Origin of the sequence: Bauldia sp. (assembly GCA_037200845.1) — a bacterium.
In the GTDB taxonomy this organism is placed as follows: Bacteria; Pseudomonadota; Alphaproteobacteria; order Rhizobiales; family Kaistiaceae; genus DASZQY01.
In genome coordinates this window covers 1,647,152-2,101,692 of sequence record JBBCGQ010000001.1, presented here as the reverse complement: position 1 = coordinate 2,101,692, position 454,541 = coordinate 1,647,152, and the positions used below count along the sequence as shown (strand labels likewise).

General features: G+C 67.1%; 446 protein-coding genes, 7 tRNA genes, 13 pseudogenes and 1 riboswitch (2 of these 467 running past the window's edge). Of the genes and pseudogenes, 259 read left to right on the top strand and 207 right to left on the bottom strand.

All coding sequences use genetic code 11. The annotated features are described in order from the left end of the window. Positions 1-798, top strand: the 3' portion of a protein-coding gene (locus WDM94_10295; GenBank protein MEJ0012994.1) for a phosphatase PAP2 family protein. It extends 72 nt beyond the left edge of the window; only the last 798 of its 870 coding nucleotides appear in the window; its start codon lies beyond the left edge, outside the window; its stop codon occupies positions 796-798. Here WDM94_10295 and metC read toward each other — a convergent pair. Next, complete coding sequence (gene metC / locus WDM94_10290) at positions 749-1,930, bottom strand: cystathionine beta-lyase (GenBank protein MEJ0012993.1); 1,182 nt, start codon at positions 1,928-1,930, stop codon at positions 749-751. The two genes, WDM94_10295 and metC, sit on opposite strands and share 50 nt — an antisense overlap. Positions 1,931-2,026: 96 nt before the next feature. Between metC and WDM94_10285 the strand changes: the two genes are divergently transcribed. Both WDM94_10285 and WDM94_10280 read left to right on the top strand, forming a co-directional pair. Beyond that, positions 2,027-3,049: an amino acid ABC transporter substrate-binding protein gene (locus WDM94_10285; GenBank protein ID MEJ0012992.1), complete on the top strand. Its 1,023-nt coding sequence runs from the start codon at positions 2,027-2,029 to the stop codon at positions 3,047-3,049. 54 nt (positions 3,050-3,103) lie between these two features. Then, positions 3,104-3,859, top strand: a complete 756-nt coding sequence (locus WDM94_10280; protein ID MEJ0012991.1) for an amino acid ABC transporter ATP-binding protein — start codon at positions 3,104-3,106, stop codon at positions 3,857-3,859. Between the two features lie 109 nt (positions 3,860-3,968). Here the strand turns inward: WDM94_10280 and WDM94_10275 are convergent, their stop codons facing one another. From WDM94_10275 to WDM94_10245, 7 genes are all read right to left on the bottom strand, one after another. Then, positions 3,969-5,780: an OmpA family protein gene (locus WDM94_10275; protein ID MEJ0012990.1), complete on the bottom strand. Its 1,812-nt coding sequence runs from the start codon at positions 5,778-5,780 to the stop codon at positions 3,969-3,971. Positions 5,781-6,135: 355 nt separating this feature from the next. Next, complete coding sequence (sseA, locus tag WDM94_10270; GenBank protein MEJ0012989.1) at positions 6,136-6,981, bottom strand: 3-mercaptopyruvate sulfurtransferase; 846 nt, start codon at positions 6,979-6,981, stop codon at positions 6,136-6,138. A 275-nt stretch (positions 6,982-7,256) separates the two neighbouring features. Further along, complete coding sequence (locus WDM94_10265; GenBank protein ID MEJ0012988.1) at positions 7,257-7,970, bottom strand: alanyl-tRNA editing protein; 714 nt, start codon at positions 7,968-7,970, stop codon at positions 7,257-7,259. Between the two features lie 57 nt (positions 7,971-8,027). Beyond that, positions 8,028-9,071 carry a cysteine synthase A gene (locus WDM94_10260; protein ID MEJ0012987.1) on the bottom strand — a complete coding sequence of 348 codons (1,044 nt, stop codon included), beginning with the start codon at positions 9,069-9,071 and terminating at the stop codon, positions 8,028-8,030. A gap of 214 nt (positions 9,072-9,285) precedes the next feature. Next, entirely contained in the window at positions 9,286-10,326 is a 1,041-nt protein-coding gene (locus WDM94_10255) for an acyltransferase family protein (GenBank protein ID MEJ0012986.1), read from the bottom strand. A gap of 170 nt (positions 10,327-10,496) precedes the next feature. Beyond that, complete coding sequence (locus WDM94_10250; GenBank protein ID MEJ0012985.1) at positions 10,497-10,850, bottom strand: hypothetical protein; 354 nt, start codon at positions 10,848-10,850, stop codon at positions 10,497-10,499. Positions 10,851-10,948: 98 nt separating this feature from the next. After that, positions 10,949-11,024: transfer RNA gene (locus WDM94_10245), tRNA-Asn, on the bottom strand. Between the two features lie 183 nt (positions 11,025-11,207). Here WDM94_10245 and WDM94_10240 point away from each other — a divergent pair. After that, on the top strand, positions 11,208-11,426 hold the full coding sequence (locus tag WDM94_10240) for a hypothetical protein (GenBank protein ID MEJ0012984.1): 219 nt from the start codon (positions 11,208-11,210) through the stop codon (positions 11,424-11,426). Here WDM94_10240 and WDM94_10235 read toward each other — a convergent pair. Next, on the bottom strand, positions 11,413-11,973 hold the full coding sequence (locus WDM94_10235; GenBank protein ID MEJ0012983.1) for a histidine phosphatase family protein: 561 nt from the start codon (positions 11,971-11,973) through the stop codon (positions 11,413-11,415). The two genes, WDM94_10240 and WDM94_10235, sit on opposite strands and share 14 nt — an antisense overlap. A gap of 9 nt (positions 11,974-11,982) precedes the next feature. Further along, a riboswitch (cobalamin riboswitch) is annotated at positions 11,983-12,133 on the top strand. Between the two features lie 35 nt (positions 12,134-12,168). Here WDM94_10235 and WDM94_10230 point away from each other — a divergent pair. From WDM94_10230 to WDM94_10200, 7 genes are all read left to right on the top strand, one after another. Then, the gene (locus WDM94_10230; GenBank protein ID MEJ0012982.1) at positions 12,169-12,378 is read left to right on the top strand and encodes a CbtB-domain containing protein; all 210 of its coding nucleotides are present in this window, start codon (positions 12,169-12,171) and stop codon (positions 12,376-12,378) included. A gap of 13 nt (positions 12,379-12,391) precedes the next feature. After that, positions 12,392-13,162, top strand: coding sequence for a CbtA family protein (locus WDM94_10225; GenBank protein MEJ0012981.1), 771 nt, complete (start codon positions 12,392-12,394; stop codon positions 13,160-13,162). Positions 13,163-13,164: 2 nt separating this feature from the next. Continuing rightward, the gene (gene cobU, locus WDM94_10220) at positions 13,165-13,713 is read left to right on the top strand and encodes a bifunctional adenosylcobinamide kinase/adenosylcobinamide-phosphate guanylyltransferase (protein ID MEJ0012980.1); all 549 of its coding nucleotides are present in this window, start codon (positions 13,165-13,167) and stop codon (positions 13,711-13,713) included. Next, a complete protein-coding gene (gene cobW, locus WDM94_10215) occupies positions 13,710-14,693 on the top strand; it encodes a cobalamin biosynthesis protein CobW (GenBank protein MEJ0012979.1) in 984 nt (327 codons plus the stop codon). Before cobU ends, cobW begins: the two co-directional genes overlap by 4 nt. Before the next feature lie 127 nt (positions 14,694-14,820). Next, entirely contained in the window at positions 14,821-18,681 is a 3,861-nt protein-coding gene (gene cobN / locus WDM94_10210) for a cobaltochelatase subunit CobN (protein MEJ0012978.1), read from the top strand. After that, positions 18,678-19,295 carry a cob(I)yrinic acid a,c-diamide adenosyltransferase gene (gene cobO, locus WDM94_10205; protein MEJ0012977.1) on the top strand — a complete coding sequence of 206 codons (618 nt, stop codon included), beginning with the start codon at positions 18,678-18,680 and terminating at the stop codon, positions 19,293-19,295. Before cobN ends, cobO begins: the two co-directional genes overlap by 4 nt. Positions 19,296-19,306: 11 nt before the next feature. After that, complete coding sequence (locus WDM94_10200; protein MEJ0012976.1) at positions 19,307-20,866, top strand: cobyric acid synthase; 1,560 nt, start codon at positions 19,307-19,309, stop codon at positions 20,864-20,866. Here the strand turns inward: WDM94_10200 and cbiB are convergent. Both cbiB and WDM94_10190 read right to left on the bottom strand, forming a co-directional pair. After that, a complete protein-coding gene (cbiB, locus tag WDM94_10195) occupies positions 20,797-21,762 on the bottom strand; it encodes an adenosylcobinamide-phosphate synthase CbiB (GenBank protein MEJ0012975.1) in 966 nt (321 codons plus the stop codon). The genes WDM94_10200 and cbiB overlap by 70 nt on opposite strands. Further along, positions 21,759-22,634, bottom strand: coding sequence for an ABC transporter substrate-binding protein (locus WDM94_10190; GenBank protein ID MEJ0012974.1), 876 nt, complete (start codon positions 22,632-22,634; stop codon positions 21,759-21,761). Before WDM94_10190 ends, cbiB begins: the two co-directional genes overlap by 4 nt. 106 nt (positions 22,635-22,740) lie before the next feature. Here WDM94_10190 and WDM94_10185 point away from each other — a divergent pair, with 106 nt between their 5' ends. The 3 genes from WDM94_10185 to WDM94_10175 are packed head-to-tail and all read left to right on the top strand — an operon-like array spanning position 22,741 to position 26,437. Next, the gene (locus tag WDM94_10185; protein ID MEJ0012973.1) at positions 22,741-24,651 is read left to right on the top strand and encodes a TonB-dependent receptor; all 1,911 of its coding nucleotides are present in this window, start codon (positions 22,741-22,743) and stop codon (positions 24,649-24,651) included. Beyond that, on the top strand, positions 24,639-25,658 hold the full coding sequence (locus WDM94_10180; protein MEJ0012972.1) for an iron ABC transporter permease: 1,020 nt from the start codon (positions 24,639-24,641) through the stop codon (positions 25,656-25,658). The genes WDM94_10185 and WDM94_10180 overlap by 13 nt, the downstream gene beginning before the upstream one ends. After that, on the top strand, positions 25,655-26,437 hold the full coding sequence (locus WDM94_10175) for an ABC transporter ATP-binding protein (GenBank protein ID MEJ0012971.1): 783 nt from the start codon (positions 25,655-25,657) through the stop codon (positions 26,435-26,437). The genes WDM94_10180 and WDM94_10175 overlap by 4 nt, the downstream gene beginning before the upstream one ends. Here the strand turns inward: WDM94_10175 and cobD are convergent. Beyond that, a complete protein-coding gene (cobD, locus tag WDM94_10170; GenBank protein MEJ0012970.1) occupies positions 26,421-27,383 on the bottom strand; it encodes a threonine-phosphate decarboxylase CobD in 963 nt (320 codons plus the stop codon). The two genes, WDM94_10175 and cobD, sit on opposite strands and share 17 nt — an antisense overlap. A gap of 20 nt (positions 27,384-27,403) precedes the next feature. Next, positions 27,404-27,477 (bottom strand) — tRNA-Cys (locus WDM94_10165). Between the two features lie 125 nt (positions 27,478-27,602). On the opposite strand from WDM94_10165, the gene WDM94_10160 reads away from it, so the two are divergent. The 5 genes from WDM94_10160 to WDM94_10140 all read left to right on the top strand — a co-directional run bounded on the left by WDM94_10160 (position 27,603) and on the right by WDM94_10140 (position 33,993). Beyond that, complete coding sequence (locus WDM94_10160; protein MEJ0012969.1) at positions 27,603-28,271, top strand: protein-L-isoaspartate O-methyltransferase; 669 nt, start codon at positions 27,603-27,605, stop codon at positions 28,269-28,271. A 303-nt stretch (positions 28,272-28,574) separates the two neighbouring features. Further along, positions 28,575-29,846 carry a TolC family outer membrane protein gene (locus WDM94_10155; protein MEJ0012968.1) on the top strand — a complete coding sequence of 424 codons (1,272 nt, stop codon included), beginning with the start codon at positions 28,575-28,577 and terminating at the stop codon, positions 29,844-29,846. A gap of 150 nt (positions 29,847-29,996) precedes the next feature. After that, a complete protein-coding gene (locus tag WDM94_10150) occupies positions 29,997-30,677 on the top strand; it encodes a DUF2497 domain-containing protein (protein MEJ0012967.1) in 681 nt (226 codons plus the stop codon). An 87-nt stretch (positions 30,678-30,764) separates the two neighbouring features. Then, on the top strand, positions 30,765-33,563 hold the full coding sequence (locus tag WDM94_10145; GenBank protein MEJ0012966.1) for a valine--tRNA ligase: 2,799 nt from the start codon (positions 30,765-30,767) through the stop codon (positions 33,561-33,563). 187 nt (positions 33,564-33,750) lie between these two features. After that, entirely contained in the window at positions 33,751-33,993 is a 243-nt protein-coding gene (locus WDM94_10140; protein ID MEJ0012965.1) for a hypothetical protein, read from the top strand. A 63-nt stretch (positions 33,994-34,056) separates the two neighbouring features. Here WDM94_10140 and WDM94_10135 read toward each other — a convergent pair whose 3' ends face one another. From WDM94_10135 to WDM94_10120, 4 genes are all read right to left on the bottom strand, one after another. Next, positions 34,057-34,653, bottom strand: a complete 597-nt coding sequence (locus tag WDM94_10135; GenBank protein ID MEJ0012964.1) for a DNA-3-methyladenine glycosylase — start codon at positions 34,651-34,653, stop codon at positions 34,057-34,059. Then, positions 34,650-36,101 (bottom strand): DHA2 family efflux MFS transporter permease subunit, encoded by a 1,452-nt coding sequence (locus WDM94_10130; protein MEJ0012963.1) that lies wholly within the window; start codon positions 36,099-36,101, stop codon positions 34,650-34,652. Before WDM94_10130 ends, WDM94_10135 begins: the two co-directional genes overlap by 4 nt. A gap of 151 nt (positions 36,102-36,252) precedes the next feature. Then, complete coding sequence (gene glnA / locus WDM94_10125) at positions 36,253-37,662, bottom strand: type I glutamate--ammonia ligase (protein MEJ0012962.1); 1,410 nt, start codon at positions 37,660-37,662, stop codon at positions 36,253-36,255. Between the two features lie 212 nt (positions 37,663-37,874). Then, positions 37,875-38,213, bottom strand: coding sequence for a P-II family nitrogen regulator (locus WDM94_10120; GenBank protein MEJ0012961.1), 339 nt, complete (start codon positions 38,211-38,213; stop codon positions 37,875-37,877). A gap of 295 nt (positions 38,214-38,508) precedes the next feature. Here WDM94_10120 and WDM94_10115 point away from each other — a divergent pair, with 295 nt between their 5' ends. From WDM94_10115 to WDM94_10065, 11 genes are all read left to right on the top strand, one after another. Further along, positions 38,509-40,005, top strand: coding sequence for an NAD(P)H-hydrate dehydratase (locus tag WDM94_10115; GenBank protein ID MEJ0012960.1), 1,497 nt, complete (start codon positions 38,509-38,511; stop codon positions 40,003-40,005). Between the two features lie 92 nt (positions 40,006-40,097). Further along, positions 40,098-40,268, top strand: a complete 171-nt coding sequence (locus WDM94_10110; GenBank protein ID MEJ0012959.1) for a hypothetical protein — start codon at positions 40,098-40,100, stop codon at positions 40,266-40,268. Positions 40,269-40,364: 96 nt separating this feature from the next. After that, positions 40,365-40,449: transfer RNA gene (locus tag WDM94_10105), tRNA-Leu, on the top strand. An 85-nt stretch (positions 40,450-40,534) separates the two neighbouring features. Then, positions 40,535-41,887: a trigger factor gene (gene tig, locus WDM94_10100; GenBank protein MEJ0012958.1), complete on the top strand. Its 1,353-nt coding sequence runs from the start codon at positions 40,535-40,537 to the stop codon at positions 41,885-41,887. Between the two features lie 132 nt (positions 41,888-42,019). Further along, positions 42,020-42,676: an ATP-dependent Clp endopeptidase proteolytic subunit ClpP gene (clpP, locus tag WDM94_10095; protein ID MEJ0012957.1), complete on the top strand. Its 657-nt coding sequence runs from the start codon at positions 42,020-42,022 to the stop codon at positions 42,674-42,676. Positions 42,677-42,870: 194 nt separating this feature from the next. Further along, the gene (gene clpX, locus WDM94_10090; protein MEJ0012956.1) at positions 42,871-44,139 is read left to right on the top strand and encodes an ATP-dependent Clp protease ATP-binding subunit ClpX; all 1,269 of its coding nucleotides are present in this window, start codon (positions 42,871-42,873) and stop codon (positions 44,137-44,139) included. 182 nt (positions 44,140-44,321) lie between these two features. After that, a complete protein-coding gene (gene lon / locus WDM94_10085; GenBank protein ID MEJ0012955.1) occupies positions 44,322-46,757 on the top strand; it encodes an endopeptidase La in 2,436 nt (811 codons plus the stop codon). Between the two features lie 194 nt (positions 46,758-46,951). Continuing rightward, complete coding sequence (locus tag WDM94_10080) at positions 46,952-47,227, top strand: HU family DNA-binding protein (GenBank protein ID MEJ0012954.1); 276 nt, start codon at positions 46,952-46,954, stop codon at positions 47,225-47,227. Between the two features lie 289 nt (positions 47,228-47,516). Beyond that, positions 47,517-47,592 (top strand) — tRNA-Val (locus tag WDM94_10075). A 160-nt stretch (positions 47,593-47,752) separates the two neighbouring features. Next, positions 47,753-47,829 (top strand) — tRNA-Asp (locus WDM94_10070). A 220-nt stretch (positions 47,830-48,049) separates the two neighbouring features. Then, a complete protein-coding gene (locus WDM94_10065) occupies positions 48,050-48,310 on the top strand; it encodes a hypothetical protein (GenBank protein MEJ0012953.1) in 261 nt (86 codons plus the stop codon). A gap of 66 nt (positions 48,311-48,376) precedes the next feature. Here the strand turns inward: WDM94_10065 and WDM94_10060 are convergent, their stop codons facing one another. Continuing rightward, entirely contained in the window at positions 48,377-49,102 is a 726-nt protein-coding gene (locus WDM94_10060) for an outer membrane protein (GenBank protein MEJ0012952.1), read from the bottom strand. Positions 49,103-49,497: 395 nt separating this feature from the next. On the opposite strand from WDM94_10060, the gene WDM94_10055 reads away from it, so the two are divergent. The 24 genes and pseudogenes from WDM94_10055 (at position 49,498) to WDM94_09940 (ending at position 72,431) form a co-directional block, all read left to right on the top strand. Next, positions 49,498-49,863, top strand: a complete 366-nt coding sequence (locus WDM94_10055) for an NADH-quinone oxidoreductase subunit A (GenBank protein ID MEJ0012951.1) — start codon at positions 49,498-49,500, stop codon at positions 49,861-49,863. Beyond that, positions 49,854-50,414 carry an NADH-quinone oxidoreductase subunit B family protein gene (locus WDM94_10050; GenBank protein MEJ0012950.1) on the top strand — a complete coding sequence of 187 codons (561 nt, stop codon included), beginning with the start codon at positions 49,854-49,856 and terminating at the stop codon, positions 50,412-50,414. The genes WDM94_10055 and WDM94_10050 overlap by 10 nt, the downstream gene beginning before the upstream one ends. Positions 50,415-50,434: 20 nt before the next feature. Then, positions 50,435-51,025 carry an NADH-quinone oxidoreductase subunit C gene (locus WDM94_10045; GenBank protein MEJ0012949.1) on the top strand — a complete coding sequence of 197 codons (591 nt, stop codon included), beginning with the start codon at positions 50,435-50,437 and terminating at the stop codon, positions 51,023-51,025. A 44-nt stretch (positions 51,026-51,069) separates the two neighbouring features. Then, positions 51,070-51,444 carry a four helix bundle protein gene (locus WDM94_10040; GenBank protein ID MEJ0012948.1) on the top strand — a complete coding sequence of 125 codons (375 nt, stop codon included), beginning with the start codon at positions 51,070-51,072 and terminating at the stop codon, positions 51,442-51,444. Positions 51,445-51,486: 42 nt separating this feature from the next. Continuing rightward, the gene (locus WDM94_10035; protein ID MEJ0012947.1) at positions 51,487-52,677 is read left to right on the top strand and encodes an NADH-quinone oxidoreductase subunit D; all 1,191 of its coding nucleotides are present in this window, start codon (positions 51,487-51,489) and stop codon (positions 52,675-52,677) included. Beyond that, entirely contained in the window at positions 52,674-53,033 is a 360-nt protein-coding gene (locus WDM94_10030) for a hypothetical protein (GenBank protein MEJ0012946.1), read from the top strand. Before WDM94_10035 ends, WDM94_10030 begins: the two co-directional genes overlap by 4 nt. 16 nt (positions 53,034-53,049) lie before the next feature. Beyond that, on the top strand, positions 53,050-53,814 hold the full coding sequence (gene nuoE / locus WDM94_10025; protein MEJ0012945.1) for an NADH-quinone oxidoreductase subunit NuoE: 765 nt from the start codon (positions 53,050-53,052) through the stop codon (positions 53,812-53,814). Position 53,815: 1 nt separating this feature from the next. Next, positions 53,816-55,120, top strand: coding sequence for an NADH-quinone oxidoreductase subunit NuoF (gene nuoF / locus WDM94_10020; GenBank protein ID MEJ0012944.1), 1,305 nt, complete (start codon positions 53,816-53,818; stop codon positions 55,118-55,120). Between the two features lie 3 nt (positions 55,121-55,123). Beyond that, a complete protein-coding gene (locus WDM94_10015; GenBank protein MEJ0012943.1) occupies positions 55,124-55,525 on the top strand; it encodes a hypothetical protein in 402 nt (133 codons plus the stop codon). Beyond that, positions 55,522-57,670: pseudogene (nuoG, locus tag WDM94_10010) on the top strand (NADH-quinone oxidoreductase subunit NuoG). Before WDM94_10015 ends, nuoG begins: the two are co-directional and overlap by 4 nt. Positions 57,671-57,733: 63 nt before the next feature. Then, positions 57,734-58,683, top strand: a pseudogene (locus WDM94_10005) (NADH-quinone oxidoreductase subunit H). Continuing rightward, positions 58,684-59,172: an NADH-quinone oxidoreductase subunit NuoI gene (nuoI, locus tag WDM94_10000; GenBank protein MEJ0012942.1), complete on the top strand. Its 489-nt coding sequence runs from the start codon at positions 58,684-58,686 to the stop codon at positions 59,170-59,172. A gap of 151 nt (positions 59,173-59,323) precedes the next feature. Continuing rightward, positions 59,324-59,935 carry an NADH-quinone oxidoreductase subunit J gene (locus WDM94_09995; protein MEJ0012941.1) on the top strand — a complete coding sequence of 204 codons (612 nt, stop codon included), beginning with the start codon at positions 59,324-59,326 and terminating at the stop codon, positions 59,933-59,935. A gap of 193 nt (positions 59,936-60,128) precedes the next feature. Continuing rightward, positions 60,129-60,437 carry an NADH-quinone oxidoreductase subunit NuoK gene (gene nuoK, locus WDM94_09990; protein ID MEJ0012940.1) on the top strand — a complete coding sequence of 103 codons (309 nt, stop codon included), beginning with the start codon at positions 60,129-60,131 and terminating at the stop codon, positions 60,435-60,437. A 7-nt stretch (positions 60,438-60,444) separates the two neighbouring features. After that, positions 60,445-62,502: an NADH-quinone oxidoreductase subunit L gene (gene nuoL, locus WDM94_09985; GenBank protein MEJ0012939.1), complete on the top strand. Its 2,058-nt coding sequence runs from the start codon at positions 60,445-60,447 to the stop codon at positions 62,500-62,502. A 2-nt stretch (positions 62,503-62,504) separates the two neighbouring features. Then, on the top strand, positions 62,505-64,013 hold the full coding sequence (locus WDM94_09980) for an NADH-quinone oxidoreductase subunit M (GenBank protein MEJ0012938.1): 1,509 nt from the start codon (positions 62,505-62,507) through the stop codon (positions 64,011-64,013). 9 nt (positions 64,014-64,022) lie between these two features. Further along, positions 64,023-65,453 (top strand): NADH-quinone oxidoreductase subunit NuoN, encoded by a 1,431-nt coding sequence (gene nuoN / locus WDM94_09975; GenBank protein MEJ0012937.1) that lies wholly within the window; start codon positions 64,023-64,025, stop codon positions 65,451-65,453. A gap of 8 nt (positions 65,454-65,461) precedes the next feature. Further along, positions 65,462-66,223 (top strand): biotin--[acetyl-CoA-carboxylase] ligase, encoded by a 762-nt coding sequence (locus WDM94_09970; protein ID MEJ0012936.1) that lies wholly within the window; start codon positions 65,462-65,464, stop codon positions 66,221-66,223. Further along, positions 66,223-67,896 (top strand): ribonuclease J, encoded by a 1,674-nt coding sequence (locus tag WDM94_09965; GenBank protein ID MEJ0012935.1) that lies wholly within the window; start codon positions 66,223-66,225, stop codon positions 67,894-67,896. The genes WDM94_09970 and WDM94_09965 overlap by 1 nt, the downstream gene beginning before the upstream one ends. A gap of 8 nt (positions 67,897-67,904) precedes the next feature. Continuing rightward, a complete protein-coding gene (gene mce, locus WDM94_09960; GenBank protein ID MEJ0012934.1) occupies positions 67,905-68,309 on the top strand; it encodes a methylmalonyl-CoA epimerase in 405 nt (134 codons plus the stop codon). Then, positions 68,306-68,575 carry a DUF1467 family protein gene (locus WDM94_09955; protein ID MEJ0012933.1) on the top strand — a complete coding sequence of 90 codons (270 nt, stop codon included), beginning with the start codon at positions 68,306-68,308 and terminating at the stop codon, positions 68,573-68,575. The genes mce and WDM94_09955 overlap by 4 nt, the downstream gene beginning before the upstream one ends. A 460-nt stretch (positions 68,576-69,035) precedes the next feature. Further along, positions 69,036-70,357, top strand: a pseudogene (locus tag WDM94_09950) (proline--tRNA ligase). Positions 70,358-70,427: 70 nt separating this feature from the next. Continuing rightward, positions 70,428-71,649 (top strand): annotated as a pseudogene (locus tag WDM94_09945) (lipoprotein-releasing ABC transporter permease subunit). After that, entirely contained in the window at positions 71,646-72,431 is a 786-nt protein-coding gene (locus WDM94_09940) for an ABC transporter ATP-binding protein (GenBank protein MEJ0012932.1), read from the top strand. Before WDM94_09945 ends, WDM94_09940 begins: the two are co-directional and overlap by 4 nt. A gap of 57 nt (positions 72,432-72,488) precedes the next feature. On the opposite strand, the gene WDM94_09935 is transcribed toward WDM94_09940, so the two are convergent. Beyond that, positions 72,489-73,124, bottom strand: coding sequence for a hypothetical protein (locus tag WDM94_09935; protein ID MEJ0012931.1), 636 nt, complete (start codon positions 73,122-73,124; stop codon positions 72,489-72,491). 371 nt (positions 73,125-73,495) lie between these two features. Between WDM94_09935 and WDM94_09930 the strand changes: the two genes are divergently transcribed. From WDM94_09930 to WDM94_09910, 5 genes are all read left to right on the top strand, one after another. After that, entirely contained in the window at positions 73,496-73,723 is a 228-nt protein-coding gene (locus WDM94_09930) for an RNA-binding protein (GenBank protein ID MEJ0012930.1), read from the top strand. A gap of 90 nt (positions 73,724-73,813) precedes the next feature. After that, positions 73,814-74,344: a DUF4760 domain-containing protein gene (locus WDM94_09925; GenBank protein MEJ0012929.1), complete on the top strand. Its 531-nt coding sequence runs from the start codon at positions 73,814-73,816 to the stop codon at positions 74,342-74,344. Positions 74,345-74,521: 177 nt separating this feature from the next. Then, positions 74,522-75,028, top strand: coding sequence for a hypothetical protein (locus tag WDM94_09920; GenBank protein ID MEJ0012928.1), 507 nt, complete (start codon positions 74,522-74,524; stop codon positions 75,026-75,028). After that, a complete protein-coding gene (locus tag WDM94_09915; GenBank protein ID MEJ0012927.1) occupies positions 75,021-76,091 on the top strand; it encodes an XRE family transcriptional regulator in 1,071 nt (356 codons plus the stop codon). Before WDM94_09920 ends, WDM94_09915 begins: the two co-directional genes overlap by 8 nt. Before the next feature lie 49 nt (positions 76,092-76,140). Then, positions 76,141-77,028 (top strand): IS1 family transposase, encoded by an 888-nt coding sequence (locus WDM94_09910; GenBank protein MEJ0012926.1) that lies wholly within the window; start codon positions 76,141-76,143, stop codon positions 77,026-77,028. Here WDM94_09910 and WDM94_09905 read toward each other — a convergent pair. Next, positions 77,021-77,629, bottom strand: coding sequence for a hypothetical protein (locus WDM94_09905; GenBank protein MEJ0012925.1), 609 nt, complete (start codon positions 77,627-77,629; stop codon positions 77,021-77,023). The genes WDM94_09910 and WDM94_09905 overlap by 8 nt on opposite strands. Before the next feature lie 355 nt (positions 77,630-77,984). On the opposite strand from WDM94_09905, the gene dnaE reads away from it, so the two are divergent. The 3 genes from dnaE to WDM94_09890 all read left to right on the top strand — a co-directional run bounded on the left by dnaE (position 77,985) and on the right by WDM94_09890 (position 82,852). Further along, the gene (dnaE, locus tag WDM94_09900; protein ID MEJ0012924.1) at positions 77,985-81,452 is read left to right on the top strand and encodes a DNA polymerase III subunit alpha; all 3,468 of its coding nucleotides are present in this window, start codon (positions 77,985-77,987) and stop codon (positions 81,450-81,452) included. A 108-nt stretch (positions 81,453-81,560) separates the two neighbouring features. Then, complete coding sequence (locus tag WDM94_09895; protein ID MEJ0012923.1) at positions 81,561-81,974, top strand: VOC family protein; 414 nt, start codon at positions 81,561-81,563, stop codon at positions 81,972-81,974. Next, positions 81,896-82,852: an alpha/beta hydrolase gene (locus tag WDM94_09890; GenBank protein ID MEJ0012922.1), complete on the top strand. Its 957-nt coding sequence runs from the start codon at positions 81,896-81,898 to the stop codon at positions 82,850-82,852. The genes WDM94_09895 and WDM94_09890 overlap by 79 nt, the downstream gene beginning before the upstream one ends. On the opposite strand, the gene WDM94_09885 is transcribed toward WDM94_09890, so the two are convergent. Genes WDM94_09885 through WDM94_09875 form a run of 3 tightly spaced genes read right to left on the bottom strand, consistent with a single transcriptional unit; the run spans position 82,853 to position 84,813 of the window. Beyond that, positions 82,853-83,287, bottom strand: coding sequence for a hypothetical protein (locus tag WDM94_09885; GenBank protein ID MEJ0012921.1), 435 nt, complete (start codon positions 83,285-83,287; stop codon positions 82,853-82,855). It lies immediately after the preceding gene. Between the two features lie 29 nt (positions 83,288-83,316). After that, positions 83,317-83,721 (bottom strand): peptide ligase PGM1-related protein, encoded by a 405-nt coding sequence (locus WDM94_09880; GenBank protein MEJ0012920.1) that lies wholly within the window; start codon positions 83,719-83,721, stop codon positions 83,317-83,319. An 18-nt stretch (positions 83,722-83,739) separates the two neighbouring features. After that, positions 83,740-84,813 carry a hypothetical protein gene (locus tag WDM94_09875; GenBank protein ID MEJ0012919.1) on the bottom strand — a complete coding sequence of 358 codons (1,074 nt, stop codon included), beginning with the start codon at positions 84,811-84,813 and terminating at the stop codon, positions 83,740-83,742. 215 nt (positions 84,814-85,028) lie between these two features. On the opposite strand from WDM94_09875, the gene WDM94_09870 reads away from it, so the two are divergent. The 14 genes from WDM94_09870 to lpxB all read left to right on the top strand — a co-directional run bounded on the left by WDM94_09870 (position 85,029) and on the right by lpxB (position 100,226). Beyond that, positions 85,029-86,099, top strand: a complete 1,071-nt coding sequence (locus tag WDM94_09870; protein ID MEJ0012918.1) for a 30S ribosomal protein S2 — start codon at positions 85,029-85,031, stop codon at positions 86,097-86,099. A 36-nt stretch (positions 86,100-86,135) separates the two neighbouring features. Further along, on the top strand, positions 86,136-87,065 hold the full coding sequence (tsf, locus tag WDM94_09865) for a translation elongation factor Ts (GenBank protein ID MEJ0012917.1): 930 nt from the start codon (positions 86,136-86,138) through the stop codon (positions 87,063-87,065). A 61-nt stretch (positions 87,066-87,126) separates the two neighbouring features. Continuing rightward, on the top strand, positions 87,127-88,869 hold the full coding sequence (locus WDM94_09860; protein ID MEJ0012916.1) for an adenylate/guanylate cyclase domain-containing protein: 1,743 nt from the start codon (positions 87,127-87,129) through the stop codon (positions 88,867-88,869). Positions 88,870-88,936: 67 nt separating this feature from the next. Further along, positions 88,937-89,656 (top strand): UMP kinase, encoded by a 720-nt coding sequence (gene pyrH / locus WDM94_09855; GenBank protein ID MEJ0012915.1) that lies wholly within the window; start codon positions 88,937-88,939, stop codon positions 89,654-89,656. Positions 89,657-89,725: 69 nt separating this feature from the next. Continuing rightward, positions 89,726-90,268 (top strand): ribosome recycling factor, encoded by a 543-nt coding sequence (gene frr / locus WDM94_09850; protein ID MEJ0012914.1) that lies wholly within the window; start codon positions 89,726-89,728, stop codon positions 90,266-90,268. Between the two features lie 19 nt (positions 90,269-90,287). After that, positions 90,288-91,043 carry an isoprenyl transferase gene (locus WDM94_09845; GenBank protein ID MEJ0012913.1) on the top strand — a complete coding sequence of 252 codons (756 nt, stop codon included), beginning with the start codon at positions 90,288-90,290 and terminating at the stop codon, positions 91,041-91,043. After that, positions 91,040-91,873 carry a phosphatidate cytidylyltransferase gene (locus WDM94_09840; protein ID MEJ0012912.1) on the top strand — a complete coding sequence of 278 codons (834 nt, stop codon included), beginning with the start codon at positions 91,040-91,042 and terminating at the stop codon, positions 91,871-91,873. The genes WDM94_09845 and WDM94_09840 overlap by 4 nt, the downstream gene beginning before the upstream one ends. Then, entirely contained in the window at positions 91,867-93,078 is a 1,212-nt protein-coding gene (gene dxr, locus WDM94_09835; protein MEJ0012911.1) for a 1-deoxy-D-xylulose-5-phosphate reductoisomerase, read from the top strand. Before WDM94_09840 ends, dxr begins: the two co-directional genes overlap by 7 nt. Positions 93,079-93,090: 12 nt before the next feature. Beyond that, a complete protein-coding gene (rseP, locus tag WDM94_09830; GenBank protein ID MEJ0012910.1) occupies positions 93,091-94,233 on the top strand; it encodes an RIP metalloprotease RseP in 1,143 nt (380 codons plus the stop codon). A gap of 209 nt (positions 94,234-94,442) precedes the next feature. After that, a complete protein-coding gene (gene bamA / locus WDM94_09825; protein MEJ0012909.1) occupies positions 94,443-96,755 on the top strand; it encodes an outer membrane protein assembly factor BamA in 2,313 nt (770 codons plus the stop codon). 87 nt (positions 96,756-96,842) lie between these two features. Further along, positions 96,843-97,307: a 3-hydroxyacyl-ACP dehydratase FabZ gene (fabZ, locus tag WDM94_09820; GenBank protein ID MEJ0012908.1), complete on the top strand. Its 465-nt coding sequence runs from the start codon at positions 96,843-96,845 to the stop codon at positions 97,305-97,307. A 9-nt stretch (positions 97,308-97,316) separates the two neighbouring features. Next, positions 97,317-98,147 carry an acyl-ACP--UDP-N-acetylglucosamine O-acyltransferase gene (gene lpxA / locus WDM94_09815; protein MEJ0012907.1) on the top strand — a complete coding sequence of 277 codons (831 nt, stop codon included), beginning with the start codon at positions 97,317-97,319 and terminating at the stop codon, positions 98,145-98,147. After that, positions 98,140-99,027 (top strand): UDP-2,3-diacylglucosamine diphosphatase LpxI, encoded by an 888-nt coding sequence (gene lpxI, locus WDM94_09810; protein ID MEJ0012906.1) that lies wholly within the window; start codon positions 98,140-98,142, stop codon positions 99,025-99,027. Before lpxA ends, lpxI begins: the two co-directional genes overlap by 8 nt. Continuing rightward, positions 99,024-100,226, top strand: a complete 1,203-nt coding sequence (gene lpxB, locus WDM94_09805; GenBank protein MEJ0012905.1) for a lipid-A-disaccharide synthase — start codon at positions 99,024-99,026, stop codon at positions 100,224-100,226. The genes lpxI and lpxB overlap by 4 nt, the downstream gene beginning before the upstream one ends. On the opposite strand, the gene gltA is transcribed toward lpxB, so the two are convergent. Both gltA and gltX read right to left on the bottom strand, forming a co-directional pair. Continuing rightward, the gene (gltA, locus tag WDM94_09800) at positions 100,199-101,491 is read right to left on the bottom strand and encodes a citrate synthase (protein ID MEJ0012904.1); all 1,293 of its coding nucleotides are present in this window, start codon (positions 101,489-101,491) and stop codon (positions 100,199-100,201) included. The genes lpxB and gltA overlap by 28 nt on opposite strands. Positions 101,492-101,657: 166 nt before the next feature. Next, positions 101,658-103,076, bottom strand: coding sequence for a glutamate--tRNA ligase (gltX, locus tag WDM94_09795; GenBank protein MEJ0012903.1), 1,419 nt, complete (start codon positions 103,074-103,076; stop codon positions 101,658-101,660). Between the two features lie 124 nt (positions 103,077-103,200). Here gltX and WDM94_09790 point away from each other — a divergent pair, with 124 nt between their 5' ends. Together WDM94_09790 and WDM94_09785 are read left to right on the top strand one after the other, a co-directional pair. Further along, entirely contained in the window at positions 103,201-104,895 is a 1,695-nt protein-coding gene (locus WDM94_09790; protein ID MEJ0012902.1) for a glutamine--tRNA ligase/YqeY domain fusion protein, read from the top strand. A gap of 17 nt (positions 104,896-104,912) precedes the next feature. Continuing rightward, positions 104,913-107,096 (top strand): ComEC/Rec2 family competence protein, encoded by a 2,184-nt coding sequence (locus WDM94_09785; GenBank protein ID MEJ0012901.1) that lies wholly within the window; start codon positions 104,913-104,915, stop codon positions 107,094-107,096. A 9-nt stretch (positions 107,097-107,105) separates the two neighbouring features. Here the strand turns inward: WDM94_09785 and lexA are convergent, their stop codons facing one another. Then, a complete protein-coding gene (lexA, locus tag WDM94_09780; protein ID MEJ0012900.1) occupies positions 107,106-107,819 on the bottom strand; it encodes a transcriptional repressor LexA in 714 nt (237 codons plus the stop codon). 350 nt (positions 107,820-108,169) lie between these two features. Beyond that, positions 108,170-108,694 (bottom strand): helix-turn-helix domain-containing protein, encoded by a 525-nt coding sequence (locus WDM94_09775; protein ID MEJ0012899.1) that lies wholly within the window; start codon positions 108,692-108,694, stop codon positions 108,170-108,172. Between the two features lie 41 nt (positions 108,695-108,735). Here WDM94_09775 and WDM94_09770 point away from each other — a divergent pair, with 41 nt between their 5' ends. The 12 genes from WDM94_09770 to WDM94_09715 all read left to right on the top strand — a co-directional run bounded on the left by WDM94_09770 (position 108,736) and on the right by WDM94_09715 (position 118,233). Next, positions 108,736-108,942, top strand: coding sequence for a DNA-binding protein (locus tag WDM94_09770; protein ID MEJ0012898.1), 207 nt, complete (start codon positions 108,736-108,738; stop codon positions 108,940-108,942). A 4-nt stretch (positions 108,943-108,946) separates the two neighbouring features. Then, on the top strand, positions 108,947-110,989 hold the full coding sequence (locus WDM94_09765) for a hypothetical protein (GenBank protein MEJ0012897.1): 2,043 nt from the start codon (positions 108,947-108,949) through the stop codon (positions 110,987-110,989). Between the two features lie 57 nt (positions 110,990-111,046). Beyond that, positions 111,047-111,778, top strand: a complete 732-nt coding sequence (locus WDM94_09760) for an AAA family ATPase (protein MEJ0012896.1) — start codon at positions 111,047-111,049, stop codon at positions 111,776-111,778. 4 nt (positions 111,779-111,782) lie between these two features. After that, positions 111,783-112,001 (top strand): hypothetical protein, encoded by a 219-nt coding sequence (locus WDM94_09755; protein MEJ0012895.1) that lies wholly within the window; start codon positions 111,783-111,785, stop codon positions 111,999-112,001. A 26-nt stretch (positions 112,002-112,027) separates the two neighbouring features. Then, on the top strand, positions 112,028-112,363 hold the full coding sequence (locus WDM94_09750; protein MEJ0012894.1) for a hypothetical protein: 336 nt from the start codon (positions 112,028-112,030) through the stop codon (positions 112,361-112,363). After that, positions 112,360-112,851: a regulatory protein GemA gene (locus WDM94_09745; GenBank protein ID MEJ0012893.1), complete on the top strand. Its 492-nt coding sequence runs from the start codon at positions 112,360-112,362 to the stop codon at positions 112,849-112,851. The genes WDM94_09750 and WDM94_09745 overlap by 4 nt, the downstream gene beginning before the upstream one ends. Before the next feature lie 224 nt (positions 112,852-113,075). Next, positions 113,076-113,483 (top strand): helix-turn-helix domain-containing protein, encoded by a 408-nt coding sequence (locus tag WDM94_09740; GenBank protein MEJ0012892.1) that lies wholly within the window; start codon positions 113,076-113,078, stop codon positions 113,481-113,483. Next, positions 113,480-114,403 (top strand): Mu-like prophage major head subunit gpT family protein, encoded by a 924-nt coding sequence (locus WDM94_09735; GenBank protein ID MEJ0012891.1) that lies wholly within the window; start codon positions 113,480-113,482, stop codon positions 114,401-114,403. The genes WDM94_09740 and WDM94_09735 overlap by 4 nt, the downstream gene beginning before the upstream one ends. Positions 114,404-114,582: 179 nt before the next feature. Continuing rightward, entirely contained in the window at positions 114,583-114,924 is a 342-nt protein-coding gene (locus tag WDM94_09730) for a hypothetical protein (protein MEJ0012890.1), read from the top strand. Beyond that, on the top strand, positions 114,921-116,708 hold the full coding sequence (locus WDM94_09725; GenBank protein MEJ0012889.1) for a phage tail length tape measure family protein: 1,788 nt from the start codon (positions 114,921-114,923) through the stop codon (positions 116,706-116,708). The genes WDM94_09730 and WDM94_09725 overlap by 4 nt, the downstream gene beginning before the upstream one ends. 55 nt (positions 116,709-116,763) lie before the next feature. Next, positions 116,764-117,345 carry a phage protease gene (locus tag WDM94_09720; GenBank protein ID MEJ0012888.1) on the top strand — a complete coding sequence of 194 codons (582 nt, stop codon included), beginning with the start codon at positions 116,764-116,766 and terminating at the stop codon, positions 117,343-117,345. A 165-nt stretch (positions 117,346-117,510) separates the two neighbouring features. Beyond that, positions 117,511-118,233: a DUF4386 family protein gene (locus tag WDM94_09715; GenBank protein ID MEJ0012887.1), complete on the top strand. Its 723-nt coding sequence runs from the start codon at positions 117,511-117,513 to the stop codon at positions 118,231-118,233. Here the strand turns inward: WDM94_09715 and WDM94_09710 are convergent. From WDM94_09710 to WDM94_09685, 6 genes are all read right to left on the bottom strand, one after another. Continuing rightward, complete coding sequence (locus tag WDM94_09710) at positions 118,230-119,216, bottom strand: CFI-box-CTERM domain-containing protein (protein MEJ0012886.1); 987 nt, start codon at positions 119,214-119,216, stop codon at positions 118,230-118,232. The two genes, WDM94_09715 and WDM94_09710, sit on opposite strands and share 4 nt — an antisense overlap. Positions 119,217-119,275: 59 nt before the next feature. Continuing rightward, entirely contained in the window at positions 119,276-120,484 is a 1,209-nt protein-coding gene (glp, locus tag WDM94_09705) for a gephyrin-like molybdotransferase Glp (GenBank protein ID MEJ0012885.1), read from the bottom strand. 135 nt (positions 120,485-120,619) lie between these two features. Beyond that, positions 120,620-121,111, bottom strand: coding sequence for a cyclic pyranopterin monophosphate synthase MoaC (moaC, locus tag WDM94_09700; protein MEJ0012884.1), 492 nt, complete (start codon positions 121,109-121,111; stop codon positions 120,620-120,622). 3 nt (positions 121,112-121,114) lie between these two features. Next, positions 121,115-121,924: an indole-3-glycerol phosphate synthase TrpC gene (trpC, locus tag WDM94_09695; protein MEJ0012883.1), complete on the bottom strand. Its 810-nt coding sequence runs from the start codon at positions 121,922-121,924 to the stop codon at positions 121,115-121,117. Between the two features lie 4 nt (positions 121,925-121,928). Beyond that, positions 121,929-122,942, bottom strand: a complete 1,014-nt coding sequence (trpD, locus tag WDM94_09690) for an anthranilate phosphoribosyltransferase (GenBank protein MEJ0012882.1) — start codon at positions 122,940-122,942, stop codon at positions 121,929-121,931. A gap of 1 nt (position 122,943) precedes the next feature. Next, a complete protein-coding gene (locus WDM94_09685; GenBank protein ID MEJ0012881.1) occupies positions 122,944-123,573 on the bottom strand; it encodes an aminodeoxychorismate/anthranilate synthase component II in 630 nt (209 codons plus the stop codon). 82 nt (positions 123,574-123,655) lie between these two features. On the opposite strand from WDM94_09685, the gene WDM94_09680 reads away from it, so the two are divergent. Continuing rightward, positions 123,656-123,850, top strand: coding sequence for a type II toxin-antitoxin system HicA family toxin (locus WDM94_09680; GenBank protein ID MEJ0012880.1), 195 nt, complete (start codon positions 123,656-123,658; stop codon positions 123,848-123,850). Then, entirely contained in the window at positions 123,850-124,056 is a 207-nt protein-coding gene (locus tag WDM94_09675; protein ID MEJ0012879.1) for a type II toxin-antitoxin system HicB family antitoxin, read from the top strand. Before WDM94_09680 ends, WDM94_09675 begins: the two co-directional genes overlap by 1 nt. A 7-nt stretch (positions 124,057-124,063) precedes the next feature. On the opposite strand, the gene trpE is transcribed toward WDM94_09675, so the two are convergent. The 7 genes from trpE to WDM94_09640 form a co-directional block, all read right to left on the bottom strand. Beyond that, entirely contained in the window at positions 124,064-125,578 is a 1,515-nt protein-coding gene (gene trpE, locus WDM94_09670; protein ID MEJ0012878.1) for an anthranilate synthase component I, read from the bottom strand. A gap of 23 nt (positions 125,579-125,601) precedes the next feature. Beyond that, positions 125,602-127,503, bottom strand: a complete 1,902-nt coding sequence (locus tag WDM94_09665; protein MEJ0012877.1) for a SurA N-terminal domain-containing protein — start codon at positions 127,501-127,503, stop codon at positions 125,602-125,604. Between the two features lie 121 nt (positions 127,504-127,624). Continuing rightward, complete coding sequence (locus WDM94_09660) at positions 127,625-128,743, bottom strand: NADH:flavin oxidoreductase/NADH oxidase (GenBank protein ID MEJ0012876.1); 1,119 nt, start codon at positions 128,741-128,743, stop codon at positions 127,625-127,627. Positions 128,744-128,801: 58 nt separating this feature from the next. Further along, on the bottom strand, positions 128,802-129,263 hold the full coding sequence (gene folK / locus WDM94_09655) for a 2-amino-4-hydroxy-6-hydroxymethyldihydropteridine diphosphokinase (protein MEJ0012875.1): 462 nt from the start codon (positions 129,261-129,263) through the stop codon (positions 128,802-128,804). Then, positions 129,260-129,625, bottom strand: a complete 366-nt coding sequence (folB, locus tag WDM94_09650; protein ID MEJ0012874.1) for a dihydroneopterin aldolase — start codon at positions 129,623-129,625, stop codon at positions 129,260-129,262. Before folB ends, folK begins: the two co-directional genes overlap by 4 nt. Positions 129,626-129,719: 94 nt before the next feature. Continuing rightward, positions 129,720-130,019 (bottom strand): HigA family addiction module antitoxin, encoded by a 300-nt coding sequence (locus tag WDM94_09645; protein MEJ0012873.1) that lies wholly within the window; start codon positions 130,017-130,019, stop codon positions 129,720-129,722. A 23-nt stretch (positions 130,020-130,042) separates the two neighbouring features. Further along, positions 130,043-130,324, bottom strand: a complete 282-nt coding sequence (locus tag WDM94_09640; protein ID MEJ0012872.1) for a type II toxin-antitoxin system RelE/ParE family toxin — start codon at positions 130,322-130,324, stop codon at positions 130,043-130,045. Positions 130,325-130,540: 216 nt separating this feature from the next. Here WDM94_09640 and tpiA point away from each other — a divergent pair, with 216 nt between their 5' ends. From tpiA to WDM94_09625, 3 genes are all read left to right on the top strand, one after another. Next, positions 130,541-131,287 (top strand): triose-phosphate isomerase, encoded by a 747-nt coding sequence (gene tpiA, locus WDM94_09635; GenBank protein MEJ0012871.1) that lies wholly within the window; start codon positions 130,541-130,543, stop codon positions 131,285-131,287. An 86-nt stretch (positions 131,288-131,373) separates the two neighbouring features. Continuing rightward, positions 131,374-131,871 carry a preprotein translocase subunit SecG gene (gene secG, locus WDM94_09630; GenBank protein ID MEJ0012870.1) on the top strand — a complete coding sequence of 166 codons (498 nt, stop codon included), beginning with the start codon at positions 131,374-131,376 and terminating at the stop codon, positions 131,869-131,871. 127 nt (positions 131,872-131,998) lie between these two features. Next, positions 131,999-133,630 (top strand): CTP synthase, encoded by a 1,632-nt coding sequence (locus tag WDM94_09625; protein MEJ0012869.1) that lies wholly within the window; start codon positions 131,999-132,001, stop codon positions 133,628-133,630. 1 nt (position 133,631) lies between these two features. Here WDM94_09625 and WDM94_09620 read toward each other — a convergent pair whose 3' ends face one another. Continuing rightward, positions 133,632-134,420: a class I SAM-dependent methyltransferase gene (locus WDM94_09620; protein ID MEJ0012868.1), complete on the bottom strand. Its 789-nt coding sequence runs from the start codon at positions 134,418-134,420 to the stop codon at positions 133,632-133,634. Positions 134,421-134,508: 88 nt separating this feature from the next. Between WDM94_09620 and WDM94_09615 the strand changes: the two genes are divergently transcribed. Then, positions 134,509-135,372 (top strand): VOC family protein, encoded by an 864-nt coding sequence (locus WDM94_09615; GenBank protein MEJ0012867.1) that lies wholly within the window; start codon positions 134,509-134,511, stop codon positions 135,370-135,372. 1 nt (position 135,373) lies between these two features. On the opposite strand, the gene WDM94_09610 is transcribed toward WDM94_09615, so the two are convergent. Then, positions 135,374-135,517, bottom strand: a complete 144-nt coding sequence (locus WDM94_09610; GenBank protein ID MEJ0012866.1) for a hypothetical protein — start codon at positions 135,515-135,517, stop codon at positions 135,374-135,376. A 146-nt stretch (positions 135,518-135,663) separates the two neighbouring features. Beyond that, positions 135,664-135,894, bottom strand: coding sequence for a hypothetical protein (locus WDM94_09605; protein MEJ0012865.1), 231 nt, complete (start codon positions 135,892-135,894; stop codon positions 135,664-135,666). A 99-nt stretch (positions 135,895-135,993) separates the two neighbouring features. Here WDM94_09605 and kdsA point away from each other — a divergent pair, with 99 nt between their 5' ends. Further along, the gene (gene kdsA / locus WDM94_09600) at positions 135,994-136,827 is read left to right on the top strand and encodes a 3-deoxy-8-phosphooctulonate synthase (GenBank protein ID MEJ0012864.1); all 834 of its coding nucleotides are present in this window, start codon (positions 135,994-135,996) and stop codon (positions 136,825-136,827) included. Here the strand turns inward: kdsA and WDM94_09595 are convergent. From WDM94_09595 to WDM94_09570, 6 genes are all read right to left on the bottom strand, one after another. Continuing rightward, positions 136,824-137,291 carry a GNAT family N-acetyltransferase gene (locus tag WDM94_09595; GenBank protein MEJ0012863.1) on the bottom strand — a complete coding sequence of 156 codons (468 nt, stop codon included), beginning with the start codon at positions 137,289-137,291 and terminating at the stop codon, positions 136,824-136,826. The genes kdsA and WDM94_09595 overlap by 4 nt on opposite strands. Next, entirely contained in the window at positions 137,288-137,869 is a 582-nt protein-coding gene (locus tag WDM94_09590; GenBank protein ID MEJ0012862.1) for a TMEM175 family protein, read from the bottom strand. The genes WDM94_09595 and WDM94_09590 overlap by 4 nt, the downstream gene beginning before the upstream one ends. A 233-nt stretch (positions 137,870-138,102) precedes the next feature. Next, entirely contained in the window at positions 138,103-138,966 is an 864-nt protein-coding gene (locus WDM94_09585) for a DUF6159 family protein (protein MEJ0012861.1), read from the bottom strand. A 77-nt stretch (positions 138,967-139,043) separates the two neighbouring features. Next, on the bottom strand, positions 139,044-139,547 hold the full coding sequence (locus WDM94_09580) for a hypothetical protein (protein ID MEJ0012860.1): 504 nt from the start codon (positions 139,545-139,547) through the stop codon (positions 139,044-139,046). 68 nt (positions 139,548-139,615) lie between these two features. After that, complete coding sequence (gene queF, locus WDM94_09575; protein MEJ0012859.1) at positions 139,616-140,080, bottom strand: preQ(1) synthase; 465 nt, start codon at positions 140,078-140,080, stop codon at positions 139,616-139,618. Positions 140,081-140,098: 18 nt separating this feature from the next. After that, positions 140,099-141,070: a hypothetical protein gene (locus tag WDM94_09570; GenBank protein MEJ0012858.1), complete on the bottom strand. Its 972-nt coding sequence runs from the start codon at positions 141,068-141,070 to the stop codon at positions 140,099-140,101. A 96-nt stretch (positions 141,071-141,166) separates the two neighbouring features. Here WDM94_09570 and eno point away from each other — a divergent pair, with 96 nt between their 5' ends. After that, entirely contained in the window at positions 141,167-142,441 is a 1,275-nt protein-coding gene (eno, locus tag WDM94_09565) for a phosphopyruvate hydratase (GenBank protein MEJ0012857.1), read from the top strand. Positions 142,442-142,443: 2 nt separating this feature from the next. On the opposite strand, the gene WDM94_09560 is transcribed toward eno, so the two are convergent. Beyond that, positions 142,444-143,985: an EAL domain-containing protein gene (locus WDM94_09560; GenBank protein ID MEJ0012856.1), complete on the bottom strand. Its 1,542-nt coding sequence runs from the start codon at positions 143,983-143,985 to the stop codon at positions 142,444-142,446. A gap of 181 nt (positions 143,986-144,166) precedes the next feature. On the opposite strand from WDM94_09560, the gene WDM94_09555 reads away from it, so the two are divergent. The 12 genes from WDM94_09555 to WDM94_09500 all read left to right on the top strand — a co-directional run bounded on the left by WDM94_09555 (position 144,167) and on the right by WDM94_09500 (position 154,033). Then, on the top strand, positions 144,167-144,499 hold the full coding sequence (locus tag WDM94_09555; protein ID MEJ0012855.1) for a septum formation initiator family protein: 333 nt from the start codon (positions 144,167-144,169) through the stop codon (positions 144,497-144,499). 133 nt (positions 144,500-144,632) lie between these two features. Beyond that, the gene (gene pdhA, locus WDM94_09550; protein ID MEJ0012854.1) at positions 144,633-145,697 is read left to right on the top strand and encodes a pyruvate dehydrogenase (acetyl-transferring) E1 component subunit alpha; all 1,065 of its coding nucleotides are present in this window, start codon (positions 144,633-144,635) and stop codon (positions 145,695-145,697) included. Positions 145,698-145,744: 47 nt separating this feature from the next. After that, the gene (locus tag WDM94_09545; GenBank protein MEJ0012853.1) at positions 145,745-147,181 is read left to right on the top strand and encodes a pyruvate dehydrogenase complex E1 component subunit beta; all 1,437 of its coding nucleotides are present in this window, start codon (positions 145,745-145,747) and stop codon (positions 147,179-147,181) included. Positions 147,182-147,184: 3 nt separating this feature from the next. Continuing rightward, complete coding sequence (locus tag WDM94_09540) at positions 147,185-147,484, top strand: DUF5076 domain-containing protein (protein ID MEJ0012852.1); 300 nt, start codon at positions 147,185-147,187, stop codon at positions 147,482-147,484. 3 nt (positions 147,485-147,487) lie between these two features. Beyond that, positions 147,488-148,816, top strand: coding sequence for a pyruvate dehydrogenase complex dihydrolipoamide acetyltransferase (locus WDM94_09535; GenBank protein MEJ0012851.1), 1,329 nt, complete (start codon positions 147,488-147,490; stop codon positions 148,814-148,816). An 11-nt stretch (positions 148,817-148,827) separates the two neighbouring features. Next, positions 148,828-150,258 carry a dihydrolipoyl dehydrogenase gene (gene lpdA / locus WDM94_09530; protein MEJ0012850.1) on the top strand — a complete coding sequence of 477 codons (1,431 nt, stop codon included), beginning with the start codon at positions 148,828-148,830 and terminating at the stop codon, positions 150,256-150,258. Between the two features lie 42 nt (positions 150,259-150,300). Beyond that, positions 150,301-151,494 (top strand): hypothetical protein, encoded by a 1,194-nt coding sequence (locus tag WDM94_09525; protein ID MEJ0012849.1) that lies wholly within the window; start codon positions 150,301-150,303, stop codon positions 151,492-151,494. Between the two features lie 112 nt (positions 151,495-151,606). Next, complete coding sequence (locus WDM94_09520) at positions 151,607-151,870, top strand: GlsB/YeaQ/YmgE family stress response membrane protein (protein ID MEJ0012848.1); 264 nt, start codon at positions 151,607-151,609, stop codon at positions 151,868-151,870. A 19-nt stretch (positions 151,871-151,889) separates the two neighbouring features. Then, positions 151,890-152,147 (top strand): GlsB/YeaQ/YmgE family stress response membrane protein, encoded by a 258-nt coding sequence (locus WDM94_09515; GenBank protein MEJ0012847.1) that lies wholly within the window; start codon positions 151,890-151,892, stop codon positions 152,145-152,147. A gap of 97 nt (positions 152,148-152,244) precedes the next feature. Continuing rightward, positions 152,245-153,198, top strand: coding sequence for a lipoyl synthase (gene lipA, locus WDM94_09510; GenBank protein ID MEJ0012846.1), 954 nt, complete (start codon positions 152,245-152,247; stop codon positions 153,196-153,198). Then, complete coding sequence (locus tag WDM94_09505; GenBank protein MEJ0012845.1) at positions 153,198-153,656, top strand: type II toxin-antitoxin system RatA family toxin; 459 nt, start codon at positions 153,198-153,200, stop codon at positions 153,654-153,656. The genes lipA and WDM94_09505 overlap by 1 nt, the downstream gene beginning before the upstream one ends. Then, positions 153,653-154,033, top strand: coding sequence for a VOC family protein (locus WDM94_09500; GenBank protein ID MEJ0012844.1), 381 nt, complete (start codon positions 153,653-153,655; stop codon positions 154,031-154,033). The genes WDM94_09505 and WDM94_09500 overlap by 4 nt, the downstream gene beginning before the upstream one ends. A gap of 171 nt (positions 154,034-154,204) precedes the next feature. Here WDM94_09500 and WDM94_09495 read toward each other — a convergent pair whose 3' ends face one another. Both WDM94_09495 and WDM94_09490 read right to left on the bottom strand, forming a co-directional pair. Next, positions 154,205-154,708, bottom strand: coding sequence for a CinA family protein (locus tag WDM94_09495; protein ID MEJ0012843.1), 504 nt, complete (start codon positions 154,706-154,708; stop codon positions 154,205-154,207). Next, positions 154,705-155,892 (bottom strand): bifunctional 2-C-methyl-D-erythritol 4-phosphate cytidylyltransferase/2-C-methyl-D-erythritol 2,4-cyclodiphosphate synthase, encoded by a 1,188-nt coding sequence (locus WDM94_09490; protein ID MEJ0012842.1) that lies wholly within the window; start codon positions 155,890-155,892, stop codon positions 154,705-154,707. The genes WDM94_09495 and WDM94_09490 overlap by 4 nt, the downstream gene beginning before the upstream one ends. Positions 155,893-156,046: 154 nt before the next feature. Here WDM94_09490 and dusB point away from each other — a divergent pair, with 154 nt between their 5' ends. The 8 genes from dusB to hflX all read left to right on the top strand — a co-directional run bounded on the left by dusB (position 156,047) and on the right by hflX (position 166,227). Continuing rightward, a complete protein-coding gene (gene dusB, locus WDM94_09485) occupies positions 156,047-157,015 on the top strand; it encodes a tRNA dihydrouridine synthase DusB (GenBank protein MEJ0012841.1) in 969 nt (322 codons plus the stop codon). Beyond that, a complete protein-coding gene (locus tag WDM94_09480) occupies positions 157,012-158,136 on the top strand; it encodes a nitrogen regulation protein NR(II) (protein ID MEJ0012840.1) in 1,125 nt (374 codons plus the stop codon). The genes dusB and WDM94_09480 overlap by 4 nt, the downstream gene beginning before the upstream one ends. Position 158,137: 1 nt before the next feature. Then, the gene (gene ntrC / locus WDM94_09475) at positions 158,138-159,577 is read left to right on the top strand and encodes a nitrogen regulation protein NR(I) (GenBank protein ID MEJ0012839.1); all 1,440 of its coding nucleotides are present in this window, start codon (positions 158,138-158,140) and stop codon (positions 159,575-159,577) included. A 360-nt stretch (positions 159,578-159,937) separates the two neighbouring features. Further along, on the top strand, positions 159,938-162,184 hold the full coding sequence (locus tag WDM94_09470) for a PAS domain-containing sensor histidine kinase (GenBank protein MEJ0012838.1): 2,247 nt from the start codon (positions 159,938-159,940) through the stop codon (positions 162,182-162,184). 18 nt (positions 162,185-162,202) lie between these two features. Next, positions 162,203-163,573 carry a sigma-54 dependent transcriptional regulator gene (locus tag WDM94_09465; GenBank protein MEJ0012837.1) on the top strand — a complete coding sequence of 457 codons (1,371 nt, stop codon included), beginning with the start codon at positions 162,203-162,205 and terminating at the stop codon, positions 163,571-163,573. Between the two features lie 6 nt (positions 163,574-163,579). Continuing rightward, positions 163,580-164,431, top strand: a complete 852-nt coding sequence (locus WDM94_09460) for a D-amino-acid transaminase (GenBank protein MEJ0012836.1) — start codon at positions 163,580-163,582, stop codon at positions 164,429-164,431. 162 nt (positions 164,432-164,593) lie between these two features. After that, a complete protein-coding gene (hfq, locus tag WDM94_09455; GenBank protein ID MEJ0012835.1) occupies positions 164,594-164,854 on the top strand; it encodes an RNA chaperone Hfq in 261 nt (86 codons plus the stop codon). 74 nt (positions 164,855-164,928) lie between these two features. Next, on the top strand, positions 164,929-166,227 hold the full coding sequence (gene hflX / locus WDM94_09450; protein MEJ0012834.1) for a GTPase HflX: 1,299 nt from the start codon (positions 164,929-164,931) through the stop codon (positions 166,225-166,227). 420 nt (positions 166,228-166,647) lie between these two features. Here hflX and WDM94_09445 read toward each other — a convergent pair whose 3' ends face one another. The 3 genes from WDM94_09445 to WDM94_09435 all read right to left on the bottom strand — a co-directional run bounded on the left by WDM94_09445 (position 166,648) and on the right by WDM94_09435 (position 168,117). After that, a complete protein-coding gene (locus WDM94_09445; protein ID MEJ0012833.1) occupies positions 166,648-166,884 on the bottom strand; it encodes a hypothetical protein in 237 nt (78 codons plus the stop codon). Between the two features lie 91 nt (positions 166,885-166,975). Then, positions 166,976-167,428, bottom strand: coding sequence for a hypothetical protein (locus WDM94_09440; GenBank protein ID MEJ0012832.1), 453 nt, complete (start codon positions 167,426-167,428; stop codon positions 166,976-166,978). Between the two features lie 5 nt (positions 167,429-167,433). Beyond that, entirely contained in the window at positions 167,434-168,117 is a 684-nt protein-coding gene (locus WDM94_09435) for a helix-turn-helix domain-containing protein (protein ID MEJ0012831.1), read from the bottom strand. Positions 168,118-168,169: 52 nt separating this feature from the next. On the opposite strand from WDM94_09435, the gene WDM94_09430 reads away from it, so the two are divergent. From WDM94_09430 to WDM94_09145, 58 genes are all read left to right on the top strand, one after another. Next, positions 168,170-168,442, top strand: a complete 273-nt coding sequence (locus tag WDM94_09430; protein MEJ0012830.1) for a helix-turn-helix transcriptional regulator — start codon at positions 168,170-168,172, stop codon at positions 168,440-168,442. A gap of 32 nt (positions 168,443-168,474) precedes the next feature. After that, the gene (locus WDM94_09425) at positions 168,475-168,627 is read left to right on the top strand and encodes a hypothetical protein (protein ID MEJ0012829.1); all 153 of its coding nucleotides are present in this window, start codon (positions 168,475-168,477) and stop codon (positions 168,625-168,627) included. Then, on the top strand, positions 168,624-169,055 hold the full coding sequence (locus WDM94_09420) for a hypothetical protein (GenBank protein ID MEJ0012828.1): 432 nt from the start codon (positions 168,624-168,626) through the stop codon (positions 169,053-169,055). Before WDM94_09425 ends, WDM94_09420 begins: the two co-directional genes overlap by 4 nt. Continuing rightward, on the top strand, positions 169,052-169,330 hold the full coding sequence (locus tag WDM94_09415; GenBank protein MEJ0012827.1) for a hypothetical protein: 279 nt from the start codon (positions 169,052-169,054) through the stop codon (positions 169,328-169,330). The genes WDM94_09420 and WDM94_09415 overlap by 4 nt, the downstream gene beginning before the upstream one ends. Beyond that, positions 169,327-170,160: a ParB N-terminal domain-containing protein gene (locus WDM94_09410; protein ID MEJ0012826.1), complete on the top strand. Its 834-nt coding sequence runs from the start codon at positions 169,327-169,329 to the stop codon at positions 170,158-170,160. Before WDM94_09415 ends, WDM94_09410 begins: the two co-directional genes overlap by 4 nt. Next, the gene (locus WDM94_09405) at positions 170,160-170,606 is read left to right on the top strand and encodes a hypothetical protein (protein ID MEJ0012825.1); all 447 of its coding nucleotides are present in this window, start codon (positions 170,160-170,162) and stop codon (positions 170,604-170,606) included. Before WDM94_09410 ends, WDM94_09405 begins: the two co-directional genes overlap by 1 nt. Next, positions 170,603-172,759, top strand: coding sequence for a DDE-type integrase/transposase/recombinase (locus tag WDM94_09400; GenBank protein ID MEJ0012824.1), 2,157 nt, complete (start codon positions 170,603-170,605; stop codon positions 172,757-172,759). Before WDM94_09405 ends, WDM94_09400 begins: the two co-directional genes overlap by 4 nt. Positions 172,760-172,812: 53 nt before the next feature. Beyond that, the gene (locus WDM94_09395; protein MEJ0012823.1) at positions 172,813-173,556 is read left to right on the top strand and encodes an AAA family ATPase; all 744 of its coding nucleotides are present in this window, start codon (positions 172,813-172,815) and stop codon (positions 173,554-173,556) included. Next, entirely contained in the window at positions 173,556-174,203 is a 648-nt protein-coding gene (locus WDM94_09390) for a hypothetical protein (protein ID MEJ0012822.1), read from the top strand. Before WDM94_09395 ends, WDM94_09390 begins: the two co-directional genes overlap by 1 nt. Further along, positions 174,200-174,616 (top strand): transcriptional regulator, encoded by a 417-nt coding sequence (locus tag WDM94_09385; GenBank protein ID MEJ0012821.1) that lies wholly within the window; start codon positions 174,200-174,202, stop codon positions 174,614-174,616. Before WDM94_09390 ends, WDM94_09385 begins: the two co-directional genes overlap by 4 nt. 5 nt (positions 174,617-174,621) lie before the next feature. Further along, complete coding sequence (locus tag WDM94_09380) at positions 174,622-174,870, top strand: hypothetical protein (protein MEJ0012820.1); 249 nt, start codon at positions 174,622-174,624, stop codon at positions 174,868-174,870. After that, positions 174,867-175,568, top strand: a complete 702-nt coding sequence (locus WDM94_09375) for a helix-turn-helix domain-containing protein (GenBank protein MEJ0012819.1) — start codon at positions 174,867-174,869, stop codon at positions 175,566-175,568. Before WDM94_09380 ends, WDM94_09375 begins: the two co-directional genes overlap by 4 nt. Continuing rightward, positions 175,543-176,232 carry a DUF3164 family protein gene (locus WDM94_09370; protein MEJ0012818.1) on the top strand — a complete coding sequence of 230 codons (690 nt, stop codon included), beginning with the start codon at positions 175,543-175,545 and terminating at the stop codon, positions 176,230-176,232. Before WDM94_09375 ends, WDM94_09370 begins: the two co-directional genes overlap by 26 nt. 2 nt (positions 176,233-176,234) lie before the next feature. Beyond that, positions 176,235-176,567, top strand: coding sequence for a hypothetical protein (locus tag WDM94_09365; protein ID MEJ0012817.1), 333 nt, complete (start codon positions 176,235-176,237; stop codon positions 176,565-176,567). Beyond that, positions 176,564-176,848 (top strand): hypothetical protein, encoded by a 285-nt coding sequence (locus WDM94_09360; GenBank protein MEJ0012816.1) that lies wholly within the window; start codon positions 176,564-176,566, stop codon positions 176,846-176,848. Before WDM94_09365 ends, WDM94_09360 begins: the two co-directional genes overlap by 4 nt. Continuing rightward, the gene (locus WDM94_09355) at positions 176,845-177,072 is read left to right on the top strand and encodes a hypothetical protein (protein MEJ0012815.1); all 228 of its coding nucleotides are present in this window, start codon (positions 176,845-176,847) and stop codon (positions 177,070-177,072) included. The genes WDM94_09360 and WDM94_09355 overlap by 4 nt, the downstream gene beginning before the upstream one ends. After that, entirely contained in the window at positions 177,069-177,743 is a 675-nt protein-coding gene (locus WDM94_09350) for a regulatory protein GemA (GenBank protein ID MEJ0012814.1), read from the top strand. The genes WDM94_09355 and WDM94_09350 overlap by 4 nt, the downstream gene beginning before the upstream one ends. A gap of 82 nt (positions 177,744-177,825) precedes the next feature. Further along, positions 177,826-178,209 carry a helix-turn-helix domain-containing protein gene (locus WDM94_09345; protein MEJ0012813.1) on the top strand — a complete coding sequence of 128 codons (384 nt, stop codon included), beginning with the start codon at positions 177,826-177,828 and terminating at the stop codon, positions 178,207-178,209. Next, positions 178,206-178,466 (top strand): hypothetical protein, encoded by a 261-nt coding sequence (locus WDM94_09340; GenBank protein MEJ0012812.1) that lies wholly within the window; start codon positions 178,206-178,208, stop codon positions 178,464-178,466. Before WDM94_09345 ends, WDM94_09340 begins: the two co-directional genes overlap by 4 nt. Next, the gene (locus WDM94_09335) at positions 178,463-178,885 is read left to right on the top strand and encodes a helix-turn-helix domain-containing protein (GenBank protein MEJ0012811.1); all 423 of its coding nucleotides are present in this window, start codon (positions 178,463-178,465) and stop codon (positions 178,883-178,885) included. Before WDM94_09340 ends, WDM94_09335 begins: the two co-directional genes overlap by 4 nt. 92 nt (positions 178,886-178,977) lie before the next feature. Continuing rightward, on the top strand, positions 178,978-179,802 hold the full coding sequence (locus tag WDM94_09330; protein ID MEJ0012810.1) for a glycosyl hydrolase 108 family protein: 825 nt from the start codon (positions 178,978-178,980) through the stop codon (positions 179,800-179,802). Between the two features lie 4 nt (positions 179,803-179,806). Then, the gene (locus WDM94_09325; GenBank protein MEJ0012809.1) at positions 179,807-180,337 is read left to right on the top strand and encodes a hypothetical protein; all 531 of its coding nucleotides are present in this window, start codon (positions 179,807-179,809) and stop codon (positions 180,335-180,337) included. Then, a complete protein-coding gene (locus tag WDM94_09320; GenBank protein MEJ0012808.1) occupies positions 180,334-180,726 on the top strand; it encodes a DUF2730 family protein in 393 nt (130 codons plus the stop codon). The genes WDM94_09325 and WDM94_09320 overlap by 4 nt, the downstream gene beginning before the upstream one ends. Then, entirely contained in the window at positions 180,723-181,022 is a 300-nt protein-coding gene (locus WDM94_09315; GenBank protein ID MEJ0012807.1) for a hypothetical protein, read from the top strand. The genes WDM94_09320 and WDM94_09315 overlap by 4 nt, the downstream gene beginning before the upstream one ends. A 2-nt stretch (positions 181,023-181,024) precedes the next feature. Continuing rightward, on the top strand, positions 181,025-181,630 hold the full coding sequence (locus tag WDM94_09310) for a DUF3486 family protein (GenBank protein ID MEJ0012806.1): 606 nt from the start codon (positions 181,025-181,027) through the stop codon (positions 181,628-181,630). After that, positions 181,627-181,950 carry a hypothetical protein gene (locus tag WDM94_09305; protein ID MEJ0012805.1) on the top strand — a complete coding sequence of 108 codons (324 nt, stop codon included), beginning with the start codon at positions 181,627-181,629 and terminating at the stop codon, positions 181,948-181,950. Before WDM94_09310 ends, WDM94_09305 begins: the two co-directional genes overlap by 4 nt. Positions 181,951-181,991: 41 nt before the next feature. Next, complete coding sequence (locus WDM94_09300) at positions 181,992-183,602, top strand: hypothetical protein (protein MEJ0012804.1); 1,611 nt, start codon at positions 181,992-181,994, stop codon at positions 183,600-183,602. Continuing rightward, positions 183,602-185,173, top strand: coding sequence for a DUF935 domain-containing protein (locus WDM94_09295; protein ID MEJ0012803.1), 1,572 nt, complete (start codon positions 183,602-183,604; stop codon positions 185,171-185,173). Before WDM94_09300 ends, WDM94_09295 begins: the two co-directional genes overlap by 1 nt. A 339-nt stretch (positions 185,174-185,512) precedes the next feature. After that, the gene (locus WDM94_09290; GenBank protein ID MEJ0012802.1) at positions 185,513-185,779 is read left to right on the top strand and encodes a hypothetical protein; all 267 of its coding nucleotides are present in this window, start codon (positions 185,513-185,515) and stop codon (positions 185,777-185,779) included. Further along, on the top strand, positions 185,772-186,986 hold the full coding sequence (locus WDM94_09285; protein MEJ0012801.1) for a phage minor head protein: 1,215 nt from the start codon (positions 185,772-185,774) through the stop codon (positions 186,984-186,986). The genes WDM94_09290 and WDM94_09285 overlap by 8 nt, the downstream gene beginning before the upstream one ends. Before the next feature lie 375 nt (positions 186,987-187,361). After that, positions 187,362-188,507: a phage protease gene (locus WDM94_09280; GenBank protein ID MEJ0012800.1), complete on the top strand. Its 1,146-nt coding sequence runs from the start codon at positions 187,362-187,364 to the stop codon at positions 188,505-188,507. A 42-nt stretch (positions 188,508-188,549) separates the two neighbouring features. Beyond that, positions 188,550-189,005, top strand: coding sequence for a hypothetical protein (locus tag WDM94_09275; protein ID MEJ0012799.1), 456 nt, complete (start codon positions 188,550-188,552; stop codon positions 189,003-189,005). Positions 189,006-189,057: 52 nt separating this feature from the next. Beyond that, on the top strand, positions 189,058-189,951 hold the full coding sequence (locus WDM94_09270) for a Mu-like prophage major head subunit gpT family protein (protein ID MEJ0012798.1): 894 nt from the start codon (positions 189,058-189,060) through the stop codon (positions 189,949-189,951). Between the two features lie 66 nt (positions 189,952-190,017). After that, entirely contained in the window at positions 190,018-190,614 is a 597-nt protein-coding gene (locus WDM94_09265; GenBank protein ID MEJ0012797.1) for a hypothetical protein, read from the top strand. Between the two features lie 119 nt (positions 190,615-190,733). Next, a complete protein-coding gene (locus WDM94_09260) occupies positions 190,734-191,162 on the top strand; it encodes a DUF1320 domain-containing protein (GenBank protein MEJ0012796.1) in 429 nt (142 codons plus the stop codon). Next, a complete protein-coding gene (locus tag WDM94_09255) occupies positions 191,162-191,371 on the top strand; it encodes a hypothetical protein (protein ID MEJ0012795.1) in 210 nt (69 codons plus the stop codon). The genes WDM94_09260 and WDM94_09255 overlap by 1 nt, the downstream gene beginning before the upstream one ends. Next, positions 191,371-191,871, top strand: coding sequence for a phage virion morphogenesis protein (locus WDM94_09250; protein MEJ0012794.1), 501 nt, complete (start codon positions 191,371-191,373; stop codon positions 191,869-191,871). Before WDM94_09255 ends, WDM94_09250 begins: the two co-directional genes overlap by 1 nt. After that, positions 191,868-192,311: a hypothetical protein gene (locus WDM94_09245; protein MEJ0012793.1), complete on the top strand. Its 444-nt coding sequence runs from the start codon at positions 191,868-191,870 to the stop codon at positions 192,309-192,311. The genes WDM94_09250 and WDM94_09245 overlap by 4 nt, the downstream gene beginning before the upstream one ends. Next, on the top strand, positions 192,308-192,508 hold the full coding sequence (locus WDM94_09240) for a hypothetical protein (GenBank protein MEJ0012792.1): 201 nt from the start codon (positions 192,308-192,310) through the stop codon (positions 192,506-192,508). Before WDM94_09245 ends, WDM94_09240 begins: the two co-directional genes overlap by 4 nt. Beyond that, on the top strand, positions 192,505-192,717 hold the full coding sequence (locus WDM94_09235; GenBank protein ID MEJ0012791.1) for a hypothetical protein: 213 nt from the start codon (positions 192,505-192,507) through the stop codon (positions 192,715-192,717). The genes WDM94_09240 and WDM94_09235 overlap by 4 nt, the downstream gene beginning before the upstream one ends. Next, complete coding sequence (locus tag WDM94_09230) at positions 192,710-193,684, top strand: phage tail tube protein (protein MEJ0012790.1); 975 nt, start codon at positions 192,710-192,712, stop codon at positions 193,682-193,684. Before WDM94_09235 ends, WDM94_09230 begins: the two co-directional genes overlap by 8 nt. A 34-nt stretch (positions 193,685-193,718) precedes the next feature. After that, entirely contained in the window at positions 193,719-194,048 is a 330-nt protein-coding gene (locus WDM94_09225; protein MEJ0012789.1) for a hypothetical protein, read from the top strand. Positions 194,049-194,098: 50 nt separating this feature from the next. Continuing rightward, positions 194,099-194,416 carry a DUF1799 domain-containing protein gene (locus tag WDM94_09220; GenBank protein MEJ0012788.1) on the top strand — a complete coding sequence of 106 codons (318 nt, stop codon included), beginning with the start codon at positions 194,099-194,101 and terminating at the stop codon, positions 194,414-194,416. Then, entirely contained in the window at positions 194,413-196,887 is a 2,475-nt protein-coding gene (locus WDM94_09215) for a phage tail length tape measure family protein (protein ID MEJ0012787.1), read from the top strand. The genes WDM94_09220 and WDM94_09215 overlap by 4 nt, the downstream gene beginning before the upstream one ends. After that, positions 196,884-197,288 carry a hypothetical protein gene (locus WDM94_09210; protein MEJ0012786.1) on the top strand — a complete coding sequence of 135 codons (405 nt, stop codon included), beginning with the start codon at positions 196,884-196,886 and terminating at the stop codon, positions 197,286-197,288. The genes WDM94_09215 and WDM94_09210 overlap by 4 nt, the downstream gene beginning before the upstream one ends. Then, a complete protein-coding gene (locus tag WDM94_09205) occupies positions 197,285-197,866 on the top strand; it encodes a DUF1833 family protein (protein ID MEJ0012785.1) in 582 nt (193 codons plus the stop codon). Before WDM94_09210 ends, WDM94_09205 begins: the two co-directional genes overlap by 4 nt. Beyond that, positions 197,856-198,305, top strand: a complete 450-nt coding sequence (locus tag WDM94_09200) for a peptidoglycan endopeptidase (GenBank protein ID MEJ0012784.1) — start codon at positions 197,856-197,858, stop codon at positions 198,303-198,305. The genes WDM94_09205 and WDM94_09200 overlap by 11 nt, the downstream gene beginning before the upstream one ends. Next, positions 198,302-200,233: a host specificity factor TipJ family phage tail protein gene (locus tag WDM94_09195; GenBank protein ID MEJ0012783.1), complete on the top strand. Its 1,932-nt coding sequence runs from the start codon at positions 198,302-198,304 to the stop codon at positions 200,231-200,233. Before WDM94_09200 ends, WDM94_09195 begins: the two co-directional genes overlap by 4 nt. 1,833 nt (positions 200,234-202,066) lie before the next feature. Then, positions 202,067-202,312 carry a hypothetical protein gene (locus tag WDM94_09190; GenBank protein MEJ0012782.1) on the top strand — a complete coding sequence of 82 codons (246 nt, stop codon included), beginning with the start codon at positions 202,067-202,069 and terminating at the stop codon, positions 202,310-202,312. Beyond that, entirely contained in the window at positions 202,309-202,998 is a 690-nt protein-coding gene (locus tag WDM94_09185) for a hypothetical protein (GenBank protein ID MEJ0012781.1), read from the top strand. The genes WDM94_09190 and WDM94_09185 overlap by 4 nt, the downstream gene beginning before the upstream one ends. Before the next feature lie 14 nt (positions 202,999-203,012). Continuing rightward, a complete protein-coding gene (locus WDM94_09180) occupies positions 203,013-203,576 on the top strand; it encodes a hypothetical protein (GenBank protein MEJ0012780.1) in 564 nt (187 codons plus the stop codon). A 40-nt stretch (positions 203,577-203,616) separates the two neighbouring features. Then, positions 203,617-204,000 carry a hypothetical protein gene (locus WDM94_09175; protein ID MEJ0012779.1) on the top strand — a complete coding sequence of 128 codons (384 nt, stop codon included), beginning with the start codon at positions 203,617-203,619 and terminating at the stop codon, positions 203,998-204,000. A gap of 14 nt (positions 204,001-204,014) precedes the next feature. Beyond that, positions 204,015-205,652 carry a hypothetical protein gene (locus WDM94_09170; GenBank protein MEJ0012778.1) on the top strand — a complete coding sequence of 546 codons (1,638 nt, stop codon included), beginning with the start codon at positions 204,015-204,017 and terminating at the stop codon, positions 205,650-205,652. Positions 205,653-205,682: 30 nt separating this feature from the next. Further along, positions 205,683-206,843 (top strand): hypothetical protein, encoded by a 1,161-nt coding sequence (locus WDM94_09165; GenBank protein ID MEJ0012777.1) that lies wholly within the window; start codon positions 205,683-205,685, stop codon positions 206,841-206,843. After that, positions 206,843-207,310 carry a hypothetical protein gene (locus WDM94_09160; GenBank protein MEJ0012776.1) on the top strand — a complete coding sequence of 156 codons (468 nt, stop codon included), beginning with the start codon at positions 206,843-206,845 and terminating at the stop codon, positions 207,308-207,310. Before WDM94_09165 ends, WDM94_09160 begins: the two co-directional genes overlap by 1 nt. Continuing rightward, complete coding sequence (locus tag WDM94_09155; GenBank protein ID MEJ0012775.1) at positions 207,307-207,507, top strand: hypothetical protein; 201 nt, start codon at positions 207,307-207,309, stop codon at positions 207,505-207,507. Before WDM94_09160 ends, WDM94_09155 begins: the two co-directional genes overlap by 4 nt. Continuing rightward, positions 207,504-208,205, top strand: coding sequence for a LamG domain-containing protein (locus WDM94_09150; protein MEJ0012774.1), 702 nt, complete (start codon positions 207,504-207,506; stop codon positions 208,203-208,205). Before WDM94_09155 ends, WDM94_09150 begins: the two co-directional genes overlap by 4 nt. Before the next feature lie 151 nt (positions 208,206-208,356). Beyond that, on the top strand, positions 208,357-209,166 hold the full coding sequence (locus WDM94_09145) for a DNA adenine methylase (GenBank protein ID MEJ0012773.1): 810 nt from the start codon (positions 208,357-208,359) through the stop codon (positions 209,164-209,166). Between the two features lie 231 nt (positions 209,167-209,397). On the opposite strand, the gene mazG is transcribed toward WDM94_09145, so the two are convergent. Next, a complete protein-coding gene (mazG, locus tag WDM94_09140) occupies positions 209,398-210,186 on the bottom strand; it encodes a nucleoside triphosphate pyrophosphohydrolase (GenBank protein ID MEJ0012772.1) in 789 nt (262 codons plus the stop codon). 238 nt (positions 210,187-210,424) lie between these two features. On the opposite strand from mazG, the gene WDM94_09135 reads away from it, so the two are divergent. After that, positions 210,425-212,032 carry a diguanylate cyclase gene (locus tag WDM94_09135; GenBank protein ID MEJ0012771.1) on the top strand — a complete coding sequence of 536 codons (1,608 nt, stop codon included), beginning with the start codon at positions 210,425-210,427 and terminating at the stop codon, positions 212,030-212,032. Here WDM94_09135 and WDM94_09130 read toward each other — a convergent pair. The 8 genes from WDM94_09130 to WDM94_09095 all read right to left on the bottom strand — a co-directional run bounded on the left by WDM94_09130 (position 212,029) and on the right by WDM94_09095 (position 219,918). Further along, the gene (locus tag WDM94_09130) at positions 212,029-212,835 is read right to left on the bottom strand and encodes an MBL fold metallo-hydrolase (protein ID MEJ0012770.1); all 807 of its coding nucleotides are present in this window, start codon (positions 212,833-212,835) and stop codon (positions 212,029-212,031) included. The two genes, WDM94_09135 and WDM94_09130, sit on opposite strands and share 4 nt — an antisense overlap. Next, positions 212,832-213,611, bottom strand: coding sequence for a TatD family hydrolase (locus WDM94_09125; protein MEJ0012769.1), 780 nt, complete (start codon positions 213,609-213,611; stop codon positions 212,832-212,834). Before WDM94_09125 ends, WDM94_09130 begins: the two co-directional genes overlap by 4 nt. Positions 213,612-213,615: 4 nt before the next feature. Continuing rightward, positions 213,616-215,169: a methionine--tRNA ligase gene (gene metG, locus WDM94_09120; protein ID MEJ0012768.1), complete on the bottom strand. Its 1,554-nt coding sequence runs from the start codon at positions 215,167-215,169 to the stop codon at positions 213,616-213,618. A 78-nt stretch (positions 215,170-215,247) separates the two neighbouring features. Next, entirely contained in the window at positions 215,248-216,333 is a 1,086-nt protein-coding gene (locus WDM94_09115; GenBank protein ID MEJ0012767.1) for a DNA polymerase III subunit delta', read from the bottom strand. Continuing rightward, positions 216,333-216,971: a dTMP kinase gene (gene tmk, locus WDM94_09110; GenBank protein MEJ0012766.1), complete on the bottom strand. Its 639-nt coding sequence runs from the start codon at positions 216,969-216,971 to the stop codon at positions 216,333-216,335. The genes WDM94_09115 and tmk overlap by 1 nt, the downstream gene beginning before the upstream one ends. A gap of 312 nt (positions 216,972-217,283) precedes the next feature. Continuing rightward, complete coding sequence (locus WDM94_09105) at positions 217,284-218,432, bottom strand: D-alanyl-D-alanine carboxypeptidase family protein (GenBank protein MEJ0012765.1); 1,149 nt, start codon at positions 218,430-218,432, stop codon at positions 217,284-217,286. A 10-nt stretch (positions 218,433-218,442) separates the two neighbouring features. Beyond that, on the bottom strand, positions 218,443-219,732 hold the full coding sequence (locus WDM94_09100; GenBank protein ID MEJ0012764.1) for a TMEM175 family protein: 1,290 nt from the start codon (positions 219,730-219,732) through the stop codon (positions 218,443-218,445). 51 nt (positions 219,733-219,783) lie between these two features. Then, entirely contained in the window at positions 219,784-219,918 is a 135-nt protein-coding gene (locus WDM94_09095) for a hypothetical protein (protein MEJ0012763.1), read from the bottom strand. 152 nt (positions 219,919-220,070) lie between these two features. Between WDM94_09095 and WDM94_09090 the strand changes: the two genes are divergently transcribed. Beyond that, positions 220,071-220,238, top strand: a complete 168-nt coding sequence (locus WDM94_09090; GenBank protein MEJ0012762.1) for a hypothetical protein — start codon at positions 220,071-220,073, stop codon at positions 220,236-220,238. A 138-nt stretch (positions 220,239-220,376) separates the two neighbouring features. Here the strand turns inward: WDM94_09090 and WDM94_09085 are convergent. Beyond that, positions 220,377-220,947: pseudogene (locus WDM94_09085) on the bottom strand (septal ring lytic transglycosylase RlpA family protein). Positions 220,948-221,230: 283 nt separating this feature from the next. Between WDM94_09085 and WDM94_09080 the strand changes: the two are divergent. Both WDM94_09080 and WDM94_09075 read left to right on the top strand, forming a co-directional pair. Beyond that, positions 221,231-221,320, top strand: a tRNA-Ser gene (locus WDM94_09080). A 48-nt stretch (positions 221,321-221,368) separates the two neighbouring features. Beyond that, the gene (locus WDM94_09075) at positions 221,369-221,956 is read left to right on the top strand and encodes a FecR domain-containing protein (protein MEJ0012761.1); all 588 of its coding nucleotides are present in this window, start codon (positions 221,369-221,371) and stop codon (positions 221,954-221,956) included. Between the two features lie 7 nt (positions 221,957-221,963). Here the strand turns inward: WDM94_09075 and WDM94_09070 are convergent, their stop codons facing one another. From WDM94_09070 to WDM94_09055, 4 genes and pseudogenes are all read right to left on the bottom strand, one after another. Continuing rightward, a complete protein-coding gene (locus tag WDM94_09070) occupies positions 221,964-222,500 on the bottom strand; it encodes a UdgX family uracil-DNA binding protein (protein MEJ0012760.1) in 537 nt (178 codons plus the stop codon). A gap of 79 nt (positions 222,501-222,579) precedes the next feature. Continuing rightward, positions 222,580-223,564 (bottom strand): annotated as a pseudogene (locus WDM94_09065) (SDR family oxidoreductase). 48 nt (positions 223,565-223,612) lie between these two features. Beyond that, positions 223,613-224,166: pseudogene (locus WDM94_09060) on the bottom strand (sigma-70 family RNA polymerase sigma factor). A gap of 7 nt (positions 224,167-224,173) precedes the next feature. Beyond that, on the bottom strand, positions 224,174-224,389 hold the full coding sequence (locus WDM94_09055; protein ID MEJ0012759.1) for a NepR family anti-sigma factor: 216 nt from the start codon (positions 224,387-224,389) through the stop codon (positions 224,174-224,176). Positions 224,390-224,540: 151 nt separating this feature from the next. Between WDM94_09055 and WDM94_09050 the strand changes: the two are divergent. The 3 genes and pseudogenes from WDM94_09050 (at position 224,541) to WDM94_09040 (ending at position 227,525) form a co-directional block, all read left to right on the top strand. Next, positions 224,541-225,334, top strand: a pseudogene (locus WDM94_09050) (response regulator). Between the two features lie 192 nt (positions 225,335-225,526). Beyond that, positions 225,527-225,994 (top strand): annotated as a pseudogene (locus tag WDM94_09045) (PAS domain-containing protein). Positions 225,995-226,148: 154 nt separating this feature from the next. Beyond that, the gene (locus WDM94_09040; GenBank protein ID MEJ0012758.1) at positions 226,149-227,525 is read left to right on the top strand and encodes an HWE histidine kinase domain-containing protein; all 1,377 of its coding nucleotides are present in this window, start codon (positions 226,149-226,151) and stop codon (positions 227,523-227,525) included. On the opposite strand, the gene WDM94_09035 is transcribed toward WDM94_09040, so the two are convergent. Continuing rightward, positions 227,425-228,093, bottom strand: a complete 669-nt coding sequence (locus WDM94_09035) for a low affinity iron permease family protein (GenBank protein ID MEJ0012757.1) — start codon at positions 228,091-228,093, stop codon at positions 227,425-227,427. The two genes, WDM94_09040 and WDM94_09035, sit on opposite strands and share 101 nt — an antisense overlap. Before the next feature lie 172 nt (positions 228,094-228,265). On the opposite strand from WDM94_09035, the pseudogene WDM94_09030 reads away from it, so the two are divergent. Beyond that, positions 228,266-228,428, top strand: a pseudogene (locus WDM94_09030) (DUF3309 family protein). A 304-nt stretch (positions 228,429-228,732) separates the two neighbouring features. Here the strand turns inward: WDM94_09030 and WDM94_09025 are convergent. Beyond that, positions 228,733-229,632 carry a hypothetical protein gene (locus tag WDM94_09025; GenBank protein MEJ0012756.1) on the bottom strand — a complete coding sequence of 300 codons (900 nt, stop codon included), beginning with the start codon at positions 229,630-229,632 and terminating at the stop codon, positions 228,733-228,735. 235 nt (positions 229,633-229,867) lie between these two features. On the opposite strand from WDM94_09025, the gene WDM94_09020 reads away from it, so the two are divergent. From WDM94_09020 to WDM94_09005, 4 genes are all read left to right on the top strand, one after another. Continuing rightward, positions 229,868-231,262, top strand: a complete 1,395-nt coding sequence (locus WDM94_09020) for an aminopeptidase P family N-terminal domain-containing protein (GenBank protein MEJ0012755.1) — start codon at positions 229,868-229,870, stop codon at positions 231,260-231,262. Between the two features lie 243 nt (positions 231,263-231,505). Further along, a complete protein-coding gene (locus WDM94_09015) occupies positions 231,506-232,609 on the top strand; it encodes a substrate-binding domain-containing protein (GenBank protein MEJ0012754.1) in 1,104 nt (367 codons plus the stop codon). A gap of 100 nt (positions 232,610-232,709) precedes the next feature. Continuing rightward, positions 232,710-233,486: an ATP-binding cassette domain-containing protein gene (locus WDM94_09010; GenBank protein MEJ0012753.1), complete on the top strand. Its 777-nt coding sequence runs from the start codon at positions 232,710-232,712 to the stop codon at positions 233,484-233,486. A gap of 14 nt (positions 233,487-233,500) precedes the next feature. Then, on the top strand, positions 233,501-234,775 hold the full coding sequence (locus tag WDM94_09005) for a sugar ABC transporter permease (protein MEJ0012752.1): 1,275 nt from the start codon (positions 233,501-233,503) through the stop codon (positions 234,773-234,775). Between the two features lie 109 nt (positions 234,776-234,884). Here the strand turns inward: WDM94_09005 and WDM94_09000 are convergent, their stop codons facing one another. Continuing rightward, on the bottom strand, positions 234,885-235,772 hold the full coding sequence (locus WDM94_09000; protein ID MEJ0012751.1) for an SMP-30/gluconolactonase/LRE family protein: 888 nt from the start codon (positions 235,770-235,772) through the stop codon (positions 234,885-234,887). 140 nt (positions 235,773-235,912) lie between these two features. Here WDM94_09000 and rimO point away from each other — a divergent pair, with 140 nt between their 5' ends. Next, entirely contained in the window at positions 235,913-237,229 is a 1,317-nt protein-coding gene (gene rimO, locus WDM94_08995; GenBank protein MEJ0012750.1) for a 30S ribosomal protein S12 methylthiotransferase RimO, read from the top strand. A gap of 208 nt (positions 237,230-237,437) precedes the next feature. Here the strand turns inward: rimO and WDM94_08990 are convergent, their stop codons facing one another. The 16 genes and pseudogenes from WDM94_08990 to WDM94_08915 form a co-directional block, all read right to left on the bottom strand. Then, positions 237,438-239,666, bottom strand: a complete 2,229-nt coding sequence (locus WDM94_08990; protein ID MEJ0012749.1) for a hypothetical protein — start codon at positions 239,664-239,666, stop codon at positions 237,438-237,440. 201 nt (positions 239,667-239,867) lie between these two features. Further along, positions 239,868-241,091, bottom strand: a complete 1,224-nt coding sequence (locus WDM94_08985; protein ID MEJ0012748.1) for an ArgE/DapE family deacylase — start codon at positions 241,089-241,091, stop codon at positions 239,868-239,870. A 6-nt stretch (positions 241,092-241,097) separates the two neighbouring features. Continuing rightward, positions 241,098-241,496, bottom strand: coding sequence for a type II toxin-antitoxin system VapC family toxin (locus WDM94_08980; protein ID MEJ0012747.1), 399 nt, complete (start codon positions 241,494-241,496; stop codon positions 241,098-241,100). A 1-nt stretch (position 241,497) separates the two neighbouring features. Beyond that, positions 241,498-241,740, bottom strand: coding sequence for a type II toxin-antitoxin system Phd/YefM family antitoxin (locus tag WDM94_08975; protein ID MEJ0012746.1), 243 nt, complete (start codon positions 241,738-241,740; stop codon positions 241,498-241,500). 44 nt (positions 241,741-241,784) lie between these two features. Further along, entirely contained in the window at positions 241,785-243,044 is a 1,260-nt protein-coding gene (locus WDM94_08970; protein MEJ0012745.1) for a M20 family metallo-hydrolase, read from the bottom strand. After that, positions 243,041-243,562: a 2-oxo-4-hydroxy-4-carboxy-5-ureidoimidazoline decarboxylase gene (uraD, locus tag WDM94_08965; GenBank protein MEJ0012744.1), complete on the bottom strand. Its 522-nt coding sequence runs from the start codon at positions 243,560-243,562 to the stop codon at positions 243,041-243,043. The genes WDM94_08970 and uraD overlap by 4 nt, the downstream gene beginning before the upstream one ends. Before the next feature lie 31 nt (positions 243,563-243,593). Next, positions 243,594-244,775, bottom strand: coding sequence for a urate hydroxylase PuuD (locus WDM94_08960; protein MEJ0012743.1), 1,182 nt, complete (start codon positions 244,773-244,775; stop codon positions 243,594-243,596). Positions 244,776-244,854: 79 nt separating this feature from the next. Next, positions 244,855-245,925, bottom strand: coding sequence for a BMP family ABC transporter substrate-binding protein (locus WDM94_08955; GenBank protein MEJ0012742.1), 1,071 nt, complete (start codon positions 245,923-245,925; stop codon positions 244,855-244,857). 72 nt (positions 245,926-245,997) lie between these two features. Continuing rightward, positions 245,998-246,924, bottom strand: a complete 927-nt coding sequence (locus tag WDM94_08950) for an ABC transporter permease (protein MEJ0012741.1) — start codon at positions 246,922-246,924, stop codon at positions 245,998-246,000. After that, positions 246,911-248,008, bottom strand: coding sequence for an ABC transporter permease (locus tag WDM94_08945; protein ID MEJ0012740.1), 1,098 nt, complete (start codon positions 248,006-248,008; stop codon positions 246,911-246,913). The genes WDM94_08950 and WDM94_08945 overlap by 14 nt, the downstream gene beginning before the upstream one ends. Continuing rightward, positions 247,998-249,575 carry an ABC transporter ATP-binding protein gene (locus tag WDM94_08940; protein MEJ0012739.1) on the bottom strand — a complete coding sequence of 526 codons (1,578 nt, stop codon included), beginning with the start codon at positions 249,573-249,575 and terminating at the stop codon, positions 247,998-248,000. Before WDM94_08940 ends, WDM94_08945 begins: the two co-directional genes overlap by 11 nt. Continuing rightward, entirely contained in the window at positions 249,576-250,556 is a 981-nt protein-coding gene (gene xdhC / locus WDM94_08935) for a xanthine dehydrogenase accessory protein XdhC (protein ID MEJ0012738.1), read from the bottom strand. It abuts the gene before it with no gap. Continuing rightward, positions 250,553-252,907 (bottom strand): annotated as a pseudogene (xdhB, locus tag WDM94_08930) (xanthine dehydrogenase molybdopterin binding subunit). Before xdhB ends, xdhC begins: the two are co-directional and overlap by 4 nt. Continuing rightward, complete coding sequence (gene xdhA / locus WDM94_08925) at positions 252,897-254,384, bottom strand: xanthine dehydrogenase small subunit (GenBank protein ID MEJ0012737.1); 1,488 nt, start codon at positions 254,382-254,384, stop codon at positions 252,897-252,899. The pseudogene xdhB and the gene xdhA overlap by 11 nt, the downstream one beginning before the upstream one ends. Positions 254,385-254,388: 4 nt before the next feature. After that, positions 254,389-254,739 (bottom strand): hydroxyisourate hydrolase, encoded by a 351-nt coding sequence (gene uraH, locus WDM94_08920; protein ID MEJ0012736.1) that lies wholly within the window; start codon positions 254,737-254,739, stop codon positions 254,389-254,391. Positions 254,740-255,177: 438 nt separating this feature from the next. After that, positions 255,178-256,150: pseudogene (locus WDM94_08915) on the bottom strand (quinone oxidoreductase). A gap of 96 nt (positions 256,151-256,246) precedes the next feature. On the opposite strand from WDM94_08915, the gene WDM94_08910 reads away from it, so the two are divergent. Next, positions 256,247-257,902, top strand: coding sequence for a SulP family inorganic anion transporter (locus tag WDM94_08910; GenBank protein ID MEJ0012735.1), 1,656 nt, complete (start codon positions 256,247-256,249; stop codon positions 257,900-257,902). A gap of 268 nt (positions 257,903-258,170) precedes the next feature. Next, positions 258,171-259,367, top strand: coding sequence for a Tet(A)/Tet(B)/Tet(C) family tetracycline efflux MFS transporter (gene tet / locus WDM94_08905; protein MEJ0012734.1), 1,197 nt, complete (start codon positions 258,171-258,173; stop codon positions 259,365-259,367). Here tet and WDM94_08900 read toward each other — a convergent pair. Genes WDM94_08900 through WDM94_08890 form a run of 3 tightly spaced genes read right to left on the bottom strand, consistent with a single transcriptional unit; the run spans position 259,321 to position 261,914 of the window. Beyond that, positions 259,321-260,466 carry an MFS transporter gene (locus WDM94_08900; GenBank protein ID MEJ0012733.1) on the bottom strand — a complete coding sequence of 382 codons (1,146 nt, stop codon included), beginning with the start codon at positions 260,464-260,466 and terminating at the stop codon, positions 259,321-259,323. The genes tet and WDM94_08900 overlap by 47 nt on opposite strands. Positions 260,467-260,468: 2 nt before the next feature. Next, the gene (locus WDM94_08895; GenBank protein ID MEJ0012732.1) at positions 260,469-261,203 is read right to left on the bottom strand and encodes a TerC family protein; all 735 of its coding nucleotides are present in this window, start codon (positions 261,201-261,203) and stop codon (positions 260,469-260,471) included. A 21-nt stretch (positions 261,204-261,224) separates the two neighbouring features. Further along, positions 261,225-261,914: a CDP-alcohol phosphatidyltransferase family protein gene (locus WDM94_08890; protein ID MEJ0012731.1), complete on the bottom strand. Its 690-nt coding sequence runs from the start codon at positions 261,912-261,914 to the stop codon at positions 261,225-261,227. 168 nt (positions 261,915-262,082) lie between these two features. Between WDM94_08890 and WDM94_08885 the strand changes: the two genes are divergently transcribed. The 3 genes from WDM94_08885 to WDM94_08875 all read left to right on the top strand — a co-directional run bounded on the left by WDM94_08885 (position 262,083) and on the right by WDM94_08875 (position 264,283). Then, a complete protein-coding gene (locus WDM94_08885; GenBank protein MEJ0012730.1) occupies positions 262,083-262,520 on the top strand; it encodes a YeeE/YedE thiosulfate transporter family protein in 438 nt (145 codons plus the stop codon). Then, the gene (locus tag WDM94_08880) at positions 262,520-262,999 is read left to right on the top strand and encodes a DUF6691 family protein (protein ID MEJ0012729.1); all 480 of its coding nucleotides are present in this window, start codon (positions 262,520-262,522) and stop codon (positions 262,997-262,999) included. Before WDM94_08885 ends, WDM94_08880 begins: the two co-directional genes overlap by 1 nt. A 132-nt stretch (positions 263,000-263,131) precedes the next feature. Continuing rightward, a complete protein-coding gene (locus tag WDM94_08875; GenBank protein MEJ0012728.1) occupies positions 263,132-264,283 on the top strand; it encodes a UbiH/UbiF family hydroxylase in 1,152 nt (383 codons plus the stop codon). On the opposite strand, the gene WDM94_08870 is transcribed toward WDM94_08875, so the two are convergent. Next, complete coding sequence (locus WDM94_08870; GenBank protein ID MEJ0012727.1) at positions 264,280-265,242, bottom strand: AEC family transporter; 963 nt, start codon at positions 265,240-265,242, stop codon at positions 264,280-264,282. The two genes, WDM94_08875 and WDM94_08870, sit on opposite strands and share 4 nt — an antisense overlap. A gap of 199 nt (positions 265,243-265,441) precedes the next feature. On the opposite strand from WDM94_08870, the gene hspQ reads away from it, so the two are divergent. Then, positions 265,442-265,774: a heat shock protein HspQ gene (gene hspQ, locus WDM94_08865; GenBank protein ID MEJ0012726.1), complete on the top strand. Its 333-nt coding sequence runs from the start codon at positions 265,442-265,444 to the stop codon at positions 265,772-265,774. A gap of 134 nt (positions 265,775-265,908) precedes the next feature. Here the strand turns inward: hspQ and WDM94_08860 are convergent, their stop codons facing one another. Continuing rightward, complete coding sequence (locus WDM94_08860) at positions 265,909-266,607, bottom strand: invasion associated locus B family protein (GenBank protein ID MEJ0012725.1); 699 nt, start codon at positions 266,605-266,607, stop codon at positions 265,909-265,911. Positions 266,608-266,900: 293 nt separating this feature from the next. Between WDM94_08860 and WDM94_08855 the strand changes: the two genes are divergently transcribed. Together WDM94_08855 and WDM94_08850 are read left to right on the top strand one after the other, a co-directional pair. Further along, the gene (locus WDM94_08855; GenBank protein ID MEJ0012724.1) at positions 266,901-268,739 is read left to right on the top strand and encodes an extracellular solute-binding protein; all 1,839 of its coding nucleotides are present in this window, start codon (positions 266,901-266,903) and stop codon (positions 268,737-268,739) included. After that, positions 268,739-269,383: a DsbA family oxidoreductase gene (locus WDM94_08850; protein ID MEJ0012723.1), complete on the top strand. Its 645-nt coding sequence runs from the start codon at positions 268,739-268,741 to the stop codon at positions 269,381-269,383. The genes WDM94_08855 and WDM94_08850 overlap by 1 nt, the downstream gene beginning before the upstream one ends. Before the next feature lie 187 nt (positions 269,384-269,570). On the opposite strand, the gene WDM94_08845 is transcribed toward WDM94_08850, so the two are convergent. The 4 genes from WDM94_08845 to WDM94_08830 form a co-directional block, all read right to left on the bottom strand. After that, positions 269,571-271,328 carry a PAS domain S-box protein gene (locus WDM94_08845; GenBank protein MEJ0012722.1) on the bottom strand — a complete coding sequence of 586 codons (1,758 nt, stop codon included), beginning with the start codon at positions 271,326-271,328 and terminating at the stop codon, positions 269,571-269,573. Between the two features lie 76 nt (positions 271,329-271,404). Beyond that, positions 271,405-274,902, bottom strand: coding sequence for a transcription-repair coupling factor (mfd, locus tag WDM94_08840; GenBank protein ID MEJ0012721.1), 3,498 nt, complete (start codon positions 274,900-274,902; stop codon positions 271,405-271,407). Next, positions 274,899-275,162, bottom strand: coding sequence for a succinate dehydrogenase assembly factor 2 (locus WDM94_08835; GenBank protein ID MEJ0012720.1), 264 nt, complete (start codon positions 275,160-275,162; stop codon positions 274,899-274,901). The genes mfd and WDM94_08835 overlap by 4 nt, the downstream gene beginning before the upstream one ends. A 91-nt stretch (positions 275,163-275,253) precedes the next feature. Next, positions 275,254-275,601 (bottom strand): endonuclease domain-containing protein, encoded by a 348-nt coding sequence (locus WDM94_08830; GenBank protein ID MEJ0012719.1) that lies wholly within the window; start codon positions 275,599-275,601, stop codon positions 275,254-275,256. Between the two features lie 241 nt (positions 275,602-275,842). Here WDM94_08830 and recG point away from each other — a divergent pair, with 241 nt between their 5' ends. After that, the gene (gene recG, locus WDM94_08825) at positions 275,843-277,948 is read left to right on the top strand and encodes an ATP-dependent DNA helicase RecG (GenBank protein ID MEJ0012718.1); all 2,106 of its coding nucleotides are present in this window, start codon (positions 275,843-275,845) and stop codon (positions 277,946-277,948) included. On the opposite strand, the gene WDM94_08820 is transcribed toward recG, so the two are convergent. From WDM94_08820 to WDM94_08805, 4 genes are all read right to left on the bottom strand, one after another. Next, positions 277,926-278,663 carry a DUF502 domain-containing protein gene (locus WDM94_08820; GenBank protein MEJ0012717.1) on the bottom strand — a complete coding sequence of 246 codons (738 nt, stop codon included), beginning with the start codon at positions 278,661-278,663 and terminating at the stop codon, positions 277,926-277,928. The two genes, recG and WDM94_08820, sit on opposite strands and share 23 nt — an antisense overlap. A 71-nt stretch (positions 278,664-278,734) precedes the next feature. Continuing rightward, the gene (glmS, locus tag WDM94_08815; GenBank protein ID MEJ0012716.1) at positions 278,735-280,561 is read right to left on the bottom strand and encodes a glutamine--fructose-6-phosphate transaminase (isomerizing); all 1,827 of its coding nucleotides are present in this window, start codon (positions 280,559-280,561) and stop codon (positions 278,735-278,737) included. Between the two features lie 277 nt (positions 280,562-280,838). Further along, entirely contained in the window at positions 280,839-282,230 is a 1,392-nt protein-coding gene (gene glmU, locus WDM94_08810) for a bifunctional UDP-N-acetylglucosamine diphosphorylase/glucosamine-1-phosphate N-acetyltransferase GlmU (GenBank protein MEJ0012715.1), read from the bottom strand. Positions 282,231-282,279: 49 nt separating this feature from the next. After that, complete coding sequence (locus WDM94_08805; GenBank protein ID MEJ0012714.1) at positions 282,280-283,014, bottom strand: cytochrome c biogenesis protein CcdA; 735 nt, start codon at positions 283,012-283,014, stop codon at positions 282,280-282,282. Between the two features lie 314 nt (positions 283,015-283,328). Between WDM94_08805 and WDM94_08800 the strand changes: the two genes are divergently transcribed. Next, entirely contained in the window at positions 283,329-285,452 is a 2,124-nt protein-coding gene (locus tag WDM94_08800; GenBank protein MEJ0012713.1) for an MASE4 domain-containing protein, read from the top strand. Between the two features lie 61 nt (positions 285,453-285,513). Continuing rightward, positions 285,514-285,924 (top strand): translational machinery protein, encoded by a 411-nt coding sequence (locus WDM94_08795; protein ID MEJ0012712.1) that lies wholly within the window; start codon positions 285,514-285,516, stop codon positions 285,922-285,924. Between the two features lie 316 nt (positions 285,925-286,240). Here WDM94_08795 and moaA read toward each other — a convergent pair whose 3' ends face one another. The 3 genes from moaA to WDM94_08780 all read right to left on the bottom strand — a co-directional run bounded on the left by moaA (position 286,241) and on the right by WDM94_08780 (position 288,386). Beyond that, positions 286,241-287,260, bottom strand: a complete 1,020-nt coding sequence (gene moaA, locus WDM94_08790) for a GTP 3',8-cyclase MoaA (GenBank protein MEJ0012711.1) — start codon at positions 287,258-287,260, stop codon at positions 286,241-286,243. A 188-nt stretch (positions 287,261-287,448) separates the two neighbouring features. Next, complete coding sequence (locus WDM94_08785) at positions 287,449-288,294, bottom strand: TIGR00730 family Rossman fold protein (GenBank protein MEJ0012710.1); 846 nt, start codon at positions 288,292-288,294, stop codon at positions 287,449-287,451. Positions 288,295-288,310: 16 nt separating this feature from the next. Beyond that, positions 288,311-288,386, bottom strand: a tRNA-Lys gene (locus tag WDM94_08780). A 140-nt stretch (positions 288,387-288,526) separates the two neighbouring features. Between WDM94_08780 and WDM94_08775 the strand changes: the two genes are divergently transcribed. Beyond that, positions 288,527-288,961, top strand: coding sequence for a DUF4864 domain-containing protein (locus WDM94_08775; GenBank protein ID MEJ0012709.1), 435 nt, complete (start codon positions 288,527-288,529; stop codon positions 288,959-288,961). A 109-nt stretch (positions 288,962-289,070) separates the two neighbouring features. After that, a complete protein-coding gene (locus WDM94_08770) occupies positions 289,071-290,225 on the top strand; it encodes a tetratricopeptide repeat protein (protein ID MEJ0012708.1) in 1,155 nt (384 codons plus the stop codon). Here WDM94_08770 and tgt read toward each other — a convergent pair. The 6 genes from tgt to coaD all read right to left on the bottom strand — a co-directional run bounded on the left by tgt (position 290,222) and on the right by coaD (position 294,795). Continuing rightward, positions 290,222-291,352: a tRNA guanosine(34) transglycosylase Tgt gene (gene tgt / locus WDM94_08765; protein MEJ0012707.1), complete on the bottom strand. Its 1,131-nt coding sequence runs from the start codon at positions 291,350-291,352 to the stop codon at positions 290,222-290,224. The genes WDM94_08770 and tgt overlap by 4 nt on opposite strands. A gap of 187 nt (positions 291,353-291,539) precedes the next feature. Further along, positions 291,540-292,619 carry a tRNA preQ1(34) S-adenosylmethionine ribosyltransferase-isomerase QueA gene (gene queA, locus WDM94_08760; GenBank protein ID MEJ0012706.1) on the bottom strand — a complete coding sequence of 360 codons (1,080 nt, stop codon included), beginning with the start codon at positions 292,617-292,619 and terminating at the stop codon, positions 291,540-291,542. A 22-nt stretch (positions 292,620-292,641) separates the two neighbouring features. Then, positions 292,642-293,064, bottom strand: coding sequence for a hypothetical protein (locus WDM94_08755; GenBank protein ID MEJ0012705.1), 423 nt, complete (start codon positions 293,062-293,064; stop codon positions 292,642-292,644). A gap of 141 nt (positions 293,065-293,205) precedes the next feature. Further along, positions 293,206-293,679: a peptidylprolyl isomerase gene (locus WDM94_08750; GenBank protein ID MEJ0012704.1), complete on the bottom strand. Its 474-nt coding sequence runs from the start codon at positions 293,677-293,679 to the stop codon at positions 293,206-293,208. Between the two features lie 31 nt (positions 293,680-293,710). Beyond that, a complete protein-coding gene (locus tag WDM94_08745) occupies positions 293,711-294,250 on the bottom strand; it encodes a peptidylprolyl isomerase (GenBank protein MEJ0012703.1) in 540 nt (179 codons plus the stop codon). 47 nt (positions 294,251-294,297) lie between these two features. After that, positions 294,298-294,795, bottom strand: coding sequence for a pantetheine-phosphate adenylyltransferase (coaD, locus tag WDM94_08740; GenBank protein ID MEJ0012702.1), 498 nt, complete (start codon positions 294,793-294,795; stop codon positions 294,298-294,300). A gap of 245 nt (positions 294,796-295,040) precedes the next feature. Between coaD and WDM94_08735 the strand changes: the two genes are divergently transcribed. Next, positions 295,041-295,250, top strand: a complete 210-nt coding sequence (locus WDM94_08735; protein MEJ0012701.1) for a hypothetical protein — start codon at positions 295,041-295,043, stop codon at positions 295,248-295,250. Positions 295,251-295,340: 90 nt separating this feature from the next. Here the strand turns inward: WDM94_08735 and WDM94_08730 are convergent, their stop codons facing one another. The 9 genes from WDM94_08730 to WDM94_08690 form a co-directional block, all read right to left on the bottom strand. Further along, positions 295,341-296,120 carry a WYL domain-containing protein gene (locus tag WDM94_08730; protein ID MEJ0012700.1) on the bottom strand — a complete coding sequence of 260 codons (780 nt, stop codon included), beginning with the start codon at positions 296,118-296,120 and terminating at the stop codon, positions 295,341-295,343. A 56-nt stretch (positions 296,121-296,176) separates the two neighbouring features. Continuing rightward, complete coding sequence (locus WDM94_08725) at positions 296,177-296,650, bottom strand: SRPBCC family protein (protein ID MEJ0012699.1); 474 nt, start codon at positions 296,648-296,650, stop codon at positions 296,177-296,179. After that, entirely contained in the window at positions 296,647-297,420 is a 774-nt protein-coding gene (locus WDM94_08720; protein MEJ0012698.1) for a DNA alkylation repair protein, read from the bottom strand. The genes WDM94_08725 and WDM94_08720 overlap by 4 nt, the downstream gene beginning before the upstream one ends. Beyond that, positions 297,420-297,890, bottom strand: a complete 471-nt coding sequence (locus WDM94_08715; GenBank protein MEJ0012697.1) for a VOC family protein — start codon at positions 297,888-297,890, stop codon at positions 297,420-297,422. Before WDM94_08715 ends, WDM94_08720 begins: the two co-directional genes overlap by 1 nt. A gap of 11 nt (positions 297,891-297,901) precedes the next feature. Next, the gene (locus WDM94_08710) at positions 297,902-298,258 is read right to left on the bottom strand and encodes a metalloregulator ArsR/SmtB family transcription factor (protein MEJ0012696.1); all 357 of its coding nucleotides are present in this window, start codon (positions 298,256-298,258) and stop codon (positions 297,902-297,904) included. 252 nt (positions 298,259-298,510) lie between these two features. Continuing rightward, positions 298,511-299,320: a GGDEF domain-containing protein gene (locus WDM94_08705; protein ID MEJ0012695.1), complete on the bottom strand. Its 810-nt coding sequence runs from the start codon at positions 299,318-299,320 to the stop codon at positions 298,511-298,513. A 173-nt stretch (positions 299,321-299,493) separates the two neighbouring features. Further along, positions 299,494-302,178, bottom strand: coding sequence for a DNA gyrase subunit A (gyrA, locus tag WDM94_08700; GenBank protein MEJ0012694.1), 2,685 nt, complete (start codon positions 302,176-302,178; stop codon positions 299,494-299,496). Positions 302,179-302,327: 149 nt separating this feature from the next. Then, a complete protein-coding gene (locus WDM94_08695) occupies positions 302,328-304,385 on the bottom strand; it encodes a hypothetical protein (protein MEJ0012693.1) in 2,058 nt (685 codons plus the stop codon). Positions 304,386-304,411: 26 nt separating this feature from the next. Then, a complete protein-coding gene (locus tag WDM94_08690) occupies positions 304,412-304,759 on the bottom strand; it encodes a DUF1810 domain-containing protein (GenBank protein ID MEJ0012692.1) in 348 nt (115 codons plus the stop codon). A 1,016-nt stretch (positions 304,760-305,775) separates the two neighbouring features. Between WDM94_08690 and WDM94_08685 the strand changes: the two genes are divergently transcribed. Beyond that, positions 305,776-306,510: a hypothetical protein gene (locus tag WDM94_08685; GenBank protein MEJ0012691.1), complete on the top strand. Its 735-nt coding sequence runs from the start codon at positions 305,776-305,778 to the stop codon at positions 306,508-306,510. A gap of 51 nt (positions 306,511-306,561) precedes the next feature. On the opposite strand, the gene WDM94_08680 is transcribed toward WDM94_08685, so the two are convergent. Beyond that, positions 306,562-307,080, bottom strand: coding sequence for a DUF1003 domain-containing protein (locus tag WDM94_08680; GenBank protein ID MEJ0012690.1), 519 nt, complete (start codon positions 307,078-307,080; stop codon positions 306,562-306,564). Between the two features lie 161 nt (positions 307,081-307,241). Between WDM94_08680 and WDM94_08675 the strand changes: the two genes are divergently transcribed. From WDM94_08675 to WDM94_08665, 3 genes are all read left to right on the top strand, one after another. Next, a complete protein-coding gene (locus WDM94_08675; GenBank protein MEJ0012689.1) occupies positions 307,242-308,129 on the top strand; it encodes an SDR family oxidoreductase in 888 nt (295 codons plus the stop codon). A 250-nt stretch (positions 308,130-308,379) separates the two neighbouring features. Further along, entirely contained in the window at positions 308,380-308,646 is a 267-nt protein-coding gene (locus tag WDM94_08670; GenBank protein ID MEJ0012688.1) for a DUF1488 family protein, read from the top strand. A gap of 14 nt (positions 308,647-308,660) precedes the next feature. Then, on the top strand, positions 308,661-308,924 hold the full coding sequence (locus WDM94_08665) for a hypothetical protein (GenBank protein ID MEJ0012687.1): 264 nt from the start codon (positions 308,661-308,663) through the stop codon (positions 308,922-308,924). Here WDM94_08665 and WDM94_08660 read toward each other — a convergent pair. The 3 genes from WDM94_08660 to WDM94_08650 all read right to left on the bottom strand — a co-directional run bounded on the left by WDM94_08660 (position 308,921) and on the right by WDM94_08650 (position 311,816). After that, positions 308,921-309,481, bottom strand: coding sequence for a GDYXXLXY domain-containing protein (locus WDM94_08660; GenBank protein MEJ0012686.1), 561 nt, complete (start codon positions 309,479-309,481; stop codon positions 308,921-308,923). The genes WDM94_08665 and WDM94_08660 overlap by 4 nt on opposite strands. After that, complete coding sequence (locus WDM94_08655) at positions 309,478-310,926, bottom strand: DUF2157 domain-containing protein (GenBank protein ID MEJ0012685.1); 1,449 nt, start codon at positions 310,924-310,926, stop codon at positions 309,478-309,480. The genes WDM94_08660 and WDM94_08655 overlap by 4 nt, the downstream gene beginning before the upstream one ends. 116 nt (positions 310,927-311,042) lie before the next feature. Next, positions 311,043-311,816 carry an MBL fold metallo-hydrolase gene (locus WDM94_08650; GenBank protein ID MEJ0012684.1) on the bottom strand — a complete coding sequence of 258 codons (774 nt, stop codon included), beginning with the start codon at positions 311,814-311,816 and terminating at the stop codon, positions 311,043-311,045. Positions 311,817-311,937: 121 nt separating this feature from the next. Between WDM94_08650 and WDM94_08645 the strand changes: the two genes are divergently transcribed. Next, entirely contained in the window at positions 311,938-312,624 is a 687-nt protein-coding gene (locus tag WDM94_08645; protein ID MEJ0012683.1) for a MarC family protein, read from the top strand. 350 nt (positions 312,625-312,974) lie between these two features. Here the strand turns inward: WDM94_08645 and ssb are convergent, their stop codons facing one another. From ssb to ligD, 3 genes are all read right to left on the bottom strand, one after another. Beyond that, the gene (ssb, locus tag WDM94_08640) at positions 312,975-313,469 is read right to left on the bottom strand and encodes a single-stranded DNA-binding protein (GenBank protein MEJ0012682.1); all 495 of its coding nucleotides are present in this window, start codon (positions 313,467-313,469) and stop codon (positions 312,975-312,977) included. 220 nt (positions 313,470-313,689) lie between these two features. Next, the gene (locus WDM94_08635; protein MEJ0012681.1) at positions 313,690-313,890 is read right to left on the bottom strand and encodes a hypothetical protein; all 201 of its coding nucleotides are present in this window, start codon (positions 313,888-313,890) and stop codon (positions 313,690-313,692) included. A 108-nt stretch (positions 313,891-313,998) separates the two neighbouring features. Beyond that, positions 313,999-316,569, bottom strand: coding sequence for a DNA ligase D (gene ligD, locus WDM94_08630; GenBank protein ID MEJ0012680.1), 2,571 nt, complete (start codon positions 316,567-316,569; stop codon positions 313,999-314,001). 106 nt (positions 316,570-316,675) lie between these two features. Here ligD and WDM94_08625 point away from each other — a divergent pair, with 106 nt between their 5' ends. Then, on the top strand, positions 316,676-316,849 hold the full coding sequence (locus WDM94_08625) for a CsbD family protein (GenBank protein ID MEJ0012679.1): 174 nt from the start codon (positions 316,676-316,678) through the stop codon (positions 316,847-316,849). A gap of 267 nt (positions 316,850-317,116) precedes the next feature. Here WDM94_08625 and WDM94_08620 read toward each other — a convergent pair whose 3' ends face one another. Continuing rightward, positions 317,117-318,013, bottom strand: a complete 897-nt coding sequence (locus WDM94_08620) for a Ku protein (protein MEJ0012678.1) — start codon at positions 318,011-318,013, stop codon at positions 317,117-317,119. A 248-nt stretch (positions 318,014-318,261) separates the two neighbouring features. Between WDM94_08620 and WDM94_08615 the strand changes: the two genes are divergently transcribed. The 5 genes from WDM94_08615 (at position 318,262) to WDM94_08595 (ending at position 321,193) form a co-directional block, all read left to right on the top strand. Then, complete coding sequence (locus WDM94_08615; protein MEJ0012677.1) at positions 318,262-319,266, top strand: glycosyltransferase; 1,005 nt, start codon at positions 318,262-318,264, stop codon at positions 319,264-319,266. 91 nt (positions 319,267-319,357) lie between these two features. After that, positions 319,358-319,738 carry a metalloregulator ArsR/SmtB family transcription factor gene (locus tag WDM94_08610; protein ID MEJ0012676.1) on the top strand — a complete coding sequence of 127 codons (381 nt, stop codon included), beginning with the start codon at positions 319,358-319,360 and terminating at the stop codon, positions 319,736-319,738. Then, positions 319,719-320,156: an SRPBCC domain-containing protein gene (locus tag WDM94_08605; GenBank protein ID MEJ0012675.1), complete on the top strand. Its 438-nt coding sequence runs from the start codon at positions 319,719-319,721 to the stop codon at positions 320,154-320,156. The genes WDM94_08610 and WDM94_08605 overlap by 20 nt, the downstream gene beginning before the upstream one ends. A 9-nt stretch (positions 320,157-320,165) precedes the next feature. Then, positions 320,166-320,663, top strand: coding sequence for an SRPBCC family protein (locus WDM94_08600; protein MEJ0012674.1), 498 nt, complete (start codon positions 320,166-320,168; stop codon positions 320,661-320,663). Continuing rightward, positions 320,663-321,193, top strand: coding sequence for an SRPBCC domain-containing protein (locus WDM94_08595; protein MEJ0012673.1), 531 nt, complete (start codon positions 320,663-320,665; stop codon positions 321,191-321,193). Before WDM94_08600 ends, WDM94_08595 begins: the two co-directional genes overlap by 1 nt. 154 nt (positions 321,194-321,347) lie before the next feature. Here the strand turns inward: WDM94_08595 and WDM94_08590 are convergent, their stop codons facing one another. Beyond that, positions 321,348-322,157, bottom strand: coding sequence for an MBL fold metallo-hydrolase (locus tag WDM94_08590; protein ID MEJ0012672.1), 810 nt, complete (start codon positions 322,155-322,157; stop codon positions 321,348-321,350). 93 nt (positions 322,158-322,250) lie between these two features. On the opposite strand from WDM94_08590, the gene WDM94_08585 reads away from it, so the two are divergent. Beyond that, positions 322,251-323,792: an acetolactate synthase large subunit gene (locus WDM94_08585; protein MEJ0012671.1), complete on the top strand. Its 1,542-nt coding sequence runs from the start codon at positions 322,251-322,253 to the stop codon at positions 323,790-323,792. Positions 323,793-323,968: 176 nt separating this feature from the next. Here WDM94_08585 and WDM94_08580 read toward each other — a convergent pair whose 3' ends face one another. Both WDM94_08580 and WDM94_08575 read right to left on the bottom strand, forming a co-directional pair. Then, entirely contained in the window at positions 323,969-324,208 is a 240-nt protein-coding gene (locus WDM94_08580) for a hypothetical protein (protein ID MEJ0012670.1), read from the bottom strand. 53 nt (positions 324,209-324,261) lie between these two features. Further along, the gene (locus WDM94_08575) at positions 324,262-325,353 is read right to left on the bottom strand and encodes a winged helix DNA-binding domain-containing protein (protein MEJ0012669.1); all 1,092 of its coding nucleotides are present in this window, start codon (positions 325,351-325,353) and stop codon (positions 324,262-324,264) included. 129 nt (positions 325,354-325,482) lie between these two features. On the opposite strand from WDM94_08575, the gene WDM94_08570 reads away from it, so the two are divergent. Both WDM94_08570 and WDM94_08565 read left to right on the top strand, forming a co-directional pair. Then, on the top strand, positions 325,483-326,151 hold the full coding sequence (locus tag WDM94_08570; GenBank protein MEJ0012668.1) for an SH3 domain-containing protein: 669 nt from the start codon (positions 325,483-325,485) through the stop codon (positions 326,149-326,151). Between the two features lie 234 nt (positions 326,152-326,385). Further along, positions 326,386-326,748 (top strand): DUF1304 domain-containing protein, encoded by a 363-nt coding sequence (locus WDM94_08565; protein MEJ0012667.1) that lies wholly within the window; start codon positions 326,386-326,388, stop codon positions 326,746-326,748. Here the strand turns inward: WDM94_08565 and WDM94_08560 are convergent. The 6 genes from WDM94_08560 to WDM94_08535 form a co-directional block, all read right to left on the bottom strand. Then, positions 326,745-327,818: a 3-deoxy-7-phosphoheptulonate synthase gene (locus WDM94_08560; GenBank protein ID MEJ0012666.1), complete on the bottom strand. Its 1,074-nt coding sequence runs from the start codon at positions 327,816-327,818 to the stop codon at positions 326,745-326,747. The two genes, WDM94_08565 and WDM94_08560, sit on opposite strands and share 4 nt — an antisense overlap. A 238-nt stretch (positions 327,819-328,056) precedes the next feature. Further along, the gene (locus WDM94_08555) at positions 328,057-328,908 is read right to left on the bottom strand and encodes a hypothetical protein (protein ID MEJ0012665.1); all 852 of its coding nucleotides are present in this window, start codon (positions 328,906-328,908) and stop codon (positions 328,057-328,059) included. Between the two features lie 215 nt (positions 328,909-329,123). After that, on the bottom strand, positions 329,124-329,414 hold the full coding sequence (locus tag WDM94_08550; protein MEJ0012664.1) for a hypothetical protein: 291 nt from the start codon (positions 329,412-329,414) through the stop codon (positions 329,124-329,126). 18 nt (positions 329,415-329,432) lie between these two features. Then, positions 329,433-329,756 (bottom strand): hypothetical protein, encoded by a 324-nt coding sequence (locus WDM94_08545; GenBank protein MEJ0012663.1) that lies wholly within the window; start codon positions 329,754-329,756, stop codon positions 329,433-329,435. A 3-nt stretch (positions 329,757-329,759) separates the two neighbouring features. Further along, entirely contained in the window at positions 329,760-330,449 is a 690-nt protein-coding gene (locus WDM94_08540; GenBank protein MEJ0012662.1) for a YafY family protein, read from the bottom strand. 56 nt (positions 330,450-330,505) lie between these two features. Further along, on the bottom strand, positions 330,506-331,669 hold the full coding sequence (locus WDM94_08535; protein ID MEJ0012661.1) for an MFS transporter: 1,164 nt from the start codon (positions 331,667-331,669) through the stop codon (positions 330,506-330,508). A gap of 362 nt (positions 331,670-332,031) precedes the next feature. Here WDM94_08535 and WDM94_08530 point away from each other — a divergent pair, with 362 nt between their 5' ends. After that, positions 332,032-332,721, top strand: a complete 690-nt coding sequence (locus WDM94_08530; protein MEJ0012660.1) for a 50S ribosomal protein L11 methyltransferase — start codon at positions 332,032-332,034, stop codon at positions 332,719-332,721. Here the strand turns inward: WDM94_08530 and WDM94_08525 are convergent. Continuing rightward, positions 332,718-332,903 carry a hypothetical protein gene (locus tag WDM94_08525; protein MEJ0012659.1) on the bottom strand — a complete coding sequence of 62 codons (186 nt, stop codon included), beginning with the start codon at positions 332,901-332,903 and terminating at the stop codon, positions 332,718-332,720. The two genes, WDM94_08530 and WDM94_08525, sit on opposite strands and share 4 nt — an antisense overlap. A 261-nt stretch (positions 332,904-333,164) precedes the next feature. Here WDM94_08525 and WDM94_08520 point away from each other — a divergent pair, with 261 nt between their 5' ends. Both WDM94_08520 and WDM94_08515 read left to right on the top strand, forming a co-directional pair. Then, positions 333,165-334,931, top strand: coding sequence for a PAS domain-containing protein (locus tag WDM94_08520; protein ID MEJ0012658.1), 1,767 nt, complete (start codon positions 333,165-333,167; stop codon positions 334,929-334,931). A 68-nt stretch (positions 334,932-334,999) separates the two neighbouring features. After that, positions 335,000-335,245 (top strand): hypothetical protein, encoded by a 246-nt coding sequence (locus WDM94_08515; GenBank protein MEJ0012657.1) that lies wholly within the window; start codon positions 335,000-335,002, stop codon positions 335,243-335,245. A 19-nt stretch (positions 335,246-335,264) separates the two neighbouring features. Here WDM94_08515 and WDM94_08510 read toward each other — a convergent pair whose 3' ends face one another. Next, the gene (locus WDM94_08510) at positions 335,265-336,440 is read right to left on the bottom strand and encodes a DUF1501 domain-containing protein (GenBank protein ID MEJ0012656.1); all 1,176 of its coding nucleotides are present in this window, start codon (positions 336,438-336,440) and stop codon (positions 335,265-335,267) included. Between the two features lie 3 nt (positions 336,441-336,443). Further along, entirely contained in the window at positions 336,444-337,838 is a 1,395-nt protein-coding gene (locus WDM94_08505) for a DUF1800 family protein (protein ID MEJ0012655.1), read from the bottom strand. A gap of 419 nt (positions 337,839-338,257) precedes the next feature. Between WDM94_08505 and uvrA the strand changes: the two genes are divergently transcribed. After that, positions 338,258-341,260 (top strand): excinuclease ABC subunit UvrA, encoded by a 3,003-nt coding sequence (gene uvrA / locus WDM94_08500; GenBank protein ID MEJ0012654.1) that lies wholly within the window; start codon positions 338,258-338,260, stop codon positions 341,258-341,260. A 794-nt stretch (positions 341,261-342,054) separates the two neighbouring features. Here the strand turns inward: uvrA and WDM94_08495 are convergent. Both WDM94_08495 and WDM94_08490 read right to left on the bottom strand, forming a co-directional pair. Further along, on the bottom strand, positions 342,055-343,026 hold the full coding sequence (locus WDM94_08495; protein MEJ0012653.1) for a DUF5677 domain-containing protein: 972 nt from the start codon (positions 343,024-343,026) through the stop codon (positions 342,055-342,057). Between the two features lie 25 nt (positions 343,027-343,051). Continuing rightward, a complete protein-coding gene (locus WDM94_08490) occupies positions 343,052-343,516 on the bottom strand; it encodes a hypothetical protein (GenBank protein MEJ0012652.1) in 465 nt (154 codons plus the stop codon). 171 nt (positions 343,517-343,687) lie between these two features. Here WDM94_08490 and WDM94_08485 point away from each other — a divergent pair, with 171 nt between their 5' ends. Continuing rightward, the gene (locus WDM94_08485) at positions 343,688-344,053 is read left to right on the top strand and encodes a nuclear transport factor 2 family protein (protein ID MEJ0012651.1); all 366 of its coding nucleotides are present in this window, start codon (positions 343,688-343,690) and stop codon (positions 344,051-344,053) included. Between the two features lie 59 nt (positions 344,054-344,112). Here WDM94_08485 and WDM94_08480 read toward each other — a convergent pair whose 3' ends face one another. After that, positions 344,113-345,009: a hypothetical protein gene (locus tag WDM94_08480; GenBank protein MEJ0012650.1), complete on the bottom strand. Its 897-nt coding sequence runs from the start codon at positions 345,007-345,009 to the stop codon at positions 344,113-344,115. 396 nt (positions 345,010-345,405) lie between these two features. Between WDM94_08480 and WDM94_08475 the strand changes: the two genes are divergently transcribed. The 5 genes from WDM94_08475 to WDM94_08455 all read left to right on the top strand — a co-directional run bounded on the left by WDM94_08475 (position 345,406) and on the right by WDM94_08455 (position 347,900). Continuing rightward, positions 345,406-345,762: a DMT family protein gene (locus tag WDM94_08475; protein MEJ0012649.1), complete on the top strand. Its 357-nt coding sequence runs from the start codon at positions 345,406-345,408 to the stop codon at positions 345,760-345,762. A 686-nt stretch (positions 345,763-346,448) separates the two neighbouring features. Then, positions 346,449-347,015: a type 1 glutamine amidotransferase domain-containing protein gene (locus WDM94_08470; GenBank protein MEJ0012648.1), complete on the top strand. Its 567-nt coding sequence runs from the start codon at positions 346,449-346,451 to the stop codon at positions 347,013-347,015. Between the two features lie 191 nt (positions 347,016-347,206). Further along, on the top strand, positions 347,207-347,410 hold the full coding sequence (locus WDM94_08465) for a cold-shock protein (GenBank protein MEJ0012647.1): 204 nt from the start codon (positions 347,207-347,209) through the stop codon (positions 347,408-347,410). Positions 347,411-347,490: 80 nt separating this feature from the next. Next, positions 347,491-347,676, top strand: coding sequence for a hypothetical protein (locus WDM94_08460; GenBank protein MEJ0012646.1), 186 nt, complete (start codon positions 347,491-347,493; stop codon positions 347,674-347,676). Then, the gene (locus WDM94_08455; protein ID MEJ0012645.1) at positions 347,676-347,900 is read left to right on the top strand and encodes a hypothetical protein; all 225 of its coding nucleotides are present in this window, start codon (positions 347,676-347,678) and stop codon (positions 347,898-347,900) included. The genes WDM94_08460 and WDM94_08455 overlap by 1 nt, the downstream gene beginning before the upstream one ends. A 10-nt stretch (positions 347,901-347,910) precedes the next feature. Here the strand turns inward: WDM94_08455 and WDM94_08450 are convergent, their stop codons facing one another. Both WDM94_08450 and WDM94_08445 read right to left on the bottom strand, forming a co-directional pair. Further along, positions 347,911-348,189: a hypothetical protein gene (locus WDM94_08450; protein ID MEJ0012644.1), complete on the bottom strand. Its 279-nt coding sequence runs from the start codon at positions 348,187-348,189 to the stop codon at positions 347,911-347,913. An 88-nt stretch (positions 348,190-348,277) separates the two neighbouring features. Further along, positions 348,278-349,108, bottom strand: coding sequence for a hypothetical protein (locus WDM94_08445; GenBank protein MEJ0012643.1), 831 nt, complete (start codon positions 349,106-349,108; stop codon positions 348,278-348,280). Positions 349,109-349,232: 124 nt separating this feature from the next. Between WDM94_08445 and WDM94_08440 the strand changes: the two genes are divergently transcribed. Then, the gene (locus WDM94_08440; protein ID MEJ0012642.1) at positions 349,233-349,436 is read left to right on the top strand and encodes a cold-shock protein; all 204 of its coding nucleotides are present in this window, start codon (positions 349,233-349,235) and stop codon (positions 349,434-349,436) included. 72 nt (positions 349,437-349,508) lie between these two features. Then, a complete protein-coding gene (locus WDM94_08435) occupies positions 349,509-349,814 on the top strand; it encodes a GNAT family N-acetyltransferase (protein ID MEJ0012641.1) in 306 nt (101 codons plus the stop codon). Here WDM94_08435 and WDM94_08430 read toward each other — a convergent pair. Then, positions 349,801-350,220 carry a secondary thiamine-phosphate synthase enzyme YjbQ gene (locus tag WDM94_08430; GenBank protein MEJ0012640.1) on the bottom strand — a complete coding sequence of 140 codons (420 nt, stop codon included), beginning with the start codon at positions 350,218-350,220 and terminating at the stop codon, positions 349,801-349,803. The genes WDM94_08435 and WDM94_08430 overlap by 14 nt on opposite strands. Before the next feature lie 279 nt (positions 350,221-350,499). Here WDM94_08430 and WDM94_08425 point away from each other — a divergent pair, with 279 nt between their 5' ends. Both WDM94_08425 and trmFO read left to right on the top strand, forming a co-directional pair. Next, positions 350,500-350,655, top strand: a complete 156-nt coding sequence (locus WDM94_08425) for a DUF1127 domain-containing protein (GenBank protein MEJ0012639.1) — start codon at positions 350,500-350,502, stop codon at positions 350,653-350,655. A gap of 171 nt (positions 350,656-350,826) precedes the next feature. Next, the gene (gene trmFO / locus WDM94_08420) at positions 350,827-352,209 is read left to right on the top strand and encodes a methylenetetrahydrofolate--tRNA-(uracil(54)-C(5))-methyltransferase (FADH(2)-oxidizing) TrmFO (protein MEJ0012638.1); all 1,383 of its coding nucleotides are present in this window, start codon (positions 350,827-350,829) and stop codon (positions 352,207-352,209) included. Here the strand turns inward: trmFO and WDM94_08415 are convergent, their stop codons facing one another. From WDM94_08415 to yajC, 5 genes are read right to left on the bottom strand one after another with little or no spacing between them, the layout of a single operon-like run. Beyond that, on the bottom strand, positions 352,210-353,067 hold the full coding sequence (locus WDM94_08415; GenBank protein ID MEJ0012637.1) for a phytoene/squalene synthase family protein: 858 nt from the start codon (positions 353,065-353,067) through the stop codon (positions 352,210-352,212). After that, complete coding sequence (locus tag WDM94_08410; GenBank protein ID MEJ0012636.1) at positions 353,067-353,444, bottom strand: MTH938/NDUFAF3 family protein; 378 nt, start codon at positions 353,442-353,444, stop codon at positions 353,067-353,069. Before WDM94_08410 ends, WDM94_08415 begins: the two co-directional genes overlap by 1 nt. Positions 353,445-353,455: 11 nt before the next feature. Beyond that, complete coding sequence (gene secF / locus WDM94_08405) at positions 353,456-354,439, bottom strand: protein translocase subunit SecF (GenBank protein ID MEJ0012635.1); 984 nt, start codon at positions 354,437-354,439, stop codon at positions 353,456-353,458. Beyond that, a complete protein-coding gene (gene secD / locus WDM94_08400; GenBank protein ID MEJ0012634.1) occupies positions 354,436-356,016 on the bottom strand; it encodes a protein translocase subunit SecD in 1,581 nt (526 codons plus the stop codon). The genes secF and secD overlap by 4 nt, the downstream gene beginning before the upstream one ends. A gap of 60 nt (positions 356,017-356,076) precedes the next feature. Further along, positions 356,077-356,412, bottom strand: a complete 336-nt coding sequence (gene yajC / locus WDM94_08395) for a preprotein translocase subunit YajC (protein MEJ0012633.1) — start codon at positions 356,410-356,412, stop codon at positions 356,077-356,079. Between the two features lie 264 nt (positions 356,413-356,676). Between yajC and WDM94_08390 the strand changes: the two genes are divergently transcribed. Then, the gene (locus WDM94_08390; protein MEJ0012632.1) at positions 356,677-357,537 is read left to right on the top strand and encodes an ATP-binding protein; all 861 of its coding nucleotides are present in this window, start codon (positions 356,677-356,679) and stop codon (positions 357,535-357,537) included. 84 nt (positions 357,538-357,621) lie between these two features. On the opposite strand, the gene WDM94_08385 is transcribed toward WDM94_08390, so the two are convergent. The 12 genes from WDM94_08385 to argS form a co-directional block, all read right to left on the bottom strand. Next, entirely contained in the window at positions 357,622-359,028 is a 1,407-nt protein-coding gene (locus WDM94_08385) for a peptidoglycan DD-metalloendopeptidase family protein (GenBank protein MEJ0012631.1), read from the bottom strand. 349 nt (positions 359,029-359,377) lie between these two features. Beyond that, the gene (locus WDM94_08380) at positions 359,378-360,043 is read right to left on the bottom strand and encodes a protein-L-isoaspartate(D-aspartate) O-methyltransferase (GenBank protein ID MEJ0012630.1); all 666 of its coding nucleotides are present in this window, start codon (positions 360,041-360,043) and stop codon (positions 359,378-359,380) included. A 10-nt stretch (positions 360,044-360,053) separates the two neighbouring features. Then, on the bottom strand, positions 360,054-360,842 hold the full coding sequence (gene surE / locus WDM94_08375) for a 5'/3'-nucleotidase SurE (GenBank protein MEJ0012629.1): 789 nt from the start codon (positions 360,840-360,842) through the stop codon (positions 360,054-360,056). Positions 360,843-361,041: 199 nt separating this feature from the next. Continuing rightward, positions 361,042-362,514 carry a serine--tRNA ligase gene (serS, locus tag WDM94_08370; protein ID MEJ0012628.1) on the bottom strand — a complete coding sequence of 491 codons (1,473 nt, stop codon included), beginning with the start codon at positions 362,512-362,514 and terminating at the stop codon, positions 361,042-361,044. 192 nt (positions 362,515-362,706) lie between these two features. Next, the gene (gene tatC, locus WDM94_08365) at positions 362,707-363,525 is read right to left on the bottom strand and encodes a twin-arginine translocase subunit TatC (protein MEJ0012627.1); all 819 of its coding nucleotides are present in this window, start codon (positions 363,523-363,525) and stop codon (positions 362,707-362,709) included. Beyond that, positions 363,522-363,986 carry a Sec-independent protein translocase protein TatB gene (gene tatB / locus WDM94_08360; GenBank protein ID MEJ0012626.1) on the bottom strand — a complete coding sequence of 155 codons (465 nt, stop codon included), beginning with the start codon at positions 363,984-363,986 and terminating at the stop codon, positions 363,522-363,524. Before tatB ends, tatC begins: the two co-directional genes overlap by 4 nt. 57 nt (positions 363,987-364,043) lie before the next feature. Beyond that, positions 364,044-364,235 (bottom strand): twin-arginine translocase TatA/TatE family subunit, encoded by a 192-nt coding sequence (locus WDM94_08355; GenBank protein ID MEJ0012625.1) that lies wholly within the window; start codon positions 364,233-364,235, stop codon positions 364,044-364,046. Between the two features lie 96 nt (positions 364,236-364,331). Further along, positions 364,332-364,937: an SMC-Scp complex subunit ScpB gene (scpB, locus tag WDM94_08350; protein ID MEJ0012624.1), complete on the bottom strand. Its 606-nt coding sequence runs from the start codon at positions 364,935-364,937 to the stop codon at positions 364,332-364,334. An 82-nt stretch (positions 364,938-365,019) separates the two neighbouring features. Beyond that, positions 365,020-365,865, bottom strand: coding sequence for a ScpA family protein (locus WDM94_08345; protein ID MEJ0012623.1), 846 nt, complete (start codon positions 365,863-365,865; stop codon positions 365,020-365,022). A gap of 3 nt (positions 365,866-365,868) precedes the next feature. Next, a complete protein-coding gene (gene nagZ / locus WDM94_08340; GenBank protein MEJ0012622.1) occupies positions 365,869-366,894 on the bottom strand; it encodes a beta-N-acetylhexosaminidase in 1,026 nt (341 codons plus the stop codon). Between the two features lie 13 nt (positions 366,895-366,907). Then, positions 366,908-369,145, bottom strand: a complete 2,238-nt coding sequence (locus tag WDM94_08335) for an SPOR domain-containing protein (GenBank protein ID MEJ0012621.1) — start codon at positions 369,143-369,145, stop codon at positions 366,908-366,910. 36 nt (positions 369,146-369,181) lie between these two features. Beyond that, positions 369,182-370,924, bottom strand: a complete 1,743-nt coding sequence (gene argS / locus WDM94_08330; GenBank protein ID MEJ0012620.1) for an arginine--tRNA ligase — start codon at positions 370,922-370,924, stop codon at positions 369,182-369,184. A 206-nt stretch (positions 370,925-371,130) separates the two neighbouring features. Here argS and WDM94_08325 point away from each other — a divergent pair, with 206 nt between their 5' ends. Both WDM94_08325 and WDM94_08320 read left to right on the top strand, forming a co-directional pair. Then, positions 371,131-372,279, top strand: coding sequence for an FIST N-terminal domain-containing protein (locus WDM94_08325; protein MEJ0012619.1), 1,149 nt, complete (start codon positions 371,131-371,133; stop codon positions 372,277-372,279). Positions 372,280-372,283: 4 nt separating this feature from the next. Continuing rightward, positions 372,284-374,197 carry an EAL domain-containing protein gene (locus WDM94_08320; GenBank protein ID MEJ0012618.1) on the top strand — a complete coding sequence of 638 codons (1,914 nt, stop codon included), beginning with the start codon at positions 372,284-372,286 and terminating at the stop codon, positions 374,195-374,197. Between the two features lie 203 nt (positions 374,198-374,400). Here WDM94_08320 and WDM94_08315 read toward each other — a convergent pair whose 3' ends face one another. After that, positions 374,401-375,555 (bottom strand): deoxyguanosinetriphosphate triphosphohydrolase, encoded by a 1,155-nt coding sequence (locus WDM94_08315; protein ID MEJ0012617.1) that lies wholly within the window; start codon positions 375,553-375,555, stop codon positions 374,401-374,403. A gap of 213 nt (positions 375,556-375,768) precedes the next feature. Between WDM94_08315 and erpA the strand changes: the two genes are divergently transcribed. After that, a complete protein-coding gene (gene erpA, locus WDM94_08310) occupies positions 375,769-376,104 on the top strand; it encodes an iron-sulfur cluster insertion protein ErpA (protein MEJ0012616.1) in 336 nt (111 codons plus the stop codon). Positions 376,105-376,115: 11 nt separating this feature from the next. Then, positions 376,116-376,748, top strand: a complete 633-nt coding sequence (locus WDM94_08305) for a VOC family protein (GenBank protein ID MEJ0012615.1) — start codon at positions 376,116-376,118, stop codon at positions 376,746-376,748. Positions 376,749-377,038: 290 nt separating this feature from the next. Here the strand turns inward: WDM94_08305 and WDM94_08300 are convergent, their stop codons facing one another. Together WDM94_08300 and WDM94_08295 are read right to left on the bottom strand one after the other, a co-directional pair. Next, entirely contained in the window at positions 377,039-378,520 is a 1,482-nt protein-coding gene (locus tag WDM94_08300) for an AMP nucleosidase (GenBank protein MEJ0012614.1), read from the bottom strand. Positions 378,521-378,615: 95 nt separating this feature from the next. Then, positions 378,616-379,044, bottom strand: a complete 429-nt coding sequence (locus WDM94_08295) for an OsmC family protein (protein ID MEJ0012613.1) — start codon at positions 379,042-379,044, stop codon at positions 378,616-378,618. A 75-nt stretch (positions 379,045-379,119) separates the two neighbouring features. On the opposite strand from WDM94_08295, the gene xth reads away from it, so the two are divergent. Together xth and WDM94_08285 are read left to right on the top strand one after the other, a co-directional pair. Continuing rightward, entirely contained in the window at positions 379,120-379,902 is a 783-nt protein-coding gene (gene xth / locus WDM94_08290) for an exodeoxyribonuclease III (GenBank protein MEJ0012612.1), read from the top strand. 55 nt (positions 379,903-379,957) lie between these two features. Continuing rightward, positions 379,958-380,353 carry a hypothetical protein gene (locus WDM94_08285; protein MEJ0012611.1) on the top strand — a complete coding sequence of 132 codons (396 nt, stop codon included), beginning with the start codon at positions 379,958-379,960 and terminating at the stop codon, positions 380,351-380,353. A gap of 303 nt (positions 380,354-380,656) precedes the next feature. On the opposite strand, the gene WDM94_08280 is transcribed toward WDM94_08285, so the two are convergent. Further along, positions 380,657-381,616 (bottom strand): tetratricopeptide repeat protein, encoded by a 960-nt coding sequence (locus tag WDM94_08280; GenBank protein ID MEJ0012610.1) that lies wholly within the window; start codon positions 381,614-381,616, stop codon positions 380,657-380,659. After that, on the bottom strand, positions 381,603-383,327 hold the full coding sequence (gene ilvD, locus WDM94_08275; GenBank protein ID MEJ0012609.1) for a dihydroxy-acid dehydratase: 1,725 nt from the start codon (positions 383,325-383,327) through the stop codon (positions 381,603-381,605). The genes WDM94_08280 and ilvD overlap by 14 nt, the downstream gene beginning before the upstream one ends. A 335-nt stretch (positions 383,328-383,662) precedes the next feature. On the opposite strand from ilvD, the gene WDM94_08270 reads away from it, so the two are divergent. After that, on the top strand, positions 383,663-384,040 hold the full coding sequence (locus tag WDM94_08270; GenBank protein ID MEJ0012608.1) for a hypothetical protein: 378 nt from the start codon (positions 383,663-383,665) through the stop codon (positions 384,038-384,040). Between the two features lie 154 nt (positions 384,041-384,194). Here the strand turns inward: WDM94_08270 and WDM94_08265 are convergent, their stop codons facing one another. Together WDM94_08265 and WDM94_08260 are read right to left on the bottom strand one after the other, a co-directional pair. Next, positions 384,195-384,899, bottom strand: a complete 705-nt coding sequence (locus tag WDM94_08265; protein MEJ0012607.1) for a glutathione S-transferase N-terminal domain-containing protein — start codon at positions 384,897-384,899, stop codon at positions 384,195-384,197. A gap of 67 nt (positions 384,900-384,966) precedes the next feature. Continuing rightward, complete coding sequence (locus tag WDM94_08260; GenBank protein ID MEJ0012606.1) at positions 384,967-386,088, bottom strand: helix-turn-helix transcriptional regulator; 1,122 nt, start codon at positions 386,086-386,088, stop codon at positions 384,967-384,969. A gap of 117 nt (positions 386,089-386,205) precedes the next feature. Between WDM94_08260 and WDM94_08255 the strand changes: the two genes are divergently transcribed. Together WDM94_08255 and WDM94_08250 are read left to right on the top strand one after the other, a co-directional pair. Beyond that, positions 386,206-386,655, top strand: a complete 450-nt coding sequence (locus WDM94_08255) for a hypothetical protein (GenBank protein ID MEJ0012605.1) — start codon at positions 386,206-386,208, stop codon at positions 386,653-386,655. Between the two features lie 123 nt (positions 386,656-386,778). Beyond that, entirely contained in the window at positions 386,779-387,207 is a 429-nt protein-coding gene (locus WDM94_08250; protein ID MEJ0012604.1) for a cupin domain-containing protein, read from the top strand. Positions 387,208-387,214: 7 nt separating this feature from the next. Here the strand turns inward: WDM94_08250 and WDM94_08245 are convergent, their stop codons facing one another. Further along, complete coding sequence (locus tag WDM94_08245; protein MEJ0012603.1) at positions 387,215-388,183, bottom strand: NAD-dependent epimerase/dehydratase family protein; 969 nt, start codon at positions 388,181-388,183, stop codon at positions 387,215-387,217. Further along, positions 388,180-388,617, bottom strand: coding sequence for a GNAT family N-acetyltransferase (locus WDM94_08240; protein MEJ0012602.1), 438 nt, complete (start codon positions 388,615-388,617; stop codon positions 388,180-388,182). Before WDM94_08240 ends, WDM94_08245 begins: the two co-directional genes overlap by 4 nt. Before the next feature lie 96 nt (positions 388,618-388,713). On the opposite strand from WDM94_08240, the gene parE reads away from it, so the two are divergent. From parE to WDM94_08225, 3 genes are all read left to right on the top strand, one after another. Beyond that, positions 388,714-390,804, top strand: a complete 2,091-nt coding sequence (gene parE / locus WDM94_08235; GenBank protein ID MEJ0012601.1) for a DNA topoisomerase IV subunit B — start codon at positions 388,714-388,716, stop codon at positions 390,802-390,804. A 279-nt stretch (positions 390,805-391,083) separates the two neighbouring features. Next, positions 391,084-391,536: a hypothetical protein gene (locus tag WDM94_08230; protein MEJ0012600.1), complete on the top strand. Its 453-nt coding sequence runs from the start codon at positions 391,084-391,086 to the stop codon at positions 391,534-391,536. A gap of 170 nt (positions 391,537-391,706) precedes the next feature. Continuing rightward, a complete protein-coding gene (locus WDM94_08225) occupies positions 391,707-393,293 on the top strand; it encodes a DEAD/DEAH box helicase (protein ID MEJ0012599.1) in 1,587 nt (528 codons plus the stop codon). Positions 393,294-393,313: 20 nt separating this feature from the next. On the opposite strand, the gene WDM94_08220 is transcribed toward WDM94_08225, so the two are convergent. From WDM94_08220 to WDM94_08170, 11 genes are all read right to left on the bottom strand, one after another. After that, entirely contained in the window at positions 393,314-393,727 is a 414-nt protein-coding gene (locus tag WDM94_08220; protein MEJ0012598.1) for a TfoX/Sxy family protein, read from the bottom strand. A gap of 12 nt (positions 393,728-393,739) precedes the next feature. After that, positions 393,740-394,306 carry an isoprenylcysteine carboxylmethyltransferase family protein gene (locus tag WDM94_08215; GenBank protein MEJ0012597.1) on the bottom strand — a complete coding sequence of 189 codons (567 nt, stop codon included), beginning with the start codon at positions 394,304-394,306 and terminating at the stop codon, positions 393,740-393,742. Positions 394,307-394,322: 16 nt separating this feature from the next. Beyond that, positions 394,323-394,703: an iron-sulfur cluster assembly accessory protein gene (locus WDM94_08210; protein MEJ0012596.1), complete on the bottom strand. Its 381-nt coding sequence runs from the start codon at positions 394,701-394,703 to the stop codon at positions 394,323-394,325. Between the two features lie 78 nt (positions 394,704-394,781). Continuing rightward, positions 394,782-395,189, bottom strand: a complete 408-nt coding sequence (locus WDM94_08205; protein ID MEJ0012595.1) for an SUF system Fe-S cluster assembly protein — start codon at positions 395,187-395,189, stop codon at positions 394,782-394,784. 12 nt (positions 395,190-395,201) lie between these two features. Beyond that, entirely contained in the window at positions 395,202-396,440 is a 1,239-nt protein-coding gene (locus WDM94_08200; GenBank protein ID MEJ0012594.1) for a cysteine desulfurase, read from the bottom strand. Then, entirely contained in the window at positions 396,437-397,789 is a 1,353-nt protein-coding gene (sufD, locus tag WDM94_08195) for a Fe-S cluster assembly protein SufD (GenBank protein ID MEJ0012593.1), read from the bottom strand. Before sufD ends, WDM94_08200 begins: the two co-directional genes overlap by 4 nt. Before the next feature lie 4 nt (positions 397,790-397,793). Beyond that, positions 397,794-398,552 carry a Fe-S cluster assembly ATPase SufC gene (gene sufC, locus WDM94_08190; GenBank protein MEJ0012592.1) on the bottom strand — a complete coding sequence of 253 codons (759 nt, stop codon included), beginning with the start codon at positions 398,550-398,552 and terminating at the stop codon, positions 397,794-397,796. A 14-nt stretch (positions 398,553-398,566) separates the two neighbouring features. Beyond that, positions 398,567-398,878: a hypothetical protein gene (locus tag WDM94_08185; protein ID MEJ0012591.1), complete on the bottom strand. Its 312-nt coding sequence runs from the start codon at positions 398,876-398,878 to the stop codon at positions 398,567-398,569. Further along, on the bottom strand, positions 398,875-400,344 hold the full coding sequence (sufB, locus tag WDM94_08180) for a Fe-S cluster assembly protein SufB (protein ID MEJ0012590.1): 1,470 nt from the start codon (positions 400,342-400,344) through the stop codon (positions 398,875-398,877). The genes WDM94_08185 and sufB overlap by 4 nt, the downstream gene beginning before the upstream one ends. 60 nt (positions 400,345-400,404) lie before the next feature. Next, on the bottom strand, positions 400,405-401,550 hold the full coding sequence (locus tag WDM94_08175) for a cysteine desulfurase family protein (GenBank protein MEJ0012589.1): 1,146 nt from the start codon (positions 401,548-401,550) through the stop codon (positions 400,405-400,407). After that, positions 401,547-402,182 carry an FMN-binding negative transcriptional regulator gene (locus WDM94_08170; GenBank protein ID MEJ0012588.1) on the bottom strand — a complete coding sequence of 212 codons (636 nt, stop codon included), beginning with the start codon at positions 402,180-402,182 and terminating at the stop codon, positions 401,547-401,549. The genes WDM94_08175 and WDM94_08170 overlap by 4 nt, the downstream gene beginning before the upstream one ends. 162 nt (positions 402,183-402,344) lie before the next feature. Here WDM94_08170 and WDM94_08165 point away from each other — a divergent pair, with 162 nt between their 5' ends. Together WDM94_08165 and WDM94_08160 are read left to right on the top strand one after the other, a co-directional pair. Continuing rightward, complete coding sequence (locus WDM94_08165) at positions 402,345-402,998, top strand: alpha/beta hydrolase (protein ID MEJ0012587.1); 654 nt, start codon at positions 402,345-402,347, stop codon at positions 402,996-402,998. A 130-nt stretch (positions 402,999-403,128) separates the two neighbouring features. Continuing rightward, positions 403,129-403,788: a hypothetical protein gene (locus WDM94_08160; GenBank protein MEJ0012586.1), complete on the top strand. Its 660-nt coding sequence runs from the start codon at positions 403,129-403,131 to the stop codon at positions 403,786-403,788. Here the strand turns inward: WDM94_08160 and WDM94_08155 are convergent. The 5 genes from WDM94_08155 to WDM94_08135 form a co-directional block, all read right to left on the bottom strand. Further along, positions 403,785-405,590, bottom strand: coding sequence for a potassium/proton antiporter (locus WDM94_08155; GenBank protein MEJ0012585.1), 1,806 nt, complete (start codon positions 405,588-405,590; stop codon positions 403,785-403,787). The two genes, WDM94_08160 and WDM94_08155, sit on opposite strands and share 4 nt — an antisense overlap. Before the next feature lie 107 nt (positions 405,591-405,697). Further along, positions 405,698-406,918, bottom strand: a complete 1,221-nt coding sequence (locus WDM94_08150; protein MEJ0012584.1) for a beta-ketoacyl-[acyl-carrier-protein] synthase family protein — start codon at positions 406,916-406,918, stop codon at positions 405,698-405,700. Next, positions 406,915-407,187 (bottom strand): acyl carrier protein, encoded by a 273-nt coding sequence (locus WDM94_08145; GenBank protein MEJ0012583.1) that lies wholly within the window; start codon positions 407,185-407,187, stop codon positions 406,915-406,917. Before WDM94_08145 ends, WDM94_08150 begins: the two co-directional genes overlap by 4 nt. 33 nt (positions 407,188-407,220) lie before the next feature. After that, complete coding sequence (gene lpxD / locus WDM94_08140) at positions 407,221-408,285, bottom strand: UDP-3-O-(3-hydroxymyristoyl)glucosamine N-acyltransferase (protein ID MEJ0012582.1); 1,065 nt, start codon at positions 408,283-408,285, stop codon at positions 407,221-407,223. 31 nt (positions 408,286-408,316) lie between these two features. Next, positions 408,317-409,402, bottom strand: a complete 1,086-nt coding sequence (locus tag WDM94_08135) for an anhydro-N-acetylmuramic acid kinase (GenBank protein MEJ0012581.1) — start codon at positions 409,400-409,402, stop codon at positions 408,317-408,319. Positions 409,403-409,480: 78 nt separating this feature from the next. Between WDM94_08135 and tyrS the strand changes: the two genes are divergently transcribed. Further along, positions 409,481-410,740, top strand: coding sequence for a tyrosine--tRNA ligase (gene tyrS / locus WDM94_08130; GenBank protein MEJ0012580.1), 1,260 nt, complete (start codon positions 409,481-409,483; stop codon positions 410,738-410,740). A gap of 32 nt (positions 410,741-410,772) precedes the next feature. On the opposite strand, the gene WDM94_08125 is transcribed toward tyrS, so the two are convergent. Next, entirely contained in the window at positions 410,773-414,087 is a 3,315-nt protein-coding gene (locus WDM94_08125) for an AsmA-like C-terminal region-containing protein (protein MEJ0012579.1), read from the bottom strand. Positions 414,088-414,329: 242 nt separating this feature from the next. Here WDM94_08125 and WDM94_08120 point away from each other — a divergent pair, with 242 nt between their 5' ends. Together WDM94_08120 and WDM94_08115 are read left to right on the top strand one after the other, a co-directional pair. Further along, entirely contained in the window at positions 414,330-414,797 is a 468-nt protein-coding gene (locus tag WDM94_08120; GenBank protein MEJ0012578.1) for a peroxiredoxin, read from the top strand. Between the two features lie 100 nt (positions 414,798-414,897). After that, the gene (locus tag WDM94_08115) at positions 414,898-416,241 is read left to right on the top strand and encodes a M23 family metallopeptidase (protein MEJ0012577.1); all 1,344 of its coding nucleotides are present in this window, start codon (positions 414,898-414,900) and stop codon (positions 416,239-416,241) included. A gap of 3 nt (positions 416,242-416,244) precedes the next feature. Here WDM94_08115 and WDM94_08110 read toward each other — a convergent pair whose 3' ends face one another. Then, positions 416,245-416,835 (bottom strand): NAD(P)H-dependent oxidoreductase, encoded by a 591-nt coding sequence (locus tag WDM94_08110; GenBank protein MEJ0012576.1) that lies wholly within the window; start codon positions 416,833-416,835, stop codon positions 416,245-416,247. Between the two features lie 91 nt (positions 416,836-416,926). Here WDM94_08110 and WDM94_08105 point away from each other — a divergent pair, with 91 nt between their 5' ends. Next, positions 416,927-417,361, top strand: coding sequence for a helix-turn-helix domain-containing protein (locus WDM94_08105; protein MEJ0012575.1), 435 nt, complete (start codon positions 416,927-416,929; stop codon positions 417,359-417,361). Positions 417,362-417,464: 103 nt separating this feature from the next. Here the strand turns inward: WDM94_08105 and prfB are convergent. Continuing rightward, positions 417,465-418,590, bottom strand: a protein-coding gene (prfB, locus tag WDM94_08100) for a peptide chain release factor 2 (GenBank protein MEJ0012574.1) whose coding sequence is annotated in 2 segments (ribosomal slippage) — positions 417,465-418,520 and positions 418,522-418,590 — 1,125 coding nt in all. Because the reading frame shifts where the segments join, the coding sequence is not laid out codon by codon here. A 63-nt stretch (positions 418,591-418,653) separates the two neighbouring features. Beyond that, positions 418,654-419,649 carry an aldo/keto reductase gene (locus tag WDM94_08095; protein ID MEJ0012573.1) on the bottom strand — a complete coding sequence of 332 codons (996 nt, stop codon included), beginning with the start codon at positions 419,647-419,649 and terminating at the stop codon, positions 418,654-418,656. A gap of 77 nt (positions 419,650-419,726) precedes the next feature. On the opposite strand from WDM94_08095, the gene WDM94_08090 reads away from it, so the two are divergent. Next, positions 419,727-420,038 carry a rhodanese-like domain-containing protein gene (locus tag WDM94_08090; GenBank protein ID MEJ0012572.1) on the top strand — a complete coding sequence of 104 codons (312 nt, stop codon included), beginning with the start codon at positions 419,727-419,729 and terminating at the stop codon, positions 420,036-420,038. 38 nt (positions 420,039-420,076) lie between these two features. On the opposite strand, the gene WDM94_08085 is transcribed toward WDM94_08090, so the two are convergent. The 5 genes from WDM94_08085 to WDM94_08065 form a co-directional block, all read right to left on the bottom strand. Then, positions 420,077-420,553 carry a lysozyme inhibitor LprI family protein gene (locus WDM94_08085; GenBank protein MEJ0012571.1) on the bottom strand — a complete coding sequence of 159 codons (477 nt, stop codon included), beginning with the start codon at positions 420,551-420,553 and terminating at the stop codon, positions 420,077-420,079. A 40-nt stretch (positions 420,554-420,593) separates the two neighbouring features. Continuing rightward, positions 420,594-423,065 (bottom strand): penicillin-binding protein 1A, encoded by a 2,472-nt coding sequence (locus WDM94_08080; GenBank protein MEJ0012570.1) that lies wholly within the window; start codon positions 423,063-423,065, stop codon positions 420,594-420,596. A 192-nt stretch (positions 423,066-423,257) separates the two neighbouring features. After that, positions 423,258-424,559, bottom strand: a complete 1,302-nt coding sequence (locus tag WDM94_08075) for a porin family protein (GenBank protein MEJ0012569.1) — start codon at positions 424,557-424,559, stop codon at positions 423,258-423,260. Positions 424,560-424,572: 13 nt separating this feature from the next. Continuing rightward, the gene (locus tag WDM94_08070; GenBank protein ID MEJ0012568.1) at positions 424,573-425,430 is read right to left on the bottom strand and encodes a transferrin-binding protein-like solute binding protein; all 858 of its coding nucleotides are present in this window, start codon (positions 425,428-425,430) and stop codon (positions 424,573-424,575) included. A gap of 450 nt (positions 425,431-425,880) precedes the next feature. Continuing rightward, positions 425,881-427,080 (bottom strand): N-acetylmuramoyl-L-alanine amidase, encoded by a 1,200-nt coding sequence (locus WDM94_08065; protein MEJ0012567.1) that lies wholly within the window; start codon positions 427,078-427,080, stop codon positions 425,881-425,883. A 636-nt stretch (positions 427,081-427,716) separates the two neighbouring features. Between WDM94_08065 and WDM94_08060 the strand changes: the two genes are divergently transcribed. Next, positions 427,717-430,542, top strand: a complete 2,826-nt coding sequence (locus WDM94_08060; protein ID MEJ0012566.1) for a ribonuclease E/G — start codon at positions 427,717-427,719, stop codon at positions 430,540-430,542. Positions 430,543-430,661: 119 nt separating this feature from the next. Beyond that, positions 430,662-431,030 carry an NADH:ubiquinone oxidoreductase subunit NDUFA12 gene (locus WDM94_08055; protein MEJ0012565.1) on the top strand — a complete coding sequence of 123 codons (369 nt, stop codon included), beginning with the start codon at positions 430,662-430,664 and terminating at the stop codon, positions 431,028-431,030. Positions 431,031-432,480: 1,450 nt separating this feature from the next. Here WDM94_08055 and WDM94_08050 read toward each other — a convergent pair. Together WDM94_08050 and WDM94_08045 are read right to left on the bottom strand one after the other, a co-directional pair. Beyond that, complete coding sequence (locus WDM94_08050; protein ID MEJ0012564.1) at positions 432,481-435,324, bottom strand: FecR domain-containing protein; 2,844 nt, start codon at positions 435,322-435,324, stop codon at positions 432,481-432,483. A gap of 525 nt (positions 435,325-435,849) precedes the next feature. After that, complete coding sequence (locus WDM94_08045) at positions 435,850-436,260, bottom strand: FecR domain-containing protein (GenBank protein ID MEJ0012563.1); 411 nt, start codon at positions 436,258-436,260, stop codon at positions 435,850-435,852. A 613-nt stretch (positions 436,261-436,873) separates the two neighbouring features. Between WDM94_08045 and WDM94_08040 the strand changes: the two genes are divergently transcribed. Then, positions 436,874-440,659 carry a vitamin B12-dependent ribonucleotide reductase gene (locus WDM94_08040; GenBank protein ID MEJ0012562.1) on the top strand — a complete coding sequence of 1,262 codons (3,786 nt, stop codon included), beginning with the start codon at positions 436,874-436,876 and terminating at the stop codon, positions 440,657-440,659. A gap of 197 nt (positions 440,660-440,856) precedes the next feature. Here WDM94_08040 and WDM94_08035 read toward each other — a convergent pair whose 3' ends face one another. After that, complete coding sequence (locus WDM94_08035; protein MEJ0012561.1) at positions 440,857-441,210, bottom strand: hypothetical protein; 354 nt, start codon at positions 441,208-441,210, stop codon at positions 440,857-440,859. Positions 441,211-441,605: 395 nt separating this feature from the next. On the opposite strand from WDM94_08035, the gene WDM94_08030 reads away from it, so the two are divergent. Then, positions 441,606-441,740: a hypothetical protein gene (locus WDM94_08030; GenBank protein MEJ0012560.1), complete on the top strand. Its 135-nt coding sequence runs from the start codon at positions 441,606-441,608 to the stop codon at positions 441,738-441,740. A gap of 10 nt (positions 441,741-441,750) precedes the next feature. On the opposite strand, the pseudogene WDM94_08025 reads toward WDM94_08030, so the two are convergent. Next, positions 441,751-442,005: pseudogene (locus WDM94_08025) on the bottom strand (hypothetical protein). Between the two features lie 124 nt (positions 442,006-442,129). Between WDM94_08025 and WDM94_08020 the strand changes: the two are divergent. From WDM94_08020 to WDM94_08010, 3 genes are all read left to right on the top strand, one after another. Next, complete coding sequence (locus WDM94_08020; protein ID MEJ0012559.1) at positions 442,130-442,633, top strand: DUF1993 domain-containing protein; 504 nt, start codon at positions 442,130-442,132, stop codon at positions 442,631-442,633. 96 nt (positions 442,634-442,729) lie between these two features. Further along, complete coding sequence (locus WDM94_08015; protein ID MEJ0012558.1) at positions 442,730-443,851, top strand: hypothetical protein; 1,122 nt, start codon at positions 442,730-442,732, stop codon at positions 443,849-443,851. A gap of 19 nt (positions 443,852-443,870) precedes the next feature. Continuing rightward, positions 443,871-445,925: a hypothetical protein gene (locus WDM94_08010; protein ID MEJ0012557.1), complete on the top strand. Its 2,055-nt coding sequence runs from the start codon at positions 443,871-443,873 to the stop codon at positions 445,923-445,925. A gap of 35 nt (positions 445,926-445,960) precedes the next feature. On the opposite strand, the gene aspS is transcribed toward WDM94_08010, so the two are convergent. After that, the gene (gene aspS / locus WDM94_08005) at positions 445,961-447,754 is read right to left on the bottom strand and encodes an aspartate--tRNA ligase (GenBank protein ID MEJ0012556.1); all 1,794 of its coding nucleotides are present in this window, start codon (positions 447,752-447,754) and stop codon (positions 445,961-445,963) included. Between the two features lie 240 nt (positions 447,755-447,994). Here aspS and rnd point away from each other — a divergent pair, with 240 nt between their 5' ends. Beyond that, positions 447,995-449,137, top strand: coding sequence for a ribonuclease D (rnd, locus tag WDM94_08000; GenBank protein ID MEJ0012555.1), 1,143 nt, complete (start codon positions 447,995-447,997; stop codon positions 449,135-449,137). 5 nt (positions 449,138-449,142) lie between these two features. Here the strand turns inward: rnd and WDM94_07995 are convergent, their stop codons facing one another. The 6 genes from WDM94_07995 to WDM94_07970 form a co-directional block, all read right to left on the bottom strand. Then, positions 449,143-449,433: a HigA family addiction module antitoxin gene (locus WDM94_07995; GenBank protein ID MEJ0012554.1), complete on the bottom strand. Its 291-nt coding sequence runs from the start codon at positions 449,431-449,433 to the stop codon at positions 449,143-449,145. A 17-nt stretch (positions 449,434-449,450) separates the two neighbouring features. Beyond that, on the bottom strand, positions 449,451-449,702 hold the full coding sequence (locus WDM94_07990; protein ID MEJ0012553.1) for a type II toxin-antitoxin system RelE/ParE family toxin: 252 nt from the start codon (positions 449,700-449,702) through the stop codon (positions 449,451-449,453). Positions 449,703-449,778: 76 nt separating this feature from the next. Beyond that, entirely contained in the window at positions 449,779-451,308 is a 1,530-nt protein-coding gene (gene ppx / locus WDM94_07985; GenBank protein ID MEJ0012552.1) for an exopolyphosphatase, read from the bottom strand. 4 nt (positions 451,309-451,312) lie between these two features. After that, complete coding sequence (locus WDM94_07980; protein MEJ0012551.1) at positions 451,313-453,511, bottom strand: RNA degradosome polyphosphate kinase; 2,199 nt, start codon at positions 453,509-453,511, stop codon at positions 451,313-451,315. A 93-nt stretch (positions 453,512-453,604) separates the two neighbouring features. Next, a complete protein-coding gene (locus tag WDM94_07975; GenBank protein MEJ0012550.1) occupies positions 453,605-454,258 on the bottom strand; it encodes a hypothetical protein in 654 nt (217 codons plus the stop codon). Positions 454,259-454,320: 62 nt separating this feature from the next. Next, a protein-coding gene (locus WDM94_07970; GenBank protein MEJ0012549.1) for an AI-2E family transporter crosses the window boundary here: on the bottom strand, positions 454,321-454,541 show its end. 859 nt of this gene lie beyond the right edge of the window; 221 of the gene's 1,080 nt are visible here — the last part of the coding sequence; the start codon falls outside the window, past its right edge; the stop codon is at positions 454,321-454,323.

Below are 454,541 nucleotides of genomic sequence, written 5' to 3'. Positions count from 1 at the left end.
CGCCACCGGCCGATCGACGGCCGGCGCGCGGCGTTCCTGATCGCGGCCGGCATCGTGCTCGTCGTCGCGGTCAGCGTCCTGTTCGACGCGCGCGCCATCACGTGGGCGCGCACGCTGCCGCCGTCCGTCCACGGCGTCTTCAACTGGATCACGCAGTGGGGGCAATCCGGCTGGCTGCTCATCCCCAGCGCCATCATCGTTATCGTCGTCATGCTGGGCGACTGGCGCCGCGTCAGCCGCGCCAGCGCGGCGGCGTGGTTCGAGATCGCGACCTTCGCCGCGGTGCTGTTCGTCGTCGTGGCGGCGACCGGGCTCGCCACTGACGTCGTCAAGCCGATTGTCGGCCGCTTTCGTCCCGACTATGTGGCGCAAGGCGCCTACGCCTTTGCACCGTTCTCGTTCGGCGGCTACTCGAACTACAGCTTCCCCTCAGGCCATGCGACGACGGCGGCGGCGGTCGCGGTGATGGCGGTGTTCGTGCCGGGCGTCGTGTCGGTGCCCATCGTGGTCGCGGCCGCTCTGGTGGCGGTCAGCCGCGTCATCGTCGGCGTGCATTTTCCGGGCGACGTCGTCGGCGGGGCGCTCATCGGCCTCGGCGTAGGCTACCTGATCCTCAGGGCGATGACCGAGGCCGGCATCGTCTACGCGGTGCGGCGCGGGCGGCTGCGCCACCGGTTCGGTGCGCTGCGGCGACTACGCGATCGGGGAGGGCGGCTCGCCGAACTATTCCCGGCGCTGTGGGTCGCGCTCAGCCCGCCGCTGCCGCGTGCACCAATCCCGCCTCAAGATCCGCGATAAGATCGGCCGGGTCTTCCAGTCCGATATGCAGCCGCACCAGCGGCCCCTCCGCCTGCCATGACGTGGCGGTGCGGATCGGCTTCACGTGCGGCACGGTCACCAGGCTTTCGAAGCCGCCCCACGAGGCGCCGATGCCGAACAGAGTCAGGTGATCGGCGAAGCTACGGGCCTGCGCGTCAGTCCAGCCCTTCATGACGACGCCGAACAGGCCGCTGGCGCCGGTCATGTCGCGCTTCCACAGCGCGTGGCCGGGGTCGGTTTCCAGCGCGGGGTAGAGCACGCGCGCCACCTCGGGCCGACCCTGCAGCCACCTGGCGATTGTCATTGCCGACTTCTGGTGCTGCTCCAGCCGGATCGCCAGCGTGCGGATGCCGCGGAGCGCGAGATACATGTCGTCGGGCGCGAGATGGATGCCGAGCGCCCGGCGCGTGTCCTTCAGCTTCTGCCACGTCTCGCCGCGCGCCGCGGCGGTGCCGACCATCGTGTCGGAATGGCCGCCGATGTATTTCGTCCCGGCCATGATCGAGATGTCGGCGCCGTGGTCCAGCGCCCGGAAGAAGAACGGCGTCGCCCAGGTGTTGTCGAACATCACCGTGGCGCCATGGCGGTGCGCGACCTCGGCGATCGCCGGCAGGTCCTGCATCTCGAAGGTGAGGGAGCCGGGCGACTCGCAGTAGACGACGGTGGTGTTGGGCGTGAACAGCGCCTCGATGCCCGCGCCCAGCGCATGATCGTAGTAAACCGTCTCGACGCCCAGCCGCTTCAGCATTCCGTCGGCGAAGCGGCGGACGGGGCCGTAAATATTGTCGGTGAGCAGCACGCGATCGCCGGTCGAGACGCAGGCAAGCAGCGCCACCGTCGCGGCCGAAAGACCGGAGGGGCAGAGGGCGGTGCCGTCGGCCCCCTCGAGGTCGTTCAGCGCGGCCTCCAGCGCGTCGCTGGTCGGCGTGCCCCAGCGCCCGTATTCGTAGGGCTGCTTCTGCTGCAGCATGCTGTCGACGGAGTCGAACAGCACCGTCGAAGCGTGGATCACCGGCGGATTGATGAACGGGCCGACGATTTTCTTGTCGCGGCCGCTGCGCACCAGCCTTGTACGCGGGCGGGCCGGCGTCTTGTTGTTGTCGTCCTTCACGATAAACCTTCGCTCATACTTGACCGGTGGGGAATAATAGCCTGACAGTGGCTGGTCAAATTCCGTGATGACGCGGCGGCGGTTGAGCTGAATTGCATGGGTTCCAGCCTGCGAAGCCTTACGCTGATCGCGCTTGCGGCGCTCGCTTCTCTCTACACCGTTTCCGCCCCCGCCGCGGTGCTCGATAGCGTCACGCAGCGCAAGATGCTGGTCTGCGGCGTCGATCCGGGCCTGCCGGGCTTCGCCACCGTCGACAGCCAGAAGCAGTGGAGCGGGTTCGACGTCGATTATTGCCGGGCCATTGCCGCGGCGGTGCTCGGCGACCCGAAGCTTGTGACGTTTGCTCCGCTCACCGCCCGCGAGCGCTTCCGCGCCCTGCAGCAGGGCACGGTGGACGTCCTCATCCGCAATACGGCGTGGACGATGGCCCGCGACACGACCTTCGGCGTCTCCTTCGTCGGCGTGAATTTCTATAACGGGCAGGGATTCATGGTGCCGAACTCCCTCGGCGTCGATTCCGCTCTGCAGCTTTCCGGCGCCAAGGTGTGCATCGAGCCGGGCAGCGCGACCGAGGTCGCCGTCGCCGCCTATTTCAAGACCCACGCGATGAGCTTCACCAGCGTGCCGGTGACGGCCGAAAGCCAGCCGGCGGCCTACCAGTCCGGCCAGTGCAACGTCGCCACCGGCGATGTCGCCGCCCTCCACGCCATGCGGCTCGGCCTGACGCGGCCCGAGGACAGCGTCGTGCTGCCCGAGGTGCTGTCGAAGGAGCCCTACGGCCCGGCGGTGCTGCAGGCCGACTACCGCTGGGCGGCGATCGTGCGCTGGGTGCATTTCGCGCTGGTCGATGCGGAGGAACTCGGCGTCACGCAGGCCAATGTCGACGGCATGAAGGCCAGCGACAACGGCGACATCCGCCAGTTGCTCGGCGCCGAGGGCGCGCTTGGCAAGGGCATCGGCCTCAACGCGGCCTGGGCGGCGAACGCGATCAAGGCCGTCGGCAACTATGGCGAAATCTACGAGCGCAATCTCGGCCTCGGCTCGCCGCTGCAGATGCCGCGCGGGCTGAACGCGCTCTGGACGAACGGCGGGCTGCAATTCGCGCCGCCGGTCCGCTAGTGTAGGGCAAACGACAACAGGGGACCGTCGATGTCTGAAACCGCCGCCGCCCGGATGCCGGGCGAGGAGCCCGCGCCGCAAGTCGCCATCGAGATGATCGGCGTCAACAAATGGTTCGGCGAGTTTCAGGCGCTGCGCGACATCAACCTCAAGGTCATGCGCGGCGAGCGCATCGTGGTGTGCGGGCCGTCCGGCTCGGGCAAGTCGACCATGATCCGCTGCATCAACCGGCTGGAGACGCACGAGCAGGGCCGCATCGTCGTCGACGGCATCGAACTCACCGACGATCTGCGCCGCATCGACGAGGTGCGCCGCGACGTCGGCATGGTGTTCCAGAGCTTCAACCTATTCCCGCATCTGACGATCCTGGAAAACTGCACGCTGGCGCCGATCTGGGTGCGCAAGATGAGCAAGGCTGACGCCGAGGCGACGGCGATGCGCTATCTCAAGCGCGTCCGCATCCCCGAGCAGGCGTCGAAGTATCCCTCGCAGCTTTCCGGCGGCCAGCAGCAGCGCGTCGCGATCGCGCGGGCGCTGTGCATGAACCCGCGCATCATGCTGTTCGACGAGCCGACCTCGGCGCTCGATCCGGAGATGATCAAGGAGGTGCTCGACGTGATGGTCGATCTCGCCAACGACGGCATGACCATGATGGTCGTCTCGCACGAGATGGGTTTCGCCCGGCAGGTGGCGAGCCGCGTCATCTTCATGGACGCCGGCCAGATCGTCGAGCAGAACACGCCGCAGGAATTCTTCAGCCATCCGCAGCACGAGCGGACGAAGCTGTTCCTCAGCCAGATTTTGCATTAGGGCGGGGAGGGGGGACCATGCCAAAGGCATGGTGGGTGGGGCACGCCTCAGCACAAAAGAAAAAGGGCGCGTCCCTCGCGGAACGCGCCCTTCGAATATCGAGCTGCGCCTAGTTGCTGGCGTGCAGCAAGTCCGTGATGTTCCGGAAGGCGACCCGGCGGTTCTGCCGCTCGGCGGCGATCGTCGGGATTTTCAGGAACTGCTCGCCGTAGCCCTGCGTCACCAGATTCTCCGGCGGGATGCCGTAGTAGTACGAGAGAATCTCGGCGACGGTTTCGGCGCGGCGATCCGACAGCGCGAGGTTCGACAAGTCCGAACCCACGGCGTCGGTGTGCCCTTCGATCAGGAACACCTGCGTCGGATCGCGGTCGATGATGTTCTTCAAGGCGTCGCCGATCGTCTGCATCTTCACGATCTGATCGTCCGGCACGGTCGCCTGGCCGGTGTCGAAGGTGATCGTGTCGAAGTCGATGCGGCGGACCTTGTCGCGCAGGCGGCCGTTCTGCCGGATTTCCTCCAGCGTGTACGTCCGCTCGACGCGCTCGACCGGCGGGGCCATCAGCGTGTCTTGCAGTTGCTGCTCGTTGGCGCGACTCGATTCCACGATGTACTGCTGGCGCGGAATGTTGAGCTGCACCGGACCGAGGTTCAGCGTCAGCACCGGCGGCTGCCCGCGCGGACGCGGACGCGGCTGGGCGGGCGCCGGCTTCTGGCCGAAGATGCGGCCGAAGACGCCGGGCTGCTCGACGTCGCCGATCAGCACATCGACGCTGCCGTTCGGATTCTTGCGGTAGCGCTGGACGATGTTGCCGCTCTGGTCGCGGACGGTGACGATCTGCGAGCCGTCGGGACGGGACACGGTGGCCGTCTCGGTGCCGTTGTCGCTGGGCGCGGTCTGGAACTTGTCGCCCTGGCGGACGAAGCGGCCCGAGTCGTCGTGCTTGACGGTGACCTGGCCGCCTTCCTTGACGATGACGCGGCCGTCCTGCGCCGGGATGACGGCGCCTTCCTTCACGGCGTCCTCGGACTTCGGCAGCACGGCCGGCGGCGGCTGGTTGGCGGCAGCGGCCGGCGGCACCTGACCGAACTTCGGGCGGTTCTTGAATTTCTGCAAGTCGAACTGACCACCGGTCGCGGCAGCCGGAGGCGGCGGGGGCGGCGGCGCCTCGATCACGGGCGGCGGCAGGTTGATCACCGGCTCCACCACAGGCGCGGTCGGCGCCACGGGCGGCGGTGCCTGCTCGGCCGACGGCGGCGCCTGTTCGGCCGGCGGGACGACGACGGGCGGCGGCGGCACAGTTGCGTCGGCCGGCGGGACTACCGTGTCGGCCGGCGGCGGTGCGGTCTGATCGGCCGGCGGCGGAGTGCCTGGCTTGGGCCTGCCGTTCTGGCCGTTCTGGCGCGGCTTGCCGTTCTGCTGGTTGGCCGGCGGCGCGACCTCCACCGGCGGCACGACAACCGGCGGCACCACGACGGGCGGTACGACCACCGGCGGCGTCTCGACTGCGGGCGGCGTCACTTCAGCCGGAGGCGGCGGTGTTTCGGCGGCCGGCGGCGCAACTTCGGCCGGCGGCGGCGCGACCTCAGCCGGGGGAGCGGCGGGCGCGGATTCCTCAGGCAGCACCGGCTCGAGCGCGCTCGGATCGGCCGGGGGCAGGCCGGCAGCGACGCGCGCGGTTTCTAGTTGCTGGAGCGCATCGCGCAACGCGGCGCGGGCTTCGTCAACGCCGGTGCCAGAGGCGAGCGCGGCGCGGAGCGCGGTGCGGGCGGCTTCTACCGCAGCCTGGGCCGTGGCGACCGCGTCTGTCGCGGTATCGGCCTGCGCCAACACCATCGGCGCATGGAAGGTTGCGGCCCCCGCCGGCGGAATGAGAAGCGACACGAGCGCTCCGGAGACGAGAAGGGCTTTGGCCTTGGTCATCATGTACCTCGCAGCAATGTGCACGCGGACTTGCGTGCCGGACTTGGGAGTTTGCCTATGTCAGGCGGCGGAACGTAGGCCGGATATCGGCGAAACGATGTGAACGGTATCTGAACGGGATGGTGGGCGGATTGTTCCCGTAGCGTGTGCAGCGACGGCAGGACGCTGGCGGGTGGCTGTTCGGAAAACGCTAGGAGGAGAGACGCCCCTCCCCAAAACGCCTTGGCGTTTTGACCCTCCCACAAGGGGAGGGTTCACCCCGCTGCAAGATCCGACTCGGCCTGAGCCCTCCCCTTGTGGGAGGGTCAAAACCGCGTAGCGGTTTTGGGGAGGGGTGCCGCAGCGAAGCAGGAAGCTAGACGGGCCCGGTGGCAATCGCGGTGTCGCCGCGGGCGCCCCACTCGGTCCACGATCCGTCGTAGAGCCGCGTATCCTTCACGCCGATAACGTCGAGCGCCAGCGACAGCGTTGCCGCGTTCACGCCGGAGCCGCAGCTTGTAACGATGGGCTTGGCGAGATCGACGCCGGCCTCGACGAAAGCGCGCCGCAGTGTCTCGGCGTCCTTCAGCCTGCCGTCGGCGATGAGGTCGGTCGAGGGCACGTTGCGGCTGCCCGGGATGCGGCCGGTCTTGACCCACGGCCGCGGTTCCGGCGCCTCGCCGCGGAAGCGTGCCGCGGGACGGGCATCGACGACCTGGAATTCGCCGGCGAGCAATCCGTCGCGCACGTCGATGAGGCCGATGACGACGTGCGGATCGAAATGCGTGACGAACGTCCGCGGCGGATGCGTCACCGGCGCGGCGTCCACCGGACGGCCCTCGGCGCGCCATTTCGGCAGGCCGCCCTCGAGGATGGTAACGTCCCGCGCGCCCATGATCTTGAAGGTCCACCACAGGCGTGGCGCCGACGACAGCCCGGCGCTGTCGTAGACGACGATGGTGTGCTGCTCGTCGATGCCGAGCGCACCGACGGCCTTCGCGAACACCTCAGGCGAGGGCAGCATGTGGGGCAGGGGGTTCGACGTATCGGCGATGGCGTCGATGTCGAAGAAGACCGCGCCCGGAACATGGGCGGCGTCATACTCGGCGCGTCCGCTGCGGCCGGTTGTCGGCAGGTGCCATGATCCATCGACGATGGCGACTTCGCTTTGATGTGCGGCGAGCCAGTCGGTGGAGACGAACCAGGGGGAACGATCGGTCATCGGTGGTGCCTTGTCCCGTGATCAATAGTGCTCGAGGGAAGACGCCCACCCTAGCTCCTACGCTCGTCGCCACGAAAGCGCCGGTGTCGCTTCCCCTCCGCTTTCCCCGCGAAGGCGGGGACCTAGGTGCCACCAGCGGAGCGCGGCCCCGCTCGTCCGTGAATTCCTGTCCACCCGGATCCCCGCCTTCGCGGGGAAAGCGGAGGTTGGTTGGCGGCCGCGCCTTCGCCGGGAAGGCGGAGACCATTCGGCGTGCCTTCGCCGAGGAAAGCGGGCTACTCCGCAAACCTGATGCGGACGCGGCGGTTCTGTTTGCCTTTGCTTTCGATCTTGCTGATCACGAGCTTGCCGATCTCAGCCGTCGAATGCACGTGCGTGCCGCCGCAGGGCTGCAGGTCGATGTCGCCGATGCGCACGAGGCGCACCTTGCCCGACCCCATCGGCGGCTTCACCTTCATCGTTTTTACCAGTCCGGGGTTGGCGAGCAGCTCGTCGTCGGTGATCCACTCGGTGGTCACCTTGTGGTCAGCCATCACCAGCGCGTTCAGCCGCTCCTCGATCTCCTCCTTGGTCGGCACTTCGCCGTCGATGTCGAAATCGAGCCGGCCCTCGTCGGCGCCGATCGAGCCGCCGGTGACGGGGAAGGGGAGCACGACCGACAGCAGGTGCAGCCCGGTGTGGATGCGCATGTGGCGGTAGCGGCGCGGCCAGTCGAGGACTGCCTTCAGCGTCTCGCCGACCTGCGGCAGCGACTGGTCGTCGCCGGGCACGTGGACGATGTCGCTCTTGGTGTCGCCGTAGACGGTGGTGGCAATGGAGATGTTGCCGTCCGGCCTCTCCAGCAGCCCGGTGTCGCCGGGCTGGCCGCCGCCGGTTGCGTAGAAGACGGTGCGGTCGAGAACGATGCCGCGGCGGTCGGTGACGGCGATCACGGTCGCCTCGGCGGCGGGGAGGTAGGCGTCTTCGCGGAAGAGGAGTTCGGTGCTCATGCCCGATCCTAGCCGGTTTCGATGGTGCCTCAACAGCCTCCGCTTGGGGGCGGAGTGTCAGACCGTCGCGGCGAAGGGTACGCGGACGTCGTCCTGCCGCGTCAGCCAGGCGGGTGCCGGCAGCTTGTGGGCGCGCAGGAATTCCGGGTTGTAGAGCTTCGACTGGTAGCGCATGCCGCCGTCGGCGAGGATCGTCACGATGGTCTTGCCCGGGCCGAGATCGCGGGCGAGGCGGATGGCGCCGGCGATGTTGACGCCGGACGAGCCGCCGAGCAGCAGGCCCTCGTGCTCGGCGAGATCAAAGACGGCGGGCACCGCTTCGCTGTCCGGGATGACGTAGGCCTTGTCGACCTTGACCGGGCCGACGATCGGCGTCGAGCGGTTGAGGCCGATGCCCTCGGTGATCGAAGTGCCCGGCGTTGCCTTCGCCTCGCCGGTGGTGAACAGGTTGAACATGCCGGCGCCGTCGGGGTCGGCGCAGCCGATGACGATGTTCGGCTTCTGCTTGCGCAGATAAGCGGCGTTGCCGGCGAGCGTGCCGCCGGTGCCGACCGAGCAGATGAAGGCGTCGACCTTGCCGTCGGTCTGGGCCCAGATTTCCGGGCCGGTGGTCAGTTCGTGCGCGCGGGCATTCTCGAGGTTGTTCCACTGGTCGGCGAAGAGCACGCCGTTCGGCTCGCTCTTGCGGAACTGGTCGGCGAGGCGGCGGGCGACGTGCTGGTAGTTGTCGGGGTCGGTGTAGGGCTTCGCCGGCACCTCGACCAGCGTCGCGCCGGCGAGGCGCAGCGTGTCCTTCTTTTCCTGGCTCTGCGTGTCGGGAATGACGATCAGCGTGCGATAGCCGCGCGCCGCGGCGACCAGGGCCAGGCCGATGCCAGTGTTGCCGGCGGTGCCTTCCACGATCAGGCCGCCGGGCTTCAGCGTGCCGGCGGCTTCCGCTGCCAGCACCATCTGGCGCGCCGGGCGGTCCTTCACGGACTGGCCGGGATTGAGAAACTCGGCCTTGCCGAGGATCTCGCAGCCGGTCGCCTCCGAAGCGCGGCGAAGCCGGATCAGCGGCGTGTTGCCGATGGCATCGACGACGGATGGGTTGATCTGCATGGGGGGAAGCTATTCGGCGCGGGTGGGGGCATCAAGGCATTGGGCATTGCGAAGTTGGGGAGATGGGGAATGAGGCGAGGCCGTGCCCCACCCACCACCGCTTGCCGTGGTCCCCCCTCCCCGCAAGGGGGAGGGATAAGCGGAGGGGACGCAGCAAACTCCCATTCCTCCCCGTTCCGGGCAGGTGGATGGGGTTCCGCGTCCCCGAGTCGCACTATTCCGCCGGCACCATCACGCTACGCCGCGGCACATCGATGTGCGCCCATGCCGGCCGCTCGAACAGGAAGCGGGCGCCGGTCCCGCGCACGACCCAGAACAGCAGCAGCGGGAAGACGACGCCGCAGGCCGTGACGATCAGCGACACCGTGCCGAGGTCGGGGATGATCCCGGTCCTGAGCAGCAGCGTGCGCGAGGCCGCCATCGGCAGGAAGAATGCGAGGTAGATGACGATGGAGTGCTTGCCGCAATAGCGCACCGCCGCCATCCAGTCGGTCTTGGCCAGCACCGTCGACAGCGTCACCACCGCGATGGCGCCGACGAAGCCCAGGATCAGCCCGATGCCGGGGAGCTCGGAGTAGCCGCCGAACACGGCGAAGGCTTCGATCGCCGCCCAGACGACGAGATATGTCACCGCCGCCCAGCCGTGCTTCGACACGGTGGCGGCGAAACGGAAGATATGCGGGGCGAAGATGTAGCCGGAATAGAAATAGACGAAGCGCGCCGCGAACTCGTCGGGGATGACCCAGCCGGTCTGGACGTTGGCGACCTGGAGCGCGGCGCCGGCCAGCCAGATGACCGGCCACGGCACGCGCTTCGTGAGTTTCACCAGCACGAAGAAGATCGGCAGGAGATAGATGAACCAGATGGTGCCGAACGGATCGATGAAGGCCAGCGCGTATTGCTGCGCGACCGTGGCGACGCCGCCGTCTGCGGCAATGCCCGGCGCCTTGAAGATGAACTGGATGGTCAGCCAGAGGACGTAGAAGTAGCCGAAGTGGACGACCTTCTTGTCGAGGTAGGTGCGCCAGTCGCGGTCGATGACGCGCGCCAGGAACAGGCCCGAGATCATGAAGAAGTCCGGCATGCGGAAGGGCTTGGCGAAGGCGACGACGTAGGTCATCCAGCCGGTCGCGTCGGCGGCCTTCTCGACGCCCAGCGTCGAGTGCATCATGACGACCATGATGATGCAGAAGCCCTTGGCGTAATCGACCCAGGCTACGCGCTGCTCGTCCGACGTCATTTTCGCGACCCGCATTTCCTTGCCGCCCGGCCAATATCCTAGGGCGGCGCGCCGCGGGACGCGTCAATTCGATTCGGAAATCAAAGGTTAGGGTTAAGCCGCCCGCGCGATGCGACGGCCTGAAAAAGAAAACGCCCCGCCCGTCGTGAAACGGGCGAGGCGCGAAGCGTGAAATTCCGACTGCGCTACGGCGTCGTGGTCGCCGGCGGCGTGGTCGCGTCCGGGGCGGGCGCGGGGGCCGTTGCATCCGGCGCGGGCGCCGGGGCAGGAGCCGGGGCGGTCGCATCCGGAGCCGGAGCCGGCGCGGTTGCGTCCGGAGCCGGGGCGGGGGCCATCGCCGGCGGCGCGGTCGCGTCCGGAGCGGGGGCCGGAGCCATGGCCGGCGGCGTGGTCGTGTCGACTGCGGCAGGCGGCGTCGGAGCCGAGCCCATGAAGTTCTTCGCGCCGAAGTAAATCACCACCAGCACGATAATGGCGACGATGATGTAGATGATCGTACGGCTACCGCCGCCCTGACTATTTCCGTTGGTTTGTGACACCTAAGATCTCCTGTGGTCACCTAATTCAACCGCCGCCAGCCGGTCTTGGGTAAACGTCAGTCTACCACCGATTGAGGCCTGGTCGGTACTCGTGAAACTGGCTCCCCGGGCTGGACTCGAACCAGCGACCATTCGATTAACAGTCGAATGCTCTACCAACTGAGCTACCGGGGATCGCGGCGCACCTCTTAGCAAAGCCCTTCCGTGCTTGCAAAGGACAACGGCGCCTTTCCGAACCGATGATTATTGCGGATGTCACATCGCAGCCCCATCTTCTCCTCGCAACCATCGCGAGGGATTCCCGTGCCCAAGGTTCGCCTCGGCCGTATTTCGCTTGATCTGCCACGCAATAGATTCGTGCGCATCGGGCTCGGTGTCGCCCTGGTGCTGGCCGGCGGCCTATTCGGCTGGCTGCCGATTCTCGGATACTGGATGGTGCCGCTGGGGCTTCTGGTGCTCGCCTCCGACAGTGCGCCGATACGCCGCTTCAACCGGCGCGTCGGGGTGGCGGTGGTCGGCTGGTGGAAGGGCCGCAAGGCGCGGGCGAAGCCGGCCGCCTCGGTCAGTCCGAAATAGATCTGAGCCGCCAGCGTCCGGCCTCGCCGTGCAGCGCTGCGCGGGCGAGCGGCGCGATGTCGATTTTCCAGAATGACGAAAGCGGCGCATCGAGCACGATCGCGACGGCCGCGCGGATCACCGGGACATGAGTCACGGCGACGGTCGTGCCGTCGCCGAGGCCGCCGAGAAATCCGCGCACGCGATCGAACAGCGCGGCGATCGACTCGCCGCCGTGCGGCGCGGCGCTGGGATCGCTCAGCCACGCGGCGACGGCGTCCTGCTCGGCCGCGCCGATCTCGGCCATCGTCTTTCCCGACCAGCGTCCGTAGTCGAGATCGCGTAGCGCCGCGTCCGGCGTCGCATCGACGCGCAACAACTCCGCCGTCTGCCGCGCGCGGAGCGCCGGGCTCGTCAGCGCGTGCTGCGGCGGCGTGCGAAACGCGGGGATCAGCGACAACGCGCGCGCTTCCGCGGCGCCGAATTTGTCGAGCGGCTCGTCCAGCGGAAAGGCCGCGCGCCGCGTCGCGGCGGTCGATGCGGTGCAGACAAATGTCAGTCGGATCATCGCGCGCGCAATTGACAACGCCCCGCCGGTGCCCGCATGGTCTAGATGCAAATTCGCGGGTGCGGAAGCCGGTGTGAGTCCGGCACGGTCGCGCCACTGTAATCGCCAAGGCAGGTTGCCGAAGCGAAAGTCAGACCCTCCCCGCGGACTGATTGCGCTCGACTGGGACGCGTCATCCCAAGGAGGAAAACCACGATGACACACGTCGCTTTTGCGCCGGCAGTTCAGCCGGTTGCCATTCCCGTTCGCCAGATCATCCCCTGGGCCATCTTCGCCGGCCTTCTCGCCCTCATCGCCATCTATTTCGTCGGCGTCGAAGAAGGCGCGATGGCGATTTTCTCGGGCATGTATGTGCACGAATTCGTGCATGACGGGCGCCATCTCCTCGGCTTCCCCTGCCACTAGCGGAGCGCGGGAGATGATCGGAAATCTGCTTCTCCGCGGCATGCTCGTCGGCGTCTTCGCCGGCATTCTTGCCTTCGGTTTCGCCAAGGTATTCGGCGAGCCGCGCGTCGATTCGGCGATCGGCTTCGAGGAATCGATGCATTCGGCCGAACCGGCCAATGCTTCCACGCCGGTCGATATGTCGATGGCGGCCGAGGCGGCCATGCCGGCCGATCACGCCGAGGAGGTCGGTCTGGTCAGTCGCCCGACCCAGGCCGGCATCGGCCTGTTCACCGGCGTCGTGCTCTATAGCGCGGCGTTCGGCGGGATCTTCGCGCTGGTCTTCGCCTTCGCCTACGGCCGCTTCGGCCCGGCCGACCCGCGGGCGCTCGCCGCGCTGCTGGCGCTCCTTGGCTTCGTCGTGCTGATCGTCGTACCCGACATCAAGTATCCGGCGAACCCGCCGTCGGTCGGCAACGGCGAGACGATCGGCTACCGCACGTGGCTGTTCTTCGGGATGCTGGCGGCTTCGATTGTTGCCGTCGCGCTCGCCGTTTACGTCCGCAGCCAGCTCATCCGTTCGCTGGGGACGTGGAATGCGACGCTCGTCGGCGGCGCCACGTTCGTCGTCGTGGCGGCGATCTCGATGCTCGTACTGCCCGCGATCAACGAGGTGCCGGAAGGTTTCCCAGCTTCGCTGCTCTGGCAGTTCCGCATCGCGTCGCTCGGCACGCAGGCGGTGCTGTGGACGACGCTCGGCCTCGCCTTCGGCGCGCTGACGCAGCGAAGCCTGACGCGCGCCTGACGATGGCGACCGCCGGCCGCACTCTCGTGCTCGGCGGCCAGCGGTCGGGCAAAAGCCGGTACGCGGAGGAGCTCGTCATCGCGAGCGGTCGCGCACCGGTCTATCTCGCCACCGCCGCGGCGGGCGATGCGGAGATGGCGGAGCGCATCGGCATGCACCGCGCGCGGCGCGGCGAACAATGGCGCACGGTCGAGGCGCCGCTCGACCTCGCGGGTGCGCTGAAACGCGAGACCGGCGCGGGCTACCACGTTCTCGTCGACTGCCTGACGCTGTGGGTGAGCAACCTGATGATGGCGGAACACAACATCGAAGACGAAACCGCGGGGCTGCTCGATGCGCTCACCGAGGTCGCCGGGCCGGTCGTGCTGGTCAGCGGCGAGGTCGGCCTCGGCGTCATTCCGGGCGACCGCCTGTCGCGGCGGTTCGCCGATGCGCTGGGCACGGTCAACCAGCGGGTGGCGGCGGTCGTCGATCGAGTCGTGCTCGTCGCGGCCGGCCTGCCGCTCGTGCTCAAGGCTGAACAGACAAACACGGAAGCCGCAGAGATATGAACGCTCCCGCCCGCATTCCCGCGACCATCGTCACCGGCTTCCTCGGCGCCGGGAAGACGACCCTGATCCGCGATCTCATCGCGCGCGCCAAGGGCCGGCGCATCGCCATCATCGTCAACGAATTCGGCGACATGGGCTTCGACGGGGCGCTCATCGCCGACTGCGACGACGATCATCGTCCGGACGAGATCATCGAACTCACCAACGGATGCATCTGCTGCACCGTTGCCGACGAATTCTTGCCGACCATCGAGAAGCTGCTGGCGCGCGATCCGGCGCCCGAGCACATCGTCATCGAGACCTCCGGCCTCGCGCTGCCGCAGCCGCTGGTCCGCGCCTTCGCGTGGCCGGGTGTGAAGCATCGCGTCACGGTCGACGGCGTCGTCACGGTCGTCGATGCGGCCGCGGTTGCCGCCGGACGGTTCGTGCCGGAGACGGCCGTCGCTAACCACGACGACCCGATCGAGGAATTGTTCGAGGACCAGCTCCGCTGCGCCGACCTGATCGTCATCAGTAAGTCCGATCTCGTCTCGGCCGAATCTTTTGCCGAGACGACGGCGCTCGTGAAGCGCGAAGCGCGGGCGGGCACCAGCGTCGTCAACGGCCGTGGCGCGCCGGCCGACATGCTGTTCGGCATCGCCGCTTCGGCGGAAGACGACATGGGCGGCCGCGAGAGCCACCACGACCTCGAGGGCGAGGAGCACGACCATGACGACTTCGACTCCATCGTCGTGCCGGTCCCGGTTGCCCCGTCGCTCGATACGCTGAAGGCGCGCGTGCTCGACGCGCTGACGCTGCCCGGCGTGTTGCGCGTCAAGGGTCGCGTCGCCATCGCCGGCAAGGCGGCGCCCGCGGTCGTGCAGGCCGTCGGCCCGCGCGTCGAGGTCGCCTTCGCGCCGGGCGCCACGGCATCGGGCCTCGTGGTCATCGGGCTGCGCACGATGGACCGCGCCGCAATCGCCCGCGCGCTGGCGGGATGAGCGCGCCCACCCTCCGCTTCCCCCGCGAAGGCGGGGGCCCAGGTGGCGAGGCGAGCGCCGCGATGGCCGCAATATCCCGCGATACCTGGATCCCCGCCTTCGCGGGGAAAGCGGGAGCGGCGTAGCCATGCATCTCTTAGCCGGCGAGGCTGCGCGCATCGACGACGGCGACGCGGCCGTCGATCTGGCGCAGCCGCCGGGCGACATAGTCTTTCTCTCCGCCGCTGATAGCGAGCTCGCCGCGCTGGCGGCACAGGCGCGGCCCGAGGTGCGCTTCGCCAATCTTGGCCGCCTGTCGCACCCGATGTCGGTCGATCTGTACCTGGAGAAGACGGTGGCCTCGGCACGCCTCGTCGTCGTCCGCATGATGGGCGGCGCCGGCTACTGGCGGTACGGCCTGGAGCGGCTGCGCGCGCTCGCCCGCGCCGGCGGGCCGATGCTGCTGGTGATGCCCGGCGAGGACCGCTGGGACGCCGCGCTCGAGCCTTATGCGACGGCGCCGGTCGAGCAGTGCCGTTTGCTCTGGCGCTATCTGGTCGAGGGTGGCGCCGAGAATACGCGCCGCGCGCTGGCCTTCTGCGACCATCTGCTCGGCCTTGCGCCGCTGCCCGAGCCGCCGGAGGCGCTGCCGCACGCCGGTATCTACCGGCCGGGGCAGGGGGCGACGACGCTGGACGCATGGCGTGCGCATCATCGCGGCCGCCCGGTCGCGCCGATCGTCTTCTACCGAGCGCTGATCCACGGCGGCTCGACCGAGCCGATCGACGCACTGGTCGTCGCGCTTCGCGAACGCGGGATCGCCGGGCTGCCGATCTTCGTCGCCAGCCTCAAAGACCGCGAGTCGGAGACGCTGCTCGACGAAATCTTCGCCGCGGTGTCGCCGGCGATCGTCCTCAACACGACCTCCTTCGCCGTCTCGCGCATCGGTGACACCCACGCGGGCACCGTGCTCGACCGGCCCGGCCGGCCTGTGCTGCAGGTCGCGCTCGCCGGCTCAACCGAGGAAGGATGGCGCGAGAGCAAACGCGGCCTCCTGCCGCGCGACCTGACGATGAACGTCGTGTTGCCCGAGGTCGACGGCCGCATCCTGACCCGCGCCGTTTCGTTCAAGTCTGATGCCTCGGCCGGCGCCGTCTATCGCGCCGTGCCCGACCGCATCGCCTTCGTCGCCGACCAGGCGGCGGCGTGGATCAAGCTCGCGACGACGCCGGCGGGAAACCGGAAGGTGGCGCTGATCCTCTCCAACTATCCCGACCGCGACGGCCGCATCGCCAACGGCGTCGGCCTGGACACGCCGGAGAGCGCGGTGCGGGTTGCAGCCGCGATGGCGGAGGCGGGGTATTCGGTGCCGGGATTTCCGCAGTCGAGCCGTGAATTGATGGAAGTCATCCTCGCAGGCCCGACAAATGCGCTCGGTGCGGTCATCCACCGGACGGCGGGGGAGATGGCGCCGCGTGGCGGCGACGGAGGGGGCGCCCCCTCCACCGCCTTCGGCGGTCCGCCTCCCCCGGCGTGCGGGGGAGGATCGGCAGAGTCGCTTTCGCTTCGCGACTACCGCACCTACTTCGCGGCACTCCCTGACTCCGTCCGCACCGCCATAACCACCCGCTGGGGCGAACCTGAGTCCGATCCGTTCGTCGCCGGCGGCGTCTTTCGCCTTGCCGCGCATCGCTACGGCAACGTCGTCGTCGGCATCCAGCCGGCGCGCGGCTATTCGATCGACCCGAAGGCGACCTACCACGACCCGGACCTCGTGCCGCCGCACAACTACCTCGCCTTCTATGCGTGGCTGCGCCGCGAGTTTCAGGCCGATGCCATCGTCCATCTCGGCAAGCACGGCAACCTCGAATGGCTGCCCGGCAAGGCGCTTGGCCTCTCGGCCGAGTGCTGGCCGGAGATCGCGCTCGGTGCGACGCCGCTGATCTATCCGTTCCTGGTCAACGATCCGGGCGAGGGCAGCCAGGCGAAGCGGCGCGCCTCGGCCGTGGTCGTCGATCACCTGACGCCGGCGATGACGCGCGCCGAGATTCACGGCCCGCTCGCCGAGCTTGAGACGCTGATCGACGAGTATTATCTCGCCGCCGGCGTCGACAGACGGCGCCGCGACTATCTCGCCGCTGAGATCGTCGCGCTCGCCGAGCGGCACGGGCTCGACCGCGACCTCGGCTTCACGCGCGACACCGGCGAGCAGGCGCTGCGCGCGCTCGACGCACATCTCTGCGCGTTGAAGGAGATGCAGATACGCGACGGATTGCACACGCTCGGTGCCTCGCCGGAAGGGCGCCAGAGGATCGACACGCTGGTCGCCATCGCGCGCGTGCCGCGCTCGGGCGGGCGGCCGGAGGATGCCTCGCTGCATCGGGCCATCGCGGACGATCTCGGTCTCGGTTTCGATCCGCTGGATTGCGATCTCGGTGTGGAGTGGACGGGACCTCGGCCGCACGACCTCGCAGCGATTAGCGATGGTCCGTGGCGGACGATAGGCGACACCGTCGAGCGTATCGAGGCGCTGGCGGCAACGTTTGTCGCCAACCTCCCCCTTGAGCGGAGGTCGAAAGCGGCAAGGCCGCTTTCGGGAGGGGGGCGGGCTGCCGGCGGTGAAAGCGCCCCCCTCCCGAAGTTCGCTGTCGCTGCGCTCGGCGAACTTGGACCTCCCCTCAGGGAGGAGGTTGAAGCGGGAGCGCGCGCCTCTGCCGTCCTCGACTGGATCGCATCCGGTCTTGCGCCATCGCTCGACACCTCCGGCGAATCCGAAATCGACGCCATCCTGACCGCCCTCGATGGCCGCTTCGTCGCGCCCGGTCCCTCCGGTGCGCCGACGCGCGGCCGGCCCGACGTGCTGCCCACCGGCCGCAACTTTTATTCCGTCGATGTCCGCGCGGTGCCGACGGCCGCCGCGTGGGCGCTCGGCCGGCGCGCGGCCGATGAGGTTGCGCTCCGCTACTTCCAGGACGAGGGCGAGTGGCCGCGCTCGATCGCGATCTCGGCGTGGGGGACGTCGAACATGCGCACCGGCGGCGACGACGTTGCGCAGGTGCTCGCCTTCATCGGCGCGGCGCCGGTGTGGGAGGCGGGCACCGGCCGCGTCACCGGCTTCCGCGTGCTGTCGCTGGCCGAACTGGGCCGGCCGCGCATCGACGTGACGCTGAAAATTTCCGGCATGTTCCGCGATGCGTTTCCGGGGCAGATCGACCTCATCGATTCGGCGATGCGTGCCATCGCCGCGCTGTCCGAGGACGCCGCCGCAAACCCGATTGCGGCGCGCGGCGCGACGGCGCGAATCTTCGGCGCGATGCCCGGCGCGTATGGCGCAGGTGTGCAGGCGCTGATCGACACCGGGGCGTGGGAGACGCGCGGCGACATCGCCGATGCCGTGCTGGCATGGGGTGCGTTCGCCTATGGCGGCGGGGCGCAAGGCGATGCGGCGCGCGCAGATTTCGTGGCGCGGCTGAAGGCGACCGACGCGGTGCTGCACAACCAGGACAACCGCGAGCACGATATTCTCGATTCCGACGACTACTACCAATTCCAGGGTGGCCTCGCGGCGGCGGTCGAGACGTTGAAGGGCAAGGCGGTGCCTCTCTATCACGGCGACCATTCGCGGCCGGAGAAGCCGGTGATCCGCGCGCTCGGCGAGGAGATCGCGCGCGTCGTCCGCGGTCGCGCCGCCAATCCGAAATGGATCGCCGGCGTCATGCGCCACGGCTACAAGGGCGCTTTTGAGATGGCCGCCACAGTCGACTATCTCTTCGCCTTTGCCGCGACCACGAACGCGGTGAAGGACCACCATTTCGACCAGTTGTTCGACGCCTATATCGGCGACGCTGACGTGCGCGGCTTCATCGCCGACAATAACGCGCCGGCGCTCCGCGAGATGGCGGCGCGCTTCCGCGAGGCGATTGACCGCGGCCTGTGGGCGCCGCGCCAGAACAGCGCCTATGATCGGCTCTCCGCGCTCATCACCGAGCGGAAAGAGGCAGCAGAATGAACGACTTGACCGAGACCGAGCTCGACGCCCGCCACGCCGAGAAGATGAAAAAGAAGAAGGCGGCGCGCGACAAGATCCTCGCCACCAAGACGATCGAGAAGGGCCTGCTCATCGTCCACACCGGCAAGGGCAAAGGAAAATCGACTGCCGCGTTCGGCATGGTTTTCCGCGCGCTGGGCCATGGCATGCCGGTCGCCATCATCCAGTTCGTGAAGGGCAAATGGCAGACCGGCGAGCGCGTCGCGCTCGAAAAATTCGGCGACCTCGTGTCGATCAACACGATGGGCGAAGGCTTCACCTGGGACACGCAGGACCGCCAGCGCGACATCGCCGCGGCGCGCGCGGCGTGGGAGCGCGCGAAGGAGATCATCGCGGCCGGCAAGCACAAGATCGTGCTGCTCGACGAGCTCAACATCGTGCTGCGCTACGACTACCTGCCGCTGGCCGAGGTGGTCGCGTTCCTCCGCGACAAGCCCGCCGACATCCACGTGATCGTGACCGGGCGCAACGCCGCCGACGAGCTGATCGAGGCGGCCGATCTGGTGACCGAGATGGAGGTCATCAAGCATCCTTTCCGCTCCGGCGTGAAGGCGCAGGTCGGGATCGAGTTTTGACCGCGGCGCTGATGATCCAGGGCACGGGCAGCCACGTCGGCAAGTCGACGCTGGTCGCCGGCCTCTGCCGCGCGCTGGTCCGGCGCGGCATCAGAGTCGCGCCGTTCAAGCCGCAGAACATGTCGAACAACGCGGCGGTCGCCGCGGATGGAGGCGAGATCGGCCGGGCGCAGGCGCTGCAGGCGCGCGCGGCGAAGCTCACGCCGTCCGTGCACATGAACCCGGTGCTGCTCAAGCCGGAGAGCGACACCGGCGCACAGGTGATCGTGCAGGGCAAGCGCGCCGGTGCGATGCGCGCTGCGGAATACGGACGGCGGAAATCGGAGCTGATGCCGCGCGTGCTGGAAAGTTTCGCGCGCGTCGGCGAGGGGATGGACCTCGTGCTGATCGAGGGCGCGGGCAGCCCGGCGGAAGTGAATCTTCGTGCCGGCGACATAGCCAACATGGGCTTCGCCGAGGCGGCGGATGTGCCGGTCGTGCTGGTCGGGGACATTGACCGTGGCGGGGTGATCGCCGGTCTGGTTGGCACGCAGGCCGTGCTGGCGCCGCGGGACCGTGCTCGGGTCAAAGGCTTCGTCGTCAACAAGATGCGTGGCGATGCGGCTCTGTTTACGGATGGGGCGCGGTTCGTTGCCGAGCGTACCGGCTGGCCTTGCCTTGGGGTGGTGCCGTGGTTCGATGCGGCGGATGCGTTACCAGCAGAGGACACGCTTTCCCTCCGCTCTTCCCCGCGAAAGCGGGGACCCATTTCGGGCGCGGAGCCCGGCGTGGGTATGGGTCCTCGCTTTCGCGAGAACCAGCGGGGAGGGGGGAAGGCGATAGTTGTCGTCCCCCATCTGCCGCGTATCGCGAATTTCGATGACCTCGATCCCCTGCGTGCCGAGCCGGACGTGTCGGTCGTGCTGGTCGAGCCGGGCGAGGTGTTCCCCGAAGCCGACGTCATTCTCGTTCCCGGCTCCAAGTCGACGATCGCCGACCTCGCGTTCCTGCGTGCCCAGGGCTGGGACATCGACATCATCGCGCACCATCGCCGCGGCGGGCGCGTCGTCGGCCTGTGCGGCGGATACCAGATGCTTGGCCGCAGTATCGCCGATCCCGACGGCGTCGAGGGTTCTGCCACGACGGCCGCCGGGTTGGGCCTGCTAGATGTCGCGACTGTGCTCGGCTCCGACAAGGCGACGCGGGCGGTGTCGGGCCGCGATATCGCTACGGGCGAGCCGATCGCCGGGTATGAGATTCATCTCGGGGTGACGTTTGGGCCAGATTGTGCGCGACCGGTGGTCGATCTGGGCGGTCGCGTCGATGGTGCGCGTTCGCTCGATGGGCGTGTCGTCGGCACCTATGTCCACGGCCTGTTCGCAGCGGATGGATTTCGCCGCGCGTTCCTCGACCTGCCGCCCTCTGATGTCGCGTACGAGGCGATGGTCGAGGCGACGCTGGACGCGTTGGCCGATCATCTCGAGCGGCACATCGACATCGCCGCGCTGCTTGCGATCGCCGGCTACAGGGCGAAGACGAACAGCGAGCCCAGTGCGACGACGGCGAACAGCGCGGCGCTGGCGACGACGTAGACGCGGAGCGCGCGGCTGATGTCGTGCGGCCGCGCGTCGCGGCGGCCGCGTTCGTTGAGGAAGGGATCGTTGACGATGATGCCGGCGTAGCGGCGCGGGCCGGCGAGCGCGAGGCCCAGCGCCGCGGCCATCGCGGCTTCCGGCCAGCCGGCGTTGGGCGAGCGGTGCCTGCCGGCGTCGGCCCACATCGTGCCGAACGCGGCTTTGATAGTGCCGCCGGCGGCTGGGGCCGCAAGGGCGACAAGTGCGCCGGCGATGCGGCTCGCCGGCAGGTTGACCAGATCGTCAAGGCGCGCGCTGGCCCAGCCAAAGGCGCGGTGGTGGTCGGTGAGGTGGCCGATCATCGAGTCGGCGGTGTTGATCGCCTTATAGGCGAGGAGGCCGGGCAGGCCGAGCAGCAGGAACCACAGGGCCGGCGCCACGATGCCGTCGGAGAAATTTTCCGCGGTCGACTCGATCGCGGCGCGGCAGATGCGCGCCTCGTCGAGGCTCGCCGGGTCGCGGCCGACGATGCGCGATACGGCGATGCGCGCGGCCTCGATGCCGCCGGCGAAGAAGGCGTCGCGGACGGCAGCGACGTGGTCGTAGAGCGAGCGGCCGGCGAGCAGGATCGATGCGACAACGACGGTGCCGATCCAGCCGAAGGCGAAGGCATCGAACGCGCGTTCCAGTCCCAGTCCCACCAGCCAGGCTATTGCGACGACGAGCAGGATCGCGACGATGCCCGCGAGATATTGGAGCGGTCCGCGGTTCAAACCGCGGTCCAGCGCGCCGATCAGCCAGCCGGCGATTGCGACCGGGTGGGGCACACGCCGCCAGACGGCATCGGGGTCGCCGACGGCGGCATCGAGAAGCAGCGCCAGCGCCAGCATCCAGACGTGAGCGACGGCGATCACGGCGCCTGTTGTATCCGCTTGGCCTCGCCGGCCAGCCAGTCGAGCGCGGCGGGGAGCGAGGGGCCGCCGCACACGGTCAGCTTCTCCGGCAGCACGATGCGCTTGGCCGGCGGGTAGAGCGCGGCAAGCGCCGGGTGGGCGAGGAGCGCGCTGCCCTGATCCTCGGCGGGGCGCGTCGATGCGGCGACGACGATATAGTCCGGCGGCTCGGCGACGATCCGCTCAAGCGGCACGAAGCCGCCGCGCTTGCCGGCGAGCGGCGCGCCGTCGTTGGTGAAGCCGGCGATGGCGAGCAGCTCGCCGCTCAGGCTGTCGCCGCCGGTGACATAGCCGCGGCGCTGGTAGATCGCGGCGGTTGGGTGGCCGGGCGGTGCGGCGGCCTCGGCACGGGCGCGGGCAGCGGCGATATCGGCGATCATCGCCTCGCCGCGCTCCGGGTGGCCGACCAGGGCCGCGACCTTGCGGATGATGGCTTCCGAATCGTCGACGCTTTTGGCCGCGTCGAGCAGTTCGACGCGGTAGCCGAGGCGATCCAGCATGTCGCGCGTCGCGCGCTTGGTGTAGCGGCCGGCGAGCACGAGGTCGGGGTTTAGGCCGACGACGGTCTCCGCGCTCGATGCATCGTGGCGGAAGGCCGCGGCGGCATCGGCGGTGAACGACAGCGTCGGGTCGGTGGCATAGACCGACAGGCCGGCGATCTGAGCGGGATCGGCGAGCGTCACCAGCAGCTCGTCGGCGCACAGGTTGATCGAGACGATGCGCTTGGGCGCCTCCGCCGCTGCCGGCAAGGTGAGTGACAATAGCGCAACGCCGGCGAGCAAAGTTCCGGTGAGGCGCGCGCGCCGCCGCCTGCGTTCGTTGCCTTCGTCCATGCGCTCGTTTACCCCTTGGGCGTCCGGCGGGGAAGCCGGATGGGCCCGGGCCACATCCCGTGACGGGCGCCTCATCCAGATCGATCCATACCGGAGATCTGCCATCATGGTCCCTGCCGCCCGGCGCGCCTGCGCCGCGTCTCTCCTCATTCTCGCGACGTCGCCGGCGATGGCGGCGTCTCCGATTCCGGAAATCGTGGTCACCCCGTACTACACGCCGACGCCGCTCGACCGGGTCGGCAGTACCGTGACCGTCATCGGCCGCGATGCCATCGCGCGCACGTCAGCGACGACGGTCGCGGAGGTGCTGCGCACGGTGCCCGGTGTCGCGGTCATCGAGTCGGGAGGGCCGGGCGGCTCGACCGAGGTGCGGCTGCGCGGCGGCGAAACCGGGCACACGGTCGTGCTGATCGACGGCGTGCGGGTCAACGACGCGTCCTCGGCGCGCGGCGATTTCGACTTCACCCTGCTGTCGGTCAACGACGTCGAGCGGATCGAGGTGCTGCGCGGGCCGCAGAGCGCGATCTACGGCTCGGACGCCATGGGCGGCGTGGTCAACATCGTGACGCGGCGGCAGACGGCGAAGTCGTCGCTGACGGCGACCGTCGAGGGCGGGCGCTACGGCACGCTCAACGAAAGTGCGGCCGGCGGCATGACGGCCGGCGACTTTGCGCTGCGCTTCAGCGGCGCACATGCCAAGGCCACCGGCTTCTCGCGTCGGGGAAGTCGCGACGGCAACGAGCCGGACGGGCTCGACCGGTACACGGGCTCGGCCCGTCTCGTCTATGCGCCGGCGAGCGGCCTCAAGGTCGAGCTCGGCGGGACCGCGACGCATGAACTGACCGACTACGATGCGGCGTCGGGTCCCAATCCCAACGATGCGCCGAACACCGCCGAGCGCACCGAGCTCAGCGGCTCGGGCAAGGTGACGCTGCCGGAATGGGACGGTTGGCTCACGCAATCGATTTCGGCGTTCGGTGCGTCGTCGCAGCGCACCAACCGCGAGCCGGGCGGTGCGCCGGAGGTCGCGTCGTTCGCCTCAACCGATGCCGGCGCCGAGTATCAGGCGATCGTCGACCTGAAGGCCGCCGGAACGCTCACGCTCGGCCTCCGGGCGGAGCAGGAGCATGCCGAGAACGTCGCTCCGAGCGTGACCGCATTTCCCGGCTTCGAGCGGACGCGCACGAACTTCGCCGGCTATGTCCAGCACCAGCTCACCGTGTTCGACGCGCTGCACCTGACGTTTGCCGGGCGCTATGACGGCACCGCCGTCGGCGATGGGTTCCTGACCGGCAGGGCAACGGCGGCGTACGAAATCGGCAACTGGGGCACGACGCTGCGCGCCAGCGCCGGCACCGGCGCCAAGCGGCCCACGGCGTACCAGGTCGGCAACAACGCCTACGCGGCGGCGATCGCGCCGCTGGGGGTTGTCGTCAACACGGATCTGAAACCTGAAACCAGCGTGGGATTCGACGCCGGGGTGGAGCAGACGCTGTTCGGCGGCCTGGTCCACGCCTCGGCGACGGCGTTCTACAATCGCTTCCGCAACCTGCTCGGCTTCACGTTTTTTCCGGGCAGCAAGGTCAACGGCTACTACGACAATACCGACCGCGCCGAGTCGTACGGTCTGGAACTCGCGGTCGACACCCAGATCCTTCCGGACGTGCTGACGGCGAGCGCCACCTACACGTGGATGCCGACGCGCAATCTCGTCACGGGGCGGCCGCTGGCGCGGCGGCCGGAGCACAGCGGCTCGTTCACCGTCACCTTCACGCCGGAGCCCGAATGGCAACTGGCGCTCACCGGCACCATCGTCGGCAAGCGCACCAACCTCGGTTCGTCGTCGTCGTTCCTGCCGGCGTACTGGCGGCTCGACGCGTCGGCGTCCTATGCGCTGTCCGACAAGGTGAAGCTGTTCGCCCGCGTCGAAAACGTGACGGACAACGTCTACACCGATCCGATGGGCTACAATGCCGCCGGTCAATCGGCGTATGTTGGCCTGACATGGAACAAGTGACAGCGCGGCGCGACCTTCTGCTCATTGCGGCACTGGTGGTCCTGGTCGCGGCACTGTTCGCGGGCTCGCTCGCCGTGGGTCCCGTCGTCCTGTCGCCCGGCGATGTCGTCGGCGGCCTGTTCGGTCGCGCCGGCGAAGCCGCCAACATCATCGTGCGCGAAATACGCCTGCCGCGCGCCATCCTGTCGGTGATGATCGGCGGCACGCTGGGGCTTTCGGGCGCGGCGCTGCAGGGGCTGCTGCGCAATCCGCTTGCCGCGCCTTCGTTGTTCGGGGCGCCGTCGGCGGCGGCGTTCGGCGCGGTCACGGTCATATCGCTGGGCGTGGTCGATGCGCTGTCCTTTGCGCTGCCGGTGGCGGCCATCGTCGGGGCGCTGGTCTCGGTCGGGTTGCTGATCCTCGTCGCCGGTCCGCGCGCCAGCCTGCTGGTGCTGATCCTCGCCGGCCTTGCGATATCGAGTCTCGCCGGGGCGGGCACGGCGCTGGCGCTCAACCTCGCGCCCAATCCCTTCGCGGCGCTGGAGATCGCGTTCTGGCTGCTCGGGTCGCTGGAGGATCGCAGCATGCGGCACGTATGGATCGCGCTGCCGTTCATGGTCGTCGGCGTCATTCTGCTCTTATGGGACCGCCGCGCCTTCCGCGCGCTGACGCTCGGCGAGGAGGCGGCGGCGAGCCTCGGCTTCGACCTCACGTGGATACGGCTGCGGGTCGTCGCCGGCGTCGCGGCGGCGGTCGGCGCCGGCGTCGCGGTTGCGGGCAGCATCGGGTTCGTCGGGCTGGTGGCGCCGCACCTGATGCGGCCGTTCGTCGGCTACGATCCGGGACGGCTGCTGATCCCGGCGGCGCTGTCGGGCGCGGCGCTGCTGACGGCGTCGGACATCGTCGTGCGTCTCATCCCGTCGCAGGAGGAGATCAAGGTAGGCGTGCTGACCGCGCTCATCGGCGCGCCGTTCTTCATCTTCCTCATCATGCGCCGGCGCTACGACCTCTCGGGGGCGGCGACATGAACGAGGCGGCGCTGGAGGTGAAGGGCCTGTCGGTATCGCTCGGGCGGCGGCCGGTGCTGGCGGACGTCAGCCTCGACATCGCGGCGGGCACGTTCGTCGCGATCGTCGGACCGAACGGCGCCGGCAAGACGACGCTGCTCCGTGCCGTTGCCGGCCTCATTCCGGCAGTCGGCGACATCGCGGTCATGGGCGCGCCGCTCCGGTCGCTGTCGCTGCAGGTTCGCGCCCAGCGCATCGCCTATCTGCCGCAGGGCCATGTCTTCCACTGGCCGCTGGCGGTGGCAGAGGTTGTGGCGCTCGGCCGCCTGCCGCGCGGCGCCGGCGCCGATCTGTCGGCGGCCGACCGCGCCGCGGTCGCCACGGCCATGGCCGAGACCGGCACGACGGAATACGCCGCGCGGCCCGTCACGACATTGTCCGGCGGCGAGCGGGCGCGGGTGGCGATGGCGCGGGTGCTGGCGACCGAGGCGCCGATCATCCTTGCCGACGAGCCGACGGCGTCGCTTGATGCGCGGTACCAGATCGCGGTGATCGAGATGCTGCGGCGGCATGCGCGGAGCTTTGGTGTCGTGGTTGCCGTGCTGCACGATCTTGGGCTTGCCGCGCGCTATGCCGATCGCATCGTCATGCTCGAGGGCGGGCGCATCGTCGCCGACGGGACGCCGCGCGATGTGCTGACGGCGGAGCGGCTGGCGGCGACCTTCGGTGTCCGCGCCGAGGTCGTGGAGATGCACGGCGCGCCGGTGGTGGTGCCGTGGTCGCTTAGCGAACCGCGCTGAGGGCTGCGGCGAGGCGTTCCATCTGCGCCGCGCCGGGAAGGCCGAGGCGCAGCCAGCGCGGATTGTCGGCGAACGCGCGCGTCCACACGCCCTGCGTTGCCAGCGCGCGATGCAGGGCAGGGGCATCGTCCGTCTCGATCAGCACGAACAGATCGGTGCCGCCGACCACGTTGAGGTCGTGCGCGGCGAGCAGCGTCCGGAGCGCCGCGGCTTCCTGTTTCAATTGCGCGCGCATCGCCGTGCGCCAAGCGTCGTCGGCGAGCGCCGCGGTGCCGACGACGATGGCGGGGCCGGACACCGGCCAGTCGCCGAAGCCCGCCGAGATGCGCTCGGCCACGACCTGTGGGGCGGCGACGAAACCCAGCCGGAGGCCGGCGAGGCCGTAAAACTTGCCGAGCGAACGGAGGACGATCGCCTTCATCCCACGCATCGTGGGGATGACGCTCGCCTCGGGCGCGGCATCGGCGAAGGCTTCATCGACGATAAGAAACGGAGCACGCGGCAAATCCTGCGGCGGTGTGATCCGGCCGTCCGGATTGTTCGGGTTGACGATCACCGCCACCGCGGCATCGGTCGGCAGAACCCTGACGTGAGCCGCCTCCGGCCAGACCGCAGCGTAGGTGCCGTAGGTCGGCGACAGGACGGCGACTTTGCCGGGCAGTCCGATTGTCGGCAGCAGTCGGATCGCGGCTTCCGTGCCGGGCACTGCGATCAGGTCGACACCGTCGGGCACGCGGTAGGCGCGGCGTGCGACCGCGAGCAGCGTCAAAAGCGCTTCGCGATCAGGCAGACGTTGCAGTGCTTCCTGCGGGATCGAGGGCGCCGGATACGCGTTCGGGTTGATGCCGGTCGAGAGATCGAGCCAGCCGTTCATCGGCGCGCCGTATATGCGCGTTGCGAAACTGAGGTCGCCGCCGTGGCGCGGTAGAGGCGGGAGCGGTGTCATGTCGCACATTGTGGAGGGACTGGAGGCCTCGCCCGGAGTCGAACCGGGGTAGCAGGATTTGCAGTCCTGTGCATGGCCGCTCTGCCACGAGGCCGTCGAGCGCTGTATAGATGCTAAGCCGCCGGGCGCAAAGGGAATCCGGCAAATTGCTTGTCAGCATACGCCGCCGTCGTTAATTACGGGCGGGCTTGGTCGCCTGTACGGGGAGTAGCGGCAGACATGGACGATTTTTCCGTCGCGCGCATGAAGATGATCGACTCGCAGCTCCGCACCGAAGCTGTGACCGACTACGACATCCTCGCCGTCATGGGGCGCCTTCCGCGCGAGCAGTTCGTGCCGGCGCAACAGCGGGCACTCGCCTATGTCGACACCGACATTCCGATCAAGCCGGCCGGCGACGGCGTGCCGCGCTACCTGATGGAGGCGGCGCCGTTCGCGCGGCTGCTGCAGCTTGCCGAGATCGACAAGGCCGATCTGGTTCTCGATATCGGTTGCGGGTCGGGCTACTCGGCGGCGGTGCTGGGGTCGCTGGCTAATTTCGTCGTGGCGCTCGAATCGGACGCGGAGCTTGCGGCGCTGGCGCGGACGAATCTCGCGGCGGTCGGCATCGACAACGCCAAGGTCGTTTCCGGCGCGCTCGATGCGGGCCATCCGTCGGAGGGTCCCTACGACGTGATCTTCATCGATGGGGCGGTAGAGACTCTGCCGGCGGCGCTGTTCGGCCAGTTGCGCGAAGGCGGACGGCTGGTCGCGGTCATCGGCTACGGCCGCGCCGCGATGGCGACGCTCTACACGAAGTCGGAGAATCAGATCGGCCTGCGCATGGCGTTCAATGCCGACGTGCGGCCGCTGCCCGGTTTCCGCAAGCCGGAAGCCTTCGTCTTCTGAAAATTCGCGTGCCACGATTAAGTCACAGGCCAGCGATTTCCTTGCATCGCGGGCGGCGCGAATCACATCGCGATAAAATTCGGGGAATTAAAAATCGCAAGCGCGTTGTTTGTTTGACCGCGCGGCTTCGCTCTCTACACTCAACAGCATTCGAGTAGAGGCCAGCGGCGCTTTTTGCGGGGCGCCGCACTTCGGGGTTCCAAAGTCTTGGGTCAAACACGCTTTGCGCGTGCGATGGCGCTCGCCATTAGCTGCGCTGCCGTCATAGCCGTATACCCGGCTTCGGCTCAAACCACGGTCGGCGTGGAAACGCTGACGCAGGCGCTCGAATCGGCCTACGTCAACAATCCCACGCTCAACGCGCAACGTGCATCGCTGCGCTCGACCGACGAAGGCGTGCCACAGGCATTGTCCGGCTTCCGCCCGACAGTGACCGGCAGCGGCGACGTCGGCGTGAGCCAGACTGCCGGCGTGGTGCCGCGCGGCCTGTCGCTGACGATCGAGCAGCCGCTCTACGCCGGCAACCGCGTCGTCAACGGCGTCAACATCGCCGAGACGGCGGTGCTGGCCGCGCGCGAGGCGCTGCGCAACTCGGAGCAGACGACGCTGCTCTCCGCCGCGCAGGCGTTCATGAATCTCGTCCAGGCGCAGGCGCTGGTGAATCTGCGCCGCGAGAACACGGACTTTCTCGGCCAGCAGGTGAAAGCGGCGCAGGACAGACTGAACGTCGGCGAAGGCATTCGTACCGACGTGGCGCAGACCGATGCCCGACTCGCGGCCGGCCAGGCCGATCTCAACTCCGCAGTGGCGGCGCTCAACACGGCGATCGCGGTCTACGAGCAGGTGGTTGGCCACCGGCCGAAGAGCCTCGGCGCCGCGAAGCCGATCGACGCGCTGCTGTCCAAGACGCTGAACGCCGCGCTCGCCGACGCGATGACCTCGCATCCGGCGATCCTCACGGCCGGCTACAACATCGATATCGCCGAGTACAACGTGAAGGTTGCGGAAGGCGCGCTGCTGCCGACGCTGTCGGTGTCGGGCACGCTGTCGCACCGGAACGATGCGACCAGCGCCGGCTCGTCGTCCGACTCGGCCTCGGCGGTCGCGCGGCTGAGCGTGCCGCTCTACCAGGGCGGCGAGGCGGCCTCGAAGGTGCGCCAGTCGAAGGAAGCGCTCGGACAGCGGCGCATCGAGCTCGATGCCGCCCGCGATCAGGTGCGGCAGACGGTGATCTCCGCCTGGGGCAGCCTCGATGCGGCGCGGGCGCAGATCCGTGCGGCCGAGTCGCAGGTGTCGGCGGAGAATCTTCTCCTCTCCGGCATCATCGAGCAGCAGAAGGTCGGCCAGCAGACCACGCTCGACGTGCTCAACGCGCAGCAGGAACTGCTCAACGCGCGTGTCGCGCAGGTGAGCGCGCAGCATGACCGCGTCATCGCGTCGTACGCGCTGCTCGCGGCGATCGGCATGCTCAATGCCGAGAAGCTCGGGCTCGACGTGCCGGTCTACGACCCGGTGCAGCACTACACGCAGGTGCGCGACAAGTGGGGCGGGCTGCGCACGCCGGACGGCCGCTAGGCGCGGTGCGCTAGGCGTGGCATGGGCGCCACGTCTTCCATGGGGCCGCTTTCCCGCGCAAAAGTCACAACAACTTTCGCGGAACATGCGCTAGCCTCAAGCAGCTCGAATCAGGCAAGATTCGCTGCAGGATTCGTGGCTGGAACGATGATGGCTTCGGCACCCGGACAGAACGCGACAGTCGAAGAAATCCTGGCGTCCATTCGCCAGGCAATTTCCGACGACGACGCCAAGCGGACCAACGAGCACCTGCGCATCGCGTCCAAGCCGCCGGGCGACAAGAAACCCGTGGCGAGCGTGACCAGCGTGTTCGGCGATAAGAAGGCGGAGCCGGAAGCGGTGGCCGGGCCGATGGTGGCGGAAACCGCGGCGGCGGAGATGGCGTCGGCCGAGGCGCTGGCCGACCAGGAATTCATCGAGCAGGCGATCGAGCAGGCGCTGGACGGCGTGCGGGCGGAGCTCGAAAGCGTGCGGCCCGTCGCCAAGCCCTCGCGCCAGGTCGAGACGCGCGCCGTCGAGGCGCGGGCGGTGGAAGCGGTCGGCGGCGGCCAGCGCGCGGTGCCGCGTGCCGCTCGCGGCGGCCAGCGGCGAGGCGACGCGGCGGCGCCGCCGCGCAAGGCGCTGATGTCGCCGAAGTCGGATGCCACGGTTGCCGCCTCCTTCGAGGATCTCTCCAAGGCGATGCTCAACGGCAATGCGCGCAAGCTCGACGAGGTGGTCGAGGACCTGCTCAGGCCGATGCTGAAGAGCTGGCTGGAGGGCAACCTGCCGCAGATGGTCGAGCGGCTGGTGCGCGAGGAGATCGAGCGGGTTTCGCGCGGGCGGCCCTAGCCGCGGCCGATTGTCCGCCGATTTGTTGACAGTTCACAATCCATCCGATTTACACCTTCCCGGTCAATGACATCCGGGAAGTCTGGCGTGCTCGACAAGACGTACGATGCGGCCGCGGTGGAACCGCGTATCTACAAGACGTGGGAGGAGGCGGGGGTTTTCGCCGCCGGCGCCGGCGCGGAGCCGGGCGCCAAGCCGTACACCATCGTCATTCCGCCGCCGAACGTGACCGGGTCGCTGCATCTCGGCCACGCGCTCGACAACACGATCCAGGACATCCTCATCCGCTTCCAGCGCATGCGCGGGCGCGACGTGCTCTGGCAGGTCGGCACCGACCACGCCGGCATCGCGACGCAGATGGTGGTCGAGCGCCAGATGATGGAGCGGCAGGAGCCGGACCGCCGCACGATCGGGCGCGAGAAGTTCCTGGAGAAGGTGTGGGCGTGGAAGGCGGAGAGCGGCGGCCAGATCATCAACCAGTTGAAGCGGCTGGGCGCCTCGGCCGACTGGAGCCGCGAGCGCTTCACCATGGACGAGGGCCTGTCGAAGGCCGTCGTCAAGGTCTTCATCGATCTCTACCGCGCCGGCCTGATCTACAAGGACAAGCGGCTGGTCAACTGGGACCCGAAGCTGCTCACTGCGATCTCCGACCTCGAGGTGCAGCAGGTCGAGACGCGCGGCAAGCTTTGGCATTTCAAGTACCCGATCGAAGGTGAACAAGGGGCGGCTAGCGCCGAAGGCGCGACAGGGAACGAAAAGACTCCGCGTTTCATCATCGTCGCGACGACGCGGCCGGAGACGATGCTGGGCGACACCGGCGTCGCGGTTAACCCGAACGACGAGCGCTACAAGGAACTCGTCGGCAAGAACGCGGTTCTGCCGCTGGTCGGGCGCAAGCTGAAAATCGTCGCCGACAGCTATGCCGATCCGGAGACGGGATCGGGCGCGGTGAAGATGACGCCGGCGCACGACTTCAACGACTTCGAAGTCGGCAAGCGCCACGGCCTGGCGATGATCAGCGTGCTGGATCCCGAGGGCAAGGTCGCGATCGGCGACAACAAGGATTTCCTCGCCGGCCTTGCCAAGGCGAAGGGCAAGGACGGCGACCCGAAGCTCAAGGCGCTGATCGCCGCGGTCGACGGCAAGGACCGCTTCGAGGCGCGCAAGATCATCGTCGAGCTGATGGAGGCCGAGGGCCTCGTCGACAAGATCGAGGAGCACACGCATTCCGTCCCGCACGGCGACCGCTCCAACGTGCCGATCGAGCCGTACCTGACCGACCAGTGGTACGTCGATGCCAAGACGATGGCCGAGCCGGCGATCGCGGCGGTGCGCGAAGGCAAGACCCGCTTCGTCCCGACGATGTGGGAGAAGACCTACTTCGACTGGATGGAGAACATCCAGCCGTGGTGCATCTCGCGCCAGCTCTGGTGGGGGCACCAGATTCCGGCCTGGTACGGGCCCGACGGCAAGGTGTTCGTCGCGGCGACGGAAGACGAGGCGCAGGCCGAGGCCGACGCCCACTACGGCGCGGCGCCGGCGAAGGGCAAGACCAAGCCGAAGAAGGCGAAGCTGACGCGCGACGAGGACGTGCTCGACACGTGGTTCTCGTCGGCGCTATGGCCGTTCTCGACGCTCGGCTGGCCCGACGAGACGCGCGAGCTCGGGCATTACTATCCGACGTCGACGCTGGTCACCGGCTTCGACATCATCTTCTTCTGGGTCGCCCGCATGATGATGATGGGCATCCATTTCATGAAGGAGGTGCCGTTCCGCGACGTCTACATCCACGCCCTCATCCGCGACGAGAAGGGCGCCAAGATGTCGAAGTCGAAGGGCAACGTCGTGGATCCGCTGGCGCTGATCGACGAATACGGCGCCGACGCGCTGCGCTTCACGCTGACGGCGATGGCGGCGCAGGGCCGCGACATGCGCATCGCGACGTCGCGGGTGGAAAGCTCGCGCAACTTCACGACCAAGCTGTGGAACGCGGCGAAATTTGCCGAGCACTACGAGTGCAAACTCGAGCCGGGTTTCGATCCGGCGACCGCGGCGCTGACGCTGAACCGCTGGATCGCGACCGAGACGACGCGCGCGGTGCGCGCGATCACCGAGGCAATCGAGGCGTACAAGTTCAACGAGGCGGCGAATGCCGCCTATCGCTTCGTCTGGAACCTCACCTGCGACTGGTACCTCGAACTGACCAAGCCGGTGCTGTCCGGCGACGATCCCGGGGCGAAGTCCGAGACACAGGCGACCGTCGCCTGGCTGCTCGACCAGATCGCGGCGATGCTGCATCCAATCATGCCGTTCATCACCGAGGAGCTGTGGGAGAAGGCGGCGCGCGTGGACGCCAGTCCCCGGCCGGCGCTGGCGCTCAGCCCGTGGCCGACGCTCACCTTCGAGGACGCCGCGGCGGCGGACGAGATCAACTGGCTGGTCGAGTTCATCTCGTCGGTGCGCTCGGTGCGCTCGGAGATGAACGTGCCCGCCGGCGCCATGGTCACGCTGTTCGTCGCCGGCGCGACGTTCGGCACCGCGACGCGGCTGCAGACGCATGACGCGCTGATCCGGCGGCTGGCGCGGGTCGAGACGATCAGCCTGGCGCCGACGCCGCAGAAGGGCGCGGTGCAGATCGTCGTCGGCGAGGCGACGGTGTCGATGCCGCTCGCGGGCGTCATCGATCTGGAAGCAGAGCGGGCGCGGCTGTCGAAGGAAGTCGATCGCGTGGCGAAGGAGATCGCCAAGATCGAGGCGAAGCTCGGCAACGAGCAGTTCGTCGCCAAGGCGCGCGAGGACGTCATCGAGGAGCAGCGCGAGCGGCTCACCGAGGCGATGGCGCTGCGCAACAAGACGGCGGCCGCGCTGTCGCGCCTGTCGACCTGACCTTCTTCTTTCCTGTGCACAACGTCGCGGTACCGATTGGTGCCGCGCGGTGACTCATCTATTCTATGGAAGCAATAGTTATGGCTGGTGATGCGGCCGGTAACACTGCTCGGGGGCATGTAGTTCGCTCCCGGCGTTTGTAAGTGTTGTTGGGCTCTGTAAGAGCCGGAGTTTCGAGGGGGCGTTCATGTTGCGTAGAGTCACGACTCTCGCCGCGCTGGATGGCGGGCGGAGTCAGGCGCTGGCAGAGGCCGGCTCGATCCGCCGGCTGCTCGGCATGCCGTTCACCGAAGTCAATCGACACCGTCATTCGCGCAGCAGTGCGTGCACCGCTCTCGCCGGTCTCTCCTGGGATTTCGACCCGCCCGCCACGGTCCGGTACGACGATAAGCCGGCGCCGTTAGATTTGAGCTCAACCCATTACGCCTGAACTGTCCTGACCCGACCCAAAGGGAACGCCGCGGAGGAGCCCATCTCCGCGGCGTTTTCTTTTTCATGTTTTGGCCGACGCCCGGCGTGATGGCGTTTTGGGAAACGGCTTGCTGAGGAATGGCGAGCCGGCGAGGCCGTAGCGCCACGGCAGATCGGCGGCCCTGGTGATGCCGATGCGCACGCCGGTCACGATATCTACCGATGCGGGCCGGGCGTGGAGCGCGAACGGCGGACGATCGAGCGGCAGGCCGCTGTGGCTGATCGTGATGCCGAGTGCCTGGCACAGTTTGCCCGGGCCGGAGCAAAGTTGGCGCAGCTCCGCGACGCCGCGGCGGCGGCGCATCTTTTCGATCCCCTCCACCGGCTCCAGCGCGCGGATAAGCACCGCGCTGGCGCTGCCCTTCGCCTCGCAGACGAAATTCACGCACCAGTGGATGCCGTAAGAGCGATAGACGTAGGCGAAGCCGGGCGGGCCGAACATCACGGCGTTGCGCTCGGTCATGCCGCCGTAGCTGTGCGCCGCGGGGTCGGTGTGGTGGTAGGCCTCGACCTCGACGATCGTCCCGCCGACGCCATCGACCAGCAGCGTCGCGCCGATGAGATCGGGGGCGACGTCGTGGACGCTGCGGGCGAAGAAGGCGCGCGTCAGCCGCTTCATGCCGGCGGCGCCGGCGGCGGATTGCGGCCGGTGACCTCGTCGCCGTCCTGCGGGCGCAACAGGAAGAAGCCCGGAACGGCGAGCAGCGGGATGATCGCCGACATCAGGAAGACGGCGTGGAAATTTTCCGGTGTCAGGCGGGCGCCCTCCGGCGCGACGCTCGCCAGCAGGATCGCGGCGATCGAGACGCCGAAGGAGACGGTGAGCTGCTGCAGCATGGCGCCGAGGCTGGTGGCGCGGCTCAAGCGGGCCGCGGGGATCTCGGCGTAGGCCAGCGTGTTGCTCGACATGAACTGGGTGGCGCGTGTCAGGCCGAAGGCGAAGGTGAGGACGACGATGATCCATTTCGGCGTCGTCGGCTCGAGCAGGGCGAACGACGCCAGCATGACGGAGCCGGCGACCGCGCTCGCCGTCATCGATATGCGAAAGCCCCAGCGGCGGAGCGCGGCGACCGAGATGGCGCGAACCGGGGCGGCGGCCAATGCCGAGACGCAGGTGAGTGCGCCCGACACGATCGGCGTCAGGCCGAAGCCCAGTTGCAGCAACAGCGGCAGCAGGAACGGCAGGCCGTTGAAGCCGATGCGGCAGATGCCGCCGAACAGCGTTGCGATGCGGAAAGCGCGGTCGCGGAACAACGTCAGGTCGACGGCCGGTGCCTTGGCGTTGCGCGCGTAGACGGCGAACGTCACCAGCAGTAACGCGGCGGCGATCAGCACCGCGGCGACCACCGCCGGCGGCACGGTGCCGCGCCCGATGTTCTCCAGCCCGAGCTGCAGCAGCGTGAAGCCGATGCCGACCAGGAGGAAGCCGCGGAAGTCGAAGACGGCCGACGGATCGCCCTCGACGTCATCGACGTAGCGGAGCGCCGCCACCATGCCGGCCAGCGCGAACGGCACGTTGATGAAGAAGATCCAGCGCCACGAGATGTACGTCGTGAAGAAGCCGCCGACGAGCGGCCCGATCAGCGGGCCGACGATCGCCGGATAGGTGACGTAGGCCATCGCCGTGGCGAGGCGCCGGCGCGGGAAGCTGCGGATGAGGATCAGGCGGCCGACCGGCGTCATCATGGCACCGCCGAGGCCCTGGAGCGCGCGCGTCGCGATCAGCATCTCGAAGCTGGAGGCGAGGCCGCAGAGCGTCGAGCCCAGCGCGAAGACGAATAGCGACAGGGCGAAGATGCGGCGCGAGCCGAACCGATCGGCGAGCCAGCCGGAGAGCGGGATGAACATGGCGAGCGCCAGAATGTAGGCGGTGATCGCAAGGTTGAGGTGGATCGGCGTCGTGCCGAGGCTGACAGCCATCGCCGGCAGCGCCGTGACGATCACCGTCGCGTCGAGCTGCTCGATCAGGAAGGCAACCGCGACGATCGCCGGGATGATGAGGCGCAGATGCGGGTGGCGTTCGGTGGCGAACGTCGGCGGTTCCGGCGGTAGGTCCGGATTGGACATGGCGGGCGAAACGGGCTTCGAGCCGTCGCGCGGGCGACTCTGTCTGGAGGAGCGCCGCCATTCCAGCACCGCGGGCGGGGCGGCGCAACGGCGCAAAAACGAAGCGGGGCGCCCGAAGGCGCCCCGCTGGCAATCCAGGGTCAGGGCCCGATCAGACCGAATAGTACATGTCGTACTCGACCGGATGCGGCGTCATCTCGAAGCGCGCGACGTCTTCCATCTTGAGTTCGATGTAGGCGTCGATCATGTCGTCCGAGAAGACGTCGCCCTGCTTGAGGAAGGTGCGGTCCTTGTCGAGGTTTTCCAGCGCCTCGCGCAGCGATCCGCACACCGTCGGGATCTTGCGCAGCTCCTTCGGCGGCAGGTCGTAGAGGTTCTTGTCCATCGCCTCGCCGGGATGGATCTTGTTCTTGATGCCGTCGAGGCCGGCCATCAGCATCGCGGCGAAGGCGAGGTAGGGGTTGGCGCCGGGATCGGGGAAGCGGACCTCGACGCGCTTGGCCTTCGGGTTGTTCGTCACCGGGATGCGGCAGGAGGCCGAGCGGTTGCGCGAGGAGTAGGCGAGCAGCACCGGCGCCTCGTAGCCCGGCACCAGCCGCTTGTAGGAGTTGGTGAGCGGGTTGGTGAAGCCGTTCAGCGCCTTGGCGTGCTTGATGATGCCGCCGATGTAGAACAGGCACTCCTCCGACAGATCGGCGTAGAGCTTGCCGGCGAAGAGCGGCTTGCCGTTCTTCCAGATCGACTGATGGACGTGCATGCCCGAGCCGTTGTCGCCGTAGATCGGCTTCGGCATGAAGGTCGCCGTCTTGCCGTAGGCGTTGGCGACGTTGTGGATGCAGTACTTATAGATCTGCATGTGGTCGGCCATCGTCACCAGCGGGCCGAACTTGACGCCCAGTTCGTGCTGGGCCGAGGCCACCTCGTGGTGGTGCTTCTCGACCTTGACGCCCATCGAGGCCATCGAGCCCAGCATTTCGGAGCGCATGTCCTGGAGGGAATCCAGCGGCGGCACCGGGAAGTAGCCGCCCTTGGTGCGGATGCGGTGGCCGAGGTTGCCCATCTCGTAGTCGGTGTCGGAATTCGACGGCAGTTCGACGTCGTCGAGCTTGAAGCCGGTGTTGTAGGGGGTGACGGAATACTTCACGTCGTCGAAGACGAAGAATTCGGCTTCCGGGCCGACGAAGATCGAGTCGCCGATCTTGGTCTGCTGCAGGTACTTCTCGGCCTTCTTGGCGATCGAGCGCGGGTCGCGGTCGTAGGGCTCGTCGGTCATCGGCTCGAGAATGTCGCAGACGATCGACATCGTGGTCTGCGCGAAGAACGGATCGATCGCCATCGTGTTCGGGTCGGGCATGAGCTTCATGTCGGACTCGTTGATCGCCTTCCAGCCGGCGATCGAGGAGCCGTCGAACATCAGGCCCTCGGTGAAGGCCTCGTCGTCGACCAAGCTAATGTCGAAGGTGACGTGCTGCCACTTGCCGCGCGGGTCGGTAAAGCGGAAGTCGACGTACTTCACGTCCTTGTCCTTGATGGCCTTCAGTACGTCTTTGGCGGTCGTCATTCCTCTTTCCCCTCTGTCAGTCCCCGGTGTGGGTTTGGTTGACCTGTCGGACGGCGTCTGCCGCTCAGGCGGTTCGGATACGCTCGCAGGCCGGTTGGTCGCCGCTGCCGCTGGTACTCGCGGCGGGGCATCGATCGGGGCCTGGGGCGGGGCGCTTTCCACTTCGGGCGGGCGCCGCCGCCGGAAACGAGACCACATGGCTGTGGATAACCTCAAATAGCATCCATGCCGCTTTCGCCCGTGCGAATGCGGACAGCTTCCTCAACGTTTGACACGAAAATCTTGCCGTCGCCGATGCGGCCGGTTTGCGCGGCCTTGCGAATTGCGTCGACGGCGCGCTCGACCATGTCGTCGCCGAGCACGATTTCCACTTTTACTTTCGGCAGAAAGTCGACGACGTACTCGGCACCGCGATACAGTTCGGTATGACCTTTCTGACGGCCGAAGCCCTTCGCCTCAGTGACCGTGATTCCCTGCAGGCCGACTTCCTGAAGCGCCTCTTTCACCTCATCGAGCTTGAACGGCTTGATGATCGCTTCGATCTTTTTCATGCGAACCGCTTCTCCGAAGGGCGGCGGCCGGCTGAGGTACCGGTCAAGGCCGCGGATTGCCCGGCGAATTGCAGACTCCATGCCAGCCGGACAGGGCACAAAGGCGCACGGAACGGACGCCGGAAAAATAGGCTGTCCCGTGCGCCGCACCATGATCGGCGGGGTCTGACGCGTCAATCGCCGATCAAGGATTGGGCAATTGAGTAAAACCGCGCCAATCGACAAGCAATGGGCGACCCGATTTGCCGATCTTCTGGGGGGTGAGGATCGCCACCACCCGGGCTATCGTGGCTCGGTGGGTATCATTGCTGACGCCGCAGAAGTGCTGACGCCGGCCGAGATGGCGCGCGCCGACGAATTGACCATCGCGGCGGGCACCAGCGGTCTGGCGCTGATGGAGCGCGCCGGGCTGGCGGTGGCCGAAGCCGTGCGCCGCGCCGCGCCGACGGGAGCGCGCATTTCGGTGATGACCGGACCCGGCAACAACGGCGGCGACGGCTTCATCGCCGCGCGCATTCTGGCCGAGGCCGGATATGAAGTCAGCGTCGGGCTGCTGGTCGGGCGCGACAAGCTCGCCGGGGATGCGGCCTTCGCGGCGGCGTCGTGGACCGGCTTCACCAAGGGACTGTCGCCGGGCATCGTCGAGGAGGCCGACTTCATCGTCGATGCGCTGTTCGGCGCCGGGCTCGACCGGCCGATCGAAGGCATGGCGGCGCAGACGATCCACGCCATCAACCGCTCGCGGCTGCCGGTGATCTCGGTCGATCTGCCGAGCGGCATCAACGGGCTCACCGGCAAGGCAATGGGCGCCGCAATCGAGGCGAACGAGACGGTGACGTTCTTCCGCATGAAGCCGGGGCACCTGCTGCAGCCGGGGCGGCATCACTCCGGCCGCATCAGCGTCGCCGACATCGGCATCAAGCCGGACGTGCTCGACGTCATCCGCCCGAAGACGTGGCGCAACACGCCGGCGCGCTGGTCGCTGCCGGAGTTCAGCTTCGACCAGAACAAATATACGCGCGGGCACGCTGTCGTCGTCTCGGGTGCGGCGATGCGGACCGGCGCGGCGCGGCTTGCGGCGCGGGCGGCGCTCCGTAGTGGCGCCGGCCTCGTGACGGTGGCGTCGCCGCCGGAGTCGCTTGCCGCCAACGCGGCGCAGCTCACCGCGATTATGCTGCTGCCGATGGACGGGGCCGGGGGTCTGAGCGCGATCCTCGCCGACCAGCGGCGGAACGCGGTCGTCATCGGGCCGGCGCTAGGCCTTGACCAGGACTCTATCGACCTCGTCGAGGTGGCGCTCGGTTCGCGCGCGGCGGTCGTGCTCGATGCCGATGCGCTGACGTCGTTCACCGGCAAGGGCGACCGGTTGTTCGGGCGCATCAAGGCGCGGTCGGCGCCGGTGGTGATGACGCCGCACGAGGGCGAGTTTTCGAAACTGTTCCCGGAGATCGCGCCGGCGGAGTCCAAATTGACCCGCGCCCGCCTCGCGGCGGCACAGTCGGGTGCCGTCGTTATCCTTAAGGGACCGGACACGGTCGTCGCGGCGCCGAACGGCGATGCGCTGATCGCCGACAACGCGCCGCCGCAGCTTGCCACCGCCGGCAGCGGCGACGTGCTCGCCGGCATCGTCGGCGGGCTGCTGGCGCAGGGAATGCCGGTGCTGCAGGCGGCTTCTGCGGCGGTGTGGCTGCACGGCGAGGCCGGCCTTGCCAAGGGCAGGGGGCTGATCGCCGAGGACCTGCCTGAGGTGCTGCCGGCGGTGTTTACCGAACTCGACAATCGCCGCCGCTGACGCCCGCCGCTGGCAGCGGTCTTGCCACCTCCATCCACAAGTCATCCGCGCCGTCCCGATGCGGGATCGGCGTCGCCTTGTGGAGTTCCGGCATGGACCGTCGCTATCCTCTCGTTTCCCTTGCTGTAGTCGCCGGGGCAGCGCTGTTTATCGGGCATACGGCGATGTACGTGCTGCCGCCGACCCTTGCCGGGCTGCCGACGCCGGTCCTGTTGATCCTCGGCATGGCGGGCTCGGTCGCGGCTGCCGTTCGCTTCCTCTGACGGGCCGGAATTAGGCGGCGAATTCCCTTTGAACCCCCGAAAGTCGGGTGTTATAGAGGCGCCGCCTTGCTGGAGCCTCGGCGCCTCTGCCACCGGGCGGGCGTGGCGGAATTGGTAGACGCGCGGGATTTAGGTTCCCGTGACGAAAGTCGTGGGGGTTCGAGCCCCTCCGCCCGCACCACGACGGTCGAGATTCTAGAATTTACGGGCGAGCAAACGCCGGCGGCTCCGGCGAACGTGGATATGTTTGTAAGGGACAGGCGGACATGCAGGTAACCGAGACCCAGGTCGATGGATTGCGGCGCGAGTTCGCCGTGGTCATTCCGGCAACCGAACTGGACAGCCGCCTCGTCGAGCGCCTGACGGCGATGAAGAACGAGGTGCAGATCAAGGGCTTCCGCCCGGGCAAGGTGCCGGTCAGCTACCTCCGCCGTCTGGTCGGCCGTTCCGAGATGGCCGGTATCGTCCAGTCGATGCTGTCGGAAGTCGCGCGCGACACGCTCGCCTCGCGCGGCGAGAAGGCGGTGACGCAGCCGGACTACAAGCTGCCCGAAGACGAGGCGCTGTCCGAGAAGGTGCTCACCGGCGGTGCCGATCTCAGCTACACGATGACCTACGAGGTGATGCCGCACGTCGAGCTCGCCGATTTTAAGAAGATCGAAGTCGAGCGCCCGGTCGTCGCCGTTACCGACGAGGACATCGAGGAGCAACTGAAGCAGCTCGCCGACGGCGCGCGCTCGTTTGCGACCAAGCAGGGTGTCGCCGCGACCGGCGACCGCCTCACCATTTCCTACGTCGGCAAGATCAACGGCGAGACGTTCTCCGGCGGCAGCGACGACAACGCCGTGCTGACGATCGGCGACGGCCGCTTCATCCCGGGCTTCGACGAGCAGCTCATCGGGCTCGCCTCGGGCGACAGCAAGACCATCACCGTCACCTTCCCGGCCGACTACGCCGCCAAGGATCTCGCCGGCAAGGAGGCGACCTTCGACGTGCAGGTCAAGGCGCTCGCCGCGGCCGATGCGGTGGCGATCGACGACGGCCTTGCCGAGCGTCTCGGCCTGCCGGACATCGCCGCGCTCCGCGATACGGTGCGCGACCAGGTCAAGCAGCAGTACACTTTCGCCACCTCGCAGAAGGTCAAGCGCAACCTGCTCGACATTCTCGACAAGCAGCACGATTTCGCGCTGCCGCCGGCGCTGGTCGATCAGGAGTTCGACACGATCTGGCGGCAGATCACCGACGACCTCGCGCGCTCCGGCAAGTCTTTCGCCGACGAGGGCACGACCGAGGAAGCGGCGCGCGCGGACTATCGCAAGATCGCCGAGCGCCGCGTTCGGCTTGGTCTGGTGATGTCGGAAATCGGCGACCGCAACAACATCCAGGTGACCGAGGAAGAGACGCAGCGGGCGCTCGCCGCGCACATGCGGCAGTTCCCGGGGCAGGAGCAGGCGCTGGTCGATTACTACCGCCGCAGCCCGGAGGCGCTGGCGTCACTCCGCGCGCCGATCTTCGAGCAGAAGGTCGTCGACTTCATTCTCGAGCTCGCCAAGGTGACCGACAAGCCGGTGACCAAGGAAGAACTGCTGCGCGACGACGACGAAGAGAAGGTCGCCTAGGCGGCCCAAATCGTTAACGCGCCGGCCCCTTTCGGAGCACGGACTCCTGACTTATCTATACCGCGACCCTGGCGGGGGATTCGCGCTTCCGCCGATTTTCAGCTTCTTCCCGGCCGCGGCCAAAGGACGATCATGACAGACCCCGTCGAACGTTACATGCAGCTTGTGCCGATGGTCGTCGAGCAGACCAATCGCGGCGAGCGCGCCTACGACATCTTCTCGCGCCTGCTTAAGGAGCGCGTGATCTTCGTGACCGGGCCGGTCGAGGATCACATGGCGACCCTGATCACGGCGCAGCTTCTCTTCCTGGAGTCGGAGAACCCCAAGAAGGAGATCGCGATGTACATCAACTCGCCGGGCGGCGTGGTTACCGCCGGCCTCGCGATTTACGACACCATGCAATTCATCCGCCCGGCGGTTTCGACGCTGTGCATCGGGCTCGCCGCCTCGATGGGCTCGCTGCTGCTCACGGCCGGCGCCAAGGGCATGCGCTTTGCCCTGCCCAACGCCCGTATCCTTGTCCACCAGCCGTCCGGCGGGTTCCAGGGCCAGGCGTCGGACATCGAGCGCCATGCCGAGGACATCATCAAGATGAAGCGGCGGCTCAACGAAATCTACGTCAAGCACACCGGCCAGGGCATGGAGACGATCGAGCGGACGCTCGACCGCGACTACTTCATGACCGCCAGCGAGGCCAAGGACTTCGGCCTCATCGACAAGGTGCTGACCGACCGCGCGGCGCTCGATCTGGAGATCGGGGTCAAGGAACCGGTCAAGGTGCTGACATAGTCGAAGTGCCGGGTACCCTTGGCGAAGCTGCTTCGGCTGTTAAGTATCTCTTGAACAAATCGCCGCTACCATGATTGAGTCGCCCTCGGACGATTTGCGTCCGACCCAGCGGGCGGTAAGGTCAGGGTTTGCGGGGCGTATAGAATGCACGGCCGCCGGCGGTTCTCCCGCCAGGGCCCCTTGGGGTAAAAAGAATGAGCAAGGTCAGCGGTAGCGACAGCAAGAACACGCTCTATTGCTCGTTCTGCGGCAAAAGCCAGCACGAAGTCCGCAAGCTGATCGCCGGCCCGACCGTTTTCATTTGCGACGAATGCGTCGAACTTTGCATGGACATCATCCGTGAGGAGAACAAGTCCTCGCTGGTAAAGTCGCGCGACGGCGTTCCGACGCCAACCGAGATCTGCAACGTCCTCGACGACTACGTCATCGGCCAGCGCCACGCCAAGCGCGTCCTCTCGGTCGCCGTCCACAACCACTATAAGCGCCTGAACCACGCCGCCAAGAACAACGACGTGGAGCTCGCCAAGTCGAACATCCTGCTGATCGGCCCGACCGGTTGCGGCAAGACGCTGCTCGCGCAGACGCTCGCCCGCATCCTCGACGTGCCCTTCACGATGGCCGACGCCACGACGCTGACCGAAGCCGGCTACGTCGGCGAGGACGTCGAGAACATCATCCTCAAGCTGCTGCAGTCCGCCGACTACAACGTCGAGCGGGCGCAGCGCGGCATCGTCTACATCGACGAGGTCGACAAGATCAGCCGCAAGTCCGACAACCCGTCGATCACGCGCGACGTGTCGGGCGAAGGCGTCCAGCAGGCGCTGCTCAAGATCATGGAAGGCACGATCGCTTCGGTTCCGCCGCAGGGCGGCCGCAAGCATCCGCAGCAGGAGTTCCTGCAGGTCGACACGACCAACATCCTGTTCATCTGCGGCGGCGCCTTCTCGGGCCTGGAAAAGATCATCTCGGATCGCGGCCGCAAGACCTCGATCGGCTTCTCGGCCAACGTCTCGTCGCCGGAAGACCGCCGCACCGGCGACCTGTTCCGCGAGGTCGAGCCGGAGGACCTGCTGAAGTTCGGGCTGATCCCGGAGTTCGTCGGCCGTCTGCCCATCCTGGCGACGCTGGAAGACCTCGACGAGCCGGCGCTGATCAAGATCCTGACCGAGCCGAAGAACGCGCTGGTGAAGCAGTACGCGCGCCTCTTCGACATGGAGAACACCGAGCTGACCATCCACCCGGATGCCCTGAACTCGATCGCCAAGCGCGCGATCGAGCGCAAGACCGGCGCGCGTGGCCTGCGCTCGATCCTGGAAGCCATCCTGCTCGAGACGATGTTCGACCTGCCGGGCCTCGACGGGGTCCAGGAAGTCGTCATCTCGGCCGACGTGGTCGATGGCAAGGCACGGCCGCTGTACATCTATTCCGACCGCCGCGAAGAAGTCGGTTCAACCGCCAGTTAAGGCCACTCGAGGGGGCCCTAAGGGCCTGCCTTGACACCCCGGGCTCCCGACGCCACCTAATTGAGCCAGCGTCGGGTCAGCGCCCGTTTGATTCATCCTGTAACGTGCGTCCCTACGACCCGCAGCTTGACCGGTAACCCGTCCTCCCTCGGGTGAGGCCGGCAAGAAAGGACGAAAATTAAATGACAACTGAGCATTCCGGTTCGAGTTTGCCTGCCGGCGCGGCTTCGGAAGAGACGTTCCCCGTCCTGCCGCTGCGCGACATCGTTGTTTTCCCGCATATGATCGTGCCGCTGTTCGTCGGCCGCGAGAAGTCGATCCGCGCGCTCGAGGAAGTCATGCGCGCCGACAAGCAGATCCTGCTCGCGACGCAGCAGAACCCGAGCGAGGACGAGCCGACTCCGGAGACTATCTTCAACGTCGGTACGCTCGCCTCCGTTCTCCAGCTCTTGAAGCTTCCCGACGGCACCGTGAAGGTGCTGGTCGAGGGCGTCGGCCGCGCCGAGATCGTGCGCTACACCGGCAAGGAGGCCTACTACGAGGCCCATGCCCATCGCATTGCCGACGTCATCGGCGACGCCGTAGAGGCGGAGGCGCTGACGCGCTCGGTGATGGCCGAGTTCGAAAACTACGTGAAGCTGAACAAGAAGATTTCGCCGGAGGTCGTCGGCGCGGTCGGGCAGATCGAGAATTACTCGAAGGCTGCCGACACCGTCGCCTCGCATCTCGCGATCAAGATTCCCGAGAAGCAGGCGATCCTGGCGCTGCCGACCGTGGTCGAGCGGCTGGAGCGCGTGCTCGGCCTCATGGAAAGCGAAATCTCCGTCCTCCAGGTCGAGAAGCGCATCCGTTCGCGCGTCAAGCGGCAGATGGAGAAGACGCAGCGCGAGTACTATCTCAACGAGCAGATGAAGGCGATCCAGAAGGAGCTGGGCGACTCCGAGGACGGCCGCGACGAGCTCGCCGAGCTGGAAGAGAAGATCGCCAAGACCAAGCTGTCGAAGGAAGCCCGCGAGAAGGCGACCAACGAGTTGAAGAAGCTGCGCCAGATGAGTCCGATGTCGGCCGAGGCGACGGTAGTGCGCAACTACCTCGACTGGCTGCTCGGCATCCCGTGGGGCAAGAAGTCAAAGGTCAAGTATGACCTGAACTTCGCCCAGGAGGTTCTGGACGCCGACCACTTCGGCCTCGACAAGGTCAAGGACCGCATCGTCGAGTACCTCGCTGTGCAGTCGCGCTCGAACAAGCTGAAGGGGCCGATCCTGTGCCTCGTCGGCCCGCCGGGCGTCGGCAAGACGTCGCTCGGCAAGTCGATCGCGAAGGCGACCGGCCGTGAGTTCGTGCGCATGTCGCTCGGCGGCGTGCGTGACGAGGCGGAAATCCGCGGTCACCGGCGCACCTACATCGGATCGATGCCCGGCAAGGTGATCCAGTCGATGCGGAAGGCGAAGAAGTCCAACCCGCTGTTCCTGCTCGACGAGGTCGACAAGATCGGCATGGACTTCCGCGGCGACCCGTCGTCGGCCCTCCTGGAAGTGCTGGACCCGGAGCAGAACTCCTCGTTCAACGACCACTACCTCGAGGTCGACTACGACCTGTCGAACGTGCTGTTCATCACCACGGCGAACACGCTGAACATCCCGCCGGCGTTGATGGACCGCATGGAGATCATTCGCATCGCCGGCTACACCGAGGATGAGAAGGTCGAGATCTCGCGGCGCCACCTGATCCCGAAGATCCTGAAGGAGCACGGGCTGGAGTCGAAGGAATTCTCGATCGACTCGGACGCGCTGCAGATGGTCATCCGCCGCTACACGCGGGAAGCCGGCGTTCGTAACCTCGAACGCGAGCTTGCCACGCTGGCGCGCAAGGGCGTCAAGGAACTGATCCTGGCGAAGAAGAAGACCATCAAGGTCACGCCGAAGGTCGTCGAGGAGTTCCTCGGCGTGCCCCGCTACCGCTACGGCGAGGCGGAGCTCGAGGATGCCGTCGGAATGGTCACGGGCCTTGCCTGGACCGAGGTCGGCGGCGAGCTGCTGACGATCGAAGGCGTCATGATGCCCGGCAAGGGCCGCATGACGGTGACCGGCAACCTGCGCGACGTGATGAAGGAGTCGATCTCGGCGGCGGCATCGTATGTCCGCAGCCGCGCCATCGACTTCGGCATCGAGCCGCCGCTGTTCGAGAAGCGCGACATCCACGTGCACGTGCCCGAGGGTGCCACGCCGAAGGACGGCCCGTCCGCCGGCGTCGCGATGGCGACCGCCATCGTGTCGGTGATGACGGGCATTCCGGTCCGCAAGGATGTCGCCATGACCGGCGAGATCACCTTGCGGGGCAGGGTGCTCCCGATCGGCGGCCTCAAGGAGAAGCTGCTGGCCGCGCTCCGCGGCGGGATGAAGCGCGTGCTCATCCCCGAGGATAACGTCAAGGACCTGGCGGATATCCCGGACAACGTGAAGAGCGGCATGGAGATCATCCCGGTCGCGCGGATGGACGATGTGCTGAAGAACGCGCTGATCCGGACGCCGGAACCGATCGAGTGGGAAGAGCCAAAAGCGCCCGCGACCCCGGCAGTCGCCGAGGAAGAGGCCGCGACCGGGCTCACTGCCCACTAAGTCTCTGATCCATAACGATTATCAGCGCCCGCCCTTCGGCGGGCGCTGTCTTTTTGATCTGTTCGCCAATCCCATCAAAATCGCGGTATTCCGCCGTTTTCACTTGCACGGGGTGCCTTTCCGCAGGATTGTCCCGCCTGAAGCCGGGGGCGGCGATTCGTCGGCCGGCTCTTGATCAGGAAAGGGATTGCTTCATGAACAAGAACGATCTGATTGCGGCCGTCGCGGACAAGACCGGCACCTCGAAGGCCAGCGCCGGCCAGGCGGTCGATGCGACGTTCGACGCGATCACGGACGCCCTCAAGTCGGGCGACGATGTGAAGATCATCGGTTTCGGCAATTTCAACGTCGCCAAGCGCGCCGCCAGCATGGGCCGCAATCCGCGCACCGGCGAGGCGATCAAGATCGCTGCCTCCAAGAGCCCGAAATTCAAGGCCGGCAAGGGCCTCAAGGACGCCGTCAACCGCTAGAGGCGGGTTCCCGCGACCTGATCGGCCCCGCGCAGTGCGCGGGGCCTTATTATTTGTCGAAGGGGGCGCGGCCTCTTCCTGTGCCGACCATCAGCAGCGCAGCCCTGCCTCCTACCCGCTCTTCCCCGCCCAAGCCGGGACTAGGAGGCAGGGCTCGAAACGCGGGGGCCAGTCGCCGCTCCACCGCAGCTCCGCTTCCGCGGGTATGAGCGGAGGGGGGCAATGCTCGGCCAGAGCAACTCGGCTTGCGCCGCCGCTTTGACCCGCCTAAATCGGGCGCCTGTCCGGCGGGCGGTTAGCTCAGTTGGTAGAGCGCCACGTTTACACCGTGGATGTCGGGGGTTCGAGCCCCTCACCGCCCACCATCCGCCTTCGCTCGCGCTAGGCGTGACGATGGCCGCCGGCGGATGCCACGCCGAGGTCTGTCCGGGGAAGGGCCGGCGGGGGTTCCGGTCAACCCTCGCCTTGACTTGACCACGACCCTCCCTTACTCACGCCGCCTGCGGTAAAATTACCGCCGCCCGCGGGGGCGTAGCTCAGTTGGTTAGAGTGCCGGCCTGTCACGCCGGAGGTCGCGGGTTCGAGCCCCGTCGCTCCCGCCATTTCTTCCGACATAATCGATGCACGATCGGCGGGGTCCGGACGACTTCACGATCCTGCGACTGCAGGCGTCGTACGAAGTGTACGGGATCCTGATCGATTTCCTGGCCGGCATGGACCCATTCACGCGCTACGAGTTCGGCAGCTTCGCACGGGCGGTGCAGCAGCAGCTGCACGACGGCGAGCACATTGCCGCTCTCACGCACGATCGCGTGGTCGACTATGTCGGCTGGTTCCGGACAGCGCACCGTCGTGGGGGAAAACACGACGCCGGTGACCTCCGCCGCGGCGACCGTGCTCAACGCGGAAGCTACCCTCGGCGTCGACTATCACACGTCGCCGGCCGGGCTTCTGACGCTCGGCGTGCGTGCCGAGCAGTGGTGGAACGCGCGGCCCGCCTACGAGTCGAGCGCCCTCGCGGTGAAATCCGATCTTACCGACTGGGGACCGTTCGTCCGTTGGACCTTCAACGCGCCTCCCTAGGAGGCTGCCGCATGAAAAAAGCCCGCCAAACCGGCGGGCTTCTTTTGGCGCGGCGCCGAAGCGCGCTTACCAGTGGTAGTTGATCTTCGCCAGGAAGACGTTGTCGGTCAGGTGCACGGCCGCGCTACCGCCGGGGAGGTTGACCGGATCCGTGTAGGTCTTCGTGCCAAGGTCGAGGTAGCGATACTCAGCGCCGATCGACCAGTGCTGGCTCAGCGAATATTCGCCTCCGACCCCGAGCGTCCAGCCGGTATGGGTTTGGGTGCTCGACGCGTTGCCGGGGCTGGTGCCGGTCGCCACGACCGTCACGGTGTTGTTGGCGACGGCAAGACCGCCGGTCACGTAAAGCAGCCATTGGTCGAAGGCGTAGCCAAGACGCCCGCGGAACGTGCCAAGCCAGTTAAGTCTGGAACTGGCATCGACGTTGGTGCTGCCCGAGAACTGGCGGCCGCTGCCTGTGATGCCGGAAGCGTCGATATCGCCTTCGATGCCGAACACCCATGGGCCGCTCTGTATGTCGTAGCCGAGTTGCACGCCGCCTATGACACCGCTGGTTCCAAAGGGGACGACCGGTTGGCCATCGACGCTGCCACCGAACAGCGTGCCGCTGTAGCTGCCACTGACGTTGCCGCTACCGGCACCGATATTGATGCCGATATGCGGGCCCGTCCAATTCACCGCCGAAACCGGCGAATACAACTGCGCGTTCGGCGTGCCGTAACTGAGATCGGCCGCGTGCGCGCCTGACACTGAAAGGACGGTAATCGCCGTCGCTGCGATCGCAAATTTCATGGGGCCTCCAAGCCAGAAGAATTTCTGAAATGCCGGCTTAGCCAAACACATCCGCGCGCCCGGCTCTCCTATCCACTTGGAGTGATGCCCGTAATCCACAGGCGGTCTGCTGGAAGAAGCCTTGCCCGACTGCCGTTCCCTGACTCGCGGGCAACGCGTGGCGGCGGCACCGGCCCGTCCGGTGTGGCCAAACGGTCGCAGAGCGCCCGCTTGGAACTGTTTCAGGCTTGCGCCCCTTGCGGGCCTCGGCTAAGCCACGAACGCGGCTCGCCGCCGCCAGATTCCTTGGGTTTTCCGCCGTCCGGCTGATCATCCAAATGCTCGCCATGCCGGGGCTTTGCCGCTAGTATTGCGGTGCAACAAGCTGCGGCCGCGGGCCAGTTGTTGAGGTTGAAATGGAAGCCCTGCTCAGCGCCTACCTGCCAGTGGTCATCTTCATGGGTGTGGCGGCGCTGATCGGTCTGGCGCTGCTCGTGGCGCCGTTCATCGTCGCCTACAAGAACCCGACGCCCGCGAAACTCTCCGCTTACGAATGCGGCTTCGATGCCTTCGACGACGCTCGCATGCAGTTCGACATCCGCTTCTACCTCGTCGCCATCCTGTTCATCATCTTCGACCTCGAGGTCGCGTTCCTGTTCCCGTGGGCGGTGGCCTTCGGCGGCATCGGCATGTTCGGCTTCTGGTCGATGATCGTGTTCCTCGGCGTCCTCACCGTCGGCTTCATCTACGAGTGGCGGAAGGGAGCGCTGGAATGGGATTAGCGCCCGCCACCAAGCCGCTCGTCACGCCCGCCGGCAAGCCGACGGCGCGGAACGACGATCCGTTCTTCCTCGAGGTCAACAACGAGCTCGCCGACAAGGGCTTCCTCGTCACCGCGACCGACGACCTGATCACGTGGGCGCGCACCGGCTCGCTGATGTGGATGACCTTCGGGCTCGCGTGCTGCGCGGTCGAGGGGCTGATGCAGGTTTCCGGGCCGCGCTATGACCTCGAGCGCTTCGGCGTGGCGCCGCGCGCCTCGCCCCGCCAGGCCGACGTGATGATCGTCGCCGGCACCTTGACCAACAAGATGGCCCCGGCGCTCCGCAAGGTCTACGACCAGATGCCGGAGCCGCGCTACGTCATCTCGATGGGCTCATGCGCCAACGGCGGCGGCTACTACCACTACTCCTACGCGGTGGTGCGCGGCTGCGACCGCGTCGTGCCGGTCGATGTCTACGTGCCCGGCTGTCCGCCGACGGCCGAGGCGCTGCTCTATGGCGTGCTGCTTCTGCAGAAGAAGATCCGGCGCACCGGAACGATCGAACGCTGAGGCGATAGGTGGACGAGACGCTGAAAACCCTCGGCGAACTGATCGCGGCTGACCGCGGCGGCGCCGTTTTGGGCTGGAGCGTCGCCTTCCACGAGCTGACGGTGACGGTTGCCGGCGATGAGATCGTGCCGTTCGTCAAATATCTCAACGACGATCCGCGCCTCGGCTTCATCAATCTCATCGACGTTTGCGGCGTCGACTATCCGTCGCGCGAGAAGCGGTTCGACGTCGTCTATCACCTTCTCAGCCCGCGCCAGAACGTGCGTATCCGCGTCAAGGTGATGACCGACGAGGATACGCCGGTGCCGTCGATCACCAGCGTCTATCCCGGCGCCGACTGGTTCGAGCGCGAGGCGTACGACCTTTACGGCATCACCTTCACCGGCCATCCCGACCTCCGCCGCCTGCTCACCGACTACGGCTTCGAGGGGCATCCGATGCGCAAGGACTTCCCGCTGACCGGCTTTGTCGAGGTGCGCTACGACGACGAGCAGAAGCGCGTCGTCTACGAGCCCGTGCGGCTGGCGCAGGAATTCCGCGATTTCGATTTCCTCTCGCCGTGGGAGGGCACGGAATACGTGCTGCCCGGGGATGAGAAGGCGAAGAACTGAGCGAATAGTGAGTGGCGAATAGCGAATAGAAACAGAGATGAGTCTTGAGCAATACCTTCCAGTCCTATCGCGACCTAGTCGTGTGGCAGACGGCCATGGCGCTGGCGGAAGATTGCTATCGGCTAACCGCCAATTTCCCTCGGGAAGAGATGTTCGGTCTCACCTCGCAAATCAGGCGCGCCGCAGCTTCGATCGCGGCCAATATCGCGGAGGGGCACGGTCGCGAGACTACTGGATCGTTCGTCCAGTCGCTTCGGATTGCGCAGGGCTCGACGAAAGAACTGGAGACGCATTTGCTGCTTGCGCAGCGGGTTGGATTTGCAACATCAGACGCAGTCGAGCCCGTGCTCGGACGATGCACCGAGGTAGGCAAGATGCTTCGTGCGCTGATCCGATCTCTTCAGGACAAGAGCGAATAGCCATGCATTTTTCTATTCGCCATTCGCCATTCGCTATTCGCTATGTCTGAGACCGACGTCCGCACCTTCACGCTGAACTTCGGCCCGCAGCACCCTGCTGCGCACGGCGTGCTTCGGCTGGTTCTCGAACTGGATGGCGAGGTCATTGAGCGCGTCGATCCGCACATCGGGCTGCTCCATCGCGGCACGGAAAAACTGATCGAGCACAAGACCTACCTGCAGGCGGTGCCGTACTTTGACCGGCTCGACTACGTCGCGCCGATGAATCAGGAGCATGCGTTCGCGCTGGCCGTCGAGAAGCTGCTGGGCATCACGGTGCCGCGCCGCGGGCAGCTCATCCGCGTGCTCTATTCCGAGATCGGGCGGCTGCTCAACCATATGCTGGGCGTGCCGGCGATGGCGCTCGACGTCGGCGCGCTGACGCCGCCGCTCTGGGGCTTCGAGGAACGCGAGAAGATGATGATCTTCTACGAGCGTGCCTCGGGCTCGCGTATGCATGCGGCGTATTTCCGGCCGGGCGGGGTGCACCAGGATTTGCCGCAGCAGCTCGTCGATGACATCGAGGCGTTCTGCGATCCGTTCCTCAAGGTCGTCGACGACGTCGACCGGCTGCTCACCAACAACCGCATCTTCAAGCAGCGCAACGTCGATATCGGCGTGATCACGCTGGAAGACGCGTGGAAGTGGGGCTTCTCCGGCGTCATGGTGCGCGGCTCGGGCGCGGCGTGGGACCTGCGCAAGTCGCAGCCCTACGAATGCTACGCCGAGCTCGACTTCGATATTCCGGTTGGCAAGAACGGCGACTGCTACGACCGCTATCTCATCCGCATGGAAGAGATGCGCCAGTCGATCCGGATCATGAAGCAGGTCATCAAGCTGATGAACCGGCCGGACGGCAAGGGGCCGGTCGCCTCCACCGACGGCAAGGTGGTGCCGCCGAAGCGGGGCGAGATGAAGCGCTCGATGGAAGCGATCATCCATCACTTCAAGCTCTACACCGAGGGCTACCACGTGCCGGCCGGCGAGGTTTACGCCGCGGTCGAAGCGCCCAAGGGCGAGTTCGGCGTGTACCTCGTCGCCGACGGCTCCAACAAGCCCTACCGCTGCAAGATCCGCGCGCCGGGCTTCGCCCATCTTTCCGGGATGGACCACATGACGCGCGGGCATATGCTTGCCGACGTCACCGCCATTCTGGGTTCGCTCGATATCGTCTTCGGGGAGGTTGATCGATGAACGCGACATTGCGCTTGCTTGTACTGGGAGCGCTTGCCGGCGCGCTGGCATCGCCGGCGCTGGCGGAGGACCGGCAGACGACGGGGCCCGGCGCCGAGCATAAAACCGAGGCCAAGACCACGGACACGCCGGCGGCGCCGAACCCGGTGATGCGCGATCTGCTCAACGACGGCTACGTCATCCTGCAGGCGACGTACATTCCGCATGACGCCGTGAAGCGCGCCGGGTCGACCGTCGATGTCGATGCGATGATGTTCCTGCTCACCAAGGGTACACAGGTCGCGACCTGCTACACCGACCTGCAATCGTACACCAACGGCTCGTTCGTCACGCTCGCCTGCAACGAGTACAAGTAGGACCGCCGCTCAAGCCATGTCTGTCCGCCGCCTAGCCGAACATCAACCCGCGAGCTTCGCCTTCAGCGAAGAGAATCTCGCGTGGGCGAAGCGTGAGGTGCAGAAGTATCCGGAGGGGCGCCAGGCCTCGGCGGTGATCTCGCTTCTTTGGCGGGCGCAGGAACAGGAAGGCTGGGTCAGCGAACCCGCGATCCGCGCCGTCGCCGAGTTCCTCGACATGGCGCGCATCCGCGTGCTCGAGATCGCGACGTTCTACACGATGTTCCTGCTCGAGCCGGTCGGCGCCAAGGCGCACATTCAGGTGTGTGGCACGACGCCGTGCTGGCTGCGCGGTGCCGGGGACATCAAGAAGGTCTGCCACGACCGCATTCATCCGGAGCAGTTCCACATCTCGGCCGACGGTGCCTTCTCGTGGGAGGAGGTCGAGTGCGTTGGGGCGTGCGTGAACGCACCGCTAGTGCAGGTGAAGGCCGATACCTACGAGGACCTGACCGTCGAAAGCTTCAACAAGCTGCTCGACGATTTCGCCGCCGGCCGGAAGCCGAAGCCCGGCCCGCAGGTCGATCGCAAATTTTCGGCGCCGGTGGGCGGCCCCAAGACTTTGGGCAGCGACATCTATCGGCCCGGCCCGCAGCCGTGGACGCCGCCGCAGCCGGCGCTGACCGATGCGGACGCCAAGAAGCCGACGGAAGGCGCCAGCCAGCGCGAGTCGCCCGCGCCGACGGCGCCGCTGAAAGCCAATCCGGAAGACAAGAAGCCCGACCCGGTGTCGAAGGTCTGACATGCTCGCCGACAAGGACCGCATCTTCACCAATCTTTACGGCCAGGGCGACTGGGGCCTCAAAGGCGCGCAGGAGCGCGGCCAGTGGGACGGCACCAAGAACATCCTCGACAAGGGCCGCGACTGGATCATCAACGAGATGAAGGCGTCGGGCCTGCGCGGCCGCGGCGGCGCCGGCTTCGCGACCGGCCTCAAGTGGTCGTTCATGCCGAAGACGTCGGACGGGCGGCCGCACTATCTCGTCGTCAACGCCGACGAGTCCGAGCCCGGCACCTGCAAGGACCGCGAGATTCTGCGCCACGATCCGCACACGCTGGTCGAGGGCTGCCTGGTTGCCGGCTTCGCGATGGGCGCGCACACCGCGTTCATCTACGTGCGCGGCGAATTCATCCGCGAGCGCGAGCGGCTGCAGGCGGCGGTCGATCAGGCCTACGAGGCCGGCTTCCTCGGCAAGAACAACAAGCACGGCTGGGACATGGACGTGGTCGTCCACCATGGCGCCGGCGCCTACATTTGCGGGGAGGAAACCGCGCTGCTCGAGTCGCTCGAGGGCAAGAAGGGCATGCCGCGCATGAAGCCGCCGTTCCCGGCGGCGATGGGCGTTTACGGCTGCCCGACGACGGTGAACAACGTCGAGTCGATCGCGGTGGCGCCAACGATCCTGCGGCGCGGCGCGGCGTGGTTCGCTGGCTTCGGCCGGCCGAACAACGTCGGGACCAAGCTGTTCTGCATCTCTGGTCACGTCGAGCGGCCGTGCACCGTCGAAGAAGAGATGGGCATCACGCTCCGCGAGCTGATCGAGAAGCATGCTGGCGGCGTGCGCGGCGGCTGGGACAATCTGCTCGCCGTCATCCCCGGCGGCGCCTCGGTGCGCTGCCTGCCGGCGTCGCAGTGCAACGATCTGGTCATGGACTTCGACTCGCTGCAGAAGCTGCGTTCGGGCCTCGGCACCGCGGCGGTCATCGTCATGGACAAGTCGACCGACATCGTCCGCGCCATCTCGCGGCTGTCGTATTTCTACAAGCACGAGAGCTGCGGCCAGTGCACGCCGTGCCGCGAGGGCACCGGCTGGATGTGGCGCGTGCTGGAGCGCATGGCCGACGGCAACGCCGAGAAGCGCGAGATCGACATGCTGCTCGAGGTGACCACAAAGATCGAGGGCCATACGATCTGCGCGCTGGGCGACGCGGCGGCATGGCCGGTGCAGGGCCTGATCGCGCATTTCCGCCCTGAGATCGAGCGGCGCATCGAGACGTATCAGGCGCGCGGCAAATGGAAGGCTCCGGTCATGGAGGCGGCGGAGTAGGCCATGGACCTGAAGCGTGTCGAGATGATCGTAAATGCTTATGGTGCGGTTCTGATGGAGAATGCAGGGACGGGCGTGCTGCGCGACATTGCCTCACTGCCCGCTTCGAAAGGCGAGATCAAGTCCGCGGTAATAGCTGCACTAGGGTTTACCAAAGATCCTGAGATGCGACGCCAGCTTGCGGCGGGATATGTATCGCTTGCGGACTTCCAGCCGCTTTCGGACGCGGAAATCCTTGGTGCTCAGCGGCTTGCTCATATGTCTCCAACGCAGAGCGACGCCGAGCTTCTAAAATCGGCAGCTGCTATTTCGTCCTCGGTGGATGTCGTCATGCCGGCGGCGCGGCGCATGGCTGATGAAGCGAAGGTACTGCTTGGCGAATTGCGTGCGGCGGGGTTCGCATGAGCAAGATCAAGGTCGACAACCAGGAAATCGACGTACCGCCGGAGTTCACGCTGCTGCAGGCGTGCGAGGCGGCGGGCGCGGAGATTCCGCGTTTCTGTTTCCACGAGCGGCTGTCGATCGCCGGCAATTGCCGCATGTGCCTGATCGAGGTGAAGGGTGGGCCGCCGAAGCCGGTGGCGTCGTGCGCGATGAGCGTGCGCGACCTGCGCCCGGGCCCGAACGGCGAGCCGCCGGAGATGTTCACCAAGTCGCCGATGGTGAAGAAGGCGCGCGAAGGCGTGATGGAGTTCCTGCTCATCAACCATCCGCTCGACTGCCCGATCTGCGACCAGGGCGGCGAGTGCGATCTGCAGGACCAGGCGATGGCCTACGGCGTCGATGGTTCGCGCTACAAGGAAACAAGCGGGCCGTCGCCGACAAGTACATCGGGCCGCTGGTCAAGACGTCGATGAACCGCTGCATCCAGTGCACGCGCTGCGTCCGCTTCTCGGCGGGAAGTCGCCGGCGTCGAGGATCTCGGCGCGACCGGCCGCGGCGAGGACATGGAAATCACGACCTACCTCGAGCGGGCGATGTCGTCCGAACTGCAGGGCAACGTCATCGACTTTGCCCGGTCGGCGCGCTGACCTCGAAGCCGTACGAGTTCCACGCGCGGCCGTGGGAGCTGGTGAAGACGGAATCGATCGACGTCATGGACGCGGTCGGCTCGGCGATCCGTGTCGATGTCCGCGACCGGGAGGTGATGCGCATCCTGCCGCGCCTCAACGAGGCGGTGAACGAGGAGTGGATCTCCGACAAGTCGCGCTTCATCTGGGACGGTTTTGCGGGACGCAGCGTCTCGACCGGCCGTACGTGCGGCGCAACGGGGCGGCTCGAAGCCGCGTCGTGGGCGGACGCGTTTGCCGCGATTGCCGGCAAGGTCAAAGGCACCAAGCCGGAGCGCATCGGCGCGATCGCCGGCGATCTCGCGACGGTCGAGGAAATGTTCGCGCTCCGCGAGCTGATGGCTGCGCTGGGCGTCAAGAACGTCGATGGGCGCGGCGCCGGCGAGCGGCACGATCCGGCGCTCGGGCCGCGCCAGCTACATCTTCAATCCCAGCATCGCCGGCATCGATCGCGCCGACGCGATCCTGATCGTCGGCTCCGATCCGCGCCACGAGGCGGCGGTGCTGAACGCGCGCATCCGTAAGCGGGTGGCGGCAGGGCGATGCCAAGATCGCGCTGATCGGCGAGCGCGTCGATCTCACGTATCCGTACGAATATCTCGGCGCCGGCCCGCAGACGTTGGCGGACGTCGCCTCGGGCGCCATCGGCTTCGGCAAGACGCTGGCCGCCGCGAAGCGTCCGCTGGTCATTGTCGGGCAAGGCGCGTGACCCGCGCCGACGGCCCGGAGATTCTGTCGCTCGCGGCGAAGATCGCCGGCGGCGAGGGACGCGACGAGGGCTGGAACGGCCTTGCGGTTCTCCACACCGCCGCCGCGCGCGTCGGTGCGCTCGATCTCGGCCTGGTGCCGCGCGACGGCGCGCTCGACACCATCGGCATGGTCGCGGCTTCGGCGACCAAGGCACTGGACGTGCTGTTCCTGCTCGGCGCCGACGAGATCGCCATGGAATGCGCTGGGCGATGCTTTCGTCGTCTACGTCGGCAGCCACGGCGACAACGGTGCCCACCGCGCCGACGTCATCCTGCCGGGCGCCGCCCTACACCGGAGAAGTCGGGCACCTACGTCAACACCGAGGGCCGCGTGCAGATGGCGCGCCGTGCCGGCTTCCCGCGGCGATGCGCGCGAAGACTGGGCGATCCTCCGCGCCCTGTCGGATGTGCTCGGCCAGAAGCTGCCGTTCGACTCCCTGTCGGAGCTGCGTGCGCGGCTTTACGCCAAGCACCCGCACTTCGCTCATGTCGATGAGATCGCGCCGGTGTGGGCCGGACGAGCTTCGTGCGCTGGCCGCGCGTGGCGGCAAGGACGACGGCGGAGGCCTTTCGCAACAAACATCGTCGAAGATTTCTACCTGACTAACCCGATCGCGCGCGCTTCCGTCGTCATGGCGGAATGCTCGGCGCTGGCGGCCGGTCGCCTGGCGACGGGCGGCGGAGTAGGCAATGGGCGGCTTCATGCAGGGATACGTGGTGCCGGGGGGTGATCATCGTCGCCCAGAGCCTGCTGGTTCTGGTGACGCTGCTCATCTTCGTCGCCTACATCCTCTATGCCGACCGCAAGATCTGGGCGGCCGGTGCAGATGCGCCGCGGGCCGAACGTCGTCGGCCCGTGGGGGCTGCTGCAGTCGTTCGCCGACCTGCTCAAGTTCGTGTTCAAGGAGCCGATCATCCCGTCGGGCGCCAACAAGGGCGTCTTCATCCTGGCGCCGCTGGTGACCGCGACGCTGGCGCTGTCGGCGTGGGCGGGTGATCCCGTTCCGGCCGGCTGGGTGGTCGCCAACATCAACGTCGGCGTCCTCTATCTCTTCGCCATCTCCTCGCTCAGCGGTCTACGGCATGATCATGTCGGGCTGGGCGTCGAACTCGAAGTATCCGTTCCTCGCCTCGCTGCGCTCCGCGGCGCAGATGGTGTCTACGAAGTCTCGATCGGCTTCGTCATCATCACGGTGCTGCTCTGCGTCGGCTCGCTCAACCTGTCCGACATCGTCGTGGCGCAGGAGGACGGCCTCGGCACGCGCCTCGGCCTGCCCAACAGCCTGCTCGACTGGCACTGGCTGGCGCTGTTCCCGATGTTCATCATCTTCTTCATCTCGGCGATGGCGGAGACCAACCGGCCGCCGTTCGACCTGGTCGAGGCCGAGTCCGAACTCGTCGCCGGTTATGCGGGTCGATATTCGTCGACGCGTTCCTGCTGTTCTTCCTCGGCGAATACGTCGCCGTTGTCCTGATGTGTGCGCTGACCACGATCCTGTTCCTCGGCGGCTGGCTGCCGCCGCTGGCGATCGCGCCGTTCACGTGGATCCCGGGCGTCGTTTGGTTCGTGCTCAAGGTCTGCTTCGTGTTCTTCATGTTCGCGATGGTGAAGGCGTTCGTGCCGCGCTATCGGTACGACCAGCTCATGCGACTCGGCTGGAAGGTGTTCCTGCCGATCTCGCTGTTCATGGTGGTTCTCGTCGCCGGCTTCCTGCAGGCGACCGGCTGGGCGGTGGTGAAATAGATGCGCCTCGACCGCTCCGCCCGCTCGCTCTTCCTGCTCGAATTCGTCTCGGCATTCTTCCTGTCGATGCGCTACTTCTTCGCCAGGAAGGTGACGATCAACTATCCGTTCGAGAAGGGGCACGTCAGCCCGCGCTTCCGCGGCGAGCATGCGCTCCGCCGCTATCCGAACGGCGAAGAGCGCTGCATTGCGTGCAAGCTGTGCGAGGCGATCTGCCCGGCGCAGGCCATCACCATCGAAGCCGGCCCGCGCCGCAACGACGGCACGCGGCGCACGACGCGCTACGACATCGACATGGTGAAGTGCATTTACTGCGGCTTCTGCCAGGAAGCCTGCCCGGTCGACGCCATCGTCGAAGGACCGAACTTCGAGTTCGCCACCGAGACGCGCGAGGAGCTCTACTTCAACAAGGAGAAGCTGCTCGCCAACGGCGACCGCTGGGAGCGCGCCATCGCCGAGAATCTCGAAGCGGACGCGCCGTACAGATGATCATGTCCCACGACAAGGCCCCCTCAGTCGGCTTCGCCGCCAGCTCCCCGGTAAACAGGGGAGCGTCCTCAGCGCTTGCTGCCGCGTGGGTCCTCCCCCGCGTAGCGGGGGACGGGGACCATGCGAAGCATGGTGGATGGGGTGCACAGGCATGATCCTTCCCGCGCTCTTCTTCTACATCTTCTCCGCCGTCGCCATCGGTTCGGCCGTCATGGTCGTCGGGGCGCGCAACCCCGTGCACTCGGTGCTGTTCCTGATCCTCGCGTTCTTCAACGCGGCCGGGCTGTTCGTCATCCTCGGCGCCGAGTTCCTGGCGATGATCCTAGTCGTGGTCTACGTCGGCGCGGTCGCGGTGCTGTTCCTGTTCGTGGTGATGATGCTCGACGTCGATTTCGTCGAGCTCCGGCAGGGCGTGCTCAACTATCTTCCGGTCGGCGCGCTGGTCGGCATCGTGCTCCTGGCCGAGCTGCTGGTCGTGCTCGGCGGCTGGGTGTTCGCACCCGATGTCGCCACCACCGTGGTAGTGCCGATCCCGGGTCTCGGCGGCATCTCCAACACGGCGGCGCTCGGCGAGATCCTCTACACGCGCTACGTCTTTTTCTTCCAGACGGCGGGCATCGTCCTGCTGGTCGCGATGATCGGCGCCATCGTGCTGACGCTCCGCCATAAGCCGAACGTCAAGCGCCAGGATATCGCCGAGCAGAACGCGCGCTCGCCGGTGATCGAAGTGCGCAAGGTCGAGACGGGGAGGGGCCTCACGTGATGCGACTGGCTTCCCCCCGTTTCGTCCCCTCGCCCCGGAGGGGAGAGGGCTTTGCGCCTTATGAGCGCAGCGAATTAGGCGCAAAGGGTGAGGGCACTCTTGACTATCCCGAGTGTGCGCTGCCCCTCACCCTAGCCCTCTCCCCTGCGGGGAGAGGGGACGCTGGAGCGGCCTCCGTCGCGGGGGAGGAAGCATGACCATCGGCCTGTCGCACTACCTGACCGTCGCCGCGATCCTGTTCACGATCGGCATCTTCGGCATCTTCATCAACCGCAAGAACGTCATCGTCATCCTGATGTCGGTCGAGCTGATCCTGCTCGCGGTCAACATCAACCTCGTCGCGTTCTCCGCCTTCCTCGGCGACCTCGTCGGTCAGGTGTTCGCGCTGTTCGTGCTGACGGTCGCGGCGGCGGAAGCCTCGATCGGCCTCGCCATCCTCGTCGTCTTCTATCGCAACCGCGGCTCGATCGCGGTCGAAGACATCAACGTCATGCGGGGCTGACCGGCGCATGTATCAGCTCATCGTCTTCCTGCCCCTGCTCGGCGCGATCATCGCCGGGGCGATCACCATATTCGGCGCGGCGCGGCGTTTCCCGGGCGGCGAGCCCAGCGACGATCATCACGCGCACGGCCATTCGCACGATGCGCACGCGCATGCGGCGCATGACGACCACGGCCATAGCCACGAGCATCACGAGCCGGCGGCGGAGGGCTCGCGCCCGGCCGAGCTGGTGACCGCCGGCTTCCTGGTCGTCGCGGCGCTGCTGTCGTGGGTCGCGTTCGTCACGTTCTGGCTTGGCGGCGCCGAGGCGACGCGCATCCCGGTGTTCAACTGGTTCACCTCGGGCACGCTCGCGGTCGACTGGGCGCTGCGCATCGACACGCTCACCGTCGTCATGCTCGTGGTGGTCAACACTGTCTCGGCGCTCGTGCACATCTACTCGATCGGCTACATGGCGCACGACCCCTACCGGCCGCGCTTCATGGCGTACCTGTCGTTGTTCACTTTCGCCATGCTGATGCTGGTGACGTCCGACAACCTCGTCCAGATGTTCTTCGGCTGGGAGGGCGTCGGCCTCGCCTCCTACCTGCTCATCGGCTTCTGGTACACGCGGCCGGCCGCCAATGCCGCCGCGATCAAGGCGTTCGTGGTCAACCGCGTCGGCGACTTCGGCTTCTCGCTCGGCATCTTCGGCGTCTTCTTCCTGTTCAAATCGGTCGATTACGAGACCATCTTCGCCAACGCGCCGTCGCTGGTCGGCTCGACCATCCATTTCCTGTCGTGGGACCTCGACGCGCTCACCGTCGTCTGCCTGCTGCTGTTCATGGGCGCGATGGGCAAGTCGGCGCAGTTCCTGCTGCACACGTGGCTGCCCGATGCGATGGAGGGCCCGACGCCGGTGTCGGCGTTGATCCATGCCGCGACGATGGTGACCGCCGGCGTCTTCATGGTGGCGCGCCTGTCGCCGCTGTTCGAGCTGTCGCCCGGCGCGCTGACCTTCGTCACCTTCATCGGCGCCACGACGGCGTTCTTCGCCGCGACGGTCGGCCTGGTGCAGAACGACATCAAGCGCGTCATCGCCTATTCGACCTGCTCGCAGCTCGGCTACATGTTCGTGGCGCTCGGCGTCGGCGCCTATCCGGTCGCGATCTTCCATCTGTTCACGCACGCGTTCTTCAAGGCGCTGCTGTTCCTGGGCTCCGGCTCGGTGATCCACGCCGTCGGCGGCGAGCAGGACATGCGCAAGATGGGCGGCCTGCGCACCTTCATCCCGCGCACCTACTGGATGATGGTCATCGGCACGCTGGCGCTGACCGGCTTCCCGCTCACCGCCGGCTACTTCTCCAAGGACGCGATCATCGAGGCCGCGCACGCCGGCGCCAATGCCTTCGCCGGCTATGGCTTCACGCTGACGGTGGTGGCGGCGCTGCTGACCTCGTTCTACTCGTGGCGCCTGATCTTCCTCACTTTCTACGGTAACGCCCGCGCCTCGCGCGAGGTCATGGACCACGTCCATGAATCGCCGCCGGTGATGATGGTGCCGCTCTACATCCTCGCGGTCGGTGCGCTCTTCGCCGGCCTCATCTTCTCCGGCACTTTCATCGGTCCGAGCAGCACGTTCTGGCGCGAGGCAATCGTTGCCGGCGAGCACGCGCCGATCCTGGAAGAGATGCACCAGTCGCCGTGGTGGGTGACCTACCTGCCGACGCTGATGATGGCGATCGGCGCGCTGGTCGCGGTCTGGTTCTATCTGGTGAACACGGCGATCCCGCGCGAGCTCGCCGAGAGCAACCCGTGGCTCTACCGCTTTCTGCTCAACAAGTGGTATTTCGACGAGCTCTACGACCTGATCTTCGTGCGGCCGGCGAAGTGGCTGGGCACGTTCCTGTGGAAGCAGGGCGACGGCTGGCTGATCGACGGTTTCGGGCCGGACGGCATCTCGGCGCGCGTCGTCGATGTCACCAACCGCGTGGTGAAGCTCCAGTCCGGCTACCTCTACCACTATGCCTTTGCCATGCTGATCGGCGTCGCGGCGCTGGTCACCTGGCTGATGTTTGCGGGCTGACGATGACCTGGCCGATCCTCTCCATCGTCACCTTCCTGCCGAGCGTCGGCGCGCTGCTCGTGCTGATCATCCGCGGCGACGACGCGGCGGCGCGGCGCAATATCTACTGGATCTCGCTGTGGACGACGATCGTCACCTTCGTCATCTCGCTGGCGATCTGGATCTGGTTCGACAACTCCGATCCCGGCTTCCAGTTCGTCGAGCAGGCGCCGTGGCTCGGCGGCGCCATCACTTACAAGATGGGCGTCGATGGCATCTCGATGCTGTTCGTCATCCTGACGACATTCCTCATGCCGATCTGCATCGTCGCGTCGAAGCTGTCGGTGACCAAGAATTTCAAAGCGTACATGGTCGCCTTCCTGCTGCTCGAGACGCTGATGATAGGCGTGTTCTGCGCGCTCGACATCGTGCTGTTCTACGTTTTTTTCGAGGGCGGCCTCATCCCTATGTTCCTGATCATCGGCATCTGGGGCGGGCCGCGGCGCGTCTACGCCAGCTTCAAGTTCTTCCTCTACACGCTCGCCGGCTCGGTACTGATGCTGATCGCGATCCTCGCGATGTACTACCAGTCCGGCACCACCGACATCCCGACGCTGCTGACGCATCCGTTCCCGCCCGAGATGCAGATCTGGCTATGGCTGGCGTTCTTCGCCTCGCTGGCGGTGAAGATGCCGATGTGGCCGGTGCACACCTGGCTGCCCGACGCGCACGTCGAGGCGCCGACCGCCGGATCGGTCGTGCTGGCGGCGATCCTGCTCAAGATGGGCGGCTACGGCTTCCTGCGCTTCTCGCTGCCGATGTTCCCGCTCGCCTCGGCCGAGATGGCGCCGTTCGTCTTCACCCTGTCGGTCGTGGCGATCGTCTACACCTCGCTGGTTGCGCTGATGCAGGAGGACATGAAGAAGCTGATCGCCTATTCGTCGGTCGCCCACATGGGCTTCGTGACCATGGGCCTGTTCGCGATGAACGCGCAGGGCGTGCAGGGCGGCATCTTCCAGATGCTGTCGCACGGCATCGTCTCCGGCGCGCTCTTCCTCTGCGTCGGGGTGGTCTACGACCGCCTGCACACGCGCGAGATCAAGGCGTACGGCGGGCTGGTCAACCGCATGCCGATCTATGCCGCGATCTTCCTCGTATTCACGCTCGCCAACACCGGCCTGCCGGGGACGAGCGGCTTTGTCGGCGAGTTCCTGTCGCTCATCGGCACGTTCCGGGTGAACACGTGGGTGACGTTCTTCGCCACCACCGGTGTCATTCTCTCGGCCGCCTACGCGCTGTGGCTTTATCGCCGGATCATCTACGGCGCACTTGAGAAGCCGAGCCTGCAGGCGATCCTCGATGTATCGCCGCGCGAGATTGCGATCCTGGCGCCGCTCGTCGTGCTGGCGATCTTCTTCGGCTTCTATCCGGCGCCGATCATGAATGTGACCGCCGCCGCCGTCGACCAACTGGTCAGCAACTACCAGGCTGCGCTTGCCGGCGCCGGCAAGCTCGCTGCGGCAGTGCCATAGGAAGCAGGGATGACCGAAGTCGACTTCTCCTTCATCCCCGTCCTGCCCGAGCTGGTGCTCGGCGTCGGCGCGCTTGTCCTGCTGATGATCGGCGTGTTCGGCGGCGAGCGGGCGTCGGCGGTGGTGAACTATCTCGCGGTGGCGCTGATCGTGCTGGCGGCCGCCGTCGTCCTGATCCTCCAGAACGGTGGCATCTACTTCAACGGCGCCTTCGTCATCGATCCGTTCTCGCGCCTGATCAAGCTGCTGGTGCTGATCGGCTCCGGCGTCGCCATCGTCATGTCGATCAACTTCATGCGGCGCGAGAAGCTGGACCGCTTCGAGTATCCGGTGCTCATCGTCATCGCGACGCTCGGCATGCTGATGATGGTGTCGGCCAACGACCTGATCGGGCTCTATCTCGGCCTGGAGCTGCAGTCGCTGGCGCTCTACGTCGTCGCCGCGATCAACCGCGACTCGCTCAAGTCGACCGAGGCGGGCCTCAAATATTTCGTCCTCGGCGCGTTGTCGTCGGGCATGTTGCTCTACGGCGCGTCGCTGATCTACGGCTTCACCGGCCAGACGACCTTCGCCGGCATCGCCGCGGCGGTCGGCGATCATGCCTCCCTCGGTCTCGTCTTCGGGCTGGTGTTCCTGATCGCCGGCCTCGCCTTCAAGGTCTCCGCCGTGCCGTTCCACATGTGGACGCCCGACGTCTACGAGGGCGCGCCGACGCCGGTCACGGCGTTCCTCGCGGCGGCGCCGAAAGTCGCCGCGATGGCGCTGTTCGTGCGCGCACTGGTCACGCCGTTCGCCGGCATCACGCACGACTGGTCGCAGATCATTTCGTTCATCGCCATCGCCTCGATGGTGCTCGGATCGTTCGCCGCGATCGGCCAGCGCAACATCAAGCGACTGATGGCTTACTCGTCCATCGGCCACATGGGCTACGCGCTGGTCGGGCTGGCCGCCGGCAACCAGGCGGGCGTGCAGGGCGTCGTGATCTACCTCGTCGTCTATCTCGCGATGACGCTCGGCGCCTTCGCGGTGATCCTGGCAATGCGGCGGCCGACAGGCATGGTCGAGGACATCGGCGAGTTGGCCGGCCTGTCGCGCACCAATCCGGTGCTGGCGTTCATGCTGGGACTCCTGCTTTTTTCCCTCGCCGGCATCCCGCCGCTCGGCGGCTTCTTCGCCAAGTTTTACGTCTTCCTCGCGGCGGTGCAGGCCGGCCTCTATCCGCTCGCCGTCATCGGCGTGCTCGCCAGCGTCGTCGGCGCCTACTACTATCTGCGCATCGTGAAGATCATGTATTTCGACGAGCCGGTAGAGAAGTTCGTGCCGATGGCGGTGGAGCTCCGCGTCGTGCTGGCGATCAGCGGGGCGTTCACCCTGTTCTTTGTCTTCATCGCCGGCCCGGTCGGCGGCATCGCCGAAGTCGCCGCGAAGACATTCTTCTGAGCGCCGCGATGGCGCTGGCCCTCCCAGCCGGCTTCCGCCACGAGGCGCACGACACGCTGCCCTCGACCAGCGCCGAAGCCTTCGCGAAGGCGCGGGCAGGGGACGCGGGCAATCTCTGGATCACGGCTGGCGAACAGAGCGCGGGACGCGGCCGCCGCGGCCGCTCCTGGTCTACCGATCGTGGAAATCTTGCCGCGTCGCTGCTGCTGATCGATCCGGCGCCGGCGGCAGTTGCCGCCACGGTGTCCTTCGTCGCGGGCGTTGCGCTGCATCAGGCGGTGATCGACGTTGCCGGCCCCGCGCTTGCCGATCGCCTGGCGCTGAAATGGCCGAACGATCTGCTGCTCGATCGCGAGAAGGTGTCCGGGATTCTGATCGAGGGCGAGAAGCTGGCGACCGGCTTTGCGGTTGTAGTCGGCATCGGCGTCAATTGCGTCGCTCATCCCGAGATCACCGGCGCCTATCCCGCGACAGACTTCGCCGCGCGCGGTATCGCGGTCGAGGCGGACGCGCTGTTCGCGGCGCTTGCTGTTCGTATGGCGTCCGAACTCGCCCGCTGGGATCGCGGCGCCGGCTTCGCGCAGACCCGCTCCGCCTGGCTGGCGCGATCCGGCGGCCTCGGCGAGGCGATCCGCGTCAATCTTGCGGACCGCACCGTTGACGGGCGCTTCGCCGACCTCGACGATGCCGGACGCCTGATCCTGCTCCGCGCCGACGGCAGGCGCGAGACGATCAGCGCCGGCGACGTCTTCTTCGCGGCGGCGATGTGATGGCCAAGGGCGACAAGAACGAACTGGTCATGCTGCCGCTCGGCGGCGTCGGCGAGATCGGCATGAACCTGATGCTGTATGGCGTCGGCCGCAAGCATGATCGCCAGTGGCTGGCGATCGACTTCGGCGTCGCCTTCGCGCATGCCGACCTGCCCGGCGTCGATCTCGTCTTCCCGGACATCGCGTATCTGGAAGAGGAGCGCACCAATCTCGCCGGCATCGTCATCACGCATGCGCACGAGGATCATTTCGGCGCGCTGATCGACCTGTGGCCGCGGCTCCGCGTGCCGGTCTATGCCACGGCGTTCACCGCCAACCTGCTGGCCGCCAAGGTTCTGTCGGAGCCCGGGGCGCAGGCCGTGCCGGTCACCATCGTCAAGCCCGGCGAGCGCATCAAGGTCGGCCTGTTCGACGTCGAGTACATCAACGTCGCCCATTCGATCCCGGAGTCGCACGCGCTGGCGATCCGCACGCCGCTCGGCACCATCCTCCACACCGGCGACTGGAAGCTCGACGACACGCCGACCGTCGGCCTGCCGACCGACGCGGCGCGGCTGAAGGCGATCGGCGAGGAGGGCGTGCTGGCGCTGGTCTGCGACTCGACCAACGCCATGCGCGAGGGGCGCAGCCCGAGCGAGACCGAGGTGGCGCGCGAACTTGCCGATATCGTCAAGCACGCAAAGGGCAGGGTGGCGTTCACCACCTTTGCCTCCAACGTCGGCCGCATCCGCTCGATCGCGCTGGCGGCGCAGGCGGCGCGGCGCAACGTCGTGATCAGCGGCCGGGCGCTTCGCCGCGTCATCGAGGTCGCCGACGAGTTGCACATGCTCGACGGCCTGCCGCCCTTCCTCGACGAGGACAGCTTCGCGCACCTGCCGCGCGACAAGGTCGTCCTCATCCTCACCGGCAGCCAGGGCGAAACGCGCGCCTCGATGGCGCGGGTCGCCATCGACGATCATCCGCGCATCGAGCTGGTGCCGGGCGATCTCGTCGTTTTCTCGGCGCGCGCCATTCCCGGCAACGAACTCGAGATCAATCGCATCATCAATGCCCTGACGGCGCGCGGCGTGCGCGTCATGACCGACCGTGACCGCCTGGTGCATGTCTCCGGCCATCCGCGGCGCGGCGAGCTGACCGAGATGTACGCGTGGACCAAGCCGCAGATCGCGGTGCCGGTGCACGGCGAGCCGATGCACATGGCGGCGCATGCGGAGCTGGCGCGCGACCTCGGCGTGCCGACCGTGATCACGATCAAGGACGGCGTGGTGACGCGGCTGTCGCCCGAGCCGGTCAAGGAAGTCGACACCATCGAGGTCGGCCGCCTTTACAAGGACGGCAACCTGATCGGCAGTCTCGAGGGCGTTGGCGTCGCCGAGCGGCGCAAGCTGTCGTTCGCCGGCCACGTCGCGGTGTCGCTGGTGGTCAACCGCAAGGGTGAGCAGGCGGCCGATCCGGACATCGCGCTCACCGGACTCCCGCTGAAAGATGCCGAGGGCCAGCCCCTTGAGGATACCGTGATGAACGCGATCCTCGGCACGCTGGAGTCGATCCCGCGCCCGCAGAAGCGCGACCAGGACGTGCTCGCCGAGGCGGTACGCCGCGCCGTGCGGTCGGCGGTGGCCGAGGCCTGGGGCAAGAAGCCCATTTGCACGGTGTTCGTCGCGGTCGTATGAGCGGTGGCATGATCGGCCGCCTCAACCACGTCGCCATCGCGGTGCCCGACATCGTTGCCGGGTCGGCGCTCTACCGCGACATGCTGGGCGCGCAGGTGTCCGAGCCGGTGGCGCAGCCGGAGCATGGCGTCACCACTGTGTTCATCGAGCTACCCAACACCAAGGTCGAGCTGATCACGCCGCTCGGCGATGCTTCGCCGATCCGCGGCTTCCTCGAGCGCAACCCGTTCGGCGGCATTCATCACATCTGCTACGAGGTGAGCGACGTGCGTGCCGCCGCCCGCGATCTGGCCGCGCGCGGCGCCCGCATCCTTGGCGACGCGGAGCCGAAGATCGGGGCGCACGGCAAGCCGGTGATCTTCGTCCACCCGAAAGACTTCCTCGGCACCCTCATCGAGCTGGAGCAGGCATGACCGTCTTCAGCACGATCGCCGTCTATTTCGTCGTCTGGTGGGTGGTGTTGTTTGCCGTCTTACCGTTCGGCATCCGCACGCAGCAGGAAGCCGGCGAAGTGACGCTCGGCACGACCGCGAGCGCGCCGGCGCGGCCGCGCCTCGTGCGCGTCGCGATCGCGACGACGATCCTCGCCGGCATCATCGTCGGCGGCATGTGGGTGGCGGTGAACGTCTACGGCGTGTCGCTGGAGAGTTTCGCGAACCTGCTCGACGCAAAGAAGTGAGAGCGAGCGGCGCGCGGACATAAAAAAAGCAAGGCCTTCCGGCCTTGCTCATCGAGTTCCGCGTCCTATTCCCTCGTTCCAGAGCCCGACAGACCAACAGGCTGGTTGGACTTTTATTTTTCGGGCTCAGCGGCAGCAGCCGTTAAGCGCGCCCGAAGGAACCTTCCTCCCAAGACTTAGACCGCGATGCCTTTTTATCGGGGTGGGTCTCAGCGACCTCTGTCATCCCCTTGTTATGTAGGCAACACTATCCAACTAGCTGGGCGTTGTCACCAATTTGTGCAGCCTTCGCCCGAAAATTTTGCACATTTTTCGGCTTTCGCGCCAAATGGTTTCCCGTCTGGCTGTGCGCGATTCGTGACCGCTCGCAATGCCGCGAACGAGCCGAAATAGCTTGTGTTTTCGGCGGTCCGCCGTTTCAAATGCGCGCGCTTTCGCGCCGCCGGAGAAATTTCTGACAATGCGACTTTCCCGCTATTTCCTGCCGATTTTGCGTGAGACGCCTAAGGAAGCGGAGATCGTTTCGCATCGCCTGATGCTGCGCGCGGGGCTCGTCCGGCAGCAGGCCGCCGGAAATCTACTCCTGGTTGCCTTTGGGCGAGCGCGTGCTGGCGAAAATCGCCGAGATCGTGCGCGAGGAGCAGGATCGCTCGGGCGCGATCGAGATCCTGATGCCCACTTTGCAGCCTGCCGATCTCTGGAAGGAAAGCGGGCGCTACGAGGCCTACGGCAAGGAGATGCTGCGCATCGAGGATCGCCACGAGCGCGACATGCTCTACGGCCCGACGAACGAGGAGATGGTGACCGACATCTTCCGCTCGTACGTGTCGTCGTACCGCGCGATGCCGCTCAATCTCTATCACATCCAGTGGAAGTTCCGCGACGAGGTGCGCCCGCGATTCGGCGTCATGCGCGGCCGCGAATTCCTGATGAAGGATGCATACTCCTTCGACATCAGCCGCGAGGCGGCACAGGCGGCGTACAACCGCATGTTTGTCGCGTATCTGCGTACCTTCGACCGGCTCGGCCTCAAGGCGATTCCGATGCGCGCCGACACCGGCCCGATCGGCGGCGACATGAGCCACGAGTTCATCATTCTGGCTTCGACGGGGGGAGAGCGAAGTCTTCTGCTCGCGCGACCTGATGGACCTGCCGATTCCCTCCGCCGACACCGACTTCCGCGGCGACCTGTCGTCCATCGTCAGCGCGTGGACGACGCCCTATGCCGCGACCGACGAGAAGCACGATCCCGCCGCCTTCGCCGAGCTCCCCGAGGACCGGCGGATCACGGCGCGCGGCATCGAGGTCGGCCACATCTTCTATTTCGGCACGAAGTATTCCCAGCCGATGGGGGCGAAGGTCACCGGCCCCGATGGCACCGAGGTTTTCGTGCACATGGGATCGTACGGCATCGGCGTGTCGCGCTTGGTCGGCGGCATCATCGAGGCCAGCCACGACGAGGCCGGCATCATCTGGCCGGATGCCGTGGCGCCCTTCGCGGTCGGCCTGATCAACCTCAAGGCCGGCGACGCCAGGGTCGACGCGGCGGCCGACTCGATCTACGAGCGTCTTACGAATGCCGGAATCACCGTGCTCTACGACGATCTCGACCAGCGTGCCGGCGCCAAGTTTGCCACGATGGACCTGATCGGCCTGCCCTGGCAGGTGGTCGTCGGGCCGAAGGGGCTGGAACGCGGCGAGGTCGAGATCAAGCGGCGCGCCACGGGCGTCCGCGAGACGCTGCCGCTGGACGGCGTCGTGAAGCGTATCCAGGCCGGCTGAGGCCGGCGGAAAGGCTGAGGGCAATATGGCGCTGCCGGTCGGCACACGGCCGTTCTCGCGCTTCGAGTGGATGCTGGCGCTGCGCTACATGCGCCCGCGCCGCCATGCCTCCGGGCTGGTCATCGCGATGTTCTCGCTGATCGGCATCATGCTCGGCGTCGCCACGCTGATCATCGTCATGGCGGTCATGAACGGCTTCCGCGCCCAACTCATCGACAAGATCCTCGGCCTCAACGGCCACGTCATCATCCAGGCGATGGATTCGAAACTCACCGACTATGCCGACGTCGCGGCGCGCATCGCCAAGGTGCAGGGCGTGGTGGCGGCCATCCCGCTGGTCGAGGGACAGGCGCTGGCGAGCGGGCCGTCGACCTCCAGCGGCGCGCTGGTGCGCGGCATCCGCCAGCAGGACCTGCCCAAGGTGCCCGGCATCTACAACAACGTCCGCCTCGGCGCGCTCGATAATTTCGATACGTCCGGCGGGGGTCGCGATCGGCACCCGGCTGGCGTCGGCGCTCGGCCTTACCATCGGCGAGAATCTCACCATCGTCATCCCGCGCGGCAGCGTGACGCCGTTCGGCGTGACGCCGCGCATCAAGGCGTATCCGGTCAAGGCGATCTTCGAGATCGGCATGGCGGAGTACGACTCGACCTTCGTCATCCTGCCGTTCGCGGACGCGCAGGCTTTCTTCGGTCTCGACGACGAGGCGAGCGCGATCGAGGTCTATCTCAAGAGCGCCGACCAGGTGGCGGCGCTCCGCCCGGCCATCGACGCCGCCGTCGGCCGCCAGGCGCTGATCACCGACTGGCAGGAGCGCAACGTCACCTTCTTCTCGGCGCTGGAGGTCGAGCGGAACGTGATGTTCCTGATCCTGACGCTGATCGTCATCGTCGCGGCGCTCAACATCATCTCCGGCCTCACTATGCTGGTGAAGGACAAGGGCCACGACATCGCCATCCTGCGCACCATGGGGGCGACACGCGGCGCGGTCATGCGCGTGTTCTTCATCGCCGGCGCCTCGATCGGAACGATCGGCACGCTCGCCGGCTTCCTGCTCGGCATCGCCATCGCCAGCAATGTCGAGCCGATCCGGCAGTTCATCTCCCGCCTGACGCAGACCGAGCTGTTCTCGCCGGAGCTCTACTTCCTCAGCCAGCTACCGTCGGTGATCGATCCGCGCGAGACGATCACGGTGCTGGTCATGGCGCTGGCCCTGTCGTTCCTGGCGACGCTTTACCCGGCGTGGCGGGCGGCGCGGCTCGATCCGGTCGAGGCGCTGCGCTACGAATGAGCACTGCGCCGCAGCAGCAACCGGCAAGACGCCCGATCCTCAGGCTGGCGGGCATCGAGCGGCATTACCCCGACGCTTCCGGCGGCGCGCTGACAGTGCTCTCCGGCGCCAATCTCGACATCTTCCCCGGCGAGATGGTCGCGCTGGTCGCGCCGTCGGGCGCCGGCAAATCGACGCTCTTGCAGATCGCGGGCCTGCTCGAGCATCCCAACAAGGGCGAGGTGTTCGTCTCGGGCTATGCGTCGAGCAAGCTTTCCGATTCCGAGCGCACGATGCTGCGCCGGCTGCACATCGGCTTCGTCTACCAGTTCCATCACCTGCTGCCGGAATTCACGGCGCTGGAAAACGTGATGATGCCGCAACTGATCCGCGGCATGAAGCGCGCCGAGGCGATGGCGCGCTCGCTGCAGCTTCTCGCCTACATGCGCGTGAAGGAGAGGGCGGAGCACCGGCCGACCGCCATGTCGGGCGGCGAGCAGCAGCGCGTGGCGATCGCCCGCGCCGTCGCCAACGGGCCCCGCCTGCTGCTCGCCGACGAGCCGACGGGCAACCTCGACCCGACGACGGCGGGGATGGTCTTCGACGGGCTGATGCGGCTGGTGCGCGCCTCGAAGCTTTCCTGCCTGATCGCGACGCACAATCACGACCTCGCCGCGCGCATGGACCGCGCGATCACGCTCGAGCGCGGCAAGGTGGTCGAGCTCCGCCGCCAGCCCTCGCTGGTCGCCGCGGCGCCGCCGGCAGAGTTCCTGCCGCCCGCGGCCTCCGCCGACCAGGCATAGAAAAGGCCGCCCGGCGTGGCACCGGGCGGCCCCTGACGTCGCGATTGCCTGGGAGGGCTAGAGCTTCGCGACCATGCGGCAGAAGTTGACGACGTCGGGCTTATAGATCGACGGGTCGGCGATGATCGCACGGCAGCGGGCGCGCAGCGTGCCCTGGTCGCCGGCGCTGAGGCTGGCGAAGATGGCAGCCGAGCCACCGCCGCCATTGGCGCCGCCACCGGCGACGCCGGTGCCACCACCGTTACCGCCGTTGCCGCCATTGCCACCGCCGTTGCCACCCGTACCGGGCAGGCCGCCGCCGATGCCGCCGAGACCGCCGAGGTCGATGCCGTTCAGCAGGCTGCCGAGATCGACGGTGCCCGTGGTCGATGAGTCGTCGCCGGTCAGGTTGCCGTTGTTGTCGACCGAGGCGAGAGCGCTGCCGGCGCTGCCGCCGTTGCCGTTGAGGTTGCCCAGGTTGATGTTGGCATCGGTGCTGGAGCCGTTGCCGGTGGCGCTGCCGCTATTGGTGACCGTGGCCAGCGGACCCGACGTGTTGGACGTACCGACGTTGACGCTGTTGTTGCCGATCGTGCCGGACACGATCGACCCGTTGCCGCCGCCGACCGTGATACCGGCCGCGTTCGCGGCGATGCTCGCAGTGCCGATGAGCAGGGCGGCCGAGAGGGCCGCGAGTGTGAGCTGCGTCTTCATGGTGGAGACTCCCTTTTTTCTTGGACGTTTTGACGAACCGCCCGATGGGAGCCCAACGTCCCGAACGCGGCTGGGTTGCCTGCCGTCGCTCGGCGCGGTGAAGGGAACGTTGCCGCATTCCCGCGCATTTGAGGTCGTGTCTCAGTTTGAATTTAGACAATCTTGACGCGCTCTAGCGGCTTGCGCGCGTCGGGCTATATGCTTAGCGGCAAGCATGCGCGATTGCCAACGCTGCGACGGCGCCGGAGAGCTAGCCTGCGAGGCTTGCGACGGAACCGGCAAGCAGGAATCGGGTATGACTTGCGTGACGTGCCTAGGACGTGGGGCGAGGGATTGCCCCTACTGTCTAGGCGAAGGAGAGGTACCGATACATGCCGCGCGGACCGAAAGGCGAGAAGAGGCCAGCCGACGTTATCGGCGCGGCGATCCTGATTGGGCGGCTCGCCACCGGGGAGGCGGAGGAAAGCGGCGTCACTAAATCAGCAGCGGCCGAGTTGGGGTCCAAAGGCGGGAAGGCGCGGGCAACCAGCCTGAGCAAGAAGCGCCGATCGGAGATCGCCAAAAAGGCAGCCAAATCCAGATGGAACAAGGGTTTTTGATTGCGGTTTAATAGGCGAAGGGCTATATAGACGCTAACGAGTTTGTAGGAGGGAGTGCAGATGATGTTTCGTGAGGGAACCCGAGACTAAGTGCCCGATCCATCCGTTTTACCAGGGGCCGCGACGCAAATAGCGTCTGCGGCCCCTGCTTTTTGGTGGGTTTCGCCCGCCGTGACCGCTGTTGCGGCCCTTATCGCGGCGATAATCGCGATGGTTTCCATCTATCAAAACCGCAAGATTGCTCGACTTCGTGCCACCTTGGATTTAATAGAGCGTACCGAATCCCAAGAATACTATAGAGACCTAGTAGATCATTTTAAAAACGTACGTGATACGAATAGATTTCAAGAACTTGCTAATACAAATGATGCTGAGAAAATAAAAGAAAAGACCAAAATACTATTCTTTCTAAATCATTACGAACTTCTAGCGATAGCCTTCAAAAGGAAGATACTCGATCGGAAGTTTTATTCTAGGTGGATGCGCGGAACCTTTGTTAACGACTGGCTCGCCGCGCGAGAGTTCATAGAGATCGTGCGAAATCCTCCAGACAAGCCTTCGCGCCCGACCGTGTTCTGCGAAATGGAGGCGCTGGCCAAAAAATGGCAAAGGCGCACCTGAGCTAAAGCCACGGTTAAGTTCCGAATAATTTCCTTGAAATCGGACAGCGTAGGTCTAGGATGCTAGGCACACCAACGATTCGAGGTCCATCTGAACATGTCGATACGTGGTCGGGAAGAGGCAGTAACCGCGTTATCCGGTCGAATTGAGAAGCTTGGGAAGGCTTTTCAGGACGCGATGGACGAGTTTTACGAACGGTTCGGCCCAATCATGCATTCCTTGGAGGGCTGGACGCGGGCTGGCGTCATTCGCGATCTCGCCAAGACGAGATTCCTCGCCCTAACTATCGAGGATGATGGCATCCGCCACCATCGCCACGGCAACGCAACGTCATTCAGCGTCGGCCGCTTCAACCTCCGGATCAAGAAGCTAAGCGCCAAGCTTCGTGCGAGGACTAACCGGACGACGGCCTCGAAGAACTTCGACCGGAACCAAGGCACGATGCTCTTGGACGACCAGCCTTCGACCAACCTTTATTTCGGGTACGCGCCGACTGAGAACGATCCTCAGCATCCGCCCATGTATCTCGTCTGCAACGACGAGAAGGGAAAACAGGCGTGGGAACCGATTCCAGTCGTCCTCGCGGGCGCTGCGGTTACAGAGATCACCCCGAAGGAAGAGACGAAGCCCAGCGGCCGCGTTCGCGCGAAGCGGGACAAGAAGCGGGAAGCCGGTAATGGCTGATCGCTTCAATGGCGAGATGCTTACGTTGGCGCGACAACTACGAAAGGTTAGCCAAGCCGAATTGGTTGCGGTGCTTAAGGACCGAATTACCCAAGGCCAGCTATCGAAGATCGAGCGCGGCCGCATCCAGCCGGATGCTGACTTGGCCGCGGCAATTGCTGGCGCTTTAGGAGTTCGCCCGTCATTTTTCGGCGACGGTTCATACGTTCGGATGCCGCCGGTAAGTTTCCACCGCAAGCGGCAGAAGCTAGGCGCGCGTGATCTCGATGCCATACATGCACAAGCCGAGGTTTACAGGCTCACGCTCAAACGTCTCTTAGAGGGAGTCGAACTAGAGCCGACACTTGCCGCCGTGCCAGCGATGGACCCGGACGCTTTTGACGGTCGGGTTTCGGAAATTGCTGCTGCGATCCGCCAGCACTGGATGGTTCCGCGCGGACCGATCAAGAGCGTGTCCAAGCTGATCGAGGATTCGGGCGTTATCATCGTCCCCTTCGATTTTGGCACTCCGCTCATTGATGGGTTTGGGCAGCACGCGTCGGACGGTCTACCGCCAATCATCTTCATCAATGCCACGCAGCCGGTTGACCGCTTGCGTTTCAGCTTGGCCCATGAATTGGGCCATCTCGTTATGCATCAGACGCCGAATCCTGATCAGGAAGTTCAGGCGAACCGTTTCGCATCTGAGTTCCTAATGCCGACCCGCGAAATTAAGCCTCAGCTTTATGGACTTGGCATCCAAAGGCTGATGGATCTCAAACTGTATTGGGGCGTGTCGATGCAGTCTCTGATCTACAAGGCGTGGGAGGCCGGGTCGATTTCTGATCGAAGCAAGAAGTATCATTTCGTGCAGATGTCTAAGCGTGGTTTCCGGGAACGTGAGCCTGTCCAGGTCACGGCGCCGGAATCGCCTTCGACCCTTCGCGATGTGATTTCCGCTCACCTAAATGAACTCGGCTATACACCCGCCGATCTAGGCGAAATGTTCGGTCTCAGCGAAGAGGACACGCAGCGGCTTTACCCAGTTCCGAGGCAAAAACCGCAGCTACGGATTATTGTTTGATATGAACTTTATGCTTGACGCTAAGCATAAAGTTTCACATATTAGGGGCATGAACAAGCTGCCCCTCGCGAAGCGCGTCCAAATCCTCTCCATGCTGGTGGAAGGGTCGTCCATGCGGTCGGTGAGCCGCGTGGCCGATGTGTCGATCAACACTGTCGCGAAGCTGCTGGCGCAGGCGGGCGATGCCTGCGGCGCCTTTCACTACAACACGGTGCGCGACGTGAAGGCGCGCCGCGTCCAGTGTGATGAAATCTGGTCGTTCTGCTACGCGAAGGCGAAGAACGTCGAGAACGCCAAGGCGGCCCCGGTCGGTGCTGGCAATGTGTGGACGTGGACCGCGCTTGATAGCGACTCCAAGATGATCCTTTCGTGGATGGTCGGAGATCGCAGCGCCGAGACGGCAAATTTCTTCATGGACGATTTGGCGGCGCGGTTGGCGGATCGCGTGCAGCTGACGACCGACGGTCACAAGGTGTACCTGGATGCCGTCGCCGGTGCCTTCGGCAACAACGTCGATTACGCCATGCTGGTGAAGCTGTACGGCGACGATGCGAACGCGGTCGGACCGGAGAAGAAATATTCGCCGAGCGAGTGCGTAGGGACGCGCAAGGAACCGAAGATCGGCTCGCCGGATATCGAGCACGTCAGCACGTCGCACGTCGAGCGCATGAACCTCTCAATGCGGATGGGGATGCGCCGCTTCACGCGTCTGACGAATGCGTTCTCCAAGAAGATCGATCAGCACGTTGCGGCGCTGTCGCTCTACTTCGTGTTCTACAACTTCGTGAAGACCCACAAGGCGCACAAGCTGTCGCCGGCAATGGCGGCTGGCGTCACGGATCGCCTGTGGTCGGTGGAGGATATCGTGGCGCTGATTGATGCTCGCGCACCGAAGGCTGGCAAGCGTGGGCCGTATCGGAAGCGCGTTTCTATTTGAAATGGTCAACCGGAAACTTTTTTGCCTCGGCCCAAGCCACCGCGTCCTCTCGCTTTATGTGGGTACTGCCCTCTGGGGGCGCGTCGTAAGCGCGCGTGTCGTATAGGCCCACCCGCTTCTCTACTATGTACGGCAATGCTTTCTTGCGCATCTCTTCAAGGATCAGTGCGCGATAGGAAACCTGCTCGGTTGGTTGTGCGATAGCGACCGGATCGCTCTGTGCGAGGATCGAAGCAAACTCATCGACCGTGAATTCTGCCCTCTGTTTCCAGATCGTCCAATTGACTGTTTTGATCCGAGGCGAGCGGGCAACGTCGCGGCTCAGCCCTTCGTAGAGCAATTCAGACGGTGCCAATGCTAGGTGCCACAGCGAGAGGATAAGCGCCACCAAGCCAAATGGCGCGAGCACGTAAGCGATGAAAGTTGCAAGTTGCTCCTTCACGGCATCCCAGCCGTATTGCTGTTGAAAGAGAGCCGAACCGACTGCAAGCGAGAAGACCGTGAGAACCGCGTCAATCCGCCTGTCGCGGAATGCGAGTACGATATTTCGAGCAGCCCGCTGGAAAACCAGTTGGGAAAACGTCGTTTCGGTGTCGGCCAAGTCTCTCGCCCCTCGATTGTCGGGGACGATACCCGCATCACGGGTAACTGCCGAGTCATCAGCCAAATTTCAAACTGAGACACGACCGCATTTGAGGCTCCCTTGACGGGGAGAACAAAACATGAACATACTCCGGACAGTTCAGAGGGAGTTGCGTTGATGACCGCGTATTTTCGGGATGCCGCCGCGCTGATCGCCGTCGTGTCGTTCGTCGCTTCTATCGGGGTCTGGTCCGAGGCGTTGCGTACCCTCATCTGAGGGCGGAATTGCCGCTGGGGAGGGCGGGGATAGGCAGACCCCAATGATGGACACCCCGGACCCCATCGCCGACACTTGGCGCGATGAGGATCGCTTCATGAGTCGGCTCGCGGGCGGGGTGGGTTTTGTCCACCTCCGCGTCCATTCCGCCTATTCGCTGCTGGAGGGTGCGCTGCCGATCAAACGGCTGGCGGAGCTCGCGGCGCACGACAAGATGCCGGCGCTCGGCATCGCCGATACGGGCAACCTGTTCGGAGCGCTCGAGTTTGCCGAGAAGATGTCCGAGAAGGGCATCCAGCCGATCATCGGGTGCCAGGTGGCGCTCGACTTCGGCGATACGGGCGAGGAGGGGCGGCCGGGCGCGCCGCGCGCCCCGCAGCTTGCCGACGTGGTGCTGATCGCCGCCAGCGAGGCGGGGTACTGGAATCTCGTGCGGCTGGTTTCGGATTCCTACATGCGTACCGATCCGGCGGTGCGGGCGCACATCAGCATCGGCGAACTCGCGGACCGCGCTGCCGGCCTGATCTGCCTGACTGGCGGGCCGGGCGGGCCGATCGACCGGGCGCTGGTCGCCGGGCAATCCCTGCAGGCCGCGGCGCGGCTGGATCGGCTGACCGAGGTTTTTGCCGACCGGCTCTATGTCGAGCTCCAGCGGCACGGCATGGCGGCCGAGGAGGCGGCGCTGCCGCATCTGGTCGCGATGGCCTACGAGCGCGGCCTGCCGCTGGTCGCGACCAACGAGCCGTTCTTCCCGGCGCGCGAGGACTACGAGGCGCACGACGCGCTGATCGCGATCGCCGAGGGCACCGTGATCAGCGACGGCAACCGCCGCCGGCTGAGCGAGGAGCATTACTTCAAGTCGCGCGCGGCGATGACGGCGCTGTTCGCCGACCTGCCCGAGGCGATCGAGAATACGGTCGAGATCGCGATGCGCTCGGCGTGGTGGCCGCGCGCGCGGAAGCCGATCCTGCCGCGCTTCGCGGAGAGCGCCGCCGATGCCGAAACGGCGGCGAAGGACGAGGCACTGATGCTGCGCGAGGCAGCGAGTGCCGGCCTGTCACGCCGGCTGTCGGCGCATGGCTTCGCGCCCGGGCTCGTCGAGGAGGATTACCGCAAGCGCTTGGAGTACGAGCTCGGCGTCATCGAGAAGATGCAATATCAGGGCTACTTCCTGATCGTCGCCGACTTCATTCAGTGGGCGAAGGGGCAGGGTATACCGGTCGGCCCGGGCCGCGGCTCCGGCGCCGGCTCGGTGGTCGCGTGGTCGCTGACCATCACCGACCTCGATCCGCTCCGCTTCAACCTGATCTTCGAGCGCTTCCTCAATCCGGATCGCGTGTCGATGCCGGACTTCGACGTCGACTTCTGCCAGAACCGGCGCGACGAGGTCATCCGCTACGTTCAGGACAAGTACGGCGCCGATCAGGTGGCGCAGATCATCACCTTCGGCACGCTGCAGGCGCGCGCCGTGCTGCGCGACGTCGGGCGTGTGCTGCAGATGCCGTACGGGCAGGTCGACCGCCTCGCCAAGATGGTGCCGCAGAATCCGGCGAACCCGGTGACGCTGTCAAAGGCGATTGCCGACGAGCCGCAGCTGCAGGCGGCGCGCGAGGAGGATGAGCGCGTCCGGCGTCTGCTCGACATCGCGCAGAAGCTCGAGGGGCTCTACCGCCACGCCTCGACGCACGCGGCCGGCATCGTCATCGGCGACCGGCCGCTCGACCAGCTCGTGCCGCTCTATCGCGACCCGCGTTCCGGCATGCAGGTCAGCCAGTTCAACATGAAGTGGGTCGAGCAGGCGGGCCTTGTGAAGTTCGACTTCCTCGGCCTCAAGACGCTGACCGTGCTCGATCTCGCGGTGCGTCTGGTGAAGAAGCGCGGCATCGACATCGACCTGTCGCGCATCCCGCTCGATGACGCGAAAAGCTACGCGCCACTGACCAAAGGCGACACGGTCGGCATCTTCCAGCTGGAAAGCGCGGGCATGCGGCGCGCGGTCATCGATATGAAGCTGGACCACTTCGACGACCTGATCGCGCTGGTCGCGCTCTACCGCCCCGGCCCGATGGCGAACATCCCGACCTACTGCGCGCGCAAGCTCGGCAAGGAGGTGCCCGACTACATCCACCCGAAACTGGAAGGCGTGCTGAAGGAGACCTTCGGCGTCATCGTCTACCAGGAGCAGGTGATGCAGATCGCGCAGATCCTCGCCGGCTATTCGATGGCGGAGGCCGACAACCTGCGCCGCGCGATGGGCAAGAAAATCCGGGCCGAGATGGCGGCGCAGCGCGACCGGTTCATCTCGGGTGCCGTCGCCAACAACGTTGACCGCTACCAGGCAGAGTCGATCTTCGAGCTGCTGGCGAAGTTTGCCGAGTACGGTTTCCCGAAGGGGCACGCCGCGGCCTATGCGCTGGTCGCCTACCAGACCGCGTACATGAAGGCGAACTTCCCGGTCGAGTTCATGGCGGCGTCGCTGACGCTGGAAAACGGCAACACCGACAAGCTCGCCGAATTCCGTCGCGAGGCGATCCGGCTGGGGATTCCGGTCGAGGCGCCGTCGGTCAACCGCTCGGGCGTCGAGTTCGATGTCGACTTCAGCAAGGGCGGGGGGCGCATCTTCTACGCGCTCGCCGCGATCAAGGGCGTCGGCGCGCAGGCGATCGAGCATCTGGTCGAAGTGCGGAGCGGCAAGCCGTTCACTGACATTGCGGATTTCGGCCGGCGCATCAACCCGAAGATCATCAACAAGCGCGCGCTGGAAAGCCTGATCGCCGCCGGCGCACTGGACGAACTGGAGCCCGACCGGGCGCGGCTTACGGCCGGCGTCGAGCGTATCCTCGGCATGGCGAACCGCCTGCAGGACGACGCGGCGACCGGGCAGGGCGACATGTTCGGGGCGGTCGCCGAACGCCAGCCGCTGCTCTTGCCGGTGGTCGATCCGTGGCTGGCGGCGGAGAAATTGAAGCGTGAGCACGATGCCGTCGGCTTCTATCTGTCGGCGCACCCGCTCGACGAATATCGCGCGGTGCTCGCCAAGATGCGCGTGCAGACCTGGGCGGAATTCTCGCAGGCGGTGCGCGCCGGCGCCTCGGCCGGGCGGCTTGCGGCGACGGTCACCTCGAAGCAGGAGCGGCGGACGCGCACCGGCAACAAGATGGCGATCGTGCAGCTTTCCGATTCCACCGGTTCGTTCGAGGCGGTGGCGTTCTCGGAGGAGCTGGTGAAGTACCGCGATCTGCTCGAGCCGGGCAATTCGATCGTCCTGCTGGTCGGCGCCGAGGAGCGGCCGGAGGGCATCAACGTGCGCATCCAGTCGGCCGAGTCGCTCGACCGGGTGATGGCGAGCCTCAAGCAGATCCGCGTGTTCCTGCGCGACGAGGCGCCGCTGCCGAGCGTTGCCAAGCATCTCGGCAGCCGCGGCGAGGGCGAGGTCAGCCTGATCCTGCTCCGCGACGGCGGCCGCGAGGTCGAGATGCGGCTGCCCGGCCGCTTCGCCATCAGCCCGCAGATCGCGAGCGCGCTCCGTGCCGTGCGCGGCGTCGTTCAGGTCGATCTGGTCTAGGCGACATCCTCCTGCCGCATGGCGGCAGTAGACGGGAGCATCGTCGCGATTGACGAGACTCTTGCCTCGTCTAATGTTTTGCCCACGAACCGGAGGAGTGCGCACGCCATGCCGTCCATCCTGAATCCCTACCTCAGCTTCAAGGACAACGCCCGCCAGGCGATGGAGTTCTACAAGTCCGTCTTCGGCGGCACGCTCAACATTTCGAAGTTCAGCGACGGCGGCATGCCGCACGATCCGGCCGAGGCGGACAAGACCATGCACGCCCAGCTCAATTCGCCGGGCGGCTTCGTGCTGATGGGTTCGGACACGCCGGCCAGCATGGGCGCGCCGCGCGGCAACGGCGCGATCTCGCTCTCCGGCGACAACGAGGGCGAGCTCAGCGGCTACTGGCAGAAGCTCAGCGACGGCGGCAGCGTGATGATGCCGCTGGCGAAGGCGCCGTGGGGCGACAGCTTCGGCATGCTCACCGACAAATTCGGCGTGAGCTGGATGGTCAACATCGCCGGGAAGAAAGCCTGATCCGCGCCGCGGTCCTCGCGGCGCTCCTGCTGGCTTCGGCGGCGGTTGCCGCCGAGCCCTATCGGCTTGCGCCCTACAAGGACGATCTTTTCGCCTACCCGACCGTGCTGGCGACGAAGGACGACGGCGCCTATGTCGTCGTCGGCTACGACAAGCAGCGCGATCTCTACGGCCGCGACGAGGTGCCCGAGCGGCAGGCGAAGTGGCCGTATATCTCCAACGTCTGGCAGAAGACGATCACCTACGACGCGGCCGGCAAGCCGCTGAAGGCGATCGCGGTCGGCAAGGCCGAGGGCGGCGCCAGGGCGGTCGTCATCTACATCCACGGGCAGGGCGGCACGCGCGCGCAGGGCGCCGACAACGGCATGTTCGGCGGCAACTTCAACCGCATCATGAATCTGATGGCGAAGAACGACGGCGCGTATCTCTCGCCGGACTTCACCGACATCGGCGATACCGGCGCGGCCGAGATCAGGGCGCTGGTGCTCGACCAGGCGGCGCGCTCGCCGGATGCCGCGATCTTCGTTGCCTGCGGCTCGCAGGGCGGCGCGATCTGCTGGCGGCTGGTCGCGGACGCGGATGCGTCGGCGCATATCGCCGGACTCCTGCTGCTCGGCTCAACGCACGACGATGCATTCCTCAAGTCGCCGTTCGTGAAGTCGAAGGCGCGTCGCATCCCGATCTATCTCGGCGACGGCACCGCCGATCCGATCTTCGCCGCGGCCGATGAGGTCGCGTTCTACGGCAAGGTGCGGAAGGCGGCGCCGGGGTATCCGATCCGGATCGCGCTGTTCGACACCGGCGTGCATGGCACGCCGATCCGGATGACGGACTGGCGGATGGTGCTGAACTGGATGCTGGAGGTTGGCGGGCGGTAGCTACCGTGCTTTCGAATATGTCAGACTAAAAGTTAAGCCGACGCCGCCGTTGTCCAAATCGCGGACAAAGTCCCCTTGAGCCGTACGATATGTCGTGGTCGTGCTCAAGAAGTCGCGCACGATCTGCCCGCGAGGGTTCAGCAATCCGTTTTCCGCGCAGAAATCGAAATATCCCCGAAGGTACTCTCCCCAGGTGCGCTCCAATTCGGGCGTCGGTTGCGAAATCGGACAATAAAAATCTCGATCCGCAATTCCCACCGAAATCAAGACGTTACAATACAGAGTCCCTGGCAGCTCGACTGTTGAGCTATCCGCCACGCAGCTGTCGTCCCCAGGTTGGTCGCAGCGAAATTTATGGCTCATTAGATCGTTCAGGACGCTTGAGAACTGATCGCACCACGTTGCGGCATCGGCAACACTGGATAGACCGAGCATCAGTACTCCGCAGATGCCTAGCTGTCGTATCACAGCGTAGCCTCCTTCTGCGCCTCGGGCTTGTATCCGGTCACATCCACGGCCTGATCGACGACCACGCGCACCTGATCGTACAGCGCCTGCGCATGTTCCGCCGACGTGCCGATGGCGGTGAGGCCAAACCGCCCGTCGACCGCGAGGCACGACAGCATGTGGAGTACCACACCCCAGCTGCGCTCGTGGTGGAAGTTGAGATCGGTATCGTTGACCGCCTTGATCACGACGCTCGCCGGCAGTTTGTACCAGCGCGGGTCCATCAGGTTGTCGGTCGAGCAGTAGAAGCGCGGCTCGTGGGCGTGGTTGAACCAGGTGCCGCCCTTTGGGTCGTAGTGTCCGGGCACGAGATTGCGCAGCGCCGCGTAGGGATGCGTCGTGCCGCCCTTCCGCAGATTCATTTCCAGCGCGTAGACCTGCTAGGCGCCGCTCTCGTCCTTGGCGCAGGCGAAATCGACGGCGAAACGGCCGAGCACGCCCAGCGGGGCGATCGCCTCGGCGATCATCGTCGCGTATTCGGCGAGGCGCGGGGCGTAGGCATTGTCCGCCGGGAAGCGGCAACCCTGGTAGACCTGCCCGTCGGCCCCGCCCAGCACCTGTTCGTGCGTGGCGATGGCGTGGATGTGGCCGAAGGGCGTGATGTCGACCTGTGCGCTGGGACTCGTGAAGTCGGTGCCGGCGATCAGCTCCTCGACGATGCCGCCGCCTTGGAGGTCCTTCAGGTACCACTCCGGCAGCGCCTCGGCGTGGCGGCGGATGCCGGCCGGGCTCGCATCGGCGAGTTTCGCGAAGCGGACGACGACGTTGCCGTCGCCGGAGGCGCTGTTGTCGTGCTTGATGACGACGCCCGGCGCATTCGGGCGCGCGCGGCGGATATCGGCGATCGCGTCGACGACGTCGTCGACCGTCTTCACGTCCTCGCGGCCGAAGGGCACCGGCACGCCGGCCGAACGGAATATGCGCCGGCCTTCGCTCTTGAAGCCGAGCGGCCAGAGGTCGGGCGACGTGCCGTTGATCGGCGCCTGCAGGCGGCGGGCGACCTCGACCTCGTGCTCGGTCACGTTCCACGGCTCGATGAAGGCGGGCACGCCGCCGACCGCCGCGCGAATCTGCTCCATCGTGTCCGGCCGCTCCAGCAGCTTGTCGGCGACGGCGCGGGCGGCGTGGTCGGGAAGTGTGATCGCGACGAAGCGCTGGCGGACGCCTTCGCGCTTATCCGGCGCGAACAGCGAGAAGTAGTAGTCGAGCACCTCGGGCGCCGGCTCCTCGGTCGAGAGGAAAACGAAACGGCAGTTGGGCATCCGGTTCATCATCAGCATCGCCACCAGGTAGCGGTGCTCGAGCGCCGACAGGCGGGAGGCGTAGTGGTTCAGCGTGCTTTCGCCGAGCGCGAACGAGGGGATGGCAATGACGGCGTGCTCGCCGGTCTGCCCGGGGGTGTTCAGTTGCCAGATCGGCCCGAATTCGGCCTGTAATTCAGCGAAAGTCTTCATTGCCGCTTGCCCCCCGGTAGCAGGTCCGCAGGGATAGCCCGGAACGCTTGCTTTCCCAAGACTCCACCCGTATATAGCCGCCATCTCACACGCGGGATTTGGCTCAATCGCCAAGGCTCAGGCCCAGAAGGCCAGCCACGGCGAGCGATCCTTCCGGTGCCCCACAAGGGCTTCATTCCCGCGGCGGTCATAACCGGTCAAGGAGCACGGTAGTCATGGCACTGCCCGATTTTTCTATGCGCCAGCTTTTGGAAGCCGGCGTGCACTTCGGTCACCAGAAGCATCGCTGGAACCCCAAGATGGCGTCGTATCTCTACGGCGTCCGCAACAACATCCACATCATCGATCTCGCCCAGACTGTGCCGATGCTGCATCGCGCGCTGACGGCGGTCTCCGATACGGTCGCCGGCGGCGGTCGTGTGCTGTTCGTCGGCACCAAGCGGCAGGCGGCGGAGCCGCTGACCGCGGCGGCCAAGCGCAGCGCCCAGTATTACGTCAACGCGCGCTGGCTCGGCGGCATGCTGACCAACTGGAAGACCATCTCGAAGTCGATCGCGCGCCTGCGTGAGCTCGAGACGCTGCTCACCGGCGAGGCCCAGGGCCTCACCAAGAAGGAGCGCCTGACGCTGACCCGCGAGAAGGACAAGCTCGAGAAGGCGCTCGGCGGCATCAAGGACATGGGCGGCGTGCCCAATCTCCTGTTCGTGATCGACACCAACAAGGAGAAGATCGCGATCGAGGAGGCGACCCGCCTCGGCATTCCGGTCGCCGCGATCATCGATTCGAACTGCGATCCGGACGGCATCACCTTCCCGATCCCCGGCAACGACGACGCCGGCCGCGCGATCACGCTCTACTGCGATCTCATCGCCAAGGCTGCCATTGACGGCATTGGCCGCGCCCAGGGCGAGGCCGGCATCGACATCGGCGCGGCGGAAGAGGTGCACGAGCCGGCGATTCTTGAATCGGCGGCGCCGGATGCCGATATGAGCCAGGCCCAGGCGGTTGAGCCGGTGCCGGCGCTCGACCGTGCGAAGAAGCGGGCGGCCCCGCCGACGGTGCCGCTGTTCACGGCCCCGGCAGGCAAGGCGGACGACCTCAAGAAGATCGAGGGTGTCGGCCCGGCGCTTGAGCGCAAGCTCAATGCATTGGGTGTCACACGCTACGACCAGATTGCCAGCCTTACCGACGAGGAAGTCGGCCGTATCGACGACGCGCTCAACTACAAGGGCCGGGTGACCCGTGACGATTGGGTCGGCCAGGCCAAGGCGCTCGCCGCCGGCTAGGCGACCGCCCATATCCGCATACGAAGGACGACTGCGATGACCGTATCCGCGACGATGGTGAAGGAGCTCCGGGAGAAGACCGGAGCCGGCATGATGGACTGCAAGGCGGCGCTCACCGAGACGGCGGGCGACGTCGAGGCGGCCATCGACTGGCTGCGCGCCAAGGGCCTGTCGCGGGCGGCGAAGAAGGCCGGCCGTGTCGCGGCCGAAGGTCTCGTCGCGGTCGCCTCGCAGGGCAAGCGCGCCGTCGTCATCGAGCTCAACTCGGAGACCGATTTCGTCGCGCGCAATCCCGAGTTCCAGCAGCTTGCCTCGAGCATCGCCCAGGCGGCGCTTTCGACCGACGGCACGCTGCAGGCGATTCTCGGTGCCACCATTGCCGGCGGCGTGAAGGTCGAGGACGCCATCAAGGCGGCGATCGCGACGATCGGCGAGAACATGTCGCTCCGCCGCGCGGCCTCGATCACGGTCAAGGAAGGCGCGGTCGCAAGCTACGTCCACAGCGCCATCGCGCCGGGCCTCGGCAAGATCGGCGTCATCGTCGGGCTGGAGTCTTCCGGCAACGCCGAGAAGCTCACCCAGATCGGCAGGCAGGTGGCGATGCACGTTGCCGCCGCGAGCCCGCTCGCCGTTCGGGCCGAGGAAATCGATGCCGGCGTCGTGGCGCGCGAGCGCGCCGTGTTCGCCGAGCAGGCGCGCGAGAGCGGCAAGCCCGAGGCGATCATCGAGAAGATGGTCGATGGGCGGCTGCGCAAGTTCTACGAGGAGGTCGTGCTGCTGACGCAGGCCTTCGTCGTCGATACCGAGAAGACCGTCGAGCAGGCGCTGAAGGCGGCCGAGCCCACCATCGGCGCGCCGATCAAGGTGACCGAGTTCGTCGCCTTCCGGCTGGGCGAGGGCGTCGAGAAGGCGGAGAGCGACTTCGCCGCCGAGGTCGCCGCTGCCGCGGGTGCCAAGAAGCCGTAGCCCCATGACGCCATCCGTTCGCGGGTGGCGTTCTCCGGCGTGAGGCAATAGGTATTGCCGCATGGCTGAGGGTGATGCATCGCGCAGGCTTGCGGCCGTACTGGCCGCCGACGTCGTCGGCTATTCGCGCCTGATGGCGGCCGACGAGTCGGGCACGCTCACCGCCCTGAAACATCACCGCGAAGCCGTCTTCGATCCGAACGTCGTGCGCCACCACGGCCGCATCGTGAAGCTGATGGGCGACGGCACGCTGGTCGAGTTCGGCAGCGTCGTCGACGCGGTCAACTGCGCGCTCGCTATCCAGCGCGCCGGCGACGGCAGGATCACGCTGCGCATCGGCATCAACCTCGGCGACGTCATCATCGACGGCGACGACATCTACGGCGACGGCGTCAACATCGCGGCGCGGCTGGAGCCGCTCGCCGATCCGGGCGGCATCTGCATCTCGTCGATCGTGCACGAAAGCATCGGCGGCCGCGTCGAGGTTGCCTTCGCCGACGGCGGCGAGGTGCAGGCCAAGAACATCGCGCGCCCGATCCGTATCTGGAAATGGCGCCCGACGGCGGACGCGCGGCGGCCGCCTGCCGCCGCCATGTCGCCGCAGCCGGCGTTGCCCGACGCGCCCTCGATCGCGGTACTGCCGTTCGCCAACATGTCCGGCGATCCGGAGCAGGAGTATTTCTCCGACGGCATGACCGAGGACATCATCACGGACCTATCCAAGGTGCCCGGGCTGATGGTCATCGCGCGCAACTCGACCTTCGCCTACAAGGGCCGGCACGTCGACATCCCGACGATCGCCGGGGCGCTGCATGTGCGCTCGGTGCTGGAGGGTTCCATCCGGCGCGTCGGAAACCGCGTGAGGGTCACCGCGCAGTTGATCGACGGCGCCAGCGGCGGCCATCTCTGGGCGGACCGCTACGACCGCGACCTCACCGATATCTTCGCCGTACAGGACGAGCTGACCCGCGAGATCGTCGGCGCACTCAAGATCAAGCTCAGCCCCGGCGCGCTGCCTTCGGCCTCGGACAGTGGCACGAATAATCCCGAGGCGCAGGACGCCTATTTCCGCGGCCGCGCCATGCTGAGCGGCGCCATCGTCAACCGCGAGGTGTTCCTCAGCGGCAGCGTGCTGCTCCGCCGCGCGCTGGAACTCGATCCGGATTTCGCCCGGCCGTACGGGTGGCTGGCCGTGGCTTACGTCAACGACTTCCTCAACGAATGGAGCGACCGCCACAGGGACTCGCTCGCCGAGGCGCACCGACTGGCGCTCGCCGCCGTCGAGAAGGCGCCGCAGGACGTCCTCGGTCACGCCGCGTTGTCGCTCGTCCTGCAGGTCGAGCGGAAATTCGACGAGGCGCGGGTGGAACTCGACCTCGCCGCGGCGCTCAATCCGAACGACGCGCTCACCATGTCGATGCAGGCCGTGCTGCTGCTCAGCCGCAACCGGGCCGATGAGGCCATCGCCGGCATGGAGGCCGCCATGCGGCTCGATCCCGCCTGGGCGCACGGCTACCTGCATTATCTCGGCACCGCCTATCTGCTCGCCGGCAAGTACGAGACCGCGGCGGCATTGTTCCGCGAGCGCATCCTGATCGTGCCGAACACCGACGTGTCGCGGGCCTATCTGGCAGTTGCCCTGTCTTTTCAGGGACATATCGAGGAGGCGCGGGCGGCTTGGGCGGATATGCTGCGGGTCAATCCGGGGTTCGATTTCGAGGTCCACGTCGCCCGGCTGCCGCTGTCGGCCGAATACATGGACAAGCTGCGGGAAGGGCTGGCGAAAGCCGGCATTTCGCCCTAGCCCCTGTCGGTGACAGGCAAGCCGGCTTCGTGTATCGGAAAGCCGGCCTCCAGCAACGAGTCGAGCCATGCCCGCACCGCTTCGCTTCAAGAGGGTCCTCCTCAAGGTTTCGGGCGAAGCGCTACTCGGCAACCAGACCTTCGGCATTGACGACGCGGTGCTCACCCGCATCGCCGGCGAGATCGCCGAGGCCGCGAAGCTGGGCGTCAAGATCGGCGTCGTGGCCGGCGGCGGCAACATCTACCGCGGCATGAGCATCCAGAAGGCCGGCGGCAATCGCGTCGCCGGCGACCAGATGGGCATGCTGGCGACGGTGCTGAACTCCATCGCCCTGCAGCAGAAGCTCGGCGCGCTCGGCACGCCGACGCGCATCTTCTCGGCGCTCGCCATGCCGGCGATCTGCGAAACCTTCAACCAGCGCAGTGCCGAAGCCGCGTTCGAAGCGGGCGACGTCGTGCTGTTCGCGGCCGGCACCGGCAACCCGTTCGTCACCACCGATTCCGGCGCGGCGCTGCGTGCGGCCGAGATGGGCTGCGACGCGCTGTTCAAGGGCACGCAGGTCGACGGCGTCTATACCGCCGACCCGAAGAAGGACAAGACGGCCACCCGCTACGACACGCTGACCTACGACGCCGTCGTCAAGCAGGGGCTGCAGGTCATGGACGTCGGGGCGGTGGCGCTGGCGCGGGACAACAACATTCCGCTGGTCGTATTTTCGATCCTGCAGCCGGGCGCCTTCGTTGATATTCTGAAGGGCACCGGGCGGGCGACCATCGTCTCCGGCTAGTCCTGCTTGCCGGTCCTCGCAAAAGCCCGTAACGAACCATAAGTATTTGATTTGTAAGCAGAGGAAGCAATGGATACCGGCGAAATCAAGCGGCGCATGGCAGGTGCGGTGGCCTCGCTCAAGGGCGAGCTTTCGGGGCTGAGGACCGGTCGCGCCTCGTCGAGCCTGCTCGAGCCGATCTACGTCGATGCCTACGGCGCCTCGATGCCGCTCAACCAGGTCGCCTCGATCAGCGTACCGGAGTCGCGCATGCTGTCGGTGCAGGTGTGGGACAAGGCGCTGGTCAGCGCCGTCGACCGCGCCATCCGCGAGGCGAACCTCGGCCTCAACCCGATCATGGACGGGACGCTTTTGCGCATCCCGATCCCCGATCTCACCGCCGACCGCCGGCAGGAGCTGGTCAAGATCGCGCACAAATATGCCGAGCAGGCGCGCGTCGCCGTGCGCCACGTGCGCCGCGACGGTCACGATCTGGTCAAGAAGGAAGCCAAGACGCTGAGCGAGGACGACCAGCGCCGGCAGACCGATCAGATCCAGAAATTCACCGACGATACGATCGCCGAGATCGACTCGATCCTGGCGACCAAGGAAGCCGAGATAACCCAGGTCTGACGACCGGAAACAAAAGCTGATGCCAGTCCTTGCCGATCAGCAGACAGTGCCGGAGGCGCGCTCGGGAGCGGGCCTGCCGCGGCATGTCGCGATCATCATGGACGGCAACGGCCGCTGGGCGAAGGCGAGGGGCCTGCCGCGCAGCGAAGGTCATCGCCGCGGGGTCGAGGCCGTGCGGCGCACCGTCAAGGGCGCTATCGATCTCGGTGTCCATCACCTGACGCTGTTCTCCTTCTCGTCGGAAAACTGGTCGCGGCCCGCCGAGGAAGTCGATTTCCTGTTCGGCCTGTTTCGCCACTACATCCGCCGTGACGTGGCCGAGTTGCATGCCGCCGGCGTGCGCATCACGGTCATCGGCAAGCGCGCCGGGCTGCCGGGCGACATTCTCCGCATGATCGAGGAAGCCGAGGCGCTGACCGCCAATAACCGCGCGCTGGAGCTGATCTTCGCCTTCAACTATGGCGCCCGCGACGAGATCGTGCGCGCCGTGCAGGCGCTCGCCGAGGACGTCAAGTCGGGCAAGGTCGAGCCGGCGGCGATCACCGAGGCGACGATCAGCGGCCGCCTCGACACCGCCTCGTTCCCCGATCCCGATCTCATCATTCGCACCAGCGGCGAGCTCCGCCTGTCGAATTTCCTGTTGTGGCAGTCGGCCTATTCCGAGCTGGTTTTCGTGCCGGTGCTGTGGCCCGACTTCGGCATCGACGCGCTGCGGGCCGCGATCGAAGAATTCGGCGGCCGCACGCGCCGCTACGGCGGCCGGGGTTCGGCTTGACCGACCAGAGCGCCGGCGGCGCGCGCCTGACGCCGGCCGGCAGCGGCAACGAACTCCTCGTCCGCCTTCTCTCCGCGCTGGCACTGGCCGCGATCGCCCTCATCGGCGCGATTTTCGGCGGATGGGCGGCGGCGATCGTTCTGGCGGTGGTGACCGCCATCTTCCATCTCGAATGGGTGAGCCTCACCGACCGCGCGGCATTTCCCGGCGCGGTGTTCACCGTCGCCCTGGTGCTCGCCATCGCGATGACGGCGATGGGCCTCGTCATCGGCGGCCTCACGCTGGTGGCGCTCGCCATCGCGTTCTCGGCGCTGACGCTCAGCGTCTGGCGGCCGCTGGGCGTTGCCTACGCGGCGATGCTTGGCGTCGGGCTGCTGGTGCTGCGCCTGACGCCCGGCGGGCTGCAGGCGGTACTGGTGGTGCTCGCCATCGTCTGGGCGACCGACACCGGCGCCTATTTCGCCGGCCGCGCGATCGGCGGCGCCAAGCTCGCGCCGCAGATCTCGCCCAACAAGACGCAGGCCGGCGCGATCGGCGGCCTTCTGCTCGGCGTCGTCGCCGGCATCGTCGTCGCCATCCTCGCCGGCATTCCGGTCACCGCGCCGCTGGTCGTCATCGCGGCCGTTCTGTCGGTCGTCTCGCAGGCCGGCGACCTGTTCGAGTCTTGGGTCAAGCGCATGTTCGGCGCCAAGGATTCCGGCACGATCATCCCAGGTCACGGCGGATTGATGGACCGCGTCGATGGGCTGGCGACCGCCGCCGGCGCCGCCGCCATCATCGGCTGGCTGCATGCCGGCGCCAATGTCTCGGTCGGGCTGCTGCAATGGTGAGCGCCCGCGCCGCTGCGCTCGGACATTCCCCCGCCGTCGCGCCGCGGCGGGTCACCATCCTCGGCGCCACCGGCTCCATCGGCACCAGCACCCTGTCGGTGCTTGCCGAGCGTCCTGAAGCCTTCGCGGTTGAGGCCGTCACCGCCAATGCCAACGCCGTGCAGCTTGCCGCGCTGGCGCGGAAGGCCGGGGCGCGGATCGCGGTGCTTGCCGACCCTGCCGGATACGCCGACCTCAAGGCCGCACTCGCCGGCACGGGCATCGCCGCGGCGGCCGGTCCGGCCGCCGTTGTCGAGGCGGCGCTCCGCCCGGTCGATGTCGTGGTTGCGGCCATCGTCGGCGCGGCCGGTCTGGCGCCGACCTACGCGGCGGTCAGCGCGGGCACCTGCGTCGCGCTCGCCAACAAGGAGTGCCTGGTCTCGGCCGGCGCGCTGTTCATGGGCGCGGTCAAGCGCACCGGCTCGGCGCTGCTGCCGGTCGATTCCGAGCACAACGCCATCTTCCAGATTCTGGAGGGCCGCGATCACGCGAGCGTCGAGCGGATCCTCGTCACCGCGTCGGGTGGCCCCTTCCGCACCTGGTCGCTGGAGCAGATGGCGAAGGCGACCGCGGCGGAGGCGCTCCGCCATCCGAAATGGTCGATGGGACCGAAGATCACGATCGATTCCGCGACGCTGATGAACAAGGGCCTCGAGCTGATCGAGGCCCACTATCTTTTCGACCAGCCGGCCGATCGCCTTGGCGTGCTGATCCATCCGCAGTCCATCGTCCACGGTCTTGTGTCGTTCACCAACGGCTACCTCATGGCGGCGCTTTCGGCGCCTGACATGCGCACGCCCATCGCCCACTGCCTGGCATGGCCGCAGCCGAGTCGCGGCGCCGGGCGGCGGCTGGACCTCGCCGAGATCGCCCATCTCGAATTCAGCGCCCCCGATCCCGATCGCTTCCCGGCGCTGCGGATTGCCGGCGAGGCGCTGGAGGCGGGCGGGGCGGCGACCAATATCCTCAGCGCGGCCAACGAGATAGCGGTCATGGCTTTTCTGGCCGGCAAGATCGGCTTCCTTGAAATCGCCCGAATGGTCGCCGACACGCTGTACAAGGCGGCGGAATTGATTAACCGGGCTCCGGCCACAATCGAGGAAGCCGTCGCGCTCGACGCGGAAGCGCGGCGCATTGCCGGCCAGTTGGTTGCCAGGTCAGGCTGAGAAGGAACGGTGATGCTTGCCAATTGGTTCGGTAGTGTCGGCTCCAGTGCCGCGGGCTACATCCTGCCCTTCCTGTTTGTGCTCACCATCGTCGTCTTCTTCCACGAGCTCGGCCACTTCGTCGTCGCCCGCTGGTGCGGTGTGTTCGTGCGCACCTTCTCCGTCGGCTTCGGCCCCGAGCTGATCGGCTTCACCGACCGCAAGGGCACGCGGTGGCGCCTGTCGCTCATCCCGCTCGGCGGCTACGTCAAGTTTCTCGGCGACGACAGCGAGGCCTCGACCCCCAGCCGTGCGGCATTGGAGGCGATGCCGGCTGAGGAGCGGTCGCGCACGTTCGCCGGCAAGAGCGTCGGTGCTCGCGCCGCCATCGTGGCGGCCGGGCCGATCGCCAATTTCGTGCTGGCCATCGCCATTTTCACCGCGATCTTCTCGATCGTCGGCCGCGAGACGATCTCGGCGCGGGTCGATCGCGTGACCGCGGGCAGCGCGGCCGAGGTCGCCGGGTTCAAGGTCGGCGACGTCATCGTCTCGATCGACGGCGACGCGGTCACGAGCTTCACCGACCTGCAGCGGGCCGTCGGCTTCCGGCCCGGCGAGACGCTGCATTTCGTCGTCGACCGCGGCGGCGCGGATATCGCGCTCGACGCCACCCCGGTGCTCAAGGATGTCACCGACACGTTCGGCAACAAGCAGCGGATCGGCGTGCTGGGCATCGCCCGCGACCCGACCGCGACCGACGTCGTGACCGAGAAATTTTCCGTGCCGCAGGCGGCATGGCTGGGCGTCAAGGAAACCTGGTTCATCGTCGACCACACGCTGTCCTACCTGGTCGGCGTGGTGCGCGGCCGTGAATCGCCGGACCAGCTTGGCGGTCCGATCCGGGTGGCCGAGGTTTCAGCACAGGTCGCAACCCTCGGTTTTGTCGCGCTGGTCAACCTGGCGGCAATCCTCTCGGTCAGCATCGGGCTGATCAACCTGTTCCCGATACCGATGCTCGACGGCGGCCACCTGCTTTATTTCCTGGCCGAGGCAATACGGGGAAAACCACTCAGCGACCGGGTTCAGGACATCGGCTTCCGCATCGGGCTGGCGGCGGTTTTGGCGTTGATGATTTTCGCGACCTGGAACGACATAATTCATTTGAGTTCGCTGTGAATAATGGCTTCCATGCGTGGCGGCGTAGCCACGACGGGGCAGATTCGCCGGGTGCGGTAAAAGGGGCGTCTTGCGGGGATGTCAAAAGCCTGTAAACCTTCGCTTCGGAGGCCCCGGGGGGCGAATCCGCAGGGTGGCTTTTGCCCTGAGGACAAAAAGACGATAGGCATCCGATCCCTATGCATTCATTCGTGAATTTCGCCCGGAGAGTGGCCTTCGCATTGCTCCTGGCGGTCGCCGCGCCGGCCTTTTTCGGCAGCGCCTCCATACTGACCGCCGATTCCGCGTCCGCTGCGGTCGCGTCGAGTATCCAGGTCAAGGGCAACCAGCGCATCGAAGCGGACACGATCCGCGCGTACGTCCAGGTCAAGCCGGGCAAGAGCTACTCCGCCGGCGACGTCGACGCCTCGGTCAAGGCACTGTTCGACACCGGCCTGTTCTCCGACGTGTCGATTGTCCAGCGCGGCGCCGTGCTGGTCGTCACGGTCGCCGAGAATCCGATCATCAATTCGGTGTCGTTCTCCGGCAACAAGAAGGTCAAGTCGCCGGTGCTGGAGCAGGTAACGCTGCTCAAGTCGCGCAGCGGCCTGTCCGACGCGCGCCTGCAGAGCGACGTCAACCGCATCAAGGAATACTACACGCGCAGCGGCCGTAACGAGGCGAGCGTCGAGGCCAAGGTCACGACGCTGCCGAACAACCGCGTCGATGTCGTTTTCGTGATCAACGAGGGTGCCCGCACCGGCGTCGGCTCGATCATGTTCGTCGGCAACAAGGCGTTCACCGCCTCGCGCCTGACCGGCATCATCCAGACGCGGAAGACCAACTGGCTTTCGTGGCTCAACAAGGCCGACGTCTACAGCGAAGAGAAGCTGCAGGCCGACCAGGAGCTGCTCCGCCGCTTCTACCTGCAGCACGGCTACGCCGACTTCCAGGTGCTCGGCGCCGATGCGCAGTTCGATGCGGCGCGCGGCAAGTACGCCGTGACGTTCACCGTCGATGAGGGCCCGCGCTACAAGTTCGGCGCCTCGGTCGTGGATTCCTCGATCAACGGGGTTTCGGGCGACTCGCTGACTGGCTTCGTGCGGACGAAGTCGGGGCACGTCTTCAACGCCAACGAAATTCAGAAGTCGACCGAAGCTCTGACCATCGAATTGTCGCGGCAGGGCTATGTCTTCGCGCAGGTGCGCCCGCGCGGCGATCGCGACTACACCAACAACGTCATCACGATGACCTACGTCATCGACGAAGGCCCGCGCGCTTACGTTGAGCGCATCGACGTGCGTGGCAACACCAAGACGCGCGACTATGTCGTGCGCCGCGAGTTCGATATCTCCGAAGGCGACGCGTATAACCGCGTCCTCGTCGATCGCGCCGAGCGGCGCCTGCGCGACCTCGGCTTCTTCAAGACGGTGCAGATCACGACCGAGCCCGGCTCGGCGCCCGACAAGATCATCCTCGTGGTCAACGTCGAGGATCAATCGACCGGATCGTTCTCGGTCTCGGCCGGCGTATCGACGACGGACGGCCTGATCGCCGAAGTGGCGCTGGAAGAGACCAACTTCCTCGGCCGCGGCCAGGCGGTGAAGGTGTCGGTCGGCGGCAGCGGCGGCACACGCACCTACAGCCTGTCGTTCACCGATCCGTACTTCCTGGGCACGCGCGTCGCGGCCGGCTTCGACGTCTATCACAACGAGCAGAAGCCTGACGGAACGCGGGCCTACACCAGCAACTCCACCGGCGGCGGCTTCCGGCTCGGCCTGCCGCTCACCGACGACCTGACGCTGCAGCTCAACTACAAGATCGACAACAGCTCGATCACCTACGCCGACGGTACGGCGGACTGCGCGGCGGCGCCGGGGTCCTCGATCTGCTACTTCCCGGGCGGCGACAGGTTGACGTCGTCGGCGGGATACGCGCTGGCCTACTCGACGATCGACAACAGGAACGATCCGAAGGAAGGCGTGTACCTCAAGGTCGCGCAGGATTTCGCCGGCATCGGCGGCAGCGCCAAATACATCCGCTCGACGGCCGACGCGCGCGTCTACAGCCCGGTTCTGCCCGACAGCGACATCATCGGCATGCTCAAGGTTACGGCCGGCAACATCACGGGGCTGGGCGGCCCGGTGGCGCCGTCGGACAACTTCTTCAAGGGCGGCGAGACGATCCGCGGCTTTGCCAACCTCGGCTACGGCCCGCGCGATGCCACCGGCGTGGCGATCGGCGGCAAGAATTTCGTGGCCGGCACCGCCGAGGTCAACTTCCCGCTGCCGCTCACGCCGCCGGACTTCGGTCTCCGCGGCGCGGTCTTCGCCGATGCCGGCATGCTGTTCGGCACCGACATGCCCGCCAACTGCACCGGGTGCGTCATCCAGGACGATACGGCAATCCGCTCGTCGGTCGGCGGCTCGGTCATCTGGGCTTCGCCGTTCGGTCAGATTCGCGCGGACTACGCCCAGGCGCTCACCAAGCAGGGCTACGACAAGACCCAGGTATTCCGTATCGGGGCCGGGTCGAGCTTCTAGCCGCCGCCGGACGTGAACGAGGGCCGACCAGTCATCGCGCGCCACAAGCTGTCGCCCGACAACGTGGTCGGGCAAGGGAGCGAGCCGATGGACGGCGCGCCGTCAACGCTCGAGACCGTCGATCTCCAGCAGATACTGAAGCTGCTGCCGCACCGCTATCCGTTCCTGATGGTCGACCGTATCGTCGATATCGACGGCGCCAGGAGCGCCACCGGCATCAAGAACGTCACCGCGAACGAGCCGCATTTCGCCGGGCACTTTCCCGAGCGCCCGGTGATGCCGGGGGTCCTCATCCTCGAGGGGATGGCGCAGACCGCGGGGGCGGTCAGCATCCGCTCGTTCAACGCCGACGGGCCGAAGCTGGTCTATCTGCTGACCATCGACGCCGCGCGCTTCCGCAAGCCGGTGCTGCCGGGCGACGTGCTCGAGTATCACATCCGCAAGGTGCAGGCGCGCGGCTACGTCTGGAAATTCGCATGTGAGGCGATCGTCGATGGCGCCAAGGTCGCCGAGGCGATGATCACCGCCATGATGTCCGACCCCGAAAAGTAGCCCGCCGCCATGAGCCTGATTCATCCCTCCGCCATCGTCGAGGACGGCGCGCGCCTCGGCGCGGACGTCACCGTCGGCGCCTTCTCCGTCGTCGGCCACGAGGTGACGCTGGAGGACGGCGTGACGCTCGACGCGCACGTCATGATCCGCGGGCGCACGACCGTCGGGGCGCGGACGCGGGTGGCGACGCTCGCCGTGCTCGGCGGCGAGGCGCAGGATCTCAGCTACAAGGGCGAAGACACCGGCCTGGTGATCGGGCCCGATTGCGTCATCCGCGAATACGCCACGATCAACCGCGGCACGGCGCGCGGGCGCGGCACGACCGTGATCGGCGCGCATTCCTTCATCATGACCAGCGCCCATGTCGCGCACGATTGCGTGCTGGGCGAGCACGTCATCCTCACCAACCTCGCGACGCTCGGCGGCCACACCGAGATCGGCGACTACGCCATCCTCGGCGGCCTGGTCGCGGTGCAGCAGCACAGCCGTATCGGCGCGCACTCCTTCATCGGCGGCATGAGCGGCATCAGCCGCGACGTCATCCCGTTCGTGATGGCGACCGGGCGCTTCGCGCGTCTTGCCGGCCTCAACGTCGTCGGCCTCAAGCGGCGGGGCTACGACAAGGACACGCTGCACGCGCTGCATCAGGCCTACCGCCTGTTCTTCACGCTGCAGGGCCCGCGCACCGAGCGGCTTGCCGCCGTCGCCGAGCAGTACGGCAGCTTTCCGGCCGTCAACGTGTTGATCGAGTTCATCCAGAAGTCCGGCAACCGGCCGCTGGCGCTGCCGCGCGACCCGACGATCAGCACGGACGACGACTACGACGGCGAAGATGCCTGAGGCCGGGCGCCCGGCCGCGGCAGGCGCCGGCGAGCCGCTGGTGATCCTGGCCGCCGGCGGCGCGGTGCCTTTCGAGGTGGCGAGCGCGGCGACGGCGGCCGGCCGCAAGCTGCTGGTGCTGGCGCTGGAAGGCGAGTTCGATCGGCGCCTCAATGCCTTCCCGCTGGTCGTGGTGAAGTGGGGCCAGATCGGCCGGGTGCAGGCGCTGATCGCCGAGCACGGCGCGCGCGAGATCGTGATGATCGGGGCGGTGCACAAGCGGCCTGATTTTTCGGCGATGGGAGTCGATTTTGGAACGCTGCGCCTGATGCCGCGCATCCTGAAGAGCATGGTCGGCGGCGACGACACCGTGCTCGGCAATGTCGTGAAATTTCTGGAAGAGGACGGCCGCCGCGTCGTCGGCGCGCATGAGATAGCGCCGGAGCTGGTCGCCCGGCCGGGTCATGTCGCCGGCCGCCGCATCACGGAAAACGAACTCGCCGATGCCCGCGTCGCACTCGACGCCGCCAAGGCGATCGGCGCGCTCGACATCGGCCAGGCGGCGGTCGCGGTGAACCAGCGCGTCATCGCGCTGGAGGCGGCGGAGGGCACCGACGCGATGCTCGACCGTGTCGCGCAGGTGCGGGCGGCGGGGCGGGCGAAATGGTCGGGCAGGGCGGGCGTGCTCGCCAAGCGCTCGAAGCCGCAGCAGGATCTGCGCGTCGACATGCCGGCGATCGGCCCGCGCACGGTCGAGGCGGTGGCGCGCGTCGGCCTCGCCGGCATCGCGCTCGAGGCCGGCCGCGTCATGATCGCGGAGCGGGCGGAGACCATCGCCATTGCCGAGCGCACCGGCACGTTCATCTTCGCCGACGACCGCCTGACGGCGGGCGGATCGTGAGCGCCGCCGCGCCGCTCGTATTCATTCTCGCCGGCGAGGAGTCGGGCGACCTTCTCGGCGCCAACCTGATGCGCGAGCTGAACGACCGCCTTGGCGGGCGCGTCCGCTTTCAGGGTGTCGGTGGCTCGCGCATGGCCGCGCTCGGCCTCAATTCGATGTTTCCGATGGAAGAGGTCGTGCTGCACGGCTTCACCGAGGCGGCGATCCACGCCCCGCGGCTGCTTCGCCGCATCCGCGAGACAGCGACCGCGGTTGTGGCGGCGAAGCCCGACGTCCTGGTGCTGGTCGATTGCCCGGGTTTCAATCTGCGCGTCGGGCGTATCGTCGGCGCGCGCGATCCGGCCATCCCGATCGTCGACTACGTCTCGCCGTCGGTGTGGGCCTATTTTCCCGGGCGGGCACGCAAGATGGCGCGCTATGTCGACCAGCTTCTGGCGATCCTGCCGTTCGAGCCGGAGGTGCACCGGCGCCTGGGCGGGCCGCCGACGACCTACGTCGGGCATCCGCTGGTTGAGCGGCTGGCGCGCCTGCGGCCGCTGGAAGGCGAGCGCGCGCCGCTGGGCGCCGGGCGGAAGCCGGTGCTGGTCGTGCTGCCGGGCAGTCGCAAAAGCGAGATCGGCCGGCTGATGGAGCGTTTCGGCGCCGCGATCAATCTCGTCGTCCAGCGTCAGGGTCCGGTCGAATTGATTCTGCCGGCGGTTCCGCGCCACGCCGCCGAGATCCGCGAGCGCGCGGCCTCGTGGCCGGTGCCGCCGACGATCGTCGAGGGCGAGGTCGCGACCTACGCCGCCTTCCGCCGCGCCCATGCGGCCTTGGCCGCGTCGGGCACGGTGACGCTGGAGCTGGCGCTGTCGGGAGTGCCGATGGTCGTCGGCTACCGCGTCGATATTTTCCTGCGGACGTTCAAGTCGTTCCTGCAGGCCGACTCGATCGTGCTGCCGAACCTGATCCTCGGCGACAACGCGATCCCCGAATTCCTCGATGGCGACACCGACCCGGCGATCCTCGCCGCGGCGCTGGAGCCGCTGCTCAGCGACACGCCGCAACGCCGTGCGCAGGTGGTGGCGTTCGATCGTCTCGAGGCCCTGATGACGCTCGACAGCGGCACGCCGTCGTCGCGCGCCGCCGACATCGTGCTCGCCGCCATGAAGGCGGCGGAGCCGGTGCCCGCTCAGCGGCGCTTGGAGACCGGCTCGTAGTCGCGGCGCGTCGCGCCGGTGTAGAGCTGGCGCGGACGGCCGATCTTCTGCGACGGGTCCTCGACCATCTCCTTCCACTGCGCGATCCAGCCGACAGTGCGCGCGACCGCGAAAAGCACGGTGAACATCGTGGTCGGGAAGCCCAGCGCCTTCAGCGTGATGCCCGAATAGAAATCGATGTTCGGGTAGAGCTTCTTCTCGATGAAATACGAGTCGGTCAGCGCGATGCGCTCCAGCTCCAGCGCGACCTCGAGCAGCGGGTCGTCCTGAATGCCGAGCTCCTGCAGCACCTCGTGGCAGGTGCGCTGCATGATCTTGGCGCGCGGATCGTAGTTCTTGTAGACGCGGTGGCCGAAGCCCATCAGGCGGAACGGATCGTTCTTGTCCTTGGCGCGCGCGATGTATTCCGGGATGCGATCGACGGTGCCGATCTGCTGCAGCATGTTGAGCGCCGCCTCGTTGGCGCCGCCGTGCGCGGGGCCCCACAGGCAGGCGATGCCGGCGGCGATGCAGGCGAAGGGATTGGCGCCCGACGAACCGGCGAGGCGGACCGTCGAGGTCGAGGCGTTCTGCTCGTGGTCTGCGTGCAGGATGAAGATGCGGTCCATGGCGCGCGACAGCACCGGGTTGACCTTGTACTCCTCGGCCGGCACGGCGAAGCACATGCGCAGGAAGTTCGAGGCGTAGTCGAGCGCGTTCAGCGGATAAACGAACGGCTGGCCGACGTGATACTTGAAGGCCATCGCGGCGATCGTCGGCATCTTCGCGATCAGGCGCAGGCTCGCGATCATGCGCTGCTGCGGATCGGCGATGTCGGTCGAGTCGTGATAGAAGGCGCTCATGGCGCCGACGACGCCGCACATGATCGCCATCGGATGGGCGTCGCGGCGGAAGCCGGTGTAGAACCGGCTCATCTGCTCGTGGACCATCGTGTGATACGTGACGCGGCCGTCGAAATCGGCCTTCTGCGCCGGCGTCGGCAGTTCGCCGTAGAGCAGCAGGTAACACGTCTCGAGGAAGTCGCCGTGCTCGGCGAGCTGCTCGATCGGATAGCCGCGATAAAGCAGGATGCCTTCGTCGCCGTCGATGTAGGTAATCGCGGATTCGCAGGCGGCGGTGGAGGTGAAGCCGGGGTCGTAGGTGAAGTGCTTGGTCTCGCTGTAGAGCGCGCCGATGTCGACGACGTCGGGACCGACCGAGCCTTTGCGGATCTTCAGGTCCCAACTCTGCTTGCCTATCGTCAGCTTGGCCGTCTCATCCGGCACTTTGTGGTCTTCCATTCTGCTGACGTTGGCCATGACGACCGCCTCTTCTCTCGTACTCGCGGGGACCTTCGCAGCTGAGTGTATTTGCTGCGACGCAACAAGTCCATGTGCGCGAGGTGAAAGTGATGTGTTGCTGAGGGGATAGATAGGGCGGTTGCGGCGGCGCTCAAACCGCCTGATCGGCAATCCGGGCAAGGCTTTCTTCGCGTCCCAGAATTGCAAGGACATCGAAGATTCCAGGCGATGCCGACCGCCCGGTCAGTGCCGCGCGCAGCGGTTGCGCAACCGCTCCGAGCTTGAGGTTTTCGCGTGCGGCGAAATCCTTCACCGCCGCTTCGGTCGCGGCCGCGCTCCACTCGCCCGCGCCCGACAGAACCGGCACGACTCGTTTCAGCAAGGGGCGCGCGTCGGGCGTCAGCAATGCGGCAGCGGCCGCATCGATCGGGAGCGGCCGCTCGGCCACGATGAAGTTTGCCGCGGCAATCAGATCGAGCAGCGTCTTGGCGCGCTCCTTCAGCAGCGGCATCGCGGTGCGGAGCTGCGCCTTCCGCGGCTCTGTCAGTTTCGCGGCGAAGGCATCGCCTTCCGGCAGATGCGGTAACGTCGCGATCAGGTACGTCGTCAGGTCGTCGTCGCTCATCGCGCGCATGTAGTGCGCGTTGATCGAGCCGAGCTTCGCAAAATCGAAGCGCGACGGTGCGCGGTTGATTGCCGGCAGGTCGAACCAGGAGATCATGTCCTTCTCGGACATGATCTCGTCGTCGCCGTGCGCCCAGCCGAGGCGGACGAGATAGTTGCGCATCGCCTCGGGCAGGTAGCCCATGGCGCGATAGGCGTCGATGCCGAGCGCCCCATGCCGCTTGGAAAGCTTGGCGCCGTCCGGCCCATGGATGAGTGGGATGTGCGACATCACCGGCACCGGCCAGCCGAGCGCGTCATAGAGAATCTTCTGCCGGCCGGCATTGGTCAGGTGATCGTCGCCGCGAATGATGTGGGTGACGCCCATGTCGTGATCGTCGACGACCACCGCATGCATGTACGTCGGCGTGCCGTCCGAGCGCAGGATGATGAAATCGTCGAGGTCGGTGTTGGGGAAGGCGACGCGGCCCTGCACCTGATCGTCGATCACGGTCTCGCCATCGCGCGGTGCCCGGATGCGGACGACGGACGGCAGCCCGGCCGGCGCATCCTTCGGGTCGGCATCGCGCCACTTGCCCTCGTAGCGCAGCGAGCCCCCGACCGCCTTCGCCTTGGCGCGCATGTCGTTCAGCTCCTCCGGCGTCTCATAGGCGCGATAGGCGCGCCCGCTGGCGACCAGTTGCTCGGCCACCTCGCGATGGCGCGCGGCGCGGGCGAACTGGTAGACGACCTCGCCGTCCCAGTTGAGCTCAAGCCAGCGCAGGCCGTCGAGGATCGCCGCGATCGCCGGCTCGGTCGAGCGTTCGCGGTCGGTGTCCTCGATGCGCAGCAGCATCCGGCCGCCCGTGTGGCGCGCGTAGAGCCAGTTGAACAGCGCGGTCCGCGCCCCGCCGATGTGCAGGTAGCCGGTGGGCGAGGGGGCGAAGCGGGTGACGACGTCGGGCAAGGCTACTCCGGGGTTGGCGATCCGGCCGGTTCGGCGCCCTGTAGCACAGCGCCGCGCGGGCGCGAAACGGCTTGGCGCGGCGGCTCAGATTTGTGATAAGCCCGCGACCCTGAGAGGACCGGAAATGGCGGAAAACGAGACTGCAGAGCGCACGGCGGGCGAGGATTTCGTCCGCGACATCGTGCGCGCCGATCTCGCGGCCGGCCGCCACGCCGGCGTCGTCACCCGCTTTCCGCCGGAGCCGAACGGCTACCTGCACATCGGCCACGCCAAATCGATCTGCCTCAACTTCGGCCTCGCCGAGGAGTTCGGCGGCCGCTGCGCGCTCCGCTTCGACGACACCAATCCGGCGAAGGAGGAGCAGGAGTACATCGACGCGATCAAGCGCGACGTGCGCTGGCTGGGCTTCGACTGGGGCGACAATCTCCACCACGCCTCGGATTATTTCGAGCAGCTCTATGACTGGGCGCTGCATCTCATCCGGGCGGGCAAGGCTTACGTCGACGACCAGTCGCAGGAGGAAATGCGGGCGGCGCGCGGCACGCTGACCGAACCCGGCCGCAACAGTCCTTTCCGCGAGCGGGGCGTCGCGGAGAACCTCGACCTGTTCCAGCGCATGCGGGCGGGGGAGTTCCCCGACGGCGCCCGCGTGCTGCGCGCCAAGATCGACATGGCGTCTGGCAACATCAATCTCCGCGATCCGGTGATGTACCGCATTCTCAACGCGCCGCATCCGCGCACCGGCACGGCGTGGAAGATTTATCCGAGCTACGACTTCGCGCACGGCCAATCGGATGCCATCGAGCAGGTGACGCATTCGCTGTGCACGCTGGAATTTGCCGACCACCGGCCGCTCTACGACTGGTTTGTCGCCAATCTGCCGGTGCCGGCGGTGCCGCATCAGTACGAATTCGCGCGGCTCAACCTCAACTACACGGTGCTGTCGAAGCGCGTGCTGACCGAGCTGGTGCGCGGCAAGTACGTCACCGGTTGGGACGATCCGCGCATGCCGACACTGGCTGGGCTGCGTCGCCGCGGCGTGCCGCCCGAGGCGATCCGCGATTTCGTAAAGCGCATCGGCCTGGCGCGCGCCGACAGCCTGGTCGATGTCGGCGTCTTCGATTTTGCCGTCCGCGAATTCCTCAACAAGACGGCCGCGCGTCGCATGGCCGTGTTGCGGCCGCTCAAGGTGATCATCGAGAACTACCCGGAAGGGCAGAGCGAGGACCTCGAGGCGGTCAACAACCCCGAGGATCCAGCGGCCGGTTCGCGCATGGTCCGCTTCGGCCGCGAGCTCTACGTCGAGCGGGAAGATTTTATGGAAGACCCGCCGAAGAAATTCTTCCGCCTGTCGCCCGGGCAGGAAGTGCGGCTCCGCTACGCCTACTTCGTCAAATGCGTCGGGGTCCAGAAGGACGCCGCCGGCAACGTGACAGCGATCCGCTGCACGTACGATCCGGCGACACGCGGCGGCAACGCGCCGCCCGACGGGCGCAAAGTGAAGGCAACGCTGCACTGGGTGTCGGCCGCCGACGCCGTTACCGCCGAGGTGCGGCTGATCAATTCGCTGTTCCGGAGCGCGGTGCCCGACACGTCGAATTTCGCCGCCGACCTCAACCCGGACTCGTGGGAGGTGCTGACCGGCGCGAAGCTCGAGCCGGCCGCGGTCAGCGACAACAGCGAGGCGCCGGTGCAGTTCGAGCGGCTCGGCTATTTCTGCCGCGACCGTGACTCGACGCCCGGCCATCCGGTGTTCAACCGCACGGTCGGGTTGCGTGATACCTTCGCCAAGACGCTTGCCGAGGGGGGCAAGCCCTAGCCGGGGCGTACCGGGGCGTGAGCGAGACAGAGGGCAGGGCGCCGAAGGTTCGGCAGCGCCGCTTTGCGGCTGGGGCCGGCGGCGCATTGGCGGTTGCGGGTGCACGCGTCGGCGGCTTCGGGACGCGCCTTTACCTCATCTTCGAAGCGGAAATGGAAGCGGGGCGCGGCTTCCTCTGGCTGCCGGTCGCCTTCGGGATCGGCATCCTCATCTACTTTAACCTGCCGCGCGAGCCGAACCTCATCGCGCTTGCCTCGCTGGCGGTGTTTCTGTTCGCGGCGACCTGGAACCGGCGCCACACCGCGACGGCGCTCCGCCTGGTGGTGGTGGCGACCGCCATCGCATCCGGCCTGCTCGCCGCCAAGGTGCGGACCGACTGGGTCGATGCGCCGGCGCTCGCCCGCGAAGGCACCACGACCGTCACCGGCTGGATCGCGGCGACCGAGGAATCGGCGAGCGGTGGCAAGCGCGTCCTCATCCGCGTCGCCTCGGTCGACAAAGTGGCACCGGCGGCGCAGCCGCAGATTGCGCGTGTCACGATCCGCGCCAAGGCCACCGACTTGCACGTCGGCGACGCCGTCTCTGTGCTCGCCAGCATCGGCCCGCCGAGCGGCCCGCTCATGCCCGGCGGCTACGACTTCGCCTTCGCGCCGTTCTTCCAGCGCATCGGTGCCAGCGGCTTTGCGTTCGGCACGGCGAAGCCGGCCAACTTGGGGCCGCCGCCGTGGTCGATCCGAATCAGCGAGCCGCTGGCGGCGCTCCGCGATACGCTGCGCGTTCGCATCGAACAGGCGCTGCCCGGCAACTACGGGCACATCGCCGCCGCGCTGATCATGGGCGACCAGCACGGCATCGCCGAGGCGACGCAGGACGACATGCGCGCCTCCGGCCTCGGCCACATCCTGTCGATCTCGGGGCTGCATCTGGCGCTGGTCGCCGGCTCGGTCTTCTGGTTGATACGCGCGCTGCTAGCGTTGTCGCCGGCGCTGGCGCTCAACTTCCCGATCAAGAAGTGGGCCGCCGGCGCGGCGCTGGCCGTGGCCACGTTCTACACCGGCATCTCGGGCGCCGAAGTGGCGACGGTGCGCTCGTGGGTGATGCTGGCGATCATGCTGACCGCGATCCTGGTCGATCGCCGCGCGCTGACGCTGCGTAACGTCGCGGTCGCGGCGCTCGTCATTCTCGTGTTCAGCCCGGAAAGCCTGCTGTCGATCAGCTTCCAGATGTCGTTTGCCGCTACCGTCGCGCTGATCTCGGCCTACGAGGCGATCGCGCTGTGGCGCTCGCGCAGCCTGCGCGAGGCGGACGCGCGCGAACGCACATGGTTCACGCGGTTCCGCGATGGCTTTGTCACTCTGCTGCTCACGTCGCTGGTCGCCGGCCTCGCGACCGCGCCGTTCGGCGCCTACTACTTCCAGCGCGTCGCGCCGCTGACGCTGGTCGCCAACATCGCGGCAGCGCCGGCGGTCAGCGTCGTGGTCATGCCGATGGCGCTGCTCGCCGTTGTCGCGATGCCGTTCGGCCTTGAGGCGTTGCCGCTGAAGGCGATGCAGTGGGGCCTGGAATGGATGCTCGCCGTCGCGCACCAAACCGCGGCGTGGTCGCAGGGCCTCGGCGGCGTGCCGGCATTCCCGGCACCGGCCTTGCTGCTAATGGTCGCCGGATTTTTGTGGCTGACGCTGTGGCGCGAGCGCTGGCGACTGGTGGGGATCGCGCCGATCCTGCTGGCGCTGCCGATCGCGGCAAGCGCCCCGCGGCCGGACGTTGTTGTCGATGAAGACGCCAGCGCGGTTGCGGTGCGCGGCGACGACGGACGCTTCTCCGTCCTCGGCGGCAAGGGCGCGAAATTCGAGGTGCAAAACTGGCTGCGGGCGGACGCCGACACGCGCGCAGTGAACGCCCCCGATCTGACGCGCGGCGTCAGTTGCGACACCCTCGGCTGCACCGGCCATCTCGCGGATGGGCGGATAGTCGCCTTTGCCCAGCGACGCGATGCCTTTGCCGAGGATTGCCTGAACGCGGCGATCGTCATCTCGCGCTACGACGCGCCGCCGGGATGCGATGCGCACGCCCTCGTCATCGACGGCAACGTGCTAGGCAAATTCGGCGCGCACGCCGTCTATGTTCAGGCTGGAAGTTTCCGGGTGACGACCGCCTATCCGGCGATCCGGCGGCCGTTCATGCCGCCGGCCCGTGATTAGTACGCAGGACTAGTACTTGCGCAGCAGGCCGACGAGGCGGCCCTGGATGCGGACGCGGTCCGGTCCGAAAATGCGCGTCTCGTAGGCCGGGTTGGCGGCCTCCAGCGCGATCGAGGCGCCCTTCTTGCGCAGGCGCTTCAAGGTCGCTTCTTCCTCATCGACGAGCGCGACCACGATGTCGCCGGTCTCGGCGGTGTCGCTCTTTCGGATCAGGACGGTGTCGCCGTCGAAGATGCCGGCCTCGATCATCGAGTCGCCGCGCACTTCGAGCGCGAAATGCTCGCCTGGCGACAGCATGTCGGGCGGGACACCGATGACGTGGCTCTGCACCTGGATCGCCTCGATCGGCGAGCCGGCGGCGATGCGGCCCATGACGGGAACCAGCACCGGCTCGTTGGAATTGGCGCTGTCCGGGGTGCGGACGCGGCCGAGGTTGCCTTCGATGACGCTGGGCGAGAAGCCGCGAGCGCGCCCGGCAGGGGCTGCGGCGACGGCCGCCTGCTGCATCGACTCGGGGAGACGGATGACTTCCAGCGCACGGGCACGGTTGGGCAGCCGCTTGATGAAGCCGCGCTCCTCCAACGCTTTGATCAGGCGATGGATTCCGGACTTGGAGCGCAAATCCAGCGCGTCCTTCATCTCGTCGAAGGAGGGCGGAATGCCGGTCTCTTTCAGCCGCCCGTGAACAAAAACGAGCAGTTCGTATTGCTTGCGCGTCAGCATCGGCGTCCCCGTTTGAAGCCGCCCGGCGGGCAGGCCCAACTCGCGGTACAAAGCAAGAACAACGTACCTGTTCTATATGTGTTCTGCAACCCCTGAAAATTCAGTAAAGCGGCGCTAGTAGTAGGCGCGCTAGGCGCGCTGGCTTTAGATGATCGTTTGAAGGCGCGTTTTGCAGGCTTTATTTGATCGCGAATGGAGCGGAAATAACGGAATCGCGCGGCGCGCGAGGTTGGCCTTTCCAAATAAAGCTGACCGAGCGAGTAAGTGCTGGGGATTGGCGGGGGAAGTGAAGGATCAGAGTTGGCCAATCAGGGGCTTTGGCCAACCCATTGGCCAACCCAAAAATAGTCTCAGGCTCGCGGGGGGTAGATCGAACGAGCCACTAGCTCGACAGCTTCCTTGGCCGTCATCCCGTGCTTGTCGGTCATCTCTCCGAACATCGCCAACGCATTACTGAAATAGACTAGAAAATCGGTCGCTCGGTCTGCTGCCAAATCTCCGTGCTCTCGCCGCACCGTAGGCTTCAGTTCTATCCATCCGCTCCTTTCAAATTGAAGGAAGATCGCCGCTACGATCTTCTCATTGGCGGCGGTCGCTAGCGGCGTTCCTGCGTGTTGTGGCGCAATCCCGCTGAGAAGATAAGAAATGGAGGATGCTGTCTCGGCGGCCACTTTGGTGGCCTGCTCATAAGGCACCGATCCCCGCTTTCGCCACATAGCGACCGTCGAAGGATTCACGCCGAGCGTGCGCGCCAGTTCGCTATCGTTCTTCAAAGCGAGCGCCGACTTCATTCTGTCCACAACCTCAGAAGCCAGCGGCGAAGCCGCCGCGGTCACGTCCGGTGATGGCAGTTTTGACTTTTTGTGACTTTTCATTCACACATTGTCATTCGAGGGTGGTTACCGGGATGGGAACTATGACGGACAAAGTTGCGGTCGTGAAGGCTCGCTTCGAGGCTGAGGGCGTTGCCATCACTACATGGGCGCGAGCCAACGGCTTCGATGCGCGCAAGGTGTATCGTGTTCTCTCTGGTGAACTGAAGTGCAAGCGCGGCGAGGTGCACCGTATCGCCGTTGCCCTTGGATTGAAGACCGAGCCCGAGACGCTACAGTTCCGGCGATAGTCCGATGCCGGTTGCGGAATGGATCGCATCGGCTCGTTTGGCGGCCCTGGCGGGGACTTCTCGCCAGGCCATTGAAAAGGCCCTTCAAACAATCGTCTTGGGCGGGCGGCCGACATGGCGCGGTGCTGCGCTGCGCATTCGAACTGTGTCCGGTCGAGGCGGCCGTGCCGGACTCCGTTATGAGGTTCTTGCCTCGTCGATGCCGGCCGACCTGCAGCAGCGGCACCGTGAGTTGCTGGCGGCCGAGATGGGCGCGATCTCGCTGCGCAGTGACCCAGACGCCAACGCATCGCGCAACTTCATTTGGCAGTTGATCGAACCTGCCGCGAGGCATCGTTCCGGCACGCGCGGGCGGGCGGGGGCCGTCGCGGAGATCACGAGCCGCACCTACCTTTTCCCTGGTGACACGACACCCCGCACGGTGAGCACCGCGACTTTGCGGCGTTGGCTGAGCCGGTACGATCGTGGGGGCCACGCCGGACTGCAGAAGCGCGCCAGGCGCGACCGAGGCGAGCGGCACGGGCTTGTTTCGCTGCGCTGGAATCGGGCAACAGCCGAGCTACCCGAGCTGGTGCGCCAGGACATCGCCGAGCAGCTGCGCATGTACGTTCGCGGGCTGTTCAAGGCGGGCGAAAGCGGTGTCAGCCTTCAACGGCTGGCGACCTTCAAACTCTGCGAGCTGACGTCACAGGCGGGCTATCGCAGCGGTGACCTAGGCGGCGTCTGTTGCGTGCCGCGAGCCTTCATCGATCCCGAGCGGGTGTACGCCAAGGTCCACGAATTCAGGACCGATCGGAAAAGCTACATGGATCACGCGGCGCCGCGCATCATGCGGACGCGCGTCGGCTTGTCGCCGATGGATTGCGTCGTCGGCGACATTCACCCGGTCGATATTCTCGTGCGCCGCAACGACGGGTCGATCGCCACTTTCCGGGCGATCGCGTGGCTGGACCTTGCCACCAATCGCGTCTGGATGGATCTCGTGCTGCTGGCAAAGGGCGAGGGCATCCGCAACGCCCATGTGATCGTCAGCTTCCGACGCATGGTCGCCGCCTGGGGTGCGCCGCGCGCGCTCTATCTGGACAACGGCAGCGAATACAATTGGGCGCCGTTCATCGACGACGCATTAAGGCTCATCGACAGGTCGAGCGGGCGCAGCTTCATCGGCGAGATTGGCGGCGGCGATCGCCTCTCCCAGATCGTGCGGGCGCTTCCCTACAACGCCTCTGCAAAGCCGATCGAAGGCATCTTTGCCGTCCTCGAACGTAACCACTTTTCGCGCGTGCCTGGCTGGATCGGCGGCGACCGTATGCGCAAGAAAAGCGCGAACGTCGGACAGGAGCCGGAGCCGTTCGACGGCTCGCCCGACGAATGCCGGGCGCTGATCCTCAGCGCCCTCGACTACTATCACAACATGCCGCAGCGCGGATCGCTGAACGGCCGCTCTCCGAACGGCGCACTCGCCGATGCGATCGCGGCGGGTTGGGGCACCGTTGCTGTCGATCCCGATGCCTTCGCGATCGCTTTCTCCACCGAGGCGCGGCGCACGGTTCAGCAAGGACGCATCCGCCACGCCGGCAAGCTCTGGACATGCCCCGAGATTGTGACGTTCCAAGGCGACACGTTGATCGTCCGCATTCCCAAATTTGAAGAATGGTCCCGCCTGCCGCTCTTCAACGAGGCGGGCGAGCTGATCGGCTTCGCGGAGCCGGACATCGCTTATGGTTTTCTGGATGACGCCGGAGCTATCGACGCGCACGCCAGAAGGAAGGCGCACCGCGGTGCGGTGATCGCGTTGGGCCGATCGGCGCCGGAAATCGATCCGCTCGCCGAGCGCGCCAAGCTGTTGAGCAACCAGCCTCCCGCGGCGGCGCCGCCGATCGTCGCGACGGTCGGGGCGAGTAGCGAGGCCGCGCGTATCGCAGCGGGCCTTCGCGAGACGCCCGCCGATCGCAAGGACCGTCGCGCGCGCGAGATCGACACCAACCAGGCTGAGGCGCTTCGGCTCGCTGAGAAGCGGCAGCGCATGGTCAATCGGGGGAAGTGAACGATGCCCTTCAATCTTCAACTGAGAGCCCTTGCTCCACCTCCAGCGGAGCGCTTCGTGAAAACGACAACCGTGCGTCTCATCGAGGCGGCATTTGAGACGGCGGTTTCCTCTCGCCTGGTTGAGCCCGTCGCGATCATCGGCGATGCCGGCGTGGGGAAGACAACAGCGCTGACGCACATCGCCGGCAAGCGCACAAAGGTCGCATTCGTCACGGTCACTCCGACGAACCGGCGTCTCAAGGCGATGCTGGCGATGGCGGTTGCCGCGTTTCGGATACCAACCGACGCGTTCTACGCGGCCGATCTCGCAAGCGCCCTCGAATATAATCTTGAGTACCTGGTAGCGGATGGCTGGTGCCTCGTCGTGGATGAGGTGCAGCTCCTTGACGCCGAGGCGGTGTTTCAGCTCTGCAAATACACTGAGCTGTTCCGCCTCCCGCTGATCCTCGCCGGCAACAGCCATTCGCTGAAGCGCACACGCGCCACCGCGTCCGCGATCGAGCAAGTCCGTAGCCGCATTGGCAGATGGGTCATCATCGACGGCGTGAGCGCTGACGACATTCGCGAGTTCGCGATCGATGCCAACGTCGAGGGTCGCGAAGCGCACGAGCTGCTGGTCCGCTACGGGCGGCAAGCATCGTTACGCGAACTGGCCCGTCTCCTGGATGAGGCCCGCACGTTCGCCGGCGAAGGCGGCTCGATCCGACTTGCGGCTCTGCACGAGGCCTTGGCGTCAATTCATGGGCCTAAGCGCACGAACGAAATTCTCAACCCGAAGGGAGATTGAACGATTGGAAGAGAAAACGGAGCTGCCCGATATCGACCATTTGACGATTGATGAACTGCGCGCGGTTGTCCATGCCCAGCACGAGACCATCAGGGCGATCGTCGCCGACAACAACGCCTTCTCCACGTACCAGGAGAAGGGCAACCAGATCTGGGCGCGACAGGTGAACAGCCGGCTTTCGGCACTGTTCGAGGCGTTCAATCACCCCGACAAAATTCAATAGCACCGGCTTAGGAGGCCACGCGACCGATGACGACGCAAGACGACTATGACGCTGACGCTCTGCTGTCCGAGCTGTTGGATGCAGTTGATGTGCTTCCGCCCCGGTGGGCGGGAACGCAATACGCCTTCGGCGCCCTAATAAATCAGCACACGCTCGGCAGCCCGAAGAGGGAGGGCGACCTGATCGCTTTTATAGCGGCCGCGTTCGAAAACACCGAAGAGCAAATGCGGCGGCTGCGTCGAGTCATCAATAAGATCGAGACTGCGCGTGGAGCACATCTGCGGGCAATGGCGATGATTTTTGAGGGCGTCGAGAAGCGCAAGGCGAAGCGAGCACCTCGGCCGAGGCAGGCGGTAGCATGACCGTGGCGCGCGCGATATCAGGTAAACAGCTGGCTCTCTTGCACGTTGCGAAGAGCCGGCTGGCTCTCGATGACGGCGACTATCGCGCGATCCTCGCAAGTCATGGTGGCGGGGTCGAGAGCGCCAGCGACCTTGATGCCGCCGGTTTCACGATGGTTATGCACCGCTTCGCCGAGCTGGGCTTTCAGTCCACTTCGGCGAAGCGGGGCTTTGGCTCCCGAGCAGGCATGGCGTCACCGCGACAGATCGGGTTGATCCGAAAGCTTTGGGCGGAGTGGTCAGAAAGCGCTCCGCAGGATGAGGCGGCAATCAATCGGTGGCTTGAACGGCACTATGCCGTCTCCGCACTCCGGTTCCTGACCGCAGGGGCGGCGAGCAAGGCAATTACCGGCCTCAAGGCGATGGCCGGCCGAAAGCAATGTAAAATCGGGCTTCGACGCGCCAGCGTCGGCCGGGCAGACAAAAGCATCGCCGTAAAACGGGTTTAAAACAGGCTGGGCCGGCTCGGGTGGTCGCGCTAGTACGATGTGCCCGCGTGGGCTGGGCCGCATCCTAAGGGCCCGCGCGGAGCGGCGGAGCGATGCGGCGCTCTAGACCTTGGGTTCTCCTACTCGACAGTAGCCTGACAGTTGTCGGGCTGACACGCGCGCATTTGGCGCGATAAGTCTGGGCCATGTCGGTAGGACACCTTTCTGGCTCAACTCGGACGAACGTGGCGCGGCAACGCCAGCCGGCCATCAGCTCTAGATGCGTAAGGATCACCCTCGCCGAGATTGCGCGCGTCGTCGGTCCTTCCGCGGCCGACGCGCTTCTGACGGCTCGCGGTGGCACTCGCATTTACATCCCAACGGTGCGCCGCCTGGAGAGCAGTCATTGGCTGGTTGGCCTGCTCGGACAGGACGAAGCGACAAAGCTCTGCCGGAATTTCTCGCCCTACCTCGGGGGCTACGTGAATCTGCAGTCTCGCTATTCCTTCCATCAATTTGAACGTTGGCTGGCCGTGCGCGACATGACCCGACGTGGAGAGAGTGCGCGCGTGATCGCTCGCCACTTCGGCGTCACCGAACGGACCATTACGCGGATCAGAACGCGGCTACGCGAGGAAAAGGAATTGCCATGATCATCAATAAAGAGACTCTCAGCGCACTCTTCACGGGGTTTAAGACCGCCTTTAGCATTGGGGTGACTTCGGCGCCCTCGGTGTATCGCGAGATCGCGATGGTCGTGCCGTCTAATACTCGCGAAGAGATTTACGGCTGGCTCGGTCAGTTCCCTGGAGTGCGCGAGTGGATCGGGCCGCGCCAAATCAAGAATCTTTCGGCCCACAGTTTTTCCATCGTGAACCGTCTGTTCGAATCCACGATCGAAGTTCCGCGAACGGACATCGAAGACGACCGGCTTGGCGTCTTCGCGCCTATCGCTCAGGAACTCGGCAGGGCAGCCGCCGACCATCCCGACCAGTTGGTGTTCTCGCTGCTTGCGAGCGGCTTCACCACGAAGTGCTACGACGGCCAGAGCTTCTTCGATACCGACCATCCCGTTGGATTGAACGGCCAGTCGCCCGTTGTTTCCGTAAGCAACTTTCAGGATGGCGCCGGGCCGGCGTGGTTCCTTCTGGACACCACCCGCGCGATGAAGCCGATCATCTACCAGGAGCGCATCCCTTATAAACTCACCCAGCTCGACGACGACAGCGACAAGGAAGTGTTTCTCAACGATCGGTTCGTTTACGGCACTCGCGGACGCTCCAACGTTGGTTTCGGCCTGTGGCAGCTGGCCTATGCTTCGAAGGCCGCTCTGACGCCGGCAAACTATGAAGCGGCCCGTGCGGCGATGGCGACCATTACGGGCGATGAAGGGCGGCCGTTGAACGTGAAGCCAAACATTCTTGTCGTGCCGTCATCGCTGGAAGGTGCGGCGATGCGGCTGCTCAACAATGGCACCCGTATCGAGCTTGTCGGCGATGACGACACGCCGGTCGCAATTCAGAACGAGTGGGCGGGCACGGCCAAGCCGATCGTCACCGCCTGGTTGGGCTAGTCGGAAAACTCTGTTTCGGCGTGCCGGGTTCCTTGACGAGGGGAAGCTGACGCCGAAAACGACGAGCCGGAACAGAGAGGAGAGCGGAGCGATGGTTGAGGGTTCCGAATGACGACCGTCGCTCCATTCTCCACGTCTTGTGCGCGCCAGCTGTCGCAACAAACGCGAGGAACAACGCTGTGTTCACTTTGACGACTAATTTGGCGTTCACCCATGCGGTGTCTGTCAACGTTCCCTCGAATGGCGGATTCCGCGTCGAGACATTCAAGGCGACGTTTCGAGTGCTCTCCGTCGATGAAGTTGCGCAATTCGCCCCCTCATCGTCAGCGGACACGAGGAAATTTCTGCAGGCCGCGATTATCACCCTCGACGATCTGGTTGACGACGCCGGCGTTGCTATCCCTTACAGCGACTCTTTGCGTGATCAGGTGATCGACCTGCCGTTCGCACGACTGGCGCTTATTCACACCTACATAGAAGCGGTGACGAAAACGCGCGTAGCTAGAAATTCCTCACGATGACCATGCGCCTCTCGCTTATCATCAATGGCGACGCCACCGGCGCAGCCAAGGCAGCTAACACGGCCGCCGCGGCGATTGAAAATGTTGGCAAGGCGTCGGTCGCTGGAACTCGCGCGATCGAGGCGCAATCGTCTGCGATGTCGTCACGCTGGCAACAGGCGGCGGGCGCCGCCGGTGTCGCAAGCCAGGCGTTCAAACTCAACTCCTTCCAGATGCAGAACATGGCGTTCCAGATGAACGACATGGCAACGATGCTTGCCAGCGGGCAAAGCCCGTTCGTCATGCTAATGCAGCAAGGGATGCAGATCAGCCAGATATTTGGACCAGGCGTCGGCGTTGCTGCGGCTCTAAAGGGAGTTGGTGCCGCGCTCCTCTCATTTGTCACCAATCCGCTGAACTTGGCGGTTCTGGCATTTGCCGCGGCCGGCGGCGCGGCCTCATTGCTGTTCCGAACGATCGCGGGAGGCAGCGAGAGTGCAAGCGATGCCCTTCAACGGCACGAGGATTTGGTCAAGGCGGTGCGTGAGCAGTACCAGCTCGCCGGTGGCGCAGCGGAAGACTGGGGTAAGAAGATCGCGGGCGTCACCCTGCTGCAGGCCCAGCAGGATTTGGACACCCAACAGCGTAACTTCGCGGCGGCGCGCGGCGCCCTCGCACAATCGTCACTCGACTTCCGGGGTCAGGTTGTCGGGCGACCTTACGCTGAGGAATTGCAGGCTCTATTTAATCTCAATCAACAAGCCGCCCGTGGTGCGATCACGATCGAAGCGTATCGCGCGAAACTCGACGCTATCGGTACGGCGTCGTCGTATGAGCCGGTGAGGCGCTACGCCGTTCAATTGCAGAACGCCAGCGACAATGCGCTGGCCTTTTCAGGTCGAGTGCAGGACGCGCAAAAGGCGATCGACGCTCTGAACGGCACGATGCAAAAAGCGTCCGGCATGGACAGTTTGCGCGCGCAGCTCGCAGGCGTCAGCGGCCAGATGTCAAAGGGTCTGCAGAGTCGTTTCGAAGATGCGTTTACGCCCCGTAAGTCACAGGATGTTCCTGCCCCCGCTAAGATTGGTCCGCCGATCTCACTCGTGGATTTCGGGGCTGCAACAAGCGCGGTATCGGCCTTGAACGAAAAGCTGAGCGTTGGCCGTGATCTCGTATCCGGCTTTGTTGGAGGGCTCCGTGCTGACGCAAAAGCCGGGGTGTCTGCGATCGACGCTCTCGGGAATGCTTTCGGTCGCCTTGGCGATCGTCTTTTGGACATGGCTCTCGATCAGGCGATCGACGGCCTCTTTGCCAAGCTGGCTGGGTCGTCTTCCTACATGGGCGGCTCGATACTCGGCGGCGTCGGATCGGCAGCAACAGGCTACGCGTGGGGCGGTTTAAACGCAGCTGGCGGGATGTTGAGAGGACCAGGGACGGGCACCTCGGATAGCATCGTTGCGCGCGTTTCGAACGGGGAGTTCATCGTCAATGCGGCGGCGACGGCGCGCCACCGGCCGATGCTCGAAGCAATCAACAATTATCCGCCCCTGCAGCGGTTCGCCGATGGCGGCTACGTTGGCGCGGACGCCGCGTTTGGCAGCGGTTCGGCACGTGGTGGGCCGCCTTGGAAACTTGAGATCGTCAACGAGAGCGGCTCGCCAGTGAAGGACGGGGGAGTGCGCAACGAAGGCGGCGTCAACATTCAACGTATCGTCATCGCTGCTGTCACGGAGGACATCCAGAGCGGTGGGAGTCTAGCCCGCACGATAGAGGGCACTTACAACATGCGGCGCCGCACTCGATGAGCCCGAACCGCTCATTGCGCCTTCGGGCTTCCAGCGTCGGACTATGGGCTAAGGCGTGACGACAGGAACGGCGATAGCAATTTGTTCTGGGCAGCAGTTGCCGGCCGGGCCGCCGGATTGGATACAGCTCACGCCTGTCGGGCAGATTACAACGGTTGATGGGCGTGGCCCATACAACCTCGTTTCGCCGGCGAGGGTCGCGAGTGAGAGTCTCGCCGCGACTGATCGCCTTCTTATTGACGAAAACCACGCCACCGACCTTGCAGCATCTAAGGGAGCGTCGGCGCCGGCTCGTGGTTGGATCGTCGCGCTTGAACCGCGCGCTGACGGAATATGGGGTCGGGTAGAATGGACAATCAGCGGCGCCAAGTTGCTAGCCGACCGTGCCTACCGCTTTATCTCGCCTGTCATAGCCGTCACGGCAGATGGCACGATCGAGCGAGTGTTGCGAGCCTCGCTAACTAACGTTCCAAACATTAGGGGGATGGCAGCTCTGAATCACCTGCTGGCCGGCGCTGATGAGACGCCGCCGCTTTCCGACTTTGAGCGACAGCTAGCGCGGCGCCTCGGCATACCTGAGGCCGCCTTTGCGGTGGCGCTTGCGGCCGGTCGGGCGAACGGCAGCACGAACCCCTGACCTCGCCAAATGCGATCTGATGGCGACGGCTTCCATTCGTTCCCGCATAAAACCGGCTGTTCCCGCTCCAAACGATCAATCAAACCCAGCAACGGTCAGTTAAAGAAAGCACATCCACCGTTTCCCGTGCGATATCTCGCCGGGGACAACAGGGGCGACTCAACCATGGCTGATACTTCGGCGAGCCCGGGCACCGTGCGGTGGCTCGGGGTGGCGTTCATTGTGTTCGCGATCGCGTTCAATCTGCCGTTCTCCTACCTCGGCGCGAACTTCAACTATCCGGCGATCCTCCGGGAGCCGGTCGGGACGATCCTGACGGCGTTTACGGCGGGCGGGACGGGGCTGGTCCTCGCGTGGTTCGGGTTCATGGTGGCGGCGCTGGTGCTGGCGCCGGTCGCAGTCGGAATTGCCAAGGTTACGCAACGGGTTGGCAATGCGGCCTATGCCGTGGCGGGGCTCGGGATCGCGGCGGGATTGGCGCAGGCGATCGGGCTGTCGCGTTGGATTTATGCGGCGCCGGGACTGGCGGCCGAGTGGAATGCGGCGGCCGATCCCGCGGCAAAAGCTGCGGTGGAACAACTGTTCACGACGCTGCACCAGTTTGCCGGCGTGGGCGTCGGCGAGGCGATCGGGCAGTCGCTGACGGCGTTCTGGGTTATCGGCGTGGCGCTCGCACAATCGAGCCATCCGCGGTTCGGGGCGGCGGTCGCAAGCCTCGGAATTATCACGGGAATCATCCTGATCCTCGGTCTGGCCGAGGGGCTGGCGACGGCGATCCCGTTCAGCGTCGGGATACTCGGATTGGCCGCGCTGGTCGGGTTCGTGCTGCTGTCGCTGTGGCTGGTCTGGACGGGGATACTCTGCATCCTGCGGCCAGCGACTGCCTAGCCGGGCAGGGCTCCGAGGTAGCGTGCGGTCATCGCCTGCATCATCCGGCGATAGGTCCACCAGGCCAGCGCATTGAGGCCGAGGCGCGCCGCAAGCGCGCTCGGCACGATGTAGCGGAAGTAGAGGCGAAGCAGGTCGCGCTCCGCGCCGCGGCGCGCGATCTCGGCAAGGATAGCCGGCGCCGTCGCGTAATAGCGGGCAATGTCGCGCCGGCCTTCCGGCGACTTGGCCATGACCGTATCGCGGAAATGGCGGAGCGTGGTGAGTTCGGCGCAGTCGTCGGGCAGGCCGATCATCGTGCAGCATGCCGTGGTGATGAAGCAGCTGCCCTGGCCGGAGCCTGAACTCGAGGGCGCCGAGAAGCCGGAGGGAGCGCCGGCCGACGGGTTGCCCAAGCCGCGGACGTTGTAGTTGTAGTCGGGGATCGCCTTCATCGCCGCCATCGCGTCGGCCGCGCCGGTGAGGTCGATATCGTAGACGACGAGGTCGTTCGCGGTGAACACGACCTTGAGATTCGACGCCGTCGTGAGCCCCGCAAGATTTTCGCCGAAATACGTCGCGAGGTCGCGATCTTCCGAGCCGGCGGTGGTGAAGGCATCGACCTCGCGACCGTCGATGACGACACGGGTCTCGGAGCCGCCGAGAAGCGATCCGTTCTGGCCGATCGAAAGCTTGCCGGCGTAGCTGCTATTGCCGGAGAAATATTCCAGCTTCAGGTCTGCCGAGCCGCGGATGCCATCCCTGCTGCCACTGGCGACTCGGGTGGCAGCAGGCAGCAACGTCGCGTTGGAGACGTTGGCGATCGATACGACATGCCAGTTGCCATAGTCGCGGACGACCGGTGCGCTCGGGTCGCCCGTGATGCCTTCGGGTGGCGGCATCTCGGTGGTGTGGGTCGCGAACTGGGCACGCGCGGCAAGCGGCACACCGGCGACGGTGAGGCTCAGCATCGCGAGAAACCGGCGCCGCGTCGTATGCAGCATAGTCGTGCCCCCCTTATCAACGCAGAATAGCAATCCGCATCGGCGCGGCAAAGTCACGCTTAGCGGAGGCGGATGATCCGGCAGGCGTCGCCGGCCTTCGCGGCCGGGGCGTTCACGGCGCGGACAAGCAGGCAGTCGGCGGCAGCCAGGACCGATAGTTGCGACGAATCCTGCCGCGGCAGCGGCGTGACCAGCGGCAGGTCGTCGGCCTGCGTCAGGGTCGCCCGGACATAATCCTGGCGGTGGTCGTTGGCAGCGATGTTCACCGCGAGCACCGCCGGCTCGCTGCGGTCGCGGAGCGGGCGACCGAGCAGGGTGTCGACCAGCGGCGCGAGGAAGAGAAGTGCGCAGACGAGGCTCGACACCGGGTTGCCAGGCAGGCCGAGGACGCGCATCGCGCCGATGCGGCCGAACATCAGCGGCTTGCCCGGGCGCATCGCGATCTTCCAGAAGTCGAGCGCCATGCCGCGAGCGGCGAGCGCCTTGCCAACCAGATCGTGGTCGCCGACGGAGGCGCCGCCGAGCGTCATCAGGATATCGGCGGGGAGCGACACCGCCTGATCGATGGCGCGTTCCGTGTCGGCAAGGTTGTCGCCGACGATGCCGAGATCATAGGGCTCGCCGCCGATGGAGCGGATGTACGCGGCAAGGCCCGGGGCGCTGGCGGCGATGATCTGGTCGCCGGTCGGCATCGTGCCGGGCGGCACCAGTTCGTCGCCGGTGGAGACGATCGCGATTTTGGGACGGCGGCGGACGGGCAGCGTGGCGTGGCCCATGGCGGCGGCGAGCGCCAGCTCGCGGGAGGCGAGGTCGCGGCCGGCGTAGAGCAGCACGGCGCCGGTCTTGAAATCGAGCCCGGCGGGGCGGACGTAGCGGCCGGCGGCGACGCCGGCGCGGGCGACGACGGCGCTCGTTTCCAGTGCCTCGGCATCTTCCTGGATCAGGATGGCGTCGGCGCCTTCCGGCACCGGCGCGCCAGTGAAGATGCGGACGGCGTCGCCCGGGCCGACCTTACCGGCGAAGCCGGCACCGGCGGCGGACATGCCGAGGAGACGCAGCCGCACCGGCGGCGCGGCGATATCGGCGACGCGGACGGCGTAACCGTCCATGGCCGAGGCGGGGAAGGGGGGCTGGGTGCGGAGCGCGGCGAGCGGCGCGGCGAGCGTGCGGCCGTCGGCGGCGTCGAGCGGCACGGTCTCGGCATCGATCGGCACCGCGCCCGCAACGATGCGGGCGATGGCGTCATCGACGGAGAGGAGATCAGCCATTGGGCTTTGGAGCGCGGTCGATCCCCTCCCGCCCTCCCCCTTGCAGGGGGAGGAGTCCGCCGACCGCGTTTGGGACGAAGAACTCCTCCCCATGAAAGGGGGAGGCAGGGAGGGGATCACTTTCTCCTGGCGCACTCACGTCCGTTTCCACACGCCGGACTTGCCGCCGCGCTTCTCTGTCAGACGAATGCCCGTGATCTCGAGGTCGCGGTCGCCGGTCGACTTCGCCATGTCGTAGATCGTCAGGCAGGCGACGCTGACGGCGGTGAGCGCCTCCATCTCGAAGCCGGTCTGGCCGCTGCCCTTGACGGTGGCGCGAAGGCGCAGGCCGGGGATACGGGTATCGCTTTCGATCTCGATATCGATCGAGCTGGTCAGCAGCGGATGGGTGAGGGGGATCAGCTCGTGCGTCCGCTTAGCCGCCATGATGCCGGCGAGGCGGGCGGTGGCGATGACGTTGCCCTTGCGCTCGCGGGCGAAATCGTCGGAGACGACGAGCGCCAGTGTCGCCGGATGCATCGCGACCTGGCCCTCGGCGACGGCGACGCGTTTGGTCACGCGCTTGCCGCCGACATCGACCATGCGGACGTTGCCGGTCTTGTCGACGTGGCTGAGCGCCTTCGCCACCGGCTACTCCGCGGCGACAGTGGCGGGCGTGAGCAGGCGGCGGGTCGCATCGGCGACATCGGCTTCGCGCATCAGGCTTTCGCCGACGAGATAGGCGCCCATGCCGGCGCGCTTCAACCGCGCGATGTCGGTCGGCGTGGAGATGCCGCTTTCGCCGACCAGCACGCGATCCTTCGGCACCAGCGGCGCCAGCGTCTCGCTGACTGTCAGCGACGTGACGAAGGTGTGGAGGTCGCGGTTGTTGATGCCGATCAGGCGCGATTTCAGCTTCAGGCCGCGCGCCAGCTCGGCTTCGTTGTGGACCTCGATCAGGACGTCCATGCCATGCGCCAGCGCGGCGTCCTCCAGCGCGTGCGCCTCGGCGTCGGTGACGCCGGCCATGATGATGAGGATGCAGTCCGCGCCCCAGGCACGGGCCTCGTCGACCTGATACGGCTCGTAGAGGAAGTCCTTGCGCAGCGCCGGCAGATCGACAGCGGCAAGGGCGGCGACGAGATACTCCGGCGCGCCCTGGAAGAATGGTGCGTCGGTCAGCACCGACAGGCAAGCGGCGCCGCCATCCTTGTAGGCGCGGGCCAAAGCGGGCGGATCGAAGTCGGCGCGGATCAGGCCTCGCGACGGGCTGGCCTTCTTGATCTCGGCAATCAATGCAGGCTTGCCGGCGCCAATCTTCTTTTCCAACGCGCGCAGGAAGCCGCGCGGCGGCGGCGCGGCCTTGGCGCGCTTGGCGATCTCGGCCGGCGACACCTTCGCCTTGGCGGCGGCGATCTCGGCGCGCTTGCTGATCTCGATTTTCTTGAGGATGTCGGCCATGGCGTCAACCGTTCGAGGTCGCGACGAGGCGGTCGAGCCGCTCGGTCGCCTTGCCGGCGTCGATGGTGGCGGCGGCCAGTTCGGCGCCTTCGGCGAGATTGCGCGCGAGGCCGGCGACGACGAGCGCGGCGCCGGCGTTGAGCAGCACCGTGTCGCGGTAGGCATTGCGCTCGCCGTCGAGCACGGCGCGGAGCGCCTCGGCGTTGCGGGCAGAGTCGCCGCCCTTGATCTCGGCCAGCTCGCGCGGGCGCAGGCCCGCGTCATCGGGGCGGATCGTAAAGACGCGCACGGCGCCGTTCTCGATCGCGGCGACCTTGGTGTCGCCGGCGGGCGAAATCTCGTCGAGGCCGCCGTGGCCGTGGACGACCCAGGCGCGCTCGGCGCCGAGGCCCATCAGCACGTTGGCCAGCGGCTCGACCCAATCGGGCGAATAGACGCCGAGCAGATATTTCTTCACGCCGGCCGGGTTGGACAGCGGGCCGATCAAGTTGAACACCGTGCGGATGCCGAGCTCGGCGCGCGCCGGGCCGACGTGCTTCATTGCCGAATGATGCGCCGGTGCGAACATGAAGCCGATGCCGGCTTCGCGGATGCACTTCGAGATCAGCTCGGGGCCGATGTCGATCTTGACGCCCAGCGCGGTCAGCGTATCGGCGGCGCCAGACTTGGACGACAGGTTGCGGTTGCCGTGCTTGGCGACCGGCACGCCGGCGCCGGCCACGACGAAGGCCGAGGCGGTCGAGATATTGTAGCTGCCCGAGCCATCACCGCCGGTGCCGACGACGTCCATCGCGTTCGGCGGCGCTTCGACCTTCGTCATCTTGTCGCGCATGGTGGCGACGGCGCCGGAGATTTCGTCGATGGTCTCGCCGCGCAGGCGCAGCCCCATGAGGAACGCGCCGATCTGCGCCGGGGTCGCCTCGCCCGACATGATGACGCCGAAGGCTTCGCGGGATTCATCCTGTGTCAGCTTCGCGCCGGAGGCGACCTTGCCGATGGCGGCTTTGAGGTCAGCCATGTCAGGCGACCGACCGCAGGGCGCGGTGCTTCCTGTTCCAGTCGGCGGCGATGTCGAGGAAATTTTTCAGGACCAGGTGGCCGTGCTCAGAGGCGATCGACTCCGGATGGAATTGCACGCCGTGGACCGGGTACGTGCGGTGCATGGCGCCCATGACGACGCCGTCGTTGGCGGTCGCGGTGACTTCCAGCACCGGCGGCATCGTCTCCGGGGCGACCTGCAGGGAGTGATAGCGCGTCGCGTTGAAGTTGCCGTTGATGCCGCGGAAGACGCCACGGCCGTTGTGCGTGATCTCGGAAAGCTTGCCGTGCATCTGGGTCGGCGCGCGCGTGACCGTGCCGCCGTAGACCTGGCCCATCGCCTGGTAGCCGAGGCAGACGCCGAAGGTCGGGATGTCGGCGCCGACCGTTTCGATCAGCGACAGGCAGATGCCGGCCTCGTTCGGGGTGCAGGGGCCCGGCGAGATGACGATCGCGTCCGGGTCCATCGCTTTGACCTCGGCGACGCTGATCCTGTCGTTGCGGCGCACGGTGACCTTCGCCCCAAGCTCGCCGAGGTAGTGGACGAGGTTGTAGGTGAAGCTGTCGTAGTTATCGATGACGAGGACGTTCATGGCGTTGTCGTGTCTCATTTTGTTGCCGGCGATGCAACAGCGGACGGCTTGACAAACCGGCTTCAGGTTCTTCGTATGTTCTTGGGCTGGGGGACGTCAATTGAAGGTTCGCGAGGCGATCCGGCTGATCGAGGATGACGGCTGGTTTCTCATTGTCACCCGCGGAAGCCATCGGCAGTACAAGCACCTTCGCAAGCCGGGGCGTGTTACGATTGCCGGAAAGTCATCGGACGATCTTTCACCGGGAACGCGGAATAGCATCTTGAAGCAGGCTGGCCTTACGGAGACGAAGTAGTGCGCTACGCAGTGGTGATCGAGAAGGCGGGCGACAACTATTCGGCCTACGTGCCCGACCTGCCGGGGTGCGTCGCCACCGGCGATACGGTTGCCGAGGTTGAGAAGACAATCGGCGAGGCGATCCGGCTGCATATCGACGGCTTGAAGGAGGATCGGCTCCCGATTCCGCCGCCGAGTGCGCGAGCGGAGTACGTCGAGGCGTAGGCTTCCGCTACTGCCCCCGTCCAACCCCTGACGCAAACCGCACTGCTTCCTCGGCCGCCCTGAAAAGCGCGCGGGCCTTGGCGACGCACTCGTCGTGTTCTTTTTCCGGCACCGAGTCCGCCACCACGCCGGCGCCGGATTGCACGTACATCTTGCCGTCCTTCACGATCGAGGTCCTGAGCACGATGCAGGTGTCCATGTCGCCGTCGGCGGTGAAGTAGCCGACGCAGCCGGCGTAGATGCCGCGCTTGTCGACCTCGAGTTCGTCGATGATCTGCATGGCGCGGACTTTTGGCGCGCCCGATACGGTGCCGGCGGGGAAGCCAGCGACCAGCGCGTCCAGCGCATCGTGCGGGGCGGCAAGCTTGCCGATCACGTTCGAGACGATGTGCATGACGTGGCTGTAGCGCTCGATGAAGAACTGGTCGGTGACCTTCACCGTGCCGATCTCGGCGACGCGGCCGACATCGTTGCGGCCGAGGTCGAGCAGCATCAGGTGCTCGGCGCGCTCCTTGGGGTCGGCGAGGAGCTCGACCGACAGCGCCTTGTCGATCTCGGGCGTCTCGCCGCGCGGGCGGGTGCCGGCGATCGGGCGAATGGTGATCTCGCCGTCGCGGGCGCGCACGAGAATCTCGGGGCTCGAGCCGGCCAGCGCGAACTCGCCGAAGTCGAGGTAGTAGAGGAACGGCGACGGGTTGGTGCGGCGGAGCGCCCGGTAGAGCGCGAACGGCGGCAGGTCGAACGGCGCCTCGAAACGCTGCGACAGCACGACCTGGAAGATGTCGCCGGCGGCGATGTATTCCTTCGCGCGGCGCACCATGCCGAGATATTTTTCGCGTGGCGTGTTGGACTGCACCGCGATGTCCATGTCGACGGGGCCGGCGTCGGCGGATTTGTCGAGCGGCGTGTCGAGGCGGTCGACGACGGCCATCAGGCGGTCGATGGCGCGGGCGTGGGCCTGATCGGCGCGGATGCCCTTGGCGGGGCGCGCGGCGGAGACGATGGTGACCTCGTCCTTGACCGCGTCGAAGATGACGATGGTGGTCGGGCGAAACAGGATCGCGTCGGGCAGGCCGAGCGGGTCGGGATTGGGGGCGCCGAGGTCCTCCATCTGGCGAACCATGTCGTAGCCGAGGTAGCCGAAGACGCCGGCGGCCATCGGCGGCAAGCTGGCCGGCAGGCGGATGCGGGATTCGCCGATGACGCGGCGGATGGCGGCGAGCGCCGGCTCGGCCATCGGCTCGTACGTTTCGCGCGATGTCTTCGGGTCGTTGTTGATCTCGGCGCGGTCGCCGAAGGCGCGAAAGATCATGTCGGGCTCGATGCCGATGATCGAGTAGCGGCCGCGCACGGCGCCGCCCTCCACCGACTCGAGCAGGAAGCAGTCCTTGCGGCCGGCGGAGAGCTTCAGCATGGCGCTGACCGGCGTCTCGAGATCGGCGACCAGACGCGTCCACACGACCTGCGCCTCGCCGGCGTCGTAGCGGGCGGCAAACTCGGGGAGGGCCGGCTCGATCAGCATGTCGGTCGCCGCCCCATGCCCGGCTACTGTGTCGCGGTGTCGGTCCCGCCGATCACCGACTGGAGGGCGACCTGGTTGAAGGTCACCTTGGTCTGGGACTGGAGCTGGCCGACGTAGAGCGTCAGGAAGGCGTTGATGAACTGGCTGTCGAGCAACTGCTTGCTGTCGGCGAGGTCGGCGGCGGCCGGATCGAACGGCGGGATGACGATGTTGTCGACGCGCAGCACCAGCCGGGTGAGCGGCTGGGTGCCCTCGGCCATCGCGGCGCTGCCCTGCGGGCCACCGAAGGCAGCGGCGATGGCGGCCTCGGAAAGATCCGGAGTCGCCTTCGTCGCGCGGGTCAGCTTGGCCGCGGTCTTGACCGTGGCGCCAAGGTCGGTGGCGATCTTCTGGATGTCTTCCTTGTTCTCCAGCCGCTGCTTGGCGCTGACCGCCGCGTCGTCGAGCTTCCGCTGGCGCTCGGCGTCCTTCCAGGCCGCGACGACCTTGTCGTGGACCTCCGAGAGGGCGCGGTCGCGCGGCGCCGTGGTGCCGGTCACGGCGTACCAGACATAGGCGCCCTCCGGCGTCTGGATCGGGTCGTTCTGGTCGCCGACCGGGGCCTGGAGGGCCGCGACCAGCAGGCCGCTCGGCAGGTTGGCGACCGGGTTGTCGCTGCCGTCCTTGCCCGATTCATCGACCGCCGGCACGGTCACGACCTTGAGGCTGTATTTGGCGGCAACGTCGGCGAGCGCGTCGCCGCCGGAGCGGGCGTCTTCGATGGCGTCGTGGGTGGCGGTCACCTCGGTGGTGGCGCGCTGGGCCGCGATCTCCTTCTTGATGTCGGCCTTGGCCTCGTCGAAGGTCGTGGTCTTGGCGGCGTCGATCTCGCTGACGCGCAGGATCGCAGGGCCGAACTGGCCCTCGACCACCGGGGTCGGCACGTTGAGCGTGGCGGCGAAGGCGGCGTCGGCGATCTTCGGATCGACGATCTTGTCCTTGGTGACGAGGCCGAGGCTGATGTCCTCGGGCTTGAGGTTGCGCTCGGCCATGACGGCGTCGAACAGCTTGCCGCCGGCGAGCGCGGCGGCGGCCGCATCGGCCTCGGCGCGGTCCTTGAACACGATCTGATCGACCTTGCGCTTCTCGGGCGTGGCGAAGCGGGCGGCCTGCGCGTCGTAGGCCTTCTTGGCATCCTCGTCGGTGACGGCGGCGAGGTCGGTCACGTCGGCGGCGGTCAGGGCGAAGTAGGTGATGGCGCGAAGCTCGGGCGCCTTCCACTCATCCTTGTGAGCGGCGAAGTACGTGTTGAGGTCGGTCTCGCTCGGCTCCGGTATCTCGGCGGCGAGCGGGGCGGAGAGCGGGATGTAGCTGATGTCGCGCTCTTCGCTCTGGTAGTCGTGGACGGCGCGCAGATACGCGGCCGGCGCGCTGACGCCGCCGCCGAAAGCCTGCGCAAGCTGGGAGCGGATGAGCTGCTTGCGCTGGTTCATGATGTAGTCGTCCTCGGTGTAGCCGATGGACTGGACCAACTGCTGCAGCACGCGGCGGTCGAAGACGCCGCCAGCGCCGGCGAATTGCGGATTGGAGGCGATAACGCGCGTCAGCTCGGTGTTGGAGACGCCGAGGTTCATCTTCTCCGAGGCATTATCCAGCGTCGCCTGGCTGACCAACTGGCTGATCACCTGGTTCTGCACGCCGACCTGGCGGGCCTCGTCCGGCGTCAGGGCGCGGCCGACCTGCTGGCTCAGCGCCTGCGTCGACTGGGTGAAGGCGCGCTGGAAATCGACGGTGGTGATCGGGACGTTGCCGACGAGCGCGACGTCGTTGGAATGGAAGCCGTTGAACACGTCGTTCACGCCCCAGGCCGCGAAGCTCAGGACCAGGAGGCCCATCAGCAACTGGGCGGCCCAGCCGGTGGCGTATTTGCGCAGACCATCAAGCATCGGAAAGTCCTCGGGACCGCGCCAGGTTAGCCGGCGGCCGGTTTTCGGGCGCGGATAATAGGGAGGGGGCTATCCCGCCGCAAGGCGCGATAACATTGATTTTTCGAAGGGTTTTGGCGCGCTACGCGGCGGTGGAACGGGCCGGCGGCTTGGCCCATTTGTCGATCAGCGGGACCGAGCGGACGTACTGCGGAACATGATGCAGCGTGGCGCCCAGTGCCGCCGCCGCCCGCCACGGCCAGCGCGGGTCGGCAAGGATGGCGCGAGCGAGCGCGATCATGTCGGCCTTGCCGTCGCGCAGGATTTGCTCGGCCTGGTGGGGATCGTCGATCATGCCGACGGCGCGGGTCGGGATGCCGGCATCGCGGCGGATGCGCTCGGCGAGGTGGACCTGATAGCCCGGACCGAGCGGCACCTTCTGGGCCGGATCGACGCCGCCGGAGGAGGAGCAGATGTAGACGACGCCGGCCTGCTTGAGGGCGCGGGCGACGACCACGGCCTCGTCGGGGTTGAAGCCACCCTCGACCCAGTCGGTGACGGACAGGCGCGCGCCGACGGGGAAGCCCAGCGGCACAGCGGTCTTCACCGCCGCGACGATGGCGAGCGCCAGGCGCATGCGGTTTTCCAGCGAGCCGCCCCAATGGTCGGTGCGGTGGTTGGCGCGCGGCGAGAGGAATTCGTGGACCAGATAGCCGTGGGCGAAGTGGAGCTCGATGAAGTCGAAGCCGGCGCGCACGGCACGCTTCGCCGCCGCCGCGAACGCGGCGATGGTGTGCTCGATGCCGGCCTCGTCCAGCGCATGGGGCACGTGCCAATCGGCGTAGGGGAGCGCCGACGGCGCCACCGTCTGCCACGGGTCGTCGTGATGGCCGAGCGAACCGCCGCCCTGCCACGGGCGATGCGTCGAGGCCTTGCGGCCGGCGTGGGCCAACTGGATGCCGAAGCGGGTGTCGGGCTGGGCGACGCGGCGGGCGGCGGCGAGCGTGCGGTGCGCGGCGGCCTCGTTGTCGTCGGAATAGAGGCCGAGGCAGCCGTGGGTGATGCGGCCGTGGCGGGTGACGCCGGTCGCCTCGATGGTGACCATGCCGGCGCCGGACATCGCCAGCATCATCCAATGCTGCATGTGCCAGTCGGTCGCCGAGCCGTCGTCGGCGGAGTACTGGCACATCGGCGCGACGGCGATGCGGTTGGCGAATTCGAGGTGGCCGAGGGTGATCGGCGAAAACAGCGTGGCGGTCATGGCGGAGCACCGGGAGGAGAAACGGGCACCCACGAACCTAGGCGGCCCGGCGCGCCCGTCAAATGGCCGGCACCGGCCAGGCCAGTTTCTGCACGCCGCGGATCTCGGTCGCGGCGAGGTGTTCCTTGACCTTCTTGCCGCCGAAGGAGGCATCCGGCGCGATTTCTGCCAAGGGCACCAGGACGAAGGCGCGGGTATCCAGCGGCGCGGACAGGACGTCGATGTCGATCGGCCGCGGTCCGGACGGGATCTCCTTGCTACGGTCGCGGCCGAGCGCCGTCTCGATGGCGTGGCAGGCAGCGGCCAGCTCGGCGGTGCCGAGGCTCGTCTCGACGCCGATGGCGATGTTGAGGAACCAGCCCTGATCCTTCACCGGCCCGACCGGCTGGGTGCGGTAGTAGGCGGAGCGGATGCGCAGCGTCGTCTCGGGCAGGACCGAGATACGGGCCACCGCCTCGTCGAGCAGGCGCTTGCGGTCGCCGACGTTGCTGCCGAGACTCAGGAACACCGCAGCGATCAACGGCGGCGCTCCACGGTGACGGCGAGGTCGTCGATGATCGCGGCGATCGGCGCGTTCGGCTTATGGACCGTGACGCGGACCGAGACGATCTTGGGAAACTCGGCGAGGAGGGCATCGCCGACGGCGCCGGCGGCCGCCTCGATCAGGTTCATCGGCCTGGCGTTGAAGGCGCGGACGGCGGATTTGATGACCAGGCCGTAGTGCAGCGTCTCGTCGAGCTGGTCGCTAGTCGCGGCATTGCCGATGTCGGCGACGATGTCCAGATCGACGAAGAATTTCTGGCCGAGCGAGCGCTCCGCCTCCAGCGCGCCGTGGCGGCCGTGGAGTGCGATGCCCGTGATGGTGAATTCTGCCGTTGCCATTTCGTGGTCCCCTCAGCCGGAAGGGAAGATAGACCCCGGTGTGGCCGGCGTCATGGTGCGGTAGTGGCGGAGGTCACACCTGCCTGCCGGTGTGTTACGCCGCTGCCATCACGCCGATCTTGTCGATTTCCTGCTTCTTCGCCGCAGCCTCGATCTTCAGGTCGTGGCCTGCCTGCATGTTCATCCAGAACAGAGGCGAAGTGCGGAAGTACTTCGCCAGACGCAGCGCGGTATCCGGAGTCACCGGACTCGTCTCGGCGACGAGCCGCTCGATGCGAGTCCGCGGCACATTCAATGCCTTGGCGAGGGCGAGCGCGCTCATGCCGAGCGGGACGAGGTATTCCTCGCGAAGATATTCGCCCGGGTGAACTGCAGGAAGAATGCTGGTGGTCATTAGAAGCGACCTGGTTTGAGGGCTCAGTGGTAGTCGGTTATCTCTACCTGCTCAGGGCCAGCCTCGGTCCACACAAAGCAGATACGGTACCGGTCGTTGATACGGATCGAGTGCTGGCCTTTGCGGTTGCCTTTTGGAGGCTCCAGACGATTGCCGGGTGGTGACTTGAGATCGTCCAGCGAGGTTGCGTACTCGAGGGCGGTCAGCTTTAGGACGGCCCGCTTGACGAGGCTGGACGGGAGTCCCTTCGCGGCCCTGCCGCTCGCTACTTTCTCCGTGATCTTGTCACGGTAAGATCGGATCACTTGCGCGCTCCAGTCTATGTATCATGACATGATACATGCGGCGCGTCAAACGTCGTGTATCACGCTATGATACGGACCGATCCGGCAAGGGTAGGCTGCGACGAACTCTGACGACCTGCGCCGGTTGCTCCAACGTGGCCCTCGCCAGATATTGTGGTCGCTTCCCTCCCGCGCGGGTTTCCGCTACCGCTCCCGCTTCAATCGGGAGACGAACCCATGGCTGGGCTGAAGGCGCTTGCGGCGGGCAACTGGAAGATGAATGGCGACAAGGCGAGCCTTGGCGAGTTGAAGGCGATTGTTGCCGGGTCCGCCAACGCTGTGTCCGATGTCGCGATTTGTCCGCCGGCGACGCTGATCGGCGCGGCGATGGCGGCGGTGGTGGGGTCCAGGGTCAAGATTGGCGGGCAGGATTGCCACAAGGATAAGTCCGGGGCGCATACCGGCGATATCGCGGCGGAGATGCTGGCCGACGCCGGGGCGACGCTGGTGATCGTCGGGCATTCGGAGCGGCGGACGGACCACAAGGAGACCGACGCGGACGTGCGGGCGAAGGCGGAGGCCGCGTGGCGCGCCGGGCTGTTGCCGATCCTGTGCATCGGGGAGACCGAGGCCGAGCGGCGGGGTGGGCAGACCAACGCCGTGCTGGAGCGGCAGTTGGCCGGGTCGGTGCCGGATGGTGCGACGGCGGCCAATCTGGTCGTCGCCTATGAGCCGGTGTGGGCGATCGGGACGGGGCTGACGCCGTCGCTGGATGACATCCGCGATGCCCACACCCATATACGCGAGCGGCTGAAGGCGCGGTTCGGCGCCGAGGCCGACGGAATGCGGATTCTCTACGGCGGCTCGGTCAAGCCGTCGAACGCCGCCGAGATCATGGCGTTGCCGGGAGTTAACGGCGCGCTGGTCGGTGGAGCGAGTCTCAAAGCCGTTGATTTTCTTGCGATTATTGCCGCTTGCGGCTAATCGCCGGGCCAATTCCGCGGGTCTGGCAGGACCCTGATCGATCGTGTACAAGGCGCGCGGCCTGAAGACCCGGGTACCAGGATTCCATGGAAGCTATCGGAAACGTCATCATCGTCATTCACCTGATGGTGGTGCTTGCCCTCATTGCCGTCGTGCTGCTGCAGCGCTCGGAAGGCGGCGCGCTCGGCATCGGCGGCTCGAACGCGTTCCTGTCGTCGCGCGGTCAGGGCAACGTGCTTACCCGGGCGACGGGCATCCTTGCCGGCGTCTTCTTCGCCACCTCGATCGCGATGACCGTGATCTCGCGCCTGACGGCGCCGCCCTCGGCCATCCTCGACCAGGTGCCGCCGATAACGGCGCCCGCGCCGGCCACCAACGGCGCCGCGACGCCGCCGACCACCGGCACGGGCGGCGTGCAGCAGGAACTGAACCGCTACCTGAACCAGAACGGCGCCCCCACGACGACCACGACGCCGCCGGCGGCAGGCACCACCACGACGCCACCCGCGGCGGACGGCACGACGACCACCACGCCTCCGGCGGCCGGTGGCACGCCGGCGCCGCAGGCCCCGACGTCGCAGTAGAAGCGAGTTACGAAATGACCAGACGCCCGGCGCACCCAAAACCCCGCCGGGCGGCGCCGCTCTTTGATCTGGAGTCGCGCATTTTGGTCACAGCGAATCAATCGGTGAGGGGATAGGGTCAAGGTCCATGGCGCGGTACGTATTCATCACCGGCGGCGTGGTTTCCTCCCTTGGCAAAGGCATCGCCTCCGCGGCGCTCGGCGCGCTGCTGCAGTCGCGCGGCTACAAGGTGCGGCTCCGCAAGCTCGACCCGTATCTCAACGTCGACCCGGGCACGATGTCGCCCTACCAGCACGGCGAGGTGTTCGTCACCGACGACGGCGCCGAGACCGACCTCGATCTCGGGCACTACGAGCGTTTCACCGGGCGGCCGGCGAACCGCATGGACAACATCACCACCGGCCGCATCTATCAGGACATCATCGCCAAGGAACGGCGCGGCGATTATCTCGGCGCCACGGTGCAGGTGATCCCGCACGTCACCGACGCGATCAAGAATTTCGTGCGCGACGGCAACGAAGGTTTCGACTTCGTGCTGGTCGAGATCGGCGGCACGGTCGGCGACATCGAGGGCCTGCCGTTCTTCGAGGCGATCCGGCAGTTGAAGAACGACCTGCCGCGCGGCGATGCGGTGTTCATCCACCTGACGCTGATGCCCTACATCGCCTCGGCCGGCGAACTGAAGACGAAGCCGACGCAGCACTCGGTCTCGGCGCTCCGCCAGATCGGCATCCAGCCGGACATTCTCTTGGTGCGGGCCGACCGGCCGATACCGGCGGACGAGCGGCGCAAGCTTTCGCTGTTCTGCAACGTGCGCCCGTCTGCCGTCATCCAGGCGCTCGACGTCGCCAACATCTATCAGGTGCCGGCCGCGTATCACGCAGAGGGGCTGGATGACGAGGTGCTCGCCGCCTTCGGCATGAAGGATGCGCCGGCGCCGGATCTCGCGCGCTGGAACACCATCACGCGCACCATCGCCGGCTACGACGGCGAGGTGACCATCGCGGTGGTCGGCAAGTACACCGGCCTCAAGGATGCGTACAAATCTCTCGTCGAGTCGCTGCACCACGGCGGCATCGCCAACACCGTGAAGGTGAACCTCGAATGGATCGAGGCCGACACGCTGGAGGAGGGCGGCGCGCCGGCGCAGAAGCTGGAATTCGTCGACGGCATCCTGGTGCCGGGCGGCTTCGGCCAGCGCGGCTCGGAAGGCATGATCAACGCCGCCGGCTTTGCGCGCGAGCACAAGGTGCCGTTCTTCGGCATCTGTTTCGGCATGCAGCTCGCCGTGGTCGAGGCGACGCGGCACCTGGTCGGGCTCGACAAGGCCAACTCATCGGAGTTCGGCCCGACGCCGGACCCGGTGGTCGGCCTGATGACGGAATGGCTGCGCGGCAACCAGCTGGAGAAGCGAGCCCACGACGGCGACCTTGGCGGCACCATGCGGCTCGGCGCCTATCCGGCGATGCTCCAGCGCGGCAGCCTAATCTCCGACATCTACGGCGCGACCGAGATCGAGGAGCGCCACCGGCACCGCTACGAGATCAACATCAACTATCGCGACCGGCTGGAGCAGCATGGGCTGCGCTTCGCCGGCCTGTCGCCGGACGGGCTGCTGCCGGAGACGGTCGAGCTGCAGGACCACCCGTGGTTCATCGGCGTGCAGTATCACCCGGAGCTGAAGTCGCGGCCGTTCGCGCCGCATCCGCTGTTCGCATCGTTCATCGCGGCGGCGGTGGAGCAGTCGCGGCTGGTGTAGTTCAGGGGCGGCGGGCGATCAGCGCCTTGCTCTCCACCGCTTCCATGAGCACGCCATCCGGAGCGACGCGCGCGAGTAGCGCGCGGAGGTCGGCGGTCAGCGCGGCGGATTTCTCCGGGCCGAGGACGTTGGGCGCGGTGCGCGACAGCGAAAAGGCGCGGTCGATCAGGGCATCGGCCGGCAGCTCGCCCTGCTCGATGACGCCGATGCGGTCGAGCTGGCTGAACGCCGACCGGAGCAGCACGTCCTCGTTCTCGACCCAGTCGGGTCCGCGCCAGCCGGGGCCGCCGCCATCGGCCGAGTACTTGGCGATGATGTCGCGGTAGTCCTTCTGCCAACCGCGGCGCTCATCGAGCGGGCCGCTGCTGATCAGGACCACCGAGCCGCGCGGACCGATGATGGTGTCGAGGCGGCGCAGCGTTTCGACGCGGTCCATCCAGTGGAACGAGCGGCCCATCGCTACCATGGCGAACGTGCCGGGCACGGCGCCGAGGTCGTTCGAGCTGCCCTGCACCAGCGTGATCTTGTCCGCGAAGGCCGCGGTCGCCTTGGCGGCTGTCGCCAGCATCTCGGGCTCGGGATCGACGCCGACGATGGCGCCGGCGTAGGGCGCCAGGGCGACCGCCACCACGCCGGGGCCGCAGCCGAGATCCATGACGCGGTCGTCGGGGCGGAGCCCCGTCTCCGCGGCAAGCCGCTGGAACAAGCGCGGCGCGTAGGCCTGGCGGGCGTGGTAGTGGCGGGCGGCCGTCTGGAAACGGTGGGGATCGAAGGGGATGGGGGTGATCATCGGAGAATCCGGAGACGAGAGGCGCGAGGCATGGCATGTATCGGCGCCGATCGTGTCAGGATTTCTCTTTCTCGGCCAACGAGACAATATGCCCCGCCCCATCGACCATCTCGTGCTCGCCGTCCGCGACCTAGACGCGGCGCGGGTGATTTATGCGCGGCTGGGTTTTACCGTGGCGCCGATCGCGCAGCATCCTTTCGGCACGTCGAACAGCGTCGTGCAGATGGAGGGCAGCTACCTCGAGCTGCTCGCGGTTACCGACGCCGCGAAGATTCCGCCGGCGACGGAGACGCGGTTTTCCTTCGCCGCCTTCAACCGAGATTACCTCGATCATCGCGAGGGATTTTCCGCGCTGGTTCTGCAGAGCAAGATCGCCGCTGCCGATATCGCGGATTTCGCCGCGCACGGCCTGCCGACGTACGAGCTGACGAAATTCGAGCGTACGGCGCGGGGACCGGACGGCGTCGAGCGGCCGCTGACGTTTTCGCTCGCCTATACCAGCGATGCGCGCGTGCATGGGCAGGCGGCGTTCTTCACCTGCCAGCACCACTACCCGGAAAATTTCTGGCGCCCGGAATATCAGCGCCACGCCAACGGCGCGGTGCGTATAGATTCGGCCGTGTTCGTCACCCGCGATCCGGCCGACTTCCACATCTTCTTCACGTGGTTCACCGGCCAGCACGACATGCTGTCGACCAGCCTGCATGTGCGCTTCGATCTCGGGCCGAACAGCATCGACCTGATGTCGCCGGTCGGCTTCCGGGCGTTCTTCGGCGAGGACGCCGGGCCTGATCCGCGGCGGCTCACGGCGTATCGCGTGGCGGTGGCGGATCTTGGTGCGGCGCGCGCGCAGCTCACGGCGAACGCGGTACCGTTTGCGGAATTGCACGAGGCGCTGGTGGTGCCGTCAAGCTTTGCGCATGGATGCGCGATTGCGTTTGTCGCGGGCTAGATCAGCGGCCTTCGCGCCAGTCGTCGTCGCGCGCCATATGGCGGACGCGGAGCACGGTGATGCCGTCGCGGGCGCCGGCATCATCGAAGAGCAAATAGGGATAGGGCTTGGCCGGCATCACCCGCACCTCGTCGAGGTTGGTCATGCGTCCGATCGTCGGGTGGCGGCGAGCAGGCGCGCCAGCGTCTCAATGGGACGGGCGCAAGCGGACGCCACGGTGGCGTCGGCGGCGGACAGCGTTTCGATTATTTCGGCGATCTGGCGAAGGGGCGCGGCGATGATAGCGGACGATCATGCGCGATGGGGCGCAAAGACCGCTTCAACCTCGGCATCGTCTGCCACAGCACCGGCCCGGCTTTCGACGAGCAGCGTTTCAAGCTCGGCACGCTCGGCGTCCGATAGCGTCAGCGCCCTCGCCCCGTCGACTTCCATCGCCAGCAGCACACGGGCCGGGTCTTCCTGGCGGGACTGATGCCATGAATGAACGCGCTCAAGGATCGCGTCGATCTGGTCTTTGCTCATCCCACGGTTCGAGCGCCTGCCGGATGCCGTTCAACAGATTTTACCAGACCGCGCTATACCGTGCGCCCGTCGTGCCTCGCTGAGATATAGTCCCGCGCCATGAAGCCCAACGCTCGCGTCAAGATCGGTGCCGCCACCTTCGCCAACGACCGGCCGCTGTCGCTGATTGCGGGGCCGTGCCAGCTCGAGTCGCGGCAGCACGCGTTCGACATGGCCGGGCGGCTGAAGGAGATGACGGCGGGGCTCGGCATCGGGTTCGTCTACAAGACATCGTTCGACAAGGCGAACCGGACGAGCCTCAAGGGCAAGCGCGGGATGGGGCTCGACAAGGCTCTGACGATTTTCGCCGACCTGCGGGCGAAGCTCGGCGTGACGATCCTGACCGACGTGCATGAGCGCGCGCAGTGCGCGGCGGTCGCGCCGGTAGTCGATGTGCTGCAGATCCCCGCGTTCCTGTCGCGGCAGACGGACCTGCTGATCGCCGCGGCGGAGACCGGCAAGGTCGTCAACGTGAAGAAGGGGCAGTTCCTGGCGCCGTGGGACATGAAGAATGTCGTCGCCAAGATCGTCGATAGCGGCAACCGCAATGTGCTGGTGACCGAGCGTGGGGCGAGCTTCGGCTACAACACGCTGGTATCGGACATGCGGTCGCTGCCGATCATGGCCGACATCGGCGCGCCGGTGATCTTTGACGCGACGCATTCGGTGCAGCAGCCGGGCGGGCAGGGGACTTCGACCGGCGGCGACCGCCGCTTCGTGCCGGTGCTGGCGCGGGCGGCGGTGGCGGTCGGCGTCGCCGGCGTATTCATCGAGACGCATCAGGACCCGGACAACGCACCGTCGGATGGGCCGAACATGGTGCCGATCGATCAGCTTCCGGCGCTGCTGGAAGATCTGATGGCTCTGGACGCGATCGCCAAGCGGCAGCGCTAACCGACGACGAACGTCTGCTGGCGGCGAACGGCGTCGGTGCTCGTCGTAGTTTCGTCATAGGTCACGAACCCGTCCAGCACACGGTGCCAGAAGGCGATCGCCGGTGCGTTCGTTTCGCGTTGGGTGATCCGCCACGCACCGGGGAATCTCAGGATCAGCCTGCGGGCCGCAGCAAGGCCGATGCCGCGGCGCCTGAACGGGGCGGCAACGAAGAACTCCTCCATTTCGGTGCGGCCGACATGGGTGCGCCGGCTGACGAGTGCAAAGCCCGCGTCGGCCTGGTCTGCCTTCAGCCAGAAGGCCCAGCGGTTCCTGGTATCCCCGAAATAGAGATCGAATTCGGGATAGGGAGCATCGGTGCGGATGCCGGGGATCACCTCGGCCATTGCCGAGATGTAGTCGCGCATCATCGCGGCGAGCGCGGCCTTGTCGTCGAGAGCAACTGGCGTCTCGTGCGCCGTCATCCGCGACTCAGCGCGCGCTCGATGCGGCGGTCGGGGATCAGCCACATCAGCGCGACGAAGCCGTAGCAGGCGAGGCCGGCCCACGGCGTCCAGATCAGCGTCAGGATGATGCCGGCTGCGTACAGGCCGATGGAACTCCAACCCTTGACCTCGGCGCCGATCGCCATCTGCAGGCGGGTGTCGGGGCCCTGCGCCGCGATCAACGTGCGCTCGAGGAAGTAGTAGGCGAAGCCGGCCATCAGCAGGTCGAAGCCGTAGAGCGCGACCGGAAGTGTGGCGAACTCGTTCTCGCCCATCCAACCCGTCGTGAACGGCACCACCGAAAGCCAGAACAGGATGTAGAGGTTGGCCCACAGCACCTTGCCGTTCACCTGGCTGGCAGCCTGAAACAGATGGTGGTGGTTGCTCCAGTAGATGCCGAGGTAAATGAAGCTCAGCACAAAGCTGAGGAAGGCGGGCACGAGCGGCTGCAACGCCTCCCAATCGCTACCGTGCGGCGGGTGCAGTTCAAGCACGAGGATCGTGATGAGGACGGCGATGACGCCATCGCTGAACAGTTCGACCCGCCCCTTATGCATCCGCCCGCTCCGCTGATCTCCGTCGGCACCCTAGCGGATGCGCGCCGCGTGCGGGAGGTGGACTCGCCTCCGAACGGTTGTCACGCCGGCGAAGGCCGGGGTCCGGCGTGCGACATCCAAGGTCACTCCGCGGCTCGGATGTGCCCGGCTGGCTGATTGCTGAGAGTTCCGCGGCGGATTCCGGCTTTCGCCGGAATGACAAGAGAGGGGCACTCAGGCCGAGAGAGGGCGCGTCACGCGGCTGCCTTGCGGGCGAAGGAATCGCGGATGAGGCCGGCGTCGAAATTCGGCGGCGGGTTGCCGGTGAGGGCGAAATAGTAGACCGCGGCCTGGTAGATGCCGGAGAGCGTCGCGCTCACCAGGAAGATCGCGATCAGGATCACCGCCGAGAATCCGATCAGCGCGTAGCCCCACTCGTTGCCGCTCTGGATGCCGTAGAAGCCGGCGGCGCCGGTGAAGATGAAGACCGTGGAGATGAGCGAGGTGACGACCGCGATGCCGGCGTTGCCGACGATGTTCTCGCCCCATGTCTCGCTGAGCAGTTTGCCGCTGCGCTCGATCGCCTTCACCGGGCCGACGCCTTCGGCGGCGAGCACCGGGACGACGAGGAAGGTCGCCACCGTCCACGCCAGGCCGAGGGAGCCTTCGATGAGGCGGCCGATGAAGCCGAACTTTTCGCCGATCCAGCGCAGCGCCACGCCGATGGTGGCGGAGATCGCGGCGTAGCCGAGGATCGGGATGATGCGCACGAAGGCGAGGCCGAGCGCGGAGCGCACGGTCGGGTCGCCGCCGGAGAGGCGCGCGATGGCGGCGCCGACCAAGGCGGTGTTGAAGAAGATGATGACGAAGTACTGGACGAAGTAGAAGGCGAACAGCCAGGCGTAGAACCACGCCGGCAGTTGTGGGCTTTCCTCGCGGGCGAGCGACATGAACATCGGGTTGCCCATCAGGGTCGAGACGAAGCTGGCGATGACGACGAGGCTGACGATGCCGGAGATGAGCGGCAGGACCAGCAGCTCCTTATCGGCGGCGAGCACGCCGACGCTGGCGCGGATCAGCGACAGACTGCGCGTGAAGCTCGAGATTGCATTGGCCATGGTTCCGCCCTCCGGCCGCGAGAAGCGGCCGACGATGGTCGGGCGAGTCGCCTCAACAATCGGTAAAGGTCAGCCGCTCACCAATTGATAGCGATGCCGCTCGGGCCGCCGAACCGCTCGCCCTTGACATGCTTGATGACGAACACGGGCAGCGCGGCCGTGTTTCCCGCCTGGCCGCCGATCAGAAGACCGGAGGTATCCGTTTGACCCGAGAGGTTGATCGAAGCCGTGGCAGTAACGGGTGCCGCTCCGGTTTGGGTGTATTTGAAATTGTAGGAGATCAACGCCAGCTTGTTGACCGGATGCCATCCGCCGCCGATCAGATCTTTGTCTTCGGCACGAATGCGGTACCGAACCGACCACTGGTAGTGGGTCGGAGAATCATGGAAGAACTCGTACCAGACGTCCATCACGAGCTTCTTCTTGTCCTTGGGCTTGGAGCCGATCTGAGCCTGGAGTTCACCGCTCATCCATCCGACATGGGGAGAGGAGTCAAACGGCGGACTCGGATTGGGGCGCAACTTCGCGGCCGCTGCCGATGATGAGATACGCGTGCTGGAAACAACGCCGGGAGATTTCATCGCTGGCCCCGCTAAAGCTTTGATGGCGGCGCAGCTTAGATGCAACTATGACGGGAGTCCAGCCTAGGTCAGCCGCGGCCGCGGTAGGAGGCAACGCCCTGGTCGGGCAGCCAGACATCCGCCGGCGGGGCGCCGGTCTGCCAGAACACGTCGATCGGCATGCCGCCGCGCGGGTTGAAGTAGCCGCCGATGCGGAGCCAATGCGGCTTCAGCAGATCGTTGACGCGGCGGGCGATGGTCACCGTGACGTCCTCGTGGAAGGCGCCGTGGTTGCGGAACGACTGGAGGTAAAGCTTCAGCGACTTGGACTCGACCAGCCATTTGCCGGGCACATAGTCGAGGACGAGGTGGCCGAAATCGGGCTGGCCGGTCACCGGGCAGATCGAGGTGAATTCCGGAAACGTGAAGCGGGCCAGGTACTTGACATCGCTTTGCGGGTTCGGGACGCGGTCCAGTGTGGCCTTGTCGGGGCTTTCCGGCATAGCGACCGGTCGGCCGAGCTGCAGGGCGGGGGAGGCGGGTTTCTTGGTCATGGGGGCGAGCTTCTAGCGCTACGCCGCGACCGGCGCCACCAGCTTCCCGCTCGTGCGGTCGTAGCGCCAGACGGTGCGGCCTGCGAGATGGGTGCCGCACCACCAGCGGTCGAGGCCGGACAGCGCGACGTGATCTTCCTCGGCGTTGGCGACGTCCTCGCCGGCCATGGTTAGCTCCAGCACCGCCTCACGGAAGCGTTCGCTGTTGTCCTCGCCTTCGAAGGCCGGGGCGAGGCCGGCGATCAGCGGCACGTCGCACGAGGCGAGGTCGTCGAGCAGATGGAAGAAGCTCCAGTCGCCCATGAAGGCGGCCTCCTCCTGGCGGATGGTTTCCTGGAACAGGCGGAGGGGCGCGGTCGTGCCGTGGGCGATACCTTCGACAATCTCGGTCTCGGTGCGGCCGAGCCCGGTGACCGGCGCGGGCAGCTCTTCGAGGAAACGGCGGAGCGATGGTTTCAGAAACGGGAGGCGCGTATCGAGATTTTCGGCGAGATGTGCGACGGCTTCCGGAGTGTGCGAGGCGAGTGCGGCCCATGTCGTGCGGCCGAGATCGAGGTCGTGCCGCGTGATGGCGCGCGCCTTGGACTCGAAGCTGAGGATCGTCTCGGCGGTCTGCGCGCCGAGGAAGTCGTCGGCCTGCACCAGCGCCACGTTTTCGGTGCGCCCGACCTCGGCGAGGAACGACAATATCTGCACCAACTGGAGCTGGTCGTAGAGGTCGTGCTCGAACCACAGCTCGATGCGCTCGTAGTTGGCATGGGCGCGCATGATGGCGTCGCGCTCGCGGAACTCGATGGCGATGTCCTCGGGCGGGATGCGGAAGCGGCGGGCGAGATACGCGACGCGCTCGGTCGATGACGCCTCGATCGGGCCGGCGACGACCGGACCTTCGTGCAGCACATCGCGCCACGGCAGGATCGTGCCGGTGCGTCCGGCCGCGGCCAGCAGGTCCGCGGCGGTGTCGCCGTTGGTGAGGATCAGATCCGCCATTGGCTACACCTATGTCAGCATGACAGCAGTGTGAAGCTGACAGGCGCACATCACTCCTGTAGAACGCCGCCGGATCACATCTCTCGGGGAACACCAATGACCGCGATCATCGACATCATCGGACGGGAAATCCTGGACAGCCGGGGCAACCCGACCGTGGAAGTCGACGTTACCCTCGACGACGGGTCGATGGGCCGCGCCGCGGTGCCCTCGGGCGCTTCGACCGGCGCGCACGAGGCGGTGGAGCTTCGCGATGGAGCGAAGAAGCGCTACCTCGGCAAGGGCGTGTCGAAGGCCGTCGCTCACGTCAACGGCGAGATCTTCGAGACGCTGTCGGGCATGGAAGCCGAGAACCAGATCCACATCGACCGGACGCTGATCGCACTCGACGGCACGGCCAACAAGGGCCGGCTCGGCGCCAACGCCATCCTCGGCGTGTCGCTTGCCGTCGCCAAGGCGGCGGCGGAAGCGAACACGCTGCCGCTCTACCGCTACGTCGGCGGGACCAACGCGCATGTGTTGCCGGTGCCGCTGATGAACATCGTCAACGGCGGAGCGCATGCCGACAACCCGATCGACTTCCAGGAATTCATGATCGCGCCGATCGGTGCGCCGACGTTTGCCGAGGCGCTCCGCTGGGGCTCGGAAGTGTTCCATACGCTGCGCGGCGAGTTGAAGAAGGCCGGGCACAACACCAACGTCGGCGACGAAGGCGGCTTCGCGCCGAACCTCGCCTCGGCGCCGGCGGCGCTGGAGTTCGTGATGAGCGCGATCGAGAAGGCGGGATACAAGCCAGGCAAGGACATCGCGCTGGCGCTCGATTGCGCGGCGACCGAATTCTACAAGAAGGGCAAGTACGAATACGAAGGCGAGAAGAAGACGCGCGATGCGGCGGCGCAGGTCGCCTACCTCGCCGACCTCGCCAAGAAGTTCCCGATCGTGTCGATCGAGGATGGCATGGCCGAGGACGACTGGGCCGGCTGGAAGGCGCTGACCGAGAAGGTCGGCGACAAGATCCAACTGGTCGGCGACGACCTGTTCGTCACCAACACGACGCGCCTCAAGGAAGGCATCGACAAGGGCATCGCCAACTCGATCCTGGTCAAGGTCAACCAGATCGGCACGCTGACCGAGACGCTCGACGCCGTCGCCATGGCGCACGCCGCCGCCTACACGGCGGTGATGTCGCACCGCTCCGGCGAGACGGAAGATTCCACGATCGCCGACCTCGCGGTCGCCACCAACTGCGGGCAGATCAAGACCGGCTCCCTGTCCCGGTCGGATCGGGTCGCGAAGTACAATCAATTGCTGCGGATCGAGGAGGAACTCGGCACGCAGGCAGAGTATGCGGGGCGGCGGGCGTTAGGGTAGTTTCAGGCCGCCAGGCGTTTGGCGAGCAGCGCCGGGACCTCGCCCGCGGGCACGGGCACCGAATAGAGGAATCCCTGCCCGGTGTTGCAGCCCTGCTCGCGCAGCCAGGCTGCGTCGACCGCTTCTTCGATTCCCTCCGCCACGGTTGCGATGCCGAGCGCCTCGCTCAGACCGATGACGGCCGAAACTATCTTCGCGTTTTCGACGTTCGCGCGCCGCGTCGTGACGAAGCTCCGGTCGATCTTGACGACATCAAACGGCAGTTCGCGGAGGTAGTAGAGGCTCGAATAGCCCTTGCCGAAATCGTCGATGGCGACGCGTACGCCAGCACGTTTCAGGTCTTCGATGATACGGCGCGCGCCCGCGAGGTCGTCGAGCAGGGCCGTCTCGGTCAACTCTATTTCGAGGCGATTTGCCGGAAAAGCCGCGACCTCGAGGACACCCAAAATCTTGGCGGCCAGCATCGGGTCCTTGAACTGATCGGGTGCGATGTTGATGGAAAGAGCCAGGTTTCCATCCCATCGTTTGGCATCGTCGACTGCCCGGCGCAGGAGCGCCAGCGAAAGATCGCCGATCAGCCGGGCGTCTTCGGCGATGGGAATAAAGACCTCCGGCAGCAGCAGGCCGCGGGTCGGATGCTGCCAGCGGGCGAGCATCTCGAAGCCGGTGATGCGGCCGTCGTCGAGATTCACTTGCGGCTGATAGAACGGCGTGATCGCGTCGGTGCCGACGGCGCTGCGCAGTTCAACCTCGAGCGCTGCGCGATCACGCAAGGCTTCGTCAATCGCGGCATCGAAAAACGAGTACCCGCTGACGCCGATCGCCTTCGTCCGATACATCGCCATGTCGGCCTTGCGGATCAGTGCCTCGCCGTCGCCGCCATCTTCCGGAAAGAGCGAGATCCCGATGCTCACGCCAGTATCGGTCCGGATCTGGCCTATGTCGAACGGTTCATCGAGGGCAGCAATGATGCGGTTTGCGAGCCTGACCAGGTGCTCCCTGTCGACGCCGAAGACGGCGAGCGCAAATTCGTCGCCGCCAAGGCGCGCGAACGAGTCATCGGAACGTACCAGCGGCCGCAGCCGTTCGGTGATCGCGATCAGCAGATTGTCGCCAACCATGTGACCATGCGTATCGTTGACCGCCTTGAAGCGATTGAGGTCAAGCGACAGCACCGCGGCGCGGGCGCCGGAACGCCGCGCCGCCGCGATCGACGCTGTCAGGCGTTCGTTGAACAGGCGGCGGTTGGCGATACCGGTCAGCGGATCGTGGCGGGCAAGCGCGCTGGCTTCGGCTTCGGCGGCGACCCGGCGGCGGACCTCCGCGGTAAGGCGGCGGGAGCGCAAGAACAGAATTATCGCAAGCGCGACCGTGCCAACAACGAAGGCGTTGGCGAGTTCATCAAGCTGCCAGTTTTCGTAGATGCGGGTTTCTTCGTAATACCATTCGAAAGTGTCGAGGCGCGAAAGCAGGAGGAACGCCGCCACCGCGCCCGCAACGATGGCGATTTCTGCCTCGGTTACATTGCTTTTGAGCCATGCCACGAGTGCGCGCCTTCTGGCGTTGGAAGATGCCGTCATGCGGCGAGTCTACCCCGCGACGGTTAGCAGATTTGCCAAGCAAGTCCCTCATTTGGGATTTCGGTAAAGAGAACGTGCGGGAACGGCCCGCAACGCTCCATTAAGCCTCGTGCGCCATGGTGGTTGCGGAGTCCGCCGAGCCACCATGATCACCCGCCAGCGTAAGAAGTCCGTTCTCCGCCGCCTGCTGATGCCGCTCGCGGCCGTCGGGTTCCTGTCGTATTTCGGGTATCACGCCTTCAACGGGGCGTTCGGCATATGGGCGATGGACCGGCTGGTGGCCGACGCCGCTCAACTCACCGTTACCCGCGACCAGCTTGTAGCCGAGCGTACGACGCTGGAGCGGCAGGTGGCGAGCGTGCGGCCGTCGAGCCTGGACGCCGACGTGATCGACCTTGAGGCGCGGCACGCGCTCAACGTCATGCGGCCGGATGAGGTCGTGGTCGATTTGGGTGCGGCGCAGCAAAACGCGCGTTAGGCACTTTGGACATTTCCCCTATGTCTTTTCGGAATACTGGCTCTGCACAGGCGCGCTTGGATTGACTCGACGTGTGCGTTAGCGTCGCAGCCAAGAATACGAAGAAAAAACTCCGTTTCATGGGGAGACGTGCATGCCCAAGGCCGAACGTAAGGCCGCAGAGCCTGCGGTAGCCGTAGCCGCGCGAAAAACCGAGCGGGCCGGCGACGAGACAAGTTCCGTCACCACCAAGCCCGCAAATTTCACGCGCGAGGAAGAACTCGACGCCTTCTCGCACATGCTCCTCATCCGCCGCTTCGAGGAGCGGGCCAGCCAGATGTACGGCATGGGCCTCATCGGCGGCTTCTGCCACCTCTACATCGGCCAGGAAGCGGTGGTCACCGGCGTCAAAATGGCGTCGAAGCCCGGCGACCAGTACATCACCGGCTACCGCGACCACGGCCACATGCTCGCTGCCGGCATGGACCCCAAAGGCGTCATGGCCGAGCTTACCGGGCGCGCCGCCGGCTATTCGCACGGCAAGGGCGGGTCGATGCACATGTTCTCGCGCGAGCAGAATTTCTACGGCGGCCACGGCATCGTCGGCGCCATGGTGCCGCTCGGCACCGGCCTCGCGTTCGCCAACAAGTATCGCAAGAACGACTCGGTCGCGCTGACCTTCTTCGGCGACGGCGCCGCCAACCAGGGCCAGGTGTACGAGTCGTTCAACATGGCCGAGCTGTGGAAGCTGCCGGTCGTCTACATCATCGAGAACAACCGCTACGCCATGGGCACGTCGGTCGAGCGCTCGTCGTCGCAGACGGATTTCTCGCGCCGCGGCATCTCGTTCAACATCCAGGGCGAGCAGGTCGACGGCATGGACGTGCGCGCCGTGAAGGCGGCGGCGGAGAAAGCGCTGGCGTGGTGCCGCGCCGGCAAGGGTCCGTACATCCTCGAGATGCAGACCTATCGCTATCGCGGCCACTCGATGTCGGACCCGGCGAAGTACCGGACGCGCGAGGAAGTGCAGGACATGCGCGAGCACCACGACCCGATCGAGCGGGTGCGTGCGCGCATCGTCGAAAAGAAGTATGCGAGCGAAGACGAGCTGAAGAAGATCGAGAACGAGGTGCGCGACATCGTGATCGCGGCGGCCGAGTTCGCGACCAGCAGCCCCGAGCCGGACGCCGCTGAGCTCTGGACCGACATCACCCACTAGCCGCGCGCCGGCCTCGCCGGGTTCCAGCGCAACAGGAAATTTTGCTGATGCCGATCGACGTTCTCATGCCGGCGCTGTCGCCCACCATGGAGGAGGGGAAACTCTCCAAGTGGCTCAAGAAGGAGGGCGACAAGGTCAAGTCCGGCGACATTCTCGCCGAGATCGAGACCGACAAGGCGACGATGGAAGTCGAGGCCGTCGATCAAGGCACGATGGCACGCATTCTCGTGCCCGAGGGTACCGAGAACGTGAAGGTGAATACGCCGATCGCGCAGCTTGCCGGCGAGGGCGAGGCGGTCGGTGCTGCACCGGTGGCGAAGGCGGCGGCTCCCGCTGCCGCGCCTGAGATGCCGGCGGATCATCAGGCCGCGCCGGCGACGCAGCAGTCGGTGCGACCGCCGGAGATGAAGGCGGAGGGCATGCCGAAGCAGCCGGCGTCGGTTCCAGCAGCGCCGCACACGCCGGCGCTCGCCGATCCCGACGTGCCGGCCGGCACCGAGATGGTGATGACGACCGTGCGCGATGCGCTCCGCGACGCGATGGCCGAGGAGATGCGCCGCGACAAGGATGTCTTCGTCATGGGCGAGGAGGTCGCGGAGTACCAGGGTGCCTACAAGGTGACGCAGGGGCTGCTGCAGGAATTCGGCGCCGAGCGCGTGATCGACACGCCGATCACCGAGCAGGGCTTTGCCGGCCTCGGCGTTGGCGCGGCGCTCGCGGGCTTGCGGCCGATCGTCGAATTCATGACGTGGAATTTTGCCATGCAGGCGATCGACCAGATCGTCAACTCGGCCGGCAAGACTCTGTATATGTCGGGCGGCCAGATGGGCGCGCCGATCGTCTTCCGTGGCCCGAACGGCGCGGCGGCGCGCGTTGCCGCGCAGCACAGCCAGGACTACGCCGCGTGGTACGCGCAGGTGCCCGGCCTCAAGGTCGTGATGCCCTACACGGCGGCGGACGCCAAGGGCCTGCTCAAGGCGGCGATCCGCGACAACAATCCGGTCGTGTTCCTGGAAAACGAGATTCTCTACGGCCACCAGTTCGAGGTGCCGAAGCTTGCCGACCACGTGCTGCCGATCGGCAAGGCGCGCATCGCGCGCGCCGGCACGGACGTAACCATCGTCTCGTTCGGCATCGGCATGAACTACGCGCTGAAGGCGGCGGACGAACTGGCCGGCATGGGCATCGAGGCCGAGGTGATCGACCTCAGGACGATCCGCCCGCTCGACATGGAAACCGTGATCAACTCGGTGAAGAAGACCAACCGCGCGGTGACGGTGGAGGAGGGGTGGCCGGTCGCTTCGATCGGCTCGTACATCGCCTCGGAGATCACGATGCAGGCGTTCGACTATCTCGATGCGCCGGCAATCAAGGTGTCGGGCAAGGACGTGCCGATGCCCTACGCCGCCAACCTCGAAAAGCTCGCGTTGCCCAACGTCGCGGAAGTCATCGCGGCGGTGAAGGCCGTGACGTACCGGACGTAGGCGATGGCGACGGAGCAGCCCATCCCGCCCGATGCCGCCGCGAGCGACGATGCGGTCGAGGTGCTGCGTGCGTTCGTGGTCGACGGCGGGCTGTCGATCGCCTTCACGCGCGCCTTCGACGATCCGGGCATGTGGGGCATGATGCTGGTCGATATCGCCCGGCACGCGGCGCGCGCCTTCGCCAAGGAAGGCGTGATGAGCGAGGAGCAGGCGCTGGGCGCGATCGTCGATATGTTCGATTCCGAGCTCGCCAACGTGACCGATCCCGGCCTGACGACGCCGCGCGACAAGCAAGGCCACTGAAACATGCCGATCAACATCCTGATGCCGGCACTTTCGCCCACGATGGAGAAGGGCAATCTCTCCAAGTGGCTGAAGAAGGAAGGCGACAAGGTCAAGTCGGGCGACATTCTCGCCGAGATCGAGACCGACAAGGCGACGATGGAATTCGAGGCGACCGACGAAGGCACGATGGGCAAGATTCTCGTGCCCGAAGGAACGCAGGATGTCGCCATCAATGCGCCGATCGCGGTGCTGCTGACCGAGGGTGAGAAGGCGGACGCGATCAGCGCCGCGCCAGCTCCCGCTGCGCCGAAGGCCGCGGCTCCGGCCGCTCCCGCGCCTGCGGCCGCTCCTGCTGCGGCTCCGGCGCCGAAGCCGGCTGCCGGTCCTGCCGCTGCGGTTAGCACCAACGGCACCGGCGGCCGCACCTTTGCCTCGCCGCTGGCGCGCCGCCTTGCCAAGGAAGCCGGCGTCGACATTGGCCGGGTGACGGGCTCCGGTCCGCATGGCCGCGTGGTGAAATCCGACATCGATGCGGTGAAGTCGGGCAAGGCGCCGCTCGCGGCTCCCTCTGCCGGCGCTCCCGCCGCCAAGGCGCCGCTGCCGGCGCCGTCGATGTCCGACGCGCAGGTGATGAAGCTGTTCGACGACGGCGAGTATGACGTCGTCCCGCACGACAACGTGCGCAAGATCATCGCCAGGCGGCTGGTCGAGGCGAAGACCACGATCCCGCATTTCTACCTGACTATCGACACCGAGATCGACGCGCTGCTGGCGCTCCGCGCCGACATCAACTCGGCCGCACCCACCGTCGACGGCAAGCCGAAGTGGAAGGTGTCGGTCAACGATCTCGTCATCAAGGCGCTGGCGATGGCGCTGATGCGCGTGCCCGACGCCAACGTGACGTGGACCGAGGCCGGGATGCTGCACCACAAGCGCTCCGACGTCGGCGTCGCGGTCTCGATCCCGGGCGGGCTGATCACGCCGGTGGTGCGCCACGCCGACACCAAGACGATCTCGCAGATCTCGATCGAGATGAAGGATCTCGCGGCGCGCGCCCGCGTGCGCAAGCTGGCGCCGCAGGAGTATCAGGGCGGCACCAGCGCGGTCTCCAACCTCGGCATGTTCGGCATCAAGGATTTCGCCGCGGTGATCAACCCGCCGCATGCGACGATCCTGGCGGTCGGTGCCGGCATCGAGACGCCGGTGGTGCGCGACGGCAAGATCGAGATCCGCAACATCATGACGTGCACGCTGTCGACCGACCATCGCGCCGTCGACGGGGCGCTCGGCGCGCAGCTCTTCCAGGCGTTCAAGCAACTGATCGAGCAGCCTGCCGGGATGCTGGCGTAGGAGACGGACCCATGGCCGACGCCTACGACGTCATCATCATCGGCTCCGGCCCCGGCGGCTATGTCGCCGCGATCCGGGCGGCGCAGCTTGGGCTCAAGACCGCGGTCGTGGAGCGCGCGTATCTCGGCGGCATCTGCCTCAACTGGGGCTGCATCCCGACCAAGGCGCTGCTGCGCTCGGCCGAGGTCTACCACTACATGGAGAACGCCAAAGACTACGGCCTCTCCGCCAAGGACGTGTCGTTCGATCCGGCGGCGGTGGTGACGCGCTCGCGCGGCGTGGCGGCGCAGCTTTCCAACGGCGTCGCGTTCCTGCTCAAGAAAAACAAGATCGACGTCATCTGGGGCGAGGCGACGGTCGAGGCGGGCGGCAAGGTCACCGTCAAGGCGTCGACCGCGGCGCTCAAGACGGAGGCGCCGAAGGGAGCGCTCGGGCCCGGCGCCTACCAGGCGAAGAACGTGATCGTGGCGACGGGCGCGCGGCCGCGGGCGCTGCCCGGGCTGGAGCCCGACAAGAAACTGGTGTGGACGTATTTCGAGGCGATGGCGCCGGACAAGATGCCGAAGTCGCTGCTGATCGTCGGCTCCGGTGCGATCGGCATCGAGTTCGCCTCGTTCTACCGCACGATGGGCACCGAGGTGACGGTGGTCGAGATCCTGCCGCAGATCCTGCCGGTCGAGGACGAGGAGATCGCGGCGCATGCGCGCAAGCGCTTCGAGAAGGCCGGCATCAAGATCCTGACCGAGGCCAAGGTCACGCAGCTCGTCAAGGCCGCGGACAGCGTCACCGCCACGATCGAAACCAAGGACGGCAAGAAGCAGGAGCTGAAGGTCGATCGCGTCATCTCCGCTGTCGGCGTCGTCGGCAACATCGAGAATCTCGGGCTGGAGAAGCTCGGCGTGAAGATCGAGCGCGGCACCATCGTCATCGACAAGCACGGCCGCACCAACGTGCCGGGCGTGTGGGCGATCGGCGACGTCGCCGGGCCGCCGATGCTGGCGCACAAGGCCGAGCACGAGGGTGTCATCGCGGTGGAAGCGATCGCTGGCCAGGACCCGCACGCGATGGACAAGCTGAAGATTCCAGGCTGTACCTACTGCAATCCGCAGGTCGCTTCTGTCGGACTTACGGAAGCGAAGGCGAAGGCCGCCGGCTACGACATCCGCGTCGGCAAGTTTCCGTTCATCGGCAACGGCAAGGCGATCGCGCTCGGCGAACCGGAAGGTTTGGTAAAGACGATCTTCGACAAGAAAACCGGCCAGTTGCTCGGCGCTCATCTGGTCGGCGCGGAAGTCACCGAGTTGATCCAGGGCTTCGTCATCGCTATGAACCTGGAGACTACGGAGGAAGACCTGATCAATTCAGTCTTCCCGCACCCGACGCTCTCCGAGACCATGCATGAGAGCGTGCTCGCCGCCTACGGCCGGGTGATTCACGTCTAGGCACCGGCGCGGCCGGCGCCGCTTCGCCGGGGGACGCGTCTCATGCGTATCGCTTTTTCATCTCGCCATCTGATCGTCGCCGCTGCCCTCATGCTCGGCGCCGGCGCGGCGCACGCGACCGACTTCAAGCAGGCCGGGCCGATGGTTTCCATCGCGGCTGACGGCGGCAAGGTTGAAGTTGCCGGCGCCAGCGTCGAGGTTTCCGGCATGGCGTCGAGCGTGCGCGCGGCCGGTGCGCTGGTCACGGTTACCACCGCCTCGACCGGCGACACGCAGGTTGCCGGCGCGCAGGTCGCGGTTTCCGGTTCGACCGGCGGCGTGCTCAACGTCGCCGGCGCGGTCGTCGACGTCACCGGCACCGTCACCGGTGACGCGGTGGTCGGCGGCGCCGTCACCAAGGTCAACCTGCAGGCCGGCGCCAACCTGCACGTCGGCGGCGCCAGCATCGTCATCGCGCCGACCAACGACGTGCGCGGCAAGCTCGAGGTTTACGGCGCGGTCGTGACTGTCTCCGGCCACATCGCCGGGCCGGTCGAATCGGGCGGCGCGTCGGTCACCTTCGACGGCCAGGCCGACGGGCCGGTCACGATCGCGGCGACCCGGGTCGTCATCGGGCCGAACGCGCGGATCGGCGGCGATCTCACCGTGCGCTCGGTCAATGCGCCGGAACTCGCGCCGGGCTCGGTGGTCAGCGGCACCGTGCATCAGGAGCAGCCGCAGACGTGGTGGGCCGTGGCGCCGTGGCAGTGGGTAGCCGGTGTTGCGCTCGCCATCGCCGCGGGCACCATCCTCACCGGCCTGGTCGCCATGCTGTTCGGCGGCCATGTCTTCACGACCGCGACCGAGCATGTCCGTCACCGGCCGCTGTCGAGTTTCCTGTTCGGCATCCTGACGATCGTGCTGATCGGCTTCATCGGCGCGGCGCTTCTGATAACCGCTATCGGCTGGAGCGTCGGCGGCGCCGTGCTCCTGCTGCTGCCGTTCCTGCTGGTCTTCGGCCACGCGGTGGCGGCGGCGGGCATCGCTTCGGCGGTGCTCCTGCGGCGTTCCGGGCCGATCGGCGTGCCGACGGCGATCCTGATGCTGGTGATCGGGGCGATCGCACTGGTGGCGCTTGGCCTTATCCCGTGGGTCGGTCCGTTCATCGTGCTGATTGCGCTGGTCCTCGGCACCGGCGCCTTCACTCGCACCGTCGGCGGGCGCCTGCGCCGCGCCGAGCCGCAACCGGTGGTCTGATCCGGCCTCACCGGATTCCGGCCTTCGCCGGAGTGGCGCGCGGCGCTAGAATGCGGGAGGCCGGATCGAATCGGCCCCCGCGTTCGTGAAGCGCGTGTGACGGGAGGGTGCATTGAGCGCACGGTCGCAGTCGATTGTCTCGTGGGTGATCATCGGCCTGATCGCCGGTTTCCTCGCGAGCGTTATCGTGCCCAGCAGCGGCAACCTGTTCGGCTGGCTGATCGCCGGCCTCCTCGGCTCGGTCGTCGGCGGTTTCCTGGCGCAGCAGCTCAAGATCAGCCTCAATTTCGGCAACCCGTTTCTCGAGCAGGTCGTCATCTCGTTCGGCGGCGCGATCATCGTGCTGATCGTCGCGCGGCTGATCATCCTCGGCTAGATCGGCAGGGAGGTTCGTCATGCAGGGCGTTGGCTGGATCGGAGCGATCATTCTGGGCGGCATCGCGGGGTGGATCGCCGAAAGGGTGACCGGTTCCCAGATGGGGATCATCGCCAATATCGTTCTGGGCATCGTCGGCGCGCTGGTGCTGAACGGCATCCTCGGGCTGCTCAACATCGTCCCGTCGGATGCCTGGTACGCGCAGCTCATCATCGGCGTCGTCGGCGCGGTGCTGCTCATCTGGGTCTGGCGGATGGTGCGCGGGCGGCAGATGTAGCCGAGGGGCGGGTTGGCCCTCGCGCTCGGGGATGCATGCCCGCCATGCATCTGGCGAACCAGCGATTTCTCCACCCGACGTGCTATATAACCGCAGCATGACCACGCTCATCGACACGATCTCGGCGCCGCGGCCGCGCCATCCGGAAAAGGCGCATCGGCCGGAGACGCCGTTGCTGCGCAAGCCGGACTGGATCCGTGTCAAGGCGCCGGGCTCGGCGGTCTATCGCGAGACGACCGCGATCGTGCGCGAGCACGGGCTGGTCACGGTGTGCGAGGAGGCCGGCTGCCCGAACATCGGCGAGTGCTGGTCGAAGAAGCACGCCACCTTCATGATCATGGGCGACACGTGCACGCGGGCGTGCGCCTTCTGCAACGTCAAGACCGGGATCCCGGGCCTGCTCGATCGCGACGAGCCGGCGAAGGTCGCCGACGCGGTCGCCAAGCTCGGCCTGCATCACGTCGTCATCACCTCGGTCGACCGTGACGATCTCGCCGACGGCGGCGCCGAGCATTTCGCCCGCACGATCGCCGCGATCCGGGCGGCGAGCGATGCGACCATCGAGATTCTCACGCCGGACTTTTTGCGCAAGGACGGCGCCATCGAAACCGTCGTTGCGGCGAAGCCGGACGTCTTCAACCACAACCTCGAGACCGTGCCGTCGAAGTATCTGACGGTGCGGCCTGGGGCACGTTACTTCGCCTCGCTCCGCCTGCTGCAGCAGGTCAAGGAACTCGATCCTTCGATGTTCACGAAGTCGGGCATCATGGTCGGGCTCGGCGAGGAGCGGAACGAGGTGCTGCAACTGATGGACGACCTGCGCGCGGCCGACGTCGATTTCCTCACTATCGGGCAGTACCTGCAGCCCAGCCGCAAGCATCATCCGGTGATGCGCTTCGTGCCGCCGGACGAGTTCAAGGCATACGAGACGATCGCCTATGCCAAGGGCTTCCTGATGGTGTCGGCGAGCCCGCTGACGCGCTCGTCGCACCACGCCGGCGAAGACTTCGCGCAATTGCGCGCGGCGCGCGCCGCCAAGCTCGGCGCCTGATGCCGCAGTTTTCGACCGAGCGGCGGGTGCGCCACCCGGCCGACCAGATGTTCGCGCTGATCGCCGACATCGAGAAGTATCCCGAGTTCCTGCCGATGTGCGAGAAGCTCACCGTACGCGGTCGCACGAACGAAGACGGGCGCGAGGTGCTGGTCGCCGACATGACCATCGCATACGCCGTTGTGCGCGAGACGTTCACGACGCGCGTGACGCTCGACCGCCCGGCGCTCACCATCGATGCCGATTACCTCGACGGGCCATTCCATCATCTCGACAGCCAGTGGTCGTTCGTGCCGGAAGGCGAGGGGGCGTGCCTGGTGCGCTTCACCATCGACTACGAGTTCAAGTCGCGGATGCTGACGATGGTGATGGGCAGCGCGTTCGAGGGCGTGTTCCGTAAATTCGGCGAGGCGTTCGAGAAGCGCGCCGACGCCGTCTACGGGACGCACGCGCCATGATGACGCTCGGCGCGGCGCCGCTGATCGCGTTTCTCGCTACGGCGGACGCGGCGCGCAGCCGGGCGTTCTATGCCGATACGCTGGGGCTCAGGCTGGTCGACGACTCGCCGTTCGCGCTGGAGTTTGACGTCGGCGGCGTGATGCTGCGCATCCAGAAGGTCGAGACGCTGACGCCGCATCCGTTCACGGCGCTCGGCTGGCAGGTCGGCGATATCGGCGCGCAGATTACCGAGCTGGCGCGGGAGGGCGTGGTGTTCGAGCGGTTCGCCGGGCTCGAGCAGGATGGCGCGGGGGTGTGGACGTCGCCGAGCGGGGCGCGGATCGCGTGGTTTCGGGATCCGGACGGGAATTTGCTGTCGCTGACGGAGTTTCCGTAGTCTTTCCGCGTTACCGCGGCGCCTCTCCTTCGCTATCATCCTTCGGCGAGGCCGGAGGCCTCGACCGGAGCACCAGTCGCAACGATCGCTTTGCTGAAGCCGGTCCTCCGGTCAGCGCTTCGCGCCGCCGAAGGATGACAGCGGAGGGAGGCGCCTATCGCGCCGCCTCGGCTATCCCCGCGCCAGCGCGTCCAGCATCCCCAACGCCTCGCGCACCGTGGCCAGCCGCACCTCGCTCCGCCCGATGTCGCCGAAGCGCTGCTCGCGGTGGATGATGTCGCGGCCGCGGCGCACCGCGGCGAAGTGGACGAGGCCGACCGGCTTGTGCAGCGAGCCGCCGCCCGGGCCGGCGATGCCGGTTACAGCCACCACGAGATGAGCCTCGGAATATTGCAGCGCGCCCTGCGCCATCGCGTGTGCGGTTTCCTGCGAGACGGCGCCGATTGCCGGGTCGTTGAGGATCGGCTCGGGCACGTCGAGGAGATCGATCTTCGCCTGGTTCGAGTAGGTGACGAAGCCGCGGTCGATGACCTCGGAGGATCCGGGGATCTCGGTCAGCGTCGCGGCGATCAGGCCGCCGGTGCAGGACTCGGCGGTCGCGATCTTGAGGCCGTGCGAGCGGCAGAGGTCGATCAGCATCTTCGCCGACGGGATGAGGTGGGCGAGGTCGGTCATGGCTTGAACGGCAGGCGGATGGTGGCGACGGCGTGGGCGGCGGCGCCTTCGCCGCGGCCGATGTAGCCGAGGCCCTCGTTGGTCGTGGCCTTGACGCCGACGCGGTCGATGCTGACGCCGGCGATCGCGGCGATGCGGGCGCGGATCGCCTCGCGGTGCGGGCCGACCTTCGGGCCCTCGCCGAGGTAGGTCGCATCGAGATGGGCGACGATACCGCCGCGGGCTTTCACCCGCGCCACGGCGTCGGCGAGGAAGCGGTCCGAGGAGGCGCCTTTCCATTGCGGATCGGACGGCGGGAAGTGCTGGCCGATGTCGCCGTCGCCGAGGGCGCCGAGCACCGCGTCGGTCAGCGCATGCAGGATCACGTCGGCGTCGGAGTGGCCGACGAAGCCGCGCGTGTGCGGGATGGCGACGCCACCGAGCATGACGTGGTCGCCGGGGCCGAAGGCGTGGACGTCGTAGCCGACGCCGACGCGGACGTCGCCCAGCGCCAGCGCCGCCTCGGCCGTCAGGCGGCGGTCGGCGGCGGCGATGTCTTCCGCCGTGGTCAGCTTGATATTGGCGGCGTCGCCAGGGATCGCCTGCACGATGGCGCCGGCCCACTCGGCAACCGCGGCGTCGTCGGTGAAGGCGAGGCCGGCGGCGGCGGCGCGCTCGTGCGCGTCGCGGATGAGATCGAAGCGGAAGCCTTGCGGCGTCTCGGCGGCGAATAGATTTTCGCGAGGCACCGTCTCGACGACGCTAGCGCCGTCCACCCGCTTCAGCGTGCTCGATACCGGCAGCAGCGGTACGACCGCGTCGGCCGTCGCGGCGGCGACGCGGTCGATCAGCGCCGCGGAGGCGAAGGGGCGGGCGGCATCGTGGATGAGGATGCGGTTGGGCGCGTCGGCAGCGAGCGCGGCGAGGCCGAGGCGGACGGACGCCTGGCGGGTTGCGCCGCCCGTGGCGGGGGCGCGGAGCTTGGGGTGGCGCGGGGCGACGGAATCGTAAAGATCGCGCTGGCCTTCGCCGATCACGACCTGTACGGCATCGACGGAAGTGTTCGGCAGGAACAGGCCGAGCGTGCGCGCCAGCACCGTTTCGCCGCCAAGTTGCTGATATTGCTTTGGAATGCCGTTGCCACCGGCGCGGCTTCCGGCACCGGCGGCGACGATCAGGACGGCGGTTTTTTGGGCTGTCGCCACGGACGGGCCTCTGTCATGCGGAGGCGCTATGTGTATCACGGCCATGCCATTTCGCACTTGCTCAGAGCAGTGATTTGACTAATCTATGAGCAAATCTGACGTTGCCTAATCGGTATGCATTTTGTCACCTGATGTAGCAAAGCTCGCGGAGCCGCTGGCCATTGGGCCGGTGTCCGTTCCCAACCGCGTTTTTCTGGCGCCCATGTCCGGCGTGTCGGATGTTCCGTTCCGCAACATCGCCTCGGGGTACAGCGCCGGGCTGGTCGTGTCGGAGATGGTCGCCAGCGAGATGCTCGCGCGCGGTGACGCGCAGTCGACCATGCGGGCGGAGCGGGCGGGACGCGGGCCGCACGTCATCCAGTTGGCCGGGCGCGAAGCCAAATGGATGGCGGAAGGCGCCAAGGCCGCGACCGACGCCGGCGCCGACATCATCGACATCAACATGGGCTGCCCGGCGAAGAAAGTGACCGGCGGGTATTCCGGCTCGGCGCTGATGCGCGACCTCGATCATGCGCTGACGCTGATCGAGGCGACGGTCGGCGCCACGCCGCTGCCGGTGACGCTGAAGATGCGGCTCGGCTGGGACCACGACACGATCAACGCGCCGGAGCTGGCGCGGCGCGCGGAAGCCGCCGGCGTGCGCATGGTGACCGTCCATGGGCGCACGCGCTGCCAGTTTTATGCCGGCGCGGCGGACTGGGCGGCGATCCGCGCGGTCAAGGACGCGGTGTCCATTCCTCTCGTGGCCAACGGCGACCTGACGTCGCCGGACGATCTGGCGCGGATGCTGGCGCTTACCGGCGCGGACGGCGTGATGATCGGGCGCGGCGCGTATGGGCGGCCGTGGATGCCGGGGCATCTTGCGGCGTTTGCCACCACCGGCGTCATGCCGGCGGCACCCGACGGCGTGGCGCTGCATGACGTGATCCGCGCGCACTACGAGGCGATCCTAGCGCATTACGGCGTGTGGACCGGGGTGAAGGTCGCGCGCAAGCACCTCGGCTGGTATCTGCCGGATCTTCCTGCCGCTCTGCGCCAGCCGATGATGACGGCGAGCGACCCTCACGTGGTGCTGGCTCTGCTGGCCGAGGCGTTCGCCGAACCGATCGCGGAGGCGGCATGAGCATCGACGCCTCGACTATCGAGCGCGGACGGTCGGCGAGTGCGGTGCTCGATGCCCTGCCGCACCCGGTACTGCTGGTTGACGGCACGGGCAGCATCGCCGATGCCAACACCGCCGCGCAGCATTTCTTCCAGGCCTCGATCACGGTGCTGCGGCGACATCCGCTGGCGTATTTCGTGCCCTTCGGCAGTCCGCTGCTCGAGCTGATCGATCAGGTTCGGCAGCGCGGCGCTTCGGTCAACGAATACCGCGTCGATGTCGGCACGCCGCGGAACGGCGGCGAGCATGTCGTCGATATCTACGCCACGCCGAGCCTCGATCATGCGGAGAGCGTCGTCGTCGTGCTGCAGGAGCGCTCGATGGCCGACAAGATCGACCGGCAGCTCATCCATCGCGGCGCGGCACGCAGCGTCAGCGGCCTGGCCGCAATGCTGGCGCACGAGATCAAGAATCCGCTGTCGGGCATCAGCGGCGCGGCGCAGCTTCTGGAAGGGTCGGTCGGCGACGAGGATCGCGTGCTGACGCGGCTGATCCGCGACGAGGCCGACCGCATCGTCAAGCTGGTCGATCGCATGGAGGTGTTCTCCGACGAGCGGCCGATCGAGCGCGAGCCGGTCAACATCCACATCGTGCTCGATCACGTGCGGCGCCTGGCGCGCTCGGGCTTCGCGCGTGCGCTTACCATCCGCGACGAGTACGATCCGTCGCTGCCGCTGGTGCTCGCCAACCGCGACCAGCTCGTGCAGGTGTTCCTCAATCTCGTGAAGAATGCGGCGGAGGCCGTCGGCGATGCGCCGGGCGGCGAGATCGTGCTGACCACCGCGTTCAAGCCGGGCTTCCGGCTTTCGGTGCCGGGCAATCCGTCGAAGGTGACGCTGCCGCTCGAATTCTGCGTGCGCGACAACGGCGGCGGCGTGCCGGAAGAATTGATCCCGCATCTCTTCGAGCCGTTCGTGACCACCAAGGCGAACGGCACCGGCCTCGGCCTGGCGCTGGTCGCCAAAATCATCCGCGACCACGGCGGCGTCATCGAGTGCGAGTCGCAGCCCGGCCGCACGACGCTGCGTGTGTTGATGCCCGCTTACCCCGGGCCCGCTACCTCCGACGCGAAGGATTCCTGACATGCCGCTCGGCAACATTCTTGTCGCTGACGACGATGCCGCCATCCGGACCGTGCTCAACCAGGCGCTGTCGCGTGCGGGCTACTCCGTGCGGCTGACGTCGTCGGCCGGGACGCTGTGGCGCTGGGCGAGTGAAGGGGAGGGCGACCTCGTCATCACCGACGTCGTCATGCCCGACGAGAACGCGTTCGATCTCCTGCCGCGCATCAAGCGCGTGCGGCCCGACCTGCCGATCATCGTGATGAGCGCGCAGAACACGTTCATGACCGCGATCCGCGCCTCCGAGCGCGGCGCGTACGAGTACCTGCCGAAGCCGTTCGACCTCAAGGAGCTGATCGCCATCGTCGGACGCGCGTTGTCCGAGCCTAAGGCGAAGCGGCCGGAGGCGGCGCCGCAGGATCCGGCCGATGCCATCCCGCTGGTCGGGCGCTCGGCGGCGATGCAGGACATCTACCGCGTGCTGGCGCGGCTGATGCAGACCGACCTCACCGTGATGATCGCCGGCGAATCCGGCACCGGCAAGGAACTGGTGGCGCGGGCGCTGCACGACTACGGCAAGCGGCGGAACGGGCCGTTCGTGGCGATCAACATGGCGGCGATACCGCGCGACCTGATCGAGGCCGAGCTGTTCGGCCACGAGAAGGGCGCCTTCACCGGCGCGGCGGCGCGCAGCGCCGGCCGCTTCGAGCAGGCGGACGGCGGCACGCTGTTCCTCGACGAGATCGGCGACATGCCGATGGAGGCGCAGACGCGGCTACTGCGCGTGCTGCAGCAGGGCGAATACACGACGGTCGGCGGGCGGACCGCGATCAAGACGGACGTGCGCATCATCGCGGCGACCAACAAGGACCTCCGCATCCTCATCAATCAGGGCCAGTTCCGCGAGGACCTGTTCTTCCGGCTGAACGTCGTGCCGATCCGGTTGCCGCCGCTGCGCGAGCGCAGCGAAGACGTGCCCGATCTGATCCGCCATTTTTTCACGCTGGTGGAGCGCGAAGGCCTGCCGGCCAAGCACATCGAGACGGCGGCGATGGAGCGGCTAAAGCGCTACCGCTGGCCGGGCAACGTGCGCGAGCTCGAAAATCTCGTGCGGCGCCTGGCGGCGCTCTATCCGCAGGAGGTGATCGGCGAGGGGATCATCGAGGCGGAGCTGGAGCAGCCGAGCGTCGCGGCGCCGGCGGCCGAGGGACAGGACGAGACCCTGTCCGGATCGGTCGAGCGGCACCTCAACACGTACTTCCGCGGCTTCGGCGAGAACCTGCCGCCGCCGGGCCTCTACCACCGCATCCTGCGCGACGTGGAGTCGCCGCTGATCGGGGTGGCGCTCGCCGCCACCCACGGCAACCAGATCAAGGCGGCGGAGCTGCTCGGCGTGAACCGGAATACGCTCCGGAAGAAGATCCGCGAGCTGGATATCCAGGTTATTCGCGGTGGGCGGTAGTTGTCATTCCCCCTCTCCCTGGAGGGAGAGGGCCATGAGCCTTAGTGAGCGCCAGCGAACTTAGGCGAATGGGGTCGGGGGTTAGAGACAGGAGTTATGGGCCGAGGGGTCCCTAACCCCTCACCCTTCCTCGCTGGGTTCGCTCCGCTCACCAAGCTCGGAAGCCCTCTCCCTCCAGGGAGAGGTGCCTCGGCGACGGCTGCGCGCGGAACGGGGCTAAATCTCGTCAACCACGCCTACTTTCCCCTGTTGTTTTTTGATCACAATGTTGTTGCAATTGCATCGGACGGTGGCCTAGTCCGTGGTTGCGGCTTGGTGTGGCGGGGAAGCGACAGTGTCATGACTGCGGAAGCGGCACCGATGGCCGAGCCAATCGCTGAAGACGCACCGGGAAGCCGTGCCTTCACCTTGAGCCGGCTGATCCGCGCGTCCGGCTATGTCGCCGTCGTGCTGGCGCTGGCGACGACAGCCGGCAGCTTCTTCGTCCTCATGGGCCTGACGCCCATCGCGCCGTCGCCGAACGTCGTTTTCGCGGCGCTGCTGGCGAACGGCATTCTGGTCGCCTTCCTGATCTTCGTCATCGCGTGGGAGGTGGTCAGCCTCGTCATCGCCAACCGGCGCGGGCGGGCGGCGGCGCGGCTGCACATCCGCATCGTGGCGCTGTTCAGCCTGATCGCGGCGGCGCCGGCGGTGCTGCTCGCCATCGCGGCCAGCGTCTCGCTCGACCGCGGGCTGGACAACTGGTTCTCGGTGCGCACGCGCGCGATCGTCGAGAATTCGCTGTCGATCGCGCAGGCCTATGCCGAGCAGCAGTCGATCCAGTTGCGGTTCGATGCGCTGGCGGTGCGGGCGGAGCTCGAGAAGGCGCCGACGCTGCTCACCGACGACCCGACGCGCTTCGAGACGTTCTTCGCCTCGCTCGCCCAGGAGCGCAACCTGCCGGGCATCTTCCTGGTCAAGGGCGACGGCGGGCTGGTCGCGCAGGCGACGTCGGTGGAGCGGCGCGAATTCCCGCCGCCGTCGACGGCCGTGCTGCAGCAGGCCAAGCAGGATCTGTCGCAGGTCGTGATCGTGCCGCCCGGCAACGGCAACGCCATCGGTGCGATCACCGGGCTCGACGGCTTCGACGATACCTTCCTGTACGCCGTCAGGCCGATCGATCCGAAAGTCGCCGGCTACCTGGCGATGACCAACGATACCGTGGCGCAGTACCGTGTGCTGGAGGCGAGCCGCTTCGGCGTGCAGCTTGCCTTCGGCATTCTCTTCCTCGGCATCACGGTCGTGGTGCTGCTCTCGGCTGTGTGGCTGGGCATCGGCTTTGCCAACCGGCTGGTGGCGCCGATCCGCCGGCTGATCGACGCGGCGAAGCAGGTGTCGGCGGGCAACCTCCGGGTCGAGGTGCAGGCGCGCAATTCCGACGGCGACGTCGGCGCTCTCGGCGTCACCTTCAACCAGATGACGGCGCAGCTTCGCGGGCAGCGCCAGCAGCTCGTCGCGGCGAGCGAGTTGAACGACAGCCGCCGGCGCTTCACCGAGGCGGTGCTTTCCGGCGTCACCGCGGGCGTGATCGGCATCGATGCCGACGGGCGCATCACCATCGCCAACCGCACGGGCCTGCATCTTCTGGAGGCGCCGGACCGGACCATCGGCTTGCCGCTGGTGGAGGTCGCGCCGGAGCTCGAAAAGGTCGTCAACGGCGCGCTCCGCGACGGGCGGCCGGAGCATCGCGACCAGGTGACGATCATGCGCGGCGGGCGCGAGCGCACGGTCAACATCCGCGTCACCACCGAGCGGGCGACCGGCCAGGCGCACGGCTACGTCGTGACGCTCGACGACATCACCGACCTGGTGACGGCGCAGCGCTCCTCGGCGTGGGCCGACATCGCCCGGCGCATCGCGCACGAGATCAAGAATCCGCTCACCCCCATCCAGCTTTCGGCCGAGCGGCTGAAGCGGAAATTCGGGCGCGTCATCGTCGACGACCGCGACGTGTTCGACCAATGCACCGACACCATCATCCGCCAGGTCGGCGACATCGGCCGCATGGTCGACGAATTCTCATCGTTCGCGCGCATGCCGAAGCCGGCGATCGTGTCCGGCAACCTGTCGGACGTGGTGCGCGAGGCGGTGTTCCTGGTCAGTGTCGCCCAGCCCGACATCGCCTTCGAGACCAAGCTGCCGCAGGAGCCGCTCACCGGCCGCTTCGATGCGCGGCTGATGGGGCAGGCGATCGGCAACCTCGTCAAGAACGCAACCGAGGCGATTGCCGCGGTGCCGCCGTCGCCCGACTTCAAGGGCGCGATCGAGGTCGATGGCCGCTTCGAGGGGGCGGCGATCGTCGTCGATGTCATCGACAACGGCGTCGGCCTGCCGCGCGAAAATCGCCAGCGGTTGCTGGAGCCCTACGTGACCACGCGCGAAAAAGGCACGGGATTGGGCCTCGCGATTGTGACGAAGATCATTGAAGAACACGGCGGGCGGGTTGAACTGCTCGATGCGCCCGCGGTCGCCCACGGCGGACGCGGCGCGATGATCCGCATCACCCTGCCGGGCGCAGAGTCGGTGCGGCTCGAAGAACCGGAAGTGAAATTGGCGGCGGGCGGGTAACGGAAGAGTCGGTTGAGCATGGCGTCGGATATTCTGATCGTTGACGATGAGGCGGACATCCGCGACCTGGTCGCGGGCATCCTGACGGACGAGGGCCACGGCACGCGTACCGCGGCCGATGCGGATACCGCGCTCACCGAGATCGCGGGGCGGCGGCCGTCGCTCGTCTTCCTCGACATCTGGTTGCAGGGAAGCCGGCTCGACGGGCTGGCGCTGCTCGACGAGGTGAAGAAGGAGCACAGCGACCTCCCGGTCATCATGATTTCCGGGCACGGCAACATCGAAACGGCGGTTTCCGCAATAAAAAGAGGGGCTTACGACTATATCGAGAAGCCGTTCAAGGCCGACCGGCTGGTGCTGGTGGCGGAACGGGCGCTTGAGGCGTCAAAACTCCGGCGCGAGGTGAAGGCGCTACGCGAGCGCGCCGGCGACGCCAACCAGTTGCTCGGCAACTCGGCCGCGATGAACCACCTCCGCGGCATGATCGAGAAGGTTGCGCCGACCAACAGCCGCATCATGATCTCCGGCGCCTCCGGCGCCGGCAAGGAGATGGTGGCGCGCGCCGTGCACGAGCTGTCGTCGCGCAAGACGGGGCCGTTCGTGGTGCTGAACGCCGCCACGATCATCGCCGACCGCATGGAGAACGAGCTGTTCGGCACCGAGGCCGTCAACGGCGACGCGCGCAAGGTCGGCGCGCTGGAGGAGGCGCACGGCGGCACGCTCTACCTCGACGAGGTCGGCGACATGCCGCGCGAGACGCAGAACAAGATTTTGCGCGTGCTGGTCGACCAGACGTTCCAGCGCGTCGGCGGCACTAACCGCGTGACGGTCGATGTGCGCATCATCTCGTCCACCGGGCGCGATCTCGAGCGCGAGATCGGGGAGGGGACGTTCCGCGAGGATCTGTTCCACCGCCTTGCGGTCGTGCCACTGCGCGTGCCAGCGCTGGCCGAGCGGCGTGAGGACATTCCGCTGCTGGTGCGCCATTTCGTCGAGCAGATTTCGCGGGCGACGGGTTTGCCGCCGCGCACGATCGGCGACGACGCCATGGCGGTGCTGCAGGCGCACGACTGGCCGGGCAACATCCGCCAGCTCCGCAACAACGTCGAGCGGCTGATGATCCTGGCGCGCGGCGATGCCTCCGACACCATCACGGCTGAGATGCTGCCGGCGGAGATCGGCGAGATGCTGCCGACGACGCCGGGCCGGGCAGGGGGCGAGCACCTGATGTCGATGCCGCTGCGCGACGCGCGCGAGATTTTCGAGCGCGAGTACCTGACGGCGCAGGTCAACCGCTTCGGCGGCAACATCTCGCGCACGGCCGAGTTCGTCGGCATGGAGCGCTCGGCGCTGCACCGCAAGCTGAAGTCGCTGGGCGTCAACGGCTAGGCGCTCATGTCGCGCGTTGCCTACGTCAACGGCCGCTACGTGCCGCACGGCATGGCGGCCGTGCACATCGAGGACCGCGGCTATCAGCTCGCCGACGGCGTCTACGAAGTCTGCGAGGTGCGCGGCGGCCGGCTTATCGACGAGGCGCGGCACATGGCGCGGCTGGCGCGCTCGCTCGGCGAATTGCGGATCACGGCGCCGGTCGGGCCGGCAGCGCTCGGCGTCATCCTGCGCGAGGTGGTGCGGCGGAACCGTGTTGCCGAAGGCTTGGCCTATGTGCAGTTGACGCGCGGGGTGGCGCCGCGCGACCATGGTTTCCCGGCGAAGCCGGTGCGGGCGGCGCTCGTGGTGACCGCGAGGACGATAAGCCTCGCTGCGCGCGATGCACGGGCGGCGAAGGGCGTCGCGGTGATCACGACGCCGGAGACGCGCTGGGCGCGGGTCGACATCAAGACGATCGGGCTTACCGCCAACGTGCTCGCCAAGCAGGCGGCGCACGAGGCGGGCGCGTTCGAGGCATGGTTCGTCGATCGCGACGGCTTCGTCACCGAAGGTTCGAGCAGCAACGCGTGGATCGTGACGAAGCAGGGCGCGGTGGTGACGCGGCCGGCGGACACGGCGATCCTGCGCGGTGTCACGCGCTCGCTGCTCATCGACATCCTGAAGCGCGAGAAGCTGACGTTCGAGGAGCGGCCGTTCAGCGTGAAGGAGGCGCTCATCGCGCGCGAGGCGTTTCTGACGTCGGCGACGACGGCGGCGACGCCGATTGTCGCGATCGACGGCAAGGCTGTCGGCGACGGCAAGCCCGGTCCGGTCGCGACTGCGCTGCGGGCGCATGTACTTCGCCACGAAAGCTAAAGTCTGACCAATTGGTCAGGAAAATCGTGCCTCGACCGAGGGTATGGCCTCAGATTTGCTAGTGACGGCATGGGCAACACCCGTCAAACTGATCGTCTACCCGGTCGTTGACCCAAGAACGCGACTGAAGCCTCCCGAGGCATCGAACCTCAAGAGACAAAAATGGCGGACCGCGCACAAAACCTTCAGGACACCTTCCTCAACTACGTTCGCAAGCAGAAGACTCCGCTGACGATCTTTCTGGTCAACGGCGTCAAGCTGCAGGGCATCGTCACCTGGTTCGACAATTTCTGCGTCCTGCTTCGGCGTGACGGACACTCGCAGCTTGTCTACAAGCACGCGATCTCCACCATCATGCCGGGTGCGCCGCTGCAATTGTTCGAGGGTGGCGAAGAGGGGCCTGGCGATCGGGACGCGGATTGAGCGAAGAACCGGACGAGCTACTCGAGACACCGAAGCTACCTGACCCGCCGCCCGGCTCGCCCGAGCGGGCGCTGGTGCTTGTGCCGGTGCCGCGCAGCCGCGGCAAAGGCGGCAAGCCGCCGCTACGCGATGCGGAGGCGCGCATCGAGGAGGCGGCCGGTTTGGCGCACGCCATCGATCTCGACGTGGTCGCGGCCTTCGCCGTGCCGCTTGCCGCGCCGACGCCGGCGACGCTGCTCGGCTCCGGCAAGGTGGCCGAGCTTGGACTCCGCGTGGCAGCCGAGCGCATCGGCCTGGTGATCATCGACGGCACGCTGTCGCCCGGCCAGCAGCGCAATCTCGAGAAGGCGTGGAAGGCGAAGGTCATCGACCGCACCGGCCTGATCCTCGAAATCTTCGGCGAGCGCGCGCGTACGCGCGAGGGCACGCTGCAGGTCGAGCTCGCGCATCTCACCTATCAGAAGAGCCGGCTGGTGCGGTCGTGGACGCACCTTGAACGGCAGCGCGGCGGCTTCGGTTTCCTCGGCGGCCCCGGCGAAACGCAGATCGAGGCGGACCGGCGGGCGCTGGAAGACCGCATCGCGCGCATCGAGAAGGATCTCGAGACCGTCGCGACGCGGCGGCGGCTGCAGCGGCAGAACCGCAAGAAGGGCGGGGAGGGGCTCGTCGCGCTGGTCGGCTACACCAACGCCGGCAAATCGACGCTGTTCAACGCGCTGACACAGGCCGGCGTCTTCGCCGACAACCGGCTGTTCGCGACGCTCGATCCGACGCTGCGCAAGATCGACCTGCCGCACGGCTCGTCGGCGGTGCTCTCCGACACGGTGGGATTCGTTTCCGACCTGCCGACGACGCTGGTCGCCGCCTTCCGCGCGACGCTGGAGGAGGTGGTCGAGGCCGATCTCATCCTGCACGTCCGCGACATCTCGCATCCCGACACCGATGCGCAGGCGGTCGACGTGGCCGCCGTGCTGACCGAGCTCGACGTCGATGTCACCGCGCCGGCGAAGGTGATCGAGGTATGGAACAAGATCGACCGGCTGCCGCCCGAGCAGCGACCGCCGCGCATGACGCCGGCGCGCGCCAACGGCGAGGCGAACACGCCGGCGATCGTCGCGGTCTCGGCGCTGACCGGGGAGGGGCTGCCCGAGCTGCTGGCGCTGATCGAGCAGCGGCTGTCCGGCTCGCGCCGCACGTACACGGTTGAACTCACCGGCGCGGCGCTCGGCGACCTGCACCGGCTCTACGAAATCGGCGAGGTGGTGGAGCGGCACGACACGGCCGAGGGCGCCACGGTCGCCTCGGTGCGGGTGACGGCCGAACGCGATGCGCAGTTCCGGAAGGCGTTTCCGGGGGCGAAGGCGGCGGGATAAAGCGGCGTCTGTTGAGGCACACCCCTCCCCAAAACCGCGATGCGTGTAACGCGCAAGATTGAGGTGGCAGTGAGCGTGGCGTGGCGCCGGAGGCGGGAATAGCCGGGAACAGGCGGTTTCCCGCGGAAAAGCGGGACCGAGAGCGCGGGCGGCCGAAATCGGACGCGCAAGTTCGAATGGCATCGACTGGCGCCGCGAGGCGGCAAGCCGAAACGGCGCGATGGCGGGAAACCGCCAAAGGTGACGGCGCCGGCGGCGAGAGGTTGGAACTGCAGGCGGTGGCAGGCCGCCACGGTGCCAACCTTAGCGAACGCAAGGCGGCTCTAGGGCCGCAGAGCCGCAGAGCCGCAGAGCCGCGCGCTGAGAGGTTGGAACGCGAGAACGTCTTTCGACGGCGGTTCAAACGGGTGTAGAGCCCGCTCAATCGCCGGCGAGCCACTCGAACGTCATGCCCTCCAGAACGATGCGGTGCGTCGGCTTGCCGGCGCAGTCGATCGTCTCGACCCGCACCCCATCGCGGCGCAATGACCTCTGCAGCTCGGTCGCCGCCCGCCGGGTGACGCCCACGTTGACCCTGATTGGTCCGGGCAACGGGCACTCGCGCGCGAGCTGGCGGAGCCGGAACAGCCACGCGCGGTTTGGATCGCTATCAGGCATCGACGATCTCGATATTTCGAGTCCCGCCGGCAGTCCCCGATCAAAGCTGCACTAGGAGAACAATCAGGGCAAGCGCGCTGTGGAAGGGAGCCTACGGTCGAGGACAGCCAAGTGCCTCGACCAGCGCGAGAAACGCCTGCGCCGCCTCGTCGGAATCGCGGAGCTCACTCGGCAGCATCACAACTGAATGCTCGGCCACTTCATAGAAGAATGGTTGGTAGCCGATGTAGCCTCCGAGGCGGTTCTTGCCGTTGACGTGACCACAGATGCGGGCGCGATCGGGCTGCCCGTTCTTGACGGTGTAGTTCAGCCCGGCGAAACGAGCAGAGTCAGGGTCAAAAAAATCCCGCCTCACGTCGATCAGCAGCACCCTGGCATCGTCGACCGACAGATTCTTGTCGCTGCCGTCGATCACCAGGCCATCGCCCGTGGCCACACGATTGGAACCACGGTAGCCCTCATACTCCACCCAGAAATAGAAAGCGGCAGCGATGATCACGACGATCGCCGCGGCACCGACGAGAATCTGCAGCAGGCGGCTCATCGTCGTTATTTCTTTGGCGGCGCGCGACGCTGAATGGCGCCCAGTCTACGCAAGCCGATGTTCGAAATCTGTATACGGACCGGGCTCGCCCATTTCAGCCGCACCCCTTCCATCGTCGGAGCGTTGATACTTACCAAGTCAAACGTCCCGGCCTTCCGGCCCGCCATGATCTTTTTAAGGTACCTCTTCCCCGTCTCTGTCACCACGACGGCGAAGTCTCCGATCATCGAATCGATGCTGGTGGGCTGCTCGCGTTCGACGATAACCACCTCGCCGGCGCTGTACTTTGGCTGGTTCGATTCGCCGCGCACCTCAAAGCCGATGGGGTCTCCGACGATGCCGACGATGTAGGGTATCTCGACCTGATCGAGTCCATCTGGCGGCACCTGTTCAAAGTCGGGATCGACGTCGCCGCCGGCGCCGACGTAACCCATGATCGGAATAATCTGCCTCCGCGACGGCGCCTCGGCCAGCAGACCCAACTCCGACGCCAGATCCCTGATGGCTTCGATCTGGGAAGCGCGCGGCTCCCTGCCTTTCAACCACCGCGAAACATTCGCCTGAGTGGTGTGCAGCCGCGCCGCCAGCTCCTCCTGGCTCCAGCTTTTGGCCTCAAGGAGTTCCTGCAGCAGCCGGCCGATATCCATCGGGCCGATATACGCGTCGGTATACGCGACCGTCCAATCCATTAGGTATATTTCTCTTGAGTTACCATACCTATAGGTATATACCTCTGGGCTCATGAGCCCAATTCGAGACATTCGGCAGCACGTCCTTCAGCTCACTCAAAAGGAGCTGGCCGACCTTACGGGCGTAAAGCAGCCAACCGTTTCCCGTTGGGAAAGCGGCCTCCTGCAACCGTCGCACAACGCACTCCGCCGCATCCGCGCTGAGGCCATACGTCGCCGCCAAAGCTGGGACGATGCTTGGCTCTTCGACGGCGCTCCACATCACGCGACCAAGGCTACCTCGCGTCGCAGCGGTTCGTCCTGTTCAAAGCGAAAGGCCCTCTAGACATGTGGACAGATCCTCGTCGCAGACCCACCGTGCCGGTCGTTCTCGATCCGTTATCTGACGCCGGCGTCGTCAAGAACGTCGCGGCGCTGATCGCCATCGTCGCCTTTGTAGTTGCAATGGCCCTCGTCGCCGGCGGCGTCAGCGATCTCGTCGCCGCGTGGCGCGCGGGAGCGGGCCAGTGAGGGCGGCGGCGATTGACGTCTTCCGCATCCGCTTTGGCGGATTGAGCGACGCGATCGTCGGCACGCTCGACGATCAGATCGAGTGGTACCAGGCCCGCATCGGCGATCTGCGCGTCTACATGATCGACCGCGGTCGCCTGCTGGCGCCGCTGCGCGAGCCCGCCGCGGTCGCTGCCGACACTGCGGACGCCGAAGCGGAGATCGTCGCGTTCACCGACGAGATCGCGGCCCTTGACGAAGCCGCGGCGCGGCAGTGCGAGCGCCTCATCGAGCGGTTCGAGGAGCGCATCCTCGATCTCCGCGTCTGCCGCAGCAACATTCTCCGCGCGAGCAAGCCGATGACCTCGACGCCGGCGGCCTCGACCGCCGAGGAAGACGCTGACATCGCGCGCATCGCCAAGCAGTTTGCGCCCGCGGTCGCTGCATGACTATCCCGCGCACCGTCATGGTCTCCGACCACGCCCTGCTTCGCTACCTGGAGCGCGTGAAGGGCGTCGATATCGAGAGCGCGCGCGCCGAAGTCATCGCGATCACCGGCGTAGCCGCGGCGCTCGGGGCACCGACTGCGGTTCGTGACGGCCATGCCTACGTCATCAAGAACTACACCGTCACAACGGTGCTGCCGAAAGGCGGTCGCCCGTCGCGACAGAGCCGTCCGTCGCCGGAGCCATACGCGGTTGCGAAGGGTGGGCGCCACCCATGACTCGCCGCCTCGCCTCGATCCCCGTCGACAAGGTACGCGTCCCGAAGGACACGCTGCGGCAGCTCGACGTCGCATGGGCCGACACGATCGGCGCCATGATGGAGGCCGAGGGCCAGGTGCAGCCGATCGAGGTCGGCGCCGAGGGCGACGGCTTCGTGCTCGTCTTTGGTCTGCACCGGCTGGAGGGCTCCCGCCGGCGCGGCCGGAAGACGATCGACGCCCTGATCGACGAGAAGGGCGGCGACCTCAAGGCTCGCCGGCGCCGGGCCATCCACGAGAACCTCGGGCGCAGCCTGTCGCAGCTCGACCGCGCCGTCCATATCGCCGAGTTGCACGCCGACCTGCAGGCGGAAACCCCAGCTCGCCGGCGCGGTGGCGATCGGACCTCCGACCAGGCGAAGAGCAAACTGCAGAAAGTGCAGTTTGGTCTGGCCGCGGAGATTGCCGAGCGCGTCGGGCTGTCCGAGCGCACGATCGCCATCGCGGTTTCCATCGCCCATGGCATCGGCCCAGCCGTCCGTGCCCGGCTGGTGACGCCTAGCCTCATCAAGCTCGCGGACAGTCGCGCCGATCTGATGCTTCTCGCGGCCGAACCCGATGCGCGCCAGTCGCGCATCCTGGACGTCATCGCCAGCGACAAGAGCAACGCGCATTCGGTCGCCGACGCCATCGCCGAGCTCGACGGCGGGAAGAAGCCGACCGAGACCGAGCGCTACTGGTCGCTGGCGGAGAACGCCTTCGCCCGCCTGCAGGGCAAGACGCGCGACCGGTTCTTTGCCGCGCATGAGCGCGATTTCCTCGACTGGCAACGCCGGAAGGCGAAGCGCTGATGTCGGCGAGCGACCGCAACCCCACGGACCTGACCTGGACGGCGCCCACAGTCGCTGCCGGCTTCAAAGGCGAAGTCCGGGGCGGCTCTCTCGCGTCGCAGATTGCGCGCGCCGTGGCGATCGCACTGAAGCGCAGCAAGAAGGACCGCGCGGACATCGCGAACGAAATGTCGGCATACCTCGGCGAGCGCGTCTCGCTGGCGATGCTCAACGCCTACGCGTCTGAGGCGCGCACCACGCATCGCATCACCGTCGAGCGTTTCATGGCGCTGGTCGAGGTCACCGGATGCCTCGATCTTCTCGGCTTGGTCGCCGAGCCCTTCGGCCAGGCCGTTGTCGCGAGCCGCTATGCCGCGATCATTGAGCTTCACCTGATCGAGGAGCACCAGCGCGAGTTGGACGCCCGCAAAGCTGAGCTGCTGGCAGTGGCGAGGAGCCGGCCATGAAGCTCTGGCTGACTGCTCGCGAGATCGCCGACGAGAAATTGCCGGAACTGCCCGCGTCGACCCGCGGCATTGCCAAGTTGGCCGACCGCAACGGCTGGCGCGACCGGCCGGCGCAGGCGCGTCGCCGCGTCGGCGCGGAGGGCGGCGGTGGCTGGGAGTACCACATCGACCTCCTGCCGGCGTGGGCGCGCCTCGCGTACTTCCGCCGCCACGTTGCAATCGATCAGCCGCCGCTGCAGCAGGAGGCCGCGAGCGAGCCCGAGGCGGAGCAGCTCAGCAGCGCCGCGCAGTCGGCGCGCGATGCCCGGCTGACAATCGCCAAGATGGCCGATCGGCACCACAAGGGCTCCGGCCTTTCCGTGATGGCCGCCGACCGGCTCTTCTGCGACCTCTTCAACGGCGGTTCGATGCCCGTTGCACCGTGGGTCAAAGCCGCGGTCGGCTCCATCAGTCCGCGCACCATCGCGCGCTGGCGTGCGGCGACGCGGCGCGGTGCGCTCTCGTCGCTGGCTGTCGACCGCAGCGCCGCGCGCAAGGGCACCGGCATCCTTGAACGCGCCGAGGGCGGCGCCGTGCGCTCGGTGGCGCTCGCCATGCTCGCCAAGAACCCGCTGCTGACGGCGAAGCACATCCGCGCCCTGGTGAGCGACCGCTTCGGCAACCAGCTGGCACGAGACGCCGGCGCCGAAACGCGCGTCCCGCTGCCGCCGCTGCGCACCTTCCAGCACGCCCTGCAGGGCTGGAAGCACGAGTACCGCCATGAGCTCACCTACCTGACCGATCCGGACGGCTTCAAGAACAAGGTCCGCTTCGTCGCGACGGGCGCGACTCGCGCCGATCGCCTCAATGAGGAATGGCAGGTGGACGCCTCGCCGGCGGACGTGATGACGAGCGACGGGCGCCAGTCGATCTACCTGTGCATCGACGTCTATTCGCGGCGGGTCTCGGTGCTGGTGACGGCAACGCCGCGCGCCGAGGCGGTAGGCCTGCTGATCCGCAACTGCATCCTCGCATGGGGCGTGCCGGAGCGGATCAAAAGCGACAACGGCTCCGACTTCGTCGCCCACTGGACGGCGCGCCTGATCGCCTCGCTCGGCATCGAGCACGAGAAGGCAGCGCCGTTCTCGCCCGAGCAGAAGGGCGTCGTCGAGCGCGCGATCGGCACCTTCCAGCGCGACTGTGCGCGCACGCTGCCCGGCTTCATCGGTCACTCGGTTGCCGATCGCCAGCGGATCAGGGCGAAGACCGCCTTCGCCAAGCGCCTTGGAACGGGAGACGAAGCCCTGTTCGGCGTGGACCTGACCGTCGCCGAGCTGCAGGCACACGTGACCGCGTGGGCCGAGACAATCTACGCGCACGCGCCGCACGACGGCCTGAAGGGCGCGACGCCCTTCCAGCGCGCGGCCGAGTACGTCGGCACGGTGCGCCGGATCGAGGATGCCGCGGCGCTCGCGGTGCTGCTCGCGCGCGTCCCCGGCAAGGACGGCATCCGCCGCGTTACCCGCTCCGGCATCCGCATCGACGGCACGCACTACCTCATCGGCTCGGTCATGCCGGGCGAGGACGTACTCTGCCGCATGGACCCGGCCGACCTCGGCCGCCTCCACGTGTTCGCGGCCGACGGCGAGACGTTCCTCGGTCACGCCATTGCGCCGGAACTTGCCGGCCTCGATCCGGCCGAGACCATCAGCCGCGTGCGCGCTGCGCAGAAGGCGCTGATGAGCGGCCGGCTCGCGGATATCCGGCGCGAGGCGAAAAAGATCGGGCCACGCGATGTGGCCGCCGCGCAGCGGCGTCAGGCGGCGGGGCACAGCGCCTCGCTGGTGGCTTTCCCGCGGCCGAGCGAGGCGCACGAGACGCCGGCGATCGCCGCCGCGGCCCAAGCGGCGGCACCGATCGCCGCCGTTGCACTCGCCGGCCGCGCCGCGGAGCTCCACGCCGAGCTGCAGGCGGAGCCGACCACCAACATCATCGCCATGCCGGAGACACGGGAGCGGCGCTTCGCGCGGGCGCTCGATCTGCTCGCGCGCATGAAGCGTGGCGAGCCACTGACAAACGACGAGGCGCTGTGGCTGGGCGGCTACCAGGCCGGTCCCGAGTACCGGGCGATGGCGACGATCTACGAGGACTTCGGGGAGGCGGCACTCCGCTGAGCTGGCAAAGGCGGTCGCCGATCCCGGCGCCGCGTATCTGGAGAACGACGACGATGACGACATCACAGACAGGGGCCGCGCCGACGCTGGCGATGCTCAAGAACGTCGCCGCGTGCATGGCGCTGGTCGAGGAATTGCGTTCACGGGCACCGCATCTGCCGGGCATCGGCGTGTTCCATGGGCCGAGCGGCTACGGCAAAACGTACGGGACGATCTACGCCCAGAACAAGACGCGCGCCCTGCGGGTCGAGGTCGGCGATAGCTGGACGAAGCGGACGCTGGTCCAGCGCATCCTTGACGAGGCCGGCGTGACGCCGGCCGGCACGATCTCCGACATGACGAAGCAGGTCATCATGTTCCTCGGCGACGATCCAACGCGTCCGCTGATCGTCGATGAAGCGGACCAGCTCGTCGATCGCGGCATGATCGAGATCATCCGCGAGATCCACGAGCACAGCCAGGCGCCCATCCTGCTGGTCGGCGAGGAACTGCTGCCGCAGAAGCTCCAGCGGTCGGAGCGCACCCACGGCCGCGTCCTCAACTGGGTCGCGGCCCAGCCGGCCGACGTCGAGGATACGCGCTCGCTCGCCACGCTGTTCTGCCGCGACATCAAGGTCGCCGATGACCTGCTCGATGCCATTCGGACCCGCTCAGAGGGGCGCCCGCGCCGCATCGTCGTGAATCTCAACCGTGCTGCCGAGCAGGCCCGCAATAGCGGGCTGCGGGCAATCGACCTCAAGGCTCATGACGGAGTGTTCTTCACCGGGGCTCCGCCATCGCGTGCGAGGGCCGCCTGATGCCGATCTTCCTGCCGCTCAAGGTCGAGGCCGGGGCGCCAATCCTGCGCGGCGTCGATTTTCTGTGGTGCCAAATTCGCGCGGCCGGGAAGAACGGCCGCGAGTTCACGGCCGCCGAGATCGACCTCGCCGGCAACGATCCGCATCGGCGGTCGGTGACGGCGTTCCTCGGCCGGCTGGTCAAGGCCGGCATCGTCGCGGCGACGGGCTGGAAAGAGCCGTCCTCGCCGCGGCTGCGCCGCGGCATGTCCGTGCCGCGCACCTACAAGCTCGTCAAAAGGCCGATCGAGACGCCGCGGCTGAACCGCGACGGGACGGCCTCGCCAAACGGCCGCGATCGGCTTCAGGCGATGTGGAATGCGATGCGGGCGCTGTCGACCTTCGACGCGCGCGAGCTCGCCGTGGCGGCGACCACCGAGGAGGTGCGCGTAACCGCCGGCTACGCGTCGCAGTACGCCAGCGCTCTGCTCGCGGCGGGGTACCTCCTGCCCGTCGACCCTGCCGCGAAATGGCGCCGCACCTACCGCCTGAAGCCGTCGGGGAACACCGGTCCGCGCGCGCCCAGGATGCTGGTGGCGCGCGTCATCTACGACCCGAACCGGAAGAAGGTGGCCGGGCCGGTGGTCGCCGACGAGGTGGGCCTATGACGCGCGCCGTCAGCGCGGCCCGCGGCCCGCTGGTGCGCCGCGGCCCGGCGGCCGCGATGGCCGACAAGGCCCGCGCCGCCTGGGACGGAACGCCGCCCGACTGGATCGAGGAGCTGGCCGCGCTCGCCGATGCCCGCGGGCTCAAGGGCGCCGGCAAGGCGATCCGCTACTCGCCCTCGACGGTGTCGACCGTGATCTCGCGCACCTACGCCGGCGACATGGCGCGCGTCGAGCAAATGGTCCGCGGCGCGCTCATGGGCGTCGAGGTGGCGTGCCCGGTGCTCGGCGCGATCGGCCGCGACCAGTGCCTTTTCCATCAGAAGCGCGAATTCGCGCCGACCAACGCAATCCGCACGCGGCTCTACCACGCCTGCCGCGGCGGCTGTCCCAACGCGCGCATCCGACAGGAGTAACCACGATGCTTTCAGACTCGATCAGGGAATTACGGAAGGCGGCGCTCGACGGCGCCCACGGCGGGCGCGTGATGTCCGGCGACGACATGATCGGCCTCGCCGCCAAGCTGGCGGCGTTCGAGGCGCAGGCGCGCAACCTGGAAACGACGGTCGCGCAGATGCAGGCAGATCGGCGCATGGAGCGGCTGCTGGTCGATCCGGTCCAGCTCCACCGTCGCGCGGCCTTCGGCCGCCACGAGGCCCGCGGACAATGAGCGAGCCGTCCGTCCGCCTGATCGCCGAGCTGGTCGCCGCGCACTTTCGCCTCGAGTACCGCGAGGTGCTTTCGAACCGGCGCGACGCGCCGATCGTCCACGCGCGGCACGTCGCGATGTACCTTGCGAAGCTGCTGACCAGCCAGTCGCTCGCCGACATCGGGCGGCGCCTGTCGCGCGACCACACGACGGTCATGCACGGCTCTCGGCAGATCGAGCGCGCCGTCAAGGAAGACGCGGACCTTGCGGAGGAACTGACCGGGATCGAGGTCGCCATTCGAGCGGTCACGGCCGCGTCCCTGCGCGTGCCGGTCGCGCCGACGACCGACCACGATCCGCTGCGGGTCGCCGAACGCATTCTCAACGCCCCGAACGGGCCGACCTCGATCTCCATCGACGAGCTCATGGCGCTCGCGACCGCGGTCACGGCCGCGCACGATGAAGGCGTGCCGGAGCTAGCGCACGTCCCGGTGCCGCCGCCACCCGCGCCGCTCACAACCTCCATCGTGCAGGCCGCCAACGAGCTCCTGCTCGCGCTCGTCGCCAGCGAGGAGGCGAGCGTGGCCAACCGCGGCAGCATCATCGCCGCCCGCCACCGGCTCACTCGCGCCCGCGGCCGCATGGCCGCCGCGCTCCACGCCATCAACTCACCCACTCGTCAGGAGAAGAAGCATGCAGTCCACACCGCTCACGGCTGAGGCCGTCAACGATCTCGCCGCCAAGGTCGATGCGGCGATCGCCGCCGGCGTCAAGACGATCGACGGCAAGCCCTACATGGCGAACGCGAAGGGCGCCCTGGTGCCGGTCGCGCTGGTCAAGCCGGTCGATAAGCTCATGGACGACACCGTCCGCCGGATGATCGCCTTCGCCCGGGACCTGTCGGAGCAGATCGCCCGGTTCCATGGCCACTGCTTCGACGACCTCGGCGCCTTCCAGGCGCTGATCGCCGACCAGTACGGCGCGAAGGTCGGCGGCGAGAAGGGCAACATCACCCTGTCCACGCTCGATGGATGCATGAAGGTGCAGTGGCAGGTCGCCGACCGGCTGTCGTTCGGCCCCGAGCTGCAGGCGGCCAAAAAGCTCGTCGACGAGTGCCTGGCCGAGTGGAGCGCGGACTCCAACGACAACATCCGCGCGATCGTGAACCGCGCCTTCAACGTCGACCAGGAAGGCACGATCAACCGGTCGGACATCTTCATGCTGCTGCGCGTCGCGATCGACGACGCGCGCTGGCAGCGCGCGATGGACGCGATCCACGACTCCATCCGCGTGATCGGGTCAAAGACCTACACCCGCTTCTACGTCCGTTCCGCACCGGGCGAGAAGTGGACGGCCGTCACCATCGACCTCGCGAGCGCCTAGCGATGGCCGACCAGCTCACCTTCATGACCATCGGCGGCCAGGCGTTCGCCGCGCCCAAGCGGGGCCGGCACTACGTCAAGCCACGAGGCTACATCGCCCCTCCGGGAAGCGGGCCGGCCGGAGAGACGTGCGGGAGCTGCCAGCACATTGTCCGGGCGAACTCCGGGCGATACCGCAAGTGTGCGCTCGCCGAGCGCGCCTGGTCGCATGGCCGCTCGACTGACGTTCTCGCGCGTTCTCCGGCCTGCAGCCGCTGGGAAAGGATCGCGCCCGCCCTCGACGTGCGCGGCGGCAAGGCGAGCGAGATTGTTGAAACGCGAGAGATCCCGCTATGAGAGCGCGCTCAGCTCGCGGCGCCGGCGACGTCGAGACGATGGGCGACCTGGGTGCGCGCCTCGCTGTCGAAACACAGAGCCGGCAGCAGGGCAAGCAGTGGCGCCGCATCGCTGATCTCGTCCCGCGCATCTGCCCGATCGACGGTTGCGCGATCCGCCACGTTCACGCGGTCGGCATTCCGGCGCTGGCGCCGCACGTCGTGGTGACCTTCCAGTGCGGGCATTCGAAGGTCATCGACATGCCGGCCGGCGCGACGCTCGGCGTCGGGAGGTCGGCATGAAAAAGAAGCCCTCACTCGACGCTCTGGTGGCGGCCGTCGCCGGCGAAGGCGAGGAATACGCCTTTGAGCTGCTGATGAAGGCCGGAGCAAGGCTCCGCTTCGCCAACGGCACTAACGAACTGCGCATCGCGGGCGTCGCAGGCACGGCGACCAGCGGTGTCGAACGTGAGCTCGCGCGAAGCTGGACGCGGGCAGCACGGCGCCGGCGGGGGCTGATCACATGAACCCGCTCGCGGCAATCCACGTCGGGCGGAAGCAGCTCGACCTGGAAGAAGACGACTACCGCGCCCTCCTGGAGCGCGTGACCGGCAAGCGCTCGTCGAAGGGCATGACGACGGCGGAGCTGTTCGCCGTGCTCGACGAAATGCGCCGCCTCGGCTTCAAGCCCGGTTCGAAGGCATCTGCAGGCGGCCTTGACGGGCCTTACGCGCCGAAGCTCCGCGCGCTCTGGATATCGGGCTGGCACCTCGGCATCGTCCAGGCGCGAGACGACAAGGCGCTCACCGCCTTCGTCGAGCGGCAAACCGGCCTCTCGCATACGCGGTTCCTTCGCGACGCTGAGGACGCGAGCGCGGCGATCGAGGCGCTGAAGGCGTGGCTCGCGCGCGAAGGCGGCGTGGACTGGTCGATCGACAAGAACCGCCGGCCGGCGGCGCTCAACTCGCCGAAGTGTCAGGTGGTGATCGCGCAGTGGCGCCGGCTGATCGCACTCGGCGCCGTGCACGTCGGCGCTGGCGGCGAGGACGCCACGTTCGCGGCGACCGTCAGTCTCGAGACTGGCCGCGCAGGGCTGGACGATCTGACCGACGACGACTGGTCGATCCTGATGGGCGCGCTCGGCCGCCGCGTCCGCACGGCGCAGCGCCGGCGCCCGAAGGTGGAGCGGGCTGCATGAAGCTCACTCCCATTCTCACGTTGGCGTACGCACTGTTGGCTGAGGGCATGGTCGACTCCGCGGCCGCGGAACCGGTGCTGCTGTGAACGACCGCGCCACCATCGCCGCGCTGGAGGCCGAGATCGAGCGGCTGCGCTATCGCGTGGAGGAGCTGGAGGCGCTGTTCGGCGACGACCGCGTTGACCCGCTGCGCGCGCTCTTCCGGCTTACCCGCATTGAGGCGCGCGTGCTGAGCATGCTGATGGCGCGGGAGCTGTGCAGCCACGAAGGCATCGGCCAGCAGCTCTATGGCCTCGACGGTTCCGACCGCACCCGCAACGCGCACACCGTCCAGATCGTCCACCTTCGGAAGAAGCTGCAGCCGTTCGGCATCAGCATCGAGACAATTTGGGGCGACGGGTACCGCCTCGCGCCGGAGGCGAAAGCAAAGGTCCGCGCACTGCTCGAACGCCGCGAGGTCGCATGACTCGCGCCTGGTGGCAGGACGAAGAGCACCGGCAGGACGCGGAGGAGGCGGCCGCTGCCGCGCCGGTGCCGGCGGCACCGGCGTCGCCGGCAGGTCCTACGCCGGGCGTCGCGCAGCTCGTCGAGCACCGCGCCTCGTTGCAGCGGAAGCTGATGATCATGCGGTCGCGCAGTCCCGATCGGCGCGCCGTGGAACGCGCGCTGGTCAAGGCGACGGCGGAGCTGTTGCGCGCGGGGCTGCGGGAGGGGGCAGGTTGAGCGAGCCTCGCGCCCCTGCCGCCCTGGCGGCCACGCGCCGGAGTGGTTCGCTGCTTGACGAGATCGCGGCCGCGGTCGGCCTCAAGGCGGCGCTCATCCTGTGCGCGGAGAAGGGCGGAACGCGCATCTATGTCCCGTCGCGCGCTGACGAGGGGCATTGGCTCGTCGCCCTGCTTGGACGCGACGCCGCCGACCGTCTCTGCCAGCATTTCGCAACCGCCGTCGGCGGCATGCACGTCAAGGTGCCGAACGGGCCGCGCGGCACGCTGGCGGAAGCGCGGGCCACGATCCTCAAGATGATCGCCGAGAACCGCACCATCCGCGAAATCGCCCGGGCCTCGGGATACACCGAGCGCTCGGTGGAGAGGCTGAAGCGCAGATTGCGCGCCGAAGACGCCGATCAGGGGCGCCTCCTGTAGGTAGCCCGACACTTGTCGGGCTCAATTCCGGGAATTCCGTCGGGCAGGGTCCGCGAGCGTAGCCGGACAACTGTCCCCCTGGAATAGCCCCCATGCTCAACTTCGACGTTTCGCTGCCGAAGGTGCTCGCTTACGAGGGCGGCTTCACGAAGGACAGCCACGATCCGGGCAACTGGACGGGCGGCAAGGTCGGCGTCGGCAAGCTGAAGGGCACGAACCGCGGGATCTCCGCCGCGGCCTATCCGAACCTCGATATCGCGAACCTCACCGCCGCCGACGTCGCGCCGCTCTATCGCCACGACTATTGGGACGCGGTCGCGGCGAACCTTTTGCCCGCCGGCGTCGATCACGCCACCTTCGACGGCGCGGTCAACAGCGGCGTATCGCGCTCTTCGAAGTGGCTTCAAAAGGCGGTCAAGGTTTCGACTGACGGTAAGGTCGGCGGGAAGACCATCGCCGCGGCGGTGAGCTTCCAGGCAGGCGCGGCCGCTCTGGTCCGCGCGGTCTGCTCGCAACGCACGTCGTTCCTCCACGGCCTCTCGAATTGGGTCCGCTACGGCAAGGGCTGGGCGGCGCGCGTCGCCGATGTCGAGGCGTTCGGCGTCAAGCTCGCGCTCGCCGCCGCCGGCGCGTCGCCGGCGGCGATCAAGGTCGATGCCGAGCAGCAGAGCGCCGTCGCCAAGACCTCCGCAACACGGCACACCGCCGGCGCCGGCGTGACCGCCACGGCGGGCGTGGCCGATGGCAGCCAGGTCGACGTGTCGAACGTCGATGCCGGCCAGGCCGACCAGCTCGTGAACCTCATTCTCGGCGGCGTCTTGATCGGCGCCGTTGTCCTCGTCGCGTGGTTCGTCTGGCGCGCTCACGTCCAGCGGCAGCGCGCCGCCGCATATGCAGCTTCAGCGAAGGGAACCTAGCTCCATGACCACGCCAACCGATCTGCTCGCGGGCCTCGGCGGTGCCCTCGGCGGCCCGCTCGTGTCGATCTTCATCAAGGCCGGCGCGCCGATCCTCGCCGACCTGGTCAAGGGGCAGTCGCCCGTCGCGGGCAAGATCGTAGAGACGATCGCCGAGCAGCTCGGCGTCCCCGCCACGCCTGAGGCGATCGTCGCGGCCCACATGGGGGGTCCGGAGACGACCGAGGCCGTGATCCGCAAGGTCGAGGCCGACAGCCCGGAGTATTGGGCCTATCTCGCCAACGCCGACAAGATTCGCGCCGGCATCTTCGCCCAGGAGGCGGCCGAGCCGTGGTTCGCCTGGGCGTGGCGTCCGTTCTGGATGTGGATGCTCGCCGGACTCTGGGTGCTGACCGCGCTCTGCATCATGCTCCGCCTGCCGACCATCGATCTCGCGACGCTGCTCGGCCTCACCGGCATCTTCGCCGGCCTCTACATGGGCGGCCACGCGGCGCAGGACATCTTCGGCAAGGTGTGGGGCAAGTCGGGCGAATGACGCTGGAGGATTTCCGTCTCTGGCTCCCGATCGCGATCGCGGTCAGTGTCTTCGCGTGGAACATCTACCTGCAGCGCTCGGGCGTGCGGCAAAGCGCACTCGACAAGGTCAATGCACGCGTCGACCAAGTCGAGGCAGAGCGGGCCGCCGATGCAAACAACGGCCGCGAGTCGCGCGAAAAGGTCGTCGAGCGGCTGACCGCGCTCGAACAGCAACTGCAGCACATGCCCGACAAGGACACCGTCCACCGCCTCGAACTATCCGTCACGAGAATGGAGGGCGACGTCAAGGCGCAGAGCGCAACGATGGTCGCGCTCTCCGAAAACGTAAAAGCCGCGGTGCAGTCGTCGCTGCGGGTCGAGACCTACATGCTTGAGTCGCGAAAATGAGCTTCAGCGAATTCCTCGTCCACGACGCACGTCTGATCATCCTGCGCACGCTCGCCGGCGAGACGTCGCACACGATGAACGAGGTGCTGCTCCAGAAGGCGCTCGAATCGTTCGGCCACAACCGGACGCGCGACTTCGTGCGGACGCAGATTCGCGCGCTCGCTGAAGTCGGCGCCGTCAGCTTCAACGAGCCGACGCCCACCGTGATGGTCGCGAAGCTGCTGCTGCCCGGCCTCGACCACATCGAGCGGCGCGCGATCCTCGAAGGCGTCGCCCGTCCTTCGCCGGGGACCTGACCGTGTCCCGCCGGACCGGCCGCGGGCGACTGTCGTCGATCGAGCTGCTGCCGCACGAGGCGGAGCCGATCGTGGTGTGGGCGATGGGCGAGCTGCGCGCTCGCCAGCACACGCAGGTCGATATCCTGGAGGAATTCAACAAGCGGCTGCGGAAGCTCGCCGCGGACATGGGCAGCGAGATCGCGCCGATCTCGCTCTCCGCGTTCAACCGGCACGCCCTGCGCCTCGCGACCATGGCGCGGCGCCTGGAAGAGACGCGCACGATCGCGAACGCGCTGACGGAGCGCCTTGAGCCCGGCGACCAGGACGATCTGACGGTGGCGGTCGCCGAGACGATCAAGACACTCGTGTTCGAGCTGCTGGAGGCCGGCGTCGACAAGAAGGGCATGCCGACGATCGGCACCACGGGCGTGATGGAGCTGTCGCGCGCGCTGCACGCGGCCGCGTCGGCGCAGTCGGTCTCCAGCGCGCGGCGCACGAAGGTCGAGAAGGAGTGGGCGGCCAAGGCGGCAGCGGCGATCGACACGGTCGCGAAGGCGAAGGGCCTGACGGCTGACACGGTCGAGGCGATCAAGGCGCAGGTGCTCGGAGTGAGGAAGGCAGCATGACGCGCACGGAGGGCCGGTTCCGCGTGACGGCGACGAAGGCGCAGCTCGAAGCGCAGCTTGCCGAGGCAGAAGTACGACGCGCGGCGATGACGCAATGCGAGCGGTTCTTCGCGGCGGTCGATGCCAACGGCGTCATCGACGTGCGCACGATCAGCCGCGAGGCGCGGCATGCCCGGCGGTTGTTGGCGCGGACCTACTTGTTCTCGGAAACTGACACGGAAGAGGACGGGCGCAAGCGCGCCTTCGACAACGGCTTCCGGGTGAAACCCTTCTACATCGTGCCGTCGTCCCTGTGGCTGCCGATCGCGAGAGGCGCATGAGCGAGCCCGTCCTCTCGCGAGATCCGGCGTCGCTACCGGGCATGCTGCCCCAGGGCGGCGAGCTGCCGGCCGACTTCGATCCGTTCGCGGAGGGCATCCTCATGCGGCACCAGGCGGAGTGGCTCGCCGACGAGTCCGACCTGAAGCTGGGAGAGAAGGGCCGTCGCACCGGCATCACCTTTGCCGAGGCGCTCGGCGACACGCTGATCGCGGCCTCGGCGCGCGACGCCGGCGGCGACAACATCTTCTACATCGGCGATACGAAGGAGAAGGGTCGCGAGTTCGTCGGCTACGTCGCGCACTTCGGCCGCGTCGTCGCCAAGCAGCTCACCGAGATCGAGGAGTTCCTTTTCGAGGACCAGCTCGCCGACGGCTCGTCACGGTTCATTTCCGCGTACCGGGTGCGCTTCGCCTCCGGCTTTCGCGTCGAAGCGCTGTCGTCGCGGCCGGAAAACATCCGCGGGCTGCAGGGCATTGTGGTGATCGACGAGGCAGCGTTTCACAAGGACGTGCGCCTCGTCCTGGATGCGGTGAACGCGCTGCTCATCTGGGGCGGCAAGATCAGGGTGATCTCGACCCACAACGGCGTCCTCAATCCGTTCAACGATCTCATCCGGGAAGCCAAGGCCGGCAAAACCCCCTTCAACCTGCATCACATCCCGTTCGAGAAGGCGGTGGCCAACGGCCTCTTCCGCCGCGTCTGCAAGATCAAGGGCAAGCCCTGGTCGGCGGAGGCCGAGGCCGAGTGGGAGGCGAAGATCCGCAGCTCCTACGGGCCGCGCACCGCGGCCATGAAGCAGGAGCTCGATTGCGTCCCCGCGGAAGCCCAGGGCGCCGCGCTGACGCGTGTGCAGATCGAAGCCTGTATGCGGCCGGAGATCCCGATCATCCGGTGGAGCCGCCCTGACTCGTTCAAGAACGCGCCGGCCGACGTGCGCAAGGGCGACGCCCTCGACTTCTGCAAGGCGCAGCTGAAGCCCATCCTAGATGTGCTCGACAAGGGTCGGCAGCACGTCTTCGGCGAGGACTTCGCCCGCTCCGGGGACCTCACCGCAATCAAGGTGCTGGAGATCGGCCGCGACCTGGTGCGCCGCACGGTGCTCTTGGTCGAGCTGCGCAACGTGCCCTTCGACCAGCAGCGCGACATCCTCTTCTACATCGTCGATCGCTTGCCGCGCATGGCGGGCGGCATGCTCGACGCGACCGGCAACGGCGCCTATCTCGCGGAGGTCGCCGCGCAGAAATACGGTGCCCGCGTCGTGGAGGTGAAGCTGTCGGTCGAATGGTACCGGCTGAACATGCCGCCCTACATCGAGGCGTTCTCGGACGGCACGATCGTGCTGCCGCGCGACGAGGACGTGCTCCGCGATCATCAGGCGCTGCAGTACGTCGACTCGGGCGTGATCAAGGTGCCCGACGATCACTCGACGAAAGGCGCGGATGGCGAGGCCCGCCACGGCGACACCGCCGTCGCCGGCGCGCTCGCCTACGCGGCGTCGCGCAGCGCCCATTGGGAAGCCGGCTACCGCGGCGCCGGCGCCGGCGACGCTGACGGCGATCGCCGCCGCGGCGACCTGCCGCCCGATGAGCGCGATCCGTCTCGAGACTGGTGGAAGGAGCCGCTCGGCCGCGGCATGAGAGGAAGTCTCTGATGGCGACAACCCCGCAGCTCGTCGATCGCTACGGCATGCCGCTCCAGCGCGCCGTGCTCACCCAGGACGTGGCCGGCCCGTCGATCACCGGCGTGCGCTCGCCGATCAGCGGCCATCCCGGCGACGGGCTGAACCCGCGTCGTCTCGCGTCGATCCTGCGCGAGGCCGACGAGGGCGAGCCCATGCGCTACTTCGAGCTGGCCGAGACGATCGAGGAGCGCGACCACCACTACACCGGCGTGCTCGGCACGCGGAAGCGCTCGGTCGCCCAGCTCGAAATCACCGTCGAGGCGGCGAGCGACGACGTGGAGCACGTCAAGCACGCCGACATGGTGCGCGCCTGGCTGAAGCGCGGCGAGCTGGAGGACGAACTCTTCAACATCCTCGACTCGGTCGGCAAGGGGCTCAGCTACGTCGAGATCATCTGGGACACCAGCGAAGGCCAGTGGCGGCCGGCGCGCCTCGAATGGCGCGACCCGCGCTGGTTCCGTCCCGATCGGCGCGACCTCGCCACGCCGCTGCTCCGCGGCGACAACGGCGACGAGCCGCTGCCGGCGTTCAAGTTCATCCGCTCGGTAACGCGCGCCAAGTCGGGCCTGCCGGTGAAGTCGGGCATCGCCCGCGTCGCCGCCTGGTCGTGGCTGTTCAAGGCGTACACGCAGCGCGACTGGGCGATCTTCACCCAGACGTACGGCCAGCCGATCCGCGTCGGCAAGTATCCCGCCGGCGCCAGCGAGGCGGACAAGGAGACGCTCTTCCGGGCCGTCGCCAACATCGCCGGCGACTGCGCGGCGATCATCCCGGAAGCGATGCTGATCGACTTCGTCGAGAGCGAGTCGGTCGGCTCGTCGAGCGAGCTCTACGAGAAGCGCTCCGACTGGCTCGACAAGCAGGTGTCGAAGCTCGTGCTCGGCCAGACCGCGACGACGGACTCGGTCACCGGCGGCCTCGGCTCCGGCAAGGAGCACCGCCAGGTGCAGGAGGACATCGAGCGCGCCGACGCCAAGGGACTCGCCGCCACGTTGACGCGCGATCTCATCGTGCCGTGGATCTCGCTCGAGTACGGTCCGCAGCAGCTCTACCCGTCGATGAGGATCGGCCGCGCCGAGCAACTCGACCAGAAGCTCACCCTGCAGGCGCTCACCACCCTGGTGCCGATGGGGCTTCGCGTCGAGAAAAGCGTCATGGCCGACATGTTCGGATTGCCAGATGCTCCCGCCGGCGCCGACATCCTGAGAGCGCCGCGGCGCGAGCCGAAGCCGGGTGCCCCGGACGACCCGATCGACGATGAGGATGACGACGAGGAAACAGCGGCGCAGGCGGTGAGCGCCGGCGGCGATGACACCGTCGACCATCTGGCGGAGGCGGCGGAGGCGATCGTCGGTCCGGGCACCGACGCGCTCATCGACACGATCCGCGCGATGATCAACGAGGCGACCACGCTGGAGGAAGTGCGCGATCGGCTGCTCGCGCTTCGCCCGCAGATGCCGGCGGCGGGACTCGCGTCGCTGCTGCGCCTGGCGCTGGTGATGGCGGAGCTGAGCGGCCGCGACGAGATCGCCGATGGCTGAGCTGGCGCGCGGCCGCGTTCGATGTTGCGTGCCCTTCTGTCGTCGAACGACAGCGCAGGACGACAAGGAATGGATTTGCGACGTGCATTGGTCGGCAACGCCGCGCGCCGTGCGGGCGGCCTACAACCTCGCGAAACGCCGAGCGAGGCGCGTTCTCCGGCACCGTCCTGAGAACGCGTCGTATTGGCTACTGCCGCCCGGCTCGCCGCGGCGCATCCGCGCGGTGAGCATGTGGCGGCGTGTCGAGCAGGCGTGGGATCGGTGTAAGACGGCGTCCATCGAACGAGCGGCCGGCATATGAGAGCTGTCGATAGGACAACCCGGGCGTTCGTCGCATCGGTGCGCGCCGCGTTGCCCGGCATTAGCGTTTGGGTCGACAAATCGGTCACCCGGGCTGGCCGGTCGAATTATGTGTTCATCGACATGCCGCGCCGCACGGAGAAGGTGCGTATCTCCGATCATCCTGTCGGCATGACGCGCGCGCTGTGGGGAGGCGAGAGCCTATTCGTGTCGGCCGGAGCCACCATCGATAGTTGGTCGGTCTGGCTTTCGCGTCTCGCCAAGGAAATGCCCCTTTCCAACCGCGCGCTGGTGCTCAATGCCTGAACCCGCCGCCTTCGCGGTCAACCCTGTCGAGGCGATCGACTTCCTGCGCCGCAAGGTGCGCGTGCCGACGCAGCGGTGGACCGACGTCTGGCAGGGCATGCACTCGGCCGCCTTCGTCGTCGCCGGCGCCGAGAGCGACGCGCTGCTCGCCGACTTCCACGAGGCGGTCAACCGCAACATCGCCGAGGGCCGCACGCTCGAACAGTTCCGCGCCGACTTCGACCGCATTGTCGCCGCGCACGGCTGGAGCTACCGTGGCTCGCGCAACTGGCGATCGCGCATGATCTTCCAGACGAACCTTCGCACCGCGTACTCCGCCGGCCGCTGGGCGCAGATCCAGCGCCTCAAGGCGACCAGGCCGTATCTGCGCTACGTCGCGGTGATGGACGAACGGACGCGGCCGCTGCATCGCCACTGGCACGACACCGTCCTCTCCGTCGACGATCCCTGGTGGGCGACGCACTTTCCGCCGAACGGGTGGAACTGCCGCTGCTCGGTGCAGCAGCTCTCCGAGCGCGATCTCACGCGCTACGGCCTGAAAGTCTCGGAGCGCGCGCCGGACTCGCCGCTGGTCGCCCGCGAGATCAACACCCGGTCGGGCAAGGTGACGGTGCAGGTGCCCGAGGGCATCGACCCCGGCTTCGCCTACAACCCCGGTATCGCCGGCTTCGGCAACGGCGCCCAGGGACTGGCGATGGAGCGGCATGGCGCGTGGGCGCCGCTCGATGCGCCCGGCGCCGGCGAGGAGCGCCTGCCACCGCTCCCGATCGACAGATCCACCGCGCCGCCGATCCGCGGCGCCGGCGATAGCGAGGACGCGCTCCGCGCCATGCTCCGCCAGGCGATCGGCGGCGACGAGGCGGTGCTCACCGATCCGGCCGCCGGCCGCGTGCGCGTCAGCCAGGCGATCGTCGACCACCTGCTCGCCGATGCGGGTAGGCGGGACGGCCGCGAACGCTACTTCGGCCTCATTCCCGGCATCGTCGAAGACCCCGCTGAGATCTGGATTGGATGGGCGATCGACGTCATCACCGGCCGGGTTGGCCTGCGCCGGCGCTACGTCAAGCTGGTCGACATCGGCGGCGGCCGCATAGTCGGCCTGGTGGCGGACGCCGATGGCGGAGAGTGGTCGGGGCTGACTTTCTTCCGTGGCCGCGCTGACGGCGCCCTGCGGCTCAGGTCGGGGCGCCTGATCTACCGCCGCTGAGGTCTGGAGCGCCGCGTCGCTCCGCCGCTCCGCGCGGGCCAGCGGGATCGCGGCCCCGCCCACGCGGGCAAACCGCGGAATACAGCCATCTGGCGTTTGCCGCAACCTAGACGGCCCGCCGGCGCGCCTTCGGGCGTTGCCGCGACGGGCGTAGCGGCCCGGGTGCCTTCGGGGCGCCCTGCCTGTTTTAAACCCGTTTTATGGCGAGGATTTTGGGGAGTGGTCGGAGCGTGGCCGGCGGTTGCTTGCCGGCCTCGGACAGCCCGACACTTGTCGGGCTCAATTCCGGGATGTCGATCGGCCACGGTGCGCCTCATGGCCAACGGCGCACATCTGTCGTTCTTGGGGACCCCCTCGCGGGCGGCACGTGGCCGTGTGTCCGTTGGCCAACCATCCCCTTCGCCCGATCATGAGGCCATCGCCCTGCAGGCCGCAAGTGGCGAGAGCGAGATCGCGCTTTGCGCCGGCCAGGCGTTGCCGGAAGGTGACGCGCCCGAATGGCTGCAGCTGCTCCCGGCGGGCAGCCTCATCGCGACCATGGACGATCGCGGCCCCTACAAAGTGAGCGACGCGAAGGCGCTCGCCGCGGCGAGCCTCACCGCCGGCGACCGACTGCCGATCGACGAGAACCACGCCACCGACCTGGCGGCGCCGAACGGCGGCGCCTCGCCGGCGCGCGGCTGGATCGTCGCGCTGCAGGCCCGGCCGGAAGGCATCTTCGGCAAGGTCGAGTGGAACGCCGGAGGCAAGGCCCTCATGGCGGAGCGTGCCTACCGCTTCATTTCGCCGGTCATCGCCCACAAGGCCGACAACACCATCACGCGCATCCTGCGCGCTTCCCTCGTCAACCGACCCAATCTGCGCGGCATGCCCGCGCTCCACCAGGAGCAGACCATGAACCCTGTCCTCGCCGCCCTCCTGAAGGCGCTCGAACTCAAGGACGACGCCGACGAAGCCACGGCCCTGCAGGCCGTCGCGAACCTGAAAACGGGCGCATCGACGATCGTGATCGCCCTTCAAGCGGCCCTCAAACCGATCGCGAAGGCGGTCGGGCTCAAGGACGATGCAGACGACAAAGCGATCCTCGCCGCCGTCACGACGCTCGCCGGCACCGACGCGGCGGAGAGCAAGAAGCAGGTCGTCGCGCTCCAGGCGGAGCTCACCACCGTTGCCGGCGAGTTGAAGACGCTGAAGGACACGACCACCAAGGACAAGGCGACCGCCTACGTCGATGGCGAGATCACCAAGGGCCGCGTCGGCGTCAAGCCGCTGCGCGACCACTACATCGCCCAGCACATGATCGACGCCACGCGCGTCGAGAAGGAAATCGGCGCGATGGCGATCCTCGGCCCGTCGCGCGCACACGATGTGCCGCCGGCGAACCGCGACAAGGACGGCAAGATTGTCGTCTCGCTGAACGCCGAGCACCGCAGCGTCGCCAAGGCGCTGGGCATCAAGCCGGAGGAAATGGCCAAGACGCTCGCCGCCGAGGCCGAGGCCCAGGAGCAGGTCGCGCTTTAGCGGCCAGCCGAACCCCACCGAACAACCGAGGACACCCGACCGATGGCACTGACCGCTGACCGCAACACGCCCCGCGCCGAGGGCGACCTCCGCCAGGGCGGCCTCGCCGCCGCTGTCGTCGTCTTCGCCGGCGCGCTCGTCATGCGCAATTCGTCCGGCTACCTGACCAAGGGCGCCGCGGCCACCGGCGCGGTCGGCGTCGGCCGCGCCGGGGAGCGCAAGACCGGCGGCGCCAACGCCGGCGATGAGGCACTGTACTACCAGGCCGGCATCTTCCGCTTCGACAACTCCACCTCGGGCGACCTGATCGCGACCACCGACGTGGGCAAGCCCTGCTACGTGGTGGACGACGCCAAGGTCGCGAAGACCGATGGCAGCGGCACCCGCTCGATCGCCGGCTTCATCGACGGCGTCGACAGCCAGGGCGTCTGGGTCCGCTTCGACGAGGTGCTGGCCCGCGCCTACGTCGCCGGCGTCACGCTGCCCGAAGCCGACTAGGGCCCCGGCCAGTCCCTCCTCCCATCCAGTCCCCTCGCCGAAGGAACCGTCCATGCTGATCAATTCCGCCAACCTCGACGCGATCCGCGTCGGCTTCTCGACCGCCTTCCAGGGCGGGCAAGGCCTTGCCACCTCCCAATATGCGCGCGTCTCCATGCAGGTGCCGGCAACGCTCAAGGAGCAGAAATACGGCTGGCTGAAGGACATGCCGGGGCCGCGCGAGTGGGTCGGACCGCGCGCCGTCCACAATCTCGCAGCGAGCGACTACACGATCCGCGAGAAGCCGTGGGAGTTGACCGTCGCCGTCGATCGCGACGATATCGAGACCGACAATCTCGGCATTTACACGCCGATGTTTACAGCGATGGGCCAGTCGACCGGCTCGCAATGGGAGCAGCTGGTCTGGGCGCTGCTCAAGGCCGGCTTCGCCACTACCTGCTACGACGGCCAGAACTTCTTCGACACCGATCACCCGGTGCTCGACGCGGCTGGCGCCACGCAGCAGGTCGCCAATACCGACAGCGGCTCTGGCACGCCCTGGTTCCTCCTCGACGTGTCGAAGGTCTACCGCCCGATCATCCTGCAGAAGCGGCGCGATTTTCAGTTCGTCGCCAAGGACCGGCTGGAGGACGACAACGTCTTCGACAACAAGGAATTCCGGTACGGCGCCGACGCGCGCGGCAACGTCGGCTTCGGCTTCTGGCAGCTCGCCTGGGGATCCAAGCAGACGCTCGATGCCACCCACTACGCTGCCGGCCGGTCGGCGATTTCGTCGATGAAGTCCGACTACGGTCGGCCACTCGGTCTGACTCCCAACCTCCTGGTGGTGCCGCCGTCGCTGGAGAGCGCCGGTCGCAAGCTGCTCAATTCCGAATATGCCTCGGGCGGCGAGACCAACGAGTGGAAGGGCACCGCCGAGCTGCTCGTCGTGCCCTGGCTCGCCTAGCCGGCTGACACTCACCGGCCGGGCGTCCGCGCCCGGCCCTCGCATCCAACGCACGGAGAACGACGAATGGCCAAGAGCAGCAAGAATTCCAAGGCGGGGGCGGCAGGGAACGCTGCGGCTCCGCCGGTGACCGAAGCGGGTCCCTCCGCGACGCAAGCCACTCCGGCGGCAGCAGAAGCCGCCGGGACCTCTCACGCGAGCGACAAGACGCTCGGCATCCACGACATGCTCAAGGGCTCCGGCGTGCAGCCGGACCCTGTCGACCTCGGCAGCGGCAAGTCGATGCGTCTGGCCGACCTAGTCGAAGCAGCGTGGCGCGGCAGCGATATTTCCGTGAGCGATTGGAACGCGCTCGCGGACGCTGACCGCGAGGCGCTGATCCTGAAGGGGCTCGGCATTCTCAAGGACGCCGCTAGCATGCCCGCCGCTGCGAAGCAGATGGCGTCAACACCGTCCCCTGGTGGCACGCGCATGCGCGCCGTCCTGGTCGTGAAGGCGAAGCAGGACTCGCGCTGGCGCGCCGGCCGCAACTTCGGGCGCATGCCCGTCGAGCTGAACGCCGCCGATCTCACCGACGCCGAGATCGCCGCGATCGAGGGCGACCCGGTGCTCATCACCAGCCGCGAGGAGCGGCCGGAAGCCCCGCCGCCGGCGGAGCAATAGTTTCGGCGCGGGGGCGGGTTCTTCGTCGTTCTCCTTCCCGCGTTCCGTGAGCGAGCCGCCGGCGGTCAGGCCGAACCTCTCGCCGGCGGCGAGCCCCACCATGAAGGCACGATAGTCGCATGAGCTACTGCACCCTCGATCAGCTTACGGAGCGCTTCGGCGAGCGCGCGCTCACCGACCTCACCGATCGTGGCGACGAGGCGACCGGCGAGGTCGACAGCGACGTGATCGATCGCGCGATCGCCGACACCGGCGCGCTCATCGACGGCTACCTCAAGGGCCGCTACGCGCTGCCGATCGTCGCCACGCCGCCGCTGCTCACCGACCTCGCGCTCACCGTCGCCTTCTACAAGCTCCATCCGCACGTCGCGCCGGAGAAGGTTCGCAAGGACTACGAGGACGCCATGCGGACGCTCCGCGAGATCTCCACCGGCGCCGTCCGCCTGGACGTCGCCGGCGTCGAGCCGGCCGCGTCGGGCAGCTCTGGCGTGAAGACCAATGATCGCCCGCGCGACATGACGCCTGACAACATGAAGGGGTACGTCTGATGTGGTTCGTGATCGACGGTGAAGGCAACACCAGCTTCTCGGAGAAGACCGACAAGGCAGAGTCCTGGACGAGCGAGAGCGCCGCGATCAAACGCGCATCGGCGATCGCGGCTGCGGAGCCTGGCCGCGTCGTTCGCGTGTGTCGCGCGGTAGCCGAGGTAACCGCGCCGATCGGCAAGCCGACGACGACGAGGCTGGCGAAGTTCTGATGGCCGGCGCCGGCATCACCATCGACGTCGGAGGCTACGAGCGCACGCTCGCGAGCCTCGGTGCGCTCGTCGGCCGCGTCGAGCATCCGCGGCCGATGTGGGACGCGATCGGCGGCTCCCTCGTCGTCTCGACGCAGCGCCGGTTCGAAGCCGGCCGCGCGCCCGATGGTTCGGTGTGGCCGCCGTCGATCCGCGCGCTCGCCGAGAACGGCAAGACGCTGATCGACACCGCCCGGCTGATGCAGTCGATCACCCACAACGCCACCGACGATGGCGTCGAGGTCGGCACCAACGTGCTCTATGCGGCCATCCATCAGTTCGGCGGCGTCGTCCGCGCCAAGAACGCGCCCAAGCTCCGCTTCCGCCTGCTCGGCGTCTGGCACTCGGCCGACCAGGTCACGATCCCGGCGCGTCCGTTTCTCGGCCTCGACCAGGACGACGAGGGCGAGATCGTCGCGATCGCCGAGGACTTCGTTGCCGGACCGGAGCAGCGGCAATGACGCTGGTCGCCGACGTCGTCACACGCCTCGGCACCGAGGTCGACGCGCTGACCAAGCGCATCGAGGGCGCGGCCGAGCTGACCGAGCTGGTCCGCAAGAACGAGCTGCCGAATGTCACGCCCTGGGCGTTTGTCATTCCGCTCGGCCTGATGCCGCGCAGCCAGGGCGACGCCGCGACCGGCGTCTTCACGCAGGGCGTCGACGAGCTGATCGGTGTGGTGCTCATCGTTCGCTCGTCAGGCGATGCCAAGGGCGGCAAGGCGCTGACGCCGATCGACGCGCTGATAGAGGCGGTGCTCCCCGCACTGCTTGGCTGGGCGCCCGACGCCGCGATCGGCGTGCTGCGCCTGGTGCGCGGCGCGATGGTCGGCCTCGTGGCCGGCGCCGCGACCTATCAGCTCGACTTCGCCCTCCAGCGCCAGGTGAGGGTTCTCGCATGACGCCGTGGTGGTGGGCCGAGGGCGAGGCCGACGGGATCGACCGCTACGACGGCCCGCACGCGACACGGGCGGCCGCGATTGAGAGCGCGCTCGAGGAAGTCGACCTTGGCGAGGTGTTCACCATCATGAAGGCCGACCTGCCGGACGACGGCGGAGACCTCGCCAACGTCACCGAGCACGAGGAGCTGACCGCATGACGGTGTCCGAGGGCGGCAGCTTCGTCGTGCGTAACGGCAAGCGCGAGCGCGTCGCGTGGACGCGTCCCGTCCATGCAGCCGCCGAGGATCACGCGGGAGAAGCAGGCGACGGGCCCGACCAGGCCACCGCGGCCGTGACGACTGCGCCCTCCCGCTCCACTTCGCGGCCACGCCGCAAAACCACCACAAGGGAACCCCGCGATGCCTGACGCTATCCGCGCAAAAACCAAACTGCTGCTGGTCAAGCCCGAGGGCACCTACGGCGTGAGCTCCGCGCCGACCGGAGACGATGCCGTCCTCGGCACGAATTTCGAGCTCATGCCGATGGAGGGCGAGGACGTCTCGCGCGACCTCGAATATCCGTGGCTCGGGCAGCAGGAGCAGTACGTCACGGCGCAGCGCGGCGTGCTCTCGTTCTCGACGGAGGTGGCGCCCTCGGGCTCCACCGGCGTGGCGCCGAAGTGGGGCGCGCTGATGCGGGCCTGCGCGGTCTCGCAGACGATCACCGAGGATGTGCCCGAGGTCGAGGACCCGCCCGCCGACGCAGTGCCCGGCAACGTGCTCTACAAGCCGATGACGGCGGCGCACGAGAGCGTGTCGGTGCATTTCCACTGGGGACCGACACGCCACATCTTCCTTGGCGCGCGGGGCACCGGCGTGACGGAGTTCAACGCCCAGGGCATCCCGCGCACCCGCTGGACGCTCACCGGCATCTGGGTCACGCCGACGGCCGAGGCGCAGGTCACGCCGGACTACAGCGACTGGACCGCGCCGGAGATCGTCAGCAACGCGAAGACGCCGACGTTCACCGTCAACGGCGTCTCGCTCGTGATGCGTTCGCTGTCGTTCGACATGGGCAACCAGGTCGAGCCGCGCTTCCTGGTCGGAAAGCATGAAATCACGATCCCCGATCGCGCGCCGCAGATCTCGGTGGTCGTCGAGGCGACGCCGCTCGGCACCTTCGACCCGTTCGCGATCGCCAACGCCCGCACGAAGGTGCCGGTCGTGCTGGTGCACGGCACGGTCGCCGGCGCGCGGACGCGGCTTGAGGCCCTGACCTGCCAGCTCAGCCGGCCGGCCGCGGCGCAGGTCAACCAGGGCATCGTCGAATGGCCGCTCGTCTTCCGCCCGTTGCCCGACGAGGGCGACGACGAGTGGTCGCTCAAGCTCATCTAGCAACCCTTTCCATCCCTCTTTTAGGAGAACGACGATGTTCACGATCGCGGCCAATCCGACCTTCACCCACAAGGTGCGCGTACAGGTGCCGGTCAAGGGCGGCTGGCGCGAGGAGGTCTTCACAGCGACCTTCCGCGTCGTGCCGACGGACGAGCTGGCGGATGTCAATCTGATGGATGCGGGAGGCACGACCACCTTCCTGCAGAGCGCGATCGTCGGGCTCGACGAGCTGCAGGACGAGGCGAAGCAGGCGATCCCCTACAGCGAGGAGCTGCGCGATCGGCTGATCACCATTCCCTATGTCCGCCAGGCGCTGGTCAGCACCTACTTCGAAGGCGTCTCCAAGGCCAAAACGGGAAACTGACCGGGGCCGCCCGCTGGTGGGCGAAGGGCGGCCCGGTAGAGACGGATGAGGTGATCGACGATGCCGCCCGCTTCGGGTTCAGTGAGAAGGGCATCGGGGCCCTCCGTTCGCACATGGAGGCCGCCCCCGGCACCTTCATGCTGTGGCCGGAGCACGAGGCGGCGGTGCGGGCCTTCATGGCCGTCTGCGGCTCGCAGTGGCGCGCGGCGATCTCGCCGACCGGACGCATCGTCTATCTCGGCCTCGACTACGCCGGCGCGCGGGCCGGCCTTGACGCCGCCGGCATCGACGTCACGCCGGAGCTGTGGGCCGACCTGCAGACGATGGAACACGCGGCCGCGGCCGCGCTCAACGAGGTCGTGACATGACGATGCGTCTGTCCCTTCTCATCGGCGGCGATGCGAGCGAGGCCGTCCGCGCGGCCGACAACACGCGGCGCGCCGTCGCCGGCGTCGCCCAGGCGGCCAGCACGTCGGCGCAGGCGGCCGAGGCGGGCGCCCGCCGTACGACGGCCGCGATCGTCGGCATGGCCGCGGCGGTCAACCAGTTCGCCAACATCAGGGACTTCGGCACCGCGCAGCGCGCCGCCGATATCGCCGCCTACGGTCAGGAACTCGACCGCGTCCGCGGCAAGTTCAACCCGCTCTTCGCTGCCGGCCAGGAATACAAGGCGCGGCTCCTGGAGATCAGCGAGGCGGCGAAGGTCGGCGCCATCAGCGAGCGCGAGCGAGCGGCGGCGATCGAGCGGACTAAGGCGGCCTTCGCCAACCAGGTCGTGATGCTGAATGCCTCGGCGAAGGCGCAGGGCCTCAACACCTTCCAGATGCAGAACATGGCGTTCCAGATGAACGACATGGCGACGATGCTGGCGAGCGGGCAAAGCCCGTTCGTCATGCTGATGCAGCAGGGCATGCAGATCAGCCAGATATTTAAGCCTGGCACGGGACTCGGCGCCGCGTTGGCGGAAGTCGGCGGAGCGATCGTCTCCTTCGTGACCAATCCGCTGAACCTGGCCGTGCTCGGATTCGCGGCGGCCGCGGGCGGCGCCGCTCTGTTGTGGCGCGCCATCACAAATTCGGGCGGTGCCGACACGTCGCTGGAGCGTCACGAAGCTCTCATCGCGCGGATCAAGGAGGCCTACGGCCAGGCGGGCACCGCCGCGCAGGCGTATGCCCGCGAATCGCAGACGGTCGTCTCGGTGCTCGCGGCTCGCCAGATTGACGATCTCCGCAAGCAGCTCGACGCCGGAGTGAAGGGCCTCGTCAGCACGCTCGGAAATCTCAATCAGCGCGGTCAATTTCAACTGGACTTCCGGTATCAGGGGCTGACCGGGCCGATTGAGACGCTGCGCAAGGAGTTGAAGGACGGCGTTCCAGATCTCGTCAAGTTCGACACGGCCATCGCGTCATTGGCGCAATCCGATGCGGTCCCCGCATATCTGAAGGATCTGATCGCCAACATCCTGAAGTTTGATGAGGCTGCGAACAAGGCCCAGCGTGCAGTGGCCGCGTTCCGCAGCAATCTGGACGCCGCCGGGCGCCTGGCGCCCTGGAGCCCGCTCGCGGCAAACGACATGGACAGCTACGCCAGCTACGTCATTTCCCAGGACGCGGCGATGGCGCGGCAACGTCAACAGAATGCCGCAGACCTGCAGGGCATCAACGCGCGCTCGCCGAGTGAAAAGGCCAGCGCGGCGCGTGCCACCGCAGCGGCCACCTACAACGACGACGAGATGCCTCTCGCGCGACAGATGCGCATTGACCAGGCGGCTGCCATGGCGCTCGCCGAGGCTGAGCACGGGCTCGCCGAAGCGCAGCGCGATCGGCTCCGGTCGTACGATGCGACGCTGAAGGGCGCCCAGCTCGATATCGACCTGATCGGGAGGACGGCCGGCGAGACCGCGCGCCTGCGGATGGAGTACCAGCTCACCGGGCAGCTCCGCGAGGAGGCGGCGAAGAACGGCATCGCCGTGGACCGCGCCGAGCTGGAGATCATCAAGCAGAAGTCGGCCGCGGCCGGCGAGCTCGCCACCACGCTCGCATCGGCGACTCTGCGCGACAATCTCGGCTTCGATCGCGCTCAGCTCGGCCGTTCCGATATCGACCAGACGATCGCGACCACGCTCCGCGGCGCCGGACTGGCGATCGACTTCAATTCGACCGAAGCCGGGATGATCCGCGTCAACGAGCAGCTCAAGCTCGGTCACGATCTGCTCTTCGACTTCGCCAGCGGCTTCCGCAACGACCTGAAGAACGGCGTGACGGACATCGACGCCCTCGGCAACGCGCTGGGGCGGCTAAAGGACAAGCTCTGGGACCTCGCGGTCAACCAGGGCGTAAACGCCCTCTACAGCGCGATCACCGGCGCATTCGGGATCGGCGCGGCGGTGCCTCTCGCAGGTGGAACGCCGCTCGGCCAGGGCGGTATCGGCCGCATGCGCGGCGGTGGCGCGATCTTCGGCCCCGGTACCGGCACGTCCGACTCCGTTCTCATCGCCGCGTCGAACGGCGAGTTTATGGTCAACGCCGCCGCGACCGCGCGCCATCGCCCGTTGCTCGAGGCAATCAACGACAACCGCCCGATCCGCGGCTACGCCGCCGGCGGGTACGTCGGCGCCGGCGACGGGAGTGGCGGCGCCGGCGGGACGGTGCGCGTGCGGCTGGAGCTGGTGACCGAGGGCGGCGCTCCGGTGGCGGCGCGCGACGGCGGAACGCGCAACGAAGGCGGCGTGGACGTGCAGCGGCTGATCGTAGGCGCGGTCATCGACGACGTGCAGAATGACGGGCCTCTTTCGAAGACGCTCGCGGGCACCTTCGGCATGCGGCGGCAGACCCGATGACGATCGCGTGGCCGGCCGGCGTCACCTACAACATCGTGCGCGGCAGCCTGCGCCTGGTCGCGCCGTCGCGCGCGCCCTGGCGGACCGAAATGGAGGACGGGCCGAAGCGCGGCCGCCGATCCTCTACCAAGAACATCGCCACCATCACCTTCGACCTTTCGCTGGCCGACGACGAGCTGCGCACCTTCATGCTGTTCGAGCGCGACGACCTGGTCGACGGCACGTTGCCCTTCACCATGTCCCTGCTCGTCGCCGGCGGCGGCTATGAAACGCGCACAGTGGCGATGACCGAGCAGTACCGGACGGCCCGCGGCCGCGATCGCCATACCACCGTGTCGCTCACCCTCGACGTGCTCGACGACTACGTCGTGCCTCCTCCCGAGGAGGAGGACGATCCGTGAGCGACCTGTGGACCGCGGCGATCGAGGAAGCGCGCGCGTCGGCGCCGGCCGACACCCTCGAGCTCGAGACCATCGAGCTCATCCACCCGGCGTTTCTGGACGAGGAGGGTTTTCCCGGGTCGGTCCGCGGCGTGCTCGACGAGCGGGCGTGGGAGCTGGAGCTGGAGGACGCGGCGCCGCTGCACGGCGGCGAGGTCGTCACCTTCAGTCCCGTGGCGATGCGCCTCGACCGGCCGGAGCAGGCGGCCGACACGCTCGGCCAGGTGCGCCTGGCCTTCGACAACGTGCCGCGGAAGTACGCGCCGATGTTCGATGCGGCCGTGACTGTGCGTGCCACCGCCCGGCTGATCATCCGCACTTGGACCGCGGTGCGGGATCTGGAGACCGGCGCGTATGCGGCGCCGGGACCGCCGGGCGAACTGATCGGCGAGTTGACGGTCCGCGACGTTGACTTCACCGGCACCACCACAACGATGAGCGCCCGCTTCCTCGATCTACTCAGCCGCGGCTTCCCGGGACGGAAGTTCAGCCGCGAGGACTTCGCCGCGCTGTTCGGAGGCGACGTCGATGCTGGATAGGGCGGCGTTCATCAATCGGCTCCTCGGCCGACCCTACAAGTCCGGTGCCAACGGCCCGGAGGCGTTCGACTGCTACGGCCTTACAAGGCTTCTGCAACGCACCTTCTTCGACCGCGACATGCCGGCCTTCACCATGCCGCGCGAGGCCGGCCGGATCGCCATTGCCTCGGCGATCGCGATGCATGAGGAGCGGCACCGCTGGTTCCCGATCGCGCGGCCGATCGACGGCGCGATCGCCGTCATGTCCCGGCAGGACTGCGGCTTTCACATGGGGACGTACCTCGACCTGGACGGCGGCGTGGTGGTGCACGCCCTCGACGTCCCCGGTGTCTGCGCCGACGCGCCCTTCCAGCTCACCACGCCCGCCGGCGGCCGCTGGCATGTCGCCTGGAACGGGTTCGCGCCCGACCTCGCCGCGGCCATGCGGAGTGCCGCATGACGACGTCGAGCTTCCGGCGGGCGCGACGGCCGGCTCCGCGCATGATGGTCCTCGCCAACGCGCTCCAGCGCGAAGCCACGACTGTGACGTTCGAGCGGCCGGTGACGATCGCCGACGCCATTCGCCGGCAGCGCCTTTCCTTCCGCCTGCCGGTCGTCGCCGTAGTCACCGATGGCGACGGCGACGGCGTGCCGGTGCTGCGCGCGGAATGGACCCGGCGCAAGATTCGCCGCGGCGAGACGCTCGTCTTCGTCGGCGTGCCCGGCAAGGACGGCGGCAGCATCCTCGGCATCATCGCCGGCATCGCCCTCGCCGTGGTCGCGCCGTGGGCGGGCGGCGCCATCGCCGGCGCGCTCTTCGGCGGCTCGGCGATCGCCGCGAGCCTGATCAGCACCGGCATCATTCTCGGCGGCTCGTTCATCATCAACGCGCTCTTCGGTCCTCCGAAGCCCGAAGCGTTCGCTGCCGGCGAGCGGGTGTCGCTGGCGAACGCATCCGCCAACCAGGCGCGACCGCTTGGCATCGTCCCGTGCCTGTACGGCCTCATGCGCTACCCCCCGCCGCCGGCGTCGATCGCGTACTCGGAATTCGACGGCAACGACCAACTCCTCTATCAGCTCCATTGCGTCAGCGTCGGCGTGGCCAACCCGAAGCGCTGGGAGATCGGCAAGACGCTCGCCTGGACGTCCGCTGGCGGGTTCACGTCGTCGTTCACCGGCATCGACATCGAGATCATCCGGCCCGGCGATGCCATCACGCTGTTCCCGGCGAACGTCGTCGTCGCCGAAACTGTGGCGCGACAGGTCGTGCCGGATCCACCCGATGTCCTCGGCCCCTTCACGATCAACGATGCCGGCACGCAGATCTCCGAGATTGCGGTCGACATCGAGTTTCCGGCGGGATTGTACGCGCGGAAGGGCAACGGCGGCGCCGGCGATGCGTCGCGGCAGCTCACCTCGCGCTTCCGCGAGATCGATGACGAGGGAGCGCCGCTGGGGGATTGGTCGCTGCTCTTCGTCCTGACCTTTACGCGCAGCACGGCAACGCCGCAGCGCTTCACGCGCCGTGCGACGGTGCCACCCGGCCGCTACGAGGTAACCCTCGAAGCCGGGGATGAGGACACCAGCGACGACGGGCCGATCAACCGGGTCGCCTGGGCAGGTCTGCGCGGGTATCTGACCAACTGGACGGTGCCGCCGGGCGTCACTCTCATCGCGACGAAAATCCGCGCCAACGACCAGCTCAGCCAGCAATCGGCGAGCCAGTATTTCTTCACCTGCCAGCGCTGCCTGCCGATCTACGACGTCGAGAGCCAGACGTGGTCCGCGCCCGCCGAGACCAGCGCCATCGCGTGGGCGGCGGCGGACATCCTGCGCAATACCGATTACGGCGCCGGCATCGACGACGCGCTCTACGATCTCGCGTGGCTCGCCGCCTACGACGAGGTGTGGAGCGGCCGCGGAGACGCCTTCAACGGCATCCTCGACGACGGCCGCCCGATCGGCGACGCCCTCGACACCGTGCTGCGCGCCGGCCGCGCCTACAAGGTTCGTCTCGGCGGCCGCATCGGCTTCAACCGCGACGAGCCGAAGCAGATCAAGCGCCACGTGTTCGGGCCGGGCAACACGCTGCGCGGCTCGCACGGCCGCAAGGACGTCTGGTTCGACGAGGAGACGCCCGACCCACGTCCGCGCCACCTACTTCGACGGCGAGGTGTGGGCGAACCGCGAGGTGGTCGCCGCGATCTCTTCAATCGGTGCCGAGGAAGCGCAGCCCAAGTCCTACGAGGGGATCACCGATCGGGAGCACGTCTTCCGCGAGGCGATCACCGACGCCGCCACCAACGCCTACCGCCGCTCCTTCCGGTCGTTCAAGGTCGAGTACGAGGGCCGCCTGCTCACCCGCGGCGATCCGGTGCTCTACCATGACCCGCTGATGGCGGGCGTGGCCGCCGCCCGCCTGACGGGGCGCGACGACGACAGCCTGACCATCGATCGCGACTTCGTGCCGGAGGACGACGAGACCTATCACCTCATCATCCGGGACAAACAGGGCCGCGAATGGGGGCCGGTTGTCATCGACAGCTTCCCCGACGCGTGCACGATCGCGCTCAACGCGGCCGACCGGCTGATCGTCGAGTCCCAGCACGGCCAACTCGACGACGTGCTTCCCGACGAGCGATCCGAGGCGGCGCGCCTGATGATCCTGGCTGGCGACTACCGGCCGTTCGACGGCCTGCTGGTCTCGGCGACGCCGAGCGGGCGGTATTGGGACATTCTGCTCGTCAACGATGACCAGCGCGTGCACACGGCCGATCAGACGGAGATCGTGCCGGCGCCCTACACGCCGCCCAGCCTGTTCGCGCCGGCGCCGGAGGCACCGTCGATCGACGTCGACTCGTTCTACGCCGTGGCCCGTCGGGGCACCGTGCACATCGAGCTCGAGGCCGGCTGGCAGCCGGCGCCCGGCGCCGTCCGCTATGTCGCGGAACTCTCCTACGACGAGGGCGCGGCCGACACGCCGGCGGCGGCGAGCTGGACCCCGGTCCACGATGGCGTCGGGACCCGCTTCACCGCCGTGATCATGCCGCAGCCCTTCACGCTCCGCGCGGCCGCGATCGGCGTACGCCAGGGCCTCTGGCGCTACCGCACGGTGGCGAGCGTGCCGGCGCCGCAGTTGCCCCCCGAGATCGTCACCCAGGCGGCGCTGAGCGCGGCCCTTGGGGCGCTCATGCAGCAGCTCGACAGCACGAGGCAGGCCGCGGTGGCGCCGGCGCTCGCCGAACTGCGCGACCGCCTCGACGCTCTTGGCCAGACCACGGCGGGCCTCGCGGCGGAGCTGCACGAGCGGATCGAGAATTCGATCATCAACTACATCGGGCAGCGCTACGGCGACGCTGTCTCCGAGATCACCGAAGTTCGCACGGTCGCAGCCGGCATCGCCGACGCGCTCACGGAGCTGACGGCGGGCACCGACGATCGCTTCGCCAACGCGCTGGTCCGCTTCACCGTTCTCGATGCGCCCGCGGGCGTGGCGGCGCGCGTCTCGATCGATCTGCGGGCAGAAGCCGATGACGACTACGCCGCGACTGGCCTGATCATGGACGCTGGCGTGACGGCGATCGGCGGCAAGCCGCAGATCGTCTTCTACGCGCAGGTCGCCGCCGGCGATCCTGTACCGGTCATGACCATCACCAACGGCGAGGTCCAGATCGTCGGCGCGCGCCTCAGCGTCACCGACGAGGATGGAGCGCCGGCCGCGGCCTTCAACGGCAGCTTCATTCAAGATCTGACGGTCGGCACGCTGAAGTTCGTCGAGGGGTCGATCCTCAATCCGCAGGTCGGCGTTTTCAGCGGCGTCAGCCTCCGCACGGACGCGCTCGCCAGCGGCGACGCCGCCACCGCCTGGGTGGACATCGGCAGCTTCACTGTCGCCGTAGATTCGTTGACCGAAAACATCATCGCGCAGATCAGCTTCGCGCAGGTCGTGCTGATCACCACGATCTCGGGGGCCAGCGTCGGGGTCGAGCTGCAGTTCCTGCGCGACACGACGCTGGTCAACAGCGTCTCGGTCATGCATCCGGGCGGTCCGATGCCGATCCTGCCCTTCATGGGCATGAACATCGACGCGCCGCCGTCAACCGGCACCAAGGTCTACAAGTGGCAGGTGCGGGCTCACAAGACGGCGGGCGGCTCCGGCAACGTGCAGTGGGCGGTCGGCGGTTCCCGTGCCTCGCTCTTCCAACCGAAGACGGGCATCTGATGGCGAGCGAGCCCGAGGCGGCCGAGCAGGTGCTCAAGGCAGCGCGGATGCGTCGCCGCGAGCGGCGACGTCGCTTCGCCGAGGTTCACGCGCAGGAGGTCTCGTATCTGGTCGGCCAGGACGGCGGGATCGTCGTGCTACCGCAAGCCCGACAGTTGTCGGGCTCATTATCGGGAACCGCGTCGGGCAAGAGTGGAGGGGAGGATACCGCAACCCCGAGCGCCGACAAGGACCGCCAGGCGTGAGCACCCCGTCGATCTACACCGATGGCACGATCTCGGTAGAGGCCGGCTCGGCCGCCTTCACCGGCAGCGGCACCGCGTGGTCGACGCAGCTCAAGCGTGGCACCGAGATCAACATCGGCGGCCTGACCGCGACGGTCGCCGAGATCGCCGGCGACGCCGCCGGCACGTTCGTCGCGCCGTGGCCGGGCGAGACCGCCGCCGATGCCGACTACGTCGCCAAGACCTGGACGGATGGCGCCGAGATCGCGGAGGCGATCCGCCTGCTCATCGAGCGCCTGATCGGCAAGGGCCTCGGCGTGGTCGCGCCGGGCAACCCGGTGGCGGCCGACTACCGCGACAACGACCTGGTCTACTCGCGGAAGACCGGCCTGCTCGCCATCAAGGACCTCGGCGTGATGAAGGCGCTGACCGCGCCCGGCAACTACGGCGCCTATGGCCTTGCTGCCGATCGCGACGACCACGACGAAGACGACCAGTACTTCACCTACTTCGCCACCGACGAGACCGGCTTCTACGTGCTGCTCACGCCCGCCGACGATCCCGACCCTGCCGTCTGGTCCGACCTCGTGTCGATCGCCGGCGCCTCGGCCGAGGACGTGCTCGCCGAGCTCGGCGTCCACAACATCACGATCAGCGAGGCCGACCCCAGCGGCGGCGTCAACAACGATCTCTGGTTCAAGGTCTAGCGAAGGAGCGAGATATGGATTTCAAGCGCAAGGGCAGTTACCTCGAAATCACCGAGGGCGCGAAGGTCGTCCGCATCGACAGCGGGCCGGTGAAGCGCCGGGCGACGGCGACGGACGAGCTGTTGGCCAACGACAAGAGTAACGCCAAATATCATGCGCCGCGCAAGGTGAAGGTGCGCGATCTGCCGACGTCGATGCGGCGTCCGGACGGCATCCATTTCTTCGATCGGAAGGCACGCACGGAAACCGTTTTCGACCCGAAGGCGGACGGCAACAAGGAGGTGACGGTCTACGCCATCGACGCCCACAACGTGCCGATCGAGCTTGGCAAGCCGATGACGTACATCGACCGCATGTCCGATGAGCGCGAGTTCTTCGTCTACCAGCAGGTGACCGAGGGGCGGCAGCTATACGACCGCTCCAACCATCCGATGAAGGACGCCGCGGGCGCGCCGGTGATGCGCGACCACACCTACTTCAAGGAGGTCGCCGGGCCGTTCCCGAACGAGGAGGCCGCTCTCGGCCCCGCGATGGCGCTGATCGTCCCGACGCCGCCGGCGAAGCCCGCCGCCACCTAGGTCCGCCGCCCAAGTCCCCATCCCGCAGGAGATCGCACCCTTGCCCTTCGTACATGACGACATCCTCGACGCCGCGCTGAACATCCTGAACAACAACGCGGACCGCATCGACATCTGCTCGCAGGAGCCCGCGAACTACACGCAGGCGTCGAGCACCTACTCCCTGGGCGTCAAGGACCACGGCGCTGCCGGCTCCTCCTTCGGCGCTCCCGCCGATCGCACGCCGACCGGCCGCAAGGTCTCTTCGACGGCGGTGACCGACGGTGCGGTCACCGCAACCGACGAGGCCACCCACTACGCCGTCTCGGACACCGCCAATTCGAAGCTGCTGGTGGCGAACGATCTCGACGAGTCGCAGGAGGTGACTAACGGCAACACGTTCACGCTCCCGTCGTTCGACGTCGGCATCCCCGACGCCGCCTAGAAGGGCCTTAGAACGTGATCCTCGGCAGGGGCGCCCTCGGCACCGTGTCCCTCGGCTCCCGGCCGAGGGCGCACGGCAGCAGCGTGACCGGCATCGAGATCATTCTCGGTGCGCCGTCGCTGGGCGTTCCCGCACTCGTCCAGGGCCACGTTCTTTCCGCGCGCGGCATCGACTTCTCCGCGTTCGAGTTCGACGAGCCGGCGCTGGTGCAGAACGTGGCGCTCGATGCCGGCGATTTTGACCTCCCGGCACCGACCGTGCCCGATGTCGCGCTCAGCCAGGTGCACGCACTCGCCGGCGACGGGCTCGACATCGGGGCACCCGCCCTCGATCGCCCGACCATCGCCCAGGTACACGTTCTCGCCGCAGCGAGCGAGATCCAGCTCGCCATCGCGACGCCGACGCCCGCGCTGGCACAGATCGAGGCCCTGGGCGCCACGGACACCGATATTCCGGCGCCGATCGTGCCGATGGCCGCGCTGCATCAGGTGCATCCGTTCGCCGGCGTCTCCGTCGACCTTGGCGCGCCCTCGCTCGACGAGCCGCACGTCGGGCTGAACGCGATCGGGCTGCTGGCCGGCGAGTTCGTCGTGGCGACGCCGGTGGCGGGCATCCCCGCGATCGGGCAGGGCCACGCGCTGACGGCCGCGGCGCTCGCGATCGGCCCGGCCGTCCTCGATGCGCCGACGCTAGGGCAGGTGCATCCGCTGCTCGCGGCCGCGCTCGTGCTGGAGGCGCGGCTGGATACGCCGGCGGTGGGGCAAGGCCACGCGCTGACAGGCGATCCCGTCGCCCTGGGTGCGCCGGTTCTCGCGGCCCCGGATCTTGGACAATCGAACGTGGTCGCGGCGAGCGACCTCGTCGTCGGGCCTGTCGACCTCGATGCGCCTGCCATCGGCCAGTCCCACGCGATCGTCCCGAGGGACCTGGTGGCGCCGGCGATCGCGCTCGACGCGCCGCAGCTCGGCCAGGGGCATGCCCTGCAGGCCGCGTCGATAGCGCTCCCGGGCCTTGAGCTCGGCGCTCCGCTGCTCGCACAAATCCACGGCCTCGGCGCAGTCGGATTCCTGCTGGGCGCGCCGGTTCTCGCGAGTCCGATCGTCGGGCAGGCCAACGCGCTCGCGGTCAACGAATTCATCGTCGGCCCGGTAGCGCCCGGGAGCCCGGCGGTCGCCCAGGTGCAGGCGCTCGGCGCCAGCGGCCTCGTCGCTGAGGCGCTCGTCGTCGGCCGACCGACGCTCGGACAGGCCCACCACCTCGCCGCCGCCGGCGTCGATCTAGCACTCGTGCTCGGCACGCCGGCGATCGCTTTCCTGCAGGCGCTGGGCGCCACCGGCATCACCATCGGGCCCGCGACGCTCGCTACGCCGGCGGTCGCCCAGCGGCAGGCGCTGGCCGCCGATGGGCTCCACCTTGGAGCGATCATCGTCGATGCCGCCGAATTGCACATGGCGCATGCTCTGCTCGGCGAGGGCATTCTCATCGCGGCCCCTGTGCTCGGTTCGCCGCGCCTCAGCTTCCGCTGGATCTTCGTCAAGTACGACGGAGCGTGGAGCAATCCGATCGCTTTCGCGAAGCACGGGGACGTCTGGAAGCCGGTTGTGGGCGCGTGGGTCCACCACGGCGGCGATTGGGTGAAGGTCTATGAGTAACGCCCGCCGGCCGGCGCCCGGAGACGCCGCATGAGCACCGTCCTGTTCGACAACGTCGGCATGACCGTCACAGGCGCTCCCGGCACGGGAGACGTGACGCTCGGGGTGGCGATCGCCAATCCGAGCGACGGCTATTTTCAGAGCTTCGCTGACGACGACGCGGTTGGTGGCGAGCTGACGATTGTCCGCTTCGAAGACGATGGTGCCTGGGAGGAGAGCTTCGTCTACTACTCGATCGACGGTGACGTGGCCTCCCTGACAGGCAGGGAGCTGATCAAATCGTCGACCGGGGAGCCGCTCGATCTAAGCGCGGACGCGAAGGTGTTCGCGGTGCTCACCAAGGCGTTTTTCGGCGGCCGCGATCCCGTCGCGGACGGGGCGAAGCTGGACACGATCCCGGAGGGCGGCGGCTCCACCCCGCCCCCGACGCTTGACTCGGTGGGCGATCTGCTCGGCTCGGCGGCTGATTTCGGCAGTAGTCCCGAGCTCACCGACAAATTGGTCCTGCTCCACGCGGGGGACCTGACGACGTGGACGTGGGAAAACTTCAAGTCGATCCTGGGCGGCTATTTCCTGACCTTGGCGGCTGGCGTGCCCGCAACGCGGACTGTCAACGGCCACGCGCTCTCGGCCGACGTGTCGGTCACCAAAGGCGATGTCGGCCTCGGAAACGTCACCAACGATGCGCAGCTGAAGGCGGCATCCAATCTCTCCGATGTGGGCAGCGCCGCGACGGCCTTCGGCAACATCAAGCAGGCGGCGACGACCAGCGCCTCAGGCGTCTCCGAATTTGCAACAGCCGCTGAGTACCGCACCGGGACGGACACTGGTCGTTCGCTTGTCGTGTCGGAGGTGTGGACCGCCGCACTCGCAGCGACGCTGACGGATGGCGCCAATATCGCCGTCGATCTTTCCACCGGCTTCAACTTCGGCGGCTCGACGACGACCCCGCTGAACCTCGGCGGCAACCGTACGCTTTCGGCTCCGTCGAACGCCAAGGGTGGACAGAGCGGCATCCTCTGGTTCGGCGCCTCATCCTCCACCCGCACGCTGACGCTGAATGCTGCATGGGTCGTGCTCGATGGTGTTGAGGTTGGACCCTATTCGATCACCACGGCGCAGAAGCTGGGTCTCGCGTACGTGGTGCTCGGTACAACCATCTACGTCACCGCGATTTTGAGGACAGGCTGATGGCGATCATCGTTCGTAAGGTGGATGGCGTGTGGAAGCGCTTCGCTGGCGATCCTCAAACCCTCACTGCCATGGTCGACACGAGGACGGTATCCTACGCCGACGGTAGACAGGAGACGGAGGCGTGCGAGCCGTATCCCGTGGAGGTGACGCTCGACCCGTCGCGGGTGACCGCGCTTGTCGAGGCCGGCACCTGGACCGAAACCGATCTGGGGCCGCTGGACCTTAAAGTCGCCATCCCTTTCACGCCCCCGGAGGGCAAGCGGGTAGTCGGCGCGGCATCCTACGCCGAGGAAGATGGGGCGGTGAGCGAGGTCTATGGCGTGGAGGACATTCCGCTGCCGCCGTCGCTGACGCCGGCGGAGAAGCTGCGGAAAGCGGGACTGTCCCTTGATGAATTTGACGCTATCGTGGCCGACGCAATTGCGCGGCGCGCCGCGGCCGAGCCGACGGAGCCGATGGCTTGACGACGTTCGTGGACAGCTCGGCGTCCGGCCGCACCATCACCGCTAACGGCAACGCGCAAGTCGACACGGCGCAGGCGAAATTCGGCGGCGCCAGCGCTCTGTTCGATGGCGCCGGGGACTATCTGACTGTACCCGCCTCGGCGGACTTCAACTTTGGCACGGGTGACTTCACCGTCGAGACGTTGATCGAGCCGTGACAGCGGTACCCGGTGCAAGTCCGACAATCTCGCGCGTTAAAGGCGGCAACGACGGCTTTACGAAGCTGCTGCTCCACTGCGACGGAGCCGATGGCTCGACGACGTTCGTGGACAGCTCGGCGTCCGGCCGCACCATCACCGCTAACGGCAACGCGCAAGTCGACACGGCGCAGGCGAAATTCGGCGGCGCCAGCGCTCTGTTCGATGGCGCCGGGGACTATCTGACTGTACCCGCCTCGGCGGACTTCAACTTTGGCACGGGTGACTTCACCGTCGAGACGTGGATTCGGACCACCGCAACAACAGAACAGTACGTCCTGAATTCGATCGGGTTCGCGAGCGGCGGCTGGAATCTCGTTGTCGCGTACAACGCAACATCCGGAAAAATCGGTTGGATCAACGGCAGCTTCGGTGACGAAATAGCCGTAACTGGCACCAGCATCAATGACGGGAACTGGCATCACCTTGCGGTCTCGCGAGCGGGGACCAGCCTGCGAATGTTCCTCGACGGGACCCAGGTCGGATCGACGATAACGACCAGCTACGCCTACGGCTCTTCAACGGATGGGCTGCGCATCGCGTCCGCAGTGTTCAACAGCGCGCAATTCGTGAACGGCTGGCTCGAGGAGATTCGCATCACCAAGGGGAGCGCTCGCTGGACTGCAAGCTTTACGCCGCCGACCAGGCCATATTTTTGAAGCCGTGGCGGGCGGCCCGGAGCGTTGGCGCGCTCCGAACTGCGGGAGCATATGACGATGACCCCGCCCAGCGTTGAAAAGGCTCAGACGCCGCGCCCGCCGCTGCTGCGCAGCAGGGCAAGCGTGGCCCGATTCGAGAGCGCCAGACCAGATGCAATCCCTCCGCCCTGTGGAGCCCGCCCGCCCTGTCGCCGGCTACATTGGTGGCAAGAAGCTGCTCGCCGCTCGCATCATCGCCGAGATCGAGGCGACGCAGCACCGTCTCTATGCCGAACCGTTCGTCGGCATGGGCGGCGTCTTTCTTCGCCGCCGCCTGGCGCCGGAGGTGGAGGCAATCAACGACGGCAACCGCGATGTCGCCACGCTCTTCCGCGTCCTCCAGCGCCACTACCAAGCGTTCATGGACATGCTGAAGTGGCAGTTGGCCAGCCGCGCCGAGTTCGAGCGGCTGGTGGGCATGGAGGCCGATCGCCTGACCGATCTGGAGCGCGCGGCGCGTTTCCTCTACCTGCAGCGGCTGGCGTTCGGCGGCAAGGTTACGGGCCAGAACTTCGGGATCGACACCCACCACGGCGGGCGGTTCAACGTCACCCGCCTGGGCGTGCTGCTGGAGGCGGTTCACGAGCGGCTGTCTGGCGTCTGGATCGACTGTCAGCCGTGGGAGGAGTTTATCGGTCGCTGGGATCGGCCGGGCACGCTGTTCTACGTCGACCCACCGTATTGGGGGACCGAGCACTTCTACGGCCGGGGCCTGTTCAAGCCCGACGACCACGAGCGCCTGGCGCTGGCGTTGAAGGGCCTTCGAGGGACCTTCATCTTGTCGCTGAACGATGTGCCCGAGGTGCGAAGTCTCTACGCCTGGGCGGCCCTAAAGGAAGTCAGCCTCAGCTATCGGGCGAGCGGCGGAGCCACCCCGGCCAGGGAGCTGATTATCCGACCCCGCCGCTCACCGAAAAAGTGATGCCATTTGATCTTGCGCGCGCTGCCAAGTGAAATTGCGCGCTACAATGCGGCTTTGGCCCTCCCACAAGGGGAGGGCTCAACAAGTGGAGTCCCGGTCGTGCAGCGAAGCGAACCCTCCCCTTGCGGGAGGGTCAAACCGCCGAAGGCGGTTTGGGGAGGGGTGTGCATCAGCATGCGCAGAGACCCTCGCCCGTTAACCCCGGTTACCAGCCGCGGGCGTTAATCCGGGTTACCGCGCCTTCGCGGCCTGCCAAAGCCGTTCCATCTCGTCGAGGCTCGCGTCCTTCGGCGTGCGGCCCTCGGCGGCCAGTCCGTCCTCGATCGCCGCGAACCGCCGCACGAATTTCGCGTTGGTACCGGCGAGCGCCTGGTCGGCGTCGACGTTGAGATGGCGCGCGAGGTTGGCGGCTGCGAAGAGAAGGTCGCCGACCTCGTCATGGAGCCGCTCCGGCGAGGCTTCATCGATCTCGGCTTCGATCTCGTCGATCTCCTCGCGCAGCTTTGCCAGCACCGCCTTCGGGTCGTCCCAGTCGAAGCCCACCGTGGAGGCTTTCTGCTGCAGCTTCACGGCGCGCATCAATGCCGGGATCGCGACCGGCACGGCGTCGAGCAGACGTTTGTGCGCGATGCCGCGCTCGCGCTTCTCCTCGGCCTTGATCTTCTCCCACTGGCCCTTGGCGGCGCCGGCGGCGCGTGCGTCGGCGTCGCCGAAGACGTGCGGGTGGCGGCGGATCAGCTTGGTCGTGATCGCCTTGACGACGTCGGGGAAGGCGAAGGCGCCGATCTCCTCGGCGAGCTGGGCGTGGTAGACGACCTGCAGCAGCAGATCGCCGAGCTCGTCGCGGAGATCGCGCATGTCGCTCCGCGCGATCGCGTCGGCGACCTCGTAGGCTTCCTCGACGGTGTACGGCGCGATCGTCTGGAACGTCTGCTCGATGTCCCACGGGCAACCGGTTTCTCTGTCGCGGAGGCGCGCCATGATCTCGATCAGGCGCGCGATGTCGCGCGATGGGGTCATGTGTCGAATCTCTCTGCTGGCATTCGGCGGCGACTTTATCAGTCCGGTCGGACCACGGGGGAGCGCCGGACTCCCGGCATTCTGCCGCTAACCCAAGTCGCATAAGATAGATTATGGAACTTGCTCATCGGCTTCAAAGCGGCGCAATCGATCCAATTTGAATGAACCTCTAAGGCCGGCTCAAACGACTCGTCCGGTATGTGTAGCGGCTCGATCGTCTGGAGCCCGCGCCAGTTTCATGTCTGCCGATCCTATCCGCCGCTATGGTCTTGGTACGCGTCTCGCGCTGGTCGTCGCGTGCGCGACGCTGCCGGCGCTCGTCTTCCTCGGCGTGTGGGTCGAGAGCCAGCGGCGCGTCGCGCTCGACGAGGCGCGCGCCTGGACGCAGCGCATGGCCGACGTCACGGCCGAACGCCACGCCGATTTTTTCCAGACGGTGCGCTCCACCCTCGAGATGCTGTCGATCAGCCCGGCGGTGCGGCTCGGCGACATGACGCGCTGCGTCGACCTGCTGCAGGAAACGCAGCGGCGGCGGCCGTGGATGGCGAACGCCTGGGTGGTCGACGAGACCGGCCGCGTGGTCTGCTCGACCGACGGTTCGCTGACCGCGCCGGCACTCGATGCCGAGACGCGGACGCGCATGGCGCAGAGCGAATTCGGCATGAGCGACATCCAGAACGGCGAAGTCGCCCCGACGCTGCTCGCGGCGATGCAGGTCAGGACGCCGCTCGGCGTGCGCAGCATGATCGTCGAAAGCCGGCTGCACCTCGCGCATCTCGAGGCGTACGCGGCGCTGCCGGAGTCGCGCGACGACGATCTGGTGATTGCGGTCGATCGCAAGGGCCGCGCGCTCAGCTACTCCGACGATCACCGCGAGCAGGTCGGCAAGCAGGTCGGCGCGCATCCCGTGCTCCAGGCGGTCCTCGCCGGCGGCGAAGCGACCGTCGGCGCCGTGCACGACGGCATCGACCGGATATTCAGCGTGGCGACCGTGCCCGGCTGGGGCGCGCGCGTCATCGTCGGCATCGGGCAGGATACGGTTCTGGCGACCAGCCAGCGCAGCCTCGCGCTCGGCATCGGCTGGGCGCTGCTCATCCTGCTCACGACCAGCGGACTCGGCTGGCTGTCGGCCGACCGGCTGATCATGCGCTCGGTGCGCGTCGTGCGCGACGCTGCGGTCGAGATGGCCGACGGCGCCATCGGCCGCCGCGCCGACGTCGGCGGCGCGCCGCGCGAGATCCGCGAGCTCGCCACCGCCTTCAACCGCATGACCGACCGGCTGGAGGAGCTGGCGCTGCACGATCAGCTTACCGGCCTGCCCAACCGGCGCTATCTCGGCGCGCGGCTGATGGACATGGAGGCGGCCGGCGCGCCGATCGCGGTGATGGTGCTCGACGCCGACAACTTCAAGCAGATCAACGACTGGCACGGCCACGCCGTCGGCGACGCAGTGCTGAAGACGCTGGCCGAGCGGCTGGTGGTGGCGATCGGCGAGGATGGCTTCTGCGCCCGCGTCGGCGGCGACGAATTTGTGATCGTGGTGACGGGCGCGGATGCAAATGCCCTGCCCCTCCGCCTCATCGCGATCGCCGAGCGTGTGCGCGCCGCGCTCGGCGCGCCGATCGACCACGACGGCCACGCCCTGTCGATCACGGGCAGCATTGGCGGCGCGCTGCGCGATGCCGGCGTGTCGGATCTGATCGAGCTGTTCCACAACGCCGACCGCGCGCTCTACGCCGCGAAGGCGGCCGGGCGCAACTGCTTCGTCGTCTTCGACGGGAGCCAGCCCGACACCGTGCCGGCCGATCGCGGCGGCATGCGCACGACGCGCACGGCCGCGGCCTAGAGCGGCACCTCCAGGATCAAGCCGTCGTACGCCGGCTCGACCGGCTTCGGCAGCGTGCGCTTCAGCGTCTGGTAGTCGAGGTCGATGTGCATGTGCGTCAGCACGGCGCGCTTCGGCTTGACGCGGTCGATCCACTGCAGCGTCTCGTTGACGCTGAAGTGACTCGGGTGCGGCTGGTAACGCAGCGCATCGACGACCCAGAGATCGAGATCGGCAAGCGCCGGCCGCGCCGCGTCGGGCAATGCGCTGACGTCGCAGGAATAGGCGAACGGGCCGATGCGCAGGCCGAGCGTTTCGATGTCGCCGTGCTGCTGCGGGAACGTCGAGACGGTGAGCGGGCCACCGGCGCCGGCAATGGTGAACGGCACCGCCATCTCGATCGGGTGATGCCTCAGGATCGGCGGGTAGGACGAGCCCGGCTCGGTGGCGAAGCAGTAGCCGAAGCTCCGGTCAAGATGCCGGAAGGTCGTCGCGTCGGCGTAGATGTCGACCAGCCGGTGCGTGTTGTGCCAGAAGGCGCGGAGGTCATCGATGCCGTGCGTGTGGTCGGCGTGGCTGTGCGTGTAGACGACGGCGTCGATGGCGCGCACGTCGGCGGCGAGCAGTTGCTCGCGCACGTCCGGGCCGGTATCGACCAACACGCGCGTCGTGCCGCCGGTGTCGATCCGCTCGACCAGAATCGAGCAGCGCGTGCGGCGGTTTTTCGGCTCGTTCGGATCGCACTGGCCCCAGTCGTTACCGATGCGCGGCACGCCGGGCGACGAGCCGCAGCCGAGGATGGTGACTTTCAGTTTCGCGCTCACGGCCGCGGCACCTTCGAGAACAGGCGGAAGAAATTTGCCGTCGTAGCAGCCGCAATCTCGGCTGGGCTCACGCCTTTAACGGTCGCCAATACCGCTGCGGTATCGGCTACATAGGCAGGCTCGTTGCGCCCGCCGCGATGCGGCACCGGCGCTAGGTACGGCGCGTCGGTCTCAACCAGCAGGCGGTCCATCGGCACGTCGCCGGCGATGGCGCGGAGGGCGTCGGAATTCTTGAAGGTGAGGATGCCGGAGAAGGAGACGTAGCCGCCGAGCGCCAGACCGCGGCGCGCCAGCGCGGCGCCCGACGAAAAGCAGTGGAGCACGAATGGGAAGGCCCCCTTCCCTGTTTCGTCCTCGAGGATCGCCGCGACGTCGTCGTCGGCCTCGCGCGCGTGGATGACCAGCGGCAGCTTGGTGCGGCGCGCCGCTTCGATGTGGCGGAGGAAGCCGGTGCGCTGCGCTTCGACCTGACTGTTGTCGTAGTGGTAGTCGAGCCCGGCCTCGCCGATCGCCACGACCATCGGGTCGGCAGCAATCGAGACGAGATCGTCGGCGGTGACGTCCGGTTCCTCCGCCGCGTTGTGCGGATGCGTGCCGATCGAGACGGCGACGTTGGCGTAGCGCGACGCGATCGCCTTCAGGTGCTCGAACTTCTTCACGCGCGTCGAGATCGACACCATGCGGCCAACGCCGGCGGCTTCGGCGCGCGCGACCAGCGCGTCGCGGTCGGCGTCGAAGTCGGCGAAATCGAGGTGGCAGTGGCTGTCGACCAGCACGGGATCAGGCACCTTCCTTCGTCTCCGGCGCGACGTAGCGCGGGAAGACCGGTTCGGGCGCCGGCAGCCTGGTGCCCGCGGCCGGCACGTGCGCGGCAAGCGCCGCGAAGTCGCGCTCGTCCTTGGGCACGGCGAGCAGGTCGAGCAGCTTGCCGGCGGACTCCGGCATCACCGGCTGGGCCAGGATCGCGACCTGACGGATGACCTCGGCGGTCACGGCGAGCACCGTGCCCATGCGCGCCGGGTCGGTTTTCTTCAGGGCCCACGGCGCAGCGGCGGCGAAGTAGCGGTTGGCGTCGGCGACGACGGCCCAGATCGCATTCAGCACCTGGTGGATCTGCTGCGTGCGCATCGCGGTGCGGGCGGCCGGCAGCAGCGCCTCGGTGGCGTCGAGCAGCGCCTTGTCCTCCGCGGTCAGCGTCTGCATCTCGGGCAGCACGCCGTCGCAGTTGCGTGCGATCATCGACAGCGAGCGCTGCGCGAGGTTGCCGAGGTCGTTTGCGAGGTCGGCGTTGATGCGCTGCTGGATCGCCTCGTGGCTGTACGATCCGTCCTGCCCGAACGGCACCTCGCGCAGGAAGAAGTAGCGCACCGGATCGCGGCCGTACGTCTCGATCAGCGCGAACGGGTCGACGACGTTGCCGACCGACTTCGACATCTTCTCCCCGCGGTTGAACAGGAAGCCGTGCGCGTAGACGCGCTTCGGCGGCTCGATCTTCGCCGACCACAGGAACGCCGGCCAGTAGACGGCGTGGAAGCGGACGATGTCCTTGCCGATGATGTGGACGTCGGCCGGCCAGTAGTGCCAGCGCGGCGCCTCGGCGTTGGGGAAGCCCGCGGCGGTGATGTAGTTGGTCAGCGCATCGACCCAGACGTACATGACGTGCTTGGGCGCGCCCGGAACCTTGATGCCCCAATTGAAGGTGGTGCGCGAGATCGACAGGTCCTTGAGGCCGCCCTTGACGAAGCTCATGACTTCGTTGCGGCGCTCGTCGGGGCCGATGAAATCGGGGTTGGCCTCGTAGTGCGCCAGCAGCCGGTCCTGGAAGGCGGAGAGGCGGAAGAAATAACTCTCCTCCTCGACCCACTCGACCGGGGAGCCCAGGGGCTCGCGGCGCACGCCGTCGTCACCGACCGTGGTTTCCTTCTCGTCGAAGAAGGCCTCCTGGCGGACCGAGTACCAGCCGGCGTACTTGTCGAGATAGATGTCGCCGGCGGCTTCCATGCGGCGCCAGATTTCCTCCGAGGCGCGGTGATGGCGCTCCTCGGTGGTGCGGATGAAATCATCGGGCGCGGCGCCGAGCGCCACCATCAGTTGCCGGAAGACCGCGGAGTTCTTGTCGGCGAGTGCCTGCGGCGTCAGCCCCTCGCGCTCGGCCGTCTGCTGCATCTTGAGGCCGTGCTCGTCGGTGCCGGTGAGGAAGAAGACGTCCTTGCCGTCGAGGCGCTCGAAGCGCGTGATCGCATCGGAGGCGAGCGCGGTGTACGCGTGGCCGATGTGCGGCGCCCCGTTCGGATAGAAGATCGGCGTGGTCAGATAGAAGGTCGGCGCTGGCATCGTTCTCTCGCCTCTCGCAGAAGATCAGATTTTACGCATGGCCCGTGACTTCGCGCCGGCTCGTAACCGGCGGCAGCGTCACATTCGGGTCGCGCGGGCGAGTGCCATGAGGATCGAGAGTACGCTTCGTTTGCGGTCGAGGTTCAACTCGTCGGTGTCTTCCACCGAGCGGCGCAAGGTTTCCCATACCTCGGCCCACCTTTCAAGCGGAACGGCGGCGGTTGCGGCACCTGGCGGCGTGCCCGACGGCGGCTCCGGCAGGCCGCGGACGCGGCGGTTCAGCCACGCCGCGAGCAGATCGCCGAAGCCCACCCAGGCGTCGTCGTCTCCCCTCCCCGACACCTTGTCGGCGAAGGTGTGCGCCGCCTCGACGTCGAGGTCGGGCAAGCGCGACAACAGCTTCGACAGCGCGCGGTACGTCTCGATGCCGCCGCCGTCCATCAGCAGGATGGCGCGGCGGAGACTTCCCTCGGCGAGCTCGGCGGCGAGCGGCAAGTCCTCATCCACCTCGCCATGGTTGCGGATGGCCTCGACGATTGCGTCGTCGGTGAGCGGCGCGACCTCGAGGCGGCGGGCGCGCGAGCGGATGGTGGGCAGCGAGCGGCCGGGCGCGTGGCTGACCAGCAGGAAGAGCGAACGCGTCGGCGGCTCCTCCAGAATCTTCAGCAGCGCGTTGGCGGAGGAATCGTTCATGTCGTCGGCGGGGTCGACGATGGCGATGCGCCAGTTGTTCTCGCCGCCAGTCGAGCCGAAGAACGACACGGTCTTGCGGATTTCATCGACCGCGACGACGGTCTTGAACCGCTTGTTCTGCTCGTCGTAAGGGCGTTCCAGCACCAGCAGATTGGGATGCGCGCGGCTGGCGACCTTGCGGAACGCCGGATGATTTTGCGGCACGCTGAGGTCGATGGCCGCCGCAACTTCCGTCGATTTTGGATCGGGATGGGCCAGCACAAAGCGGGCGAAGCGATACGCCAGCGTCGCCTTGCCGATGCCCTTCGGGCCGCCGAGCAGCCAGGCGTGGTGCATCCGGCCGGAGCGGTACGCGTCGAGCAGCGCCGCCTCGGCGGTGGGCGAACCAAACCACGCCGGCTGCTCTTCCGGCGCGGGCCAGTCTTCGACCCGGTCGAAGCGGATCAGGTCCTCAGCCTCGGCCGCCGCCATCAGGCGGCCTTGTCGATGAGGCGCGCGGCGACCGCCTGCCACACGTCGTGCGCGGTTGCCTCTTCCGACTGCGACGCGTCGATGACGGCGCAGCGCTCGGGCTCGGCTTTGGCGATCTCCAGGAATGCCTGCCGGCGCACCTCGTGCAGCGCGATGTCGTCGCGCTCGAAGCGGTCGGGTTTCTTGCCGGCGGCGTCCATGCGGCGCGCGGCGCGGGCGAGGCCGGTCTCGACCGGCAGGTCGAGGATGATGGTGAGGTCGGGCTGGGTGCGCCCGACGGCGACGCGGTCGAGCGAGGCGAGCACGCCCGGCTCGGCTTTCGCCTGATAGACGCGGCTGGAATCGGAGAAGCGGTCGGAGAGCACCCACTTGCCGGCGCGCAATGCCGGGCGGATCACCTTCTCGACATGATCGGCGCGGGCGGCGGCGAAAAGCACCGCCTCGCCGTCGGGCCCGAGCTCCTCGGCCAGGCCCGCAAGCAGCATCTTGCGGATCTCCTCGGCCGTCGGCGTGCCGCCGGGCTCGCGCGTCACCACCACGGCGCGCCCGCCGGCCTCGAGGCGCTCGGCGAGGCGCTTGATCTGGGTGGATTTCCCCGCCCCCTCCCCGCCTTCGAAGGTGATGAATTTTCCGGCCATGGCGGCATGGTCACGATGGGCGCGGCGGGGTCAAGTGGCGTCCCACTCCCTCTCCCGCTCTTCCCCGGCGAAAGCGGGGATCGAGTATCGAGCGCTCGCGATCCGTCGAGATACGCACCGTCACGGCGCGTTCGTGGAGAGACACCCCTCCCCAAACCGCCTACGGCGGTTTGACCCTCCCACAAGGGGAGGGTTCATCCTTGTTGCGACACCACACTTCAACAAACTCCGCTTGAGCCCTCCCCTTGTGGGAGGGCCAAAACCGCATCGCGGTTTTGGGGAGGGGTGTGTCTCAGCAAACTCCGTGCGGACTTACCACCACCCCAGCAGCAACTCGCGCAGACTCGACAACGCCCGCTGGCGCACGCTGCCGACCGGCACGTCGGCGGAGGCATAGACCTTGGCTTCGCGGAGCGGCTGGTCGTCGGCGGTCGTGAGTTGCAGCGTGCCGATTTCCTGTCCGGCGGTGACCGGCGCGGTCACCGGCCCGCGGTAGACGATGCGGCCCTTGACCGCGGTCGTGGTGCCGCGCGGCAGCAGCACATCGACCGGCACCTTGCTCACCAGATCGACGCTGCCGGCGTCGCCGCCGAAGACGCGGGCGTCGCCGATCGGCTCGCCGGCGGCGAAGTAGCTGACCCGCTCGAAGGCGCGGAAGCCCCAGTCCATCAGCTTGCGGGCCTCCTCGGCGCGCTCCTTTTCCGACTTGGTGCCGTTGACGACGAGGATCAGGCGCTGACCGTCGCGCAGCGCCGAGCCGACGAGGCCGTAGCCGGATTCCTCGGTGTAGCCGGTCTTCAGGCCATCGGCGCCGATCCCCATGTCGAGCAGCGGGTTGCGGTTCTGCTGGCGGATCTTGTTCCAGGTAAATTCGGTCTGGCTGTAGATCGGGTAGTAGGCGGCGTAGTCGACGATGATGTGCTTGGCGAGCCGCGCAAGATCGTGCGCGGTGACGTACTGGTTGGGGTCCGGCAGGCCGGTGGCGTTGGTGAAGTGCGAGCCGGTGAGGCCTATCTTCGCCGCCTCGGCGTTCATCATGTCGGCGAAGGCGGCCTCGCTGCCGGCCATGCCTTCGGCGACGACGATGCAGCCGTCGTTGGCGGACTGGATGATGATGGCGTGGATCAGGTCGTCGAGCTTGATCGAGGAGCCGAGCTTGGCGAACATCGTCGAGCCGCCCGAGGAGGCGCCGCCGCTCCGCCAGGCATTCTCGCTCACCGGGAATTCGTCGGTGAGCTTGAGCTTGCCGCTCTTCAGCGCGTCGAAGACGACGGCCATGGTCATCAGCTTGGCCATCGAGGCCGGCGGCATGCGGACCTCGGCGTCCTTGCCGAAGAGGACGGTGTCGGTCTCGGCGTCCATCAGGATGGCGTGCGCGGCGCGGCTTTCGAATACCTCGGCGCGCGCCGGCAGTGCGGCGGCAAGAACGAGCGCGGCGAAGACAATCAGGCGGGCGAACATGGGCGCCATCCTACGCCCGTTGTCCCGGCCGCAAAAGCCAGAGGCCGAAGGCGAGCAGGATGATGTCCTGCGCGACGGCGACGGGGATCAGCGGCAATTTGCCGACCTGGAGAAACAGATCCGTCAGCATGTGGGTGACAATCAGTGGCCACAGCGTATTGGTGCGCAGGCGGATCGCGCCATAGCCGAAGCCGAAGCAGGCGGCGCCCAGGGCCTGCGCGGCGATGACCGCCGGGTTGCCGCGGATGAAGACATTGGCGAGGTGGACGAGGCCGAACAGAAGCGCCGCGGTGGTGACTGCCGCGAGCCGCGGCCGGTTGCCTAGCAGGCGGAGGATGATGCCGCGGAACACGGCTTCCTCCGCAAAGCGGTAAGCGCGTAGCCGACGATAAGGAGAGCGATGCTCCCCGTCTCGGGCGCCTTGACGCCAGTGACGAGCGGCAGGAACACGATCAGCGCCGGCACGATCAGCCATTGCGGCTCGCGCCATTCCGAGGGGCGGCGTGAAGCCGACGCTGCGCCACCAGCCGAGCGCCGTCAGCGCAGCGGCAACAACGATCGCGATGATCGCGATGAGCCAGACGCCGCCGGTGATCGGCGTGGTGCCCGGATGGATGGCGTTGAGCACGGCGTAGCCGCCGACGGCGAAGATCGCCCACGCCGCGGCGATGGCGGCCGAAACAGCGACGGCGCGATCCTGCATCACGCGGCGCCCTCGCCCTCCTCGTCGCGGCGGTGGGGTGGCGTAGCGCGCCAGCGATATCGGCACGAGCAGCAGCCAGAAATATTTGGCACCGTCGGCGTTCACGAACGCGAGCGGGATCGAGACGACGAAGACGGCAAACGTGCCAAAGCTCAGCCAGAAGATGCGGTGCTTGCGCCTCTCGTCGACGTCGTGCCGGATGCGGCCGGTCGCCCATGCATAGGCCCAGATCAGCATCAGCGTCACGCCCAGTGCGGTCATGAGGGCGGCGTAGACGGCGGTTGCGGCCTTGCCGCCGTTCTCGGCGAGCACGGCGGTGGAGAACGGCACGAGGCCGACCAGCAGCAGGAAGACGATGTTGAGGCAAGAGATGACGCCGTCGACGCGCGGGATGAGCATGAATTTCTGGTGGTGGCTGGTCCAAAACAGGCTGACCACCGCGAAGCTCAGGAAGTAGGCGTAGATGCGCGGTAGCGTTGCGAGGATTGCCGACCAGAGGTCTGCGTCCGAAAGGCTGGCCGCGTCCTCTACCGGCAGGCGGATGTCGAGAACGAGCAGAGTGACGGCGACCGCGATGACGGCGTCGCTGAAGAAGATCAGCGTTCGTTGTTGGGCTTTGCCGCCACGGTGCCCCCGCCGACCCCGAGCCTAGTGGGCGAAGACAAATGCCCCGGTGAGGCCGGCGGCGTTCGCGGTCGCGATGACGCCCGGCGCGGCGGACGATGCCACCGCAACGCGGACCACGGTCAGCGGCTTGGCGCCGGTCACCTGCGCCGTCGTCACCTTGCCGAAGCGACCGAAGTCGGTGGCAACACGCGCGGCATTGTTTCGGATCGCCGAACGAGCCGAGCTGGACGACGGTGTCGCCCCCTGCCCTTACTTTAGCGGCGGCCTTGGCGAGCGCGGCCTGGAGGCCGGTGGTCTGGAAGCGGCCGTTGACGAGATCGTCGGCGGCGTTCTGCGCCGGCGTCAGCGTCTCGCTATCGGCGTACGAATTGACGAAGCTGGCGCGCATGATCAGCGGCGCCAGCGGATCCTCGTTCGCCGGCATCAGCGCCGGTGCGAGGATGAGCGGATTGGCCTCCGCCGGATGCGGCGGATAGAGCGCGAGGTCAGTGGGGGCGCGGCCGCGGAGTCGGCATCGCGGCGGCGTAGACCACCGGCGGCGTGTCGACGCGCGGTTTCGGCTGCGGCTTGATCCAAGCGAACATCGCGCCGACCGGATTCTGCGACGGCCCTTCATAGGAGGCGAGCAGCATCTTGTCGTCGCGGCCGTCCATGCGCGCCGGACCGACGTAGTCGACCTCGACCTTGGCGGTGCCCTGGTCCTTGACGTCGAGCATGTCGGCGACGCGCGACGACAGGTCGATGATGCGATCCTTGGCGAACGGGCCGCGGTCGTTGACGCGCACGATCATCGAGCGGCCGTTCTGCAGGTTGGTGACGCGGGCGTAGCTCGGCAACGGCAGCGTCGGGTGCGCGGCGGTCAGGCCGTTGACGTCGTAGACCTCGCCGTTGGCGGTGAGGCGGCCGTGGAAGGCTTCGCCGTACCACGAGGCATAGCCGGTCTCGGAATAGCGCGGGTTGGTGGTCGGCACATATGTCTTGCCGGCGACCTTGTAGGTGTCGCTACGACGACGCGCCCGCCGCCCTTGCGGATCGGGCCCGAATAGGCGACGCGCGGACTGCGCGGCCGTACTGGCGCTCGCTGAAGTATTCCTTGGATTTCGGCTTGAAACCGACCGACGGGCCGGAAGAGGAACAGGCCGCGACGGTGACCGCCGCCGCGATCACGAGCAGCGCGCGGCGCATGTTCGCCGCCCTGCCGCCCCGAACCTCACCTCTTGAGAGACACCCGAGGGCATCGTCCGCAAGAGCGGTCGCGTTTCCCGTCGCCCGGAACTATCAATATCGCCCCATCGTCCCGCCGCTGCCCCCAGCCCGTGATTGATCGTCCTTTGACTCTTAATCACGGGTTAAAAGGACTGTGCGAATGGATCAAAATGAAGGCGGACTGACAAGCCGCCGGCTGCTTTCGGCCACAGTTACCCCCTGACTTGCATGGGGAATTTGGCCGGGGCATTGATCTTTCGACGGATGGGTGGCCGAGCGGTTTAAGGCACCGGTCTTGAAAACCGGCGTGGGTGCAAGCTCACCGTGGGTTCGAATCCCACCCCATCCGCCATTCCTGATTCGTTCTATTGTGGTGGTCGTGGGCATATTTCGGGCGGTCATGGCGGGGGCGATTGCGGCGGTGGCGTGGTCGTCGGCCGCAATCGGGGCGGAGGCAATCGGCTCGATCACGCGCGTCGCGGGTGCCGCGGTGGGTGTGGTCGATGGGGCGCGACAGACGCTCGCGGCCGGCAACCCGGTCTATCTCGGCGAGGCGATCGCCACCGGTGCCGACGGACGCCTGGCGGTGACGCTCGCCGACGGCACGGCGCTCACGGTCGGCGAAAACGCCAACCTCACGGTCGATACGTTCGTCTACAACCCCGCCGGCGCGAATTCGCTGCATGCGGCGGTCGCCGGGGCGTTCCGGTTCGTGTTCGGGCACCTCAACGAGGGCGCGGTGCGGACCGCGAGCGTCACGACCCCGGCGGCGACCATCGGCGTGCGCGGCACGGATTTCTGGGGCGGCCCGATCGACGGCGGCAATGGCTTCCTGCTCATCGACGGCGCCATCGACGTGACGGTGAACGGGACGAGCGTCGCCATCGACAATGCCGGGACAGGTGTCACCTTCAGTAGCGGCGCGGCGCAGCCGGGCATGGTGTCGGTGTGGCCGACGAGAAGGTGGCGCGGGCGCGGGCGACGGTGACGTTCCCCTAGACCTGACGCTTTGCATCCTTCAGGTCGCGGACCAGCAGCGCGATGCCCTCGCGGCGATCGTCCTCGCCGCGCATGCGCAGGATGGCGGAGGGATGCGTGGTGATGAAGCCGGCGTGGCCGCCGGCGAAGGTGACCGGCTTGTCGCGCTCGCGGCCGATGGCGACCGCCCTGCCCGCCAGCGACGATGCCGCCGTGGCACCGAGGGCAACGACCAGTTTCGGATTCACGATACGCAGCTCGCCGTCGAGCCACCATCTGCAGCGGCTGATTTCGTAGGCGTTCGGACGCCGATGCAGACGCTTCTTGCCCCGCGGCTCGTTCTTGAAATGCTTCACGGCGTTGGTGACGTAGACCTTCTCGCGGTCGACGCCGGCCTCCGCCAGCGCGCGATCCAGAATCTTCCCGGCCGGCCCTACGAAGGGACGCCGGCGATGTCTTCCTGGTCGCCGGGCTGCTCGCCGACCAGCATCATCGCCGCGTGCTCGGGCCCTTCGCCGAACACCGTCTGTGTCGCGATCTTGTAGAGGGGGCATCGGCGGCAGGTCGCCGCCTCCCTGCGAAGTTCGGCGATGGAGGTCGCGTCCGGCCCTGCCTCCAGATCGCGCAGCGCCATCAGTAGCCGCCGATGATCGGGAGGATCTCGCCGGTGATGTAGCTGGAGCACGACGGCGCGGCGAGGAAGACGTACGCCGGCGCGATCTCCTCCGGCTGCGCCGGCCGCTTCATCGGCACGTCGCCGCCGAATTTTGCGACGTCCGGAGCCGCCCTTGTCGGCCGAATTGAGCGGGGTCCACACCGGGCCGGGCGCCACCGCGTTGACGCGGATGCCGCGCTCCAGAAGCGTCCCGGCGAGCGAGCGGGTGAAGGCGTGGATGCCGCCTTTGGTCATTGAGTAGTCGAGCAACTCCTTGGAGCCCATCAGGCCGGTGACCGAGCCGGTGTTGATGATGGAGCCCTTCTCGCCGATGTGCGGCACCGCGGCCTTGGCCATATGGAAGTAGCCGTAGAGGTTGGTCTTGATGGTGCGGTCGAAGTGCTCCTCGGTGAGGTCCTCGAACTTCTTTACGTGCTCCTGGAAGGCGGCGTTGTTGACCAGGATGTCGAGCTTGCCGAATTCCTTCACGGTCGCCGCGACGGCGTGCTTGCAGAACTCGGCGTCCGTGACGTCGCCCTGGATGAGCAGGCAGCGGCGGCCTTCCTTCCCGACGGCGACCTTCGTCTCCCCGGCGTCCTCACTCTCCTCGAGGTAGACGATGGCGACATCGGCGCCCTCGCGCGCGAAAAGCACGGCGACCGCGCGGCCGATGCCGGAGTTGCCGCCGGTCACGATCGCCGCCATGTCGAGCAGCTTCTCGGAGCCCTTGTAACCGGGCGCCTCGTACATCGGGCGCGGATAGAGATGCGCCTCGAGGCCGGGCTTCTGCTGGTGCTGCTTGGGCAGCGGCGTGACCGGGTAGTCGCGCTGGCCGGTCTGCGGCGGCTTCTTCGCTCCCGGCTTGGCCTTCTTGTCGGCCTTGTCGATGCGCTGCTGGATCTCGCGGTCGCTTTCCGCGGTCTCTTGTGCGTCGCGCGCGAATTCCCGGTCGTCCGTCGCCATGGCTTTGTCCCTCGCTTTCCCGTTGAAGGAGAAACGAGGCGCCGCGGCTTAGGTTCCGGTCTTCGGCTCGGTGAGGATGGCGCGGGTGGCGGCGTCGGGACCGAAGTCGTCGGCGCTGTCGATCTGCATCAGTTCGCCGAGGCGGGTGCGGGCGCGGTTGAGGCGGCTTTTGATCGTGCCGACGGCGCAGCCGCAGATTTCCGCGGCTTCCTCGTACGAGAAGCCGGAAGCGCCGACCAGGACCAGCGCCTCGCGCTGATCGGGCGGCAATTTTGCCAGCGCCTCGCGGAATTCGGCCAGTTCGATGTGGCCCATCTGCTCGGGCTGCGACTTCAGCCGCTCGGTGTAGCGGCCGTCGACGTCCTCAACCTCGCGGCGGCGTTTGCGATACTCGGAACGAAAATGGTCCTGAGAATTGTGAAAAGCCAAGCTGGCAGATTTGTACCGGGGCGAAAGCTGTCGATGCTGTGCAGTGCCTTCACCAACGTCTCCTGCACGAGGTCGTCGGCGCGATCGACGTTTCCCGAAAGGGAAACGGCAAACGCGCGCAGCCGCGGAACGGTTGCAAGCATCGTGTCACGGAGCGCGGGATCGAGAGCCATCGATGACCTACCCGCCCGACTTGTCTTCAGGAGACTTGTCGAGCTTCGACAAAAGTTCGACGAAACGGTCCGGTACGCCCTGCTTGACGATGTCGTCGTGCATGGCGCGAAGCTGGTCGCCGATCTTTTCCTGGATTTCGCGGCCGAGGGAACTCGGCGGCTCGAAGGGCCGCGGTTCGGCCGGCTTGTTGGTTTTCGGCGGCATGTTTGTCCGGCGTTTCATGTTTCTCACCCCCCGAGCCAGTCGCCAGCGAAACCGATTGGCCGGGCTCTTGTAACGTGCGGGACTGTATAATGTTTCAATCTCGCAATTTCGCCTAGGTTGGTGGCCAGTCAACGCGTTGGCTGGCCACGGAAATTCAGGAGGACTGCCGATGCTGACTTCGCAAGCTGTTGCCCACGAATTGCCCCGGCTGCGCCGCTATGCCGTGCGCTGACCGGCAACCAGACTTCCGGCGACGCTTACGTCACGGCGACGCTGGAGGCGCTGGCGGAGGACCCGAGCAGCCTTGCCGGCGACGACGGCGTGCTCACCGCGCTGTTCTCCGCCTTTACCCGGATATGGAACTCGGTCGAGCTCAGTTTGCCGGCCGCCAAAGCCGGGCTGATCGACGAGCACATCGGTGGCATGACCCCCCTACCCCGCCAGGCGTTTCTGCTGGTCGCGCTGGAAGATTTCCCCGAGGGCGCCGCGGCGGCGATCCTCGACGTGCCGGTGATCGAGCTCCGCCGGCTGATCGAGGAGGCCGGGCGGGAACTGGCGCAGGAGATCGCCACCGACGTGCTGATCATCGAGGATGAGCCGCTGATCGCGATGGACCTCGAGACGCTGGTCGAAAGCCTCGGCCATCGTGTCACCGGCATCGGCCGCACGCAGAAGGAGGCGGTGGCACTCGCCAAGGCCGACCCGCCGGGTCTCATCCTCGCCGATATCCGCCTCGCCGACATGAGCTCTGGCGTCGATGCGGTGAACGAGATGCTGCAGACGCTGGAGGTGCCGGTGATCTTCATCACAGCCTACCCCGAGCAGTTGCTGACCGGCGAGCGGCCGGAGCCAGCGTTTCTCATTACCAAGCCCTTCCGCCCGACGACGGTGGCAGCGGTCATCAGCCAGGCCCTGTTCTTCGGCCGCAAGGCCACCACCAAGCGCAAGCCGGTGGAGGCGTAAGGTGCGGCAATCGCGGCGTTAAGGACGCGGGAACCTTATCGGCGCTTCGCCGTTCTTTCCCCGGTCGCTGCGCCATTTATCGCCCCCCAGCCGGAACAGCGACCAGAAGGCCGGGCTAGTCCCGGCCTTCTTGCTGTCCGGTTTGGCGCTCGGTAGGGCACTTCCCCCAGGCATTTCGCCGTTTTCAGAAAAATGCAGGCAGTCCGGAACCTTTTTTCCGGTGCCCGGTTATTTCGGCGGCTCCCGGGTTGTTTCCCCGCCCCCTCAATGACCCTGGAGCGCCCCGCACCGGCCGCTTCGCCCCTCTTTGGAGCGGAGCGGCCTTTCGCGTATCCTGAATTCGAGGACTATCCGCTGGGCCAGATGGATTTCGTTCCGAACGCGTCGGCAATGGACAGTTCGCTGCTCAGGCTGCTGCCGGCGGCGGCGTACATGACCGACGCCGAGGGCCGCATCACCTTCTACAACGACGCGGCGGCCGAGCTGTGGGGCGTGCGGCCGGAGATCGGCACCGCGATGTGGTGCGGCTCGTGGCGCCTCTACAATCTCGACGGCACGGTGCTGCCGCACGACCAATGCCCGATGGCGATTGCGCTGCAAACCGGGGAGCCGGTGCGCGGTGTCGAGGCGATCGCCGAGCGGCCGGACGGCACGCGCGTCCGCTTCCTGCCCTATCCGACGCCCTTCAAGGATGCCGACGGCACGGTGACCGGCGCAATCAACCCCTGCTGGTCGACGTTACGGATCTGCGCCGGGCGAGGAGACCGACTCGCGCCTGCTCGCCAACATCGTCGCCTCCTCGGACGACGCCATCGTGTCGAAGTCGCTCGACGGCATCATCACCTCGTGGAATACAGGCGCCGAGCGCATCTTCGGCTACAGCGCCGCCGACATGATCGGCACCAGCATCCTGCGGATCATCCCGCCGGAGTTGCACCCGGAGGAGCGGCAGGTGCTGGCGCGCCTCAGGCGCGGCGAGCGCATCGACCACTACGAGACGGTGCGGGTTGCCCGCGACGGACGGCGCGTCGACATCTCGCTCACCGTCTCGCCGATCCGCGACGGCTCCGGCACCGTCGTCGGCGCGTCCAAGGTGGCGCGCGACGTCACCGAGCGGAAGCAGTCGGAAAAGGCGCAACTGCTGCTGATGGGCGAGCTCAGCCATCGCGTCAAGAACACGCTGGCGACGGTGCAGGCGATCGCGACGCAGTCGCTGCGCCGGTCGCGCGACCCGGCCGAGTTCGTGCCGGCCTTCACCGGCCGCATCCATGCCCTGGCCCGCGCCCACGATCTTCTCTCCGAGACGCGATGGGAGGGCATCGAGCTGGGCGCGCTGGTGCGCGACCAGGGTGCAGCTCGGCGTGCCCGACCCCCGCATCAGCGTGCGCGGGCCGGGCCTGACGCTCGAGCCGCAGCCGGCGCTGCATCTCGCCATGGTGCTGCACGAGCTCGGCACCAATGCGCGCAAGTACGGTGCGCTCAGCGTGCCGCACGGGCGCCTGACTATCGACTGGCACGTCGCCGGCAGCAGCAAGGGCCACGTGCTGAACTGAATTGGACCGAGGCCGGCGGGCCGCCGGTGGTGGCGCCGGCGCGGCGCGGCTTCGGCACACGGCTGATCGAGGAGTCGCTGCTCGCCCACAACGGCGAAGCCCGCATCACCTACGCCGCCGACGGGCTGACCTGCGACCTGACGCTGCCCGCTGCCCGACCAGCAGGCGCGGCCGGGACTCTTCCCGGCGCCGGCGGTGCCGTTCAGCCCGCAGGACATGGCGGACCGCGTGCGGCTGCACGGCAAGCGCATCATGGTCGTGGAAGAACGAGCCCGCTGATCGCGATGGAGATCGAGGCGACGCTGCGCGACGGCGGCTGCGCCATCATCGGGCCGGTCGGCGACCCTGCCGAGGCGATGAAGCTGCTGGCGGACGGCTGCGACGCGGCACTGCTCGACGCGAACCTCGGCGGCAAGCCGGTCGATGCACTGGCGGCGGCGCTGACACGGGCCGACATCCCGTTCGCTTTCATCACCGGATATGGCGCCGACGGCGTGCCGCAGGCGTTTCGCGAGACGATGATCGTGGCGAAGCCCTTCAGCAAGGATCAGCTTCTCGCCAGCCTCGCCAGGCTGATGCAGCACCGGTCCGATCCCGAGGTCTACCAGCTCGGCAACGCGCTCCGCGCCAAGCTCTAGTCGGCCGGCGCTTCCATCGTCGGCGTGCCGACGTCGAACTCCAGCCCGAGTTCGTGCGCCTTGGCGGCCAGCGCCAGATATTTGTCGTGCAGCCTGGCGATCTCGGTCGCGTCAGTTGCTCGAGGTCGATCAGCGAATTCGATGCGCCCTGCGTGGCGCGGAGCAGTTCGTCGATCTTGACCTGCAGGGCGCGCGTGTCGCGGTTCTGCGAACTCTGGATGATGAACACCATCAGGAAGGTGACGATCGTGGTGCTCGTGTTGATGACGAGCATCCAGTTGTCGGAGTAGCCGGTGATCGGGCCGAACGCCGCCCAGACGACGACCAGGATCAACGCCAGCAGGAAGGCAGTGTGCCCGCCCGCCCAGTTCGAGACGCGGGCGGAAAACGGCGAGAAGTAGCTCTCGAGCAGCGCTGCCCTAAGCAGGCTGGCCGAGGGCTCGGGCAACGGCATCGACGCCGATACGGTGCGCTTCAGCCTGGAGGCTTTCGCGCCGAGGCTCGTCGGGCTCGCGCGTTTCGGGTCGCGCTGACCGGGCATCGTCTTCGAGCTTCCGTTGGCGCTCATCGGGCATCGTGTCCTCCTGTCGGTGTCGCGGAAAAAGAACGCTGCGCGCGGCGCGAAAGTTCCACGCGTGGCGATGGGCGTCATGCCGGGTTGCCGATTTGCGACGCGGGAACCAACGCGCGGCCGACGGCGTTCACTCCGCGTCTTGCGTGCAACGGAGAAAGCGACGCCCATGTCTCTCGGCACCATCCTTCTCATCATCCTGATCATCGTCCTTATCGGCGCCATTCCGTCATGGCCCTATTCGCGCGGGGGCTGGGGTTACCTACCCGTCCGGCGGCGTCGGCCTGGTGGTGGTGATCCTGTTGGTTCTCGTGCTGCTCGGACGCCTCTAGCGCCGCAGTGCATCTCTAGAGGCGCATCACCCTACGAAACCCGCCGGCCTTCCGGCGGGTTTTTCGCGCGTTGGACGCGGTTCACGTGGAGATATCCACAGCAGAAAGCCCGGCATACGAAGTGCCGGGCTTTCCGTTCGTCAGCTGCGTCTACCTGGAACGATGCTGCCAGCCGCGGCGCGCCGCCTCGGCGTGGCCTTCGTGGTCGCCCGACCAGCCGCCGTGATGGCTTTCGCCGCCGCCGCTCCGCGACGAGCCGCCGCGCGAGGACGAGGAGGATGAACGACGGTCGTCGTCATCGCCGTTACGCGAGCTTCCCCCTGCTGCCGCGCCGATCGTCGTCGTAGTCGCCGCGTGACGCGCTGCGATCCTGGCCACGGCCTTCGGCGCCGCGGTACGATCCGGTGCGGTCGTCGTAGCCCCGGTCGTAGTCGCCACGCTGCCCGCCGCGATCCCATTCCTGGCGATCGTCGCTGGCGAAACGGCCATTGTCGTCGCGCTCGCGGCCGTACGAGCTGTTGCCGCCGCGCCGATTGTTGCGGTCGTCGTCGTTGCGCCCGTAGCGCCCGTTGTCATCGTCACTGGCGAAGCGGCCGTTATCGTCGCGGTCGCGACCGTACGAGCCGCTGCCGCCGCGCGGGGAGCCACGGTCGTCATCGCTCATGAACCGGCCTTCGTCGTCACGCTCGCGGCCGGAGCTGCGGCTGCCGCCGCGCGACTGGCGGTTGTCGTCGTCACTGGCGAAGCGGCCGTTGTCGTCCCGGTCGCGATCGCCTGAACGGCTGGAACTCCCGCGCGAATAGCCGCGGTCGTCGTCGCTCATGAAACGACCTTCGTCGTCCCGTTCGCGGCCCGAGCTGCGATTGCCGTTGCCGTTACGCGAATGCCCGTTGTCGTCATCGCTGGCGAAGCGACCGTTATCGTCGCGGTCGCGACTGCCCGAGCGGCCGGAATTGCCGCGCGACGCGGAGCGGCCGTAGTTGCCATTGTCGTCGTCGCTGGTGAAGCGGCCGTTCTCGTCACGGTCGCGGTTCTGGGACTGCCTGTTCATCTCTGGGTACTCCTCTCTCGACTTGGAACCACGCGTCGTCGAGGAACGCGCGGTCGTTGCTTTTCTGGCGGGTTTCTTGGTCTTCGGTTTCGATGGGGACCTGTGCGCCGCGGACGCTTTCGCGGCCGAGCGGCGGCTGGCTGGTTTTTTCATGTGCCATCTTTCGCGTTAGGCGGAGGGAGCGTCGCCCGCTTCCCCCCGCGCAAATTCAGAACGAGGCGCGTGTGGATGTGTTCCCGGCGGCGCGTTCAAATTCTCGCCGGGTGCGCGCTGGCGTACCGAGATAGTTGCCTGGTCCTTTTCAGGCTGGTTGCGCCGGTACGGCCGTGCACTTGCCGCGACCGAGTGCCGACCGCTAGAGCTTGCGTCCACACATCGGGAGGCGGCCGTGGCGCGTGCGGTTCTGGGGGAAGCTCGGTTGCCGGAGTTCGGCGTGCCGAAGGAGCAGCCGGAGGTTCCGGCTGCCGTCTATCGGGCGCGGCTGTCCGGGTTCATCGGCCGGTTCCGCGCCAGCGGGCTCGATGCGGTCGTGGTCTATGCCGACCGCGAGCACGCGGCGAACATCTCGTATCTCACCGGCTTCGATCCGCGCTTCGAGGAGGCGCTGCTGATCGTAACGCCGTCGCGGACGCCGGTGCTGCTCGCCGGGCCGGAGAACCGCGGCTTTGCCGCGACGGCGCGGGTCGATCTCTCGGTCGTGCTCTACCCGCCGTTCGGATTGATGGGGCAGGATCGCAGCAAGACACGGCCCCTCGCCGATCTTCTGCGCGAGGCCGGCATCGCCGCCGGCATGAAGATCGGCATCACGGGCTGGAAATATTACGGCGCGGCGGAAGCCGCCTCGCCCGAGTCATGGTCGGAGGCGCCGTCGTTCATCGTCGACACCGTGCGCACGATCGCCGGCGCGTCGGGGCGCGTCACCAATGCCAACGCGCTGCTGATGCATTCCTCGTCCGGCATGCGCGCGGTCAACGAGATCGAGCAGATCGCGGCGTTCGAGTTCGCCGCGTGCCTGACCTCGGAGTCGGTGAAGCATGTCGTGCGCGGCGTGCGCCCGGGCATGACCGAGTTCGAGGCGGCGAAGCTGCTGGCGCCATCCGGCCTGCCGCTCAACTGCCACACGATGTTGTCGGCGGGGCCACGCGCATCGTTCGGCCTCGGCAGTCCGAGCCATCGCGCGATGGAGCGCGGCGATCCGTTCACCACGGCGTTCGGCATCTGGGGCGCGCTGAACTGTCGCGCCGGCTGGCTGGTGGAGGATGCCGGCGAGTTGCCGCCAGCGATCCGCGACTATGTCTCGAAGCTCGTGGCGCCGTATTTCGCCGCGGTCGCCGACTGGTATGAGACGATCGGGATCGGCGTCACCGGCGGCGCGCTCGACGCGCTGATCAAGCGGCACCTCGGCGATCCGTTCTTCGGGCTGTTCCTGCCGGCCGGCCACCTCATCCATCTCGACGAATGGCTGAATACGCCGATCTACCCGGGCTCGACGGAGCGGCTGCAGTCGGGCCAGGCGATCCAGGTGGACATCATCCCGGCCACGGGCTCCGCCTACTTCACCAGCAACATAGAGGACGGCATCGCGCTGCTCGACGAGGCCGGGCGGGCGGCGTTCGCCGAGCGCTATCCCGACGCGTGGGGGCGGATCGAAGCGCGCCGGGGGTTCATGGCGGACGTCATCGGGATTCACCTCAAGCCCGAGGTTCTACCGCTATGCAATATAGCGGCGGCCTTGCCGCCCTTCATTCTCGCTCCAGATCGCATCATGCAAATGCGGCCTTAGACCGCGGATGAGGGATGGCTGATTGACGTACCTCATGCGCCCGCATACAAGGTCGCGTGGGAAATGGGAGGCCCTCGGCACCCCGAGACCCAAAGAACGCGGAGCGCGCGGGACGAGCCTAAGCTCGGACCGGCATCACGCGCTCCAACAAATAACGCAACGGAAGAGGGAGAGTACATCGTGAAGAAACTTCTCGCTTTGACTGTGGCTGGCGCCCTTATGGCGGCGGCAAGCCCTGCGGCGATGGCTGCGGGTCTCACTGCTGCCGATCTGGCCGCCGGTGGCGGACAGGACGCCATCTTCGCCAAGCTGTCGGCGCTCAAGGACGTCGCCGCGGCTGGCAAGGGCAAGATTGCCGTGCTGCTGCCCGACACCCAGTCGAGCGCCCGTTGGGAAACCAATGACGGCCCCGGCTTCAAGGCTGCCTTCGCCCAGGCTGGTCTGAGCGCCGACGATCTCATCGTCGTCAACGCCCAGGGTTCGGCCCAGACACAGCAGACCCAGGCCGAGCAGGCGATCACCCAGGGTGCCAGCGTTATCCTGCTGGTCAACCTCGACTCCGGTTCGGGCGCCGCCATCCAGGCGAACGCCAAGGCCCAGGGCGTGATCTCGATCGACTACGACCGTCTGACGCTCAACGGCGACGCTGCCTACTACGTGTCGTTCGACAACGTCGGCGTCGGCAAGCTGCAGGGCGACGGCCTCGCGGCCGCGCTCAAGGAATGGAACGTCAAGGAACCGAAGATTTTCGAACTCGGCGGCTCCCCGACGGACAACAACGCCACGCTCTTCGAGCAGGGCTATGAGTCGGTTCTGAACCCGCTCTACGATGCCAAGACGGCGACCAAGGTCGGCAGCGTTCGCGTTGACGGCTGGGACAACCAGAAGGGCGCGACCCTCTTCGAGCAGGCCTACCAGGCCCACCCGGAGATCAACGCCGTTCTCGCCGCTAACGACGGCATGGGCCAGGCTGCCATCTCGATCCTGAAGAACAACAAGATCCCGCCGAAGACCGTGCCGGTCACCGGTCAGGACGCGACCCTTCAGGGCGTGCAGAACATCCTCGCCGGCTACCAGTACATGACGGTCTACAAGCCGATCTACGAAGAAGTCGCCGCCGCGGCGACCCTCGCCCTCTATGCTCGCGCCGGCCAGACCCCGGACAAGAGCCTGCTGAACGGCGAAGTCGATGCAACGAGCCACAAGACTCCGTCGCTCCTGCTGGTTCCGCTGTCGGTGAACGCCTCGAACATTGCTTCGACGGTTATCGCCGACAAGTTCATCGACCCGGCTCAGCTCTGCTCTGGCGACTTCGCCAAGGCGTGCACTGACGCTGGCATCAAGTAAATCGACAGCGTAGTAAATACGTCGCCCGGCTCATCATGAGCCGGGCGATTCTCTTGTTGGGCGCAGGGGCTGTTCGAGGGACATGACGGATTCTTCCCCCTTGTTGGAATTTCGTGACGTCAAGAAACACTTCGCCGCGATCGAGGTGCTGAAGGGCGTCAACATGACCGTCCGCCCCGGAGAGGTCACCGCGCTGGTCGGCGACAACGGCGCCGGCAAGACGACGCTGATCAAGTGCCTCGCCGGCATCTTCCAGCTCGACAGCGGCGAGATCCTCTGGGAAGGCAAGCCCGTCTCGATTCACAACCCGAAGGCGGCAGCGGCGCTCGGCATCGAGTTCGTGTATCAGGATCTGGCGCTCTGCAACAATCTCGACATCGTCCAGAACATGTTTCTCGGCCGCGAGCGCGTGCGCGGCATCTTCCTCGACGAGGAAGCCATGGAGGATGCGGCGCGCGAGACGCTGGCCGGCCTCAACGTCACGACCATCAAGTCCATCCGCCAGCAGGTGTCGAGCCTCTCCGGCGGTCAGCTCCAGTCGGTCGCGGTCGCCAAGGCCGTGATGTGGAACTCCAAGCTTGTCGTGCTCGACGAGCCGACGGCGGCGCTGGGTGTCGCGCAGACCGCGCAGGTGTTGGCGCTGGTGCGCCGCCTCGCCGATCGCGGTCTCGGTGTGATCATCATTTCGCATAACCTGGAAGACGTGCTGAAAGTGGCCGACAGCATCGCGGTGCTGCGCCTCGGCGTGCTGGTCGCGCAGCCCAACAAGAGCGAAGTGACCGGCGCCGAGCTGGTCGAACTGATCACGACCGGCAGGGCGGGTACCCGCTCCTTCGGTGTTCAGGCAGCGGCCGCGGTGGCCGCGCCGTCGACTTAAGCGGCGGGGCTGCAATGGCTGAGACAACTCCCGCGCAACAGGCGAAGGCCTCCGCTTCGCCGGGCATCCCGACTACCGCCGGCCTGTCCGAGACGAGCACCCTTTCCCAGCATTTCTTCAACTGGCTGAGCCGCGTGCGGGCCGGCGATACCGGCGCGTTGCCGGTCGTCGCGGGCATCCTGCTCCTGGCGATCATCTTCCAGACGCTGAACCAGAACTTCCTGACGCCCGGCAACCTGGTGAACCTGATGGTCCAGGGCTCGGTCTACATGCTGTTCGCGCTGGGCATCATTTTCGTCCTGCTGCTCGGCGAAATCGATCTGTCGATCGGCTTCATCGGTGGCGTTGCCGGCGTCGTGACGGCGCTCATGGTGTTCGGCACCAACCCCTACCCGTGGTGGGTCGGCGTGCCGGCCGGGCTGCTGGCCGCCGCTGCGATCGGCCTGTTCAACGGCGTCATCATTACCAGCATCGGCCTGCCGTCGTTCATCGTGACGCTCGCCGGCCTGCTCGCCTGGAACGGCGTCATGCTGCTCATCCTCGGCAACGGCGGCACGGTGCCGATCAACAACGAGGTGGTGAACAACCTCGCCAACGGACTGCTCTCGCCGACGGTGAGCTGGATCGTCGGCGCGGTAATCGTCGTGCTTATCGCCTTCGACATGATCCGCACGGCGCGACGCCGCAAGCACGCGACGCAGCCGACGAGCCTCCTGGCGCTGAAGGTGCTGGGCGTGGTGGTTGCCGGCATCGCGGTGGTGGCGCTCTGCAACGTCAATCGCGGCCGCATCGCACCGATCCAGGGCGTTCCGTGGGTGCTGCTGATCGTCTTCTTCTTCGCCGAACTGTGGACGATCGTTCTCAAGCGCACCCGCCTCGGTACCTACATCTACGCCATCGGCGGCAATGCCGAAGCCGCCCGTCGCGCCGGTATCAGCGTCAACGGCGTGCGCATCGCTTGCTTCACGCTCACTGGCTTCATGGGCGGCGTGGCGGGCCTCGTCTACGCGTCGCGCCTGCGCTCGGTCTCGACCAACCTCGACGGCGGTCAGCTCGCGCTCTACTGCATCGCCGCCGCGGTCATCGGGGGTACGAGCTTGTTCGGCGGTCGCGGCAAGGCGATCAGCGCCCTTCTCGGCGGCCTGATCATCGCGTCTATCGACAACGGCATGGGCCTGCTCGGCATTTCCGCCGCGGCGCGTTACGTGGTCACCGGCGTGGTGCTGGTTGTCGCAGTGACGATCGACGCGCTGGCCAGCCGCGGCCGCGCTTCGTCGGGATTGGGCTAGGCCACCTACTCGCTCGTCACCCGGGCGAAAGCCGGGGTCCAGCGCTGGCGCCAGCACGCGCCGATGCGGTCGCGCTGGATTCCGGCTTTCGCCGAACGACGGAGTTGCGCTACCGATCCCTGAACCGCGACACCGGCGAGCCGGCGACCGGCGCGGTGCCGACCAGCGTGATCCCGGTCAGCGGATACTTCGCGAGCTGCTCCGCCGGGCGCCCGACGCGCAGGCTCGTGACATAGAGGGTGCGCAGATCCTTGCCGCCGAAGCACGGCATCGTCGGGGAGAAGAGCGGAACGGCATGCTTCTCGAGCAGGCGCCCGTCGGGCGCGAATTTGTTGAGGCACTGCGCCGAGATGCCGGCGCTCCAGTAGTTGCCGTCGGCGTCGGTGGCGGCGCCGTCCGGGTTGCCGACGCCCGGCGCGAAGTCGACGATGCGCTTCTGGTTGGCGATCGTGCCCGTCGCCGGGTCGAAGTCCCAGCGGTCGAGCCAGCCGCCGCTGGAATCCGAATGGAACATCGTCCTGCCGTCCGGCGAGAAGGCGAGGCCGTTCGAGACCTGGAGGCCTTCGCGCTTCTTCTCGACCTTGCCGTCGGCGGTGACGCGGTAGAGCGCGGCGACGGGCTGGCGCGGTCGCGTCGGACGGTCGTCCATTGAGCCGACCCAGAAGGCGCCGTCCGGCCCGACCTTGCCGTCGTTGAGGCGCGTGTCGTCGCCCCTCTCGGTCTCGATCTCGGCGATGGCGCGCCAGCTTCCGTCGGCGGGATCGAAGATGCCGACGGTGTGGCGGAGCGCGACGACGAGCTTGCCGCTCTCGGTGAGGCCGAGCGAGCCGACCGGGCCGGCGAAGGTCCACTTGCCCTCGACCGCGCCGGTCGCGGCGAAGCGGTAGATCGTGCGGTTGACGATGTCGGCCTGATAGAGCGTATTGGTCCGCTCGTCCCAGGCCGGTCCCTCGCCGAGGTCGCAACGCACGTCGTTCAGCGGCTTGAAGTCGATCACGTTGTTTTCCTTGATGTTTTTAGCGCGGCGCCGCGAATGTGCGCCGCCCTCCCCGCCCCGCTTGTCTACCCCTCCGGCACCGCGGTTGACAAGGAATCGCCTTGTCTCCAGATAAGCGCCGCCTCGAACCCCCGACATCCATGAACAAGCCCGCGCCGGTCATCTCATTCGTCAGCCTCGGCTGCCCCAAGGCGCTGGTCGATTCCGAGCGCATCCTCACGCACCTGCGCTCGGAAGGCTACGAGGTAGGCAGGAAGCACGAGGGCGCCGACGTGGTGGTGGTCAACACCTGCGGCTTCCTCGATTCCGCCAAGGCCGAGTCGCTCGAAGCCATCGGTGTCGCGATGAAGGAGAACGGCCGCGTCATCGTCACCGGCTGCATGGGCGCCGAGCCCGAGCAGATCCGCGACCGCTTCCCCGACGTGCTGTCGATCACCGGCCCGCAGCAGTACGCCAGCGTCATCGCCGCGGTGCATACCGCGGTGCCGCCGTCGCACGATCCCTTCGTCGATCTGGTGCCGCCGCAGGGCATCAAGCTGACGCCGCGCCACTACGCGTATCTGAAAATTTCGGAAGGCTGCAATCACCGCTGCTCGTTCTGCATCATCCCGAAGCTGCGCGGCGATCTCGTCTCGCGGCCGGCCGGCGACGTGCTGCGCGAGGCGGAGCGGCTGGTGAAGGCCGGCGTCAAGGAACTGCTGGTGATCTCGCAGGACACCAGCGCCTACGGCACCGACGTGAAATACGCGACCAGCAAGTTCCAGGATCGCGAAGTGCGGGCCAAATTCCTCGACCTGACGCAGGAGCTCGGCAACCTCGGCGCCTGGGTGCGGCTGCACTACGTCTATCCCTACCCGCACGTCGATGAGGTCATCCCGCTGATGGCCGAGGGCAAGGTGCTGCCCTACCTCGACATTCCCTTCCAGCACGCCAGCCCCGCGGTGCTGAAGGCGATGAAGCGGCCGGCGCACCAGGAAAAGACGCTCGACCGCATCCGCGCCTGGCGCGCGATCGCGCCCGACCTTGCCATCCGCTCGACGTTCATCGTCGGCTTCCCCGGCGAGACCGGCGAAGATTTCCAGATGCTGCTCGACTGGCTCGAGGAAGCGAAGCTCGACCGCGTCGGCTGCTTCAAGTTCGAGCCGGTCGCCGGCGCCCCGGCCAATGCATTGGCCAATCCGGTGCCGGATGAGGTGAAGACCGAACGCTGGCACCGGCTGATGCAGGTGCAGCAGAAGATAAGCGCGCGCAACCAGCAGAAGCGCGTCGGCCAGCGCGTGCGGGTGATCGTCGACGAGTCCAACGGCAAGGCCGCCAAGGGCCGCTCGGTGTGGGACGCGCCGGAGATCGACGGTGCCGTGCATCTCACTGGCCGCCTGCCGATCCGCGTCGGCGACATTGTCACCGCGAAGATCGAGCGGGCGGATGCTTACGATCTGTACGGGTCGGTGGCGTAGCGGGGGCGGCGGCTCTCGGTGAGAGACACCCCTCCCCAAACCGCTTTGCGGTTGGCCCTCCCACAAGGGGAGGGCTCAAACAAGCGGAGTTCGGGTCGTGCCGCAGGGGTGAACCCTCCCCTTGTGGGAGGGTCAAAACGCCGTAGGCGTTTTGGGGAGGGGTGTGTCTCCTCCCTCCCCTTCGCGTTCGACTTTGCCGCCCACCGCGCTACGGCTTGATCTGCAGGTTCTGCAGCGGAAACTGCGGAACCAACACCTGCAGGCCGCAGGAGCCGTTCTTCAGCCGCACGTTCGGCGGCGTGCACTTCGGCACGCACGCACCCTTGTAGATTTCCTCGCCTGCATTGCAGCTCAACGGTTGCACCGGAAGAACCTGGATCGGGCCGATCGGCTGGAAGACGACACTGCAGTTGCCGTTCGGCAGGCGGACCGACGGTGCCTTGCACTTCACGACGCAGTTGCCACCGACGATCTCGTGCGTGGTCAGGTTACAGAGCGGGAAGATCGGTCCGATGATCCTGATCCCGCACGTGCCATTCGGCTGGCGCGTCTTCGGCGGAATGCACTTGTCGACGCACTGGCCCTTGTAGAATTCCTGAGTCTGCAGGTTGCAGGCAACTGCCGGCGGCAGGCACACGCCCGTTGGGCCGGTGTGCTGCTGGCCCTGCGGGCACTTGGGAACGCACTTGCCGTTGTAGACATCGTTGAGCCGCAGGTCGCACGGCTTCTTCGGCGGCTCGCACTTGCCGTTCTTGCCCGTGCGGACCCAGTCGTTCGGGCACTGCGGCACGCACTTGCCGTTGACGATATCGTTGGTGCGCAGGTCGCACGGCTTCTGCGGCGGGACGCAGCGCTTGCCGTCGCGGGAGAGCACATCGTTCGGGTTCGGGCAGCCGCACGCGCCGCTCTGCTGGCGCACCGTCGGCTTGACGCACGGCGGCAACTGGCACTGGCCGTTGCGCAGATTCTGGCCGGGCGGGCAGATCGGGATGCACACGCCATTCTGCAGCCGCATGTTGGTCGGGCAGACCGGCGGCGGTGGTGGCGACGGGGCGCCGGCGCACTGGATGGTGGCGATGGCGCCGAGGTAGCCGCGGAGCGACGGGTCGCCGGCCTGGTCGTCGTAGTCGACGAACCACGACTGCGTCGGCGGGGTATTCTGCGGCTGGAACAGGGACGTCGAGTTGCCTTGCAGGCCCTCGACCGTGGGGAACCCGGTCGAGCCGTCGCCCGGATCGAGCAGGCGCTCGCCGGTCGACCACAGCGTGGCGCCGCAAGCCTTGAGGTTGATCCGGCCGTTCTGGTCGTAGCCGTAGTTCAGCGCGACACCGCCGTTGGCGTTGGCGTAAGCCGGCGGCAGGCCGACGGAATAGACATCGGGCGCCAGGCGCCAGAGGCCGGGCGACGGATCGCCCGGCGGCTTCGGCACGAAGCGGAGCGTGCGGCTCGCGGCCTCGTTGGCAAGCTCGGTCAGCGCGTAGTCGCCGGCGGTGGCGCCGCGCTCCCCGAGATACATGCGGCCGGCGCCGTCAAACGCGATCGACGCGATCTCGATGCCATCGGCCAGCGAGGGAACGTCGACCTCATGGCGAGCACCGGAAAGAGTGCCGGTCGGGTTGATGCCGACCGACCAGACCTGCGGCCCCTGCGCGACGGCGTAGTAGAGGCGCTTGTTGTAGACGCCGAGGCCGAAGACCCGCCGCGCCGGCGCGGCGATGCCCCAGGTCGACGGGTTGCCGGTGTCGAAGGACGGATCCTCGATGTTGACCGGCGTCGTCGGCACCATCGCGATCGGCGGCAGGCCGGCCGACGGGCGGCCCTCGGTGCCGTGGTCGTAGGTGCCGTTGATCGTGCCGTCGAGACCGATGCGATAGACGATGCCGGTGCCGCGCTCGGCGGCGAATATCTGCGAGGTTGCCGGATCGAATGCGAGCGCGCCCAGGGCAGCGACGCTGCCGACGCCGCCGTCGATGGTGGTGAGCAGCGTGACGTCGCCGGTGACGCCGTCGACGCGCCAGATGGAGCCGGGGCCGCCGCCGATTTCCGGCGGGCCGAACTGGCCGGGCACGAACTGCGCGCCGCTCGCGCCTTCAGCGATGCGCTTCGGCGCGCCGGTCTCGTCGGGCGTGAAGATCGACAGGCCGTAGGCCGAGGTCGCGGCAAGATAGATGTTCGGCGCCTTGGCGCGATCGAGCGTGACGCCAAAGACCTGGCCGACCTGGCTCGGGTTGACGGTGAATGTCTTGGTGACGGTGGACAGCGTGCCTTGCGGCCCGAGCGCCGTCAGGTCATCGACCTCGGCCGAGATGCCCTGCGTGTTGATGGTGAGATAATCGACCGGATCGGCGCCGTCGGGCGGCTGGTTCTGCATCGTGCCGGCAAAGCCGGTGACGACGGCGTAGCCCGGCTTGACGATGGCCTCCTGGGCCGCTGCCATGGTAGTGCCGGCAAGTGCGGCCGCCGCCAGCGCGAGCCCAAGATTCCGGATAGCCGCAAACGCCGTCGAAGCACGCATGAGAATTCCTCCCGTCTCATGGGGCCGCAGCCAGACGAAGCGCCCCCGGGCGCAGGCTCGGCCTGTCGCGCGAAAGTGGCGACGGCAGGCTGAATGGCGTCTGAACGGTCTCGTGGGGCGAGCTTATATACCGGCGAGAAGATCTGCGAGTGTGAAGGCGATCACTTCGGTGGCCGCGCGTAGGTCGGACAATTGCAGGTGCTCGTCGGCCCCGTGCGCGTTCGCCTCGAGGATCGACCTCGGTCCGGCACCGTACAATACGGTCGGGATGCCTGCCGCCGCATAGTGGCGCGCGTCGGTGTAGAGCGGCACCCCGGTGGCGGCGACGTCGATGCCCATCACTTCCTTGGCTCGCCGCTGGATGACCCCCACCATGCGATCGACGCCGGGCAGCGGGCGCAGCGGCTCGGCGAGCATGATGCGCCGGCACTCCACCGTGGTCCCCTGCCCCTTGGGCAGCGCGTTCTCGATCAGTGCGACCAGCGCCCTCTCGACCTCGACGCCGTTCTCCTCCGGCACGATACGCCGGTCGACGCGGAACGTGATCCGATCCGGCACGACGTTGGTGTTGATGCCGCCGGAAATCAGGCCGACCGTGATCTGCGGCGAACCGATGCCCTTCTCCCGGCTGACGATGCCGGCGAGACGCCGGCGCTCGGCGTAGATCGCGGCCAGCACCGGCACGCTCGCCTCCAGCGCATCGGCACCGGTCGCCGGCATCGCCGCGTGCGCCTGCTTGCCGCGCACGGTGACCTCGAGATGGAGGACGCCGTTGTGGGCGGTGGTGATGGCGTAGGCGAAGCCGGCGGAGATCACGAGCGTCGCCCTGGTCAGGCCCTGATCGATCAGCCACTTCGGGCCGATCATGCCGCCGGCCTCCTCGTCATAGGTGAGGTGGAGCTCTATCGCGCCATTGAGGCCGGAGCTGTTGTTCTCCAGCGCCAGCAGCGCGAAGGCATACGTGGCGAAATCCGATTTCGACACCGCGACGCCGCGGCCGTACAGCGCGCCATCCTTCTCGACGGCGCCGTAGGGATCGACCGTCCAGCCTTCGCCGGGCGGGACCACGTCGCCGTGCGCGTTGAGCGCGATCACCGGTCCCTGCCCCGTGCCGAACGACTTCCGCACGATGAGGTTGGTGGCGCTCTTCATCCCGTTAGCGGCTACCAGCGCCGCCGGCACGGGATGGCGCTCGACCGCGAAACCCAGCGCCTGCAGCTCCTGCGCCGCGACCTCGGCCGCACGGCCGCAGTCGCCGGGCGGATTGTCGCTCGGCACGCGCACCAGCGCCTTCAGGAAATCAACCTCGCGCCGCCAGTTGGCGTCGATGGTTTCGCGGATGGTCATGGGTGTCTATCCGATGAGCTTCACGTGTTCGGAGCGCGCTGCCTTGCCAAGGGCCCGGCCGGCCGTTGCGAGTGGATAGTGGAGCCGCAGTGCAAGCTCAAGGTACGCGGCGCCGTAGAACGTCAACGCGTGACGGCGCGCCAACGAACGCGTTTCATCGTCCTTGGGTTGCTCGTCGATCTTAATGCGCAGCAGGCGCAGCCTGGCCCAGGCCTCATCAACATCGGTCCGGCTCAGTCGTTTGCGCCGCTCGGCCATCAGGAGGGCGTTGCGGATCTCGTGCCACCAGATCGACGGCACGGAAGCGGAGTCTGCTCGCAACGTTTCCCAGGCAACCGACGCTTGCTCGTCCGCCTCGTCCAGAAACCAGGCAGCCGTGATGGATGCATCCAGGACGAATGGCACGTTACTCGCGGCCTTCGTTGATCCAGTCGCGAATTTCTTTCCTGGTCGCGGGCTTCGCCCGTTTGCGGATGGCTTCGATCGCCGCCATCGCCTGTTCGACCTCGTCGTCGCGCCCCGTCCGTTCAGGCATGAGACGTGCGACAGGCTTGCCATGGCGCGTGATGACGACGGTCTCACCGCCCTCAACGTCGTCGAGAAGCTGGGTGAAATGGGCCTTGGCGTCGGAAGCTTGAAGTTTGCGCATTTTGACCGGTCACTTTGACCAGTCATATAGCGCCGCGCCGCGGATTACGCAACTTCTGCGGCTATCCCCGCGATCGTCCGCACCAATGCCTCGACCGCCAATCCCATATCCTCCGGCGAAGCATATTCCAGCGGATTGTGACTGATGCCGGCGCGGCAGCGAACGAAGATCATGCCGATGTCGGTGAGGCGGATCATCGCCTGGCCGTCGTGGCCGGCGCCGGACATCAGCTCGCGCGGCGGCTTGCCGGTGACCGATGTTATCGCCGTGGCGATGGCGCGCTTGAGGCGCGGGGCGCAGGTCGCGACCGGCTTCTCGTGCACCGTCTCCATGCCGAAGACGAGGCCGCGGCGGGCGCCGATCTGGCGGGCGCGCTGGCGGATGTCGGTCGCGGCTGCGGCGCGTGTGGCGTCGTCCGATGCGCGGACGTCGAGGGAGAAGTCGGCCTTGCCGGGGATGACGTTGCTGGCGCCCGGGGCGACCTTGATCTCGCCGACGGTGGCGACGAGGCCGGCCTTGGCGCCCTTCCGCGCGACGTCCTCGGCGAGCGCGATGACTTCGGCGGCGCCGGCCAGCGCATCGTGGCGGATCGCCATCGGCACCGTGCCGGCGTGGCCGGCCTCGCCGTGCATCTGCAGGCGGTAGCGGCCCTGGCTGGCGATCGCCGACACGACCGCCAGCGGCTCGTTCGATTGATCGAGCACCGGGCCCTGCTCGATGTGCACCTCGAGGTAGCCGATGACGTTGGCGCGGAGGTACGCCTCGGCGGCAAGGTGCGATGCGTCCGCGCCGAATTCGGCGAGCGCGTCGCGCATGGTCATTCCCTGCTCGTCCTTCATGTCGAGGACACTGGGACCTACGATGCCGGCGATGGTCGACGACGAGATCAGCGTCTTCGGATAGCGCACGCCCTCCTCGTCGCCAAAGGCCAGGACCTCCAGCTCGAAGGGCAGCGCGACGCCGCGGAGGCTAAGTTCCTCCGCCGCGATGATCGCGGCAATGACGCCGAGGTTGCCGTCGTACTTGCCGCCGTCGACGACCGTGTCGATGTGCGAACCGAGCAGCAGGCGCTTCTTCGCGCGCGGGCCATCCTTACCCGCCGCCCGGAGGCCGTGCATCGTGCCGACGGCATCCATGCGGACGGCGAGGTCGGCGCGGCGCATCCATTCGCCGACCAGCATCGCGGCGCGCTTGTGCTCCGGCGTCAGGTAGAGCCGCGTCAGGCGGCCCTCGTCGGCGCTGATCGTCGCCAGCGCCTCGATCATCGCTTCGGCGCGCTCGCCGAGCCGTTTGGTGTCGCTCATCCGAGGACCCGATCTTCCAGGCGGAAGCGGACGATGCGCGCCACCTGCTCCAGCGCGGTCCTGAACTCGACGTCGGGATCGTTGCCGACGCGGTCGGCGAAGCCCTTGAGGATGTCGTGCTTGGTCGCCCCGCGCACCGCGAAGATGAACGGGATGCCGTGGCGGTCGCGGTACTCGGCGTTCATTGCGGTGAAGCGGCGGAATTCTTCCGGTGTCAGCTTGTCGAGGCCGGCGCCGGCCTGCTCCCTCTTCGAGGCGTGCGTCAGGTCGCCGGCGATGGCGGCGCGGCCGGCGAGATCGGGATGGGCGAGCAGCAGCGCGCGCTGGCGCGCCTTGTCGGCGTGGGTGACGGCATCGGCGAACGCGCTGATCATACCGTCGCGCGAATGGAAGGGGCGCCGGTCGGCGGCCTCGGCGGCGACCCACGGCGCGTGCTCGGCGACGTCGCCGAACGCATCGACGAATTCGTCCTCGTCGAGCTGGTTGACGTCGTGCAGCGAGATCGGGAAATCGGCCATGGCCGCCAGAATCCTTCGGGTGGCGGACCTTCTATCGGTTCGTGAGGAAGGCGCCAAGCTGGCGGCGTTCCTCGGCCGTCATGCCGGTCTCGTTGCCGAGCGGCATGGTCGTGCCGTTGACGGCCTGGACCATGATCTGCGCGGCATGGCGGCGGATTTCCTCGACGCTAGTGAGGATCACGTCCTTCGGCGGCGCGTCGAAGCCCTGATGGGTCGGGTGGGCGGCGTGGCACATGGTGCAGTGCTTGTCGATTATCGCCACGACCTCGGCCTCGCCCACGCTCATGCCGGCCATCGCCGGATCGGTGCGCGGCGCCGTCAGCCAGATGGCGAGGCCGAGTGCCACGGCCGCTACCGGCAGCGTCCACGCGATCTTGCTGAACGGGTCGTGCGCGTCGTGGCGGTTGAGGAAATGGCGGACCGAGGCGCCGACGACGATGATCAGCGCGACGACCAGCCACGGCTGCGAGTTGGAGGTCAGCATCGGATAGTGGTTGCTCACCATCATCAGCAGCACGGGCAGCGTCAGGTAGTTGTTGTGCACGCTGCGCTGCTTGCCGATGGCGCCCAGCCGCGGGTCCGGCGCCTCGCCCTTCATCAGCGAGGCGACGATCTTGCGCTGGTTCGGGATGATGATGCCGAAGACGTTGAACGCCATGATCGTGCCGATGAAGGCACCGACATGGATGAGCGCGCCGCGGCCGGAGAAGATGTGCGTGAAGATCCACGCGGCGATCAGGATGAGGACGAAGACAGCGACGGCGAGGATCGTGGTGGCGTTGCCGATCGCCGACTTGCACAGCCGGTCGTAGATCACCCAGCCGAGCGCCAGCGCTACCACCGACAGGAAGATCGCCTGGATCGGCAGCATCGGCAGCACCGACTTGTCGATCAGGAAGACGTCGGCGTGCCAGTAATATTGCAGGATGAGCAGGCCGAAGCCGGTCATCCACGTCAGGTAGGCTTCCCACTTGTACCAGATGAGATCGGGCGGCAATTCCGGCGGCGCGACCAGATATTTCTCGACCTGATAGAAGCCGCCGCCGTGCACTTCCCAGGCGGTGCCGTAGACACCGGGGCGCATGTTCTCGCGCTTCTTCAGCGATAGATCGAGGGCGATGAAATAGAACGACGTGCCGATCCAGCCGATGCCCACCACCATGTGGGCCCAGCGGAAAGCGAGGTTCAGCCACTCGACGGCGAAGTCGGACATCAGCCCCCTGCCCCCTTCACGAAACGGGCGCGCCCCTTTCCGGAAGCGCGCCCGCCGATTTCGTGAGATCAGGCGCCGCCTATTGCGGAACCGGATCGTCGAAGCCCTTCACGAACTTGTTCAGGCCGAGCAGATCGCCGTCCGGAACAACGCTGCCGTCGGCCTGCGTCACCGAGCCGTCCTGCCAGGTGATCGGGCCCTTGAACGGCTGCAACTCGCCCGACTTGATCTTGGCGATCGAGTCTTCGGCAGCCGCCTTGACGTCGTCAGGCATGTTGGTCAGCGGGCCGACTTCGAGCAGGCCCTCCTTCAGCCCTTCCCAAACCTGCTGCGACTTCCAGGTGCCGTCGAGCACATCCTTTGTGCGCTGAATGTAGTACGGCGCCCAGGTGTCGAGCAGCGAGGCAAGGTGCGCCTTCGGGCCGAACGCCGACATGTCGGCAGCTTGGCCCATGCCGAAGACGCCGGCCTTCTCGGCCGCCTGCATCGGCGCGGGCGAGTCGGTGTGCTGGACGATGACGTCGGCGCCCTGGTTGATCAGCGTGTTCGCCGCATCGGCTTCTTTGCCGGGATCGAACCACGATCCGGTAGCGATGAACTTGATCTTGAAGGCAGGATTCACCGACTGCGCGCCGAGCATGAAGGCGTCCATGCCCATGACGACTTCCGGAATCCAGACCGGCACGACGTATCCGGCGAGACCCTTCTTGGACACCTTGGCGGCGATCTGGCCCATCACGTAGCGGCCTTCGTACCAGCGGGTGTTGTAGGTCGAGACGTTGTCGGCGACCTTGAAGCCGGTGGCGTGCTCGAACTTCACGTCCGGGAATTCGCCGGCAACCTTGATCGTGGCGTCCATGAAGCCGAAGGACGTCGTGAAGATCAGCTTGCAGCCGTTCTGCGCGAGGCCGCGGATCGGGCCTTCGGCATCTGCCTCGGGCACGTTCTCGAGGTAGGTCGACGCGTCGACCTTGTCGCCGAACTCCTTGGCGATGGCCTGGCGGCCGACGTCGTGCTGCTGGCTGTAACCGCCGTCGTTGTGCGGCCCGACGTACGCGAAGCACACCTTCAGCGGGTCGGCAGCTTGCGCGGCCCCCGTGGCCAACACGAAGCCACTCGCCAGTGCTGCGGCAGCTAACAGTTTACGCATGTAGGATTCTCCTTGTTCTTCCCTACGAATTCAACAATGGCAGAAACAAAGCAAGAAACGCGCCGGAATCCCCTATCGGTCGGGCACGAATGACTGCCCCAGACACGCCGGCGTATTGGACCGCAGAAGCATACGATTGCGCGAGATGATCACCAAGACCACCACCGTCGCGACGTAAGGCAACATGGTGAGAAACTGCGATGGCAGCGTGATGCCGTAGCCCTGAGCATTGAGTTGCAGGATGCCAACCGCGCCGAAAAGCAAGGCGCCGATGGCCACCCGGAACGGCAGCCAGGTGCCGAACACGACCAGCGCCAACGCGATCCAGCCGCGTCCGGCGGTCATGTTAGGGACCCACTGCGGCGTGTAGACGATGGACAGGTAGGCGCCCGCAAGCCCGGCGCAGGCTCCGCCGAAAAGCACGGCCAGAAAGCGCACCCTGATGACGGGATAGCCCAGCGCATGTGCCGAACCGTGGTTATCGCCAATCGCGCGGAGCACGAGCCCCGCGCGCGTGCGGAACAGGAACCACGAGACCGCGACCGTCAGCAGCACGGCGAAGTAGACAAGCGGGTCTTCGCCGAAGATCAGCGGCCCGACTATCGGTATATCGCCCAGCACGGGGATCTGCAGCCGCTCCAGTCCCAGTCCAGGCACGCTGACGAAGCGGTCGCCGATCAGTGCGGCGAGGCCGAGCCCCATGATCGTAAGCGCCAAACCGGAAGCGACCTGGTTGGTGACGAATATGAGCGTCGCGACCGCGAATATGGTCGCCATGCCCATGCCGGCGAGAATCCCGGCGAGGACGCCGATGACCGGAACGCCGGTCAGGTTGCCGGCGACGAAGCCGACCACAGCGCCCACAACCATCATGCCCTCGACGCCGAGATTGAGAACGCCGGAACGCTCGGTCACCAGTTCGCCCATGCCGGCCAGCAACAACGGCATCGACGCGGTGACGATTGTGAGCAGGATGCCGGTGATCTCAGCCGCGCCCATGCGTCGCCTCCGTCGCAACAACGGCCGGCGCCCGACGCCGCACCCAGCGAATGCGGTAGAAAATCAGCGTGTCCGTGGTCAGCACCAGAAACATCAGCACGCCCTGGAAGACGCTCGCGAACTGCGACGAGACGTGGAACTTGATTTGCACCGCCTGGCCGCCGACCAGCGACAGCGCGAGCACGAATGCGGCGGCAATGATGCCGAGCGGGTTGAGACGCCCCAGAAATGCAACGATGATCGCCGTGAAGCCGTAGCCCGGCGAGATGCTGATCTTGAGCTGGCCGAGCGGACCCATGACCTCCGAGATGCCGGCGAGCCCGGCGAGGCCGCCCGAGATCAGAAACGCCAGCAGCGTCATCCGGTTCTGACTGAAGCCGGCGAAGGCGCCGGCGCGCGGTGCCTGGCCAAGTACGCGAATCTGAAAACCGGTCAGCGTCCGGCGCAGCATGAACCACGCCGCTATCGCAACGACTATGGCGATATAGAAATTCAGCCGCAGGCCGAAGACGTTGGGCAGCACCTGGTCGGGGCTGAACGGCCGGCTGTTCGGGAAATTATGCCCGTTCGGATCGCGCCAGGGTGAGCGGGCCAGCCAGTCGAGCAGGTACTGGGCGATATAGACCAGCATCAGGCTGGTGAGGATCTCATTGGTCCCGAAGCGCACCTTGAGCAGCGCCGGAATTGCGGCCCAGGCCATGCCGCCGAGTATGCCGAGCAGGACCATTGCGAGGACGATGGCCGGGCCGCCGGTGTCCGGGAAGTAGATTGCTATCGCCGAGCCAAAGATCGCGCCTACGGCGAGCTGCCCTTCGGCGCCGATGTTCCAGTTGTTGGACAGGTAGCAGATGGCGAGGCCGACCGCGATCAGCAGCATCGGCGTCATCTTTACGATCAGGTCCTTGATCGACCAGAGCTGCGTCAGCGGCTGGATGAAGTAGGTGTAAAGCGCGTCGGCCGGGTTCAACCCAATCAGCGCGAAGATGACGCCGCCGACGAGGATGGCCAGGCCGAGCGCAATAAGCGGCGAAGTCAGCGCCAGGACTTTCGACCGTTCCGGCCGCCTGATCAGCTCAATTGCCATGCGCTTCCCCGTCCGGATGCTGGTGCGAGCCGCCCATGAGCAGGCCGATCTCCTCGCGCGTGATGCCGTGCGCCGCGTGGGCCGGCGACAGGTGGCCCTTGGAGATGACCGCGACGCGGTCGGATATCTCGAGGATCTCGTCGAGGTCCTGGCTGATGACCAGCACTGCCGAGCCCGAGCGGGCGAGGTCGATCAGCGACTGGCGGATGGTCGCCGCGGCGCCGGCGTCAACGCCCCACGTCGGCTGGCAGACGACGAAGACGCCGGGCTTGCGGTCGAACTCGCGGCCGACGACGAATTTCTGCAGGTTGCCGCCGGAGAGCGAGCCGGCGTCCGGATCGACGGTGCCCTTGCGCACGTCGAAGGTGGCGGTGACGCGGTCGACGATGTCGCGGGCGCCGCCGAAGTTGACGATGGTCGACTTGACCAGCCCCTCGCCGGTGCCGTGGCGGGTCAGCACGACGTTCTGCGACAGCGGCATGCGCGGCACGGCGCCGTGGCCGAGGCGCTCCTCGGGCACGAAGGCGGCGTTCAGCTTGCGCCGCACGTTGACATGGCGGCGACCGACCGGCTGGCCGTCGATGACGATGGCGCCGGGACGGTCGGCGAAGCGCTCGCCGGAGAGCGCGTCGAACAGTTCGTCCTGGCCGTTGCCGGCGACGCCGGCGATCGAGACGATCTCGCCGCCTTTGACCGCCAGCGAAATGTTGTAGAGGCCGACGGCGAACGCGTGCGCCTTGGGCAGCGACAGCTCGGTTATGGCGAGGCGCACGGGCGCGTCGGCGTTGGCCTGCGGCGGCGCGGTCAGGTGGCGGACCTCGGCACCGACCATCAGCGAGGCCAGCCGCGCGGCGGTCTCCTTCTGCGGGTCGCACTCGGCGACGACCTTGCCGTGGCGCAGGATTGTGGCGTGGTGGCAGATGGCGCGCACCTCTTCCAGCCGATGCGAGATGTAGAGAACGGAGACGCCCTCGGACGACAGGCGGCGCAGCACGACGAACAGGTCGTCGGCCTCCTGCGGCGTCAGCACCGAGGTCGGCTCGTCCATGATGATCAGTTCCGGCTCCTGCAGCAGGCAGCGCACGATCTCGACGCGCTGGCGCTCGCCGACCGACAGGTCGGCGACGACGGAATCCGGATTGAGCGGCAGGCCGTAGTCGGCGGAGACGGTCGCGATCTTCTTCTTGAGGTCGGCGAGCTTGGTATCGCCGGAGAGCGCCAGCGCAATGTTCTCGGCGACGGTCAGCGCGTCGAACAGCGAGAAATGCTGGAACACCATGCCGATGCCGAGCTGGCGCGCCGCGGCCGGGTTGGGGATGGTGACGGCCTTGCCCTTCCAGCGGACGGAGCCGCCGGTCGGCTGCAGCGAGCCGTAGAGAATCTTCACCAGCGTAGATTTGCCGGCGCCGTTCTCGCCGAGCAGGGCATGGATCTCACCCGGCTTGATCGAGAAGTTGATCGAGTCGTTGGCCCGAAGCGTGGCGAAATCCTTCGTGATACCAATGGCTTCCAGCGTCGGCTCGCCGGGGAGCCGGGTGAACGCCGCGAGCGGCTGCGCCTCCGCCATCTACGCCCGCCCCGCCATCGGCATTTCCCCCGCCTTCAAGGCCTCGTCGCGCTCGAGCAGCTCGACCACGGTCGTTGCCGCGATCACCGCCGGCAGCTTGGAGTGCACCGCCGAGGCGCCGATCGGGCAGACCATCTCGTCCACCCTTGCACGCGGGATGCCAGCTTCGGCGAGCTGGCGGGTGAAGCGGGCGCGCTTGGTCTTGGACCCGATGACGCCGACGTAGGGGAAACGCGGGTCGGCAAGGCCGACCGCGGCGACCGCAAGATCGAGCGGATGGCTGTGGGTCATCGCCAGCACGAAGGCGCCGTCGGGCGCCGCCGCCAGCACCGCAGCCGGGTCGTCGGCCTGCACGGTCGTGACGTTGGCCGGGACGTAGGCTGGGAACGAATCCGGGCGTGGGTCGATCCATGTCACGCGGAAGGGCAGCGGCGCCAACGCCAGGATCAGGGCGCGGCCGACGTGGCCGGCGCCGAAAAGATAGAGCGGCCGGCGCTCATCGCCGAAGCCTTCGGTCAGGACGCCGCCGGTGTAGGCGGCGGCGCCGGGCGCCAGCTCGTCCTGCTCGATAATCTCGCGGATGACGCCGCGATCCGAGATGAGCCGGCCGCGCGTCGTCAGGTTGCCGGTCGCCTCCTTCTCGGCCAGCGCCTTCACCTCGTCGCGCCGCTCGCGCTCGATCAGTTCCAGCACCAGCTCGACGTTGCCGCCGCAGCATTGACCGAGCTCCGGCCCCAGCGCGAAGCCGCGCGTCTCGGCCTTGGCGGCGTTCGGGTTGGCGAGTGCCGATTGCGCCATCGCGATCGCCTTCCATTCCAGCGTGCCGCCGCCGATCGTGCCGGTGAAGGTCGCGTCGGGGAACACGATCATGCGGGCGCCGGCGTCGCGCGGCGAGGAGCCGCGCTTGGCGGCGATGGTGACCATCGCCAGGCGGCCGTGCCGGTCGATCCCGTCCAGCACCTGACGCCAGATGGCGGTCATGTCTCGACCCCGGCCGGGCGGATGGCGCGCATGATCGCCTCGGGCGTCGCCGGCGCGTCGAGGCGCGGCATGACGGCGGGCTTGAGGCTACAGATGGCGTCGTTGATGGCGGAGAAGACCGAGATCGGCAGCATCAGCGGCGGCTCGCCGACGGCCTTGGAACGGTAGATCGATTCTTCTCGCGGTTGCCGCCCGATTCAAACAGCGCCACGCGGAAAATCGGCCGGCACGTCGGCCGAGGTCGGGATCTTGTAGGTCGAGGGCGCGTGGGTGCGCAGCCGCCCGGCCGAATCCCAGACCAGTTCCTCGGTGGTCAGCCAGCCCATGCCCTGCACGAAGCCGCCCTCGATCTGGCCGATGTCGATCGCCGGGTTGAGGCTCTTGCCGACGTCATGAAGGATGTCGACGCGGTTCACCTTCATCTCGCCGGTCATGGTGTCGACGGTGACCTCGGAGCACGAGGCGCCGTAGGCAAAATAATAGAACGGCCGGCCGCTCACCTTCTCGCGGTCCCACACGATCTTAGGCGTCTTGTAAAAGCCGGCGGCGGACAACTGGATGCGGTTGACGTAGGCGGCAGTCGCCAATTCGCCGAGGCTCATGGTCTGGTTGCCGATAAGCACGTTGCCGTTGGAGAATTCGACGCGCTCGCGCGTGACGTTCCATTCTCCTCGATGAAGGTGTAGAGCCGGTCCTTGATCTGCTTGCAGGCGTTGAGCGCGGCGTAGGCGTTGAGGTCGGTGCCGGCGGAGGCCGCGGTCGGCGAGGTGTTGGGCACCTTGCCGGTGTTGTCGCGGTGATCTTGACCATGTCGAGCGGCACGCCGAATTCCTCGGCGACGACCTGCGCTACCTTGACGTAGAGGCCCTGCCCCATCTCGGTGCCGCCGTGGTTCAGGCTGATCGAGCCGTCGCGGTAGAGGTGCACCAGCGCTCCGGCTGGTTCAACTGGATGAGCGTGAACGAGATGCCGAATTTGACCGGCGTCAGCGCGATGCCCTTCTTGAGGATCGGGCTCGTCGCGTTGAAGTCGGTGATCTCCTGCCGGCGCTCGCGATAGCTCGAGGTCATCTCGAGATCGGCGACCAGTTCGTGCAGGATATTGTCCTCGACGCGCATGCCGTAAGGCGTGCGGTCGCGGCCGACGCCGCCGTAGAAATTGGCCTTGCGCACGTCGAGCGGATCGCGCCCGGTGACATAGGCGATGTGATCCATCATGCGCTCGGCGAACAGCATGCCCTGCGGCCCGCCGAAGCCGCGGAAGGCGGTGTTGGATACCGTGTTGGTGCGCATCCGGCGCGTCAGGATCTTGCACGCCGGGTAGTAGTAGGAATTGTCGGCGTGGAACATCGTGCGATCGACGACGCCCAGCGACAGGTCCTCGGAGTGGCCGCAGCGCGCCGATAGCGTCACGTCGACGGAGCGCAGGGCGCCGTCGCGCGACACGCCGGCGGCGTAATCGACCCGGAAGTCGTGGCGCTTGCCGGTCATGATCATGTCGTCGTCGCGGTCGAGCCGCAGCTTGCACGGATGGCCGGTCTTCCAGGCGGCGAGCGCGGCGAGGCCCGCCCACTGCGAGGCCTGGCTTTCCTTGCCGCCGAAGCCGCCGCCCATGCGCCTGATCTCGACGGTGACGGCGTTGTCGTGCAGGCCCAGCACGTGGGCCACGACGTGCTGCACCTCGGTCGGGTGCTGGGTCGAGGAATGGACGAACATGTCGCCGTCCTCGCCGGGGATGGCGAGCGCAACCTGGCCTTCGAGATAGAAATGCTCCTGCCCGCCGATGCGGAACTCGCCGGTGATCTGGCGCGGCGAGCGCGTCATCTCCTCGGCCGGTTCGCCGCGCTCGAAGACGTAGTCGGGCAGCACCTTGGTGTCGGAGACCAGCGCATCGTCGACGTCGATGACCGGCATGGTCGGCGCCGTCGAGATGCGCGCCTTCTTGACCGCGCGCCGCGCCTGGTCGCGTGTGTCGGCGACGACGGCGAACAGCACCTGGCCGTAGAAGTTGACCTTATCGACGGCGATCAGCGGATCGTCGCCGATGTCCTTCGGGCTGACGTCGTTCTTGCCGGGGATATCGGCGGCGGTCAGCACCGTCACGACGCCGGCCGACGTCTTGGTCGCCTCGAGGTCGATGGCGGTGACGCGGCCTGCGGCGATCGGAGCATAGCCGCAGGCGACATGCAGCGTGCCGACCGGCTCAAGGATATCGTCGATGTAGAGCGCGGTGCCGGTGACGTGCTTGACCGCGCTGTCGTGGGCATACGGCTGGCGGACGATGGCGAAGCGTTCGGCGCCGACCTGCACCGGCGGCGACGTGGCCCCGCTGTTCGGCGTGTCAGCCGGCATTGGCGTCCACCCTCTCGCGCTGGCCGACGACGCGGGTGCGCGTGGTGGCCGTGCCGGCGGCCTCGATCAGGGCCTTGCCGAGCAGCGAGTGCGCCGTCTCCATGCGGTAGCGCGACGAGGCGCGGTGATCGTCGAGCGGCTTGAAGTCGTCGCGAAGCGCGGCGAAGGCGCGTGCCCACGCCTTGGAGTCGCGGAGCTGCTGGCCGGTCAGCGCGGCCTCGGCGTTCGAGGCGCGCTTCGGCACGCCGGCCATGCCGCCGTAGGCCAGCCGGCAGTCGGTGATCAGGCCGTCGGCGTTCACGGCGAAGCGGAATGCCGCCATGACGGCCGAGATGTCCTGGTCGAACCGCTTGGTGACCTTGTAGCAGCGGAAGATATGGTTCGGATCGAGCCGCGGCACGGTGATCGCCGTGACGAGCTCGCCCGGCTCGCGCTTCTGCTTGCCGTACTCGATGTAGAATTCCTCGACCGGCATGGAGCGCACCTGCCGCCCCTTGCGCAGTTCCAGCTTGGCATCGAGCGCGATCAGCATCGGCGGCGTGTCGCCGATCGGCGAGCCGTTGGCGACGTTGCCGCCGACGGTGCCCGAGGCGCGCACCTGCGTGGAGCCAAGGCGGCGCAGCAGCTCGGCTACGTCGGGATCGATCTTGGAAAGATACGGCCCGGCCTGCGCGTAGGTCGCGCCGGCGCCGATGATGATCTCGTGGCCGGTGTCCTCGACGCCGTCGAAGTTCGCCACCTTGCCGATGTGGATCACCTTCGGGATGTCGCGGAGCTGCTTGGTGATCCACAGCCCGACGTCGGTGGCGCCGGCGACGATCACCGCATCGGGGTGCTTGAGGTAGAGCGCGGAGAGCGAATCCAGCGAGGCGGGCGCGGCGAAGAACGTCTCGTCGTCGCCGACGAACACGTCCTCGCCGTCGGAGAGAAACTGCAGCACGCCCATCATGTCGCCGGCGCCGGTGCGGAAGCGATCCTTGCGCGGCTCGGCGCAGGCGGCGAGCGCCGCGTCGACGATCGGGCGATAGCCGGTGCAGCGGCAAAGGTTGCCGGCGATGGTGTCGTTGATTTCCTGGCGCGACACCGGCCCGTCGGTCGACTGGTAAAGCGTGAACAGCGACATGACGAAGCCTGGCGTGCAGAAGCCGCACTGCGAGGCGTGGTTCTCGACCATCGCCAACTGGATCGGGTGGAGCGTGCCGCCGGCCTGCACGAGATCCTCGACCGTGACGACCTCGGTGCCGTCGACCTGGCCAAGCAACTGGATGCACGAGTTCACCGCCTCGTAGGTCAGCTTGCCGTTGCGCAGGCGGCCGAGCGCGATCGTGCAGGCGCCGCAGTCGCCCTCGCCGCAGCCTTCCTTCGTCCCGGTCGAGCCTTCGTTCTCACGCAGATAGTCGAGCAGCATCATGGTCGGCGGAACGTCGACCAGTTCGACCAGGCGGCCGCGGCGGATGAATCGGATCGTGGGACGCATCTACTCAGCTACCCCGGTAGGTCGAATAGCCGTACGGCGAGAGCAGCAGCGGCACATGATAATGATCGGCCGCCGCGGCGATGCCGAAGCGGATGGGCACGACGTCAAGGAACGCGGGCTCAGCGAGTTTCGCGCCGGCGCGACGGAGATAGTCGCCGGCATGGAAGCGGAGCTCATAGACGCCGGCGGCGAAGGCATCGCCCTCGAGCAATGGGCGGTCGACGCGGCCATCGACGTTGGTGGTCGCGACCGTCACCGGCTCGGCGCCGCCGCCGATGCGGAACAACTCGATCACCACGCCCGCCGCCGGCTTGCCGGAGGCGGTATCCAGAACATGCGTCGTCAGGCGTCCCATAGAGCCTTCGTTTCCATGCGCGCGTCCCGCCGGTTCGGGCCGGCAGCGCCGCCGCGTCGCGCATTTCAGCAGAACCCAAGTTGTCACAATGGATTATGCCTATTTGCTGTTCAACGCTATTTTTCGGCGCACCGTGGCGCGGTTTTGATCATGGGCTGGGGAAAAGCCCCGTCCTCCCCTCCACTGTCATCCTTCGGCGGCGCGAAGCGCCGACCGGAGGACCCGCCTCCGCAAAGTCATCGCCATTGGGCCCGCGTCCCTTGATCCTCCGGTCGAGGCCTTCGGCCGCGCCGAAGGAATGGGAGAACACGGAAGTGCGTCGCCCAACCCAACTCCGCTTTTCCCGCGAAGGCGGGGACCCAGGAGGCACAGCGCCTTCGGACCGCCAGGGCTCACGTACAGGCACCCGGGCCCCCGCCTTCGCGGGGGAAGCGGAGATCAGGGAATCAACACCGTCGCCCCGGTCGTCTTTCTGCTTTCCAGCGCCCGGTGCGCCTCGACCGCATCCTTGAGCGCGAACGTCTGCCCGATCGCGACCTTCACCGTGCCTTCGGCGATCACCGCGAACAGCGCCGCGGTGGCCTGCTCGAGGTCGGCACGCTTGCCGAGGTAGTGCCCCGTGGTCGGCCGCGTCGCGAACAGCGAGCCCTTCTGCATCAGCAGGATCGGCGGGAAACGCCGGCACCGGACCCGACGCGTTGCCGAAGGTAACCCACGTGCCGATCAGCCGCACGCAGTCGAGCGTCGCCGGGAAAGTGTCGGCGCCGATCGAGTCATAGGCAACATCGACGCCGATGCCGCCGGTGATCTCCTTGACGCGCGCGACATAATCCTCGGTGCGATAGTTGAGGACGTGGTCGCAGCCGTTGGCCCTGGCAAGCGCCATCTTGTCGTCGCTGCCGACCGTGCCGATGACGGTGGCGCCCAGTGCCTTCGCCCACTGGCAGGCGATCTGGCCGACGCCGCCGGCGGCCGCGTGCCAGAGAATCGTGTTGCCCTTCCCGACCTTGAAGGTGCGGTGGAGCAGATAATACGCGGTGACGCCCTTGAGGAACGCCGCGGCAGCGACGCGGTCGTCGATGCCCTTCGGCACAACGACCAGTTTCTCGGCGGGGATCGTGCGCACCTCGGCATAGGCGCCGACCGAGCCCTGATAGGCGACGCGGTCGCCGACCTTCACCACGGTGACGCCGGCGCCGACGGCTTCGACGATGCCGACGCCCTCGTTGCCCATGGTTGCCGGCAGCGGCAGCTTGTAGAGGCCGCTGCGCTGGTACATGTCGATGAAGTTCAGGCCGATCGCGGTGTGGCGGACCAGCGCCTCGCCGGCGGCCGGCGACCGCGTAGGAATTTCTACCCATTCCAGGACTTCCGGCCCGCCGGTGCGGGAAATACGAATAACGTAAGCCATGATCCGTGACTCTTCGCCGCTAACGCGTGGCCGCGCTTGCCAAATCAGCGGCCGGGTCGCATTCCTACGTCTCCCCCTCGCCGGACTGCAAGCCGCATGTCCTCCCCTACTCTACCGGCGCCCCGCCCGGTCGCCCCGTCCGATCTGTTCACGCCGAAGCTGATCAGCACCTTCCGTGAGGGCTACAGCGCGGCGGATTTCGGCCGCGACGTCATCGCCGGGCTCACCGTCGCCGTCGTCGCCCTGCCGCTGTCGATGGCTATCGGCATCGCCTCCGGTGCGACGCCGGCGCATGGGCTGGTCACGGCCATCGTCGCCGGCTTCCTGATCTCGGCGCTGGGCGGCTCCCGCTTCCAGGTCGGCGGGCCGACGGCGGCGTTCATCGTCGTGGTCTTCGCCACCATCGCGCGGCACGGCTACGAGGGGCTGCTGCTGGCGACGCTGATCGCCGGCGTCATCCTCGTCGTCGTCGGCGCACTGCGCCTCGGCACCTTCATCAAGTACATCCCCTACCCTGTGGTCACCGGCTTCACCGCCGGCATCGCGGTGTCGATCTTCGTTTCGCAGATCAAGGATCTGCTCGGGCTGTCGGTGGCGCTCCCCGGCGACTTCATCCCCAAGATCGCGGCGCTCGGCGCCGCGTTGCCGCAGACCAACTTTGCGGCGGTCGGCGTCGCGGCGCTGTCGCTCGCCATCATCATCGCCGTCCGCATCTACCGGCCGAAGTGGCCCGGCTTCCTGATCGCGCTCATCATCGGCGGCGGCGCCGCCGTCGTGTTCGGCCTCGACGTGCCGACCATCGGCTCGGCCTTCGGCGGCATCCCGCGTGAATTGCCGGTGCCGGTGCTGCCGCCCATCGACCTCGCCAAGATCCGCGAGGTGCTGCCCGACGCCGTCACCATCGCACTGCTCGCCGGCATCGAGTCTCTCCTTTCCGCCGTCGTCGCCGACGGCATGACCGGCCGGCGCCACCGCTCCAACGTCGAGCTGATCGCGCAGGGCGTCGCCAACATCGCCTCGTCGCTGTTCGCCGGCCTGCCGGCCACCGGCGCCATCGCGCGCACCGCCACCAACATCCGCGCCGGCGCCAAGTCGCCGATCGCCGGCATCCTGCATGCGGTGTTCCTGCTCATCGTCGTGCTCGCCGCGGCGCCGGTGCTGTCCTACGTGCCGCTGGCGGCGCTCGCCGCGATCCTCGCCTTCGTCGCCTGGAACATCGGCGAGTTCGGGCACATCCGCACGATCATGGTGAGCGCCTCGTGGGGCGACCGCGTCGTGCTGCTGGTGACGTTCGTGCTGACCGTGCTGGTCGACCTTACCGTCGCCATCGAAGCCGGGGTCGCGCTCGCCGCGCTGATGTTCATGCACCGCATGGCGAACGCGGTCGAGATCGAGGAGCGTCGCCTCGAGGAGCGCGACGAAGCGCTGGCGCCGGCCGGCGACACGCACACCATCGTCTATCGCATCAACGGCCCGTTCTTCTTCGGCGCGACGCAGAAACTGGCGACCGTGCTCGACAATATCGGCGACACGCCGCGCGCCTACATTCTCGACCTCGGCGCCGTGCCGATGATCGACTCAACCGCGATCGCAATGCTGGAATCATTCGTCGCCAAGGCCAACGCGCGCAACATCGCCGTAGTGTTCGCCGCGACGACGCCCGCGGTACGCAAGACGCTGGCCCGCTTCGGCATCGCACCGCCGCACATCCGGTTTGTCGAGACCGTCGAGGCGGCGCGGGTCGCGGCGTAGCGGTCCAAGCCAGTTTCATTTCTCTCGCGGCCGGTGCCGCCTCTCCGCCTTTGTGGTGAGGGCCGAAATCGATGTGGCGGCGCCCCCTCCACCATGCTTCGCATGGTCCCCCTCCCCCGCTGTGCGGGGGAGGACCAATCCGCGCCTCCGGTGCTCCCCCGTTTACGGGGGAGCTGTCGGCGAAGCCGACTGAGGGGGCCGCTCTCCTGACATGATCGCGACGCGTCGGGTTGTATTGGGTTCGCCTAGCCGCTACCCACACACCCCCATGCGCAACGCCCTCACTGTCATCCTCGCCGCCGTCACGATCGACGCCATCGGCATCGGTCTGATCTTCCCGATCCTGCCGAGCCTCATCGCCGACGTCACCCACTCGCCGCAGGTCGCGACGCTCTACGGCGTGCTGCTGGCGATCTACGCGCTGATGCAGTTCGTCTTCTCGCCGGTGCTCGGAATGCTGTCGGACCGCTACGGCCGGCGGCCGGTGCTGCTCGTCTCGCTCGCCGGCGCTGCGATCGACTATCTGATCATGGCGTTTGCGCCCGCGCTCTGGTTCCTGTTCGTCGGCCGCGCCATCGCCGGGCTGACCAGCGCCAACTTCGCCGTCGCCACGGCCTACCTCGCCGACATCACGCCGGAAGACGAACGCGCGCGTCGCTTCGGCTATCTGCACGCCTGCTTCGGCATCGGCTTCATTCTGGGCCCGCTGATCGGCGGCGCGCTGGGAGACGTCTGGGTGCGGGCGCCGTTCATCGCCGCGGCGTGCCTCAACGCCGGCAACTTCGCGCTGGCGCTGTTCGTGCTGCCGGAGTCGCGCAAGGGCGTGCGGACGCCGGTGACGCTGTCGAACTTCAATCCGTTCGCGTCGCTGCGCTGGGCGTTCACCATCAAGGCGCTGCTGCCGCTGATGGCGCTCTACTTCCTGTTCAATTTCATCGGCCAGGTCTACGGCACGATCTGGGCCCTCTACGGCCACGACCGCTTCGGCTGGGACACCTTCATGATCGGCGTGTCGCTCGCCGGCTTCGGCGTGTTCCATGCCGGATCGCAGGCGCTGCTCACCGGCTCGGTCACCGGGCGGCTCGGCCCGCGGCTGTCGCTGCTGGCCGGCATGGCGTGCGAGACGGCCGGGCTGGTGCTCCTCGCCTTCGTCGCCCAGGGCTGGATGGTGTTCGTGCTGCTGCCGCTGTTTGCGCTGGGCGGCATCGGTCTGCCGGCGCTGCAGTCGCTGCTCACCAACACCGTCGGCGCCGACCGGCAGGGCCAGTTGCAGGGCGTGCTCGGCTCGCTGCTCAGCCTCGCCTCGATCTTCGGGCCGCTGGTCTTCTCGTCGATCTATTTCCTGTCGTCGGCGAAGCTGCCCGGCCTCGTCTGGCTGTTCACGGCCGCCGTCTACCTCGGCACGCTGCCGCTGATCCTCAGGACGCCGCGCGCCGTTTCAGCGAGCCCGCAAACAGCGCACTGAGGATCATCAGCGGCAGGATCGCAGCAAGTCCGACGCGCAGCCCGGCGCCCTCAGCGACGAAGCCGACCAGCGGCGGGCCGACGATCGATCCGATGTAGGCGATGACCGCCAGCGCCGCGACGTTGGTCGCCGGCGCGCGGTCGCCGAGCCCTGCGGCCGCCGTCACCGCCAGCGGGAAGCCCAGCGACACGCCGATGCCGAGCGACGCGAAGCCGAGGGTGGCGATGTAGATATTGTTGGCGCCGAGCAGCACGAGCACGCCGAGCACCGCCATCACCGCACAGAAACGGCCGAGCGCGACCGGGCCGAAGCGATCGGTCAGCGCGTCGCCGGAAAGCCGGCCGATCGCCATGAACAGGGAGAACGAGCCGAAGGCGATGGTCGCGATACCGGGCGACGTGCCGATCACCTCGCGGAGATAGACCGCGCCCCAGTTGCGCGTCGTCAGTTCCGCGAGCAGCACGCCAAAAGCGAAGATGCAAAGGCCGACCATCGCCTTCGACGGCAGGCTGACGATCGGCGCGCGCGTCAACGGCGCCTTCCGGTCCAGCGACGGCAGAGCCCACGCAACCCAGAGGCCCAGAGGCAAGGCGACGATGCCGGTGATCAGCAAATGCCAGCGCGTATCGATGGCGTATTGCGCGAACTGGAACCCGGCGACGATGCCGAGTATCTGGCCGAGGCTCCAGAAGCCGTGGCAGGTCGACATGATGCGGCGGCCGATGTCGTCCTGGACGCGCGCCGCCTCGACGTTGGTGGCAATGTCGATGGCCACATACGTCCCGCCCATCAGGAACAGCACCGCGGCAAGGCTCGGCACGTTCCACGCCCAGCCGGGCAGGAACTGGCAGAGCGTGAACGCGACGAGCCCGCCCATGATCGTGCGGCGCGGCGTCAGCTTCTCGATCAGGCGCGCGACCAGCAGCGTGCCGATAAATCCGCCGATCGGAATGCCGAGCAGCGCCAGCGACAGGTCGGCAGGACCGATCCCGAGTTTCGCCTGCAGATCGGGAATGCGCGGATAGAAGTTGTTCACCTCCGCCGACTGGATGAAGAACGTCAGCATCACCAGCCGGGCGGGCGTGAACAGTTTGCTCACGCCTAGCTTTGCCCGTTCTTCTTCGTCCGGTTGCGGCGCGCGATGATGTTGAGGGCCTCAACGCCGGTCGAGAACGCCATCGCCGCATACAGGTAGCCGCGGGGGATGTGGAAGCCGAGGCCGTCGGCGACCAGCGAGAAGCCGATCATCAGCAGGAACGCCAGCGCCAGCATGCGCGTCGTCGGATGGCGGTGGATGAAGGCGGCGATGGTGCCCGAGGCGGCGTACATCACGGCGACCGCGAGTATGACGGCGACGATCATCACCGAGACATGCTCGGCGATGCCGATGGCCGTCACGATCGAGTCGATCGAGAAGACCACGTCGATGACGACGATCTGCGCGATGATCGCGCTAAACGCGGCGCCGGCGACCTTGCCGAGGTTCGCCTCCTCCTCGCCCGCCGCCTCGACGTCCTTGTGGATCTCCTGCGTCGCCTTGACCAGCAGGAACAGGCCGCCGGCGAGCAGGATGATGTCGCGGAAGGAGAAGCCGTGGCCGAACAGGGCGAACAGCGGCGTCGTCAGGCCGATGAGAACGAACAGCACCGAGAGCAGCGCGATGCGGAAGACCAGCGCCAGCGCGAGGCCGATCTGGCGGGCGCGCTGGGCCTGCTCGGGCGCCAGCTTGCCGACGATGACCGAGATGAAGACGATATTGTCGATGCCGAGAACGATCTCCAGCACCGTCAGCGTCACAAGGCTCGCAAGGATTGTCGGATCGGTGATCCAGGCAATGATGTCCACGGGCGGTCTCCGTCAGGGGGCCGGGCGTGTGTACTGCAAATACGCCCCGATCACCGCGAAGTAGGCATTGACCAGGGCGAATACCACCACCAGCCACGTCGGCGGCGCGAGATTGGTCCACAGGCAGACGAGGCCCAGGATCGCCCACACGGCGCACATGGCCAGGGTCAGAGTGCGCATGCGCTTGACGCGGATGGGGTGGACGAACTCGACGCCAGTGAAGGTGAGCACCGAGAAGGCCGCGATGATCAGCAGCGTGATCCACTGCGGCCACTGGTAGATCATCAACTGGAAGACGACGACGTTCCACACCGCCGGGAAGCCGCGGAAGGCGGCATCCGGCGTCTTCATGCGCGTGTCGGCGAAGTACATCGCACCGACGACGGCGACGACCAGGCCGGCCATGACGCCGTAGGGCTGCGAGAGCAGGTCGCTGCGCACCAGGATGATCGCCGGAACCAGCACGTAGGTCGCGTAGTCGATGACGAAATCCAGCAGCGCGCCGTCGAACCACGGCACGCGCTCGATCACCTGGCGGCGGCGCGCCAGCGGCCCGTCGAGGCCGTCGACGATGAGCGCGATGCCCAGCCAGAAGAACGCGAGCTGCCACTGGTTGTCGGCGGCGGCCAGCGACGCGGCAAGGGCCAAAGCGGCGCCGCTCGCGGTCAGCAAATGCACCGCCCAGACGTCCCAGTTCTTCATTTGGTCCCTTGGTCCCCGTGGCCTCTTGCGAGGGCCTGCCCTGCTTTCGCTTATCTCACCGCGGCTGGCAAGGGTTTGGCGCCCGGCCGGCCAAGTTCAGCACGGCTTTCCTTGCCGCACGGTTGCAGGGGCCCTAATTATCGGCAAAACGCCAAAGGATTCAGTGCCATGCAGAATTTCGCTCCTCTCTCGGCAACGATCGGCGGGCTGCTCATCGGGCTCTCCGCGACGCTGCTCTGGGTGTTCAACGGGCGCACCGCCGGCATCTCCAACATCGCCGGCGGCATCTATCCGATCCGCCGCGGCGACGAGCTCTGGCGCTTCGTGTTCCTGGTCGCGCTGCCGATCGGCGCGTATCTGGGCTACCAGTTCGCGCCGCTCGTGTTCGCCGAGGTGCCGAAGACGCTGCCGCAGATTTCGGCGACGCCGATATGGCTGGTCGGCACCGGGCTGCTGGTCGGCGTAGGTACGCGCGTCGGGCGCGGCTGCACCTCGGGCCATGGCATTTGCGGGCTGTCGCGTCTCTCGGTCCGCTCGTTCGTCGCGGTCGGCGTCTTCATGGCCACCGCCATCGTCACCGTCTTCATCATGAGGCACGTCGTCTGATGAACCGCACCCTCACCGGCCTCGCCACCGCCGCGATCAGCGGCATCCTGTTCGGCGTCGGCCTGTCGGTCGCGCGCATGACCGACCCGCAGAAGATCTGGAACTTCCTCGACCTCGCCGCCATCCCTTCCGGCGGCTGGGACCCGAGCCTCATCTTCGTCATGGTCGGCGGCATCCTCGTCGGCCTTGTCGGCATGCGCCTCGACCGCATCCTCGGCCTCAAGCAGCCGCTTGCCGCCCCCGCCTTCATCAAGACGGCGCGCACCAAGGTCGATACGCAACTGGTCGCCGGCGCCGCGATCTTCGGCATCGGCTGGGGCCTGTCCGGCTTCTGCCCCGGCCCGTCCATCGCTGACCTCGGCCTGGTGCCGGGCGATGTCTGGCTGTTCGTGGTCGCGATGTTCGTCGGCTCGTGGGTCGCGGGGCAGGTACTGGAATGGACCGACCGGCCGACGGTGGCGAGCGCGCCGGCGCAGTAGCGGCCTGGTCGGCATCCTCTGCCTCGTCACCCCGGCGGCGAAAGCCGGGGTCCAGCGACGACCGCGAGGATGGGCGGCCGTCGCAATGGGTCCCGGCTTTCGCCGGGACCACGACTGTGGTGATCTAGTGCCATGAAATCCGCCACCATCGCCGTCGTCGGCGCCGGCCCCGTGGGCCTGGCCGCCGCCGTGCTGCTCGCCGACGCCGACTACCACGTCGCGCTCATCGCCCCGGCCGCACCATCGCCCGACCGCCGCACGTCTGCTCTGATGGCAGGCTCTGTCGCACTGCTCGAGAGACTGGGCGTCTGGCCCGGCCTCACCGCGGACGCCGCGCCGCTGCGCACCATGCGCATCATCGACGGCACCACGCGCCTGATCCGCGCGCCGGAGGTCGCCTTCGAGGCGAGCGAGATCGGCCTCCCCGCCTTCGGCTACAACACTGCCAACGCTGCGCTGGTCGCCGCGCTGGAACGCGCGGTCGCCGAGCGCGGCGTGGCGCGCATCGATGCGATGGCCGAGGGCGCCGCCTTCGAGGACGCCGGCGTGACCATCACGACGTCGGCCGGCAACCCGGTCGCGGCGCGCCTCGCCATCGCCGCCGACGGCCGCAAATCGAAACTGCGCGAAGCCGCAGGCATCGCGACGCAAGACTGGAGCTACCCGCAGGCGGCGCTGGTCTGCAACCTCGCCCACTCCCTGCCCCATCGCGATACCTCGACCGAGTTCCACACCGAGCACGGCCCGTTCACGCTGGTGCCGCTCGCCGGCAACCGCTCCAGCCTCGTCTGGGTCGACACGCCGGCGGAGTCGGCGCGGCGCCTCGCATTGCCCGATGAAGCCATCGCCGCCGAGATCGAGACGCGTTCCGCATCCATCCTCGGCGCGGTCACGGTCGAAGGCCGGCGCCAGGTGTTCCCGCTGTCCGGCATGAGCGTCACGAACTTCGCCGCCAAGCGCGTGATGCTGGTCGGCGAGGCGGCGCACCTGTTCCCGCCGATCGGCGCGCAGGGCCTCAACCTCGGCTACCGCGACGTCGCCGCGCTGGGCGAGGTCCTCGCCGGTCCCGTCTCCGACCCCGGCGCCACCGCGCACCTCGAGGCCTACGATCGCGCCCGCCGAGTCGATGTGTTGACGCGCACCGCTGCGGTCGACGCCATGAACCGCACGCTGCTCTCCGATTTCCTGCCCGTGGCGGCACTCCGCGGCCTCGGCCTGTTCCTGATCGACCGCGTGCCGCCGCTCCGCCGCTTCGCCATGCGCCAGGGCGTCGCCGTCCCCTAGCGGAACGGATCGCCGGGCAGCATCCGGCCCATCAGCAGGATCACCGTGAAGGTTAGCGTCGCGACCGCCACGACCGAGCCCAGCAGCACCGCGACCGAGGCGCGGTCGGCGTAGACCTTGTAGCGGCCGGCGATGGCGATGACGCCCGCCGCCGGCGGCAGCGCCGCGATCAGGATCGCGGTGTTGACCCACACCGGATCGAAGCCGCCGACCCACGACAGCAGCAGGTAGACGATCAGCGGGTGGGCGACGAGCTTCACCGCCACGACGATCGGCGTCTCGATGGCCAGCGGCGCGAACGTGCGCTGCGACAATCCGATGCCCAGCAGGAACAGCGCGCCCGGCGCCGCGGCGTTGCCGACAAACGACAGCGCGCCCTCGATCGGCCCCGGCAGGCGCAGCCCGAAAGCCAGCGCGACGAAGCCCAGCAGCGTCGCGATGATCGCCGGGTTCAGCGCGACCTGCCGCGCGATTTCCTCGGTCAGCTTGCGCGGGTTGCTGCGCACGGTGCCGCCGAGCGCCATCATCAGCGGCGTCACGATCAGCAGCATCGTCGTCTCGAACGAATAGATGAGCGCCACCGGCGCCGCCGCCGCGGTGCCGAAGGCGGCGATGACCAGCGATGGCGCGAGGTAGGCGGTGTTGGAATACGAGCCGGCGAGGCCCTCGACCGTCGCCTCGGGCACGTTGCCGCCATTGATGAGCGCGCCGACCGAGAAGGCGATGGCGAAGGCGCAGTAGGTCGCGAACGTCGTCGTGGCGACAAATGCCCAGCCCGAAACGATCGGCGCCGGCGTCGCGACGATCAGCACGAAGAAGAGCGCCGGCAGCGCGATCGTGAAGACGAAAAATTCCAGCGCCGCGACGCCGTCGGGCGCGACCAGGCGCAGGCGTCCGGCACCGTAGCCCAGCGCGATCACCCCGAAGAAGGGCACCAGCAGCGTCAGAATTTCGTCCATCGCCCGCCCGGCATGCCGTGTCCCGTTCCCTCTTCCGCCGGCGCCGAATCGGCGGCGCGGCCCGCCGCCATCATGCCCTCACTTCCGGCCACACCGCGCGCCGTTCTTGCCTTTGGCGGCGGCGGTTTGACATCGGAGCGTCAACATGCCCTTAAGGCGCGAAAGGGGCGGTCGCGTTACGATCGCCGGAGTTTTTCGCATGGGCCAGGCCCGCACCGCCAAGTTCGCCATCGGGCAGATCGTCCGCCACCGGGTGTTCCCGTTCCGTGGCGTGGTGTTCGACGTCGATCCGATTTTCGACAACACGGAAGAGTGGTGGCTGGCGATTCCCGAGGACGTGCGCCCCTCGAAGGACCAGCCTTACTACCACCTGCTCGCCGAAAACGCGGAGAGCGAATACATCGCGTACGTCTCCGAGCAGAACCTTCTGCCCGACGAATCGGGCGAGCCGCTCCGCCACCCGCAGATCAGCGAATTCTTCGACGGCCGCGAGGGCGACGTCTATGTCGCGCGCGACCGCGGGTTGAATTAGCCGGACACGAGCCGCCCTCTGCGAGGCTTCCTACCGTGGTAGGGACACCCCTCCCCCAAAACGCAAGCGTCGCGCGCTCAACAAAAAAGGCGCGGGCCTTGCGACCCGCGCCTTCAAAATCAAATCGAACCAGCCTAGTTCGCCGGCGCGCCCGTTTCCTGGCGCTGCTTGTCGATCATGCGCTGGGCCGCGGCCTTGGCGGCGTCCTGGAACTGCTTCGACTTCTCGACCTGCTGGGCGCGCAGCGCCACCGGGTCGATGCCCTCGCCGTCGAACGACTTGGCGAAGCCACTGAGCGACAGTTTGATCGGCAGTTGCTGGTTGGCGCCGTTGGTCACGACCAGCGCCAGCTCGTTGCCCTTGCGCAGCGCCGCGATGAAATCGTCGCCGACATCGACCGCGATGAAGCATCCCGGGGGCAGGTCCTGCAGCGGCGGGTTGCACTGCATGAACTGCGCGGTGGCCTTGGCCTGGCCGTCGACCGCGAGCACCACGCCGGCGGGAATGACGAAGCCCAGCGGCACGAAGCCGCCGATGCCGTATTTCTTGTCCGGCTTGGGTTGGATGCCGATCGAGGCGCGGACGCTGCCGTCCTGGTTGAGCCACAGCTCCTGCGAGGTGTTGCAGATCGTGGTCTTGCCGTCCGGCGAGGTGCCGCAGGTCTTGGTCCACGGCGGCGGCGCGTCGCCGGTCGGCGCGGCGGCAGCGGGAGCGGCGGCCGGGGCCGCGGCGTCCTGCGCGCTCGCGGCGAAGGCCGGCGCGGCAAGCGCGAGGCCCAGCGCCGCCATCGGCAGGAGCCGGCGCAGCAACGATTTCATTTCGAGATAAGCCATCGAGCGTCTTCCCCACCTGGTGTGCCGGCCGCGTTCGGCGGCTTGGCAGAAATATCGTCGGCCCTGACCGAGCCGCGCACCGTCCGTGCGCGGACCCCGCATTTCCCGCGCTTTGGCCGTGAAATACGGCGGGACGGTGACCGCTGGAGAGGCATCATTAGCCCGGCGCACCGGCGATTTCCAGCGCTTCGGATGCTCTTCGCGGCCGGTCACTCTCCTCATTCCGTGTGGTAGGTTAATGACGGAATCCGCGGCCGAACGACGCCGCGCCAGCAGAGGGTGCCAGGCCAGCCATGACCGCGATGATCCTGTCGATTTCGCTCCGCCGTCCGATCGCCGCGGCGATCGCGGCGACGCTTGGCCTCGGCATCATGCCGCAGATCGCCGCCGCGGCGCCGATGCACGGCATCGCCATCATCGGCGACCCGGCGCTGCCCGCCGATTTCGACCACCTGCCCTACGCCAACCCCGATGCGCCGAAGGGCGGCACGCTCACCTACGGCGTCGTCGGCACCTTCGACAGCCTCAACCCGATGATCGTCCAGGGCGGCACGACCTCGGCGCGCGGGCTGACCGATCCGGTGTTCGGCAACCTCGTCTACGAGACGCTCCTGTCGCGCAGCGCCGACGAGCCCTACACGCTCTACGGCCTGATCGCCGAGAAGGTCGAGACGCCGCCTGACCGGAGCTGGGTCGAGTTCACCATCAATCCGAAGGCGAAATTCTCCGATGGCGTTCCCGTCACCGTCGACGACGTGATCTTCACGATGGAATTGCTGCGCGACCACGGCAACCCGAACTTCAAGGCGCGCTACTCGAAGATCGAAAGCGTCGACCGCGTCGGGCAATACGGCGTGCGCTTCAACATCGCCAAGGCCAAGGACCGCGAGCTGCCGCTGCTCCTCGGTCTGATGCCGGTGCTGCCCAAGCACGCCATCGACGTCGATACCTTCGAGAAGTCGACCCTGACGCCGATCATCGGCACCGGCCCGTACATCCTCTCGGAGGTCCACGCGCCGGACTACACGATCTACAAGCGCAATCCGGACTACTGGGCGAAGGACCTGCCGATCAAGCGCGGGTTTGACAACTACGACCAGATCCGCATCGACTACTACCGCGACGCCAGCACGATGTTCGAGGCGTTCAAGAAGGGCCTCTACGACATCCAGATCGAAGGCGATCCGGCGCAGTGGAACAGCGCCTACGATTTCCCGGCGGTCAATGACGGGCGCATCGCCAAGGAAGTCTTCAAGACCGAGACGCCCAAGGGCATGTCGGGCTTCGCCTTCAACACGCGCCGTCCGATCTTCGCCGATGTGCGCGTGCGCCGGGCGCTGGCCGAGCTGCTCGATTTCGACTGGATCAACAAGAACCTCTATTTCGGCGCCTTCGTGCGCGCCTCGGGCTTCTACAACGACTCCGACCTGTCCTCGATCGGCCGCCCGGCGAGCGACAAGGAGAAGGCGCTGCTTGCCCCCTTCCCCGACGCCGTCGCGCCCGACGTGATGGACGGCACCTACCGCGCCACCAACGCCAACGTCGCCGGCGGCGACCGCGCGGTGCTGCAGAAGGTGGTCAACGAGCTCAAGGCTGCCGGCTGGGAGCTCAAGGGCAGCCAGATGGTGAACAGCGCCGGCGCGCCGTTCGCCTTCGAGATCCTGGTCACCAACAAGGAAGACGAGCGCCTCGGCCTCGCCTACCAGCGCGTGCTGGAGCGCATCGGCATCGCGGCGACCATCCGCACCGTCGACTCGACCCAGTACCAACTCCGCCGCAAGACCTTCGACTTCGACATGGTCCGCAATACCTGGGGGGCGTCGCTGTCGCCGGGCAACGAGCAGATCAACCGCTGGAGCCCGTCGGTCGCCGACGCCGAGGGCTCGTTCAACTATCCCGGTGCCAGGGAACCGGCCATCGACGCCATGATCCAGGCCATGGTTTCGGCCGGCACGCGCGAGGATTACGTTGCGGCGGTCCGGGCTTTCGACCGGGTGCTGATCTCGGGTTTCTATTCCGTGCCGCTGTTCTATCTACCCGAACAATGGATCGCGCATTGGAAGCGCATCGAGCATCCGGACAAGCAGCCGCTGATGGGTCCGGTGCTGTCAACTTGGTGGGCCAAACCCTGATGACTACGCCTGTTTCCATTGACGTCGTTTCGGACGTCGTCTGCCCCTGGTGCTACCTCGGCAAGGCGCGGCTGGAGCATGCCATCGCGCTCGTGCCGGAACTTGATGTCACGGTGCGCTGGCGGCCGTACCAGCTCGATCCGTCCGTGCCGCCGGAAGGCCTCGATCGGGCGGAATACATGGCCAAGAAATTCGGCGACCTGAAGGCGCTGGAGGGCGCCCACAAGCGGCTGGTCGATATGGGCCGCGCCGAGGGCATCGAGTATAATTTCGAGGCGCAGAAGCGCGCCGCCAATACCATCAACGCGCACCGCCTGATCCGCTGGGCGGGCGCCGAGGGCAAGGAGTCCGACGTGATGACCCGCCTGTTTTCGGCAAACTTCCGCGAAGGCCGCGACATCGGCAACATCGCGGTGCTGGCCGACATTGCCGGCGAGGCCGGCATGGACCGCGCAGCCATTGCCGCGAAACTCGCCACCGACGAAGACCGCGCCGCGGTGCTCGCTGAGATCCAGGATGCCTACCAGATCGGCGTCACCGGCGTGCCGACCTTCATCCTCGGCCAGAAATACGGCGTGGTCGGCGCCCAGTCGGTCGAGGTACTCGCCGACGCCATCCGCCAGGTGGCGACGAAGGCGGCGTAGGGGCCCTCGCCCTTCCGTAGTAGGCCCTCACCCTTCCTCCCTAGGCTTACTTCATTCGTTAAGTTCGGAAGCCCTCTCCGCTGCGGGGAGAGGGGATCATGCGGCGACGTCTGTTTGTCCCCTCTCCGCGCAGGGGAGAGGGCTGCGACTCTTCTGAGCGAAGCGAACTAGAGGCGCAGGGTGAGAGTCACGCGATATCCGCCAGCCGCTCCAGCCCGTGCAGCCGCGGATCGTAGACCATCACCCGGTTCCGCCCGGCCGCTTTCGCGGCGTAGCACGCCGTGTCGGCCTGGTTGACCAGCTCGGTCAGGTGCGGCGACTTCGCCGTCACCGCCGTGATGCCGACGCTGGCACCGATCGTGTACGTCTTGCCGTGCCAGGTGAAGCGGACGCCGGTGATCGCGTCGATCACCTGCTGGGCCGCCTTGCGGGCGCCGGCGATCGAGCAATCGGCGAGCAGCAGCGCGAACTCGTCGCCGCCGATGCGGGCGGTGAAATCCTGGGCGCGGCAGGCGCGGCGGATGGCGTGCGCGATCTGCTGCAGCAGCGCGTCGCCGGCGGCGTGGCCGGCGGTATCGTTGACCGGCTTGAAACGATCGAGGTCGATGAAGCAGAGCGCGTGCTCGCGCAACTCATGGCGGGCCTGGTCGGCGGCGACGGTCAGCGCGCGCTCGAAGGCGACGCGGTTGGGCAGGCCCGTCAGCCCGTCGTGCATCGCCGAATGCGCCAGTTCCTTCTGCAGTTCGCGGGCGTGGGTGATGTCCTGGAAGACGAGCACGGCGCCCAGCAGGTCGCCCTGCGGGGTGCGGATCGGCGCGGCCGAGTCGCGCACGGCGCGGCGCTCGCCGGAGCGCGAGACCAGCACGGCGTCCTCGTTGAAGTAGTAGAGCGCCTTGCGGGTGAGCGCCTCGTGCACCGGATCGGCCGCGGCTTCGTCGGTCGCGTCCTGCACGATGACGAAGACCTCGGTCACCTTGCGACCCATCGCCTCCGCCGAGGTCCATCCGGTCATCTGCTCGGCGATGGGGTTCATGAAGGTGATGCCGCCATCGCCATCGGTGGTGATGACGCCGTCGCCGATCGATTCGAGCGTGACGCGAAGCTTCTCCTTCTCCACGGCGAGCGCCATCTCCACGCCCTTCAGGCTGGAGATGTCGGTGTCGGTGCCGACAAAGCGCGTCGGCACGCCGTTCTCATCCCAGGCGACCGGGCCGCCGCGCGACAATATCCAGACGTAGTGGCCGTCGCGATGGCGCTCGCGATACTCGAAGGCATCGCGCGGGATTTCACCGGCGTTCTGCCTCAGCACCGTGTCGTGGACGCGTTGGCGGTCGTCCGGGTGAACGCGCGCTAGCCAGGATTCCATCGAGCCGTCGACTTCCTCGTCGGGATCGAAGCCGCGGATGATCCGCCACATGCGCGAATAGAACATGGTGCGGCCGCCGCGGCGGTCGTGGTCCCAGACTCCCTGTCCGCCGCCTTCCAGCGCATGTTTCCAGCGCGCCTCGCTCGCTACCAGCGCCTCCTCGGCGCGCTTCTGGCGCTCGATGTCGGTCATCTGGACGAGCAGGTAGAGCGGCTGGCCGGTGCGCTCGTTGCGCAGGATCGAGGCGGAGACCTCGCCGCGCAGGATGCTGCCGTCCTTCTTCAGGTAGCGGCGCTCGGCGCGGTAGGTATCGAATTTGCCGGCGACGAGGTCCTTCGCCTGCCCGCTGGCGGCCTCGAGGTCGTCGGGGTGGATCAGCGCGGCATAGTCGAGGCCGAGGCATTCGTCGGGTGCGTGGCCGAGCATTTCGGCATAGGCGCGGTTGGCGTAGACGACCTTGGCGTCCGGGCCGACCAGCACCATGCCGACCGCGGCGTATTCGAGAATATTGCGCAGCAGCGCTTCGCTGTGGCGAAACGGCACAAGTTCGGCGGCAGCGGTCTGGCTTTGGCTATCCACGGCTGCACCATAGCCGCGGCTGATTAAGACGAATTTTCTTATCCGCTAAAACTTTCCTAAAATCGGAAACAGCGGATTAAGCAGCGGCCTTCTCGCCCTCGCCGGCCAGCCGCGCCAGCACGCCGAGGATACCTGCGGTTCCCTTGAGCCGCCCGGCGACGCCCTCCCAATCGCGGATGAACACCACCGACTGGTCGGGGCGGATGCGCGCTTCCGTCTTGCGGTCGCCGATCCAGCGGACGAGTCCGGCGGGGTTGGGAAACACGTTGTCGCGGAAGGCGATGACGGCGCCCTTCGGCCCGACGTCGACCTTGGCGACGTTCGCGTTGCGGCACATGCCCTTGATGGTGACGATCTGGAGCAGGTGCACGACTTCGTCCGGAAGCGTACCGAACCGGTCGATGAGTTCGGCCGCAAACGCCTCGATCTCCGGCTGCTCCTCGAGGTCGGCCAGCCGCTTGTAGAGCGACAGGCGAAGCTGCAGGTCGGCGACGTACGTCTCCGGGATCATCACCGCGGTGCCGACGGTGATCTGCGGCGCCCACTTGCCTTCGTCGATGCCGTCGCCGCCCTGCTTCAGCGAGGCGACCGCTTCCTCAAGCATCTGCTGGTAGAGCTCGTAGCCGACTTCCTTGATGTGGCCGGACTGTTCCTCGCCGAGCAGGTTGCCGGCACCGCGCAGGTCGAGGTCGTGGCTGGCAAGCTGGAACCCGGCGCCCAGCGTATCCAGCGACTGCAACACCTTCAGCCGCCGCTCCGCCGTCTGCGTCAGCGTGCGGTCAGCGGGCACCGTGAACAGCGCGTAGGCGCGCTGCTTGGAGCGGCCGACGCGGCCGCGCAACTGGTAGAGCTGGGCGAGGCCGAACATCTCGGAGCGATGCACGATCAGCGTATTCGCGGTCGGGATGTCGAGGCCGGATTCCACGATCGAGGTCGACAGCAGCACGTCGTACGCGCCGTCGTAGAACGCCGTCATGATGTCTTCCAGTTCGCCCGGCGCCATCTGGCCGTTGGCGACGGCGACCTTCACCTCTGGCACATGCTCCGCGAGGAACGCGCGCCGCTCGGCGAGGTCGGATATGCGCGGACAGACGTAAAAGCTCTGGCCGCCGCGGTAGCGCTCGCGCAGCAGCGCCTCGCGCACCACCAGCGGATCGAACGGCGAGATGAAGGTGCGCACGGCGAGGCGGTCGATCGGCGGCGTGGTGATCAGCGACAGTTCGCGGACGCCGGTCAGCGCCAGTTGCAGCGTGCGCGGGATCGGCGTTGCCGACAGCGTCAGCACGTGCACGTCCGACTTCAGTTCCTTCAGCCGCTCCTTGTGCTTGACGCCGAAGTGCTGCTCCTCGTCGACGACCAGCAGGCCGAGGTCGCGGAAGGCGATGCCCTTGGCGAGCAGCGCGTGCGTGCCGACGACGATGTCGACCGTGCCGTCGGCGATGCCGGCTTTCGCCGCCGCCGTCTCCTTGGCGCCGACCAGCCGCGAGGCATGCGCGACACGCACCGGCAACCCGGCAAAGCGTGTCGAGAACGTCTTGAAGTGCTGGCGCGCCAGAAGCGTCGTCGGCACGATCACCGCCACCTGCTTGCCGCCCATCACCGCGACGAACGCAGCACGCAGCGCCACCTCGGTCTTGCCGAAGCCGACGTCGCCGCATATCAGCCGATCCATCGGCCGCCCGGCGGCGAGATCGCCCAGCGTCGTATCGATCGCGGTCTGCTGGTCCTCGGTCTCCTCGTAGGGGAAGCGCGCGGCGAATTCGTCGTAGGCGCCGTCCGGCGGCGTCAGCACCGGCGCCTCCTTGGTCAGCCGCGCCGCCGCCACCTTGATCAGCGCCGCCGCCATCTCGCGCAGGCGCTTCTTCATCCGCGCCTTGCGCGCCTGCCACGCAACGCCGCCGAGCTTGTCGAGCTGCGCCTCGCTGTCCTCGTTGCCGTAGCGCGACAGCAGCTCGATGTTCTCTACCGGCAGGTAGACGCGGTCGCCGCCGGCGTAGAGCAGCTCGAGGCAATCGTGCGGCGCTCCCAGCGCCTCGATGGTCTTCAGCCCGTTGAAGCGCGCGATGCCGTGGTCGATGTGGACGACGAGGTCGCCCAGCGCCAGTGCCGTGACGTCGGCCAGATAATTGGCGGCGCGCCGCTTCTGGTGCGGCCGCACGAGCCGGTCCCCGAGAATGTCCTGCTCGCCGACGATGGCGATGTCCGCAGTCTCGAAGCCGGCCTCCAGACCCATGACGCCGAGGCCGACGGTCTCCGCATCCAGCGTCGCCGCCTCCGGCCAGCTTGCCACCGGCTTCAGCTTGGTCAGCCCATGATCGACCAGTACCTGCCCCATGCGGTCGCGCGAGCCGTCGCTCCAGCAGGCGACGACGACGCGCTTGCCCGCCTTCTGCAGCGCGCCGACGTGGGCGATCACCGCGTCAAAGACGTTGGCGTTCTCGTCGCCGCGCTCGGCGGCAAAGCTGCGGCTGTTACGGCCGCCGAAGTCGACGATGCGCGGCCCTTCCGGCTGCGCGAACGGCGAAATGTGCGCGGCATCGCGCGAGCGGATCGCCGCATTCCATTCCTGCTTGGTGAGATAGAGCCGATCCGGCGGCAGCGGCTTGTACGGCGCTCCACCGCCGCTGATGCCGCCCTCGAGCGCCGTCACACGCGAATCGTAGTGATCCTTGACCTGGTCGAAGCGCTCGCCGGTCGCCTCGTCGACGAGGTGGTCCAGCACCGCCTTGGCGTTGCCGACATGATCGAACAGCGTCTCGAGCTTGTCGGCGAACAGCGGCAGCCAATGCTCCATGCCGACATAGCGCCGCCCCTCGCTCACCGTGTGATAGAGCAGGTCGCTGCGGTCGGCAGTGCCGAACAGCGCCAGATAGCGCTCGCGGAAGCGCGCGATCGTCTCCGGCGACAGCACCATCTCGCCGACCGGCACCAGATCGATGCGCGGCAGCTTGTCGATCGTGCGCTGGGTGTCGGGATCGAAGGTGCGGATCGATTCGATCGTGTCGCCCCAGAAATCCAGCCGCACCGGCGCATCGGTGCCAGCGGCGAACAGATCGAGAATGCCGCCGCGCACGGCATACTCGCCCGCCTCGCGCACCGTCGGCGAACGCAGGAAGCCGTTGCGCTCCAGCCACGCCGTCAGGTCGGTGATGGCGAAATCCTTGCCCACCACGGCGGACAGCGCGCCGGCGGCAACCACGTTCCGCTCCGGCACGCGCTGCAGGATGGCGTTCACCGTCGTCAGCACCACCTGCGGCGTCTTCGGCGTCGGCACGAGGCGCGCCAAGGTCGCCATGCGGCGCGCGGCGATGCTGACGTGCGGCGAGACGCGGTCATACGGCAGGCAGTCCCACGCCGGAAATTCCAGCACCTCGATCTGCGGTGCGAAGAACGTCAGCGTCCGCTGCACCTCGGCCAGCCGCTGCCCGTCGCGGGCAACAAACAGCAGCCGCGTGCCGCCCGAGGCGCGCAGCACGTCGGCGAGCACCTTGCCGGCAAGCCCGTCCGGCACCGCAGCCAGCGTCACCTCGCCGCCGCGCTGCAGCGCCTGTTCCAGATTCCGCATCTCGCTCATCGATGAAACGCAATCAGCTCCCGCACGAACCCCGAGTCATGCTCCGCCGGCACTTCCGCCTCGCCCGTCATCCACGACAGGATCTCCGGATCCGGCAGATCCAGCAACGCCTCGAACGCCGCAAGGTTCGCCTCGCTCATCGCGCCAACGCGCGCATCGGCAAAGCGCCCGAGCAGCAGATCGACCTCGCGCATGCCGCGATGCCAGGCGCGGAATACCAGCCGCCTGCGCCGCACCGTGTCAGCATCCTCGAAGCCCATGCGGCTAGCCGTTTCCCAATACGCCATTGGCGCCGGGCCGGATTCGGGCACGTCGCTGCGGGGGGAGATATAGCGATGCGGCGAGGTTTTGTCAGGTCTTGATAGTCGCGCGGCGTATGCTTTCCAGCACCGCGTCGGCATCTGCGAGCACGTCGTTGTTCCAGAAGCGCAGGACTCGAAACCCGCGCCGCTTCAGGTCGGCATCGCGGCGTTGGTCGTCGGGGTTGTCGAGATGCTGGCTGCCCTCGACTTCGACGACCAGCTTTTGACCGAAGCAGACGAAGTCCACGATTGCCGTACCGACCGGCACCTGCCGGCGGAATTTCATGCCGAAGCGATTGTCCCGCAACAGAAACCAGAGCCGTGTCTCGGCTTCGGTCGCGTCGCTCCGCATATGGCGGGCAAACTGTCGCCTGCCGCGTTTAACTCTCTGGCGCATCCCCCTCACCCGGTTTGCCAACCAGCTTGCGAAGGGCAAGCTGGGGCAAACCGACCTCTCCCACAAGGGGAGAGGCGATACGCTGGACGGCCGGCGTTTCTTATTATGACGGATTCTCGCTGCAACGTCCCGCACTCGATCCCCTCTCCCCTTGTGGGAGAGGGCTGCGCGCCCTTGAGAGCGAAGCGAACTAGGCGCGCAGGGTGAGGGGGCGTCGACGCCATGATATGAAACGCTTGCCATGCGCCCCTCCCTCCTCTCCCCGCTGTTCGCCTCCGTCCGCACGCTGACCGGTATCGGCCCGAAGACCGCCGAGACGCTCGGCCGCCTGCTCGGCCAGCCCGAGGGCGAGGAGGCGCGCGTCGTCGATCTCCTGTTCCATCTGCCCTACGGCGTCATCGACCGCAGCGACCAGCCGGGCATCGCCAAGGCGGCTGAGGGGCAGACGGTGACGCTGCGGGTGCGGATCGACCGGCACAATCCGCCGCCGCCCGGCAACCGCCGCGTCCCCTATCGCGTCTTCGCCCACGACGACACCGGCGAGATCCCCCTCGTCTTCTTCCACGTCAAGGGCGACTACCTCGAGAAGCAGTTGCCGGTCGGCGAGACGCGCACCGTCAGCGGCACGGTCGAATGGTTCAACGGCCGGCCGCAGATGGTCCACCCGGACCACATCGTCAGCGACGAGGACCTGGAGTCGCTGCCGCTGATTGAGCCGGTCTACCCGATGACCGCCGGCCTATCGCGCAAGACCTTCGCCAAGGCCGTCGCCGACGCCATCGCCAAGTTGCCCGAGCTGCCCGAGTGGCTCGATGCGGCGCTGGTCAGCGAGCGCAACTGGCCGCCGTTCGTGGCGTCATTGATCCGCGCCCACCATCCGGAGTCGGCGGCGGAATTCACGGAGGACGCGCCCTACATCGCGCGCCTTGCCTACGACGAGATGCTGGCGTCGCAGCTCGCGCTGGCGCTGCTCCGCGAAAACCAGCGCCGGACTACCGGCAAGGCACGCGAGGGCGACGGCGCGTTGCGGGCGAAGGTGCTGGCCGCCCTGCCCTTCACCCTCACCAATTCGCAGCAGCAGGCGGTCGCCGAAATCGCTGCCGACCTCGCCAAGCCGGAGCGCATGTCGCGCCTGCTGCAGGGCGACGTCGGCTCTGGTAAGACGGTGGTGGCGCTGCTCGCTGCTGCCGCCGTCATCGAGGCCGGCGGCCAGGCCGCGATCATGGCGCCGACCGAGCTGCTGGTGCGCCAGCACGCCCGCACCATCCAGCCGCTCGCCGATGCGGCCGGCATCCGGATCGCGGTGCTCACCGGGCGCGAGCGTGGCAAGGATCGCGACGACATCATCGCCGGCCTCGCCGACGGCTCGGTCGACCTGCTGCTCGGCACGCACGCGCTGTTCCAGGCCGGCGTCGCGTTTCGCGACCTCGCGCTGGTCGTGGTCGACGAGCAGCATCGTTTCGGCGTCCACCAGCGCCTCGCCCTCACCGCCAAGGGCGGCGCCACCGATGTGCTGGTGATGACCGCGACGCCGATCCCGCGCACGCTGGTGCTCACCTACTACGGCGACATGGACGTATCGCGGCTGACCGAGAAGCCCGCCGGCCGCAAGCCGATCGACACGCGTACCGTGCCGCTCGACCGCCTCGGCGAGGTCGTCGACCGCATCCGCGCGCAAATCGCGGAGGGAGCCAAGGCCTACTGGGTGTGCCCGCTGGTAGAGGAGTCCGAGCTGCTCGACGTTGCCGCCGCCGAAGAACGCTACGCGATGCTCGCCGAAGAACTCGGCCCGGTCGTTGGCCTCGTGCACGGCCGCATGAAACCGCCGGAGCGCGACAAGGTCATGGCAAGATTCATCGCCGGCGACATCCGCGTGCTGGTCGCGACCACCGTGATCGAGGTCGGCGTCGACGTTCCGGACGCCACGATCATGGTCATCGAGCACGCCGAGCGCTTCGGCCTCGCCCAGCTTCACCAGCTTCGCGGCCGCGTCGGGCGCGGCGCCGGCGCCTCGGTCTGCCTGCTGCTCTACAAGGCGCCGCTCGGCCAAGTCGCGCGCGAGCGCCTGTCGATCATGCGCGAGACCGAGGACGGCTTCCGCATCGCCGAGGAGGACCTGCGGCTGCGCGGCGGCGGCGAGATTCTCGGCACCCGCCAGTCCGGCCTGCCCGGCTTCCGCATCGCCAACATCGAGCGCCACGGCGACCTGATGGAGATCGCGCGCGACGATGCGCGGCTGATCGTCGAGACCGACCCGGGCCTCAGGACCAAGCGCGGCGCGGCGCTGGTCTACCTGCTCTATATCTTCGGGCGCGACGACGCGATCAGGCTGCTGCGGGCGGGTTAGGCTTCACCGGCCGCGGCTTCGCCGACGGCGGCTTGAACTCGGGCGTGACGAGGCCGCCGGAGATGACCAGCTTCGCCGCGTCCTCGAGGCTCATGTCGAGGATCGTCAATTCGCTCCGCTTGACGAACAGCAGAAAGCCCGAGGTCGGGTTCGGCGTCGTCGGCAGGAAGACCGCGACCGTGTCGTTGAGGTAATGCTCGACCTCGCCCTTGGCGTCGCCGGCGATGAACACCACGGCCCAGGTGCCCTTGCGCGGATATTCGATCAGGCCGACGGTCTGGAACGCCTTGGCGCGCGTCGAGATCACCGTCTCGAATATCTGCTTTAGCCCGCGGTAGAGTCCGCGCACGATCGGCATGCGGCCGAGCATGCTCTCGCCGTAGAGCACCATGCGGTTGCCGAGATAGTTGCGGGCCAGGAATCCCAGCAGCGTGATGAAGACGATGGCGACGATCAGGCCGAAGCCGGGGATCGAGAAGCGCAGGTAGCTGTCCGGCCGCGAGAACGGCGGGATGAACGGATCGACGAGGTTGTCGATCCACTGCACGAACCACCACGAAATGGTGATGGTCAGCACCAGCGGCGCGGCGATCACCAGCCCGGCCAGGAAATAGCCTTGCAGGCGCATCATGGTGCGCGAGCGCTTGCGGCGCGGAGGCTCCGGGTCCGGCGGCAACAGCGCCGGATCGCCGGATGAATCTTCAGTCGGTTCCATTACCGTCAACGTGCCCTAACGGGGCCCCCCGACTCAAATCTTGCCAGAGAACGCGGCCTCAAGCGACCCGTTCACTCCACAGTGACGGATTTGGCGAGGTTTCGCGGCTGGTCAACGTCTGTGCCCAGAAAAACGGCAGCATGATACGCGAGCAACTGCACCGGGATGGCATAGACCAGCGGCGTGATGGTCGCCGGCATCTCGGGCAGGATGATCGTCGTCATCGCCTTGATCGAGGCGGCTTCGGCACCCTTGGCGTCGGTGACCAGAATGATCTTGCCGCCGCGCGCCGCGACCTCCTGCATGTTCGACACGGTCTTCTCGAAGATGTGGTCGTAGGGCGCGATGACCACGACCGGCATCTCCTCGTCGATCAGCGCGATCGGCCCGTGTTTCAATTCGCCGGCGGCGTAACCCTCGGCATGGATGTACGAAATCTCCTTGAGCTTCAGCGCGCCTTCCATGGCGATCGGGTAGCTCGTGCCGCGGCCGAGGTAGAGCACGTCGCTGGCGTGGGCGAGGTCGCGCGCCAGCGCCTCGATCTTGGGCTCCAGCCGCAGCGCTTCGCTCATCAGCCGCGGCGCCTCGGACAGCGCGCGGACGAGGTTCGCCTCGTCGGTCGCCGAAAGGTGCCCGCGCTGCCGCCCGGCGGCTACCGCCAGTGAAGCCAGCACGGAAAGCTGCGAGGTGAACGCCTTGGTCGAGGCGACGCCGACTTCCGGCCCGGCAAGCGTCGGCAGCACGAAGTCGGCCTCGCGCGCGATGGTCGAGCCCTGCACGTTGACAATCGCGGCGACCTTCTGGCCCTGCGACTTGGCATAGCGCAGCGAGGCGAGCGTGTCGGCGGTCTCGCCCGACTGCGACACGACGATGGACAGGCCCTTCGCCGGCAACGGCTGCTCGCGGTAGCGGAACTCCGACGCGATATCGATGTCGACCGGCAGGCGTGCGAAGCGCTCGAACCAGTACTTGGCGACGAGGCCGGCGTAGAAGGCCGTGCCGCAGGCGGTGATCGACAGGCGATCCAGCGCCGCGAAATCGATGGCGAAATCCTTGGGCAGCGCCGTCTTGCCGTTGGCAAAATCGAGGTAGTGCGCCAGCGTGTGGCCGACGACTTCCGGCTGCTCGTGGATTTCCTTCGCCATGAAGTGGCGATAGTTGCCGCGGTCGACCATCAGGCTCGAAGCGACGGTGTGGACCAGCGGCCGCTCCACCACGGCATTGTTCTCGTCGTAGATCGTGGCGCCGGCGCGGGTCAGCACCGCCCAGTCGCCGTCTTCCAGATACGTGACGCGATCCGTGAACGGCGCCAGCGCGACGGCATCGGAGCCGAAGAACATCTCGCCGTGGCCGTGGCCGATGGCGAGCGGCGCGCCACGCCGGGCGCCGATCATCAGATTATCCTCGCCCTCGAAAATGATCGCCAGCGAGAACGCGCCGGTAAGCCGGCGCAGCACCGCCTCGACCGCATCGCGCGGCGCGAGGCCCTCGCCCATCTTGCGTTCGATCAGTTGCGCCACGACCTCGGTGTCGGTGTCGGTGTCGAAGCGGACGCCTGACGCGATCAGCTCGTCCTTTAGTTCGCGGAAGTTTTCGATGATGCCGTTGTGGACCAGCGCCAGCCGCTTGGTCGCGTGCGGATGGGCATTGCGCTCGGTCGGCGCGCCGTGCGTCGCCCAGCGGGTGTGGCCGATGCCGGAGTGACCGCCGAGCGGCGACTTCTCCAGCTTGGCTTCGAGGTTCTTGAGCTTGCCCTCGGCGCGGCGGCGCGTCAGATGCCCGCCTTCCAGCGTGGCAACGCCGGCGGAGTCGTAGCCGCGATATTCCAGTCGCTTCAGCGCATCGACCAGAAGCGGCGCCACCGGCGTCTGGCCGAGGATGCCGACAATCCCGCACATCTTAGGAGTGGCTCCCGAATCCCTTTGGTTGCAGGGATTTAGCGCGGGTGACCGGGCCGCGGAAAGTCAATTCATGTGACGTGGTTGATACGCGAACAGTGCCCTCTCACCCTTCGCCTCTAGTTCGCTGCGCTCACAAGAGTCGAAGTCCTCTCCCACAGGGGGAGGGGGGTAAACAAGCTCCACCGCGCGTTAGTCCCCCCTCTCCCCTTGTGGGAGAGGGCTTTGCGCCTTGAGAGCGAAACGAACTAGGCGAAAAGGGTGAGGGGGAGCAGCCTTACGGCTTCTTCCGCGCCGCCTTCTCTGCCAGCTTCCGCTCGCGAAATTTCCTCGCCCAGCCCGGCTTGTCCTCCTGCCGCCCGCGCGCCACGGCGAGCGCATCCGCCGGCACGTCGTGGACGATGACGCTGCCGGCCGCGACGTTGGCGCCGTCGCCGACGGTCACCGGCGCAACCAGCACCGAGTTCGAGCCGATCGACACGCCCTTGCCGATGACGGTGCGGTACTTGTCGTGGCCGTCGTAGTTCGCCGTGATCGTGCCGGCGCCGACGTTGGTCTTCGCGCCCACGTCGGCGTCGCCGATGTAGGTGAGATGATTGGCCTTGGCGCCCTCGCCGAGCGTCGCGTTCTTCACCTCGACGAAGTTGCCGACGTGTACGTCGGCGCCGATATCCGCGCCCGGCCGCAGCCGCGCGAACGGCCCGATGATCGCGCCGGCGCCGATGGTGGCGCCCTCGATGTGCGAGTTGGCGCGGATCGTCACGTTGTCGCCGACGGTGACGCCGGGGCCGAAGAACACGTTCGGCTCGATGGTGACGTCGCGGCCGAGCCTGGTGTCGTAGCTGAACCAGACCGTTGACGGCGCCTTCATGGTGACGCCGCCGGCCATGGCGTCCTCGCGCATCACTTTCTGGAACAGGCCCTCGGCGTGCGACAGTTGCTGGCGATCATTAACGCCGGTGACGGAGTCGGCATCGACCTCCAGCGCGGTCACCTTCTTCCCCGCCTTGTTGGCAAGCGCCACCGCGTCGGTGAGGTAATATTCGCCCTTGGCGTTGGCGTTGCCGATCTTCTTCAGCATCGGCAGCAGCCCGTCGCCGCGGAAGCCCATGATGCCCGACCAGACGAAGCCGACCTTGCGCTCCTCCGCGCTCGCGTCCTTCTCCTCGCGGATCGCGACGACGCGGCCCTTCTCCTCGAGCAGGCGGCCGTAGCCGGTCGGATCGCTCGGCCGGAAACCGAGCAGCACGATGTCGGAGCCCGCCGACAGGCCCTTGCGCACGCGCGCCAGCATGGCGCCGTTGATCATCGGCGTGTCGCCGTAGACGACGAGCACATCGTCGGCGCCCTCGCGGATCGCGGGCGCCGCGGCAAGCACCGCATGCGCCGTGCCCAGCCGCTCGGCCTGTACGTGCGTCGTCGCGCCAGGCGCCATCTTCGTCACGAACGCGGTCACTGCATCGGCGGCGGGTCCGACCACCACCGCCGTCTCGGTTGCGCCGCCGGCGGCGACCGCGCGCAGCACGTGCCCAAGCATCGGCAGCCCGCCGACATGGTGCAGCACCTTCGGCGTCGCGGATTTCATCCGCGTGCCTTCGCCGGCAGCCAGAACGATCGCCAGGCAGCTTCGCTTCGCCATGATTTCCTCGTGGCCCGAACGGCGCGCCACCCGCGCTCCGCGTATGGCCGAATTATGCCCGAGTCCCGGTCGCCGTGGGTTAACCGATGGTGCCCAGAACCGGGAAGGTCGCCAGCAGCCAGTACGAGAACGCCGACAGGTTGCCGGTGATGAACAGCACGCCCGTGACGACCAGCAGCCCGCCCATCACCTTCTCGACCGTGCCGAGGTGCGCGCGGAACCGCCGCATGAAGCCCATGAACGGGGCGGCAAACAGCGCCGCGATCAGGAACGGAATCCCGAGCCCCAGCGAATAGGCGGCGAGCAGCCCGGCCCCACGGGTCACCGTCGCCTCTGTCCCTGCGACGGCAAGGATCGCGGCCAGCACCGGCCCGATGCACGGCGTCCAGCCGAAGGCGAACGCCAGCCCCATGACGTAGGAGCCGACCGGCCCGGCCGGATGTGCCCGCTCGACGCGCACCTGCCGCAGCAGCAGCGGGATGCGGAAGACGCCAAGGAAATGCAGCCCCATGACGATGATGATGACGCCGCCCAGCACCGACAGCACATCGAGATGCGTGCGCACCAGTTGCCCGATGGCGGAAGCCGCGGCGCCCAACGAAACGAAGATCGTGGCGAAGCCCAGCACAAACGCCAGCGCCGACAGCATCACGGTGCGCCGCGCGACACGGTCCTCGCCGTCGGTGGTCAACTGGTCGAGCGAGACGCCGGCCATGTAGCAGAGATACGGCGGCACGAGCGGCAAGACGCACGGCGACAGGAACGAGACCAGTCCCGCCAGAACCGCGCCGCCGTGGGTTACGTCCAATGCCAAAGCCAGACTCCGCTGCCGTCCGCGGTGGTTATAGGGCGGCCGGCGGCGCGTGTCCCGGCCGTGGTGTCGCGAGGGCCACGGTATCGCCGCGAAAATCCCCTCCGCTTTCCCCGCGAAGGCGGGGACCCAGGTGCCGAGGGGACCTCCCCGTTCAATCCGCAACACCTGGACCCCCGCCTGCGCGGGGGAAGCGGAGTGAGCTACGCGAGCTCGGCGTGGCGGGACCTTCCCTCGCCGCCTCATTAACGAATTTTGAAGGCGAATCGGGCGATTCCCTTGCCATTCGGGACCTCGTTCCAACGGGAGATCGCCGCATGGCCATGCGCACGGACGCCGCCCCTCTCCCTCAGGGCATGGAGGCCATCTCCGAAACCGCCCCGGTCGATTTCATCGCAACCGCCGCCGCCACCCCACGCCAGCGCACACTGGCGCTCGGCGTCGTCGCCGTCTCGGCCGTCGTGTTCGCGGCCCTCATCCCGCTCGCCAAGATCAAGCTGGCGCAGCTTCCCGCCTTCATCCCCGCCTACGAGTCGGCGCTGCTCATCACCGACCTCGTCACCGCCGTGCTGCTCCTCGGCCAGTTCATGAAGCTGCGTTCCCGCGCCATGCTGGCGCTCGCCGCCGGCTATCTGTTCGACGCGCTGATCATGATCCCGCACGCCCTCTCCTTCCCCGGCGGCTTCGGCCCGGCCGGCGTCATCGGCGGCGGCAACCAGACCACGGTCTGGCTCTACGCCCTGTGGCACGCCGGCTTCCCGCTGTTCGTCATCGCGTACGCCTTCCTGAAAAACGAGACGCGGCCGCTCGCCGCCGCCATGACGCAGCCGCTGGCGCTCGCCGCCGCCGCGTTCGTGTGCGTCGTCGTCGGCGCGATGATCGTCGCGGTTACCCAATTCCACGACGAGCTGCCGCCGCTGCTCGTCAACGGCGCCTATTCGCCGACCTACGTCTTCCTGCTCGGCGCCACGTGGTGCCTGTCGATCGCGGCGGTGGCGCTGCTCTGGTGGCGCGGCCTGCGCTCCGTCCTCGATGTCTGGGTCGCGGTGGTGATGTCGGTGTGGATCTTCGACATCGGCCTCTCCGCCGTGTTCAACGCGGCGCGCTACGACCTGGGCTTCTACGCCGGCCGCTTCTACGGCCTGCTCGCGGCAAGCTTCGTGCTCGTCGTCGTGCTGCTCGAAAACAGCGGCCTGTTCAGCCGCATCGCCGAGACCGCCGAGGCGCTGAAGGGCCAGACTGCCCAGCTCAAGGGCACGGTGCGCGACACGCTCGCCCGCCAGGCCGAGATCGAAAGCCAGTTGCGCCAGGCGCAGAAGATGGAAGCGATCGGCAACCTCACCGGCGGCATGGCGCACGACTTCAACAATCTGCTGGCCATCGTCATCGGCAACCTCGACATGCTGGTCAACCGGCGCAAGGACGACGGCGACGTGCAGGAACTCGGCAACGAGGCGCGCGACGCCGCCCTGCAGGGTGCCGACCTCACCCGCCGGCTGCTCGCCTTCGCCCGCCGCCAGCCGCTCGAGCCGCAACAGGTCAACCTCAACGACCTCATCTCCAACCACGCGCAGCTTCTCCGCCGCCTCCTCGGCGCGCAGATCGAGGTCAAGCTGCATCTCTCGGCCGGCGTGTGGCCGGCGATCATCGACCCGACCCAGTTGGAGGCCGCGATCACCAACCTCGCCGCCAACGCGCGCGACGCGATGTCCGGCCGCGGCACGCTGACCATCGCCACCGGCAACCGCCAGCTCGACGAGGACTATGCCGCCAGCCACCCCGAGGTGACCGCCGGCGACTACGCGCTGATCGAGGTGACCGACTCCGGTACCGGCATCCCGCCGGAAGTGCTGGCACGCATCTTCGAGCCGTTCTTCACCACCAAGGAAGTCGGCAAGGGCAGCGGCCTCGGCCTGTCGATGGTCTACGGCTTCATGAAGCAGTCGAAGGGCCACGTCAGCGTCTACTCCGAGCCCGGCGTCGGCACGACCTTCCGTCTCTACCTGCCGCGCTCGGGTGGCAGCGCGGCGGAGGCCGTCGCCGCGCCGGTCGCGGCGGATTTGCGCGGCAACGGCGAGATCGTGCTCGCCGTCGAGGACGTGGCGCCGCTCCGCCGCGTCGTCGTCCGCCAGCTCACCGACCTCGGCTACCGCGTCGTCGAGGCCGAGGACGCCGTGTCGGCGCTGGCCGCGCTCGCCCGCGGACCGGTCGATATCCTGTTCACCGACGTCATCCTCGCGGGCGGCCAGACCGGCTTCGATCTCGCCCGCACCGCGCGCCAGAAGTGGCCGAACCTCAAGGTCGTGTTCACCTCCGGCTTCCCGGACACCAAGCTCAACACCGGCTCCGGCCCGATGACCAACGGCGGCAAGCTGCTCGGCAAGCCGTTCCGCAAGGAGGATCTGGCGAAGGCGCTGGCGGCGGTACTCGGCCGCGGTTGACGCAGGTCAACATATCGCCGCAGGGTTGGCGCACATTGCCCACCCACCGAGGAGCGCCGCCATGGCCCACTATCACGCCGCCGTCTGGATCGACCACGAACAGGCCAGGGTATTTTCGTTCGACCGCGACGCGTCCAACGAATGGAACGTCCACCCGGCCGACCGCCACGTCCACCTGCACACCAAGGCCGGCAAGGGCGACTCCGGCCGCGCCGCGCCCGACCAGCACTATTTTCACTCCGTCGCCGAGGCCGTGAAAGACGCCGGCGAGATCCTCATCACCGGCCCGGGCACCGCCAAGTCCGAACTGATGAACCACATCACCAAGCACGACCCGCAGATCGCCAAGAAAGTGATCGGCGTCGAGGCCCTAGACCACCCAAGCGACGGCGAGTTCCTCAATCTGGCGCGGAAATTCTTCACGCGCAGCGACAACCTGCGCCCGGATTCCCCGCCGCCGCCGAAGGGCTGATTCCGAAGCCGGGACTCCGCTCGACCTCCCCTTGAGGGGAGGTCGAAATCGCGCAGCGATTTCGGGAGGGGGCGATACCTTACCCCGCACCCGCATCCTTGGGCTGCCCCGAAGTCGCAACTCCACTCCGCTTCCCCCGCGCAGGCGGGGGCGCAGGAGCCAGTTGCTTGCTTCGGTCGATGGGAGGCGCCACCTGGATCCCCGCCTGCGGGGGAAAGCGGAGGGTGGTCGGATCCCCGCCGCAACAAACTCCATTTGAACCCTCCCCTTGCGGGAGGGTCAAACCGCCGAAGGCGGTTTGGGGAGGGCTAAGGCCCTATCCCCCCGTCACACTCATCGTCCGGCTGACCGCCGGCTCGCGATGATCGCGGTCAATGATGAAATCGTGCCCCTTGGGCTTCCGCCCGATGGCCTCATCGATCGCCGCCTCGAGCAACTCGTCGCCACCGGATGCCCTGAGCGGCGCGCGAAGATCGGCGGCATCCTCCTGGCCGAGGCACATGTACAGCGTGCCCGTGCAGGTAACGCGCACGCGGTTGCAGCTTTCGCAGAAATTATGCGTCAGCGGCGTGATGAAGCCGAGCCGCCCGCCGGTTTCGGCAACACGGACATAACGCGCCGGCCCGCCGGTCCGATACGCGAGATCCGTCAGCGTCCAGCGCCCCGCCAGATCGGCGCGCACCGCCGACAGCGGCAGGTACTGGTCCGTGCGGTCGGCGCCGACTTCGCCGAGCGGCATCGTCTCGATCAGCGTCAGGTCCATGCCGTCGCCATGCGCCCAGCGGATCAAATCGTCGAACTCGTGCTCGTTGACGCCCTTCAGCGCCACGGCGTTGATCTTGACCTTCAACCCCGCCCGCCGCGCCGCATCGATGCCGGCGCGCACCTCCGCCAGATCGCCCCAGCGCGTGATCGCCTTGAATTTCGCCGGGTCGAGCGTATCGACCGAAACATTGATGCGCTCGACGCCGCAATCGGCGAGCTCCGCCGCAAAGCGCGCGAGCTGCGAGCCGTTCGTGGTCAGCGTCAGCTCATCCAGCCCGCGCCCGATGTGCCGCGACAGGGCGCGGACCAGCGACATCACGTTCTTGCGCACCAGCGGCTCGCCGCCGGTCAGCCGCAGCTTGCGCACGCCGCGCCCGATGAACGCCGAGCACAGCCGATCCAGTTCCTCGAGGCTCAGCACCTCGTTCCGCGGCAGGAAGTGCTGGTCCTCGGCCATGCAATAGACGCAACGAAAATCGCAGCGGTCGGTCACCGACACGCGCAGATACGTGATCGTGCGCCCGAACGGGTCGATCAGCGCAGGCTTTATGGCGGGAACGGCGATGTTCATGTCACGGGAGTATGTAGCCGGAATCGGGAGGCGATCAATGCGGGCTGACATAACGCGGGCGGGATGCCCCCTCCCCCTCATTCTCTAGGCTCGCTGCGCTCGCCAAGAGAATGAGCCCTCTCCCACCAGGGGAGAGGGAATGTGCTCGCGTCAGTTAGAGGCGAAGGGTGAGGGGGTGCACTGTCGAGTTACGGCGCCACGTCCTTCCGCGGCTCGACCCCACGCGCCGGCGGAATGGTCAACCCGCGCTCCACCAGCGCCCGCCACGCCTCCTCGGCATCGTCCGCAAAAGCGAAAAGATCGAGGTCGCCCGGCGTGACGAATTCCTCCGCGACCAGCGCCTGGAAATTCACCACCTTCGTCCAGTACTCGCGGTCGAAGCACACGATCGGGATGCGCTTCATCTTCCCCGTCTGCACCAGGGTCAGCAGCTCGAAAAATTCGTCGAACGTGCCGAAGCCGCCCGGGAAGACGACGAGCGCCGCGGCGCGCATGGCGAAGTGCATCTTGCGCATCGCGAAGTAGTGGAACTGGAATGTCAGGTCCGGCGTCGAGTACGCGTTCGGCTCCTGCTCGTGCGGCAACTGGATGTTGAAGCCGATCGACGGAGCCCCGGCGTCGTGGGCGCCGCGGTTGGCGGCTTCCATGATGCCCGGCCCGCCGCCGGTGGCGATGACGTTGTCGCGGATCTTGCCGTCCGGCTTCAGTGCGCCGCCGCGTTCGGAAACGATGCGCCCGAGCTTGCGCGCCTCGTCATACCAGCGCGCCGCATGCCGGCCGGGGCGCGGCGCGGCGCCCGGCGGCAGCGTCGCCGTCGATGCGTCGGGATCGGCGCTGCCGCCGGGCATGACGCGGGCCGAGCCGAACACGACGACGGTGGAGCGCACGCTCCAGGCGCGCAGCAACTCCTCCGCCTTGGCATACTCGAGCAGGAAGCGCACGCCGCGCATCGAGTCGCCGAGGATATAGTCGGTGTCCATCGCCGGCAGGCGGTAGGCGGCGGAGGCTTTGTTGGCGTCGTTGTCGGCGGTCATCGGTTTTGCGAGGGGGTGGTGAGCGCGCCGGGGCTCGAACCCGGGACCCCATGATTAAAAGTCATGTGCTCTGCCAGCTGAGCTACGCGCTCTGAAACGTGCCGTCCGGCGGATTGCGCGGGACCGTAAGGATCGGCCCCTACCCGGTCAACTGGCGCCGCCAATATCGCCAAGACGTGAAACTTTCCTTCCCGCAACGGCGTAGAATGATCAGGCAGGGAGGAAATCCGCCATGAAACGAATCGCAGGCGTACTCGTTGCACTGTTTATCGCCACCATCGGCCTGGCGCCCGCCGCCCGCGCCGACGATGTCAGCGCCGCCGACCGCGCCACGTTCCAGTCGCTGATCACCGGCCAGATCAGCGCTTTTCAGCACGACGACGGCGCCGCGGCCTGGAACTACGCCTCGCCGACCATCCAGAGCTATTACCCGACCGCCGATCAGTTCATGGCCATGGTCAGGAACGGCTACATGCCGGTCTACCGGCCGAAGTCGGTCACCTTCGGCGACATCGTCGACACGCCGCTCGGTCCCATCCAGAAGGTCTACATCACCGGCCCGGACGGCAAAGCCTACATCGCCGCCTACGGCATGCAGAAGCAGGGCGACGGCACCTGGAAGATCAACGGCTGCTCGCTGATCTCCGACGACACGCCGTCGATCTAGCCGGCCGTGAGCGACTCTGGTATCGTTCTTGCATAAAGTTTCGCATCTGGGGAACGTTTTCAGAGTCGTGGAGGTCATCACGGGAGGGTAATCGCAGGAGGGCAGCCGAATGCGTGTCGCTCTACTCTGTTGCGTTGCCATCGTCGGCGCATTTCTGCCGACAGCCGGTCCGGCGCTCGCCACTGACGCTTCGGATTTCTCCGTCTGCCGATCCGCCCGCAATATCTACGATCCCGGCACAGAAGCCGCGTGCAGCCGCGTGCTCGACGCGCCCGACGCCTCCGCAACCGACCGCGTCATGGCCTACGCCGGCCGGGCAAGAGTGCGCGCCGCGGGCGAGGACTATGACGCAGCCATCGCCGACGCGGCGGCGGTCATTCGCCTGGCGCCGACCGCCAAGGCCTATCTCTTCATCGGCTTCTATCGCACGCTCGCCGGCGACCGCGACGACGCCATCGCCGACTTCACCAAGGCGCTGACCATCGAGCCGACCGCCGAGGGCTACTTCCTGCGCGCCGGCGAATACGCCGCCGGCGGCGAGCACCGCAAGGCGATCGCCGATCTCAACCGCGTCATCTTCCAGGTGCCGGGCGAACCCGAGCCGCACGCGCTCCGGGCAAAATCGTTCGCCGCCCTCGGCCTCTATGACCGCGCCATCGGCGACTACGCCACGCTGCTCGGGCTGAACGACCGCGACTCCGTCTCGTTCGCGGCGCGCGCCGCCGCCTATCTCGGCAAGGGCAACGCCCGCTCGGCCATCGCCGACTACAGCGCCGCGATCGACGTCAAGCCGGACTGGACGTACTACGCCGGGCGCGCCGCCGCTTATCGCGCCGGCGGCCTGCTGCCCGAGGCGCTCGCCGACCTCATCAAGGCCGTCGACATGCACGCGAACCCCGCGACCTGCCTCGCGCTTGGCGGCGCCTACGCCGCGTCGGGCGATGCCACGCATGCCGCCGCATCGTACCAACAGGGCCTGACGCTGGCGTCGGAGGCCGTGCAGGCCGATCCGTCCGCGGAGACCTATCGCGACCGTGCCCAGCTCTATCGCGCGCTCGGGCAGAACGCCGACGCGGTCAAGGACCTCGACGAGTCGATCCGTCTCGCTCCATCGGCGGACGCCTACGCAGCGCGCGGCGAAGCGCACGCGGCCCTCGGCGATGTCGCGGACGCCGAAATCGACCGCGGCCGCGCGGCGGAACTGACTGCCGCCGAGGTAGCGCGCGCGAACGCGCCGCCGGACGGCAAGCTGGCGTCGCGCTAGCGGACGGGAATATCGCCGGCCGCCCAGCCGTCCTTCGCCGCCGCGACGAAATCGGCATAGGCGCCCGCCGCGATGGCAGCGCGCACGCCCTGCATCAGGTGCTGGTAGTAGGCGACGTTGTTCTGCGACAGCAGCATCGCGCCCAGCATCTCCTCCGACTTCACGAGATGATGCAGATACGCCCGCGAATAGTCCCGCGCCGCCGGCCATGCCACCGCCTCGTCGAGCGGGCGCGGATCGTCGGCATGGCGCGCATTTTTCAGGTTGACCTTGCCGAAGCGCGTGTAGGCGACACCGTGGCGCCCGGCGCGGGTCGGCATCACGCAGTCGAACATGTCGATGCCGCGCGCGACCGACTCGACGATGTCGTCCGGCGTGCCGACGCCCATCAGATAGCGCGGCGCGTCGGCCGGCAGCGCCGGCACCGTGACGTCGAGCATCGCCAGCATCGTCGCCTGCGGCTCGCCGACCGCCAGCCCGCCGACGGCGTAGCCGTCGAAGCCGATCGCCGTCAGCCCGGCCGCCGACTCCAGCCGCAGCGCCGCGTCATCGCCGCCCTGCACGATGCCGAACAGCGCCCGGCCTTGCGTTCCGCCGAATGCAACCTTCGACCGCTCCGCCCACACGAGCGACAGCCGCATCGCCTTCTCGATCGCCGCCGGCTCGGCCGGCAGCGCGACGCACTCATCGAGCTGCATGCGGATATCGGAATCGAGCAGCGCCTGGATCTCCAGCGAGCGTTCCGGCGTCAGGCGGTGCGTCGAGCCGTCGATGTGCGACTGGAACGTCACGCCGTCCGCATCCATCTTGCGAAGCTGCGCCAGCGACATGACCTGGAAGCCGCCGCTGTCGGTGAGGATCGGCCCGTCCCACCCGGCAAATTTGTGCAGCCCGCCGAGCGCTGCGACGCGTTCCGCCCCCGGCCGCAGCATCAGGTGATAGGTGTTGCCGAGGATGATGTCGGCGCCGGTCGCCTTGACGTCCGCCATGGTCATCGCCTTGACGGTGCCGGCCGTGCCGACCGGCATGAACGCCGGCGTGCGCACGACGCCGCGCGGCAGCGTCAGCGCCCCGGTGCGCGCCGCCCCGTCGGTGGCATCGATGCGGAAGGCGACGCCCGGCGTCATCGGCGTGCGCCCTCACCCTTTGCCTCTAATTCGCTTCGCTCATAAGAGGCAAAGCCCTCTCCCCTCCGGGGCGAGGGGACATGTCGTGCTGCCGGTTGTCCCCTCTCCCCAAAGGGGAGAGGGCTCTTTCTCTTGGCGAGCATCGCGAGCCTAGAGAAAGAGGGTGAGGGCACGCTGACGCCAACCATCAGCCCCCCTCCCGAAACAGCAACGACGCATCGCCATACGAATAGAACCGATACCCCGCCGCGATCGCATGGGCGTACGCCGCACGCATCGTCTCCAGTCCCGAGAAGGCGGAAACCAGCATGAACAGCGTCGAGCGCGGCAGATGGAAATTCGTCATCAGAATATCGACGGCACGAAACCGATATCCCGGCGTGATGAAGATCGCCGTGTCGCCGCCGAATTCACGCACCACGCCGTCCTCCCCCGTCGCGCTTTCCAGCAACCGCGCCGACGTCGTGCCGACGGCAACGATGCGCCCGCCCTTCGCGCGCACGGCGTTGAGCGCCTCGGCGGTGGCGGCCGACACTGTGCCCCACTCCGCATGCATGCGGTGCCCCGCCGTGTCATCGACCTTGACCGGCAGGAACGTCCCCGCCCCGACGTGCAGCGTCACCATCTGCCGCCCGATCCCGGCGGCGGCGAGGCGCGCGAACAGATCGTCGGTGAAATGCAGACCGGCCGTCGGCGCGGCCACCGCGCCGTCGCGTTCGGCGTAGATCGTCTGATAGTCGCGCCTGTCCTCGGCGTCCTCGGCGCGCTTGCCGGCGATATACGGCGGCAGCGGCACGTGGCCGACCGCAGCGATCGCCTCGTCGAGCACGGGCCCGGAAAGATCGAACGCCAGCGTCACCTCGCCCGCCTCGCCCTTGTCGGCCACCGTCGCATCGAGGCCGGCGATCAGGCACGCCGCGTCACTCATCTGCCCGAAGCGGATGCGATCGCCGACCGCCAGTTTCTTCGCGCCGCGCGCCAGGGCCTGCCAAGTCGCCTGCCCGGTGCGCTTGTGCAGCGTCACGCTGATGCCCGCCGAGACGCCGTCGCGCACGCGTTCGCCGTGCAGTTCCGCCGGGATGACGCGCGTATCGTTCAGCACCAGCACATCGCCGGCACGCAGATACGACGGCAGATCGCGGACGTGCGCATCGGCGACGCTCTCGCCCGGCTTCACCACCAGCATGCGCGCCGCATCGCGCGGCCGCGCCGGGCGGAGCGCAATGCGCTCGTCCGGCAGATCGAAATCGAACAGATCGACGCGCACGATGGCTACTCGTGCGCGCCCGTCACCGCCGCCAGGCGCTGCCGCCGAGCACGGCGATGCCGAGCAGGATGAGGATCACCGGCCAGTAGAGGCCCCAGTCGAAGTCGATCAGGAACAGCACCGTCAGCCCGACGAGGATCAGGCCGCCGACGATTGCGCCGCGCACCGGCGCGGTCGCGCGGCCGGCGCGTTGGTACATCGAATAGGCCGAGGCGAAAGATCCGGCCGCCGGGATGAGCAGGAAGATCGCCCACCAATGGCGCGGCAGGTAGAACCCGAGATTCCTGGCGAGGAATATAAGCCCAAGCACGATCAGGATCGTGCCGCCGAACCAGGCGGGGTTCCCCTGCCAGCGCATCTCGCGCCGCTGCATGCGCTCCTGCCGCCGCTGGTCGCGCCAGTCGGGCGGCGGAGGAGGTGGCGGAGGTATCGGGCGGTCGGTCATGGATGGCTCGTGAGATTGCGCTAATGGGCCTCAGCCCATCCTATCCTCAACTGTCATGCCCGCGAAGGCGGGCATCCAGTACCCCCGACGGGGCAGCGGGTCCCTGCCTGCGGGGACGACAGCAACGCCTGCCGCGCCGCCCTACTTCACGTCCGCGGCGACCTTCATCGACACGATCTTGTCGGGATCCTTCACCGGCTCGCCGCGCTTGATCTTGTCGACGTTGTCCATGCCGTCGGTCACCTCGCCCCAAACGGTGTACTGGCCGTCGAGGAAGCGGGCGTCGCCGAAGCAGATGAAGAATTGCGAGTCGCCCGAGTTCGGGTCGGAGGCGCGCGCCATCGAGGCGGTGCCGCGCTTGTGCGGCTCCTTGGAGAACTCCGACTTCAGCTTCTTGCCCGAGCCGCCCATGCCGGTGCCGGTCGGGTCGCCGGTCTGCGCCATGAAGCCGTCGATGACGCGGTGGAAGACGATGCCGTCGTAGAAGCCCTTGCGCGCCAGCTCCTTGATGCGCGCGACGTGTTGCGGCGCGAGGTCGGGACGGAGCGCGATGGTCACCGGGCCCTTCGTCGTCTCGAGCAGCAGCGTATTTTCCGGATCGTTCTTGGTCGCCACGGTCATTGCCTCCTGTTTATCGCGTGCCTGCCTACTTAACGTCGGCCGCAACCTGCATCTTGATGATCTTGTCGGGATTGCTGACGGCGCCGTCGTTGACGTTCGGGTCGCCCTGCTTGATCTGGTCGACGAACTCCATGCCCTCGACGACCTCGCCCCACACCGTATAGCCGCCATCCAGCCACGGCGCGTCGGCGAGGCAGATGAAGAATTGCGAGTTGGCCGAGTCCGGATCCTGGCTGCGCGCCGCGCCGACCGTGCCGCGCAGGAAGTGCGCCGACGGCTTGAATTCCGCCTTCAGGTCCGGCTTGTCCGAGCCGCCGGTGCCGTCGCCCTTGGGGTCGCCGGCCTGCGCCATGAAATCGGGGATGACGCGGTGGAAGGTCAGCCCGTCGTAGAAGCCGGCGCGCGTCAGCTCCTTGATGCGCTCGACGTGGTTGGGTGCGAGATCGGGACGCAGCTTGATGACGACGCGGCCGGCCTTCAGCGTCAGGTAGATCGTGTTCTCCGGATCGAGCGTCGCCGCGCGCGTGGCGATCGGCAAGAGGCCGACGAGGGCGACAGCGAGGATGGCGAGGAAACGGGTCACGGGAACCTCCGGGCGGAAGAGATGAGAGATCAGCGCGCGCGGCGCGCGGCGATCGCCTTGGCGACATTGGCGGGCACGAACGGCGAGACGTCGCCGCCCATGCCCGCGATCTGGCGGACAAGCGTGGCGGTGATGTGGCGAACCGTCGGCGACGACGGCAGGAAGACGGTGGCAACCCCGCCGGCGAGCGACGCGTTCATCGCCGCCATCTGCATCTCGTAGTCGAGGTCGCGCGAGTCGCGGAGGCCGCGCACGATGAAATCGGCTTTCGCCGCGCGCGCCGCCTCCGCCGCGAGGCCCTCGAAATGGATCACCGCGACGCGCGCCGCGTCCTTCTTGCCGAGGCCCTTCACAGTGCCGGCGAGCATCGCCTTCCGCTCGGCGAGCGTGAACATCGGCGACTTGCCGGGGTTGACGCCAACCGCCACCACGACCTCGTCGGCGACCCGCAACGCCTGCCGGAGCAGGTCGACGTGGCCGTTGGTGACGGGATCGAAGGTGCCCGGAAAGAAGGCGATACGGGTCATTTGCGGCGGCTTTTAAAGGTCGCGGGCCCGAGCGGCAAGCCGCGGCGAATTTCAACATTACTTCAAATAGTTGGCGAATGTGACCGCCGTCATAGGCGGGCGGCTTCGGCGGCCCTAACTGGCCGGAAAGCGCCGATTTCGACGCACGCCTGAACGGCAGATAAACGCGCCCGTCCGGAACCGTTCAGGTGCAAAGACGTTTACTCGGCACGTTCGATCAACGGAAGGCAGAAGGAGAGACCGTCATGGCTCCCTGGTTCCATTCACTGGTTCTTGCGACCACGCTGGTCGCCACGGCCGCAGTCGGCGTTGCCAGCGCCTCGATGTTCCTGGCCTCCGACCAGGCGGCGCCCAAGGCCGACCGCCTGCCGATAGTCGCCGACTCGTCGCGGTACGTGACGGTCGAAACGCGCGCCGACAACGTCTCGACGCTGCACAAGGTCCAGATCGACTAACCGATCCTTTCCGAGCTTACCCCGAGGGCCTTCCGCCCCGAAGGCCCACCCGCAGAAGAACCGCCGGCCCCTCCCCGAGGCCGGCGGTTTTCATTTCTTAAGCGCCTTTCGTCTATCGGCACGCTCAAGACCTTTTACGATTGCCCACGCGGCATCCATTTCGGCATCTTTAACTTCGCCGTCCGCCAGCATCACTTCCATCATCGTGTCTGCGACGTCTGCCGCGTAGTCGTCGTCCTTCGCGACCTTGCGAAGTGCCGCTAAGGCCGATTGTCGTGTTGGAACCTGATTGCCCATCCATAATCTGGCGACCTGGTCAGGATGTTGCGCGGCCGGCGCGTACTGTCGAAGGCGTCGAACTGCGAAGTCTACGACGACATGCATTTCCGCCGGGTGCAACTCGCCATCCTCCATTGCGACGTAGAGCAGTACGCGTCCGCCGTCCCTAAAATGAATTGGCAGCATCGCTTGGGCCTGTGGATCGGCAATGTCCACGCCGAGGAGTTTCGAAAAAAACGGAGCTGCGCGGCCAAGCAGCTCCCCGGTCGTGTAGTCGTAAACTTCAACTATCCGGTCCACCCGAAATGTGCGCCAGTCTTGGCGGGAGAGGCACCATGCGTGAATATAGATGAGGTTGCCGTCTCGCAGAGCTTGACGGCATCGTATCGTGCGTGTCGATGGCGTGCCGGTGGCGTCCCGGTAGAGAATGCCAACTGATACGCCGTCGATGTCCACACCCGGCAAAGGCTCAAGCGTTGAGACGAAGTCATCGTCGCTCGGCGGGATACCGACCCGATGGCCTGGAACAGGCCGGAGACTAGGTTCCGGCCTCGCGTCAAGCAGCGCCTCAAGTGCCGTCCACGATCCCATTGCCCCACTCCGCCAGAGTGGAAATACAATCACAACTAGAAGGCGTGGAAAAGAGACTATCCCGCCGCCAAAACCCGATCCAGCTTCGCGTAACTCATCTCCATCCCGTCGGTCATGCCGGTCTTCAGCGCCGCGTCGCGCGCCGCAAGCGACGCGTAGAGGATCGTCAGCGACGCCGTCGTCTTGCCGGCCGCCTCGGTCAGCACCAGCGTCGTCACCGTCTCGCCGCCGCTCCAGTCGATGTCGAACAGCTCGGTCGCGACGATGCGCTCGGGCGCCGCGATCTCGCGGTAGCTGCCGCCCATGCCCATCGCCTCGCCGCCCGGCCCGCGCCACTCGTAGCGGTACTTGCCGCCGACCCGGAGATCGACGGTGCACACCGGCATCGTCCAGCCGGGCGGGCCGGTCAGCCACTGGCGGATCAGGTCGGGCCTGGTGTGCGCGTCGAAGACCAGGCGGCGCGGCGCGTCGAACACGCGCGTCGTGCGGACTTCACGATCGGAAAGCTTGGTCAGCGTGAGCTTCGTCATCTCGTCTTTCCTCCGGCGTCCTTCAGGTATCGCGTCCGCTCCGCCTGCGGCAGTTTCTCGATCGCGGTACGCAGCATCGTGCGCGGCATCGCCGCGGCGTGCTTCTCCAGAAATGCCGTGAGCCGCGTCTTGTCGCGCCGCCCGACTTCGCGCAGCATGCCGCCGGCCGCCTTGTGGATCAGGTCCTCGCGGTCGCCGAGCAGCGTCTCGGCGATCTGCAACGTGTCGTCGAACTCGTCGCGCTTGATGAAGGCGAACGTCGCGAGCATCGCGGTGCGCCGCTCCCACATATTCTTCGATCTTGCGAGCCGGCGCAGCACCGCCCGCGGGCGGTCGATCAGATACGCGCCGACGACGTGCCATGCGCCGAGATCGACTAGGTCCCAGGTGTTGATGCGGTCGTGGCGGCGCAGATAGAGGTCGTAAAGCTCCTTCCGGCGGCCAGCGGTCGTCGCCTTCCGCCGCATCTGCTTCGCCATGATCGACAGACCGCCGGCGCGAACCTCGTGGATCGGACTCTCGAGCAGCACCTCGATCTCGCCGGGTGCCATGGCGACGAATTCGTCGGCGAGCGCGAACAAACTGCCCATGCGTACGCCCATGAACACGTCCCCGGCGGCATAGTCGCCCGGGTTGGCCTTGAAATAGCGCCGGATCTTGGCGAGCTCGGCGTCGGACTGCAGCGCCTCGAGGCGCGCCACGAAGGCGGCGGCGGCGTCGGCTTTCGCCGGCGCTGGCCTGGCCTTCGCGGTGCGCGCCGCCTTCGCCATTATCCGGCGTATGCCTTGTCGAGGTCGGCGATGACGATCTTCTTCATCTGCAGCATTGCCTGCATGACACGGTTCGCCTTCACGGGATCCTTGTCGCCCACGTAGCGGACCAGAGCGTCGGGCACGATCTGCCACGACACGCCAAACTTGTCCTTGAGCCAGCCGCACTGTTCCGCCTGCGGGACGGCGCTGAGCTTGCCCCAGTAGTGGTCGACTTCCGCCTGGTCCTTGCAATGCACGTAGAACGAGACGCCCTCGTTGATCTTGAAGTAGGCGCCGCCGTTCAGGATCATGAACTCCTGCCCGGCGATCTCGAAGGTGACCGTCAGCAGCGTGCCCTTGGGCATCGGCCCGGCGTCGTCGTAGTGCGCGAGGTTGGTGATCTTCGCATCGGGAAACACCGACGTATAGAAATTCGCCGCTTCCTCGATGCGCCCGTCGAACCACAGGCACGGCATGATCTTCGACATTTGACCCTCTCCTATCGCTTGGTGCGCGTTCGTTTCTTTTCGCCGGCCTTCATCACCGCGAGCAGATCGTCGAGGCGGCGGTAGTTGCCTTCCCAGATGGCGCGATAGCGCTCGAGCCAGGCGTTTGCCTCGGCGAGCGCCTTGCCCTCGATCTTGCGCGGCCGACGCTGGGCCTCCTGGCCGGCCGAGACCAGCCCTGCCCGCTCCAGCACCTTGAGGTGCTTGGAGATCGCCGGCTGGCTCATGGCGAACGGCTGGGCCAGTTCCGCCACGGACGCCTGCCCGGTCGCCAGCCGCGCCAGGATGGCGCGGCGGGTGGGATCGGCGAGCGCCGTAAAGGTGGCATCGAGACGTTGCGACGGGGTCATTGCATAACCGAACGGTTCCAATACCGTGTAGTTATGTAGCGGACGCGACGTGAGGTCAAGCGCGAATTCCGGTGCCGATGCTAGTTCATGATGCCGACGCAGACGAAGACGCGGAGTTCCGCCCGCGCGGCACACTCTATCCCTCCCCGTTCGAGGGGGGACCGCGCGCGAGCGCGGTGGGTGGGTACGCCTCAGAAGAATATGCGCCGCTGATTCCCTTACCGCCGCTCAGCCACCGCGGCGGCAGCGGACTTACCCCACCGCGATGCGGTCGTTCGCCGGCTCGGGCAAGGCGCGCGGCTGGCGGCGGCGCGTCTCGTTGCGCGCGTCGCCGGCGAAGGCCCAGCGGTCGCGGCCGTTGGCCTTGGCGGCGTACACCGCGTCGTCGGCGGCCTTGAGCAGGCGGTCGACGCCCATCGCCGGCGCGCGGAAGGCGACGCCGATCGATACCGTCACCGGCTCGAGGCTGTCGCCGGCACCGACCCAGCGGTGCACCTGGCCGCAGATGCGGTCGGCGAGCCGCGCCACCGCGCTCGGCACCAGTTGGTCGGCGATGACGGCGAATTCCTCGCCGCCGAGGCGGGCGACGGTCCAGTTCGCCGCGCCGGCGGCGGCGACCTCGTCGCGGATAACGCCGGCGACGCGCTTCAGCACCATGTCGCCGACGTCGTGGCCGTAGGAATCGTTGACGCGCTTGAAGTGGTCGACGTCGATCATCATCGCCATCAGCGGCGTCGCCGGGTTCTGGTCGGTGGCGAGCGCGGGGCGCGCGAACTCGAAGAAGGCGCGGCGGTTGGGCAGTCCGGTCAGCGCATCGGTGTGCACCAGCCGCTCCAACTCCTGGCCGAGGCGCCGCTGCCGGCGCAGCAGGAAAAGCAGCGGCAGCACGGTTGCCGGCACCAGTATCGCCGGCAGCCCGATCACCAGCTCCAGCGCAACCGTCGGGAACGTGTGGCCTGTCGCGATCAGCGCCATGCGCGTCACGCCGTAGGTGAGCGCGGCGATCAGCAGCGTGGTGACCGCGGCAATAAAGACCGGGTGTCGGATAAACCGGACGAACATCGAGTGAAAACCCATCCCTTGAACGGCGCGGAGAATGGCGCGCCGCTCATGAACGGTAGCCTGCGATATTCGGTCGAATTTTAGCGATAGCGCGCGTGACAGAATGAGCGCGACATAATTTCTTCCACCGGTGATTTCAGGTCACCGGCGGCACCGGCAAGCGAAAAGTCGGACTATTCGCCGCCGCCCTCGCCTTCGGCCTCGCCGGCATCCTCGGTAAGCCGTTCGACCGACACGACCTTTTCGCCGTCGGCCGGGCGGAAGACGATGACGCCCTGCGTGCCGCGGCCGGCGATCCGGATGTCGTCGACCGGCATGCGGATCACCTGGCCGCCGTCCGACACGACCATGATCTGGTCGGTGTGCTCGATCGGGAACGAGGCGACCACCGGCCCGTTCTTGGCGTTCACCGCCATGGCGACGATGCCTTTGCCGCCGCGGCCGGTGACGCGATACTCGTGCGACGACGTGCGCTTGCCGTAGCCATTCTGCGACACCGCGAGAATGAACTGCTCGGCTGCGCTCATCTCGGCGTAGCGGGCCTGCGACAGCTCGCCGGCCGACGACGTCTCCTCCGAATCGGCGCCCGCCTCCTCCGGCTCGGAGTCGCCCCGCACGGCGCGGCTCATCTTCTGGTAGGCGGCGCGCTCGTCGGCGTTCGCCTCGAAATGGCGCAGGATCGCCATCGAGATGACGGTGTCGCCCTCGGCCAGCGAAATGCCGCGATTGCCGACCGAGTTGCGGCCGGCAAACACGCGCACTTCCGGCACGGGGAAGCGGATGCAGCGCCCTTCGGCGGTGGTCAGGATCACGTCGTCCTTCTCAGTGCACGTCTCGACCGAAAGGATCGCCTCGCCCTCGCCGAGCTTCATGGCGATCATGCCGGAACGGCGCACATCGACGAAATCGGACAGCTTGTTGCGCCGGACCGTGCCGCCGGTGGTGGCGAACATCACGTCGAGCGTCTCCCAGTCCGCCTCGTTCTCCGGCAGCGGCATGATCGTGGTGATGCGCTCGCCTGCCGACAGCGGCAGAAGATTGATCAGCGCCTTGCCGCGCGCCTGCGGCGCGGCCAGCGGCAGCCGCCAGACCTTCTCCTTGTAGACCTGGCCCTTGGAGGAGAAGAACAGGATCGGCGTGTGCGTGTTGGCGACGAACAGCCGCGTGACAAAATCCTCGTCCTTGGTCGCCATGCCGGTGCGGCCCTTGCCGCCGCGCTTCTGCGCCCGGTACGAATCCAGCGGCACGCGCTTGATCCAGCCGGCATGGGTCACGGTCACGACCATGTCCTCGCGCTGGATCAGGTCCTCGTCGTCGAGGTCGCCGAGCGTGTCCGCAATCTCGGTCTTGCGCGGCGTCGCGAACTCGTCGCGGATCTCGCGCAGTTCCTTCTTGATGATGTCGCGCACGCGCTGGCGTGACCGCAAAATATCGAGGTAGTCGGAAATCTCGGCGGCGAGCTTGTTCAGCTCCTCGTCGATCTCCTCGCGGCCAAGCGCGGTGAGCCGCGACAGGCGCAGCTCGAGGATGGCGCGCGCCTGCGCGTCGGAAAGGCGGACCACCGGCCCGTCGGCGCCCTCGCTCTCCTCCAGGCGATGGCGCGGATCGTCGACCAGTGCGATCAGCGGTGCGACGTCCTTCGCCGGCCACAGGCGCGCGATCAATTCCTCGCGCGCCTCGTTGGCATCCTTGGAGGCGCGGATGATGCGGATGATCTCGTCGATGTTGGCCACCGCGATGGCGAGGCCGACCAACACGTGGGCGCGATCGCGCGCCTTCATCAGCAGATACTTGGTCCGCCGGGTGACGACCTCCTCGCGGAAGGCGACGAACGCCTGCAGGAAATCCCTGAGCGTCAGCGTCTCGGGCCGGCCGCCGTTCAGCGCCACCATGTTGGCGCCGAAGGAAGACTGCAGCGCCGAGAACCGATAGAGCTGGTTGAGGACGACGTCGGCCATCGCCTCGCGCTTCAATTCGACGACGACGCGCATGCCCTGCCGGCTACTCTCGTCGCGGATGTCGGCGATGCCCTCGATGCGCTTGTCGCGCACCATCTCGGCGATCTTCTCGATCATCACCGACTTGTTCACCTGATAGGGAATCTCGGTGATGACCAGCGCCTCGCGGTCCTTGCGGATCGTCTCGGTGGTGACGCGCCCGCGCACCAGGATCGAACCGCGCCCGGTCAGGTGCGCCGAGCGGATGCCGCTGCGGCCGAGGATGATGCCGCCGGTCGGGAAATCCGGGCCGGGCACGATCTCCATCAGCCGCTCGATGTCGATGCCGGGATCGTCGATCATCGCAATGGTCGCGTCGATGATCTCGCCGAGGTTATGCGGCGGGATGTTGGTCGCCATGCCGACGGCGATGCCGCCGGCGCCGTTGACCAGCAGATTGGGGAAGCGCGCCGGAAGAACCACCGGCTCGTTCTCGGAGCCGTCGTAGTTCGGGCGGAAATCGACGGTGTCCTTGTCGATGTCCTCCGTCAGCGTATGGGCGACCTTGGCGCGGCGCGATTCCGTGTAGCGCATCGCCGCCGGCGGATCGCCATCGACGGATCCGAAATTCCCCTGCCCGTCGATGAGCGGCAGGCGCATGGAAAAATCCTGCGCCATGCGCACCAGCGCGTCGTAGATCGACTGATCGCCGTGCGGATGATACTTGCCCATCACGTCGCCGACGATCAGCGCGCACTTGCGATAGGGCTTGTTCCAGTCGCGCCCGTTCTCGTGCATCGAAAAAAGAATGCGCCGATGCACCGGCTTCAGCCCGTCGCGCACGTCGGGCAAAGCACGGCTGACGATCACGCTCATCGCGTAATCGAGATAGCTCCGCCGCATCTCGTCGGAGATCGAGATCGGATCGAATTGGGGACCAGTGCCCTCGGGGCTATCGGCGCCGGGGGGCGGGGTTTCGTCGGCCAAAACGGACCTTGGGAATCAGTGGAATTTGCCTACGGGAATATGGGGTTTGGCGGTGCGGAAGGCAAGGCCGAACAAGCAGGCAGTTAAGGTTTGCCTTCGGCTGGGTTGCTCGCACCGAACGGCTTTTCGATTGTGGGCACTAGCCTGTCAAACTCGGCGATGTCCTCATCCATTTCTTTAGAGGGCTCCCATTTATCCCAGATGGAAAACACACCATCGAGTGGCCGTTCCGAGTGCACGTTATGCAACAATACGGTCCACCGATCCTGCTTTTGCTTGTATTTGTGCCTTCGCCCGACACGCTCTGCCGTTTCGATTGCCCCCCGGTGGGAGGAATTCACGGCAACGTATGACAGTCCGCCGAAATGGGTTCTCACGCTAAATGCGCTGAAGGCCTTCCCCCCACGAACCCGATCTTGTGCCACGCCGGCGTTGTGCATGAAGTCGGCAATGGCATCCGACGAGAAGTCGGCAAGGTCTATCGCGGCACCCGCTGTTTCTGGTGGACCTGCTTTCAAGAACGATATCAAGCGCCCCGCTTCCGCATTCAACATTCGCTGCTCTAGTTTCGGGAAGCTGGGTTTTTGTGCGATGTGCAACTCTTTGCGAATCCAATAATCCTCAATCTCTGTCGCGAAGCCGCTCGAGATCAGAACGCGATCAAATTCGCCGTCGGCATACAGCCGATCCTTGAGATGGAATCCGAGAAAATTAAACTCGCTGTCGCTCGCAAATACGTCAAAAAATCTTGATCGTTGCTGAAGGTAGTAGAGTACCTCCACTGGGTCGCCGAGCACCTCCAAAGCGACCTGCAAAAAGAAAACGTCAACAACAACCGGCTTTGCTTCATCAACGGGCTTTAGCAGCCTGTCGATCAGAATGGGCAATGACGGAAAGTGATCCGACAGGATCACGATTGGGAATGTTCGCGTTACGAATAGTATGCGGCTCGCTCTCTGATTGGCGGCAACGAACTCGGCACCTTCCTTGATCAGCTGGGCAAAATGAGTTGCTTGATCATACGCAGCTTGAACAGCGTGTTGAAAATCAACCTCCAACGTCCCAGTGTCGCCCGCCCTTGCTTTTAGCGTTAGGCGCTTTGACTTGGCTTGGATGACGAGTACAAATTCTCCGTACACGATTAGGACATCGGCTTCTGCGAGCGTGACTCCCTTCGCTCCGTATATGGTGGCGTTAAGAAAGACGTGTTTTTTACCAAAGACTTTCTCGGCCTGATAGGCGATCTGGCTCTCAAGAAATTTGCCGCGGTGAATGGAGGCGGTATCTCTGTATTGTACGTCCGCCAACATCCAATAATACGGGCTTTCATAGACGGACTCTGCGAGAGCATATTCTCCGCTGCAGTAGATGTACTCCCCGAACGCAAGGAGCGGTTTCGCCTTCGCTTCGTTGTGCGTAAATGGGTCAGTGAAAGAGAAATTGGATTTCTGTATTGGGCAGGAAAATAGCGCCAAGAACGCCTCCGCCTTGTCCCCAAACTTGTCCGTCAAAAAACGCTTGGGTACTATGAGACCTGACGTGGTAGAGGGAGCGTCAGGCGTCTGCCCTTCCTTTTCCGCGGCCTCGAAGACCGCAGTCATTTGCCCACTGAAGTGCGTGCCGAGTGCGTCCGCGATTTCGACGATTGATCCAATTGAAATTTTTTCGTTTCTTAAAAACCAGTCCCAATCCTCCCGGTAACGCTGCCGCGCGAACGCAAGATATTGGGAAGGGAAAGCGGACTGTGCTCCGTAGTAAATTGCCTCCTTTGCCAAATCACCCAACGTCGGCTCATCGGCAGCGCTATCCGAACGGATCGAAGCGCGCATCGGCGCTTCGAGGCTTTGGTGAAGTTCCTCAAGCAGCGCATCCGCGCGCGCAGCTTGATCCTTAGCGTCGGCCACTACCGAATAGACTTCGGGCGATTCCGATTGGACCAGCAGTCCCGCCAGGAGACTGATCTCATTCTGGCTTAGCCTAGAACGCGCGAGCCTATCTACTCCACCGACCGGAGAATATCCTTGTGGTGTAGGGCGCATAAAAATGTCCCTCGCCTGGAGGAACGAAAGCGCGTGCAGAAATCCTGGCTCAGTCGCCAGCACCTTAAGGTCCAGAAAAATTTGGTGCATCTGCCGCGCCATCGGTCTCTGTATACAACCGCGTGCGACTACATCCCAAACAACTCCATCGACGACCGAAACTTCATCGCGTCGAGCCCGCCGAATATCGCCTCCAGCGTCGCGCCCTTCGCTACCGCGCCTTCGACCAGCGCAGTGCATTCCTTGAGGCGCGCGCCGAGTACCGGGTGCGCCAGATACGCCCGCGCCTCGGCGGCGGAGCGGATGGCGTAGCGCTCCGACATGGCGCTGCGGCCGAGGCCCGCGGCTTGCGGGAAGATGAACCACATCCAGTGGCTGGTCTTGCGCCCTTCGCATAGCTCCGCGACGACGCGGTCGTAGACCGGCGCCTGCGCGTCGAGGAAGCGCTGAAGGTCAAATAGATCGTCGGCCGTCATGCGTCGCAGTCTATCGATCCGCCCGCCGCGGTCATCACCCGGCTCAACCCGGTGATCCATGCCACGCCTCCCGCGAGGACGCGCGCCCCCTCCGCTGGTCGTCCTTCGGCGGCACGAGCGTCGATGGAGGCCCAGTCCCCTCCCGCCTCCGCCCTTTGCGTGCGCGGCGCGTGTCCTCCAGTCGAGGTCTGCGGCTTCGCCGAAGGATGACGGCGGGAGGAGAAAGTTCGGCGCGGGGACAACTAAAAAGACTTATGCCCGCCCTCCTCCCCCATTCCATATTCGCACGCAGCGACACCCGCCGAGGGTCGTGACCGGTACCGTCCGGCTCGCGGGGTGTTGTCGTGGCGCCCGCTCGCGTCGGCCTAACGGACCGGCGTGATCGGGAGGCGCCCTCTAACCGCCGGCCGGCACTACGACCGGTCGCCGATGATGCCGAGAGGCGCGGCCTCTCGGAGTGCGGGACGGGCTGCAGTCAGTACGGCACGCGCTTGCGGCGACAAGCGGAGTGGCCCCAGGCGCCGCAGCGGGATCGAGGACGGAGCGCAAGAGAATGTGCGCCGCCTGCCCACGCGCCGAGTGCGGTAGGGAAGCCGAAAGACGCCACGGCGGGCGCTCGGCGAGCGCCTCGAAATGCGGACCGCCCGCTCGGCACTTGCCGGGCGCCCGCCCACCCTCGGATTGTGAGGGGCAAGAAGATCCGACCGGGAGCGAAGACTCAGGCGGCCGGACGACAGGGAGGATCAAAACTCGGGCCGATGCCGGTCGCGAGAAGGCGAACCTACACGCGGAGCCAAGCCCCCTTACCGCTTTCCCCGCTAAGGCGGGGATCCAGGAGTCCAATCACGCACCGGATGTGAGGATGATGAATCTGGATCCCCGCCTGCGCGGGGAAAGCGGAGGTAAGAAGCCACCTGCCCATCACACGCTTTCGTTGAAACTTACCCGACGTTAACCATGACCATGTCTGATCCGCCCCACGGTCGCGGCGGTCGCGACTCACCTTGAGGGGCGACATGAAAATGCGGATTGGAGTTGGACTGACCGTCGCGGCGTGCGCCGCTTTTGCCTCGGCGGGCCATGCCGCCGATCTCTCGACGCCGGTGCCGACCATGGCGCCCGCCGCTTCCGGGCACGAGGTGTTCTTCGACGGCTCGCTCGCCGCGGTCTACTCCGCCAACTCCGCCTCGCCGTGGAGCGCGGTGATCAGCGGCCGGGCCACCGTCCTGTCGAGCAGCGGCTGGGGCGCCTCGATCACCGGCATCGATCAGGCGAGCCTTTCAGGCGTCTCGGTCAATGTCGTCGGCGGGCAGGTCGATGTGTTCAAGAATTTCGGTGCCGGCGCGCTCGGCGCGTCCTACGCCATCGCCAGCGGCAATGGCATCACCATCTCGGGCGTCGGCTTCTCCGGCGCGCTGTTTGCCGGCAACGCGCAGCTCCGCGGCAGCATCACGCACTCCTTCGCCAGCGCCCCGGTTCCGGCTTTAACGAGCGTGACGGGCCAGATCGCCTACTACTTCACGCCGAACACCGAAGGCTACGTCGGGGTGGCGCAGGCGTGGAACGATGCTTCCGCGAGCGGCACCTCGTTCTCGGTCGGCGCCGAGCACAAGTTCCAGTCGAGCCCGTTCTCGGTGTTCGGTGGCCTCGCCTATTCGACGACGGCGAGTTCGCTTGCCGCCACCGTCGGCGTCCGCTTCACGCCGTCGGCGCTCAGCCTGCAGGATTTCACGCGCAAGGTTCCGTTCTAGGCCCGCCCCGCGTTGCGCTAACGGACGAGCGGTCGCCGGCCGCTCGTCCGTTCATTCGTTCCGGCCCTTGCCTTCCGCATCGGCCGCCGCGTCGCGAAGGTCGCGCGCGATGGTGTCGATCGAGGTGTCGCCCGAAAGTTCGTGGCTCTCCTTGTCGGTCACGGCATCCTCGACGCCGAGCTGCCGGCTCAGCCGCTCCAGCATCTGGATGATCTTGGTCGCCTCCTGCTCCGACAGCAGGTTGACCTGCAGGTCGAGGTGGTTGCGCCGGTCGGCGCGCCGGCTCATGCGGTCCTGGCGGATGAGCACGAACGCAGTCAGCGTCACCGCCTCGAAGGCAAGCACGCCGGCCAGAAGCGGAAACGGGTACGGATCGAAGCCGCCCTCGCCGAGGTTGACCGCGATCCACACCGCCACGACGGCGACCTGCACCGCCACGAACGACAGCGTGCCGACAAAGCGGCCGACCGTCTCCGCCGCCCGCTCGGTGGCGCTGCGGTCCTGCTCCGCTTCCTGCTCGAGGCGGATGATCGCCTCGATGTTGTCCTGCGAGGTCGTGGTTTCGGGCATGGCGGCTCCGGGGCGGGAGCGCCAGCATATCCCGAGTCCCGGTTGAGCGCGGTTACCGCTAGGTGACTAACCTCCCGCGACGTGCCGCCTTCCAAGTGGCCGGCAGCCCGCTACCTACAGGCACTCACTTTTTCCTCACCAGCTTTCCAAAGGAGCGTGACTTGGCCAATTTCAGCGGCGCGACCATCGGCGTTACGGGAGCCAGCGGCAAACTCGGCCGCGGCGTCATCAAGCACCTCCAGGCTGGCGGCGCCAAGCGCATCGTCGGCTTCACCCGCGACCCGGACAAGGCGGGCGAGCTTGCCGCCTCGGGTGTCGAGCTTCGCCGCGCCGACTTCGGGGATCCCGCCCACCTCGGCGCGCAGCTTGCCGGCGTCGAGCGGCTGCTGGTCATCTCGACCGACACGCTCGGCGGTCGCGCCGAGCTGCAGGTCGCGGCGATCGACGCGGCGGTGAAAGCCGGCGTCCGCCACCTGCTCTACACCAGCATCACCAACCCATACCCCGACACCAACCCGAGCGCCGTCATCCCGAACTCGCATTACTGGACCGAGGTGCGGATGGCGGCGAGTGGCGTCGACTTCTCGTTCCTGCGCAACAATCTCTACACCGACTACCTGATCCCGGTGGCGCAGCAGGCGGTCGCCAGCGGCACGCTCTATCACGCCGCAGGCGCCGGCCGCCGCGCCTACGTCACGCGTGAGGATTGCGCCGGCGCCGCAGCCGCTGCGCTGCTCACCGCCGAGGGCAAGCACGTCATCGACGTCAGCGGCCCAGAGGCATTGTCCGGCGACGACCTCGCCGCGATCCTCAGCAAGGTTTCCGGCAAGCCGGTGAAGGCGGTCAGCATCCCGTCGGAGGCGCTGGTCGCCGGCATGGTTCAGGCCGGGATGCCGGCCGAGTTCGGCGGCGTCATGGCGCACTTCGACAGCGACGCCGCCAAGGGCCTGCTCGGCGTCGTCTCGGGCGACGTCGAGCGGCTCACGGGCCACAAGCCGCGCTCGGTCGCCGATTTTCTCGCGGCCCACAAGAGCGCCTTCGCCGGCTAGACGCGTCTCCAATACGCCGGCTCGCGTTGTCGGGCCGGCATACTTTCCGCCGCTCGCCGAGCGCTACGCTGACTAAATAATCGGAAAATACACGCGGGCGCTTTTCTGAAGCAGTGCTTTGCGCCTTTGGATTATCCTGTCTCTCTCCAGATATCCTTTGCTTGCTTGTAAATATTAGTTTCGACATTACCTATCGATGGGCGCACAAGATTTTGCCACGGGGCGGTCCGCGCGCCCCATGAGATTCACAATGACCCTCGGATTTCCCAATCCCAGCCGCAGCTACGATGCAAACCATCATCGCATCCGCTTCTGGGCGCACGATGGCGCGCAGGAGGTGACGTTCTTCATCGAGGACGGCGCCATCTTCAAGATCGCGCCGCGCACCGGCAATGCCGAGGCCGCGATCCTCGCGGCATTCGACGCGGCACGCGACCGCATCATGGCCGCCGCCGCCAAAGTCTTCTCGCCGTCGCAGCCGCGCGCCTTCTACGTGCTGGCCTCCGGCGACTTCTGACCACGGAGCAACCGATGACGACCCGCACCACCAGCAAGACCGTCACCTTCGTGCATCCCTTCCACCTAGAGGGCATCGAGGGCGTCGTGCCCGCCGGCAGCTACGTTGTCGACACGGATGAAGAGACCATCGACAGCGTTTCCTTCGTCGCGTGGCGGCGGACGACGACGCTGATCCGCGTTCCCGTCGGCGGGGCCACGCAGACCTACGCGATCGACCCGGAAGACCTCGAGGCGAGCCTCTTCGCCGATGCTTCCGCCGCGGTTGAGCCGGCCTAGTAGGGCGCCTCTTCGAAGCGCGGTTGGCCGTCGACCAGCAGCCGCTTCAGCGCGGCGCGGCCGTCGCCCGCCACAGCGACGTCGACGCTGATGCGCTGCTCGTTGCGCAGGCCTTCCAGCTCGCGGCCGGTGCCTTCCGGCACGAAGAATTTTTCCAGGTTGTAGGTCACGCCGTAGGTCCAGCAGGTGTCGGCGTTGTCGCACGCGGTGCGCTCGTCGACATTTTCGACCGTGCCGGTGAGGAACGTGCCGGATGCGGGCGGCTCGTGGCTGATCGCGGTGGCGGCGCCGTGGTCGTCGAGCGTCACATGGATCGCGTCGCCGACGTGAAACGCGTCGTCGCCGGCAAGCGCATCGGAGCGCACGCTGGAGATCGGATAGTTCAGCGTCACGTAGTCGCCGCGAAAAAGATCGTGCGGGTCGATTGGCACGACGGCGAGGTTGATCACCTTGCCGTTCGCCAGCAGTTGCGCGCGATCGTAGACGATCCAGCCGAGCAGCCCGGCCTGCAGCAGGAACGCGAGGATGATGCCGAAGGTGTAGGACGGCAGCCTCATGGCTTCGCCTCCCCTTCCCCGCCTTCCGAAGCTGGCGGCGCCTCCGGGATCTCAACGGTGCGCAGCGGCTCCGGCAGGTCGGGCACGGGGATCGGCTCGAGCGCCGGTGGCGATGCCCTGAGGCCGGCGAGAATTGCCGCCGCGGTCGCGCGCCGCGTCAGAATGCGGTCGATGCGGAAGAGCACGAACGACAGCGCGATGAACAGCACGCCGCCGACGAGGAAGGCGAGCGCGGTATCGAGCCGCGAGCCGATGGTGAAGACGTAGAGGTAGATGACCTCCAGCCCGAAGGCGACGAGGCCGATCGACTTGCCGATCGGGTGGCGGCCGGACTGGCCGAGCGTCACCGCCCAGAGCGAGGCGAGAACCACCAGCACGCCGCCGATGACGTTGCGCACCAGGTCTTCGGGCGGCTGGACGAAAGCGAACGCGATGGCGCCCAGCGACAGTACCGCAACTGCGGCAACATCGGTCACGGTCACGACCTTCCGCGTGAAAGCAAACGCGACGAGCAGGACCGCCGCGCCGGCCGCGACCAGCGCCGGCACGAGATCGTCCTCGCCGGCGTGCATCGGATGATCGGCGCCCTGCAACAGGCCGAGCGTCAGGAGGACGGCGAACAGTCCTGGCCACAGGATCGCTTCGCCCAGCGCGCCGACCCGCGTGCCGCGGAAGCCGGCGAGCGCCGCGCCGAGCGACCAGATCGCGAAGCTTGCCGCGACGTAGAGCATTGCGCCGCCGGCAAAGGTCCACTGGTGGGCGTCGCCGAACCCGAAGATGGTGAGCGCCACCCAGTACATCGCCGCGATCACCGCGACGATGCGGCCATAGTGCGAATTCTGCACCGTCGAAACGAGAACGCCGATGGCGATCGCGGCGAGGCTCGGCCAGTGCGGCTGGATATGGCTCTCGCCCGTCGCCAGCCACGTCCAGTAGCCGGCGCCGACGAGGCCCAGCACCGTCATGGTCGGCGAGCCGGTGAACAACGCGGCGCCGAGGATGCCGGCCTCGAACAGCATCACCGCGCCGGCGAAATCGCCGGCCAGGTGGTAGGTCTGGCCGATGAGCGCGATGGCGCCGGCGTAGATCAGGCCGCCGGCGAGCACGCCCGCCTCGGCGAAGATGCGAAGCTTACGGCGGTCGAACTGGAAGGCGGCGGCGTAGGCGACGAACATCGCCGCGACGATCAGCACGAAGCGGGCGATGCGTGGCACCGCCTCCCACTGCGCGCCGACCCATGCCAGCACGGCGAGGCCGACGAGCAGCGCGCCCAATGTTCCGAGAATGGCGGAGAGGCCAAACGCGGCGCGGCCCGAGCGCACGTCGCCGTCGTAGTCGCCGGCGGTGGCGAGGATCGCCGCGGCGCCGTCGGCATTGACCCAGCCGGCGTCCAGCCATTTCGGCAAATCAGCCGCAAGCCGCTTACGGTACGCCGCGTCCTGCATTCACGTCCCGCCCCTGACCCCGCGCCGCAACATAAACATGGCACGCGGACTTTCCGCAACCGCTGCGTGGCGCGCCCCGTTCTTCCCGGCGCCGCCTGGCGAAACAGCGGCTGCGCTCAGGGCACGGCGATCTCCGTAGCAACACCCGGCGTCAGCAATCGCAACTGCCTGGCGAAGCCCAGCGCGTTGAACGATACGTCGAGGTCGTTCGCCGTCTGCTTGAAGTGGGTCCAGCTATCATAGTGAACCGGCACGATGACGGCGTCGGGAAAGGCGTGCGCGGTCTCGACGACGTCGTTGGTATTCATGGTGAGGTGAAACGGCGCGCGCGTCTGCGCGGCGCCGGCGAACGGCATGACGATACCCGGCCGGAAGCGCCGCGCGACTTCCGCGACGCCATCGTACCAGACGGTATCGCCGGTGACGTAAACGGGGCGTGTTGCATCGTCGAACTCGATCACGAAGCCCACCACGTCGCCCGCGATCGGCTCGACGCCGGCCGGCCCGTGCCGCGCCGGCGTCGCCGTCACGCGCGCGCTGCGGCCGTTCGCGCCTTTCACTTCGGTCGAAGCCCAGGGCACAAAGCCCTCCACCGTTCCCCCGAGGCGCTCGGCGCCGCCCGCGGTGGTAAGCACCCGTCCGGCACGCGCCAGATACGCCCGGCCGGAATCATCGAGATTGTCGGCGTGCTCATCGTGGCTGAGCAGCACGGCGTCGACACGACCGACCTGATCGGCGCTCAGCGCCGGGCCCGCCGTCTTTTCCAGCGTGGTGGAATTCGGCCGCTTGTATTGGCCGGGCGCGTCGAAGGTCGGGTCGGTGAGAAAGCGCAAGCCGCCCGCCTCGATCAGAGCCGTCGGGCCGCCGATCAGCGTAATCCGCACCCCCATCGCTCGCTCCTGACATCACGCGGCCTGAACAGGCGCGTAACCGGATAGCCGTGACGCACCGCGGCGGCAATCCCCGCCGGCGCAACCCGAACTGCGTTATTATGAGGGGGTCACTGGCGCCATGCCCGCGCGGCTGGCACGATCCGGCGAAACGAGTCTAGCCGGGGCCAGCGTGGACTACCTGCTCTCCGCCATCGTGACGCTGTTCGTGACCATCGACCCGCCGGGTCTGGCGCCGATCTTCGTCGTGCTGACGGCGGGGCGGACGCGCGCCGAGCGCCGCGCCACCGCGATCCGCGCCACGCTCATCGCCGGCGCGGTGCTGATCGGCTTCGCGCTGGTCGGCGAGCCGCTGATCGGCTTCCTCGGCATCTCGCTGCCGGCTTTCCGCATCGCCGGCGGGCTGCTGCTGTTCGTCATTGCCTTCGAGATGGTGTTCGGGCGGCGCGAGGAGCGGAAGTCGGTCGCGGCGCAGACCGCGGTCGAGCGCGACGACCTCCGCCACATCGCCGTCTTCCCGCTGGCGATCCCGCTGATCACCGGCCCGGGCGCGATCTCGGCGACGATCCTGCTCGCCTCGCAGGCGCATTCGCTCGGCCTGATGGCCGGGCTGATCGCCATCATCATCGTGCTGATCGCGGCGTGCCTGGCGGTCTTCCTGCTGGCGCACGACCTCGAGCGGATACTGGGCGAGACCGGCCGCATCGTGGTCAGCCGCCTGCTCGGCCTGATCCTGGCGGCGCTCGCCGTGCAGTTCGTGGTCGACGGCATCACGACGATCGTGAAGGCGGCCGCGGCGACGCCGTAGCTTCCTCCCACTCACCTTGCGAAGGCCGCGGCACCGAACCCGTGTCAACGCGTGCGGGACATCCCCTCCACCGCTCATCCCCGCGAAAGCGTGGATCCAGGAATGAGGTCGCGGCACAGACACAAGCCTCTCGCCGAATTGAGACCTCGGTCCCCACTTTCGCGGGGAAAGCGAATGGATGTTGCGCCGGCGCCTCGTACCCTCGTTCGTCACCCCGGCGAAAGCCGGGGCTCCAACGCTGGACGCAACTGCGCGTCGGCGTTCGCTGAACTCACTGCGTTGAATTCCGGCCTTCGCCGGAACGGCGATGGCCCGGAACGACCGTCCGAATAAAAACCGCGAACGAATGCCTAGAACGGAATCTCGTCGTCCAGTTCCTCGGCAAGCGACGGGCCGCCCGAGCGGCCGGCGCGTGCCGGCTCGCGCCCGCCGCCTTCCATCGGGCTGGAGCGGCCGAAGTCGCCGCCCTCCTCGCCGCCGCGTGGGGCGCCGTCGCGGCCGTCGAGCATGGTCAGCGTCGCGTTGAAGCCCTGCAGCACGACCTCGGTCGAGTACTTCTCGACGCCGGCGGTGTCGGTGTACTTGCGCGTCTGGAGCTGGCCTTCGACGTAAACCTTGGCGCCCTTCTTCAGGTACTGCTCGGCGATCTTGGCGAGATTCTCATTGAAGATGACGACGCGGTGCCACTCCGTCTTCTCCTTGCGCTCGCCGGTGTCCTTGTCGCGCCAGTTTTCCGAGGTGGCGACGCTGAGATTGACCACCGGCTTGCCCGAATTCAGCCGGCGGACTTCCGGATCGCGGCCGAGATTGCCGACGAGAATGACCTTGTTGACGCTACCCGCCATGACCTGACGCTCCTGCTAACCAAATGTGCCGTAGCCGCTTCTGTTTCCCGGCGAACCTAACCGCTTAGCCCGGCCGGCGATCCGGCGACCAAAGTTATCCACAGGCGGCTGCACCTGTTCCCTATACGTTCTCATATTGGGACGCCCGGCGCAAGGCGCAAGTCTCCCTTCCGCCGGGGCCATACGCATCCGTCGACCGAACGAAGCCTGACAGTGGAAGCTACTGCTTGGCGACGCCGGCCGGCTTGTCGCCGTTCATCGCCGCGATTGGCGGCCGCCGCGTCTTGCCAGCCAGCATGGCGCGGGCTTCGGAGCGGCTCGCCGCCGTCTGCGTCTGGATCGCACCGTCTGCAAAAGTCACCACCAGGAACGGCAAGCCGATCTTCGGCGGTGAATAGATGACGCCTGTTGTATCGCCCATAGGTCCGCACTCCTCTGACGCATTACCCAACGCGTTAACTATACACTGACGGCGTCCGGATTTCGACCGTTAGATTCGAGACTTTCGGCGCGATAATACTTCGCCGGCTTACTTTGATCCGAGTTTGTCGAGCGGCAATATTTGTTTGACGGCGAAGTAATCTTTCCACGGATCGGCCTTGCGCTTCAGCAGCAGCGCCGCCGCATTTTCGACCGTCGCCTCATGGGCGGAGGGAAGCTTAGCCAGCTCAGTCCATGCCAGCGGCCAGGCCACCGGCGCGCCCTTGCGGGCCCGCGTCGAGTACGGCGCAATCGCGGTGGCACCGCGGCCGTTGCGCAGGTAGTCGATGAAAATCTTGCCCTTGCGGCGCGCCTTCGACATCTCGGCGAGGTAGCGGTCCGGGTCGTCGTTGGCCATCGTGCGGGCCATCGCCTCGGCGAATGCCTTGACGTCGTCCCAGCCGTACTTCGGCGTCAGCGGCACGACGACGTGGATGCCCTTGCCGCCGGTCGCCATCGGAAACGACACGAGCCCCAGCGACTTCAGCCGGTCGCGCATTTCGCGGGCGGCGTCCTTCACCCCCGCGAACGTCACCTCCTCGTCGGGGTCGAAGTCGAAGACGATGCGGTCGGGCGAATCCAGTGTTTTGTTGTGCGAGCCCCAGATGTGCAGCTCGAGCGCGCCCATCTGCACCGCCGCGATCAGCCCGTCCTCGCCGCTGATCGTCAGGTAGTCGCCCTTGGCTTCCTTCTCCTTGATGCTGACCTTGCCGAAGGCGGCGGGGAAACCCATTGAGGCATGCTTCTGGAAGAAGCAGTCGCCGTCGGCGCCGTCCGGGCAGCGCACGATCGACAGCGGCCGGTCGACGACATGCGGCAGCATCAGTTTTGCGACCGCGCGGTAATAGTCGATGAGGCTGCGCTTGGTGATGCGCTCGGCGGCGTACACCAGCTTGTCGGGATGGGTGACACGCACGCCGCCGATGGTCAGCGTGCCTGAATCGCGTTGGTCGTTGGTGACCGTGATGATGGCGGATGGCTTCGGCGGATCCTTCGCGGGTTCCTGGGGCATCTCGCGTTTGACCTCCTTCGCCTGCTTGTCGGCGCGCAGCCCCTTGAAGGCGCCGTGGCGCACGTACCCTTCCTCCGTCCAGCCGGTGAACTCGACTTCGGCGACGAGATCGGGGCGGACGAATTTCGATTTCCGCGCGATGTCGCGGGGCACATCGTCGAGCGGCGGCTTGGCGAGCGGACGCTTCGCCAGCTCCTTCCACACCGCCTGCAATTCGCGTTCGCCGTAGCCGGTGCCGATCTTGCCGCGATAGGTCAGCTTGTCTTCCTCGCGCGTCGCCACCAGCAGCGACGAGAACGGCCGGCCCTTCACGGTCGATGGCTGCCAGCCGACGACGATCAGCTCCTGCCCCATGCCGCACTTCACCTTCAGCCAGCCCTTGGTGCGCCCTGCCCGATACGGCGCCTCGGCGCGCTTGGAGACGATGCCTTCCAGCTTCATCTCGCACGCCTGCTCGAAGGTCTGGCGGCCGTTGCCAACGACGTGGTCGGAATAGAACAGCGGTCCGGCCGAGGGCTGGTCTTCCAGCAGCTTCTGCAGCTTCTTCTTGCGCTCCACGAGCGGCAGCTTGCGAAGGTCGACGCCGTCAAGCGCCAGCAGGTCGAAGGCGTAGTAGACGATGCCGCCCTTGCCCTCGGCGATGGCGTTCTGCAGGCGGCCGAAATCGCTTTTGCCGCTGTCGTCCTGGACGACTGCTTCGCCGTCTAACAATGCCGAGCGGCACGGCAGATCGGCGAGCGGCTGGACGATAGGGCGGAACTTGTCGGTCCAGTCGAGACCGGTGCGGGTGTAGATCGCCGCCCGCCCCGCGCCGACCGCCGCCTCGACCCGGTAACCGTCGAACTTTATCTCGTGCAGCCATTCCTTGCCGTCGGGCGGCGCCTCGACCAGCGAGGCGAGCTGCGGCTCGGTCCATTGCGGCGGCTCCTGCCGCGCGCCCTTCGGCGTGGCGCGCTCGCGCGGCTTGCGCTTCTTCTCCCCGGGGTCGGCGGCGAGTTCCTTGATGCGGCGACCCTTCACCCACTCGACGTTGCCCGAGGCGATCTCCTCCATCGTCCGCCCGCTCCTGACGCTGGTCAGCGCACGCTCGATGATCGGTTTCTTCTCGGCCTCGGCGTATTCGTCGCGCTCCTTGATCAGCAGCCAGTTGTCGGCCTTGGAGCGCTTGTCGCGGTTGTGCTTGATCTGGACGAGGACCCATTTTCCTTTGAGCCGCTCGCCGTGGAGGATGAACTTGAAATCGCCCTTGGCGAGCCCCTCATCGACGTCGCCGACCGGCTCCCACGTCCCCTCGTCCCACAGCATCACCGTGCCGCCGCCGTAGTTGCCGGCGGGGATCGTGCCCTCGAAGTCGCCGTATTCCAGCGGGTGATCCTCGACGTGGACGGCGAGGCGCTTGTCCTTCGGGTCGTAGCTCGGTCCGCGCGTCACCGCCCAGGACAGCAACACGCCGTCATGCTCGAGGCGGAAATCGAAATGCAGCCGCGTCGCGTCGTGCTTCTGGATCAGGTAGCGGTGCCCGCTGCGGACCGGGCGCGCCTCCCCCGCCGGCTCGGCGGTCTTCTTGAAGTCGCGCTTGGAACGGTAGGTCTTGAGACGATCGGCCATGGCGAGAGGTTACAACGGCCCTGCGACGTTGTCGTTCCTGCGCCTATGGAACGAAGGCGGCATGGCTGGCGTTGTTCCATCATTCGAAACACCAGCGAGGTCAATCATGGATAAGGATCGCGTGGAAGGCTCGGCCAAGCAGGCCAAGGGCACCGTGAAGGAAGCCGTCGGCAAGATGACGGGCGACTCGAAGCTCCAGGCCGAGGGCAAGTCCGACAAGGCGGCGGGCAAGATTCAGAACGCCGTCGGCGGGCTGAAGGATACGCTGCGCGGCAAGTAGCAGCATCGCTGCAAACATTTGGGGCCGGTTCGCGAATGCGGGCCGGCCTTTTTCACGCCTGGACGTGGCGCCCATTGGTCACCTCTCCCGGAGGATGAGGGATTGAGCCTTATGAGCGCAACGAATTAGACGAAAAGGGCGAAGGGCCAGGGACAGGAGTTCTAGGCCTCACGGTCCCTAACCCCTCACCCTTTGTTTCTCGTTCGCTTCGCTCTCAAGAAACGAAGCCCACTCCCTCCAGGGAGAGGTGACCAACTGGCGGCGCCGCTATGCCGCGCGCCGCTTGGCCGCCGGCTTCTTCTCCGCCTTGGCCTTCGCCGCCTTGCCCTTCTTGGTCGGCGCCGGCGCGTCCGCCGCGGCAGCCTTCTGGCCCTTAGCGGGCGCACCGCCGCCCTTCACGCTCCGCTTCAGCGCGTCCATCAGGTTGATGACCTTGGCGCCGAGCTGCGGCTCCTCGATATCCTGCGGCTTGCGGTGCTCCATCTTGGCGTCGATCAGTTCGCGGAGCGCGATGTCGTACTGGTTCTTGAACACCTTCGCGTCAAACGGCTTGGCCTTGCGCTCGATCAGCTCGGTCGCCAGCGACAGCAATTCCTTCTCCGGCTTGGCACCGGGCACGGTCGAGAAAAACTGCTCCGGGTTCTGCAACTCGTCGGCGTAGCGCAGCGTCTCGATGATGAGACCCTTGCCCTGCGCCTTCAGCGCGACGACGCTCGCCTGACCGCGCGCGACGAGCTGGCCGAGGCCGATTTTCCTGGTCGCCTTCAGCGCATCGCGGAGCACGACGTAAGCCTCGCCGGCGACGTCGTCCTCGTCGGGCGCGACGAAATACGGCTTCTCGAAAAACATCGGGTCGATGTCGCCCTCGTCGACGAACTGGACGAGATCGATCGTGTGCTTGGCCTCGAGCTTCACGTCCTCGATCTCCTCGTCGGAGATCAGCACGTACTTGCCCTTCTCGACCTCATAGCCCTTGACGATGTCGTCGGCATCGACGGCGCCGACGCCGGGCACGACCTTCTCGTAGCGGATACGCTTGCCGCTCGGCTTGTGGATCTGGTTGAACGAGACCCGCGCCGCGCTCTTCGTCGCGGAGAAAACCTGCACCGGGATCGACACCAGCGCCAGGCGGATCTGACCTGACCAATACGCACGCGCGGCCATTCGCTTACTCCTGGAAACTCGGAAACTCGGTCGGGAACTCAAGACGACAACGCCGGCCAGCAAGGACCGGTTCCCGCCGCACACAAGCGGACAAGATACGCCGCCGCGGGTTAACGCTCAAATACTTGGCGGAAATGTGAGATTTCGTTCGCGGTGCGTTCGCGTTCGCGGGGCGGAGCACTGGCGCCGGACCGGTGCCGTCCCGTAACATGGACGCGGTCTGGTGCTGAGTACGGGGAATACGAGAAATGGCGCGGCGGAATGCCGTTGTGCTGGTCGCAGACGCCGCCCAATTTTCGCCCTCAATGTTCCTCGCTCACCGGCTGCGGACGCTTAACAGGCGACCCGACGTCGATATCATCGTGGCGAGCAACGCGCCGCCCTTGCTGGCACAAGCCCGCGCCTTCGACGCCGACCAGATGGTCCTGGACCTGACCTCGGTCGATAGCGGGCGCCGCCTGCCGGTGCGAAGCTATCTCACGCGGGCGACCTATCTGCGCCTGTTCCTCCCTGGCCTGCTCCGCAGACGCTACGCCCGCATCCTCTATCTCGACAGCGATGTCTATCCGGAGTCGGAGCAGGTCTTCCGCCTGTTCGATCTCGACATGGGCGGACATGCGGTGGCCGCCGTGCGCGACCTCAACGTGCCGTTTGTTCCCAGTCACCACAACGCGGACGAACTCAACGCGACCCTGGGCCTGAAGGGGGACGTACGGTTTATCGGCCTCTTCGGCGCAAAGTATCTGAACGGCGGAGTCGAGCTCTTCGACGTCGACGCCTTCGTTGCTGCGCGCCTGGAAAAGAAGATGATGGAGCTGTTGAGGGGTCGTCTGGCGAATCCGCTGTGGATGGATCAGACGCTGTTGAACGCGGTGTTGCGCACCGACTGGCTGGAGCTGTCGCCGAGCTTCAATCTTATTACCCGCGCCTGGCTGACTTCCCTCCGCCATTTTGCGCCGGCCGCCATCGTGCACTTCACCGGCCAGCTTAAACCGTGGAGCAACAGCTTCGCGCTCGATCACCCGGCCCGCGCCGAACTGATCGCGTTTTTGGCGCGGTCGCCGTGGCGCACCTTCATCATCGAGGCGAATCGCGTGCTGACCGGCTCGCCAGCGCCACCAATCGAGCAGCCGGTACCCTGGGGTCCGGTGGGCGCAGCCGCGATAATTCGTTACCTGCGCGAGACGTCCTTCGCCGATGTCGAACAGGGTTTGACGACTCTGAACCCTGCCGCCCTTCCGGCGAGCTTCTGAATCGCGACGCGAAGCCGCTTGACGAACGCATCCACGCGCTGTATTTCACCTCTCAGTTAATTAACCACCAGGTTTACCACAGAGCCACGCCATGCCGACCGACCGCCTCAGCGCCACCTTCTCCGCCCTCGCCGATCCGACGCGGCGCGCCATCCTTGCGCGCCTGGCGCTCGGCGAAACGTCGGTCACGGAATTGGCGCAGCCGTTTGCCATGTCGCTCCCCGCCATCTCCAAGCACCTGAAGGTGCTGGAGCACGCCGGCCTGATCGTGCGCGGGCGCGAGGCGCAGTGGCGGCCGTGCCGCATCGAACCGCAGGCGCTGAAGCCGGTCGACGACTGGCTCGAGAAATACCGCCGGCTCTGGGAGGAGCGGATCGACCGCCTCGAGGCGTACCTCGAGAAGCTCCAGGCCGAGCGCAAGGTTTCAGCAAAGACCCCGAAGGAGAAGAAGCGTGGCCCACCCCGAAAATAAGGACAAGACCGTCACCATCACCCGCGTCGTCAACGCGCCGATCGCGCTGGTGTGGGAGGCGATGACCGAGCCCAAGCACCTCGTCCACTGGTACCACGCCGACGAGGGTTGGACGACGCCGTTCGCCGAGATGGAGATGAAGAAGGGCGGCAAGTTCCGCATCGGCTTCGCCTCGCCCGACGGCAAGAACGACTTCGTCTTCGGCGGCACCTTCACCGAGGTCACGCCGCCGACGCGCATGGCCTACACCATGGACGACGCCCGCCCGGCAACGGTCACGCTGACCGAGCAAGGCCCGAAGCAGACGAAGATCGAAGTCGAGTTCGGGCTGGAGACCACCTTCAGCGCAGAGCAGCAGCGCGAAGGCTGGACGCTGATCTACGTCCATCTCGAGCAGTACCTCGCCACGCTGGCTTAGGAGCGCACGATGAACACGCTGAAAGTCGAAACCCCGGCCGGCGAGCCGATCATCGTCATGTCGCGCACCTTCGACGCGCCGCGCGCGCTGGTGTGGGAGGCGATGACCCGGGCCGAGCATGTCGCCCGCTGGTGGGGTCCGCGCGAAATGAAGACGACGGTGGCGCGTCTCGACGTGCGGCCGGGCGGCGGCTGGCGCTTCGTCCATACCGCGCCCGACGGCCGCAGCATCGTCTTCCACGGCGAATATCGCGACGTGCAGCCGCCGAAGTGCATCGTCCAGACATTCGGCGTCGAGGGCATGTACGACGGCCGCTTCATCGTCGAGACGATGACCCTGGAAGAGGTCGGCGACCGGACGCACTACAGGGTCGTCTCGCATTTCGAGAGCCTCGCCGACCGCGACGGCATGATCGCCTCCGGCATGGAGCGCGGCGCCAACGACTCGATGGAACGTCTCGAGACCCTGCTCACCGAACTGAAGCCATCCAACCGGAGGACTGCCTGATGAATGCCGCCACAGCCGCCCGCGCGGGCGAGACGCCCGACCACCAGATCGTCATCCCCCCGGGCGCTAAACACTTCGAGGTCGTGCGCACCTTCAACGCGCCGCGCGATCTCGTCTTCGAGTGCTACACGCAGCCGAAGCACATGGTGCAGTTCTGGGGCCCGCACGGCGGCACGGTGCCGGAGTGCCGCATCGACCTGCGCGTCGGGGGCGTCTGGCGCGTCGTCATGCGCTTTCCCAACGGCAGCGAGTTCGGCTACTCCAGCGTCTACACGAAGATCGAGGCGCCCAAGTACCTCGCCTGGCGGAACGCGCCCGACGACTGGAAGTTCGGCCTCGACGGCCTGCCGCCGGTGGAACTCGTCTCCACGCTGGAGCTCGAGGATCTCGGTGACAATCGCTCGCGCATGAAGCTGACCGTGACCTTCCTCAGCACGGCCGCCCGCGACGAGGCGATCCAGCGCGGCTTCACCGGCATGGTGACGCAGGGCAACGAGCGGCTCGACGCGTATCTCAAGACGCTTGGCTGATCGCAACCTCCTACGCGGGACCCCAACCACCATGCTTCGCATGGCGCCCCTCCTCATAGCCGGGGAGGACAAGCGGAGTTCGGCTCGGCCTACTCCATCCCTCCCCGTTCCGGGGAGGGGGGACCGCGCGTAAGCGCGGTGGGTGGGGAACCGCCTACCCCGCGATCGCCTTCAAATATCGATCCACCGAAACCGCGACCGCCTGCTTCGCGCCGCCCTTGATGTTCTGCCCCATCCACGCGCCGTAGATCGCGTCGAAGGCGAACGGCCCGACTGCCGCGGCGACCTGCTTCACCTTCGTCGCATTGAGCGGAACGTAGTTGGGGAACGAGTACATGAAGCTGACGTGGCGCCGCGTCTGCGCCACCATCAGGATGTCGCCGGTGAACAGCGCGCCCTTGCCGCCTTCCGCCGTGCTCCAGTGCAGCACCTGGCCGCCGGCGAAATGGCCGCCGCAGCGCACCAGCGTCATCTCGGGGCCGAGCGCCAGCGTCTCGCCTTCCCAATAGTCGATCCGATGCCCGTCCCGCATCACCCACCGGCGATCGTCGGCGTGGAGATGGATCGGCACGCCGCCGAAGGCGTCGCTCCATTCCAGCATCGTCGTGTAGTAGTGCGGATGCGAGATCGCGATTGCGGAAATGCCGCCGCGCCGCTTGATCTCGGCGACGGCCGCATCGGTCAGCACGGTGGCGCAGTCCCACAGCACGTTGCCGGTTTTCGACTGCAGCAATAGCGGCCGCTGGTTGATGGCGAAGGCGGGATCGATGCCGATGCCGGTAATGCCCTCGCCTTCTTCGACGAATTTCTGTCTGTGCACACGGTTGAGGTCGGCGAGCGTCGTCCAGTCCTGCCCGCTCCAGCGCACGTACTGCCGGTCGTCCTGGCAGATCAGGCATGCCGCCGGCGGCGCGTCGCTGTCGGGATATTGCGTACCGCACTGGCGGCAGATGAAGCGCGTCATTGTCGGCTCCGTCGCGAAAAGGCGCACACCCCTAGACGAGGCGCGAAACCGCATCAATATGGCGTCCGCTATTGAGGCGACGGGGACGACGCAATGAACGGTGCGGAAAGCCTGGTGCGGACGCTCATCGCGTCCGGCGTCGACACGTGCTTCTCCAACCCCGGCACCAGCGAGATGCATTTCGTCGCGGCGCTCGACCGCGTCGCCGGCATGCGCTCGGTTCTTGGCCTGTTCGAGGGCGTCGTGTCGGGCGCGGCCGACGGCTACGCCCGCATGGCCGGCAAGCCGGCCGCGACGCTGCTCCACTGCGGCCCCGGCCTCGCCAACGGCATCGCCAACTTCCACAACGCGAAGCGCGCGCACGTGCCGATCGTCTCGATCGTCGGCGACCAGGCGACCTACCACAAGCCGCTCGATCCGCCGCTGGCGGCCGACACCGAGGCGCTCGCCGGCACCGTCTCGACTTTCGTGCGCACCAGCCGGCGCGCCGAAGACGTCGGCGCGGACGCCGCAGCGGCGGTGGCGGCCGCGCGCGGTGCGCCGGGCAGCATCGCGACCCTGATCCTGCCGTCGGATGCCTCGTGGGACGAAGGCGGCGTCATCGCCGCGCCGCTGGCGGTGACGCCGCCGGCGCGCGTCGAGGAGGCCGCGATCGTCGAAACCGTCCGCATCCTGCGCTCGGGCGAGCCGACGCTGATCCTGCTCGCCGGCGCCGCGCTCCGCGGCGGCGCGCTGGAAGATGCCGCGCGCATCGCCGCCGCTACCGGCGCAAAACTCAGCGGCGAAAACTTCATCACCCGCATCGAACGCGGCGCCGGCCGCCCGTTCGTGCCGCGCGTCCCCTACCCGATCGACGCGGCGCTGGCGGCACTCGCCGGCGTCCGTCGCGTCATCCTGGTCGGTGCGCAGAATCCGGTCGCCTTCTTCGCCTATCCCGGCCAGCCCGGTCATCTGCTGCCGCCGGAGGCCGAGGTGCATACGTTGGCGCGCGCCGAGGACGACGGCCCCGACGCCCTCGCCCGCCTCGCCGATGCCCTCGACGCGCCCGACTGGGTCCCGCCGCCGCGTGCACCGCGCCCGGCGTTGCCCAAAGGCGCCGTCACCTCGCCGGCCGTGGCGCAGGCACTCAGCGCGCTCATCGCCGAGGGCACCATCGTCGTCGACGAGGCCCTGACCTTCGGCTTCGCCCTCTATCCGAACACCGGCGAGGCCGCGCCGCATGACTGGCTGCAGACCAGGGGTGGCGCCATCGGCGACGGTCCGCCGCTCGCCACCGGCGCCGCGGTCGGCGCGCCCGGCCGCCGCGTCGTCAACCTCGAGGGCGACGGCTCGGCGATCTACACCATGCAGGCGCTGTGGACGCAGGCACGCGAGCGCCTCGACGTCACCACGGTCATCTTCGCCAACCGCCGCTACGAGATCCTGTTCGACGAACTGAAAAACGTCGGCGCCGCGGCCGGCGCGGCCTCGCGCGCGCTGTTCGACCTCGACGACCCGGTGATCGACTGGCGCGCCATCGCCACCGGCTTCGGCGTCGAGTCGGGACGGGCGGAAACTATGGAACAATTCGCTGAGCTGTTCACGGTGGCCAATAACACGCGCGGCCCGTTCCTGATCGAGCTGGCGGTGCCGTAAGCGGCCGCCTCCTCACACTGTCATCCTTCGGCGGCGCGGAGCGCCGACCGGAGGACCATCCTCAGCGAACAATGCCGGCCGAACGCGTGGCACGTGGTCCTCCGGTCGAGGCCTGCGGCCTCGCCGAAGGATGACAGCGAGGGGATGAAATGCGGCCAACCGTCCGCGGCGCCCCCTTACTTCCGTTTGAAAAACAACACCCGCCGCTTGGCGTGGTCGATCTCATGGTCGCAATCGTGCCGGTCGGCAAACTTCCCGGCAGCCCGCTGGCCCTCGATTTCGTCCTCGCTCGGCTGCGCGCCGAACAGCTGCTCGTAGTCCTCGAAGCCGATGGTCGCCGAGCCGCCCGGCCCCAGCGCCGCCAGCGTCTGCGAAAGGTTCTCGTGCGTGTAGCCGTCGCCGGATTTGCCCGCCATGACCTCTCCTCCCTGGTTACGGTCGCCAAACGCTAACACAACGGATGCGCGTGTCAGGCGACAATCGCGACCTCGTGCTTCTCGTCCGGCGCGAGGAAAGCGAGCAGCCGCCGCCCCTCCGCGACCAGCGCCGACGTCTGCTTCTTCGAGACCGCGCCGAACGGCTCAAGCGTCAGCGTGCCGCCCGCTTCCTTCCAGAAGCCGGCAATAAATCCGTCGACGGTGAACGATTTCACCCAGACATTATCGGCCGGTGGCTTCCGCGGTTTTGCGCCGGCGATGCGGTCGCGGTTGGCGAAGCCCAGTGTCAGGTTGTCGTAGACGGGCAGGAAGCGCGGCGGCGCCGGCGTATCGGCGTCGGGGCGCGACGCCTCGGGCAGGTCGAACAATTCGCGGCCGCCGTCGTCGGCGAACGTCACGAGCCGCGGCCGCAGTTTCTCGAACACCGGGCCAAGCTTGGTCAGCCCCGACCACGACTGCGCATCCATCGCGCTCGCCGGACCGAACGCCGCAAGATAGCGGAGCACGATCTTGTCGACCGCCGGGCGCTTGGCCACCGGCTTGCCCAGCCAGTGCTCCACGGTCGTCACCTTCGGCGCGCTGCTTTTCGACCACAGGCCGCGGGGCGGGACCTGCACCAGCGGCGCGGCGTAGTGGAACAGATACGAAAGATGCGCCGCGTCGAATTCCGGAAAGCGCGGTGCCAGAATCTTCCGCAACTCGACCAGTGTCATCGCGTTCGCTTCGACGGCGGCGCGCGCCGCCCTCACCACCGCTGCGGCATCGACGCCCTTCGATCCCTTGCCGAACGGCGTGTGCGGGAACGCGCGGTCGAATACCGGCTGGGTCAGCGTCCGCAACTGCAGGGCATCGGCGGCCAGCATCAGGTGGATCGTGCCGCGCATCGCCGCGATCCGCACCGCCTTGCGATCGACCAGCAACTGCTCCAGCGACTGCGGCCGAAAGTCTTGCAACCGCGACCACAATCCAATGTAAGGATCGGTCGGCACCTGGGCCTGCAGGCCGACGAGATGGCCGATGGCGTCAGCCGTCGCCATCGGCGAGCGCTCCAGCAGCATCTGCCGCGCAAGCAGCGCACGGTTGAGAGCGCGCGGGGAAAGGACAGGTGCGGCGGCCTTGACCATGCGTTTCCCTACGCCGAACCGCCGCCAGCCGATGTCAGTGGCATCTGGCTGTCATCAGAACGGAACAAAGACGGCACTCCAGAGTCTACAGAGTCCTAATCGTCAAAAGACAATCTGCGAGGAAATCCGATGAAATCACTTCGTATCGCCGCCGCGGCGGGCCTCGGGCTGCTTGCCCTGGCGGCCACGCCCGCGTTCGCCGCGCCCGTCAGCGGCTTCGTCACTGCCAACGTCAACGAGCGCTCCGGCCCATCTACCGCCTATCCGCCCATCGTCGTCATCCCGGCCGGGTCGGCCATCACGATCTACGGATGCCTCACCGACGATTCCTGGTGCGACATATCGTGGAAACAGAACCGCGGCTGGATGTCGTCGAACTACCTGCAGGCGAGCTACCAGTCGCGCCGCATTCCGATCCGCGGCTATTCGGCCATTCCGTTTATCACCTTCAACTTCGGCTCGTACTGGGACTCGCACTACAAGAACCGCTCGTTCTTCAACCAGCGGTCCAAGTGGAGCAACTTCCATTGGCAGGGTCAGGGCCAGGCACAGCCGCCGAACAATCCGAAGCCGCCGAAGTTCGGTAACAACGGCCAGTTTGGCAACAACGGCCAGAACGGCAACAATGGCCAGTTCAACGGCAACGGCGGCAACGGCCAAGTCGGCAACAACAACAACGGCAACGGCAAGTTCGGCAACAAGCCGGGCTTCGGCAACGGCCAGAACAACGGGCAGAACGCCGGCCAGAACGGCAACAAGAATTGCGTCTGGAAGAAGGGCAAGCTCGTTTGCACCTGATCGCGTTTTCTAGCGTGACCTAGCAGCACGGCGGCCAAGCGATTGGCCGCCGTTTTGCGTCTCGCCCGGTGTCGTCCCCGCGAAGGCGGAGGCCCAGTCGTCACCGGCGCGTCTTATGGCTCGCCAACGGCGGCGACTGGATTCCCGCCTTCGCGGAAATGACAGGCGTTGCGGAACGGACTTGCAGGCCGGCGAAAGATCGCGACGATTGCGGGCAACCGCAGCGGAGCCGCCATGCACACCATCGCCATCCTCCTCATCGCTCTCGTCGCACTCGAGCACCTCTGGTTCCTGATCCTCGAGATGTTCCTGTGGCAGCAGCCGATCGGGCTCCGCACCTTCGGCAACACGCCGGAGAACGCCAGGACCATGGCGGTGCTGGCCGCCAACCAAGGCCTCTACAACGGCTTCCTCGCCGCCGGCCTGGTCTTCGCCCTCGCCTATCCCGAGCCCGCCGCGTCGAAGGCGATCGCCACGTTCTTCCTCGCCTGCGTCATCGTTGCCGGCGCTTACGGCGGCTGGTCGGTCAGCCGCCGCATCCTTTACGTCCAGGCCGCGCCGGCGTTGGTGGCGCTCGTCCTGCTCTGGCTCGGCTAGGCGACGCGCTGCCCCGAAACCCGGCGCCGCTCCTCTACCGCATCCGCCAGCCGCTCCAGCACGGCGACCGTCGTGTCCCAGCCGATGCAGCCGTCGGTGATGCTCTGCCCGTAAGTCAGCGGCCGGCCCGGCACGAGGTCCTGGCGCCCGGCGACGAGGTTGCTTTCCAGCATCACGCCGATGATGCGCCGGTCGCCGGCGGCGAGCTGCAGGCCGACGGCATCCAGCACCGCCGGCTGGTTCTCCGGCTGCTTGCTTGAGTTGGCGTGGCTGGCGTCGATCATGATCGCGGGACGCAGGTTCGACTTCACCAGTTCCGCCGCGGCGCTGGCGACGCTCACCTGATCGTAGTTCGGCACCTTCCCGCCGCGCAGGATGATGTGGCAGTCGTCGTTGCCGGTGGTCTCGGCGATGCCCGAGCGCCCGTCCTTGGTGACGGCGAGGAAATGATGTGGCTGCGAGGCCGATTTCACCGCGTCGATGGCGATGCGCACGTTGCCGTCGGTGCCGTTCTTGAAGCCGACCGGGCACGACAGACCGGAGGCCAGCTCGCGATGCACCTGGCTTTCGGTCGTGCGCGCGCCGATCGCGCCCCAGCCGACGAGGTCGGCAATGTACTGGGGCGTCGTCATGTCGAGGAACTCGACCGCGGCCGGCAGGCCCATCGAGTTGATATCGACCAGCAGGCCGCGCGCGATGCGAAGGCCCTTGTCGATCGCGAACGAGCCGTCGAGATCGGGATCGTTGATCAGGCCCTTCCAGCCGACGGTGGTGCGCGGCTTCTCGAAATAGACCCGCATGATGATTTCCAGCGCGCCGCCAAGCCTGCGCCGCATCTCGGCGAGCCGTCCGGCGTATTCCATCGCCGCCTTCGGATCGTGGATCGAGCACTGCCCGACGATCACCGCCAGGCGGTCGTCGGCGCCGTGCAGGATGTTGGAGAACGCCCGCCGCGCTCCGGCGACGGTGCGGCTCGCCGCGTCCGTGCGCGGAAATTCGCGCATCACGGTCGCGGGGGTGGACAGTTCGCGTATCTCGCGGATGCGCAGGTCGTCGGTGGTGTGCGGCACGGCGGGTCTCCTTGGGTGGGGATCCGGCGGCCAACAAAAAAGCCGCCAGGAACTTGGCGGCTTCGGGATTTTCGGGCTTTTCAGATGGTTCAGATAAAGCGCGCGTCCCTAGCTCCGCCAGTGAGCGGATAGCTAAACCAGAAGCCATAAAAGGTGGCGGCGCGGGTCATCGGGAAACGCATATAGACGAGCGCAATCGCTTTGTCACCTGCGGGCGAGGTGCGCCCGCAGTGTGCTGCTACTCCGAGATGGAGCGTTCCCAGTCAAGCGGCGTGAAGTCAGGCAGCGTCAGCGTCGTGCCGTTGCGGTCGTCGTCCAGCAACGTGCCGCCGCCCCAGCGGATACGGATGCCGGCCTGGATCGTACCGTTGGTGGCGGTCGAGAACCCGCCAATATCGGTATCGGCAAACCCCTTGGCCCGCACGAACGCGCTCACCGGGGCGCCGTCGAAGCGGTGTTCGGCCTCCGCCGAAAACATGAAGGCGTGTGATTGCCAATTGTAATCCAGGCCCCACACACCACCGCCCATGTAGCCGACGGTGGCCTCGAGCTTGGTGTTCGGCGCGGCGAACCAGCGCGCCGTCGCCTGCATCAACCACAGTTGATACGGATATCTATCGTAGAGCAGGCCGCCGCTCTGCTTGAGGTATGTCGCCTGACCGTAGAGGGTGACGTTGCGCAGGTAGATTTGACCTTCGATGCCGCCGAATACGCCTTGGGCATGGGAGGCCGCATCGCCGGCGCCCGAGTCGATGACGCCGCCGAACCCGCCGATCAATCCTCGCGACGGATTGCGCAGGCTGAGATGGATTGCGCCGGTCGTCGCCGGCAGATCGACCCACCCGTCAGAATTGTTTCTCTTCGCCCAGATCGATTCGGTTGAGAGGTCGGCCTGCGTGGACCATTTCGGCCCCAGCCAGAACGTCGCACGTCCGGCAATGTCTGCTCCGGTCCACGGGTTCGATTGCAACACCGGCTGCACCGGCTGCGTCCAGGCCGCCGACCCGGCCACTTCCAGATATCCGGACACCGTATTGTCGGCGTGGGCCGCGGACGAAATCACGCCGCAGGCCACCGCCAGAAACGCCATCGTTCCTGAAATCCTAGCCACGATACGGTCTCCGCCTCACCGCATAGAATCAGCCTCGCATCCATAGGATTGCCCGAGGGGCGCCGGCGCAACGGCAGCGAGACAGATCGGGGGCGATAGTTTCGAGGCGTTGCGGAATGAACGCATTGGCAATGCTCGCAGCCCGGCTTTTCGCCGGCTCCAACGGCAGCGGTCGCCGTCAAAGGAACAGCCGGCTAGAACGCCTTCAGCCGGCGCAGCAGCAGGCCGATGCCCATCAGCGCGCCGAAGGCCGGCATGGCGTAACGCCACCATTTCGCCGTGCGGATGCGCAGCATCAGCGGGGTCCGCATGTTCTCGGCCTTGTGCTTCTGCTGCCAGGCCAGCGCGTCGGTCGTCTCGACCCAGATGCGCCCCGCCGCCTTCTTCTCGCGGTCCCATTCAGAGCCGCGGATCATGGCGCGAACGCGCGGCACGCCGAGCTCGGCGAATTCGCGCGTCCAGTTCTGCTTGGGTGTCTTCGGCATCTCCCTACTCCCGCTTCCTCATCCCCGGCGACGGCCGAACCGTTCGGGGTGCGCGAACATGTGGCCGATCACGCTCCCGAAGGCGATGCCGACGACCAGCAACTCGACCACCAGCACCGGATCGGAGAGGCCGTCGCGCATCAGCCACAGCAGCAGACCGCCAACGATCAGGTTGCCGCCGCCCCATAGCACGTTGCGTACCGGCGAATCGAGCGTACCGGCGCCGCCGGAAAATGGCGTCGGAAATTCGCGTCCCGAGACGCCGCTGACAAAATGCGGCACGCCGTTCACCGTGAAAGACGCCGCGAAGATCGCGACGAGGTAGAACCACCATTGCGTCATCGCCTACTCCCGGCTCGGCTGCTCGCGTTCCGCCCGCCATTCGCTGACCAGCACCGCGCGCCGTCGTGGATAGCGCTCCGCCCGCGCCTCCAGTTGCTTGATGCGGTCGGTGCGGAAGTGCCGGAAGCCGGAGCGCAGCTCGCACCAGGCCGCCACCGTCTGCTTCCCCTCGTAAAAGGCAAGCGCGATCGGCCAGATGACGCGGTCGGTCGCGGCGCCCTTCTCGTCGCCGTAGGCGATGGCGACCTTGTGCTCGCGGCGGATCGCTTCGCGCAGCGGCTTCAGCACCGGCAGGTCGATCGGCTGCACCGCCGGCACCGCCCACAGGCCGACGGTCGCGATGGTGTCGCGCAGATCCTTCGGCGCGGCGGCGGCGATCTTGGCGAGCGCATTGGCGGCGGAGGCGGCGAGCGCCTTGTCGCCCTGCCGGCCGACGAGTTGCGCGCCCAGCACCAGCGCCTCCAGCTCGTCTTCGTCGAACATCAGCGGCGGCAAAAAGAACCCTCCGCGAAGCAGGTAGCCGAGCCCGGCTTCGCCATCGATCGGCGCGCCCAGGCCGATCAGCGACTGCACGTCGCGATAGATGGTGCGGACCGAAACATCCAGTTCGGCAGCTAGGCTCGCCGCCGTTACCGGGCGACGATGCCGGCGCAGCGCGTCCATAAGTGTCAGCAGTCGTTGCGTGCGGCCCATGAGCGGCGATTCCTCCGGCCGGCAACTTACGCCAGCGGCCGGATGGCGGCGAGCCGTCAGGCGGCCGCGGTCCGCCGGTCGATGGCGTGCGAAAGGACGATCAGCACCAGGGCCGGAACGACGCCGGCGATGCCCAGCAGCGGGAGCTGGTCGTAGCCGAAGCCGTGGGTGAGCGCGACCGAGCCCAGCGCGGCGCCGCCGGCGATACCGATGTTGAAGGCGGTGGAGACCAGCGTCGAGGCAAGGTTCGGCGCGGCGCGGGCGCCGTTCAGGATACGTGTCTGCAGCGGCGCGGCGAACGAGAAGTTGACGATCGCCCAGACGAACAGCGTGACGACGCCCAGCACGAGCCCGTGCACGGCGCCGAGCAGCAGCAGGTACACCACGAGCAGCGCCACGAAGATGCCGATGGTCGACGGCATTAGCTTCCAGTCCGCCAGCCGCCCGCCGGCGAGGTTGCCGATGAGCGCGCCGATGCCGAAGACCGCGAGCACGAACGGCAGCGCCGCCGGGCTGACGCCGACGATCTCGGTCAGGAGCGGCGCAATGTAGGCGAAGAGCGCGAAGAAGCCGGCGGCCGCGACGACGATCGCGGCCAGCGACAGGTACACCTCCTGGCGGCCGAGCACGCGGACCTCGGCGAGCAGGCTCTGGCCGGGCGTGGCGCCGCTGCCCGAGCGCGGCACCCAGACGGCGGCTCCCGCCGCGGCAACGATGCCCAGCAGCGACACCGTCCAGAACGTGGCGCGCCAACCGAACGCGCCGCCGATGGCGGTGCCGATCGGCACGCCAACGATATTGGCGACGGTGATGCCGGCCAGTACCAGCGACACGGCGCCGGCGCGGCGGTCCTCGCTGACGAGATTGGCGGCAAGCACGGTGGCGATGCCGAGCCCCGCCCCATGGCTCAGCGAGACGACGACGCGCGCCGCCATCAGCCAGCCGTACGACGGCGCCAGCGCGCAGAGCACGTTGCTGAAAACGAAAAGCGCCATCAGCCCGATCAGCGTCGTCTTGCGCTCCAGCCCGGCGGTGAGGATCGCCATGACCGGCCCGCCGATCGCAACGCCGGTGGCGTAGCCGCTGATCAGGTAACCGGCCGCCGGGATCGAGACGCCGAGATCGCCCGCGACGTCCGGCAGAATGCCGGTGACGACGAACTCGGTCGTGCCGATCGCGAATGCGGTCAGGAACAGTGAAAAGAGCGGGAGGGAGAACACGATCGTCTGCGGCTGGAGAATCGCGCCGGAAGGCGCCGGCGATTAGAGCCGTGCCGCAGGCGTCACGGTCAAGCCGCTAGATGAGGCCGAAGACCACCGCGCCGACGAACAGGAAGGCTGCGGCGGTGATGAGAACACCGAGCTGCTGGCTGGCAATGGCGCGCATGGGCCGTCCCCTTCCCTTAACCTTGACCGATTGTGGCGCCCGGCCAGGCCGCGCGGGAGGCATCACGATCCAATTTGACGTGTATCCGGAGAAAACGGTTTCGCGGCGCGCGCCTTGCGGCTGCGAGCGAGGTCAAGTGACGCGGGCGCCAGTGCGTCGCGGGCGCCTTCGCCGGCGGGGGTGTAAACTCAGCGCCATGACCGCCGCCGCCAGAAGCCGGAAGACGCGACCGCCGCGCCTCGATCCCCTCGCCTTCATCCGCGAGAACACGCGGCTGGCGCCGGTGCCGTCGCAGCCGGACATCCGCATTCATATGGCGCACGAGGCGACCGGCCTCTGGCGCATCGCCGAAGGCAGCGACCCGCCGCCGCCCTACTGGGCGTTCCCGTGGGCGGGCGGCCTGGCCCTGGCGCGCTACGTCGCCGACCACCCGGAGATCGTGCGCAGCCGCCGCATCCTCGATCTCGGCACCGGTTCGGGGCTGGTCGCCATCGCCGCGATGAAGCAGGGCGCCGCATCGGCGCTCGCCGGCGACGTCGATCCCTACGCCGTCGCCGCAGCGACGCTGAATGCCGCGGCGAACGATGTGGCGATCACCGTCACCGGCCGCGATCTCACCGGCGGTCCGCCGCCGGCGGTCGATGTCGTGCTGGTCGGCGACCTGTTCTACGAGGCGGCGCTGGCGGCCCGCGTCGCGCGCTTCCTCGACGGATGCCTCGCCGCCGGCATCGAGGTGCTGGTCGGCGATCCGCACCGCGCCTACCTGCCGCTGGAGCGGCTCCGCCTGATCGCGGAATACGCCGTGCCCGACGTCGGCGACGTCGAGGGCCGCACGCCGAGGCCCGGCGCGGTGTTCGCGTTCGTGGCGGCAGTGAACGGCGGCTAGAGCGAGGTCGTCGGCCTCACGCGCGTGAACGGCGCTGTCCGCACGTCGAGGGTCATGCCGCCGGTGTAGATTTCGCGCGCGGCCGGGTCCGCCGTCTCGGCGACCGACAGCGGCACCAGTGGCTGCCAGTGCCACGATCCCAGGGTCAGGCACGCAACCACGACGGCAAGGGCGATCCGCATCGCAATATCCCCAACGCAGCCTCAGCTTTTGCTACCGCGAGGCGAACGCGCGACCCAGATGCAAGGTTCCCCTTTCCCCGTTATCCCCTGCCCGTCACGAACGCCATGTTGGCCGCCGCCGCTGCGAGGCCGCCGTCGCGCGCAGCGTCAAAACCCGGCGAACGCCTACGGTACGCTGGCGTACTGAAAAGTGGCCCGCCCGGCCCGTATCGCCGGCCACGCGATCTGCACTACTATCGTTCCCGGCGACGGAACTGCTGTGTGGAGTGCGGCAAGCTGCTTGAAGCTACTCGCAACGATGCGCTCGGGCTTGCGGTGCAGGCCGCCGGCGTCGGTGTGTGGGAGATCGACGTCGCCAGCGACACCGTGCGCGGCACTCCGCAATTCTTCCGCATCATGGGCCTGCCGCCGACCGACGCGGCGGTGCCGATGGAGACGCTGCGGGCGCTGCGCATCGGCGGCGACCGCGAACGCGTCAACCACGGCTACCTCGCGGCCATCGCCACCGGCATCGACCAGTACGAGAGCGAATACCGCATCCGCCGGCCGGACGGCGCCGAGCGCTGGATACTCGGCCGCGGCCGGGTGATCCGCGACCTCGACGGCAAGCCGGTGCGCTTCAGCGGCGCCGACCTCGACGTCACCGACCGCAAGCTGACCGAGCACGCGCTGGCGCAGAGCGAGGCGCGCCTGCGCATCGCCGTCGAGGCCGCCGATCTCGGCATCTGGGACTGGGACCTCGCGCGCAACGCCATGACCTGGTCCGACCGCGCCAAGGCGATCGCCGGCCTGCCGGCGGCGCTGCCGGTAAGCTTCGAGCAGATCCGCGACATCACCCACCCCGACGACCTGCCGCGCACATCCGAGATGGCGGCGCGCGCGCTCGATCCCGCGATCCGTTCCAAGGAAGCCTACGAGTACCGGATCGTGCGCCCTGACGGCTCGGTGCGCTGGGTGGTCGCGCACGGCGAGGCGGTGTTCGCCGACCAGGGCGACGGGCCGAAGGCCATCCGCTACATCGGCACGCTGCAGGACGTCACCGAGCGGCGTGCCATCGAGACGGACCTGCGCGAATCCGAATCCCGCCTGCGGCTGGCGGTCGACGCCGCGCGCCTGTCGATCTGGGAATACGACGTCGCCTCGGCGAGCATCCGCAGCACGCCCGAGCTCAACCGCATGCTGGGCTTCCCGGAAGACCAGCCGCTCGAAGTCGATGCGGTCAACGCGCGCTACTATCCCGGCGACGCGCAGCGCCTGCAGGAAGCGGCGGCGGCGGCACTGGCCGAAGGCCAGCGCTATTTCCAGCTCGAGTACCGCTACCTGTGGGCGGACGGCTCGATCCGCTGGCTGCTGCTGCGGGCCGAGATTCTTTTCGATGCGAACAACAATCCGTCCGGCGCGCTCGGCGTCGTCATGGACATCAGCGAGGAGAAGGAGGTCGAGGAGCACCGCACCCTGCTCCTCAGCGAGCTCCAGCACCGCGTCAGCAACACGCTGGCGCTGGTCTCGGCGATCGCCAACCAGACGTTCCGCGGCGATGTGCACGACGAGCCGCTCGGCATCTTCTCCAAGCGGCTGTCGGCGCTCGGCGATGCGCACCGCATTCTCATCAGCCAGAACTGGCGCTCCGCCGAGATGACCGAGGTGGTGACCGCGGCGCTGAAGCCGTACTGGCTGCCGGAGCGTTTCGAGGTCGGCGGTCCTAAGCTGGCGCTGGGGTCGCGCCAGGCCCTGGCGCTGGCGCTGGCGGTCAACGAGCTTGCCACCAACGCCGCGAAATACGGCGCCCTCTCCAACGACGAGGGCCGCGTCGCCGTCACCTGGCGCATCGAGCCGCAGGCCGACGGCCCGCACCTTCATTTCCGCTGGCAGGAAAGCGGCGGCCCGCCGGTGTCGGAGCCGACGGGCAGCGGCTTCGGCACGCGCCTGATCAAGATGCTGGCCGCCGATTTCAACGGCGAGCTCGAGGTGCGCTATTCGCCGGCGGGCGTCGCCTGTACGCTTATTGCGCCGCTCGGCGCCGCATAAGGCAAGGGAACGAACGGGGCAGCCTATCGTTGTCTATGTCGGACATTGCGTCCGCTGGGGAAACATCAATGTTCAAATCCTGGATCGCGCTCGCGGCGCTTTCTGCCGAATCCCAGCAGGTGATGTGGCTGCGCTCCTTCAAGCTGGCCGCGGGAGGCGCAGCAGCGCAGACCGAGGCCAACCTCATGGTCAGCGAGAAGATCGCCGCGGCCACCGACGCGGCGCTACGCCTCAGCCGCGGCGCCTCCCCCGACAGCATCGTGCGCGCCTATCGCCGCAAAGTGCGGGCGAATGCGAAGCGGCTGACGAAGTAACGGCCGCGGCGATCCCTCGTTAGAGGTAAGCGTCGAACGTGCCCTTTGGCTGGTAGTCGATCACATTCTTGCGGATGCGTTCGGGATCGAGTTCCAGTACCGTCGACATCAGCGATCCGTATAGTTCGCGCGCATCGATCGTCGCCATGAGGTCGCGGCCTTCGAAGAGATTTTTCTTCTTGAGGCCCGGCCAGTCTGACACGATGCCGCTCTTCTTGAGCTTGCCGCCTACGACGAAGATCGCGGTGCCATAACCGTGGTCGGTGCCCCGCGAGCCGTTCTCGGCTGCGGTGCGGCCGAACTCCGTAACCGTGACGACGAGCGTCTTCTTCCAGACGTCGTCGTGGAGTTCGCGGCGGAACGCGCCGATGGCCCCATCGACCTCCGTGAAGCGCTGGAAATTCTGCGAATTCTCGTCGGAATGCGTATCGAAGCCGACGTGATCCAGAATAGCCATGCGCGGACCGTCCGGCTTGTTGAAACGCTGAGCGGCCGCCTTGGCGAGGCCCTGCAGCGAATTGCTCTGGAAATTGAACGGAGCCGGTGGCTCGCCGGACATCAGTTCGGCGCGCGCCTGCTCGCCATAGGCGGCGAGCGACAGATCATCCGCCCAGAGCGGCAGGAGCTCACTGTAGATGTCCGGCGGAACCGGCTGCATCCAGCTCGGGTAATAGTTGTCGGATTTGGCCTTGCCGCGCAGGATCAGCGGCACGGGCAGAGACATGGCGATCGAGTTGTAGCCCAGGAGGTCGAGGCCGCGTCCCATCCATCCGGTTTCGGACGCATAGGGCGTCATGACGCCCGATTCCATGATGTTCTGGCCTTCGAAATGTGAGCGGCCCGTGTAAGGAAAAGAGGCTGCATTGACGAGCAGAGCCTCGCCGTTCCCGAACATTTCGTGGACCGTTCTGAACGCCGGATGCATCGCGAAAAACGAGTCGAGCTTCAACGCATGGTCGGGATTGACGTTCTTGCGCAGGGACGGAAAGCCGGCGTCGCCGATCGGTGGCAGGGCGTACATGCCGTCAAACCCGCCCCGCAACAAAATGGTCAGGAGGCGCACATCGGCGGGCGTCTGCGCGAACGACAGTTCCGGCAGCGCGGCAAAGCTGAGGATCGCCGACGCCTTCAGGAACGACCGCCGGCTGAGTGCCGGCAGACCTTCGCAATTGAACAGCCCGTTGTTGCCGCGCATCGGTCAGATCCTCATGAACTGCGGGCTGGCGAGCAAAATCGTTGCGGCCGCTTCGGGCTTGGTCGCACGCTGCATGGCTGCAACCAGGTCAGAGTCCTTGCCGGCCAGGCGAATGGCGAAGTCATGCAGGTACGGCACCGTCTCCGCGGCGATGGACGACGAGGCGAGGTAGGCGTAGCGGGCGCGCCGCTCGAGCAGTTCCTTGGATATCCAGTCGGACTTGCGGTCGGGGTAGCCGTTCGGCTGCGGGGCGGCGGCATAGCCTTGGCCGAGTTCGTCGCAGAGAATATTTATCGTGTGGCCGCCTCTGGGCCTGGTCAGTGGCACGGCGATCGATGCAGTGCGATGCATCTGGTGAAGCCATGTCTCCGGATTGCTGAACTTCTCGTGGTCCGGCGCCTCGGCAATGACCTCATCAATCACCGCGGTGTGGACGACCTTGAGATCGCCGCCCGACTGCATCCAGGCGTCGCGAACCCGGGCGACGCTGTCGGCCGGCGGGTCGTCGGCGACGAAATGCCGGATGAGCTTCCACGAAATAAACTGCGCCGTGGCGGGATGAGCCGCGAGGTCGGCGATCAGTTGCGGGGCCTGGTCCTGCCCCCGGTGGCTCGTGCCGTACTTCTTGCCCATGATTGTGCGCGGGCCAGGTTCATGACGGTCGAAGTCCCAATAGACACCGAATGGAGCGTTCCGTTTTTTCTGTTCGCGCTTGCCGTCATAGAAGCTCCAGCCGGTAAGCGCGTAGGCGGCCTGGATGACGTCCGCCTGGGTGTAGCCGCCTTCCGGACTCATCGTGTGGAGTTCGAAGAGCTCACGCGCCTGGTTTTCGTTGATCGACTCTCCCGGTCCGTCGAGACCTGACGGAGAGTGCGGCCCGGTGGAAAAGACATTGTCGAGAAAATACAGCATCGCCGGCTGCAGCTCCGCGTCGCGGAGCATCTCGGCAAATTTGCCCGTCATGTGGGAACGGATCAGGCGGGTGTGCGGGCCGTACCACATCGTGGTCATCTGTTCGGCCTTGACCGCGAAATGGTTCACCCAAAAAGCCCAGAAGCGTTCGAACACCGGGCTCGGTCCGTTAACGGCAGTAAGCGAGCGCAGCAGCGCTTCGCGCCATTCGGGGTAGAGTTTCTCCTGAGCCGTCTGGTCGGCGATCCGCTCATTGTCGAAATTGAATCCGACCAGCCGGGTGGCCTCTTCATAGCCGGGCACCGGCTCGGCGTAGTCGGGCAACTGACTGCGGATGCTCTTCCCGTCCGAGCCATAGAAATCAAGCGGCGGGACTTCCGAGATTTGCGCAACCGCCCAGTCGCGAACGCCTCCGGAAATTGCCTCGCCCTGCTTCAGCCCGTATCCGAGCCGTCGGGCGAAAAACAGTTCTTCGTCGTGGATCATGGACTGTCCCCACTGCCCGACCCCGCGTGCGGCGTTTGACCGGTTCGAAGGCCGCGGAATACTTCACCACCTAAGCGAGCGTATCACGCGCAAACCTCGCCGCCCATTCTCGGCGCTAGAGGCCTTCCGCCGGCGAGTTTCGCCCCCGCCAGCCAATCAGCATTCCCAACCTCAAATGCGCGCCGAAAAGGTCGCGACCTTCGCCGCGCCGGCCGGCCGGCTCGTTCCTCATTTGTTCTGGACAGCCAGGCGGCGCCGGGCGAGACTGCAGCCTCCTGCCGGATTCGCGCCGTCATGCGTTGCATAAGCATCGGTCCGGCGGTCCGCCCGCCTTGTTTCGCGGCCGCGAAAGCATAAGTTTGGGGCTCGGCCGCATCTCACACGCGAGGGAGGCCGCGCCTCCCACACTGGATCAGACGATGGCCTCCAAGTCGGCTCCCGCCGCGCTCCCCGCTGGCAAGTTCATCTCCATTCGCGGGGCGCGGGAGCACAACCTCAAGAACATCGACCTCGACCTGCCGCGCGACAAGCTGATCGTGCTGACCGGCCTGTCGGGCTCGGGCAAGTCGTCGCTCGCCTTCGACACGATCTACGCCGAGGGCCAGCGGCGCTACGTCGAGTCGCTGTCGGCCTACGCGCGCCAGTTCCTCGAGATGATGCAGAAGCCGGACGTCGACCAGATCGACGGCCTGTCGCCGGCCATCTCGATCGAGCAGAAGACGACGTCGCGTAACCCGCGCTCGACCGTCGGCACGGTCACCGAGATCTACGACTACATGCGTCTGCTCTTCGCGCGCGCCGGCATCCCCTATTCGCCGGCGACCGGGCTGCCGATCACCAGCCAGACCGTGTCGCAGATGGTCGACCGCGTGCTCGCCATGCCGGAAGGCACGCGCCTCTACCTGCTCGCGCCGATCGTGCGCGGCCGCAAGGGCGAGTATCGCAAGGAACTGGCCGAGCTTCAGAAAAAGGGCTTCCAGCGCGTCAAGATCGACGGCGTCTTCCACGAAATCGCCGACGCCCCTGCCCTCGACAAGAAGCTGAAGCACGACATCGAGGTGGTGGTCGATCGGGTCGTCGTGCGGCCGGATCTGTCGACGCGCCTCGCCGACTCCTTCCAGACCGCGCTGGAACTGGCGGACGGCCTCGCCATCGCGGAAGTCGCCGACGCCAAGCAGGAAGCCGCCGACGCCGAGACCGCCACCACGAAAAAGAAGAAGGGAAACGCCGCATCGTCCAAGGCCGACGCCCGCGACGAGAACCGGATCATCTTCTCGGAAAAATTCGCCTGCCCGGTTTCCGGCTTCACCATCCCCGAGATCGAGCCGCGCCTGTTCTCGTTCAATAATCCGTACGGCGCCTGCCCGGTATGCGACGGCCTCGGCACCGAGCGCACCATCGACCCGCATCTCGTCGTCCCCGACGACACGCGCAGTCTGCAGGACCATGCCGTGGCGCCGTGGGGCAAGTCGCAGTCGCCCTACTACCAGCAGACGCTGGAGGCGCTCGCCCGCGCCTACAAATTCTCGATGACGGCGCCGTGGTCCGACCTGCCCAAGAAGGCGCAGCAGGTCGTCCTCTACGGCACCGGCGATGAGGACGTGACCTTCCACTACAACGACGGCGCCCGCTCCTACCGCACGACAAAGTCATTCGAGGGCGTGATCCCCAACCTCGAGCGGCGCTGGAAGGAAACCGACTCCGCCTGGATGCGCGAGGAGATCGAGCGCTACCATTCGGCGACGCCGTGCGTCGCCTGCCACGGTTATCGCCTGAAGCCCGAGGCGCTGGCGGTGAAGCTCGACAATTTCCACATCGCCCAGGTCTCCGAGCTGTCGATCCGCAAGGCGATGTCGTGGTTCGCCCACCTGCCGGAGACCCTGAGCGATCAGCAGAACGAGATTGCCGTCCGCATCCTGAAGGAGATCAACGAGCGCCTGCGCTTCCTGGTCGACGTCGGGCTGGATTACCTGACGCTCGCCCGCGCCTCGGGCACGTTGTCCGGCGGCGAGAGCCAGCGCATCCGCCTCGCCTCGCAGATCGGCTCGCGCCTCACCGGCGTCCTCTACGTGCTGGACGAGCCGAGTATCGGCCTGCACCAGCGCGACAACGCCCGCCTGCTCGACACGCTCCGCCACCTCCGCGACATCGGCAACACCGTCATCGTCGTCGAGCATGACGACGACGCCATCCGCCAGGCCGACTACGTCGTCGACATCGGCCCCGCCGCCGGCATCCATGGCGGCAACGTCATCGCCAAGGGCACGCCGGAAGAAGTAATGGCCACCCCGGATTCGCTCACCGGGCAATATCTCTCGGGCACGCGCGAGATTCCGATGCCCGCCTATCGCCGCCCGCCGGTGAAGGGCAAGAGCATCAAGGTGGTCGGCGCCTCGGGCAACAACCTGAAAAATGTCAGCGCCGAGATACCGCTGGGCCTGCTCACCTGCATCACCGGCGTTTCCGGCTCGGGCAAGTCGACGCTGACCATCGACACCCTCTACCAGGCCGTCGCCCGCCGCCTCAACGACGCGCGCGAGGCGCCGGCCGAGCACAAGCACATCGAGGGGCTGGAGCAGCTCGACAAGGTCATCGACATCGACCAGAGCCCGATCGGCCGCACGCCGCGCTCCAATCCCGCGACCTACACCGGCGCCTTTACGCCGATCCGCGAATGGTTCGCGGGCCTGCCCGAGTCCAAGGCGCGCGGCTACAACCCCGGCCGCTTCTCGTTCAACATCAAGGGCGGCCGCTGCGAGGCCTGCCAGGGCGACGGCGTCATCAAGATCGAGATGCACTTCCTGCCCGACGTCTACGTCACCTGCGACGTCTGCAAGGGCAAGCGCTACAATCGCGAGACGCTGGAGGTGAAGTTCAAGGGCAAGTCGATCGCCGACGTCCTCGACATGACGGTCGAGGAGGCCAAGCTGTTCTTCGACGCCGTGCCCACCATCCGCGAGAAGATGGAGACGCTCGACCGCGTCGGCCTCGGCTACATCCACGTCGGCCAGCAGGCGAACACGCTCTCCGGCGGCGAGGCGCAGCGCATCAAGCTGTCGAAGGAGCTCTCCAAGCGCGCCACCGGCCGCACGCTCTACATCCTCGACGAGCCGACGACCGGACTCCACTTCCACGACGTCGCCAAGCTCCTCGAGGTCCTCCACGAGCTGGTCAACCAGGGCAACACCGTCGTCGTCATCGAGCACAACCTCGAAGTCGTCAAGACGGCCGACTGGCTGATCGACATGGGCCCCGAAGGCGGCGACGCCGGCGGCGAGATCATCGCGACCGGCACGCCCGAGCAGGTGGCGAAGGAGAAGCGGAGCTATACAGGCGCGTTTCTCAAGCCGGTGCTGGCGCGGGCGCGCGCGTCACGGCGCGCGGAGGATGAGGGCGGGGACCGCGTCGAGGCAGCGGAGTAGATCGTGACACTCGGGATAGCCTGGATAAGACTATCAGGTAACATCCGAGAGCTTGTGGTGATTTCGGACAGTCGGCTTTCGGGCGGTCAATATTGGGACGCGAATCCAAAGATCATGCTGCTGCCGCGGACCGATTGTGTGATCTCGTTCGCGGGGGACACAAACGACGCCTATCCGCTTATGCTGCAAGCATACAACGCTATTCATATGTTTGCGGCGGCTGCGACTCGTGGGATGGACCTAGCTGACCTCAAGGGCCATCTAATACGTGTATTCAATAGGTCTCGGGCTTTCATATCGCACCTTCCGGTGCGTCAAAGAATTCCATCCCCGTCAGGCGCAATCTTCCTACTCTCTGGTTATTCTTGGCGCTCCAAGACGTTCAAGATTTGGAAGCTGTTCTTCGATCCCGGCATCGGCCGATTTACGTTTCGTCCCGCGAGGCATTGGGCAGGAGCCGGGCAAGAGGGAAAGCTGATAACATTCGTTGGCGATGAAGCGGCCATCGTTGATGCGAAAAGACGCCTAGTCGAACGGTTGCGTCAGAAGGCGAAGCTTCGAGATGGCACTTTGGACATGGAGCCCTTCGAAGTTCTGCGCGATGTGATCCGATCAGGACGACACGCCAGCGTGGGAGGCGCACCTCAGGTCGTGAAAATATACGAGCATATGAACGCGATACCGTTCGGGGTCGCTTGGCCGGACCACCCGTCTGGGACAGTTACCCTTCTGGGTCGTCCGTTGCTTGACTACGAGCGATCCCCATCGCGGATCATCGATCCCGATCAGCCACTTCATTCCGTCGGCCCTGGTGACGAATAATCGACGCGCTCACTCTTCGGCCGCTCGCGTTTTCGCCGGTGCTTTGTCTGCACCTTCAAATGCAGTCGAGGCTTAAAGGGCGGATAGAGGATCGCGACTCGCTCCAACGCCAAATTGGCGATCTTCACGATGTCTGGGACGGTGTCTTGGAATAGAAACCGAGGCGGAACTGGTACTCGATGAAACCGATGAAGCGGGTTCACACAATCACCGTAGACAGCGTGGCGCGTGGCGCTCCAATTGGCGTGAACGTACGCTGATAGTCCGTCGTAGTAGCGATCGTAAACGTCCTTGACGCCTGCCTCCTCTGCCATCTTTCGAAGGTTCTTGTCCGACCAGGCCCCCAAATTTATATCTTGAAACTCCATCCACATATCTTCGTTAGCTAAGCTCTCCAAAAGTTCTCTGGTGGTAAAGCTCGGCAGGTCTTCGACGCTGACATTCTTCAAATATGCGAGTTTCGACTGGCCTGCACCGTAATTGCGGTACTGCATCCAAATCGTTGGGTCATCCTTCGATGAAAGAAAGCTCAAGGTTAGATACGCTTCCAAGGCAGTGCGAGCGATAAGGCGACCGGCAACAGTCTGCCCCGCGGTGCTCTTGAGAGCGAAGACCAACAGCTGAAGGATGTATAACGCCAAGCCAAACGTAGCGTCGTGCCGCGCATCGATGGCCGTAGTGCCAATCGTCGCCATGAACCAGTTTGACAGTTCATCATATAGCTTCGCCACGTCGTCGAAGAAAATGCGGTAGTCCTCCTGACGGGCGCCCTCGTCCGGAAATCGGGGTATGCAGGCGGTCTTAGAAAAACATTCTGACCAAAATACACCCGCGTATGGAGGGAGCCGTCCTGACTCGGACATCCGGTTTCGCGTCATCATTTCGCTCGCGCGAATGTGCGGTCGCACTGCGCGCATATCGCCCTTGTCTGGGTAGTGGATCATCTCCTCAACTCGCTCGCGCATATCTTCAGGATACGAGCTTGTCTTGGGCCATCAGCGTCATGATCCTGATCCACCGACAGTCGGTGGCAGCTTGCGACTGATGGTCGAACGAGTGCCCGATCGCTGTGCCTAGCTTCTGCCAGTCGGTCGATGGATCGCCGGGCTCCCCAAGGCAGCGTTGCCAGTGCGCGCGATCGGGAAGGCCCTCCAACAGAAGAAGTGGGGTAAGGGCATTTCGTACTTCATCATCTTTGCATAGCTCGACAAACAAAATGTCAAACTGAGCTGGCTCTAGTTTCGCGAATTCGGAGTGACCCAACATGATATTGCCGACATCCGCTCGGCGGCTCTTGTAGCGCCCGAGCACAATACGAAACACTGAGATCGCCTTTTGGCGATCGAGCAGACCGGCGATTAGCGCCGACCACAGCACCTCTGCGAGAACCTCGTTCACCCAAGACGAAAACTGCAGATTTTGCAGTTTGCTCATTGGCGATTTGAGTTTCTTTTTGTCTCTTACGTGCTTTTCTAGGGGTGTGGATTCGACGGCGTGCGATCGGCGTTTGTTTCGCTTTGCCATGTCTCTGCTTTCGCACCTTTGGCATACTCGCTGCCAACTACTATACTACAGGGACATAGTCGCCACGCTGGGCTTACGTTCATGGGCACTGTCGCCCCCGACTCCCTGCTCCACCGCAACCTCACCGAAATCTTCGGCGAGCGTGACGCGTCCCGCCGCCGCGCGGCGATCGCGGACCTGACCACCGACGACGTCGTCTTCACGGAGCCGAACGGCCGCCATGTCGGGCGCGCTGCGATGGATGCGGCGGTGGCGGCCCTGCAGGTGCGCCTGCCGGACTTCGTCTTCACGGAATTGCCGCCGGTGCAGGTCATCGAAGGCGCCGGCCGCGTCCATTGGGGCTTCGGCCCGCCGGGCGCGCCGCCGGCGATCACCGGCCTCGACGTGATCGTGGTCCGCGACGGCCGCATCGCCGCGCTCTACACCTTCCTCGATCCGAAGCCGTAGCCAGCTTCGTTGCACCGGGAGCCTGAAAAGCCGGCGCAGACCGGCGCCGCCGTCCGCGGCTAGAAATGCAGCGCGGCGCCCGCGGTGATCGCCTGCACCAGCAGCGTGTCGTAGACCGGCGGCAGGACGTGCGCGAAATGGGCGGTCGCGTTCGCCATATTGCTTGCGCCGGTCGGCAGCTTGTCGATGTAGAGCGCGCGATAGCCGGCCTTCAGCGTCAATGCGCCGAATGCCTGGGTCAGGCTGATGCCGGCTTCGGCGAAGGCGCTCCAGTGGCGCGCCGTCGCTGCGTCAGGAACGCGCTGACGCCCGTCGAGGAAAGCAGCAGATATGCGTTCTCGTCGCTTAGGAAGAGTACGCCGGCGCGCCCGTCCACCGCGACACGCGTCGCGCCGGCGCCGAGGTCGGCTGCGAGGCCCACCTGCGGGCCCCATCCCGTCGAGCGCGCCTCGATGCTGTAATCGGTAGAGGAGCCCGAAGATCGCGGTGTCGGTCAACTTATCCTTCGACGCCAGCCGGCGCGGACCGGCGAAGACCGTCAGCGCCGGCGACAGCTTCAGCGTTGCATCGAGCTCGGCGGTGTCGAGCTGCGCACTCACCGAAGCGTGGTCGTCGATGACGCCAAAATTGTCATGATCGCCGATGCGCACGTCGCCGAGAGCGCCGAGTTCGGTTGGCCCTCCCGTCCAGCCGAAGCCGCCGAGGAAACGGGCCTCAAGCCCGACGTGCTCGCCGGAGCCGCTCGCGCGGATGTCGAGGCCCGTGCCCTGCCCCACCGGCGCCAGGTCGGTGTTGTAGATCGTGCGCCCGCCACCATTCGGAACGATGATCGGCGCGGCGCTGCTCGATCCGGAGCGCCATGCGTAAACAGCCTCGGCTGAGATCTTGATCTCGGAAGCTGAAGTGGCTTCGGCACAGGCGGCAGCACCCGCCGCTGCAAAGGCCGCAGCGATCACAAGACGATACGCAAACACAACAAACGTCCCCGGCGCCGCAGGCAAAGCTACGCATGACCGGCGGCCGTCGGGGCAAACCCTATTGGCGCGTTGCGCCGCGTTTGGCGCTTGGCTGTAACGCGACGGCAACATCCGCAAATCGGGAAGTCCGCGGTGGCCGGCACACCGCAAGATTATCCCTGCCCCGCGCCCGCCCTCTATCTTCGCCGCGGTCGTCACGCCCTGCCGGGCGCGCCGCGGGACACTCGCGGCCGGCTACATGCTCCAGGATATCAGCTCTTCCGACCTGGAGCCCGGTCATGGCGCGGCGCGAGGCAAGCCGGCGGACGGCGTCGGCTGGCGCTTCTCTTGACACCATCGCAGCGCGTCCTTCGACATCACGCATCGCCAACAGGGATTCCCGCCGTGGTCGCTCGCCTCCTCCCCGTGCTGCTGCTCGCCTGCTCCAACGTGTTCATGACCTTCGCGTGGTACGGCCACCTGAAGTTCAAGGACCGGGCATTGTGGATCGTCATCCTGGTGAGCTGGGGCATCGCGCTCATCGAATACTGCTTCGCCGTGCCGGCCAACCGCATCGGCAGCGCCGTCTATTCCGGCGCCCAGCTCAAGGCGATCCAGGAGGTCATCACGCTCACCGTGTTCGCCGGCTTCTCGGTGCTCTATTTCGGCGAGCGGCTGACGGTGAATTCCGTCGTCGGCTTCGCCCTCATCGCGGCCGGCGCCTTCTTCGTCTTTCGCGCACCCGCGGGTTAGCCGCGTTCTTTTGAACCCTCCCTTGCGCGCGCCGGAAGACTTGGGCTCCAAACTCCGGCTGCTTTTGGCGAGACACACTCTCCCCAAAGCCGCTGACGCGGCTTTGGCCCTCCCACAAGGGGAGGGCTCAAGCGGAGCTTGTTGGAGCGCGGTGTTGCAACAAGGGTGAACCCTCCCCTTGTGGGAGGGTCAAAACGCCAGAGGCGTTTTGGGGAGGGGTGTGTCTCATCCCGCAAGAGGTCCAGGTTCGTCGCCTGACCTCAGGCGGCCGCGAGAACGAGAAGATGTGCCCGATGGCCCGGCGCAAACAGGACGGCGTGTCGGCAGACGGCTACGAGGATCGCACCCCTGTGCATCCCGACGTCGTTCGCGCGGCCCTTTGCCTTCGCCTCTGTCAGATCGGTCGGACGACCAAACAGAGATGGCGAGACTGCCGCCAGTCGATCTGCCGGCGCCGCCACGCCTGCGCGGCGGCGGGCGCCCTATGCTGCGACGACATTCCGGACCTGCGCGACGATCCGGAGGCGAATGCGGGCTGTGGAGCTGACGGCCGCGCTGCAGGCGCTGATCGCCAGGCAGCGGCCGTAGCCGCGTGGCAGGCGCCTCTTCTATGCGCAGCGCGCTCGGGAACCGCCGGCGCCCCTTCGCCGTTATTTCTCACCACATCACCACTCGGGAGAACCTCCATGAAAAACATCAGCGGCAAGAAGATCGTGATCCTCGCTACCAACGGCTTCGAGCAGTCCGAGCTCGAGGTGCCGCGCGACATGCTGAAGGAAGCCGGCGCCACGGTCGATGTTGTCTCGCCGGAGGCCGGCCAGATCCGCGGCTGGGAGAAGAAGGATTGGGGCCGGCTGGTGAAGGTCGACAAGGCCCTCGCCACGGTCAGCGCCGACGACTATGACGCGATCGTGCTGCCCGGCGGGCAGACGAATCCCGACACGCTGCGAATCAATGCCGATGCGCTGGCGCTCATCCGCGCCTTCTACGACCAGAAGAAGATCGTCGCGGCGGTCTGCCACGCGCCCTGGCTGCTCATCGAAACGGGCATCGCCAAGGGCCGCGACATGACCTCGTATCCGTCGGTGAAGACCGATCTCATCAACGCCGGCGCCAACTGGAAGGACGAGGCGGTGGTCACCGACGATGGCGTCGTCACCAGCCGCAACCCGGGCGACCTCAAGGCTTTCGCCGAGAAGATCGCCGAGGAAGTCGCGGAAGGCCGCCATTTGCGGCGGGACGCGGCGGCCTAGTCGGCCACCCGTCATTGTGGCGGAGGGCCGCCTGCCCTATATGAGGGTTTCCAGACTTTGCTCTGCCTTGCTGCAGCTATTCCCCTCGGGGCTACCCTCCAAGACAACGCGAACCCGGAACGGCCCCAGGCGGAATTGTCCGCTTGGGTCCGATTTGACGCGCTTTCGCGTTTCTTAGAAGGAAGACTCCCATGGCTAAGGGCACCGTGAAATTCTTTAACGATCAAAAGGGCTTCGGCTTCATCACCCCGGATGACGGCGGCAAGGATGTGTTCGTGCACGTCTCGGCGGTCGAAAAGGCGGGCCTGCGCTCGTTCGGCGAGGGCACGAAGGTCGGCTACGACGTCGTGTCGGAGCGCGGCAAGGACGCCGCCGCCAATCTCGTCAGCGTCTAACGCGCTGAACTAAATCGGGGCCCGGCGCGCAAGCTCCGGGCCCTTGTTTTTGGCTCGCGCCGCAAGAGAAGGAGACGCCCATGGCCTTCCGGCCGAACTACAATCAGCAGCGCGGCGATCGCGACCGCGCCAAGGAACAGAAAAAGAAGGAGCGCCTGCAGCGGCGCGAGGAAGACGCGCGCAAGCGCAAGGGCGAATTGGCCGAGGGCGTGCCCGGCGAGCCGTCAGCGGATCCCGCGGTGCCCGGCACTCCGGAGAACGAATGATGGCTCGCAAAAAGGAAAAGATCGACACCAGCACGGTGCTCTTCGATGTGTTCTACGAAGACGGCAGCCGCGCTTCCAACCGCAAGGTGCCGGCGGCCGAGCTCTCGGGCCCGGGCGGCGACGACGCGGCCAAGACCTTCATCATGGATCAGGATCGCAAGATCGCCGACCTGTCAGGCAAGGCGCCGCGCGAGATCGCCCGCCTGGTGCGCTCCGGCAAGTAGCGGCAGCGCCCTACCGTTCCGGCGCTTGCTCGGCGGCGTCGCTGTCGGCCGGCTTGGCGTGTTCGGCCTCGCGCAGCACGAGGTCGTCGCGGAGCTGGTCCTGGGCCTCATCCGCCGCGGCCCCGATCAGTTCGGCAAGGTAGACGTCGTCGATCATGTCGGCGCGGCGGTGCAGGTCCTGCAGCTCGCCGCATATCAGGCGAAGCGCGGCGCGGGCGTGCGGGGCGAGGATGGCGTCCAGCTCGCCGCGGCGCGGCTCCCGTTGGCTATGACTCGAAAACGAGGTCATGGGCATGATTGTCGCGCCGGGACATTGACAAAAAACCCAAGGTCGGGCGGCCGGTTTTAGGAAAACTTTAGACGGCGAAGCTCGCGCGTCAGGTCGAAACGTCCCAATAGTCGCGAAAGGCGTCCGGCTGCCAGCGGTAGCGGAAGTGGCGGTAGCGCAGGATGTCGCCCTTCTTCAGCTTCGCGAGCTCCGACGGCTTCAGCGCCCCGCCGACGAAGGTGATGGCGACGAGATTTTCGCGCCGGCGCGCCACCCACGGCAGGCGGCTGCGGACATCTTCGACGATCGTCCACGGCGCCATGTATTCCTCGGCGAACTTCACGGCGAGGCTGCGCGGGAAGACGCGCACCTGCCCTTGTGCGGCCCAGCTCATGAAGCGCTCGTCGCTTTTCATCTGGCGGGGCAGCGAGTCGCGTGGCGCCGTCGAGATCAGCTCGCAGAATTTTTCGTAGATGAAGCCGAAGCGACCGGGATGGAAGGCCAGCACCGACGAGTTGCCGTAGTAGAAGAGCTCGGAACCGATCAGCTTGAGCAGCGACTGGTAGCGCCAGAACTGCACGTAGTGGTTCTGCAGCATGTAGAGCGCGCGCGTGCGGTCGAGCTGGTCGGCGATGCGCTGCACGTCACCGCGGATGACCGTGTCGAGGTCGAAATAGATCGTCGGCAGGTCGGGATCGAGCAGGCCCGGCGCGAACATCGCGAGCTTCAGCCGGCAGCCCTGCTTCAGGAGATCGAAGGGCACCGGAAACGGCGGAAACGGCTTCACCTCGATTTCGGGATCGAGCCCCCCGTCGACACTATCGGCAATCAGCACGAACCGAACCGGGGCGCCGGTTTGGCGGCGCACGGTACGGTGGATGCGGTTGACGGCGTCGATGCCGTATTTCGCGCCCCACTTGATGCAGACGATCTGGATCACGAGGGCTGCATAGCCCGCGCCCGGGCCGGCGAGCAAGGCGAGGGTACGCAGGCGCCCGGTTTTCGGTTATAAAGGGTCTCGGCGGCGGCCGGTGGGGGCCGTCTTGTACCGAGGGAATAGTCTTATGCCGGTGGGTACCGTCAAGTTTTTCAATACCTCCAAGGGCTTCGGTTTTATCCAGCCGAGTGACGGCAGCAAGGATGTGTTCGTGCACATCACGGCCGTGCAGCGTGCCGGTTTGCAGGGGCTGAACGAGGGCGACAAGATTTCATACGAAGTGGTGACCGAGCGCGGCAAGCTGGCTGCCTCGAACCTGGCGAAAGCCTGAAGCCACACCATCTATCGGTCTCCCCGTAGCCGGCGCCTCCTGCTGCCGGCTCCCTTTCTGTTGGCGATACCGATGGCATCCGACGTCCGCGACAATACCCGCAGTCACCGCTTCGAGCTCGAGATCGACGATCAGGTCGCGAAGAGCTGGTACCGGCTGCAAGGCAACGTGATCACCTTTACCCACACGGAAGTGCCGGAGGCGCTTTCCGGCAAGGGCGTCGGCTCGAAACTGGCCAAGGGCGCGCTCGACGCAGCCCGCGCCGCCGGCCAGAAGGTCGTGGCGCTTTGCCCGTTCATCGCCAGCTACATCAAGCGCCACCGCGAGTACCAGGACCTGCTGGCCCAGCCCGACGAGACGCCGCCTACTCCCCGATAAGGTGGAGCACGATCTCGCGCCGGTGCGGCGCGCGGCGGTGCTCGAACAGGTAGATGCCCTGCCAGGTGCCGAGCACCATACTGCCGCGGTCGATCGGGATCGCGAGGCTCACCGCGGTAAGCGCGGTGCGGATGTGGGCCGGCATGTCGTCGGGACCCTCGGCGTCGTGGACATACGGACCATCCTCCGGCGCCGCGCGTTCGAACCACGCCTCGAGGTCGGTGCGGACATCCGGGTCGGCGTTTTCCTGAATCAGCAGCGACGCCGAAGTGTGGCGGCAGAAAACGGTGAGAATCCCGGTCGCGATTCCCTGCCCGCTCACCCAGCGGGCGACCGGCGCGGTGATCTCGGTCAGGCCCCTGCCGCGGCGGGGCGCGATCACGAGATGGTGAATCGATTGCTTCATCGGGTTTGAGATTCCGATACCGGCGCCAAGCCTGCCGCACTCATTCTCCGCCGCCCCCAAAATCCGAAAAGGAATGTCGCCGGTAACCGCTTACGGCCCATCTTTACCGCATTGCAGCATGTGTGACGGAATTGTGCTGCTCTGCACCAAGTGAAGGGCCGGTATGCGATATTTCCTCTGCATCCGGCCAGGTCCGGCGCTTATCTTCGCGCTGTAAACAAAAAGACCCGAGCAGCGATTCCCCGCCTCCGAGGCGGTCTTATTCGAAAGGACGACACCATGAGCAACAAGCTGGTCAATTCTTACCGCGCCTGGCGCAAGTACCGCGAGACCTTCAAGGAACTCTCGCAGCTTTCCAACCGCGACCTCGCCGACGTCGGCATCCGTCGCTCCGAGATCGCGATGATCGCGCGCCAGTCGGCCGCGCAGATCTAGCCAACACTACCGAATTCGCCCGGGGTCTTTCCTCCCAAGGTTCCCCTGGCGACGCGGAGCGGGATCGTTCCTCCCAGATCGACCGCTCCTTGAGAGAAACGCCCGCCAATTCCTCCCTGGCGGGCGTTTTTCTTTTTGCGGCACCGGGTGCTCCGCACTAGGTTCCGCGCCATGACAACCCCGGTCCACATCATCGGCGGCGGCCTCGCCGGCTCGGAAGCCGCCTGGCAGGTGGCCGCGCGCGGCGTGCCGGTTGTCCTGCACGAGATGCGGCCGCTCCGCCGCACCGAGGCGCACCAGACCGACGGGCTCGCCGAACTGGTGTGCTCCAATTCCTTCCGCTCCGACGACCGGGAACAGAACGCCGTCGGCCTGCTCCACGAGGAGCTACGCCGCGCCGGTTCGCTCATCATGTCGGCGGCCGATTCGCATCAGGTGCCGGCCGGCGGGGCGCTGGCCGTCGATCGTGTCGGGTTCTCCGACGCCGTCTCCGCCAAGATAAACGATCATCCCCTCATCACCGTCGCGCGGGAAGAAGTCGCCGGGCTGCCCCCCGCCGATTGGGACAGCGTCATCATCGCCACCGGTCCCCTCACCGCGCCGCCGCTCGCCGAAGCCATCCGCGGGCTGACCGGCGAAGACGCCCTCGCCTTCTTCGACGCCATCGCGCCGATCGTGCATTTCGATTCGATCGACATGGACGTGGCCTGGTTCCAGTCGCGCTACGACAAGGTCGGGCCCGGCGGCACCGGCAAGGACTACATCAACTGCCCGATGACCAAGGCGGAGTACGACGCCTTCGTCGACGTGCTGCTCGCCGGCGAGCAGCACAAGTCGCACGACTGGGAGAACGTCCCCTACTTCGACGGCTGCCTGCCGATCGAGGTGATGGCGGAGCGCGGGCGCGAGACGTTGCGGCATGGACCGATGAAGCCTGTCGGGCTCACCAACGCTCACAAGCCGAACGAAAAAGCGTACGCCGTGGTGCAGCTCCGGCAGGACAATGCGCTGGGCACGCTGTTCAACATGGTCGGGTTCCAGACGCGGCTGCGCTATGCCATCCAGGCCGACACCTTCCGGCTGATCCCCGGCCTGCAGCACGCGGAGTTCGCGCGGCTGGGCGGCCTGCATCGGAACACGTTCCTCAATTCGCCGAAGCTGCTCGACGGCGTCCTACGGCTGAAGGCGGAGCCGAGGCTCCGATTCGCCGGGCAGATCACCGGCTGCGAGGGCTACGTCGAATCCGCCGCCATCGGCCTGCTCGCCGGGCGCTTCGCCGCTGCCGAGAAGCTCGGCGAGGAGATCCGCGTGCCGCCGGCGACGACGGCGTCCGGCGCGATCCTCGGGCACATCACCGGAGGGCACATCGCGGCGGGCCCGCAATCCTTCCAGCCTATGAACGTCAACTTCGGCCTCTTCCCTCCGCCCCCTGAGCCCACCGCGCGGATGCCGCATGCGGAGCGCGGCAAGGCCAAGCGGCGCGCGATCACGACGCGGGCGCTGAACGATCTCGATGCGTGGCTGGCGGGACCGGCGGCCGAGGCGGCCGAGTAGCTACATCCGCCGCGCGGCGCGCCAGATGATCCACTGCCGACGCCACGGACCCAGCTCGATGTCGCCCGCAAAGGGATCGTAGCCGGGCCTGTCCATCCGCTCGAGGTAAGGCCGGATCAGCGCCAGCGGCAGGAACGCCGCCTTCACCGGCGGTGCGAGGTCGGCGATGTCGCGTTCCGCCTCGGCGAGATGCTGGCGCACGATCGTGCGGAGGTCGGCGAGCAGCGTCACCAGCTCGGGCGACGATTTGCCGGCGAACAGCGTGCGCGTGTCGAGGCCGCGCGTCGCGATCATATTGACCGGCAGGAACAACTGGCCGCGGCGGGCGTGGATCGGCAGCGCGCGCATCAGGCCGGTCAGGGCGTAGGCGACGCCGGCGTGGCCGGCGGCATCGGCGGTGCCCGGATCGTGGCCCTCGGCGAGGATGATCGCCGCCAACTGGATCAGCGCCGACGACGTCTCGCCGGCGTAGCCCTCGAGATCGTTCAGGCTGGGCATCGGGTCGTCGTAGAGGTCGAACAGGCGCGCATCGATCAGGCGCTGGAACGCGCCCTTGGGCAGGTGAAACTTGGCGATGGTTGCGTTCAGCGCGGTGGCGATCGGGTGGCCGCCGCCGGCGTTGTTGAGGATCGAGTCGCGCCACCATTGCAGGCGGATTTCGCCGAGCATCGGATCCGAGACGACGTCGCGGACGCGCGCCACCTCCGCGTTGAAGGCGTGCAGCGCGAAGAGATGGCGGCGGAACGGCTCGGGCGCGAAAAGGTCGGTGATGTAGCGGTCGTGGTCGCTCTTCTGCACGGCCTCGCCGGCGCGGGCATAGGCCTCGGCGAGCGGCGACGGGGCCGGCTTGTCGCTCATCAGGCGACGGCGGTCAGCGCCGCGGCGACCGCGCGCTCTTCCGACAGCAGCACGTTGAAGGTGCGGACAGCGGCGCCCGTCGCCATCGGCTCGGCGACGATGTGCTCGGCGCGGCAGCGCTCGCGGATGGCGGCGGACAGCGGGCGGAGGTCGATGCCGGTGCCGACCAGCAGAATCTCGATGCCGTCGGCCTCGGCGAAGACCTTGGCGAGGCTGTCGACATCGAGCGGATCGGGCGCGTCCCAGCCGTAGATGCCGCTCGGCAGGCAAAGCAGCGAGCCGCGATGCGACATGTTGGCGAAACGAAAGCCGCCGTTGCCGTACGCGGCGATCGGAGCGCGGCCGGGGTAGTGCGCGTCGCGGATGACGACGGCCACGGCGCCGCGGCTCAGGCGCCGGCGACCGTGGTGGTGTCGGCCGCCTTCTCCTCCGCCGCTTCGTCCTCGACCTTGGCGTCGGTCGGACGCGGGCGGATGTTGAAGTAGACGAGGATCGGGCCGCCGATGAAGATCGACGAGGCGGTGGCGACGAAGATGCCCCAGATCATCGCCGCGGTGAACGACTGCACTACCGGGCCGCCGAACAGATAAAGCGAGATCAGCGCCAGCTCCAGCGTCAGCGACGTCATGATGGTGCGCGCCAGCGTCTGGTTGGTGGCGAGGTCGATGACCTCGCGGATCGGCATCTGCTTGTAACGCCGCAGGATCTCGCGGATGCGGTCGAAGATGACGACCGTATCGTTGAGCGAGTAACCGATGATGGTCAGGATCGCCGCGAGGCTGGTCAGGTTGAAGTCGATCTGCGTGATCGCGAAGAAGCCGAGCGTGAGGATGGCGTCGTGGACGAGCGTCGCCACCGCGGCAATGCCGAACTGCCATTCGAAGCGGAACCAGATGTAGGCCATGATGCCGGCGATGGTGAACAGCACGGCGTAGGTGCCGGTCGTCGCCAGTTCGCCGGAGACGCGCGGGCCGACGACCTCGACGTTGCGGTATTCGTACTCGCTGGTGCTCAACGATCCGCGCACCTTCTCTACGACCTGCTGCTGGGCAGCTTCGCCGCCCGGCTGGGTCGCAACGCGGATCAGCACGTCGTTCTCGCTGCCGATGTTCTGGATCTGCACGTCGCCGAGGCCGAGGCCGTCGACGATACCGCGGATCTTCGCGGTGTCGGCGACGCCGTTGATCGAGTGAATCTCGATCACCGTGCCGCCCTTGAAGTCGATGCCTTCATTGACGCCGACGGTGAAGAACAGCACGAACGACAGCACGATGAGCGCCAGCGAAATCGGCGTGCGGACGCGCGCCCATTTCATGAAGGGCAGATTGGTGTCGTCCGGAATGAGACGAAGCGGAAATCTCCAGTAGCTCACAGCGGCACCACCTTCGGTCTTGCCCAGGCGACCCAGAACGACACGATCAGGCGCGTCACCAGATACGACGTGAACAGCGTGCAAATGATGCCGATGGCGAGCGTCACGGCAAAGCCCCGGATCGGCCCCGAGCCCAGCTCGAACAACGCGATCGCAGCGATGAGCGCGGTCAGATGCGAGTCGATGATGGTCGCGAACGCCTTGCGGAAGCCGGTGTCGAGGGCGGCCAGCGTCGAACGGCCGGCGTGCGATTCCTCACGCATGCGTTCGTAGATCAGCACGTTGGCGTCGACCGCCATGCCCATGGTGAGCACGATGCCGGCGATGCCGGGCAGCGTGAGCGTGGCGCCAAGCGTCGTCAGGATGCCGATCATCAGGAAGTTGTTGGCGATGAGCGCGAGGTCGGCAAAGGCGCCGAGCAGGCCGTAACAGACGACCATGAAGACGGCGATGAACACGGTCGCCACGATCGAGGCGGCGATGCCGGCGCGGATCGAGTCGGCGCCGAGCGACGCGCCGACGGTGCGCTCCTCGACGATGGTGAGCTTGGCGGGCAGCGAGCCGGCGCGGAGCAGGATGGCGAGGTCGTTGGCGGTCTCGACGGTGAACGATCCGCTGATCTGGCCGGAGCCGCCGAGGATCGGCTGGCGGATAACCGGCGCCGAGATCACCTGGTTGTCGAGGACGATGGCGAACGGGCGGCCGACGTTCTTGGCGGTGACGTCGCCGAACTTACGGGCGCCGCCGGTCGACAGGCGGAAATTCACGACCGGCTCGGTGGTCTGCTGGTCGAAGCCGGTCTGCGCGTCGGTGAGGTCCTCGCCGGTCATCAGCGGCGTCTCGTCAACGTCGTAGATGATCGAGGCATTGTTCTGGTCGGGGTAGCGTGCCGTACCGGGCTTAGGCGGCGTGGCCGCGGCCTGATCGGCGCTGATCGTGTCCTGCACCAGGTGGAAGGTCATCTGCGCCGTCTGGCCGACCAGCGACTTCAGGCGCGACGGATCGCCGACGCCCGGCGCCTCGACCAGGATGCGGTCGTCGCCCTGGCGCTGGATGGAAGGCTCGGTGGTGCCGAGCTCGTTGATGCGGCGGTCGATGACTTCGATCGACTGCTGGACGATCTGGCGGACGCGCTGCGTTAGGCCGGCCGGCGAATAGGTGAAGCGGACGAGGCCGTCGTCGGCGATCGACAGATCGAACTCGCTGACGCTGCCGGCGGAAAGCAAACTGGCGTCCAGCGGGTTCTTGAGCGGCGTAAGCCGCTTGCGGACATCGTCCATGCGGTCGAGGTCGCGGACGCGAAGCTGCACCGCGTCGCCCTGGATGCCGAGGCCCGTGTAGCCGATGCGCGGATTGTCGAGCATGGCCTTGCGAACGTCGGTGACCAGCGCCTTCAGCCGCTTGGCGGTGTAGTCAGGCTTGTCGACTTCGTAGAGGAGATAGGCACCGCCCTGCAGATCGAGGCCGAGCACCATCTGCGACTTGGGCAGGAAGCTCGGCCAGCCGGCGAGCATGTCCTTGGAGAAGAAGTTCGGGATCACGGCGAGGAAGCCGAGGAACACGACCCCCAGGATCATGACAATTTGCCAGCGCGGGAAATGAAGCATCGGATCAGTCCATCAAAAATTTAAGACGCGTCAGGTCGCGTCCTTCACGGGCTCGCCTCGGGTACGCACTTCGCCGATGGAACTGCGCACGACGCGCACGCGCACGCCCTCGGCCAGCTCGATCCGCACCTCGGTCTCGTCAACCTTATCGACCTTGCCGATCAGGCCGCCGGAAGTGACGACGGTGTCGCCGCGGCGGAGGTTGGCGACCATCTCGCGGTGCTGACGCTGCTTCTGCTGGTTCGGCCGCAGAATAAGGAAGTACATAATGACGAAGATAAGGAGAATGGGAGCGAACTGGAAAAGGAGGCTCGTCGGTCCGCCCGCCGCCGCGCCGGACTGTGCATAGGCCTCGGTAATGAACATCCCCAATATCTCCTTGAACCGCGGAAAGAATTTCTCCCCGCGAAGCGGCGCGGACTATAGCCACGCCCGCCCCCTTTGCAAACGATATAGGCAGGCGGGCGGCGGGTTACATCAGCCCTCCCCCGTCATTCCGGCGAAAGCCGGAATCCAGCGCGAAACCACAGGTTTGCAGAGGCAGCGGAGATCAGGCCGCGCTGCCGCCCGCTGACCCCGGCTTTCGCCGGGGTGACGACGCGGGAGGCGCGTGCTACCCCCTCGCCCGCCATGGCGGACAAAGACGACCTCAAGATCATCGCCGAGCGCCTCGACGCGCTGACCCGGCTCATTGCCCGCGCCGTGCCCGCCGAGCCGCCGAAGCCCGATTTCGGCGCGGCCGATGCCTTCGTATGGCAGCCGGCGACCCACGCGCTGCAGCCGGTGAAGCAGGTGAGCGCCGTCGATATTGGCCTCCTCAAGGGCATCGAGCGGCCGCGCGATATTCTCGTCGAGAACACCGAGCGCTTTGCCAGGGGCCTGCCCGCCAACAACGTGCTGCTCTGGGGCGCGCGCGGCATGGGCAAGAGTTCGCTGGTCAAGGCGGCGCATGCGGCGGTCAACCGCGGCCACAAGCTGAAGCTGGTCGAGATACATCGCGAGGATATCGAGACGCTGCCCGAGGTGATGGCGCTGCTCCGTGATGCGCCGCACCGGTTCCTATTGTTCTGCGACGACCTGTCGTTCGACGGCAACGATGCCTCCTACAAATCGCTGAAGGCGGCGCTGGAGGGCGGCATCGAGGGGCGGCCGGCCAACGTCGTGTTCTACGCCACGTCGAACCGCCGGCATCTTCTGCCGCGCGACATGACGGAGAACGAAGCCTCGACCGCGATCACGCCCGGCGAAGCGGTGGAGGAGAAGGTGTCGCTGTCCGACCGCTTCGGCCTGTGGCTGGGCTTCCACAAGTGCAGCCAGGACGAATACCTGGAGATGGTGCGCGGCTACGTCGCGCATTTCCAGCTCAGGGTGCCGGAGAAATCGTGGCGGGCGGAGGCGCTGGAGTGGGCGACGACACGCGGCGCGCGATCGGGCCGAGTCGCCTGGCAGTTCGTGCAGGATCTGGCGGGACGACTTGGGGTCGTCCTTTAGGGACGCAGGCGCCCCGCCAGCCCTGTTTTGACCAGGATCCCTTCCGGAGGTCAGGACTGATCAAGTGCACGTCACCGGCGGGAATTACGCGCCGGCGAGGTAGTCCAGCGGATTGACCGGCTTGGCGCCTTTGCGCAGCTCGAAGTGAACCTGCGGGGCGGTGACCGAACCGCTCATGCCGGCGTGGGCGATCGTCTGGCCGCGGCGGACGGTATCGCCGCGCTTCACCAGGATGTCCTTGTTGTGGGCGTAGGCGGAGACCCAGCCGTCGGCATGGCGGATGAGCACGAGGTTGCCGTAGCCGGCGAGCTCGTTGCCGGCGTAGATCACGGTACCGGTCTCCACCGCCTTGACCGAGGTGCCTTCCGGCACGGCGAGGTTGATGCCGTCGTTCTTCTCGCCGTTCGGCTTGGCGCCGAAGCCCGAGATGATGCGGCCACGCACCGGCCAGCGGAACGACTTGCCGTCGGAAGACGCGGCGTCGGCGGCATCGTCGATGTCGGCGGTCGCCTTGGCGTCGGTCGGCGACGGCGTCGCCTCGGGCAATGCCGGGACGGCCGGAATCTTCGGCGCGTTGGCGACGAGCTGGCCCGTCTCCGCGCTATCGGCCGGCGACGTCAGGCGGATCTTCGGCTCGTTCGTCGCGATCGCGGTCGAGGTGCCGTTGTCCTTGTTGATCACGAGCTGGCCGAGCGGCTTCGCCGGCGCGCCGAGGATGGTGGGCTTGGTGTTCTGGGCAATCGCGACGCTGCCCTTGAGGCGGAGCGTCTGGCCGACCTGCAACTGCGTATCGGTGTTGATGCCGTTCAGCGAGGCAAGCTCGACCGGCGTCATGTTGGCCTTGCGGGCGACGCCGAACAGCGTCTCGCCGGGCTGCACGGTGTAGGTCGAGCTGCCGGCGGCGAACACCTGCGGCGCCGGCTTCACCATCGCCGGAGCAGCCGGCATCGGCTGCGCCGCGGCGTAGGACGGTGTGTCCGTGTTGCGCAGGCGGTCCGGCGCGATCGCGACGCGGCGCGGGATGACCATGATCTTGCCCGGGCGGACCTGCGCGGGCGACGACATCTGGTTGGCGGCGAGGAGCTGCTCGCCGGGCACGCCGAACTTGGCGGTCAGCGCATCGAGATTCTCGTTATTGCCGACGGTGATGACGCGGCCGCCGACGGCGGACCATTCGAAGGCGCCGTCGCTGGCGGGCGCGGCGTAATCGTCTGACGGGGCGGCCGAGGCGTAGCTGGTGACCGGCGGCGGCGGGAGATCGGAGCGGGAGACATCGTCGTTGCGGGCGACCGGCGGCATCGGCTGGTAGCCGGCGCTGGCGCCCGTGTTGTCCTGCCCGATGATCTCGCGCTGGTTTTCGGTGGAGGAGGTGAAGAAGGGTTCCTGGAGCCGCAGCGAATTGCTGCAGGAGGCGCTCATACCGGCGAGCAGAACCACCAAAGCCGCACCGCCAACGCGACGCGAACCGAACGCGAATACAGGGCTACGCATTGAGCAACTCGCAACAGAACTAGGGAACTGAAGCGAGTTAACGCCAGTAAGGTTGCCAAAGGTTTAAGCGGAAACCATGTGGTTTGGCATTGGCCGCTGCGGGCCGTAGCGCGGCGCGCCTCTGTTTCCCAGGGCGTCACCGCCAATGAGTCCCCTCTCCCTGAAAGGGAGAGGGCTTCCGAACTTGGCGAGCGAGGCGAGCCTAGGGAGGAAGGGCGAGGGTCAGCGGATCTCTCATTCTAACTCCTGCCTTGGACCCTCACCCTTCGCCTCTAACTCGTTTCGCTCCTAAGAGGCGAAGCCCTCTCCCTTTCAGGGAGAGGTGACTAGTTGGCGACAGCTCGCTTGCTTACAGCCGCGCCGCCTTGCCCGGGATCAGCGGCACGAAACGCACATCGGCCAGCGTCTTCTCCGTAAATCCATCCTCGGTCCGCTCCAGCCGCAGCAGTTTCTGCACGCCGTCGGCCGGTCCGACCGGAATGACGATGACGCCGCCGACCCGCACCTGCTTCTTCAGCGCCGGCGGCACCTCCTCGCCGGCCGCCGTGACGATGATGCGGTCGAATGGCGCCTGCTCGGGCCAGCCCTGCATGCCGTCGCCGACCAGCGTCGTGATGTTGCCGAGGCGGAGCGACTTGAAGCGCGATTCCGCCGCCGTCATCAGCGTGCGGAAGCGATCCATCGTGTAGACGCGGCGGGCGAGGCGCGCGAGCACCGCGCTCTGGTAGCCGGTGCCGGTGCCGATCTCGAGCACCCGGTCGCGGTCGCCGACGTCGAGCGCCACGGTCATGATGCCGACGATGACCGGCGCGCTGATCGTCTGGCCGCATTCGATCGGCAACGCGCGCTCGGCGTAAGCCTCGGCCTGGCTTTCGGCGGGCACGAAAAATTCGCGCGGCACCGACTCGATGGCAGCGACGATGCGCTGATCCATGATGCCGGCGCGACGCAGCCGCAGGATCAGCTCGGCGATCCTGATGCGCCTGTCGTCGCCCTGTCCGCCGGACTCGACCATGCTGAGATGGTTACGCCCGGCCGGCGCCCGTGTCGCGCTGGAAATGATGCCGAAGCGGATCGGTGAGATCGTGGGCGGTAAGGTCGAGGCGGAGCGGCGTCAGCGAAATTTTCCCCTCGGTCACCGCCTCGAGGTCGCTGCCTGCCGCGAACGTCTCCGCTTCGCGCCGGAACATCAGCCAGTAGTAGGGCAGATTGCGGCCGTCGCGGCGCTCCTCGATGTGCAGACCGTGCGCGAGCTTGCCCTGGTACGTCACCGTGAGCGGACCGGCGGCTTCCGGCGTCGTGTTCGGGAAATTGAGATTGTAGAGCACGCCCTCCGGGAAGCCGAAGGCGAGGATGCGGCGCAGGATATCGGGCGCGTGCGCCTCCGCCGTCTCCCACGGCACGACGCGCTCGTTACCGTCGTAGTGCGCCGCCTGGCTGAGCGCGATCGACGGGATGCCCAGCAGCGTGCCTTCGATGGCGCCCGCCACCGTGCCCGAGTAGGTCACGTCGTCGGCGAGATTGGAGCCGGAGTTGACGCCGGAGAGCACGAGGTCCGGCTTCCGCGCGGCGAGCAGCCGCCGCACGGCCATGATGACGCAATCGCTCGGCGTGCCGCGAAGCGCGAAGCGACGTTCCGAAATCTGGCGGAGGCGCAGCGGGTCGTTCAGCGTCAGCGAGTGCGCCAGGCCGCTCTGGTCGAATTCGGGCGCAACGACCCAGACGTCGTCGGAGATCGCAGCGGCGATGCGCTCCAGCACGGCGAGGCCCGGCGCGTGGATGCCGTCGTCGTTGGTGATGAGAATGCGCTTGATCAAAGCAACTCCCCACCCACCACGCGGAGCCTGTCCTCGGGCCGGCCTGCGGCCGGACCCGGGGGCGTGGTCCCCCCTCCCCGGAACGGGGAGGGATTGGAGTATGCTTCGCTGGCAAGAATACACTGCAACAGTTCGGCTGGGCTCCATCCCTCCCCGGCACGGGGAGGGGGGACCGCGCGAAGCGTGGTGGGTGGGGTCACGCCTCCACCCGCTCGATGCCATTCATGTAGGGGCGCAGCGCGTCCGGCACCGTGATCGACCCATCCGGGTTCTGGTAGTTCTCCATCACCGCGATCAGCGCGCGGCCGACGGCGACGCCGGATCCGTTCAGCGTGTGCACCAGCCTTACGTTTTTGCCCTCTTTCGGGCGATAGCGCGCCTGCATCCGGCGGGCCTGGAAATCGCCGCACACCGAGCACGACGAAATCTCGCGGAACGTCCCCTGCCCCGGCAGCCAGACCTCGATGTCGTAGGTCTTCTGCGAGGCGAAGCCCATGTCGCCGGTGCACAGCGTCATGACGCGATAGTGCAGGCCGAGGCGCTTCAGCACCTCCTCGGCGCAAGTGAGCATGCGCTCGTGCTCGTCCTTCGATTTTTCCGGCGTCGTGATCGACACCAGCTCGACCTTGTCGAACTGATGCTGGCGCAGCATGCCGCGCGTGTCCTTGCCGGCAGCGCCGGCCTCGGAGCGGAAGCACGGCGTCAGCGCCGTGAAACGCAGCGGCAGTTCGTCCTCGGAGAGGATCGATTCACGGACCAGATTTGTTAGGGGGACTTCGGCGGTGGGTATGAGCCAGAGGCGCCGTGTCTCGAATATCGGCAGCGCAAAGTCCTTATCTCGCGCCGTCTTCTTCGAGAGGCGCACCCTTAGCTTACCTTGCGTCTCGGCCAACTCCGCTGCGCTCGCTAATGCCGCCGCTCGCGGACCTTTGAATGTGAGAACCACTTCACCGGACGGGCCAATGTTCGACTCGCATTCATCTGCGCCGATGGCCTCTTCACTTGAAGCCAAGAACATATCCTCCGCCGACTTCGGCAGGTTTCCCGTGCCATACGGAATCTCATCCCGGACCAGCAACGGCGGCTGCACTTCCGTGTACCCATGCTCCTCCGTGTGGAGATCGAGCATGAACTGGCCGATGGCGCGCTCCATGCGCGCGAGGCCCTTCTTCAGCACGACGAAGCGCGAACCGGAGAGCTTGGCGCCGGCTTCAAAATCCATCTGGCCGAGGGCTTCGCCGAGTTCGTAGTGCTCCTTGGCCGCGTTCAGCGTGGGGCTCGCGCCCCAGCGGCGATACTCGACATTGCCGTGCTCGTCCTCGCCGACGGGCACGTCGTCCTGCGGCACGTTCGGGATGATCGCCATCGCATCTTGCAGCGCCTTTTCGGCAGCCTTGGAATCCGTTTCAAGCGCCGCCATCGTGTCCTTCAGCGATGCGACCTCGGCCATCAGGCGCGATGCCGTCGCCTCGTCCTTCTTCGCCTTGGCGGCGCCGATCTCCTTGGAGGCCGCATTGCGGCGGCCTTGCGCTTCCTCGAGCTTCTGGATCGCAGCGCGGCGGGCTTCGTCCAGCGCGATGAGGCGCGACGATGCCGGCTGCTGGCGGCGGTTCGCCAGCGCGCGGTCAAGCGCCTCGGGGTTGTCGCGGATCCATCTGATGTCGAGCATGGCGGGTCTCAGGCCGGCGTTTGGTGCGGCCTTGTAGCGCCAAACCGGCTGCGCGTCATGCCGTCTCGCATCCCCGCTCCGTCATTCCGGCGAAAGCCGGAATCCAGCGCGCGACAGCCGACCTCGCGACGCCTTCAGCGCTGGACCCCGGCTTTCGCCGGGGCGACGAGCGCGGATCGGGTGACGGTCCGGTCAGGTCGCGCTGGTCGCCTTGGCCGCGGCGGCTTCCGCCTCGTTCCGCCGCTTCTCGACGCCCCTTACGGCCCAGATCGAGGCCTCGTAGAGGGCGAGCGTTGGGATCGCCAATGCGATCTGCGAGATGATGTCCGGCGGGGTCAGAACCGCGGCCGCGACGAACGACAGCACGATGGCGTAGCGCCGCCCGCTTTTCAGGAATGCGGAGGAGACAATGCCGACACGAGCCAAGAGCGTCAGGATCACCGGCAACTGGAAGACCAGGCCGAAGGCGAGGATCAGGCCCATGATCAGCGAGAGATAGTCGCTGACCTTGAACAGCGCCTCGATCGACGCGCTGTCGACGCTGCCCGACTGCTGCAGCGAGAGGAAGAAGCGGAGCGCCAGCGGCATCAGGATGAAGAAGACCACCGAGGCGCCGAGCACGAACAGCACCGGCGTCGCGATGAGATACGGGATGAATGCCTTGCGCTCGTTCTTGTAGAGGCCGGGCGCGACGAAGCCATAGATCTGCGTCGCTATCACCGGGAAGGCGATGAACAGCGCGCCGAACAGCGCGACGCGCATCTGGGTGACGAAATATTCCTGCGGCGCGGTATAGATCAGCTTCGCCGCGTCGCCGTGGTTCGCCGCCGCCCAGACGTAGGGGATGAGCAGCACGTTGTAGATCTGCTTGGCGAAGACGAAGCACAGCACGAACGCGACGAGGACGGCAATGATCCCGCGGATCAGGCGCGAGCGCAGCTCGATCAGGTGCGTCAGCAGCGGCGCGCGGCTCGCCTCGACTTCGTCCGGCGGCGGCGTCTGGTCGGTCACGTCTCGACCTTCGGCACGGCGGGCGCGTCAGGCGCCGCGGGCACGGTCGCGGCTTGCGGCCCCTGCGGAACGGGCACCACGGAAGCGACGGGGTGGATCGGGGGAACGGGCGGCGCCTGGGGAACGGGCACGACGGAAGCGACCGGATGGACCGGCGGCACCGAGGGAACGGCGGGCGGCGACAGGTCCTTCTTCACGCTCGCCTCGATGGACGCGAATTCCTTTCGGACGCGGCCGATCGGGTCGATCTTCGACAGGCCCTGCAGGTCCTTCTGGATGCCGTCGAGCTCGGCTTCCTTCAGCGCCTCGTTGAACTGGCCCTGGAAGTCGCGGGCCATGCGCTTCATGCGCCCGCTCCACTGGCCGACGACGCGCATGGCGCGCGGCAAATCCTTCGGACCGATGACGACGATCGCGACCACCGCAATCAAAACGAGTTCGGTCCAGCCGATTTCAAACATGCCGATTGACGCTCTCGACCGCCGGCCTTGGCGCCGGCGACAGCGGAATGGTGTCCGCTAGACCTTGGTCTGTTCGGGCGTCTTGCTTTCGATCGGCTTCGGCGTCTCGTCGTCGTCGGCGAGGCCCTTCTTGAAGCTTTTCACGCCCTTGGCGACGTCGCCCATCAGGTCGGAAATCTTGCCGCGGCCGAAAAGCAGCACGACGACCAGAATGACGATGAGCCAGTGCCAGATGCTGAGTGAACCCATGGGTCCTTCTCCACCAATTCCTTGAAGCGGCAGCGCTATCGGCTGCCATTTACGCCCAGCTTTCTCAAATAGGCGCTAACGCCGCCGATGGCAAATCTAACGGCTGGGGTCTTCCAGCAAATCGGCTTCGTCCAGCGGATCCTCGTCCGGCGCCAGGTCTTCCGTGGCATGCGGTTCGGGAATCGAAAAATTGGCCGGCACGCGGGAGTCGAGCAGGCCGGCGGCCTTCAACTCGTCGACTCCGGGCAGATCGCCGACCGTATCGAGGCCGAAATGCGTGAGGAACGTCTCGGTGGTGCCGTAGGTGATCGGCCGGCCGGGCGCCTTGCGGCGGCCGCGCATCCTGATCCAGCCAGACTCGAGCAGCACGTCGAGCGTGCCGGACGACGTCGCCACACCCCGTATCTCCTCGATGTCGGCGCGGGTCACCGGCTGGTGGTAGGCGACGATCGCCAGCGTCTCCAGCGCGGCGCGCGACAGGCGGCGCTGTTCGACCGCCTCGCGCGACAGGAGGAAGGAAAGATCGCCGGCGGTACGGAATGACCACTTGCCGGCGACCTGCACGAGATTTACGCCGCGGGTGGAATACGTCTCCTTGAGTTCGGCGAGGAGACCGGCGACGTCGGCGCCTTCCGGCAGGCGCGCGGCGAGGTCCTCGGCGGCGACCGGCTCGGCGGAGGCGAACAGCAGCGCCTCGACCATGCGAAGATTCTGCCGCCAGTCTTCCGGCGACTGGCCCGCGGCGTTGGCATCGTTGTCGACGGCGATCATGACGGCAGCACTATTAGCCATTTCCGGTCTCCGGTGACACCAGCGCGACGGCGACGCGATCGCGGACATAGAGGGGAGCAAAGGGTTCGGTCTGGCGCAGCTCGAGCTTGCCTTCGCGCACGAGCTCGAGGCTCGCCCCGAACGAACTTGCCGTGACGCTCCGCCGCATGCCGAGCGTGGAGAGATACGGCGACATCAGCACCTCCATCGGCGTCCACTCGGCGACGTGGCCGACGAGGCGCGTCAACGCCGAGCGCGCGTCCTGCAGCGACCAGACGGCGCGGGCGCCGATGGTGACCACCGATATCGCCTTCTCCTGGCGCTGCACGGCGTAGGCGGAGAGCAGGTCGTAGAGGGTCGCGGAATATTCGTTTTTCTTTTTGATCTCGACCGGCTCGGGATCGCCGCGCACGAATACGTCGCGGCCGAGGCGGTCGCGGTTTGCCAGCCGCGCCGCGGCGTCGCGCATGGCTTCCAGCCGCTTCAGGCGGAAAGCCAGCGCCGCGGCCAGTTCCTCGCCGGTCGGCTCCTCGCCGTCGCTGACCTCGGGGATGAGCAGGCGCGACTTGAGATACGCCAGCCACGCCGCCATCACGAGGTAATCGGCGGCCAACTCCAGCCGCAAGCTGCGGATCTTCTCGATATAGGCGAGATACTGGTCGGCGAGCGCCAGTATCGAGATGCGCGCGATGTCGACCTTCTGGTCGCGCGCCAATTGCAGCAGCAGGTCGAGCGGGCCCTCGAAGCCGGCGACATCGACGACCAGCGCGGTGTCCACCTCGCCGCGGTCGAGCGTGTTGTACGCCTCCCAGATTTTTTCCTGGTCCTGTTCGCTCGTCGGTGCGGCGGCTGCGGTCATAACTCAGCTCGCCGCCCAGCCGACACGCGCAACGAGCGCGCGATATTCTTCGCGCGCCGCGGCTTCATCGAGCGGATGGGGATCGTGCCTCGCCTGGAGCGCGCGAGTCGCCCGCTCTCGTGATTTGCCTCCGAGAGCGGGCGCCGCACCACCGATTTCGCGCATCTCCTCGGTCCGGCCAGAACAGTGAAGCACGAGATCGCAGCCGGCGGCATAGATAGATGCGGCGCGGGAGGAGTAATCCCCAGAAAGTGCGTTCATCGACACATCGTCGCTCATCAGGAGGCCGTCGAAACCGATTCGTCCGCGAATGATATCGCGGATCACCGTGTCCGACGTGGTCGCCGGACGGTCGCGATCGACTGCATTCACAACGAGATGCGCGGTCATCGCGATCGGCAGGTCGGCGAGTTCGGCGAAGGGAACGAAGTCGCTGGCATCAAGCGTCGCGATATCCACATCGATCGACGGCAATGACATATGACTGTCGCTTGTCGCGCGTCCGTGCCCCGGAATGTGCTTCATCACCGGCAATACGCCGCCGGCGAGCAGGCCCTCCGCCATGGAACGTCCAAGGTCTGCAACGACATAGGGATCGGTGCCGAAGGCGCGGTCGCCGATGACGTCGCTGGCGTCGGGCATCGAAAGATCGAGCACCGGGGCGCAGTCGATGTCGATGCCGAGCGCGCGGAGGTCGCTGGCGATCAGCCGCCCATGCAGCCATGCCGCGCGCTCGCCGGCCTCGCGGTCCTCGCGCGAAAGCGTACCGATGGTGCGGACCGGCGGATATTTCGGCCAGTTCGGCGGCTTGAGGCGCTGGACGCGGCCGCCTTCCTGATCGATCAGCACCGGCGCGTCATGGCGACCGACCGCCGCGCGGAACGCGGCGGCAAGATCGCGTATCTCCGCCGGCTCGCGGCAGTTGCGCTGGAACAGGATGAGGCCCCACGGCTGCTCGGCCGCGAAGAAATCGCGTTCCCACGCCGTAAGCGTGGTGCCGGCGCAGCCCGAGACGAAGGCTTTCACCACCGCGGGAGGCCGGTCACCGCTTCGCCAGCACGCAGTCGCCGCCGGCCTGGCGGAGGTCGTCACACAGGCGCTGCGCGTCGGCCTGCGAGAACGGCCCGACGCGGACGCGGTAGAACGTGCCGCGGTCGGGCACGTCGGCGCGCTGCACGTTGACGTCGTAGCTGCCCAGGATGTTGGGATAGCGCGCCTGCAGATCGCGATAGGTGGCGCGGGCGGCATCCTCGGTGCGCTGCGACGAAATCTGCACCAGCACGCCGCTGGACGCCGGCGGCGTCGCGCTGGCGCCGGGCACGATGTCGATCGGGCTCGGATCGTTGGAAGTGTCCGCGGCCGCCACCTGCAGGTCGGCGGCGGGAGGCTTCGTGGCGGCCGGCTTGGTCACGGCGAGCTTGACTGACGGCGGCTTCGCGGCGGTGGGCTTGGTCGCTGCCGCCGGCGCCGTCTCCGCCGCAGGGGCAGCCGCTACCGCGACAGGCGTGGCGTCGGGCGGCGCCGTTGTGCCATCGGCCGCAGGCGCGGTGATCGGCAGCGCATCGCCGGTGTTGCCGGTGATCGCAGCGGTATCGTCGATGACGGCCGGCGCGGGCGCCGCATCGGTCGCGGCGGGTTTGGCGGCGGTTGCCGATGCGGCAGGTGCAGTCGCGTCCGATGGCCCGGCCGCGGCGTCGGTGGCGGCGCTCGACACGATCGTGCCGTCCGGCTTCACGATGACGGTGCGCACCTTGCGCGGGCCGATCGGCTGGATGGCGTCGGGGTCAACCGGCGCCGCGATGTTGTTCTCCGCGACCTGGCCGATCGCGTCGGGCTGGGTCGCGGACGGCGCAGTGGCGGCGGGCGCGTTGGCCTGGGCCGAGGGCGCGGCGTCGCCGGTGCCCGGCGCATCGATGCCGGGGCCGCCCGGGATGATGACGCGGCTGATGGCGTTGTTGCCGTTGTTCGACCCGACGTCCTTGATCGGCCCGTTATCGGGCGTCAGCAGGGTCGTGTCGGTGTTCGTCTGATCGCCGGAATTGACGCGGTCGTAGATCAGCTTGTTCTGGCCGTCGGGATCGTTCGCCGCGGCGGTGTCGTCCGGCGTGATCTTGGTCGGGTCGCCGTTGGCGGCGATCACCACCGGCGCGCCGCTGGTGACGGTGCCGCCGCCGTTGAACATCGCGAAGCCGACGCCACCGACGAGGGCGACCAGCACGACGCCGAGCACGACCAGAAGGTTGCGGCTGACGCCCCGGCGCTGCGGCAGCGCCTCGAGGTCGTCCTCCAGCGGCGGCAACTGCTCGTCGTCGGCGTAGCCGGGCAGCGTGCCGAGGTCCTCCAACGGGAACTCGTCCTCGATCTCGGGCGGCTCGAGCTGGTCGGCGAACAGGCCACCCTCGGCGAACGGGTCGAGGTCGGCCTCGTCCTCCATGGGCGGAGCGGCAGTGCGCGGCGGCGCGAAGCGGCTGGCGGCCGCCGGCTGGGCACGCGCCGGCTCGGGCTGCTCCCAGCGCGAATGCGGCTGGCGCGGCGGCACGGCCGCCGCCGCGGGCGGCGACGATGCCGGCGGCGCGGCCGAGCCGCGAAGCTGGAACGCGCCGAGGTTGGGCGTGGGTGGCGGCGCGGGCTGGCGCGGCTTTGCCGGGGCGCGTTCGACCGGCGCCTCGGCGACCTTCTCGGGCGCGGGCTCTGGCTTGCGCTCCGCCGGCGGGCGTTCGGCGGCCGGACGCGGCGGCGGTGCCGACGACTGGATCATCGGCTGGATGACCGGCGGCGCCGGGATCGGCACGAGGCGCGTCTGGTCGACCGGCTCGAGGCGGAACTCGTCGCGGAGTTCGGACCCGGCGTCGGTGCGCGGCGCGGGATGGGGCGGCGGCGCAGGCTGTGGCGCCGGAGCGGCGGCAACGGGAGCCGGCGCTGGTGCCTCGTCAATGACGATCGGCGCGCGCGGCGGTGGCGGGGTGGGAGATGGAGCCTGACGCGGGGCAGCGGCAGCCACGGGAGGCGGCGCCGGCGGGAATACATCGCGGACGGCGGCAAACGATGCCTGCAGGTCGTTCAGCAGCTCGGCTTCAAGATCGGAACCGGCGCCGTTCGATGGCGGCGCCGCGGGCGCCTGCCGGGAGGGCTGCGCGGCGCTGCTGGTGGGACGGCCCTGGACGATCTTGGCGAGCTCCGCCAGCGGGTCGTCCGCCATGGTTGCGCCACGGCGCGCATCCGCCTGGCGCCGGTCGGCGGATGGCCGCGGCGACACCTTCGGGTCGTATTGGTCCGGCATCCCCGACCACTCCTCACGCTCGGTAGAGGTGGCCCCTCACCGCATTTCCTCGGGTGCGCTGACGCCGAGAATAGACAATCCCGACGCCAAAACCAGCTTCACCCCATGGACTAACGCAAGGCGCGCCAAAGTCGAATCTGGTTCGCCGGCGTTGATAAAGCGCAATTGCGGCAACTCCTTGCCGCGATTCCAGTGGCCGTGAAATTCCGACGCGAGATCATGGAGATAGAAGGCGACGCGGTGCGGTTCGTGCGCTTCCGCCGCCGATTCAATTATCCGGGGATATTCGGCCAGACGCCGGATCAGGGCGAGTTCGCCGGGGTCGGTGAGCTTCTCCAGCGGTGCCTTTGCGAGCGCCGCATCGTCGAGTTTTAGGTCGGACACTTCGGCCGCCGCCTGCCGGAACACCGACGCCGTGCGGGCGTGGGCGTACTGCACGTAGAAGACGGGATTGTCCTTCGACTGCTCGGTGACCTTGGCGAAGTCGAAGTCGAGCGGCGCGTCGTTCTTGCGGTAGATCATCATGAAGCGGACCGGATCGCGGCCGACTTCCTCGACCACGTCGCGGAGCGTGACGAAATCGCCCGACCGCTTGGACATCTTCACCGGCTCGCCGTTGCGCATCAGCCGCACGAGCTGGCAAATCTTCACATCTATGCTGCCTTCGCCGCCGGTGATCGCCTTGATCGCGGCCTGGACTCGCTTGACGTAGCCGCTGTGGTCGGCGCCCCACACATCGATCATGTCGGCGAAGCCGCGCCGGTATTTGTCGAAATGATAGGCGATGTCCGAGGCGAAGTAGGTGTAGCTGCCGTCGGATTTCTTCAGCGGCCGGTCGACGTCGTCGCCGAAGGCGGTGGCGCGGAACAACGTCTGCTCGCGGTCCTCCCAGTCTTCCGGCAACTGACCCTTCGGCGGCGGCAGCGTGCCCTCGTAGATCAGGCCCTTGCCGGCAAGCCAGTCGATCGCCTCGGCGACGCGGTCCCTGCCCTCCTGCAGCGAGCGCTCCGAGAAGAAGACGTCGTGGTGCACGTCGAGCAGGTCGAGGTCGGCGCGGATCAGCGCCATCATCGCGTCGATGGTTTCGCGGCGAACCGTCGGCAGCCACGCGGCCTCGTCCTTGCCGAGAAACGCGTTGCCGTACTTGGCGGCGAGCGCAGCGCCGACCGGCTTCAGGTAGTCGCCCGGGTACAGTCCCTCGGGGATCGCGATGGTCTCGCCGAGCGCCTCGCGGTAGCGGAGATACGCCGAGCGCGCCAGCACATCGACCTGCGCACCGGCGTCGTTGATGTAGTACTCGCGCGTTACTGCATAGCCGGCGAACTTCAGCAGCGAGGCAAGCGCGTCGCCGAACACAGCGCCGCGCGTGTGGCCGACGTGCATGGGGCCGGTCGGGTTTGCCGAAACATACTCGACGTTGGTTTTGACGTCGCCGCCGACGGCGCTCCGCCCATAGCCGTTTCCCTCGGCAAGCAGCGCCGCGAGGCTCCGCTGCCAGACCGGCCATTTCAGGCGCAGGTTGATGAAGCCGGGTCCGGCGACCTCGGCGCTGTCGATATCCGGATCGGAGGCGAGCGCCGCCGCGATATGGGTCGCCAGCTCGCGTGGGTTGCGGCCAAGCGGCTTTGCCAGCACCATCGCCGCGTTGGTGGCGAGGTCGCCGTGGGTCGCGTCCCGCGGCGGCTCGACGGTCAGGCGCGCCAGGTCGGCCTCGCTCGCGCCGGTCACACGGCCAGCGGCGGCACGGATGCGTGCTGCGAAGTCATTGAAAATATTCATAGGATTCGAAAACCACCGCGCCCGTCCGCCAGAGAGCGGGGTAGCCGAAAACCGCGGCAAAATCAAACGTGCGGCCGCCCGGCTTGGCCAAGCAATCGCTAAAGGTTTCCGAGCGTTTTGAAGGGATCGGAATAACCCATTGTTCACAGGGCGCGTGTACTCGTCGGACACAACTAGAACCGCGACCTCGCGGCGGGAGCTTTCCTATGCGCGCAAACCTTCTGTCCTGGCGGAAAGACTCCGGCTGGTCGGAAACGGACAAGCTTACGGGAGTGCCGCAGCTTCTGTTCTACTTCGGCGCCCGCCTCGACCTCGAATCCGCCGACCGATACGACGAGCTGCGCGCGCGTTTTCCCGAGGTGCATCTCGTCGGCTGCAGCACCGGCGGGCAGATCCGCGACGACGAAGTCTTCGACGACCAGATCGCGGCGGTCGCGCTGTCGTTCGATCGCACCCGCCTGCGCGTCGTGCATGAGGAAGCGGAGAGCGCCGACAAATCTTTCGCCTGCGGCGCCGCGATCGGCGCCAAGCTTGCCGGCAGCGATCTCGCCGGCATCTTCGTGCTCAGCGACGGCCTCAACGTCAACGGCAGCGCGCTGGTCGACGGGATCGCGTCCATCGTCGGGCACGGCATCCCGCTCACCGGCGGTCTCGCCGGCGATGGCGACGCATTCCGCGCGACGGTGGTCGGCGCCGACTTCGCGCCGCGTGCCCACGTCGTCGCCGCGGTCGGCTTCTACGGCAACGCCGTCCGCATCGGCCACGGCAGCGCCGGCGGCTGGGACCAGTTCGGTCCGCGCCGCCGCGTGACGCGCTCGGTCGGTAACGTGCTCTACGAACTCGACGGCGAGCCGGCGCTCGACCTCTACGAACGCTACCTCGGCGATGACGCCAAGGGCCTCCCCTCGACCGCGCTGCTCTTCCCGCTCCGCGTCTACGAGCCGACCCGGCCGGACCACGACATCGTCCGCACGATCCTGGCCGTCGACCACGAGGCGCGCTCCATGACCTTCGCCGGCGACGTGCCGGAAGGCTGGGTGGCGCAACTGATGCGCGGCAACTTCGACCGCCTGGCGGCGGGCGCCGCGCAGGCCGCCCACGACGCGCAGGAGCAACTCGATGCCCTCACCCACGGCGGCGACGAGCTGGCGCTGCTCGTCTCGTGCATCGGCCGCCGCCTGCTCATGGGCCAGAACACGGTCGACGAAGTCGAGGCGGCCGGCGCCGAGCTCGGCGATCAGGTCAAGCGGCTCGGCTTCTATTCCTACGGCGAGATCTCGCCGCATCGCATCTCCGGCGTGTCGCAGCTCCACAACCAGACCATGACGATCACGACCATCTCCGAGGCGGCGTAGCGCCTTGAACAAGCTTTTCGCCCGGCAGATCGAGAAGGCGACGGACGCGAACGGCGTCCTCGACCTCGAGCGGCTTGGCGAGCTGGTGGTCGAGGCCTACGAGACGGTCGATCGCGACCGCCGGCGCACCGACCGCTCGATCGGGCTGATGATCGAGGAGCTCGACGCGCTGAACAGCAGCCTCGAGCGGCAGGTGGTCGAACGCACCGCGGCGCTGTCAGCGCGCGAGGCCGAGCTTTCCGCCCAGAACCTTCGCTTCGACGCCGCGATCAACAACATGTCGCAGGCGCTGCTGATGTTCGACGAGAACGCGCGGCTGGTCATCCACAACGACCGCTATCTCGAAATGTACGGCCTGAAGCGCGGCACGATAGGGCCCGGTCTCAGCCTGCTCGAGCTGATCGAGATGCAGGTCAAGGGCCGCACGCTGGTCGGCGATCCCCTCGAGCTTGCCGAGAACGTGCTCGCCGCCTCGGCGCGCCGGCGCGCCACGAGCTGGCTCAACGAACTCCCCGACGGCCGCACTATCTCAGTGCGCCTGCATCCGATCGCCGACGGCGGCTGGGTGACGACGCATGAAGACATCAGCGACCGGCGCGATGCCGAGCGGCGCATCGCGCACATGGTACGCCACGATACGCTCACCGACCTGCCCAACCGCGTCATGCTGCGCGAACGCCTGGGCGAGGCGCTGGCGCAAGCGACGGCGAAGGAGCACGTCGCCGTGCTCTACCTCGACGTCGACCAGTTCAAGGCGGTCAACGACGACTTCGGCCACACCGCCGGCGACGAGCTGCTCAAGGCGCTGGCGGCGCGGCTCTGCGCCTGCGTCGACGATCGCACGACGGTTGCGCGCATCGGCGGCGACGAATTCGCGATCGTGCGCATGAACGTGTCGGCGGGCGGCTCGGAAGCGGCGGCGCTTGCGGTGCGCATCTGCGAGGCGCTCGGCCTGCCCTTCCAGGTGCAGAACAAGGAAGTCGTCGTCGAGACCAGCATCGGCATCTCGGTCGCGGCCGACGACACCGTCGATCCGGGCGAACTGATCAAGAATGCCGAGCTTGCCCTGCAGCGTGCCAAGCTCGAGGGCCGCGGGCTGGTGCGCTTCTTCGAGCCGGAGATGGACGAGCGCATGAAGGCGCGCCGGTCGCTCGAGGCGGCGCTGCGCAATGCGCTGGCGACCGGCGAGTTCCGGCTCTACTACCAGCCCGTGGTCAATCTCAGCGACGGCCGCATCACAGGATGCGAGGCGCTGATCCGCTGGCACCATCCGGAGCGCGGCGAGATCTCGCCGGCCGAATTCATCCCGATCGCCGAGGAGATGGGCCTCATTGTTCCGCTCGGCGAATGGGTGCTGCGGCAGGCGTGCGCCGACGCCTGCCACTGGCCGGACGACGTGCGCGTCGCGGTCAATCTTTCGCCCATCCAGTTGCTCAACCCGCGCCTGGTGCCGGTGGTGCTGAATGCACTGGCCAGCGGCGGCATCGCCGCCTCGCGGCTGGAGATCGAGATCACCGAAACGGCGCTGATGCAGAACACCGAGACCACCCTGTCGGCGCTGCACCGCCTGCATTCGCTGGGCATCCGCATCTCGATGGACGATTTCGGCACCGGCTACTCTTCGCTGTCGAACCTGCGCTCGTTCCCGTTCGACAAGATCAAGATCGACCGCTCGTTCATCAGCGGCCTGCCCGACCGCGAGGACTCGGTCGCGATCGTGCGCGCCGTCGCCAGTCTCGCCGCCAGCCTCAACATGATCACCACCGCCGAAGGCGTCGAGACCGCGGCGCAGATGGACCGTGTGCGCAAGCTCGGCTGCACGGAGATGCAGGGCTTCTATTTCAGCCGCGCGCGGCCGGTGGAGTTCATCACGCGGCTGCTCGCAGCCGATGCCGTGCGGCCGGCGATGAGCGCGTAGCGCGTATCTTCGCGGCGCCGGTGACGGGGAGACACCCCTCCCCAAAACCGCTTTGCGGTTTTGGCCCTCCCACAAGGGGAGGGCTCAACAAGCGGAGTCCGGGTCGCGCAGCGAGGATGAACCCTCCCTTTGTGGGAGGGTCAAAACGCCGAAGTCGTTTTGGGGAGGGGTCTGCATACCACAACGCCGTTCCCTCGCCCGCCCTACCGCAACTCCGGACTGCCGCCGAAAAATTTCTGGTGCTCCAGCAGCGCGTACCGGTCGGTCATGCCGGCGAGAAAATCGGCGACGACGCGGGCGGTGTTGCCCTCCTCCGCCGCCTGGCGCCAGCCTTCGGGCAGCGCCGACGGCGCCTCGCGGTAGAAGGCGAAGAGGTCGCGCACCACCGTCTCCGCCCCGTTCATCACGCGCAGCACGCCGGCTTCGCGATAGACATCGCGGCTGAGGCGCGCTTTCAGGATGCGGTCGACGTCGGCCATCGCCGGCGAGAAGGTCACCACGGCCTGGCCGGCGTGGCGGATGTCGTCGGACGACGTCGGCGCCAGCGCGGCGATGCGCTTCTGTCCCTCGCCGATCACGTCGTTGACGAAGGCGCTGATCATGCGGCGAATCAGTTCCGCCCGCGTGCGGTTCGGCGACAGGTCGAGATGCTCGCGCCGGATGGCGGCGAGGATATCGCCGACGAAGGCAAGCTCGCTCAGGCCTTCCAGCGTCAGCAGCCCGGCGCGCAGGCCGTCATCGACGTCGTGGGTGTTGTAGGCGACGTCGTCGGCGATCGCGGCGGCCTGCGCCTCGGCGCTGGCGTAGGTGGCGAGCCGGAGGTCGTGCTTCTCGACGTATTCGGCGATAGCGAAGGGCAGCGGCGGCTTGAGGGGGCCGTTGTGCTTGACCAGGCCCTCCAGCGTTTCCCAGGCGAGATTCAATCCGTCGAAGCCGGGATAGCGGCGCTCCAGCAGCGTGACGACGCGCAGGCTCTGGGCGTTGTGGTCGAAGCCGCCGTCGTTGGCCATGGCAAGCGCCAGCGCCCGCTCGCCGGCGTGGCCGAAGGGCGGGTGGCCGAGATCGTGCGACAGCGCCAGAGCCTCCGCGAGGTCCTCGTTCAGCGCCAGCGCCCGGGCGATGTCGCGGGCGATCTGGGCGACCTCGATCGTGTGGGTCAGGCGCGTGCGGTAGTGGTCGCCCTCGTCGAACAGGAAAACCTGCGTCTTGTCCTTCAGGCGGCGGAACGCGGTTGAGTGGATGATGCGGTCGCGGTCGCGCTGGAACTCGGTCCGGGTGGGGCTCACAGGCTCGGGATAGAGCCTTCCGCGGCTTGCGGCGGGGTCCGCGGCATAGGCGGCTAACGTCTCAACCACCACGGGTCTCCACGCGAATCAGCGTCCTTTCCGGCAGAATTTCCGCCTGGATCATGGCCCGCCTTTATGACGGTCACAATTCGAATGCGGCGCAAAACCTAGAAAAGCCGCCAGCCAAGGCACGGCCGGCATTGACTCCGCATACCTCGCCTCCTAACTATTCCGGCAGTAAGTCCTAGGTAAAACTACGGTTTTTGGGCCGTTATACCGCTGACGATGATCGAAACATCTGCCGTGACGCTGTCGGAGCGCGCCGCGCGCCGCATCCTCAAGATTCTGTCGAAGGAGCCGACCGGCACGGCGCTCCGCGTCAGCGTCTCGGGCGGCGGCTGCTCGGGCTTCCAGTACGGCTTCGATCTCGACCCCAAGCGCGCCCAGGACGACATCGTCGTCGAGCGCGACGGCGCGGTCGTGGTCATCGATCCGGTGTCCCTCCCCTACATGGGCGGATCGGAGATCGACTTCGTCGACGACCTGATCGGGCAGTCGTTCCAGATACACAATCCTAATGCGACCGCATCCTGCGGGTGCGGAACAAGTTTCTCCATCTAAAGAGAGAAGCGATGGCGGGGGCCAAGGGAAAAACCAAGAAGAAGCCGCCAGCCAAGGCGGTGAAGCCCGCGCCCCGACCCAAAGTTGCCGCCAAGCCTGCAGCGAAGGCGCCGCCGCCGCGGCCCGTAGCAAAGATCGCCGCCCCGAAACCGGTCGCACTGAAGCCGGCAGCGCCCAAGCCCGTAGCGGCGGTGCCGACGCCTACCCCGATCTTCGCCCCTGCTCCAGCCAAGCCGCATACCACGGCGAAGCCGCTCGCCGCCGGGGACTTCACGCTCGAGAAGCTGCATCAGGTGGCACTCACCGCGACCAACCTCGACCTCGCCGTCGAGTTCTATCGCGACGTACTCGGGCTGAAATTCATCGCGCGCTTCGATCCGCCGGGGCTGGCTTTCTTTGCGCTCTCGGGCGGCGCGCGGCTGCTCCTCTCCACCACCTCGTCCAACGCCTCGCTCTACTTCCTTGTCGATGACATCGACAAGGCGGTGGCCGAACTCAAGAAGCGCGGCGTGTCGTTCTTCCACCCGCCCTCGATGGTGCACCGCGACGACGCCGGCAACTTCGGCAAGAAGGGCAACGAGGAGTGGATGGCGTTCTTCAAGGACCCCAGCGGGAATTTGCTCGGGCTTGTGACGAAGCGGTAGTTCCGCCTCCCTTCTCCCGTCATTCCGGCGAAAGCCGGAATCCAGCGCGAACTATCCACGCAACGCGGCGGAGAGCACGTCGCTGGACCCCGGCTTTCGCCGGGGTGACGAACGGAGAGTGGGTGACGAGCGCGCTTGGGTGATGCGTGAAGCGCGGATAGCGACGACCGGCGCCGCATCCCCTCGCTGTCGTGCCCGCGCAGGCGGGCATCCAGTGCACACCGATGCTGCAATGTTTACTGGGTCCCCGCCTTCGCGGGGACGACACCCCGCGAGTTTGCCGAAGTGCGTTACTGGAACGCCGACTCCGCAAAACTTCTAAGCTTGCGCGAGTGCAGGCGCTCCGGCGCCATGGCGCGCAGCTTCTCCATTGCGCGGATGCCGATCTCGAGATGCTGGTCGACCTGGCGGCGGTAGAAGTCGGAGGCCATGCCGGGCAGCTTCAACTCGCCGTGCAGCGGTTTGTCGGAGACGCAGAGCAGCGTGCCGTAGGGCACGCGGAAGCGGAAGCCGTTGCCGGCGATGGCGCCCGACTCCATGTCGAGCGCGATGGCGCGCGATTGCGAGAAGCGGCGGACCGGCTCGCGCTGGTCGCGGAGCTCCCAGTTGCGATCATCGACGCTCGCCACCGTGCCAGTGCGCATGATCGACTTCAGCTCGAAGCCTTCCAGCCCGGTGACCTCGGCGACCGCTTCCTCCAGCGCGACCTGGACTTCGGCGAGCGCCGGAATCGGAATCCACGTCGGCAGGTCGGCGTCGAGCACGTGGTCCTCGCGGACGTAGCCGTGGGCGAGCACGTAGTCGCCCAGCGCCTGCGTGTTGCGCAAGCCGGCGCAGTGGCCGAGCATCAGCCAGGCGTGCGGACGCAGCACGGCGATGTGGTCGGTGATCGTCTTGGCGTTCGACGGGCCGATGCCGATGTTGACCATCGTCAGGCCGCCGTGGCCGGGCAGCGTCAGGTGATACGCCGGCATCTGCGGCAGGCGGAGCGGAGCGGCGCCGGTGCGCTTCTCGCCCGCCATGGTGACGACGTTGCCGGGCTCGACGAAGCTTTCGTAGCCGCCCTCGCCGGTGGCGATCATCTGGCGGGCCTTCTCGACGAAGCCGTCGACGTAGAACTGATAGTTGGTGAAGATCACGAAATTCTGGAAATGCTCCGGCCGCGTCGCGGTGTAGTGCGGCAGGCGGTGCAGCGAATAGTCGATGCGCGGCGCAGTGAACGGGGCGAGCGGCTGCGGCTCGCCAGGTGCCGGCGTGTAGGTGCCGTTGACGATGGCGTCGTCCATCACGGCGAGGTCGGGCACATCGAACATGTCGCGCAGCGGCCGGTCGATCTTGTCGGCGATCTCGCCCTCGACATGGACGCCGTCGGGGAACGCGAAGTGGAGCGGGATCGGCAGCGACGAGGGGCCGATCTCGACCGGGCGGCCGTGGTTGCGGATGAGCAGGCGGATCTGCTCCGTCAGGTAAGCGCGGAACAACGAAGGCTGCGTCACCGTCGCGGAATATTGTCCGGGACCGGCGACGTGGCCGTAGGACAGGCGCGAGTCGACCTTGGCGTACGAGGTCGTCTCGAAGCGGATCTCGGGATAGGTGGCGCGGACGCGGCCGGCGAGGCGCTTGGTCTTGAGCAGCGACGCGAAGCGCTCGCGGATGAAGGCGGTCTGGATTTCGTAGATCAGCTCAAGGCGCGCGACGGCGGCTTCCGCATCGTCGAACGCCTCGAAGGCGATCGGTTGCGGCCGGTCGAACTGGCTGTCGTCGGATTTCATGGATTCTCTTGCACCTTTCAGGGTGCGCGGGAATGTCTGCCCGCGCCGCCCTCCGGTCAAGGTGCTAGCCGCCCTCCTTGAAGGTGGCGTGAACGCTATGCTTTGAGCGTCGCGTCCAGCGTGATCTTCACCGCGGCAAGTGCGCGGGAGACCGGGCAGTTCTGCTTGGTGCCCTCCGCGATCTTGGCGAACGTCGCCTCGTCGATCCCCGGGACTTCGGCACCGACCGTCAGCTCGATCAGCGCGATGGTCGGCTTGCCATCGACGGTGTCGAGGTGGAGCTCCGCCTTGGTGCGGATGTCCTTTGCCGTGAAACCGGCGGCGGTGAGATCGGCGGACAGCGCCATCGAGAAGCAGCCGGCGTGCGCTGCCGCGATCAGCTCCTCGGGGTTGGTGCCGCCGCCGTCGGAAAAGCGCGAGGCCCACGAGAAGGCGCCATCGTAGGCGCCGCCGCCAAAGCGCATGTGGCCGCGGCCTTCGCGGAGATTTCCCTGCCATTCGGCTTCCGATGTTCTGACCGGCATGTGTCGTCGCTCCATTTCTGGTGTTGCTCGTACGATACCTAGGACTCGACCGGCCTTCGGGCTAGCTTGCCGGCCATGAAGATTGCGACATGGAATATCAACGGTGTCCGCGCGCGCATCGACGGCGCCACGGCGTGGGTCAAGGACGCGGCGCCGGACATCGTCTGTTTCCAGGAGATCAAGTCGGAGGACCTGTCGTTCCCTTCCGAGATGTTCGAGGCGCTCGGCTATAACGTCGCCGTCCACGGGCAGAAAGGTTTCAACGGCGTCGCACTGCTCTCCAAATATCCGCTGGAGGATGTCTCGCGCGGCTTGCCCGGCGACGGCGGCGACGACCATGCGCGCTTCATCGAGGCCGTGGTGTCCGTGCCGTCCGGGGCGCTCCGCGTCGTTTCGCTCTACCTGCCTAACGGCAACCCGATCGGCACGGAGAAATTCGAATACAAGCTCGCATGGATGGAGCGGCTCGACGCGTGGACGCGTGCGCACCTCGCGCTGGAGGAAGCCTTCGTGCTCGCCGGCGATTTCAATGTCATCCCCGAGAACGTCGATGCGCGCTATCCGGACCACTGGACGCGCGACGCGCTGTTCCAGCCGGAGACGCGGGCGACCTACCGCCGGCTGCTCAATCTCGGGCTGACCGACGCGTTCCGGGCGTGCGAGCCGGGCGAAGGGCACTACACCTTCTGGGACTACCAGGCCGGCTCCTGGCAGAAGAACGACGGCATCCGCATCGATCACATGCTGCTGTCGCCGCAGGCAGCCGACCGGCTGCGTAGTGCGGAGATCGACAAGCGCACGCGCGGCTGGGAGAAGCCGTCCGACCACGTGCCGGTGATCATCGATCTCGATTTCTAGAACCGTTCTCGGCTTTGTGAGTTGAGCCGTCCCTGTCGCGGGTTAGCATCGGGGAATGCAGCGCGTCGTCCGGCTCAGTGCCGTGCTGGTTCTTGCCGCGATGGCCGGCTCTCCGGTCGTCGCCGAGGACGCGCCCGCGACCAACAATCCTCCCGCTGCGCTGGCCTGCACGAATTCCGGCATGCACTACGAGCCCGGCGACTTCGCCTGCATCGCGGCCTGCCACGGCCGGCGGCGGCTGGCGCGGTGCGACACCGTCTCCAACACGGCGACGTGGACGTACATCCAGGACATTTGCCCGACCTCGATGATCAACGCGCCGTGGCCGAGCGAATGGAGCGAGGTGCCGGCGCTCGCGGCGATGTCGCCGATCCCGGTCACCGTGGACCGGAGCGCGATCCCGCCGGATGTGCGGTTCGCGTTCGTGTCGCTGGGCGCAGTCGGCCAGTAGTGGCGATGCGCCGGCTTTTTGAAGCAGCAACGCCGATTTAAAACGCAGGTGTGGCGACGCCAATGCCATGCCTCCCCTCCACCGTCATCCTTCGGCGGCCCGTAGCGCCGACCGGCGCACCAGATTCAACAGGCGCGGTGGTGAGGAGGAGCGTGGTCCTCCGGTCGAGGCCGTTGGCCTCGCCGAAGGATGACGGTGGAGGGGATGAGACGTGGCGTTGCTCAAAAGCGACCGCGCCAATGTGGCCGCAGTCGCCGTTGTCGTCCCCGCCTACGCGGGAACGAAAGCGGGACGAGTGAAACGCTAGTTCGTCGCCGGCGCCGGGTTGCTGGCGACCATGGCCGGGTTGGCCTTCAGCCACTGGTCGGCGCGCAGCTTCGCCGCGTTCCATTCGTCCTCGGTCGCGGCGGAACGGGCTTCCTCGTGCATGTCGGCGATCCAGCGGACCGTGCCGCCCGAACGCTCCAGCGCGATGGTCAGCATCATCAGGCCGTCGACCGGCTGGCGGAACAGGCCGTCGCCTTCGAAGAGGATGTGGCCGAGAAGCGCCTCGCCGTCGACGCTGCCGTAGTCGGCGGCCTGGCGGGCCCACTTGGCGGCCTCACGCGCGCTCTGCGTCGCGTCCTTGCCGTCGAGGTGGTCCTGGGCGAGCTCCAGCGATACTTCGACCGCGAGCGCCTTGGCGTCGGGGTTGCCCTTGTCGGCGGAAAGCTTCGCCCACTTGGCGGCCTGCACCAGATCGCGGTCGCCGCCCTCGCCGTTGTAGTACATCTTGGCGAGGTTGAGCTGGGCGTCGGCGTTGCCGAAGAGCGAGGCGGCGTAGGTGAACGCCTGCCGTGCGCGGCTCATATCCGGCTTCACCTTCGAGTTCGGGATGCCGTTCTTGTAGTAGTTGCCGAGGCGGACGTACGCGTTCGAAACAAACGGCGCCGCTTCCGCATCGACCGAGTCGTCGTCGTTGGAATTGGCGATCACCTCGCCGAACAACTGGAACGCCTTGGCGTCGTCGCGGGTGACGCCGTCGCCGTCGGCGTACATGCGCGCGAGCTTCCACTGCGCGCCGGCGATGCCCTTCTGCGCCGCGAAGTCGAGCGCCTCGGCGGCGGTGGTCTTGTCGCCGCTCTTGTACTGGTCGAGGCCGAAGGTGAACGCCTGGTTGGGGGGCGTCTCGGCGTTGAGGTCCTTGATCTCGAACGCGAAGGCGGAGCCGACGCCAAGCGCCGACACCACCACTGCCGAACTCAGAACGCTAGATATCCGCATAGGTCGTCGTTTCCGCCGCTCCGCCCGGGTGTGTCACGGCTCCTTGCCTCGCCGGTCCCACGCCCTGGGCGTACTTCCAAATGGCCCCGCTCTTGTACGAATTTGCCCGCGGCTTCCACTCTCTCTTCCGCGCCGCCAATGTGGCGTCGTCAAGACGAACCGAAATCGTCCCCGCGACGGCGTCGATATCGATGATGTCGCCGTCCTTCACGAGCGCGATCGGGCCACCGACCGCCGCTTCCGGGCCGACGTGGCCAATGCAGAAGCCGCGCGTGGCGCCGGAGAAACGGCCGTCGGTGATGAGGGCGACCTTGTCGCCCATGCCCTGGCCGTAAAGCGCCGCCGTGGTCGACAGCATCTCGCGCATGCCGGGGCCGCCGCGCGGTCCCTCGTAGCGGATGACGAGAACCTCGCCTTCCTTGTAGGTGCGTTTGTTGACCGCCTCGAAGCAGGCTTCCTCGGTGTCAAAGACGCGCGCCGGGCCAACGAAGTGCTGGCTCTTAAGTCCGGCCACCTTCACGATGGCGCCGTCAGGGGCGAGGTTGCCCTTGAGGGAAACGACGCCGCCGGTCGGCGTGATCGCATTCTTCGTGGTGCGGACTACCTGCTGGTCGTCGTTCCACTTCACGTTCTCGAGGTTCTCGGCGACGGTCTTGCCGGTCACGGTCATGCAGTCGCCGTGGAGGTACCCGCCATCGAGCAGCGCCTTCATGACCAGCGGGATGCCGCCGGCCTCGAACAAATCCTTGGCGTTATATTTCCCGGCCGGCTTGAGGTCGCCGATGTAGGGTGTCTTGCGGAAAATCTCGCCGACGTCGAAGAGGTCGAACTCGATGCCCGCCTCGTGGGCCATCGCCGGCAGATGGAGCGCGGCGTTGGTCGAGCCGCCGGTCGCGGCAACGGTCATGGCGGCGTTCTCGAACGCCCGGCGCGTCACGATCTGGCGGGGACGCAACTGGGTGCGGAGCAGCTCCATCACCTGCTCGCCGGCGGCGGAGCAGAAGGCGTCGCGGATCTCGTAGGGCGCCGGGGCGCCGCAGCTATAGGGCAATGCCAGGCCGATCGCCTCGGCGACCATGGCCATCGTATTGGCAGTGTACTGACCGCCGCAGGAGCCGGCGGACGGGCACGCCACGCGCTCCATCTCGTCGAGCGTGACGTCGTCCATCTTGCCGACCGAGTGGAGGCCGACCGCCTCGAACAGGTCCTGCACGACGATGTCGCGGCCCTTGTAGCGGCCGGGGAGGATGGTGCCGCCATAGATGAAGATCGACGGCACGTTGAGGCGGATCATCGACATCATCATGCCGGGCAGGCTCTTGTCGCAGCCGGCCATGGCGACCAGCGCGTCATAGCTGTGGCCGCGCATGGTGAGTTCGACGGAGTCGGCGATCACGTCACGGGAGGCCAGCGACGACTTCATGCCGTCGTGACCCATGGCCATTCCGTCGGTGACGGTGATGGTGCAGAATTCGCGCGGGGTGCCGTGCGCCGCCGCAACGCCCTTCTTGACGGCCTGCGCCTGGCGCTGGAGCGAGATGTTGCACGGCGCCGCCTCGTTCCAGGCGGTCGCGACACCAACGAGCGGCTGGTGAATCTGCTGGCTCGTCAGACCCATCGCGTAGAGGTAGGAGCGATGCGGAGCATGCTCCGGACCCTCCGTCACGTGGCGGCTGGGCAGTTTCTTCTTGTCGATAACCCGCGCTTCCATGCTTTCCTCGTAGGCACTCGTGCAACCCAAAGGCGCCCGGTAAAAACGCCGGACTCCCAAGCGTCCTGGCAACGGGTTTCCGTTCGCCGCCAAGGCGCCGTTTTCGACCCCGTGAATACCAGGCTGCTTGCCCCCCTGCGGCAGGTCGCCTGATCGCACTCACCTTCAGTCTCAGTTTATGGCTGAAAGGCGGCGCCAGATGAGCAGTAAACCCAATCGGTTAACTTCTCGCAACACTGTTGCGGAGGCGCCACAAACAGCGGTTGCTCAAATTGCGGGCAGACCGAGATAGACTTGCTTTCGTCGATTCTCTCGTCCCGGAGGCCCATCCCGCCATGATCACCCTGCCCTATCGTTTCATGCTCACCGGCATCGTATTCGCCCTATGCGGGATGGCGCTCGGCATATGGATGGGCACGAACGAGAACTTCACGCTGGCGCCGCTTCACGCGCACATCAACTTGGTCGGCTGGGCTTCGCTGATGCTGTTCGGGCTGTTCTACCGTGGCGCGCCGCAGTCGGCTTCGACGATGGCAGCCAAGATTCACTACTGGGTGGCACTGCTCGGAGCACTCAGTCTAACCATCGGCATCTATGGAACGTTGGCCAATCCGGCAGTCGCGCCGCTCGTCATCCCGGGCTCGCTGCTGACGCTGATCTCGATGCTGATCTTCCTCTGGGTCGTCTGGTCGGCGGCGCGGAAGGGGATGTAGTTTTCCTTCAACCCTGCCCTTGCGGGAGGGTAAAACCGCGAAGCGGTTTTGGGGAGGGGTCGGGCTCTATCAATTCGCGCCGCAACCCCCGCCCGAAACCGGCTTTGCCGGTTTCGACCTCCCCGCAAGGGGGAGGTTGAAGCGGCGTTCCGGACTACCGCTGCCCGTACAAAATCTTCCGCTCCGCTTCCTTTTCCTCGGGCTTGGATTCCGGCGCGGGCGGCGCCTTCAGCGCGATGCCGCGCTGCACGGCCGGCCGCGCCTCGAGGCGGTTGCTCCAGGCGACGACGTTCGGGAATTCGGCGCCATCGACTTCCCGGTTCTGCCAATTGCGGACCCAGCCGAACAAGGCCATGTCGGCGATCGAGTATTCGTCGGCGACGTACTCGCGGCCTTCCAGCCGTGTGTTCAGCACGCGGTAGAGGCGGTGGACCTCGTTGCCGTAGCGGGTGAGCGCGTACGGAATCTTTTCCGGCGCGGCGTTACGGAAGTGGCCGTACTGGCCGAACATCGGGCCGACGCCGCCCATCTGCCACTCCAGCCATTCCAGCACCGCCACGCGCTCGCGCGGATTGCGGCCCAGGAAGCGCCCGAACTTCTCGGCGAGGTAGATCATGATCGCGGCCGACTCGAAGATCGAGATCGGCTTGCCGTCCGGACCCTCGGGATCGACGATCGCCGGGATGCGGTTGTTGGGCGCGATCGCCAGGAACTCGGGCTTGAACTGGTCGCCCTTGCCGATGTTGACGAAGTGGGGGGTGTAGGGCAGGCCGAGCTCTTCGAGCAGGATGGAAATCTTGAAGCCGTTCGGCGTGCCCCAATAGTAGAGGTCGATCGGCTGGGTCTGTTTCGCGGTCACGGGGATCTTTCCGGCGGGAGGATGCGCCCCGGAAAGTAGGCCGGCGAAATAATTTGTCGAGATATCGCTAGTGGATGGCGCCCGGCGCCAGGAGCCGGTTCACCAGTTCCGCCCGGTTGTGGACATCGAGCTTGTCGTAGATCCAGCGGCCGTGGGCGATCGCGGTGTGGCGGCTGATGCCAAGGCGCTCGCCGATCGCCTCGTTCGAGGCGCCGTTAGCGAGCAGCACGCAGACCTCGGACTGCCGGCGGCTGAGGTTCAGATCGCCGACGCGGCGGGTCAGCGCCAGGCGCAGCGGCTCACGATGGGTCACCGCGATGCTGATGCGATCCATCGCCGGGCCCGCCCCCTTCAGCCACTCGGCCCGGAAAAGGAAACCGCCCCACGGGTTGCGATGATAGTGCACCGGCGCGGGCGCCGAGGGATCGTCGCCAAAGACGCGCACCAGGTTGCGGCAGATGCGGACGAGCGGCGGCGGCAGCGTGCCCCAGCGGCTGAAGTCGGTCTGATCCGTCACCACCGGATGGGTGGCGAGATCGAGCAGGCGGCGGCCCTCCAGCGACCACGATACGAGCTTGCCGGTGGCGTCAGCGACGACGACGCCGCTGCGGCCGCTATCGGCGAGCGGCTCGCCGCTTTCGCCGGTGTGGGCCAATGCCTGAACGAAGAACGGCTCAAGCGATGCGAGGCGCCGGCGCTCGGCCTCCAACCACGGCCGCTCCTTCAGACCGCGGTAGAGCGTGAGGCTGCCGACGGCGCGGCCGTTGCCGCCTTCCCGCACCAGCAGGCGCGTGAACCAGTAGATGCGCTGCGGGCGGTAGATGAGATTGTAGAAGTCGCTGCGGTCGAAGGTGGGCTGGTCGACGTCGATGGCGCCCAGCGCATCGGCGTAGTCCTGCACGCCGATCTGGGTGCGCACGTTGTCGGGAAAGGCGCCGCCCAGTTCGCGTCCGCGACGCCCGTGGAATTCGCTGAGGTAGAGCGGCCCCGTCGTCGCCGCTTCCGGATTGTTGGTGTAGCCGCCGGCGAGTTTCTGTTTCCCGTCGAGGAAGAACGCCAGCATCGAGACGCTGGGCAGCAGCCTATTCAATTCGTCGAAGATCGCGGGCATCACGGCCTCGCGGCCGACACCCAGGCAGCAGAGCTGCTTGATGCGCGTTGCGGCTCTGGCGGCGGTCGACCTTCCCATCGGCGCCCTCGCTGCGGCTGAACCCATGGTCGAAAGCGAAACATAGCACGATCGGGGGATGTCTCGAAATTCGCGCTCCGCTATCGCGTGACTTCCGTAACCTGACAGGAGGAAGTCATGTCCCATCGTTTCGTGTACGCGATGTCCGCCGGCGCGGTGCTGGCCTTGTCGTTCGGCGCGGCGCCTGCGTTCGCGGCCGGGCCGGCGCTCAAGCCGCTGACGCTGTCGAAGGAGTGCAGCAAGTATTCCGGCGACGTACCGAGCTTCTGCACGGTGCTCGAGTCTTCGCTGGGCGCGCTGCCCAAGGGGACGAAGGTTCTCTACTACGGGCCGGTCACCAACAATCCGAACTTCTCGACCAACAACGTCGTCCTCGACGACGGCGCCGGCAGCACCGCGGCGGGCAACTGCATCGTCAACTTCACCGCCGGCCCGTCGGGCATGTGCGCGTTCTACGCCGGCAGCGGCAAGCTTGCCGGCTTCCAGGCGGTGGTGAAGGTATCGGTCGATGACAAACAGGTCTGGCACTGGGAAGGCGGCTACCTGCTGGCGCCGGCGACCAACTAGCCTTCCGAGATTCGCCGGCGCGCCGCGGCAGGCGCCGGCGTCGTGCGCGGCGCTGACAAATTGTCGCCCGGCGGTTAGGCTGGCGTGCGTCAATCGTCAGCGCCAATCCATCGGAAGGACCGCATGCGCACGTCACTGCCCGCTATTGCCGCCGTCTTCTTGCTGGTCATGTCGGCCGCATCGGCCGAGGAACCGTATGAAGCCGCGGGTTCGACCGGCGAGCCTCTGCTCGAAGCGACCGAGACCGTCGATGGCGCGACGCTGGCCTATCCGGATGTCGGCGCGCCACGCCTGTTCTCCATCCGCCTCACGATCGAGCCGGGCGGGCGCACGGCGCTTCACCATCATCCGGTGCCGACCTACGTCTACGTCCTCGAGGGCGAGATGGAGCTGCACTACGGCGACGCGGTGAAGACCTTCAAGGCGGGCGAGGCTCTGGTCGAGCCGCTCAACAAGCCGACGCAGGTTTTCAATCGCGGATCGGCGCCGCTGAAGATGCTGGTCGTGCAGATCGAAAGCACCGAGATCGAAGGCGCGGTCGCGGAGCACTAGGCCGGCGCTACGGCTTGCCCGTCTTCACCTGACCGTGGTCGACCAGCCAGGCGACCGACTCCCGCACCGCCTCCAGCGAGGTGTAGCGCGGCTGGTAGTCGAGCAGCCGCGCGGCCTTGGCGATGCTGGCGTTCGGGCTGTGGGCGATGTGCGACCACGTCGCCTCGATGTCGCCGGGGTCGGTCTGGCGCGCCTTCCACTCCTCCCACGGCAGGAACGCCAGGTCGGCCTCGCGCCCGAACCAGTCGGCCATCGCCTCGGCGAAGCCGCGGAGCGTGACCGCCGCCGGCGAGACGACGTGGAAGGATTCGCCGACCGAGGCGCTCCAGTTGGCGATCGCCTTCATGAAAATCTGCGCGACGTCGTCGGCGTGGACGTGGTGCACCGTCTCCATGCCGAGATTGGGGATCGTCAGCTCCTCGCCCCGCGCCAGCGTCGTGAAGACGGCGGCGTTGAAGTTGCCGGCCGGGTTCACCGGCGCCCAGCCGGGACCGACGATGTGGCCGGGGTGGATCAGCGTTGCCGGCAGGTCGCCGCGGCGGGCTTGATCGAGCAGCAGTTCCTCGATCGCAGCCTTCTCGATGCCGTAGGTGCCGAACGGCCTGCGCGGCGTCGCCTCGCTCGTCGGCACCACCGTCGCGTGGCCGTGAACCCAGATCGTGCCGGTGTGCAGAAAATGCCGGACCTTGCCGCGCAGCGCGGTTGCCAGATGCTCGGCGCTGGCGCGGGTGAAGCAGATCATGTCGAGCACGATATCGGGTTTCAGGTCGCGGATACGCGCGCCGAAGGTCCCTGTCCGCTCCTCCGCCTCGCGGTCGGCGACGACGGTGGTCACCTTCTTCCACGCGGCGTGCGGCGAATACGGCGCGCGCTTGCCGCGCGTGACGTTCACGACCTCGAAGCCGGCCTCGACCAGCCGCGGCACCAGATATGTGCCGATGTGGCCGCTGCCGCCGATGATGACGGCGCGGGTCACCGGCCGGGCTTCCTGAGTTCGTAGCGCAGCAGGCCGTCGACGTCGGGCTCGGAGGCCATGAGGACGAAGCCGGCCTTCTGCACCATGGCGAGGCTCGCGACATTCTGCGGCGAGATGCGGCCCTCCAGCACCGCGAAGCGCGCGCCGGGGCCGGCGTGGAACCGCTTGATCGCGTCGGCGCCGATGCCGTGGCCGCGGCGCGAGGGCTCGACTGTCACCGAGACGTAGCCGCGCATGGCGTCGCCCTCGGCCTCGACAACCGCGACCAGGGCGCCGGCGGCGTCGCGGACCGCCCAGGCGCCCGCCTCGCCCATGACGTGGGCCAGCCACAGCGCGTCCGGATTGGAGATGTGACGCGAGGTTTCGCCGTCGGCGAACCACGACGCGTACTCGGCGAGGTCCGCCGGCCGGAAGGGTGAGAAGGTAAGCTCCATCGGCAAAACCCTAGGCAATCCCGCGCACCGGCGCTACCTGAGACGCGGGCGGCCATGCCAGACTGCCGCCGCGATTCGATAGCCTGCCGAGAGACTATGCCCAAGAAGCCGCCGAAATCCCGCCCCGCTGCCAGCCGCGCGCCGAAAAAGACCGGCCGCGCGGGCGACGACCTTTTCGCCGAGGTCGAGAAGGGCATCGGCAAGCTGAAGGTCGTGGCCGAGGCCGCCAAGCGCGAGAAGGCGGTGCCGATGAAGAAGGCGGTCGGCGACGACAGCTACTCGGCCGCCGACATCGAGGTGCTGGAGGGGCTGGAGCCGGTCCGCCGCCGTCCGGGCATGTACATCGGCGGCACCGACGAGAAGGGCCTGCACCACCTCTTCGCCGAGGTCATCGACAACTCGATGGACGAGGCGGTCGCGGGCCATGCGACCTGGATCGAAGTCGAGATGGAGCCGGACGGCTTCGTCACGGTCACCGACAACGGCCGCGGCATTCCCGTCGATCCGCATCCGAAGTTCAAGCCGAAGTCGGCGCTCGAAGTCATCATGACGATGCTGCACTCGGGCGGCAAATTCGACTCCAAGGTCTACGACACCTCGGGCGGCCTGCACGGCGTCGGCGTCTCGGTGGTGAACGCGCTGTCCGAGGTGCTGGAGGTCGAGGTCGCGCTGCGGCGGCGGCTCTACAAGCAGACCTTCGCGCGCGGCGTGCCGACTTCCAAGCTCAAGGACCTCGGCGAAGTCCACAACCGCCGCGGCACGCGCATCCGATTCAAGCCGGACGGGCAGATCTTCAAGGGCGGGCTGAAGTTCGGTCCCGAGCGCCTGTTCAAGATGGCGCGCGCCAAGGCCTATCTTTTCGGCGGCGTCGAAATCCGCTGGTCGGCCCCGGCCGAACTGGTCAAGGGCACCGACGTCCCCGAGAAGGCGACGTTCCATTTCCCCGGCGGCCTCTCCGAATATCTGGCGGCCGAGCTCGCCGGCGAGAAGACGATCGCGCCGATCTTCGCCGGCCGCACCGAGAAGGCATCCGGCCACGGCGCGGTCGAATGGGCGGTGGCGTGGTATCCGGGCGACGGCTTCATCCGCTCGTACGCCAACACGATCCCGACCGGCGAAGGCGGCACGCACGAGACGGGCCTCCGCAACGCGCTGACGCGCGGCCTCAAGGCCTACGCCGAACTCTCCGGCAACAAGCAGGGCGGCATCATCACCGCCGACGACGTGATGACCTCGGCGGCGGCGATGCTGTCGGTATTCATCCGCGAGCCGGAATTCGTCGGGCAGACGAAGGACCGGCTGTCGACGGCGGAGGCGACGCGCGTCGTCGAGAACGCAATGCGCGACCCGTTCGATCATTGGCTTGCGGCCTCGCCCAACGATGCGACGCGGCTGCTCGAATGGGTGGTGGAGCGCGCCGAGGAGCGGCTGCGCCGCCGGCAGGAAAAAGAAATCGGCCGGCAGAACGCCTCGCGCAAGCTCCGCCTGCCCGGCAAGCTCGCCGACTGCTCGTCGACGACGAAGCTGGAAACCGAAATCTTTATCGTCGAGGGCGACAGCGCCGGCGGCTCGGCCAAGCAGGCGCGCAATCGGACGACGCAGGCGATCCTTCCCTTGCGCGGCAAGATCCTCAACGTCGCCAGCGCCGGCCGCGAGAAGCTGACGCAGAACCAGCAGCTCGCCGATCTCCTTCAGGCGCTGGGCGTCTCGACGCGTTCGGCCTTCCGCATCGACGATCTCCGCTATGACCGCGTGATCATCATGACCGACGCCGACGTCGATGGCGCCCACATCGCCTCGCTGCTGATCACCTTCTTCTACCAGGAACTGCCGGAGCTGATCCGCGGCGGCCATCTCTATCTCGCCGTGCCGCCGCTCTACCGGCTGACGCAGGGCGCCAAGACCGTTTACGCGCGCGACGATGCGCACCGCGAGCGGCTGATGAAGACGGAGTTCAAGGGCAACGGCAAGGTCGAGGTCGGCCGCTTCAAGGGCCTCGGCGAGATGATGCCGTCGCAGCTCAAGGAAACGACGATGGACCCGGGCACGCGCACGCTGCTGCGCGTCGCCATCGCCGAGGGCCAGCGGACGCCCGACGCCGTCGATGCCTTGATGGGCAACAAGCCGGAGCTGCGGTTCAAGTTTATTCAGGAGCGCGCGGAGTTCGCGCAGGATCTGGATATCTGAGGCTGGCGACGAGCGTCCGAGCTCGTTGAGGCACACCCCTCCCCAAAACCGCGTTGCGGTTTTGGCCCTCCCACAAGGGGAGGGCTCAAGGGGAGTTTGTTGGAGCGTGATGTTTCAACAAGGATCAACCCTCCCCCTGTGGGAGGGTCAAAACGCCGAAGGCGTTTTGGGGAGGGGTGTCTCTCCTCCCCTCAAGGCGTGCCCCAAACGCCTTCAACATGATCTGGACATCCGCCCCATCGTCCGGGAAGCTAACCGTCCCCGCGGAGGAGGCCACCCATGTCCCTACGTTCCGCCCTCACAATTGTCGCCGTGACCGCGGCAATCGCGCTGTCGCCCCTGCCCGCCTTCGCCGACGCTATCCTCGACGGCCTCAAGACCCTGCCCGGCAATGTCGAGGACGTGCGGGTCGGCGGCACCTGGGATGCCGACGGCAAGAACGGCATCTACCGCGTCATCGTTTCGCGGAGCGGCGGCGACGAGGTGACGGCGCGGCTGTTCATCCAGTGGGTCGCCTACGACGATGCCGGCGGGGCGACCGTTAAGGACACCGTCGAGATCAAGGAGATGGCCGACCTCAAGGCCGATATCGTCGACTTTACGTCCGAATCGGACGCGGACGGCCTCGTGGTGCTGATCCAGACCCTCGATGCGAACGGCAACGCCAACCAGAATTACAAGCTGTTCGTGACCTCGCCGACCCAGCACAAGTTCGGCCCGGCGTCGAATTGACGGCGGTTTCACTGCGACTACAGGTATTTACTGCAATGCGCGGCGGTCATTGACATGACATGGGGAGTGCCTATGTTCCGCCTCGTTAATTCATCGGCCGCAGGCGCTTAGCGCCGGCCGCCCGCCAGCGCCCTCCGGTCGAGCGCGGCAACAGGTACCATCACTCCCGAATGAGCTTTCAGGATCTCGGACTCTCCCCGAAAGTCCTCGCCGCGGTCGAGGCCAGCGGCTACACGTCGCCGACGCCGATCCAGGCGCAGGCCATCCCCCACGTACTGACCCGGCGCGACGTCGTCGGCATCGCGCAGACCGGCACCGGCAAGACGGCGTCGTTCGTGCTGCCGATGCTGACCATGCTGGAGTCGGGCCGGGCGCGGGCGCGCATGCCGCGCACCCTGATCCTCGAGCCGACGCGCGAACTCGCGGCGCAGGTCGAGGAAAACTTCACGCGCTACGGCCGCAACCACAAGCTCACCGTCGCCCTCATCATCGGCGGCGTCTCCTTCGACGACCAGATCAAGAAGCTCGACCGCGGTGCCGATATCCTGATCGCGACGCCGGGCCGCCTGCTCGACCTCTTCGAGCGCGGCAAGATTTTGATGAACGGTGTCGAGATCCTGGTCATCGACGAAGCCGACCGCATGCTCGACATGGGCTTCATCCCGGACATCGAGCGCATCTGCAAGATGCTGCCGCCCTCGCGCCAGACGCTGTTCTTCTCGGCGACCATGCCGCCGGAGATCAAACGGCTTGCCGACGCCTTCCTCAAGGACCCGATCCGCGTCGAGGCCTCCAAGCCAGCGACCGCGGCGGCGACGATCAGCCAGCACATCGTCAACGCGGGCCGCGAGCCGGCCGACAAGCGCGCCGTGCTGCGCGCCCTCATCCGCGGCGCCACCGATTTCAAGAACGCGATCATCTTCTCCAACCGCAAGCGCGACGTCGCCACCCTGCAGCGCTCGCTGGTCAAGCACGGCTTCAACGCCGGCGGCCTGCACGGCGACATGGACCAGCGCTCGCGCACGCAGACGCTGGACGATTTCCGCAAGGGCAAGCTGACGCTGCTCGTCGCCTCCGACGTCGCGGCGCGCGGCCTCGATATTCCGGCGGTCAGCCACGTCTTCAATTTCGACGTGCCGACGCACTCGGAAGACTACATCCACCGCATCGGCCGCACCGGCCGCGCCGGCCTTAAGGGCACCGCGATCACCATTGCGACCTCGCTCGATCGCAAGTACGTCGCCGGCATCGAGAAGATGATCGGCATGCCGATCCCGCCGATGGAAGTCGAGGCCGACGCCGAGCGCGCCGTCTCGATCAACCTCGGCCGCAGCGAGCGCGACGAAAGCAGCGAGGGCGAAAGCCGCCGCGGCGGACGTGGGCGCCGCGGTGGACGCGGCGATCGCCACGAGGCTCCGCGCGGCGAGCGGCCTGCCGCTCCCGTTCAGGCGGAACGTCCGCCGCCGGTTCAGGCGGAGCGTCCTGCTCCGGTTCAAGCCGAACGTGCTGCCCCGGTCGAGGCGCCCGCCCCGGCAGCGCGGCGCGAGGAAGCGCCGCGCCATGAGCCGCGGCCGCAGCAGGAACATCGCCGCGAGGAACATCGCGGCCCGCGCAACCACGACCAGCCGCGCCGCGACGACCAGCGCCGCGACAACAACCGGCGCGATCGCGACGACGGCCCGCCGGTGGTGGGCCTCGGCGATCACATGCCGGATTTCCTCCGCCGGCCGGTGAAGCTGCCGACCGAGACGGAATAAGCTCAGTCGAATACGGGATCTCAGCGGCGCTTCGGCGCCGCTTTTGGTTTGGGCTTGGCGGATTTCGCGGCGGCCGGTTTCTTTCGTGCTGCCGGCTTCTTCTTCGCCTTCTCCGCGTTGTGCCGCTTCGCTATCGCGAAAGCCTCGCGCGCCCACTCGGCAAATTCGTCCGGCTCGTCGAACAGCCGCTCCGGCACCTGCCAGTACGGCATCGTCGTCATGGTCTTGCCGCGCATGTGCGGCTGCCATTGTGGCGCGCCCTCGGCCTTGTGCCGTGCTACCGCCGCATCGTCGGCGCGGAAGTAGAGTACGTCGCCAGCGATCAGCGCAAACATCATGCCGTCCTTCATGATGCCGTAGCCGCTGAACATGCGCTTGAAAGTCACGCCGCGAACCGGCGCGAACAGTTCGGTCAGGTGATCGACGTCGGCCACGGGGACGCCCTTTCAGATCACGAACGGAATGAGCGCCCTTACCGCGCGACGATAGTCCCGGTACTCGTCGCCGAACGTCTCGAGCATCACCCGTTCCTCGATGCTCAGCTTGTAGCAGAAACTGGCAATGGCGATCACGGCGGCGGCGAGCGCACGCCATTCGCCGATGGCGACGGCGGTGCCGATGAAGGCGAGCGTCAGGCCGGTGTAGATCGGGTGGCGGACCAGCCCATACGGTCCGGTACGGATCAGTTCGTGACTGTGCTTCACCGTCACCTGGGCGCTCCAGTTCGTGCCCAGTTGAACACGAGCCCAGATGGTGACGGCGAAACCGGCCGCAGTGATCAGTACGCCGGCCGTTGGTATCCAGATATCGGCGGGAAGAAAGCGCTGGCTCAACGGGCCGAGGTGGCGGTCGAGCAGCAGAAACGCCGCCAGCCATAGCGGGGCGCTGTAGGCGAGGCGCGACTGCCAGCTTTCCTCGCTAGCGGTCGCCTTCACGTTGCCGGCGGCGACCGCCCAATAGGCGAGCCAGCCCAGCCACAGGACCGCGATCGCATACGCGTGCAGGATCGGCATTGGACCTTCCGGAAATTCAGTGCGCGGCTTCCGCGGCGCGTTCCGAGGCCGGCTTCAGCATCACCGACTCGCCGCAGCCGCAGGCCGAGACTTCGTTCGGGTTCTTGAAGGTGAAGCCGGTGCGCAGCTTCGTCGCCTCGAAGTCCATGGTCGCTCCGAGCAGGAACAGCACCGCCTTCGGGTCGACGTAGACGTTGACGCCGTGGTCGGAGACGACGTCGTCGGCCGGGTTCGGTACTTCGACGGGATCGAGCGTGTAGGCCATGCCGGCGCAGCCCGCGTTCTTGACGCCGACACGGACGCCGACGAGCGACTTGTCGTTGCCCTCGACGAGTTCGCGCACGCGCTCGGCGGCGCGCTCGGTCAGCGAGATGACGGAAAGCTTGGGACGGGCCATCGGTTCATTCTCCACGCCGGTTCAAGGCCGGCGTATGCGTTTAAAATAGGCCTTTCGCCTGTAGAAACAAGCGTCTGGCTAGTACCAGTCGAGCGCCACCCGCGCCTCGTCGGACATGCGCGACTGGTCCCAGGCGGGATCGAAAACCATGTTTACCGTGACGTTGCCGACGCCCGGCACCAGGCTGACGGCGTTCTCCACCCAGCCCGGCATCTCGCCGGCGACCGGGCAGCCCGGCGCGGTGAGCGTCATGTCGATGTCGATGTTGCGGCTGTCGTCGATGTCGACGCGGTAGATCAGGCCGAGTTCGTAGATATCGGCCGGGATTTCGGGGTCGTAGACCGTCTTCAGCGCCGCGACGATGTCGCTTGTCAGGCGCTCCAGTTCCTCCGGCGGGATCGCGGTCCCGGTCGGGTGCAACGTCGTCGGCGCCGGGGCGGTTGCCTCGGGCTCGGACGGTGCGGGGGTGGCGGCGGTATCGCTCATCGATTCCATATCTTACGCGAAAAACTCGTGGGCCTTCTGCAGGGCCTCTGCCAGGGCGTCGACCTCTTCGACGGTATTATAGAGCGCGAATGAGGCGCGGCACGTAGCCGTCACGCCATATCGGGCGAGCAGCGGCTGGGCGCAATGCGTGCCGGCCCGGACGGCTATCCCAGCCCGGTCGATGATGGTCGAGACATCGTGCGGGTGGGCGCCGGCCATGTTGAAGGCGACGATGGCGCCCTTCCCCTTGGCATGGCCGTAGATGGTCAGGCTGTTGATGCGCGACAGGCGCTCGTGGGCGTATTCGGCCAGGTGCGCCTCGTGCGCGGCGATCTTCTCGCGGCCGATGCCCTCGATGTATTCCAGCGCGGCGCCGAGGCCGATCGCCTGGACGATGGGGGGCGTGCCGGCCTCGAAGCGATGCGGCGGCTCGGCATAGGTGACGCGCTCGGTCGTAACCTCAGCGATCATCTCGCCGCCGCCCATATAGGGCGGCATTGCCTTCAGCCGGTCGCGCTTGCCGTAGAGCACGCCGATGCCGGTCGGGCCGTAAAGCTTGTGGCCGGTCATCGAATAGAAGTCGCAGTCGATGTCCTGTACGTCGACCGGCAGGTGCACGGCGCCCTGCGCGCCGTCGATCAGGACGGGCACGCCGTGCGCATGGGCGATGCGGCAGATTTCCTTCACCGGCACGACCGTGCCCAGCACATTCGACATGTGCGTGATCGCGACGATCTTGGTGCGCGGCGTCAGCAGCTTCTCGAATTCGTCGATCAGGAATGTGCCGTCGTCGGCGATCGGCGCCCACTTGATGACGGCGCCCTTGCGCTCGCGGTGATAGTTCCACGGCACGATGTTGGAGTGGTGCTCCATGATCGACAGCACGATCTCGTCGCCCTCGCCGATGCCGTCGCGACCGAAGGCGTCGGCGACGAGGTTCATGCCCTCGGTGGCGTTGCGCGTGAAGATGATCTCGTCGGCGTGCTTCGCGTTGATGAAACGGCGCGCCGTCTCGCGCGCCTTCTCGTACGCCTCGGTCGCCGCATTGGAGAGAAAATGCAGGCCGCGGTGGACGTTGGCGTATTCGTCCGTATAGGCGTGCGTGACCGCGTCGATGACGGCCTTGGGCTTCTGAGCGGAGGCGCCATTGTCCAGATAAACCAATGGCTTGCCGTAGACCTGGCGCGACAGGATCGGGAAGTCGCGGCGGATCGCCTCGACGTCGTAGATGCCGGTTGCGGGGGCGTTCATGCCGCCCTCGTGCCGCGCTTGTTGAGCCAGGCGGTGACGGTGCGCTTCAGCGCCGTGCCGATCGCGCCATCGTCCATGGCGTCGATCGCCTCGTCGAGGAACGCCTCGATCAGCAGGCGCTCGGCTTCGGCGCGGGCAACGCCACGCGCCATCAGGTAGAACAGGTGCTCGTCGTCGATGCGGCCCGACGTGGCGCCGTGGCCGCACTGGACGTCGTCGGCGAAAATTTCGAGCTCCGGCTTGGCGTCGAACTCGCCGGAGTCGGAAAGCAGCAGCGCCTTCGACATCATCCTGGCGTCGGTCTTCTGCGCGTCGGGCTCGACGACGATCTTGCCCTGGAAGACGCCCTGCGCCTCGTCGTCGACGGCGCTCTTGACGAGCACGCGCGTGGTGGCGCCGGGCAGCGCGTGGTCGATCAGCAATGTCGTGTCGGCATGCTGGCGACCGCCGATCATGGTCACGCCGTAGATGCCGAGGCGCGTCTGGTTGCCACCGGTGGTCAGGAAAACCTGCGAACGCGACACGGATGCGCCCGCGGTCACCGTCAGATGATCGAAGCGCGCGCCGGCGGCGAGCGACAGCAGCGTCGTGCCGAGGTGCTGCGTCCAGTCGCCTTCGGCCTGCAGCCGCGTCCAGGCGACGGTCGCGCCCTTGCCAACGCTGATCTCGGTGGTGGCGTTCACCTGATGGGCGACCCCGTCGGGGCCGCGGAAGGTCTCTATGACCTTGAGATTGGCACCGGCCCCGATGCGAATGGCGCTGCGGACGGCTGACGCATGCGCCTCGGCGCCCGTCGAAATGTGCAATATTTCCAGTGGCTTATCGATGGCGACGCCGTCGCGTACCGTGACCTCGACGCCGTCTGTCGCGAACATCGCGTTCAGCGCCAGCGCGATGTCACCGGCCGCCATCTCAGGCGTCGCGAACAGTCTTGCGGCGACCTCGCCGTCGGCCTTCATCGCCAATGCGGCGGAGGAAACATCGACGCCGACCGCGGCCAAGCCGGGGCGATCGGAGAGCGCATCGAAGAAATGGCCGTCGACCAGCACGAGGCGGTGGCGCTCGACACCCTCAAGCGGATCGCGCGCCTCGGTCAGCGCCCGATGCGCCGCGGTCTCGGTCGGGCGGCGGGCGGGGAGCGCCGCCTTCTTCATCAGGGCGCGGAGATCGGTGTATTTGTATTCCTCGACGCGGCGATGCGGCAGGCCGGCACGGCGGAATTTGTCGAACGCCGCGGCACGAAATGCGGCGACGCGCTCGCCGCCCGGCAGATCGCCGAGCGTGTCCTCGAACTGGAGACTCAGCGCCTGCTCGGCCTCGGTGCGGATGATGCGCGGTTCGGCGGTCATGGCCTCACGCGGCGGCGCCGGTGAACTCGGCGTAGCCCTTGGCTTCCAGTTCCAGCGCCAGTTCCTTGCCGCCGGTCTTCACGATCTTGCCGGCGGAAAGCACGTGCACGACATCCGGCACGACGTAGTTCAACAAGCGCTGATAGTGCGTGATGACGACGAAGCCGCGCTCGGGCGACTTCAGCATGTTGACGCCGTCGGCGACGACCCGGAGCGCGTCGATGTCGAGGCCGGAGTCGGTCTCGTCCATGACGCAGAGGAACGGCTCCAGAAGCGCCATCTGCATGATTTCGTTGCGTTTTTTCTCGCCGCCCGAGAAGCCGACGTTGAGCGGACGGCGCAGCATCTCCTGCGTGACGTTGAGCTTGTCGGAGACCTCGCGGACCTTGCGGACGAAATCCGGCGTGGAGATTTCGGTCAGCCCGCGCTTCTTGCGCTGCGCATTCAGCGCCGCTTTCAGGAACGTCATGGTCGCGACGCCGGGAATCTCGATCGGATACTGGAAGGCGAGGAAGACGCCCTTGGCGGCGCGCTCGTCGATGTCCATGGCGAGCAGATTCTCGCCCTTGAACAGCACCTCGCCTTCCGTGACGCTGTACGTGTCGCGGCCGGCGAGCACATACGCGAGCGTCGACTTGCCCGAGCCGTTCGGCCCCATGATCGCGTGCACCTCACCCTCGTTCACGGTGAAGTCGATGCCTTTCAGGATCTCGCGATCGTCGATGGAGGCGTGCAGGTTGCGGATTTCAAGCAGCGCGGTCATTTCACTTTTCGCCTTCATGACGGATTTGCGGACATCGTTCCGCCCGACCGCATCGCGCGGTATTCGGCCACGGTGCGCGCCTTGTCGCCCCTGGCGACCGACGCCCACAGGAAACCTCCGGCGCCGACGACCGCGAACAGCACAAACAGGATGACGCCCGCCGCGGGATGGTCGGCGATCATCAGCCAGACGAAGAGCAGCGCGCCGACAAACATCGACGCGACGAAGCCGGCCACCACGAGCCAGCCTTCGCTGCTGACCGGCGACATGCGCGGGTTGCCGACGCCCGTCCTCGACAGGACCGCAAACCAGTAACGGCTGCTCACCCGACGCTCCCCTCGAGCGAGATCGAGATCAGCTTCTGCGCCTCCACCGCGAATTCCATCGGCAGGTGCTGGATGACGTCCTTGACGAAGCCGTTGACGATCAGCGCCACCGCCGCTTCCGGGTCAAGGCCGCGACTGCGCGCATAGAACAACTGGTCGTCGCTGATCTTCGAGGTGGTCGCTTCGTGCTCGAACGTCACGGACGAATTCTTCGCCTCGATGTAGGGAATCGTGTGGGCGCCGCACTTGTCGCCGATGAGCAGCGAGTCGCAGTTGGTATAGTTGCGCGCGCCGGTCGCCTTGCGGTGCGAGGTGACCAGGCCGCGGTAGGTGTTGTTGGAGACGCCGGCGGCGATGCCTTTCGAGATGATGCGGCTTTTGGTGCGCTTGCCGAGGTGGGTCATCTTGGTGCCGCTGTCGATCTGCTGGTGGCCGTTCGACACCGCGATCGAATAGAACTCGCCGACGCTGTCGTCGCCGCGCAGGATCACGCTCGGGTACTTCCAGGTGATGGCCGAGCCGGTCTCGACCTGCGTCCACGAAATCTTGGCACGGTCGCCGCGGGCGTCGCCGCGCTTGGTGACGAAGTTGTAGATGCCGCCCTTGCCGTTGGCGTCGCCCGGATACCAGTTCTGGACGGTCGAATACTTGATCTCGGCGTCTTCCTGCGCGACCAACTCGACCACGGCGGCGTGGAGTTGGTTCTCGTCGCGCATCGGCGCGGTGCAACCTTCAAGATACGAGACGTAGGCGCCCTTCTCGGCGATGATCAGCGTGCGCTCGAACTGGCCGGTGTTCTTCTCGTTGATGCGGAAGTAGGTCGACAGCTCCATCGGGCAGCGCACGCCCTCGGGCACGTAGACGAACGAGCCGTCCGAGAAGACCGCCGAGTTCAGCGTCGCGTAGAAATTATCGGTGACCGGGACGACGGAGCCCAAATACTTCCGCACGATCTCCGGGTATTCGCGGATCGCTTCCGACATCGAGCAGAAGAGGACGCCGGCCTTCTTCAGCTCCTCGCGGAAGGTGGTGACCACGGAGACGGAGTCGAACACCGCATCGACGGCGACGCGCGCGCCTTCGACGCCGGCCAGCACTTCGCGCTCGCGCAGCGGTATGCCGAGCTTCTCGTAGGTCGCGAGCAACTGCGGATCGACCTCGTCGAGGCTCTTCGGCCCCTTGGTGCTCTTCGGCGCCGAGTAATAATAGAGGTTCTGGAAATCGATCCTGGGGTACTTCACCTTCGCCCAGGTAGGCTCGGTCATGGTCAGCCAGCGGCGATAGGCGCCCATGCGCCATTCGAGCATCCACTCGGGCTCGCCCTTCTTGGCCGAGATGAAACGCACCGTGTCTTCCGACAGGCCCTTCGGGGCGCGGTCGGAGGCGATGTCGGTGACGAAGCCATATTTGTACTGATCGACGTCGATCTGGCGGACCTGATCGACCGTCTCGCGAACGGCGGGCATTCCTTCACTCCATCCACTGCGGTTTCAAGGACCGCGGGTCGAGCATTCCGGAGAGGCGGCTCAGGCCGCCTGAATCGTTCCGGGCGCGAGGTGACTTACCACATGGCGCCAGGCAGTTGCGAATGAATCTAAATCAGCCTCCGTCGAGGCCCAGCCTAAGCTAATGCGTATCGCGCATTTTGCTAGGGCCGCCGGCACGTTCATGGCCGCAAGTACATGACTTGGCGAGACTTTTCCCGACGAGCAGGCGGAGCCGGAGGAGACGGCGATCCCCGCCAGATCGAGGGCGATCAGCAGGGTCTCGGCGGGGAGGCCGGGGACGGCGAAACACAGGGTTTGCGGCAGGCGCTCGACGTTCGCGCTGAACACGGTCGCCGAGGGCCCCACCATGGCCGCGAGGCGGTCGCGCCAGACCCTCCATTCCGGCAGCGGGGCGGCAACCTTGGCCGCCGCGCCGAAGCCCGCGACGGCCGCGACGTTTTCCGTCCCGGCGCGCTGGCGCTTCTCCTGGCCGCCGCCGGTCATCAGTGGCGCGAAGCTCCACGCGTCGGTGGCGCGGACGATAGCGCCGGCGCCCTGCGGCCCGCCGATCTTGTGCGCCGACAGCGTCAAGACATCGACGCCGAGCGCCGCAATGTCGACCGGTATGCGACCGGCCGCCTGCACCGCGTCGGTATGAACGGTGGCGTTGTGGGCGTGGGCGACATCGGCGACCCGGCGCACCGGCTGGATGGCGCCGGTCTCGTTGTTGGCGAGCATCACGGAGACCAGTGCGCGCTTGCCCTCGCGGGTGGCGGCGGCGAGCATCGCCTCCAGCGCCGCGAGGTCGACGATGCCCTGGCCATCGACCGGGATCGGCTTCACGGCATCGCGCGCGAAGCGGCCTCCGGCGGTGACCGACGGATGCTCGGTCGCGCCGTGGAACAGGACATCGGCGCGGCGCGGCTTGCCGGCGAAGCTCCAGTCCGGCGTCAGCACCGTGTCGTTCGCTTCCGTGCCGCCGCTGGTGAAGGTGACATAGCGGGCGTCGCCGCCGACCAGCGCCGCGACCTCGGCGCGCGCCTGCTCGACCACCTTCCGCGCCGCCCTGCCCTCACCGTGGACCGACGATGCGTTGCCGGTGGCATCCAGCGCCGCGATCATCGCCGCGCGCGCCTCGGGGCGCAGCGGCGCGGTGGCGTTGTAGTCGAGGTAGGTGCGGCTCATGTTCCGGCCTTCCGGCGCGCCGCGACCAGTCCGGCCATCGCCAACGCTGCCTCGTCGCCGCCGTTGCTCAGCCCGGCAACCACGCCGGCACGATCGCTCTCCGGCCGGTTCTGGCTCACCTTCCATTTGCCTTCGATCCGCGCGATCGCGATCTCGATGCCGACGATGCCGCGGATCTGCGCCTCGATGTAGGCCTCGGGCGCGTCGGCGACATGCCAGCCATGCGCGCGGCGGTCCTCCTGCGACCGCGTCAGCGCCTCGATCTGGGCGCGTAGCCAGTCGCGATCCTCGACGGCGCGAAGGCGCCCGTGGACCTGCACGACGGCATAGTTCCACGTCGGCACGACCTTGCCGGTCTCCGCCTTCGTCGCATACCAGGACGGCGTGATGTAGGCCTCCGGCCCCTGGAACACGACCAGGGCCTCCGTCGCTGGGTCGAAGTTTTGCCACTGCGTATTCGGCCGCGCGACGTGGCCCTGCAGCAGGCCGTCGGAAGCATCGAGGATGAACGGAATATGGTTCGCCTCAAGGCCCCCGGCGCCGCTCGTGACCAGCAGCCCCAGCGGATGGGCGCGGATCAGCGCGTGCTGGACGGCGGGATCGTCCTCCCGGAAATGCGGCGGCTGGTACATGGCGCGGAAATTAGCGCGGCAGCCGGCCAAAGGCGAACCGGCCGGGCAATGCAGCGGCGGCCGGAATGCCGGTTATGCTTGAATTCGACCCCCTCGATCGTGATATGAGGGCCACGGATTGAGCGGTGCCCTGCCGCCGCTGCCCCCAAATTCCGAGGCCCCATGCCCGAAATCATCTTTACCGGCCCTGCCGGACGCCTCGAAGGCCGCTTCCAGCCGGCCAAGAAGAAGAACGGCCCGATCGCGATCATCCTGCATCCGCACCCGCAGTTCGGCGGCACGATGAATAACCAGATCGTCTATCAGCTCTTCTACATGTTCGCGAAGCGCGGGTTCGCCGTGCTCCGGTTCAACTTCCGCGGTGTCGGCCGCAGCCAGGGCGAGTTCGACCACGGCTCGGGCGAGTTGTCCGATGCTGCGGCGGCGCTCGACTGGGTGCAGTCGGTGCATCCGGATGCGCGCAGCTGCTGGGTCGCCGGCTTCTCGTTCGGCGCCTGGATCGGCATGCAGTTGCTGATGCGCCGGCCGGAGATCGAAGGCTTCATCTCGATCGCGCCGCCGGCCAACCTGCACGACTTCACCTTCCTCGCCCCCTGCCCTTCGTCCGGCCTCATCATCCACGGCGACCAGGACAAGGTCGTGCCGCAGAAGGACGTGCAGGCGCTGGTCGACAAGCTGAAGACGCAGAAGGGCATCAAGATCGATCAGCAGATCATCAAGGGCGCCAACCACTTCTTCGAAAGCAACATCGACGAGCTGCTGGAAGACTGCGCCGCCTACGTTGACCGGCGCCTGGCGATGGAAACCGCCGCTTAGCACCTCCTGCTCGTTCCCGCGAAAGCGGGACTCATCGAGACGCTGCGAGCCGTTGGCGGTTGTTGACCCAGATCAAGGGACGTCGGCCGGCGATCCACTAAGCCTCCGCAAACAACAGGCGAGGGCGAACGTGACCGGTCGGTTCGGCTTCTGGGCGGCGCTTGCCGCGTTCATCACCAGCGTGGGCTACGGGATACCGCAACTTCTGCAGGTCGCTGGCGTCCTGCACGACCCGTGGGACCGCATTCTCATATTCGCGCCGTCGCTGGCGCTCGCTCCGTCCTTCGTGCTGACGATGGCGGCCGTGCATGTCGCGGCGCCCGTGCGCCGGCGCGCGTTCAGCCTGTCGGCGCTGGGGCTGGCTGTGATGTATGCGACGCTGGTTTCCTCGGTCTATGTCACGCAGCTCACCGTCGTCATCCCGCACGACATCCGCGGCGACGGCGCCGCGGTCGCGATCTTTGCGTGCTGCGGCCAGGGTCAGTTCACCACCGGCCTCGACCTTCTCGGCTACACGCTGATGTCGCTCTCTACGCTGCTGGCCGCGCCCCTGTTCCGCGGTGCCGAGCGCTGGACCGGCTGGTGGCTTGCCGCCAACGGCATACTGGCGCCGTTCCTGATCGCGCAGGTGGCGTGGCCGTGGCTGATCTGCATCGGCGCGCTGTGGCTGATCACGTTCCCGGTGGCGATGTTCCTGGTGATGCGGTTCTTCGCCCGCACGCCAGAAGCGACGTTCGAGCTCCACGCACCGAACTTCGATGCGCGGCTGACGCTCGACGGCAGCGGCTAGGGCGAAGGCTTCCGGCCGAGCCACGCCCTGATCATCGCGATCAGCTCGCGCGGCGACTGGAACAGCGGGATGCGCGGCGGGGCGGCCGCGGCGTGCTCCATCGCCAGGCCGACTTCCTGGATCTCGTGGGCGGCGTTGACGCGGCGCACGATGATATCGACCGAGCCGACGGTGATGCGGTCGCCGGGCTCGATGTCGCCGGCGAGCTCGCGGCGGAGCAGCGCGCCGACGGTGATGTTCTCGTCGGCCGGCGGCAGCGTCATCGGGTAGGTGCGCGCAATGTCGATCATCTTGATGTCGGGCGTCAGCGCGAACTCGCCGTAGAGGCGCGGGTCATCAGCGCCTGGCGCGCGGCCGGAGAACAGGCGGTCGAGCAGCCCGACATATTCCGGCGTGGTGATGACGTAGATGCGGTCGCCGGCTTCGGGGCGGCCGAAGCGGTGCGGGCGCAGCGTCCGGCCGTTGCGGATGACCAGCGACGGGCGCGCCCAGCGCGGGATACGCTGGCCCTTGGCGACGGCGCTTTCGGGATGGACGACGTAGGCGACGATCTCGTGGTTGGCGCCGCCCGGCAGCTCCAGCTCGATGCGGTCGATCGGGCCGGAACGCTTCGGCACGATCAGGCCGAGGAAACGGGCGACCGGCCCGATGGTCCAGCCCTGGATGAGCAGCGAGGCGAGCACCACGACGAAGGCGACGTTGAACATCAGCCGCCCGTTGGGGAGCGCGGCGATGACTGGGAGCGTCGCGAGCAGGATGGAGACGGCGCCGCGCAAGCCCACCCACGAGATGAACGCCATTTCCTGCCGTGTGAAGCGGAAAGCGACGAGGCACACCCACACCGCCACCGGGCGGGCGACGAGGATGAGGAACGCCGCGAGCGTCAGCGCGCCGACGGCGACGGCCGGAAATTCGGACGGTGTCGCCAGCAGGCCGAGCGTCAGGAACATGGCGATCTGCGCCAGCCAGGTGATGCCCTCCTGGAAGCGCGCCAGCGTCACCGAGTGGCGCATGCGGGCGTTACCGGAGATGAGGCCGGCGATGTAGACGGCGAGGAAGCCGCTGCCCCAGGTCATCGCGGCGACGGCGTAAATGAGCAGCGCCATCGCCAGCACGACGACGGGATAAAGCGCGGTGTCGAACTTCGTCCGGTTGACGATCTGGATGATGGCGTAGCCGCCGATGACGCCGACTATGGCGCCGACGACGCCTTCCAGCAGCAGTTCGCCGATGATCGACACGCCGGCCTCGCTAAAGCCGTGGGCGCTGCCGATCGCGGCGATGAGCGCCAGCGTCAGGAAAATGGCGATCGGGTCGTTCGAGCCGGATTCCACCTCGAGCGTCGAGCGCACGAGGTCGCGGAGCGTGATGCCGCCGACGCGAAGCAGGAAGAAGACCGCCGCCGCGTCGGTCGGCGCGACGATGATGCCGAACAGCAGCCCCTCGCTCCACGTGACGTGGAAGATGGCCTGCGCGGCGAAGCCGACCAGCACGGCCGTGATGACGACGCCCACCGTCGACAGCGCCAGTGCCGGCAGGGCCGCGATCTTCAGCATGGCGAAGCGGGTGATGTACCCGGAATCGAACAGGATGATCGCCAGCGCGATCGAGCCCACGAAATAGGCGGCGCGCAGGTTGTCGAACTGGATGCCGATGCCGTCCTCGCCGGCGAGCAGGCCGACGCCGAGGAAGACAAGCAGCAATGGCGCGCCAAAACGGAGCGAGAGCAGGCTGGTGAAAGCCGCCGCCACGACGAGCGCCGCGCCGATCAGGATCGCGATGTTCATCGTGTCGAGAAGCATGCCGCCTCAGTCACCCTCGTCTGGCTGGGGCGCTCCGCAAATTGGCGCCAGAGTCAAACATGATGATTTGAGACGCGATGTCGAGGATTTCGTGCGGGAATATTTGCCTAAATGAAACGCCGGGCGGCGAGCACGGCGTTGAGGCCGCCGAAAGCGAAGGAATTGGAGATCGCGGTGTCGATCTTCATTTCGCGGGCGGCATTGGGGACGTAGTCGAGATCGCAGGCCGGGTCGGGGCCGAGGTAGCCCATGGTCGGCGGCACGACGCCGTCGCGGATCGCCAGCATCGCCGCCACAAATTCCAGCGCCCCGGCGGCGCCCAGCGCGTGCCCGACCATCGATTTCGTCGAGGAAATCGGGATCTTGGCCGCCCATTCGCCGAGCGATGCCTTCAGCGCCGCCGTCTCGGTCTGGTCGTTGGCCAGCGTCCCGGTGCCGTGGGCGTTGACGTAGGCGAGGTCGGCCGGGGCGAGGCCGGCATCCTTGAGGCAGCCGGTGATGGCGCGGGTCATGCCGCCGACGTCCGGGTTGGTCAGGTCCTCGGCGTCGGCGCTCATGCCGAAGCCGACGACCTCGCCGAGGATCGCGGCGCCGCGGGCCTTCGCCCCTTCCAGGGTTTCCAGCACCAGCATGGCGGCACCCTCACCGATCACCAGGCCCTTGCGGTCGCGCGAGAACGGGCGGCAGGCGTCGTTGGCCATGACGCGGAGTGCCTCCCAGCCTTTCAGCGTGCCGAGCGTGATGCAGGCTTCCGAGCCGCCGGCGACGGCGGCATCGGCCATGCCGGCGCGCACCATCTGATAAGCGAGGCCGATGGCGTGCGTCGCCGAGGCGCAGGCGCTGACGACGCCGAACGACGGGCCGCGAATGCCGACGTACATCGACACTTGGCTCGCCGGAGCGTTGGGCATCAGCTTGGGCACGCTCAGCGGATAGACGCGTGCCGCGTTCTCGCGATAGAGCCGCTTGAAGGAATCGTCGAGCGTATGGGCGCCGCCGATGCCCGTGCCGACGATGCAGGCGGTGCGCTCGGAGAGGCCGCGGTCGAAAGTGAGGCCGGATTGCGCCACCGCCTCGCGCGCCGCCACGACCGCGAATTGCGAGACGCGGTCGAGCGCCGAGATCTCGCGCTCGCTGAAATGGCGGAGCGGATCGAAATCCTTGATCTCCGCGACGACTTCCTTCTGCAGCAACTCGGGCGAAACCGACGTCGGCACGCCAATGCCGCTCCTGCCCGCCTTCAAGGCTTCCCAGTACGTCGCGGCGTCGAGGCCGACCGGCGAAAGCACGCCGAAGCCGGTAACGACGACGCGGTGGGCGCCGTTCACGTCGAGGCGTCCGCCGACTTCGATTCGTCGACCAGCCGCTGGATCGCCTTGACGACGTCGCCGACGGTGGAGAAATCCGTCGTCGCGCTATTGGCGTTGTACGGAATCTGGATGCCGAACTTCTCCTCGAGGTCGAAGATCATCTCGAGCGCGTCGATCGATTCCAGCCCCAGCGCCTGCAGGCTGTCGGTCGACTTGATGCCGGCCCGCCTGTCCTCGGGCACCTTCTTCGCGATGATGGCGATCACGTCAGCCGTTACGTCGGCCATTGTTCTCGGTCTCCCTGCCGTTGCCGTCTTTTGCTAGCCACCCTTGCCCGTCTTTTCCAGAGCTTCCAGCCGCTGCTTGAGGTCGGCGACCTTCGGATACAACGTCCGCAGGCGGCCAATGTTCATGTATCGCTCCAGCGTCGCCGCGTGCGGCGCGGCCGGCAGACCCGAAAACACGGTGCCGGCGGCAACGTTCGAGGCCAGGCCGGCGGCAGCCCCGATGGTGGAATCATCGCCAATGGTGAGGTGGTCGGCGATGCCGGCGCTGGCGCCGATCAGCACGCGGTCGCCGATGGTGACGCTACCGGCGATGCCGACCATGCCGCAGATCAGCGAACTCTCCCCGATGACGACGTTGTGGGCGATCTGCACCTGGTTGTCGATCTTGGTGCCGCGGCCGATTTTCGTATCGCGCAGCGTGCCGCGGTCGATGGTCGTGCCGGCGCCGATCTCGACGTCGTCGGCGATGACGACGGTGGCCAGCGAATGGATGCGGACCGGCGCCGGAATCGGATTGCGCGTGCCGTCCGGGTTGCGGACCGGGATGTAGGAGAAGCCGTCCGACCCGATCACGGTGTTGGCGGCGACGATCACCCGGTCGCCGATCCGGACGCGGTCGCCGATGCGGACGCCGGGATGGATGACGCAGTCGCGCCCGATGACGACGTCGGCGCCGATGGTGGCGCCGGGCAGGACGGCGGAGTTGGCGCCGACGGTGCTGCGCGCACCGACCACGGCGAGGGCGCCGACGCTGGCGCCTTCCGCGATCTTCGCATCGGCGGCGACGGCGGCATGCGGGTCGATGCCCGGCGCGGGGCGCGGGCCGCGGTCGAATAGCCGGGTAAGGATCGCCAGCGCCATGCGCTCGTGGCCGGTATACGCGATCGTCGCTACACCGTCCGGAACCCTGGCGCCGGCCTTAACGATGGCGGCGCCGGCTTTGGTCTCGGCCAGCGCGGGAATCGCGTCGTCGGTGAGCGCCATGGCGAGATCGGCGCGGCCCTCGGCGTCGGCCGGGTGGACGAGGCGCGCGACCTCGAGGGCGCCATCGCCCGTCACCTGCGCCCGCAAAGCCCCTGCAACATCAGCAAGTTTCATCCTCGGCTGATAGCCTACGCCCCCGCCGCTGTCACGGCCTTGCGACGAGGCCGCCGGTGGTCGGCTGTGGAACACCGGTCGTGCCGGGGAAGGTCAGCGGCAGGCCGCGGAGGCTGCGGACGGCCAGGAACGCGAACGCCTCGGCCTCGAGGAAATCGGGCGACCAGCCAAGGTCCGCCGCGCTCGCCACCGGTACGCCGGCTTCGGCGGCGAGGTTGTGCATGAGGACGGGATTGCTGGCGCCGCCGCCGGCAACGACGACGCGGTCGGCGCCGCCCGCCATCACAATGCCTTTCACGATGGTTCGAGAAGTGAAGGCGGCGAGCGTCGCGGCGCCGTCCTCGGTCGAGAGGTCTGCGACCGGCGCGGCGGAGAACGCGTTGCGGTCGAGCGACTTCGGGAACGGCCGCGCGAACCAGGGTGACGCCAGCAGCGCGTCCAGCGCTGCGGCATCGACGCGGCCGGCGGCGGCGAGCGTGCCGCCGGCGTCCATCGCGCGGCCGGTGCGGGCGCGGACGAAATCGTCGATCAGCGCGTTGCCCGGGCCGGTGTCGCCGGCGGCCAGCGAACCGTCAGCGCCGATGCGGGTGATGTTGGCGACGCCGCCGATGTTGACGATCGCCATGCTGCCGGAGAAGCGCGTGCGCACGAACAGCGCGCGGTGATAGACGGGCACCAGCGGCGCGCCCTGCCCGCCGGCGGCAACGTCGTTGGCGCGGAGATCGTGGACGACCGGCACGCCAAGGTGCTTTGCCAGCGCCGGGCCGTCGCCGATCTGCACCGTCATGCCTCGCTCGGGCGCGTGGAACACGGTCTGGCCGTGGAACCCGACCAGCTCGATTTTCATCGCGGGATTCTGGCGCAGCAGCAGTTCGGCTGCCGCGGCGTGGGCGTCTGTAACTATCCGCTCGGCCTTGGCCAGCGCCGGCGGCCGCTCGGCGCGATCGGTCAGCGTTGGCGCCTCGGCCACGGCGGCCCGCAGCGCCGACCGCTCCATGTCGGTGTAGGCGCGGAACAGGCGCGGCCCGAAGGCAGTGATCGACTGGCCGTCGGTCACCAGCACGGCGGCGTCCACCCCGTCCGTCGAGGTGCCGCTCATCATGCCGAGGACCGTCATTGCCGCCATCAGATACCGCCGACGTGAAATTCCCCGGCCGGCCTGCTATCTAGGCGGCCTCTCAGGGATAACGCGGTTATGACGGCATTCAAGTCCGACCTCCTGCGCACGCTTTCCGAGCGCGGCTTCATCCACCAGATATCCGACCCGGAAGGGCTGGACGCGAAGGCCGTTGCCGGGCGCATCACCGGCTACATCGGCTTCGATTGTACGGCGCCCAGCCTGCACGTCGGCAGCCTGGTGCAGATCATGATGCTGCGCTGGATGCAGAAGACCGGCCACCGGCCGATCGCGCTGATGGGCGGCGGCACGACGCGGGTCGGCGATCCTTCCGGCAAGGACGAGGCGCGCAAGCTGCTCTCGCTGGAGGACATCGAGGCCAACAAGGACAGCCTGAAGCAGGTGTTCGCCCGCTTCGTCGATTTCGACAGTGCGCTGATGATCGACAACGCCGAGTGGCTGGCGCCGCTCAACTATATCGACTTCCTGCGCGACGTCGGCCGCTACTTCTCGGTCAACCGCATGCTGGCGATGGATTCGGTCAGGCTCCGGCTGGAGCGCGAGCACGAGCTGTCGTTCCTCGAATTCAACTACATGGTGCTGCAGGCCTACGACTTCACCGAGCTCGCGCGCCGCCACGACTGCATCGTGCAGCTCGGCGGCTCCGACCAGTGGGGCAACATCGTCAACGGCATCGATCTCGGCCGGCGCATGGGCCTGCCGCAGATGTACGCGCTGACGACGCCGCTGATCACGACGTCATCGGGCGCCAAGATGGGCAAGACGGCGGCCGGCGCGATCTGGCTGAACGCCGATCGTTTGTCGCCTTACGAATACTGGCAGTTCTGGCGCAACACCGAAGACGCCGACGTCGCGCGCTTCCTCAGCCTGTTCACCGAATTGCCGCTCGACGAGGTGCGCCGCCTGTCCGAACTGCAGGGAGCCGAGGTCAACGAGGCGAAGAAGGTGCTGGCCAACGAGGCGACCGCCATGCTGCACGGCCGCGATGCCGCCGATGCGGCGGAGCAGACCGCGCGCCGGACCTTCGAGGAAGGCGGCGCCGGTGGCGACCTGCCGACGATCGACGTGCCGCTGACGGAACTCGCCGCCGGCATTCCGGTGCTGGCGCTGTTCGTGCGAGCCGGCCTCGCCGCATCCAACGGCGAGGCGCGCCGCGCCGTCGCCAATAACGCGCTCAGCGTCAACGACGTTCGCGTTACCGACGCGGCGGCGACGGTGAAGGCCGGCGATCTCAACGCCGACGGCGTGGTGAAGCTGTCGCACGGGCGCAAGAAGCACGTGCTCGTGCGCCCGAGCGGCGGCGGCGATTTCGTCTAGGCCGGCGCGCGCGCCCTCAATCGAACCGCCGACTACTGCGACGGGCGCTGGAACTCGAAAATCTTGCGGAAGATGCCGGGCGCCACCGCCGAGAGCGGGTTGAAGAACACCTCCGGCTGCGCGATCGGCCCGGCGACGCGGAAGGTGACGCCGAAGAGGCCCTCGCCCGGCCCACCGAGCGCCAGCCCGATGATCGGGATCTTGGTGAAAAGGTTGTTCAGCGCATAGGCCGGCAGGTAGGTGCCGGTGATATCGACCTGCGCCGCGGCGAGATCGTAGCGGCCGGAGAAGGTCGCGCCGACCGCGTCGCCCGAGAGCAGCGCGTCCTCGACCGCGATGACGTGATCGGTGCGGCGGAAGCGCGCCACCATACGGTCGAAGTGGACCGTCCGCAGGTTGGCGGCCGTCGCCGGCTGGCTGGGATCGGCGGCGATCACCTTGCTCAGCGCCGGCTCGTTGTTGACGTTGAAGCCGCTGATCTCGAGCGTGCCGAGCAGCGGGCCGGAGCGCGCCGCCTTGCCGGTCAGCGCGACCGTGCCGCCATCGACGTGGGTGTAGACGTTGGTGAAGCGCAGCAGCCGGCCGGCGTCGTTGGCGTTGGCCTGAAGCGTCGTGCCGTTCGGCTGCACGGCGAAGCCCAGCGAGATGTCGTCGCCGCCGAGTTTGCCGGCAAAGGTAACCTTCTGCGTTTCGCCGCCGACCGAGACCAGCGTCAGCGCGGCGTTGTCGACTTCCTCCTGGTTGAAGCCGATGAGGCGATCGATGCGCGCGTCGAGCGCGAGATCCGGGAAGCCGCCGGACTGGTCGTTCTTGTCGCGGACGTGGTCCATCATGCCGCGCAGGTCGAAGGAGTCGCCGCGCACCGTCAGCGCGTAGCCGCTCTTGCCGCGCGTCAGCTTCAGCGCGACCGAGTCGCCCGGGTGGAGCGACATGCGCGTGATGTCGGCGGATTGCAGGTTGTAGGTCTCGTCGAGTTTTGCCGAGCCGGCAAAACCGAAGCCGTCGCCGGTCAGCACCACGTTCTGCACGTCGTAGCCGGCGTTGGCCGGCTTGACGTCGAAGGTGAGCGAGGCCGGCACCCCGACGCCCTTGGTCCAGCCGATGCCTGGCAGGATGACGCGGGCGCGGCGGAGGTCGAGGTCGTAGTGCTGGCCGCCGCCGTTCGGCGCGTCGGTGACGAGCGCGCTGATCGTGCCGGACAGCACCTCGTCGAGCCCGACGCCGAAGCGCTTGCGCGCCTCCTCGTCGAGCAGCAGGCGGACGCGGCGGTCGCCGGGCGCGCTGTCGGCGCCGCCCGGGCCCATGGGGAACGACATCGACACGTCGGCGCCGACGCCGTCGATCTTGGCCTTGCCGTAGATGGCGACGTCGTCGGGGGTGACCGTGATGGCGACGTCGGCGGCGCTGACGTTGCGGCCCTCGACCGGCTTCTTGCTGGCGACGTCGTCGGTCTTGACCACGACCTTCCAGTCGACGTCGGCGTCGGTGATGCCGTCGCGGAGCGGCAGGCGGATCGAGACGTTGGCGGTGCCGGTGCCGGAGAGATCGCCCGGCGACAACTTGCGGCGGGCAAGGGCGCGGATCGGATCGGAGTCGGCGACCTCGGCCAGCGCTGCGGCATTGCCGGAAAGCTGAACCTCGATGATGCCGTCGGCCGGCCGCTTCGCCGTGTTGGGCACGGCGAAGGCGCCGTTGTCGACCGACACGGTGCCGGAGGGCACCTTCACTTCGCCCTTCTCGAGGTCGATGCCGACGGTCGAACCGGAAACCACGATATTGCCGGACGCGTTGACGATCGGCGGCAGCTTGCCGAACGTCGAGAAGGCGGCGCCGGCAAACTGCATGTTGAGCCGCATGGCGTCGTCCGGCAGCACCGGGCGCTTGCCGGTCCACAGCACGCCGGCGGGGATGGATGCCTCGAAGCGGCCCGAGACCAGATGGCCGGCGCTGACGTGCTGCATGACCCAGCGGCGCGCGCCCGGCGCGATCAGCGGCACCCACATCTGCTTCAGCGCGCCGGCGTCCATCGGCGAGAAGGTCGCGGCCATGGCAAGCGACGGCGTGACGCCGGAGAAGCCGAGGCTGCCGGCGGCGGCGACGGCCGCGTCCTGCGCCTGGATGACGGCGTTCTCGATGTTCAGCACCTTGGCGTTCATGTCGACGACGCCGTTGACGGCGATGCGCTGCGCGATCATCGGCGGCTCGCCGGAATCCTCCGGCGCCAGGATCGCGCCCGGCGACTCGAGCTCGAAGCCGTAGCGGCGGTCGGCGGCGTCGCCTTCGGGGAAGACGCGGCCGGTGACGACGCCGCGGCTCTGGCCGAAGTAGAACGTCGACGGATCGAGGATCATCGAGCGGCTGGGGACGTCCCAGTGGACCTTGACCGTCGCCTCGTCGAGCAGCACGGAGTCGCGATCCTCGCCAAAGCGGATCATACCGGCGCCGAAATCGAGGCGGGCGTCGGCATCCTCGACGGCGCCGTTCTTGTCGAAGCGGATGTTGGCGCGGCCGTAGAGCGGGATGTCGGCGGTGAGCAGCGAGTCGTCGTCGCCCAGCGTCGGGAAGATGTCGGCGATGGTGAGCTGGGAGAAGACCGCCGACATGACGTGGCTGCCTGAGCTCGCATCGACGGCGCGGTCGATGGTCGCCGTCCAGCGGCCGCCGTATCCGGAGGTGGCCAGCGTTACGTTCAGCGCCGCGGTCGTCTTGTCGAGGGCGACGTTGAGGTCGGTGCCGGGGAACCGGCGCTCCTGCCCGTTGGCGGACAGGTTGACGGTGCCGTTGACGACGGCGAAGCGCTCGAAGCCGGCGTTGATGGCGCCTTCGAGTTGCGGTTCGATGCCGCGATCCATGAGGTAGAGGGCGGCGAGCAGATCGGGGAAGCCGCCGTCGGCGGCGTCGATCTCGGCCGGCGACGGCGTCGGCGCGGCGGTCGCCGGCCGCTGCGGCGCCGGCGTATCCGCCGTGCCGAGGTAGATCGAGCCCTCGGCGCCGCGCGCGAACGAAATCTCGGGGCTCGACAGTTCGACCTGCTTCACCTCGACGCGCAGTCCGATCAGCGCGTACGGATCGATGGCGAAGCGGGTCGAGGGAACGTGCGCGACCACCGACTTGTTGGCATCCTTGACGTCGATGTCGTCGACGCGAACGGTCAGCCCGAGCACGGGATCGAGGTCGACGACGGCGCGGCCGACCGAAACGTCGTAGGCCGATCCGAGGTTCTGGCGGATGATCGAGGCGACGCGCTCGCGCACGATGCCGAATTCGGTCGGGCCGGTGAGCAGGATCAGCGTCCCGCCGAGCGCGGCGATGACCAGCACGAGGAGAACGATCAGCGCAACGCGCACCGCCAGGCGCGCGCGCGGCGGCCGCTGGCGCAGCGGACGGCTGGCCTGCTCGGAGGGATGCTGATTAAGGCGCAGATTCAGGTTTATGACGCCCTCGCCGGCGGTTCCCTCACGCGGACTCGACGCCCGATCACGTCGCCCTGCCCTTCATAATCAGGAACCGGGGCCAAGGCGAGGGGCGGCTGGCGTCGCCATGGCCGCAGTGACACAGTCGCAGCAGCGCACGAAAAGACGAGGACATCATGACGACGGCGACCAAGGCGAAACTCGCCCCGGATTTCGATCTCGAAACCGACGGCGGCGGCCGGATCAAGCTCTCCGCCCTCAAGGGGAAGAAGGTCGTCCTCTACTTCTATCCCAAGGACGACACGACCGGCTGCACGCTGGAAGCGATCGATTTCACCAAGTCCGCCAAGGCCTTCGCCAAGGCGGGCGCGGTCGTCATCGGCGTCTCGCCCGATACCGTGAAGGCGCACGACAAATTCAAAGCGAAACACTCCTTGGGAATCACCCTCGCCGCCGACCCCGAGAAACAGGCCATCGAGGCCTATGGCCTGTGGGTCGAAAAATCGATGTACGGGCGGAAATACATGGGCGTGGAGCGGGCGACCTTCCTCATCGGACCGGACCGCCGGATCGTCCAGGAATGGCGCAAAGTGAAGGTTCCCGGCCATGTCGAGGCGGTTCTGGCAGCCGCCGAGGCCCTCTGAACCCCGCAGAAATGCTGATCCGTTAGGGATTGTTAACCTTAACCGGGTCTAATCGCCTCATCGGTTTCTTGCGAAGCGCAACAATCGGTGAGAGTGCGTAATGGCTGCCGGAATTCCCTTCTCGCATTCCTTCGCCCGTCGTAAGCCGCCTCATCGCATCATTATCGCCCAGGGCGAGAATGTGCGGAGCTTCACGATACGGCCGTGGCTTATCGCCGTCGTGGGCGGCACCGCGCTGGTGTTCGGGCTCCTGTATCTCGCCGCCACCGGCTACCTGGTCTTCCGCGACGATCTGCTTGCCGCCTCGATCGCCTCGAAGGGGCGGATGCAGCACGCCTACGAGGACCGAATCGCATCGCTCAGGGCCGACATCGATCGGCTGACCAGCCGCCAGCTCCTCAACCAGGAAGCCGTCGAGGCCGAGATGGACCGCCTCTCCGGCCGCCAGGCGGCGCTCGACGCGCGCCAGGACTCGATCGCCGGCCTCAGCCAGGCGGCGAAGCGCGCCGGCATCGACCCGACCGACATTCCAGCGCCGGCCGCCGCCGACGCCACGCCGGACGACCCGCAGGACGACGAATTGAACGGCCCGGCCGATTCGGAAGTCGACAAGGACCAGACCACCGGCAGCATCGCGCCGGTGCAGGCCGGCGTGCTGCCGCTGGCCTTCGCGGGCCTGCGCTCCGGCGATCAGCCCGACGTCGCCGCCAAAAGCCCGCAGGCGCAACTGGCCGCGGTCGATGCATCGCTCGATGCGCTCGCCAAGGACCAGGTCGCCTACGTCGATACGATCGCGTCGCGCGTGTCGCAGCACACCGACAAGATCGCCAACATCCTCAAGGGCCTCGGCCAGCGGGTGCCGCCGTCGCGCGCCGCCACCGAGGATGGCGTCGGCGGGCCGCTCGTCGAGATCGACGAAGACGCCGATCCCGACACCTTCCGTTCCAGCGTCGATCTGATATCTGGCGAGATCGAGCGCTTCGGCGCGGTTCGCCGTATCGTCGGGCAGCTCCCCCTCACCCGCCCGATGAGTTCGCCGATCACCAGCGGCTACGGCGCGCGCCTCGATCCGTTCCTCGGGCGCCCGGCGATGCATACCGGCGTCGATTTCCGCGCGCCCTCCGGCTTCCCGGCGCGCGCCACCGCCGGCGGCACGGTCATCACCGCCGAGTACAGCGGCGGCTACGGCAACATGGTCGAGATCGACCACGGCAACGGCATCACGACCCGCTACGGCCACCTGTCGGAGATCGACGTCGTCGTCGGCCAGGTCGTCGCGAAGGACGCGATCATCGGACACACCGGTTCCACGGGGCGCTCCACCGGCCCGCACCTCCACTACGAGGTGCGGGTCGACGGGGCTGCCATCGACCCGATGATCTGGATAAAGGCCGGCAAGGAACTGGCGCCGCTGATGGCCGCAGCCGGCGGCACGCCAGGATAAGGCTTAGCCGGCCTTGGTGGCCGCTGCCGCCTTCTCGCGCACGCCCTTCAGCGCGGTCGCCCACGACGTAAGCTGATCGAGCATCAAGTTGACCTGGGCCTTGTGGCTTTCGGCAGGCTTGAACGCCGAGAAATTCTCGAAGTCCGTATAGAGCGACAGCGAGACGTGGGCGCGGACGTCCGCGATCTGCAGCTCGGCCATGACGCCGCGGAGGTGCTCGACCGCGCGGACACCGCCGGTCGTGCCGTAGCTGATGAAGCCGGCCGCCTTGTTGGTCCACTCGTGATAGACGAAATCGATCGCGTTCTTGAGCGAGCCCGAGAAGCTGTGGTTGTACTCCGGGGTCAGGAACACGTACCCGTCCAGCGATGCGACCTTGGCCGACCACTTCTTCGTGTGCTCATGCTCGTACTTGAGCATGGACGGCGGCAGCGGCTCGTCGAGGTTCGGCAGGTTGTAGTCGGCAATATCGACGTACTCGAAACTGACATCGGCGGCCGGACGGGCCTTGGCGATGTCGAGGGCCCATTTGGCGACGGTCTCGCCGCGGGTGTTCGGACGGGTCGTGCCGCTGAAAATTCCGATTTTGAGCATGGTGAGGCGCTGTCCTTGAGGGCGTGGTATAGAAAAGTGTGTGACAGGCGATAAGTGACCGCCTGACGCCGGCCGACAAGGAGGCACCTTTATGAAACCGGGTTCCCTGCACCTCACTGAACCCTGCCGCCGAATCAGCGCCCTTCTGGCGCAGGTCGGCGATAAATGGACCCTGCTCGTGGTGCGCGACCTCAGCAACGGACCGCGCCGCTTCAGCGAAATCCGCCGGGCGCTGGGCTCGATCTCGCAGAAGATGCTGACGACGACGCTGCGGGCGCTGGAACGCAACGGGTTCGTCACCCGCACGGTGTTCCCGACCGTGCCGCCGCGCGTCGACTACGCGCTGACCAGCCTCGGCCGCGACCTGCTGGTCCCGGTGAGTGCGCTCAGCGAATGGGCGCTGAAGAATGCCGAGCGGGTGGAAAGCGCGCAGAAGAAATTTGACGAGACGCGCGCCCCGGCGAAGCCGAGCGCGAAGGTGCGCCGGGCACCGAACGGCAACGGGCTGCACGACAGCGCCAATTAGGTCGCTGCGGCTTCCTCTCTATCTCCGCTCTTCCGGCGAAATCGGGGTTGAGCGAGGAGGAGGAGAAATCCCGTACCTGCCGACAAAGGGGACGAGCGGCAAACTAGGTCGCGGCAGCGGCTTCCGTGTCGGCGCCGATGCGCTGCGCGAGCGAAGCCTCCATGAACGGCAGCAGGTCGCCGTTCAGGACGCGCTGCGGGTCGGTGCTTTCGACGCCGGTGCGGAGATCCTTCACCAACTGGTACGGCTGCAGCACGTAGCTGCGGATCTGGTGGCCCCAGCCGATGTCTGTCTTGGAGGCGGACTCCACCGCCGCCGCCGCCTCGCGCTTCTCGATCTCGAGTTCGTAGAGCCGCGCGCGCAGCATCTTCCAGGCGGTGGCGCGGTTCTTGTGCTGCGAGCGTTCGCTTTGGCAGGCAACGGCGATCCCGGTCGGGATGTGCGTCAGGCGGATCGCGGAGTCGGTGGTATTGACGTGCTGACCGCCCTTGCCCGAGGCGCGGTAGGTATCGACGCGGATGTCCTTCTCGTCGATCTCGATGTTGATGGTGTCGTCGATGACCGGATAGACCCAGACGCTGGCGAACGACGTATGCCGCCGCGCCTGGCTGTCGAACGGCGAGATGCGCACTAGGCGATGGACGCCGGACTCGGTCTTCAGCCAGCCGTAGGCGCTCGGTCCTTTGACCTCCAGCGTCACCGACTTCAGGCCGGCCTCTTCGCCATCGTGATACTCGAGGATCGTGACCTTGTAGCCGTTCTGCTCGGCGAAGCGCGTGTACATGCGCATCAGCATCGCCGCCCAGTCCTGGGACTCGGTGCCGCCGGCGCCGGCGTGGATTTCAAGATAGGCGTCGTTGCCGTCGGCCTCGCCGGACAGCATCGTCTCGATCTGGCGGCGCTCAGCCTCGGCGCGGAGCGCCTTCAGCGTCGCCTCGGCTTCCTCGACGATTGCCGCGTCGCCCTCGGCCTCGCCGAGTTCGATCAGGCCCACCTGATCGGCAACCTCGCGCTCGAATTTCTCCACCGCAGCGATGCCGTCGGAAAGCTGCTGGCGCTCGCGCATCAGCTTCTGCGCCTTCTCCGGCGAATTCCAGAAGTCGGGGCCCTCGACCTGAGCGTTCAGCTCGGCGAGGCGCTGCTTGGCGCGATCCCAGTCAAAGATGCCTCCTCAGCAGGCCGGTCACCTGCTGGATCTCGTCGACGGTTGTCTGGATTTCGGGGCGCATGATCGCGGCTATGTAGGCGGCGGCGGGCGGTGTGTAAACCACCCTCGCCCGCCGCCGCTATGGCTATCGGTCGATGGTCGCCATGGTGCGGTCGTTGTAGCGCTTGCCGGAGACCTTGCCGGGCGCCAGCGCCGCGTCGAGTGCCTGCATGTCGGCGGGCCCCAGCTTGATGTCCGCCGCGGCGACGTTCTCTTCCAGATATTTGCGCCGCTTGGTGCCGGGGATCGGAACGATGTCGTCGCCTTTGTGCAGCACCCAGGCGAGTGCGATCTGGCCGGGCTTCGCGCCCTTGGCCGACGCGATGTCGCGCACGACCTTCGCCGCCGCGACGTTAGCGTCGTAGTTGGCGCCGACGTAACGCGGATCGGTGTGGCGGTGATCGTTCGGCGGATATTCCTCGGCGCGCTTGACCTCGCCGGTCAGGAAGCCGCGGCCGAGCGGCGAGAACGGCACCAGGCCGATGCCCAGTTCGCGCAGCGCCGGGATCACGTCGCCTTCGAGGTTGCGTTCCCACAGCGAGTATTCGCTCTGCACCGCCGACACAGGATGGACGGCGTGGGCGCGGCTGATGTTGGCGACACCGGCCTCGGACAGTCCGAAATAGCGCGCCTTACCTTCCTTTATGAGATCGGCGACCGTGCCGGCGACGTCCTCCATCGGCACCGCCGGATCGACGCGATGCTGGTAGATCAGATCGACGTGATCGGTGGCGAGGCGGCGAAGCGAACCTTCCACGGCGGCGCGGATGGTCGCCGGGCGGCTGTCGCGGTCGGTGCCCTTCTGCTTCCCTGCCTCGAGCCGGAAACCAAACTTGGTGGCGATGGTGACTTCGGCACGGCGGCCCTTGAGCGCGCGGCCGAGCAGCTCCTCGTTGGTGTACGGGCCGTAGACCTCGGCCGTGTCGAGGAAGGTGCAGCCCAGTTCGATGGCGCGATGAAGCGTGGCGATCGATTCACTTTCGTCGGCCGGGCCATAGGACTGGCTCATGCCCATGCAGCCGAGGCCGATCGCCGATACGGTGAGGCCCTGCGACCCCAACTTGCGTTTGCCGAGTGGCATTTTTCTTCTCCGAAGCGTATGCGAGTGCCCGCCCTGTCCCCTGATCTCGCGCCCGCCGCGACCTATATGCAAGCGCCATGAAAACAATCGATGCCGAAGCCGCCGCGCAACTGATGGAAGGCGGAGCGCTGATGGTCGATGTGCGCGAGGCCGGCGAATTCGCGCAGGCGCGCATCCCGGGCTCGGTCAACGTGGCGCTCAGCGAATTCGAGGCGAGCGACATCCCGGCGGCGGAAGGCCAGCCGGTGGTCTTCTTCTGCCAGAGCGGCAACCGCACGCGGGTCCACGCGGCGCGGCTCGCGGCCAGGAACGCCGACGCCTACGTGCTCGGCGGCGGCATCATCGAATGGGCGCAGGCGGGATTGCCGATCGAGACCGGCAGCGATTGAGGGGCGCTCGAATCGCGGGCTGACGGAGCGTGAGGTCGCTAGTGGTCGTACCACCACGCGAAGTTTTCGAGATCCTCGCTCCACTGCGCGGCATGCTTGCCGTGGCAAGTGTTGAAAAGCAGGGCGGCGATAGTGCCTGAGAAGTTCCGGTAGGGCGCGCAAAAGCCGTCCGCCCACGCGCGCCAATTTTCATTCGCCTGTATGAAGGCGGGTCGGTCAGCGACCGGCGCGACTCTAAGTACCCGCTCGTAAGCCTCCGCCATTCTTTGCCCCCAAGCCAGGCGCGCGAGCCCGGAGCAAAAATTCAGCTCACGCTGGTTGCCATGCGACGGCATGTCATCGGCGCAGCCATCGATTGTTTGCTTCCAGCATCGTTCAGCGGAAGCAGTGGCCGGGAATGCCAGGCACTTGTCGATAATTTCCCTTGCCAAACCGACGCCATTGTTTTCATCCCACGCCTGCGCGGCCGATGGCACGGAAGAGCCGCCAAGCACCGTCGCGACAAGCCCGATCAAGGACAAACCCGCGGCGTACCGTCGGCGCTGGCTCACGAGGCTAGTACAGCCCGCCCGTCCCCGAGATCACGGCGCGGTCCGATTCCGGCGCCACCGTCAGCGGGCGGCCCATCGTGTCGGTGTAGCCGATGATGGAATACGTATCCGGCGGCGCGGTGCCCGGCTTGAAGGCTTCCAGGATCGTGCCCGGGTCGCCGGCTTCGGCGCGCAGGCCGGTGTGGCGGTCGATCGGGATGAAGTTCATGCCCGGCGGCACGCGGAACGGGATCGGCGGCTTGTCGGCGAGCGCCTGCTGCATGAATTCGGTGAACACGGGCGCGGCGAGCGAGCCGCCGGTCTCGCCCTCGCCGAGGTTCCTCGGCTTGTCGTAGCCGATGAAGACGCCGGCGACGAGATCGGGCGAATAGCCGACGAACCACGCATCGTTCTGGTCGTTGGTGGTGCCGGTCTTGCCGGCGACCGGCTTGCCGATCGCCTTGGCCGCCGTGCCGGTGCCGCGCGTCACCACGCCTTCCAGCATCGACGTCATCTGGTAGGCGGTCATCGGGTCGAGCACCTGCTCGCTGTTGTCGACGATCTGCGGCTCGTCCTGCCCGTGCCAGCTGTCGGCGTCGCAACCCTCGCAGACGCGATCCTCGTGCTTGAAGATGGTCTGGCCGTAGCGGTTCTGGATGCGGTCGATGAGCGTCGGGCGCACCTCGCGGCCGCCGTTGGCGAACACCGAGTAGCCGGCGGTCATGCGCAGCACGGTCGTCTCGCCGGCGCCGAGCGCCATCGCCAGCACCGGAGAGAGGTTGTCGTAGATGCCGAACCGGCGGCCGTACTCGGCGATCAACGGCATGCCCATGTCCTGCGCCAGGCGCACGGTCATGACGTTGCGCGACAGCTCGATGCCGGTGCGCAGCGTCGATGGGCCGTAGTATTCGCCGGAGTAGTTTTCCGGCCGCCACATGCCCAGCCCATTACCCTGATCGATCTCGATCGGCGCGTCCATGATCACCGACGACGGCGTGTAGCCGTTGTCGAGCGCGGCCGAATAGACGAACGGCTTGAACGAGGAGCCCGGCTGGCGATAGGCCTGCGTGGCGCGGTTGAACTGGCTTTCGGCATAGGAGAAGCCGCCGACCATGGCGAGCACGCGGCCGGTGTGCGGGTCCATCGCGACCAGCGCGCCCTCGACCTGCGGCACCTGGCGAAGATTGTAGGCGCCGGCGGCGCCGTCGGCCGGCGATACGTAGACGACGTCGCCGACGTGGAGCAGATCGCCCATCGCCTTGACGGCGGTGCCCTTCTGGCCGGCCGCCGCCGCGACCAGTTTCCATTTGGTGCCCTTGAACGGGATGACGCCGATGTCGCGGGCGGCGTCGACCTTGGTCGTCCCGGTCGCGAGGTCGGGCCGCAGCCCGATCTGCGCCTGGTCGGGCGACACGTTCAGCACGATGGCGAGGCGCCAGTCGGTGAGGTCGGAAAGCGGCGTCACCGCCGCGACCTTCGGACCCCAGTCGCCCGACATGTCGTCGACGTGCTGCACGGGACCGCGCCAGCCAAGCCCGGTGTCGTAAGCGGTGAGGCCGTCGACCAGCGCCTGCCGCGCCATCACCTGCATGGCGGGGACGAGCGAGGTACGCACCGACAGGCCGCCCTCGTACAGCGTCTTCTCGCCGAACATGGACGAAAGCTGGCGGCGCACTTCCTCGACGAAATAGTCGGCGGCGAAGATCGTCGGGCCGGTGGTGCGCAGCTTGACGCCCAGCGGATCCTTCTTCGCCTTCTCGCCGTCGGCGGCGCTGACGTAGCCGTTCTCGACCATGCGGTCGATCACCCAGTTGCGGCGCTCGAGCGCGCGGTCGGGATACTTGAACGGGTTGTAGTTGTTGGGCCCCTTCGGCAGCGCCGCGAGGTAGGCGGTCTCGGCGAGCGTCAGCTCGTGCACCGACTTGTCGAAGTAGGTGAGCGCGGCGGAGGCGACGCCGTAGGAGCCGAGGCCGAGGAAAATTTCGTTGAGGTAGAGCTCGAGGATCTTGTCCTTCGAGTAGGCCTGCTCGATGCGCAGCGACAGGATCGCTTCCTGCACCTTGCGCTGCCAGGTCTGGTCGAGCGTCAGGAGGAAGTTGCGGGCGACCTGCTGGGTGATGGTCGAGGCGCCGACCAGGCGGTTGCGGTTGCCGGTGAGGTAGCCTTCGCCGTTCTGCAGGAAGGCGCGCGCGATGCCCTGATAATCGAGGCCGGCGTGCTGGTAGAAGTTCTTGTCCTCGGCCGAGATGAAGGCGTTCTTGATCTGGTCGGGGATCGCCTGGATCGGCAGGTAGAGCCGGCGCTCGGTGGCGTACTCGGCGACCAACTGGCCGTCGGCGGCATGGACGCGGGTCATCACCGGCGGCTCGTACTTGGCGAGCACGTCGTAGTTAGGCAGGTCCTGGGTCATCCCCGAGACGTACCAGGCAACAGCACCCGCAGCGGCAAGGAAGAGCACGGCACCGATCCCGAAAAGGTAGCCGATGAGTCGTAGTATCATATCGTGTCCACAAGTCCGGCCGATGGCACCGAAAACCGGCGGAAGTCGGCACTTTCCGACGCAACGCGGTGCCGGCCGATAACCGCGGTTATGCGGCAGCGTTTGTGGAGAAACTAGGGCCGCCGTGGCTCGCGTCGGTAGTAGCGCGGATCGCGTTGTTTTTCAGCAACTATTCTTGCCGGCCCGCGCCTAGTACTTCTTGCTGAGAAAGAGGCCGATCGTGTGGGACCTGTAGGAATAGAGCTGCACGTTCGAGTCGTTCTGTGTGTAGGTGTATTCGATCTTCGGCGCGAAGCCCTTCCATGAAAGATTACGAAAGGTAACCGCGAGGTCGATGCTCAACTGGCCGTCCGCGCGCGGCCGTCCGGTCAGCGGGAAATTGGCGCGGTAGGTCCGCCACTGATACGCCACCTGGGCGCTGCCAAGCATTCCCCATGGCAATTCTTTGTAGAGCTCGATCGACGGCTTGTAGCCGTCATAGCCATTGAATGTCGCGTCCGTATTTGCCCTTGAATAGGCGAAGCCGAGACCGAACGATGAGGACGGTGTCAGGCTCTGGCGATAGCGGATGGCGAAATCAGTTTCGTCGCCACTCAGGCCTGTCAGGTCATCGTAGCCGATCTTCCGCCAGCCTGCCGTGGCGACGACGCCGCCAAAGCGTCCGAGATCGCGGCTGAACGACAATTGTGGGCCGTAGTCCCAATTGTATCCGCGCCAGCCCATCACCGCGCGATCGCCGGCGAGGCCAACGCCGACGCGCCACTTCGGCGCTGTGTACGCGAACTCGGCAAACGCGGAGCCGTACACCTGATCGAACGTCGAGTCGGCGTAGAGATTGCCGCTCGAGCGACCGCCGAAGGTCAAATCCCACTTCGGGCTGAGGTCGAAGCGGTAGGTCCCGGCCACGCCGAAGCTGGCGCCGATGCCGCTTTTGCTTTCGTGGCTCGCTGCGTCGAACGGCACGCCGCCGATGACCACCGTATCGCCGCTAACGCCATTGTTGATGTTGGTGCTTGGGGCGAGCGCGACATATGCATCCAGGGTCCACGGACGCTTCTGGCGTATCGCGTTCAGGTAGCTGTCATAGAAACTGCGCTGCTGCGCGTCGGTACTCGAGTCCGCCAAACGCTGGAAATTGAATGAGGCGCCTTCGGTGTCGCCCATCCGAAGGAGAGTGTCGGCGAGTTCGCCACGCACACGCGTCAGATTTGGGTTGCGGGAGAGTATCGCGCGCATCCTCCTGGCCGCCTCGTCGTAGCGACCCTCGACCTTGAGAATGAGCGCATCGACAAAGGCGATTTCCAGCGCGCCGTTTGCAGTACCTGCCGAAGCCTTGGCGACGAAAGCGCGCGCCGCATCGTATCGGCCGCTTTCGATCAGGCTCTTCAGCGTAGAAAAATTATCGGCGTGTGCCGCCGCGAATGGCAGCAGCAAAAACAATGCAAACAGGAGACCCGGGAGCCTCCTGTTCATGGCGCGCGAGAAATTCATAGGGGTCAAATTTCTACGGTGGCAACTGACCGCCGAATACACCCCCGACCTTCGTCGTATCCCGTTGCAGATCGAAAACGCCTGCGGTCTCAACGTAGTTCGGGCCGAAGAATCCGCCCTTGACCTGTCCGGTAGCGGCCTGACCGCCGAGCGTGAAGCTCGAGCCGGTGTAAGTCGCCTTGTCGGAGGACATCGCGCCGTTGAAGGTCACGTCGACCGTTGAGCCCGTGAAGTCGAGCGTGCCTGCGACCGTGCCGTTGCTGAAGTTCGCCGCAATCGACGATGTTCCGCCATAAGCCGAGGTCGTGCTGCTGCCCGCCACCTGCGTTGCGCCGACGGCCGCCCCGGCGTAGGTCAGCGTGCCGGTCGGAACCGGTCCGGAGAGTGCGTTGCCGCCGAAGCCCGCGCCTTCAGTAGCCGAGGTCGCCGAATCCACCGTCACTTCGAGGCCAGCAAAGCTCTGGCCGCTGGCGCTGGCGCCCGCGATCAGAATGCTTTGGTCGCTTATGTTTGTCGGCTTGAACGCGGCGAAGGCGTACCCGGCGTTGCTCGCCACCACACCGGTGGTCGAATTGTAGACGAACGTCTTCGGTCCGGCGATGGCGCCGCCCTGATTTACCGTGACGGTGACGGTGTCGTCGGTGGGGTCGTTGGGGGTGTTGTTCAGGTTGCGATTGATCAGCGCGGCTCGATCGGGATCGGTCGTCGCATTGCTGAATGAAGTTACCGCGCCGGTTCCCGCATTGAGGGCCGTTGTCGCCACCAGCACTCGAGCGTTTCCGGCGAAGCCGCCTCCGCCGGGGCTGCAGCCGGCGAGTACCAGGGTGCACACGCTGGCTCCCGCTGCCAGTATTCCATAAGAAATTTTCACGTTGACCCTCCTGTTGATCGGTCGCCGTTCGTTCGACCTCTGCCGCCGCCGGCCTGTTGGACGGGGCGCAAAATCAGCGTTCGCCGCGCGGGATGGCCGCGCGCCGTTGCAAGGCTCAAGTCGCACTGAAGAAAGTGACGCCCGCGCCCCGCCGGCCTGGTTGTCCCTGGCCGGAGAACAACTCTAGGACGCTGTTTCTCTTTTGGTCAACTTGGGGGTGTGGAAAAATTAGACATGCGATACGGCTGCAGGCGTCCGCAACCCTTTGCCAAGCAGAGGTCGAACGGACCGACCGCGTCGAGCATAGGCAAACAAAATCAGATGGTTGCCGATGACCACCGTCAGCGGCGAATTAAACTCCTCACGCCAGCCAATGGCGCAGAGAAGGTACAACCGACCGGCGAACGGACATTATTGCTACTGAGAGTTGCCGCGCGGCAACAGGCCAGCCTACGGCTTGGCGCTGGCCGCCGCCGTCGCCTTGCCGAAATACGCGTCGATCGCGCCGACCATCGCGTCGCCGACCTTCCCCTGCCACTCCGCCGAGGCCAACTGCTTCTCGTCCTCGGGGTTGGTCAGGTAGCCCAGTTCCAGCAGCGCCGACGGCACGTCCGGGGCCTCCAGCACCTTGAAGCTCGCCTGCTGGTGCGGAACCTTGAACATGCGTGTCGCGGTGCCGAGATTTTTCACCAGCGCCTGGGCGAAGGCGATGCCGAAGTTGTGGGTCTCGCGCCGCGTCAGGTCGAACAGGATGTCCTTCACCTGATCGGAATCTTGCTGGTCGATGTCGATGCCGGCCAGCGCATCGGACTGGTTTTCCGATGTCGCCAGATCCGCGGCCATCTTGTCGGAGGCTTCGTCGGAGACCGTGTAGACGATAGCGCCGCGCACCGAATTTCCCGGGAACGAGTTGGCGTGGATCGAGACGAACAGCGCGGCGTGCTGGTCGCGGGCGATCTGCACGCGTTCGCCGAGCGCAATGAACGAGTCGTCGCGGCGGGTGTAGGCGACGCGGTAGCGCCCGGTCGCGACCAGCTTGTCGCCCAGCACCTTGGCGAAGGCGAGCACCACGTCCTTCTCCTGCGTGCCGTTCGAGCCGCGGGCGCCGAAGTCAATGCCGCCGTGGCCGGGGTCGAGGACGACCAGCGGCAGGTCGGCGGCACCTTCGGTCTGGCTGTCATCGGTCTTGGCCAGCGCCACCTCGTGGCTGTCGCGATAGGCCTTGGCCGCGTCGGCGAATTTTTCCTTGGTCGTCGGCGTCACCTCGATGACCAGGCGGGCCGGTTGGCCGTTCGCGGCCGGCACCGTGAACTGCTTGTCGATCGACACCGGACCGGTGACGTCGATGACGATGCGCGACTTGCCCTTGGAGATGAAGCCGTAGCGGAAGGCGGAGACCAGTCCCCTGCCCGTCGTGCCGGCCATCTCGGGCAGCACGAAATGGACCTCGGGCAGGTCGACGACGATGCGGTAGGGATCGGCCAGCGCGAAGACGGCGGCGTCGATCGGCGCCGATATGTCCGCCACGAACCGAACCTTGCTGTCGTCGCCGACGACGCGGGCGTCCAGAACATAGGGGACAGCCGCCGGCGCGGCTTCCTCGGCAAGGGCCGGACGGAGCGGCGACAGGGCGACCAACAGGGCTGGCAAAAGCCACCCGAGGGCGGGAAACACAGTCATTCAGCCTCGTTCACGGACGTCGCCCCTGATCGTCCGAGGGCGCATCAATGCCCGCCCTGTTTAGAGGATGCCGGCCGATTGGTTAACCGCTTATTGCCGTGCGGCAAGTCCATCCACGACCTTGCAAAGACTCGGCCCCGCCCCTACAACAAACTTACGGAATTCATCTTTGTCCGTGAGACTTTCCCGTGGTCTGGGCTGCCTTCCCAAGGGTGGCTTGAGTTGCCGCAGAGGAAGGGGGCCAAGGTGTAACGGGCGGTTCTGCCGTGATCATGCGCTGGAATACGGCGCGGTAACCGGAGTGCCCACCCCGATGTCCGCCGGTGTTGCGTCCCTGCGCAAGGGGTCGCTGCCGAATGGCCGGAGCTTGTATCCGCCCCGGCCGGTCACGACATGAAAGCCACGGCGCACAATGCACCGACATACGCCACCCTCCCACGCGACCACCGCCCCGGCGTTTTCCGCCGGCGGGAAGGTGTCGCTGGTGGCAAGCGGTGCCCGCGCCCCCATCCATCACAGACAAGCCGGTCCCTCCCGTGGTGTCGCGTTGCGGGCGCATAGCGCTCGACGGCGGCTAAGTGGGCGCGGCCGTGGAGATTTGGTTCCATGCCCAACAAGATGCTCGTCGATGCCGCCCACCCCGAGGAGACGCGCGTCGTCGTCCTCCGCGGCAGTCGCGTCGAGGAATTCGATTTCGAGTCCGCCAGCCGGAAACAGCTTCGCGGCAATATCTATCTAGCCAAGGTTACGCGGGTCGAGCCGTCGCTGCAGGCGGCGTTCGTCGATTACGGCGGGAACCGTCACGGCTTCCTCGCCTTCTCCGAAATTCATCCGGACTACTACCAGATCCCGGTCGCCGACCGGCAGGCGCTGATCGAGGCGGAGGAAGCCGAGATCGCGGAGGCCGAAGCACGTTCGGCTGAGCGCGAACGCGGCGGCCGCGGGCGCAACCGCGGACGGCGCAACGGCGGCGACGCCGCGGCGGCCGACGCCGGCGAAGGTGCATCGGTCAGCGAGTCGCCGGCCGACGATGCCGGCGACGAGAAGCCGACCGAGATCAACGGCGAGGGCCAGGCCGACGGCGATCGCGAGCACGACGACCACGACCATCAGCACGATCACGACGGCCACGATCACGAGCATCACGACCACGAGCACGCCGTGGCTGCGTCAAGCGAGGCCAGCGCCGGCGAAGCGTCGAACGAGTCGAACGGCAACGGCCGCGACGACGGCGACCATGTCGTCAGCGACGACGTCGTGGAATCGGTCGGCGCCGAGGATGCGCTGGAGGAACTGCCGGAGCGCCGCCGTCCGCGCGCCCGCCAGTACAAGATCCAGGAAGTGATCAAGCGCCGGCAGGTTCTGCTGGTGCAGGTCGTCAAGGAAGAGCGCGGCAACAAGGGCGCGGCGCTGACCACCTATCTGTCGCTCGCTGGCCGCTATTCGGTGCTCATGCCGAACACGGCGCGCGGCGGCGGCATCAGCCGCAAGATCACGTCGATCACCGACCGCAAGCGTCTGAAGCAGGTCGTGTCCGACCTCGAGGTGCCGCCCGGCATGGGCGTGATCCTGCGCACCGCGGGCGCCTCGCGCACGCGCGCCGAGGTCAAGCGCGACTTCGAGTATCTGCTGCGCCTCTGGGAAACCGTGCGCGAGCTGACGCTGAAGTCGACGGCGCCGACGCTGGTCTACGAGGAAGGCTCGCTGATCAAGCGTTCGATCCGCGATCTCTACAACAAGGATATCGACGAAGTCCTGGTCGCCGGCGACGACGCCTACCGCGAGGCCAAGGACTTCATGCGCATGCTCATGCCGAGCCATGCGAAGAACGTGAAGCCGTACAAGGAAGGCCAGCCGATCTTCGCGCGCTCGGGCATCGAGACGCAGCTCGACGCGATGTTCTCGCCGCAGGTGACGCTGCGCTCCGGCGGCTACATCGTCATCAACCAGACCGAGGCGCTGGTTTCCATCGACGTGAACTCCGGGCGTTCGACCCGCGAGCACAACATCGAGGACACGGCGCTCCAGACGAACCTCGAGGCATCGGAAGAGGTCGCGCGCCAGCTCCGGCTCCGCGATCTCGCCGGCCTCATCGTCATCGACTTCATCGACATGGAAGAGAAGCGGAACAACCGCTCGGTCGAACGCAAGTTGAAGGACGCGCTGAAGAACGACCGCGCCCGCATCCAGGTCGGCCGCATCTCGCATTTCGGCCTGCTCGAAATGTCCCGCCAGCGCATTCGCACCGGCGTGCTCGAGTCGACCACGTCGGTGTGCCCGGTCTGCCAGGGCACGGGCCATGTCCGCGCACCGGCTTCGGTGGCGCTGCATGTGCTGCGCTCGCTGGAGGACCAGCTCCTCAAGGGCGTCACGCACGACCTTATCATCCGCACCAAGACGGTGGTCGCGCTCTACATCCTCAACCAGAAGCGCGCGACGCTGGCCGAACTTGAGCAGCGCTTCGGCCTGACGATCACGGTTTCGGCCGACGAGACGATCGCCAACGGCGCGCACTTCGTCATCGAGCGCGGCGAGCCGGTCGAGGTGCGCGAGCGGCCGACGTTCACGCAGGTGACGCCGGCCTCGATCGAGCCGGACGTCGCCGACGCCATCGAGGTCGAAGGCGAGAGCAACGTCGAGGAGATCGAAGAGGACAACGACGCGCCGCAGGGCGAGCGTGAGTTCATCGGCGAGGATCGCGGCGGCGAGGAGCGCGGCAGCGAAGGCGGCGAAGGCCAGCGGCGCGGACGCCGCCGGCGGCGCGGCCGCGGACGCGGCGGCGAGCGCTTCGAGGGCGGCCAGCGCCCGCAGGGCGAATTCCGCAACGACCAGCCGCGCGAGCCGCGCCCGGAAGGCGACGCCATCGCGGCGGAAGCCGGCGACGGTGAAGCGGTGCACAGCGAAGGCGGCGAGCGGCCGTTCAACGGTGGCGGTAACGGCGGTGGCGCGACGGAGCTTGGCCCCGACGGCCTGCCGCGGAAGCGTCGGCGCGGACGTCGCGGTGGTCGCCGCGGTCGGCGCGGCCGCAACGGCGAGGGTGGCGCGCCGGGCGAGAACCGTCCGTTCGACGCCGACCGGCAGAACGGCGAGCACCGTCCGCAGATGGACGCGCGCCCGCCGCGGCAGGATGCTCCGCCGCCCTTCGAACCCAGCGGCAACTTCATCCGCCGCGACACCTTCGAGGACGAGATCGACACCACGCCGACGCTCGACGCGCGGCCGGCCTTCGAGGCGCCGCGGCGCATCGACCTGCCGGAGACCTCGCTGCCGGACGAGATCGACACGACGCCGCAGCCGATCGAACGGCCGAGCGAACTGCGCTCGGAGCAGCCGGCCGAGCCGGCGCCGCCAGCGCCCAAGCCCGAGCCGGAGGTCGAGGACCCCAGCCGGCCGAAGCGCAGCGGCTGGTGGCAGCGCAAGTCGTTCTTCTAGTTTCCGGGCGCCCACGGTTTGACCATCAAACCGTGGGCGTTCTTTCAAATGGGGCGCGACAAATGCCGCGTCCCCCCTCCCTTGGACACCGACACCCTGATCGGCTAGTCAGAGTCCCCATGAAGCAGTTTCTCCTGCAGTTCTTCACGTGGTGGAACGGCCAGACGCTCGGCACGCGCTTCTACACGTGGCGCAAGGGCAAGCCGGTCGGCACCGACGAGGCCGGCAACCGCTACTACACCGACGGCACGCGGCGCTGGGTTGTCTACAACGGCCCCGTCGAGGCCTCGGCGATTCCGGCCGCCTGGCACGGCTGGATGCACTTCCGGCAGGACAATCCCCCGGGCGACTACGCAACGCGCGAATGGCAGAAGCCACACCAGCCGAACCTTACCGGCACGGCACAGGCCTACCGCCCGCCGGGCTCGATCCTGCGCGCCAAGCCGACAACGCCGGGCGATTCCGACTACGAGCCGTGGACGCCGTAGTTTTGGGCTGAGGCTTTTTCCTAGGGCTCCGATCGTACCGGCGCGTTCCGCGCCGGCGTCAGGCGCGCGCGGCCGGGCCAAGCCTCGCTCGGCGCCGAAGCTGAAACTCAGAGCTACCCTCCTCTCCGCTTTCCCCCGCGAAAGCGGGGCCCCAGGTCCATCACGCAATCGCGGCGCCGGCGTCACGTCACTTCTCGGGTCTTCGCCTGCCCGGGGGAAAGCTGAGGATGGTTGCGACCCGCATCCGGATAGCCAGAGGGTGGTCACGGCCGGCGATGGAGGCAGCGACGGAGCCGCACCCCCTCCGCTTCGCCCGCGAAAGCGGGGCCTAGGCCCCTCGTGCAAACCGTGACATCGGATCAGGCCACTCCACCTGGATCCCCGCCTCCGCGGGGAAAGCGGAGAGTGGGTGCGACCCGCGCCCGATACAGGTGGTCGCGGGCCGGCGATGGAGCCGTGAGCCGCACCCCTCCGCTTCCCCCGCGGAGGCGGGGCCCAGGTCCCTCGTGACACCGGATCAAGCCACTCCACCTAGATCCCCGCTTCCGCGGGGAAAGCGGGGGGGGTGCCGCCGGCGTCCGGATACAGGTGGTCGCGGCCGGCGATGGAGCCGTGAGCCGCACCCCCCGCTTCCCCCGCGGAGGCGGGGGCCCAGGTCCCTCGTGACACCGGATCTCAAGCCACTCCACCTAGATCCCCGCTTCCGCGGGGAAAGCGGGGGGTGCCGCCGGCGTCCGGATACAGGTGGTCGCGGCCGGCGATGGAGCCGTGAGCCGCACCCCTCCGCTTCCCCCGCGGCGGCGGGGGGCCCAGGTCCCTCGTGACACCAGATCAAGCCACTCCACCTGGATCCCCGCTTCCGCGGAGAAAGCGGGGGGTTGCCGCCGGCGTCCGGATACAGGTGGTCGCGGCCGGCGATGGAGCCGTGAGCCGCACCCCTCCGCTTTCCCCGCGGAGGCGGGGGCCCAGGTCCCTCGTGACACCGGATCAAGCCACTCCACCTGGACCCCCGCCTTCGCGGGGGAAGCGGAGGGGGTGCCGCCGGCGTCCGGATACAGGTGGTCGCGGCCGGCGATGCCGCAAGCCGCACCTCCTCCGCTTCCCCCGCGAAAGCGTGGGCCCAGGTCCCTCGTGACACCAGATCAAGCCACTCCACCTGGATCCCCGCTTCCGCGGGGAAAGCGGGGGGTGCCGCCGGCGTCCGGATACAGGTGGTCGCGGCCGGCGATGGAGCCGCAAGCCGCACCTCCTCCGCTTCCCCCGCGAAAGCGGGGGCCCAGGTCCCTCGTGACACCGGATCAAGCCACTCCACCTGGACCCCCGCCTTCGCGGGGGAAGCGGAGGGGGGTGGCCCCCGCGTCAGATCAGAAACAAGGTGGTTTGCGTCCCGCGCCCAGATGAAAAAAGGGAGGCCATTTGGCCTCCCTTTTTATTTCACCCGCCAAGGCGGCTAGCGGCCGCGGCCACCACCGTTGCCACCGTTGCCACCGTTGCTGCCGTTGTTACCACCGCCGTTTTGGCCGCCGCCATTCTGGCCACCGTTCTGCTGGCCCTGCTGCCCGCCGCTCTGGCCCTGCTGGCCCTGCCCTTGCTGGCCCTGCCCGTTCTGGCCTTGGCCATTCTGGCCCTGCTGGCCCTGACTCTGGCCTTGGCCGTTCTGGCCCTGCTGGTTCGGGTTGCCGCCCGAGCTGTTGTCGCCGCGATGGTCGTCGCCGTTGCCATCGTCGTTGCGGCCGGGCGGGTTGCCGTTCGGCGCGTCGTTGCGGTCGCCGGGCTGCGGCTGGTGCTGATCGTCCGGCTGGTCGTGCTGGTCGGGGCGATCGTTTCCGCCACCGTTGCCGTTCCAGTTGCCACCGCCACCGTTGTTGTTGTCGCTCGGCTGCTGCGCGGGCGGCGGGTTCTGATCCGGAGCCGGGCCGGCATCGTCGTGATGCTGTTCCGTCTGCGGCGGCGCGGGATCCTGTGCCGGCGGCGCGTAGCGGTTGTCGTCCGCGGGCGGCGTGGCATCGGCCGGCGGCGCGTCGTGCTGTTCGGCCGGCGGCTGTTGCTGCTGCTGGTCGGCGGGCGGCGTCGCATCGGGCTGCGGCGGCGCGTAGCGGCTATCGTCCGCCGGCGGCGCCTGGTCCTGATCGTGCTGCCGTCCGCCCGGCGGCGTGCGGTCATCATGCGACGGCGGATTGTTGTCGCCGTAGCGCTGATCGTCGTCGCCGTTCCGGTCCTTGCCGTCGCGGCCGCCCGACGACTGGTCGGGCTTGCCGTGCTGGTCCTGCTGCTGATCGTGCTGCGACTGCTGGCCCGGCGGCGTGTGGTCGTCATGCGACGGCGGGTTGTTGTCGCCGTAGCGCTGATCGTCGTCACCGTTCCGGTCCTTGCCGTCGCGGCCGCCCGACGACTGGTCGGGCTTGCCGTGCTGGTCCGGCTGATCGTGCTGCGACTGCTGGCCCGGCGGCGTGCGGTCGTCATGCGACGGCGGGTTGTTGTCGCCGTAGCGCTGATCGTCGCCGCCGTTCCGGTCCTTGCCATCGCGGCCGCCGTTCGGCTTCTGGTCCTGCTGCCAGCCGCCGTTGTCCGACGGGTGCTGGTCGTTCGGGCCGGAGGTGTGCTGGTCAGGACGATCGCGGTGCTGATCGTCGTCCTTCGGGCCGTTGCGGCCGTCATCGCGCGGACCAGCGTTGCGATCGCCGTCCTTGCCCTTCCCATCCGGGCCGTCGCGGTGCTGATCGTTGCCGCCGCTGCGGTCGTCACCCTTCGGGCCGTCGCGATGATCGAACGGACCACTGCTGCGGTCGTCGTCCCTGCCCTTGTCCTTGCCGGAGGGCGGGAAGCCATGATCGCCCTGCTCGCCGCGCGGCTTACGGTCGTCGCGATCCTTGCCGTCTCGGTCCTTGCCCTTGCCGTCGCCGTCGTACTGGTCGCGATGGTCGAACGGCCCCGTGTTGTGATCGTCCTTGTTGCGACCGCGGCGGTCGTCGTCGTCCTTGCCGAACGGCGGGAAGCCGTGCTCGCCCTGCTCGCCACGCGGCTTGCGGTCGTTGCGGTCCTTGCCGTCACGATCCTTGCCGTCGCGGCCCCAATCCTTGCCCTTGTCCTTGCCGCCGCGATCGTCGCCGTATGGCGGGCGGTCGCGGTGGTCGGTGTCGGGCTTGTCGAAACCGTGCTTCCAGTCGCGGCCATGCGGACCGCGCTCGTCGCGATGATCGTCGTCGCGGACGTCGCCACGCGGCTTGTCCTTGCCCTTGCCGTGGAAGTCGAAGGCGACGTGCTGGTCGCGGCCGTCCTTGTCCTTGTGCTTGAACCACGGCCCGCCGTCGTGATCGGGCCTGTCGCCGATGTGCTGCGGCTTGTCGCCGAAGTGGAAGTGGAACGGCTTGTGCTCGCCCTTCCGTCCGGGGCGGACGTCGTGGTCGTGGTCGTGCTCGTGGTCCTTGTCCTTATGCTTGAACCACTTGACGTGCTCGACGTGCGGGAACGGATCGCGGACGTGCTTCGGCTTGTGCGGCCAGTGGATGCCCTTCCACGGATGGTCGTGCTTGACCTCGCAGTGGCGCGGGGGCGGCGGCGGGCACGGATTTTCCTCCGTCGGCGGCGTCGGCTGCTCCGGCGGCGGCGGCGTGGCGCCGCTGTCCTCAACGGGCACCGTCAGCGCGATGTTGCCGCACGTGCCGGTGTGGACGTGGAATTCCTCCATCAGGCCTTCCTGGCTGCGGACGTAGCGGAAGTACCAGTTGAGGTCGCGGTTGCGATCCTCGCGCCCCTTGACGCGGTGAACCATGTCCTCGTCCGGCGGCACGACCGACAGGCCGCAGGCGTCCTGGACCTCGACGCAGGTCTGGCGCCACTTGGCGTACTGCGCCGGGTCGGTCGGGCGGCGCGTGCAGATGCGCGTCTTGCCCTCGAACTGGACGACGCGGGTGGTGCCGTCCCGGCGGTCGACGTCGAAATCGAACTCGGTGCCGCGCACGCCGATGGTCGCGGTCGGCGTGGTGATCGAATAGGCGTCCTTCGGGCTGTTGCCGGTGATGAAGCGGAAGGCGCCGGAGACGGCGTTCAGCGAGATGTCGCGCGCCGTGCCGCTGTCGTTGAAGACGAAGGCGTCGATGACGAGATTGGAGTTGGGCCCGACGACGAGATGGGTGTTGTCGCGGAACTTGATCTGCGCTTCGCCGGAGTTGCCGGTGACGATCTTGTCGCCGGCGTAGACCGGCGCCTCGGCCTGCAGGATCTGCTGGCCCGTCGTTCCGTCAATCTGGGCCGACTGGACGACGGCGAGGACGACCCCGCTCGGCGCTGCCATCGCGGCCGGTGTGCCGCCTCCCACAAGGGTCGCAAACAACAGACCCAGTACCACCCGGCGCAATAGCATCGCGGCATCTCCCGTTCGAAGGCGCCGCATCTCCTAAAGGGAGCGAATTTGGTATCACGCGTTTACGCTTCGCTAACCCTCTTCCTTAGGACTCGGTTAACGACGTTGGCGCGCCGCGGATTTTTCGGGGGGCGTCACTCGGTGCGCGTTGGTGGCAACGGGCGGACGTTGAGACACACCCCCTCCCCAAACCGCCTTTGGCGGTTTGACCTTCCCACAAGGGGAGGGTTCAAAAAGCGGAGTCCGGATTGCGCAGCGAGGATGAGCCCTCCCCTTGTGGGAGGGCCAAAACCGCATCGCGGTTTTGGGGAGGGGTGTCTCTCGGCGAATGGGGTGAAGTTAGGTATGGGAGTCTTGGGGTGAAAAGTCCCTAACCCCTCACCCTTCGTCTCTAGTTCGCTTCGCTCTCAAGAGACGAGGCCCTCTCCCTCAGGGAGAGGTGACCAACCGGCGCCCCTACCCGCGCACGCCGATGGTCGCCGTCGGCGTCGTGATCGAATACGCGTCTTTCGGGCTCTTGCCGGTGATGAAGCGGAAGGCGCCGCTGACCGCGTTGATCGAGATGTTGCGGGCGGTGTCGTTGTCGGAGAAGACGAACGCGTCGATGATCATCATCGAGTTCGGACCGACGACCAGCTTGGTGTCGTCGCGGAACTTGACCTGCGCCTGGCCGGTCGGGCCGGTGATGATGTGGTCGCCGGCGTAGACCGGCGCCTCGATCTCAAGCGTGCGCTTGCCGGTGCTGCCGTCGGCTTCCGACTGCTGCACGACCGCCAAAACCACGCCGCTCGGCTGCGCGAATGCGACGCTGGAAAGGCTTGCCGCGACAAGGGCCGCGGAGAAAACAACAGCCGGAATGGTACGCATGCTCGGTCCCCCGATTCGCCCGCCCACGTCGCGTTCCTGATCAACATTTGTATCATGGGATGCAACCCGAATCCTGCCGATTCTAGTGGCAGGTCGGCAACAGCGGCGCGGAGGTCACTGTAAACGCTTGCTCTCAGACGGTGCCGGTTATCCCCGCTACCCTTCGGATCAAAAATCGGACCCGGCGCAAGGGGATTTTTCGGGAGCGTTCGCGTTGACGGTCCCGTCCGACTCGCCATAGCGTCACTCAAGCGTCATGATTTTGACGCGGGGCGCGTTGGGCCCCGTCCTACCAAAAATAGGTGCGAGTTAGAGCTCGTTGCGGGCGTTTTCGCCACGCTTCGGGATAGGGGCAAGTGCCTCTTTTCCGCTGTGGATTCGGCGAAGGCGGCTAACAACGAGATAGTGGAAATCGTTCCTGGTAACGCTATATTTAGTGTTCGTGCCGATGATAGGCACAAGAGCTGGGGGTTTCAGCCCAGCCAGGGCGGCGGACAGAGTCGGGTACCGGTTAGGTTCAGGACGGGTTTCAGACGGAATCCATAGGGATCAATTTGTTCTTTGCCGGGTGACGGCAGGGATCGCCATTTCGGAAGGTTTTGGGGCAACAATCATGCGGATCGAACGGCGCTACACGAAGGCTGGCCAGTCGGCTTACGACGGCATCGAGTTTCGGACGACCAAGAGCGAGATCAAGAATCCCGACGGGTCGATCGTGTTCAAACTCGAGGGCATCGAAGTGCCCGCGACGTGGAGCCAGGTCGCCGCTGACATCCTCGCCCAGAAGTATTTCCGCAAGGCCGGCGTGCCGACGCGGCTGAAGCGCGTCGAGGAATCGACCGTGCCGTCGTGGCTGTGGCGCTCGGCGCCGGACGACGCGGCGCTGAAGCCGCTGCCGCTGCCCGACCGCACGACCTCGGAACACGATTCGCGGCAGGTATTCGACCGGCTTGCCGGCACCTGGACCTACTGGGGCTGGAAGGGCGGCTACTTCAACACCGAGGACGACGCGCGCGCCTTCTTCGACGAGCTCCGTTACATGCTGGCGACGCAGAAGGCGGCGCCGAATTCCCCGCAGTGGTTCAACACCGGCCTGCACTGGGCCTACGGCATCGACGGCCCGTCGCAGGGCCACTTCTACGTCGACCACCGCACGGGCCGCGTCTCGGCCTCCGAGTCGGCCTACGAGCATCCGCAGCCGCACGCCTGCTTCATCCAGGGCATCGAGGACGACCTCGTCAACGAGGGCGGCATCATGGACCTGTGGGTGCGGGAAGCCCGCCTGTTCAAGTACGGCTCGGGCACCGGCTCCAACTTCTCGCGGCTGCGCGGCGAGGGCGAGAAGCTTTCCGGCGGCGGCAAGTCGTCCGGCCTGATGTCGTTCCTCAAGATCGGCGACCGCGCCGCCGGCGCCATCAAGTCGGGCGGCACGACGCGCCGCGCCGCCAAGATGGTGGTCGTCGACGTCGATCACCCGGACATCGAGAAGTACATCAACTGGAAGGTCCAGGAGGAGCAGAAGGTCGCCGCGCTGGTCACCGGCTCCAAGGTCGTCGCCCAGCACCTCAAGGCGATCATGAAGGCCTGCATCAACTGCGAGGGCCCCGGCGACTCGTGCTTCGACCCGGCGAAGAACCCGGCGCTGAAGCGCGAAGTGCGCGCCGCCAAGAAGGCGCTGGTGCCGCAGAACTACATCCTGCGCGTCATCCAGTTCGCCAAGCAGGGCTACACCGACATCGACTTCCCGATCTACGACACCGACTGGGACTCGGAGGCCTACCTCACCGTCTCCGGCCAGAACTCGAACAACTCGGTGCGCGTCACCGACGAGTTCCTGCAGGCGGTCGAGAGCGGGGGAAAATGGAACCTTAACGGCCGCGTCACCAACAAGGTGACCAAGACGCTCGACGCCCGTGCCCTCTGGGAAGACATCGGCAACGCCGCCTGGCAGTCGGCCGATCCCGGCATCCAGTTCCACACCACGATCAACGACTGGCACACCTGCCCGGAGTCGGGGCCGATCCGCGCCTCCAATCCGTGCTCGGAGTACATGTTCCTCGACGACACGGCGTGCAACCTCGCCTCTATCAATCTGCTGCAGTTCCGCAATGAGGACCGCAGCTTCGACGTCGCCTCGTTCGAGCACGCCTGCCGCCTGTGGACCGTCGTCCTCGAAGTCTCGGTGATGATGGCGCAGTTCCCGTCCTACCGGATCGCGCAGCTTTCCTACGAGTACCGCACGCTCGGCCTCGGCTACGCCAACATCGGCGGCCTCTTGATGTCGAACGGCGTGCCCTACGACTCGAAGGAAGGCCGCGCCATTGCCGCCGCGATCACGGCGCTGATGACCGGCACCTCCTATGCCACCTCGGCCGAGATGGCCGGCGAGCTCGGCGCCTTCCCGGGCTTCGCCAAGAACCGCGACTCGATGCTGCGCGTCATGCGCAATCATCGCCGCGCCGCGCTCGGCCAGTCGTCGGGCTACGAGGGGCTGCACGTCAATCCCGTCCACCTCGATACGGCTTCCTGCCCGGACGTCCGGCTGGTCAGCCACGCGCAGGAGGCTTGGGAGCGCGCCGTCTCGCTCGGCGAGATCCACGGCTACCGCAATGCGCAGGCTTCGGTCATCGCGCCGACCGGCACGATCGGCCTCATCATGGATTGCGACACGACAGGCATCGAGCCGGACTTCGCGCTGGTGAAGTTCAAGAAGCTGGCCGGCGGCGGCTACTTCAAGATCATCAACCGCGCCGTGCCGGAGGCGCTCCGCGCGCTCGGCTACGCCGAGCACCAGATCGCCGAGATCGAAGCCTACGCGGTCGGCCACGGGTCGCTCCGCCAGGCGCCGGCGATCAACCATGCGACACTGCAGGCCAAGGGCTTCACCGAGGCGGCGCTGGCGAAGCTCGAGGCCGGCCTCGCCTCGGCCTTCGACATCAAGTTCGCCTTCAACAAGTGGTCGCTCGGCGAAGACTTCCTGAAGACGATCGGCTTCAGCGATGCCGATCTCAACGACCCGGCGTTCGACCTGCTCGCCCGGCTCGGCTTCTCGAAGAAGGACATCGAGGCGGCGAACCTGCATTGCTGCGGCGCCATGACCCTGGAAGGCGCGCCGCATCTCAAGACCGAGCACTACGCGGTGTTCGATTGCGCCAATCCGTGCGGTCGCCTCGGCAAGCGTTTTCTCTCGGTTGAGAGTCACATCCTGATGATGGCGGCGGCGCAGCCGTTCATCTCGGGTGCGATCTCCAAGACCATCAACATGCCGAACGACGCGACGGTCGAGGATTGCAAGAACGCCTACATGACCTCGTGGAAGCTGGCGCTGAAGGCTAACGCGCTCTACCGCGACGGCTCCAAGCTGTCGCAACCGCTCAACTCGCAGCTCCTCGCCGACGACGAGGAAGATGCCGACGAGGCGGTCGAGCAGTTCATGGCCAAGCCGATGCCGGCGCGCGTCGAGCAGGTCACCGAGCGGATCGTCGAGCGCATCATCGAAAAGGCGGTGCGCGACCGCGAGAAGATGCCGAACCGGCGCAAGGGCTACACGCAGAAGGCCAACGTCGGCGGCCACAAGGTGTATCTGCGCACCGGCGAATACGACGACGGCCGCCTCGGCGAAATCTTCATCGACATGCACAAGGAAGGCTCTGCCTTCCGCGCGATGATGGATAGCTTCGCCATCGCCGTATCAGTCGGCCTGCAGTACGGCGTGCCGCTGGAAGTGTTCGTGGAGGCCTTCACCTTCACGAAGTTCGAGCCGGCCGGCCTCGTGCAGGGCAACGAGACCATCAAGAACGCCACCTCGGTGCTCGACTACATCTTCCGGGAACTGGCGATCTCGTATCTCGACCGGCAGGACCTCGCGCACGTCAACCCGGGCGACATCAGCGCGACCGGGATCGGCGCCGGCGAGAACCAGACCAAGGCGGCGCCGGAAGCCGCGGTCTCGCACGGTCTTGTCCGCGGCCGCCGTCCGCGCCTGGTCGAATCGGGCGCCGACGCCATCGGCCGCGCGCGCGACACCGACGCCCCGCCTCCGGGCGTGGTGACCGCCCGCACCTCCAGCAACGTCACCTCGATCGGGGCGACGGCGCTCAAGCAACGCGAGCAGACCGAGCAGCAGATCCGCGTCGGCCTGGCGGAACTCGCCCCCGCCGCGATCGCGGTGCCCAAGGCAAAAGCGATCGAGGCGCCGCGGGTGGAAGCCAGAGCCGAGACGGCGAAGCCGGCCATCACCGCGAAGGCCGACGGCCCGTCAAAGGCGGAACGCTCCAGCGCAGCACGGCTCGCCGGCTATCAGGGCGATGCTTGCGGCGAGTGCGGGAACTTCACGCTGGTCAGGAACGGGACGTGTCTCAAGTGCGACACGTGCGGCAGCACGACGGGGTGCTCGTAGCGAAACTATCTGAATGAGTGGAGTTGTGTATGACCACGTACACGGTCGCGGACTATGATCGGATCGCCACGGACCTACGACTTCGGCTAGGTTTCGAAGCGCAAATTTTCCTGGATCCATTCGAGGTCCTCGCTGCCTTCAAACAGCGAGGCCTGATCACTGATTTTATTTCGAGATCCGATTCAGAGATGCCGGGTCTAGAGGGTCATTTTGACGTCGAGACAAGGGTCATAAGCTTCCCCGAAACGACATTGATGGGGGCTAAGAGGGGTGATCGACGAGCCATATGGTCGATATTCCACGAGCTTGGCCATGTGATCTTCCGGCCCGCCCGATCCCGCAATCGAAGCAAGGCTCGATCGTTGGTTGAACGAGTCGTACCCGCGATCGTTCGAGACGAGCGGGCGGCTGACAGTTTTGCAGCCGCTTTCGCCGCTCCATATGACCGCTCTGAATATACCCCGCAGACCACTGCGGCTGATATCGCCGCTCGGTTTCGGTTGAACGACCGCGCCGCCACGATACGCCTCGCAGAGCTCGGCGAGATTCATCGGAAGAGGCACCACGTTGAACGGCGGCTTCCATCGACGGCGATTCGCTTTCTAGAAGAAGGCCGTTCCAAGGGACACCACATCACGAGTCTCCCTGCTCGACTGGAAGCTGCGCCCGAGCTTTTCCCTGCGTTTCTCGGACCGCAATGCACCTCGTGTGGCGAGCCGGCCTTATATGACGTCGGCAGCACCCGGGCCCTTTGCGCAAATTGCCGTTCAAATGGGCACCGCTTTCAAGATGGCGACCCTCTCTAGAACTCGAGGGTGGTACTGCGCTGCTTTCGTTTCCACCCCCCAACCTTAACCAAACCCTAAATACACCCCAGAAAAATCATCACAAATTCCGGTTGCAGCCTTATCCGCCCTGCAACATCTGACAGGGTATCCTCCCCGTCATGACATACGTGTTTGGCTCCATCATGGGCGTGTTCGTCGGGTCCGCCTGGGACATCGCGAACAACCACGGCTACTGGATCAACATCCTCGGCCGCGGTGTGCTGCACGCCATCAAGGCCGTCGGGCTGGCGTGAGCCTCGCGCCTCAGGGCGTCGCGGGCGGCGGCAGTTCGCCGCCGATCTCCACTGCCTTCGTTTTCTTGTCGTAGACGCAGATCGCCGCGATGTCGTTGTCGGCGCCCTTCGCCTTGCCGCGGATGAGGGCGAGGCCGTAGCTCGACGAGCCGAACGGATCGACCGTCGCCGCCGGATCGGCGAAGAGGTCGGCCGCCGCCTTCAGGCATTGCTCCGCGACGTCCTTGCGGAAGGCTTCCCACGCGTCGTCCGATGAGGCGCAGGCGGGGCGCGGCGCCGATGAGCGCCAGAGCCGTCACGACGGCGATACTTCCGATCTGTTTCATGCTCGTTCCGTTCCTCCGGCGATGGTAGCCTCGCGCCCCTCGCCCCCTCCCCGGATTCATCCCATGCCCTTTTCCACCTACGAAGTCACGGTGCCCGTCTATCGTGGCCTGATCGCGACCTTCTCGAAGACGCTCGACAAGGCGGTCGCCTATGCCGACGAGAAGGCGTTCGACGTCGCCATCCTCGTCGCGGCGCGGCTTTATCCGGATATGTATTCGCTGGTCGAGCAGGTCTTCGCGTTCACCAACCACATGGTCCGCGGCACGGCGCGGCTCGCCGGCGTTCCGGTGCCGAAATACGAGGGTCGGAGCGAGGGCATCGACGACATCAGGGCGCGCCTTGCGTGGACCCTGGCGCACTTCGACGGTCTCACCGCGCAGCAGTTTGCCGGCGCCCACGAAAAGACGATCGTGTTCCCGGCCGGCGACGAGGAGAAGCGGATGTCGGGTTCCGACTACCTGCTCACCTTCTCGCTGCCGCATACCTATTTTCACGTCACCATGGCTTACGCGATCCTTCGGCATAACGGGCTGCCGCTGAACAAAGACGACTTCATGCCGGCCTGACGAAGGCGCCGGCCACGCCTTGTCCTTGCCTTGAAGTGCGGTCAATATCCACAGGGCGTGAGGCGTGGGAGCCGAGGCATCCCTTTGAGATTCAAGATGAAATCGACCGTGGCCGTTTGCGGCCTATTGCTTCTTGCGGCCGTGAGCGCGGAAGCCGCGCCGGCGCCCGATGCGGTCGCCTCGCTGCTCGCAGCCGCCGTCGCCGCGACCGGCGAGGCGACGCTGACCTACGACGGCGCCACCGCCAGCGGCGACACCATCACGCTCGCCAACGTCAAGGTCGCGACGCCGCGCGGCAGCACGGCGACCGTCCCGGCGCTGGTCATCAGCGGCGCCGCGGAGCGGACCGGCGGCGGCTTCACCGCCACCCATATCGCGTTCGACAACGGCAGCGCGATCAGCCGCGGCGACACCACGACGTGGACCACGGCCGCGGTCGACGACGTCGTCGTGCCCTCGGCCGATGAGGTGAAGGCGCGCGCGCATGTGCGGCCGTTCGCCAAGGCCACGGTCGGCGGCGTCGCGGTCAGCGGCGGCGATTTCGCGGCGCCGATCGCGGTCGCCTCGTTCACCGTCGACGTCGGCCCGATCGCCGACGGCACGCCGACCAACATCCTGTTCAAGGCGGACGGCGTGAAGCTGCCGACCGCGCTCATCGCCAATTCCATGGCCGGCGCCATCGTCACCATGCTCGACTACGACACGGTCGATGCAAGCATCGCGATGGACAGCGCCTACGACACGAAAGCCGACACGGTCACGGTGAACGTCCTGTCGATCGATGCCGCCAATGTCGGCAAGCTGACCTTCACCGGCAAGGCGAGCGGCCTGTCGGTCAAGGGGCTGACCGACCCGGCGAAATCCAAGGAGGCGCGCGCCGCGGCGAAGCTCGATGCGCTCAGCGTGCGGCTCGACAACGCCGGCATCGTCGAGCGCATCCTCGACATGCAGGCGAAGCTGCTCGGCGGCACGCGCGACGACGTGCGCGAGCAGCTCGTCGATGGCGCCCTGCCCTTCGCGCTGTCGTTCGTGAAGAATGTCGCGTTCCGCGACCAGTTCCAGAAGGCGGTCGAGGTCTTCCTCAAGGACCCGCGTTCGCTGACGATCACGTTCGCGCCGGCGCAGCCGGTGCCGCTCGGCGAGGCCATGCGGACGGCCGGCCACGCGCCGACGACGCTGCCCGACCTGCTGTCGCCGTCGGTCGAGGCCAACAACTAGACGGGAAGGCCGGAGCGGAATGCGGCTGGTCAGGATCTGCGCGGCACTGCTCGCGCTGGCTGCCGGCGCGGTGCCGGCGCACGCGGCCGAGCCGGTCGAGGATGCGCTGGTCGCCTGGATCGACGGCATCGACGCCTCGCCCGACTGGCGCGCCAGCTACGGCAGCCTGACCACCGATCCGGTCACCGGCCGCGCCACGCTTAGCGGGCTAAGCATCGCGGCGGAGAAGCCGGGGTTTGCCCTCACCGCGACGCGCGTGACCGTCGATGGCTACACGCCGACGAACGACGGCACGTTCGCGGCGCGCGAGATCGACATCGACGGCGGCCAGCTCGACGCCGGCGTCTACTCGATACGCCTCGACCACGCGGCGATCGAGGCGCCGGCGCTGCCGATCGCCACCGGCTTCGTCTGGGACGATGCGCAACCCTTCGCCTCGGCGGTGCGCGCCTTCGCGCCGCTGCTGCATGCCAGCGCCAACGGCGTCACTGCCGGTACGGTCAACGTCGTCGAGACGATCGGCACCGTCGCGACGTGGAGCACTTACGGCGGCGTCAAGCTCGAGGGACTGCGCGACGGCAAGATCGCGGCGCTCAGCGCGCAGTCGCTGCGCACGGATTCGCCGGGCGTCGACCCGGCCGGGCCGCCGGCCGCGATCCCGCCGCTGGTGTCGATGACCGCGACCGGCGCCGAGACCCGCAACATCGATCTCGACGCGATGTTCGCCGTCTACGACCCGGCGCGGTATGCCGGCGGGGTCGGCGACGGCGTGTGGCGCACGGCCGTCGGCAGCACGGCCTATCGCGACGTCGCGCTCGACATCGGCAACAAGAGCATCGCGGTGACCATCGCCGGCGTCGCGCTCAACACCTTCAGCATGCGGCAGCCGAAGGGCAAGCCGCCGCCCGACTTCGGCGCCGTTCCGCCGGCGTCGGACGCATCGCCACTCAGCCTTATCGTCGACCGCCTCGCCGGCATCGCACCGTTCGGCGTCGGCAGCCTTACGCTGTCGGATCTCGATATCGCGCTGTCCAAAAGCGACAAGCTGCATCTCGGCAAGCTCACGCTCGTCCAGGCTTCGATCGACGCGATCGGCGCGTTTTCGATCGAGGACGCGGAGAGCGGCCTCAGCGGCCAGGGCACCGTCAAGATCGGCAAGCTGGCGTTCGGCGGGCTGACCGTGCCGCCGCTCGCCACGATCTCGGCCGCCATGACGGCGATGCAGAACGGCACCAACATCGACTACAGCGCGCTCGTCCCGCCGATCGGATACGTCGAGCTCGGCGGCATCGACGTGAGCGGCGTGCCGGCGCTGCCGCCGGTGCAGCTCGGCCGCTTTCGCGCCGACGTCGGCAACTACATCGACCATGTGCCGACCTCAGTGTCGGCGTCGCTCGCCGGCGCCGACGTGCCGGCATCGCTCATCCCCGACGCGCGCGCGCAGCAGTTGCTCGCCAGGTACGGCTACGACCGTGTCGTGATCGACGGCGGCGGCAAGCTCGACTGGGCGGCGAACGGCGACGTCACGGTGCGCGACTTCAGCCTCGGGATGAAGGGCGTCGGCACGGTGTCCGGCGAGGCCGATCTCGCCGCCCCGCCGCCGACCGACATGCAGCACATGGCGGCGGTGGCGAAGGCGCCGGAGACCGTGTCGCTGAAGGGCGGCACGGTGTCGTTCAAGGACGATTCGCTGGTCGACAAGGCGATCACGACGCAGGCGACGACGCTGCACCTCGACCCGGTGAAGTTTCGCGAGCAGTTCGCCAAGGGGCTGCCGTTCATGCTGATGCTGCTCGGCAACAAGGACATGCAGGCGCAGCTTTCGGGCGTGCTGCAGACGTTCATCCGCACGCCGGGCACGATCACGGCGCGCGCCGCGCCCGACCAGCCGATGACGATAGCGGCGCTTGTTGAGGCGGCTAAGACGGCGCCGTTCTCGCTGTTCGACCTGCTCAACGTAAGCGTCAGCGGCGTCGCCGGACCGGCGCCTGCGGCTCCTACTACTCCGCCCCCGGCGCCTGTGTCGGTTCCTGCTCCCGCGAATGACATTCGCGGTACTACGCCGGCGAACTAAACCTCGATGTCATCGCGGCATGACGGCGGGGGACGCTACTTCGGCAGATCCAGCCGGATATGCAGCTCGCGCAACTGCTTCGGCGTCACCTCGGACGGAGCCTGCATCATCAGGTCCTCCGCCTTCTGGTTCATCGGGAAGAGCGTCACCTCGCGGAGGTTCTCCTCGCCGCAGAGGAGCATGACGATGCGGTCGATGCCGGGCGCGATGCCGCCGTGGGGCGGCGCGCCGTAGGTCAGCGCGCGCAGCATGCCGCCGAACTTCGATTCCAGCACGTCCGAGCCGTAGCCGGCGATGGCGAAGGCCTTGCGCATGATTTCCGGGATGTGATTGCGGATGGCGCCCGACGACAGCTCGATGCCGTTGCAGACGATGTCGTACTGGATCGCCTTGATGGCGAGGATGGTGTCCTTGTCGGCCGGGTCGAGCGCCAGGAATTTTTCGTGCTCGATGTTGGGCATGGAGAACGGGTTGTGGGAGAAGTCGATCTTCTTCTCCTCCTCGCTCCACTCGTACATCGGGAAATCGACGATCCAGCAGAACGCGAACTGGTCCTCGTCGACCAGCTTGAGTTCGGTGCCGATGCGCGTGCGGGCGAGACCGGCGAACGCGGTGAATTTTTCGGGCCGTCCGGCGACGAAGAAGACGGCGTCGCCGACCTTGAGGCCGAGCTGCGCGCGGATGGCGTCGGTGCGCTCCGGGCCGATGTTCTTGGCGACCGGACCCGCCCCGCCCTCCTCGCCTTCGCGGAAGAAGATGTAGCCGAGGCCCGGCTGGCCCTCGCCCTGCGCCCACGAATTCATGCGGTCGCAGAAGGCGCGGTTGCCGCCGGTCGGCGCCGGGATCGCCCACACCTCGACCTTCGGGTCGGCGGCGATCTGGCCGGCGAACACCTTGAAGCCGGAGTCGCGGAAATGATCGGTGACGTTCTGCATCTCGATCGGGTTGCGCAGGTCCGGCTTGTCGTTGCCGTACTTGCGGAGCGAGTCGGCGTAGGGGATGCGCGGGAACTTCGGCGTGACGCGGCGGCCGTTGCCGAACTCGACGAAGAGATCTCGGAGCACCGGCTCGACCGCCTGGAACACATCCTCCTGCTCGACGAAGCTCATCTCGATGTCGAGCTGGTAGAACTCGCCGGGCGAGCGGTCGGCACGCGCGTCCTCGTCGCGGAAGCACGGCGCGATCTGGAAGTAGCGGTCGAAGCCCGCGATCATGGTGAGCTGCTTGAACTGCTGCGGCGCCTGCGGCAGGGCGTAGAACTTGCCGGGATGCAGGCGCGACGGCACGAGGAAGTCGCGCGCGCCTTCCGGCGAGGACGCCGTCAGGATCGGCGTCTGGAACTCGAAGAAGCCGGCGCCGGTCATGCGTCGACGGATCGACGAGATGATCTCGGCGCGCTTCAGGATGTTGCGGTGCAGCTTGTCGCGGCGCAGGTCGAGGAACCGGTACTTGAGCCGCGTCTCCTCCGGATATTCCGCGTCGCCGAACACCGGCAGCGGCAGTTCGGCCGCGGCCGACAGCACCTCGATGCCGGCGGCGAAGACTTCGACCGCGCCCGTCGGCAGGTCGGCGTTATCGGTTCCCGCCGGGCGGGTGCGCACCTTGCCGTCGACGCGGATCACCCACTCGGAGCGCACCGTCTCGGCGACCTTGAAGGCCGGGCTGTCCGGATCGGCGACCACCTGGGTCAGGCCGTAGTGGTCGCGGAGGTCGATGAACAGCAGGCCGCCGTGGTCGCGGACGCGGTGCACCCAGCCGGACAGGCGGACGGTCTCGCCGACGTCGGCAGCGCGGAGCGCCCCGCATGTGTGGCTTCGGTAACGGTGCATCGCAGAACCTATGGAAATGGCCAAATCCGGCCCGGGAATCCGCCGTTTCGGGCGGCGCGAAAAGCGCACGGGCGCATGGCATTGTCAAGGATCGCCTAGGCGCGAAGGCTAACGCCGGCAGCGTGGCAAATCGGCAACAGCCAACGCCGGACGCTTGGTCGCACAGCCCAAAATTTCGGCCTCCCGCGCGTCCGCTGATAGCGACAACGCCGGACTCGCGGGCTATGTAGGGGCATGACCCTGATCACCACGACCGCCGAACTTGCGGCCGCCTGCAAGCGGATGGCGCGGTTCGAAGCGGTCACCGTCGACACCGAATTCATGCGGGAAACGACCTACTGGCCGAAGCTTTGCGTCGTCCAGTTGGCGAGCCCCGAGGAGGCCGTCATCGTCGATGCGATGTCGCCCGACATCGAGCTCGATTCATTCTTCAAGTTGATGAAGAACGAGAAAGTCATCAAAGTCTTTCATGCTGCCCGACAGGACATCGAAATCGTCTACCACCTCGGCGGCCTGATCCCGCACCCGGTGTTCGACACCCAGGTGGCGGCGATGGTGTGCGGCTTCGGCGATTCGATTTCGTACGACCAGTTGGTCCAGCGCCTTACGGGCGAGAAGATCGACAAATCCTCCCGCTTCACCGACTGGAGCCGCCGGCCGCTGTCGGAGCGGCAAACGGAATATGCGCTGGCCGATGTGACGCACCTTCGCGACGTCTACGCGGCGCTCTCGCAGAGGCTCGACGAGCAGCAGCGGACGGACTGGGTGCGCGAGGAGATGGAGGTGCTGACCTCCCCCGACACCTACCAGATGGAGCCGGAGCTGGCGTGGAAGCGGCTGAAGCTGCGGGTGCGCAAGCCGTCGGAGCTTGCCGTGCTGCAGGCGATCGCCGCCTGGCGCGAGCGCGAGGCGCAGGCGCGCGACGTGCCGCGCGGGCGCGTGCTCAAGGACGACGCCATCTACGAGATCGCGGCGCAGCAGCCAACGACATCGCAGGCGCTCGGGCAGCTCCGCACCATCCCGCGCGGCTTCGAGCGTTCGCGCTCGGCCGAGGACATCATCAACACGGTGAAGAAGGCGCTCGACATCCCGAAGGATCAGCTCCCCAAGGTGCCGAAGCATCGTCCGCCGATGAACGGCAACGCGGCGGCGGTCGATCTGCTCAAGGTGCTGCTCAAGATGATCAGCGAGAGCCACGGCGTCGCCTCCAAGATCATCGCCACGGTCGACGACCTCGAGGCGATCGCCAGCGACGACGGCGCCGAGGTGCCGGCGATGGTCGGCTGGCGGCGCGAGCTGTTCGGCGAGACCGCACTGAAGCTGAAGCGCGGCGAGATCGCGCTGGCCGTCAACCAGAACCACGTCGTGGCGATCGAGAAGTAGGCGCGTCAGGCGGCTTTAGGGCGTACCACGCGGCGCACCTTGATCGCCCCCGCGCGACGCGTAACTTCCGCCAGGTCGTACGCGAGTTGCATGCGCAACCAAACTTCGGTGCTGCCTCCGAACGCCTTCGACAACCGCACCGCCATCTCCGGTGAAATGCCGCTGCGTGCATTCACGAGATTGTTCAACGCCTGCCGACTGACGCCGAGAACTTTCGCGCCTTCTGTCACGGTCAAGCCGAGCGGCTCGAGGCAATCGACACGCACATGCAAGCCAGGGTGCGGCGGGTTCTTCATCGGCACGGTTCTGGTCCTCAATGATAGTCGACGAGGTCAACGTCGAAGGCATTTCCATTCTCAAAGCGAAAAATTACGCGCCAGTTGCGGCTGACCGTGATGGCCCAGAATCCGGAGAGGTCGCCGCGCAGCGCATGCAATCCAAAACCAGGCGCATCGCAGTCTTCCGCCACTGTCGCCGCATCGACGCGGGCTAAAATACGTTCCACCTTGTCGACGAAGGCCGCTTGTATCCGGCTGCGGTCGCCGCGCTCGTAAAGCCGTTTCAAGCCCGATGACGGAACGTCTCGATCATCGGCCTCTATGATAAGCGACGCTTGTCTATTGTCAACTATCGCGGATCGATCAGCTCACCGCGATCGACGCTTCGAGGCCGGCGATCTTCGCCAGTTGCCCCAGCCGCCGCAGCACCCGGGCGCCGCCGAGCGGGGCGAGGTCGGCCGGCAGGATCAGCGTCAGGCTCTTGCCTTTCGCCTCCAGGCGCGTGCGCTGGACGATGTCGGGCATGGCGCCGGAAATGAGATGGGCGACGCGCAGCGTGGCGCCCAGCGCGCGGGCGCGTTCCATCAGGCGGGTCGAGGCCAGCTCGCGGATGCGCGGCGACAGTTGCTCGTCGATCAGGCCTTCGTGGCGATAGAAATTGGCGAGCGCCAGATAGGCGCGGCCGGGATGGTCGATGCCGATGAAGGCGGCGTGGGCGATGAGGTTCAGGCTCTGCTCGCCGCGATATTCGGGATGGGCGCGCCAGTGGATGTCGGCGAGCAGGCAGGCGGCACGGCGGAGCCGCGCCTCCTCGGCGGTCTCGTCGATGCCGATCGCCTTGAACGCCATTTCCGACCACGGCCCCAGTTCGGCGACATGGCGCGGCGAGCGCGAGCGCAGATACGCGAGTTCCTCGCAGGCGACGATCAGCGGATCCTTCGCCTTCTCCTTGGCATCGAGCAGGTCGTAGAGCAGGCCCTCGCGCACGCCGAGCGCCGACATGACGATCGACGACGGGCGCATCTTCTCGATCACCTGCTCCAGCACCGCGGCGCCGTAAGGCAAGAGCGCGCGGCGGCTGCGCGAGACGACCTCGATCGAGTCGATGGAATCAATGTCGCGCTTGGCGACCATGCGGCAGAAGTCGGCGGCCTCGTCGGGCGCGATGGCGTAGTGGTGCATCACGTGCAGCGGGTAGCCCTTCTGGCGCATGTGCAGCCGCGCCAGCGAGCGCCACGTGCCGCCGATGGCGTAGAACGGGCGCTTGGCGCCCTTGGCCAGAACCTTGGAGCCGGCGAGCGCCTCGGCGGCGAGCTTCTCGGCCCTCTTCAGCGATTTTTCCGAGGCTTCCTCCAGCCTGAGGCCGCCCAGCGGGAAGGTCTCGCCCTCGCCGATCCTGGTGCCGCTGATGTCGACGACCTCGAGGCTGCCGCCGCCGAGATCGCCGGCGATTCCGTCGGGCTTGTGGAAGCCGGAGAGGATGCCCATCGCCGACAGGCGGGCCTCCTCGACGCCGGTGAGGATAGCGACCTTGACCTTGGCGATGGCCTCGACCGAGGCGATGAACTCGGAGCCGTTAAAGGCTTCGCGCACGGCGGCGGTGGCGAGGACATGCAGCGAGGCGACGCGCATCTGCTCGGTCAGCGCGACGAAGCGGCGGATGGCGGTCAGCGCCGCGGCGATGGCTTCCGGATCGAGGCGGCCGCGCGTGGCGACGCCGCGGGCAAGGCCGCACAGTTCCTTCTCGTTGAACAGGGGCGTGGCCGAGCGGCCGAGGTGCTCGTAGACGACGAGACGGACGGAGTTCGAGCCGATGTCGACGATGGCGACCGGGCCGCCGTTGGTGATGCGGCCCGGTGCGTCCTCTACCGGGGAAGCGGGAGGCTTCGCCAACCGCTCACGCCTCCTTGGCGCGCCGCCTGAGCGGCTTCGGCGAATTGGTCTTCAGCGACTTGCCGCGGCCGGAGAGGCTTGGGTTGGTCATGAAGTATTCGTGCGCATTGAACGGCGTCTCGCCCTTGCCGGGCTTTATGCGCTCGGACGAGCCGTCGGGCAGCTCGCGCCAGCTCTGCTGGTTATCGGTCAGGTTCGCCACCATGATCTGGTCCAGCACCTGCTCGTGCACCGTCGGGTTCAGGATCGGGACCAGCGCTTCGACTCGCCGGTCGAGGTTACGCGGCATCATATCGGCCGAGCCGATATAGACCAGCGACTGATCCGACGGCAGGCCGTAGCCGTTGCCGAAGCAGAAGATGCGGGCGTGCTCGAGGAAGCGGCCGACGATCGACTTGACGCGGATGCGCTCGGACAGGCCGGGAATGCCGGGCCGGAGGCAGCAGATGCCGCGCACGACCAGCTCGATATCGACGCCGGACTGGCTGGCGTCGTAGAGCGCGTCGATGATCTGCGCGTCGACCAGCGCGTTGAGCTTCAGCCAGATGGCGCCCGGGCGGCCGGCGCGGACGTGGGCGACCTCGCCGGCGATCAGCTCCAACATGCGCTTGCGCACGGTCAGCGGCGACACCGCCATGCGCTCCAGCATGACCGGCTCGGAGTAGCCGGTGATGTAGTTGAAGATCGCGCCGACGTCACGGCCGATGGCCGGATCGGCGGAGAAGAACGACAGGTCGGTGTAGATGCGCGCCGTCTGCGGATGATAGTTGCCGGTGCCGGTGTGGACGTAGGTGGCGAGCTGCCCGGCCTCGCGGCGCACGACCAGCGACAGCTTGGCGTGCGTCTTCAGTTCGATGAAGCCGTAGACGACCTGGACGCCGGCGCGCTCGAGGTCGCGCGCCCACTTGATGTTGGCGGCCTCGTCGAAGCGGGCCTTGAGCTCGACGACGGCGGTCACCGTCTTGCCGGCCTCGGCCGCCTCGGCGAGGGCACGCACGATCGGCGAGTCGTTGGAGGTGCGGTAGAGCGTCTGCTTGATGGCGACGACGTCCGGGTCCGACGCCGCCTGGCGCAGGAACTGCACGACGACGTCGAACGACTCGTACGGGTGGTGGACGACGATGTCCTTCTCGCGGATGGCGGCAAAGCAGTCGCCGCTGTGGTCGCGGATGCGCTCCGGGAAACGGGCCGTGTAGGCCTGGAACTTCAGCGCCGGGCGGTCGATGCCGGCAATCTGCGACAGGTCGTTCAGCGCCAGCACGCCGTTGACCAGGAAGATTTCGTCGCCCGATACGGCGAGCGCCTCGGCTACCAGCGCGCGCAGACTCTCCGGCATCGCGGCCTCGATCTCGAGGCGGATGACGGAGCCGCGGCGGCGGCGCTTCAGCGCGCTCTCGAAGAAGCGCACCAGATCTTCGGCTTCTTCCTCGACCTCGATGTCCGAGTCGCGGATGACGCGGAAGGCGCCCATGCCCTCGACGTTGTAGCCGGGGAAAAGGCGGGCGACGAACAGCGTCACCGCCTGATCGATCGAGATGAAGCGATCGCGGACGGCGTCGGTCGACGGCAGGCGGATGAAACGGTCGAGCGTGCCCGGCATGCGCAGCAGCGCCGTCATGCGCTGGCCGTTGGTCTTGCGCGTCAACTGCAGCGCGACGGTCAGGCCGAGGTTCGGGATGAACGGAAACGGGTGCGCCGGATCGATGGCGAGCGGCGTCAGCACCGGGAAGATCGAGTCGAGGAAGTGATGCTCGAGCCAGTCGCGCTCGGCGTCGTCGAGGTCCTTCGCGTCCAGCAGCATGACGCCGGCGGCGCTCAGCTCGGTGCGCAGCGACGCCCAGACCACCTGCTGGTCGCTGGCCAGCGCCGACACGGCGTTGCCGATGCTCGACAACTGCTCGGAAAGCGACTGGCCGTCGTCCGACACCATGGCGATGCCGAGGCGCTGCTGCCCTTTCAGGCCGGCGACGCGCACCATGAAAAATTCGTCGAGGTTGTTCGCCGAGATCGACAGGAAGCGCAGGCGCTCCAGCGCCGGGTGGCGCTGGTTGGTCGCCTCCTCGAGGACGCGGCGGTTGAAGTGCAGCCACGACAGTTCGCGGTTGATGAAGCGATCCGGCCGCTGGCGGAGGCGGGCGGAGGCCCCGCCCTCGCTGGCGGCGGTCGCGCTCTCGGCGGCGATAGGTGTGGTCTTCTGATCCATGACGATGGGTCTCAGATGGCGATCGATTGGCGGAAAACATAGCCCTAAACGCGAAATATGACGATTTCGCCAAGGCTGGAGGTTTACCGGGGGTTAGTCGTCGTCCACATCCTCCGGCCTCCGGTCGAAGACGCGGGCGAGTGCGGCGGCGGCAATGCGGCGGGTGACCGGGGCGCCGGCGGCGAGGGCGTCGTGGTCGATGGCGTCGACCAGCGCGTTCGCCGCCTGCAGCGAGCGCTCCATGCGCACCGCGATGTAATCCACCACCGCGGCGTCCACGGCGAGCTGGCGGTCGGCGAACAGCTTTACCAGCACGCGGCGGAGCAGGTCGTCGTCCGGCTCGCCGAGTTCCACCGGGCGCGCGGCGCGCAGCCGCGAGGCGAGATCGGCCAATGCCAGCGGCAAGGCCGTCGCCCAGACGCGGCTGGTCAGCAGCACCGGCGCCTTCCGCTCGGTCGCCAGATTGAGAAGATGGAACAGCGCCGCCTCGTCGATCGGACCGGCGTGCAGGTCCTCGACCGCGACCGCGCCGGAGGCGACCAGCGGCGCCACCGCGGCGTCGGTCAGGTCGGCGGCGGCGACCATCTCGCCGCCGCTCGCCTCGCGCCAGATCTCGACGATGTGGCTTTTGCCCGAGCCGACGGGGCCGGCGAGCAGCACCACCGGCGCCGGCCATTCCGGCCAGCGGTCGACCAGGTCGATCGCCCGCGCGTTTGCCGCACCGACGAGAAAATCAGCGCGCGTCATGGCGGCGCGGTGCGGCAAACTTAGCGGCAGTTGACGCGCCGCGGGCGGACGACGCTCCCCCATCACACGCCCGTCGATCCGTCGCCGCCGCGATAGAGCGGGCTTGCGCGATAGCGCTCGATGCCGAAGCGCAGCAGCACGCCGACCGCGGCCGCCGCGGGGATGGCGACCAGCAGGCCGACGAAACCGAACAGCAGGCCGAACGCGAACAGCGCGAAGATCAGCCACACCGGGTGCAGCCCGACGTTGCGGCCGATGAGGCGCGGCTGGAGGATGTAGCCCT

Coding starts and splice junctions, on each gene's coding strand:
- WDM94_08525 (MEJ0012659.1), bottom strand. CDS start 332,903: ATGCGGATCGCCCTTGCCGTCGTGGTTGCGTGCCTGACCCTGGGATCG.
- tsf (MEJ0012917.1), top strand. CDS start 86,136: ATGACCGTATCCGCGACGATGGTGAAGGAGCTCCGGGAGAAGACCGGA.
- rseP (MEJ0012910.1), top strand. CDS start 93,091: ATGCTTGCCAATTGGTTCGGTAGTGTCGGCTCCAGTGCCGCGGGCTAC.
- WDM94_08690 (MEJ0012692.1), bottom strand. CDS start 304,759: ATGACGGCCGACGATCTATTTGACCTTCAGCGCTTCCTCGACGCGCAG.
- WDM94_08950 (MEJ0012741.1), bottom strand. CDS start 246,924: ATGGGCGCGGCTGAGATCACCGGCATCCTGCTCACAATCGTCACCGCG.
- WDM94_09535 (MEJ0012851.1), top strand. CDS start 147,488: ATGCCGATCAACATCCTGATGCCGGCACTTTCGCCCACGATGGAGAAG.
- WDM94_08255 (MEJ0012605.1), top strand. CDS start 386,206: ATGTCCCATCGTTTCGTGTACGCGATGTCCGCCGGCGCGGTGCTGGCC.
- glp (MEJ0012885.1), bottom strand. CDS start 120,484: ATGGCTGATCTCCTCTCCGTCGATGACGCCATCGCCCGCATCGTTGCG.
- WDM94_08260 (MEJ0012606.1), bottom strand. CDS start 386,088: ATGGGAAGGTCGACCGCCGCCAGAGCCGCAACGCGCATCAAGCAGCTC.
- WDM94_09145 (MEJ0012773.1), top strand. CDS start 208,357: ATGCAATCCCTCCGCCCTGTGGAGCCCGCCCGCCCTGTCGCCGGCTAC.
- rimO (MEJ0012750.1), top strand. CDS start 235,913: ATGAACAAGCCCGCGCCGGTCATCTCATTCGTCAGCCTCGGCTGCCCC.
- WDM94_09930 (MEJ0012930.1), top strand. CDS start 73,496: ATGCCGCGCGGACCGAAAGGCGAGAAGAGGCCAGCCGACGTTATCGGC.
- WDM94_08050 (MEJ0012564.1), bottom strand. CDS start 435,324: ATGGCAGCGCCGAGCGGGGTCGTCCTCGCCGTCGTCCAGTCGGCCCAG.
- WDM94_08460 (MEJ0012646.1), top strand. CDS start 347,491: ATGGCCTTCCGGCCGAACTACAATCAGCAGCGCGGCGATCGCGACCGC.
- WDM94_09540 (MEJ0012852.1), top strand. CDS start 147,185: ATGGCGACGGAGCAGCCCATCCCGCCCGATGCCGCCGCGAGCGACGAT.
- WDM94_10280 (MEJ0012991.1), top strand. CDS start 3,104: ATGCCGGGCGAGGAGCCCGCGCCGCAAGTCGCCATCGAGATGATCGGC.
- WDM94_09880 (MEJ0012920.1), bottom strand. CDS start 83,721: ATGAATCTGCGGAAGGGCGGCACGACGCATCCCTACGCGGCGCTGCGC.
- WDM94_08655 (MEJ0012685.1), bottom strand. CDS start 310,926: ATGCAGGACGCGGCGTACCGTAAGCGGCTTGCGGCTGATTTGCCGAAA.
- tyrS (MEJ0012580.1), top strand. CDS start 409,481: ATGACGGCATTCAAGTCCGACCTCCTGCGCACGCTTTCCGAGCGCGGC.
- WDM94_08060 (MEJ0012566.1), top strand. CDS start 427,717: ATGCCCAACAAGATGCTCGTCGATGCCGCCCACCCCGAGGAGACGCGC.
- WDM94_08570 (MEJ0012668.1), top strand. CDS start 325,483: ATGAAATCACTTCGTATCGCCGCCGCGGCGGGCCTCGGGCTGCTTGCC.
- WDM94_08040 (MEJ0012562.1), top strand. CDS start 436,874: ATGCGGATCGAACGGCGCTACACGAAGGCTGGCCAGTCGGCTTACGAC.
- nuoE (MEJ0012945.1), top strand. CDS start 53,050: ATGTCTGTCCGCCGCCTAGCCGAACATCAACCCGCGAGCTTCGCCTTC.
- WDM94_09590 (MEJ0012862.1), bottom strand. CDS start 137,869: ATGCATAAGGGGCGGGTCGAACTGTTCAGCGATGGCGTCATCGCCGTC.
- WDM94_09370 (MEJ0012818.1), top strand. CDS start 175,543: ATGCAGTCCACACCGCTCACGGCTGAGGCCGTCAACGATCTCGCCGCC.
- WDM94_08585 (MEJ0012671.1), top strand. CDS start 322,251: ATGAACGGTGCGGAAAGCCTGGTGCGGACGCTCATCGCGTCCGGCGTC.
- nuoF (MEJ0012944.1), top strand. CDS start 53,816: ATGCTCGCCGACAAGGACCGCATCTTCACCAATCTTTACGGCCAGGGC.
- kdsA (MEJ0012864.1), top strand. CDS start 135,994: ATGAAGCCCAACGCTCGCGTCAAGATCGGTGCCGCCACCTTCGCCAAC.
- erpA (MEJ0012616.1), top strand. CDS start 375,769: ATGATCGAAACATCTGCCGTGACGCTGTCGGAGCGCGCCGCGCGCCGC.
- secD (MEJ0012634.1), bottom strand. CDS start 356,016: ATGATCCTGGGGGTCGTGTTCCTCGGCTTCCTCGCCGTGATCCCGAAC.
- WDM94_08555 (MEJ0012665.1), bottom strand. CDS start 328,908: ATGGCGTTTCTGGCGGTGGCCTGCGGCGTGATTTCGTCCGCGGCCCAC.
- mazG (MEJ0012772.1), bottom strand. CDS start 210,186: ATGACCCCATCGCGCGACATCGCGCGCCTGATCGAGATCATGGCGCGC.
- tgt (MEJ0012707.1), bottom strand. CDS start 291,352: ATGACGCCGGGCGTCGCCTTCCGCATCGATGCCACCGACGGGGCGGCG.
- WDM94_08670 (MEJ0012688.1), top strand. CDS start 308,380: ATGACCCTCGGATTTCCCAATCCCAGCCGCAGCTACGATGCAAACCAT.
- WDM94_08450 (MEJ0012644.1), bottom strand. CDS start 348,189: ATGACCTCGTTTTCGAGTCATAGCCAACGGGAGCCGCGCCGCGGCGAG.
- WDM94_10060 (MEJ0012952.1), bottom strand. CDS start 49,102: ATGAAATTTGCGATCGCAGCGACGGCGATTACCGTCCTTTCAGTGTCA.
- secG (MEJ0012870.1), top strand. CDS start 131,374: ATGGAAGCTATCGGAAACGTCATCATCGTCATTCACCTGATGGTGGTG.
- WDM94_09320 (MEJ0012808.1), top strand. CDS start 180,334: ATGACGCTGGAGGATTTCCGTCTCTGGCTCCCGATCGCGATCGCGGTC.
- WDM94_10065 (MEJ0012953.1), top strand. CDS start 48,050: ATGTCGGCTGGTTCCGGACAGCGCACCGTCGTGGGGGAAAACACGACG.
- WDM94_08345 (MEJ0012623.1), bottom strand. CDS start 365,865: ATGACCGCAGCCGCCGCACCGACGAGCGAACAGGACCAGGAAAAAATC.
- glmS (MEJ0012716.1), bottom strand. CDS start 280,561: ATGTGCGGGATTGTCGGCATCCTCGGCCAGACGCCGGTGGCGCCGCTT.
- WDM94_10225 (MEJ0012981.1), top strand. CDS start 12,392: ATGATCGGAAATCTGCTTCTCCGCGGCATGCTCGTCGGCGTCTTCGCC.
- WDM94_09750 (MEJ0012894.1), top strand. CDS start 112,028: ATGACGACGCAAGACGACTATGACGCTGACGCTCTGCTGTCCGAGCTG.
- WDM94_08785 (MEJ0012710.1), bottom strand. CDS start 288,294: ATGACCGCCGACAACGACGCCAACAAAGCCTCCGCCGCCTACCGCCTG.
- xdhA (MEJ0012737.1), bottom strand. CDS start 254,384: ATGCGTCCCACGATCCGATTCATCCGCCGCGGCCGCCTGGTCGAACTG.
- WDM94_10015 (MEJ0012943.1), top strand. CDS start 55,124: ATGGACCTGAAGCGTGTCGAGATGATCGTAAATGCTTATGGTGCGGTT.
- trpE (MEJ0012878.1), bottom strand. CDS start 125,578: ATGCTGATCGAGCCGGCCCTCCCCGAGTTTGCCGCCCGCTACGACGCC.
- WDM94_08300 (MEJ0012614.1), bottom strand. CDS start 378,520: ATGAAATCCGACGACAGCCAGTTCGACCGGCCGCAACCGATCGCCTTC.
- lpxA (MEJ0012907.1), top strand. CDS start 97,317: ATGAGCCTGATTCATCCCTCCGCCATCGTCGAGGACGGCGCGCGCCTC.
- cobW (MEJ0012979.1), top strand. CDS start 13,710: ATGAACGCTCCCGCCCGCATTCCCGCGACCATCGTCACCGGCTTCCTC.
- WDM94_08550 (MEJ0012664.1), bottom strand. CDS start 329,414: ATGCCGAAGACACCCAAGCAGAACTGGACGCGCGAATTCGCCGAGCTC.
- queF (MEJ0012859.1), bottom strand. CDS start 140,080: ATGACCAAGAAACCCGCCTCCCCCGCCCTGCAGCTCGGCCGACCGGTC.
- lexA (MEJ0012900.1), bottom strand. CDS start 107,819: ATGCTGACGCGCAAGCAATACGAACTGCTCGTTTTTGTTCACGGGCGG.
- WDM94_08210 (MEJ0012596.1), bottom strand. CDS start 394,703: ATGGCCCGTCCCAAGCTTTCCGTCATCTCGCTGACCGAGCGCGCCGCC.
- WDM94_08010 (MEJ0012557.1), top strand. CDS start 443,871: ATGCGGCTGGTCAGGATCTGCGCGGCACTGCTCGCGCTGGCTGCCGGC.
- WDM94_09605 (MEJ0012865.1), bottom strand. CDS start 135,894: ATGAGCAAAGACCAGATCGACGCGATCCTTGAGCGCGTTCATTCATGG.
- WDM94_09775 (MEJ0012899.1), bottom strand. CDS start 108,694: ATGAAAAGTCACAAAAAGTCAAAACTGCCATCACCGGACGTGACCGCG.
- glnA (MEJ0012962.1), bottom strand. CDS start 37,662: ATGACGACCGCCAAAGACGTACTGAAGGCCATCAAGGACAAGGACGTG.
- WDM94_09325 (MEJ0012809.1), top strand. CDS start 179,807: ATGACCACGCCAACCGATCTGCTCGCGGGCCTCGGCGGTGCCCTCGGC.
- WDM94_09625 (MEJ0012869.1), top strand. CDS start 131,999: ATGGCGCGGTACGTATTCATCACCGGCGGCGTGGTTTCCTCCCTTGGC.
- WDM94_09035 (MEJ0012757.1), bottom strand. CDS start 228,093: ATGAGCGCCAACGGAAGCTCGAAGACGATGCCCGGTCAGCGCGACCCG.
- WDM94_08335 (MEJ0012621.1), bottom strand. CDS start 369,145: ATGCCGGACCAATACGACCCGAAGGTGTCGCCGCGGCCATCCGCCGAC.
- WDM94_08425 (MEJ0012639.1), top strand. CDS start 350,500: ATGAGCAACAAGCTGGTCAATTCTTACCGCGCCTGGCGCAAGTACCGC.
- frr (MEJ0012914.1), top strand. CDS start 89,726: ATGGATACCGGCGAAATCAAGCGGCGCATGGCAGGTGCGGTGGCCTCG.
- WDM94_10110 (MEJ0012959.1), top strand. CDS start 40,098: ATGGACCGTCGCTATCCTCTCGTTTCCCTTGCTGTAGTCGCCGGGGCA.
- WDM94_07975 (MEJ0012550.1), bottom strand. CDS start 454,258: ATGACGCGCGCTGATTTTCTCGTCGGTGCGGCAAACGCGCGGGCGATC.
- WDM94_07995 (MEJ0012554.1), bottom strand. CDS start 449,433: ATGAAGAACCCGCCGCACCCTGGCTTGCATGTGCGTGTCGATTGCCTC.
- WDM94_10180 (MEJ0012972.1), top strand. CDS start 24,639: ATGGAACAAGTGACAGCGCGGCGCGACCTTCTGCTCATTGCGGCACTG.
- cobD (MEJ0012970.1), bottom strand. CDS start 27,383: ATGACACCGCTCCCGCCTCTACCGCGCCACGGCGGCGACCTCAGTTTC.
- WDM94_08490 (MEJ0012652.1), bottom strand. CDS start 343,516: ATGAGCAAACTGCAAAATCTGCAGTTTTCGTCTTGGGTGAACGAGGTT.
- WDM94_10190 (MEJ0012974.1), bottom strand. CDS start 22,634: ATGGACGAAGGCAACGAACGCAGGCGGCGGCGCGCGCGCCTCACCGGA.
- hfq (MEJ0012835.1), top strand. CDS start 164,594: ATGGCGGACCGCGCACAAAACCTTCAGGACACCTTCCTCAACTACGTT.
- WDM94_09135 (MEJ0012771.1), top strand. CDS start 210,425: ATGTCTGCCGATCCTATCCGCCGCTATGGTCTTGGTACGCGTCTCGCG.
- WDM94_08665 (MEJ0012687.1), top strand. CDS start 308,661: ATGACGACCCGCACCACCAGCAAGACCGTCACCTTCGTGCATCCCTTC.
- WDM94_08390 (MEJ0012632.1), top strand. CDS start 356,677: ATGGCGGACAAAGACGACCTCAAGATCATCGCCGAGCGCCTCGACGCG.
- trpC (MEJ0012883.1), bottom strand. CDS start 121,924: ATGGCCGACATCCTCAAGAAAATCGAGATCAGCAAGCGCGCCGAGATC.
- WDM94_09570 (MEJ0012858.1), bottom strand. CDS start 141,070: ATGGCGGATCTGATCCTCACCAACGGCGACACCGCCGCGGACCTGCTG.
- WDM94_08615 (MEJ0012677.1), top strand. CDS start 318,262: ATGGCGCGGCGGAATGCCGTTGTGCTGGTCGCAGACGCCGCCCAATTT.
- WDM94_09615 (MEJ0012867.1), top strand. CDS start 134,509: ATGCCCCGCCCCATCGACCATCTCGTGCTCGCCGTCCGCGACCTAGAC.
- WDM94_10200 (MEJ0012976.1), top strand. CDS start 19,307: ATGATCCAGGGCACGGGCAGCCACGTCGGCAAGTCGACGCTGGTCGCC.
- WDM94_09265 (MEJ0012797.1), top strand. CDS start 190,018: ATGGCCAAGAGCAGCAAGAATTCCAAGGCGGGGGCGGCAGGGAACGCT.
- clpP (MEJ0012957.1), top strand. CDS start 42,020: ATGACAGACCCCGTCGAACGTTACATGCAGCTTGTGCCGATGGTCGTC.
- sseA (MEJ0012989.1), bottom strand. CDS start 6,981: ATGACCGATCGTTCCCCCTGGTTCGTCTCCACCGACTGGCTCGCCGCA.
- WDM94_09015 (MEJ0012754.1), top strand. CDS start 231,506: ATGGCTGCGGGTCTCACTGCTGCCGATCTGGCCGCCGGTGGCGGACAG.
- WDM94_10175 (MEJ0012971.1), top strand. CDS start 25,655: ATGAACGAGGCGGCGCTGGAGGTGAAGGGCCTGTCGGTATCGCTCGGG.
- WDM94_08820 (MEJ0012717.1), bottom strand. CDS start 278,663: ATGGAACCGACTGAAGATTCATCCGGCGATCCGGCGCTGTTGCCGCCG.
- aspS (MEJ0012556.1), bottom strand. CDS start 447,754: ATGCACCGTTACCGAAGCCACACATGCGGGGCGCTCCGCGCTGCCGAC.
- WDM94_08095 (MEJ0012573.1), bottom strand. CDS start 419,649: ATGCCACTCGGCAAACGCAAGTTGGGGTCGCAGGGCCTCACCGTATCG.
- hspQ (MEJ0012726.1), top strand. CDS start 265,442: ATGGGCCAGGCCCGCACCGCCAAGTTCGCCATCGGGCAGATCGTCCGC.
- recG (MEJ0012718.1), top strand. CDS start 275,843: ATGCGCCCCTCCCTCCTCTCCCCGCTGTTCGCCTCCGTCCGCACGCTG.
- WDM94_09645 (MEJ0012873.1), bottom strand. CDS start 130,019: ATGACCACCAGCATTCTTCCTGCAGTTCACCCGGGCGAATATCTTCGC.
- WDM94_08660 (MEJ0012686.1), bottom strand. CDS start 309,481: ATGAGGCTGCCGTCCTACACCTTCGGCATCATCCTCGCGTTCCTGCTG.
- WDM94_09895 (MEJ0012923.1), top strand. CDS start 81,561: ATGCCGTCCATCCTGAATCCCTACCTCAGCTTCAAGGACAACGCCCGC.
- WDM94_08985 (MEJ0012748.1), bottom strand. CDS start 241,091: ATGACCATCCGCGAAACCATCGACGCCAACTGGCGGCGCGAGGTTGAT.
- WDM94_10030 (MEJ0012946.1), top strand. CDS start 52,674: ATGAACGCGACATTGCGCTTGCTTGTACTGGGAGCGCTTGCCGGCGCG.
- WDM94_08880 (MEJ0012729.1), top strand. CDS start 262,520: ATGAACCGCACCCTCACCGGCCTCGCCACCGCCGCGATCAGCGGCATC.
- WDM94_10150 (MEJ0012967.1), top strand. CDS start 29,997: ATGGCTTCGGCACCCGGACAGAACGCGACAGTCGAAGAAATCCTGGCG.
- WDM94_08250 (MEJ0012604.1), top strand. CDS start 386,779: ATGCGCACGTCACTGCCCGCTATTGCCGCCGTCTTCTTGCTGGTCATG.
- tpiA (MEJ0012871.1), top strand. CDS start 130,541: ATGGCTGGGCTGAAGGCGCTTGCGGCGGGCAACTGGAAGATGAATGGC.
- WDM94_08015 (MEJ0012558.1), top strand. CDS start 442,730: ATGAAATCGACCGTGGCCGTTTGCGGCCTATTGCTTCTTGCGGCCGTG.
- WDM94_09230 (MEJ0012790.1), top strand. CDS start 192,710: ATGCCTGACGCTATCCGCGCAAAAACCAAACTGCTGCTGGTCAAGCCC.
- WDM94_10230 (MEJ0012982.1), top strand. CDS start 12,169: ATGACACACGTCGCTTTTGCGCCGGCAGTTCAGCCGGTTGCCATTCCC.
- WDM94_08850 (MEJ0012723.1), top strand. CDS start 268,739: ATGACTACGCCTGTTTCCATTGACGTCGTTTCGGACGTCGTCTGCCCC.
- WDM94_09745 (MEJ0012893.1), top strand. CDS start 112,360: ATGACCGTGGCGCGCGCGATATCAGGTAAACAGCTGGCTCTCTTGCAC.
- WDM94_08495 (MEJ0012653.1), bottom strand. CDS start 343,026: ATGATCCACTACCCAGACAAGGGCGATATGCGCGCAGTGCGACCGCAC.
- WDM94_10255 (MEJ0012986.1), bottom strand. CDS start 10,326: ATGCGGGTCGCGAAAATGACGTCGGACGAGCAGCGCGTAGCCTGGGTC.
- WDM94_08890 (MEJ0012731.1), bottom strand. CDS start 261,914: ATGAAGAACTGGGACGTCTGGGCGGTGCATTTGCTGACCGCGAGCGGC.
- WDM94_09330 (MEJ0012810.1), top strand. CDS start 178,978: ATGCTCAACTTCGACGTTTCGCTGCCGAAGGTGCTCGCTTACGAGGGC.
- WDM94_08860 (MEJ0012725.1), bottom strand. CDS start 266,607: ATGGCTTATCTCGAAATGAAATCGTTGCTGCGCCGGCTCCTGCCGATG.
- nuoN (MEJ0012937.1), top strand. CDS start 64,023: ATGACCGAAGTCGACTTCTCCTTCATCCCCGTCCTGCCCGAGCTGGTG.
- WDM94_08510 (MEJ0012656.1), bottom strand. CDS start 336,440: ATGCGCGGCAACAACGGGCTGTTCAATTGCGAAGGTCTGCCGGCACTC.
- WDM94_09365 (MEJ0012817.1), top strand. CDS start 176,235: ATGGCCGACCAGCTCACCTTCATGACCATCGGCGGCCAGGCGTTCGCC.
- WDM94_09915 (MEJ0012927.1), top strand. CDS start 75,021: ATGGCTGATCGCTTCAATGGCGAGATGCTTACGTTGGCGCGACAACTA.
- WDM94_08610 (MEJ0012676.1), top strand. CDS start 319,358: ATGCCGACCGACCGCCTCAGCGCCACCTTCTCCGCCCTCGCCGATCCG.
- WDM94_09270 (MEJ0012798.1), top strand. CDS start 189,058: ATGCTGATCAATTCCGCCAACCTCGACGCGATCCGCGTCGGCTTCTCG.
- folB (MEJ0012874.1), bottom strand. CDS start 129,625: ATGGCAACGGCAGAATTCACCATCACGGGCATCGCACTCCACGGCCGC.
- WDM94_08430 (MEJ0012640.1), bottom strand. CDS start 350,220: ATGAAGCAATCGATTCACCATCTCGTGATCGCGCCCCGCCGCGGCAGG.
- clpX (MEJ0012956.1), top strand. CDS start 42,871: ATGAGCAAGGTCAGCGGTAGCGACAGCAAGAACACGCTCTATTGCTCG.
- WDM94_10140 (MEJ0012965.1), top strand. CDS start 33,751: ATGTTGCGTAGAGTCACGACTCTCGCCGCGCTGGATGGCGGGCGGAGT.
- WDM94_08695 (MEJ0012693.1), bottom strand. CDS start 304,385: ATGGCGCGGCAGATGCACCAAATTTTTCTGGACCTTAAGGTGCTGGCG.
- WDM94_08215 (MEJ0012597.1), bottom strand. CDS start 394,306: ATGCCGATCCTGCACGCGTATGCGATCGCGGTCCTGTGGCTGGGCTGG.
- WDM94_08990 (MEJ0012749.1), bottom strand. CDS start 239,666: ATGGCAGCGGCCCAGGAGGCCATCGTCAAGCCGGGCTACGCCGTCGTC.
- WDM94_09515 (MEJ0012847.1), top strand. CDS start 151,890: ATGCAGGGCGTTGGCTGGATCGGAGCGATCATTCTGGGCGGCATCGCG.
- WDM94_08635 (MEJ0012681.1), bottom strand. CDS start 313,890: ATGGGCGATACAACAGGCGTCATCTATTCACCGCCGAAGATCGGCTTG.
- lpxI (MEJ0012906.1), top strand. CDS start 98,140: ATGCCTGAGGCCGGGCGCCCGGCCGCGGCAGGCGCCGGCGAGCCGCTG.
- WDM94_09200 (MEJ0012784.1), top strand. CDS start 197,856: ATGCTGGATAGGGCGGCGTTCATCAATCGGCTCCTCGGCCGACCCTAC.
- WDM94_09545 (MEJ0012853.1), top strand. CDS start 145,745: ATGCCGATCGACGTTCTCATGCCGGCGCTGTCGCCCACCATGGAGGAG.
- WDM94_08945 (MEJ0012740.1), bottom strand. CDS start 248,008: ATGGCAATTGAGCTGATCAGGCGGCCGGAACGGTCGAAAGTCCTGGCG.
- WDM94_09300 (MEJ0012804.1), top strand. CDS start 181,992: ATGCTGCCCCAGGGCGGCGAGCTGCCGGCCGACTTCGATCCGTTCGCG.
- WDM94_09355 (MEJ0012815.1), top strand. CDS start 176,845: ATGAAAAAGAAGCCCTCACTCGACGCTCTGGTGGCGGCCGTCGCCGGC.
- WDM94_10120 (MEJ0012961.1), bottom strand. CDS start 38,213: ATGAAAAAGATCGAAGCGATCATCAAGCCGTTCAAGCTCGATGAGGTG.
- WDM94_09970 (MEJ0012936.1), top strand. CDS start 65,462: ATGGCGCTGGCCCTCCCAGCCGGCTTCCGCCACGAGGCGCACGACACG.
- WDM94_08650 (MEJ0012684.1), bottom strand. CDS start 311,816: ATGGGGGTGCGGATTACGCTGATCGGCGGCCCGACGGCTCTGATCGAG.
- cobO (MEJ0012977.1), top strand. CDS start 18,678: ATGAACGACTTGACCGAGACCGAGCTCGACGCCCGCCACGCCGAGAAG.
- WDM94_09250 (MEJ0012794.1), top strand. CDS start 191,371: ATGGCCGGCGCCGGCATCACCATCGACGTCGGAGGCTACGAGCGCACG.
- WDM94_09660 (MEJ0012876.1), bottom strand. CDS start 128,743: ATGACCGCCACGCTGTTTTCGCCGATCACCCTCGGCCACCTCGAATTC.
- ssb (MEJ0012682.1), bottom strand. CDS start 313,469: ATGGCGGGTAGCGTCAACAAGGTCATTCTCGTCGGCAATCTCGGCCGC.
- scpB (MEJ0012624.1), bottom strand. CDS start 364,937: ATGGTCGAGGCGCTGCTGTTCGCCTCCGCCGAGCCGGTCGCCGCCGAG.
- WDM94_08380 (MEJ0012630.1), bottom strand. CDS start 360,043: ATGGTCGAGTCCGGCGGACAGGGCGACGACAGGCGCATCAGGATCGCC.
- WDM94_08910 (MEJ0012735.1), top strand. CDS start 256,247: ATGTCCTCCCCTACTCTACCGGCGCCCCGCCCGGTCGCCCCGTCCGAT.
- WDM94_08135 (MEJ0012581.1), bottom strand. CDS start 409,402: ATGACGGTCCTCGGCATGATGAGCGGCACCTCGACGGACGGGGTGGAC.
- WDM94_09765 (MEJ0012897.1), top strand. CDS start 108,947: ATGCCGGTTGCGGAATGGATCGCATCGGCTCGTTTGGCGGCCCTGGCG.
- WDM94_08855 (MEJ0012724.1), top strand. CDS start 266,901: ATGACCGCGATGATCCTGTCGATTTCGCTCCGCCGTCCGATCGCCGCG.
- WDM94_09105 (MEJ0012765.1), bottom strand. CDS start 218,432: ATGTTCGCCCGCCTGATTGTCTTCGCCGCGCTCGTTCTTGCCGCCGCA.
- WDM94_08725 (MEJ0012699.1), bottom strand. CDS start 296,650: ATGACGAAGCTCACGCTGACCAAGCTTTCCGATCGTGAAGTCCGCACG.
- WDM94_09390 (MEJ0012822.1), top strand. CDS start 173,556: ATGCCGATCTTCCTGCCGCTCAAGGTCGAGGCCGGGGCGCCAATCCTG.
- WDM94_08470 (MEJ0012648.1), top strand. CDS start 346,449: ATGAAAAACATCAGCGGCAAGAAGATCGTGATCCTCGCTACCAACGGC.
- WDM94_09315 (MEJ0012807.1), top strand. CDS start 180,723: ATGAGCTTCAGCGAATTCCTCGTCCACGACGCACGTCTGATCATCCTG.
- WDM94_08175 (MEJ0012589.1), bottom strand. CDS start 401,550: ATGAGCCGCACCTACCTCGACTACAACGCCACCGCGCCGCTGCGCCCC.
- WDM94_09770 (MEJ0012898.1), top strand. CDS start 108,736: ATGACGGACAAAGTTGCGGTCGTGAAGGCTCGCTTCGAGGCTGAGGGC.
- yajC (MEJ0012633.1), bottom strand. CDS start 356,412: ATGTTCATTACCGAGGCCTATGCACAGTCCGGCGCGGCGGCGGGCGGA.
- WDM94_08645 (MEJ0012683.1), top strand. CDS start 311,938: ATGCCCGCGCGGCTGGCACGATCCGGCGAAACGAGTCTAGCCGGGGCC.
- WDM94_08090 (MEJ0012572.1), top strand. CDS start 419,727: ATGAAAACAATCGATGCCGAAGCCGCCGCGCAACTGATGGAAGGCGGA.
- WDM94_08970 (MEJ0012745.1), bottom strand. CDS start 243,044: ATGAGCGACACCAAACGGCTCGGCGAGCGCGCCGAAGCGATGATCGAG.
- xth (MEJ0012612.1), top strand. CDS start 379,120: ATGAAGATTGCGACATGGAATATCAACGGTGTCCGCGCGCGCATCGAC.
- serS (MEJ0012628.1), bottom strand. CDS start 362,514: ATGCTCGACATCAGATGGATCCGCGACAACCCCGAGGCGCTTGACCGC.
- WDM94_09430 (MEJ0012830.1), top strand. CDS start 168,170: ATGAGCCCAATTCGAGACATTCGGCAGCACGTCCTTCAGCTCACTCAA.
- pdhA (MEJ0012854.1), top strand. CDS start 144,633: ATGCCCAAGGCCGAACGTAAGGCCGCAGAGCCTGCGGTAGCCGTAGCC.
- WDM94_08545 (MEJ0012663.1), bottom strand. CDS start 329,756: ATGACGCAATGGTGGTTCTACCTCGTCGCGATCTTCGCGGCGTCTTTC.
- WDM94_09845 (MEJ0012913.1), top strand. CDS start 90,288: ATGCCAGTCCTTGCCGATCAGCAGACAGTGCCGGAGGCGCGCTCGGGA.
- WDM94_08355 (MEJ0012625.1), bottom strand. CDS start 364,235: ATGGGTTCACTCAGCATCTGGCACTGGCTCATCGTCATTCTGGTCGTC.
- WDM94_08170 (MEJ0012588.1), bottom strand. CDS start 402,182: ATGTACCAGCCGCCGCATTTCCGGGAGGACGATCCCGCCGTCCAGCAC.
- uraD (MEJ0012744.1), bottom strand. CDS start 243,562: ATGGCCGATTTCCCGATCTCGCTGCACGACGTCAACCAGCTCGACGAG.
- WDM94_08240 (MEJ0012602.1), bottom strand. CDS start 388,617: ATGGAGCTTACCTTCTCACCCTTCCGGCCGGCGGACCTCGCCGAGTAC.
- WDM94_08020 (MEJ0012559.1), top strand. CDS start 442,130: ATGCCCTTTTCCACCTACGAAGTCACGGTGCCCGTCTATCGTGGCCTG.
- WDM94_08870 (MEJ0012727.1), bottom strand. CDS start 265,242: ATGGACGAAATTCTGACGCTGCTGGTGCCCTTCTTCGGGGTGATCGCG.
- WDM94_08705 (MEJ0012695.1), bottom strand. CDS start 299,320: ATGTTCGTCCGGTTTATCCGACACCCGGTCTTTATTGCCGCGGTCACC.
- WDM94_08835 (MEJ0012720.1), bottom strand. CDS start 275,162: ATGGGCTTCGAGGATGCTGACACGGTGCGGCGCAGGCGGCTGGTATTC.
- WDM94_08120 (MEJ0012578.1), top strand. CDS start 414,330: ATGACGACGGCGACCAAGGCGAAACTCGCCCCGGATTTCGATCTCGAA.
- WDM94_09935 (MEJ0012931.1), bottom strand. CDS start 73,124: ATGAAGACGCAGCTCACACTCGCGGCCCTCTCGGCCGCCCTGCTCATC.
- WDM94_10130 (MEJ0012963.1), bottom strand. CDS start 36,101: ATGTCCAATCCGGACCTACCGCCGGAACCGCCGACGTTCGCCACCGAA.
- WDM94_09285 (MEJ0012801.1), top strand. CDS start 185,772: ATGCCTGAACCCGCCGCCTTCGCGGTCAACCCTGTCGAGGCGATCGAC.
- sufB (MEJ0012590.1), bottom strand. CDS start 400,344: ATGCCCGCCGTTCGCGAGACGGTCGATCAGGTCCGCCAGATCGACGTC.
- WDM94_09435 (MEJ0012831.1), bottom strand. CDS start 168,117: ATGGATTGGACGGTCGCGTATACCGACGCGTATATCGGCCCGATGGAT.
- uraH (MEJ0012736.1), bottom strand. CDS start 254,739: ATGGGACGCCTGACGACGCATGTTCTGGATACCGCCTCCGGCAAGCCG.
- WDM94_09860 (MEJ0012916.1), top strand. CDS start 87,127: ATGGCTGAGGGTGATGCATCGCGCAGGCTTGCGGCCGTACTGGCCGCC.
- WDM94_09340 (MEJ0012812.1), top strand. CDS start 178,206: ATGACTCGCGCCTGGTGGCAGGACGAAGAGCACCGGCAGGACGCGGAG.
- WDM94_09440 (MEJ0012832.1), bottom strand. CDS start 167,428: ATGAGCCGCCTGCTGCAGATTCTCGTCGGTGCCGCGGCGATCGTCGTG.
- WDM94_08465 (MEJ0012647.1), top strand. CDS start 347,207: ATGGCTAAGGGCACCGTGAAATTCTTTAACGATCAAAAGGGCTTCGGC.
- cobU (MEJ0012980.1), top strand. CDS start 13,165: ATGGCGACCGCCGGCCGCACTCTCGTGCTCGGCGGCCAGCGGTCGGGC.
- WDM94_09245 (MEJ0012793.1), top strand. CDS start 191,868: ATGACGCTGGTCGCCGACGTCGTCACACGCCTCGGCACCGAGGTCGAC.
- WDM94_09380 (MEJ0012820.1), top strand. CDS start 174,622: ATGCTTTCAGACTCGATCAGGGAATTACGGAAGGCGGCGCTCGACGGC.
- WDM94_09235 (MEJ0012791.1), top strand. CDS start 192,505: ATGACGGTGTCCGAGGGCGGCAGCTTCGTCGTGCGTAACGGCAAGCGC.
- WDM94_09505 (MEJ0012845.1), top strand. CDS start 153,198: ATGCCGCAGTTTTCGACCGAGCGGCGGGTGCGCCACCCGGCCGACCAG.
- WDM94_09580 (MEJ0012860.1), bottom strand. CDS start 139,547: ATGAAATCTCCCGGCGTTGTTTCCAGCACGCGTATCTCATCATCGGCA.
- WDM94_09375 (MEJ0012819.1), top strand. CDS start 174,867: ATGAGCGAGCCGTCCGTCCGCCTGATCGCCGAGCTGGTCGCCGCGCAC.
- eno (MEJ0012857.1), top strand. CDS start 141,167: ATGACCGCGATCATCGACATCATCGGACGGGAAATCCTGGACAGCCGG.
- WDM94_08540 (MEJ0012662.1), bottom strand. CDS start 330,449: ATGGGCCGCACGCAACGACTGCTGACACTTATGGACGCGCTGCGCCGG.
- WDM94_09055 (MEJ0012759.1), bottom strand. CDS start 224,389: ATGAAACGCCGGACAAACATGCCGCCGAAAACCAACAAGCCGGCCGAA.
- nuoI (MEJ0012942.1), top strand. CDS start 58,684: ATGCGCCTCGACCGCTCCGCCCGCTCGCTCTTCCTGCTCGAATTCGTC.
- WDM94_09195 (MEJ0012783.1), top strand. CDS start 198,302: ATGACGACGTCGAGCTTCCGGCGGGCGCGACGGCCGGCTCCGCGCATG.
- WDM94_08590 (MEJ0012672.1), bottom strand. CDS start 322,157: ATGACGCGCTTCATCTGCCGCCAGTGCGGTACGCAATATCCCGACAGC.
- WDM94_09665 (MEJ0012877.1), bottom strand. CDS start 127,503: ATGCTTGATGGTCTGCGCAAATACGCCACCGGCTGGGCCGCCCAGTTG.
- WDM94_08600 (MEJ0012674.1), top strand. CDS start 320,166: ATGAACACGCTGAAAGTCGAAACCCCGGCCGGCGAGCCGATCATCGTC.
- tmk (MEJ0012766.1), bottom strand. CDS start 216,971: ATGGCCGGAAAATTCATCACCTTCGAAGGCGGGGAGGGGGCGGGGAAA.
- WDM94_08200 (MEJ0012594.1), bottom strand. CDS start 396,440: ATGAACGCCCCCGCAACCGGCATCTACGACGTCGAGGCGATCCGCCGC.
- parE (MEJ0012601.1), top strand. CDS start 388,714: ATGCCCAAGAAGCCGCCGAAATCCCGCCCCGCTGCCAGCCGCGCGCCG.
- WDM94_10050 (MEJ0012950.1), top strand. CDS start 49,854: ATGGGATTAGCGCCCGCCACCAAGCCGCTCGTCACGCCCGCCGGCAAG.
- cobN (MEJ0012978.1), top strand. CDS start 14,821: ATGCATCTCTTAGCCGGCGAGGCTGCGCGCATCGACGACGGCGACGCG.
- WDM94_08730 (MEJ0012700.1), bottom strand. CDS start 296,120: ATGGGATCGTGGACGGCACTTGAGGCGCTGCTTGACGCGAGGCCGGAA.
- WDM94_08685 (MEJ0012691.1), top strand. CDS start 305,776: ATGAAAATGCGGATTGGAGTTGGACTGACCGTCGCGGCGTGCGCCGCT.
- WDM94_09500 (MEJ0012844.1), top strand. CDS start 153,653: ATGATGACGCTCGGCGCGGCGCCGCTGATCGCGTTTCTCGCTACGGCG.
- WDM94_09980 (MEJ0012938.1), top strand. CDS start 62,505: ATGACCTGGCCGATCCTCTCCATCGTCACCTTCCTGCCGAGCGTCGGC.
- metG (MEJ0012768.1), bottom strand. CDS start 215,169: ATGCCAGCGCCGACCTTCTATCTGACCACGCCGATCTTCTATCCGAAC.
- WDM94_08270 (MEJ0012608.1), top strand. CDS start 383,663: ATGATCACCCTGCCCTATCGTTTCATGCTCACCGGCATCGTATTCGCC.
- WDM94_10035 (MEJ0012947.1), top strand. CDS start 51,487: ATGTCTGAGACCGACGTCCGCACCTTCACGCTGAACTTCGGCCCGCAG.
- WDM94_08485 (MEJ0012651.1), top strand. CDS start 343,688: ATGGGCACTGTCGCCCCCGACTCCCTGCTCCACCGCAACCTCACCGAA.
- WDM94_08715 (MEJ0012697.1), bottom strand. CDS start 297,890: ATGTCGAAGATCATGCCGTGCCTGTGGTTCGACGGGCGCATCGAGGAA.
- xdhC (MEJ0012738.1), bottom strand. CDS start 250,556: ATGACCGCCATCTGGCGTCAGGTGCTGGACGGGATCGACCGGCACGGC.
- uvrA (MEJ0012654.1), top strand. CDS start 338,258: ATGGCCTCCAAGTCGGCTCCCGCCGCGCTCCCCGCTGGCAAGTTCATC.
- WDM94_08955 (MEJ0012742.1), bottom strand. CDS start 245,925: ATGCGTAAACTGTTAGCTGCCGCAGCACTGGCGAGTGGCTTCGTGTTG.
- WDM94_08035 (MEJ0012561.1), bottom strand. CDS start 441,210: ATGAATCTCGCCGAGCTCTGCGAGGCGTATCGTGGCGGCGCGGTCGTT.
- tig (MEJ0012958.1), top strand. CDS start 40,535: ATGCAGGTAACCGAGACCCAGGTCGATGGATTGCGGCGCGAGTTCGCC.
- WDM94_08595 (MEJ0012673.1), top strand. CDS start 320,663: ATGAATGCCGCCACAGCCGCCCGCGCGGGCGAGACGCCCGACCACCAG.
- WDM94_08075 (MEJ0012569.1), bottom strand. CDS start 424,559: ATGAATTTCTCGCGCGCCATGAACAGGAGGCTCCCGGGTCTCCTGTTT.
- WDM94_09360 (MEJ0012816.1), top strand. CDS start 176,564: ATGAGAGCGCGCTCAGCTCGCGGCGCCGGCGACGTCGAGACGATGGGC.
- WDM94_08940 (MEJ0012739.1), bottom strand. CDS start 249,575: ATGGCGGAGGCGCAGCCGCTCGCGGCGTTCACCCGGCTCCCCGGCGAG.
- trmFO (MEJ0012638.1), top strand. CDS start 350,827: ATGACAACCCCGGTCCACATCATCGGCGGCGGCCTCGCCGGCTCGGAA.
- WDM94_08305 (MEJ0012615.1), top strand. CDS start 376,116: ATGGCGGGGGCCAAGGGAAAAACCAAGAAGAAGCCGCCAGCCAAGGCG.
- WDM94_09255 (MEJ0012795.1), top strand. CDS start 191,162: ATGTGGTTCGTGATCGACGGTGAAGGCAACACCAGCTTCTCGGAGAAG.
- WDM94_10275 (MEJ0012990.1), bottom strand. CDS start 5,780: ATGACCAAGGCCAAAGCCCTTCTCGTCTCCGGAGCGCTCGTGTCGCTT.
- WDM94_09480 (MEJ0012840.1), top strand. CDS start 157,012: ATGAGCATCGACGCCTCGACTATCGAGCGCGGACGGTCGGCGAGTGCG.
- WDM94_09920 (MEJ0012928.1), top strand. CDS start 74,522: ATGGACGAGTTTTACGAACGGTTCGGCCCAATCATGCATTCCTTGGAG.
- WDM94_09885 (MEJ0012921.1), bottom strand. CDS start 83,287: ATGCTCGGTCTATCCAGTGTTGCCGATGCCGCAACGTGGTGCGATCAG.
- moaA (MEJ0012711.1), bottom strand. CDS start 287,260: ATGAACATCGCCGTTCCCGCCATAAAGCCTGCGCTGATCGACCCGTTC.
- WDM94_09995 (MEJ0012941.1), top strand. CDS start 59,324: ATGATCCTTCCCGCGCTCTTCTTCTACATCTTCTCCGCCGTCGCCATC.
- WDM94_08580 (MEJ0012670.1), bottom strand. CDS start 324,208: ATGGCGGGCAAATCCGGCGACGGCTACACGCACGAGAACCTTTCGCAG.
- WDM94_09005 (MEJ0012752.1), top strand. CDS start 233,501: ATGGCTGAGACAACTCCCGCGCAACAGGCGAAGGCCTCCGCTTCGCCG.
- WDM94_08625 (MEJ0012679.1), top strand. CDS start 316,676: ATGGATAAGGATCGCGTGGAAGGCTCGGCCAAGCAGGCCAAGGGCACC.
- WDM94_09305 (MEJ0012805.1), top strand. CDS start 181,627: ATGACGCGCACGGAGGGCCGGTTCCGCGTGACGGCGACGAAGGCGCAG.
- WDM94_08455 (MEJ0012645.1), top strand. CDS start 347,676: ATGGCTCGCAAAAAGGAAAAGATCGACACCAGCACGGTGCTCTTCGAT.
- WDM94_09725 (MEJ0012889.1), top strand. CDS start 114,921: ATGACCATGCGCCTCTCGCTTATCATCAATGGCGACGCCACCGGCGCA.
- WDM94_09940 (MEJ0012932.1), top strand. CDS start 71,646: ATGAGCACTGCGCCGCAGCAGCAACCGGCAAGACGCCCGATCCTCAGG.
- WDM94_08155 (MEJ0012585.1), bottom strand. CDS start 405,590: ATGCTTCTCGACACGATGAACATCGCGATCCTGATCGGCGCGGCGCTC.
- WDM94_08295 (MEJ0012613.1), bottom strand. CDS start 379,044: ATGCCGGTCAGAACATCGGAAGCCGAATGGCAGGGAAATCTCCGCGAA.
- WDM94_09870 (MEJ0012918.1), top strand. CDS start 85,029: ATGGCACTGCCCGATTTTTCTATGCGCCAGCTTTTGGAAGCCGGCGTG.
- WDM94_09445 (MEJ0012833.1), bottom strand. CDS start 166,884: ATGCCTGATAGCGATCCAAACCGCGCGTGGCTGTTCCGGCTCCGCCAG.
- lpdA (MEJ0012850.1), top strand. CDS start 148,828: ATGGCCGACGCCTACGACGTCATCATCATCGGCTCCGGCCCCGGCGGC.
- WDM94_08030 (MEJ0012560.1), top strand. CDS start 441,606: ATGACATACGTGTTTGGCTCCATCATGGGCGTGTTCGTCGGGTCCGCC.
- WDM94_09735 (MEJ0012891.1), top strand. CDS start 113,480: ATGATCATCAATAAAGAGACTCTCAGCGCACTCTTCACGGGGTTTAAG.
- WDM94_09075 (MEJ0012761.1), top strand. CDS start 221,369: ATGGCGGGGGCGATTGCGGCGGTGGCGTGGTCGTCGGCCGCAATCGGG.
- WDM94_08710 (MEJ0012696.1), bottom strand. CDS start 298,258: ATGACCCCGTCGCAACGTCTCGATGCCACCTTTACGGCGCTCGCCGAT.
- WDM94_08110 (MEJ0012576.1), bottom strand. CDS start 416,835: ATGCTCAAAATCGGAATTTTCAGCGGCACGACCCGTCCGAACACCCGC.
- WDM94_08105 (MEJ0012575.1), top strand. CDS start 416,927: ATGAAACCGGGTTCCCTGCACCTCACTGAACCCTGCCGCCGAATCAGC.
- ligD (MEJ0012680.1), bottom strand. CDS start 316,569: ATGGCCGATCGTCTCAAGACCTACCGTTCCAAGCGCGACTTCAAGAAG.
- WDM94_09495 (MEJ0012843.1), bottom strand. CDS start 154,708: ATGACCGACCTCGCCCACCTCATCCCGTCGGCGAAGATGCTGATCGAC.
- dxr (MEJ0012911.1), top strand. CDS start 91,867: ATGGTGAGCGCCCGCGCCGCTGCGCTCGGACATTCCCCCGCCGTCGCG.
- WDM94_08225 (MEJ0012599.1), top strand. CDS start 391,707: ATGAGCTTTCAGGATCTCGGACTCTCCCCGAAAGTCCTCGCCGCGGTC.
- WDM94_09415 (MEJ0012827.1), top strand. CDS start 169,052: ATGACTATCCCGCGCACCGTCATGGTCTCCGACCACGCCCTGCTTCGC.
- ntrC (MEJ0012839.1), top strand. CDS start 158,138: ATGCCGCTCGGCAACATTCTTGTCGCTGACGACGATGCCGCCATCCGG.
- WDM94_08505 (MEJ0012655.1), bottom strand. CDS start 337,838: ATGATCCACGACGAAGAACTGTTTTTCGCCCGACGGCTCGGATACGGG.
- WDM94_08800 (MEJ0012713.1), top strand. CDS start 283,329: ATGGCCATGCGCACGGACGCCGCCCCTCTCCCTCAGGGCATGGAGGCC.
- WDM94_08045 (MEJ0012563.1), bottom strand. CDS start 436,260: ATGCGTACCATTCCGGCTGTTGTTTTCTCCGCGGCCCTTGTCGCGGCA.
- WDM94_08055 (MEJ0012565.1), top strand. CDS start 430,662: ATGAAGCAGTTTCTCCTGCAGTTCTTCACGTGGTGGAACGGCCAGACG.
- WDM94_09555 (MEJ0012855.1), top strand. CDS start 144,167: ATGATCACCCGCCAGCGTAAGAAGTCCGTTCTCCGCCGCCTGCTGATG.
- WDM94_09875 (MEJ0012919.1), bottom strand. CDS start 84,813: ATGAAGACTTTCGCTGAATTACAGGCCGAATTCGGGCCGATCTGGCAA.
- WDM94_08285 (MEJ0012611.1), top strand. CDS start 379,958: ATGCAGCGCGTCGTCCGGCTCAGTGCCGTGCTGGTTCTTGCCGCGATG.
- WDM94_09460 (MEJ0012836.1), top strand. CDS start 163,580: ATGTCGCGCGTTGCCTACGTCAACGGCCGCTACGTGCCGCACGGCATG.
- ilvD (MEJ0012609.1), bottom strand. CDS start 383,327: ATGGAAGCGCGGGTTATCGACAAGAAGAAACTGCCCAGCCGCCACGTG.
- lipA (MEJ0012846.1), top strand. CDS start 152,245: ATGACCACGCTCATCGACACGATCTCGGCGCCGCGGCCGCGCCATCCG.
- WDM94_08440 (MEJ0012642.1), top strand. CDS start 349,233: ATGCCGGTGGGTACCGTCAAGTTTTTCAATACCTCCAAGGGCTTCGGT.
- WDM94_08620 (MEJ0012678.1), bottom strand. CDS start 318,013: ATGGCCGCGCGTGCGTATTGGTCAGGTCAGATCCGCCTGGCGCTGGTG.
- mfd (MEJ0012721.1), bottom strand. CDS start 274,902: ATGAGCGAGATGCGGAATCTGGAACAGGCGCTGCAGCGCGGCGGCGAG.
- WDM94_10285 (MEJ0012992.1), top strand. CDS start 2,027: ATGGGTTCCAGCCTGCGAAGCCTTACGCTGATCGCGCTTGCGGCGCTC.
- WDM94_10160 (MEJ0012969.1), top strand. CDS start 27,603: ATGGACGATTTTTCCGTCGCGCGCATGAAGATGATCGACTCGCAGCTC.
- WDM94_09225 (MEJ0012789.1), top strand. CDS start 193,719: ATGTTCACGATCGCGGCCAATCCGACCTTCACCCACAAGGTGCGCGTA.
- WDM94_10235 (MEJ0012983.1), bottom strand. CDS start 11,973: ATGATCCGACTGACATTTGTCTGCACCGCATCGACCGCCGCGACGCGG.
- fabZ (MEJ0012908.1), top strand. CDS start 96,843: ATGGACGGCGCGCCGTCAACGCTCGAGACCGTCGATCTCCAGCAGATA.
- sufD (MEJ0012593.1), bottom strand. CDS start 397,789: ATGACCGCCGAACCGCGCATCATCCGCACCGAGGCCGAGCAGGCGCTG.
- WDM94_08795 (MEJ0012712.1), top strand. CDS start 285,514: ATGGCCCACTATCACGCCGCCGTCTGGATCGACCACGAACAGGCCAGG.
- WDM94_08680 (MEJ0012690.1), bottom strand. CDS start 307,080: ATGCCCGAAACCACGACCTCGCAGGACAACATCGAGGCGATCATCCGC.
- tatB (MEJ0012626.1), bottom strand. CDS start 363,986: ATGTTTGAAATCGGCTGGACCGAACTCGTTTTGATTGCGGTGGTCGCG.
- WDM94_10055 (MEJ0012951.1), top strand. CDS start 49,498: ATGGAAGCCCTGCTCAGCGCCTACCTGCCAGTGGTCATCTTCATGGGT.
- WDM94_09525 (MEJ0012849.1), top strand. CDS start 150,301: ATGCGTATCGCTTTTTCATCTCGCCATCTGATCGTCGCCGCTGCCCTC.
- WDM94_08230 (MEJ0012600.1), top strand. CDS start 391,084: ATGTCCCTACGTTCCGCCCTCACAATTGTCGCCGTGACCGCGGCAATC.
- WDM94_08960 (MEJ0012743.1), bottom strand. CDS start 244,775: ATGTCCGACTTCGCCGTCGAGTGGCTGAACCTCGCTTTCCGCTGGGCC.
- WDM94_09400 (MEJ0012824.1), top strand. CDS start 170,603: ATGAAGCTCTGGCTGACTGCTCGCGAGATCGCCGACGAGAAATTGCCG.
- WDM94_08385 (MEJ0012631.1), bottom strand. CDS start 359,028: ATGCGTAGCCCTGTATTCGCGTTCGGTTCGCGTCGCGTTGGCGGTGCG.
- WDM94_08735 (MEJ0012701.1), top strand. CDS start 295,041: ATGGCTCCCTGGTTCCATTCACTGGTTCTTGCGACCACGCTGGTCGCC.
- mce (MEJ0012934.1), top strand. CDS start 67,905: ATGATCGGCCGCCTCAACCACGTCGCCATCGCGGTGCCCGACATCGTT.
- WDM94_09405 (MEJ0012825.1), top strand. CDS start 170,160: ATGTCGGCGAGCGACCGCAACCCCACGGACCTGACCTGGACGGCGCCC.
- WDM94_08530 (MEJ0012660.1), top strand. CDS start 332,032: ATGACCGCCGCCGCCAGAAGCCGGAAGACGCGACCGCCGCGCCTCGAT.
- coaD (MEJ0012702.1), bottom strand. CDS start 294,795: ATGACCCGTATCGCCTTCTTTCCGGGCACCTTCGATCCCGTCACCAAC.
- WDM94_10185 (MEJ0012973.1), top strand. CDS start 22,741: ATGGTCCCTGCCGCCCGGCGCGCCTGCGCCGCGTCTCTCCTCATTCTC.
- nuoL (MEJ0012939.1), top strand. CDS start 60,445: ATGTATCAGCTCATCGTCTTCCTGCCCCTGCTCGGCGCGATCATCGCC.
- WDM94_09685 (MEJ0012881.1), bottom strand. CDS start 123,573: ATGAGACACGACAACGCCATGAACGTCCTCGTCATCGATAACTACGAC.
- WDM94_09715 (MEJ0012887.1), top strand. CDS start 117,511: ATGGCTGATACTTCGGCGAGCCCGGGCACCGTGCGGTGGCTCGGGGTG.
- WDM94_08325 (MEJ0012619.1), top strand. CDS start 371,131: ATGCGCGCAAACCTTCTGTCCTGGCGGAAAGACTCCGGCTGGTCGGAA.
- WDM94_08575 (MEJ0012669.1), bottom strand. CDS start 325,353: ATGGTCAAGGCCGCCGCACCTGTCCTTTCCCCGCGCGCTCTCAACCGT.
- dnaE (MEJ0012924.1), top strand. CDS start 77,985: ATGAGTCGGCTCGCGGGCGGGGTGGGTTTTGTCCACCTCCGCGTCCAT.
- WDM94_07980 (MEJ0012551.1), bottom strand. CDS start 453,511: ATGGATCAGAAGACCACACCTATCGCCGCCGAGAGCGCGACCGCCGCC.
- trpD (MEJ0012882.1), bottom strand. CDS start 122,942: ATGGCTGACCTCAAAGCCGCCATCGGCAAGGTCGCCTCCGGCGCGAAG.
- WDM94_08770 (MEJ0012708.1), top strand. CDS start 289,071: ATGCGTGTCGCTCTACTCTGTTGCGTTGCCATCGTCGGCGCATTTCTG.
- WDM94_09790 (MEJ0012902.1), top strand. CDS start 103,201: ATGGCGGAAAACGAGACTGCAGAGCGCACGGCGGGCGAGGATTTCGTC.
- WDM94_09350 (MEJ0012814.1), top strand. CDS start 177,069: ATGAACCCGCTCGCGGCAATCCACGTCGGGCGGAAGCAGCTCGACCTG.
- sufC (MEJ0012592.1), bottom strand. CDS start 398,552: ATGACCGCGCTGCTTGAAATCCGCAACCTGCACGCCTCCATCGACGAT.
- WDM94_09115 (MEJ0012767.1), bottom strand. CDS start 216,333: ATGGCGGCGGCCGAGGCTGAGGACCTGATCCGCTTCGACCGGGTCGAA.
- WDM94_09585 (MEJ0012861.1), bottom strand. CDS start 138,966: ATGGCCAATGCAATCTCGAGCTTCACGCGCAGTCTGTCGCTGATCCGC.
- WDM94_10260 (MEJ0012987.1), bottom strand. CDS start 9,071: ATGCAGATCAACCCATCCGTCGTCGATGCCATCGGCAACACGCCGCTG.
- WDM94_09215 (MEJ0012787.1), top strand. CDS start 194,413: ATGACGATGCGTCTGTCCCTTCTCATCGGCGGCGATGCGAGCGAGGCC.
- WDM94_09025 (MEJ0012756.1), bottom strand. CDS start 229,632: ATGAAAAAACCAGCCAGCCGCCGCTCGGCCGCGAAAGCGTCCGCGGCG.
- argS (MEJ0012620.1), bottom strand. CDS start 370,924: ATGAATATTTTCAATGACTTCGCAGCACGCATCCGTGCCGCCGCTGGC.
- WDM94_09395 (MEJ0012823.1), top strand. CDS start 172,813: ATGACGACATCACAGACAGGGGCCGCGCCGACGCTGGCGATGCTCAAG.
- tet (MEJ0012734.1), top strand. CDS start 258,171: ATGCGCAACGCCCTCACTGTCATCCTCGCCGCCGTCACGATCGACGCC.
- WDM94_08115 (MEJ0012577.1), top strand. CDS start 414,898: ATGGCTGCCGGAATTCCCTTCTCGCATTCCTTCGCCCGTCGTAAGCCG.
- lpxD (MEJ0012582.1), bottom strand. CDS start 408,285: ATGAAACTTGCTGATGTTGCAGGGGCTTTGCGGGCGCAGGTGACGGGC.
- WDM94_09410 (MEJ0012826.1), top strand. CDS start 169,327: ATGACTCGCCGCCTCGCCTCGATCCCCGTCGACAAGGTACGCGTCCCG.
- WDM94_09910 (MEJ0012926.1), top strand. CDS start 76,141: ATGAACAAGCTGCCCCTCGCGAAGCGCGTCCAAATCCTCTCCATGCTG.
- WDM94_08145 (MEJ0012583.1), bottom strand. CDS start 407,187: ATGGCCGACGTAACGGCTGACGTGATCGCCATCATCGCGAAGAAGGTG.
- WDM94_08435 (MEJ0012641.1), top strand. CDS start 349,509: ATGGCATCCGACGTCCGCGACAATACCCGCAGTCACCGCTTCGAGCTC.
- WDM94_10265 (MEJ0012988.1), bottom strand. CDS start 7,970: ATGAGCACCGAACTCCTCTTCCGCGAAGACGCCTACCTCCCCGCCGCC.
- WDM94_09470 (MEJ0012838.1), top strand. CDS start 159,938: ATGGCCGAGCCAATCGCTGAAGACGCACCGGGAAGCCGTGCCTTCACC.
- WDM94_09160 (MEJ0012776.1), top strand. CDS start 206,843: ATGGCGATCATCGTTCGTAAGGTGGATGGCGTGTGGAAGCGCTTCGCT.
- WDM94_08205 (MEJ0012595.1), bottom strand. CDS start 395,189: ATGAGCGATACCGCCGCCACCCCCGCACCGTCCGAGCCCGAGGCAACC.
- WDM94_09385 (MEJ0012821.1), top strand. CDS start 174,200: ATGACGCGCGCCGTCAGCGCGGCCCGCGGCCCGCTGGTGCGCCGCGGC.
- WDM94_10080 (MEJ0012954.1), top strand. CDS start 46,952: ATGAACAAGAACGATCTGATTGCGGCCGTCGCGGACAAGACCGGCACC.
- WDM94_09070 (MEJ0012760.1), bottom strand. CDS start 222,500: ATGCCCCCTCTACAAGATCGCGACACAGACGGTGTTCGGCGAAGGGCC.
- WDM94_10135 (MEJ0012964.1), bottom strand. CDS start 34,653: ATGAAGCGGCTGACGCGCGCCTTCTTCGCCCGCAGCGTCCACGACGTC.
- lon (MEJ0012955.1), top strand. CDS start 44,322: ATGACAACTGAGCATTCCGGTTCGAGTTTGCCTGCCGGCGCGGCTTCG.
- WDM94_09210 (MEJ0012786.1), top strand. CDS start 196,884: ATGACGATCGCGTGGCCGGCCGGCGTCACCTACAACATCGTGCGCGGC.
- WDM94_09275 (MEJ0012799.1), top strand. CDS start 188,550: ATGGCACTGACCGCTGACCGCAACACGCCCCGCGCCGAGGGCGACCTC.
- WDM94_08755 (MEJ0012705.1), bottom strand. CDS start 293,064: ATGACCGACCGCCCGATACCTCCGCCACCTCCTCCGCCGCCCGACTGG.
- WDM94_09240 (MEJ0012792.1), top strand. CDS start 192,308: ATGACGCCGTGGTGGTGGGCCGAGGGCGAGGCCGACGGGATCGACCGC.
- WDM94_09965 (MEJ0012935.1), top strand. CDS start 66,223: ATGGCCAAGGGCGACAAGAACGAACTGGTCATGCTGCCGCTCGGCGGC.
- WDM94_08280 (MEJ0012610.1), bottom strand. CDS start 381,616: ATGCGGATATCTAGCGTTCTGAGTTCGGCAGTGGTGGTGTCGGCGCTT.
- WDM94_08415 (MEJ0012637.1), bottom strand. CDS start 353,067: ATGAGCGACAAGCCGGCCCCGTCGCCGCTCGCCGAGGCCTATGCCCGC.
- WDM94_08720 (MEJ0012698.1), bottom strand. CDS start 297,420: ATGGCGAAGGCGGCGCGCACCGCGAAGGCCAGGCCAGCGCCGGCGAAA.
- WDM94_08775 (MEJ0012709.1), top strand. CDS start 288,527: ATGAAACGAATCGCAGGCGTACTCGTTGCACTGTTTATCGCCACCATC.
- WDM94_08885 (MEJ0012730.1), top strand. CDS start 262,083: ATGCAGAATTTCGCTCCTCTCTCGGCAACGATCGGCGGGCTGCTCATC.
- WDM94_09620 (MEJ0012868.1), bottom strand. CDS start 134,420: ATGATCACCCCCATCCCCTTCGATCCCCACCGTTTCCAGACGGCCGCC.
- WDM94_09465 (MEJ0012837.1), top strand. CDS start 162,203: ATGGCGTCGGATATTCTGATCGTTGACGATGAGGCGGACATCCGCGAC.
- WDM94_09180 (MEJ0012780.1), top strand. CDS start 203,013: ATGGATTTCAAGCGCAAGGGCAGTTACCTCGAAATCACCGAGGGCGCG.
- pyrH (MEJ0012915.1), top strand. CDS start 88,937: ATGCCCGCACCGCTTCGCTTCAAGAGGGTCCTCCTCAAGGTTTCGGGC.
- WDM94_09610 (MEJ0012866.1), bottom strand. CDS start 135,517: ATGACCAACCTCGACGAGGTGCGGGTGATGCCGGCCAAGCCCTATCCC.
- WDM94_08875 (MEJ0012728.1), top strand. CDS start 263,132: ATGAAATCCGCCACCATCGCCGTCGTCGGCGCCGGCCCCGTGGGCCTG.
- WDM94_09710 (MEJ0012886.1), bottom strand. CDS start 119,216: ATGCTGCATACGACGCGGCGCCGGTTTCTCGCGATGCTGAGCCTCACC.
- WDM94_09955 (MEJ0012933.1), top strand. CDS start 68,306: ATGACCGTCTTCAGCACGATCGCCGTCTATTTCGTCGTCTGGTGGGTG.
- WDM94_09165 (MEJ0012777.1), top strand. CDS start 205,683: ATGAGCACCGTCCTGTTCGACAACGTCGGCATGACCGTCACAGGCGCT.
- WDM94_08565 (MEJ0012667.1), top strand. CDS start 326,386: ATGCACACCATCGCCATCCTCCTCATCGCTCTCGTCGCACTCGAGCAC.
- WDM94_08515 (MEJ0012657.1), top strand. CDS start 335,000: ATGTTCAAATCCTGGATCGCGCTCGCGGCGCTTTCTGCCGAATCCCAG.
- WDM94_09595 (MEJ0012863.1), bottom strand. CDS start 137,291: ATGACGGCGCACGAGACGCCAGTTGCTCTCGACGACAAGGCCGCGCTC.
- nuoK (MEJ0012940.1), top strand. CDS start 60,129: ATGACCATCGGCCTGTCGCACTACCTGACCGTCGCCGCGATCCTGTTC.
- WDM94_08165 (MEJ0012587.1), top strand. CDS start 402,345: ATGCCCGAAATCATCTTTACCGGCCCTGCCGGACGCCTCGAAGGCCGC.
- WDM94_09295 (MEJ0012803.1), top strand. CDS start 183,602: ATGGCGACAACCCCGCAGCTCGTCGATCGCTACGGCATGCCGCTCCAG.
- WDM94_09260 (MEJ0012796.1), top strand. CDS start 190,734: ATGAGCTACTGCACCCTCGATCAGCTTACGGAGCGCTTCGGCGAGCGC.
- WDM94_08830 (MEJ0012719.1), bottom strand. CDS start 275,601: ATGCGCCAGAGAGTTAAACGCGGCAGGCGACAGTTTGCCCGCCATATG.
- WDM94_08975 (MEJ0012746.1), bottom strand. CDS start 241,740: ATGCGCAAACTTCAAGCTTCCGACGCCAAGGCCCATTTCACCCAGCTT.
- WDM94_09190 (MEJ0012782.1), top strand. CDS start 202,067: ATGGCGAGCGAGCCCGAGGCGGCCGAGCAGGTGCTCAAGGCAGCGCGG.